The organism is Thermosphaera aggregans, assembly GCF_014962245.1.
Taxonomy (GTDB): domain Archaea; phylum Thermoproteota; class Thermoprotei_A; order Sulfolobales; family Desulfurococcaceae; genus Thermosphaera; species Thermosphaera chiliense.
The window spans coordinates 965,889-1,305,106 of record NZ_CP063144.1 but is presented as its reverse complement, the minus strand read 5'-3'; the positions used below and the strand labels follow the sequence as shown (position 1 = coordinate 1,305,106).

Below are 339,218 nucleotides of genomic sequence, written 5' to 3'. Positions count from 1 at the left end.
GAAACCAATATGAATAATTGCGATATAGCGTATTTGCTAGGAGCGCTTGCTGACGGAGGATGCTACTGCTTAAAGTACCGTGATGGCAGGAGCGAATATAGATGCGTATGGACTCAAGCATCACCAGTATGGTTGCTAATCTCGGTGAAGCCGAGACTGGAAAACATTCTGGAAAACCTTGGCTCAAACAGCAAAGTGAAAATGTTGAAGGGTAATACAAGGTATGAAATAAGAGTGTCCAGCAAACTGGTTTTTCAACTCCTCACGCAGAGTAAAGCGAAAATACCAAAATTGATTGAAAAATGCGAAAACGAGATTCTCAGACACTGGCTCAGAGGCCTGTATGATGCGGAAGGTGATAAAAGCGGGAAAAGACTGAGGTTATGGAATAAAGACAGAACTATTCTAACACTCGCAGTACAGGCATTGAAGTGCTTCGGAATAGAAGCATATGGCCCATACCTAGATGATAAGCGGCATGGTGTGCATGTAATCGAAATACCTTCGAAACACAGGCGCAAGTTCCGCGATGAAATAGGTTTTGAACACCCTAAACTCGCCTAAACAGTTTGTTTTACTACTTCACGCTTATCAAATCACCTCTCACATATTCAACCCCGCCAACCGCCCCCGAAAGTTCCGGCGCGCATGAATGGATCAACGAGGTCCCCACTGTCCTGACCAGGGGCCCCGTGAAGACACGGAGCCGGTGCACAGTCCGGCAACCCCCCGCAGGGCGATAAGTCCCCGTGGAGCTTTACCGCAGCCTGGCGCTGGCCCCTGGGTTACGGTACGTAGCGTAGGTGGGAGCCTGTGAAGCTGTGCTCCCGGGCACAGCGGAGGCGGTAATGAAACACCACCTATCGTAACTCGGGGGCCTAACCCCCGGGTAGCCGGGGGGACAACGCTAGGTGGGCGGTTCGGCTGGGGCGGCACTCCCGCGAAAAGATAACACGGGAGCCCAAAGGTCGGCTCAGGCGGGTCAGAGCTCCGCCGTAGAGTGCAAGGGCAAAAGCCGGCCTGACCGGACCCTTGAACACAAGGGGTCCGGACGGGAAACCGAGGCCTAGCGAACGCTCGTGCCCCCCTCGGTGGGGGCCGGGCATGACAGAAAAGTTACCCCGGGGATAACAGAGTCGTCGCGGGCGAGAGCTCCCATCGACCCCGCGGTTTGCTACATCGATGTCGGCTCTTCCCATCCTGGGAGTGCAGCAGCTCCCAAGGGTGGGGCTGCTCGCCCATTAAAGGGGAACGTGAGCTGGGTTTAGACCGTCGTGAGACAGGTCGGACTCTACCCGCGGGGGGTGCGGGCCGCCTGAGGGGAAGCTGCCCTCAGTACGAGAGGAACGGGGCGGCGCGGCCTCTGGTTTACCGGTTGTCCTGGCGGGCAACGCCGGGCAGCCACGCCGCAAGGGGTAACCGCTGAAAGCATCTAAGCGGGAACCCCTCCCCGAAAAGAGGCGGCCTGTCGCTACGGCTCTGCCGTAGCGGCACGGGCTCCCGTAGAAGACGGGGTTGATGGGGCGGGGGTGTAAGCCCCAAGGGGTTATCCCCGAGGGGTTCAGCCTGCCGCTCCCAATCGCCCGACGCCGCAGTGTCTCACTCAGGGGACGAGCCGGGTGGATGCTTAACTGCAACCCGGGGTAGAGCGGGATCCCGTGAATTCGAGTATAAACCCTGAATGCGCCAGCCACCACAGCGCCCTTATAAACCAATTCTTAAACACTACTCTCTCCTAGATCTCGCACCTGTACTTTGTAAGAAGTCCTCTTGCAAGTACGCATAAATGCATGTCTCCAACCGCAAAATACCTGGTGATTTCTAACGCGCTTAGTTCATCCTTTTACGTGATGCCTGGGTTCTCCACCACAGGAGGAGGGAGCAAGGTATTGCTAGCAGTAGCGGCAACGGTTACTCCGGAAGCATTCACACCTCTAATGATGGCTGTTCCGCCAGCGCTAGAACTATTCCTGCTAATCCTAATGCTCAAGAATTAAGCATTCCGAAGCGGTTGATCAAATAGTTGAAACCATAGTGGGCGCCGGCAAGAATTATAAATAGTGTGGCAGGGAAACCGGTTTCAGAATGGGTAACGATCCTCATCCCCGTTTCAAGGGTAGGATTACCGTCGTGTCATCACTACTTATCCATATCGTGATCAAATCCTTAATACTTTACTCATCTAATCTCAACCCTCTGCTCAATCATCCTTAACAGGGGCTTCAACCTGCACACCCGTATCCGTGGAGAGCGGGACACCAATTCTTTATTACTTCAGCCTTCAATATTATCGGTAGAATAGCCTGGGCGCCAGGGATAGTGGATGGCTGAAAACTATTTCAAGATGATAAGGCCTTTAAACTCTTTCATGAGCGGGCTTGGAGTAGTCTTCTCACTCCTCGTGTTCAACTCCTACAGGCTTAACCAGCAGGTGTTGCTGCTAGCGGTAATAGGGTTTACAACAGGCTTCACAGCCACAGCAGCTAGCATGCTGGTCAACGATATCGTCGATATCGAGGTGGACAGGGTTAACAAGCCCTGGAAACCCTTGCCCAGCGGTCGGGCAAGCGTTAAGGCAGCGTGGATTCTGACAGTGGTTTTCTCAGCCGTGAGTGTCGCGGTGAACATTATTGCTGGACCCAGCCTTGTAGTCGTGACAGCTGCCTACCTGGCAATAGGCTTGCTCTACAATTTCATGCGTAAACACTGGTGGAGCCAGTTCATGGTTTCAGCATCAACAACTGGTCCAATAGTCTACGGATACGTAGCCTCAGGCCTCCCGCGCGAAGCCCTCGGCTTCACAATACTCTTCACCCTAACAATCTTCATAGTCAACACTGGCAGAGAGGTGTTGAAGGCTGTTCAGGATGTTGAAGGGGATAAAGCCCTCGGGTACGAGACCATTCCTTTGAAAATAGGTGTTCCAGCATCCATTAAAATATTGAAAGCATGCAGCGTGACAGGACCGTTAACCGGGGTACTAGCAGGAGTGCTGGGCGGGGCAAGCATTCTCTACCTCGCCCTAATACTTGCAGCGGGTTATTTGTACTCCTCAAGCCTTCTCAAGACATGCATGAACCCTGGGGACAAGCAGGCGTTGGAGAAGTCCCGTAGAACCACTCTGAGGGCAATGCTTCTCGGGCTCGTAGCGTTCTGGGCTAGCAGGATAGGGTTTACAATATCTTTTTGAAACCCGCGTATAATGTAGGAGTGTAAGCCATGAGCAATCCCAGCAGGAAAAACCCTGCTAAAACCCCGTAAGGTATTAGTGCTGAGAAGCTATACGTGAGGAACGCGATGAGTGAAACCCCTAACCCCATTGCAATCCTCTCCGGGAGGCTCAAAGAGTCCAGCATCCTCATGGAGCGGTCGACGGCGCGGTTGCCAATGATTAGAGAGAGCGCCAGCCCCAGTAGCGCCTGGCTTGCTAAAACCTCCCACCCGTTCACAAGGTTTATAGAACTAGCTAGCACGGCTAGGGCGAGGGGTTGAAGCCAGGGTTTCACGGTTTTAACCCCTAATCCCTTAACCGAGAACAACCCGCACAAGAGCCCGACGAATACCCCGCCGACCACGTCTAAAGGATAGTGCACCATGAGGAACACCCTGCTAAGTGAAACACCCGCTACAGCTATTGCTGAGAAGACTGCGAGCCCCTTGCTCCTCACCTGGAGAGTTATCGATGTCCAGAACGATGTTGAAACCTGTGAGTGGCCGCTGGGGAATCCGGGCCCGGAGGCTTCAGCTCTCCAGTACTCCTGGGGAGGACGCGGCAGGTTTAGAGAATACTTGAGAGCAATGTTAAGAGATCCTGAGAATAATACTGCAGCGGCAACACTAATTCCCATTCCTTTCCTCATAGTGAAGAACAGGATGATTCCCGCGATCAAGTAGAACTTCTCATCTCCTAGAAGGCTCCACGCTATCCACAGTTCCTTATTGTTTAAGGCTACTGCAACAGCTAGCATGATTCCCGCTGAAATACTTAGTAGCCAAATGATTTTCTCGGAAAAACTACTGTTTCCCAATTAAAACAGTCCTCAGGCACTGAATATTGCTCCAGCCGCTTTCTTATATTCTTGAATACTGGCTGTTTTCAAGGGGTCTATTCCCCTCATCCTGGCAAGCTTGCAGCTGGATAGTCCGAAGACCATGGACCCGTACAGTATCTTGTCCAGCAGGCTACCCCCCTCTAGAACCAGCCTGTGAAAACTCTTCGTAACCCTCCCGTATATTGTTCTCATGAAGTCTACAAGCATCACGCCAACCCTATCACCCGGGTCCACGACCTCGAGAACTGTGAAGTCTTTGAAGAAAGGCTCCTCGTAACCCACTATGTCGTTATGCATCCATTCAGGAGCAACATCGACCTTGACAGGTATCTTAGCGTTCTCGTTAAACTCGTTCTTCCCTCTCAGCCCGAGCGATTCCAGCGGGGAGTGGGTTGAAATAACCAGCAGTCCTTTAGACCTGTGAACCCATTCAGCAATCAATCCCGCCTCAGCCATAGCCTCACCCGTCTTCTCCTCGAGGAAGTCCACGCTCTCCTCGACTATTTTGAAAGGAATGTTTAACAAGTTGTTCTCGTAAAGCAGTTTCAAAACCCCGTAAAGCATCGACGGGAGGCTTGCCCGCGGCGCCAACCCCTCCGGTAGCTGAATATGGGGGATGCCGTGCTCGTAAGCCCTGGTCTTCAACAACCCGCCGCTTGAAACAGCCACCATGGGGATATTCCTCTCTAATGCGGAGTCGAAGACTCTTAATGTTTCAACAGTGTTACCGCTGTAGCTTACAACGAGCAACAAGTCTTCACGGCTCGCAAAGCCGGGGAGGATGTGGTTTTTAACAGTTATCACAGGTAGTGAGGAGTAATTTGATGAAAGCGTTGACAATACGTCCCCTACAATACCGCTTCCCCCCATGCCGGCTACGATCACCGACCTGATTCCTCTGTTAAACCTCACCGGCACGGGTTTTTCAAGAGCACTCCTTGCCTGACGGCTCCACTCAACGTACATTTCCTCCATAACCAGCCCCGTTTTAATTTAAGACTTGGAGGAGTAAATAAAAAACAGTGAAGTAAATGAACCCGTTGCTAGAAGACTTGATGACCGGCTGGAAAGTAGTCTACACACATTATGCCGGGGTCGCTGCTAAGCTAGCTTCGCTAGTAGTGGAAGCCTCGGATAAACCGGTCGGGCTTGTAGATGAGAAAAACATCATACTACCCTATATTCCATTAGAAGATGTTGAATCCGGCAAGGTGTTAACAGGGCCTGTGCAAGGAGCTGGGAGAATCATAATAGTGGAGCCGGATAGGATTCCCTTTCTAGGAGGCCTTGTTGAAAACGTGATCGTGTTTACGACCCCTGGCTCCGGGTTAAGGGTTCCAAGGGTTTTCGAGAAAGCATACATCTCCAAAGCAGGCGACGAGTACGTCTACTTAAACAAGAAGTCTTTTCTGAAAATAAGGTTTAAAATACTGGGCGATAGGCTGGTTGTCATAGAGAAGCCTTTCGGAATACTGGGGGAAGGGCTTGAAGCCTTGAAAAACGCGATGCTAACCTACGGCGAGCTAAGCGTGAAAGATGCGGTGTTCATCCTAACCAAGCAGCTTGGTGTTGGGAAGAACGAGGCCCGCAGGATTCTGAGCCAGCTTGTTCTGAGAAAATATGTTAAAATAGTTAAGGGAAAGGTTAACCTCTACTGATGCATGAGGCACTCGTCGAAGTATACTTTTATCAAGCCCAGCTTCTTGTAGACTATGTTGACGTATTCGTCTATAGTGGTTCTTGGAACCCCCAGCCTCTCAGCCCGGGATACAACTATGTTTTCAACCACCGCGTACTTCTGATACTTCTCGTTAAGCTCCTTCCACGGTACCCCGCTCAAGGCTTTAGCAATAGTGTTGTCAAGCGGTAGCTCGCCCATTAGGATTAAGAGCGAGATAATAGGGTAGCCTATGTAGTTTTTGAAGATAGTTCCGTTATCGTTGCTGAAAACCCTGAAGGTGTCAACGCCATCCTTAACGATAACCACCGTGTATTCTTTCTCCCCGGTGCTTGACCTGACAAATGCCTTGTTCGCACCCACCAGCCTGATCCTGCCGTCGCCAATGGCTCCAATCGCTTCTAAAACCTTGATTCTGGGAGGTTTTGAAAGGAGTTTAAGGCTCACTCAACCCCACCCGTCCTAAATCTTCCTGACAATGAGAGGGCTTGTTGATTCAACCACTCCCCTGCCGCTAACCTGCTGGCCTATTCCAAGCCTTAAAACTTCATGGTATGATGCAGCATCAAGTATCAAGTAGAACTCAGCATCCTTATCGTTTATCCTGCCGTGAACCAGGATGCAGGGCTCCCCAACCTCCTCCGGTTGCTCAACACCTATGACGACTCCCTCGTAGTAAACATGGTTTTTCAAGTCTCCCATCCAAAAGTAAAATACTTCATTCCAGCTAATAAAAGTAAATTAAAACAGTAATATACCAAACCAGTATATATTATATATTGGTGGTAAATTTGACCGAGCCAATAACTACGAGACCAGCCTTAATGGAGCTTAACACGGGAATAGTGATAGCTGGAGCATACGCTGACAAGGTCAGAAGGACATTGTTCGCGCAATTGAAAGATTTGATGAAAAACAATAAAGATTTCGCGAGAGAAATAGCGAGAGCGTCAGCGGAGTTGAACAGAATTCTCTACCACATACTGGTTGAATCAATCAGAGTTGAGAAGGGCGATGCCGTGAGAATAAGGGTTAGGTACAGCGTTGACAAGGATTCCAACAGGATAGTGTTCGACTATAACACCCTTAGCCTAGAGGTTTTCAAAAGAGTTAACGATGAGGAGGTATCCTCCACTATTAGGAAAGTCCTAGATGCGAAGCTTGAAGAGGTTAAGAAGCAGTACGCTACACTCCCGAGCAGGGAGGAGGCTGAGAAGATATTGAGAGGAGAAGTGCCGGAACCGGGAAAGCCGTTGGTTTCTGAGATCCAGGAAGATGTTTTGAAAAGCGTTAAGAGCATTGACTTGCTAGGTGAAACTATAACGGGAGGATACTTATTCAAGATCAAGGGGCATGAGGACCAGTCTATTGGGATACTGACCCTGGAGCCGAGCGATAGGGGTGTTTTAATCGATGCGTTAATATTGAGCAATGGCAAGGGATTCAGGTACTTGAAGACCTCTGAGGCGAGTAAGGAGGTATTGGCTGAAAACCCGGATTTAATCCTTAAAGAACTCCAAGAGGTTAGACCAGCGGAGCTTGGGGCGAAGGAGGCTGAGCAACTTATCGCGGAGAAAGCATCTCTGGCTGTTTAGAATGCTCTTGCTGAATGCAAACGGCAAGCTCGTCTAGGAATTGCTTGAAAACATCTTTTTTCACCCTGGCCCCTGCCGCATAAGGGTGTCCTCCACCGTGAATGTTAAGCCTCCTGCTCAACTCTCTCAACACCTTGTTTAAGTCGACGCCTCCACGGCTTCTCAAGCTTAAAACATAAATGTCACCCCTAGACTCAGCGGCTACACCGACAAGAGTGCCCCCGTAAACCATTGCGTAGTTGGCAGCCCGGCCGAGGCTTCCCCTCGGATCTATCACATAGGAGATATCTCCATATACGTTCACGTTTGCTTTAACCCACAGCCTCAGCTCCTCGTCTACAACAGCCTGGTGGAGAGCCCTGGAGACAAGGTCTGGGAGCGTGCTGGGTAGCTTGTTCCCGCTGAGATGAGCAACTACTTTCCTCTTAAACTCGTGATCACGTCTCGAGCCTTCGAGCCCCTGGGTAATAATTCCAGCCTCCAGATAAATCCCCCTTCTATCCCATTTAAGGAGCTCGCTCCTAACCCAGGCGGTTTCGTCAAGGTAGTCGCTGATAGCCCCGTATAACGCTACCCTGCCGTACTCGGGATCCAGCCCTTTCCCACTGAAATACCTGTAAGAGAGCTCTGACGCCGAGCAGCATGGGTCGTGGATAAACTCTACTCCATCGCCTAGGGCGTTGAAGCCTTCCGGGAGAGGGTGGTGGTCTATATACAGTACTTTTCCACTTTCAGCACGAGTCTTCAAAACCCCTAACAGCTCATCCTTGTAGAGCTCGTCAACGGCGATATCCAACACTACTATGTTGTCTACCTGCTTCGTGAACGATTTCAAGTCCTCCACGATCCCAACAGGGTGTGTGAAGAACACGTTGCAAGCTGAGCCCATGGTTTTAATGTAGGCACATGCCAGGGCGCCGGAGACGACCCCGTCCCCGTCACCGTGCGCCAAGACAACCCAGCTACTCAAACCCATCACCAGTGTGGAGCGGTCAGCCCCGCGCGAGGATATCATCCCCTTTAAGGGTTACACCTGCCACGCTTCCTCATCCCTTTAAATAATTTGACACACAGGCTTTATACGGTTAACTGAAACACCTTCCTGTTTAAAAGAAAAAGCAAGGGGATATTCCCACAGGGCTAGAAGTGCCGGCTAAGATAGACGTTGGGAAGGCTCCTAGGGAAATACTTGAGCTGAGCAACCAGGAGATCTTGCAGGAGTTCATAATGCTTTTAGAGTCGACGGGAGCGTCTAAGGATACTGTTAAAGCTTATCAATCCGCCATCAGCGACTTCCTCGACTTCATCAGGGATAAGCCGTTGAAAGAGGTCACGTTGAGAGATGTGCTCGCATGGAGGAATGAAAGGCTTAGGTCAGGCTTTCCTCGGAAGAAGACAGTCGACAAGGCTAAGTGGCAGGCAACACTACACTACTACACACTGTTTCTTAAAAGGTTTTTCGAATGGCTAGGCCTTCAGCTCAGCGTGCCGGGGGTTAAGAAGCCTTCTTCTAAAATAACTGCTCTAACCGATGAGGAAGTGGGTAAGCTGTTCAACGCTGCTAGAAACCCGCTTGACAAGCTCATTCTACGATTACTGCTGGATACTGGTTTAAGGAGCAGGGAGGTTTTAAGCATCAGGGTTGGCGACATAGACTTCAACAGTAAAACCATTAGAGTCGTCGAGGGCAAGTATGGCAAGGAAAGGTATGTTACAGCTTCCAACGAGACCTTCAAGCTTATCGAGGCCTGGGTGAGGCTGAACAATCTAGGGAGGGATGACAGGCTGATCAACCTGACCTACGGCGGCCTCTACAAGAAGCTTAAAAGGTTGGCGGCGAGAGCGGGCATTCCCCCGGAGAAGATAAGGCCCCATGTTCTCAGGCACACTTTCGCAACAAGGGCTTTAAGGCTTGGCATAAGCCTTCCCTCTCTACAGAGGTTGCTAGGGCATACCGACATTAGGACCACGCAGGTTTACCTCCATTTAACAATAGACGATATCAAGAAGGAGTACAGGGAGAAGTTCGAGAACAATGTTTCACGCGAGGTTAAGGAAACCTTACTATGCAGTAGTTGTGGACGCAGTATTCCCAGCGATGCCTTATTCTGCCCATACTGTGGGAGACAGGTTTCGAAAACTGGTGAAAACCTAGCCCTCGCTTAACCCGTCTATAATCCTGCCCACGACAGCCTCTACTATTCTCTGATAATTAGGATTAGCTGATTTATACTTGCTTAATATCTCCTCAGCGTTCTCAACAGGGTAGTCATCCTTGAAGGATGATAGGAATTCTTCGACAGAAGTGTTGAAAGCTATGAAGTAGATAGGTGAGACCGGGATGCTCCATCTTTCACTACTGTACTTCAAGGCTAGAAGTTTTTCAAGGTATTCCTCGTCGCTACCAGGGTTTTCCAGGACAGCCTTGTAGTATTGGGTGAGATAGTGTGAGACAATGATAAACTCTAACTCATTGTTCCTGTAGCCCTTGAAGACTGAGACCTCACTATTATCCTCAAGCACCACGTGGGGTCCTTCTTCAATCGTGAAGCCAAGAGTCTTCAACCTATCTATGAACCCTGAAAGGTTTTTCACGCTGAGAGAGTAAATTTTAATCAAACCTATCAGCCATTAAGAACAATGGTGTTACTGTTTTAAATAAGAGTGGTCAAGCTTTGAGCGAGGTCATAGCAGGATCCAGGTCGGAGTCAAAGATTATACGGGTTTTAAGGAACCAGCTCTCTGAGCACGTGGACTGGATTGATGTCTTGAAAACACCGGTGAAGACGTGGATTCCTGAGGAGTGCTCCATAACCATCGGCAACACGGGTTTCAAATGCATTCCCATACCGTATTCTTTGAAGAGTGAAACAGAAGGATACTTATCATTTGAAAAAGACCTCCAGTGCGGAGTCGGCGACATTGTTTTAATGAAATACCCTGAAAACTACTACTCGACAAGCATTCGCGTCCATGAAGCATTCCGGAGAGGAGCGTCAGCGGTAATTCTCTACGAGGAAGACGAAGCCCTCACCAGGAAAACAGTCGTAACAGACCCTCCGTACCCGTCCAACACTCCTGGGAATCCCCCGCCAATACCTGTCGTAACCGTAGACCATGAGGCTTACAGAGCATTAAAAGACATGGTGAAAAACACCAGCAAGTTGAAGGCAACGGTTAGAGTGGTAACAGTTCTTAAGGATTCGATAGGCTACACGTTGGTCGCAGGGGTTAACGGCTCCAGAGATGGCGAAATCCATGTTGCAACGCATCATGACCACTGGTTCGAGGGGGAGGGAGACAGCGTTGCCGGGTTGAAAACCCTTGTAGGCCTGGCGAAACAGCTGAGAAAAGTTGAAAACAAAGCACACGTTGTCCTGATTTCCTTCACTGCGAAAGAATTAGGGTCTCCCTATATTTCTCCATACCCTTGGTCATGGGGCTCTAGGTACTTCTTACAAGTGATGAGGAATAAGGGTTTTTTGGAGAACACGCTGTACTCGGTAGTGATAGATTCAGTCCACGCTGCCACTCCAACAGTGTACTACCATCCTTCATTGTACAAGGTTTTTGCGGAATCGCTGAAGCCCGGCTGGAGCGCTGTCCCAGGCGGTAATCACTACTCGCTTGACAGTCTAAGCTACCTCCTTGAGGGAATACCTTCAATGGCTATTACCACATTGAATAATGAGTACTCGTGGAGGATTCACTACTCGAGTTTAGACAACCGGGTCAACGTGAACTCTGATTTAATAGCCGCGGATCTGGCCGAGTTCCTGGTTAAAACAATATTGTCGAGTAGTCCTGAAAAAATTGATGCTAGAGGTCTGTGGGATCACGTCTCACGCGACTGGTTCCCCTTGGAGTTTAAAGCAATCGTGGCTAAGGCGAGGCAGGCTGAAAGCGTCATAGGCTCGCAAAGTGTTTTAAGAATCGCTACTGAAACGTTCAGCGACTGTGCTTCACTGAGAATTAATGATCGCGCAGTCTTCCATGGTGGGTTGCTAAGCCCTTTACTATTAATCCAGGAAGCTGGAAGCGAGATTGAAAGGATCATAGGCTGGAAGGAGTTTTCCATTAGCCTCCAGCTGTGCAGCGGCAGGTTCTACAGCTTCTCATTCACTAAAATTAATAAGGAATTCGTGAAGGAAACACTGAGCAAAGTGGTTGACGACATTGTAAGTTCGCTAAGCGTTGAGTTCAGCCGTAAGCATACTTTTAAAGTATTGACCACATTTGATCGGATACAAGGTGGCGCTGTTGGAGAAGCAGGGTCCAATAGGAGTTGACAAGTACGCGGATTTCCCTGAATGGTATCACAAAGTATTGAAGGAGGCTAAGATAGTTGACATAAGATACCCTGTTAAAGGAATGAACGTGTGGATGCCCTACGGGCTCAAGGCTTTGAGGCTTACTCAGAGAATCCTGATTCAATTGCTAGAGGAAACCGGGCATGAAGAAGCATATTTTCCAACTATGATACCTGAGAGTGTTTTCAGCAGGGAGAAGGATTTTCTTGAAGGCTTCGGAGGCGAGACTTTTGTAGTAGAGGGAACAGTGACTAAGCGCTTCGAAGAGAGATTGTTTGTGAGACCCACTAGTGAAACAGTCATGTACTACATGTGGAACATGTGGATAAAGGGGAGAAAGGATCTCCCTGTGAAAATGTACCAGATAGTTAACGTGTTCCGTTATGAAACCAAGATGACACACCCTATTCTAAGGGTCAGGGAGATAATGGGTTTCATAGAAGCACACACTGCTCACGCAACCATGGAGGAGGCTGAGGCTCAGATAAAGGAGGCATTAAGCATTTACAAGAAATTCTTCGACGCTCTACAACTCCCGTACTTCATTGTTAAAACCCCGCCATGGGATACCTTTGCAGGAGCGGAGTACAACTACGACTTCATAACCGTTATGCCGGATGGCAAGGGCTTGGAGCTTGGTAGCGTTATAAATCTTGGACAGAGGTTCTCACAAGCTTTCGACATAAAGTTCATGGATTCCGATGGCAACGAGAAATATGTTTTCCAAACCTGCTACGGTGTCAGCGAGAGGACGCTGGGAGCGGTAATAGGGATCCACGGGGATGAGAAAGGATTGTTCTTCCCTCCCGAGATTGCGCCCATCCAGGTAGTAATAGTCCCGATAATGAGGGGTGTTGAGCAAGAAGTACTGGATTATGCCAGCAGGGTGGAGAAGCTTCTGAAAAACCTTGGGATAAGAGTACATGTTGACACGGATTTAGAGCACACGCCCGGCTGGAAATACTACTACTGGGAGATGCTCGGGGTTCCAACAAGGATAGAGGTTGGGAGGAGAGAGGCTTCAACGCTTACCGCTACCATTGCCAGGAGAGATGGAGGGCCCAAGACCATTGTAAAGATTGACGAGCTCTATAACGCGTTGAAAACCATGTGGGAGGGAATCAATAGCTACCTCAGGGAGAAAGGCTTGAAACATCTTGAGAAAATGGTGGTTAAGCCTCCTCTAGGGGAAGGGCTCGAAAGCGTAAAGGGACTCATAGTAGCCCCTTGGGATGGTTCAAGGGAGTGTGCCGAGGAGTTGGAGAAGAACACTGGGAAGCAACTGCTGGGCGAGATAGTTGAATCCCCCATACCCTTGAGCAATCCCTCAGAACACGCTACATGCCGTGGTGGAAGAGCGGATAGGTTTGCCCTCCTGGGAGTTACCTACTAAACCCCGTTAAAGTTGGTGTAAGATTTTATAAGGGATGGAATTATTTTTTAAATAGCCTAGCATGGTGCATATGAATGAGCGAGTATATGAAACAGTTTAAAATCCAGGTTGCTTCCAAAATCCCAGGTATTAAATTCCAGGATAAAAGCGGCGGCGAGCTCCAGCTGATCAAGGATGGTAATGTTGTCGCAACGATTAAGGATGAGAAGGACTATGTCACGGTAACGATAAAGAACAACACTTTCAAATACGATAAATGGTATACGAAACCGGAGCATCTGGCTGAGACGATAAGGGTTTACATTGAGCGCTCTTAATTCTTAGGGATTAAGCAACATTTTTTAATATTGAAAAAAGCTTCATACTCTGATCTCTCCTCAATACTACCCTCGCACCTGAGCCTGTATTTGAACAGTGGCGCATCCACCACCACAGTCTCGGCTTCACCCCCCTCGAAAGAAGGGTTGAAACCGTATTTCTCTGATAAAACCAGTATCTTCTCAACATCCTCTGCTGATAAGACCCTCCCCAGCATGCTGTGGGGGAGGCCCATGGTTGTTATAGACTGTATTATGAACCTTACCCCGTAGCCGATTAGTGTGCGGAGATAGGTTTTCTGGTCAACACCCCAGTTCGGGTGAATTGCTTCAAGCCCGTGTTTAAAAGCTATTTTCTCAAACCTTTCTCTTTGAAACCTGCTTAGAACAGCCCCGGATGCAAGGCCGGAGATCCCGTACCTCCTGACACACCTTGATAAGACTTCGTCTAGAACAACCTCTTCCCTCCCCGGGTCAACAACAGTGGCTGTCTCAAGAGGGATTCCCATCGAATAAGCCTGCAACATTAACACCTGTGGGTGGGGCTTGTGGTACAGCATTGAGTACTCGTAAGACGGTATGATGCTGATCAACACCTTCACGTTGAAGCCTTCATCCTTCAGCTTGTGCACCGCGAAAACAGAATCCTTTCCCCCGGTAAACAACACTGCAATGTTCAAAAACACTCCCAAGCGAGATTTAAAGAGAAATCAATGATATAAATAAAACTGCTGTTGAAGATGAAGGTAGCAGTTATCATAGATGACAAATCCACTAGTGATGTGGTCAGGGCCAGGCACGGTTTATCGTTGCTGTTTGAGAAAGAAGGGTTCACTATTTTATTCGACATGGGCCCTGATGAGGAGTCGCTTAAGGAGAATATGAGAGTCTTGGGAATAGATGCTTCAAGAATCGATGTAGCAGTAATATCCCATCCGCATTCTGACCACTACGGGGGTTTCAAACACCTTTCCTGGGAAAACCCTTACATCAAGGTTTACATCCCATACGGCACGATGGATTCGCTGGGCAGGATGCTCCGTTCTCACGACATGATCCCTGTCGAGGTTACTAAGACCACGCAGTTAGCAAGGGATATTCTAGTTGCTGGTCCTTTTTACGGACCGCTAGTGGAGCAGTATCTTGTTTTCAACATGGGGGATGAGTTGCTGATTGCAACAGGTTGCCTACACCCTGGTGTGGAGACCCTTGAAAAAGTGGCATCATCCCTGGGGAGGAGGATTGGAGTGCTGATGGGTGGGCTCCACCTCCGCAACGCCCCCGAGGAAGTTGTGAAAAGAACTCTAGACTATGTTGTTAGTGAACTAGGGGTTGCTAAGCTGGTTCCGTTGCACTGCACAGGGAGGAGGGCCTTAGAGTATCTCAGGGAGAAATACGGCAATGTCCTGGTTGAGGCTGGGGCAGGATCTGTTATTGAGTTTTAAAACAGGTTCAAGCGGTCTGGGAGCCTGTTTTTTCAAGCCCCTTGTATTTTGGATGATACTTCTTAATATGCTCTACCCTAACCTTCTTCAACTCCTCTTCTGGAAGGATTGCTAGTAATTCCCACGCTATGTCAAGCGTTTGCTCTATACTCCTCCTCTCGAACTCTCCCTGCCCGATAAATCTTCTTTCAAACCTGTCAGCAAACTCGAGGAACTTTTTATCCCTGGAACTCAACGCCTCTGAGCCCACGATAACCGAGAGCTCCCTAAGCCTCACAGCCTCCGCGTATGAGCCGATCAATTGCATGAATACTTCGTGATGATCCTCTCTAGTCTTACCTGGCCCGATCCCATCCTTCATCAATCTTGAAAGACTCATCAACGGATCTATGGGCGGGTACACTCCCTTAAGCCACATTCCGCGAGAGAACACTATCTGCCCCTCTGTAATATAGCCGGTGAGGTCGGGTATGGGGTGGGTTATATCGTCGTCGGGCATTGTTAGAATGGGGAACTGGGTGATACTGCCCTTTCTGTTTGAAGCCCTCCCAGCTCTCTCATATATGGTGGCTAGGTCCGTGTACATGTAACCCGGGTACCCTCTTCTTCCGGGTACCTCTTCCCTTGCCGCGCTGAGCTCTCTCAAGGCTTCACAGTAGAAGGTCATATCGGTCATCACCACGAGCACGTGCATGTCGTAGTTCCAGGCTAGGTGTTCGGCGATTGACAGTGCGAAGCGCGGTGTGGCAATCCTCTCTATGACGGGGGAGTTAGCGGTGTTTATCAATGCCACAGTTCTCTCCATGGCCCCGGATTTCCTGAAGCTTTCTATGAAGAACATGGCGTCATCGTACGGGACGCCGATCGCTGCAAAGACAACTGCGAACCTCTCCTCTTTCCCCAAAACCCTTGCCTGCCTAACTATTTGCGCAGCCACCCTGTTATGGGGAAGTCCCGACCCGCTGAAGATAGGGAGCTTCTGCCCTCTCACAATGCTGAACAATCCATCTATAGCAGAGATCCCTGTCTCAATAAACTCGTTCGGCGGTAGCCTGGCTGAAGGATTAAGCGGGTAGCCGTTAATATCAAAGTATTCCTCCGGGACTATTTCCCCTCCGCCGTCAATAGGTCTGCCGAAACCATCCAAAATCCTTCCAAGCATGTCTATGGAAACAGGAACCCTTAGGACCTCGCCCCTGTATCTCACAGTGGTTTTCTGCAGGTCAATGTCTGAAACCCCGCCGAACACCTGTATGACCGTTGCTGTTTTCCCGACATCTATTACCTGCCCAAGCTTAACCTCCCCGTTCGGCAGCGAGATCTCAACCAGCTCGCCGTAGGAGACCCCGGGGATGGTTTCAACGAAAAGCAGGCTTCCCTGGGCTCTATGGAGCCTGCGGCTCTCCCTAATAACCAGGTTTAGGCTCAACTACCCCACCTCCTGTAGAAGTAGCTCGAATTCTTTCTTAATCTCATCCATAATCTCCTGGAAGGCTTTCTCATAGTCGAAAACAGGGATGTCCTTCATTCTCGCAATTTTCTCCTTGACTTTCATAGTTAGGATTTTTTCCAGCCCAACCCCCTTCTTCAAAGCGTCGAAGGCGTAGTCGTGGAACAAGCTGATTACTTTAGCCATGTATAGAGTCTTCGACGGGGGCGAGAAAGCATCAACAGGGCTGAACGCATCCTGCTGGAGAAAATCCTCCCTCACCATGCGCGCAACCTCTAATGTAAGCTTATCCTCTGCTGGCAACGCCTCAGTGCCAACCAATCGAACCAACTCCTCCAGTTCAGCCTCCTTCTGGAGAATACTCATCAGCTTCTCCCTTAGCAATCCATACTCCTCTCCCTGCTTACTCCACCATTCTTTAACATGATCCACATAGAGACTGTAGCTTGTCAGCCAGTTTATGGATGGGTAGTGTCTACGGTAAGCCAGGCCGACGTCGAGCGCGTAGAGAGCCCTTACCACTCTCAGCGTGGCTTGGGTGACGGGTTCGCTGAAGTCAGCGCCAGGGGGTGAAACCGCGCCGATAATGGTTAAGCTCCCAGTTCTAGACGGTTCTCCAATGGTTTTCACCAGCCCGCTTCTCTCGTAGAATGATGCGAGCCTGGATCCAAGGTAGGCTGGGAACCCCTCCTCACCTGGTAGCTCCTCAAGTCTTCCACTAATCTCTCTCATCGCTTCAGCCCATCTACTTGTAGAGTCGGCTACCAGTAGGACATTGTAGCCCATATCCCTGTAATACTCTCCAATTGTAACACCCATGAACACGCTTGCTTCTCTAGCCGCCACGGGCATGTTACTAGTGTTAGCGATGAACACGCTTCTCTCCATTAAGGGCCTCCCGGTTCTGAAATCAGTCAGCTTGATGAAACTGTGGAGTGCATCAGCCATCTCGTTTCCTCTCTCCCCGCATCCAATATAGATGGTCACGTCTGCTTCACTACGCTTCGTCAGCCCCTGAAGGGTCACGGTTTTCCCCGTGCCGAAACCCCCTGGTATCGCGGCCTTTCCACCTTTCCCGATCGGGAAGAAGAAGTCGATAACCCTGAGCCCGGTTATAAGGGGCTCCTTCGAGTCGAGCTTCTCTTTGAAAGGCCTGGGCTTTCTAACAGGCCATTTCTGATACATTTTCACTTCAAAACCATTGATTTTAGCCACCGGTTCTTCAATAGTGTATGAGCCTTCCCCAGCCACCCATTCAACTACTCCTCTAGCTTCTAAAGGAACCATGATGTAATGAGAAATCAGCTCGGTTTCTTTCACAACTCCTATGAAGTCTCCTGGGCCAACCTTGTCACCAGGCTTCACTAATGGTTTGAAATCCCATTTCTTATCCCTGGGAAGAGGGCTTGCTTTAACTCCTTTTCTAACGAAGATCCCGGCAAGCTCCTGGATAACTGGGAGGGGTCTTTGAATACCATCGAAGATCGACGTTATCAGCCCCGGTCCCAGCTCAGCGGACAGGGGTTGCCCTGTGAGGTAGACAGGCTCCCCAACTTTTAAACCAGTTGTATCCTCGTAGACCTGTATTACAGCCCTGTCCTGTTCAACCCCTATGACCTCGCCTATTAGCTTCTCCTCTCCAACCTCCACTACCTCGTAAACTCCCACGCCTTTGACGTTTTCAGCTATAACAAGGGGGCCAGATACCCGGAAAATCACTCCCTTCTTCTCCAAACCAAACACCTTAAGCAAGCACATGGGTCCAGGTAGGTTAGACCCATAATTATAAAGCGATTCAATATTTTAAAACTCAATGCTTATCCCGAGATACTTTTTGACAAGGCTCTTATAATACTCGGCTACGTCGATTCTGCCGGCTTCTTTTGGATGGTCAAGCGGGATGGTTAAAACCTTTTCTTTCAACAAGGGTATGAGGTCTCGCAAGCTTTTGCAATCATCCTCGATGCTGCGGAAGTAGATTAGAACATTATAGTTCTCTACCACTTTTCTTAACTCGCTAACGAGTTCTTCACAGTTGTCCTTGTAAATTATGGCGTCAGCGCCTGCGGCAACCCCGATTAACCCGAGGATGGGATCCCCTACCACTAGTATTTTCTTCTCGGGAAATACAGGCTGTTTTACTTCAGCCATTTGCTTAACAACCTCTGAAGCTCGACTTTATATGTATCAGTGTAAATGGATAGGACTATTAGTTTCAAAATAACGCTGCTTCCCATTAAACGTACAAGTCTTCTAACCCTCTCCTCTACGTCGCCTCCTGCGAGAGTTTTCGAAAGACTCATAGTGGTTAAAACTGTGGCAAGGTCGAAGGCTTCAACTCCTTTAAGAATGGTTGATGAATCCGCTAAAGCATCGAATAATTCCAGCACAATCTTTCTGTACCCTGACGATGTTTTCGCGAGCTCGGTTAAATCAGCGCTACAGGCTTCCCTGAAAATATTGTCCTCCATGATTAAGGGGTAAAGCGGTTCTCTAGACAGCTCGGGAAACATCCTGCAAAGCCTAACAGCAATTGCATCGTGATATATCCCGACTATTCTCCAAACCCTGTAGTTTGATACTTTATCAATATTTGCAACCGATTTGTGAAGCGTTAGAGCTATCTCCCTCATGCTAAGCTCTTTGCTCTCAACGAACCGGTCCACCAGTCCCGCGAATACTTTGTCAACACTTCTCCTGAACGCATCTATGTCGAACTCCTCGGGTTTTACCAGAGGGATTTTCCTAGCAAGGGGTGTTGGGAATATGACTACTGGTTTTCGTCCAATACTTACATTGTGGAGGACTACGACAACGTTGACCAGTTCCGACAAGCTCGTCATCGAGTTGAGATAGCTTCTAGCTTCCCTGCTCTTTGTCCCATCAAGTAGCTCTACTATCTTGTCAATGAAGAAGTCATCAATGTCTCGTTGAACATCGATCAGGGTATAGGTAGCAGTGGTTACTCTTTTCAAAACCCTGCCGGCCCACGGCTTCTCCGCCATGGATGAGAAAGCGTTAGCGAGATCTGAGTATTGAAGCATTGATAAAGCATCTTCAAGCGTAACGTATTCCAAGCCTTGCGAGGAGGTTTTCGCCTTACTCATTTTCGCCTACTCAACCCCAAAGGCTTTTACGTATGAGCGGTATTAGTGCTCTTCTAGCAAGCTTCAGCCTTGACTCATAGCTGTTATCTACTATGATACCGGTTTCCGACTCAAGGATTAAACCTCCCTTTATGTTAACAGAGGCTACTTCAACGTTTCCCAGTCCCAGCTTGCTTAGAATTCGACGCATGGTTTCCACATCTTTTTCTGAAACGTAGATTTTTCTGGGTTTCTCAACGTACTTCAGCGATTCCGTCAGCAGATTCTCAAGGGATTTTTCAATTTCCGAAGGGTCGAGATGGTTCAGCTCTTTCTCAGCCTCCTTGAATAATTCTTCAATAATGAGGGACATTTCTTGAGAGATCTTTAGCCTTGAAAGCCTCCGAGCCTCGGATATTTTAAGCGCGGCCTCCCTCCTAGCCTCCTCCAGGATCCTATTTTCCTCTTCTAAAGCTCTTCTCCTCCACTCCTCCTCTGCTTCCCTAACGATTACCTCAGCCTCCTTCTCAGCCTCTCTCACTATTAACTCCGCTTTTTTCTTCGCCTCCTCAATAATTCTCTCGCGCGCCTCTGTTAAATGCTGGTTTAAATCCAAAATCTTCTTCACCCTATCAGGGTAGTCCCTAGTATCATGAAGACTATTCCAAGAATCCCCCATAATTCCACATAGGCTGCGAGGATGACAGTATTCACGAAGTTAGCACCCTTCGTCCTCGGTAGCTCAGCTATGCCGCTGGCACAGACAACTCCCTGAGCCCATGCGGATATGGCCTCCGCCATGAATCCGACGAAGCCTAGTCCAAGGAGGGCTAGCGCCTTGGAGAGCTCAATGGTTCCATCCCTTATTGGAGCATATATCAGGATTAAGTATATCATTTGAATAAGCCCATAGAATGTTTGGGTCATTGGGAGAGCTGCAAGCGTTAACACGTTTCTAAACTGGGTGGGCTCTTCAGCTAGGACAGAAGCACCTACGCTGGCCGCGTACTGCATTCCCCTGCTCGATCCTAAAACGCCTCCAACCAGAGGGAGAGCAGCGGCGAAGTAACCTATACCCATTGCTAGCGGATCCAAGCTTAAATCACCAACAATGTTTAAACAGTATCGAATATAAAAGTGTTACAACCCTACTTGATCACTATTCTCCGGGACTCAATTATCCTCAGAGGCGAGTAGTCCCTCCCGTCTCCCGTGTAGAACTTGGACAAGAATTCTAGAATGCAGAGCCTCAGCGAATGGATGAAGGCGCCTAGAATCGAGAGTATCAGAACCATTAAGTGGACAACAATGAGCAACGGGACTGCAACCAGGAGGCCAAGGTAGAACCCGATCGGCGGAATCATAGTGGAGAACCACCCGCTCAGCAGGCTAACCATGGTGTTGAAAGTCATGGACATGTAGTATGTTGCCAGCCCAACCCCCGCCAGCCTGACGTAGCTTAACACGTCTCCAAGAATCCCTGTTATCTGGAAAATCCACATAAAGAGGCCCATCCCTTTCATGAGTAAATAGTTTGCCGCAACCAGCACAGCGATACTGATCAATGTTAAATACAAGAGTGTATCGCTTCCGAGACTCCCTAGAATCGGTACTTCGTAGTTGAAGAATACAAGCAGTATGTAGGGGATACCGAACAATTCGGATAACAATAGACCCATCTCGTTCAGTAAATCCGCCTTCCTCCTCTCATTGATGAACTTTGAGATGGCGAAGACGTGTGCAACATTCACATGTACTAGCCCTATAATCAGCGACAGCTTGATCAGCTCTATGGGAGATGTGAAGAATGCCATTAACACGGGTGTTTGGATTTTAAAGAATACTGGTAGCAGGTCTCCGAAGAAGGCGCCTGCTAATGCGCCGGCGATGATGGATAGTCCATTGCTTATCAGCAATACCTGTTTAAACTTTCTATAGTTCTCGCTTGAAGGATCGTCCACAAGCTTGTCGAGGAAGAGAAGTATGGCGAAGATCCCTGCTAACCCGTATCCCACATCACTGTTCATGAGGGCGAAGAAGAATGCGAAGGAATAAGCTACCAATGGTGTAGGATCAATCTCCCAGTAAGACGGGGTGCCGTAGAGTTTGGTTATTATCTCGAAAGGCTTCAACGGCTTCGGATTCTCCATTAACGATGGAGGAGTATCCACGCCTTTCCTCGGTTTTTCAACTTCTAAAAAAGCTGTAAGGGAGCTTTCCCTGATTTCTTTTAAAACCTTGTCCAAATACTTCTCAGGCACCCATCCCTCAACGAACACGAAGTGCTTGAGCTCGGATGTCGCAACAATTACTCGAGAGCTCGACACCGTGTTGTCTAAGAAGAGCAGGTACTTTCCAAGGATTTCAACATATTTTCCAACACTCTTTTTCAACTCCTCTTTTAAGGAGTTTATTTCAGCAGTTTTTTGCTCAATAATGCTTGGTAGGGTTCTCCGCAACTCGCCTATTGTTCTACAATCTTTAACAGCGTCTAGAACTTCTGACGGTATATGTCTAACCCCTATCCTGGATAATTCTTTAACATACTCGTTGTAATCAATGCTTGGGAAAACCAGTATTGCAACCTCCTCTTCATCTACCAAGGTTTTATAAATAGTTTTAACCCCGCTGTACTTGTTCAGGAACTCGCTGACAGAGGGGGCTTTACCTATTACTGCTATGGAGGTTAAGTGTTTCCCTTTAAAGCTTAACCAGGAGGTTTCAAGATCCTCTGGGAGAAGCCCTGCCAGCTTATTAAGCTCCAATAGGTAAGAGAGAGATGCCTCGAGACTCTTCACCCTGTACTCTATGCTGAATACTTCTTCCTCAATTCTTCTAACATCTTCCTCAACCTTGTCCAAACTCAGGGTTGAGTACTCGTAAGCAGTTAATGATGCATCTATGGATTTAACATCACCTTTTCCCAGGATTTTCACTATGGAGTCGTGGAGCTTCCTAGCCTTCTCCAACTTCTCAACGATTTCCCTGGCTTCTTTCACTTCTCTAAGATCGAGAACACCTATTGACTCCAGGAAGCGGTATAGATCATCCTTTTTCTCTTTAAACCCTCCAACTCTTACTTTAACCATTCTCGCGGGCTTGCTTAGCAACGCCTTCATTTCGACCACGTAACGTATTTTCTAATCAACTCTAATACTTCCCTCTTCTTATCCTCCGGGATCATCCTGACCTCCGCGATCTTCTCCTCGGTTTCAGCGATAATACGCTTAGCAAGCTCTTCAGCTTCCTGAAGAACCTCCTGAGCCTTTTTCACATACTCTTCTACAGGGATGGGGGATTGCCTTATCGCCTCAGCTCTCTTGTACGCATTCTTTAGAATGGTGAGCTTCTTGTTCTCTGCTTCTTTCAAAATATCGTCTACCATCCTGTCTATTTCAGCAAGGCTCAAGATAAGACCACTCCTTATGGAGCTATCTACCGCCAGGTTTTATTAAGATTGTGGTTGATGTCCTCAGCTTCCTACGTAGCTCAATGATCTGGGGCCTGTAGAGAATCAGCTGCCCTCCTTTTTCCTCACACTCTAAAACCTTGGAGACGGCTTCAACCTCTAAGGCGCCGTTGACAACGTAGAATCCTTCTTGATCGCTGGGCACGTATTCTATTATTATCGGGAGGGTTAAATCACAGGCTTTATCCCCTAGAACCTGCTTCAACCTCTTCAACTCCTCAGGGTCGAAAACATGGATGGAGCCATCTCTTAAAACAATGTACGGTATTGACTCCCCGAGTAGTTCGCATAGTTTTTTCCTTTTATATGGCACATGCTTGTTAACAAGTCTTAGCTCGCCTTCGAGATACCTTGTTAGAGCATCCTGATCCTCACTCAAGCTTCTTCCTCTTCTCCAGTATATTCTTCACCCTCTTAAGCCTGGACTTCTCCTCCCTCTCTCTTTCGTCAAACTTCATCCTTAACATCCGAATCTGCTGGCTCAGCCTCGGAATTATTATGTAGTTTAACGCGTTGACACGTCTCTTAGTGGATTTTATCTCCCGGCCCAGTGCTAAGACTGCTTCCTCCGCCTTCCCAAGCTCTATTATAGCTTTAAGCAGCTCGTAAGCCTGGGCTTGGAAGTCCTTGAGTCCTGCGTAAACCGCTTTATCCTCCCCCGGGGCCCTAAGCACTATGCTCCTTGTTGAAACGCCCATTATGTTCTCAGTGGTGAGGACGCTTGTTAAAGTGGGAGTGGTTCTATGGAAGAGTTGATAGACATTCTCCCCGTAAACACCGAGCAATCCCGCACCCCTGTTATAAACTGGGAGAATTAGCTCGTTAATCTTCCTCCTTTTTTCAATTGATTCTCGGAGCTGGGCCAGGAACTCGTTGACTAGAATGGTTAAACGCTCTCTTAAAACCTTGTGAACCTTCATAGCCAAAACTAACTGTCTACGGAGCCTGATGAGCTCTATCTTGGTTGGCCTTATTCTCTGAAGTTGAGACAAAGCAACCACTAAGTAATTAGATAGGGGTTAGCGGGAGTTAAAAATGATTATGACTGGGTGATTAATGCTTGTGGAGAATGCTGTTTCCTTAGGAGATTATCTTCAACAATGTGAGCACAACGTCGAGCAGGTCTCTCTGGGACACCATGCCAACAGGCTTCCCATCCTTATCTACTACGGGCAGGTGGCGTATGTTGAAACGCCTCATCTTCTCTAAGACTTCATCCAGCGGGGTATCCGGGCCAACAGTGATAGGGTTTTCCTTCATAAACCTTGCAACAGGGAGGTTGCTTCCAATCCTACCTATCGCAACAGCACCGACCACATCCTTCTCCGTCACTATCCCGACAAGCCTTCCAGTATTGTCGACCACCATTACGCTTGAAACATCATTCTCAAACATTTTCTTAGCAACTTCTTCAATAGGCATGGTTTCCTCAGCAGTGACCGGCGGCGTCGACATGACGTCAGAAGCCCTTACAGGTAGACCTTTCCTCCTCCGCATGAACGACAACGTGGACACCTAATTACTGAATTTACAAACAACCCTTATATAAAACACTGTTATAATCGCGTCCTTGTATCCAATGCTTACTCTTTCTGAACTAGGCGGGCAAGCTCGAAGGCAAACGTGTTATCTCCCTTCCTCCAAAGGTATATTGCGTAGAATAAGGGTTTGGAGCCTCCGTGCTCGTAGATCGCTACCGCTATACTATCCTTGCATATCGACTCGTCCGGCAGAATAGTGCACGGGTCCACGTCTAGGATTGACGCCTCGTATCCGTGCGGCTCCAGGGAATTGTTGAGTATTAGCGGCAACCTCTCCATTAAATAATCCTCGATTACCTCGATAAGCTCACGCGTTGCCCAGCCACTTACCCCTTCGAAGACCAGTCTAATCGACAGCGCCCTCTTAAGAGTGGATAGTTCAATGCTCATCCTGGACTTACCTCTCTATACTATGTTTAAAACTGTATAAAAGCAAGGCTAGCACTGTTTTCATATCCTTTAACACGTTCTCCTCCACCATTGAGTAGGCTTCTTTAAGGGTTACTGTGAAAGGCTCAATAATCTCGTACTTCTCAGGCTTCGCGCCCACGTATCGGAGATTTCTCGCAAGGTAAAAGTACATTTTCTCAGTACTATATCCAGGGGTAGGGTAGTACTCCCCGAGCAGTGTTAGCTCACCGGGTATGTAGCCTATCTCCTCCTCAAGCTCCCTCCTGGCAGCCTCCTCAGGGGTTTCACCACTATCTATGACTCCAGCTGGAACCTCTACTATATAGTCCTCTATTGACGGCCGAAACTGCTTTATCAGGATAATTCTCTCACCATCGATAAAGGGTAGGACAACTACTGCTTCAGGAAACAATACGACATCTCTACGGAAAACCTCGCCCTCGCTTTTCGCGTAGCTTCTCCTGACAACCTGGAATCTTAAACCTTTAAACAACAGCTCCTCACTGAGTTTAACAGGCTTCAAAACCATCACACTGGTTTATTTACTGCTTGAAGAAATATATAAGCAAAGGTGGGAGATTGCCCCATTACCGCTACGGTCCCGCGGGCAAGCCTATAACGATGAAGTCCTCGGACCTGTTGAAAGCCCCAGCCTTCCTCAGGGAGATGGGCTTGAGCGCTATGGAGTACGAGGCTGTTAGAGGCGTGAACATCAAGGAGGAGAAAGCCCGGGCTTTCGGCGAGGAAGCCAGGAACAGGAATGTTCTACTAAGCCTGCACGCACCATACTTCCTCAACCTTGCAGGCAAGAAGTCAACTGTTGAAGCCAGCATTCAGAGGTTGAAGGAATCAGTGGCTGCGGCGCACTGGATGGGGGCTTACGTAGTGGTTTTCCACCCAGGATACTACAAGGACGCTCCCTCCCGCCGGGAGGCTGTTAGAAAAGTGATTGAAAACCTCAAGCAAGTGGTAGAGTATAGGAGCGAAATAGGTGCTCACGGAGTATGGCTCGGCCCCGAGACAACTGGGAGGACATCCCAGGTTGGAGACCTTGATGAAACAATACTGATAGCGCAGAGCTTGGAGAAGGTTAGGCCAGTGGTTGATTTCGCACACTTATATGCGAGGCTTTCCGGCAGGTTTATCACTAAAATAGATGATGTTTTGAAAGTTATTGAGAAGATAGAATCATCGCTTGGAACAGAAGTGTTGAAACCCCTGCACATACACTTCTCCAAGATAGAGTTCGGGAAGGGAGGGGAGAAAGAGCATCACACGCTTGACGAGGAGAAGTATGGTCCAGACTTCAGAACAGTCTGCAAAGGTCTTTGCGAGGCCGGGGTTGACGCAGTTATCATTAGCGAGAGCCCAGTTCTAGAGCAGGATGCTTTAAAAATGAAGGCGCAGTGCTTAGAAGTATGCGGTGATAAATGCATTGTTGACTAATCTCAGGAAGAGGATTGAAGGCTTAACAAGCCTTGTAGCTAAGCCTTTCTGCAAGCTAGGTGTGCACCCCAACTGGATAACCCTTTCATCAACAATAGTTTTAACCACAGGCCTCTTCTTGCTCACGACTGGAAGGCCTCTCTGGTTTTTTATCGTAGCAATAATCATATCTGGGGCTCTGGACGCGCTGGACGGTGCAGTTGCCAGGAATTGTGGTAAAACCTCGCTACTCGGAAGCTTCCTGGATTCAACTATTGACAGGGTTAATGACTTCATAATTATAGCCTCCCTGCTTACAGTAGGGTTCAACGGGTTCATCGTTCTTGCATTAATGAGTGCGGCATTCTTAACCAGCTATGTAAGAGCTAAGGCGGAGTCGCTGGGCTTAAAGATGGAGGGAGTAGGTATTGTTGAGAGAGCTGAAAGAATACTGCTCGTAACGCTGGTTTTAATCACTAGCGCGTGGGACAGGCTCGCCGCCAGCATCATCCTTTACGCTCTGCTCATTCTCTCCGTTCTCACCGTGATTCAGAGAATTCTCCATGTTAAAAACTCCTTGTCCAGGGGACTCAAGGGCTGAGAGATCGTAGTGACCGGCTAGCGGGGGAGTTGTTTTAAAGGTAACATAGCCAAGCCTTAACACGTGGCTTTTCAACACAGCTACTCTATCGCTCATTCTCACCACTGTTTCACGATACTCCTGAGGAAGGTCTAGGAGACCTATATGGCTTTTATCCGTTCTCAAAATGATCTTCGTGTTGGCTAGTTGAAGAATAATGTCGTGAACATCCCTTGGGCTGTGAGTGCTGAAAACTATGCCCAGCTTCCTCGCTCTTCCAAGCCGGGCTATCCTGTCAATCATTGATGAAACATGCTCAACATAATCCTCCACCCCGGACTTGCTTGGGAAGAAGCGGTGGGCTTCATCCATGATTATTATCACGGGCTTAGACTCCATCCTCCCACGGGTTTGCTGTAGCTTCCACTCGAAAATCTTGTTGAGGATTCTGAAGGCTATTATGCTTAGGACTTTCTCAGGATCTGCGATGGAGTGTTGGAGAGGGTATTCAAGGTCTGCAACGATAGGGTATCCGTTAAACCATTCGAAATGTTTATCAAGGATTAGCTCCAGCGGGGGCTCTTGAAGATATTTTTCCCCGCTCTGCGTGCTGACAGCGATGTCGAAAAACCCTGTGTCAATTATTGATCCTACCTGCCTTAGAATGTTCTCGAGCGTGCTCTTATGTATGGCTATCTCCTTAACCAGTTCCACCAGGTGCTCCTTGTTAGGGTCGAGTACAATCCCTCTCGGAGCCTTCTCCCTTTCCATCAGCCTAGCCCGCGCATCCCGTAAGGCATCGTATATGTCGTAGACTGTTTCAATCCTCAACCCGGCTTCATACATATACCGCAGGAGCCTTGTCAGCGAATCCTTGGCCTGCCTGGTGAAATAGGGATTGAGCGAGATGAACTCTCTCGGGGTGAAATCCGTGAACCTGAAAGCATAAGGGATGATGATGTATTCAGCCTCCTCCCTCCTACCCTTATAGTCGATAACGGCTGAGAGCTTAACGTATCTTAGAGGGAACTTGTCGCCGGGTTGCTCGATAACGTCAATGTTTTTTACCTCGTAGCGGAAGCCGAATCGATAAGAGATAGGCTCTACTATATCTCTGAAATATTCTAGAGCTATGTTCCTGAGAATTTTAGCCCATGTTGAACCTTCTTCAACATGTTTGCTGACAACATACTTTGTCACAGGCAGGAGTATTATTATTCCACGGGGATGCTCGACTTTACCGGCTAATCTTTCCAGTAACTTTTTCTCCCCAGTAATGAGGCTTTCATCAGCAATCCAGGGAGGCTCCAGGTTCAGGGTTAAGTAATCACGGTTAGGGTCTATTATGACTACTGAAGCATCGTCGAGAGTGTTGAACTTGGAGGAGAGGGATGTAACCATGTTTTTAATCAATGTGGTCTTACCGCTTCCTGTTGTGCCGACCACGAGAATGTGCTGGTAGAAAGCCTTCAACGGCAGGTAAAGCTCAGCATTACCTTCAAACAATACCTTGTCTCCAACCGTGACGTAGCCTAGGAAAACCCCTTTAGTCGGCAAACCAAGTATTTTCTGAATAGCCCGTGTATCCTCCAGCTTTATCACAGGACTCTGGGGCTCAATCACGTAGTCGGCTGAGATAACTGTGTCGGTGAAAACATCGTAGGAGAGGAGTGGTTTAGCCTTAATCCTTGTCTTTGTAAGCAACCCCGTAACCTCCGTTGTTGGAACGGCGACGTACATCTCCGGCACGTCTAGTTCCGCGAGAACATCACGCCTCTCCACAGCGGCTATTTTAAGGCTTACAAGGTGAAGAGTTTTCAAATCGACAACCGCGAGGTAGCCGCCTGCTGAAGCTATATCCATGAACTCGTTAAAGTATATTAAAGGATCTACTTCAAAGTAGACAAAACCTCCTTCCTCATCAATCCGGGAGGGGCTTGTCCTGGAGACAAAGCCGATTATCCTCCCATACTTTTTAGCGATTTCAACAGCGGTTGTTAACTTGTTTTCAAGGGATTTCACAAAATCCGTGTTCAAAACCGGGACACCATGATTACTGAATGATCAGGATTGTTAAATAGTTAAGTATTGATGTAAACCAGCTTTCTCAAGACCCATTGAGAAGACAAGGTATTGTGCGAGAATGCTTGAAAACTTCCTCGCTCTCCGGTCGGCAATGATGATGGAAACAGGGAGTAGGGAACCGATGTTTAAGCTATCGTAAACCACAGGCTTCAAAACACTCTCATCAGCAATGTCCCCGAGGACTTCAACCCTGTAGTGGGTGTAATGTGTTAGGGGCGTCTTAGAAGTGTACAGTCTTCTGGGGATTCCAACATACCATGCAACCCTGTCAATCCTTGTTGAATTCGACATGGTTGTCCGTATCCTTAAGGGTCCTAGGATGTAGGGCCGGAGGCCTTCCTCCCCAGCAATGCTTCTCGACAGTGCTGTCAAATAGGCTTCGTCATTGATGTCTGAAACACCTAGTCTCAAAGGATCGCACGAGCTTAGATAATAGCTTTTATACAGCCTCTTCACAATACCTATTGCTAGCGCGTTTCTTTCACGTAGAATCCCCCATAATGCCAGCCTAGCCCTGTTAATTGCTTCCAAGCTACTCCTGTAAACCTCAAACCTTGCCGAGTAGGGCGTGGAAACCTCTATTGTGGAGGGATAGATTAACGGGCCGTCGACGAGGAGAATGGAGTCTTCGAGCAAACCTTCCTCAACACTTTTTGAAACCAAGTATGACTCGGTTAAAAGCCTGGCTTCTTCAAGTATCACGTACTTGTTGTAGTCATGGTCGTATCTCATACCTGCAGGGTTCTCCGTGTACAGGAATTTTCTCAATCTATCATCGAAGTCTACGGGGGCTTGGAAACTAGGGATGATCGTTAAAAACCTGCACGCATCCTCAACGGCTCCTGTGATGAAGCCTATTGGTGGGCAGTCAACAGCCTTCCCGGTGAACCTGCTCAGCAAGCTTCCCGTAGTAATCGCTACGAACACGTAAGGGGTTTCAACCACTCTTGAGCTACTGTCAATAGCGTAGATGTTAAAGTAGTGGCTCTCCTTAGCTAGCGAGCTATCAAAGTGTTTTAAAGCCTTCCTCGGCTCCGCAAGGAGCTCTACGTCACCGCTTTTTTCAATGGTTTCAGCAGGCTTCCTGGAATCTTCATCGTTCAAAGGCTTCCACTGGGCTGAAGCATAACTCCTGATTTTCTCGACTATCTCCTCTAAATTAACCAAGGCTCATCAAGAAGAACACATATAAAAATCATGTTTTAAGTGTAAGAATTACTAGGAGTGCTTACAGGTGGTTTGATTGAGCAAGGTTTGCAGGATACTTGCCGCAGGAGATTGGGATGCTGACGGGATAGTTGCAACCGCTCTTATAACATACGCTCAGGAGAAGCTGGGGAAGTACCCGTTAGAGTGCCAGGGCGTTGTGGATAAGACACCGGTTGACCCGGACAGGGTGAAATACTTCCTATCAAGCCTATCCGGGAACTACGACCTGGTGGTTTTCCTCGACCTACCGTTCAACGACACTATTAGGAACATCTGCAAGATGCTGAGAGATCACTTCGGCGTGAAGAAAATCATGTACGTGGATCACCACATTACTAGTGTTCAAAGAATTAAGGAGATTGAAGCAATCGCGGACACTGTTCTAGTGGACTACAGGAGCCCTACTTCAACCCTGGTTTACAGGGAGTTAGTTAACAAGGGGATATCAATCCACCAGCGCTTGAAAAGCTTCGTGGAAGTCGTCGAGTACATGGACACGGGTAGAAGAGTACCAAGCAACTACATAAAGCTTTTCGAGCTGACAAAGATGTTTTCGAAAGCGCTAACTGTTGAGAGGGATGAGAATCTTTGGGTTAAAATCATAGACTGGCTCGCATCCCCGGCGCCCCTGCCAATGCCGCTTGATGAGAAGCTTTGGGAGAAGGTCAAGATCAGTATTGAGCAAAGGGATAAGGAGATAAGTGATAAGGCTGTTGAACTGGCTGTTGCAGCTGTTAAAATAGGTGATTTAAGGTTCATTGACGCGAGGAATGCTTGGAAGAAGAGAGGTGTTACTGCCCTAGCATCCAGGGTTTCATCGATTCTTAAATCTCCTGTAGCATTGCTTGCCAACACCAACAGGGATTACTCACTACTGGTTTTAAAAGCATCGAATGGTAGAGCGTACAGGATTGCGAAGTTCCTTGTCGGGGAAGGCGTGGCATTAGATATTGCAGGCCACCCGAACCTGGCCATAGTCCGCGTTCCCAGAGATATTAACAAGGATGAGCTGATACAGTACTTGTATAAAGGGGTTTACTACGCTTCGTAGCGATGAAAAACATGATTCGTCTACCAAACGCTTCGAATACTTTTTGATAAACAGGGTGGATCATTCTGGCGAGAATTATTGTTGAGAAGCAGTCAACCATTAAGCATGCTCCGTTGGAGAAGCACCCGGAAAACCCCGGCCGCATCCTTGTCTTAGCCGAGAGTCTGGATAAACAGGGTTTCACGGTGGAGTACGTTTCAAGGAGCGTTGATGTTCAAGAAGCCCGGAGAATTGCCTTGCGAATTCACAGTAAAGGCTATATTCAATACTTGGAGAAGCTTTCAAGGAGCAACTACTCAATAATTGATGAAGACACCTTTTTAACAGCGGACTCCTTGGAGCTGGCTTATGCAACCTTCCAGACGAGCTATGATTTAGCGCTAAGCCTTAGTGAACCAGTCTTCTATGTTTCCAGGCCTCCGGGACACCATGCTGGGAGGGGTGGAAAAGCGATGGGGGCTTCTTCGCAAGGTTTCTGCCTACTCAACAACGCCGGGGCAGCTGTGCTAGGCTTCAAGGACAGGAGTTTCAGCAGAATCGCGGTGATGGACTTCGACGTCCACCACGGGAATGGGACAATGGAGATTTTCTACGAGGAGAAGATCCTCCAGGTTGACCTGCATCAACACCCGGACACGCTCTACCCTTACACAGGGTATCCTTTCGAAATAGGGGCTGGGGAAGGATACGGGTTTAAGGCAAACCTGGTTTTCAACCCTTTCACAGGGGATGACGTGTACTTGAGAGTGTTAAGCATGGTTCAGGAGCTACTGGCGGATTTCAACCCCGAGGCCCTTGTCGTCTCCGCGGGTTTTGACGGGTTCCTCAACGACGGGTTAGCCGATCTCAGGCTGACCGAGGCATCGTACGCGGCCCTTGGGAGGCTTATAAGGAATCTCAACACTCATGCACTGGTAATTCTTGAAGGAGGCTACACCGTTGGGTTAACCAAGGGGGTTGAAGCATTTCTCAACGGTTTAACAGGCCGTGAGGTTAATTATGAGCCTTCTAGAACTATGAGCTCAGTAAGGGGTGAAGAAGCCGTAAGGATTAATGAGAAAACTATTTCAAAAATCAGGGAGAAAGCACTGTGTAAGGGTGGTTGGGTTGGAGAAGGAGGTAAAGTTTAAGGTAATCATGGACCCCAAGGTCTTGGAAGAGGAGCTTTCACGCGACGGTTTCGCAAGGATCGCAACCTGTCTCGAGGAAGACCTGTACTTCGACACGGCTGGGAGGCGTCTTTCATCAAGCGACCAGGCGTTAAGGCTTAGGAGGAGGAAGTGCAACGGGGTGGTCAGCGTTAGGCTAACATACAAAGGGCCGCGGTTGAAAGGCATAGAGGGCGGGGTGAAGATTCGCGAGGAGGTTGAGCTGGAAGTTAAGCCCGAGGAGCATGCTCAAGCTGTAAGCCTGCTACGGAGTCTCGGGTTTAACGATGAATGGAGGTTGTTTAAAAAGAGAGTATTGATGGTTAAGAAAGGTTTGGAGGCCTCTATAGACTACTTCGAGCCGCTGGGGGTTTTCCTTGAGATAGAGGTTAAGGATGAGGATGCAATGATGGAGTTCGAGAGACTCGTAGAGAAATACTCTAAAACCTTCCCTGTAATAGGGGAGACTTACCTTGAAATGTACGTGAAACACTTGGAGAACAAGGAGAGGGTTTAGGCTTGCTAACCCCGTCTGTCGGCGGCATACTGGTCGAGGAGAACAGGGTGCTACTTGTCAAGAGGAGGAACCCTCCGTGCAAAGGCTTCTGGAGTATTCCGGGCGGTAGGCAGAAGCCTGGTGAAACAGCTTCTGAAGCCATTGTAAGGGAGATGTTGGAGGAAACAGGGCTTGTGGTTGAGCCTATCGGGGTTTTCGGAGTAATCGAGTTGATCCCTAAAAGCCCGGGCGAGGAGCACTACGTTATTATCGAATTCATCCTCCGGAGGGTTTCAGGGTTGTTGAGAGCTGGATCAGACGCCGAGGACGCCCAGTTCTTCCCTATTGACAAGCTTCCTGAAAACACAGGGCTTGCTACGCGTGAAATGGTTGGTGAATTATTAAATCCGGGGAGCGCTTTTCTAAATAAATGTTGCAGGTATAAGGTGTTTCAGATTGAGCATTTATGTGAAGCCGTTTGAAAAGATAACCCAGATCCTGTATGAAAAATATGTGAAGGAAGAACTTCACAGGCTTGAGGAGCTTAAAAATCCGAAGATTGTGTATGTGACAGACCTGGTTGGGTGCAGCCACAAATACTACTTGAGGCGCTTATACCCTGAGCTAACCATAAAGTTCGAGCCTTCCGCAGTACTCGGCAACTTGGTTCACGCCGGCATTGGGACCTTGCTCAGGGAGAAGGGTTTCGAGGTCGAGGTTGAGGTTTCCACAGAGGTGGAGGTTAACGGTGAGAAATACAGTGTCAGAGGCAGGGTTGATGCTTTAAAGAAAGATGAAGGGTTGGTTGTCGAGGTTAAAACAGCACGTTACGCGCAGGATATACCGAGGGAGCATCATCTAAACCAGCTGAAAATATATCTTGAGATACTGAACCTGGAAAACGGGACGCTCATATATATCACGCCGGATAAGATCTACGAGTTCCAGGTTAAGAGGGAAAAGATAAGCCTTGAATCACTCGTTAAAACACTCGTAGATGATACTGCCCACCCCAGGTATGAATGGGAGTGCAGCTACTGCATGTTCAGGAAACTCTGCCCATACGCTGTGGAAAAATCCGAGTAGACATGGACTGAATCAAAAATATAACCCGGGCAGACATATAGAGAATTGCATGATGACCTCGGGAGACCTGAGTCAAGCGTGATGAAGGTCTTGAGTACTGAGTAGCACTTAGATTAATTAACTCCTCGTTAAACGATACCTTACAAGCCCTCCTGAAACCTCAGTGCTCAACCCGTATTCCCCTTGTAAATCCGAGATGATCGAGTTCACCGTTACGGATCCTAGGAGAATGTTTTCCACGCTTACTTCAGACCCCAGCCTGCCTAGGATTCTCCCAACCAGTTCCTCAAGCGAAAGAGGCTCCCGGAGGAGGTGGTCAATAACTAGCTCTCTGATCAGTCTCAGCCTTTCAGCGTTAAGGTCCACGTATTCTGACAGCTTCTCGCTGTTGGCGAAGGGGCCGTGACTGAGTATTCCGGAGTAACCTTTCTCCGCGTAAGCCTTAATCTTCTCAAGTGTTAACAATGCTCTTTTTGCGTTGAAATGGTAAGGTATGCCCACTCTAGAAAGCAGCCTATCGCCGAATACAGCGTCCCCTACGAACAAGAAGTCCTCGAACACGATTCCGGCGAGGCCGGGGGAATGCCCGCTCAGGTTTATGAGTTCCCCGCAGGAATCCCCTAGCTTAAAGCCTTCTTCAACGATCTCAACCTTCTCTTTCTCCACATCAATACTTCTAACACCTAGGATCCTTGGGAGTTGCGTGAATCCGTATGTGAGAATGTTTCTAACCATGCTACTGAGAAGTGAGGAGTACTCGAGGACTGTCACGTAAATACGCGAAGGGTTCAAGGCCTCCAGCGCTTCAATGTGATCGTAGTGGGTGTGGGAGAGGAGGACATTGTACTCCTTGACCCCCAGCCTTTCCAAAACATTCCTCAACAACTTCTCCCTGTTCCCGAGTAGACCGGGGTCAACAATCCAGTTCGCGCCGGGGCATTTTATAATTAAGGTGACCGGGCTGCCGGAAACTACGTAAACGTTTCTACCAACACTCCTGTAGGCTGTAGACATTCCTATTCGCTCCCTGGAGGCACTCTAGACGGCATAATATACTTGTACATCAGCAGGAGTATGGCTGCGAACACGAGGACTGAGAGTGATGTTAAGATGATTCCTTCTTCACTCCCAATTATGGAGGATCTTATCACGTCACGTATTGTAACAATGAACCCTACTTCGGCAAGCGCGACAATATACATTTCAGGATGCCTCTTAGCCACGATCGCACTCCTTATAATCTCGATGTAGACAAAGAGGAACACTACCTCGTTAGCCATGCTCTGAATATATGTGAAATCTAGTTGGTTAAAATTGCATACTAGGTAGTAAGTATCCTTAGCTATTAATCCGAGAGTGACCAGTAGGATAATGCTTGTCAACACTATTACCAAGGAGTTTATAATATTGATTAGTCTCCTTCCAAACCTCAGCACGGGTTCAGTTCTAGCCGAGGACATTGGAAACACATCTCTAGTATATTTAACTCAACCCGAGCATTTAAAGCATGATTATTTCATCACGTTTTTCTATGCACCCTTACCTTTTCAAGCGGGATGGTTTTAAGGATTCTTGAAGCATCCCCCTGGTTTACAGCAATCTCGAAGAATCCGAACGAGTTGATATAGCATGCCCCCTCGCCAATGCTGACCTCGCCGAAGGTGTTGACCATTGTGCACTCTATCCTGCCTCCCGGTGCCTCTACTACCAGCTTATCGTTTTTACGTATCCCAAGGGATTCAACCACGTTCTCGCCAGCGTATAGGGAGATGTTGCCGAAGACGTCCACGCTTAGAACAACTGCTTCAAACCACCCCTGCCCGGGATTCACCACCGGCTCCTCAACCCCAAGCTTGATCAATGTTTCAGGGGGCACCGGCTCACCAGTGCTCTCTAACGGGACGCCCTTGCTAACCCATGCTGCCACAGGGGCGAAGATGTCTCTCCCATGGAACGTGCTGGAAACCCTGGGGAGCCTGTAGGGCGTGTTCGATATGTCGAATACCTGTAAAACCCCATCTTTCAAGGCAAGTAGCGATAACACCCCGTTATCCGGCCCTATTAAAACATAGTTCCTAGTTCTAACCAGCACCGCCCTCCTGCTCGTCCCCACTCCTGGGTCTACTACTGTTACGAAGATCGTGCCGCGGGGGAAGTATTCAGCTGATACGAGGAGGTTGAAAGCCGCCTCAAGAACATTATGCCTCGTCACGCCGTGGGTTAAATCAACTATCTCGGCATCAGGGTTGATGGTTTTAATAACCCCTTTCATCACCCCGACGTAAGGGTCTTTGTAGCCGAAATCTGTTTGCAGAACAATCAACATGGTTCCACGCTCAAACTTATTTACGGCTAACACAGTATTAAATGACAGCCGGGGATGTATACGATGGGCGGGCTGAGAAGTGATGACCCATTGTAGCTTAATAACCCGGCTGTGAACTCTTTATTAAGACGTAACCACTTACTGTTTAAACAGTGCCCGATGAAATGCAGCGGATAAGCAGACGCGTGATGAAGAAAAATATTGAGGGCAACCTCATTAAGGTTTAAATACTGTTGAAAAGGTTTCAATAATCTTTGAATGGGCCCGTAGCTCAGCTTGGTGGAGCGCCCGGCTGATAACCGGGAGGCCCGGGGTTCGAATCCCCGCGGGCCCATATCCTTTAAATCTCCTTGAAGATTCCTTTGGAAAGAGATACTGTGAGGACTTCACCGTACTCGAGGGCGAAATCGCCTTTAACCAGGACCAGGTCTGGCTGGAGGTTTTTGAAAGGCGTTCTAAACAATATCTCGGGAATCAACGGTTGCTGTTTAAGCGGGCTCCTTAAATCATAAACCAGTATGTCAGACCTTGAACCCTTCCCCAGGCATCCACTGTCTAAGCCCAGGGACTTATACGGCTTTGAAAGGGCTTCAAGTATTTGACCGAAATCGCCCCGACTTAGAGCACTGATAACTGACGGATGTGGCAGGTCAACCCTTCTAGCATCGATCGCGATGCAATCCTCCCCGTATTTCTCCGGCGTGCAGAAAACCCTGTCCTCGAAGCCTATGAACGAATCCTGGTAGTAGAGCTTCCTGCCATCCCTCTCAATGTAAAGCATGTTGCTGTAATGCGGTACGACACCTCTATCGTGAACGAGCACTAGTTGAAGCCCATGCTCCTTGGCCGCCTTATTCACCACGCTCGGGTATTCGGTCTCAATAATTGGGAGCGTCACGCCGAGGGAATAGTACAAGGTGATAACGTTGAGAGCAATCTTCTCCAGCTCCTCCCCCGTGTAAACGGAGAGGTCTGGGTGGGCGACCTCTCTGAAAGGTTGCTCAACACCGTTTAAAACCATGCTGAAGCCGTGAACAGCGTAAGCATGGTTGTTGAAATCGTATACGACATCGCTTAGCTCATACTCCGGGGGAGCCTCCTCCCCAACGTCTCTCACCAAGTGATCCTCAACATATATGAACCCTTTCCTAACCATTCCATCGCTATAGTAGTGAAGGTTTTTGAGCAGGATTCTTCCAGGCTCGTTCAACACTCTCCCCGTTTGAGAATAGTCTTGAACACTAATATAATGGTTCCTGCTGAGCCTGGAAAGGAATGGGGTACAGTAAATAAGCCACCGCTCTCTTCATAATAACCCGGGGGTCTGTGTGAAACACTTGTTCAAACCCGTGTATGGGCCGGAATGGGGGAGTGGGGGAGTATTCGGGTTAACATATTACAAGGGAGTCGTATACTACACACTGGCAATGGAGGGAGAGGCCCACTTCCACCACGAAGACTCGGAGACTGTTTACCGGTTTGAACTACTGGGCAGTGGGCCAGCCTCAGGCGGTGATACTTACAACGCTGTCGACTATGTTGACGATAAGATATATTTCGGCGGATGGGTTCACAAGCCAGCTGTTTACAAGGGCCGGGTTAACGGTGGAGGTGAAATAGATTTCAGGAACAAGTACTCTCACATCCATGAATACGATGTCGCTGAGCGAAGAGTTAGGCTTGTATGGAGCGATAGTGTTCACCACGAGTACGAGTGGGCTGGCGAGGTTTCGCAAATAGTTTACGACCCCTTATCCGACTCGCTTCTCATAGCCAGGGCTGATGGGATGAGAAACCTCGGCGTTTACAGGGTTGACAGGAATACGGGGAGGGCAGAGGAGGTGAGCAACGTGCCAGCGTTGAAAGGAGCCCTCTACCAGGAGTACGCGTGCTTCGACCTTCAGCCTGATTGGAAGAGAGGCGTTGACGGTGTTCAATGCTACGACCTTGTCGAGAGAAAGCTGGTGAAGAATTTCATCGAAGACTGGTCTAGAATAAGCGTTGACGGGTGTGCCGTTGAGAGGAGGGGTAGCGGGTACGCGGTAACAGGTTACGCAAGGTACTGGCATTTCTTCAGGGGCGGCTTGCTCGTGGGTAATCCCGTGGAGCCGGAGGTTGAGGAATTAGTCTTCATTAGAATGTTCGACTTCCCTGGCACGCCTTATGCTCCTCACAGGAGCAACGCGCTCCCTCTGGGAGGAGGGATCCTGGCTGTTTTCAACTCTTACAGCCATGGATACATTCATGTTGCTCCAGAGGGCAGGGCTAGGGCGAGGCTTTTCAACTCGATAGTGGGACCTACAACCCTGGTCTACATAACCCCTCCTGTTGCAAGGATTGTGGCAACCCTTGGCGCAAGGGTTACCAGCATGGCTAAGAAAGGGGAGTCGGTCTTGATAGGGGTGAGCAACACTCCTAACCTAGGGGGCCGAGATGCGACCCCGCTTGAAAACGGGTGGAGGGAGATTATTGAGTGGAGAGAAGACGCCTTGATTAACGCACCATCCCCGCCGGCGGTTTTCAGGGTACTAGGTAGCACCGTGCTCGATCACCCCTTCGGAGGCATCCCGTTAACCGGGTATAAGGTTAAGGCTTTGCGAATACTGTCTTCTAAGCCAAACGCTTTGAGAATAGTAGAATACGATATAGGTCTCCCTCCGGTGAGGATTGAGGAGGACAGGGTAGTGTTGAAGGAAGGCTGGAACAGGGTCGACTTGTCGAACCACTCTAATATAGTCTCATTCAGGCTGGAGAGCCCTGATGAGAAAGCATTGATTTATATCAGCCTGGAGTAGTACTGATCTCCTATACTCAACCAAATATTATTTATCCTTGCCAAGTGTATTATTAAAGAGGTGTGGGTATGAAGGGCTGGTGGGGTAAGATCCTTCACGTTGATTTAACTTCTAAGAAGGTAAGGGAGGTTAACCTTGACGCGAAGCTGTACATGGAGTATATTGGCGGCAGGGGGCTTGCGGCCAGGCTTCTATGGGATTTAGTGCCGCAGGGAGCGGATCCCTTATCCCCGTATAACGCTTTAGTCTTCGCTAACGGGCCCTTGTCGGGACTCCCGCTACCAAGTAGCGGTAAAATACAGGTAGCGTGTAAAAGCCCGTTAACAAACGGGTATGGAGATGGCAACCTTGGCAGCATGGCTTCCTATCATTTGAAAAGAAGCGGGTACGACGCCGTAGTGGTTACAGGGGCTTCTAAAAACCCGGTGTACATTTATGTTGAAAACAATAAGGTTGAGATTCTTCCAGCTGAAGACTTGTGGGGTAAGGATACTTTTGAAGCCGAAGATGCTATTGTGAAAAAACACGGCAGAAACGTGGGCACCCTTTTAATAGGCCCGGCCGGCGAGAACCTGGTTAGGTATGCCACCATTGTATCGCAGAAAGGAAGGAGCGGCGGAAGGCCTGGAGTGGGCGCTGTGATGGGGAGCAAGAAGTTGAAGGCGTTAGTGATCAAGGGAACCATGGAGCCTCCTGTAGCAAACCCTGAAGAGCTTAGGAAGCTTAGCGAGGAAGCATACAAGAGCATTACCCAGAGCGACAACTATGATTTCTGGATTAGGCAGGGCACGATGTCAACAATAGTTTGGAGCAACCAGAACAGTGTACTACCCACAATGAACTTCAGGGAGGGGGTGTGGGAGCTTTATGAAACAATAAGCGGCGACTTAATGGAGAAGCTTAAGGTTGACAGGAAAGGATGCCCCTACTGCAACATGCAGTGCGGCAATGTTGTAAACGACGAGATCGGCGAGAAGAGCGAGCTTGACTACGAGAATGTTGCAATGCTTGGAAGCAACATCCTCCTTCCTGATCTAAAGAAGGTTGCCGAGATCAACAAGTTAGCAGACATGATGGGTGTGGATACGATAACCCTTGGGAGCAGCATAGGGTTTGCAATGGAGGCAAGTGAGAAAGGCTTGCTCCGGGAGAGGATTGAATGGGGGGATTACAGGGCTGTGAGAGAGCTGGTCGTTGATACCTCTTACAGGAAGGGTCTCGGCGCATTCCTTGCTGAAGGAGTAATGAGGATGTCTCGTGGACTAGGTAAGGAGGCAGCAGAGTTCGCAATGCATGTTAAGGGACTCGAGATATCGGCTTACAACTGTCACACAGCCCCAGGCATGGCGCTCGCTTACGGAACCTCATCCATTGGAGCACACCACAAGGATGCATGGATTATAAGCTACGAGGTAAAGACTGATAGGTTCTCCTACTCGAGTGAGAAAGTGGAGAGGCTGGTGTTCCTTCAAAACATCAGGGGCGGGATGTTTGAGAGCCTGACAACGTGCAGGCTACCGTGGGTTGAGGTTGGATTAAACCTGGATTACTATCCGAAACTCCTCACCGCTGTGACAGGGGTCTCATGGTCTTTCGACGACATACATGTAGTAGCGCAGAGAATATACTCCTTGATCAGGGCTTTCTGGATAAGGGAGCACTCAGGCTGGGATAGAACAATGGATTATCCCCCTGCTAGATGGTTTAAACACCCCTTAACCAAGGGACCATTCGCAGGCGCGAAGCTCGACCCTGTTAAATACGACGAGATGCTCAGCCAGTACTACAAGCTAAGAGGTTGGGATGAAAACGGTGTCCCACTTAAATCAACCCTGGAAAGGCTCAACCTCTCCTTCACCATACCCGTGTTAGAGAACTTTGTAGAGTTGAAGTAGTTTTTTACAACCTAATACCTCATAACGTTTCTTGTAGGCGTGGAGGAAATCTAATGGAGTGTTCCCCTGATCACAAGTATACGTCTCACCCTGGTACGAGGGTTTTGAGAATTGAGGGCAGGGTTGTGCAAGGACTCGGCGAGGGAGGCTTTTACGTTGAAAAATATGTTGAAGAGTTTGAGAAAACGCTCGGGTTTAAACCATTCCCCGGCACCCTTAATATCGAAGTCTTAAACGGTGACCCAGCCCTCCATGAATGCAGGGGAGTAGAGGTTAAGCCACCCTCTCCAGGGTATGGCCCGGTTATTGCCTACCCGGCATGCTTGAATAGTGAAAAGGTTTTCGTTATTAAGCCATTAATGACTAAGCACTCCTCAAGGGTTATCGAGGCTATTTCCCCCTTCAATCTTAGGAAGGTTTTGGGTTTGAAAAACGGGGATATTGTAGAGGTAACAATCTTCTGCGGAGAAGATCAAGCTATATAAGCGAGATGCTCTCAAGGTATGTTTCAATCTCTCCTATCTGCTTAACGGTGACAGTGATTACTGCATCGTAGAATCCTGGGTACGCTACCAGGAGAAGGGTGAAGCTGATCAATACAACGCTGAGGGCTAGCAGGACAGCGTTCATCATTTTCGCGGAGACTTTCTCCACCTCCCTGCCCTGCGTTCCAAAGAATAACATGTAGAATATTTTCATGTAGGAGATTAAGCCGATCGTGCTGGCAAGAATCATGACAACTGCTGTAACAATGTTGTATTCGAACAAGGCCTCGTACAGAAGCATCTTGCTCAGGAAACCTGGCAGGGGCGGTATCCCAGCCAGGGTTAGAACAGATGTTGCGAACGCTATTGACGCAACAGGGTGCTTAAACCCTAGTCCGCTAATGTCTTCAAGGCTTCTCGACCTTGTAGCCTTGATGAAGATGCCTGCTGAGAGGAATAGGTTGGATTTAGCAATCGAATGTATTATGGTGTGGTAGATGAACGCGGAGAGACCTAGAGGTGTCCCGGTTGAAACAGCCATAAAGAGGAATCCCGTGTTCATCACGGTTGAGTACGCTATCAGCCGTTTCAAATCCTTCTGAATATTCATAAGGAGAGCTCCTACGATAGCGGAGCATGTCCCAGTGAACATTAGTATTGCCGATACAGCACTCTTCAAAGCCTGGGTTTCAGGCGAGATACTGCCTCCCAGGGCTATGAACATGAACTTGTAGAGAGATACTCCTCCAATATTCACCACGAGACCGCTCAGCAAAGCTGATATGGGAGTGGGCGCTGCGGGGTGCGCGTCCGGTAGCCAGAAGTGGTTGGGGAAGACGCCGCTTTTTATTGTGAAAGCCCAGCTCATGAGGACGAGCCCTATTCCCAGCGAAAGCAGGTATGTTTCAATGGGAGGCCCTGTTAAACTAACGTATTGACCCCGGATTTTCAGGGATAGGTCGATAATGTTTAAAGTACCGTAGGCGTTGTAGAGGAGTGCGCAGCCAACGAAGTAGAGGGTGGTGCCCATGGCGCCTACGAAAGCGTATTTCAGCCCCGATATAATGGCGTAAGCCCTACTCCTGTAGTACATTACAAGTGAGTATGATGAGACGCTGGCTACTTCGAGCATTACGAACAGGTTGAAGAAGTCCGCGGTTAGGATGATCCCAAGTATTCCAGCCTCAGCACCGAGGAGCAGGATGCTGTACCATACTGCTCCCTCATCCCGAATATACTCCAAGCTGTATGCGAAAATCAGCGTTAACACCAATGCTGTGGTGAAGGATAAGATAGCGTTAACCCTGTCTAGAATGTAAATTATGCCTACAGGCGGAGGCCAGCCACCAGCCTTGAACACTAGCGGCACATCATAGGTGGACGATTGCGCCAGGAGCCTAAGGGTTGCTAGAAGGGTTAACCCGCTTATTAAGAAGCCATAATAGAGTGAGGCTGTTCGCTTCTTAAATACTGATGATATCAACGGGGTTGTGAAAGCTCCGAAAACCGGGATGAACGGTGTTAAACCGGTGAGTAAGATATCCAGCTCCATTACCACCACCTACTCGAAGATTTTCGTCGCATATTTTTCAAACTCCTCGCTAACACTCTTCCTCGCCTCCTCTGGTGAGACCGAGAATACGTATATCCAGTTGACGTAGAAGTAGTCGTCAGACTCGTCCACCACGACTGTTCCAGGAGTATTAGTTATCGAGGATGCTACCAGGAGCCTGGCCATGTCTCCCTTACACTTCAACGGGATTCTAACAATACCTGGTTTCAAATCCATTGTGAAAATCCTCTTAACCACATCCATGTGTGCCTTAAACTCTATGATGGTGATGTATTTGAGGAAGTAGTAAGCTAGGTGGGCTAGACGCGCCGGTTGCTTAAGCTTAGACTCATTCCTCACGATGTACGGTGTAAGAAGTAGGCTGCATATTGCTGAGACAATAACCCCTGTTGCCAAGTCATACGGAGTGATGTTTCCGGAGAAGATTATGTAGATGAGGAAGGCGACTAGCCCGGTGGCTAGGTACTTGATCACTCTCCTTTCACCCCCTCGCTGAAGTACTTCACCACTAGTTTAGCGTCGGTTGAGCCCGTGATCCTGTATGCTTGGATTATTCCGAACGCGATCAAAGCGTTAACAGCCATGCTGATCACTATGCCGGTCAGTACTAACGCCTGTGGAAGAGGATCCACTGCGTGCTGTTTCAGATACTCAAGGTTTTCAAGGCTGAGCTCTGTGAGAACCGGCGGCACAGCGGGCTGGATGAATCTGAACCCTATAAGGATGAATACAAGGTTCGCGGTGTCGCTGAGAATGGTTAGGGCGATCAGCTTCTTCGTCAAACTCCTCCTGTAGACAATACCGTAGATCGAGAGCAACGTGTTGGTGAAGAGCATTATTAGTAACAGGGACCATGTGAAAATATCCTCGCTCATACTCCCACCTCCTTCTCAATCTCCCTCCTATAGGTTTCCTCGAACGTAGATAGGTAGAGGAAGACTGCTGTGAAGCCTGATCCTACCGCCAGATATTCGAAAATGTTGTAGAAGAATAAGCTACCGCTTATCAATTCGCCCCCTATTTCAGCAGGGTAGAAGGAGAGGTTTGACGCGAGCTCCAGCCCTTTCAGGACTGGGAGGAGTGCTGTCAACCCTATACACGTCATGGCAGCGCTTCTAGCGAATACAAGTCTTTTCGACGTGATCCCGGCGGAAACGAGCCTCGTTACGGAGAAGACCGGGATTAACAGTAATGGTGCCACAGCTAGTGTGGAGCCGCCCTGGAAGCCTCCGCCCGGGGTTAGGTGCCCGTGGAGAGCGATCGAGGCTGACACGCTGATTATTAAAAGAGCGATTATTTTAGTCCCGGTTCTAGAAATCCTTGTTAAACCCTTTGCCTCCTTCCCGGCCGGCTGAGGTGACTCGAGCCTGAAAATCGATAAACCGCCCACTATTGCTAGGAAGAATACCGCGGACTCGTAGATGGTGTCAAGGCCTCTGTAATCCCACACTATTGCTGTGACTGCTTCAGGGCTTTTAGCCGTGAGGTTTCCGAAGTAGGAGTTCTCAATATAGAATAATCCAATAGGCTTCAACTCTTTCGCCGGCTTTGCAAACTCCGTGTAGGATAATACTAGGGCGGACGCAACTGTTAACGCTAGGATTATAACGAGAACTGCAAACCTCTTACTCACTTCCCCCACCCCCGTCAAACCTCTCGGTCTTGCTTACAACGTACACGAGGAGGGCTGAGTAAATACCCACGGATACCGCAATGTACGCTAACAGCACGTCGGGGGCTGCGAACAGCTGGAGTATTATGGTGTAGGATATGCTTTGCCCCGCCGAGAAAACTATTGCCTTGATCAAGTCTTTCTCAGTTATAGCAAGGTATACGAAGACTATAGCAAGAAGGCTTGCAAAAGACAGCAGGAGGTGTATGAGAGTGATCATTTAGAATCCTCCTCCAAGTGGTCTACGACAGGCTCCCATTTAACGCTTTTAGACTTGTGAGCAGCGTAGGCTAGTACGTGGCTGCCTATCGGTGCCACTATCAGTATTATCAAGCCGGTGACGAACGCTCCTCCCGCGAACATGTATTTAGCAGGGAAGTCCTGAATTGAGAGGGCGAGCAGGGATACTCCTATAAGAGGCATGAATGCCCCGTATATTGCGCCGATGGTTGCAGCGTGGAGCCTTACGTAGAAGTTTGGAAATCTTAAAAGCCCTATCGAGGCTAGGAGGTCGAAAACTCCTCCAGCAATCAGTAGGATTGATCCAGCCCAGAACAAGACCTGGTCGAGCACTACTCACCCACCTCTTTAGAGACTAGATGCTTGGAGATGAAGACGTCGAGCAGGTATGCCCATAGAGCGAGCATTATAGAGGGGGCTACGAGAAGCGGGGTACGGTAGTACAGGGCTATAACCAGTAGGAACACGGCTAGGTCGTAAGCAATGCAGTCCACTGCTAAAACCATGTCCGGTATGGAGGGTCCTTTGACAAGTCTCACCGTGTAGAGCACTACTGCACCGAGATAGAGGGGCACGCTCACCAGCAGTACCGTGGTCAGGTCAATCATTAATTAAAACACCGTATATTTTTAAAAAGCCGACAGGTAAATAAATCAATCCTGGCTCTGGCGTGTGAAATGCCCGATCTCGCTGTTGAAATAAAAGGTTTCACTAAGCGGTTTGGGGAAACAGTTGCTGTGGATAATTTAACCATGGATATTTACGATGGAGAGATCTTTGGGCTGCTGGGGCCCAACGGCTCCGGTAAGACCACCACCTTGCTAACTATTGCAACTGTTTACAAGCCGACCAGCGGGGACATCCTGGTGTACGGGCACAGCGTGGTTAGGGAGGACTACGTTGTGAGGAAGCTTATAGGGATAGCTTTCCAAGAGCCCAAGGCTATGTGGGTTGATAAGCCATGGGATCTATTAACCTGGCATGCGAAAATATCCGGGTACAGTAGTAGCGACGCGAGGAGAGTGGTTAGAGAGGTTATGGAGGAGCTTGGGCTGTGGGAGCACAGGAACAAGTATTTCTACCAATTAAGCGGCGGGACAAGGAAGAAGGTTGAGCTCGCGAAAGTATTGATCCAGAGGCCGAGGCTAGCGATTCTCGATGAGCCGACGGCACAGGTTGACGTGATAACCAAGCACGTTCTCTGGGATATCATCAAGAAGATGAGGAAGCAGGGAACCACGATGATTGTTGCAACCAACGACATGTTTGAGGCTGAAAAAGTCTGCGAGAGGATTGGAATAATCTACAGGGGGAGGTTGCGGAAGGTTGGAAGCATTGAGGAGTTGAAGGATGCCATACCGGGGGGAGACATACTTGAGATCAGTGTCGAGGAGCATGGACTAGCTGAGGCTGTGGTGGAGGAGCTATCCGTGTACGGCAGGGTTGAGGTAAGGGGGGATGTTTTAAGGATTTACATGAACAAGGGGGAGGAGAAGTCGCTGGAGATACTTGAATACTTTAGAAAGCGCAACATCGGCGTTAAGAGAATCATGATCAAGGAGCCAACCCTTGACGATGTCTTCATGTACGTTACAGGGGCTAAGCTGAGGGAGTAGCGTGCCAATCCCGCACGGGTTTAAAGCTGTTCTCAGGGTTGTTGAATGGGACTTGATGAAGCTTAAAAGGCAGAAAGCCTTCATAGCCATGCGTACGGCATGGTTTATTATTCAATCACTTGTTTTCGGATACGCGATCTCAAGGATTGCGCGCCCCGACTTAGGCGTGGATTACTATAAATTCTACCTTCTCGGACTATACACGGCACTGCTCTACTCAGCCAGTATTGCCCGGGCCTACATTATCGCAGACGAGTTTGATGACGGGATCATAGACTACCATCTCTCACTCCCGTTGAAGAGAAGCGTTCTCGCCGCTGGCAGGGTGCTGGGAGGGGCGGTTTCCACTCTAATATTCACAGCCCCTATGATGGTTTTCATACTCTTCTTGACCAACGGGCTGGAACCGGTGAGCTTTCTCATTTCAATCGCCTCGGCGTTCGCCTTCTCAATAGGAGTCGTCAGCTTCGTCGTGATCATAGTTATGAAGCTTAAGTCAACGGATACCACGGACATCTTTTTCGGCACCATAGATGCTATACTAGTGAGGCTGAGCTCAGTGTTCTACCCGCTACCCATTATCAAAGCCCTGAATATTCCGGCTTACTACTACTCAGCTCTTTTCAACCCCCTGACCCACTTCGCAGACTTTCTAAGAGCCCTGGTCCTCCCAGAATACTTTCTCCTTGAACTATCCCCGGCTCAATCCATGTTCTACATACTTGGTCTCGGCATTGGGTTGCTCGTGGTTGCTATTGAACTCTTTGAGAGAAAGCTTGAAGCTGGTGGGGTTAAGTGAGCAGTGAGTTAAGAAGCATTGTGAATATTGCTTACAGGGATATCGCCAGGTTCTGGCGCTACAAGTATTGGCTAGCCGGTCAGGTTGCAATGAACCTTGCAGACATTCTGATCTTCGGGTTAATATTCAACGGCGTCGTCAACAAGGATTTAATCCCTGATTACGTGAGGTTTGTAACTCCCGGCATACTCTGCTTGTCAATCTTCATATCCTCGTTCAGCATTGGAAGGGAGGTTGGCGTGGAGCTGAGGAGGGAGGTTACCCAGTACTTGCTAACTCTCCCTGTTCGCAGGGAAGGCTTGATTATTGGCAGGCTTCTCGGAGGCGCTGCCAGAGGGCTGGTCTACCAGTTTGGCTTCCTGGTTTTCGCCTCAATCATTCTAACACCTCCGTCGCTGGAGGGATGGTTGTATGTTTTAGCAACCTCCTCCACCCTGGCTCTCACAATGTCGAGTGTTTCAATCTCTCTTTCCACTGTTACAAGAGATTTCAACCTGCAGGCCACGGTGAGATCTCTCACATACTACATACTGTTCTTTGTATCGAACATCTTCTATCCTCAGAAGGTGATCGCGGCTAGGCTGGGGCCCCTAGCCCCAGTGGTTGATTATTCCCCGTTAACAATGGCCACTAACATCTACAGATGGGCTTTTAGGTATGATGCCTCTATAAACCCGTGGGGCAATTTCGCCGGCCTGGGAGCGTGGAGCTTAGTAATAGTTGCTTTGGCGTATAAGCTCTACATCAGGAACCTGCTGAGGGATTAATATACCGTAGATTATATATCATAATTGAGGGCTGGCTCATGAATATGAGGCAGTTCATACCCTTTATAGCCTTCCTCACTCCACTGGTTTTCATACTCCTAGCTATAGCGTTCTCAGGCTGGTTCAACATTGTGGATAACGCTTTAAGCGATCTAGGGCATGCTACAAGGAGCAATGTCGCAATACTTTTCAACCTCGGGCTCGTCCTCGGAGGCTTCTTACTATACTCAACAGCATTGATTGATTCACGCGTCGAGGTTGTCTACAGGGCCATAATGGGTTTCGCAGGCTTCTCGCTCGCTCTAGTAGGTGTTTTCGACGAGGTGTATGGTAGGACGCATTTCATCGTATCCATAGTGTTCTTCATAACAATTCTGTCATTCCTGATCTACTACTCATCAAGAACAGATGGGTGGCGTAGGAACGGTGCCCTAGCAGGCATCGTCGCATCAGTTGCTGCATGGGCATTACACTTCACCATAAAAACACCCCCGGGCGCCGCAATCCCCGAGCTCATCTCAATATTTTCAGTAGCACCATTCTACCTTGACGTTTTCACAGAAGGGTTCAAGAGGAGATAGATTAAAAAGCCTTAAACCTTAATCCATAGAATAGTTGATTAGTGTCGAGGTGGATGAAGTGTCTGCTCAGAAGAAAGCTAAGCCAGAGAAACCGTCTAAGGAGGCTGGCGAATCCAAAGTACAGTTAGCCACAATCTTCCAGCCAACAGAGGATATTTTGAAAAGGCTTGAGAGAGAGGTTAAGAAGGGGGAGGTTAAATACTACACGCCATACACGCTTGCCAACCAGTTAAACGTGAAAGTAAGCGTGGCGAAGAAAATACTTAAAGAAGCTGAGAAAAGAGGGATTCTAAAACTCTACAGCGGGGGGAGAAGAACACCAATATACATCCCCGCAGTCAGCAATCCTTGAAACCATTCAAAGATTTTAAACCCTAACCCGTAATTTCTAAAACAGTAGGAGCGGCGGTCGTCTAGCCTGGACTAGGACGCCGGCCCCCCAAGCCGGAGATCCCGGGTTCAAATCCCGGCCGCCGCACATCCTTTCACTCAAACCTTCAGAAGCCACTGCAACAAACCCTTCAAGGCACGAAAAACTACGTTCAAAGCCTGACGAAATAGATAATGTGTTCAAAAACATCGTAAATCCCAGGCTCTCATCGCAACAACCGGGTTCTCACGCTAAAGCATGTTTGTGAAATCAAGGCTGTGGTAAGGGTTTTAAAGTACGTGTTCATGAACTGAATTCAAACCTAACTATGACGGAGTGATAGGGGCAGCCGTTAAGTTCATCGAAGCGGTCCTGGATGATTTTTAAGTTAAGGTACATAATAGTATTTTTAGGTTAGCCTAACCTAACAAGAGGTGTCAACTTGCTTAAGATAACTGGAAAAATGGATTTAAACTCCATTGACTTCTACATGGAGATTGAAGCACCGCATGTGGCTAGGAAGTGGAAGCCTGGAAATTTCGTTATCCTTATGCTACATGAGAAAGGGGAGAGAATCCCGGAGTCTGTCTACTCTGTTAGAGATGGGAGAATAGGCATGTTCATAAGGAGACATGGTAAGACAACCCTCGAGTTATACCATAGGTTTAAAGTCGGAGACTACATCTACGCGATCTCAGGGCCTCACGGTAGGGAGTTTCCCATAAAACACTACGGCACTGTAATCTACGCATCGGACGCGGTGTGCGGGCACGCTGAGAATGCTTCATTCACACAGGAATTGAAAAAATATGATAACTACGTAATATCAATCCAAACTTTCGAGACAGGGAAAGAGGTTTATCCAGAAGAGTTTCTCGCTGAGAAGCATGCTGACGAGCATTATGTTACAACGTTGGATGGTTCCGCAGGGGTTAAAGGGCATTACACGGATTTGATCTCGAAGATCATTAGTGAGAGAAGAGTAGACCTTGTACTCACAGGAGGATCCCTTGCTGGCATGTTCAAAGCGTCCGAGCTCACAAAGAGGCATGGGATTCCAAACTATGCCCTTGTAAGAACCATAATGGTTGATGGGACAGGGATGTGTGGGTCTTGCAGAGTCTTCTATGGTGGAGCAGTCAGGTTTGCCTGCGTAGACGGGCCTGTGATGAACGCTCATCTCATAGACTGGGAAGACGTGATGAGAAGGGATAAGAGATTTATCGAGGAGCAGGAGAAGGCGAAAAACCTCTTCCTCTCCAAGATTATCGCTAGGTGATCATCATGTCAAGAGTTGTGAAGTCACGGTTTAAATCTAACGAGAGACCCCCGTTAGAAAGGCTCGGAGACTTTGAAGAGGTCGACTTGGGCCTGGACGACGCGAACGCGGTGAGGGAGGCGGGAAGATGTATAAAATGCCCCTTATGGTTTGCACCGTGCGTGAAGGGCTGCCCAATATCCATTAAAATCCCCGAGTTCGTTAAGGCCGTCGAAAACAGGGATTTGGAAAAGGCTCTGAGAATCATGTGGGAGGATAACCTGTTTCCTTCGATAACGGGCAGGGTTTGTCCTCAAGAGCTGCAGTGCGAGGCTAATTGCGTGATTGGTAGAATAGGTGAGGCTGTGAGCATAGGGAAGCTGGAGAGATACGTTGGGGATAGAGCAAGGGCGCTCGGGCTGGAGGCAAAGCTTCTCGAGGAGATGAAGGAGAAGATAAAGCCGAACGGGCGTAAAGTAGCAGTAATAGGCTCAGGGCCCGCGGGGCTAGCCTGTGCAGCCGAGCTTGCGAAGCTAGGGTATAATGTAACTATTTACGAAGCCCTTCATGCTCCTGGAGGGGTTCTAAGGTACGGCATACCTGAGTTCAGGCTTCCCAAGAGGCTTTTGGACAGCGAGATCGAGAAGCTCTCCTTCCTTGGTGTTGAGATCCGGTTAAACCATATAGTGGGAAAAACAATTTCAATTAACGAGCTTCTTAACGAGTATGATGCAGTATTCATCGGGACGGGTGCTGGAGCACCAAAGTTTCTCGAAATACCCGGGGTAAACCTTAACAACATATATTCTGCCAACGAGTTCCTGACCCGGGTTAACCTGATGAGGGCTGATCGTTTCCCCGAGTACGATACGCCTGTCAAGGTGGGGAAGAGAACTGTCGTCATAGGAGGTGGGAACACCGCTATGGATGCTGCTAGAGTAGCTAGGAGGATGGGTAGTGAAGTAGTTGTGGCCTATAGGAGGGGGAGGGAGGACATGCTCCAGACGGCGAGGCTTGAGGAGGTTAAGCACGCGGAGGAGGAGGGAGTCAGCTTCATGTATTTTGTACAGCCCGTTGAATTTATAGGGGATGGAAAAGGATTCGTGAAAGGCGTGAGATTTGAGAAGATGAAGCCCATCGACGAAGTCGATGAGAAGGGGAAGAGGAAGATTGTGGGGACAGGGGAGTTCGTAGAATTGGCCGCTGACACGGTCATTATCGCAATAGGGTTAGTGCCTAACAAGGTTTTAGCCGAGTCTGCTCCAGACTTAAAGATCCGTGACGATGGTACAGTAGAGGTTGACGAGGCATTACAGACCAGTATCCCAGGTGTTTTCGCCGGTGGAGACGCTGTGAGAGGGGAGGCAACGGTTGTCCTCGCTTTCAGCGATGGTAAGAAAGCTGCTCACAGCATACACAAATACTTATCAGCAAAGGTAAAACAATCATAACAGGTTTTCAACCACTTGTCCACAACGGTTTGCAAGGCCCTTGCATGGATGCTTCAGTATGCCTGGTTGAGTGCTGGCTGTTTCAACAGTAAAAGTCTTGAAACAGTGTCTATCAGGGAGTAGGGGATAGAGTCCGAGATTCTCAGGTAGGGGTATCTCCTAAACCAGTCTACGTGGCTGTTTGAAACAATTATAGGTACTTCAGCAGTGCTGAGGAATGCGGCATCCGCTGGGCTGTCCCCGCTGGATATGGTTAAACCCTTCAACCTATGACCTATAAGACCCAGGAGGCGTCTAACAGCTTCTTCTTTCCCGGCTTCCGCGAGGTGGAGGAATCTCCGGGTTTTGAAAGCTTTGAAACCCTGGGAGACAGCCTTCTTCTCGATTATCTTGATGCATTCACCACTACCGGAGTAAACGACCTCGGTGAACTCTCTGTTGACAGCGTTCTCTGCTTCTTTTAGAGAGGTGTTTAAGAGTTCCGAGGCTTCAACAGGTGTGAGGCTTGTCAGCCTCACGTATTTATCAGCACATGAAGAGTTTTCAAGACTATTGAATATCTCATCCAGAACCAATCTACTCCTACACAACACTATCTCCAACTCTCCGCTCGCCGCATTCGTTGAAAAGGAGTGTACCAGGGCTTCAGAGATAATGGTAGAGCAACCTCCCTCCGCTATGTAGGCTTTGAAGGAATAGTTGAGCCTCCTGGAAAGCTCCTTTAACTCCGGCTTAGTCTTAAAAGTTACTGGAACGGTTAGGATGCAGTGGTCATCGAGAACCCTTAGGAAGGAGGAGACGTAGCTGTAGATGCGGGGGGATCCACCACTGCTTGGCAGTATTGTATCGTCTATATCGGTTAGCCACAACCCGTTAAAGGTTTTACACTCCATACGCCACACTGGTTTTGCTCTCGCCTAAAACCTTATCCAGGAAGTCCTTGCCGTTCAAACTGGGTATGGAGTATTTCAAGGGGGGCGGGGGCTCCCCCTCGTATGCGAGATCCATTAGCGTGTCGATGACCAATGCCTTCCCCTTACTATCCACCAGTTTAGAGTGATATATTGTCGACAAGCTTTCAATTATCATTTCAATAACGTGTGATTCCCCTTTCTCCGAGTGTATATGAGGGTTCCTGGTTTCCACCTGATATATTTCAATATTCCCCGGCAGCGCTGGGCACATTCCATCCTCGACTCCGATGTAGCATGCTTCCAGGAGGCTTACAAGCTCCTGTGTCTCAACAGCGTAACCACCTGCGAAACTTATTTCCTTGGCGAGCTTAACGCTCATGGCGTGTTCACCGCTGTTGCTTGTTTTAACAATGTCTGTTTCAGCCCTCCTCCTCAGCGAGAGGATCTTGTTTAAAACATTGTTCACGATTGTTGAGGCCCTCCCCATCCTTCTAAAGTAGAGGTCTGTGGAGCTCCACGCCTTATACCCCCATGAGAGCCTCACCATCCTGTAATCCGACTCGCTCATGTTTAGAATAGTATAATATATCAGGGTGTACTCGAGAACCGCGCCAGGGATATAATTATCCGCGTCTATGAACCCGATGTTCTCAGCGTTCAACCCGTCTGCAAGTAGTACGCTAATCAGTAATCCTTCACCCTTCCCATACCTGACCAATCCATCCTCATCCAAGATGCCCGGTATATGCGGCCCCAGCTCCTCAGCGATAACGGGGTCTCTCTGGTGCACTATTATCGTGGGCCTCCCAGTTACTTTGTAGAGGGTTTTAGCAATGTCCGTCTCAACACTGTACATGTTTAGAGGAGCCTGGGTTGATGCCGATACCAGTATTATAGGAGAGTAAACGGGGATGGCTTTTAAAACCCCCTCTAAAACCATAGGGTCTTCGTTTCTAGAGGGGACTACTATTACGGTTTTCTCAGCGGTTTTTTCAAGCTCATTGAAATTCGGGATGTTGTACAGCCCCGGCTTCCACTCTGCTTTTATAGCGAATAAAGAGTAAACCTTGGACAGCTCGTAGATCTTAACAGCTCCGTATGTTTCAAACCTTGATGGATAGCTAATGTACATTTTCAAACCAGCCTACAAGCACGTCTAAATTCTAAATCCTAAATATCCGATTTATATCTTGCCTTCAACCATATTATTATTGACTGAAACGTGTTTTCAACTAGGGGTTGCTATAATGGAGGTCTCCCCGGATTTCATCGTGGATGTTTCGATCGCGATAGGTATTGCTATTATGCTGAGCATTGTAGGCTTCCTGCTCGGGAAGGGTGTCAAGCTACTTGTTGTGAAAGCATCGGAGAAGCTTGGTTTTGACGAGTGGCTTAGAAGGTTTAGCTTTGGGAGAGCGATTAAACGCACGGGATTGTCGGCTGGGGAGTTCTTCGGCATGGTTACAGCGTGGATTCTGTACATAGTGTTTATCTTGTTAGGGATCCATTATGGTTCAAGATACCTAGGGCTTGCTGAAATAGCAAGCATGACACAACACTTGCTGAACATTTATGTCGTTGGGCTTGTTAAGGCGTTGATAATAATTATCACGGGCTTCATACTGACAGATGTTTTCGTAAGCTACGTCTACAAGAGCTCCGAGCTTAGAACCGAGATGCAGCTCCTGGCGCCTGTGGCGGAGTATCTTAGACTACTATTCTACATAGTCATCGTTATCTTCGCAATAGAGCAGGCGGGGATAAGTGTTGAAGCCTTAACCAACATGCTAACCCCTATTATCTGGGGGTTAACAGTGGCAATGCTCCTCATAATAGTGTTCAACATAATCCAATTAACCAGGGGGAAGCCGCGGCTCGAGGAGTAAACCTAAACCAGTTATTTTTCCGGGACTTAAAGATGTGGCGTGACCACCGTGCAGGTTTGCAAACTTTACAATCATCTTTGATCTCACATAGTCTTTCACCTAAACTATTGTTAATTGTTTAATCAACAATGCTTTCACATTTTTTAGATGACCGAGGATAATGTTTAAATGGTGTTTACATTGCCCTACGGGTTTAATGGTAAATGGCTCCGGGTAAACTTATCCACTGGGAGTCTAAGGATTGAGGAGGTTCCCGAGGAGCTGTACAGAGAGTATCTGGGTGGAAGAGGGATTGCCGCATATGTTCTCTTCAAGGAGCTTAAACCTGGAACCGACCCTTTAAGCCCGGGGAACAAGCTGGTTTTCGCTACAAGCGTGATCACGGGGACCCCTGTTCCAGGTGTCAACAGGATTGTTGTTGCCGCGAAATCCCCTCTGACAGGGACTTACGGCGAGTCAGAGGCTGGCGGCTTCTTTGCACCGGAGCTTAAGAACTCGGGTTTCGACGTGGTCATCGTGGAGGGGGCGTCCGAGAAACCCGTCTACCTTTGGATTAAAGACGGGCGTGCGGAACTCAGGGATGCTACCCGTTTATGGGGGTTGACGACGAAGGAAACAGTTGAGGAGATTAAAAAGGAGCTTGGAGAGCCCTTGGCTAGGATTGGATGCATCGGGCCTGCAGGCGAGAAGCTGGTGAGGTTTGCCAATATCATGTTTGAAAACAGGTATGCAGCGGGACGGGGAGGACTTGGAGCCGTTATGGGTTCTAAAAACCTTAAGGCTATTGCAGTGAGAGCAACCGGGAAAACAGTGAAGTTCTATGATGAGAAGAAGCTCGTGGAGATTGTTAAGTGGTTTAACGATAACTGGAAGAAGCAGCCAGGCGCTGTCTCGAGGAGCGAGTACGGTACGGCAGAGCTGATCACTCCTTTTGACAAGGATGGAATACTTCCCACTTTAAACTTCAGGGGAGGGTCGTTTAAGGAGGCGTTCAAAGTAAGCGGCGAGGTTTTGAACAAGACAATACTGGTATCTAAATCCGGGTGCTTCGCATGCCCAATCCGCTGTAAGAGAGATGTTAAAACTAGTGAGCCGTATGAGACGGATCCCTCTTACGGCGGTCCCGAGTATGAAACCATCGTATCGTTCGGACCCTTGTGCGGTGTCAGCGATCTCAACGTTATTGCGAAGGCAAACCAGATCTGCAACGCATACGGCGTTGACACTATCAGCGCGGGTGTAGCCGTAGCCTTCGCCATGGAGCTTTTCGATAAGGGTGTGCTAACCCCGGAGGACACCGGGGGGTTAGAGGTAAGGTTTGGCGATGGAAATGGAGCGCTGAGACTGCTGGAAATGATTGTCAAGCGTGAAGGCTTCGGGGATGTGCTGGCTGAAGGGGTGAGGAGGGCTGCTGAGAAGATTGGGCGAGGAGCTGAGAAGTACGCGATGCATGTTAAATCCAGGGAGATACCTATGCATGAACCCCGGGGTAAAGTAGGCGTCGGCTTGCAGTACGCTCTCTCACCTATAGGGGCTGATCACATGCAAGCCCCGCATGACGCAACCTATGAGAGAATCACTCAACACCTTACCGCGCTCGGGTTAACCAGACCCGTTAACAGGCTGATGCTTGATCACGAGAAGGTGAAAGCCGTCTACTATGGGATGTTATGGTGGGGTCTTGAGGACTGCATGGGGGTGTGCAAGTTTGTCTTCACGCCTCACTCAGCCGGGGTTTTAACACCCAATCACATGGTCGAGATAGTTAACGCTGCCACGGGCTGGGGGATGAGCCTCTGGAGCTTGATGAAGGCGAGCGAGAGAGCTTTCAACCTTGCAAGAGCCTTCAATGTTCGAGAAGGTTTTAAGCGCGAAGAAGACGTGTTGCCGCCAAGGTTTTTCGAGGAGTTAGAGTCCGGCTCTAGGAAGGGACAGAGGATTAAGAAGGAGGAGTTTGACAAGGCTGTTAAACTATTCTACGAGATAGCCGGCTGGGATGAGGAGGGGAGGCCGACGCCAGGAAAGCTTTACGAGCTGGGATTAGACTATGTTGTTGCAGAACTGTATAAGGGTTAAAGTGAAATACTTAGCCCCTCTTTTCCAATCACTAACCGGGTTGGAAAGCGAGGAATTAACGCTGGAAAAAGGAGCCAAGCTGAGGGATTTACTAAAGGAGCTGGCTCGTGCACACGGTGAAGAACTCGGTAAATGGTTTTTCAGCGAGGATGGAAGACTGAACCAGGGAACCCTCATCATAGTTAATGGTTCAATAGTTCACGATCTTGACAAGGATTTGAGCGACAAGGATGAGGTTGTGTTGACAATACCCTTTGACGGAGGATGATGCTGGTTTTAAGTGTAAAAAACATTGTTCTCCTACCACCATCTCTCCACCACGACCTTCCTATCAGTGAAGAAATCGACAACATCGATTTGCGGATGATGGCTTCCTAATCCTGCTAATCGTCTACCTCCGAAAGGAAACCAGCCCACCGGGGCTGCTATACCAATGTTTACTCCTACATTCCCCACGTAGACGTTGTGCACGAATTCCCTAGCCCACTTACCGTTTCTCGTGAATATTACTGCAGTATGATGATATTTGTTCTTATTCACGTACTCAACAGCCTCTTCAAGGGTCTCCGCCCTCATCAAATTAGCCACGGGGCCGAAGATCTCTTCGCGGGCAACCTTCATATTAGGGTTCACATCCTCGAGGACTGTGGGTCCGAGATAGAACCCTTTCGGGAATTCAGGGTTCACGTAATTTCTCCCATCAAGGACTGCCTTGGCGCCCTCGCCGAGACCGGTCTCGATCATCCTGATCACGTTTTCCCTGTACTTCACACTTGCCATCGGACCCATTTCAGATTCTTCGTCGAGACCGTGGCCTATTCTAATCTTCTTAGCTGAGTCTACAAACGCGTTCCTAAATTCCTCGTAAAAGTCTGAACCCCCTACTACTACAATGTTCTGTATCCCCAGGCATCTCTGCCCCGTGTTGCCGAATTTAGCGTCTCGCAGCGCGTTTATGGTTTTATCCATGTCGGCATCAGGCATGACGACCGCGTAGTTTGAAGCGCCTCCGCCTGCTAGAAATCTTTTTCCATGCTTAGCTGAGAGCTCATAGAGTCTCAGAGCTGCGTCGCTTGTGCCCACGAAGGCTGTTCCCTCTATTAACGGATGGGTTACCAAGTACTCTCCGTTCCTGTGATCAGTATACACCAGGTTTACAACCCCTGGGGGTAACATGTTGGTGAGAAGCTCAAGCGTGACAGCTATTGGCAGTGGGGTTGTGCTACTTGCTTTAACAACCAGAGTGTCGCCTAGGACGAGGGCGTAGGGTATGAACCAGAAAGGTATCATTATTGGAAAGTTGTAAGGGCTTACAACAGTGAAAACACCTAACGGCTCTCTAATTAGAGTTTCATCAATTCCCTTAGCTATCTCGTGCTGGTATTCTCCTTTCGCTAGTGAGTAGGCTACTGAGATAGCGGCCTCCACGTTTTCTATCGCCCTTTTCACATCGCCACGAGACTCCCGTAGGAGTTTTCCATGATTCTGCGTGTTCACCCGGGCCAGCAACTCCTTGTTCTCCTCGAGAATGTGTTTAATTTTGAATAAATACTGGGCTCGCTCAGGCATCGGCAAGGTGCTCCAGGACTTGAAGGCTTCGTACGCTGACTCGACAGCCTCGTCCACTTCCTCCTTGGTCACTAATGGTACTTTCCCTATAGCTTTCCCTAAACCTGGATCATAAAAGTCTAGGTAAGTGTTGGTGCCAGATTCGATCCATTTACCGTTTACGTAGATTTTCAGCACTCCATACTCGGATTTCGGCGGCTGTAGCATTGACCCCACAGGCTTCACACCTTTAAAACCTCTTTCAGCGACTCCTCCAGCAAGTCAAGGCCTTTCTCCAATATCTCCTTCTCAATGGTTAACGGGGGATGTAGCCTGATAACGTTGTGGTATAGGCCAGCTTTCAGTAGCAGTAAGCCCTTGTCTCTCGCTTTATCGATCACTTTCGAGGTCTCACTGGATGCGGGTTCTTTTGTTTTACGATCCTTCACCAGCTCTATTGCCTGCATGACGCCGAGCCCTCTAACATCACCCACTATCTCATACTTCTCGTAGAGTTCATTCAGCCTTTTCCTAACCATCTCACCCAGTTCCACAGCTCTTTCCGGTAACCTATCCCTCTGCATTACCTCGATTACTTTCAAAGCCGCCGCGCATGAGACGGGGTTGCCTCCGTAGGTGCCTCCGAAGCTTCCTGGGTGGGTTTTCTCCATCAACTCCTTCCTTCCTACGACTGCGGATAGGGGAAGCCCATTAGCGATCGCCTTAGCCGTAGTCATTATGTCCGGCTCAACCCCGAAGTTTTCTATGGCCCAGAGCTTCCCGGTTCTACCCCAGCCTGCCTGTACTTCGTCATCTATGAGGAGCACATTGTTTTCCTCAAGGAATTTTTTAAGCTCTCTTACATAATCCAACGGGGCTACCACGTATCCTCCTTCTCCTTGCACGACTTCAATGAGGAATCCAGCCGTTCTCTCAAGGGGGACTCTTGTATTGATAAACCATTTCTTAACGTAATCTAAGCAGGCTAATCCGCAACCAGGGTATTCCTGTTTAAACGGGCATCTATAGCAGTAAGGGTATGGTATTAGCTCAACCCCTGGTGGTAGGGGGTCGAACCCTACCTTGTAGGGTTTCCATTTACCCGTTGCAGATAGCGCGAACCCGTACGCGCCCCTCCCGTGGAAACTATTCTCATATGAAACGATATAGTATCTACCCGTGACCTGTCTCGCTATCTTGATAGCGTTGTCAACGGCTTCAGACCCGCTGTTTTGAAACAGTACTTGTTTCTCGGAAACGCCCGGAGCTATTTTAGCCAGCTTCTCCGCTAACTCAGCGCACGAGGGATAGTTAGTGACCATGAAGCAGGTGTGCCATAGCTTCTCTAACTGTTCCGTGACGGTTTTTACCAACTCAGGGTTAGCATGCCCTAAGCTGGTAACCCCTATTCCACTGGTGAAATCCACGTATTCCTTCCCGTTAATATCGTAGAGAAGAGCGTTCCGGCCTTTCACAATCGTGATAGGATGGGCTAGTGAAACACCTTTCATAATGTATTTTTCACGCTTTTCTAAGTAAGGATCTAATTTCACCAAGTATCCACCGGTTAATGTTCTTTATTAGACAGAAATAAACTGTTTCAACTTGAATTTTAGAAAAAGTTTAAAATTATTCGCTATTAAATTAGTAATGTGTTCAAAATGAGGAGAAGGAAAGAGCTTGATGAAATAGATCTGGCTATTTTGAAACACCTACAGGAAAACCCTAAGCTTCGCGTTAGAGAGTTGGCGAAGGTTTTGAAAATACCTAAGTCTACCATATACCACAGGCTGAGACAGTTAGAGATGAGCAGGATAATTAAAAAGTACGGGGTTATCCTGGACAGCGATAAACTAGGATACGAGTATTTTATAGTCATGCATGTTAGGGCTAAGTATGGTCCGAAGTATCATGAAGAAGTAGGCAGGTTCCTGGCTAAAAACCCATATGTTCAATCAGTGTACTATGTGCTGGGGGACGTGGATTTCATAGTAATTGCAAAGTTCCCGTCGAAACCTAAGTACATGGAGTTTTTAGAGGAACTGATAAACTCCCCCATGATCGAGAGATCGTCAACCATGGTAGTGGCGAAAGTGGTTAAAGAGGAAACTTATTTGCACATAGAGATACCGGAGCAGCCAACTACTCAAAACACCCTCCGGGAAGCAGGTTAGAGCTAGCTTACTGTAGCCGTGCTTCACGTATTTTTGGTTTTCTACTGCTTGGTGAATTTGGGCTTTAGCTTAACAGGTTCTTCAGGGAATTGGAGAAAAGGTTTGAAAAAATACCTATATAGATTCTTCTATCGCGATCGCTTCCGTTGCCCTACCTTTCATCTCCGCTGCCACGATGTTTGCTACCTCCAGTGTTTTCTGAATATCATCTCTCGTGTGCATTATTGAAATCGTCCACTGCTCGTCGTAAGCCATTGCCTGAGGTATTATCCCCCTTATCACCATGCCGAGAGTCCAAACGTACCAAGGTCCCCACTTGACTTTCAACACGAAGTCTCTCCAAGTATTGATTTCCTCCCTTGAGAAGTAGATGGTGCCCTTGTTGGCTACTTGGACAACATGGGCTTCAAACCCCTTGTCCTCTATAATATCCCTGTAGCCTTTCGCCAGCTCCTCACTTAGCTTGTGCGTGTACGCTAGATTTGACTCCGTGAGCAGTTCTGTCAGCGTTACGTATGCGGCGTAAACTGATAATGGATTAGCGTTGAACGTACCTCCATGGGGGACTTTGCGAGGCCCAACCAGCTCGAGCAGTTCCTTGCTAGCTAGTACAGCAGCAAAGGGGAAGCCGCCGCCTATTGCTTTCGCCGCTACCATTATATCTGGTTTAACCCCGAAATACTCCTGGGCACCCCTATACCACATACCTGATGTTTTAACCTCGTCAAATATCAGTAAGCTGTTGTATTCGTTAGCGATTTTCCTGAGGAAGACCATGAAGTCTTTCTTAGCGGGGACAACCCCCATGTTCATGGCAACAGGTTCCATGATGATCGCGGCAATATCGTTTCCATGTACTTTCATTATCTCTTCAATCGCTTCAGCATCATTCCAGGGCGCAACCACCACGTTTTCAGCCAACTCTTTCGGAACTACATGGTAGGGAAAGCCTGTTGGGACCGACCTGGGCTTCTTAGGGTGTCCAGCATGCTTTAAATCGGGTTTAACCCCTACCATTAACAGCTCGTGTGAGCCGTGATAGTGTCCTTCGAACTTGAGTATCTTGCTTCTCCCAGTTGCTACTCGGGCAAGCCTTATGGCTAGAAGGGTTCCCTCAGAACCTGTGTTGGAAAATCTAACCATGTCGAACCCGTACCTGCGGGTCACAACCTCGCTTAACTTACAGCTTAACTCTGTCTCATAACCATATATTGTCCCCTCATCCATTTTCTGCTTCACTTTCTCGAGAAGCACGGGATTTGCGTGGCCCACTACGAGAGCGCCGAAAGCCATGGTGTAGTCTATGTACTCATTGCCGTCGACATCCCAGACTCTTGAACCCTTGGCTTTCTGCAGCATCAAGGGGTGGGGCTCGAACACTCTCCAATTACTATGAACTCCGTACGGGGTTAGCTTCCGTAGTTTCAACCATATTTCTCTCGACTTAGGAGTTTTCTCAGAGAATTTGCTGACATATTCCTCGGTAAGGGTTTTTTCAGACAAATGTTCCACCAATATATGTTTTCAATGGTCAGAAAATAAACTAATTCATAATCTTATTGGAAATATTCCAATTTCCCCTCGCTATTTTGCCAAGGTTTTAAGAAAGCTAGGTGCAATGGTTGAGAAAAAAGAAGAGGTTATTGCTTATTCAACCTGTAATAGCTCTCTACGAACTGTTTCGACGGTGGAGGCGTTAGCAAGGAGACTGTGATTAGCGTGGCTACGGCGATTAGAGAAGGCAACGTCCCCTCCCAGAGACCGAACGGGTTGTGCGGTGCTTCAGGCCAGATAACGTAGGTGAATAAGAGGAGCGAAGCGAAACCTGCCAGGTAGCAGGCGAAACCTCCGTACTTGTTCGCTCTCGGCCAGAGCAGCATTATCATGGTAGGCCATGCTATCACGGCGTATGCTGGCCAGGCCAACTCGTATCCGATAATAACCATTGGCGCTTCAGGGTTTAATGCTGGCAGGATGCTTATTAAGGCAACGGCAATCACCACGAGGTTGGTAACCATCTTCCTCGAGCGCTCGGATATTTTCAACCCTAAGGCTTTCTCTATTATGTCAACATCCACTATTGAGGATGCTAGAAGTAGCATTGTATCGATCGTCGACCTTGTTATAGCGATGAGCCCAATTATTATCAATATGAGTATCGGCCCATACCCGAAAAGCTGAATGAAGAGTAGTGGCACATAGCCTTCCACAACTTCGACCTCAGGCAGGCTTGAACCGAACAATGCTAGAATACCCAGTCCCAGCAACAAGGGGGATACAAAAGCTCCAAGGAAGAAACCGGCATTGGAGCCCAAGCCCCCGACCAACACTGCCTTGCTATCTTTTGAAGCATAGAAAGCTGTCACCAAGTGAGGTATAAACAGCCACGACAATCCGTAAACAAGCAGCATTGTTAAAAAGTATTGGGTTGGCTGGGTTTTCTGAAAGACTTGTGGAGCGATTTCCGAGGTGTATGCACTCCAGGCTAGGTTGCTGAAGCCTCCCCAGTAGGTTAGTGTAGCGTAGATCATTGCTATGAAGGCCACTATGAACGCGACCCCTGAGATGATGTTAGCGTATGCTGCAGCCCTGAAGCCTCCCATTAACAAGTAAATGATCATGAAGATCACGTAGATTGCCAGGAATGCTTGATAAGGGATCTCACCTCCTGTTGAGGCGGACAGGACTCCAGCCGCGGGGATGTAGATCATGCCTATATAGATAATAGTGGCATAGAATATCATTAACGATATGAGTATTCTGAGCGGTTTCTCGAACCCACCTACCCTGTGCACTATAAGGTCTGTCGGGGTCACGTAATTGTGCAGTTTAGCCGCCCTGTATATCCTCAGCGATACAAGCGGGAAGAGCGCTACAAAGCTTAGATAGAAGATCATCTCCATAACCCACCATTCAAAACCCTCGCTCACTATGACCGCGGGCATTCCAACGAACTCCCATGCCTCCATGTAAGTCGCCATATAGTGAAATACTATTGTCAGCGCTGACAATGTCCCTCCGGCCACGTAGAATTCGCGGAGCCCTGTTTTAAGCCTCCTAGAGGCTACGTATCCCGCAATCAACATGGTAATGTAGAAGCCTATTAACGTGGAGAGTACAATCCACGACCACTGGGATAGGTTCATGACTTCACGCCTCCCTCAGGCTTCTTAAACGCTTTCTGAGTACACTGTAGTAGACTGTGAAAACCAGGAAGTTCACTACGAGCCAGGTCGAGGCAATCATTAACGCTCCTACCACCGGCTTCGGCAGGTCGAGTATACTACTACTTGGTTCCCACACAAGGAGGTTTTCAGACACATACCAGACTAAGCCCGTTACGAAGACCAGGTAGACTATCCACAGATACTCCCACTTCATAGGAGTTGGAGGTATTACATCGACATCGTTAGGAATGTTTCTATCTTCCTGCACACTCATATATCAACCCAGTCTTGACATTTCTATTGAGCAATATTTAGTTGAAACATGGTGATTTTTGGACATTGAACAATCATTATTCAATTATAGTTAAAACATCTCCATGGAGTACTTGTTACCTTGTTAAATATTGCTTAATCCTCTAACTAATATTGTGGTGGGTTCGTCTTGATTTATCCTGCTCAGACCCTACTCCGTGTCGACATGTCTTCAGGCAAGATTGAGGAAGAGGAATTACCTGACAGCATAGTGGAGAAGTTTATCGGTGGTAAGGGATTAGCTACTTACTACCTGTATAAGGAGGTGAAGCCGGGGATTAACTCGTTGTCCCCGGAGAACAAACTATTCATCTTTTCAGGGCCGCTAGCATTCATCTATCCGACGTTCACTAGAACGGTCGTTGCCTCTAAGTCGCCGCTCACGGGACTTTACTGCGACAGTAACGCGGGAGGCTCCTTCGCAATAGAGTTGAGGAGGGCTGGCTACATAGGGATAGCTGTCGAGGGGAAGAGTGATGGTATGAAGTGCTTGGAGATTACGAGGGAGGGAGGCAGGCTAATGGATTGTGAGCATCTCAGAGGGAAGACGACTTACGAGGTTGGAGAGTACTTCAGGGATTACTCAGTGTTAACGATTGGTCCAGCTGGCGAGAACTTGGTAAGGTTTGCTAACATACAGATAGACTTAAGGGAAAGCCCGAAGACCCGTCCCGGAGTTGCTGGCCGCGGAGGCCTGGGAGCGGTAATGGGCTCTAAGAATTTGAAGGCGGTGGTAGTGAAAGGGTGGCTTAGAGCTGACGACCTTGCCGGAGGCGTTGACAAGGAGTTGCAGAAGGAGCTGACCAACAAGTACTTGAAGATGCTTATGGAGGACGTCGCCCCAGGAATAGGTGTGGGCGGAAACCTCCCTGTTCTAAGAGTAACGGCAGAGTCGAAAATCCTGCCTGTTAAAAACTTCCAGCTAGGATCTCATGAGAAATGGCCGGAGCTAGCTGATGATGCATGGGGGAGGATCACTGTTAAGAGAATAGCCTGCCCAACATGCCCCCTTAAATGTGGAACAACCGTGGTGGAAAACAGCTCCACCACCGAGAGAATAGAATATGAGACCGTTGCCATGAACGGTTCCAACTTACTAATATTCGACAGGAAGGCTTTAATCAAGATCAACACGGTTCTCAACGCGTTGGGCATGGACTCGATAACCATGGGGAACATTGCGGCGGTTTTAATGGAGTTGAGTGAAAAAGGCGGCTTGCGCGAATACAAGTTGCAATGGGGGGATGTGGAAGGCTATGTTAAACTAGTCTACGATGTAGCGTACAGGAGAGGGATAGGCGAGATTCTCGCTGAGGGTTTGGCGAGTGCTTCTAAAACCCTGAAGGCTGAAGAATACGCTCTGCACGTTAAGGGGCTTGAAATCCCGGCTTACGATCCAAGGGGTGTTGTAGGGATGGCGCTAGCGTACGCAACTGCTGATAGGGGAGGAGACCATTTGAGAGCCTGGACGGTGGCTGCTGAAGTCTCATCAAAGCTTACCATGGAGGAACTAGTTAACCTGACAAAGTATCTCCAAGATAGGAACGCTGCATTATGGACTCTGGTTGCATGTGACAACATACCCGGTAACTCTGTTAAGCCGCCTGATGAAATGATCAGAACCTATATTAAAATGTTAAACACGATAGGATTCAACTATGATATGGAAGAGTTCCTGAAAACAGGTGAGAGAATATACAATCTTTCAAGACTATTCAATGTCAGAGAGGGTGTCAGCAGGAAGGATGACTCGCTACCTCCGAGATTCCACCAGCGCAGGGAAGATACTGGTTGGGTGGTGACAAGGGAGGATTTCGAGAAAATGCTGGACGCATACTATGTTAGAAGGGGATGGGATTCCAACGGGGTCCCGTTAAAGGAGACGCTGGATAAGCTTGGTTTAACCTCTATTGTTTAATTTTTCACACCCTAATAGATCGGGCTCGGGCTGGTTTAATGACAATCATAGTACGTCTCTACGGTGCTCTTAAAGATGTTGCAGGAAGAGAGGTATTAGCGCTCGAGCCTAAAAACCATTCCTTGATTCTTATTGACTTAATCAAGGAGATTTTGAGAATACATCCACCCCTCAACGAGTTCATCACTATCCGTGATGAAAGAATAGAAGTTAAGGGCTTAACCATACTCGTAAATGGAAGGCATGTAATGTTCCTAGGCGGGGACACTGCAGTGGTGAATGATGGTGATGTTGTAGATATTCTGCCCCCTCTACACGGAGGGTGATAGCGTCTCCAGGAATAATGCTTGGCACTTTTCAATTATCCAAATGCATAGTTATAGTTAAGCAAGCAGGAAACCATTCACGTGGATTACCTCAACAGGTCTAGCTGAAACATTGGTTGATGAGTATGGAAAACCGTGAGGCCTGGTGCTGAACTCTTTCTCGCTTAATCTAAATCCCTTACTTCACCCTGGACAGCTTCCCCGGCCTCGGCATGTAGTATTCTCCGCTTTGAATCAGCTTCTGAATCTGTTCGAGCACGAGCTCCCTGTCAAAGCCTTTCTCCACAGCCTTCTTAACGAGCTCACTTCTCTCTATCTCGCCTACCTCATCCAGCAGCTGATCCATGAATGCTTTCAAAGCCTTTATCTTCTCTCTTCTCGCAGCCGAAATGCCTGTCTCCAAAATATCTATGTCCAGAGTTTTGGATTCAATATCGTATCCTACTTTGACAAGGGTGTTAAGCGTAAGCCTGATTGCTTCCTGAGCATCCTCCTCGGTTGCCTTCTGCTTCAAAGCCATTTTAGCATGGGCTTCGGTAAGCCTTATCAATGCTTCAAGCTGCCTCGGGGTTATCGCGATCGCGGTCGGCTTCCCAGCCTCCGCTGGCACCGATGCCATTCTCATGCTGACGTAGAAGTCTTCAAGCAGCTTCTTAGCCTCAGGCGTCAGCTGGGGTCTTATATATCTTCTCGCGTAGCTAACATATTTTTTCAGAAGTTGAGGATCGATCTGAGGCCTCGCCTTCTCAATATCGCTGTGAACCTCTAGTATGTGCTTCGCCAGCAACCTATCCCTTTCCTTGTTCGGAATATCCTGGATGACGAATATCAGGTCAAACCTTGAGAGGATTGTTGGAGGGAGATCAATGTTCTTGCTGACAGGCTGGGTTAAATCATATCTTCCAAACTTAGGGTTGCCGGCGGCCAAGACAGAGGCCCTTGCGTTAAGCCTTGCCACTATCCCAGCCTTGGCTATGCTGACGGTCTGCTGTTCAAGGGCTTCGTGAATAGCGCTCCTATCCTCCTCCCTCATCTTATCTATTTCATCGATGCATGCTACTCCCCCATCCGCTATCACAAGCGCACCTGCTTCAAGATAGTACTCGCCTGTGGTCTTCTCCCTTAACACTGTCGCGGTTAAGCCGGCGGCAGTGGATCCCTTACCGCTGGTGTATAATCCTCGGGGAGCAATTCTTGAAGTATACTGTAGGAGCTGGGATTTAGCAGTGCCGGGGTCGCCTACGAGTAGGACGTGTATATCTCCCCTTATCCTAGTCCCGTCCTCCATGATCTTGGGAACACCGCCGAATAGGAGGAGGGCTATGGCTTCCTTCACATCCCAGTGCCCATATATTCCTGGGGCAATGCTCGCAATGATCTTCTCCCTGATCCACGGGTCTCTGGCAAGCTCCTTAATCTTCTCCTCATCCTCCCTTGTAATCTCTATCTCCTCGAGAATCTTCTGCTGAACATCAACATGGTTAGCGTCCACGTAGAAGGAGAATAATGGTTTAAGCCCGATCGGTTTCTGGAGGGAGGCTATAGGGGCTACCCTTAGCACCCCGGTAACGATCACCCTGTCCCCCGGCCTTGCGACATCGATTAAGTCCCCGGTTAGAATGACTTCAACGCTCCTGGGCATCTGGCCGGGCGGTATCTCCTCAGGCTTCTCCTGAACCACTATTTTCTGCCAATCTATGAATTTGCTTTTCTCCGGCACAAGCTCCAATCTAACTGGGCGGTGACAATGTAAGCAGTAGGGAGGTCTTTCAAGCCTCTCCCCCATCTCTCCTTTCTCAGGATAGAGGAATTCATGCAACTCCCCAGTATCCGGGTCCACATGCCTATAGTATGCTTTAACAATCCTAGCCTCCACTCTTGAGACTCTTGTAACGATTCCTTCGAGAGCGACGAGCTTGCCGATGTGCTCGCTGTTCAGCTCTCTTATTTTGAAAATCCTTGGAGGGTTGCGGAATCTAGGGTAGAATTTCTCAACAGTTTCAGCATACTCAGGGTAGCTCTTCCTCATTATCTCCATAATAGCTTGACTCGCGATTTCTAAACCCTTGTCAGGATTCTCGGAGATGAACCTGGCGAGCTCCCTGTTGAAAAGGATGATATCGTCGAAGTCGATGACAAGGCTTTTCTGATTCATGTAGACCATGTGTCTTATTCTCTCCTGATACTTCGCAACACCATCCCTGGTTTGAAATCTTTCAAGGAATTTGCGAAACTCTATTAAAGAGTCGAACTCTTTATCCTTTGAGGATTGAACCTCCATGCTTACCCCTCATGCGGAGATTTTTGAGATGTAGGTTGAGAATGGTTTTCAAATCAAGGTATAGTTGTTTCTCCTCCTCGCTCATTTTTTCGCTAATATCCTGCGGAATATCCATCAGGTTGAGAAGGTTAATGATCTTCGTAATTCTTTCCCTAGTTAACGCATCGTAGAACTCGCTGTATGATTTAAGTGTTTCAGCCTGGGCTCTCCAGTCCGGGCTGGTTCTCAAGCTTTCCTCGAGCTTGCTGATCACCTGTTTCAACCTGTTGTAGAAGTACCCGTTCAGCTTGGTTAGTTGCGGCTTCTTCGACTGGGTTTCCTCGAGGTAGACTATCTGTGACAACTTCTCCACGGTAACATCCGGCTCCTTAACCCTGCACACGTTCATCGATTCAAGCCTTGAAGCCATCCACCTGGGCACAGTGTACTCTGAGCCCTTCATCAGCTCCACGTAGCTCTCTTCGAGAAAAATCTTCAAACCATCAGATACGACTTCAATCTTCACGCTTTCCTCCTGAAAATCCCTGCTCATGAACTTGAAAACCAGTTCTTCAACCAGTTCGAGTAGACCGGTCAATTTAACAGCCCTTAAACAGTGATTTGTGGAAATCTCTTTATTTACCAATCAATCCATTATTATAGGATTGGATTTAAACCGTTGAGCCAGAGGTGGAGTGTTTGAGCGAGATAGAGCTTCTCTGGACCGAAAAATATAGGCCGAGGACTTTGGACGAGGTTGTGAACCAGTCGGAGATTGTTGCTAGGCTTAAGAAGTTTGTTTCAGACAGGAACATGCCCCATATGCTTTTCGCCGGCCCCCCGGGTACTGGGAAGACTACGATGGCTCACTGCCTCGCTCACGATCTCTACGGGGACAATTACAGGCAGTTCATCCTAGAGCTTAATGCTTCGGATGAGAGAGGTATAGAGGTTATTAGGAGCAAGGTTAAAGAGTTCGCTAGGACCCGTGTTATGGGAGAGGTGCCTTTCAAAATAATCCTGCTTGACGAAGCCGATAACATGACTGCTGACGCTCAGCAAGCGTTGAGGAGGCTCATGGAGCTTTACACAGCGTCAACGAGATTCATATTGATAGCTAACTACCCGAGCAAGATCATAGAGCCCATCCAGAGCAGGACAGCGGTTTTCAGGTTTACCCCGTTGAAAAGGGAGGATGTTGTTGAAAGATTAAAGTACATATGCAGTAATGAAAAGGTTAAGTGCCATGAAGACGCGTTAAACACTATCTTTGAGCTTTCAGAAGGAGACATGAGGAGAGCTATAAACATTCTTCAAGCATCAGCAGCGCTGGGCGAGGCAACCGTTGAGAACGTCTACAAGGTTGTCGGGCTCGCACACCCCCGTGAGGTTCGCGAGATGATTCAGCTAGCTCTCTCAGGCAACTTCGCCGAGGCTAGAAACAAGCTTAGAACCCTTATGATCACCTATGGTTTAAGCGGGGCAGACGTTGTCAAGCAAATACACAAGGAGATATTCAGCAGTGACATAAAGATTCCTGATGAGATAAAGATCGTGATAGCCGACCTCGTAGGCGAGATCCAGTTCAGGCTTGTAGAAGGCGCTGACGACGAGATACAGTTGAACACTCTCTTAGCGAGGCTAGCCTTGATAGGCAAGAAGTTTAAGCCAGGGTGAAGCCTTGAGCATAGCACTCCCATGGATTATTAAGTATAGGCCGAAGACGATAGATGATGTTGTAAACCAGGAGGAAGCGAAGCAGGCTTTTCTAAACTGGTTGGACAACTGGGGTAAGCCAGGCCAGAAGAAGGCAGCCCTCCTGCACGGGCCGGCTGGGTGCGGGAAAACCAGCCTGGTGGAGGCGGTTGCCCGTAGTAGAGGATACCAATTGTTTGAGATGAACGCGAGCGATTTCCGGCGTAAAAGCGATATCGAGGGAATTGCAAGAATTGCTGCACAGACCTCGGGTTTGGCAAGCAAGAGGAAGATAATCCTTCTCGACGAGGTTGACGGGATTAACACGAAGGCTGATGAAGGAGGTATTGAAGCAATCATAGAGTTGATCAATGTTTCCAGGAACCCGGTGGTAATGACCGCTAACAACCCGTACTCTAAGAATCTTCTACCGCTCCGCCAAAACGTGCTGGAAATACCTATGAAGAGATTGACTGAGACCAATGTCGTAGCGGCTTTGAAGAAGATATGTAGTGCCGAGAAGATCGAGTGCAACGATGAAGCATTGAGGGAGATCGCGAAGAGGAGTGAGGGAGATTTAAGAAGCGCTATCAACGACCTCCAAGCCATCGCGGAAACCTATGGGAGGATAACCCTTGAGCTTGTTAAATCCTTTGTAGTCTACAGGGATAGGCAGTACGCCCCGTATGAGGCATTGCAGAAGCTGTTCAACGCTAAATACTTGTTCCAGGCGAGAGACGCTCTCACTTCAACCGATCTCGACTACGATGAATTATTCCTTTGGCTGAACGAGCACATTCCCACATACTACGAGGACCCGGAGGAAGTGGTGAGAGCTTATGAAGCCTTAAGCAGGGCTGATGTTTACTATGGAAGAATAATTAGAAGGGGACAATGGGATCTCTTATCATACATGTATGATATGATGGGGCCTGGCGTAGCCTTTGCCAGGAAGGTTTACAAGTATAGGTTCAAACCCTTCAGAGCCCCAGTCAGGAAGAGGCAGCTGAGCGAGACAAGGAGGTCGAGAGAGGTGAGAGAGGCCCTTGCGGAGCATCTTGCCTCAAGGCTTCTAGCAAGCAAGGCAACCGTTAAAGCCGAGGTGATCCCGTACCTGCAAGTGATTTTCAAGTACAATCTAAGGTATGCAGCCAGGATTGCGAGAGGCTACAGCTTGAGCGAGGAACACATCAATTGGCTAGCAGGGTCCAAGGCATCCGAGGTAATCGGCTATATGAAGAGGGGCGAGAAGGCGCGTGAGAGAAGAAGGGAGGGTTAAAGCCCTAGCTGAATCTTCTTTCTAATCAACTCGTCAAGGTATCTTTCCAAAACGTCGAGAGGGCCGTAGGGCAGGGTTATTAAGGTTGACCTTCCTCTCTGGCCCTTCCCGCTTGAACGTGCTTGTATAATGCCCGCCCGGCTCAGGTTCATAACGTACTCGTAAACCTGGGTATGCTTCCTCGGCACCTCGCCATAGAATTCACACACAGCATTGTACTCGTCCTCAACCTCCCCCATTTTCAGCTCGCTTCGACCGGTTTTCCTGAGAAGCTTTACAATGCTGAGAAGTATGAGTAGTTCGTGAATCGGGCTGTCCCTTATGGCTTCGCTCACGGTTAGTATTTCTCTCGAAGTACTCATTATAGCCTTCCTAACATCCTCGATGGTTATCCGGCTCCTCCCCTCAGCTTCAGCAGAGCTGCCGGCTACGTGAAGTATTTCTAATGCATGCCTGGCGTTTCCTCCCCCACCCTTATCCCAGCCTTCGAAGTCCGCGATGAATTTTAATACTTCATCATCGTAGCTTCCCTCATACATTGATTCACCCGCCCTGTACTTTAGAATGTCGAATAATTGTTGAGAAGTGTAAGGATTCAGCTTCACCAAGTGTCTCAGCAGATACCCCTCCGTTGTGGGGTCGAGGAAGCCTAGTTTCACAGGGTCTATGGCTATGAAGATGAAGTTTAGCCTCCTAAACAATTCCTCCGCGTCGTACGTTCTCACTATGAAGTAAACCGCGTCTGGCCCGGATATGTTGGCGAAGTAGTGGAATTCATCTAGAGTTATGACAGCGTACTCATCCCTCTCGTCCAGGTGGTTTAGGATGAGATCGTACATCTCCTTGCTTGAGAGCCCCCTAGGCGGTACCGGAACATCTAGTTGTCTTCCAATATCGGCTATAACGTTGTAAAGGCTTCTATTCCTGTGACAGTTAACGTGCGCGTATCTCACCTTATACCCTTTCTCAGCGGCAAGCCGGGTGAAATCCCTGCCGAAAACCTTGGCTAAAGCGGTTTTACCCGTTCCAATTCTCCCGGTTATCAATACTCTCTGAGAGATGGAACCCGGGGTTGTGACCAAGTGCTTGAAGTAGCTTGCAAGAGCTTTCAGCTCCTTATCCCTGTGCGGAAGCTGGCCTGGTATGTACTCGGGAGATAGGCTTTCACGGCTTTTGAAAATGCTCGGTTTTTCAAGCTCCTCCTCAATGATCTTCCACGTATCCTTGTTCTCCAAGGAAACCACGCCGAAACTTTCACTTATCTATATTCCACACGATATTTAAAAACCGGTTCACAATACCCTAATCCACCGTAGAGGTTGAGACCAACGGTTTCAATGAAGAGGCAGGTCGGGGATTCAGGCGAGTGCTCGACACCTCTCTCCTTCAGAAAGTTTTTAAGCCTGCTCCATAAGGCTTCGCTGTAACCTCTCACCCCTCTCACCCGTAGTTTCAACTTAACCATTCGGAGACCCTGGAGCAGGCCGTCCACGCACTGGAGGAAGCGGTCGAAGTCTTCAATCAAACCAGTGCACTGCACAGGTATAATGTTTTCTACAAACCCGTACTCCCTGAAAACCACTGCTCTGTAAGCCCTATCTGGTGTCAAAACCCTACTATACACTAGTAGTACTCCTGGATACGGGGTTTTCTCAATCCTCAGCTCAGGGTCTTTCCTGAAGACAATATTACCTACCTCTTCCTCACACCACTCATCGCATCCCTGCCTACATGTAACCAATAAAACAGGGTTTTCCGTGCGCGATCCTCCCTCCGACCTGGCTGGTTTCCCGTTAAACCATCTCTATTACACTATATTACCGCATGGAAATACTTAACCTTGAAACAAATTCCTCACACGTGACCGATCCTACAGCTTTAGCGTCCTTCAAGCCTTAAACAACCGTGTGCTACGCTCAAATGGTGAGAGGTAATAGGAAAAGATAGTATATCAGGGTGTTCACCACCGTCACCAGTACCCCGGCCCTGACAAACTCCTTGAAGGACAAGGTAGTCTTGTATCTCGACTCAAGGTACTCCATAATGATTATGTTAGATGCAGCGCCAAGCGGCATAAGGTTTCCAGCTATGGTAGACATAGAGGCAAGAGCTAGCCATTCAGGAATACTGCTTCCTGTACACCCAATGTTTTTCAAATAACCAATATACAGGTTGACAAAAGGCACGTTGCTGAGAACCTGGCTTATCAGTAGTGATGAGAGAGTTATCGAGGCTATTGATAAAGTGGAGCCGCAGCCCCCGAGGGACAGAAGGTTTAAAACAGGCTGAATAATCCCGCTCCTCCAAATTCCTTCTGTAGTGATGAACATGGTTATGAAAAACATTACAGTGCCCCAGTCAACCCTTAAAAGCGATTCCCGAGGGCTTGTCGTGAATATGTAAATTCCTGCCGCGATAACGAATGGGATGAAACCCTTCTCGCTGATATGAGGCATCCCGTACAAGGCTAGGAAATCGTTGACTACAAGTGCGATGATCGCTGTAACCAGTCCGACAAGGGCTAGCACAGCATCCCTCCTAGATCTCAAGTACTCTGATGGTATTGAGGCTATCTCAATTCTCTCATTTCTAATACCATAGATTTTTATCAAGAGTAGCGGGGTTACGATAAGGTTTACAAGCGTGGGGATTGTTAAATAGTACATGAAGACTGGGAAAGGGGCTTGAAGGCCGCTGTTAATGCTTATCAACATGTTCTGAGGGTTCCCTATAGGCGTCATTACTGAGCCTATCGTTAAGGAGAAGGCGAGCAGTATAAATGAGAAGGATAGCGGTGTTTGAGCGACTCTTGCCACCGTGTACGCGATAGGAGGCCCCATCAAGGCCACGGTATCGTTCACGGTGAACGCGGCGAGTAGTCCGTAGAGAATTGAGGAGCCGAGGATTAAGCCGTATCGGCTTCTAAACCTCGAGATGAACGCGTAGGAAATATACTCTAAAAGCCCCGAGGATTCTGCAAGTCCGACTATGCTAAACATTCCGATCAGGAAGAGAATGACATTTAAGTCGATTATAACCCCGAGCTCATCCAATGAGACAAGCTCTGTTAAAACACTAATAAATGATGCGAAAGCCATGAAGCTCCAAATAGGGATTCTGAGAAGCCTTGTCCTAGCGACTAAGGGTAGGATAATCAGTAATACTAGTAGAGCACCTATTGCTTGATGGAATCCCATATCCATAAGCAAACCCTCTCAACAAGCATTCACTACTTGTTGATACTGCTAATCACTGGGTTATTATGAAGATCTATAAAGAAGTTTAAAACGATCTCGACCCTTTCCTCTGGTGGTCAGCGAGTGAGCTAGGGGAAATACTTTGACAACGAGTGAAATCTCCAGCTTGAACAATTACACAATGCAAACGCGTTAAAGTGTGAAGAAAGCGCTCATTCTATTCGGGGGAATCACTGTGTAGGCTTGCTCCTAGCGATCCACTCTTTCCTATACTTCCACATTGAGGGAGGCGTCCACAGTATCCAGGCTGGAATAGCCTTGATAAACTCGTATGCTTCCTCCCAGCCCTCCAAGCCTAGTTTCTCCGCAAGCTCTTCAAGACCCATGGGTGTTTTCAAATACTCTCTCAACACTGCCAGGACTTTTTCATCTATAACTATTTCCTTATCCCTTACTTTCACGACATATTCTGCAGCACCACTCACGTCAATCACCCTTAAACAGCATAATCCAACCCTGATAATAGTTATCAAGGTTTAAAATTATTGCCTTCTTACAAACTATTTTATACGGGCTCATGTATAATGATTTCCCTGGCGTGAACACCATGAGCTTCCAAATACCTGTTGGAGAAGTGTGCGAGGAGGAATTTAAAGTCCTCGATGTTCACACGGCGAAGCATGTTGGAAGCGGGGATGTATCGGTTCTTTCAACACCAAGCATGATCGCGTTCATGGAGGGTGTGGCTTTAAGGTGTCTTCAAAAACACCTCCCCGAAGAATACACGAGTGTTGGAGTCCTCGTCAATGTTAAACACCTTAACCCGGCTCCATCGAATTCTGTGGTGAAGGTGAAAGCCTCAATCACCAGTGTCGAGGGAAGAAAGGTAGTGTTCAGCGTTCAAGCAACATATAAGGACATGGTCATTGGCGAAGGAGTGCATGAGAGATTCATTGTAAACCGGAAGAGGTTTGCCGACAAGATACGGGAGATACTTTCTTCGTAAAAGGCGGTAATGGGGCCGCCGGGATTTGAACCCGGGATCACCGGCGCTCCGGGCTTACCTGGCCAGCGGGGTAATCACCCCAGGCCGGCATCCTAGCCAGGCTAGACTACGGCCCCTATCCTACATGAAAATATTAATGAAGATTTAAAACTGTTTTCATTTCTAATTATCGAATACTTTCGCCTATGTGGTTTAGTATTTAAGCCTTTTGGCATATAATACATTAATTGTTTAATTAAAATCTTCACCTATTACTTGTTGAAAAGTTATGGAGATTTTTAATTGTTTGTTTCAAGTATTATTGGCCCAGTATCTTAACACTCGGTAATACCAAATTAATACCTATCGGTGATCCTGATGCCCGTGCGATACATCTGTGGGAACTGTGGATACATACTCTCCGTGTTCTACGAGGTTGGACAGGATTATTACGGGGTTCCAACGCCCGAGGAGGTTTACAGGATTCACGGCGGGATTTGCCCTAGGTGTAAGCACGATCTCTCTATGCCAAGCCTGAACGATATCCGAATTGCGAGCGCCAAGAAATATGTGGCGGGGAGCAAGATACCTGTTGCTGATAGGAGAGAAGTACCTATTCATCACTAACCTGCTTTTATAAACAATTCTTCTATAATGCTGAAATCATATGTTTTCTTGTAGTGTTTCAATTTCTCAACTACTATTGAAGGATTCCATTTGAAATAATCTATTAATGCTTCTTTAAACGGGGATCTAAATACTAGGTGTGAGAAAACGCTTGTAACATTCCGCGGGGTGTTAGATCTCCTCGCGCTCTCCCAATCGATAAGCACCAGCCTGTTTCCACATACTAGGATGTGGTCGCCGGGCCTGTTCAGCTCTCCATGGTCTATTCTAATTCTGTCTAGAATGTTCAATTTCTCCAGTAATGTTCTGAGCATGGAGGTTAGAACCGGTAAGTCTCCTCTTAAAACACTGTTCTCGACGAAGTCGTCGAAGGGCGTGCAGTCCCAGGGTGGGAAGTACTCTCGGAAAATATAGTCATCATGCTCGGTAAACAGTCTTGGAGCTAATCCTGTCTCATAAGCCTGCTTCATCATTAATGCCTCATGCCTTAAACTATCCCTACGGCTGTCAAGCCTCCGAAGCTTCAAGGCTCCTAAGCCATGTCTAGGATGCTTAGCCAGCACGACAACCCCGGAATAGCCTTTTCCAACAAGCCTTAACCCATGGAAGCTCCAGCCTGTTTCAAGTAAGTATGTGAAGCCGTCAGATATGAGATTGTTCAGCCTTTGTTCAAGAACACTGCAGTTTGAAAGTGGGAAGCAGACTATTCTAGCCACGAACTCATCCGGCCTGGCTAGCCAGTGCACTTCGCCATCCACGATGGTTTCTTCAAAACAAACTCCATCAACCAAGCATATCCTCCTTTCTCCGCGATCTCCCTCATTATTTCAGGGCTAAGTTTTGAAACACGGGGGTTCAGAGGTTTTAAATGAGGCGGAGAGTTGTACTCCTTAACTAACTCCTTCAAAGCATCTACTATATCGGATATTTCACGCCTTCTCAACGACCTGAGCCTGCCGTCTTTACCAATCCAGGGGCCGTACTCGTTTTTAGAGTGTTTGGATATGAAGTTTTCACTCCTGTCTTTGATTGTTACCTTGGGTCCAACATACAGCTTGTAGTCTGGAGTGGAGCAGAATGATGCTTCTAACATGATGTAAGCAGTGTCTTTCTCGTTAGACCATGCTGACGAATCTATGACTTCGAAATCACGATTCTCCAGCAAGTTGACAACGTTTGTTTCAACCCGCTGAAGCTCTCCCCAGAGGACATCAGGGGGCGGTGCTTCAGGGAGATCGTATTTCAAAACCACCAAGCACCTATCCGCGGAGTGTTTAACGATCTCGTCCAGCGGAGCCGGCTGGGGCTCGGCGGTGAAGAACTCGATGCTTGGGTTGCTCAGGAAGCATCTTGCGCCCAGGATGAATGTTGAAAGGGTTTTCAGGCTAACGTTAGCGGTAACGTTTCTTAAAGGATCCACGGGGTCCGGCATGTAGATGACGGACTCAGGGTATTTCCTACGCAGCTTCTTTTTCAATACCTCCCAGTCAGCATTATCGAGCGTGTTAATGTATGCTGGTATCTCCCAGTTAGAGGCTTCTTCAAGGGTTCTTCTAAAAGACCTGTATTTTGCAATGAGGAGTTCTACCGCGTACCCGCTGAAACCCTTCGTTTTAAGCTCAGCACCGTACACGCCAATAGTCTTCATGAATTTTTTCAGAAGCCTAACCTGGTCCTTGTCCTCAGGGGTGAGTGTTTTATTAACGTATTGAGTGTGGAACGGGGTTCTATCGACCGCTGACACTATCTTACCAGGGTCTGAGACTTTGAAGGCTGGCACGAGGTCCGCTTCCACACCGTTAAGGAATACTCTCACGTACGGGTGCTCGGCAAACCTCAGCTCGTACTTCCCTATCTCCCTGGCGGCTTCCAATAGTATGTTGAAACCTTTAACTCTAAGCTCTTCCAGGGTCATCGTGGTGGGGAAGAGCACGAAGACGTCTAGATCCCTGTCCCCTGAAAGCCATGTATCATGCGCTATACTACCCTGAAGCGTAACCTCTACCTGAACTCCGGAGCTAGCAGCCTTCTCCTCAATCTTCTCCGCGATCCTTTTGTAAGCGTTCTCAACGAGTTCGTACTCCTCTCTCCTAGGCTTAAGCATTTCTAGAACTTTTTTCTCAACATCCATGTCTTCTCCACCTTTACTGCTTGAACACTTCGCTTTCCTGCTAATCCAGTGCTTTATAGCATATGTCCGTGTAAATAGGTCCTCTCGGAGTGAGCGTGCTCTTCTTTAAAACTATTCTTTCAACAGGGGTTACACCGAAGTCAGCGTCCTTGAATTCATCTACAAGCTTGACAAGCTTATCCACCCCCCTCCCGCTCTTAACTCTCAGCAGTGTTATGTGAGGAGTGAACTCCTCCCTATCTGCCGGTATTCTCAGCCTGCGTAGCTCCTTCTCAACCATGTCGTGCAACATAGCGACCTCGCTGGAACCCTCGGTGACCCCGGCCCACACTACTCTAGGCCTGTGAATGGTTGGGAAGACCCCTATTCCTTTAACATGCATATCGAATCTCGAATGCTTAAGGCTTGCCAGGATGTTGCATACTTCTTCAACAACACTCCCCGGTACCTCTCCGATGAAACGGAGGGTTAAATGGATGTTTTCATCTTCAACAGGCTTCACGTCCGCGCCGCTTGAAGCTATTAAGTCCCTGATCCTGATTAAACCCCTTAATACTTCCTGGTTCTCAATCTCTATTGCTATAAAAACTCTAAGTAAATCCTCCTTCATCGAGAACCCTTCCCACATTTCAAATTATAATCCTTTACGCTTATATACTGTATAAAAAGACTGGTGAGCGTTTTTGAAACTAATCCTGGTCGTAGGCATGCCTGGTGCGGGCAAGACCGTGGTTATCGATGTCGCCAGGGAGCTCGGGTTTAAAATATACAGCATGGGCGACGTGGTTAGGGAGGAAGCATTGAAGCGTTTCAAAGAGATAACGCCGGAAACCATGGTTAAAACATCTGTATTGCTGAGGCAGGAGCATGGTCCAAGAATTATTGCTTTGAGAACCATTGAGAAGATTGATAGAAGCCTGGACACGGTAGTAATAGATGGAGCGAGAAGCCTGGAGGAGCTTGACGAGTTCAGGAAGCTGGGGGAGACCGTAATAGTCGCGGTTCACGCTTCACCTAGGACGAGGTTTCAGAGACTGCTTGAGAGACGTAGGAGCGGTGACCCAGCGACTTACGAGGAGTTTTTGAAAAGAGACATGGTTGAACTAGGATTTGGCGTGGGAAACCTGATCGCTCTGGCTGACTATATGATTGTTAACGAGTCCGGCCTTGACGAGCTAAGGAGGAAGGCTTTAGAACTATTCTCTAAGCTGGTGAGGAGTAATGGTTAAGATAGAGGTGGAGGCCGAGGTTCGACCCACCGAGGATGTTGAGAAAGTTAAGAAGGCAGTGGAGAACGTGTACTCAGGGGATCTTGTACTGGTAGGTGAGGGCTACAGGCTTCTCAAGGGTGTGTCAATGGATTTGCGCTCTCTTGAGCCTTTGAGAAAGCTTATCAGGACGCAGCAGATAGAGCCGGCTGCTAAATCGTATCTTCTCAGGAGAATCAGCGATGGAGAGCTAACTATTCTACTGCATAAGCAGGCTGCTTTTGCCTCTAAAATCTCGTTCATTGATGATGCTAAGGAGTCACCGCTCGGCCCGATTAAAATCCATATAATCAATGACAACCTAGAGGAAGTGGTTAACTACTTAACAGGCTAGACCCCATAACGGTTTCAGAACCTTTCCCCATTTTTCAACACATGAGCTTTCCCCGGGGTTCAAAACATCGCTAAAGGATAAGCGACATGTAATCGCGAGCAACTACTACGTTCTCGTGGAATCTTGAAGCATCAACGTACAGCTCGTTCTCATCCGAGTACCGGGCACTGATGTGTGTTAAAACCAGCAGTTTAACCCCTGCCCTGGAAGCAATCATTGCGGCATCGCCCGAGGTGGAGTGTCCCTGCTCATGGGCTTCCTCCCTCATCGCGCTCGTGAAAGTTGCTTCGTGAATAAGGATGTCAGCGTTTCTAGAGTATTCTATAGTGCTCGACGAGGGCCCGGTATCCCCTGTGTAGCTTATCACGTGCTTGCCTGCTCTAACAAGGAATCCGTGAGCGGGGATGGAGTGCGCTACCGGGTAGGGTATGACCGTTATTTTCTCATCGCTGTACTCTCTTCCCTCCTCAACATCCACGAAGTTTAACTGGAAATCAATATTCATCAATCGGAGCTCCATGTACTTCTCTATTAGATTGAAGAGATCCCTCGGTGCCACAATGTTTAACGCTTCCTTCCTGTTTGAGAGATGCATTGTCTGGAGGAGGCCGAACAAGCCTAGGTAGTGATCCCCGTGGAGATGTGTGATGAAAACTGTTTTAACTTTAAGCGGGCTTAAACCGGTTTTAAACATTCTCGACTGGCATCCTTCCCCAACATCTAAGAGGTAAATATTGGAGTCAGCCTTCAACGCTATGCACGGCAACCCCCTGTTTATGGGTATGGCAGCCCCTGTTCCCAGCATGTAAATCCTAACGTTCAAACATTCTTCACCACGTAGACAACCCTGATTAACCCGCTGTGGACGTAATCATAATATTTTCCTACAAGATTTAATCCTGTACAGGCTATTTTATCATCGATAAAGTCTTCGAGAAACAGTGGTGCAAGGAAGGATGCATACCTATTCCTCCCCAGCCATGACGGTATTTTCTCAATAAACTGCGAGTAGATGGAGGCAACATCCTCGCCGTGAGTGCTAGCCCCTCTTCCATAAGGCGGGTCTGTCGCGACAGCGTCAATGCTTGATAGATTTACTTGAGTGGAATCTCCGAGCACTGGTATGGCGTTTGCCTTGTAGTGCCTCAGGTTTTTCTCCATCCCGTGCACGAGACTCCAGTCGAGCTCTATTGCGATAGGGTGTATGCCGATTGCCGAGGCGATTATCGGTATTGTGCCTGTGCCGGCGAAAGGATCTGCCAGCACGCCTCCCTCCCTGGCTCTTGCAAGATTTATCAATGCTTTCGCAAGCCTCGGGTTTAAAGCTATGCTCCTGTCGAAAGGCTTGTAAAAACCTTTTCCCAGGCCTGGAAGACTATCCTTGTGCCCATGGGTCTTCACACCTAGGAAAACAGCTCCGCTGGAGAAGATCAACCGGTACTCGCATCCTTTCGAGTAGGATGTGCTGAGCCCTGTTGACTTGGATATCAGTAACACATAGTTCTCCACGGTGTTTTTCCCAACAGTTCTCTTCATGATGGAAATGTGTAGCCAACCCTGTGGAACCGGGCTGGGTAGATGGAAACCGAGGGAAGGGTTTTCAGGGTCGTCCACACCTATAAGGATGCCTGCTTCCTTTAAGAAACCGCTTCTCTCCATGACCCTGTCGAGAATTCTTGGAGACACCTTGCCGGTGCATACCATGGTGGTGCAGCTCAACCCACCCTTACATCCATAGGTTTCGAGAAGGGCTTTCAACTCGCCAGTGCTTAAGAATTCGTTAGACCCGTTAAGCACGAAATATACTGGTGTTTCCTCGCCATATGGGAGCTGCGGATTCTCAATACATGTGGATCGGGATTGCTTAACGTCTTGTTTTTCACTCAACCTGTTCCAGCACCTTTTCAACAGCTTCAGCCAGTCTCCTGGAGACATCGGTGTACTCTACTAAATCATCTCGAATCCTGGACGCGAGAGTGTCTGCTAGGATAATCTTCCTCACACCTGCGGCACGTATTTTCTCCAGCGCGTTTCCGAGCATAAGGCCGTGCGTGGCGGCTACGATTATTGATGAAGCCCCGTTCTCTAGGAGTAGTTTCGAAGCCTCAGCTATTGTGCCGCCAGTGCTTATGATATCGTCCACTATGACTATGTCCTCCCCACTTATGCTTATCTCGCGCGGCTGGTATGATACCTGCCCTGTCACCCTGTCCCGGGTTTTCACCAAATAGTCGAACCTCAAGCCTAGCTTAACAGCAGCGTACTCCGCTCTCTTAAGAGCTCCCTTGTCAGGAGCTATGACTACAGGGTTTGAGGAGTACTTGAGAGCCTCCTGAACAAGAAGGTCTGAGACGAGAAGATTTACAGTCTCTCCCTGAAACTCCGCCAACCTCTCCGGGCTGTGCGAGTCAACCGTTACCAGCCCGGTGGCTCCAGCATTCCGCAGGGTTTTCAGAACGATGCTGAAGGAAACAGGCTCCCCGGGCAGGAAAAGCTTGTCCTGCCTCGAATACGCAAGGTACGGTATGACTAGTTTAACGTCTATCGCCCCAGCTCTTGCGCAGGCGTCAACAAGCATTAAGGTTTCCATAATGCTCCTGTCCTGACCGGGGTACATAGTGTTAACCACCACAGCGGTCTTAGCGCTCAGCAGCTCCGGGTTTTCAATCCTCACGTACTGCTCGCCGTCTGGGAACTCCTTCCAGTAAACCTTAGCTAATGGATAGTTCAGGATTGAAGCTATTCTCGCCGCCTGCTCCGAGTAATTTCTACCAGGCACGATCACAGCGCTCATTAAACCACTCCTAGTTCAACTTATAAGGCTTTATTCATAAAAACCCTTATAGTGAGACCTAATGGGTTTCGATCCTGACGGGCCAGGCGTTAAGGAAGCGGTTCTCTGGGAGCCTTTGCCGGGGGGTAGAGTGAAGTGTAATCTGTGCCACAGGCGTTGCGTTATCGTGCAGGACGCGTACGGTGCCTGCGGCGTGAGGTATAACCACAAGGGCAGGCTTTACACTTTAGTGTATGGCATGCTCACAGCAGCCAACCCCGACCCTATTGAGAAGAAGCCGCTGATGCACTTCCACCCCGGCGCGTATGTTTTCTCGATTTCAACAGTAGGGTGTAATTTCTACTGCAAGTTCTGCCAGAACTGGGTGTTGAGCCAGACGCGCAGGGAACGGGTTTACGGCGAGCTCTTCACGCCGGAGGAGGTGGTGGAGCTGGCTGTTTCCAAAGGCTGTATGGGCGTAAGCTACACTTACAACGAGCCCACAATATTCTTCGAGTTCATGCACGATGTTGCCTCGCTAGCTAAGAAGAAGGGATTGTTCAACACTATTGTGACGAATGGTTACATGACGCCCGAGGCGGTCAGTATGCTTGGCGGGCTGATAGATGCTGCTACTGTTGACTTTAAAGCATCAGGCAACAGGGAATTCTACAGGAAGTATATGGGTGTCCCGGATCCAGAGCCTATATTCGGCTCAATCCTTGAAATGAAGAAGCATGGATGGTGGATTGAGATAACTGATTTAATAGTGCCCGAGGTTGGCGATGAAGAAGGGGATTTGAAAAGGCTTGCAGAATGGGTTAGGGATAATTTAGGCCCTGAAACACCCTTCCACCTTTTAAGATTCCACCCGGAGTACTTGCTTAATGACCTACCGCCAACTCCTGTGAAGACTTTGGAGAGGCTGTCGGAGCTTGCATTGGAGACAGGTTTGAAACACGTGTATATTGGAAACGTCTTGGGTCACAGGCTCGAGAACACGTACTGTCCTTCCTGCGGCAGCCTTGTTGTTGAGAGGAAGGGGTTTTTCATTACCAAGTGGAGGTTGACAAGCGATTTCAAGTGTCAAGCATGTAATTATCAATTAAACTTTAAAGGAGTTTTCCACGGTTCTAAATCAAGAGAGTACTTAATGTGGTGGTGAAAATCCCCTACTACATTATCGTCCTAGGCACGGCGGGAAGCGGTAAGACCACTTTGACAAGCATGTTGATGAGCTATCTCGACTCCCATCAAATGGATGTAGCCACGGTGAACCTTGACCCCGCTGTCGAGGACCTTCCCTACAATCCAGACGTTGATATTAGGGAGTGGGTGGATGCTCGGGAAGTGATGGCTAAGCAGGGGCTTGGACCTAACGGCGCGTTAATAGCCTCCGTTGACATGCTTGCCCTCAACATCAGCGAGTTGAAGGATCAGGTGGATTCTCTGAGATCAAACTACGTTATAATCGACACGCCGGGGCAGCTGGAGATATTTGCCTTCAGGGATTCGGGGCCTGTTGTCTTGAGAACTATAATAGGGGATTCGAAAGCAGTGTCGCTCTTCCTGATCGATGGCTTGTACGCGGTGAAACCCAGCAACCTGTTCTCGGCGATGCTGCTGTCTGCTTCAACATTCTTCAGGATAAAGTATCCTCAGATTAACGTCTTCACCAAGATAGACCTGCTCTCCGAGGCCGAGTACTCCGGCCTGCTCTCAATGATTGAGAGCCCGGAGGAGTTGGCTAGCAGGGTTGTGGAGGATGCTGAGGCCAACCTCATGTGGTCTTCCGAGGAGGTTTACAGTTTAGCTGAAAAGCTGTACACGTTTGAATCAGTATCGGTTTCCAACAACTCGGGACAGGGCTTTGATGATTTGTACGCGAGCATTCAAAGGGTTGTGGCGGGAGGGGAAGACTACTTTACCGAGGAGCCCAACCCTCTCCTATAGCTTTAACATTTATTTTCTTGAACCCACAATAATCTGTCTTCAAATGATTGATTAAAGGTTGAGAATATGATCGACAAGTTCTTCAACCCGGGATCGGTAGCCATAATAGGCGCGAGCGATAAGCCGGGAAAAGTTGGAAAGGTGATACTCGAGAACTTTTTGAAAAAATTCAACGGGAAAATATACCCTGTTAACCCGAATTACGATGTGATAATGGGGTTGAAATGCTATAAGAGTGTTTCAGAGCTTCCTGAAGCACCAGATCTTGCGGTCATAGTCATACCGGCGCCGGGAGTGCCATCCGTCCTGGAGGAGCTCGGTGCCAAGGGCACCAGGGCTGTTGTAATCATAAGCGGGGGCTTCAGGGAAACCAACACTCCCCAGGGAGAAATGCTTGAGGAGAAGGTAAAGGAGATAGCGGGGAAGTACGGGATCAGGATTATCGGCCCTAACTGCATAGGAATATTTGACAACTGGAGCGGGGTTGACACGTTCTTCCTTCCCGATGAAAAAATGAAGAGGCCTCCTAAAGGCCATGTTGGATTCATCAGCCAGAGCGGGGCTTTCGCGTCGGCAATCATTGACTGGATGGCTTACAACAACATCGGGGTTTCAAGAGCTGTGAGCTATGGGAACAAGGTAGATGTTGACGATGTCGACCTGTTGAGGTTTTTCACCGAGGATGACAAGACAAAGATAGTTTTAATGTATATGGAGGGTTTGAAGACCAGCCGGGGCAAAGAGTTCATTAAAGCAGCCAGAGAGCTCGTCAAGGTTAAGCCTGTAGTCATCTATAAGGCAGGTAAAACAAGCAGGGGCAGCATGGCTGCAGCCAGCCACACTGCTGCTCTCGCAGGAGACTACAGCCTCTACAGGTCGGCGATAAAGCAGGCAGGGCTGATTGAGGCTGAATCCTTTGATGAGATCATGGATATTGCCAAAGTATTCCTAACCCAGCCCTTGATGAATGGTAATAGGGTTTACGTTGTAACGGATGCAGGAGGTGTTGGAGTAATGTTGACGGACGCGTTGACCACGCAGGGTTTTGAAATGCCGCGGACGCCTCCTGATTTAAAGGAGGAGTTAAGAAGCATCCTCCCAGCTCACTGCATTGTTGAAAACCCCATCGACCTGACAGGTGACACTGACGATGAGAGATATATGAAGGTCCTGGAGAAGATTCTGCCTCGAAACGATGTTGACGCTGTGGTTGTTGTAGCTCTCCCACAGGTTCCAGGTATTAGGGGATTGCTAGCCGACTACTTGATAGAGTCGAAGAACAAGTATGGTAAGCCAATAATAGCGGTTGCCATAGGTGGTGAAGAAGCCAAGAAGATCTCTCTGAAACTGGAATCCGGTGGAATACCTGTTTTCGAATCGCCCGAGAGGGCTGCGAAAGCCCTAAAAGCGTTATATACTTATAGCATGATAAAGAAGAGGTGTGATTAGAATTGACCCCGAGGGAAATCATTGAAAACGCGTTGAACGAGGGTAGGACTAAGCTGTTAGAGCACGAAGCATTCCAGGTTATAAAATACTATGGAATAAACTCTCCAGACGTGGTCGTGGTCCGCAACGGCGAGGAGGCTAAAAGCCTCGCCGATAAAATAGGCTACCCCGTTGCGCTGAAAATAGTGTCTCCTGACATAAGCCATAAAAGCGATGTTGGAGGAGTTAAGCTAAACCTTAAATCCCCTGAGGAAGTGGGACGCGCTGTCGACGAGATGTTGAAGACGGTGAGATCTAAAGCTCCGTATGCCAGGCTGGTTGGAGTATTAATGTACAGGATGGCCCCCCAGGGGCTTGAAGTAATAATCGGCGGCGTTAGAGACGGAATATTTGGCCCAGTGGTAATGTTCGGCCTGGGAGGAATCTTCGTCGAAGTCTTGAAAGACGTCTCGTTCAGGGTTTCACCGATTAGGATGGAGGATGCATTGGAGATGATCAGGGAGATTAAATCCTACAAGATCCTGGAAGGGTACAGGGGTCAGCCACCGGTGAACAAGGAGGCTATCGCTGAAATGATCGTGAAAACCTCCAAGCTCTTAGAGGAGAATCCAGAGATCGAATCCATAGACTTAAACCCGGTCATGGCCTACCCTGACTCCGCCATGGCTGTTGACGCTAGAATCATACTGAAGAAACTGTGATGGATGGGTAGTTTAATGGAGTCATCCACGATAAGGTCTCAAATAGAGGCTTTAACTGCGGAGCTTAACAGTATTAGGGAAAGGATTAAGGAAGCGAAGGAGGAAAGAGCAAGGATAATTGAAGAGCTTAAGACGTTGCGTGCTGAGAGAGCCAGGTTGCTCAACGACCTCCCGGGTCTGAGGGAAAAGTATAAATCCATCGTGTCCAAGAGGCGGGAGCTAATAGAGAGCTTCAAAAACCTGGCTAATGAGAAGAAGGCAAGGCTTGCTGAGCTGAGAGAGCTGGTTGAGCTTTTACGAGCGAAGAATACTCAGATACGTGAGATGGAGAAGGAGGCTAGGACGCCGACATCCATCCTTAGGGAGGAGATAAACCGTCTTGAATGGCAGTTGCAGACAAAGGTTTTGACTCTTGAAGAAGAGAACAGGATTATTAACAAGATTAAAAGGCTTAGCGAGCTCCTGGCTAAAGCCGAGGCATTGAGGAAGGAGAAGAACAGTACTCTTGAAATGAAAGCCCTGGTTTCAAGCCTTAAAATCCAAGTCGAGGACTTATCGAAGAAGCTGAGCAACCTTCGCGAAGAAATCAACAAGCTGTCGCAGGAGAGGGACTTGTTGAAGAGCAGGATAGATGAGATTGTTAAAAGGAATCTAGAGCTGAAAACAGTGATTAATGAGAAGCAGGAACAGGTGAACAAGCTCTCGGCAACCATCGATGAGCTTGTGAGGAAGCAGGGCGAGATCAGGGAGAAGCTGACCCAGCTTCACAAGGAGCTGGAGAAGTCCAGGATTACTCAGATTATAGATGCGAAGAAGCAGGAGGTTATGGAGAAGCTGAGGAAGGGTGGTAAGCTCACTTTCGAGGAGCTTAAAATACTGTATGGGGAGCCTGAGGATTTCGAATCCGAGTAAAGGGTTTTAACCTATCTTCCAAACCTTCTCTCACGGAACTGGTAGCTTCTAATAGCTCTCCAGAAATCTATCTTCCTGAACTCGGGCCAGTAGACATCGCAGAAGTACAGCTCGCTATAGGCTGACTGCCACAGGAGGAAGTTGCTTATCCTCTCCTCCCCGCTTGTCCTTATTATGAGGTCTGGGTCGGGGGAGCCGGTAGTGTAAAGGTATTTCTTGAAGACTTCTTCCGTAATATCGCTCGGGTTAAGCCTATTTTCCACGACATCGCTCACTATCTTCTTAATAGCGTCCAGGATTTCCTGCCTGCCTCCATAGCATAGCGCTATGTTCAAGGTGTAGTTGTCGTAATCCTTAGTCTCTTCTTCAAGCTCCTTTATAGCAGTGATAAGGTGGTTAGGGACCAGGGAGTAGTCCCCTATTATCCTCACCCTTACCCTGTGCTTGTGGATTTCGCTAAGGTTTTTCAGCTCGTTAAGCCCTTTGAATGCCAGCTCGAAAAGCTTCTCCCTCTCCTTGGGAGGCCTATGCTTGCAGTTCTCAGTGCTCATCGCATAGATTGTTACATGCTTAATGTTTAAATCCCATATCCAGCGCAGAGTCTCCTTTATCTTCTCGTAACCGAACAAATGCCCCTCCGCAGGATCCAGCCCAACCTTCCTAGCCCATCTCCTGTTGCCATCCGGGATAATGCCCACGTGCTCGGGGAAGGGGCCGTTCTTTATCTGCAACCAAAGCCACTTCTCGTAAACCTTGTAGAAAGGCTTCAACAGCTTCCTCCCAGCTTTAAGAGTAATTGCTTCAAGCCTAAGCTTCTTCCCACTCAACCCTTACTCCTCAATAAACCATAATTACCCAGGATTATTATAAACAGGCTTCACCCAGGAGGCATGGTTTATGCGCTATTGAGCCTGGGAATCACTAGACAAATCGCCATGGGACACGTGGATCCGTGCGCCAGGCTCCTGCACCATTCATAATAGCGAGCGCTCTGGGAGACAGGGAAAATAATGGCAGGGTACTCCACGAGAAGGATCCTTCCTAATTCTTTCTGTAAGGAATATAAAGTTCAGCCGCCTAGTAATCATTTGAAACGACCAGAATAACGGAGGAACCGGTGGTAAAATGGGTTCGGAGGATAAAAGGGATGAGTCGGACATGACGTTCTGGCTGATCCCGCCAATCCTCCTCTTCAGCTTCGGCTTCGCCATGCTCGCCAAATTCATTAATAATGGGAATCTAGCGGATGGATTGATCTCGCTAATCCTACTTATCTTCGGAATAGCATCCCTCATAGGTATAGGGTTATTCTGGATTGGAAGTAAGATTGATTCATTGAAAAAAGCCTTGGAGAGTAAAAAGGAATAATCCATCTCTTCAGAATAGACTAGAAGCAAAGCATGTAGCTTGAGGTCGGGTACTCGACGGGTTTTCAAGGGTTGAATGTGTATTGATCTGCCGGGGATGCTTTTAGTAGGATAGGAAAAGAAGCGGTTGGGATGGTTTGAACCTTAATATTTAAAAACGAATGAAGGATTTTTCAATAGTAGTGGTTGAGGAGGCTGATTACATGTCGTTTTACCAGGGTAATGATTTGAGGAAGCCTACGGGAGGGGTGAAAGGGGTTCACAGGGGTAAGAGAAAGCGTGAGCTGGGTTCTCCCCCAACCCTCACGGTTCTGGCTGGGGAGGAGGATAGGAGGATTGTAAGGGTGAGAGGGGGGAGTGTGAAGGTTAGGGTGAAGAAAGCGCTTTACGTAAACGTGTATAATCCGAAGGAGAAGTCCTGCAGGAAGGTTAAAATCCTCAGCGTTGTTGAAACCCCGTCTAACCCTCAAAACGCCAGGTTCCAGATTATTTCGAAAGGCACTATAGTCAAGACTGAGCTGGGGCTTGTCAGGATAACATCCAGGCCTGGGCAGGATGGAGTGCTGAACGGGGTTCTCATCGAGAAGTAGAGGTAGCGTTTTTTGAGCAGAGAGTATCGCGGGAGGAAAACAATCCTCTATCCCGCGTATATTGATTCAACCCTTTCGAGAAGCGAGGGGAGGAGGATTCCATCTTCCTCAGCCGTTCCCTCGCCCAGCATTGAGGAGATATACAATGCTGCTGCTAAGCTAGGTCTGAACCCTGTTGTTGAAAACGATAAGGCATACCCTGGTAGGTGGTGGGTTAAAGGCAGGGTGGTTGTCGATAAGAAGTACGGTAAGATAGACCTGCTGAAGAAGATAGCCGCGGAGATTAAAGAGAGCAGGGCAAGAAAGCACTAGAGTTAATACTATAAGTATTACGTCTAGATTTAAACAATTCTTTAAACCCTGAAATAATAAACACTCTTTGTATCAAGAAGGATCCAAGGGACGGATTCCTTTTAAGCATAAAAACAGAGGGATATAATACCACGGTATTACCTGATCCTAGGTGGAGAGTTTTGAAAAAGCTTGGACGCGTAGAGCAGGTTACCCGCGACGGCAACCTTATCATAATATGTGAGACACCAGAAGCCTCCAGAATTATCGGCTTAACAGTGTATGATGAGGAAATGAGAAGGATTGGAAAGATAGTGGACGTGATCGGCCGTGTCGAGGAGCCGAGGATAGTGGTGAAGCTTGAAAACCTCGAGACCGCCTCAACGGTTAAACCAGGCACCGTTTACTACTACAAGCCTGCCCCCGAGAAGCGTCCTAGGCGGAGTGGGAGGAGAAGCGGGAGGTGAGTTATGTGAAAGCGGTGTGCAGGTTCTGCGGCTCGACTCAAATAGTTTTCGACGAATCCCTCAACGCCCTGGTCTGCGCAGGCTGCGGGCTAGTACTGGATGAGAAGCCTGTTTACAACGGGTTTGAATCAGGCGGGAAGACGGACTCAGCCCCAAGATACAGCGGCGCGTTCACGAACAGGGTTCACGACCACGGGGTCGGTGGAACCGAGATCGCCGGTAGCATTCTCTCACATGTTAAATCAGGTAGGACATGGGCTGCCAAGCACTACGATATCAGAGTGGACAAGTCCAACAGGATTGTGAAGAAAGGGTTGACGGAGCTTAACGAGCTGATAAAGATTTTGAAGCCTCCTTCAAGTGTTCAGGAAACAGCTGCCGATCTGACAAGCCAGACGGTTAGAGGTATGAACTACAAGGAGAAAACTCTCAGGAGAATTGCGGCCGCAGCGCTTTACTTGGCTTACAAGATCCACAACCAGCCTAAGGCGGCCAGGACCTTCGCGCAGGAAGTAGGGATCAGCATGGATGATTTATGGGAGGGTATCAGGAAGATAAGGGAAATAGTCAAGGACGTTAAAATAGAGCCTCAGAAGTATGACCCGAGAACATATGTCAGCATTATCGTTAAGAAACTCTCGCTACCATCTGAAGTCGAGGTCCTCGCCAATAAGCTCCTCTCCGCTACGGAGGAGGTTCACTTGAGCGGGAAGAGCCCGGCCAGCCTCGCAGCAGCATCGGTCTACCTTGCAAGCATCATATCTAACAATAAGAGAAACCAGCTCGAGGTAGGCGGCTCCGTAGGGTTAACCGACGTGGCTGTGAGAAACGCTTACGACTCAATAGTTAAGAACACGTACATTGACATCATAATGTAGCCGCCCCGTATAGAACCTGTTTCTCTAAACCCCTACCAACCCCAGATAATAGTTTATAATCTTCAATTCGATTAACAGGTAAAAAGGGTTTCAACATGCCTCGTCTACTACTGCTTATTCTCATGCTTGCAATGGTTCTTGCATCCCCGCTACAAGCTGACGCTCCGAGCGTCTCAGTACCGGTTGAGTGCCGGTCATTCTACTTCTTCAACGCGATCTGGATCACCTACTCCAACATCACGGAAACCCTTCTACTAGAATCTCCGGTGAACTTCACGCTAGGCTCTTTCATAAATCAAACAGTAGTGCCTGTTTACAGCGTTAATGTTGATTATAATGAAACCAGCGGGACATACGCATTCAACGTTACAGTGGGCGAGGGATTCTACGGTTACCTGGTCAACAAGGTTGAAGTCTGCACTCCAAAGTCAGCATGGAACAAGCAATTAATCACCATGGCGCTCGCCAACGTTTCATACGCTCCCTACCCTGAAACAGGTTTTCCAAGCGACATAGTCGAGAAATACGTGCACCGTCCCCACGAGCTGGTAGTGAATGTTGTCGTACCTGCGTTTGAAGAATGGTTTAACGAAACCTACGGGGTCGGCACAGCTAGAGCCAGCTACCTGGGCCTTGCAGTGTCAGCTGCTTACTTTATCTACCTGGAGTTCATAACTTACAACGCGTCTGCAACACCGAACAGTATTGAGGAGGTAATTCAGACCAGGCAGGGGGATTGCGACGATATGTCGAGGATTTTGATCGAATTGTTAAACTATTATGGAATACCTTCTACGATAGGATACGGATATGTTTACATTCCCCAGGCAGGTTTTGAGAGGTTTGTGATGCCGGTTGAGAATGTGACATACATATTTAGATACAATGGTCCCCACGCTTTCGTCCTAACATATATTCCAGGTTACGAGTGGATCAGTGTTGACCTCCTAGCGGGCTCGATATGGTACTATCCCTTCCTGTTTGAAGGAGAAAGTGTTGAAACAACCGTTAACGAGAGCGATGTTGAGCAAACGATAGATCTACATAGAAGCATAAATGGTTCCCAGCTGATAGCTGTATTCGACCGGGACGAGTTCACGAGAATGTTCGGGGCAGAGGTTAACAATTCCCTCGTGGAAGCTTTCATAAATGAAACAATCATTGGTTCGATAAGTACTAGTACTTCACACCCGACTCAATCAGCAACCGAGACAACACAGCCTACCCAATCACACTCTCCCACGACAACATTTGAAGAACACTCTCCAACTCCACCCGTGTCGACAGAGCCTCCTCGCCTACTTTCCGCCGAGGCTTTAACAGTAATGCTAGCCTTAGTCGCCCTTGCTCTCATCGTGATATTTATTATTCGCTTAAGGAAGCGGTAGCCCGGTTTTAATATAGTTTCAAATAACCCTCTTCAAAGGCTTAAGTATATTATGGATTTAACCCAAATATTTTAGTAGGCGAGACGAGGGAGTCAGTGAGGTTCAAAATGACGTCCCAGCTAGACTACAAGCTGAACGATGACGACGTGAAGATATTGAAGTATTTGTCGAGAAACACGAATAAAACCGTGTATCAGAGTGAGCTCTGGAAAGAGTTGAAGCTGGATAGTCGCGCGGTTTCAAGGTCTTTGCAGAAACTGGAAAGCATGGGCTTTGTAAGAAGGAAGGAAGCAGTGGTTAACGGTCGGAAAACTTTCTTGATAGAACCTGAAAACCAGAAAATACAGGAAACTCTCACAGCGCTGAGGACGCAAGGCCCTGGCGCGGAGTTTGAAGGCGTGCTAGACATCGTGTGTGTTAGCTGCCCGTTCATATATCGATGCTACCAGGGAGGGTACTACGACCCCACTAACTGTTCAATGCTTTCAGAGTACATTAAGAAGCAGGTTGAAACAGCTTCTAAGTTGGTTAAGCCGAGTAGTTAGCGGTGTTTCCTGCATTTTAAAACGCTTTACCTTCCCAGCGTGCTCATGATTTTGAACGCTTCCGACAAGTCTCCATCCACCCTGATACCCCTTGGATCGAAGTGTGTTCTAGCTACTTTGAAACCATGTTGCTTAAGAGTCTCCATTAATTGGCTGAACGGTGGCATGTTCTTTCTCAAGCGTGAATAAACCCTGTCCACCCTGATATAAGGGGTTTGCACGCTGGTTTCCTCAGCCAGTATTTTCAACATCTTGACCGTTTGTCTCTGCATCCAAGGATACTTGGGGAGCTGTGCGAGCATATCGTTTACAACACTGCTTGACATTAGCTCGCAGACCCATAAAGGCCCTATTAAAACTGGTTTACCACTCATGCACGCTATCCCGTTTTCACCGCTCACCGCGAAGCCTCTTTCAAGGGTTTCAGTGCAATACCAAATGCTCCCTATGCATTTTGAAAGGTTTTCAAAGGATAGTGAAGCATTCCTAACTGTTTCAAACACTACTCTGTAGTAGTGTTTGTAGAGGAAGGATACAGCAGGCTTCAACATAATATCATGCGCGGCTCCTCTCAACACTATGTTTGAAATCAGCACGCGGAGACCTACTTCTTTCTCGAAATCAACATCCACGCATCTATGCCAGTACCTCCTCAGCATTTTCCTGGGATTGCTACATGTTAACGGTGCGGTATCCGTCGCCGTAACGCCCAGCGATGCCTTCTTACCCAGGGGCTTGAAGGCGGAGTCTACGTATGGTATTGGAGACCCGTATGGGTCGATATCTATGAAATCGAATGGTATACCGGTGAAGGTGAGCATGTTCAACAACGTGTTAGCCTCCTGGTTGAATGCTTGAACCCGAGATTCAAGGTTGTTCAAGGCAATGTTTCTCCTAATGTAGTGGAATGCCCGGGGGTCTACATCGTTTAAAACCCCTTCGCCTTCGAGTTCAAGAGAGATTCTTACGCCTCTTACACCTGTTCCAGCCAACGCATCTATGAAGTTCAATCCATGCTTAAACCTTGTTGACAAGTAAAGAACAGTTATATCTCGGCTGAGAGCTGCCTCGGGGTTGTAGAAGACAGGCATCCATGCAGGCTCTAGCTTCCCATCCTCTCTCACATAGCTTTCCAGTCTTGGCACTATGATCCTGGCCAGTCCTTCGGTCAAAACTTCCTCATTACTATGTACCTCGGTCAATAATTCCTCAACCTCTTCTCCAATTCCTCAATTATTGTTGACGGAGCCTTGTCCCGGTTAGACTCCGTGATTTCGTACCATGCGGCGTTTTCTAACCTTGATAATATTTCTTTATCACTTAAACGTTCGTGCACTACTAGAATCTTAACAGTCTCCTTTTCAAGAATTCTCAGTAGTAGAGGCTTGAAGACTGGTATTTTAAGCTCCATAGGTCCTATTTCATCTATTCCGACAATACTCCTTGTTTTTAACGCTGTTTCCAAGGACTTCCTAATGAGCTCGGATGCTTCACTCACCAATACTCCATATGATCCAACCCTTACTGTGGAATCAGCGTTCCGTTTCGCTAACCAGGCTTCCTCACCAGTGTTCAAGTCCACTATTTTAAACCCCACCCGGATTCCGCCTTCCCTTACCTCGGGGGTCCTGAAGCCGGTTAAAACCTCTCCACGTTCCTTCAGGTGTGTTATAACACGGAGGAAAACTGTAGACTTTCCAACGCCTGGTCGTCCAGTGATAACTATGTTCATTCAAGCTCTCCTGTGCTAGGACTACTCTAATTTCTTTATCAATTTCTCAAGCTCTTTCAAACCAGTTTTTTCTTTCCACACTATTAGAAGCGATTCGGTCAGGTTCGCTATCTCCTCTGCATCATCTATTTTTCTCATCGCATTGCTGGTGTCGTCCTGTCTAACTATGCTAAATGTTTTCACACCTTTCAAGGCAATGTCAACTGGCGTTCTCTTAAACCTAACTCCTATGTAGTTGTACTTTGCAATAATGCTTGATAACTCCTTGTCTAAACGCTCTTTCTCGCTCTGGATTATTGTGAAATCTTCTTCGTTAACCCTGTCTTTCAATGGATCTATTTTCTTGAAAATATCCTCGCCCATGAATTCAGCGAGCTGGAGAGCAGTGTTCAACGAGACCATGGTTTCACCCTTCTCATACAAGTATAAAGCCTTGCGTGTCAGACCCAAGGCCTCTGCCAGCTCGCCCCGTGAGAGATTTAGCTCAGTCCTTCTCTCGCAGAATTTCTGTGGATCAAGCCTCAGCACGTAGATTCCTTTAACATTATATATCAGCGGCTTCTCCTTTCTCACAATGTAGTTTTCAAGCAACTCTGGGGAAACCACGTTGATATTGCCTTTCACATATACGACATCGTCCTCCAGCTCCCTCCCCCTGTACGTCTTAGACACGATTATGCTGCTAGCGGAGTAAGCGATCGAAGACTTCCGCAGATCCTCAACCTCCAGGTTGCCTATTTTATCAGCGTCAATGGCTATTTTTATCAAAACCACGTCCTTATCCTTTTTGGCAACTATGTCAATGCTGCGCCTGTCTTCAGGGTATGAGACAAGGTGGATAGTGTAACCTCCCTTTCTCAAAATGTTCAACACGTTTTCAAGCATTGATTCAAACTCGCTGGTAGTGTTCAAGGGCGACCCTTTCAATCATAAGTATTTACATGGTCAACTAAAAATAATGTGATTTAAGCCATTAAAACCTTTCTACCGCTTCCTATGGTATACGGCGAGAACCATTGCGTGATCTCTGTCATACGGCTCCAAATGGACCACGTCAACTATTTCGAAGCCTCTTTCCTTCAACGTGTTAATTTCCTTCCTGTATACTTCGCTAGGCTCTTTTGTAACATCTATGCTTCTAGCCTTGATAGCCATTAAGAGGTAACCCCCGTCTTTCAAGAAGTAATCAGCGTTGTCTGCAACTATTGATGCTTGATCAGGCTGCGCGACATCAGCATACAAGCCGTCGACAAGTTCTACAACGTGACGGTACTGGTAGGGTTTCCTAGCATCTGCTAGTATTGGAATAAGGTTTTTCCTGGTGTCGGCGACAATTACGAACTCTCTCATCACTCTCGGCGCGAACTCTACTCCGAAAACTTTACCGTTAACACCTATTATATCGGATATGTGGCTCGCAGTGGTTCCCGAGGCAACGCCTAAGTAGAGGATCTTATGTCCCTCGCGAATAGGCATTTCGGAGATGCCGTTTCCAAGGGCGCCTGCAAGCTTGCTTCTATACATGTTCCACTCGCGGTATTCTACGTTTTCAAACCTGAAGAGCTTCTCACCGTAAACCCTTGTCCCAGGGACAAGGTTCTTGGTTGCGAGCCTGACGCTTCCATCATCCATCTCTACTACGTAAACCCCGAAGTACTTGGCGTGGGGTTTTACACTAACCGCTTCACTCACTCCAATCACCTCCTCCACTTCTTCTTGGGCTTGGGCTTAGGCTTCTCCTCTTCCTCCTTCTTAACAGGCGGCTTCGCATACAGCTTCTTAATCTCCTCAATCCTCTCCTCTATCTCCTTAACTAGCTTGTCACCGATAAATCTCCCGCTGAAGAAGTCTATTTTAGCAGCTATTGCCAGCTTTGCTGCGACTGTTCTAGCGATCTTTCCTCTCTGCCACCTCGGGCTCTTATGGATCGGGGGATACTGGAACAATACTCCGTGCTTGGGTGGTTTGCCGCCTGTTCTCAAGGCTCTGAACAAGGCTTTCTCAGCTCCTAATACCTGGATAGTGCTTGCAGGGAGTTTCGCGAGCCTTTCAAGCCCTCCAGCTATGCTCATTAACCTAGCACCTAGCTTCGGACCAACAATGGCGGTGATGTTCGGAGCAACCTCCTTCATCACTACTTCGATATAGCCGTCTAAAGTATCTCTCAGCTTATACAGTTCGAGAACAATGTTTGCAAGAATCTTTATGTAGTTTAAATCGAAATCGCTTAAATCCGCTCCTATGCTCGACCTGGCTGCCTCGCTTAGCTTCTCGGCTTTCTCCATAGAGTAGCCTAGTTTCCGCAGGTTCTCCACTGTGAAATTGCTCCTATCTCCCAGCTCGTACACGAGTTTAGCATACTCGGGATGCTCCTTAACTAGCTCGTCTAGCTCAGGGAAGTGAATACTATACCACTCGCGCAGTCTCGCAATGTAGAGGTTGATGGTCTTATCAATATCGTCTATTGCCCTAATGGCCTGTACAGCAAGCAAATCCCTCTTCTGCGCTTCCCTTCTAAGCTTCCTCCTCGTATACTCCATCATTATCTCATGGTATTTCTGATAATACTCGTCAACAGTCTTGTACATTCCTGTCTCCAGTGCAAGGCTTGGAAGCCTCTCACGAGCCTCCAGGAATACCTCATGCCCTGGTGAAATATTAGGTTTCAAACCGTGGTTTGAAACATTCCTAGCAACAGATAAGTGCTCAACCTCGACCTCGGAGAAACCGTTCTCCCTGAGCTTGCCGAGTGCTTCAGCCAGCTGAGGAGTCTCCTCCCCGTTCTCAACCTTCAGCAAATACTCAACATGGTCATCGATCGAGCTTGGAGCCGGGATATTCAACAATAGCTTCTTGTTTTCATCGAAAACTAGTACTCCAATAAACGTCTCCACAAGGTAAGCTTTCGTCATCGCTTTCACCGGTTCATTGATTAATTATTTTGTAAACAATATTTAAATATCCCTTAAAACCGTAGAATTTCAGTAGAGCAGTGTTTAACTAGGTGCATGAGGCATGCCAACTCACGGTTCGCTAACGAAAGCGGGAAAGGTTAGGAATGCAACCCCTAAAATACCGCCCAAGCAGAAGAAAAACAAGCCTCCCAGGCTTAGGAACAGGGTGGAGTATGTTAGGAGGATCCTGAACCCTCCTAAGCAGCAGGCTTTTTAAACAATCCTGTTGGCTTCTCCTCAGGGTTGGAGATATCCTTATATTTAAAGCCTCCGGAAATATAATTGTGGCAGGTGGGTTATGTGCGGGCTAAACTAATAGTTATTATCATTATTTTGGCTATTGGTCTCTTAGCGTTTGCCCCTCCTAACGCAGAGTTCATGCCGGAGGATAAGAGGTTCGCCTATTATACATTCCCCCTACTCCCGCCGCTCCTCGCCATCGTCCTGGCGATATATACGCAGCAAGTATTGCCGGCTCTCTTCGCGGGTATATGGATAGCTGCGTTAATGGTGTATGGGTATAACCCGTTGTCAGCAACTATTGAAACATGGAACTGGATTGTATCCAGTATAACGGACTCCTGGAACGCCACCATCCTGGTCTTCGACTTCCTGATAGGTGCGATGGTAGCGCTACTGTACGCCTCGGGCTCGATGCACTCGATAGCTGAGGCGATTGGTAAGCGTATCAGATCCGCTAGGACGGCTTCCATTATGACTTCTCTGCTAGGGATTATCGTGTTTTTCGACGACTACTCGAACACTATAGTCGTAGGAAACTCCATGAGGCCTTTAACCGATAAGCACAGAGTTAGCAGAGAGTTTCTCAGTTACATAGTTGACTCAACTGCTGCACCGGTTGCAGGATTAATGCTTGTTTCAACCTGGATAGGGTATGAGGTTCAGCAGATCAATGGAGCGCTTGACGTGTTGAAAGACCAGTTCGAGCAGGGAGTTATTCCAGCAATCCCTGACGTATCCGGGTATGGGCTGTGGCTGAGCGCGGTGCCTTACCACTTCTACTCCATCCTAGCACTCATCCTCGTCTTCCTAATAGCGGCAACTAGAAGGCATTTTGGACCAATGCTTAAAGCAGAGCACAGGGCTTTAACGGAGGGCAAGGTTCTACGGGACGGTGCACAGCCCTTACTCCCCACGGAGAGCGTGCTCGGCGAGGCTCCAAGGGAGAAAAGAGCTTCTTACACGGTTTTCATAGCATCGATAATAGGGTTAATTATCGTGACGCTGATAGGTTTGTGGTATACAGGTGCCACAGCAATTATTGTGGAGAATAAGTTGAATGTTGCATGGTGGGAGATAGGTTTCATTGATGCTTTGATGAATGCTGATGCTGCAACAGCCCTGTTATGGGGTAGCTTCACAGGATTCCTAATAGCTTTTGCAGGGGCAATGTATTCAAGGGTTCTCACATTTAGAAAGTCCATGGAGTTTACGTTGAAAGGGATGTACCTTATGGTTTATGCGAACGCTATTTTAGTGCTAGCCTGGACCATTAAAACCGCAACCCAGAGCCTGGGCACTGCTGACTACGTGGTCACGCAGGCTGTCAGCGCCAATATTCCAGCACTGCTGGTTCCATTAATAATATTCCTGATCTCAATGTTTATTTCATACACTACTGGGACCAGCTGGAGTACTTTCGCCCTCGTAATGCCTATAGCTGTACCGCTGGCTTGGCAGATCGCGCTTATGCAATACAATGATATAAATCTAGCCTACATGCTTGCTGCCGCATCTGTTGGCGCTGTTTTCGGAGGAGGTATTTACGGCGACCACGTGTCACCGATAAGCGATACGACTATTATGTCGTCAATGTTCAGCGGAAGCGATCACATTGACCACGTAACCACTCAAATGCCTTATGGAACCTTTGCCGCAGGTGTTTCACTAATCCTTTACTTACTGTTCGCGGCTGGGTTAACAAACCCGCTGATACTACTGCCCATAGGCGTAGTGCTGCTGGTTCTAGGGCACAGGGTTTTAAACAAGTACTATTCGAGAAAGACAGGTCTTCCCGAGGTTCTTCCTGATTATCAAGGATAATCCTTTTTTAAACCTATAACCCCCATAATCTCCATTGTGAGTTTTCATGGAGATTTACCACGGTTATACAGGGTTCATAGCTTCTAAGCTGAGGGAAGCGGGCGCGGAGCCTGGAGATGTGATCAGGGTTGACAACCCGGATGGGGAGTCTTTTACAGGCGTGCTAATGCCTAGACAGCTCTTGTATTCTAACAGACCGGTATTAGTGTTAAAACTCTCTAACGGGTACAACATCGGTGTTAAAGTAGAGTTAGAAACCAGGATAGTTTTACTGTCTAAGAAGAAAGGGCTTCCGGGAACCACCGGCTCCGAGGCTTCGCTGAAGAAACCATTCGTATCAATTCTTGCCACAGGAGGCACAATAGCATCTAAGGTGGATTATGTGACGGGGGCGGTGACCCCGCTGCTTGACCCGCAGGAGTTACTGGAATGGGCGCCGGAGCTAAGCGATGTAGGCTTCCTAAACGTTCGCGAGATTATGAAGAAGTTCAGCGAGGACATAACGCCTTCCGACTGGGAGAAACTGTCTCTGGAAGTATATAGGGAAATAACTAACGGTGCTGAAGGAGTGGTTGTCGCACACGGAACAGACATGATGAGCTATTCTGCAGCAGCCCTCGCATTCTCAATAGTGGGGAAGCCGGTTCCCATAGTCTTCGTAGGCTCTCAGAGAAGCAGTGACAGGCCCAGTAGCGACTCCTTCTTCAACCTGTACTCAGCGGTTCTAACAGCTTTCAAAGCAAGCTTTGCTGAATCAGTCATAGTTATGCATGGAGAGTCCTCGGACAGCTACGCTGTAGTGCTGAGGGGTGTTAAAGCAAGGAAAATGCACACAAGCAGGAGAGACGCTTTCCAACCCATTAACGACAAGCCTATAGCACTAGTATACCCCTACACCAGGGAGATTAGAATTGTTGGCAGGATTTTAGAGAAAAGAGATCGTAGCAAGGAGGCATTGTTGAGGAACAAGTTTGACGATAAAGTAGCGATCGTGAAAGCCTACCCTGGCCTCCAGGAGGAGATAGTAAACTTCCTTGTAGATAAAAAATTCAGCGGAATAGTAATAGAGGGAAGCGGCCTTGGACACGTATCTAACTCGCTGATCGATTCCTTGAAAAGAGCTGTTGAGAATGAAATCCCCGTCGTAATGACAAGCCAGTGCTTGTTCGGGCGTGTAAACCTTAACGTTTACAGCACTGGGAGAAGACTTCTCGAAGCAGGAGTTATACCGGCTTCAGACATGCTGCCTGAAACCGCTTACGTTAAGCTATCGTGGATACTGGGCTCCGTGACTAAGAACCTTGCCGAGGTTAGACAGCTAATGCAGACCAATATTGCCGGGGAAATCAACGAGAGGCATACTTTAGAACTATACCCCAGGTGGTCTCATGAGTGAGCTTGACTTTAAATCACTAGGATTGAGGGTTGGTCTCGAAATCCACGTTCAACTAGACACTCCCAGGAAGCTCTTCTGCCAATGCCCTACAAGACTGGTGGAGGAGCAGCCGAAGTTTCACATAGAAAGAGGCTTAAGACCTGCCAAGAGCGAGACCGGGGAGGTAGACCCTGCGGCTATTTTGGAGTGGAGGAAGGAGCGGGTATTCGTATACGAGGCTCCTGCGGAATCATCATGCCTCGTGGAAGTTGACGAGGAACCGCCGCATCACCTGGACGAGGACTCGTTGACGGTTGCATTAGCAATTGCTAAGGCGTTAAACATGAGAGTGGTGGATGAAGTGCATGTTATGAGGAAGATTGTGGTGGATGGGAGTAACGTGAGCGGTTTTCAAAGAACTGCTTTAATAGCGTTGAACGGTTTCATCATGGATGGGGAGAAGAGGATAGGGATTCAAACACTGTGTCTTGAGGAGGATGCTGCCAGGAAGATGAGTGAGGAAGGGAATAAGGTCTACTACCGTGTTGACAGGTTGGGAATCCCTCTAGTGGAGGTAGCCACAGCGCCCGATATCAACGACCCTGAGGAAGCCATGAGGATTGCCTTGAAGCTCGGGCAACTGGTAAGGCTGACTGGTTACGCTAAGAGGGGGCTGGGCACTATAAGACAGGATCTTAACGTCAGCATCCGCGATGGAGCCAAGGTTGAGATTAAAGGAGTACAACACCTCTACTTAATCCCCAAGGTTGTAGAGCTCGAAGCCCTGCGCCAGCAGAGGCTTCTAGAGATCAGGGATGAATTATTGAAGAGAAATGTGAAACCGGAGGATTTGAAAGAAGAGATAGTGGATGTAACCGAGGTTTTCAAAAACACGTCATCAAAGATTGTAAGGAAATCCTTAACAACCCCCGGAGGCGGGGTATACGCTGTCGTGCTGAAGGGGTTCAAAGGTCTGCTGGGCAGGGAGGTGCAGCCTGGGAGACGGTTTGGCACGGAGTTATCGGACTACGCTAAAGTATGGGGAGGTGTTGGCGGAATATTCCACACGGATGAGTTGCCGAACTATGGGATAACGGCGCAGGAGGTTGAAACACTCTACAAGATGCTTGACGCGAACCCGGGTGAAGATGCGATAGTAATCGTTGCTGATCAACGTGATAAGTGTATCAAAGCCTTGAAAGCAGTGGTGGAGAGGGCGAGGCAAGCGGTAGTAGGAGTTCCAGAGGAGACTAGGAGTGCAAACCCTGATGGAACATCAAAGTATACGAGGCCGCGTCCAGGAGCAGCGAGAATGTACCCGGAGACGGATATCCCGCTCGTGTACGTCACCCCTGGTTTGATCGAGAAAGCTTTGAAAATTGTTCCAGAACCACCCGATGTTAAGTTGAAAAGGTTCGTTGAAGAACACGGGTTGAGCGCTGAATTAGCGAGCACGCTTATCAGAGACCTCAGGCTTGACCTGTATGAGAAGCTTGTCGATAAGTACAGGGGGAGCGTTCAACCCTCAATTATTGCTTCAATACTAGTTAACATAATTCCCTCTCTCAGGAAGGAGAATGTTCCTGTTGAGAACGTTACAGACGAGTTGATTGAAGAAATAGTGGGCTTGCTCTCCAGGGGGGAAATCTCCAAGGAAGCAATACCGGATTTGATGAAGCAGGCATTGCTTAACCCTGGGAAAAGGCTTGAGGAATTAGTGAAAGAGCTAGGCATCACCAGGCTTAGCATGGATGAATTAGGGAGAATTATCGAGGATGTTATAGAGAAGCACAAGGAGAAGCTTCTAGCAAAGAAGGAGAAAGCCTTCGCGATCGCGATGAGCGAGACCATGAAGCTTGTGAGAGGGAGGATTGACGGAGCAGTAGTGGCTGAAAACGTTAAAAAGAAGCTAAGGGAAAAACTTAACATTGGCAGCGATGACGAGTACTCCCGACAATGATTGATGATTTGAAGGCATTTGACCGAGCATAATCATGGTTTTAAGCTTAGAAGTGATGAGTATCCCCGGTGCGAGCGAGCGCGATGAGCTCTAAACGAGCGTGCTGATTTAGTTAATGTTGAGCCTTGGCCGCGTCTGAACCGTATGGTGGTGAAGAAAATGGTAGCCACTGAAGAAGTAATTGGGGATTGGATAAGGGGTTTCTTAAGGGAGAAACTGGGTGCTGGGGGATTCACTGAGAAGAGGATAAGGGAGAGGGATCTAAGGGGTGCTCTGCACTATTTCACAATATTCAGGGTTTCGAGAGGAGATGAGACAATACTTATCAGGCTTGGAGACGGGATTCTAAGAATCAACTACACTGGTAGAAGCATTAACAGTGAAAGGAAGGAATTGTTCGAGAAACTGGGCCTCCTAGTGGAGGAAACAGACGACATGTTTACAGCGTATTACAAGGGGATGGTTGAAGCCATAAGCATCGGTGACTTGGAGCCTATATTAACACTGGTCCTGGAAGGAGTCTTCAATGAGACTTAGCTATTCAAAACTACACGACTTATGGAGGATTATAGAGCTGTATAATTCAGGTATGAGGCTTAAGGAGATATCTCAAACCCTTGGATTGAAACCATCCTATATTTCATCACTAATCACAAAGGGGTTGGAGAACGAGGTTCTTTACAAGTACTATAACGTAAACTTGGGTGCTCTGGGTAAGCATAAACCATCCTTCGTAATGATAGAGATGTCTCAGAAGGCGGATGTTTTGCAATGTATTGATAAGAACGTTAGAACACTATCCCTGTACTACTCCTATAACAAGAAACCGTTGATAATGATGTATCTTTTAGAACCAGTGGTTATCCCGGAAGAGGTTTTAAGAATTAACAATCAGCTTTGCCACATCGTCTTCTCCGGGTATGTGGAAGAGGTCGTGATCCCTATTGAAAAACATCTCGAGCGTAAGATAGTTTTCAAAACCATGGACGAGGAAAAGTATTCCATGGTGAGGGATGAAATTGACGAGCTTATCTTGTTTGAAATATTCAATTTCTTCAATCCCCCGGTTCAAAACGATGTTAAGACTTCAGAGTTCTTGAAGGATATCGTGAAGAAATATATGCTTAAAAGCATTCCATTCCACTACTACAAGCATGTTAAAAATAAACTATACCCTCGACTAGTGTACAGGGCTCAGGGAGTGTATTCCCTGGTAAGGATCGCGGCTCCGACTCTCTCGATACTTAACACCTTGGTGAACCTGCTGTTTAAAAGTGAAATCTTAACCGGTGTGGACCAGATTCATCTTTTAAGTAAGCACCCGGTGTTAGCAATCCTTCACGGATGGTGTGATCCTTTAAGGCTTAGTAACCCGCAGATTTCGCACGAGCCTGTTGAAGGAGCCTCATACGAGGTCTACCCTTATATTACACTTCTCTGATATATTTCCAGGGAAACATTCATGAATAGGCTGGATGAAATATTGAGAGACGTACTGGATAAAGCGTCCGATCCTAGGAAGATAATCGAATTAATGAGAAACGCTTCGGGTAGAGTTAAAAGCTCTACAAGGAACTACGTCTTCCACGAGCCAGGGATTATTGAAGTTGAAAGAGGAGTTAACTTACACATCATTGGAGACCTTCACGGCGATATCCACTCACTTCTGACAATACTGGGAGAGAGGTTTGAACTACTGGGGCAAGGTAGCGATGTAATGGTTTTTCTAGGAGACTATGTTGACAGGGGGGACTACCAGATTGAAACCCTGGCCCTGCTCCTCTATTTGAAAACAGCTTTCAACGATCAAATCATTCTTCTACGAGGAAACCACGAACCCCCTACCTGGCTAATACCACACCCGCATGATTTCCCAAGCGTCCTAGTTGAAAGATACGGGGAGGAGGGGGAGAAAGTGTACAGCGAGGCTTTAAGCCTCTTCAACACCCTCCCTATCACGGCTTACCTTCCCGGCGAAATATTAATGCTTCACGGTGGACCACCGCTTAAAGTATTAGAGGCCTCTAGCTTCGAAGAGGCATTCTCGTTAAACACGGGGAAAGCCAGTCCTGAAATGTTGGAGGAAATATTGTGGAGTGACCCCGTGGAGCTTAACGTGGAATTCCTCGACTCCCCTAGAGGCGCGGGCGTTTTATACGGTAAGAAGGTTTCCTCGAAAGCCCTTGGCTTGATACATGGTAAGTATATCGTGAGGAGTCATGAAATGGTTAACGGCTATAGAGTAGCGCACGACGGGCTCGTGATCACGGTTTTCGACGCGGCAATCCCCTACGGACTGGACTCGATAGGCGTGGTCGAATACTTATACGATACTGTGAGAGACCAGTACAGGCTGAATCTCGTTAAAAAATCCCCGAAGACCTAGCATTCCTTGACGAAGACGGTCTAACAGTGAGGTTGTTTTAAATCAGTTTATAAGTAGGTATTCTTTTAATGGATCTCAGGTGAAACACGTTGAGCAGTAACGCTGAAGAATCGGTTGTCGACGTTGTCGACGAAGCAATCGGGGACATTTTAGAGGAATTACTGGAGAAATACTATGGTGACAACTTGGAGTCGGAAGAGGATTACGATGAGTTGGTTTACAACATAGTCAACTCCATTAGGAAAGAGGTTTTCAAAGGAAAAGCCGATGTTGCAGAGATAAGGGAATTCTTATACAGGCTAAGGGAGAAGCCGCATATCGCTAAACTAGTGTTGAGCTACATTATAGGTAATTACTTCGAGAAAGCAGGAAGCCTTGCAAGGCACGCACGCATACCTGAAGGAGTTTCGCTTTAACCCCTTTCAAGGGGTGTTTTTAATTCCCCGCCTCAAGAAATCGGATTCTAAAACATCAGGTGATAAGGTTCCTGAGGGAACAACCACCAAATCAAAAGAGGCGTCGGCTAGGAGAAAGCCTTCCAAAAGCTTTTCAATAGATGACCTAGTAGACAAGATGTCGGGTGAAGTATTAGAATACCTGGGTTTGAACGAGTTAAGCATTCCCAGCGACTTGAAAACCGCGATTTCCCGGGAAGTCATCGAGGCAGTTACATCCGGGTATTCGAGTAAGCCGGATATTGAAACAGTGTTGAAGAGAATTAAGAGAAACATGCAAAACATATATGAGCTAGTCGTTTTCAAAATATTGGAGAATTTGGACACTCTCGATGAGAAAATCCTTGAATACGTAGTCTACCGGGGAGGGAAGGCTACCATACCGAGCGCTTCTAAGCTTTACTCGCTTGCCCGCAAATATGGTAGAGAAGACCTTATCCTTACTCTCCAGGCAGTATGGAACAAGCACATGTCAAGAGAGCTTATAGAATGCCCGAGATGCGGGTTCAACTCTATCTCGTCCGACCTTTCCTGCAATGTCTGCGGCAATATTGTTAGCGAGCAATACGTTAGAACACGGCTTGACTTTGCCAATAAGTTTAAAATGTACGTGGAGTCTGCAAGTGTTGCCGAGTTGAGAAGTATTCTAGAACTAGGCTACGTCCTAGTTAATTCCACGGGAGTGTACTCCCCTCGCTCGAAAAGCATAGTCCCTGGAAGAATCTACTACCAGGTATATCTGAGACCATCAGACATCTCCCTCATAATGGAGAACATTAACCAGCGAGACGTTAAGGTCTAATTAACAGGGAGACTTCAACCTGGTGGAGAATTATTCAGCACAATTAAACGGGGATTGATTCACGGGTCAGACTCTTATTTTCACGCCCTTTGAAGCGAGCGTTGAGCGGATTCCCCGTCTTAAAACCTGAATATTCATCTCAAGGTTTTCGAAAACCCCTTTCTGCTCGAAAATCACTGCCCCCTGGTAGTAAACCCTTACCATTGGTGTGTGAGATAGTTTTTCACCCGTTATGTCCTCCCTTAGCGCGTTTACCTTGCAGACGAGTATGTTCGGGTCGATCAGCTTTTCCAACTCTTTCACCGTTTCGCTTAAAATGGCGCTTTCCTGACTCCCCGGGTAGTAGTACTCTACGATAACTAGCTCGTTACCGGTTAGTGCTCTTTCAAACTCTTCCCTGCTGTTGAGCTCGTACATTGAACTCACTTTACGGTTCTTGTATTAAATCTGTTTTTAACACTTTAATAGTTTTCAGGTAGTGTTAGCCGATGCGAAAAATTTATATAGAAGCCCTTATGTCTATTAATTTATGGATTCTATAGAATGATTAGGTGAGAAGAAATGGCAATGTATGGAATACCTGTACTCGTGTTGAAGGAAGGGACGAGGAGAACCATTGGCAGGGAGGCATTGCGCGGGAACATTGCTGCTGCAAGAGCATTGGCTGAGGTTTTAAGAACCAGTCTCGGCCCCCGTGGACTTGATAAAATGCTGGTTGACAGTTTTGGAGACGTAACCGTGACGAATGACGGAGCCACAATTGTAAAAGAGATGGAGGTTCAACACCCTGCTGCTAAGTTGCTAGTTGAGGTGGCAAAGGCCCAGGACGCTGAGGTTGGTGACGGCACAACCAGTGCCGTAGTCCTTGCCGGAGCATTCCTCGCGAAGGCTGAGGAGCTCCTAGACCAGAACATCCACCCCAGCATTATTATTGAAGGATACACAAAGGCTCTGAAAGAATCGCTCAAAATACTCAGCGACATAGCGTACAAGGTATCGCCCACTGACAGGGAGTCTTTGAAGAAAGTGGTTATGACAACAATCTCCAGCAAGTACATTGGAGGGAACGTGATATCCAACAAGCTGGCTGACATGACTATTGAGGCCGCTCTAACAGTTGCAGAGCCCAAGGAGAACGGGACATTTGATTTCAGAACCGATGACGTTAAAATAGAGAAGAAGAAGGGAGGAAACGTTATCGATACTCAGCTGATAAAAGGCATCGTTATCGATAAAGAGGTTGTTCACCCAGGGATGCCGAGAAGGATTGAGGACGCTAAGATAGCACTGCTGGACGCGGCCTTAGAGGTTGAGAAGCCAGAGATCACTGCTAAAATCAACATAACCAGCCCCGAGCTGATTAAGGCATTCCTTGATGAGGAGGCGAACCTGCTTAAGGAGATGGTTGAGAAAATAGCCTCCACCGGCGCTAACGTTGTGATATGCCAGAAAGGCATTGATGAAGTAGCCCAGCACTTCCTCGCCAAGAAGGGGATAATGGCTGTGAGAAGAGTTAAGAGAAGCGACCTTGAGAAGTTAGAGAGAGCTTCCGGAGGTAAAATAGTCAGTAGCGTTAGGGATTTGAAACCCGAGGACCTAGGCTATGCTAAGCTGGTAGAGGAGAGGAGAATAGGTAATGATAAAATGGTGTTTATCGAGGGCTGCAAGAATCCGAAGGCTGTGACAATACTTATTCGCGGAGCAAACGACATGGTGATGGATGAGATTGAGAGAAGCCTAAAGGACGCCTTAAACGTGCTGAGGAATGTTATGAAGGTTCCGAAGATAGTGCCTGGAGGCGGCGCCGTCGAGATCGAGTTGGCTATGAGGTTAAGGGAGTTCGCAGCTAAAGTTGGAGGGAAGGAGCAGCTGGCAATCGAGGCATTCGCACAAGCCATAGAGGAGATTCCGTTAATACTTGCAGAGTCAAGCGGTAAGGATCCGTTAGAAACATTGATGAAGCTGAGGCAGCTCCACAGTGAAGGCAAAAAGTACGCAGGGATCGATGTCGTGACCGGAGAGGTAAGGGAGAATATGCTTGAGTACAACGTAGTAGAGCCTCTGCTTGTTAAAGAATCCATGGTGAAGACTGCAGCGGAGGCTGCTATAACGATATTGAAGATTGACGACATAATTGCTGCAAGCCCCGTGAAGAAGGAGGAAAAGGGCAAGAAAGAAGGCGGCGAAACACCACCTCCGGGGAGCTTCGAGTAAGGAGCCCGTAAACCTCTTTTTCAATCGAAAAGATTTTAATTTATAAATCCTCTACACCATTTTTCAATAATGCCCTGCTTTAAGAAGGTGTTTAAGAGAATGAGTGTGGATGTTAGGAAAATATACTCGGAAGTATTTGCATCAAGGCTCACAAGGTTTGAATTAGCGAGAATCATCGGGGCACGTTCCCTCCAGCTCTCGCTGGGGGCGCCAACCCTCATAGATGTTAGCGGTATCCAAATCAAAGACCCTGTTGCAGTAGCGATATATGAGCTGTTAAAAACAAGTTTACCAATGTCTATTCGTAGGAGGGTTGAGGATGGAAAATACGAGCTCATTCCAGTCAGCAAACTCATCACAACAGATGTTAGAAAGTATTTATCAACAATTCTCGAAACATGGAATATTAGTAGTAGGGTATAGTGAGTATCAGAGTAGTTTCGGAAAAGTATTCGACTTCTACGTTGAGAAACCTGTTGACAAGGATGCTTTCTCGAACATTTACAAATTCTTCATTGAAAACCACCACTACATGGTTCTACAAATAAAGAGTGAGCGCCCTGTTCTAAGATTTCTACCTATTCCCGAGAGAAGGATCCCGTTCAAGCAAGTCCTCACGATCACCACGTTTTTCACAGTCGGGTTAACAGGCTACGGGCTGGCAAGCGGCTTCGCAGAGATAGCGTCAAAGCTTGGAATACCTGTTGGCTTAAATCCGTTCGCAACAGCCGTAGTGTACACTCTCCTGTTCCTGCTCGCATTAGGCGTTCACGAGCTCGGACACGTGTTCTCCAGCAAGAGGGAGGGCGTGCTGATAGAGGGGCCTATATTCATACCGGCGCCCCCTATTCAGCTGGGTTTCATCGGGACCTTCGGAGCTGTGATAATGATGAAGACTCTTCCACCTTCTCGAAGAGATTTAGCGAGGCTAGGTATTTCAGGCCCGTTATCAGGGGTCTTAGCAGGGTTGTTGATAGGGGTTGTAGGAGTGTTCAGCTCAGTGTCAATCCCGTACGAGAAGGCTGTCGAACTAGCTGAAGCCGGGGAAATAGGGGCAATGCCCCTTACCACGCTAGGGTTGGAGCTACTTCTAATGCTGAAGCCTGTGAACGGGGAGGTTTTGCTGATACATCCACTGCTCTTCATAACCTACATAATATTCATCGTAACGTTTCTAAACCTACTACCGATAGGTCAGCTCGACGGAGGACATGTTCTGCGAAGCTTGATGTCGCCTAGGGCTCATGAAAAACTAGGGAAAATTGTTATTGCACTGCTAGCTGTAACTGGGCTGTCTTTAATGTTGATGAATTATGCTGCCGGCTACTACTACCTGCTGCTCTCCTTAGTAGTATTCATCCTAAGAGGCTATATTGCTAAAGGACAACACCCCGGTAGCGCGGATCAGTATGATGATGAGAGGCCATGGCATTATTTAATTCCCTACCTAGTTTTACTAGTAATGGTCACGCCAATACCGGTAGGGTAGGGTTTGCTGGAAAATAGAGTTTTCCACGGGGTTTATGATTGTTCAGGGTGGACGCGAACCGCACCTCCAACGCGGTTGGACGGGGATCGGGGTACACTAGTATATGGGATTTAAAGGGAAAGGTACTTGTAATTGCTGAAAAGCCTAAGGCTGCGAGGAAAATAGCTGATGCATTAAGCCAGAAGTACTTTGTAAGAAATATTAATAATGTAACCTACTTTGAAATACGCGATGGCATCCACCAGATAATTGTTGCAAGCTCAGTTGGACACTTGTACGGGCTAACAACTCGGGAAAACGGCTACCCTGTTTACACCTACCAGTGGGCTCCATTATACGAGGTTGAAAAGAAAAAGACGCACTCATTCAATTACCTGGAGGCTTTGAGAAGACTGTGCACCTCCAGTAGCTACTTCGTGAACGCGTGCGATTACGATATCGAGGGTAGTGTGATAGGTTACTTGATAATTAAATTCAACGGCGACCCCAGCAGGGCTTTCCGAGCAAAATTCTCAAGCCTGACCCCCTCAGAGCTGCGGGAGGCGTTTCAGAAACTAACCCGGCTCGATTATGAAATGATTGAGGCAGGGCTTTGCAGGCACGAATTAGACTGGTTATGGGGTATCAATGTAAGCAGAGCCTTAATGAGAACTGTGGAAAGCTTTTCAAAGAGAAGAATCATCCTAAGCGCTGGCAGGGTTCAAACCCCTACTCTAAAATACGTTTCCGACATAGAGAAAGAGAGGAACCTGTTCATCCCAACCCCGGTTTACAGCGTTATCCCAACCATCGCTAAGGATGGCGTGAAAATAACGCTGGAATTAGTTAACAACCCGATCAAGAGGAAGAATGAAGCATACGCTCTCGCTGAGAGGATTAGGAAGGAGGGCTTTTTAACGGTGGAATCCTACGAGGAACATACTAGTTCGATATCCCCACCCCCTCCATTCAATCTTGGCGACCTCCAGGAGGAGGCTGCGAGAATCTACGGGTACAGCCCGTCTAAAACCCAGTCAATTGCTGAGCAACTCTATCTTGACGCTCTCATCAGCTACCCTAGGACTAACAGCCAGAAACTGCCCAGAGGGCTGGATTTCAAGGGCTTATTGACCAAGATCTCGCAGATATCAAACTACAGCGGTCTTGTCTCAGAGCTTTTAAAAGAGACGAAAGGCTTTTTGCAACCCGTTGAAGGCGACAAGGATGATCCAGCGCATCCAGCCATATATCCCACGGGGGTCAAGCCTGTTAAACTGAACAATGATCAGTGGGCTGTTTACGATTTAATAGTTAGAAGATTCCTAGCAGCTTTCGCGGGTAGTGCAGTAATCTATCGTTCCACGGCGAAATTTGCCCTGCCAGGTGTGAACATTGTTTTCCAGGCGACAGGACAGGGTATTGGAAATCTCGGCTGGTACAAATACTATCCATTCCACAAACCAAGCGTCAAAGCATTGCCCAGGTTTAGGGAAGGAGAGAAGGTTAGGATTGTCGAGGTCAGCGTTAAAACCGCGTATACTAGGCCGCCTCAGAGGATTAGTAAAATCGGGATGTTGAGATGGATGGAGAGTGTTGAAATAGGTACGGAGGCTACGAGAGCTACAATAATAGAGAAGCTTTTCGAGAGAAAATACTTGGTTAACACTACTCGAGGCGTCGTTGTCACAGACCTGGGGTTAGGGATTGTTGAAACACTTGAGATATTCTTCCCCGAGCTGGTGAAAGTTGAGTTAACCAGGCATTTCGAGAGATTAATGAATGACATTAAGAAAGGGGCTGTGAAAAGGGAGCAAGTGATAAGTGAGGCTAGGAACACGCTGGACGTGTTAATTAAGAAATTCAATGAAAACAGGGAGAAAGTGGGGCAAATACTTTCATCAAGACTCGGAATATATACCCCGCCCAATAAATGCGCCATCTGCAACAGGGAAGAGTTTTCCAACGGTTTCTGCACGTATCATTATAAGGCTATGGAACAGATTAACTCTGTTTATGAGGAGTGGAGGGAGAAGGAGGGGATCTCGTTCAAGGATTACTTAGAAAAGATTAAGAAACTCAAGTCAACAGGAAAATGGGTCGTGGAAGTTATTGAGCACGCTTATGGTGGCAAATAATTTTAAATGCTTTAAAACAACAGTGTTGAGAAACCTCTTCTGTACTTGAGGAGTAAACAATACTTAAACATTATAAGGTCCTCCAGGATTTCAACCTGCTGTATAGTAGGAATGGATTAGGTAAGTGAAGAACGGATTTCCTGAAACCAGAGGGAGACGTAGCCAAGATATGGTATCTTAACAACAATGTCGTTAATGCTTAAGACTTTTCCAACAACTCTTTCATAACTGATCCCTAACGGGCGATTATTAACCACATCAAAATATATGACATCGGGTCCGGAATTGTTATCGCCTTTTGTAACATAGTAGTAGTTATTATTCACGATTTTAACATCTACGACTCTGTGAATGATCAGCTTGTTCGAGTAAGCCTTGTAAACGATCACGTCGCCCACCCTTATCTCTGAAGGGCTTGGCTTATATGTGAAGACTATGTCGCCCTCTCTTAAAACGGGGAGCATACTCTCTCCTTTAACAACCGCCATCGGGGCTTGCGAACCTGTTAGGCTTGAAAGTATTGCGGGATTTAAGATAACGATTATGAGCAGGATTGAAAAAGCGACTTCAATCATCCACGCGTAGTGCTTTATCCTTGATTTATCAATCCTTTTCGTTAAGAATGTCTGATATGTCGAGGACAATTTCCTTTACCTCTCTCTCCTCGCTTTCGCTCTCTAAAACCTTCTTACTGCTCCCGCCCTCAATCTCAACGGATTTCCCGCCGACTTTAAGCTTGCTAATGGTGGTTTTCCACTTGTATCCGCAGCTTCCACACTTCACTACACCCATCATAGTAACCGTGATCCTTCCTTGAGCGTCTGGGATGGGAGCTACTAGTTGCCATGATTTAATGACTTCAATGTTGTTTGAACCACATCTAGGGCATTTAAGGCTTGACTCTTTCTTGGGGCTGTTCAACACTTATCACCAAGCACCTGCTAACAAATATATGGTGTAGAATATTAAATATGGTAGGGGCGTTAAAACGGTTTTCAAAAAGGTTTTCCTCGACTTGATGAAATATAGGTAGAGCGCTAGCCCAAGCACCGTGCTCAAGACCGCTATCTCCCTTATCAAGCCTTCTTCATGCTTGTAAAACCCTATGAACAGTATGGATGAGATGTAAAGACTGTGCGTGATGAAGCAGTAGACACTAGGGCTCTTGATCTTATTGAAAAACAACTTAGTCATTAAAGCCCACGTCAGGTAGGGAACGTACACTATGGTTAAACCTATAATCTGGTTCATTCATCAATCCCTTTGGTGGTCGAGTTTGTACATTACGTCATACATATATGATGAATCATTCGCTATAAAAGACATAAAGGCCAGAATGATCCTTGACAGCAGAGGCAATCCAACCGTACAGGTCAAAACCGTGACGGAAGGCTTGGGCGTGGGAATCGCTAACGCACCAAGCGGTGCTTCAACCGGCATCCATGAAGCAGTTGAGGTACGGGATGGGGGGAAGGAGTTTAAAGGCAGAGGGGTTTCAAGAGCCATTGAAAACGTTAACAAAATAATCTCCCCTGCCTTGATAGGACTGGATTCCCGTAGGCAACAGCTAATTGACAGGAAGATGATCGAGATAGATGGAACACCCAATAAGAGCAGGCTCGGCGGCAACGCGATAGTGGCGACCAGTCTGTCCGTTGCCAAAGCAGCCGCGTCCACGATGGGGCTACCCCTGTACGCTTACCTAGGAGGGTATGTGGCCGACACGCTGCCTGTCCCCATGCTTAACATAATAAACGGGGGAGTTCACGCGGGCAATAAGCTAGACTTCCAGGAATTCATGATCGTCCCAGCAGGATTCAGCTCTTTCAGAGATGCCATTAAGGCCGCGGTTGAGGTCTACTTTGACTTGAAGAAGATTTTGAAAGAGAAATATGGTCCCCAGGCCATTAACGTTGGGGATGAAGGCGGGTATGCTCCTCCAATAGAGAAAGTGAGGGATGCGCTCGATATTTTAATCCAGGCGATTAAAGCTGCAGGATACGATCCGTGGAACCAGGTTGTCATAGCGCTGGATGTGGCGAGCAGTCAGTTCTATAGGGAGGATAAAGGAGTGTACGTTCTAGAAGGGTCTGAGTACACCCGAGATCAATTGATAGAGTTCTATGAGAAACTAGTGAATGAATACCCAATAGTCAGTATTGAAGACCCCTTGCAAGAGGAGGATTTCGAAGGATTCGCCGAGATCACGAAAAGGCTGGGAAGCAAGGTGCTCATTGTTGGCGATGACATATTCACCACTAATCCCGCAAGGTTCAGGAAGGGCATAGATTCCAAGGCAGGTAACGCTATACTGGTCAAGGTCAACCAGGTTGGAACCTTGTCGGAAACCCTTGAGGTCGTGAAAACAGCGTTCACCAACGGCTATAAAACCGTGATAAGCCACAGGAGCGGCGAGACAGAGGATACTTCCATAGCTGACATTGCAGTAGGAGTATGCGCTGGGCTCATCAAGACAGGCGCTCCTGCGAGAGGAGAGAGGACTGCTAAATACAACCGTCTACTAGAAATTGAAGAGGAGCTGGATAATCCAAGATATCCTGGATTCGGCGTTTTCTTGAGAAAGCCGTGAGAATAGTGTTTTTTCAAAAACATTTTTATCGTGTTTCCTAAGGAATCAGTAAGCCAACTATCATCAAGCTAATAGCCATTATCAAGGTGAACTTTAGAAACTGGCTCGGCGTCATATTAGGCAGCATTTTAATAGCTCTAACCAGTAGTGTAACCACGAATCCCATGAATATTGTAAACACTATTATGAACCCTACCAAGAACAGTACTCCGCCAACACCCGTTATCTTGTCCACGACTCCTCCAAGCGCGTTAAATATCTTGTATGCGTCTTCGAACCCCATTCCTGGTCCCTGGACACTGATCCTTTTGGATAGGAATTTAAAACCTCGGGCAGGTAAATCAGGAGAGGGTTTTTAGCAATCACTTATTAATCCTTTTCGACTTAAATAGTAGTGATGATGATGGTTAAAAGCGTGGCAGCCGCTACGGCAATGCCAGCTACCAGGCTTCTGACAATATTACAATATCCATGTTTTAATAATTTATTGATTTTTATAACATTGTAAATTATTAATGAAAGGGAATCATGTTGATAAACTTTATTTAGAATTTAGAAATCGCTTAACATTAACATGACACAAATCCTCAATAATTTCACAGTGCGAGTTATTTCCGCCCGTGAGTTAATGGGACATGGAAGAATGCTCTCTCAATTGGGCTGAGGATTTTTAAAGTATTCTCTTGGTATTACCTCAACGGTGGATCAAATGATGGGTGTGAAGGTTGAGAACATAGATGAGTTTCTCGGTAAGCCGGTTAATGATCCCTACGGCCGCAGAATAGGCTACCTGATAAGTTTCTACAGCGACTCCGACGGCAACGTTACCTCGCTAGAAGTAAGCATCGGGGACTTCGAGTTCAAGCAGTTCTCAATAGACAGGTTCAAGTTTGAAAACGGCAACATCATCCTGCTGTCGGAGTGGGAGTATAATGCTGTTCTAACGGAGAACAGGCTTGAGAGGTTGAAGAAGAGGATAGCAGCGCTGGAACAGTTGAAAACCAACAATGAGGTTCCAAAGCACGCTTACGAAGAATACAAGAAGAAGCTCGACGAGATGCTGATGAAGATTAAAGAGGATGCTAAGGCCGTGAAGGAGATGTTGAGGAAGAGGCTCTACGAGATAGAGGATATTGTGGTTGAGCTTGAGAAATGTATGACTAATTTAAAGGTAAGCTACATGGGCGGTGAAATACCCGAGAAATCCTATAAGATGGCGATGGACCTTGTCAGGAAGAACATGGACGTGGTAATGCTGGAGAAGGAAAGCGTTAAGAGGCATTTGGAGAGGATCGAAGCCCTTGAGACCCGGCCGGAGGATATCATTGTGAAGAAGGAGGAAGGCGTTGCAGCCCAGGAGTCTAAGCAGCCCATGCAGGTTGTTGTTTTAGAAGGCTAGTAATACCCCGTTAATATTCATCCTTGCATTTAAAAATGTTTTTCACGGGCATTTTCTTACAGGCTCGTACGGGGTACTTGAAACATGTCTGCATCCACGAGTTACTCTAGAATTGGTTTGTTTGGAAAACTTACCGGTTTAATCAGGGCTAGGGATCCAATGAAGAAGAGCATTCTCGAATCCGTTGCCACATTAGACAGGATGATTAGGACTATAGAGTCTTCAAAGAAAAGCCTTGATTCCGTCCTCGAAGAGCATCAGAAAAGAGCCAAACTCTTAAACTCTGAGGGAGACAAAGAGTTCCAAGACATCATCAACGAGGAGATTAACAATATTGTAGGGTATAAGACACTATTTGAAAAAGCAATACTGGACCTCGCCAGAGTTAGATACAGGCTTGAAACCCTCGCATACGTTGAGGAGCCGATGAAAGAACTACCAGCGGTCATGGAGGAGTTGCAGAGAATAGAGCCTGAAGTGGCGAAGATAGCTCCAGACCTACTTAACCAGCTGAGAAGCTTGAGGAAGAAAGTAGAGGATATAATTATTGAAACAGCTGCAGAGCCTTCCCCCGGTTTAACGGGGAAAGCAACGGCAGCCCCTGCTGTTAAAACTGTTTCACAACCCTCTGTTAAAAAGGAGGATTCTACACTGCTCCCACCTCCACCGCCCAGTGAGGTCAAGATGCCAGAGACTACTACTGTGGTGAATGAGCAACCTCAGGCTATAGTGGTTAAGAAACCTGAGCCGGTTGATGTACCCCTCCACGTCGTGGAGCAGTGGCTTCTCGACGAGCTCAGGTCGAAAGGGGGAATACTAGATGTATCAAACTTTATCAGCAAGTACAGGGTTAAGAAGGAAGCCGTTTACCTAGCTCTCAGAAACCTTGAGGCTAAAGGAGTTATCAAGCTGAAGAGGTTCTAAAATTCAACACTTTTTAAACAATATCTTGCCAGGTGATCTTCATGAGCATGCAGTACTTGGTTGACAAAGGAGTTGAATACGCGCATAAAGCCGTAGCTGCTGATAAGAGCGGGGACTATGAGACCGCTATTAAATACTATAAAGTCGCTATTGAGTTCTTCAGCAAGTATTTGAAACTCTACCCTGATGCTGCAATGAGTGACTGGTATAGGGAGTTGATCGAAAAATATAAGGAACGGATAAACGTTCTCACAAAAGCTCTTGACAAAATGCAGAAAGTAGGAGGAGACGTCAAGTACAGCGATTCTGACGACATAGAGGTTTTAACCCCGGAGAAGAGGGCTAATAAGAAAAAGTTTGACGACCTGGTCGACCTTGAAGATGTTAAGAAAGCCTTGAAAAGAGCCGTGATCTACCCTGTTAGAACGCCCGATCTCTACCCTCTAGGCTGGCCCAAAGGCATACTCTTATTCGGCCCACCCGGTTGCGGTAAAACAGAAATATCTCTTGCACTAGCTAACGAGATTAACGCGGTTCTCATAAACGTTAGTCCAGCAACCATCATGAGCAAGTGGCTTGGTGATGCTGAGAAAAACGTGAAGAAAGTATTTGACAAGGCGCGTGAAATCGCGAACAATGGAACCCCTGTCATAATCTTCATAGACGAGGTTGACGGCTTGCTACAGGTTTACGGAAACGAAATAGGCGGGGAGAGCAGGATGAGAAACCAGTTCCTGCAGGAGATGGATGGGTTAAAGGAAAAGGAGAATAACAGGCTTCCCTTGTTCATCATTGGAGCTACCAACAAGCCCTGGAACCTGGACATAGGTTTTATCAGAAGATTTGAGAAAAGAATCTATGTTCCCCAGCCGAACAAGGAGATTAGGAAGCAACTCTTCATACACTACGTGAGCAAGCTGAAGGAAGTGTACCCTGTGGAGAACATAGATTACGATAAGCTAGCAGAGATAACAGAGTACTACACTCCCGCGGATATTTCCAGCATAATAAAGGAGGTGCAAAACAATGTCGCCGAGGAGATTAACGAGATGATCATCAGCAAAGGCGAGAACAAGGGCAAGCCCGAGAGGGTAATCACAACTGAAGACATTATCAAGGTGATTCAGACTAGGAAACCCAGTATAGACCCTAACTGGCTTGAATCCTACAGGGAATGGATGGAGAGATACGGAGCATTGTAAACGTTCAAAACGTTTTTAGCGCTTAAAAGCTTTGAATCACAATACTGAATATTAGCGATGAAGAGAGTCGTGCCAGGATGATTAATGGATGAATTCCATCCCCTGGGGTAGCTGAGCCTTTCCCAAGGGCTTCTAAGACGATTTATTAAACCCTTCACGTCTATGGTTAAATTTGAGGAGTGCTGAATGCTTGGACGCCCTAGAAGAACCCTCTTGTTTAACGAGCTTCAAATACACGAATATTATGATGCATACGCTACTCCGACCCCTAAATACATGATCCTATGTTTTCCTGACGTCGGACTCGTATCATCTATTGCGTGCCGCCACATTGTAATGGAGAAAAAACTGGGATTAGTTGGCGAGATAGATTCTCCAACTCTTCTCCCACCCGTTTCAGTCATCCATGAATCCTCCCCTATAAGCCCTGTACAGCTCTACATGCCGGAGGACAGGAGCTTTCTCATGGTATTATCCGAGATACCTTTAATCCCGGGCAGTGTCTACCCCTTTGTCAACGCTATCTCCAGCTACGCTGATGAAGTAGGTGTTGAATACCTCTTAGCCGTTACCGGGCTCGCGGTTCCAAACAGGCTTGAGCTGGAGAAACCCCAGGTTTTCGTAGCATCAAGCAAGGAGGAAGTCTACGCTTCTTTTAAAGGGGAAAACATTGAAGCCCTGCGTGAAGGCTTCATAGTAGGTCCTTACGCTCTCTTACTGAAAGAAGGGAGGAGGAAAGGGTTTTCAACAGTAGTATTCCTAGTTGAATCCTTCCTAGACATACCGGATCCGGAGGCAGCTGCTTTTGGAATAGCAGCATTAAGCAGGTTTGCCGGGATACAGGTTGATACTAAGAAGTTGCTTGAGGAGGCAGAGCTGATAAAGCTCAGGACAAGGGATTTAATGATGCAGACGAGGAAGGCGATGATGGATATGCAGAAGCAGATGGAGCGTCAAATGCCGCTAATGTACATGTAAGGTGGGTGCTCATGAGCTTCCACGATGTCTTTGACAGGATTAGGAGGAGGATGAGGGATTTAATGGAAGAGTTTGAGGCTGAGATTGAAGAAGAGTTGGGTCAGACTTACTCAGGCGTTATTCAGCCACTGTACACGGTTACGGAATATCCTGACAGGTACGAAATAGTCTTAGACCTGCCTTACGGAGACCTCAATGCTTTATCGGTAAGGATTTCAGAATCGACTTTGAAAATCGAGTGCGACCTTGTCAAAGAAATAAAATTTGAGAAGTGGAGTATTCACAGGAATGTATCGTTTAAAAGATACAAGGTTGAGCTGAAAATACCTTCTGACGTGGATATCTCCGGAGCTACTATAACCCGGGATCCCAGCAAACACTTCATAAAAGTCGTCTTTCCCAAGAAGAAATAGTTTTTCATTATTTAAGGAGAAATCTAATGAAGAAGTATCTTATCGGTATAGATGAAGCGGGGAGAGGCCCGCTAGTAGGAGACATGGTTGTAGCAGGAGTGATGGTTGAGGAGGATGCGATCGAGGATTTGCTTGCAAGGATTGAGTTAAGAGATAGTAAAACCATGACTCCTAGGGGGAGGCTTGAATCATTCCTTTCTTTGAAAAACTCTAATGTCTCGTTCTACATAGATTATATTCCACCTGCGGAGATCGATCGTGAAAACCTGAATCTTCTAACCGCTGGAAGCATAATCAGGATTCTTCGATTCTTTAATACTCTCCTTTCAAGCCTGGATGGAAAACTGGTGGAAATCTATGTTGACGAGGTAAAGGGTTTTAAAAAGGTTGTTGAGAAAGAGTGTTCTAAATTGTTCGGGAAACAATACAAGCTCGTGTTTGAGAGCGAAGCAGATTCTAAATACCCTGTGGTCTCCCTTGCGAGTATTATTGCGAAAGTATCGAGAGACTTGTCGATTAGTTCAAACATTAGTGTTCACGGTGACTTCGGCTCGGGATACCCATCTGACTCTAGGACTGTGGAGTGGCTTAACAAAGCATATAGCTCTTTTGAACACCCGCCTCCTATTGTCAGAAAATCATGGTCTATACTAAAGTATAAAGCACCTGGTTGGTTTATTTTGAAGCAGAGAAAGCCCAGGACTTTATGGGATTTCGTAGGGTTGAAAGGGTTAAAAAATGCCGACAAATCTCCCCGCCGAGGCGAAGGCTAAATGGATTAAGGTAATGGAGGCTAAGACTCCAGAGGAGAAAATAGCTGCTATAGAGGAGTTTTTGTCAAGCGTTCCAAAGCATAAGGGAACGGAGAATTTAAGGCATTGGGCAAGCCGGAGGCTAGCGGAGCTTCGCGAGGAGTTAGAACAGAAGAAAAGGAGGAGGACAGGCGGAGGGATAACCTTCTTCATAGAGAAAGAAGGTTCCGCCCAAATCTGCGTTATAGGATTGCCTAATACCGGTAAGAGCCTGCTGGTCAATAAGTTAACAGGTGCTAAGACCGTGGTTGCTGATTACGAGTTCTCCACGACGTTCCCGGTACCAGGTATGCTGAGGTATGAGGATGTTTTGCTGCAACTAGTTGACACTCCACCGTTAAGCCCCGGGAGCAAGCTATTGTCTAAAATCATCGGCTTGGCTAGAAATGCAGACGCGCTCTTAATCGTCTTAGACGCCACTAAGGATGTTTTAGAGCAGTTCACCGTTGTCAAGGAGATATTAGAAGAGGAAGGGATACTTTTAACCAAGCCGAGGGGACGCGTTGTATTAGAAACATACAGGTCTGGGAAGTCCGGGATCAGGGTTACGTTAATGGGTCGTTTAATCAATGCGACAAGTGAGGATGTTAGAAAACTGCTCGAGAGCTACAAGATTTACAATGCGCACGTCAAGATTTACGGGGAGGTTACTATTGATGATGTTGAACAAGCTATTTTCGAGAACATAACCTATAAGCCTTCCATATTGTTCATCAACAAAGCCGATGCTCACAATCCCGATGATAGTGTGGTGAAAGAGCTGGGGAGCAGGTTTAACGGGCCCATACTAGTCGGCTCAGCTAAAACAGGGTTAGGGCTTGACAAGATAGGGGCCGAGATCTTCCGGTACTTGGAGCTAGTAAGAGTCTACACTAAAGCACCTAACGCTCCGCCGTCGCATAAACCTCTCGTTCTCCGCAAAGGAGCAACCATCTACGATGTTGCCATAAGTATTCACAAGGATTTCGTGGAGAAATTCCAGTACGCAAGGGTTTGGGGCAGTTCTTCAAAATACCCTGGGGAGAGAGTAGGATTAGACCATGTGGTTGAGGATAAGGATGTTGTTGAAATACATATTAGGGGTTGAAAACTAGCATACGGAGACTTTCAAACCGGGAATCAGTTTAACGAACCTGGAGAAGGCTTCCAATTTTCCAGCCTCATCGCAAATGAATACTTCGCTAGGTTTAGACATTGTGAAGAGTTTCAAAGAATCCTCTTCTGGGGACGAGAAATTAAATAAGTACAGGCTTCCCTTGAAGTTTTTACCTATTATTTTCTCCCCTACCAGCATGTTAAGAGTTTCCCTGTCAGTTATTAAGACGTCTTTACCGGAGTCCCTAAGTATTTGCACAATTTTTCCAAGTTTGTCACTGCTTCTAACCGAAACAATCATTAGCTTAACCACTTATAACCCCTTGGGAAAATATATACTTATAGTGATTAGTGAAATAAGAGGTTTAAAATGATTTCCAACGGTGCTCATTGATGAGCATACAGTCGTTGGTGGATATGATTGTTTCCAAGGGGTATCAAGTACAAGGTGTTGGCAACAAGCTCAGGGTTTTACATCACTTACTGCCTGTCTACCTGGACATTGTTTTCAGCGGGAATAAAGTTGTGGTAAAGCTTTCATTCGACAATAGTTTGCGGGAGTTTATAGAAGACCTTGTTTTATCCGGTAGCGAGGACGTCGGAGACTTGGTTGAGGATGTTATAGGCGAGTTCAACGAGCTCACAGCAAGTCTTTACAAATGGTTCAAGGATAACGGGTTTGAGATCAATATTAAGCTCAAAGACGGTGAGATAGATATCATGGAAATGCTGGAAGACATTCTTGAGGTATCGGAGGGGTAAGTATTGTTCAAGCACGGCTTGTTCGGAACCGATGGGGTTAGAGGACTAATCACGGAGCTAACCCCTGAGTTCGTGGTTAGGCTTGGAGAAGCCATTGCCACGTTCTTTCCCCCTGGCTCTAGGTTGCTTGTGGGCCGGGATGTAAGGGCTGGCGGCGAGGCATACGCTCGCATGGTCTCGGGAACGCTTCTCTACTTTGGAATAAAAGTATACGATGCAGGGCTGACTCCAACACCTGCGCTACAGTACGCTGTTAAAACACTCGGGTTTGACGGGGGAGTAGTGGTTACGGCAAGCCATAATCCGAGAGAGTATAATGGGATTAAAGTAATAGGTCCTGATGGAATAGAGCTTGACAGGGATAGAGAGAAGGAGTTAGAGGAGATTTTCTGGGAAGGCCGTTTTAGAAGCATTGACTGGAAAGCCATATCGCACTCTGTTGAGCCATACGGCATTGTCAACCAAGTGTACGTGGATGGGGTTGTTGAAAAAGTTGATAGGGAGTTGATAGCGTCGAGGAATTTTAGAATACTCATAGACCCTGCTAACAGTGTTGGCGCCTTAACCACGCCGGAGATAGCTAAAAGGCTTGGCGTGGAATACGTGGTTTTAAACGGTAGCCTAGACCCGCGCTTCCCTAGCAGAAACCCGGAGCCTACGCCTGATAATATTTCTGAAACAGCACAGGTGGTGAAGTCTTTAAAACTTACCTTTGGAGTCGCCCACGACGGTGACGCGGATAGATCAATATTCATTGATAACCTGGGCAGAGTTCAATCAGGCGATAGAACCGCCACTCTCCTGGCAAAGTATCTAAAGACTGAAAGAGGCGAGCAGGGAAGAGTCTACACGGCCGTGTCATCAAGCATGGTTATCGAAGACGTTATGAAAAGTATCGGTGTTGAAGTCGTCTGGCTGAAAGTTGGAAGCGTTGACATAGCTCACGCTATGAAGAAAGGCGGGGACGCGTTGTGCGGGTTCGAGGAAAACGGGGGCTTCATGTACCCGCCACACCAGTATGTGAGGGATGGCGGCATGACCCTGGCCCTCTACCTTGAGATGTTGGCAAGGTTTAAGGCGACTCCTTCAGAGCTGTATGATTCACTCCCACACTATTATTCAATAAAGACGAAGTATAAGATGGGGAGGGATAAAGCCCTATTAGTTGTTGAACGCGTTAAAGAAGAGTTCAAGACTGAAAGGCTGATAACAATAGACGGTGTTAAGGTAATAGGGAGAGATTACTGGGTGCTGGTAAGACCCAGCGGTACTGAGCCCTTGTTAAGAGTAATGCTGGAGGCTAGGAGCGAGAGCGAAGCCAAGAGTATATTTGAGAGGATTGACAAAATAGTGAAAGAGGTTGGCTCAGAATGATGAGATATTGGGGCATGGATTTCATCAGGTGCGTTCACTGTAAGCACCACCCGCTTGAACTCATAGTTTTGGAAAGCGAGGTGCAGGATGTAGACACGTCGAACATGGAGTTTCCGCTCTGTAAAACTTACTGCGCATACCTGAAGAAAGAGGTTAAGCCTTCAGAACAATACCCTTGTAGCGAATGCCTGAGAACTGGGATTAAAACCGGTGTGCTCTACTGTCCCAGTTGCAACAGATGGTACCCTGTGAAGGAGGGAATAGTTTACTTGTTGACGGATAACAGGAGGAAGCCTGAGAACGATAAAAAATTCCTTCAAGCGTTCAGGGATAAGCTTCCAGCAGTTATTGTGGAGAAAGGATTGCCACATAATCTTTCTGAGTGACCCCTGAAGTTTTTGATCTGCATTTAAGCGTAGTTGAAGGTTCAATTAACGGTTAAGTATAAAGTAGGAGTTACTCATATTTCACATGGGGAGCGAGATGAGTGATATGTTTGCAAGTTTAGATGCATGGGTTAAGCGCCAGAACGAGGTGAAAAACCTGTTCGAGAAGGCAGAGGTAAACTATCAGGAAGCCGACCGTTTGACACTGATCACACTTTCGAGAACCGCTTTCCAGCATATGATGAGAACTATTGAGGCTTTTGACCAGTGGCTAAGGGACCCTATGATAACTAATCACATGCCTCGTGAAATGCTTGTTGAGCTGTGGGAGAAACTGAGAGTATTGCTTTATGATCTGATAGAATTAGATATTGAGCACACCAGCAAGTTCAGTGAGCATTTGAAAAACCTTGCATCAGAGGGCAAGATCAACCCGCTGTTTGGTTTCGAGAAAACGGAGAAGGAGACTAGGAGGTCTCCTGTTCAATTAACTATTTGAGTGAGAATCGAAAACCTACTTTCTACCCTGCCTTTTCAACCTTATATCGACTTCAGCATCGATTGGAACGATTTTCGGCTTAACATCTTCCAAAACCTTGTTTAGCAAGTTCTTCTCTTCCTCGCTTAGAGTGTTTAAATGATTTGCCAGGAATTCCTTCCCAAGCCCTGTTAGAACGATCTTCCTATTCGGCAGGGACTCTAACAGGCCGACGTATTTGAGGCTGAGGATTTCGTTCAGCAATTCTCTAGAAGTTGGCACGCCGCCTATCATTGTAAACGCGTATTTAAGATCGGCTCCCGACTCCTTCATGTAGTATAGAAGGTATTGAAGCGCTTTCTCGCTTATGCTCCCTACGTTGTTTATGACGTAGAGAAGTCTCAGGGCTCTCGGGTTTTTCTCAACATCGGATAGGGTAAACACCTGCTTCGCAACAATCTTAACCTCTTTACTCTTTTCAGCCGTGGGTTGCTGAGCCTGCTCTTTGGGCATCACGCACACCTCAATAATTGTGGAACCATATAATCCGTAATATAGTTTATCAGCTAATAAACATATTTTGAAAGGATTTTCTTCAGCTCCTCAGGCCTGAAACCGTTCATAACCATGACCGATGCTTTATAGCTGAGTAATTGCTTTGTGGGAACGGAAAGGGTTGCCTGAATCTCCTTCAACAACTCATCCACTTCCCGCTTATCCGCGGGTTCCGCAACCTTCTCAATCACTTGCGAAGTATCTGTGAACAACTTGTTCAGCTTCTCACGGTACTCCTCGGATTTTAGCGAGAACATTATATATACGTAAGTAACTGCTGAGACAAGTATGAGCAAGTGTATTACGACATTGCCAAGGGATTTTAATCCCTGGGTGAGTAACGTTATGGCAATGTTTAATAGTGACGCACTAATTATCGCAACGTATCCCCCAATAATAGTGAGATATGTGAGCCCCGCTCCCAGTATTCCTAAAACCAGTGTAAGAATGTTTATATCCACGGGGTCCGTTATCGCCCCGATCAGGTAGACAATTACGGATAAGTATATTGGTAGTGAAAGCTGAATTATCTCCCTCCTGCGCGAGCTTCTCAAACTACCAACATATGTTTCTAACGCAGTGTTTGCCTCGCGGAGAAGGTAGTAGAGCTCTATTTCATTATCCTTACTCTTCAAATACTCTTTCAATTCAAACAGCTTGGTCAAAGCCGCGTTGAAGGAATAGTATAAGATGTTGTTCACTATGGGAGGGTATTCTCCTGATTCAAGGACCGAGCTTAAATGCTTTAACCTCTCTATCTCTTTTCTCAGAGAATCCTTGTCCCCCAACCGCTTCAACACTTCCTCGACTTGCTGCTTCAATATCTCGTTCGGAGACCTCATTTATATCGCACGCCCATCTTGTTAATAGCTAGATGTAAACGCTTTTTTAAACCTCTCTAGTCTAAGATTAGAAATAGTGTTCAAGTGATGTTTTCAACGATGATGAAGACCTCGTTTCGAAGCCTTAGGGGCTGGGGTTGATGAAGAATTCAGCGGCACTGAGTTTAGCGTTAAAAACAGTGTTTCCGAATTAACTATTTTATGATATAGTACCCTAGGGGTTATGGGGATGAGCGAGATAAGGGTTGAATCATACAGGGTTAGAAGGATTAGTGCGCACAGCCATATCAGAGGGTTAGGTCTCGACGAGAATGGAAAAGCCATTATGGTCGCAGACGGGTTGGTGGGGCAGGCTGAGGCAAGGGAGGCTGCTGGAATAGTTGTTAAAATGATAAGGGAGGGCCGTATCTCTGGAAGGGGTATCCTGCTCGTCGGGCCCCCGGGCACTGGTAAAACAGCACTGGCTGTTGCCATCGCTAGAGAGCTTGGGGAAGACACCCCGTTCGTAATAATGAGCGGGAGCGAGGTTTACAGTAGCGAGAAAAGGAAGACCGAGATTTTAATGGAGGCTGTCCGAAAAGCTCTTGGCGTTAGACTAACCGAGAGAAGGCTTGTCTACGAAGGCGTTGTGAAAAACATCGTGATAAGAAGGGCTAAACACCCTCTGGTTCCTTACTTAACTGTTCCACGTGAGGCGAAGATAACGCTGGCTTCAAGGGATGAGGAAGTCACTTTAACAGTCCCCGAGGAGGTTACCCATCAGATATTAGAGCTGGGCGTGAGGAAAGGCGATGTCATATGGATTGATGCTCAAACAGGCAGGGTTTACAGGGAGGGGAGGGTTAGAGAGTTCCAGGATGTTAAAACCTATGATGTTGAAACAAGGAGGATTGTTGAAACTCCTTCGGGCCCCGTGAAGAAGGAGAAGGAAATAGTGAATGTTCTAACACTCCACGATCTAGACATGTATTTTGCAGCTCAGAGGCCTCTAGTGTCCATTTTCGGTTTCACCCTGGAAAGGGAGATCCCTTCAGAAGCTAGGAAACAGGCTGATGAAACTGTGAGGAAATGGATTGAGGAGAAGAAGGCAGCAATAGTTCCCGGCGTTCTATTTATTGATGATGCTCACATGTTAGATATAGAGGCGTTCAGCTTTCTAACAAGGGCGATGGAGAGCGAGTTCGCGCCTATTCTAATACTGGCTACCAACAGAGGGGTTGCGAGGATTAGGGGGACAGATATGGAGTCTCCTCACGGCATGCCGCTGGACCTGCTTGACAGATTGCTGATCATTCCCACAAGACCATATAACGCGGACGAGATAAGGGAGATCATTAAGATAAGAGCCCAGGAGGAAGAGGTTGAGCTAGATCCCAAGGCCCTTGACAAACTAGTGGAAATAGGCTCGAAACACAGTTTAAGGTATGCTGTCCAACTGATGGAGCCTGCTAGAATATTGGCTGAGCAGAGAGGCGACTCAAAAATCCATGTAGAAGACGTTGAGGAGGCTCGCAAGCTATTCATTGACATATCCACGAGTGTCGAGTATCTAAGAGAGTATGAAAAGTTGTTTTTAAAATAAATTCTTGAGGGATTTTATTGGAGAATTTAGATGAGATCGTTTCCCAGTTGAAGGAATGGTATTCGCGGACGCCAAAACATTTTGAAGGAGCAATTCTCGGCTCCATGACCACGTGGCCTCATCCTATAGGGGTTTACGCTTACCAATTGTTCATTCATGTTAACGGTAACGATCCAGTGGTGTTTCCAATAGTTCAAGAGCTTGAGAAAGAACTGCTCGCGACAGTAGGATCCCTGTATGGCTCTCGATACGGGTTGTTCACCAGTGGGGGTACGGAGTCCAATATACTAGCATTGTTCGTGGCAAAAAGGGTTTCCAGGGGTAAGAGTGATGTAGTAGTAGCTCCCTCCACCGTTCATGCCTCCATCGACAAGGCGTGTCTACTCATGGGTTCAAGGCTGGTTAAGATACCTGTGAATCCTTTAAGCCCTGTCGACCCCGATATTCTTGAAAAATATGTTAGAGATTACAATCCCTTCGCCGTTGTCGTGACCGCTGGGACAACTGAGTCAGGAGTTGTCGACAGGGTTAAAGAAGCCTCGGAAGTAGCGTTGAAACACGATGTCTACTTGCATGTTGACGCAGCCTTCGGCGGGTTGCTAATCCCATTCCTCCATAAACATGGGATCATTGATTCAGACCTTTCGTTTTACCCGGGCGTCTCCAGCATCTCGGTAGACCTGCACAAGAATGGTAGAGCGCCTATCCCATCAAGTCTATTGTTTTTCAGGGATGAAACATATGTTGGAAAAGCCTGTTTTGAAATGAACTATTTACCATCCGGTATGAATTGTGGACTGCTAGGCACTAGACCTGGAGCATCCCTCGTGGCCTCATGGGCCGTGGTTAAAGCTATAGGGTTAGAGGGTTATGAAAAGCAAGCGCTCCTACAGCAGGATACGGCTCTGTATCTATTCAAGGAGCTTGATAGTAGAGAGTTTGTAGAGGTTTTCAAACCAGTATTGCCTATCGTGGTGTGGAAGTCTAAACTCTACGACTACGTTGAGATGGTTAAGAAGCTGTTTGAGGAGGGAATATTTCTTTACAAGTCTCCCTCCCTTCAAGCGGCTAGGGCGGTGATAATGCCTCATGTAACGAAAGCGCATGTTGATGCATTGCTGAAGGCTTTGGACAAAATCCATGCAAGGAGTGGTTTTGATTGAACATAGGGCTCGCTTATAAAAGCTTAACGGAAAAAGATTTCGCAGTTTTGAAAGCAATTGAAGAGTACTCTTCAAAATACGAGTATGTTCCGCTGGAATTAATTGAGAAAAGAACCAGGATTATCGAAGAACACTTGACACTAATCCTTAGCAAGTTGAGCAGGTTGAAAATGGTGAAAAAAGAAACTGTAGCTGGGTATAAGAGTTATAGGCTCACCTACCTAGGTTATGATATGCTGGCTCTCAACGGCTTGGTGAGGAAAAACGTTCTGGAAGCTCTGGGTGATAAAATAGGTGTTGGAAAAGAGAGCGAAATATACGTCGGCTTAGCGCCTGGAGGAGTAAGGGTTGCGGTTAAATTCCTTAGATTAGGGCGTACAAGTTTCCGCAGGACCAAAATACTGAGGACATGGGTTCAGGAACCGCACACGTCATGGTATAAGCAAGCGAGGATTGCGGCTGAGAGAGAGTTTAAGGCTTTGAAAGAACTGTCCTTACAGAAGGCACTTGTCCCCATCCCGTTCGGTTATGACAGACACGTTGTCGTTACCGAGTACGTGGAAGGCGTGGAGCTTTACAGAAGGCCTCAACTTGAAAACCCTGAAGAAGTTTTTTGGAAGGCTATAGATACGTTGAGAATAGCGTATCAGGAGGTTGGAATAGTTCACAGTGATTTAAGCGAGTACAATATAATAGTAAGAATAGATGATGAGGCTCCATTTATAATCGATTGGCCCCAGTATGTTTACAAAGACCATCCTTCATCGATGGAATTGTTGAGAAGGGATGTGGAGTATTTGGTTAAATTCTTCTATAAAGTCTATCGAGTCAACATACAGGTTGAAGACGCGTTGAAGAAAATATTAGGGTAGTATAACTCATAAATAATTCAAGTGGATAATCAACGTGATGGTGGACTAGGATTACCACGATAATGGGAATCGATATTCAAGCCGGTAGCTCCCCTCTCAGCTCTAAAGAGCCCAAGTACTCAGCAGTGATTCTTAAAGATGGTGAATTAGTAGCTTCATACGAGGACCTCCCGTTGTACAAGGTTCTACGGTTGGTTATTGAACACCATGTTGACGTGATAGCGGTTGACAATGTTTTCGAACTCGCAAGCAGTGTTGATAAGCTTGAGAAATTAATGGAGCTAATACCTCATACGTGTAAAATTGTCCAGGTAACTAAGATAGGAGCAGAATTCGTGAGCACAAGGGAGCTTTCCAAGGAGTTGTTTGGGAGCAGGATGGATTTAACCCCGCTGAAAACAGCCTATCTCAACGCCGTAGCGGCTTCCAAGGGTTATGGTTCAGAGGTTCAGGTTTTCAGTAATAAAACAAAGATTATCATCACAAGAGGGAGGAGTGTTTCGCAGGGAGGGATGAGCCAGGAGCGTTATAAACGCAGTATAAAAGCAGGGATACTACAAGCTACCAAGGAGGTTAAGAAGATACTGGATGAGAACAATCTTGAATACGATATGATGGTTAAGAAAAGCCGCGGGGGGCTTGAAAAGAGTGTTTTCATAGTTTACGCGCCTAGGGAAAGCCTCTACGGGTTGATCAAACCAGTAAGCTATAAGAACGTTAAGATTGTGGTGAAGCCGTTCAAGTCAACACCATTAGTGGCGAGCACAGGGCTTCAAAGACCCTTAATAATGGGTATTGACCCTGGGATGACTGTTGGAGTAGCGCTCGTTGATTTAGACGGCCGCCCTGTGTTCGCGAAAAGCTGGAGAACCATCGACAGATATGAAATAATCTCCACAATTTCCAGTTATGGCAAAGTGGTTGTTGTAGCCACCGATGTTTCAAACCCACCGGAACTGGTTAAGAAAATAGGCGCCCTTCTGGGTGCAATAGTTTACGCTCCTGAACGCGACATAACTGTTGATGAGAAGAATAAGCTCGTTAGCGAGTTGAAAGAGACCTATGATTTTCAGATCGAGGATTCTCACGCCAGGGACGCGTTAGTGGCGGCACTGAAAGCCTACAGGCATTACCTAAACACTATTCTCGAAGTGAAATCTAAGTTGAGAAATATTGAAGGTGTTGATGCCTACTCAGTAATCTCGGAGGTAATCAAGGGTAGGTCTCTCTCGGAGGTTTTGGAACAAGTATATCGGAGAAGAGTTCAAGAACACTCTAAGCCGGTTGAAATCGAACATAAACCCTCAACGCATTTCGAGAAGGTTAGCGACTCCGGGTTAAAGGAGAGAGTTAGGAGTTTAGAAGCAATTGTTCTTAAGCTTTCGAACGATCTGAAGGAAAAGGAGAAGATGCTGAAGGATCTTGAAACCGAAGTCCGACTCCTTAAGTCAAGGAAAACCTATGATGAAGACTACGAGAGAAAAATCTCACTGTTAGAGGTGAACCTGGCGAATCTTACCAGGAGGCTGGAGGAGTCTCGTAACCTTATTGAAGCCTTGGAGAAAGAGCGTAAGTGGCTAAGAGATTTGATAGTAAAGGTTTCCGAAGGGAGTCATATCCTACTGCCTAAAGCCGTTAATTTGAACAAAATTGTTGAGGATGACTTGTTGAAGGAAAAGGTTAGAAGGCACAAAGGGGTTTTCACGCCCGAATTAGGAATCATCGAGTCAAAAACAATAGAGTTTTTAAAATCCATCAAGGGATATGTCGTGACTTCAAAGGATCAAGCCGTGGATTCCAGGGTATTGAGGATTCCCATTGTGAAGGCTGAAGTACTAGGTGAAGTAGAAGATTACGTGGTTTTGGAAAGGAGCGTTGAAGAAACCGCTAGTCATATTTGGGAGGAACTGGAACTGATAGAGGCTTTTGAAACCAGGTCAAGAATAAGGAAGCTTATAGAGGAGTATCAAAAATCAAGAGGTATTAAGGAGTAAGTATCCTAGTACAGTGAGACCTTATCATTCAACACAAGCTCAGTTACATTGACAATGTTCTCAAGCTCCTCATTAGCTATTGCTTGAATCTCGTTAATAATGTGAGACGGGGTTTCCGCCATGTTTATGTCTAACGGGATCAGCTTTATACTAGCAACTAACGGCTTATCTATTGGCTTCCCGATCTGGCTGAGGATTTCAACGTAGACGTCGCTGAATACATGGCTGAATTGGCTGTAAACCCTTTCAGCTATTTGTCTCGCTACTACATTGTATATCTTCCCTACATGGTTAACCGGGTTCTTTCCTGCCGTGGCTTCGAGACTTATTGGGCGCATTGGAGGTATCAACCCGTTCGCCCTGTTTCCCCGGCCTGTGGCACCGTCGTCACCGTGCTCTGCGGATGTCCCAGTTACAGTTAAATAAACGCTTCCCTTGTCTGGGAGATCCGCAGTGTTCACGAAAACCTTTACATCGAAATCCGGCGCGATCTTGGATGCCAGGTCTAGGACAGCCTCCTTCACCAGGTCTTTAGTGTTGATGTATTCTCCCATATCTCTTACTTGTGAGTCGATTATTGCAGCGGCGATCGTTAATGCTACGGTCTTCCCCCTTCTTAACCCCATGACTTTAACGTCTTCACCCACAGCCGGGTGCTTATCCTTGAACCGTGGTGAATTGAGCAGTCTTTCCGTCTCGTACACGAGTTTTTCAAGGGTTGTTAAGGGCGCATATCCTACTCCAATACTAGTGTCGTTTGCCAAGGGTATGGATTTTTTACCGGCTTCGAAAACGGTTATCAGGTCGGTGCTTCCCTTTCTCACCATATAGTCCACTATCACATGTTTCTCGGGATCCAGGTACCTGAAATTACTCTTGATCCAGTCCTTAACTGCTTCAACAATTATTTTGCCGAATGGAATTTTTTCAACGCCATCGTTAGTTTTAACTTCAGTAGTTGCCCTGCCAGCGACAATGATGTAAATAGGTTCAAGTAGTTCTCCTCCTCCAAATTTTGGCGAAGACTGACCTCCAACCAGCAGTGTCTTATCTAGGTTGTGATGGAGAATTGTTCCAAAGTGTTTTAAGTAATATCTAGATAGAGCCTTTGAGGCTACTTCGCTTGCGGAGTCAGCGATATAGTCTGGATGACCTAACCCTTTCCTCTCAACTAATTCAACCTTCATCGCTCTGACGCTCTGCATTTTCAATAATTCTACTTCTATGTTTCTCTCCATACCGTGTCACCTAGTCTGAAACAATTTAAAATCAATAATAAGGTAATAGCATAGTAAATTTTAAATTATTCTTTACAATCAACCCGTCTATCACCGCGTTGGATTAGCTTAACAACAGATTTCCCCGGTACGAAACCACTTATCTCTGCAGGGGCTATTGAAACGGAGAACCCGTGGAAGTTTCCTAGGATTTCGCTGAAGTAACCGGCTATCTTGCTTGCAACTTCTTGAACACTATCATCTCCTGGCTCGAGAATCGCGTATGCTACGGACTTGTCCTTCACAACTTCCGGCGGTGATATGAAAACCTTGTAGTATGGTCCGTAGATTTCATCGCAGACCACGTCTACACCTAGACCTAGTCTCAGAGGAATTTTCAGGTAATTCTTCCTCCCGTAAACCATAATAGCCCCTTTCGGAAGATACTCGCCTGGAGGAGGCGTAAGCGACACACTTGAACCCATGGTCCAGAATACTTCTATAAACCCCATCCCGGTTTTCCAAGCCTTTGAGTAACAAGCTGGTATTAAAGCAGCATCTTCTATATCCGAGGGGGATGGGTCTTTTCCGTTTGTTAGTAAGACTGCTGCAGAACCCCCGTGAATATCTGCATGGAGGAAGATGTCTTTCTCCCGCAAATATTTTTTCACTATCACTTCATTCTGTGACGCGTCTCGTCCACCTATTACTAAGAAGCCGTTCCTTGTGAAAAGCCAGTGGAATTTTTCATACCATGATCTAGGCTTGATCGAGATTATTTTTGACACTGAGACCTTGTTTAGCTCCATCTTCGTATAGTCATATTCCTTCTCAATTTCTTTTAAAGCGTTTAAAGCAGCATCTATTTTCCTCTTTAACTCTCCCTTAGTCTTTTCAAGCTCTACTATTTGTTTTTCAAGGGGTGTTCTAATCGACAAGGTGATGACTTTCCCGTTTACCGAGAGCTCTACTTCTCCCTTATCCTTATGGATGTTTACTATTCCTGGGCAATTCTTAACAATGTACTCCCATCCTTTCTCCTCCCTGGTTTTCCTCGCGCATTCTAGAATGTTGGAAACCTCTGTAAAGTATGAGTATATTAAGGAGAGCGTGCTGCTTAACTCCTCTAACCGGCGTTGGTAATTAGAAATTATTTCTTTCTGCCGTAGTATTCTCTCGTTTAAACTATCCAGCTTTGCCTTCATCTCACCCTGTTTCTCCGCGAGCTCCAGGAGCGATTCTAACCGAGTGAAGTAGATGTCTATCGCGCTATCGATCGAGTCCAGCTCTTTCACTTCAAACTCGTATTCCTCTTTAAACAATGACGGGTTGTAGGCGGTGAATAATTGGAGGTTTTCCTTCTCCAGTACGAGGTATCCTTTCCCTCTTCCTGCTTCATCTGTGAGTAGCTTGTAGTTGTTTATCAATGCTTCTATGTCGCTTGAGGACAAGGTTTTAGGGTTGTCGTTTTTCCGTGGAAATAACCCTGCACGGTAGATTATCTCCTCAGCAATATGTCCGGGCAGGCCCCAGTTGAACACGAGTGCTCTCACAAGGTCTTTGCCCTGAAGTAGTGATGTTGCAAGCGAATCATCACTAGGGGGCACTCCCTTAGACGGGGGTGGCTTGTATGGGAGACCGGGTTTTATCTCCCTATCCCTGTATTCGACTAGCTTGCTCGCGTATTTTATTCTGTACTCTGAATCAGTAACAACCCATAGTCCCCGCGGGAGAAGTTCAACAATATTCCTGGTTTTCTCACCATGTTTCTCAACCTCAAACTCGATAATCCTCTCCCACCTTGGCATGGAGACCTCGACAATCCTAGAATCCCTCAGCCTGCTTCTAAGGAATCTTGTGAAATGATCAATGGTTTTCAACGCTGGTTCTGTCTGGGACAGGTTTATCCTTGCACCGGGCTGTATGGTGAGATAGGGTGTTCCAAGGTTTTTACCTCTCAGTTTCAACATCCACTTGTTTTTCGAGAAGTAGGCGTTATCCACGAAGCACTCCAGTAGCTTGTTTTTATTGGTAGATATCCAGGCGTAGACGTCTAAGATGTCCATGGATTTTTTAAGCACTATCGAGCACCAGCAGTTTATTATAAAATCTTCTCCTCTAATTAATCTCTTGAAGTTGAAGAGGATGAATCATGGTGCTGAGCGCGGAGGATAAGATTGTTTTGCTTAGGCTTATCGCGGGGGTTTCTTACGGATTTCTGGTTTACCTTCTCGGACTATTAAGAATTGTTTCACTAAAGGATTTGAACACGTTTGCTTGGACTGGTGCAGCCATCCTATACGCTGTAACGATCTTCTTAACCTACCGGTTTTACAAACCTTCTAAGGCTTTCAACCTTTACCTCAGAGGATTGTTAACGTACTATGCATCCTGGCTTCTGACGTCATACGTGTTGAACGAGATCTACTCAATCATGTGAAGAAGTAATTATGGATCATTAATTTCCCTCCACACTTCCTCGGGAAGCCTCCTGTACTGTAAATAGTATTTTAACCCCGGCGCGATAACCGGTTCACCATTCTCCAGAGGATACCTAAATGGCAGGCTTACGATACGGTAAACAGGCTCGAAGTATTCAATGGTCAAACCATCGATAAACGATAAGCCTTCATCGCTCCTATGGTTAAGAAGGTAGCTAACATAGTAAACGGTTCCATCAATGCTGAACTGCCCATTCCCGATGTTAAACGATTTAACACCTTCCAACTCCTTAGTCAGCAACTCGTACGTTCGGCCTTTAGGCGGGTGTTCGCCTAGTATACCCCCAACTATTACGTGCTTAGCGTTGCTCAGAGCGTTGAAATCCAGTTTAACAGGGCTTTTAGGGTCGAGAATAATTGTCGAATCCTTTTCCAACTTGCCATCGGAGATCAAGGTTTTAACGCTTTTCTCGCACACGTTAGCGTACTTTCCGATTAGTCTATGATACTTAGCAGGAAGGTTCGTGATGAGTAGAAAGTCTTTCCCATAGATTTTAGAGCAGTGCCGATACTCGAGCAGTAACCAGGGGCTGACCCCGGTTTCCAAGTGCTCTATCACTATCAATGGCTTGGAGGGCGTCAAGAACTCCCCCTTGTCTAACGTGGTGTTCTCGGAGTAAAATATTTACATGTAGGATTAATATTTAGTGATTGCGATAAACCCGTTAGTGATAATGCATGGCTGTCGCCAAGGTTTTGGAAAATCCTGACCTGGAATCGGCTTTGAGAACGATTAAGGAGGGTTTGGCTAGAAATCACTTACTCATCGTTATCGGCGAATGCTATATCGACTACGAGGGGAGAAGCGCGTCTAAGCTTGGATTGGGAGAAAGGATGGTAATTGTAAAACAAGACGGGGCTGTACTCGTGCATAGGCCTAAGGGGTATTCTCCTGTTAACTGGCAGCCATCAACGACGACCATTGAAGTATGGCTGAGAAGTGGTGAAGGATTATCCTTAATGGCGGTTAGAAACCGTCCTCGCGAATATCTCAGGATACTTTTCACCAGGATTTTTCTAATCATTGAAGGAGTCTTCCATGATGCTGCAGAGTTCGTAATGTATCTGAGCGAGTCGGAGATAAGGGATATAATATTCGACAATCCTGACCTGCTGGAACCGGGGTTTAAACCATTGGAGAAGGAGAAGCGGATAGGGCAGGGAGCTGTGGATATTTTTGGATTGGATTCGAATAACAACCATGTCCTTGTAGAGATTAAAAGAGTGATGGGGGATCGCGACGCGGTTTTCCAATTATACAACTATGTGGAGAATTATAAGAGCGGGGTAAACAGCAATGTAAGGGGGATCTTGCTCGCACCATCATTTACCCCTGGAGCATTGGAGCTACTCGCGAAACTGAAGCTGGAGTTTAAGGAGATTGATTTAAAGAAATTAAGAATGTTGAGCCAATCAGGCAGGAAAAAACCCGACTCCACCCTTCTCGAATACATGAATGATGGGAGGAAGGGTTAGCCTTGGAGCCCAGCGTGGTCAGCAAGTACGACATAACAAGCAACTCCTACGATGAATTATACGGTGAGGAGCAGTTCTTGAAGTATGACTTCATTTTCAGCAAACTAAGTGTGAGGCTCGGTCGTGATGTAGCGGATATCGGGTGCGGTACCGGACTACTTTACGAGTTCTTGAAAAAAGCTTTTAAACAAACACCGTTGAGGTACCTATGTATTGATGCGAGCGAGGGAATGATCCGTAGAGCAGCCTCGAAGAACCCTAGGGATCCCCGTGTAATTTTCATCGTATCATTCGCTGAAAACCTCCCCCTTAAGGACGGTTCTGTGGACGATGCGATTATGATAACGGTTTGGGATAATCTTGAAAACCCCTTAGAAGCTGTTGCCGAGCTAGAAAGGGTTGCAAGAAACAGTGTCATAATCACTAAGCACTCTAAAACTGCTTCTCTACCTCCAAAAGTATTTGACAACCGCTTCGAGCATGTGGGGGTATTGATTGATGAGGTTTACGTTTTCCGGAAAAGATATCTTTAAATAGTTCGAATAGTGGTTAAGAGAGTTTAAGAGAAGGTGTTTAACATGGCTGCCAGACTAGCTAGGCCGCAAAGCCCTTTCAAAATTTTGAAGAGCTCTGAGGGGCAGATCGTTCTCGTAAAGATAAAGGGCGGGTACGAGTACGTTGGGAATTTGGATCTAATAGACAACACTATGAACGTGGTCATGAGCAACTGCACAGAGTACTCGAAGGATGGGAAACCGGTTGCCAGGTATGGGAAGCTGATAATTCGTGGAAGCCACATCCAATACATAAGCGTTAACTATGGACAGGTTGCGCCTGAAAAAGTCTCCTTGTAATGAACAACACGAGGGTTTTAGGGAATTTATTAAAATTAATATTGCCTAAAGAATAATATTATAATTGTGAGCCTAATGACACACTCTTCGCGTAAACCCATTTCTCGCAGAATTGATCATTACCGGTGGTTGAGAAGCGACGGCACCCCCAACTTTAATGATCACATTTACAAGGCTCCTTCAGAGCTTCAACTCGTTGTAAAGCGTGAAGTAAAAGTAATAAGCCCCTCTGCAACCATCATGAAAGCTGTTGAAGAAATGTCTCGTAGTTTTAGATCCCTCGTAGTAACCACGGGAAACCGCCCCCTAGGCATTCTGCACGCTTCAAACATCGTGGACTACCTGGGAGGGGGTTCGCTATTCAATATAGTGGAGAAGAGGTATGGGCTTAACCTTTACAGCGCCCTGGAGAGAGAGGTTGTAGAGACTATAATGACCCGTAGAATGGTTCAAGTACCGGATACTGCTAAAATAATCAATGTTCTCGAAGCAATGGCTGTGACAGGGTCGGGCGTCGTCCTTGTTGTTAACAAGGAGGGAGGTCTCGAGGGAATAGTCACAGAACACGACATGGTGGTTTACTTATCAGGCGTAGTCTCCACGGGGCTCATTGTTAAGGATGTTATGTCAACCCCTGTAGCCGTTATTGATCGAAAATCTAGTTTGAAAAAAGCAATGGAGGAAATGATCACCCAGGGATTTAGAAGACTGCCAGTGGTTGATGGAGAAGTTGTTGTGGGAATGTTAACAGCCGTGGACGTGGTAAGGTACTTCGGCTCTCACGAAGCTTTTAAGAAAACAATTACTGGAAATATTCTCGAAGCATTATCTGTACCAGTCGAGGAAATCATGAGCGAGAACCTGGTGACTGTAAGGGAGGATGAAGACCTTGCGAAAGCAGTTTATGAAATGCTGTCTAGGAATGTTAGCTCCGTGTTGGTGACTGATGAAGAAGGGGTTTTGAAAGGAATAGTAACGGAGAGAGACGTTTTGTACGCCTTATCAACAGCTTCTAAGAGGTTATGATCATGATGATCAAGGATTTCATCTCCTCTGATATACCCGTGCTGGATAAGAACGATTCACTTATGGAGTTTGTAAGACATCTAGAGAAGACGGGTCTTGATAAGGCATTGGTAACGGGGTACATGCCTGACGGCCGTAAAAGAGTGTGCGGCGTAGTTACCTCGAGAGATGTCTTAGTAAAGATAGTCTCGGAGAGACTGAGGAGGTCGTCTCTCGGGAGGCTGAGGATTTCCGGCTTCATGACTGAGAACCCGTATAAAGCCTCCTTAAACACAGACCTCGTCTCGCTTGTGAAAACTATGAGCTCGAGAGGGTATGGCATTATACCTGTAGAGGATGAGGCTTTACATGGAGCAATTATCAGAAAATCCCTGCTGAGGCTACTGTTTAACGATTCCACGCATGTTAAAAATATTGTGGATAATCATCCATTGAAGGCCAGAGCTTCCGACTCACTCCTAGATGTTAGACAGAAGATTCTGGGAACTGATAAAAGCTTCGTCATCGTAGTTAACGAATCCGGGGAACCCGTAGGATATTTAACTGTCAAGGAGGTTGCTTACGCTTTTGCAACATTCATAAAGAATGTCCCGGAAAAGTTCCGAAAAGAACGGATATCCCAGTTAATCGCAAGGGATTATATGACCAAGATTAACCTGGAAATTAAAGTAAGCTCCTCCATTGGTGAAGCTGCCAAATCTATCTACGAGTCAGACACAAAGGGTGCGGTGGTAGTAGGGGAGAAGGGTTTCGAAGGCGTGGTCACTGACTCGGAGTTAATAAACTATCTTGCAATAAGCTTACTCTCGGGAAGGCAAATTGGATAATAATGATGTTAAATTCATAGTAGACAACATGCTGGGGTCTCTTTCTAGATGGCTTAGAATACTGGGCTACGACACCGTGTATAACAAGGATTTTGAGGATTGGAAAATTCTTCAAATAGCGGAGGAGGAGAAAAGATATATCGTTACGAGGGATAGAGGGCTTCACCGACGCGCGTTAAACAAGGGATTGAAAAGCATTTATCTCTGGATGGATGATCTCGAGGATCGTTTATCGTTCATTGCGCTCACCACGGGCATTAAGCTCAGCGTTGATTTCAACAATACCAGATGCCCAGAGGACAATACGCCGTTGAGGAGAGTTAGCAGGCAAGCGGTTAAGGACAGGGTACCCGAGAAAGTTTACAAACTGCATGAGGATTTCTGGGAGTGTCCGCGGTGTGGAAAAGTCTACTGGGTTGGGCGTCACTGGAGAATGATTGAGAAAGTTCTTGAAACAGCGAGAAAGAAATTAGAGGAGAATCGGATGGATGTTAAAAAGGGGATCATAGATGTTTCCGGTTCATCCTAGCGAAATATCTCTTGATGAAGGAGTGTTCCTTGTAAGGCTAGCTAGGAAGGCGATTGAAAAAATAGTTATTGAAGGAGAGACGTTGAAGCCTCCTGAAGATGTACCAGAGAAGTTTAAAAGACCAGGGATGACTTTCACAACTATTGAAACATACCTGGGGGAGAAGGCCACTAGTTTAAGGGGTTGCATAGGGTTCCTATCCCCTGTATACAGCTTGTTGGAGTCGACAATATATTCCGCTATCGAGGCTGCCACCGGAGACCCCAGGTTTCCCCCGGTCTCTGCCTGGGAGTTAGATAAGATTTTAGTCGAGGTAACAGTTCTCTCCACCCCTACGCCCATCATAGTTTCTGATAGAAAATTACTGCCCAGGCTGATAACTATAGGGAAGCATGGGTTTGTTGTTGAAAAAGGGTTTTATAAAGGAACACTACTCCCTGTTGTTCCAGTTGAGTACTGCTGGGAGCGTGAGGAATTCCTCTCAGAAACATGTCTCAAAGCTGGTCTAAGACCTGACTGCTGGCTTGACCCGTCTACAAGGATATACTATTATGAGGGCAGGGTTTTCAAGGAGAAGACACCTAAAGGAGATATTTACGAAAGAGACCTGTCTCAAGAGTACGTGAACGAGTGTTTTAAGAGATGAGACGGCTCTTTTAAACTCTGAGAATGACTCGTGACTAAACCAGCAAATGGTGGGGGTGGGATTATTAAAATAGCCGTGAAGGATGTGCTTGAAATAGATTATGAGAAAGCTTTAGCGGTAATTAAGGATTTCGTGATAAATTATTTCGAAGCAACACGGGCTGACATCTTCGTTATTGGTTTGAGTGGAGGCATTGACTCATCAACGCTTTTAGCTGTGTTAGCCGAGTCGGTTGATAGGGAGAAAATTACCGCTTTAATACTTCCAGATACAAGGGTTACCCCGAAAGAAGACGTGGATGATGCTGTTTCGCTGGCTGAAAAGTATGGTGTAAGGTATCACGTGATTGAGATAGATAGGATAGTTGATTCTTTCTCGGTCATACCGGGGTTCAACATTGATGGGAGGCTTGACACGGGCAACCTGCGTGCAAGGGTAAGGATGGCTATAATGTACTACTACGCTAACCGTTATAACGGGATTGTCGCAGGCTCTAGTGATAGGTCAGAGCTCTTAATCGGATACTTCACGAAATATGGTGATGGAGGAGCAGACATCCTCCCACTGGGATGCTTGTTTAAGACCCAGGTAAGAATGCTTGGTAGGCGCTTGGGTTTGCCGAGAAGAATAACTGAGAAACCTAGCTCACCAAGGTTGTGGAGGGATCACTTGGCCGAGGAGGAGATAGGTTTGAAGTATGAAGAAGTAGATCTCATATTGTATGGGTTGTTTGACAAGAAACTACCGCCAGACAAGGTTGCGGAAGCTACAGGTGTCCCAGAAAAAGCTGTTGAAAAGGTTTTGAAAATGCATTATTCATCAAGACATAAGAGACGGTTTCCGCCAGTGCCCAGTCTTCCATGGAATAATAATCCGATCAGAGAACTCGACTATTTGTAGTTTCCGCCGGCTCACCTAACATTAATCATGGTCTTCAGCATGTTACTTGTCAAATCAATTCTTCCCTCCGCGAGGTATATCCAAACCATCTTGACAGGTGCGGCTAGAAAGTTTAAAACATAGTAGCCTTTTTCAATACTGAAGGATGCCTCGAGAGTGTGGAAGACGTATTTGTTATTCACTTTCACCTCCAGCTTTTTCTCACCTCCAATGTAGAGGATTAAGGGTTTGGAATACCCGTCTAACTTCTCCACTTCAACGTTGAATTTTTCCATAATCGTTTTACCTTCAAAATCCACGCTAGCTCCTTCAATGGTTAAAGCATCCGCTTCCTCTATGACTTTGAAGTTTTCAGGTAAAACCCCCTCGATAAAGAGTTTTTGCGGCGAAACAAGCCCTGTAACCGGCCCGGTAGACTTAACTGAGGCCTGAGGGGTCATGAAAACTCTTCCATCTACCCCGATAACTCCCGAGTTAACGCTGTACTTAACTACCATGTTATCACTCTACACGAAAACTTGATATGTTGTAGGGATTATATGAATAATAATGGTGGGGCGCCCTGCGATTACTGGTTGTAAGCGATGTTCATGATAAAGTTTCAATATATCAGAAGATTGTAGCTTCTTTGAGAAGCGAGTTCGATGCAACAATAGTGGCTGGAGACTTAACTTATTTCAAGCCTTTCGAACACGGGGTTAAGATTTTAAAATCAATGAGGGATTTCTCAGGCAGGCCGGTGTTCTTTGTCGCCGGGAACTGCGACAGCCCCAGGCTTCTCACTTGGGAGGGGGAAAATGATATCATTAACTTGCATCGTAAACTCGTAAGTTTAGGAAGCCACTACATTTATGGAATAGGTGGAGGCAACATTTCTCCTTTCCACACCATGATCGAATGGAGCGAGGACGAGTTCAAATCAATGCTTCCAACCGAAAACAGCAGGGTTTGCGGGAAACTATTAATGGTTACTCACACGCCTATCAATCAATTCTTCGATGAGGTCAACGGGTATAACATTGGTTCGATCTCATTCCGCGAGTTCCTATACCAGTGCAACCCTACTGCATGGGTTACAGGACATGTTCACGAACACAGCGGCGTGGTGAAAAATGGGAGAACAACCATAGTACATCCTGGTCCCTTAATGCGAGGATACTACGGGATAATGGAACTTGGTGAAAACGAGGTTGTAGCGGAAGTGAGAAGGCTGGGTTAATGTTTTAAGGAAGCACTTCAGCGAGTCTGTGCCGTTACCGAGGTGTTGGAGAAACGGTTCTAACCAGGTTTCTCACTTCTTCCGGTAAAGCTTCAATGCTTATTACAACAGCTTTCCTAGGAGGCTTCGTCGTCACGGTTCCCGTTACTATATATCTAGTCGGGTTTGTAACATCTATTTTCTCCTCGGACTTCTTATGAAACCTTATGTTTAACACTCTCACCTTAACATAAGTCCCGTCCAGCCTGTCGACGTAGACATACTTCCCGTGTTTCAACCCCATGTCAAACCCCTCATACCCTACTTCTACTCCACGTATACACGTAGCCTAATATAAAGTTTAAGGCGAACCCCACGATGATTCCTGTAAGCTGTGCAAGCCAAAAGACCACACCCAGGAGTATTGGGAGGAAGGTTGCTAGAAGTATTTGGGATGAAAAGCTGGCAATGCTTGCTCCATGATACTTCACTAATCGAGCAAAAACGTTTCTGAACCCCCGGTCTATGTCTGTATCGGCGAAAGTCCATCTCTCATGCAGGATGAAATTGAACAATACGCTTGATTCGAAACCCGCTAATGATGAAACAGGGTTTTTAATCAACTCAAAAACCCCAATACTTGTGAACAGGTTGAAAACGAATTGGGCAACAGCCAAGTTCACAACGCTTCCTGCAACCCCGACAACTACGAACTTCATGACTCTTAAGGGTTCAATGAGCGGTAGAGCGATGAATACTGGCAGAACGCTTCTCACAACCCTATTAGCATCTTCCAGGTTGAGCGAAATCTTTAAGGCTTCACAACAATGTTTTTCCAGGATGACTTCATCTTTATTGCTAACCACGATACCAATGGGCTTTTCAAACCCGGGTTTTTCAAGCCTCTTGAGAGAGTTCATAAGTATTGCAAGCTTAACCCTGAGAGGTAGACGAGTTCTTACTTCTACACAATCTATCGCGGGTGGGTAACTAATATCCGTTAGTTTTGCGCATAATGTTTCAAACCCTCTGCGAACAAATATTTTCCAGCCGTTTCTTTCAGCACATTTCACATAATTCATTACGCTCAACCGCTCGCGTCGTTGGCTAGACCGATAACTATCATATACTAGTATAGGGTTAAATTCATAAATGGTGCAGATATCGTGTCATTGTACGAGGAGTGGTCGGGGATTTTCAACGAGATAAGGAGTTGTAGAAAATGCAGGCTGCATGAAAGCAGGACTAACCCCGTCCCTGGCGAGGGGCCTTTAACTGCGAGAGTCGTGGTGATCGGGGAAGCTCCTGGTAGAAAAGAAGACGAGTCAGGCACTCCCTTTGTAGGGCCTGCGGGAAAGTTTTTGAACACTTTACTGGAAAGCGCTGGGCTGAAAAGGGAGGAGGTTTTCATTACAAATATTGTGAAATGTAGGCCCCCTGGTAACAGGAAGCCTAGGAGAGATGAGATATCTCAGTGTCTGGGATACTTGAGCCGTCAGTTGAGATTGTTGAAACCCAGAGTCTTAATACTTCTGGGAAACACTGCCGCGGAGACCATCTATGGTTTAGCAGGGGTTGAGTGGCACGGGGTGATGAAGGATCACGGTAAGGTTTTCGAAATCAAGGTTTTCGGGGTTGAAGCCTTGTCTATTCCAACGTTTCACCCTGCGGCCGCTCTCTATAATCCTAGACTTAAAAACATTATCCTAGAAGACTTCACCAAGGTTGTGAAACCTATTATCGCCGGGCTGGAGAAGGGTTCTTCCCAGCCTTAATCAGTTTTCCTCAAACTTAGAATTATGAGGGAAAACCCAGTCATGCATAAGATTACAAGGAAGGGTATCAGGGAGATTGGGATCACAGTGGGATCGAAGAGGTAGGAGGGGCTATATTCAACAGTGTTATGCAATGTAAATGTTAGAAAACTGTACGCATAGGCGTGGAGGATCATTATCTGGACTATGAGATAGTCTATTCTATAATCCATAGTTGAAGCATCGGTTAAGAATTCGATCATTGTTATTATCGAAGGTATGACGAGGCCAAGCTTGCTCATCACGTAGACGCTCAGAGTTTTTAATGAGTTGAAAAGAATTTCCTTTATGCTCGAGTTATTCAGGGCTGGGAATATTTCATTTCTGATCAAGGCTGGATTGTAATATAGCTGTTCAGCCATTTCTTCAAAAGCTTTAAAAGTGTAAACAAGGTCTAGAAAACTGTTTCCAGTTAGAGGTGCGGGTTCAAAACCGATCAAATAAGACATTGCTTCATAATATGATTTACTTGTTGATAGAAGCTCATGCATCCTGGCCAGGTAGGTGTCGAGTAATGGGCTAGCCATGCAATTACGTCTTCCATAGATATTACTTGCATTAACCCATGCCAGACTGGTTTCGGCCCGAGCTAGTGAGTATGAATAGTTTCCTATCCTATGGATCAGCTCGACGCTTTCATCAGCCGCTCTGAGAGCTTCCTCAGACTCCTCTATTCTCTTCAAGGCGTTCATGTACAAGTCGATAAGTAAGGGATTATAGCATGTTTCAAGCTGGACCTGTTCCTCAATAAATTGTCGTGCTTCCTTAATCTTTTTCTTAATATTCAAAACATTATTCTCAAAATCGGTTAGAGATGTATGGTAGGAGTAGTTTAGAAGGCTGGAATACCCGTAATAATAGGCTTGGAAAGCTATTGATGAAGCTGTATAGAAATGTTCCACTTCAGCATATTTTGTGGAAAGGCTTAACAGGTTCAACGAGTTCTCGAGGAAGGAATCCATCCACATAGACTCATTCAATAACATAACAATATGATTCGTTTTATTATAGAAATCCATCCAAACCTTTTCAAAATATGAGGTTAGGGAGGGACTATACATGTTCTCGTAATTCAACTCGGGAAATAACCCGGTTTCAGAGAATTTTTCATAAGCTTGGAACACTGTCAGTACTGGTTGATAAATCTCGTCTGTTACGTTTGCTGTAAACGGGCCAGTAACCAGCTTCAGCCCGGAATATTTAGCCGCATACACTTTCTGGGCGATACCTCCCACCCTACCTACGATCCCGCCGGGGCCGATTACACCTGTAGCCGATTTCAACGAATCGAACGACTCATTCCTCAGCAATGATATGGCGAAAACCATGAAGAGAAGTGTTGCACTAGTGCCTTCAACCTGGGCAATCCCCTGCACCGAAATAGTGTAGTCTAACCGCTTATAGTCTTCTCCGGTTAGGAGCGACGAATATAGTAGGGCTAGTTTGAAGGATAGAAGGGTGTCCTGTGAGAACGCGTTCGAAGGGATTACTGTGACAACTCCTCTTCCAGGTGTTGAAACAGTAATGTAGACGTCAACTATCCTGCCTCTTCCCTCATTATCGATGGCTAGCAAGCTCAGCTTATACGTGGAAGACTCTTTTGTATTGTATTCCCCAAAGCCTGCTAAAGCTGTTGTTAAACACATGATCAATGCGATTATCGCAGTGAACTTCAAAAACCTCGCCCTCTAATGCTTTCAGCGTAACACTGATCAATCACAGCTTACCAGCTCATAATTGCCGGGTTGTCATCACTGTAATACAATTAAGTTGAAACAGGGTTTAATAATTAACCGATTACCGCCTTGATTCCCTCGACCATTGTTCTTCTGTTTATTAATTTTGCCAGGAAAGTAAGATTGCCCAGGAGTTTCCCCCAGCCTATCACTCAGAATCATGAATGACGGTAGAGCCTGACTACACGGAGCCCGTCTACGCCTAGTGAGGAGTTCTTTAAATCATGAAGACGGAGTCAGCATTCGCTAACACGCCAACTAATCACCAAGTATAAAACAGTCCTTTAATCAATAATATTTTATGGCGTAGCTGTTATGTCCCAGGTTCAACGAGACATGCCCTTTAGTGTTATAGTTGATTTCTTCAAAAAGCTGGAGACAACGACTGCAAGAACCCAGCTGACTGCAATACTAGTGAACTTGTTTAAGCAAACTCCTCCGGATGTTATAGATAAAGTCGTCTACTTGATACAGGCTAGATTATGGCCTGACTGGAAAGGCCTCCCCGAGCTGGGAATAGCTGAAAAATTATTAATTAAAGCCATCTCCTTATCCACTCATTCCTCGGATAAAGTTGTCGAGGAGATTTTAAAATCCAAGGGTGACGCGGGCTTAACGGTTGAAGCGTTAAAGACTCGTTTATTAGAGAAGAGCAAGGGGGCGACGCTGTTCTCTTTTGTTGAGAAAAAACAGGAGCTCACGGTTAACAAGGTGTACGAGGTTTTAACCAGGATAGCGCTAGCGCAGGGTGAGGGCAGTAAGGACTTGAAGATAAGGCTTCTAGCAGGCTTACTATCCGATGCTACCCCTGAGGAAGCTAAGTATATTGTAAGGTTTGTTGAAGGGAAGCTGAGGCTGGGCATAGGGGATGCTACGATAATGGATGCTCTCAGCATTGTTTTCGCCGGGGGCGCTCACCTCCGACCCGTTATTGAGAGAGCCTATAATTTAAGAGCGGACCTAGGGGAGGTTGCGAAAATACTTGCTTCCCAGGGTGTGGAGGCTATTAAACAAATAACTCCCATGGTTGGCATTCCAATAAGGCCGATGCTCGCGGAAAGGTTGAGCGACGCTAAGGAGATACTGGAAAAGGTTGAGGGTGAAGCCTTTGTCGAGTATAAGTACGACGGGGAGAGGGCGCAAATCCACAAGGACGGAAACAAAATCATCATTTATTCTAGAAGACTCGAAAACATAACTCACCAATACCCTGATGTTGTCGAGATGGCTTTGAAAAACATGAAGGCTGATAAGGCAATAGTTGAGGGGGAGATAGTCGCTTACGATCCCAGCACTGGCGAGCTGAAACCTTTCCAGGAATTAATGCATAGGAAGAGGAAGTACGACATACATGTTGCGGTGAAGGAAAACCCTGTTAAAGTCTTCTTGTTCGACCTTCTCTACGAGAATGGCGTAGACTATACTGTGAAGAAGCTTATTGAAAGAAGGAAGAGGCTTGAGGAGATTGTTAATCAGACAGAGGAATTCAGGGTTGCAGAGTATATTAGAACCTCCGATCCAGGCGAGCTTGAAAAATTCTTCCTCCAAGCAATCAGCGAGGGTGCGGAAGGGGTCATGGTTAAGGCTTTGCACGAAGGATCGATTTACCAGGCAGGAACGAGAGGGTGGCTATGGATTAAGTTTAAACGAGACTACAGAAGTGAAATGGTGGACACAGTGGATTTAGTAGTGGTCGGCGCTTTTTACGGGAGGGGGAGAAGAGGAGGTAAGTTCGGAACTTTACTCATGGCTTCATATAATCCTGAAAACGATACATTCGAAACCGTGTGCAAGGTTGGCTCCGGCTTCACAGATGAGGACTTGGATAGGATTCCCGAGATGCTCAAGCCTTTCATCCGGGATAGGAAACCCTTAAGAGTTATAGCGGAGATGGAGCCCGATGTTTGGGTTGAGCCGGCTTTGGTCGCTGAAATAATAGGTGCAGAGCTAACGCTCTCACCAGTACACACTTGTGCCTACGGTAAGATCAAGCCTGAAGCAGGCGTCTCAATAAGGTTTCCAAGATTCATTCGGTGGAGGGATGATAAAAAACCTGAGGATGCTACCACAAGTGATGAGCTTGTTGAAATGTACAGGCTCCAGCTTAGAAGGATTAGTGAGAAAACGGCTCAAACCGGGGAGGAAGCCTAAATTAAAAGCATAAACGAGCCTCCGCTTCACCCTAACCCTCTACGGGGATGTCTGCGGAGTGTCGCGGGGATTTACGAAATAATATTTTGATTAAGTGTTATATTAACATTTCCTCATAACTCAAAACAAATTGTCACGCTAGGGATGGGGGGAGTAATTGGTATCGGTTATTGTTTTCGCTGGAATGGCTGGTAGCGGGAAAACCAGTATTGTGGCTCATTACTCTAAGTGGCTTAGAACTAGTTTGCTTGCAAGAGTGGCCTGTGTGAATCTAGATCCAGGGGTTGATGCGTTACCGTATATCCCAGTATTTGATATAAGGAAGTACTTCACGCTAACGGATTTGATGAAAAAATACGGGGTAGGCCCGAACGCAGCCTTCCTTAAATCCGCCGAAATGATGTCTCATCTAACCGATGAAATCATGTGCGAAGAACCGTTCTCGAATCTCGATAAATGGGATTACGTCTTAATCGATACTCCAGGTCAGCTGGAAGCTTTCATCTTCCAGCCCGAGGCGAGAGAATTCCTGGCAAAGATTTCTCGTAGGACTAATCTAGTAGTAGGGTACTTGATAGACGCCTCTATAATTAGTAACGTCCCAGACGCTATAACCTCGTGGTTTATGTACGTGTTAATCCAGGTGAAGACGGGCTTGTTAACCGTTCCAATCATAAGCAAGGCCGACATGGCACGCAACATATCTTTGCTGAAAGAGTTGATCGAGGATCCTGGCGCCTTGGCCTCGAAAGAAAACCTCATAGAAGGATTGCAAAGCGAGATAATCCCAGAGCTGATCCAGATAGCTATGAAAACAAAGGGGGCTTTAAGAGCCGTTATGGTGTCGATTCATGACATGGAGAGCTTGAGGAGTCTTCACAACATCCTCCAGGAGGCGTTCTGCACCTGCGGCGATTTAACTTGATGAACCAAATCCTGTTAAATAATAAAATCTTCTTATTATCAATTAACATTCAGGTAAGGTGTCAAGGCGGGTGGAATGACAGATTTTGTGATTGACCCGGTTGCAGCGTTTTTCCTATTCGTGTATGGTTTTGTACTTTTGTTCGGAGGTAAGAGTATTGTTAAGCTAATAGTGGGCATAGGCTTCGGAGGCTTCCTCGGGGCGGCGGGGTTCGTTCTCGCAACCATGGTTTCAGGCGTGGGCGGCGGACTCGTAGTTTTTCTTCTCATGTTTATAATAGGAGTTTTGATTGGTTGGTGGATTTTCAAGGCATCGTTGAGCTTCCTATCAGGTTTGGCTGCATGGTATTTTTTAACAGGGCTCCTGAACATCCCGCGGATTTCCTCCACTTCACTACTGGTTATGATAATTTTGATAGTAATCTTCTACGTTCTTGTAGAGTCGGCTATAACCGGGGTTGCCATCCTTGTAGGAGCACTTTTAATGTATTTAGCTCTCACTACCTGGGCTGGCAGTGTTCTATCCCTCATAATAGTAGCATTCTTAGTTATGTTTAGAATCGCGTGGATTCTTGACTCGAAGGGTGTGCTGTAATGGGATTGTACCGCCCGAAGACGGCTGTGGGTAAGTACTATTCAATACTCTTCTCGCTACCCCACTGGAAAATCTCAGCCGCGAGTATAATAGGAGTTTTACTTTTAACTGTTGCACTCCTCCGGGACGAGTCAATCCCATTCATCACTAATACAATCATAACACTAGTTGTTTTGGAGGTTTATAGGAGAATTACTAAAAACACCGTTTTCCACAAGCTGAAGAGAAGAGTGGGGTTGTCTCTCACGGTGCTGATATACTCTCTCATAAACTATGTGTTGCTCAGGGACTGGAGGGTTTCAACTATTTCGTCAGCAATACTGTTAACCATTGTTATCCAAGGTCTTGATGGAACCAGGTGGTGGCGTTACATAGTCGCTGTACTTCCACCACTAGTTACTCTTCTCCTCATAGACCAGGCAATTCTCGAGTTCCCCAGTATTTACATTTCTTCCCTCTCGTTTTCCCTTCTACTGATCGTGCTCCTGGATCTAACAGTTTACGCTGTCATGGGGAGACACAGGATTAACGGTTTTAAAGCCCCTGACCTTGGATCCCTATTCCTACGAAACTGGCTAAACGGTGACAGGGAAATAGAAAAAGTCTTCGATAGCCTAGGGGTCTACCATAATGTGACTTCCTACATTTTGAGAACGAACAGCTTTGCACTATTATATACTGATCTTCACTACGGCCCGTTCTCCAACACGGGAAGTAGTCAACTACCTCTGCTGATCAGGGATGCTTACAGTAAGCTGGGATTAGATGTTTACCTTCTCCACGGGTTTGGTTCACACGATAGAAATATTGTCAGCTCAAAATACGTTAAAGACTATCTTTCTCGTTTAGAGACGGTCATCCTTGAGGATTGTGAAGAAGAATTAAAATACCATGGCTCTTTCAAAGCGAGAAGCAGGGATTACTGGGAGATAACTGGAATAGTATTCGACAAGGTTGCTTTCCTAATAGTTTCACGTCCCGTTAAAGGAATAGATGACCTACCTTACGAGCTACAGGTCGAGTATGCGTTAAAAGCTAAAAACCTTGGGCTCGGGGACGTAATACTAGTTGACGCGCATAATTGGGAGAGACAGGAGGAGATGGATTTCGAAGAACTAGGGGAAGCTCTTGAGGAATCTCTCGGCTTGGTTGAAAAAATGAGGAGCAGGAGGCCGGAGAAACCATTGATTAAGCATCTCTGCTTTAAAACTGATGCACCTGGACTCATTGACGGTGAAGCATGTCTCCTTCAAATATGGAGTTTAAACTACGAGAAGCTAGTACTGCTTCTACTGCGCGGTAATAACATGGAGCCAGGACTACGTGACACCTTAGTTGAATTGATAAGGAATAGCCTGGGTGGAGAAGTGATTGCTGAAGTTTTAACAAACGATGAGCACACGGAGACAGGGATTAGAGCCAATATAACATATATCCCCGTCCACTATAGTGATAGCTTGAGAAGAGACTTGGAGGCTCAGCTGGAGCGTTTTAAAAATATTGAACCCGGTGGAAAACTATGTGTGATTAAGGAAAACCTGAACGTGAAGCTACTCGGCGATTCGGCTTTTCAACTCGAGCAACTTGTAAGGAAGTCCTATGTAGAGTCGGCACTGCTTCTAATAGCTTACGCTTTCCTCACACCCGTGCTGCTTAAGCTTATTTGGGTCTTCACAGGGTTTTAGACCTTTTTAAACCCGGGGGTTTATAAATAAATTCATCAGGGGGTTTTCATGAGTAGTGGAGCTGTTTTAAAACCAAGCTATAAAATAGAGAACATTGTCGCTACCGTAATATTGGAGCATGAGCTTGACCTTGAACTTATTGAAACACGTATCCCAGCTATCACGTATAAGCCGGATCAGTTTCCCGGCTTAATCTTCAGGCTTGACAACCCTAAGACAACAGCCCTTATTTTTAAATCCGGTAAAATGGTTGTAACAGGTGCTAAAAGCACTCAACAGTTAATCGAAGCAGTTAAGAGAATGATTAAGGTGTTACTGAGATATGATATCAAGGTTACCGGTAAGCCTAGGATACAAATTCAAAATATAGTTGCGAGTGGAGATATTGGAGCTTACGTCCACTTAGAGAAGGCTGCGTACCTTCTCGAAGACAGCATGTATGAGCCAGAGCAGTTTCCCGGGCTTATTCATAGGATGAGGAATCCCAGAGTTGTCCTCTTGATATTTAGTAGCGGGAAAATGGTAATAACAGGCGCGAAAGAAGAGGTTGAAGTAGAAAGGGCTGTTGTGAATATCGGAAACCAGCTTCTCGAGCTAGGATGTATCGCAGGGATTAGGGAGGAATTATAAGAGTATTATACGATACTATTTTTTAGTGATGAAGTGGGCAGCCACATGGACCCTACTAGGGATGATGACCTTACAGCTCACTCTGAACACTTTTCCAAGATGACGCCCGGATTAATAGTCCTAATCGATCTAGATCGCTTCGAAGAATACACTATGGAGAAAGGGTTAAACCCGTATGTCCCTAACAGCGTGACAGGTGAGCTTACGAGACTTGTAGAAGACTTCGCCATTAAATACAGGGGGGTAGTAGTTTACGGGCTTGACTATGGGAGAGGAACCGAGGAAGCATTGATAGAGATACCTTTCGGATGCGAGGAGGTGGGCTCGGTAGTCAAGGACTTGGAAAACCTGAAAAACCGGGTTAACAGTTACGGAGTTGGGGTCACAATAGTAGTTGTTTACGACTATGTTTCAGGCAAGCCGGCCTCAAACAGGAGGGAGGCATATCACGCCACTCCAGGAAGAAGGAGAGCGGTGAAAATCCTGAAAGATTTGAAGAAAAAAGGAGGTAACATTCTCCGCGTCGAATGCTGAGGCTAAACGTATTCTTCTATCCTAACCGGGCGGAATCCAACATAATCAAGGAATCTGAGCCTCTTCGGTATTGGCGGGTGGGTGCTCATTATCTCCTTGAAGCCTCCCTCCTCCTTTCTCTTCAACTCCTCTATAACCTGGTCAACATCCGTGTTGAAGTCTCTCGGAGGCGGCGGCATGTAGTGGTAGAACGGGTTGGCCAGGGTCTCTGTTAAAGCATATATGAAAAGCGTCTTCAACTTACTATTCGATAACTGCTCATACCCTCTCTCATAGTAGTTGTAATACAGGTGCAGTTTCGCAAGAGCCCGTTGCATGCTTCTCGGAGATGATACTTTCGCTCCATGAGCGTCTGCATAGTACTCTCTTAACCGGCTGAAAGCGAGAACTAGGATTTGAACAATAAAGCTTAAAACGACCGCGGCAACGCCCACCAGCATTAAGAACACTCCCCCGCCTCCCCTGCGATCTCTGGATGATAGTCTTGAAACACCGGTGAGTATGCCAGCCCGTATCAGCATAACACCGAGATAGTATATGAGGCTGGGGAATATCCCCATGAACAGCATTAAAGCATTATCCCTGTGCTTGTGATGCCCTAGTTCGTGCCCTATGACCGCTTCCAACTCCTCTCTATTAGTTATTCTCAACATCTCTGTTGAAACCGCTACGTACTTGCCTAGTAATAGATTACCGTATGCGAACGCGTTAGGAGGTCCTCTAACCACGACTGCCTTGGGAGCCTTCTTGAAGCCTGCTTTTTCAGCTACGCGGTTAACAATTCCCTGCAACTCCGCGTCAGGCTTGGCTCCGTATGCTAGATTAATCATTAGCGGTGAGAACAGGTATGATAGTAGATTGATTATTAAAATGAATACTGCGAACCCGGCAATAAACAGTGCTGAAACAGCGAACCCGGCGACCTCGGCTAGGGCTGTAAATATAAGCACGAGACCGGCGATTCCTGAGAACACTGCTAGTGCTCCTGCAAGGTACATTGATGTATAGAGTGAGAACCTGTTTGTCAGCTTCCTAGCAATTTTTGGCGCTACGAGCCCTGCCAGAAGCATAAGGGCAATGAAGCCAATAGCGTAGGCGATGATCGTAGCCATAAACCAGCCTATATCGTAAAACAACAACCACATTATTGTCACCTTTTTTGGATAACTCTTCTAACTCTTAATAAATGTTAAAACATGGTTTACAAAGTAACCTTTTAGCCAGCCTCACATTCCTAAGACACTGTTTAAAGTGCAGTACGTGTTAACGAACACGGGGGGGCTGACTCTGGGGAGGATTCTTTAATACTTTGATTAACATACAAGGAGCCCTGGTGCAGGCATTGATAAAATATTTCCATGCTGAGGATGTTTTTGAAAGAATAAGAAAGATTGTGAAAACTTTACAGCCCGAGTTTAATTATATAGATTTGAAAAGAATAGTGGTCGTCCGATCGGTAGGAAGCAAGTCCAGAGCTCTTGCCCGAATCCACGGTTTCCCACGCATTTACGCGTTCGCGATGGGGATTAAACCCTTCTACATTATAGAGTTGATTTCGGAGAGATATGACAAGCTTACAGAGGAGGAGAAGGATAAAGTATTGATACACGAGCTCCTCCATATTCCCAGAAATTTCGAAGGGGGTCTTAGACCTCACGGTAAATACGTGAATGGTAGGATGGTTAACCAGCTTTACAGGAAACTCCAGGAGCGGCGAATCCTTGAAGCATAGAGAGTTCAGCGAAACCTATTGTAGATGTTTGATAATGATCCAGCTAACGCGCTGTTTCATCCAATCCTCTTCTTCTAACATTATAAAACTTTCCGCATCATGGTTAATCATTTTAAGTGATAAACACAATATTTTACGTGAATGCTGAAGCCGACATAATCTGAACAGTGATGATGGGTCGATTAACTGAGTTTAACAAGGAATCCTTACTCGTAAGAGCATAGTATAGAGGCTGTTTCTAAATCTGCAAACTCTATTAATGCGTATTCCTTACCCCCGAATACCAGGCGGTCTATTCTGAGGAGAGGGGATTCAAGCACTGTAGACATTTGCTCAACGATTTCCTCACCCTTCTCTATTTCAATCCACAAAAGGATTTTCGACTTGTAAAGGAGCCCTGCTTTTTTAACATAGGGTGATAAGTAGTCGTCAGGGTTGGGTGAAACCTGTGTTCCTGGATGATATGGTCCTGTAGCAGGCATTATCACCAACCACTTATCTTTGTCTAGAGGTATTTTCTGGAAGACAGGAAACCTTCTTCCTCCGAAACACTTCAAGCTGGGATGCTCGTGACCAATTACCACTATGTTGTATTCTTCCGAGGGAAAATACTCATGTCCGTGGGTAATGAAGACTTGAGCATTGTTTTCAGGAACGCTAAGGGCGTTGGCTATGTTTCCGCCTTCACCTTTAACTATGTTTCTCACAAAATTGTCGTGATTCCCTCTTACTAGCAGGAACTCGCTTATACCTCGCTCTTTAAAATGCTTGAGTAGACTCCTAACCTCTATTTTCTCCTGTCTAAGCAACCTGTCAAAAGCGTGTTTCAAATCCCCGTTAACGATTACTCTTTCCACGCTGATGTGCTCTAGAACATAGTTCAACATCTCGAGAATTTTCCTGAACTGGATTCTCGGTAGGAAAATGCCTGAGTAACCGCTTTTTCCACGCAAAGAATACTCCAACCCTCTCGCAGCCGCCTCCTCAAAGCCTAAGTGTAAGTCAGCCATTACCAAGGTCTTTCTCCTTGAAAAGTAGAGGAATGGCGTGCCAGGTATAACGTATATTTCGAGGCTCTCCATCTCTGGGAATAGTTTCCGTAGCAAGCATCCTTCACCGTTAAGAAAAGAGGTAGCGGGCCCGCCGGGATTTGAACCCGGGACCTACGGGTTAAGAGCCCGCCGCTCTACCAGGCTGAGCTACGGGCCCCAAGCTTCTTTAATAATCCAAGAGCTTTTATATTTATTTTTCTGTTTTCAACGAAACTTTCACTGCAACGTATTGGATGAGGAGGATGGTGCCGATAACTAACAATATCAAGGCGAGAATGGATAAACCCGCGTACGGGAGGGAGGCGGTTTCAAGCTTGTAGTCCACCCTTACCCGTGCTCCAGCCGAGTCAAATACAATCACGTTCTCGAAAACATTAAGGCTTGTTAACTGGAAAGAACCAGATCCTCCAGCTGGTAAGACTGTGGAATGTATGATGGTTTCATTGGCTTTGAAAGTTATGTTGACCGGGTTTGCCCCTTCATTAAGGAATTCGAATTCTACTCTTCTAGCATTAAACACTCTAGGATCCTGTATGAGCATGCTGAGAGTGTAGAATGACATTCCACTTACTTCAATATTTTTAGCGCCTTCAACAACGTTTATGCTTTCATAGCTTCCTAGAAATGACAGGATTATGGACAATAGGAGCAAGCCCAGCGCAAGCATTAGCAAAATCCGTGGAGTCATCAGCATTTTCTCACCATTTTTAAATTACCTTGTAGACATTATTTAAGAATGTGAGAAATTGTCGCAGCGTGAAAAGCCGCGGAGTAGGAAGCTTACCGAGTTTTTCAAGAAAAACACGCAGGAGGATTCCGAGAAAAAACCTGTCGGGAATGTTAGTGAGCAGTTGAAACCATCAGAGTCTAGTGTTGAAGAAGACGTGGCAAAGCATATTCTAGAATTGGTTGAATCTAGAACAGGTCAATCAAAAACGAGAAGCCTAGTCGAGGAAGAATCTAGCAAAGAGGTGTCATCGGTAAAAACCTCTAAACCGCTTGCAGATGAATTGCTGGAGCAGATTCTCGCGGAAGAGATAAAGCCTATTGAATGCGATAATAAGGGTGTCTGCACGGATGGGATAAAAGTGGGAGAATTTTTCATAGATAAGTATGGTGTTAAAAGACAGAGAGGCTTCGTAAATACTACAAGACTCCCAGTATACTTAGATGTTGTGGTGGAGGAGGCAAAGGTTTCACCGCTTTTATCAAAAGCGTACTCTATCCAAACCAGTAGGAATGCTCTTGCAATAGTTCCAGAGGATTTTATATGTGAACTACAGGAGCGTTACGGCGTAGTCTTGGAAGGATTTGAAAAATGTGCTCAGGGGAAGGGAGTTACGGTATTTGATACCCATGGGAAGAAAAGGGTGAGGTAAAAAAGATTTAATGAATAGGAGTTTTGTAGTAAGTTTTGCCTTCTTCAATATCCGTCATTAAACGTGGAGTTCTCTTCCTGCGTCTCTTCTTACCAGCCCTAGGCTCCCATTTCATGCCTGGAGTTCCTAAGCTTCCATCCGGGTATTCAACTATCATTTTCAACGCTAAGAGGTGGTTGACAGCTCTTCTAACCCTGTCCTCTCCTGCAATACCGCTGAACTCTTTCACCAATTCGTCGAAGAACAACGGTCTCCCCTTGTTCCTAATAGCGTTTAATACCATTTCTGGGAGCTCACTATCTCGAGGAGCTATCTCTACAACTAGATCGAAATCCTCGTACACTATTTTCCCTTTAACCATATTATCACCATATATTAATTAGTGGGAATCTAAATATTTAAACTTTATCACTAATTAATCCCACTATGTAAAAGAAATATTCATTAACCCAACTCTTCATTAAGATTATTGCGTGATTATTGATGAACCCCATCCTCGCGAGGAAAGGCGAAACGGTTCTGTTAATGGGGAACGAGGCTATTGCTAGAGGAGCACTGGAGTCTGGAATATGCATGGCCGCTGCCTATCCGGGAACACCTTCAACTGAAATAGTTGAGACACTCTCAGAAGTTGCTAAGGATTTGAAGATCTGGGTTGAATGGAGCGTTAACGAGAAAGTAGCGTTTGAAACAGCCTATGCTGCAGCGATTTCAGGGGTTAAGAGTCTAACAGCGATGAAGCATGTGGGATTAAATGTGGCAGCAGATATTTTAATGAGCAGCGCCTACGCGGGAGTTAAGGCAGGATTCGTAGTGGTTTCAGCTGATGACCCAGGTCATCACAGCAGTCAGAACGAGCAGGACAACAGGTGGTATGGGTTCATATCTCACATCCCGGTTGTGGAGCCAAGTAGCCCTAGGGAAGCCTACTATTACACTAAAGAATCGTTTAAACTGAGTGAAAAGTATGGACACCCCATCATCTTGAGGACGACTACAAGGATTAGCCATACAAGGCAACCCGTAACACTTGACGAGGACCTTCCAGAATCACCGGTATGTAAGGGTGTCTTCGAAAAAGCGATTGACAGGTGGGTCCTTGTCCCAGGACATGCTAGGAAGCTTAAAATGAAGCTTTTAGAGGTTTGGAGGAAGATTCAGTATGATACCGGTGAGCCTTTCGCGAAAATTATAAACCCAGGCATGAAAGACGTTATAATAGCTAGCGGAATAGCGTACTCTCACGTTGAAGAAGCTTTGAGAATTCTAGGCCTCGAGTCAAAGGTTACTGTTTTAAAAATCAATATGCCTGTTCCTGTTCCAAGGAAACCTGTTGAAGAAGTGTTGAGAAATGCGGAGAGAGTATTAGTTGTTGAAGAACTTGACCCTGTGGTTGAGAAGCAGGTGAAAAGTATTTCATCAGAACTAGGTTTTGGTTGCAAAATATATGGTAAAGAGTATGTCCCGGAAAACGACGAGCTCTCCCTGCAGGTTGTTTACAATGGGCTGTGCAGATTCTTCGATAAGTGCGACCCGAGCATATGGGAAAGCGTTGGCGATTTAAAAATAGAGCCTACAATACCTCCCCGCCCACCCGTTCTATGCCCGGGATGCCCCCACAGGAGTAGCTACTATATCGTGAAAACAGCGTTGAACAAGGCTGGGATAAGGAATGTTATATTCACCGGTGACATCGGCTGCTACACTCTAGGGTTCCAGAAGCCTTTCGAGACCCAAATGACTAGTTTCGAAATGGGCGGTGCGATAGGCGTTGCCCATGGGTTGAGCAAGGTAGTGGATGAGGCGATCGTGGCGGTGGTAGGGGATTCCACGTTCTATCATGCCGGTATCCCAGGTGTAATCAACCTGGTTTTCAACAAAGGGAGAGCCATACCATTGATCCTTGATAATTCGATAACAGCTATGACTGGGCATCAACCCCATCCAGGCACCGGTGTCACAGCTGTCGGTGAGCCCACGGCTAGGATCATGCCCGAGGATGTTTTGAAAGCGGTTGGCTTCGAAACCTATCTAATCAATCCTTTGAAGGTTAAAGAATCGATAAATACCCTTGGGAAAGCTCTCGAGGAATTTAAGAGCGGGAAAAACATTGCAATAATATCCAGGGCTCGTTGCGCGCTCGAAGTCTTGAGAGATGCTAGGAAGACTAAGACAGTACTTCCTGTTTACAAGGTAGACCCTGAGAAGTGTACTGGGTGCATGGCCTGTGTCAATCTATCAGCATGTCCAGCGCTCGTAGTAGACCCTGACAGCAGGAAGCCAGTTATTATTGAGGATTTATGCGCAGGTTGTGGTCTATGTGCGAGCATATGTCCATTCAAAGCCATCAGTACTGCTAACACTCCCTCCCAGGATTGGGAAAAACTATGGTAGGTGGTGTGAATGAGTAGACGGTTTAATTTAGTCTTAACAGGAGTCGGGGGTCAAGGCTTAATCACTCTGGGAAGATTAATAGGTGAGGCTTGCATCAGGGCAGGCTTGAACGTTACCGTTGCCGAAGTTCACGGTATGAGTCAGAGAGGTGGAAGCGTCATCGTCCACGTTAGAATAGGTGAGGGAGACTCGCCTGTGATACCTGTCGGGGGAGCGCACCATATCATTGCCATGGAGGTCTTAGAAGCGGGGAGGTCTGTAAGGTATGCTAACAAGGATACAGTGATGGTTGTAAACGATCTCATACTACCACCTCCCTTAGCCAAGTACCCGGGTAAGAAGGACGTGATCGAGGCCTTGAAAAGCAAGCTGGGAAGAGTCTACTTATACGATGCGGAGGGCGTCAGTAAGAGAATTATGGGAACACCCATATCATCCAACATCGCGCTCCTCGGATTCAGCCTGGGAGTAAACCCAGCCCTGGAGGATCTAATAGGTAAGACTGATGTTGAAAAAGCCATAGAGGCCATATTCAAGGGGAAAGCCCTCGAGTTAAACATGAAAGTGTTTGAAGAAGCGTTTAAGGAGGGAAAGGCGAGCGTTGGAGGGTGAAAAAACCATAATTCGCGAGAGAATCGAGGAAGCAATAGATTTGATCGACAAGTTAGAGAGAACTGTGTCAAGGCTTCACTCAGGAGATAAGGTAACTCCCGGGACATTGTTTCAAATCTACGAAACCCTAATGACCCTGCGCGAGAAAATCGTGGAAATAAGAAGCTTAACCTAACTCTTCTTTTTCCTCAACACTACTCAAATCGTGATACGGCTTATACGTGTAAACAGTGCTAATCTCTTTGGAAATAATGTTTTCAATATATGCGTGAGGTGATGTGAAAACAATCCTAGATGCTTTAGAAAGCGTTTTCACGTTAGCTAGTCTGGATAGCCATGCCTCCTCGGTGGTCAAAGTCTGCACATGGGTTTTGAATAGGTAAGCTCTACGTGTGTTCAACTCGCTTATCCAAACATGCCCCCTACCGCCAATCGACACCAAGTTTATGCAGTATGCTTTTTCAACAAGCAACGGGTTTTTGATAGGCATTAAAAAACAGTTCTCCCCTGCTAGGAGAGTTATTCTTCCCCCTCCTAGGATAACGACGTCTCGACCTATGATCAGATCCGCGTCTACGAATCCTTTTATCACTACTTCACCGCAGCTTACCACATGGTCCCTGAACCCGTTAAGATAGTAGCTGGCTTCGCAAACGTTTTTCTCCGCTTCCATCATTACCATCATCACGATTAATGAGATAGTATTGGAAGGAATATAATAAAATAACTGCGTGATTAGTAAGTGGGGTAAGCTGCTCATGGAATTATTAGGCATTGATACGCTGGTTATTGATAGAATGTCGAGAATTCTTCAGAGAAGTAGTGAGAATTTGCAGAGACTCGACTTGTTCAACCCTAAATTCTATCCTTCCAGAAGCCATAGTGAGGAGGAAGTGTTGAGATATCTCACCGTAATGGTTGCAATGGATCACCGTCTGAGTCGACCTGGACGAGTGTACGAAGCCTGCCTAGAGGATGGTTGCTACAAGGGAGCCGATCTTCTCTACCGGCTGGGCAAGATGAAATTCGATGAAAACCCCGATTTCTTCGCTCCCGAGTACTTGTCGAAAATTAGGGAGGAGGAGGTTGAGAAATGGTTGAGCATCGGTAACGCTCGCCCAGTAGACATTGAGTTGAGAACACGTCTCCTACGGGATCTGGGCGTGAAACTAATTAAGCTCTACGATGGGAGGGTGTCGTCACTGGTCGAGGCAAGCAATAATAGGCTTCACGGTGATGGGATAAACCCTGGTTTCGCTGATTTTTTAAGAGTTTTTAGGGCTTTCGAAGACCCTGTCGAGAAGAAATCAATGCTTCTCGCCAAGTTTCTTCATTTCCGAGGGTTGTTTAAACCCGTTGACAAGCCTTACATACCCGTTGACAACCACTTGACAAGGATTGCGTTGAGAACAGGGATGGTAGTCGTCTCCGGGAGACTATGGAACGATATATTGAACATGAGAGAAGTGTCGATGAGCGATGACGTCTTGATTCGAATGGTCGTAAGAGAAGCCTACGGCTTACTAGCGGAGAAGAGTGGGCGGAGTGTTTGGGAGCTTGATGACCACTTCTGGTTGCACGGGAGGATGGTGTGCATTAGAAGTGAAAAACCCTTGTGCGAGAAATGCATGTTTAAGGGTTTCTGCAGGGCTCGTAGAAACAATGCGTTTATGGTTTACGAGCACACATATTATAACACATGGTATTACTGAGGGGTGAGCAACTATATCCGAGCGTGACATACGGGAATTACTATCCTTGAACAGTATTGAGAAATTAATCATGGAGTACTTCCTGAAGAACATAAGCGTTGGAGAAATCATAGCAATAATTGACCTAAGGGAGGAAATAAAGAAAAGGGCGAGGAGCGGGGAGCTGGTATACAGGGAAATCGATGATGCCGTAATAGAAAGGGACTTGTTAACAATCATCACCAGCCTCATCAAACGGGGTTTCCTCGAATACAACATGGGAGTTTTCAATCTGGCAGGCTGGATAAGAGATTACTTGAAGAAGAAGTACAAGTCCTTAGACGCTGGTGTTTTCAAGAGCATAGATAAATTAACTAGTGATTAGGGGTTTCCAGGCTATAAAGCCTTGTGATTCCTGGTCGAAGTATACTCTTATAAAGCCGGCTTTTTCCAACCGGTTCTTGATTCCTTTTAAAATACTGTAGTTGGTTTTGAAACCGGGTAATCCAGTGTAGTGGTACAAGATACCGCCTGGTTTTATAACCCTGTAGAGTTCTTTGTAAAAATCTAACCCGTATAAGTCACCTGTTGAAGCACTGAACCTGGGCGGGTCATGAATTATTTTGTCAAAGAAGGAGTCTTCAAAATATCTAATTAGATTTACAATATCAATGTTTGCAATAGTGATCCTTTTATCACCCAGACCCCTGCTCCACGGATTCCTCTCAGCAATCCATAGAACATTGGGATCAATCTCTGCAGATACTACTTTCGAAGCCCCTCTTTCAATAGATGCGAGCGCCGTGTATCCAAGCCCTGTGCAAGTATCTAGTACGACGTTGCCTCGTCTAACTCTTGCCTTACTAGCTTTCAACAAGGCATCTTCCCAAGGGTTTAAGCCCACAATCCTGTGCATATGTATTCCATTGATTTCTAGTGTGGGAGGCAGGTCCATTCCAATCGCTTTTAACTTGTAATACCCTTTCATGGTTGAAACAGCTATTTCATATGCTCTATCATTCTCTAAGAGAACTACCCTATCTTCCTCGCTGGGGGTAATCGCGTCAAAGTCTACCTCTATATCTCTAATCAGGAGTTTTTTACCACTTACACAAACTTTTTCACGAGTAAGACCTAAATCTAGGGAGACCTCTAAGCATGAATTCCTATTCCTCAAAGCGTTGACCAGCCAACTGGTGAACCAGTACCCGTTCACGGGCTTAAAGGCGTAAACGTTACTCATGGTTCCTAACCATTGATTCCAGAGGAATAAGCCTCAAGCTACCCGTTGTCTTCCCCAGTTCCTTTCTAAGCTTGGAAATCGTATCAGAACTCCCTTCAATAATCAATATGTTAATGTGGGAATTACCAGTTTTATAGTACATTGACGCTTTCACTATTTCCACGTATTTCCCCAAAATGGTTGAGGGGATAGGTTTCGAAGAAACTGCAACTATAATTGAAATACAGGAGTGTTTTTCTTCCACTTCAACGTGAAGGTTTTCATGCAGGTACTCGTTTAACGCGTGCTCGATGACACGGGATCTCTCGCAAGAGTTTAACCGGGCCAAGTCATCTACTAAATCAGCCATTTTGACAGGTATGCTTACTCCAAACCTTCTTTTCTTACTCACTTAATCCACCTCCTCAAGATCCCGTGAACCATGAAAACCACGAGGACGACTCCTGTGAGGCCAGTGGGGCTCAGGTTGAAGTATAGGGATAGTAGGAATCCGATGCTACAGGAGAATAGGGAAAGCGTTATCGAGTAGAGGATTAGTTCTTTTCCGCTGTTAGAGTAGAAGGATGCGGTTATTGCTGGTAGGAGTATTAAAACGTGTTGAAGAATGTATCCACTAACCCTTAGCAACCCTATGCTTGTTAAGCCGATAATGGTGTAGGTGAGGATGTCGTAAACCTCGGTTTTCAAACCTAGCAGTTTCACAGACACTTCGTCAATACCTAGTGAAAGTATTTCATATATTGAGAAGACGAAAATAATTGAAACCACCACTGTAACGAGAGTCACGAGCAACACGTCTCTGCTGGATAGTAGAAGGGGGTCTCCGAGGAAAAGAGAGTTTAAATTATAGCTGACAGGGAATAGCGTTATCAGCAGGTAACCCCCTATCACGCTGAAAGCCGAGGTTGAGGCTACTATTACTGCTGATGTATTATTAGGGTCTAAGCCCTTCCTGATCAATACTCCCGCTAAGTAGATAATGAAGAGTCCGATTAACAAAGACCATACCGGGAATTGAACACCCGTGAGGGATTCCAGCATTAAACCCGTGATTACTGCTAGAAGGCTCGTATGTGTAGCGCTAGAGGCGAGAAACTCCATTTTTCTATAGTAAACAATAATGCTGGTCAGGGAAAAGGTGAGACCCATCATTAAATACGTGATTATTTTCCTCGGATCAAAGATTAAAGCTGAGCTCACAGAAGCTACTAAGGTTATTGTCACCAGGAGAACTAGTGTCAAATATGTTTCTTTAAACTTCACCTCTCCCTCACCCTGACGCGGCTTTTTATCAAAACCCCGGCAGCCAAGCCTATCGCACCCGTTATTCCTGACAATGCCAATACCGCGGCATTGCTCCAATCATTTCCCTTTTCACATGTAGCCCGGGTTTCCAAGGGTGTTAGATTTTGCGAGACGAGTTTTGACAATCTTGATAAAAACGAATTATTGGTTAAGGGCGACTCAACTTTCAATATAGGAACCCCGTGTAATGAGGCTTGCTCCTCCAGGTATTCCGACGTCTTGGTTGGCGGATACGTCACGATCACCAACCCAATCAAGCGTTCCCGCATCAATTTTTCAACTTCTAATAGATCCATCGATGAGGCTTCAGCATCGTGTTCTGCTTTAACGAGCTTGACTACTTTGATTCCTAACCATTCAACAGCGTACTGGGATAATGGAGCATCTGCAACAGCTATTGTGTCATACTTTCCTCTGTGAACCAGTATAGTGTTTAAAACATTCTCGTATAATGCTACGTATTTACTCATGTAGCAGTCCCGCATTGAAGGGTTTAGTTCTGAAAACAGCATTGTAAGGTTGTATGTAAAGAATAAGTAGTTTAATGGGTCGTACAGTACAGCATGATAGTTGGGTTGTCCAGTGTTAGGATTCTTCAACAATCTAATTCCGCTAATACTGGAAACCTCTACAAGGCGTCCATCAAGCTCGCCAGCGTTTACAAGCTCCTTAATTTGCAACTCAGCATGCGTATGAGCCGTTGAAACGATCACATCGGCTTTCTTCAAATAATTCACATCATCAGGGGTCAGCATGTATTCATGGGGATCAACTCCGGCTGGAATCAAGCCTTTGACAGTATCGCCGGGACACGTGATTAGGGAAATATCTGGGACAAGGCTTGAAAACGTTGCGACAATGGTTAATCCTTGATCTTCACCATGGTACGAGGGCAGCCATATCAAGCCGATGATGAGGAATACTATTAAAGCCTTTCTCAACCCTAACACCACATTGTGCATAAATAAATTTAAACCCTTTAAAATAATTTGTGCACAGGGATGACCATGAAGATTTTGCTTGAAAATTTAACCATTATACGTGGAGAGAAAAAAATCGTAGAGAACTTTACAGCCGAATTCCAAGGCCCCGGTTTGATCCAAGTAATCGGCCCCAACGGCGCTGGCAAAACAACCCTTTTCCTCACGATCCTGGGATTGCTAAAGCCGAGCAAAGGCAGAATCCTCATAGATAATGACGATGTTACTGGTTCAACCCAGAAATTGAAGGGGATGGTCGCATATCTTCCACAGAGGTTTGAAATCCCTAGGAATCTCCCCCTAACGGTTTTCGAGTTCATGGAGTGTTGCATGAGGTTAAACAGTAAATGGCCCCGCGTATTTGGGAGAAAAGTCAGCTCCGATAGGATAGCGCAGGCATTGAAGCTAGTCGGGCTCGAGGAGCAATTATGGGCTTCAAAGATTTCGAGGCTTTCAGGAGGCCAGTTCCAGCGATTAATGATAGCTCGCACATTAATGCTCGACACCCCAATCATAATCCTCGACGAGCCACTCTCCAACATAGACCCTGAGGGAAGGAAAATAATGGCTGATCTTTTTGGCCGAATATCCAATGAAAAACTCGTAATCTTAAGCTCACACGACCCCATGCTCCTCATGCCTTACACCTCTAAGATCCTAGTACTTGGCAGCGGCCAGGCCTATTACGGAGCACCTCAAGACGTTGTCACTAAGGTTGTGCTGAATAAGATATATGGAGAATGCTTGATAGAGGTTAAAGACCACATTCACATCGCAGACTGGCACTGAAAGAAATGGATGGGGTGTGTTCCCATAACGCTTCGACTCTTGGAAGGCGAAGTCCTTTTATATAGAGGGTTGGGATGGGTTGTAAAAGGTTATCAGCACCCAGGAGACGCGGTTGTAGCATATCCGAGATATGACCTGATCAACGGTGGAAAACTCTACCATCATGAGATAAAATGGCTTGCAGAATCGATGAGGTTTTGGGACTGCATTAAGCGGACTGCCCCGCTAATTCCATTAGCCGAGGTCTCTAAGCCGGTAGTAAGGATGAATCAGCAAGTAACTTACTTGTTATCAACCCTGTCGGAGCTGATTAGGAATAAAGGGGAGGAAGTAGAAGTGAGCGGTTCCTCGATACTTGGTTTGAGGAATCCTAGAGATGTGGACGTTATAGTCTACAATAGCACGGTTGAAACGGCATCGGTGCTAAGAGAACTCTTAAATAAAGGTGTGCTGAGGAAAGCGGGTGAATACGTCATTGTCAATGAGTATTTAGAGAAGCATTCTTCTAGAATGCCGTTGGAGAACTATTTAAAGCTGAAGCGTAACACTTTCCTGCATTTTATTCTAGGAGGGGTTCACGTTAACGTTAAACTAGTATCGCTGTCGACAGGTTACAATTACTGTGTGGATAAGGTTGAAGAATATGCTTCTTACAATGGGTTTTTCAAGGTGTTGGAAAGAATAACCGCACCCCTTATACCTGCAAGATATCTTGCCAGGGTTGGTAATGAGATAATGGAGTTGGAGTCGTTAAGGGAGGTTTACTCGGAGCTTGAGCCGGGCGAATACTACGTGGCAGGGGGTGTTATCGAGGAGAGGAGAAGAGGCAGGGTCCTCGTTCCAGACCACGGTGTAGTGATTCCTCAGTAAATCTCGATAGATTGAGATGTGATCATATAGTTTGAAGAGAAAAGGAGAGGAGAAAATAAAAATGGTTTATCGGGCTAACCCAGCCCTCTTTAACACGCCTCTCACAAAATCGGGTGTTGCTGGAATCCTGTTCAACAATCTATTGGCTTGCTTGCTTCCAATAGCGTGGGCTATGGCGTTCACTATTGAGGGAGCTATCGCAACTATTGAGGGTTCTCCTAATCCTTTGGCCCCGAAGGGCCCTCTTATGAAGCCTGCTTCGACAAAGTCCACGTTAATTCTCTCTGGAATATCAAGGCCTGTTGGAATATGGTATGTGGAGAACGAGGTGCTGTAAACGTGCCCGTTTTCTGAATGAACAGTGTCCTCCATGAGCGCGTAGCCCATTCCCTGAATATATCCTCCAACGCCGTGGTGCTCGGCCCCAGTCCTGTTGACAACCCGGCCAATGTCGTATACAACGGTCGCTTCCACGACCTTGGTTAACCCGGTTTCAATATCTACTTCCACATCGCTCACTACAGCTCCGAAAGTATAGGTGAAGTATGGCTGTCCGGTGCCCGTCTCCTCGTGCCATTCAGCCGGTGGTGCTCTGTAATATCCGAACTCCTGGATTGGTATCCCCTTCCAGAAGGTTTGCTCTATGAGCTCTTTCCAGGTTATATGGTGCTCCGGCTGATCCTTACAGTATACCTTGGGGGCTTCAATCACGACATCCTCAGGGCTTGCGCATCCCAGCATTTCAGCAGCAAGCTTGTTCAATCTCTGCCTAATCTTGTACGCTGCCACCAGGGTCGCGTTCCCGCCCATCGCGGTCGATCTCGAGGCCACAGTTGGACCTGCGTCCGGGGTCGCAGCAGTGTCTGAAGGCTCGATTTTGAAATAGCTTGGCGGAACGCCAAGTATCTCGGCTGCAATGTTGACTAGTCCTTGTAGAGAGCCTTGGCCCATGTCGGTTAAACCGGTTCTGAATATTATGCTTCCATCTCTCTGAATTATGAGCGATACGGTGGAGAAGTCAGCTCCCTCAGCCCCAATGCTGTTCCCATGATACATTAAAGCTATACCAATGCCTCTTCTCGCAGGGCCTTTAAGCGTGCTGTATAGTTTTCTCTTCTCACTCCACCCACTTATCTCTAGAGCTCTTTTGATCGCATCCTCTAAGCCTACCCCGTGATCTAACAGCTGGCCGTGAACTGTTCTATCACCGTTTCTCAAGATATTCTTAAGCCTGAACTCCACGGGGTCCATTCCTAACTCCTCGGCAAGAAGATCCATCTGCCTCTCAACCGCGAACGTGACCTGCGGGTTGCCGAAGCCTCTGAACGCTCCAGCAGGGATTCGGTTGGTATAGACTACAGCCAGGTCGACGCGGGCGTTTCTAACCTTGTAGGGTCCAGTGCTGTGAACAACAGCTCTCCACCCTACGAAGGGCCCGAGACTCGCATATGCTCCAGTATCAAGCACTATGTCAGCGTCAACGGCTAGGAGGGTTCCATCCTTGCTTGCCGCATGCCTATACTTCGCCACCATTGGGTGGCGCTTCGTATGACCTATTATTGACTCCTCCCTTGTATGGAGAACTACTGCCGTCCTCTTCAATGCCAGGGCGGCTAGCGCGGCTTTAGCTGCGATCTCGTTTCCAACATCCTCCGCCCCTCCGAAACCGCCTCCTAGCGCAGGCGCTACAACCCTCACCATGTTGAACGGGAGCCCAAGAACGTTTGAAACAGCCCTTCTCGTGTCGAACGGACACTGTGTCTTCGCGTATATCGTCACGCTTCCATCAGGCTCAGGGATAGCTATTGCGGCCTCCGGCTCCAGGTAGGCGTGCTCCTGCATGGGCGTTCTATACTCGTTTTCCACGACGACGGATGCTTCCTTGAACGCTTTCTCAACGTCTCCAACCCTTATCTTGTACCTGGACAGAACGTCGCTACCTCTCTCATCATGTATTAGTACATGCTCCTTCTCGGTCAGCCCGTTTAACTCTATTACCTGTAACACATCCGTGTAAACTGGGAGAGGCTCGTAGTCAACGTTGACTAGCTCGCCTGCATCCCTAGCGTTCTCGAGAGATTCCGCAACGATCAATGCCACCGTATCCCCGATGAATCTAACCTTCCTATCCGCTAGCAATGGCTGGTCTGGTAGCACATACCCTACGTCGTTAATCCCAGGGATATCCCTGGCTGTTATTACCTTTAGAACACCGGGGTACTTCAAAGCCTCACTGTAGTCTATTTTCTTTATCTTGGCGTGAGCGTACTTGGAGCGTACGCTGTGGACGAACACAGCGTTCTTGAACAAGTTTATCATGTCTGCCGTGAACAGCGGCTTACCCATTATCTTTGAAATAGCGTCCCATCTCACCACGTGTTTACCTAGGTATGTGAAATCCTTTGTCGGCTTGTCCTTTGTTTTCGCGAACATTTCCTCAACGATTTGGACGTAATCCGGCTTGCTCACATGCTTCACCTCCCTATAACTTTCATGTGGTACTTCTCACGCACTTGTTTCTCATCTAAGTATATCTTCCCCTCCTTGATGTACTTTGCCGCTAGCTTAGCGGCGGCGAAATAGTAATGGTAGCTCCCACACCTGCACAATACGCTGCTTAACCATTCCTTAACCTGCTCCTGCTGAGGCTCCGGGTGGGTGTCTAGAAGAGCCTTGGTCATCATCATGAAGCCCGGGGTACAGAAGCCGCATTGAACACCCCTTGTCTCTAAGTATGCTAATTGAATAGCGTGAAGCTTGCCCTCGGGCGCCAGTCCCTCAAGAGTTAGCACTTCGGCCCCGTCAAGCGTAGCGGTGAGTGTTAGGCATGAATGCTTCGGCAAACCGTTAACCAGCACGATGCACGTGCCGCATTCTCCTCTACCGCAGCCTTCCTTAACACTTGTGAGACCCAGCCTATACCTGAGAGTGTCCACAAGTCTCTCATGGGCTGGGACTTCGAGAACATGCTCTTTACCGTTCACTTTCAGATTAATCTTGAAGCTCATGCTCAATTCAAATCACCCCTTTCTCAATCCGGGCTTTACACTTGAGAAGGCCTCTTTTCAAAGCAACCTTCGACATGTCTAATCTATACTCAGCTGTCGTCCACCAATCAGTTATTCTCTCCATATACGTTGGCAAGACCTCTTCAGCCGCTTTCTCGATTAAATCCTCGGAGAACGTTTTACCTAGCAAGAAGCTTTCAACCTCGTGAGATCTAGCAGGAGCTCTCTTACCCTTCACCATGTCGAATGCTATTTTAACATCACGGATCTTTCCCTCCTCCAACGCGAGGAAGAAGGCTCCTGTTATGATTCCAGCTATTAGTAGTTCACGCCTATCGAATTTAACGAAACTACTGCTGGAGCCTTGTGGGGGAATAGCGAACTCTACTTCTTTCACCAGCTCATCCGGTCGCAGATCAATAATCCTTTTATCAAGTATGAATTTTTCCAGAGGGATTGATCGCTCGCCCCTACTGCTAACTGCCTTGACGGTTGCATCGTATGCTAGGAGAAGTGTTGCATAATCACTGTACTGGGTTCCAGCAACCACGTTTCCCCCTATTGTGGCAGAGAATCTTATGGCGAGAGTTCCGAACTTCTTCCATGTGTCAACGAATCCTGCGAATCTAACGTCGCTGTGAAGGAAGGTTCTGCTTATCTCGTAGAGGGTTGTCGTAGCCCCTATCCTCACCTTACCATCCTCGATTTTCACATAGGACAGTTGTTTCTTCAGAGGTGAGAGGTCTAGCAGGTACTTCGGCGTTGTGATTTTCTTATCCCTTATCAGTACTAACAGCTCTGTGCCTCCAGCTAGAGGCTTGACATCTGGCGCGTTTTTAGAGAGGAATTCTAAGGCGTCTTCAAGGGTTTTCGGCCTATACAGTCCGAATATTAGAACTCACCTCTCGTTGAGAGAATATTATACCCGGGTGGGTTAAAAAATATTAAATATCATGATTCACTATACTCTTCAATCCTATACTTGCTGTTAGAAATCCTTTTATACATTAGTGCTAATATTCTTCCACAGAGGTTGTAACCATGAAAGTATGCAGGGACATGGTAGAATGTATTGGTGCAACACCAATAATAAGACTATCCAGGGTAGTGCCGGAGGGATTCCAGCCTGAGATATGGGCTAAGATGGAGTTCACCAACCCTACCGGCAGTGTAAAGGACAGGATGGCATACTATATGATTAAGAAAGCGATGGAGAAAGGCGAGTTGAAGCCTGGCATGACCCTTGTAGTTCCAACAACCGGGAACACCGGCATAGCCTTCTCAGCGCTTGGAAGCGTCCTCGGTTTCAAAGTGCTAATAGTGATCCCAGAAGAAATGAGTGCTGAAAGATTCATGCTCATGAGATTGTTCGGCGCAGACTTCTACTTCACTCCTGGAGGTGAGAGCGATGCTGATAAAGCATTGGAGATTGCTAAGAAGCTTGCCGCGGAAAACCCTGATAAATACTACTTCTTCGACCAATGGGGTGATGAGGCAAACGTTGAAGCACACTACGAGACAACGGGTAAGGAAATACTTGAGCAAATAGGCTGTCCCAAAGCCTTCGTAGCGGAGGTTGGGACAGGCGGGACGCTAATGGGTATTGCTAAAAGACTCAAAGAGGAGTGCAGAGACGTGATCGTGGCTGGTGCGGAGCCTGCTGAATGCCCAGTTGCAGCTGGATGGTTCAAGACGGGCAAGCCTGGTCCATGGGGCAGGCACGAGATCGAGGGTGTTGGCGACGGATTCATCCCGGATATTGTGATGAGATATAAGCATTTGCTAGACGACTTCGTAACGGTGTCAAGCGATGAGGCAATAAATATGGCAAGGCTTATTGCGAGAAGGCAGGGTCTTCCCGTAGGTATTAGTAGCGGAGCAAACGTTGTCGCAGCCATTAAGCTAGCCCAGGAGCACAAGCTTGGGAAGGGAGACAAGGTTGTAACTATATTGCCAGACTACGCTGCAAGATACTTCAGCACCAGGCTGTTCAAGAAGCAGAGGGAAATAGCTAGCAGGAAGCAAATCTTAGATGAACTAGATATTTAACCCTAGCCCTTCATCAAAATTTTTTCCTCCTTTTCTTTACTTCTCTCTACTTTCTTCTTTAAATTCATACAATGGTTTAAAAGTATATATTTATTATTAAGATATGCGGTGACACCGTATGAGGCTTGGGAACAAAGTTGACACGGATGTAAACAGGAAAGTGTACCTCGCGGAGACCGCTACGTACAATTTCGCCGTAAATATTTCAATAGGAATGAGCAATGCTCTACTGATCAGGCTTCTCTCATACGGTGTTTCAGAGCTTGGTTTACTCACATTCGTAAGGATACTCGCGTACGGGGTAAGCCAGGTTCCTGCTGCACTTCTCGTCGAGCACTACCGACATAGAAGAAAAATGCTGTGGAATTTGTTCGGAGCTATAAACAGGCTGGGACCAAGCCTCCTGATTTTCTCACTGATTCTCCCAAAAGAGTACTCTTTATCATTTGCTCTAACAATATCTTTTCTCTCACAGTTTGCGGGAGGAGTGGCCGGGGTTGCAGCCACACACGTGTTAGCTGATATCATACCAGTCGAGGAATCTCCTTATTTCTTCTCTAAGGTTAACCAGTTGAACTATGTTTCAATAAGCCTGGCCTTCATAACCTCGTTCGCCACTTTCGCGCTAATACCTGATTACCTGGTTTCCTACCAGCTTCTTTACGCCATTTCTTTCACTGTGGGACTGGTCTCCACCCTGTTCCTGGTTAGGATTAAGGATCCGAAGGGATTTGTGAATCACGGGAGATCGATGACAAGGCTGTATGATGATTTAGAAGTGGTTAAATTCATCTTTACTGATAAGAGGCTGAGGAGATATCTCCTAGTAATATCGTTGTTTAATTTCTCGGTCAACATTCCAGCCCCGTTCTGGGACTATATCGTTATGGTCGTGATCGGAGGTAACGAGCTAATTGTTGTGTTGAAAAATGTGGTGAGTTTAGCGGTAAAATCAGTAGGCATGTTCTTCTGGAAAAGAGAGATTGTTAAGTTTGGCTTGAGAAAAGTAACAGTAGTCGGCATGGCCTCAACAGCTGTGGTTCCAATACTTTACAAGGATTTTGCCACCACTACAAGCCTCCTAGGTATTGAGGCTGTCAGCGGCTACGTATGGGCTCCCCTGGACCTCTCCATCTTTCTCTACAATGCTTACCTGCCTCCGAAGGAGGTTAGACCTGCCTACCTCTCACTCCTAGGCTTAACCATAAACTCTGTTTCCAGTTTAGCCTCCATGATGGGCACTATCATAGCGGTCTCAACAGGGGATGTGGGAAGCGTCCTGCTAGCCTCGAGTGTTTTAAGAGGTGTCACAGCATCCATCGCTTACGCCACGTTGCCTGAGGTTGAAGAGAAGAGTACTGGGGTGCGCAAGTAGTATAGTTATAAGAATTATTGTAGAATCAATAACATGGAGTGATAGATGGTAGCATGAGAATAGACCCCAGTCTTTGCATACTATGTAGGGGAAGAGGCTTCTGCGGCCTTTCCTACTGCCCAGTTTTATCCAGGACAAAAGCCCAGCTCAAGCTGAGGAAAGTTGAAGCCTCGAGGGTAATTGAAGGCTCCTCACCCCCTGCAGTCTTCATTGGCAGATATGGGTATCCATATGTCAGGGTTGGAGCTTCAACGCCGCCCTTGACAGGTGATACTTCACTCTACGATTACCCTGAGAAATGGATTAATCTCAAGATTGATGACGTGTTGGATTTCAGGTGGAGCTTGATAACAGGGTTCACCGTTAACCAGGTTAGAGCGGTAGACAACCCACTAGTAGAGAATATGAGATTGATGGTTATGAGCGCGAAGCCCGTTGACGTATATATCGAGGTTTCAAAGCCACCGAGGCCTGTGATCACTTTTGACGAGCACCTGCCTCCAATGGGTCCGAGATCACCGCTGGAAAAAGTCAAGTTGATCGGGAACCCCAGCATACCTGGGCCTGTAGAGAGCGCTGTTTCAGACCACGATCTCGAGGCTGAGAAAGCGGTGCTGAAACTATACTTCGACGGCATCCCCGTATCCCACATTCAGAAAATCTTCAGCATTGGAGCCCTTGGAGTTAGGGAGCAGAGAAAGCTTGTCCCCACGAGGTGGAGTATCACAGCCGTAGATTACATCATCTCTAGAAATCTCCTGAAAAATGTTAAAAGATACGACGTGTTAAGCGAGATACAGGTATATGAGCACAGGATTCACGGAAACCTGTTTGTAGCGATACTATACCCTGAGAAATGGAGTTACGAATGGATGGAGGCCTGGTGGCCCGGGTCAACCTGGAACCCGTTGTCAACCAGCGTCGTTGTCGAGGGAGACTACGAGGATTATAAAGGCAGGGATACCTACCCCGGAATAGGCGGGTGCTACTACGCCAGCATGCTCGCAACCCTTGAACACTTGAACAGGGTTAGAAAGCAGGCGACGGCTATTTTGCTCAGGGAGATCTATCCTAGTTTCAACCTTCCAATCGGCGTCTGGTTTGTCAGGGAATCTGTGAGGACAATGTTCTCGAAACCGCCTGTTTTAAAGACAACGAACCTTGAAGAGGTGAGGAGCTATCTCGACGCGAACACTAGACTCGGCGCGCTGAAATGGTTTTCATCGTCTAAGCTTATTCGAAGAATTATCACGGAGAGGAAAATCACAGATTTCTTCAGAAAGGGATAGGGATTGTTTAAGACTTGTCAAATCATTAAGCAGAGAACAATGACGGCTTTATCAAGGAGCGGGTTACCGGGTCTGGACTATGCTTTAAACCCTTACATAGGTTGCATGCACGCCTGCATATACTGCTACGCTAGGCTTTACACACGTGATAAGAAAGTATCCGAGAACTGGGGGAGAGTTGTAATCGTCAAGGAAAACCTTCTCGAAGTCTTAAACAACGAGGTTAAAAGACTGAGGAGGGGCGTGGTTGGTGTTGGAACAATAACCGATGCATACCAGCCCGTTGAAGCCGTGTATAAACTCACAAGGGAGGCTGTGAAAATCCTGCTGAAAAACGGGTTCAAGATTTCCATTCAAACCAAAAACCCACTTGTATTAAGAGATGTTGATGTTTTAAGCGCTGGTAAAGAACTCGTCGACATCGGCTTCACCATCACCTCCATCGAATGCGGTAGGTCGAGAACATTGGAGCCTAACGCGCCTTGTCCAGAAGCAAGAATAGAAGCCTTGAGAAAACTCAGCAGGTCTGGATTTAACACATGGATTTTCTACGGACCCATCATACCAGGGTTCAACGATGACGAAGATACCATAACACTCCTTGTAGACATCGCATCTGAAACAAAAAGTATCCTATACTACGACCCTCTTCACTTCAAGCCATTCATGAAGAGTCCAAGCCACCCATTGCACTCTCTTTACGCTTCAAGAGCGTTTCCGCAAAGAATTAGGAAAACAATCTATCATCTACGTCAAAAATGTTTAGAACGCGGCATTCAGTGCAGGGGAGGGTTCGACTAATCTCCTTCCAGCCCTGAAGGGGAAGTTATCAGTTGTAACTATTGCCAGCGAGTCTTCCACCAGTTCTTGGTAAAAGTCTTTTGGCTCTTCGCCGAGAACAATCTCCACTCTAACATCATGTTGCCTGAAGAAGAGGTCTAGGTATTCAAAGCCAAACCTCATTAATCTATCTTTATACGTAGCAACTATTACGTCGACCTGTTCATTCACTACGCAGTCGAGGAGCTTGAGCAGACCTTTACGGGTGGTATTGAGGCTGCCGACCGTGTCACTTAAAACATCGACTACTCTATATCCCTTGGAACTACAGTACTGTGTTGGATACTCAACCTGTCTCTCTAACAACTCTTCTGGTCGGAGGAGTTAGCGCGAGCATAGACAACTGCTTTATTTCCAACCGGAGCATGTAACCCCTGAGGACTCTTTCCAGCCTCGCCCTCAAGTATTCTGTAACCACCAGCAGTTCTAACAGCTCTAACCCAGAGGGAAAGAATAGCCTAACCGGTACCGAACCTTTCACAAACCTCCCCAGGCCTCAGCAACCTCTCTGAAACCTCTGCCGCTAATAACAATGAATGAGGAGGAGGCTCGTAAATCTAATAACCCGTAATAGAAGAAAAAACAGCCTTGTCAATTCAGTGACCAATCGTTTCCTGAAGGTCAATTGCTAAATCCTCTAGTGTGGATGAACCACCCTCTATTAGCCAATCGTCTTCTAGTGTTTACTCGTTGCTTCTAAAAACTGCGCGGCTCTCGAGTACGGAGACTCCAGAAAGAAGCCTTCGCCACACCTAGGACACACTATGAGAATAGGCCTCTCTCTTTCCTCAGGCAGGGAATGCTCTTCTACAACGTAAATCGTTGTCTCATACATATAGCTGAATTCTTTCATTTCTCCTTCGAAGCCACAGTTAGGACATTTCAACCTCATGCTTAATCAATAATAGTTTGTCTAAACCCCTTTAATAATGATATTTGTTAGCTCTAGGAACAACATAACACGTTTTATTAGAGTTTGGAGGACGCTGAAGTCTCATGTAATGGATTAGGTTTTCGAGGAACGGGTCTTAAAATAAGCGATTTAAATCAAGTATTGTACGAGAATCTTCCACTAGTCAGCCCTGCCCACAGTGAGGTAAGGTCAGGAAGAAATATGTGCCTGAGCCGTGGCTGCAGGATTGTGTTGGAAAATGTTAAACTAGTATGTGAACCTTCACCTGATCTCGTTGAAAACTTCTCGCAAAGGCTTCAACACCTTCACTAAGAGGGTATTCACTGGTCACGAGATCATCGACCTTGACGAGTCCGTTTCTTAAAAGCTCGATTGCTTTTTCAAAAGGCCCGCACCGGCTTCCAACGAGCCTTGCTTCTTTCACGACAAATTTAGTAACGTCGAAATAGATTGGGACTCCATGGGTGGATTTAACCGAGATGACCCCCCTAGGCTTTACAATTTCAACCGCTAGTTTCATGCCATCAGGGCTCCCGGTGGCTTCCACCACGTAGTCGAATCCTTGTCCCTCATCAGTGTGCTTTTTAACGTATTCAGCTATCTCGGCTTCATCAACAATTTCATCCACGTTTGAATTTTCAACGAAAACCTGTTTTGGAGAGTCTTTTCTAACAACGGCGATAAGTCTTCTCGGACGTGTAATAGATGATATGGTTCTTAACGCGAGCAGGCCTATGGTTCCCACACCTATGACAGCGACGCTGTGAAAGCTTGCGACAGGCGCAAGCTCCAGCATCTCTACTATCGAAGCAAGGGGTTCAACGAAGGCTGATTGAACCTCTGAAAGCCCTTCAACATTGTGGACGAGGTCAGATCTCGATATCACGTACTCCGCCATGCCCCCGTCCCTAGTTATCCCGAGGGTTTCCCTGTAGGGGCAGTGGGTTTTCAACCCCGCCCTACAGAAGGAGCATTTTCCACAGTAGAAGTTTATCTCGCTCGTCACGTTAACACCGATTAGAGAAGGCTCAACCCCTTTCCCAACATCTACTATTTTCCCAACCAGCTCGTGGCCGGGGATTATGGGTAGCTTACCCGGTCTGTAGCTTCCCTTGTAGAAAGCTTTATCTGTTCCACAGATTCCTACTCTTTTAACCCTTATTAGTACCTCGCCACTACCTGGTCTCGGATCTTCGACCTCTTCTAAGCGCAGGTCTTTCGGAGCGTGAAGCACCAGAGCCTTCATCCCAGTCACCTACTCCTTAATGTAAGGCTTGCCGAGAGCCCTCGGCATCTTAACCTTCTTCATGATCACTACTACAGTGATGAGCGTAGCCAGGTATGGGAGGGCTTTGAACAGGTTCTGCCCGCTTGTCCTCAAGAAGGTTAAGTACTCGGGAAGCATCAATTGTTGAACCTTCAGCGACAGCCACGTTGCAAAAGCCTCGAAAAATCCGAATAGGAAGGCTCCTGCTATGGCCGTTAACGGGTTCCAGTTGCTGAAGGATACATTTGCCAGTGCGACAAAGCCCCTGCCCGAAGTCATCTCCCTGCTGAAGAATCCAACCCAGTTGACAACTAGGAAGGAACCAGCCAATCCGGTGTAAAACCCGCCGACACCTGTTAGTAGAAGCCTGGTCCTGTATACATTAACCCCCATGGCCTCGGCGGAGTGAGGGTTCTCGCCGCAAGCCCTTATCCGGAGGCCCCACGTAGTTTTCTCCAGCAAGTACCATGAAGCTACTGCAAGCACTACTGCAATAACGCTCACCGGCTTCAAGGTAAGTATTGCGTTGCCTATGGGCAGTTGGAGATCCGCCAGCTTCTCCACACTAGGAGACCCCCCGTATTCCCCCCAGAGCCTATAAAGCGCTAGGGTCGCCACCCCAAGAGCTAACATGTTTATTCCCGTGCCCACCACTATCTGGTTGCTGTGAAGATAGGAGCTCAAGTATCCCATCAGCAAACCTGTCGCAAGACCTACGGTGGACGAGATTAATAGTGCCAGATATGGATTACCTGTATAGTGTGTTATTATAGCGCTGGTTAAAGCGCTGAGTATCATAATGCCTTCGAGACCAATGTTGACTACACCGGATTTCTCAGTGAGAATCTCTCCTGCAGAGGCGAGCAAAAGCGGCGTCATCGATGTAAGAGAGAGGGATAATAAGGTTACAATGTCTTCGACAGGTATCATTTCCGCTTCACCTTAAGCACGGCCTTCATGTAATGATACGCAAAGGGTATCGCCAGGGATATGACAATTATACCTATTATCAAATCCGCTACCTGATGGGGAAGCCCGAGCCTGGTCTCAATCCACTGTCCTCCTATTAGAAGCCCTGAGAGAAAAATACTTGAAACCACTACCCCAATAGGGTTGTTTCTCCCTAAAAGGCTTGCCCCTATACCCAGAAACCCATACCCGTACAGGCTCATCATCATGGTGTCAAGCCTGTGTACGATTCCTAGGACTAGGATGGAGCCGCCGAGACCAGCCATAGCACCCCCCAGAGCAAACGATGTTAGCATCAATTTTCTGTTTTCAAACCCAGCAATCATTGAAGCGAATGGATTAAGGCCTGAAACCCTCATTGCGAACCCTAGTCTCGTCCTGTAGAACAGGAACGCCCCGCCAATAGCTGCTGCAAGCGCTACAAGGAAGGAAGTATTCAACCTAAGGAATCCTAAATCCATTAAAGGTAGCTTCGCCGTGTCAGGAACTTGCCGTGTCAAATGCGGTATAGACGGGTCTGCCAGATAAGTCGCTATGGCAAACATCGAGATGTTGAAGAGAGCCCAGTTGATCATTATCGCTGCTACAACCTCGTTAACATTCCTGTAAACCCTCAAGACCGCTAGCAACATGCCCAGAGCTGCACCTGCTAAGCCTCCGGCTATTAAGGCTAACAGCGAGTTGCCGGTGTACAAGGCTATTATAAGTGAAGCTATGGCTCCAACGTATAACTGACCTTCTCCCCCGATATTGAACAATCCGGTTAGCGAGGGATACAGAAAGGCTAATGCGGTGAGAATCAGTGGAGAGGCTCTTGATAAGAGGTAGCTAGCATTGTCAAACCCCTTGCTAAACATCACAGAGTATGCTACTAAGGACAGGTCTGACGGGTATCCCATAAGAATCATTATAAAGGCTGTAATAATGAGGGATGAGAGAATTGATAATGAGACTTCTAATAAAGCTAGCCCGTATTCTCTTCTCCTGCTGGCAATGTTCTCAAACAATTTCTTTAAAATACCCGGCTTCCCGCTCAACAAGAACCACCCATGCACAATCCTATTTTCTCCACAGTTAAACCACCAGGTGTGCCCTCTGTTGTGATCCTACCGTTGAACATGATAACTAAGCGGTCACTTAACGTTAAAAGCTCCTCAAGATCTGAGGAGATAAGTAGGACAGCGCCTCCCTTGTTTCTGTGATCGAGGAGAAGTCTTCTTATTTGCTGAGTAGATTTTACATCAAGTCCCTGAGTCGGCTCCATGGCTACCAATAACTTAGGGTTTTTAACGAGTTCCCGGCCCGTCATAACTTTTTGCTGATTCCCACCACTGAGATGTTTAACGAGAACCCTTGGGCTGGCGGCCACTACCTCGTAATCCTTTATTACTCTCAATGATAAATTCTCTAATTCCTTTGTCCTTACAACACCGAACCTGCTTACCAAGTGCATATGATTCGTAAGCAGAATGTTTGCAGATATATCCATTTCACCTATAAGCCCGATCTTCCTCGACTCAGGGATAAACGATATTCCTTTCCGCAACCTATCCTCTACAGATAGGCTTGCGATATCCTCGTTTTCAAACAAGATCCTTCCTTTAATAGGCTTCCTCAATCCTATAATGGTCTCAGCTAGTTCCTTCTGGCCATTGCCCTGTATGCCCGCAACCCCTACAACTTCACCGCTGCGTATTCTCAAGGAAATCCCTTTCAGAGTGCTCTGTTCCTTATCGCCTTTTACTTCAATATCTTCTAGGACGAGGATTTCCCTAGAGAGATTGTTTGATGATGTTTTAACTGTTTGATTAAGCTCGGGTAATTCCTCCCCAATCATCATCTTCGCAAGCGTTGACTCATCAATGTTAGCTGTTTCAGCCTCTCCAACCTTTCTTCCCTTTCTCAACACTACAACTCTATCTGTCAACTCCTTGATTTCTTTCAACTTATGCGAGATGAAAATAACTGAAACACCGTTCTCACGTAGCTTTTTTATCAGTCTGAATAATTCCTCTATCTCAAGAGGGTTTAAGACGCTCGTTGGCTCGTCGAGTATTAGGATTTCAGCCCCAGTTATAAGTGATTTAATTATTTCAACCTTTTGTTGAGCACCTATGGGTAGTCGAGCAACTGGCTCATCTAATAGGATTTGAAACCCCAGGGTTTTAAGAACTTCCTCCACCTTTCTACGTGTTTCATCGATGGTTGCTTTTTTATCAATAGTGCTCATGAATAGGTGCATATTCTCCATTACGGTGAATTCATCGATTAGCGAGAAATGCTGGTATATCATTCTTATCCCATGCTTCAAAGCATCCCATGGACCGTGTAAGTTTACCTCCCGTCCTTTTATGTAAATCCTGCCTGAGGACGGCTTTATCTCACCGTATAAAATCCTCATCAAAGTGGTTTTACCCGCACCGTTCTCGCCGAGGAGCCCGAGTATTTCGCCTGGATATATCTCGATAGACACGTTGTCCAGGGCTTTAACTCCATCAGGGTATGTTTTGCTTATGTTTTCAAGCCTCACTAGAGGCTCTTTCACCATTGATTTTAACCCGTAATCACTTTTTTGAAGGATATGGGGCGTGAGGGATAAAAAATTATATCGAACCCTTGAAGAGCGCAGCGTTCAAATTGCCGTTGATCAATGCATCTATTATGCTATTATATTCATCGACGCTGACAGGGTCTTTGAAAGCTATCTCACCGCTCGCAATCTTCTGGTAAAGCTCGTTGTAGACGGCCCATGTGGATGAATCAATGTATTGAGTTCTAGTCTGGTTCACTATGGACACGACCTCGTCCACGGTGTAATCTTTCAGTTTGCCAACATCACGAGCCCATTCCGCGAACGTTCTCACACCTTCCAAATCCCATATACCCACACCTGACTCAGCGAGCCCAAGGGCCTTGATTCCAGGCTCCCACTTGTTCTCAACGACCATTTTTATAGCCGTGTACACGGCGACATCCACTCTTTTCGCACCGCTAAGTGGAATATACTCGGGAGCATACCACTCCTGGCTCGCATCCTGCCCTATTGCGAACGCCTTCCCCATTTGATTCTTATTCCAGTCGACGACAGCATCCATCATGCCTACATGCGTATACCCAGCCAACCCGTACAATACCGGGGCTCCCTGCTGGAGCATCTGCCATGCAGTGTTGTAGCCTACCTGTGGATCCGTGAAAGTGTTGGTGTACTGCCATAAGAGGCTTACATTGTACCCTGTCTTTAATTCGAAATACTTTATTCCGAAGAGATACCCTATGTGGAACCTCCAGAGAGGCGGTATGCTCATCCCTGCTACAGCACCCACCTTGTTCGCGTTAAGGCTTTTAGCCATCCCCGATGCTAAAACCCCTACGAGTGCTCCAACCTCCTGCTCCCTGAAAAGTATGTCCACTTCATTATTTCTGTTTACAAATGTCGAAGCATCGATCAAAGCGTACTTCTGGTTCGGATAATTATCAGCAGTTTTGTTGAGCGGGTCTGTCCATAGGAACCCGACAAGCACTATTAAGTCGTACTCACCGCTCTCGGAGTAGGATCGTAGAATGTTTTCCATGTCGGCAACAGACCTGGGGGTTGTGTAATCCACTTTAACATTAAGCTCGTTCTTAGCTTTCTCAGCTCCCAGCCATGCCATGTCGTTGAAGCTTAAGTCTCCCCTGCCACCGACATCAAACAGGACGAGAACCTTAACCTCCTTACTAGGTTGTGTACCACCCTGGTAGAACCCCCCTAACATTACTACTGCAACACCTGCTATAACTACTATTGCAACAAGTACTAGGATTAGGGTTGTTCTAGCAATAGACTTCATCTTATCCACCATGTTTTAACGTGATAAAGGATTAAGTATATAATTATTATGGAATCCTTGTTAAGCCTATCTTTTGGAAATAAATATTTATAAATCCTGGAGTAACGTAGAGATCTAATGCCGAGGTGTTTGAATGAAGCTTCGCCATTACATTGTTGCCGGCATCCTGGTGATCTTATTGATGTATGTTGTCCCCTATGCTTTCCTTCAGGGGGTTAAGGATGTAAGCCTTTTCACCTACTGGGCTGTTCTCAGCCTCACCTGGATAATTGTTTCCGTTATCTATCTCTACAGGTGGGTGAGAGAATGAACTCGATCCACCTTATCGCTCTTCTCATCTACTTCGCCGTGGGAACACTCATCGCTTACGTGTCTAGAAGAATGGGTGTTAAATCAGCTTCAGACTATTACGTAGCAGGCGGGAGAATGGGCGCGTTGTTGGCTGCAGGAACTTATGCGGCGACCACTTACAGCGCGTTCATGATGGTGGGGCTGGTTGGTTTAACATATCAAACCGGTGTGGGCGCCCTTGGTTTTGAGCTAGTGTATCTTGTTTCAACCGTGACTATTCTATCAACCCTGGGGTTTAAGATATGGAAGTTAGCGAGGACTAGGAAATGGATATCCCCGTCGCAAATGATAGGGGACTTGTATGGTTCTAAAACCCTGGCGGTTACGGTGGCATTTTTGTACTTGTTCGCGATGATTCCTTACACCGTCGCTCAGATCCAAGGGTTAGGCGTCATATTCCAGGTAAGCGGTCTCGAGTATGTTCACGGCGTCATGCTTGGAGCGGCCATAATCCTGCTATGGATAGTTCTCGCAGGAATTTGGAGCGTTGCATCAACGGATCTATACCAGGGAATATTAATGCTTGCGGGAGGCTTGGTCTTCCTGTCCTGGACAGCATCCACGCTTTCGCAGGCGGCAGACATCTCGGAGGTTTTTGAAACTCTCGGGGATCAGGGATTTCTGGGATTAACGAGCTTCTGGAGCATGCAAGTCTTCCTGGCGTACACTATTCCCTGGGTGTTTTTCGCCGTAACCAATCCACAGGTGGTATCCAGGTTTTATGTTCACAGAGACGTTAACGCTTATAAAAAAAGTGTAGCACTATTCTCTGCTTACGGCTTCATATACACGTTCATCGCAATATCCATCGGATTATTTGCTAGAATGCTGGCCATAGGCGGCTTAATACCGGAAGACTTGCCGAGGGATTCCGTCACACCGAGTCTTTTAAAACTAATGACCCCTGCCTCATCAGCTATTGTAAGCGTATCGATCATGGCGGCAGCTATCTCCACAGCTAACAGTATCGTTCTCTCAGTGTCAAGCTCAGTGTTCAAGGACATTTTAAACCGAGAGGAGAAATCACTAAGAGCAGCATTCATTATCAACCTGCTCCTAACACTCACCGCCTCCGGGCTCGCCATCCTGAGGCTTGGATACATAGTTGACTTGTCAGTTCTCACCTCAGTTCTCCTGCTACCTCTAGCACCCATTACTTTGCTAGGTATTTGGAGGCAGGGTAAGCTCTTCACAGCTTCGAGAATTGCTGCTGTCGCAGCGATTGTTACAGGGGCGGGAATAGGGGTCTACGGGTTCATAGCTTACGGGGCAGCTAAGACCTTTACAATGTCTTACCTCCACCTCCCCATCTCAGCATGGGTCCTCTTATCCTCGACCATAATATTGGTGCTGGGGAGCATGGTTGACGAATTAAGAAGGAAGAGTGAAAAATAAAGACTAAGTGTCTTGAAGCCTGCCGTTCAAATACTCGCTGTATCCAGCGAGGTCCAGTAATCCATGACCGCTGAGGTTGAACAGTATAACAGGTTTTTCATATCCTTTAGTATATCTTCTAGCAATATCTATCACTGCTTTAACAGCGTGTGCACTCTCCGGGGCGGGCACAATACCCTGTGTTCTAGCAAACAATACCCCCGCCTCGAACACTTCCCGCTGCGAGTAGGCGATAGGGTTTACGATCCCGTTCTTCACTAGCACGCTGAGTGTTGGAGCCACCCCATGGTATCTAAGCCCTCCTGCGTGAATAGGCGGGGGCACGTAGTCGTGTCCGAGCGTGTGCATTTTCAACATGGGCGTTAATCCCGCGGAATCCCCGTAGTCATATTTATATTCGCCCATCGTCATGGACGGTACAGCCTTAGGCTCTACAGCTATGAAGACAGTGTTTGCTCTCCCCGATAGCTTGTATTGTATGAAAGGGTATGAGAGGCCTGCGAAATTACTTCCTCCTCCAACACATCCCACTACGTGCGAGACTTCTTCAACACCGATTCCAATACTTTCCAACTGCTTCAACGCTTCCATACCTATGACTGTCTGGTGTAATAACACGTGGTTTAGCACGCTCCCAAGGCTATACTTAGCCGTGCCGTTGCTCGATAACACATCCTCGATCGCTTCCGAAATAGCAATCCCCAAGCTACCAGGGTGGTTAGGGTTTTCCTCAAGATACTTTCTCCCAACACGTGTTAGCGAACTAGGACTCGGATGAACTTCTGCACCATAGGTTTCCATTAAGATCCTCCGCAACGGTTTCTGGTTGTAGCTCGCCCTCACCATGTAGACCCTGATCTTAATTCCGAAGAGACTTCCTGCTAGGGATAGCGCACTACCCCATTGGCCCGCCCCTGTCTCAGTACATAATCTATCCACCCCTTCCCTCATATTGTAGTATGCTTGAGCCACAGCGGTATTGAACTTGTGGGAGCCTGCTGGGAGGACGCCTTCATACTTAAAGAATATTCTTGCACTGGTTTTCAAAGCTATTTCAAGATTCCTCGCTCTTATGAGAGGGGTTGGCCTACCCGCTTGTGCATAGTTCTGGAGTATTTCATCGGGGATTTTGATATATCTTTCACTAGATACTTCCTGCCTGACTAGCTCCCTGGGAAATATTTCTTCAAGAATTTCTGGTCCTGCAACCTGCCCGTTGGGAAGGATTGGTGGTGGCAGGTTTTCGGGGAGGTCGGGGATTATGTTGTACCATTGCGTGGGAATAATAGATGAGTCTTGAGGGGCTTTTAACACCATTCCAACATGGTCCCACCACGAGTAGTCGAGGATTACGTCCACGGGTATAAAAGCTTTGCGTTATCAAATCATTCTGGCTCCTGGTTTCAATGATTGCGGCCTAGCCTCAACATGCTAATGAAATGCCAGGGCTCCGATGAGAGGCAGTGCTAGCACTGTTGGGATGGTGAGGATGAATGTGATATATGCAACAAGGTCAGGCCTCCATCCATATTTCGACGCCATTAGAGTGTTTAAAACAGCCGGCGGCATTCCCGATACTACAGCTAGCTGGATTGACTCGATCCATGAGAATCCAACGGATAATGCGAAGCATACTGCTACGACAGGAGCGATGATAAATCGGTACAAGACCGTTACTAGTAACGGTTTCTTAACCATGTCGGATGTGATCCCACCTAGCTGCAGTCTTAAGCCGAGGACAAAAGTTGCTAAGTAGCTAAGGATTTTAGGTGCCCACCAGAGCAGGCCTGAGACATATGTGCCGGGATGCCCCAGCTGGTTAAAAAATACTCCTATGAGAAACCCTATCAACGCGGGGAGTTTCAAGATTTTAAGCAAGTCAATCTTTTTCAACGCGATGAAATCGGGTATTAAAACATTAAAAGTAAGGGTTGCCAGCCCCAGTATTGACGCTATTTTCACATCACCGAACAAGGCGAGGCTGACCGGAAACCCTAGGAAAACCGCGTTGGGAAAGAGAACGGTGAGAAGGGCCGCATTTCTCACATCATCTCTCCACGTCCTGGATATGTACTTGAATGATAAGCCTGCTACGGCGATATACAAGGCAAATGATGCTACTATTAAAACATCGCTCTCTGCAAGGCTTCTGGTCGAAAAAGTATATATGAATGCTAGCGGAACGAGTAGATAATACACAGTATTAGTTAAGAGGTTGGTGAAAGCATCAAATAATTCACGCCGGGTGAAAAATCTCTGGTAAGCTGTTTTCGCCAAGAATGCGGATAAAATTATAGCGACAAGGATGAATGAATCGTTCATATCCCTCCACCCTCATCCCTCCTTAACCATGTATTCATCCCCTCCCCAAATCTCTAACGGCGTTGCTGTAGAGTAGATCAAGGTGTTTTCAGCGTTGTAAACGCTTATATTAGCCGGCACGGGCATAGCCTCCTCGAGATCGCTAATCATGCAGACCCCCTGTGCGAATAAGCATTGGTAAACCTTCTCTATTCCAACAGGCTTCACCACGATTTTATATCTATCAGGTAACCCGGTGAAGAAGACCTTATTGCTCACTGTGAAGTAGAAGTGCTCCCTTGGAATCGTCTCGCTGCCACCGTCAGGCCTGACCCAGCCCAGGGTTATTTCCCCAAACCTGAGGCGGTTGTAGTATAGGAGCCTTACTTGGTGAAACCCTTTTAGAAGCTTGATCTCGCGGCTCATGTGTAAACGGCTCGGCTGATCATACCATTCATTTATTATCAGCTCCTGATTAACCCACAACTTGCATCCATCGGAAGATATGACGTAAAACGTGTATTTCCCAGGGTTCTCGACTTTGAGAAAACCCTTCCACTCAATCATGAAGTATTCTGGGGGTACGTTAGGATGCGGTCTGTCAGTGTAGATAAAGCTCACGTACGGGGAGACCGACTCCGCTATAGGGGTTAATCCAGCAGTATCCTCCGGGGGCTTGTTGCCTTTCCATGTGTAAAATCTTGTTAAAAGACCGTTGAGCAAACCGCTTTTTGTTTTTACTAAGACATAGTTTGGCAAATAATACCCCATAATATCTTAATACGTTGTTATAAAATATAATTATCTCAGGCGATTTCATATATGGTTACGATAGGTCCTGGTTTATTACCAGAGCTTGTAAACACTTCCCCATTGTTGAGAAAAGCCTATGAAGCAGTGGTTTCCGATCCCGAAGTGCCTGTTTTATGGGAACTTTCCAACATTATGGCCGTTAAGAGGTTGAAATACAATGATCATGGACCCGTGCACGCTCATATTGCAGCAGGTGCCGCGCTTAGTATTTTTCACCTACTAATTAAGAAGGGAATTACTCCTAGTTTGATTAAAGACGGAGTGTTAAACAATGTGGAACACGCTATGCTAGTGCCTCTTCTAGCAGGCCTCCTCCACGACATAGGTAATAGTGTTCACAGAGACATGCATGAAAGGATTGGTGCAGTATTAGCGATTCCGATTGTAGACAGGATTTTAAGGCACATCATCAAGGATGAGCGGGAAGTGTTAAGGCTTAGGCAGGAGGTCTCCCATGCCATATACTGCACAAGCTACGATGTTGAGTGCTTGACGATTGAAGCGGGAACTGTTAAAGTCGGAGACGGCTTGGACATGGCGGAGGGAAGAGCTCGAGTTCCCTACAGGCTTGGAAGCGTGTCAATCCACAGTGTTTCAGCCCTGAGTATTAAGAAGGTTGAAATAGAGGAGGGCGTGCAGAACCCTATCAGAGTAAACGTCTACATGACCGAGATGGCTGGAATATTCCAGGTGGATGAGGTTCTTGTTCCCAAGATTAAAACAACTCCTCTCAGGAATCTTATAGAAGTCCATGCGATAATAGGTAGCGAGAAGGTTAAATCATATCCGTAACCTTTATTGCGAAAAGAATTGAATTGTAATGCTGGAAAACCCGCAATCTTTAAATACTCGCTCAATACTAGTGTTTTATCGGTGCGGGGTATGTGGTTTAACACCGTTAAAAGAACATAGAACTCTACTAGCCAAGCTCTCCTCACCCGAGCCATGCCCAGTTAAACTCCTCGCAACAGTGGCCGGTAAAACAACAGAATCAATCATTCTCCGGGATATCTCAGGGTTTAAGGAGCTCAAGATTAAAGGGAGAGTGGGAAGGGAGATTTTGAACCTGCCCTGCGAGACATCAATATACGTTGAGGGATTTGTTAAAGGAGATTATCTCGAAGTTGAGAAGTACAGATTAGTCCACCCATCCAAGCTTGAATGTTGTGAAGGAGAATCTGAAGATGTTCGAGAATTCGCATTGAATTACTTCATGTATGCTGGGAGACCCAGGTATTTCAAAATTATTAAAACGATGTCTTCTCTGTCTCATTTGATAAGGAACGTACTAGTATCAGAGGGATTTACAGAGTTACAATCACCCATTATCGGCTGGAAGAGCGATCCAGGCTTGAGGGGTGCGGGTAGGGTTAAAGTAAGCCTTTATGGAAGTCAATACGAGTTGCACTCAAGCCTGATAATGTACAAGCAGATATATGCCAGTATTTTCGAGAGAATATTCTACTTCGCGAGAAACATTAGGGTTGAACCACTGGAAAACGCTAACACCGGGAGACATTTAATCGAGTTCACGCAGGTTGACGTCGAGGAGGCATTCACCAGTATGCCGGAGGCAATAGGCTTTGCCGAGTCCCTCTTGAAAAGAGTAGTGAGGGAGTTCCTAAATAGCCACGGAGACCTCCTTGACCCTCCAAGGATTGAGTGGCTTGATAAGACCTTCCTATCTGAGAAATATCCGGTCGTCACGTACGATGAAGCCGTGAACCTGCTGGCTCGTAATGGTTTCGATGTTAGAAAAGGTAGCGAGCTATCTCACGAGGCTGAGGCGTTTTTAGGAGAGTACTATGGTATTCCTGTTTGGCTGATTGGTTTTCCTTCAACTGCTAGAGGATTCTACTATATTGAAAACGCTGAGAGGCCCGGTTATAACGTTGACTGGAACCTGATACTTCCAGAAGGGCATGGAGAAATACTAGACGGGGGATGCAGGGAGTACAGGGCTGAGGAATTAAGAAGGAGGATTCAAGCCTTGGGCGAGAACCCGGCAGAGTATGAATGGTTTCTAAACATTGCTTCAAAAGGGTTTGTGAAACCTTCTTGCGGATGGGGCTTAGGACTTGAGAGGTTGGTTAAAGCCTTCCATGGGCTACCCCATATCGGGTTCGCAACACCCCATCCACGGCTGCCTGGTATAATTGGTCCTTAACAGTTTTTTTTATTATACGTTATTTCAATAATTAAATAAAGGTGGTTGTGTTGTTCGATCCCGAGGAGGTTAGAAAAGATTTTCCAATCCTCTCTAGAAAGATTAACGGTAGACCTTTAGTTTACTTCGATAACGCCGCCTCCACTCAGAAGCCTATCCAGGTAATTAACGTCATTGTCGAGTTTTACAGAAACCACTATGCTAACATACACAGGGGGTTGCACACGCTGAGCCAGGAAGCAAGTGAAATGTATGAGAAAGCGCATGAAACCCTGGCCAAGTTTATCAATGCTTACTCATGGGAGGAAGTTGTCTTCTGCAACAATACCACCGATGCCATGAACCTGGTAGCTTATGCATGGGGTTTGAAAAATCTCAGGGAAGGTGACGAGATTGTTGCAACCATCATGGACCATCACAGCACCATGCTTCCCTGGAGGAAAATAGCGAAAATGAAAGGGGCTGTTGTAAAATACATTAATGTAACCCCGCAGGGCTACCTCGACTATGACTCCTTAAACACGATCATCACCCCTAAAACCAAAGTTATAGTCTTCCCTATCGCAAGCAATGTCCTTGGGACTATTAACAATGTTGAAGAACTGGTTAAGAGGGCTAGAGAAGTAGGCTCAATTGTTGTCGCGGATGGCGCTCAAAGCGTGCCACACACGCTAACCGATGTGAGAAAACTAGGTGTCGACTTCTTGGGCTTTAGCGGGCATAAGATGCTGGGGCCTACCGGGAGCGGAGTGTTATGGGGGAGGAGGGATATTCTAGAGGAAATGGACTTGTTCAAGGTTGGAGGAGACACGATTAGAGATGTTACTGTTGACGATACTGTATGGTTGGATCTTCCATGGAGGTTTGAAGCAGGTACGCCGAACATAGAGGCAGGAATAGCTCTAGGAGTGGCTGCTGAGTATTTAATGAAGCTGGGCATGGAGAATGTGCGTGAGCATGAGAAACATCTTGTAGCGTATACTCTGAAAAGGCTGAGCGAGGAGTTCCCAGATGACATCAGGGTTTACGGCCCCAGGGACCCTGGTGATAAGACCGGTGTCGTCTCGTTCAACATCATAGGTTTAAACCATCATACTGTTGCTAAAGCGCTAGACCTTTTCGGCATCGCGGTTAGATCCGGGATGCACTGTGCCCACCCCCTCCACTATTCTTTGAAGATAACATATTTGGAGAAACCGCCCTCGAGTCTGCCGGAGAAGCCGGAGGATAGGCTGATTCTCTACGGTAGCGTGAGGGCTAGCTACTACGTCTACAACACCTTCGAAGAAGTAGACTACTTCATTGAAACCCTGGGGAAGATAGTGAATCTCAAAGAAGCATTAAAGAAAGAAAAGCCGGAAGCACCCTGCACAGGAAGCTGATGAGAAAATATTGGAAAAAAAGTATAGTGTTTAGGATCCGTTATTTAGCAGGTCCAATGATCCTAGCGAACTTCTTGTTGGTGTAGGGGCTAACAGCGAATGCGATCTTTATCTTGCCCCTCTTCGTCTCCTTCACAACAACCTCGTATTTGTCTGTCTCGAAGTATTTCTTCGCCTTTAAGTCGAAGAACTTGAGTTTCTCCATACCTATCCCCATTTAGGTTGTTTTCATGTATTATTATCTTGTATAGGATTTATTTAAACTTTGCGTTTTGCAATAATTTCATTAAATTATACTAAATTATGTATGATTTTACATTAATAATTACTTTAAAATTTATTTTTTAATAGGTTCCAAATACCATGATTTTTTAATTTCAAAGTTTATGTTATCATTATATACAGTGTTTAAATTTTAAAATACTGTTCCGTTTTATGCACTTCTTCTGAGGTTAAGTAGGATTGTTGGTAAGAATTTGTATTAATATATGGGCCAAATAGTGTCGGGTTCTTTGCAAATGCCGGTTCGGCTGTAAACCTGCCAGGCGGCTTTTTCAGCCTCCTCAATGATTTTTTCCTCGTCGATTGTGAGTAGTTTTCTATCATACATTACGAGCTTGCCGTCTATTATGGAGTGTTTAACATCGCTACCTGAGGCCGCATAAGCCAGGTGTGATACAGGATTAACAAGGGGGTGTAGATGAGGAACCCAGTAATCCAAGACTATTATATCAGCTTTCTTACCTTTTTCAATACTGCCTACCATGTGGTCTATCATCAACGCCCTAGCTCCGTTAATAGTTGCCATTTCAACGACTTGCTCTGCACGGATAGCCTCCGCGTTCAGGGTTCTCACAGGTTGGAGCAATGCAGCATGCTTCATCTCCCTCATAAGGTCATACGTGTTGTTGCTTGGCCCACCATCAGTTCCTAGTGCAACGTTCACCCCTGCTTTCAACATTTCAGAAATCCTTGCCGCCCCGCTAGCCAACTTCATATTGCTCGAAGGATTATGGCTCACCGTTGTACTGGTTTCACTCAACAATTTTACCTCATCATCTTCAACCCAAACCACGTGTACCAGTACGACGTTTCTACCTGTGAGACCAAGCCAGTTCGCGAATTCAACCGGTTTTTTACCAAAGCCTTTCAAAGTATACTCAACATCCTCTCTGACCTCGGCCAGATGCATGGTGATTCCCGTGTTTAGCTCGCGGGCTTTTTCAGAGATTTTCCTATACAATTCGAGGCTCACAGCTCCCGGCGTTCGAGGACCAAACCATATCCATATCCTATTGCTCAACCCGTTATACTTATGATAAAGCCTTAGAGTATCGTTAAAACTGGTATCACCGGGCTCTACGAGGCCTTCGTGGAGGATGTTCTCCTCTAATGCGTAGCCTTTAAGATCCATTACGTGCCTAGCAACCGCAGCCCTTATGCCGCTGTCGTGTAGAAACTCTATTATTTTGTCGGGCCCGTAACGCCCAACGAGCCCTGTTTCCAAGAAGGCTGTTGTACCTGTTTTAAGCATCTCCGCTACGACAAGCTTCGCTGAGGCAAGGGCTTCCTCGGGCTTATAGCTTCCCTGGAGAGGCCACACCCGGTTCTTCAACCATTTTATTAAGGGCAGGTAGTCGGCGCAGTGTCTTATCAACCCCTGTGCTAAGTGGACGTGGGTGTTTACTAGACCCGGCATTATGATATCTCGCTCAGCCTCTATTACGATGTCGCTGAAGCTTTTATAACTGGGGTCTAACTCCTCCCTCCTGCCAACATCTATAATGATCCCATCGCTGATCGCGACGGCACCGTTTTTAATTATTCTTCGGTTTGAATCAAGTGTTAGAACCCATCCTCCCCTAACATAAATATCTGCCATTTTTATCATCTAAGGATTATTATCTGTGGGAAAAATTTATAAAACAACAAGGTTTAAATGTATAAGCAAAAATAAGGTGGTGCGTTGGGCATCTTCTTCACACGCTACAGTATTGAAGAGAGAAGTAGACTAGTGGAAGCAGCGGCAGGCAAGCTCCCAGCCGATATCGTCATAACCAATGTCAACATCGTCCTCCCCCATACGGAAGAGATTCTTGAGAAACACAGCATTATCGTAAAGGATAGGAGGATAGCAGGAGTTGTTGAGGACGAGTTGATTTCGAAACATATTTCCAGGGAGACACTGATAATAGATGGTTCAAACGACTACGTGTTTCCTGGGTTCATAGACCTTCACGTCCATATCGAGTCGTCACTGCTTGACCCGGTGGGATTCTCCAAAATAGCTCTTAAACATGGAACAACCACGGTTGTAGCAGACCCCCATGAGATCGCCAACGTGCTGGGAGTTCAAGGCGTGGAGTTGTTTGTGAAGGCTTCCGCGAATCTTCCATTAAAGATATTGATAGATCTCCCGAGCTGTGTTCCAGCAACGGATCCTGCTTTAAGACTTGAAACCACGCCACATGTGATATCGGACAAAGAGATTGAGCAGCTGGCATGTTTCGACAACATTGTCGGCCTGGGAGAAGTTATGGACTTCCTCAGCGTTACTAATGCTTCAGATAAGGTATTGAGGAAGTTGAAAGTAGCAAGCGAGAAGGGGTTGATCGTTAACGGGCATGCTCCGTTGCTAACTGGGAGGTTGCTTGACGCGTACATTTCCGCCGGCATAATAAGCGATCACGAGTCAACCACTTATCATGAAGGCTTGGAAAAGCTGAGGAAGGGTATGTGGCTTTACATAAGGGAGGGTAGCGCTTGGAGAGATCTCGGGGAATTATCCAAAATCTTGCTGGAAAAGTCAAACTGCGAATTGTGCGCTTTCGTAAGCGACGACGTCAATGTTTACGACCTGTTCACGCAGGGACATGTTGACAGAATAGTTAACCTCGCCATTGAGTACGGTCTTGACCCTATCAAAGCGATAAAATACGCCACGTTTAACCCGGCCATTCGCTTACACGTGGAGGAGCACATAGGAGTCTTAGCACCTGGGAGGATAGCTGATATAGTGTTCTCTAAAAGCATAAAGGAGATTAAACCCCATACGGTTATCAGCAACGGGGACATACTCTATTATAAAGGGGAATTGAAGAAGACTTTTCCACGGTACAGGTATCCTGAAGAAGCGCTCAACACGGTTAAACTCGGCCCCTTCTTGGAAAACCCGAGCTTCACACCTCGCGTCGGTGAATTCAACGGGGTTGCCCGTGTCAACACTATTAACGTACAACCAGGGTCTGCTTTAACGAAGAGAACGGTGGAAGAGCTAGCTGTGGAGAACGGTGAGATACGGAGTGATCCTTCAAGAGATATCATGTATGTTGCTGTTGCGGACAGGCACAGGGGTTCTGGAGGCTTTTCAATGGGTTTCATTAAGGGATTAGGGTTTAAGGCTGGGGCTATAGCACAGACGATCGCTCATGATACTCACAACTTAATAACAGCGGGATGGAATCCGCAGGATATGAACGTAGCCGTCAAAGAAATTGCTAGAATACAGGGGGGAATAGTTGTCGTGGATGATGGGCGAGTAATAGCTGAGATACCTTTAAGACTAGCCGGTTTAATGAGTATTGAGGAGCCTGAAGAGGTTTTCAAGAAATATGTCAACATGGTAGAGGTTCTTCGCGAAAAATACGGGCTGAACTTTGAGTCTTACTTCATGACGCTCGCGCTGATTTCTCTTCCAGTAATACCGGAGATCAGAATCACGGATAAGGGACTGGTTGACGTTTCAAAGGGTAGTTTAATACCGCTTGTTGAGGAGGTTCTCAAAGCCTAGGTTTCTCACCACTTTCTTCTTTCTCAATTCTTACATATTTCGTTTTGTTACTTACAATATCGCTTCTACCAGGATAATCCTCTATTATAACAGTGTACTCTACTAGACCATCTTTAGCCTTGTTAAGCAGATCCAATACTCTGTCACACTCACTGTCGTTTTCACCCCGAGACTCGCAAAGGAAGGAGGTTTTCTCAATTAAATCCATGATTAAACCTTCAATAGTGGTGATGAAGCCCTGGGAGAATGGTCCCGGGGAAATCTCTATGTTGAATTCAGGTATCAAAACCCTGGAGCCGCCGGCCCTTATCAATAATGCTCTTTCATCGCCTGGTTTTTCAACCTTATAAATAATCTTCCTCGGTTCACTAATTGATAAGACGCCGATGTCGCGCTTCCTGAAACCGCATTTATCACAGGTTAAGACCGAGATCAATATGTCGCCATAATACGGTACATTATGGATGTAATCCTCCACTAATGCTTTCTGACTACAAACAGGGCATTCAACCTCATACTCCGCTATTTTCACCGGCTCACTCATCGAGGCCTCCCTTCTTTTTCCTTGCTGTAATCATATGTGAACCATCACACGAAGGTGCTTTAAAAAATGCAGCCCCCAATCCTTCTCTACACGTGGCTACGGTAACCTTCCTCACACCGGCCTGAGTTATAATAGGCTGTAAAAGGCGAGACCTTTCAGCTTTCGGTAAATATATTGAACCGTGAAGCACTTCTCCACTCTCCTTATACAAGGTTGTCAGCGACTCATCCCTAAAGGCTTGTGAAAGTCTTTTAAGACTATCCCATCTAGCCTTATAGGTAGATGTTACAATGTGTTGGGCTCCGGCATCAACTACAGTGTCAACCAGCTCTTTAAGCTCTAACGGGTCATCATTTATTCCAGGTATCACGGGGTCTATTCTGGCTCCAACAGGAATACCGTGCTCTCCCAAATATTGAATGGTTTTCAACCTCTTATCCAGTGGTGGAGCCCCAGGCTCTAACCTTCCCGAGATTTCACGGTTTAACGTGGTTATGGTTATCATCACGGCCGCGGGCGCTCTCGCCAGAATATCCACATCTCTCTTAACTATGTGTGATTTCGTTGTTATCAACATCTTCATATCATGTTCGTGGAGTAGTATGAGCGTCTTTCTCGTCAGCCCAGCCCATGCTTCAACAGGTGGATAGGGATCGCTGCTCGTGCTTAACTCTATAATCGAACCTTGCTCCACCTTTGTTAAATCGGTTTTCAACATTGCGAGGAAGTTGTTCTTTGGGTTGCTTGGTTTTCTCCCTATGTAAGATGTTGCGTAACAGTAGGGGCAGAAGTGAGAGCACCCGGTGTAAGGGTGTAGTGAATATTTGAAAGGGCAGGTGCATAAAGGAGATTTCCACGGGTCGAAAACCCTTAACACGCGCATGCTTGTTTTTACGGATCTTGTTTTCAAAACACTAACCCCTGGTTGCCCGGATCCTTGATAATGTGCCCCGCCCGACCGTCCTCCATCATATCCATCCCCTCTCAAAGGGTCTCTGGGAGGCGTGGGAAGGCGGGGCATTAAAATATTACTGTAGACGCTCTATTAACCCTTACCGCTTTCTTAACGCTTTTAAGTTTACTTAGAAATAGTTTTAAGAGGGATTGAATGGTTTCCGGCATTACAAGAGATGCAATGTACGAGATTGTTAATTTCATTGTCAAATCCATTGACTTAATAGAAGACTATAGTAAGGAAAACATGATTAGCTTGCTCACCTCTGCTAGGAAAGAGAATAAGAGGGTTTTCGTGATAGGCGCGGGGAGAAGTGGACTAATAGCCAGGGCCTTCGCTATGAGACTGCTACATTTGGGTTTCAACGTGTATGTGATAGGTGAAACCATTCTACCAAGAGCTTCTCCAGGCGATATCTTGATAGCTATATCAGGTTCCGGTAGGACGAAACTTGTGGTAGCGGCAGCTGAAGCTGCCAAAGGAGCGTTGATGAAAGTAGTAGCCATTACCACATACCCAGACTCTCCTCTCGGCAGGTTGGCTGACATAGTTGTCAGGATACCTGGCAGAACCAAGATGGCTGTTGAAGAAGACTATATTAGCAGGCAGATTCTGGGTATTCACGAACCTCTCGCACCTTTAGGAACACTCTTCGAGGACACGACGCTAATATTTCTTGACGGTATAATCGTTGAGTTAATGAACAGGCTCGGCATAACTGAGGAGGAGTTGATGAACAGGCATGCAAACATTGAGTGAGCAGTGAACCGTTCACGAATTCATTAAAAGATAGTTAAACCTGTTCAAACATATTTACACAATGGCGATATGTATGGAAGAAAGAGAAGGCGGGGAGAAACCTTCCCCAGAAATAAAAGTAAAGGTTGAAGAAACCGATGTTGAAGGGTTGCGAGAAGTACTGAACGCGGTCACGCCATTTCTCGAGAAGCTGAAGGATTGGATAAAGGAAATCATCGGAGTGTTCACCAGCGGGCTGGACGGTAAAAAGCTCGGGGAAGACATAGGAAAATTCTACCAGGAGTTGAAGGCTCAAGGCCTTCCGGAAGAGTTGATTATTGAGATGGTGAAGGATTATTACAAGAGAAGGATGGAAATAGTCCCCTCACTTGAGAAGCTGATTGAAAGCTTAACCAAGTTAAAAGAGCTTAGAAGAGAAGAGGAGGAAGAAGAGCGTAAAGAAGATAGCCCCAGTCGCGGCTGATTTTCAAGTTATCGAGGGATTTAATGACTCTTGACGAGAAGATCGAAGTCGTTATTGAGTTGTTGACAAGAGTATTGATGAAGCTGGAGAGGCTTGAGAATGAGCTAAGTAAGGCAGGTGCTGACCCGGCCTTGTACCAAATCTCGCTGGAATTAGCCACTCTTTTTTCCAAACCAATCATGGAGACGCTTGAGGCGGCTAGAAGGGTTTACTCAATTATTGCAGGGTTCACGGAAATCGACCCTATCAGCAAGGCAGTTATATACGTCTTATCGGCTTGCGAGCCTTATACTATCTCAGAGATCACGAGGAAGGTTAGAGATCTGAGAGGTTCTTCCTCAAGAAGGATAATAAGCGATAGGCTAAGAGGGCTTGAGGCTAGGGGGATAGTGATTAATATCGGCTCTCCTCAACGACCCCGATTTACACTAAAAGCATGCATGGATGATAATTATGGGAAGGAAGCTTAGAAGTCTTGCGAAGACTGGGATGATCCTGGGGTTCATAGCGGATGCCCTGGGAATATTGATTTATTTTTTAATACTGGTTTTCTACGCGTACCTGCTCTTATTCGGTAAATACCTTGTAAACAGATTATTGTTGTCAATAAGTTTATACAGGTTTAAGGTTCCAAGAGAAATTAGAGGAGATATTCTGAGAGTCTTTGATGAGAAATGGTTTAAGAGCTTGGGCTTCGGAGCCCTTATTTATAAGCTTGTCAGAGATTGAGCATTATTTCGGTGTCTTAATGAGGAATCAAATACTGATCGTTAAAGCCATGGTTATAGCAGCTGTTTACACGGGCTTGACAGTGATTTTAGGTGTCTTGTCCTATGGAGAACTCCAGTTCAGAATTAGTGATGCAATGCTACTTCTCCCACTGCTTCAAGGGTTTGGCGCGGAGGCTGTGCTAGGATTGACGCTGGGCGGTTTTCTCGGAAACATCACCAGCCCATTCCAGCCGTGGGATTTGATTTTCGGACCATTAACAAACGCTCTCGCATCAGCCTTCGTGCTTGCGATAGGTAGAAAAATCAATACCAGGGCATTATTAAAACACTTGCTGAGTACTATAGTAGCATCTTCAACAATAGCGTTATTAGTAGGCTATGGAGAATTACACCTGGTATATGGGCTACCCTTGATCACCGTGCTATATGTTTTCATTAGCGAAGTAGTAGTGATAGGGGTCATCGGCTGGACCGTGGTAAAATCCTTGGAGAGGTACATAAGGAGATGAATGAGATCGTAGCGTCAGATCTAGCAATAGGGTACGACAAGAGTTCCCCTCTTCTCAGAAATCTGGATTTTAAACTAACAAATGGCGTGTACGTTCTCTTAGGAGCCAACGGCTCCGGCAAATCAACTCTTTTAAAAACAATAGCGGGGCTCCTCCCCCCTCTTCAAGGAGAAATATATGTCAATGGTTTCAAACCCTACTTGTTGAAGAGAAAAGAGGCGGCAAAGTTAATCGGCTACGTCTGGCAAAATCCTTTCCACGGTTTCGTGGAGCCCAACGTTGAAAGAGAAATATTGTTCATCAGCAGGCAGACCGGCGTCGAAGTTAACCGGAAGCTTATCCATAAGCTTGTCCCCTTGGAGCTATTCGATAGAAGCCCGTTCACCCTAAGCGGTGGTGAGGCAAAACGCGTAAGCCTTGCCAGCGTTATCTCACTAGACCAACCTATTTGGCTTTTAGATGAGCCCTTTAACGAGTTGGATTTTTCAGGGGTGAAGATCTTCACAGACATAATCAACTATGCACGCGCGAGGGGCAAAATAGTTGTTATTACAACACATTATCCAAGTCTAGCAGATCTCGTAAACCCGGACTATTACCTGCTGATCAACAGGTCGCGCGGTACACTCGTAATAGACAAGTGGAGCAATCTAAGCGATGAAGAGTTAGTAGGAAATGAAGTGATCCCGAGGGTGCTTAAATCTGAGCTTACTGGTTAAGGCTATTAAACACCAGGAGGTTAAAAGCCTCGCTCATTGCGAAGATTTATTCGTGTTAAAGAGTTTCCTCCTACTCCTCTCCTATATCTCAATAATGATTAACTCGTTCGAGTTGTATTCAGCACTTATCTTCTCATCAATAATCATTATGTTAGCAGGAAAAGCTTACAAGATATTTTTGGAGTCCATCGGAGTCTACGGTCCACCAGCCCTCCTGATATATCTGGTGAACTTGGCCTTCAACACTATCTCATCGAGAACTTTTGACCTCCTGCTCTACGGCTACACGGTGTTTATAGGGATGGTGATGATTGTTTCAACAACACCGAGGAAGCAGTTTTTAAGAGTGCTTGAAAAAATTAGGCTGGACGTAGTGTTTTTCATGACTCTCAGCATCCTAGAAGAGTTTGATGAGATGGTTAATTCCAAGAAGGCGAGAGGGTGGGATGCTGGTTTAAACATTCTGAAATACTACGTTATCATAGTGGATGCTATCAAATTGTCAATTGTCAGATTAAAGAATGTGGAGGAGTCGCTCCTGGCTAGAGGGGTTGAAAAATTTTAAAAATAATGAACCTTCCGTTCTCATATATTAGGACACCGTCAGCGTATACTCTGCCCTTACTCATATCCTTGATCAAATCCCAGTGTATTGACGATACGTTTTTACCGCCTGTTTCAGGATAGGAGGCTCCGAGAGCCATGTGAATCGTTCCGCCAATCTTCTCGTCGAACAGTATCTCTTTCGTGTGCCGGGTAATATTGTAGTTAAGCCCGAACGCTATCTCCCCAAGCCTTGAAGCCCCTTCATCCGTGCTTATCATCCTCTTTAAGAATTCTTCGCCACGCCTCGCGGAAGCTTCCACGACTCTGCCGTTTTTAAAGACCAGCCTGACCCCCTCAACCTCCACTCCTCTCCATATTGCTGGATACTCGAATTCTACCACTCCTTCCACAGATTCTTCTACAGGCCCTGTGAAAACCTCCCCGCCAGGCATGTTATTCTTCCCGTCATCGGCAATCCATTTCCTTCCATCAACGCTCAACGAGAGATTAATCCCTGGTCCTTCAAACCTTAACTCTCTAACCTTGTTCAGGAATTCTGCCACTTTGGAGAGCTCCTGCCCGATCCTCACCCACTCGGCCACAGGGTTCTCGCTGTCAGCGTATAGCGCGTGGAAGACAAAGTCCTCGTACTCTGAGATGCTCATCCCAGCCTCCTGTGCAAGAGCCTTTGTTGGATAGATTGTCACCACCCATTTCAGCTCCCCTTTAGCGCTCCTCTCCAAGAAGATCTTGTTCAGCTCCCTTCTGGCCTGAGCCCTTGCCTTTAATTTCTCGGGATCTATGTTTACAAGAGGCTTGGTGTGTGAAGGCGAGATAATGCTTACCGAGGCATGTGCTTTCTCAACTATTTCCTTCTCAATAACGCTCACGTGTGTTAGCACGCTTTGAGGCGCGTATTTATAGAATGTTTCAGATATCGATTCCTCGTCCAGCCTTACTAGAAGAGGGTATGCTTCCTTATCAACTATTTTTCTAACAAGCTCCCTCACTAACGGGATGGCTTCCACTGAGGCGTTTACAACAACTTCTTCTCCGGGTTTGAGATTTAATGAGTAATCAACTATGATATCAGCCTGCCTGCTTATCCTAGGGTCTATCAAAGCCCCCACCGCTACTTTCTCTCCGCGAGCATCCTGTCCAGCGCGAGGATTCCAGCTATGTTGTCTCCTACTAGTTTCACCTTTGCCAATAGATCGCTCGCATTCTTCTCTTCTTCAACCTGCTCGTTTATGAACCATTGGAGGAAGGCCTCAGTAGCTTTGTCTTCACGCTTCCTGACAAGGTCGACCAGCTCCCATATCCTCGCAGTGTTTCTTACCTCAGCATCGTAGAATTCCTGGACGGCTTCCACTATGCCACCCCACTTCTTTGAAGGGGCTGGGATGTCGTAAAGCTCTATCACGCCTCCTCTATCAATTATGTACTCATAAAACCTCATGGCATGCTCTAATTCCTCTTTAGCCTGTACTTTAAAGTAGTGTGAGAACCCTGCAAGAGATTTCTCATCAAAGAATGCAGCCATGGAGAGGTATAGATATGCGTTCTGAAGCTCTTGATTGAGCTGCTTGTTCAAAGCTTTTAGGACTTCCTCATTCATGCTATCACCATGCTATAATGATTTAACGCGTTGTTAATAAACTGCACGTGCCAAAGCCTTCTTTTTATTTCCGGATTGGCTTATTTAAGATGGGGGTTAGTTTGCCAGATCCCGTGGAGTATGCTGAAGCACTGTCCCTGGCGTTCACGCTGGAAGCCTCCGGCTATCCTAAACCCGGCAATGTTGATAGGATACATGACCTCCCGGGGCTACCGTATGAGGCATTCATAGTAACAGGTATTGTAGCTACAAAGTACTTGGAGAAAGGCGTGAGGAGAGGTATTAAGGGCTGGGGTGATGTAGTCTTCGGTGACCTGGTCTACGGTATTGTAGCGGATTCCATGCGGAAATCGGGTTCGACTAATACATGCTTAGGTTCAAGCCTGCTTATAGCACCACTAAGTGTTGCCATAGGCTTGTGTTTGAGAAAAGAAGAGGAAAACCTCAACTGTTTTTTAAGAATGATCCGCGAGGTTTTATCAGCAACATCTGTCGAGGATTCTGTAGAATTCTACAGGGCTGTAAGGGAGGCTAGACCCAGCTATATCAAGCCTACTGATGAAACAGGAGATTTCGTCAACGTATGGGATCATGATTACAAGAAGAAGCTGAGGTCTAAGAAGCAGAGGTTGAAGGATGTTTTAGAGTTCAGCACTTCGCATGATATAGTATCTCATGAGTTGGTTAATGGATTGCCAAGGAGTGTTAACGAGCTGAGATTCCTGGCTGAAAGGTTTAACGCCCATAAAAACTGGAACCGCGCAGTGGTTGAGACGTACGTGCACTTGTTAAGCAGAGAACACGATACCGTGATTGCAAGGGAACATGGTTTTGAAGCAGCTTCCAGGGTTAGAGATTTGGCGAGCACATATGTAATAAAACTCCTCGTAGCTCCTCAGTCGGAATGGTTAAGCCTCATAACATCTTTGGACACGGAGATTAGGAGAATGAGGGTTAATCCAGCCTCGGTAGCGGATATAACTGCATCGACGATTGCGCTGTACACCATAGACTCTTTAGCCAGGAACAAGTATTACCTCAATCTTAATCCTTGATGAAACGTTTTCAATAATCCTTAAACCTTTCCTCCTCGAAAACCCTCCCCCTGGGATGGTATCCAAAGGACTCCCAGTACCCGTTAACATATTTATCCGTGAAAACTATCTTTCTCAACCACTTAGCGCTCTTCCATCCATAGAGATGGGGTACTATGAGTCTTACCGGATACCCGTGGAGAAATTCGAGGGGTCGACCATTCATCTCTAAAGCTAGGAAAACGTTTGGTTTCAAAACCTCTTCAAAGGGGAATATTGTGGTATACCCGTCCATCCCTTCCGTGTAGATCCATTTAACACCTTCCATTGGTTTAACCAGGCTGAGGATTCGCTCAAAGGGGATACCTTTCATTCTAATGTTTCCAACGCTCCAGCCTGTAACGCAGTGAAAATCGATTAAATATTCGGCTAAACCAAATCTGAACAACCCTTCGAGGTCAAGGGTCACCGGGTTTTCAACTAAGCCTGATACCTCTAGCCGCCATTCTTCAACATTGAATTTAGGTATTCCAAGGATATTGTATATAACGAAATTAGGAATGAACACCTGACCAGGAGGTTGCTCTTTACTACTAGGATCATTATACTCCGTGAGAACAGGTTGCTCGTTGGCAAGGCCGATATTGAGGTTTAATTTACCGGGCTCCTCGGGAACCGTAAACAATACTCTTCTAACAGCATTGTTCTTAGTTACAACCCTAACGCCAATGAATCGTCCGTTATCTAACATGTACCTAAACCTGTACAGTAAATGGCTGCTCCCGATAGGCTCGTTTGACTCGAAGACCAGCTTGAAGGGGTTTTTCACATCGAAGACTGCATAGAAAACAGCATTAACCATGTCTCGTATCTCTTTAACATCCCCATACCGTTTTTCCTCAACGACACAATCAACCACGTACTTGACTCCTTTGATCCTGATGCTTTTCTCCTCGATAAAGTAGCACTTCATGTGAAACCCTTCAAGTAGTTATAAGGTGTTTCATAAATATATTTTATAAAAACAAGGGTTAGGAGCCATGAGCGAAGATTTACCGGTAGAGTTGAGAATGAAGCTGTATAAGAAGTACTTGGCTAAACTTGCAAATAAGAATGAAAACTCTGTCTCGGCGAAAGAGTCTGTGAGAGAAGACCCTGAGAAGGTGGTGCAGAGTAAGCTTTCAGATGAGAGAGCGGAGGAGATAATGGAGAAGATTAAGATAAAGTATCCCGAAATATATGATCTACTAGTTAAGGAATTGTACCGGGCTATTAAACAGGGTGTTGTGAGCGAATTAGATGGCTTAACATTACTAAGCATTGCTCATAGCATTGGATTAGATATAAGGCCTGACCTACGTATAAGGTTTGTTAAAAATGGAAAGGAAGTAGATATGAAGGAGTATTTAGGAAAATAAAAAAGAAGAATTGAAAAATCATTTAACTCCATACATTGTTAACGCTAACACCGCCATCTTCGTCCATAAACCGTTCTCAGCCTGCTCGTAAATCACCGATTTCTTCGGATCGTCAATCACATCATCATCGGCTTCATAGCCCCTGAAGATTGGTAATACATGCATTAATACTCCTTTCTTGTCCATCAAATCCATTAACTCCCTTGTAACCTTCCAGCTCCGATACTTCTCGTAAATCTTCAGCTCCTCATCCTTAAACTTGCTGTAGCCGACCTGGACAAGGGTTGGTGAGGCCCAGTTTCTCGGGAATACGGCGTGAGCCCCTCTCACAGCCTCCTGCAAGTTATCCGTTATCTCCAGGCTTCCCCCGTGCTCCTTAGCCAGTTCCCTGGCTTTTTCAACCAGCTTCGGATCCAGGTCGAATCCCGGCGGCCTTGCAATAACAACGTCTACTCCAAACCTCGGGAAGAGGATCATGTCCTCCTGTACGCTGCACCACCCCCTGATCTCTGGGCTGTAAGCCCACATTATCACGTATTTCTTGCCCTGCGGGTTCACGAACCTTTCCTTGAACGTGTAGATGTCGGCTAAACCCTGAGTAGGATGGAACATGTCGTCAGCCATGTTGATGACAGGGATGTTAGCCGCCTGAGCCATTTCCCTTATATAGGCGTTTCCTACACCGTACAGGTAGTCGATAGCCTTGTCTAGGATCCTTATCCCAAGCCCATGCCCGTACACATCGTACATCGCGGCAACGTCCTTAATAGCTTCGCCAGCCTTCTCCTGTTTCCCAAAAGCCATTCTCGTCGTTGTAGCATCAATGAACGCTGCATGACCGCCCAGGAAGGCCATTCCCGACTCGAATGCTGCCCTGGTTCTTGTCGAGCCGGCGAAGAATAGCATGTAGAATACTTTACTAGCGAGTATTTTCGGGATGTGCTCTACTCCGTAGTAATGTGCTATTTCCTTGAACTCTTTCGCAAGGTTCAAGGCTATTTCTATCTGCTCATCTGTCCAGTCAAGGGTTGAGATGAGGTCTTTACCGCTTAGTTCTCTGACAAGGTGTCGCAACGCAGGCATTTACTTCACCAGCAATTGTAATTATCTACCGGGGACGTATTTAAAAACATGGTTAAACGGTCAAAGCTTAAAACAATTTAAAAGCTAGTTGTTTCTAGTTAACCATGTGGTGGGTTGGAATTGAGTAGGAGATTGTTAATAGTGGGAATTATTGTGGTTTTGATTGCGATCGGATCTCTAGCATGGTTTTCTCTTCAACGTCCTGAGACTACTAGAAAAGTTGTGGTCTACGCCTATAACGACAGGATTACGGGGATAGACCCCAGCGTGGAAGACGATACTGGATTAGTCGTATTGGGATCAGTATATGAGCCCCTCCTTTATTACGACCCCAGGAGTGATGAATTTAAACCTGCCTTAGCAGTCAACTGGACAAGTAATGAAGATGGGACAGAATGGGTTTTTAAGCTAAGAGAAGGAGTAGTGTTTCACGATGGCACTATTTTCAACGCTACTGCTGTTAAAATCAGTATTGAAAGAGCAAGAGACGTGTATAGGTCAACGGGGCGTGGAATGGGATATATCTGGGATATGGTTTCAAGCATCGAAATACTGGATGCCTACACGGTTAAATTCATCCTAGATTACCCGGCAAGGCTAGATTTCATAGCCTCAGCCTCATATGCAGCATACATATTCTCCCCCTCCGTTATTGAGAAAGCTGGAGCCAGTGATATTCTTGATGGGAAAATAGAGCAGTGGTTCAACCAGGGGCATTCCGCAGGCACCGGGCCATACATGATTGAGGATTACAAGCCGGATAAGGAAGTCAGGCTTAAAAAATTCGAGGAATGGTGGGGTTGGAAATTAGTGAACAATCCTCACGCCCCTGATTACGTGATTATTAAAATTCTCACCGAACCCCAGTCGCAGTACAACGGGTTAACCTCGGGCGAGGTAGACATAGTTTCAAGCGTGCCCAGGGATTATGTTGGCCAATTGCTAAGTAAAGGGTACAAAAACTACAATCTCACAACCTATCACAACTACATACTATTCTTCAACACTAAGAGGTATCCAACGAACATAACAGAGTTCAGGCTCGCGGTGGCACACGCGATAGACCTAGACGAACTGGTTCAGTTATGCATGAAGGGTTTCGCACTTAAAGGTAGCGGTGTGGTCCCACACTACTTCCCGGGCCACGCGGACAATCTAACCTACCGTTACAACCTATCTCTAGCTAGAGAGTACTTGAGCCTCTCAGGTGTTGAAACCCCTGTCACCATTGAGTTTCTATACCAGGTTGATTACGAGGAGAACAGAATTCTGGCCGAGACGTTGAAATCAAGGCTTCTCCAGCTGGGCATTGAAGTTGTATTAAACCCTCAGCCGTGGACCGCTTTGAAGGACATTGCTAAAGGTGTTTGGGAGAACCCTGATAACACTCCTCATTTGGTAATTGCCGACTGGTGGCCAACTATTCCAAGCCCCTACGACTACCTATACCCGATGTTTCACAGCGAGTCGAAAGAGTGGAATTATGCGGGCTATGAGAACCCTGTTTTCGATGAGCTAATAGATGAGGCTTGGGAGCTGGAGGGTGAGGATTACCAAGCCGCTATGGATAAATACTATCAAGCACAGGAAATACTATTCAATGAGACGGTAGCTATCAATCTTTGGGATGAGGTGAAGCCATTCATCTATAATCCGAAAATAGAAATCCCCAGGGAAGCCATGAACCCGCTGTATATGTATGTAATATTCTTCCAATACGTGAAGGTGGGCTAGCCGGAAATGCCGGTCAGCCTTAACTATATTGTGAAGAGGCTTTTTTGGAGCATACTTGTTTTAGTAGGCGTGGTTGTTTTCTCATACTTGGTCATCATTTTCTCGCCTGGAGACCCGGCGACGAAGTGGGCTGGGAACCCGAGAGGTGTTAACGCTACCCTTGCCATCGAAGCAGCCAGAAGGGAGCTAGGTCTTGATAAGCCACTGCACATACAGGTTTTCGACTTCATAATTAAGGTTTTCACAGGAAACCTGGGAACTAGTATTGCTTACAAGCAACCAGTTTTCACTATCCTCTACTCAAATCTTGCCGCAACGCTTGAGCTCCTTTTCTGCTCCTACGTGATAATTCTACCTATAGGCATATTTCTAGGAGTTTACTCGGCTCTCCACAGGGATGAATTAATCGATGATTTACTACAGACTTTTGGCACGGTAATGGCTAATACTCCCGCGTTCTGGCTTGCCGCTATAGTCTTCCTACTACTAGTGTCAAGCGGGCACCCTGTATACGGGAGGATAGATACGAGGCTGGCTTTGGAAACAGGTTTTCAGCCGATTACAGGGTTTTACTTGCTTGATAGTCTCTTGCAAGGGAATATAATAATCTTCATTGATGTCTTAATCAAGCTCATTCCTCCAGCACTTATAGTTGGAGTATATCCCTTAGGCTTGTCGATTAGGCTGTCTAGAACTCTGATGGCTGAGTCTCTCACAGAGGATTTTGTGAGAGCGGCTGTAGCGTGGGGGGTGAGGAAACGGCGGATTATTTGGAGATATGCTTTCAGAGCCAGTATTCCCCCTTTGGTTCAGGTCTCCGGTCTAGCCTTTGCCTACAGCCTAATAGATGCGATGGTTGTAGAGTACGCAGTGTTTGGTAGAGAAGGGCTGGGCAGGCTCCTGGTCGACGCGTTAAACTATAGTGACTTTAAACTCGCAATTGGTTTACTAATAGTTGTCACAGTGTTCTACCTTGTAATCAATACATTGGCGGATGTTATTCAAGCATTAATTGATCCAAGGGTGAGACTGTAGATGACGAGCACTAGCAATGATAAACTCGACATCTCTGCTGCCGTGAAAAATGCTAAGAGAGCGCTTCAAATCAGGACAGGGTTCGTAGCATTAATCTTTAAAGCTTGGAGTAAAAGTAACAGGTTTAAAATAGGATTACTCATTTCCTCGTTTATCATTTTGATCGGTGTTTTAGCTCCCCTAATAGCTCCTTATCCTCGCGACGGACTGGGCTATGTCCCGGAGGATGCGTTGCAAAAGATCAGGCTCCCCCCTTCACAGGAACACTTGTTCGGCACCGATACTAGAGGGCGAGACATATTTTCAAGAGTTGTCTTCGGGGCCAGGTCTGCGTTAATCCAGATTTTCCTCGTGGTTTCTTCCAGCCTATTAATTGGATTGTTCATGGGGGTTATTGCTGCCTACTATAAAGGATTGGTTGAAACTGTGATTAACTATTTAATTGAACTATTTATGAGCATACCCGCTATCGTAATAGCCCTAGCGCTAAGGCTGATCCTCGGCTCCGGATTATTCACCGTAGTATTAGCCTTAATCATAACATGGTGGTCCTGGTATGGACGGGTAACCTACATATATTCTAGAAGCATTGTTGAAATGGACTATGTTCTTCTCGCAAAGCTCTCAGGAGTTTCAGGTTTGAAGATAATTTTCAGGCATGTTGTGAGGAATGCTTCACCACCTGTCCTAGTCCAGGCGGTAACGGATCTGGGGAGTGTTCTGCTCGAAGCATCAGCGATAAACTTCCTAGGGCTTGGACTGCCCCCCGACTCACCCGAATGGGGGGTTATAATGCAGGAGGGCATTCAATACTTGTCAATATCCCCTTGGATTAGTGTTTTCCCGGGTATATTCATATTGATAACAGCTTTGGGGTTCAGCCTTATTGGAGATAGCCTTAGGGAAGAAGTAGACCCTAAGTTGAGGAGAAGGTGGAGGCTATGGTTCTAGCGGTGGAAGCTGAGGATTTGAAGATCGGGTATGAGGATGAGGAGGTAGTTTGGGCGGTAAAAGGAGTTTCATTCAAGGTAGAGGTTGCGGAGATATTTTGCCTCGTAGGTGAGAGCGGATGTGGGAAATCCACTACAGGAAACGCCATCGTGGGCATCCTCCCACCGTACTCGGTGACCGACGGCGTTCTACGGATTTTCGGGAAAACCGTGATAGAGGGGAATAGAAGGGATTACACGGGCGTGAGAGGTCGCATAGTATCCTACGTTCCCCAAAACCCGGGCTCTAGTTTAAACCCGTATTTAACCGTTGAGGAACAGTTCTACTACGTTTTAAACAGCGTATATGGATGGGGTCGTAAGAAAGCGCTAGAAGAGGCGGCAAAGTATCTCCAAATGGTAGATCTAGATCCCGGTAAGGTCTTGGATTACTATCCTCACGAGCTAAGCGGGGGTATGCAGCAGAGGACGGCAATAGCCTTAGCGCTTTCCACAGGCGCTAAGATAATTGTTGCCGATGAGCCAACATCAGCCCTGGATGCTCATTTAAGGCTTGGATTAATCAGGCTTCTCACCCGTCTCAGAGACACTATTAAGCTAACCCTCATATTCATCACCCACGACTTATTATCAGCTGGAAAGATCTGCGACAAGATAGCCATCATGTATTCGGGGAGAATACTAGAGCTTGGCACGTCCGGGAAGATACTTACAGAACCGCTTCACCCTTATACCGAGATGCTTGTCGACGCAGTTCCAATTCTCGGCGTGTTAAAGCCTTTGAAAACTTACGGAGGAGAACCTCCTCCCCCAGATGTAGAGGTTAAGGGATGCCTGTTTCTAGATAGATGTCCAAAGAAATTTGAAAAATGCTATTATTCCCATCCTCCGCCCAAGGAGGTTCATGAAAGAATTGTTGAATGCTGGAGGTATGTTTGAAGATGTCGGCGTCAGCGATTGTTAGGCTGGAAAACGTTACCCTAGGATATTACACTATCCCCAAGGGGTGGAGGTCTTTATTTAAAATAAAACAACCCGTTGTCTTCAACGTGAACTTAAACGTAATTGATGGTGAGAAAGTGGTTATAATAGGTGAGAGCGGTTCGGGCAAAACAACCCTTTTGAAAACCATTCTGGGCATTCTACCCCCGTTCGAGGGAAAAGTATACGTTTTAGGTAAAAGCATATACGATTTACCTGTTAAGGAGCGGAGGAAAATTACCAGGCAAATAGGGTATGTACCTCAGGACCCGTATAAGTCGCTGAATCCCAGGGTTAAGGTTGAGACAGTGATGATGGAGCCGCTGGAGAGAAGCAATCTAACAGAGTCGGAGAAACGGGAGAGAATTGTCGAAGCCCTCAGGCTTGTTCAACTGCATGAAAGAATTCTTGAATACTACCCGATGCAGCTTAGTGGGGGGATGATGCAAAGGGTTTTGATAGCTAGAGCGATAGTGCATGACCCCGAGATTCTCATCCTGGATGAGCCGACATCAGCGCTCGATGTCTCGATACAGGCCCAGGTTATAAATTTATTGAACCATATTCAGAAGAAGCTTGAGTTAGCAATGCTAACGGTTACTCACGACCTTGCAGTGGCTCAGTACTTGGCTGACAGGGTGATCATTCTTTACAGGGGGAGAATAGTAGAGGAGGGAGAAACAAGGATGGTACTATCCCAACCCTCACACGAGTACACCCGGTTGCTGATTTCGAGCTACAGGGCTTCAATATAAGTTTTAAATCATTAAGTTAATAGAGGTATTAGCTGGCTGAGGATGATGCTGGGCGAAGTATATTTAACGGCTAGGCAAAACAGGATCGTGAGCTTAGTCCTCAATGGGATATATGATTTAGAAAAAGTGTCTCAACACCTTGGAGTGAAGCCCGAGGATATAATGAGGGATATAACGGAGTTGAGCAATAAGGGCTTGATAGTTATTCACAGAGAGGTGGAGAAGAAGTTAAAGATTACTAGAATCGGGAAACTCTACATGGAGAAAGGGTTGCCTGAGAAAATCGTTCTATCCTATTATAATGAATGCGTTGATAAGAGGATTGAAGCATTAACGAACTGCTTATCCGAGAAAACCGGGTTAGACCGTGATGAAATCTCTATAGGGATACAGTACATTGTGAAAGCAAAGTGTGGTAAAATATTGGAAGGCTCACTGATCTTGGGAGACCCGTTAATCTGCCAACAACTCCTGGCCTCCGCAAAACATGTCGAAGAAGTATTGCGTAGCATTGATAGAGAGGTTAAGGTTTCCGAAGAGGAATTGGCGGATTTAAGAAAGAGAAAAATGGTGGAGATTGTTGAGAAGAGGGTTTTAAGAATAAGTCCAACACCCTTACTGCAAGAATTGGCTAGTAAGGGTTTGATCAAGGAGAAGGAAATAGTAACCGTCGTGAAACCATCAATGGCACTTGAACTAGACAAGTATGTGGTTAAAGAATTCGATCTTTCAATCCCTGTTCCAAGGCTCCCGAGCGTGAGGAAGCACCCATTCATGGAGTTTATAGATGATTTAAGGGATATAATGGTTTCCTTAGGTTTCGAGGAGGTTAAAGGCCCTCATGTTGAAGCAGAGTTTTGGAATTTCGACGTGCTTTACCAGGCTCAGGACCACCCTGCCAGGGAGATACACGATACTTTCTTCGTTAAAAGCGATGCCAGAGCTTCTATTTCCAGCCAGCTTATGGAGAGGGCTAGGAGGGTTCACGAGAAAGGATGGGGGTATAAGTGGAGTCCTGAGAGAGCGATGAGGCTTGTCTTGCGTAGTCAAACAACAGCAGTATCTGCTAGAGCCATTTTCGAGAGAGGAGAGGGCGAGTACAGGGTTTTCACGATCGACAGGGTTTTCCGCCCCGAGAATCTGGATGCCAAGCACAGTATGGAGTTCTACCAGCTTGACGGGATTATTGTTGGGAAAAACGTGAACTTTAAACACTTGCTTTACTTCTTCAAGGAACTCGCTGCAGCCCTTGGGATAAAAGAGGTGTGGTTTAAACCAGGCTACTTCCCCTTTACCGAGCCGAGCGTTGAAGGATATATAAGGCATCCTAAGCTTGGATGGGTTGAGGTTTTCCCGGGCGGAGTGTTCAGGCCCGAGGTTATGGAAATTCTCGGAGCTCCTGGAGTTAAAGCGGTTGCATGGGGTATTGGTGTTGACAGGCTTGCCATGCAGGTTTTGGGAATTGATGACATAAGATTACTGTTTACAACGGACATAGAGGCTTTAAAGAACATGAAGTACCTCGGCCTACCTTACAAGTTTTCAAAGACCAGTGGGAGGAACGTTGGAGTTGCGGAATATCCTCAATGAGATGGTGAACCCGTTTAAATGAGGAATGATCGGGAGCCTTATAAGATCCGGCTCTTCCTAACCTCGTTGTTGAGGACTATATTGAACAAGCCTGTTGGTTTCGATGAAGCGGTTAGAACCACTATGCGAAGGATTAAACTAGACAAGCGCGAGAAAAGATCAGCCTATATTCATGCTTACCAAACTATTGTAAACTACTATGGTTTGAAATACCTGGCTGAGAAAAAAGGGTTAGGTGAGGGTGTAAAAGCCATTGTTAACCTGCTTGAAAAGCTTAACTACAACTTCGAAACCTATTTGGAGTTGATGGATGAAATTACTCAAGAGATGCCTATTGAAGAGAGACTTGCAAAGAAGTATAGCTATCCGTTATGGGTTGTGAAAGAGCTTCTAAAACATCTCCCTGTGAGCGAGGTTGAGAAAACCCTCCGAAACCTGAACGAGAAAAAGAGATGGGCCCGCGTCAACACTGTGAACGCTACATTGGAGGAGGCGCTGGAATGCTTGGAGAATGAGGGTGTGAGGTTTCAGCGCCACCCTAAGTTCGAGGATTTCTTGAGGATTACGGATCCGTTCTACCCGATAGGGGGTTCTAAATGTTTCAGGAAAGGGTTGTTGATACCTGAGGATTTAAGTTCTTATGTTCTAGTTGAGAGCGTGATGAAATATGTGGCTTCCCCTCTCCTCGACTCATGTTCGGCACCTGGTGTTAAACTATTTCATATATTATCAAAGAATGCAACATTGAGAGCTATTGCAGTGGACTACTCTAGTAAGAGATTGTTGTATGCCGTGGAAATCTTGAAAACGTATGTTAACCAAGGAAGAATTCTATTGATCAACGGTGACTCCAGGATTCTCGCATACAAAAATAGATTTTCAACCATAGTACTCGACGCCCCTTGCTCAGGCTCCGGCGCAGTCTATGGTGATCCAAGCGTTAAATTGAGACTCTCAAGGGAACATGTACGAAGATATGCTCTTATCCAGTATGAATTGATGAAAAATGTTATTAAACAAGGTGAAAACATCGTTTACACAACCTGTAGCATACTCCCTATTGAAGGAGAAATGATTGTGCAGAGGATTTATAAGGAAGCACGCGCTGTGCTTCAAGATCTAGTCGGCGACTACATAGATCCAGCATATCCCGGGTATGATGTCTCTTATAAAACCTTTCGAATCTATCCCCATAAAGTAGAGGGACAAGGGTTTTTCATCAGCGTTCTCAGAGGTGTTAGGTGATTGAAGCTAAGTATAGACTATGCTTACGGTGTTCACCCCAGTAGATGTTTCGGGTTAACCCTGGGGCTGGACATACTTTTACCGCCCAAAAAATGCCCTCTTGACTGTTCGTGGTGCCCCCTGGGTAAAACGGTGGATAGAACCAGGACAGCGAAAGAGCAAGAGGTAAACCTTGGTAAGATTGTTGAAGAGTTAAAAGAGCTATACGAGTACATTGGTACGCTGGCTAGAAAGGTATATGTATGGGGTTTTGGAGACCCATTATTGAATCGCCGAATATCTGAAGCGGTCAAGGCTGTGAGAGCGGAAAGCCAAGCTGATAAAGTAATTATCCATACTTCAGGTCTTCTCCTACCCCAGTATTATTCTTCAGGGCTATTTGAAGACGTTGACGAATTTGTAATCCCATTTGAATGGGCCTCTGAGATAAGGCTCGAGTTTGGATGGGAACCTGCGGTGTCCATTACAACTTTTCTTGAAATACTGTCAGAGTTTAACAGGAGATACCCGGGGAAGCTGGGGCTTGAAATCACCGTTTTTAAGTTTGCAGGATCTTTAACACCTTCAACCGAGTCTTTGAGGGAGATCGCAAAGCAGGCGCGAAGGGTTGGCGCGGAAAGAATTTATTTGAAAACCATTAACCGTTTTGTAAGCGAGAAGATACACTCAGTCAACCCCAGGTTGATAAGTGAATATGCTGAAATACTGGAGGAGAATGGGATTAAGCCGGTTGTCTGTTACGGTAGCGTTAACTTCGAACCAGGCATCCAAAAGCACGGCTTGATTAGACTCGTGTATAACCATATTTTGAGAAAACCCTTAAGTTTCAGGGAGTTGAGAAGTATTTACGGCGATAATGGAGTGATCTCAGCGGAAAACCTTGTAACTATGAAGAAAGCTGTGAAAACCGCTTGGGAAAAAGAAGTGTACTATCGCGGCGTGATCTAGTCGTGGAAAAGTCTTTAGAACCCCTCGCTAAAAATTTCAGAATTAAGGCTACGAGGGAAATGCTCAAAGAGGCTAGTAAAATAATGTGGAGGTCTTCCAAGCGCATGACTGGAAACCCTTATTCAGTAATTCCCGTTTGGGAAAATAAGGTTAAGGGGTCGGTTCTTTAATGGCGGCTATGATTGTCTTTTACATCTACGTTGGCTGGCTTTTCTCAAAGCTTTTAGGGATTTATTTTAAGATGAAGGATTTAGGGGAGCTTCCCGGATATATACTGGGCTCCCTGATAATCGCGATGTTCTTCCATGGCTTGGTTAATCATGAAGATCTAAGCCTAGTTGCGGAGATTTCTTCAATACTAATAGTATTTCATGCTGGTTTAACCAGCGATTTCACGGAGGTCTTGGAGAACTTTAAAAAAGCATTAGTAATGTCTCTTTCCGCGGTATTTACCACTTTCATGATTGTTACGTCTACACTCCTCTACCTGGATTTTCCCTTGGAAACAGCCTTATTGATCGCTATTCTATTCTCTAACACTGCGACAGAGACTACGGCACTTGCTCTTGAGAAGCTTGGAACACAGTTGAAGAACCTACTGGTTTCCGCGAGCTTCATAGACGATATTATCGTGCTATTCATCGCAACAGCATATTTTAACCTGTTAAAAGGAGCTGGAGGGTTGGATTTCATCCTCTCATTATTCATCTCCATCACCATGTTGGCGATAATTATGCAGGTTGGAAAGTTTAGAGAAAGGTTTGCAAGATTCTTCATTAAAATGTCTAAATCGCATGAATCTTTTGTCGACATAACGATCACTGTTTTAACCGGCATGGTCGCTTTATCCCTGGTGTTTAAGGGAAGCGGGCTCATCGCAGCTTATTTAGCGGGCCTCCTTATTTCGATTGGCGCAGCAATAAAGGATCCTCTTCTCAGATTTAAGCCGAGAATAATAGATTTCAGCGTAATGCTCGATAGCTTTATAGACTCCGTGTTTATACCATTGTTCCTCATATATGTCTCCCCACTAATAGTTAGGCCAGGATTGAATTTAGCATTTATAATTCTCATATTTGCTGGCGCAGTTCTAGGTAAATTCCTACCCTACTTCTTTTTCATAAGACGTGATCAACGATTCAGGGAAGACGCGGTTGTAGCCGGGCTGTGTATGAGTGGGAGAGGTGTTTTAGAAATGGTTCTAGTGGTTCATGGGATGAGTTTAGGGTTGTTGCCGGAAATGCTTGTTAATTCAATACTTGTCGTCTCCGTCTCCACGAGTTTGTTCGCGATGTTTTCTACTGGTTTATGGAGAAGAAGAATCAGCTAGGCCCGTGAATTCATCCCTTTTAACAAGGTCATCCCTTCCAAGCCTCATCCTCGAGATTAATATTGTTGAATAAGCTTAATAAGTTTGGAAAGACTTACCTCAGCCACCACTACCGGATTGGCAACGCCTAGCTCATAGAGTATCTTGGGATGTATTTCTCCTACGAAACCAACCCTTTCCCCGTTTACATATATAGATGTAAATCTCTCCTCCAGGAACCCTTCATTTTTATCTCTAAGAAACTTATATTCTGCATTAATAAGGTCGAAAATAGAAGCTATTAGCGATAAGCCATCTGTGAGTGTAGATTTCTCATGGGATATTGCTACTCCAAGCTTTCTCTCCACCACAGGTTCTCCTTCGCCTTCTCCCGGCATTATAACGTCTCCTACCTCGAAGATTTTGATTACTGATTGCTTGCTTGAGTTCTCTACGACAGCATCTAGCAATCCAGGTGTCAGCCAAACTCTCAATCCGGTGAATCTTTCAGATTTAGGGTTAGAAACCAGGTACATGCTGGTTTTCAAGCCAAATCTTGTTAATTGGGTAAACTCGTTGCTCATAATGTAGTTGGATACCTCCGTGTAACCCATTCCGATTAAAATATCCCTTATTTTCCGTGAAAACGCTTCGATAGGGTGAATCCTACCTGGATGAGTTGACGGAGGCAACGAGTCAGCCTCGGCCCCTAATACATGGTATCCTAGTGAAATAGAAACGTCTTCGGCAACATCAACCCATGATTTAACATCCAGCCTGAACAATGGTACTTTGACTTTCAATTTTTTACCATCATTCTGAATGATTTCGTAGTAGTGGTTTCTCAGTAGTTGAGCAATATCGTCAGCTTCTAGCCGTGTCCCTAATAACCCATTAACCTCGTCCACGTTTAAAACCAGTATTTGAGCCTCAGTCTTGGGGGAAACTATTTTTTCACCAGTGGGGGTTGATACTTCCACTATCTCCACAATTCCTGATGATGACCTCTCCGCTATGTTCAAAGCCATGATCGTCACTAAATTGATTGCCGTTTCCTTATCAATGCTCGTGGAGTCTATCAATATGTTTCTAGTTCTAACATCTACTTTCGAGGTTTCCCCATTAACGATGGGTGCAAGGCTTAGTATTTGACCGGTAGAATCAGCTAGGACCGGGTACTTCCTCATGCCGGCTATGATATATCCATATAATTGCCCCTGCTTAGTCTCTTCCAGAGCTTTTCTCAAGCTCATTTCCCTTGAGGCTTCTAAAGGTATGAAAAACGTACTGTCAGGATCAGCTAATTTATAGTAAACAGGGGGAGTTATCTTGTCAAGGTCGTAGACTCCTATGCTCGCTTTTCTTCGATCCCTACCGTAGGTTGAGGCTAGCTTTTCCTGAAGCTGCATTATTTGCCTAACCGCTTCATCATCTAGGCTAAGATCCCTTACAACTGCTAGGGCAACATAGGGTCTTTCAGGTATGTCCTCAGCGAATCCTTTCACACTGGATGGTTTGAACTGCAACTCCTTTGAAGCTAGCCCCATGAAGGGTCGTAATCCTCTCGCCAATCCTTCTGCGCTGAATATGTCGGGCCTGTCATGATTTGCCTCGTACTCGAGCAAGTCATTCTCCAGCATTTCAATCTCGCATTTGAGGAATGGCAAGTACTTCTTTACATCCTCGCCCGATAGTTGTTTGCCCAATAATCTCTCCAAATCCCTGATGCTTACCCTTATCGTTGGCATTTCTATCACGTTACTGTATTATTTTAAGATTTCATCCTTGATAATACTCCACGCGTTGTTAATAATGATTTCTTCGTTCTTAGTCCAACCTATCAGGTTTTCCTGCTTGAACAACTCCATTAAGTTTTCAACACCGTTCTTGTAGCCGAGCGGGGCGTATAGTGAAAGATAGGTGTTGGCACCTCTTATCTCTCTGAGACGTAGGAACATGTCCCTATCCATTTTCTTATAAAGTAGTCGCAGGGATATTGGTGTTTCAAGCTCGTTTACCTTGTCCCGGACTGGCATTCTTTCTGAATCTATCAAGCTACTTATCAATGTGGGGGTTATCCCGGTCTTCAAGGACTCCATTCCATACCATGCTTTAAGGTATTCCTTGAACCTTGCTCTCACCTGGTCTGTCTTAAACTTCTGATAGTACAAGCTTCCAGCCACCAGCGATGCTAGTGAAATTTGAATAAGGCTTGTAACAGAGAGGGTTGACAAAGCATCCATGTTGGTATGATAGTATTTGCTAGGCCACTCATTATACATCACACTATCCCATCCCCACCCAATTGTCACATCGTGATCGCTTCCAGCAGTGTACGGCGTGATGCTGTAGCGAACCCCGGGGAGTTTGAACCCGCCGAACGATGATGCAGTGTCCATGACGTATTTAACAGCGAGGTATGCGTACGGGGCTATTGTCGAGTCTATGATGAGGGGAGGCATTACTATGTTGAGGGTTGAGCCTGTAACACCTTGATTACTCCCCACCATGTCTAAGTTGATAACAGCTTTGGGAGGGTTTTTCAAAGCGTTTTTCAAGAATATAGTGCCCGTGTACTCGGGAACCCATGCATGACAGGAGGGGATGTAGGCCTCGTTTCTCGAGTTAGCAATTGCGAAAGCTATTAACGCGTTCGCAACACTACCACTGGCGTTGTCGTGCGCGCCTGGTTTTGGGTGGCATATATGGCTTGTATACAATACTGCTGGCTCCTCCGTGTTGCAAGCCACTAATGCTAGTATTCCCTCCCCGCTATATTCGCTCTCCACCCTCCAGCATACGGTTATTTTTCTAGCAGGGTTTTCAATAAGCATTGATTGAAGCCTAAGCGCTGTGGTATAGGGTATGTTCATCACGACCTTATCTAGAACCTCCTCCCTACTTATGAAAAGACCGGTGTATGGGACAGCATCTCTAAACCTCTTCGGGTCATACACCAGGATGAGCCTGGCATCAATGGTCTTGTAGAGATCATAGACATATCCCTTAGCTAGTACAACATCCCCCTCGCACTTTTCATTCGTACATATGGATAATTCTCCACACCCCTCCCCAGGAGGCGAGTGAGCGGCTACGAGTGTAGGGTAGTCTTTAGAATGGAATTTCTCAATAACAGTGTTTCCCACTTTAACTTCCAAGAAAGCGTTTTTGAGATTCCAGCTCGCCGGGATTTCCATGAATCCTTTTGTACCGCCTGGAGCTATTTTCAGCACCCTGGTTGAAAGACCCATCCCACTTAGAACTTCTTTTAACTCCTCAACCGCCAGGTTTAACTCCCTAGAACCCTGAATCCTATGGTATCTCGTGATAATGTTGAGGAGGTCCCTCGCCATCGACGCGTGCAAGTTCTCCATGTACTTCGAGACTAGTTCATGAATCAAGGCTTATCCTCCGTTACACATTAAATATTGTTCGCAATTATATTAAATTTGGCAAGCACGAGGTCGGGATTTATGGTTATCGTCAGCATAACACCTGAAATCGCCATTGAAGGCGGGAGAATATACGCCGGCGGCCTAGGTGTTTTGGAAGGAGACAAGTTGCTGGGAGCGGGCGACATGGGGCTTGACTACCTAGCTCTCTCCCTCTTCTACCGCCAGGGATACACAAGTATTAGCTTCAAAGGGGTTGAGCCGGTACTTCAGCCCGAGGAACAAGACCAGGAATTCATCTCAAAGCTCTCGCAAGAGAAAGAATTCAGTGTGCAATTACGTGGAGAAGATGTCATTGTTAGACCATGGGTATTCAAGTATAAGACAGCGAAGGCAGTCTTATTCGAAGCGGTATGCCCGTTCTGGGCTAGAAGGCTTACAGATAGGGTTTACTATGAAAACAGTATTGAGGAAACCTTCTACAAGTATGCCTTATTGGCAAAGGCATCGGCATACTATTTGAAAAACTATGTTGGACTCGATAAGGTGAGCGTTATAGATTTAGAAGAGAGCTATGCCTCTCTCATTCTCAACGTGCTGGAGGTATCAAGGATTTCGCGCATCATAATACACACTCCCGGGCCATGGGGGCATCCGAGCTTCCCGGGAGAGTTCATTGCTAGAGAATTCGGCGTGTTCCTAGGAGACTATATTAATCTAACAGAGTTCTCCCTCTCCAAACTAGACAAGGGTATAGTTGTTTCGAAGAAGCAGGAAGCGGTTGCTGCCGCCATTTTTCCAAAGTACAAGGAAAAGATAGTTTCAATCACTAATGGTATACATCTAGGGAGGTGGATGCATCCAGCTCTGCGTGAAGCAGTGAACAGTTCAACTATTAGCATCGATCTTTTGAAGAGAGTTAGACAGAGCGCTAAGGAGGAAGCTTTTTCGCTAATTAAAAGCTTCAAAGGCAACGTCAACATGGATGGAAGAATAGTGATCGCATGGACTAGGAGGCTGGCAAGGTATAAGCGTCCATACTTTATCGCGAGATTTATAGAGGAAAACCCTGATATTAACGCGTTCTTCATAATTGCTGGTAAACCCCACCCAAGAGACTCCGACGGAATAGGTTACTTGAAGAAATTCAGAGAGCTGGACTTAAAGCTTACTAACGTGGCGTATATACCCGATTACAACATTGAGAAGGCGAGAACAATAATTCAGGGATCAGACTTACTGTTGTTCACGCCTTTCCCAGGCTGGGAGGCTTGCGGTACGAGCTACATGAAAGCCATGGTGAACGGGGTTCCGGTTCTCTCCAGCAGAGATGGCGGCGTTCTCGAGGTTGTTGAGGACGGGGTTAACAGCTGGCTCTTCGGCATTGAACCCTCAGACTTCATAAACATATACACTGATCAAAGGGCCAGGGAAATCGATGAGAAGGATTACTACGAGTTCAGAAACAAGTTGCTCTGGATAATTGAACTCTACCAGAGGGATCCGGAAAAGTATTGGGAAGTAGCTTTCAACAGCTTGAAGACTGCCCCGGGCAAGGTAGACATTAGAGAAGCGTTGAAAAAATACTATATTAAAATGTAGTTTACCTAACCACTAGGACTGAAATAGGAGCGTTTATTACGAGAGATAGTGCCACGCTGCCAATGGGGAGTTCGCCATAGAGTGTTTTGCCCCTGGCTCCCATTATCACTAGGTCGTAACCTTCCTCAACGATTTCTTTTATCAACCGATAGCTGACGCTTTCCAGGCTAGGATCATATTCGAGCGTCTTATATGAAACGTTAATAGGTTCTCTAGCTATTCTCGCCTTAGCCTTCGCCAGCGGGTCTTGGCTGAGGGTTTCTCCCTTGCTTTTAACAGTTACCACTGTTATCTTTGAACCATAATGCTTGGCTAAATCAATAGCCAGCTCCAGTGCTTTAAGACTTACCTCGCTCCCATCAACAGGGACTAGTATCTTCCTGTAGATGAAACTAATCCTATATGAGGGCTCTTCACCATTCAACTGTAGAATACACCTCTAGATAATTATGTATCATCCTCTTATTAAAAAACATCTTTTAATCCCCCGATACCCAGCAGTTTATCTGTTTCCTCAACTACTTTTTCCAAAGGTAATTTGACGCCGGCAACAGCGTATAGAGCATCCATGTTTTCTGGAACCACTATTGATTCTTGATGAATAGCCTGGATCAGTGAGATACTGTTACCGGAGACTAGTATGGAATTCTCGAAGACAACGTTTTCGTAGATATCGTTCCTACTCCTCAGGAAGTCTCTAGCGGCCTCGATCAACTTGCTGGTGGAGTCCAAGCCGGTTTTCTTGGGATCAACCAGGAGTATTCGGGCATACCTGCTTAAAACCTCGGTAACTTGTTCCTTAATTACAGGTGTAGCCACCTCTACATCTAAATATTGTACATGCATAAGAGTTGTTGGAACTACAACCGCTTGGCTGATTATTTTAACATTGGGTAAGACCAGCATTGCGTCCTTCCCGTGGTGGCTAACATCCTCTACAGATTCAAGTTTTATGGAGTTAATGGGTCCTCTAGCATCCTCCTTGGGATCCGCCCCTCTCCTGATCACGAGTACTCTGGCACGTTTAACGTTGAATTCCTTGTGTAATACGCAGAGAATCCTGAGCAATCCAGTAGTGTTGCAACTAACCACTCTAAGGTACTTCCTACCGACTGCCTCGTCATAGTTGCAGTAAGTGCTGAAACTTAACTCCGCTACCTCCGGCTTCTCTCCTCCTTGAAAAATAGCTGGTTTTCCAGCAGCTTTATATAGTGAAAGATTCGCAAACCCCTTACCACTAGGCGAGGCATCGATTATTATGGAAGACTCCTCTAGGAACTCCTGGATGGTTCCTTTCGGCGTTACACCTTGTGATTCAAAATCACGCCATTTCTCAGGTGGGACATAGATGTTTATACCTTTCTTGAAAGCCATCTTTGAAGAGTAGTCAGGGGTGTACTTAACTATTCCTACAAGCTGGAACCTTGAGTTTTTCAGCACAGCGTCTGCGACTCTTTTCCCTATGGTACCGTAACCGTTTAATCCCACCTTGATCAATTCTACCATCCCAGGAACATTTTCGAAGATAATTCCATCGCTTTCAAAGCAGGTAATTCCTCGCCGGAGAGGAACAGTAGTAGCGCGTTCCCGCCGGTGGAGACATGGATCCTGTTGTTCAACCTGCTCTCATCAACCATTGAACCCAGGTGTCCCCCTGCTATTAGAGTGAAAGCGTTGCTCCTATAGACCGATTCCAGTAGGTTGAGCGTCCCCTTTCTAAATTCCTCCTCTTCTATGACCCCGGCCGGCCCTCTCATCACTATTACCTTAGCATCCTTCAGTAAATCCCCATATATTTTGACAGTGTTTTCGCCAATGTCTCTAATCACTCCACGTATTTCGCCAACGTACACGTTCCTCACCTCTCCGTTTACCTTAGCCTTGAAGTCTATCGGTGTCTCGATAGGTGCACCCCTCATCAAAATGTAGCGTGCCCTTGGAATAAGAGGTAGCAGCCCCTTCTCCTCCAACACCTTCATGTTTTCAACGCCAATGTCGATTCCTTTAGCCACTAAGAATAGGTGAGCCAGTAACCCGGTTGCCAAGATTCTATCCGCTAGCTTGTTTCTCATCAAGTTTTCAATAACGCGGAGAAGCTCGCGGACTTTTGAACCTCCTAGCACGTATATACGAGGAGATTCGAACGAGTTCAATATCCTGGTAATTGCCTGGATTTCCTTCTCAAATACCGGTCCAATACAGCTTGGAAGCGATAACGGGAAACCCACTATGCTTGGCTGGCTTCTGTGAGCGGTTGCGAAGGCATCGTTGACGTAGACGTCTACGTTGCTTGAAAGCTTTTTCACGAGCATTGTTAAAGCTTGTTTCTCAGGTGCAGCCTCTATTATCTCCTCGGAAAGCAGCCTTAGATTTTCCAAGAGAAGGATTTCACCGGGTTTAAGATTCCTAATCTCCTCCCTTGCCTTTGGGCCAATAATATCGTCCACAAATTTAACAGGGGTCTCAGTGTACTTGGAAAGCAGTTCAGCATGCTTCTCGAGGCTTATGAAATCCCCTTCGCCAGGACGGCCTTGATGCGAGATAAGCACCAATGCTGGGTTGTAATCTTTTATCATTTCTTTAATGTATTTCCCGTGAACACTTATTCTCCTATCATCTAATATCTCCCCGGTATCCGGGTCTACAGGGGAGTTTATATCTATTCTCACCAACACTTTCTTCTCCCTAATGTCTAGGTCTCTAACAGTGGGTAGTTTCGGTATATTTATCGACACAAATATACACCAAAATTCAATATAGGGGTTGAGGCTTATAAGTTTCCATGGAAGTCTTTAATTAAACATTTCAATAAATTCAACGGGGATTTTTTCATCAAAATTTAAATAAGTATATAAAAATAAAAAAGGATGCATTACTCTTCAAAATGGATAGCCCTGGTTGGACACACAGAGGTGCAGAGACCGCACCCATAACACTTTGTCTTGTCCACAACAGCCAATCTCTTACCGTTGCTGGATTCTTCAACATGCACTGCATCGTAGTCACAGACTTGCTGGCAGAACCCGCAGCCAATACATTTTTTCTCATCAACTACAGGCGGCTTAGCCCAAACCCTTCTCGGCTCAGGTTTCAAATGCTTCAACGCCAGTCCTTTCACGTCCAGTATGCTCGAGTACCCGTGTTTTTCAAGCCATGTCTTAGTCTCGCTTAAAATTCTCTGGAACACGCTGAACCCTTCAACTAGTGCGGCTGTACATATTTGAACAGCTGATGCCCCAGCCATGAAGTACTCGATAACGTCCACGCCTCTGGTAATCCCTCCAACCCCTATAACTGGGAGTTTAGTACTCTTCGCTGCCTCCGCCACCACGGCCAGAGAAATGGGCTTCAGAGCCGGGCCGCTCATCCACCCGTACCCGTAGGGGCCTCCGACTATTGGCATACCGGTTTCAACATCTATGCTCAATGCAGGTCCAATAGTGTTTGTAGCTACGATTCCATCGACGCGGACGTTTTCGAGCTCTCTCACCAGCTCCGGTATGTTAGGAGTGAACGGGCTGAGCTTGGCGAAGATGGGGATTGATACGGATTCTCTAAGGGCTTTAGCAGCCTCTATTACGGGGCGATAGTCTTTTCCTATGTAATGCGTGGAGAATTCGATCGCGTCTGCGCCTGCTTTCTCTACTTTAGGACCAAGCAGCGCTAGCTCTTCGGGCTTGTAGCCTATGCTGACAAAGAAAGCCACCCCCCGCTCCCTGCAGTAGGTTTTGACTATTGGGTATTCACGCTCTAAGTAGTGTTCAGCAGGGATATCGCTCCATAGCTCGGCGTTGAGGAAGGCATGTATAAATCTATGGTTTCCCGCATCCACCGGAGTTATCCTAACATCCCCTGGTTTTAAGGTTTTCAAGTAGTAAAACCTACCCATTCCCCTGTCCACAACGGCCATGCTCGGCCTTGGAACAATGGCGGGTTTGACGCTAATTGTTTTCGCAACAACTCCTCCAACCCCGTTTTCGATCAACAGCTTCATTGTTTCAGCATCGCGGGAGATCGGGCATGCAGCATTCATAATGGGGTTTTTCATCTTTATACCGGCTATTTCTACAGATAGATCTACCACACGTTTCACCCACTGTACCGATTAATTGTTAACTACTCAAGTAAAAAAGTTTTATCAACATCAATTACCGTTCAGTGATGCGAGAGTTCGTTGAAAAACAGGGTGATAAGGGTAAGAAGTGTAAATCTAAAAAATTCTACCCACACAATGGGTAGTCTTCCGGAACCTTTGCCCTGAAAAACGTGCCGGTCTCAGGGTCCTGGAACAAACCTACTTTCACGCCTTTCTTACCGCGAGGATTTAACTGCCAAACCTTCTTCGGGATTAGCTCTAATTCTTTTCCGGTTGCTGTTTTCACCTTAACTGGCTTGTCACAAGGCATATTTCCACCTCACAAATTATTTAGACTGTTAAAGCTTTTATAACTTTACGTTTTAAGATTTGAAATGATATTGTAGTATTTAACATGCTTTTTAACAAAATAATTGATTCGAAAACGGGGACATTTTGGTGAATACTGATAGTGAAAACTTTTCACGATTACTACGGCTTGTCTAGAACGTCTAACTGGTATTCTCCCTTCTCAATGAGCTTTTCCCATAGTTTTTCAACAACCTTGTGAACATAATCTATGGATTTTTCCTCATCAATGTTTAAGACCACCCTGTCCTTCATAACTAGCTTTCCATTCACAATAACGGTTTTGACATCCCTGCTATTCACAGTGTTAACAAGGTGTCCGTAAACTGTTTTAGAGTTAACCGGTGTCGAGGGTAGTTCGGGTTTTATCAAGACTATGTCGGCTTTTTTACCAGGCTCTATGCTTCCCAGCTCCTTCCAAACCTTGAACATTCTTGCCACATTGACTGTGGACATTTCAAGTATTTGAAGAGGAGTCATAATCCTTGGATCTCTCTTCCATACTTTATGTATGAGGTATGTTGAGCGCATGTTTTCAAAGTGGTCGAAGATGTATCCATCATTACCTATCCCCACGTTAACGCCTTGCTCCATCATTTCCGGTATCTTGGCAACACCTACAGCGTTCAACATGTTGCTCATAGCGTTGTGGGCAACATGCGCCCCCGTTTTCTTTATGATTTTAATTTCATCATCGGTCGCGTTGACCACATGCACCAGTATGACATCATCTCCCAGGAATCCAAGCCTCTCCATTCTCTCAATAGGACGTATACCATACCGCTCAATATTATGGTATACATCGACCAAGCCTTCCTCAGCATGTATCGATAGCAGGGCATGGTATTTGTTTGCAAGCTCTCTTGCCTTGAGGAATAAATCGTTTGAAACCGTGAAGCTTGCGTGTAAGTAAATCGCGCCCTTAACCAGCTTGCTCTCATCCATATTGTTCTTCCGGATGAAGCGCTCATTCTCCTTAAGGCCTTCTAATCCCTCCTGTAGGCTACGCCTTTGAGTTGCCTCGAAGCTTAGGTAGCCTCTTATCCCAACCTCGTTCACGGCTTTCTCAATATAGTCAAGCACGCCGTTTATAGCGTTTGGCGCGCTTATGTTATCAAAGAAGAAGGTAACTCCGGATTTCACGAACTCTATAGACCCCATTAATGCTGAAGCGTATGCTTCCTCATAGGACAGTAGCACATCGAGGGCCCACCAAATCCTTTGAAGGTTTTGCTGGAAGTCTGTCGGAGGCTCTATTTTCGAGAACCATGGGCTGCCTGTCAGCAAGAGACCGTAGAAATGAGTGTGAGCGCACATTAACCCGGGTAGTACTATGTGTTTTCGTGCATCAATGATTTCCTCAGCAGTATACTTATCCCTTCCATCTCCGACACCAACATCTATGATCCGATCCCCAGAGACCGCTACATACCCGTTTTCAACCACTCTCCGCTCATCATTCATTGTGACTATTAACCCATTGGAGACTAGAATGTCAACCTTATCCCTCAAGAAACCCACCTTCGCTTTTAATAATTTCAATTCCACAGTATTTAAGCGTGTCGACCTCTAGCGTTCTCTCTTAACTCCCCGATCGTAGTAATGTAAGTAGCCAGAACTATTAAACCCCCTCCAACAAGCTTGTATGTCAGGAGAGCTTCTAATCCCATGAGTAGTGAGAATATTAGAGCGAAAACAGGCTCTAATAGAAAGATTATTGCTGCAGAGCTAGCGGAGACGTATTTCTGCCCCTTCACTTGGAAGTAGGTTGCTCCAAGGGAGCATGCTACAGCGAGGTAGGCTAGGTAAAGAATAGTGTTTAATGATAATTCACCACCATGCTCTACGATGAAGACATATGGGCCCAGGAACAAGGTGGGGGTGAACATACCGTAGAGATATTCTAGCATGTTTGCATTACTGTATTTGCTTACCAGTATGATTTGAGCAGCCCATGATATGGAACCGATGAAAACTAAGAGCTCGCCTAACCCGCCCGAGTTTTGCGGGCTTGTCAGAATGTATAGTCCTGTTAACGCTAGAATCAGTGAGGTAGCATGGGTTAAACCATACTTCCTTGCTAAAAGCCCCGCGTACAAGTGCACGTGAACAGTGTTCAAGCCGGTTATGAACGCGCTTGTTGAAGGCGTCACGAACCTCGTCCCCAGTCCTTGGAGAAGCAGTCCCAGCATGTAAGCTATCCCGGTGTACACTCCTTTAACGAAGCTTTCTACATCGATGCCTTGCCGAACATGTTTAGCGATGAGAAGTATTGAAAGTATTAGTATGGAGAAAAGACCCCTGTAAAACGTGTATGAAAACCCGGAAATCTCCTCAACAGAGAGTTTAATGAAGGAGAATGATGTGCCCCATAGCACCGTGGTTAAAACCAGGAACAAAACCCCTTTTACCTTCCCTCTCTCACTGGGGGCAGCCATGTGCTCACATCCAAGTGCTTACTTAAGATAGTATTTAGAAGGGAAGAAGGTATAAAAAGAAAGAAGAGAGGAAAAACTAACCTGGTACAATCCTGGTTCCAGCATTTCCTTTAATGGCTTCGTAGGCCTGGCTTAAGTGCGCTATTATTGCTAACTTACCACCGTTCTGCACGAATCTTACTCCAGCCAGTACTTTCGGCCCCATGCTTCCCGGCTTGAAATGTCCTTCCTTGTAATACTTTAACGCTTCGCTAGCGGTCATTTGATCGATCGGCTTAGCATCAGGCTTCCCATGGTTTAGATAGACTTTCTCAACATCCGTGAGAATCAACAATATGTCTGCTCCCACCGCGGCAGCCATTCTCTCTGCGCCAAGGTCTTTGTCGATAACGGCTTCCACGCCGCGGAGTTTCCCATTGTCATCAAAGTAGACGGGTATGCCTCCTCCGCCGTCAGCTATCACTACGAACCCGTCATCCACTAGTCTCCGTATAGCATCAATCTCTATTTGTCTAACCGGGTCAGGGGATGCTACTACTCTTCTATACCCTCCGCGTGGATCGGGCTTGAAAACCCATCCAAACTCTTTAGCCAGCTTCTCAGCCTCCTCTTTCTCATACCATGGGCCAATGTATTTAGTAGGGTCTTTGAAGGCTGGATCGTTCTTGTCGACAAGGGTTTGAGTCACAATTGTTACTACGCCTTTAACAACCTTACCCATGAGGTTCTTCTCCATTAACTTATTGTACAAGGCTTGCTGTAGAAGATAGCCCAGCCATCCCTGGCTCATAGCACCTGCAATGTCAAGGCTCATTGGCGGCAGATTTTTCTCCTTCAACCCAGCCATCATCCACTCAGCGATTATGCCTACCTGGGGGCCGTTTCCATGGGTCACGACCACGCCATATCCTTCCCCGATGAGTCTTGCAATGAATTCTGCTGAAGTATACGCGTTTCTCCAGTACTCTTCAACTGTTCCCTTATCTCCCTTGCTCTGGAACGCGTTTCCACCTAGTGCGACGACAACAACTTCCTTCACGCCGTTCATACCGTACACCTTCTCATTTATCAAATAAGAATGAATCATTAAGCTTTTAAATCATGAAATCGGGTACTCCTTCAGGCGTGTAGGAGATTTTTGGTTTAAGGCCTCTTCTCTTCATAATCTCCTTTACATGCGGATATAGAATAACGTATTCCTCATCAATGCAGGAAAGGAATGACTGGCTCATCATGGAAAGCTCTCTCTTTAACTGATTATATGACCCCGGTGTTGAGAAGCTCAACATTACCGCAGGGTAAACCTCCCTGCACGGCTTGAAACCGGAGGCTAAGAGGTTCTCCAAACTCTTCAACTGCATCCTGAAAAAAGACGGGTCTGCCCCGGTTAAAGCATGGAATTCTTCTTCAGATGCTCCTTTTAGACTAACCCTTACCACCAAATTTGAAAACTCTGCCAGATCCCTAGCGTAGTCTGGATCATACCCTATCAGTAAACCATTAGTTTCGAGTATGAAGGTGTAATGTGTTTCAGAAAACAATTCAATAATCTTTAGTAGGTGGCTTCTAGATATAGTGGGCTCCCCACCGCTCAACCTCACATACTCATAGTTATGCTTGCTCGCTATTTCCAGTATTTTTTGAAACGCTGATTCGGCAGACTCAAACCAACCACCAGTGAAAACATGGCTAAACCTCCAGCTCCAGCAGAAGCCACACCTCAAATTGCAACCTACCACATCGCCTGTAGCTATGCCACCGTACCATTTACCACCTCTAAACCTATAGTACTTTCTCTCCTCTCCTCTCTGGGTTGTCCTGCAAACATGGTTCTTAACAGCTTCGGACAGGACGATAGGGTTGTATCCTGCCATTATTATCGAGATATTTTCTGTGAAAAATCCTTATTGAATTTTTCAACTAGGTCTTTAACGATTTTGGTAAGACGCTTATAGGTTCTTCTATTTTTGAGAAGAATGCTTTCTAATTCACTAGGTTTTCTCTCAAGTCTAGAGGCTATGTATGATATTGACTGTATGACCCCATTGTAATCTCCGAATGTTTTCATGGATATGCCGTATTTACATTTCAACCCATGCCTGCAGTTGAGACATTCCATGGCATTCTCCATACAGTATTTTTTCAAGGGCTCACTAATTGCGAACCGAAGGGACAGAAGCTTAGAAAAATGCCTATCTACGGGCGCGTATAGAGTATTGCCATATCCATGAAGCAGTAAGGCTGAAACTGTTTTCGCACCTATATGCCTTATCTCTAGCAGTTGTCTGATAGAATTACTGTTTAAACTCAAGAAATCAATTCCTGGTAAGTGCTCGTTAAATTGCTTTAACATTTTAGGAATGTATGAAGAATAGGTTCTAGATATGTCAATGCCTTCTAGTAAATCCTTTACCCATCTTATGGTGTTAGTAAAGTAATCAGTGTTTCTGGATAGGAGGATTGTTTTAAAAATGTTTTCAGCGTCCAGCGGACTAAACATTAATGTTATTTCACCTATGAGATTATCTTCTGAAAAGCTAGAAAGTTGTTTAAATAATACTGTCTTATCTAATCCGAGAAGGCTAGTAATATGTCTCTTCTCTAATGAAGAAACTGATGAAGCATCGCAAATAGTGAGAAGAGAATCCTCGTGAAAAGTACATTTCAATCCTTTTAAAACCCCGTATTTCTTAGCAAATATGAATCCATTACTTGTTTCCTTTATCTCAAAGAAGGGGAGGAGGTACGAATACATCAGTGTTAAACCATAATGTATGCCTTCTATCTTCATTTTCCACCATTAATTCTTCGCACTTGTTCTGCACATATTATATTAATTTTTTTGTAAAATTCTTTTATGAATATTGTTGTGAGTGGCACTAACAGTTCTCGGAAACTCCCATTTGTAAATCCGTGTGAGTCAAGACCGTTTCGATGCTGCTTATTTTCTTTGAAAGAGAAGTTCATAAAACCTTTATACTATACCCTTATAACCATGTGTAGAAAGTGTTCAACCACATTTTAGAAGACTACACGTGAAAAGATGCATGGGGGTTGGCATTTCCCAACAAACCAACTGTTTCATTGGCTCGTGGGGCACCATATGTTCTCAAGCCCATGGAAATCTTTATGTAATTTTGTACAAGGATCTATTTTTATAGAAGGGCCTCCACATATTATATTGAGGTTGATAAATTGGACATACCTTCTATTGTAGACTACCTAAGCGGACTTCTATGGGGTCTTCCGGCTATAATCATTCTCGTATCGACAGGGTTGGTGGTCGGAATCCTCGGCGGGTTCTACCAAATTAGGAAGTTCGGTCTTGCAGTGAAGAACATGTTCTATAGGGGTAGAGGCGGAAAAGGTGAAGTGAAGCCTTTTGCTATATGGGCAGCAACCGTTGGGGCAATCGTTGGAACAGGTAATATTGCAGGTGTAGCAACAGCCATACATCTGGGCGGTCCAGGAGCACTGTTTTGGATGTGGGTGACAGCAATACTCGGAATGGGATTGAAAGGGGTCGAAGTAACCCTCGCAGTATGGTCTAGAAGAGTAACACCCGAAGGAAGGGTTGAGGGCGGAACACCCTATTACATAAGGTTGATCCCGAAGATTGGACCCGCCCTTTCAGTGGTTTTTGCGGTTTTGATAATTATAGGTGGTTTCGGGACAGCGGACATGTTGCAGCCTAATAACGTTGCATTAGGAGCGGAATACATTGGGAAAATATTCGGGGCAACCACTGATGAACAGATCTTCCAAGTTAGATTAGTGACAGGCATATTGTTAATGATCTTCACGGCGTTGGTAATCCTCGGCGGGATTAAGAGAATTGGAGAAGTGTCAAACTATATGGTCCCCTTCATGGCGGCATGGTATATAATCTTTAGTATTGGAGTGTGGATTAAGTACGGCGGAGACCTTCCGTCAGCGTTTTCACAGATCATCACTGGCGCGTTCAATCCGCAAGCAGTTGCAGGAGGGTTGGCGGGGTGGACCGTTTTCACTGCCCTTAGGTACGGCATGGCAAGGGCCTTATTCTCTAACGAGGCTGGTGCGGGGAGCACACCTAACGTATACGCTTACATGACCATAGACCACCCAGGCAGAGCCGCCTTCTACGGCATCTTCGAGGTGTTCATGGACACGATCGTTATCTGCTCGGTCACTGGGTTGACGATTGTAATTTCAGGGGTCCACATTGAGAGGCCTGATTTAAGCGGTGCAGCTTTAGTTATGGAGGCTTTCTATAGAGCATATGGCGCATACGCCTCAGCCATCCTTGGTGTGGCACTGGCTCTATTCGCATACACTACCATGTTGACCTTTGCATGGATCGTGGAAATCAACTGGGTTTACTTGTTCTCCAGGATTCTTAAGCTACCAGAAAAACCAATGAGATATCTTGTGAGAGTATTATGGATCGTGCCCTCCATACCAGCAGCAGTGATGGGTGAACTATTTGAGACGCTGTGGAACTTTGCAGACATGTCGTATGGTCTCATGATGCTCGTTAACGTGATCGCGGTTGTATACTTCACCCCATTGGCGTTGAAGTTAATTAAAGACTTCTATTCAAGGCACATATACGAAACAGGAGAGGTCAAAAAGTAGTTTTTGTCTCACATCATGCTATTTTTTAATCAATACTTGATCCTTGAATAAAACTCTGTTCTAGACGAACATGGTCCAAAGTTACTGCGGTGTTAAACAAGATGCTACGCAACCGAACTTCCACATTGCAGGAAAAGTGTGCAACCTTAGGATACTATCAACTTCCCAAAGGAAAGTAGGAGTGAGAGAAAAAGGGTACTGAATTGATTAAAATTACTCTCCTAGAGTCATGGCCATAACGGCTTTTTGAACATGTAGCCTGTTCTCTGCTTCCTCGAAGTAGAGGCTCTTCTCGTACGAGTCTAAGACTTCGTCCGTTACTTCCTGGCCTCTGTCAGCGGGTCCGCAGTGCATGTAGTATGGTTTTCCAGCCTTCTCAAGCCTCTCCCTTGTGACAATCCAGTTCTTGAACTTCTCCTGGTAGGCTTTCGCTCCTTCCTTGTCTACGGTGCTGTTGTATGGTGGGAAGAAGCCCTTCGGGCTCCATGCTTTCGGATACACGATGGTTGCGCCCTCGAATGCCTCGTCCATGTCGTAAACTATCTTGAACTCAGCGCCCCAGTGCTTGGCATACTCTCTTGCCTTGTTCATTGCTTCATCCATGAGTTCGAAGCCTGGTGGGTGTGCAACATACACGTCAGCGCCCATCATGGCGAACATTGTTGCAACATCCTGTGGGACTGCGAGAGGCTTTAACCCTCCGCTGTAGGCGTAGCTTACCACAACCTTCTTTCCTCTCAGGTCTTTCGGCCAGCCGAGAGCGTCGAATGCGGCTTGAGCATCTGCTAGCGCCTGGAACGGGTGCCAGACATCGTCCTCCATGTTCAAGACGGGGATGTCAGCCCATTTGGCGAACTCCCTGATGATCCTGTGACCTCTGCCTATAATCCATTTAGCAGCATCACCGTATATTCTAATCGCGATTCCATCTCCATACCTGCTCAACACTCTGGCAACATCGCTAATGGCTTCTGTCTGATATGGGATCATGTCCTCGGGAAGGGTTGGAGCATATACTTGGTCTGGGCTAATGTATGTTGCCTGTCCTCCAAGCTGATATATTCCGGTTTGGAAGCTGTTTCTAGTTCTAAGGCTCTTATTGTAGAAGATGAGGTAGAGCATTTTCCCGTCGAGCCATGTTACCTTTCTAATACCGTTATGGTATATCTCCCTCAGTTCTCGCGCAGCTTTCAACACCTTTACCACTGTGTCTATGTCGTGATCATAGTTTGATAGCCAGTCTTGGCCGTGTAGGAGTCCTACGAACCAGGGTTTTCCTCTACCCATGACTTAGTTCACCTACCTGTTACGTAAAATACTATCCTTAACCATCGTATATAAATGTTGAAACATGGTTATACCTGAGACTATGCCTTGCAAATACGATTCTACATAAAATTCTAGTACCCAAGTATTACTGGTTTGCCAAATTTCCCCATTTCCAAGGAGTCGCCAGGGTTTCCCGGCACGGGTATAGCTCTGAACGCGAGCGGCTTCTTCTTAACCAGCCGCAGTGCGTAAGTATCAAGTATGAGTTTCATGAGGCTTCGCTTCTCGCTTGGGATCACGATCATGTCTACTCCTGCAACGCACGTGGAGGCGAAGAGGAGGAAATCCCTTGCTCTTAGGAGTTTTTCAGAACCATACTTGACAAGAAGTGAGTCCTCCGCATACGGTAGCATAACCTCGTTGAAGCCCACGGCCCTCTCCTTATCCATGTATTTTCGAATCAGGCTGTTCAACAGGTTGATGGCGTAATTAGCTCCTGGTTGCAGGAGACTGTATCCAAGCTTCTCAAACAAATCGGCAACGCTGTTCTCCATCCAGGGTGATAAGCTGTAGTCTATTTTCACAGGAATGCCTGTTTGCTCTTCAACAAGTTTTGCAACGCGATGAATTTCCGCAAACACTCTTTCAAAAGCAGTTTGAATATCAATATTCTCACCTGTTTCACCAATGAGGGCTTTAGGATATAGAAAAGCCAACGCCAACCTAGCCTTACCAGTGGTTGAAGAATCCGGGAAGTAGGGGGTAGTGAAGTCTTTTGAGTGGAATCCTAACGCAATTCTCGTAGCATTCACCGGGTTCTGCTCAGCAGCCCTGGTAATTATTTCGCTCGCTTTGTTAGCAAACACTAAGGGGTCTTCCCCATTGTAGAGAATGGGAACGTAGAAACCATTCCCTGTAAAATACACTGCGTCCTCGAGGCCGAGCCTCCGTATTTTCTGATAACCTATTGAAACAAGAAGGTCTGAGCCAGCCAGGTATTCAACTATTTTCTCTGCAGATCGGGGGTCTAAACCTGGAAATGAAAGTCTCTTGGTAAAAACGCTGTAGCCATGCTTGCTGAGAGATTTCTCCACAGACTTCAACAACGACTCGGCCTCAACTATCTCGTTGTAAGCATTGCCAATATGCCTGGATGTTGAGAAGTAAGTTACAGCCCTGACAACCAGGTTCTCCATATTATCAACCTACTTGGCAGCAGTGTTCACATATATTAGGCAACCCAGTAATTTAGTTTACTGGTGTTGCAACATGGTGTCGAGTCTGAAAGGTAGGGACTTTCTCACTTTAACGGAGTATACCAGAGAGGAATTATGGTTCATGCTTGAAACAGCAATGCAGCTTAAGCAAAGGTACCTATCTGGTGAGAGAGTAATACCTATTTTACACGGCAGACACTTGGCAATGATATTTGAAAAACCAAGTACTAGGACAAGGCTCAGTTTTGAAACCGCTATGAAAGAGTTAGGCGGGGACGCAATATATCTCAGCTCTAGCGAGCTCCAGCTGGCCAGGGGCGAGACCATAGAGGATACTGCTAGGGTATTGTCCAGGTATGTTGACGGGATAATGGCGCGTGTTTACGAGCATTACAAGATTGAAAAACTTGCTGAATACGCTAGTGTTCCAGTTATCAACGGCTTAAGCGACCTGCACCATCCCGCTCAAGCGCTCAGCGATGTTTTAACCATTATCGAGAAGAAGGGGAGAGATATCTCAAGACTGAAAATAGTGTTTGTTGGTGATGGAGGGGACAACGTCCTCCACAGCTTAATGCTGGCGGTCGGGATATTGGGAGGTAAAGTCATCATAGCCTCCCCCAATGGATACGAGCCCCACCCCAGCGTCGTGAAATTGTTCAACGAGTATGCAGCTCCGAATGGAGGGTCTTACGAAATTTTGAGGGATCCATACCAGGCTGTAGAGAACGCGGATGTAGTGTACACGGATGTATGGGTTAGTATGGGGCAGGATAAGGAAAGAGAGAGGAGGATTAGGGATCTGGAGCCTTACAGGGTGACGGTGGAATTGATGAGGAAGGCGAAGAGCGATGCAATCTTTATGCACTGCCTCCCTGCTCACAGAGGAGAGGAAGTTGTTAACGAAGTTATCGATGGAAAATGGAGCGTTGTGTGGGATCAAGCTGAGAACAGGAAGCACGCGCAGAAAGCAATCTTAGCTCTTCTCATCCCCTGAGTTAAGGAATAGTTTTTTAATTTAAAACAGTGTATAATTCCTAAACCGAACAGTAATATCATTGGTGAAACATATTGGCGATGAGAATCAACAGAATCATAATCCGGCTCAACGAAGTCTTAACGTCTAAACCGGTCCTTCCGAAAATCCTTGTGCTGATTCTACTGGGAGCTATAATAGGTTACGGTTTATACGTTCGCTTTACTCCCTATTACCTAAATGGTTTCGAATTCTTCGAGTACGATTCATACATTGAGTACTGGCAGGCAAAGTACGTGTTTGAAAAAGGCATTCTTTCATGGTACTCCCTCACCAGGGAAAACCCTGATACCCACATATTCTGGTATCCATGGGGCAGGGATATCATATACTCGAGCTACCCGCTACTCCCTATGTGGATAGGGGGAACATACTGGTTAATCCAATACACGGGTCTCACGTTAAAGGAGTGGGCAGTACTGCAGCCGTTACTATTCACCTTGCTCGGTCTCATAGCAGCATATCTCGCAGCAACCCAGCTCTCAGGGGGCAACAGGTTCGCAGGCTTATTGACGTCTTTCCTCCTTGCCTTTCTCCCAGCGGCCAATGATAGAACCCTTATCGGGTTCGTTGAGAAGGAAGGTGTTTCCATATTCTTCATATTCATGTTTCTCTACTTCTACGGGAAAACGGTTTCATCGCTTAAGGAGTCTTTCGGGAGGAAAACAATATTCTACTCCGTGCTCACAGCTGTTTTCCTAGGGTTTGTTGGCTGGCTCTGGGGCGGATATATCTTCCTCCTTGGCTCCTTCACAGCATATTTCATAATATCACCCTTGTTCATGGGGAAGGAGTTTGATGAGAGATTCATTAAAACACACATACTTATCATTGCTCTTTCAATGCTGTTAACCGCAGCCTCCCCATCAATATTCGGACAGCTTGGGTTCTACCCTCTCAGGTTTTCAGGCGTAGGCTGGCCTATTCTAGGCGCTTGCTTAATCCCGGTGCTTTACTACTACCTGGGGATACAGCACAAGAAGCTCGGTCTTAGAAAACCCGTATTGTCTAAAACTAGGTATTTCATGTTGCTTGTTCTGCTGGTAGTGGGCGGTTCTATAGCAATAACCACAGGTATTCTCGGATTTGCTGGGAGATGGGCCTGGGCACTAGGACTGAGATTTATCCCTGCCGACCCCCTTGTTCAGAGTATTGCTGAGCATCAATCACCACTTTCCAGCGCTGGCACACTGATCCAAATGTTGCGAAGCTGGGGTCTGGACCCAGCTTTCCCGTGGTCTATTCTATTCCTGGTAACGCCTCTCTTCCTCTCCATCATAGGGGCTTTATACATGATACTATACAAGCAAACCCCTGAAACACTGTTTGTTGCAATACTGTTCCTCCTCTCTTTCTACTCATATCTAAACGCTGCATACATGATTGCCATGGCTTCCTACATGGGTACGATCGTTGCAGGTATATTCCTCGGCTACCTGGTTCAACGCCTGGCGCCATCTCAACAAGAGATTCAAGATTTTAAGAAGGGACGGGTAAGGATGACCGGAAGGTCTAACAGGCTGATCATACTTGCATTAATAGCTTTATTCCTAGTCAACTCTGCACATATCGCTTACCTGGACTACCAAACCAACTCGACAATAGTTTACACTTTCAAAGCAGGAAACTCCAACCTAGCACTCTACAGTGACTCATGGTATAAAATAGTTGACACATTGAGAAATGATCTCCCATCAGACGCAGTAGTGATCTCTTGGTGGGACTACGGCTACGGGATCAGCGTTGACGGGGGCAAAGCATCCGTAGCGGATGGTTCCACATTGAACTTCACCCAAATAGGGATATTAGGACTATTACTCACATCTGTGAATACTTCGGAGGCAGCCAGTCTTGCCAAACTTTTCAACACTGTTCCTGGTAGAACATATGTTCTAGTTCTCGAATTATTCGCCATATACGAGGATAATGAAACAGTCATTATTTGGCCTGTCCTATTCCCGAACTCCAGCATGCCTGGAGGTATTGACATACCTAAGAGTATATGGATGATAAGGATTGGTAACGCCACCGTGGACACGCTTAGATCCCAGGGAATAAACGTTACTTATAGAGCTACTTCCGACTACCTTGTCTTAATTGGAAACCAGTTCATCAGTCCCGTGTTCAACGAACCGGACAGACTACCTCTCATATACAAGATGATGGTTGACGGGATGATGTACTGGGGCGAGGCGAGGAATAAGTCATCAATATTCACGTGGTACGGTGGCTCGACATCCCCGCTCGGCACTTCCACAGTAACCAGGATCAAGGAGTTATTAGGAATTGATGTTACCCTTGGAATAAGCAATCCTGTGATCGCGAAAATCCAGGAAAGGCCTCTTGCGAACGATACGTATTTCAGACCTTACGCGGTCATTGCTGAACCATTTTACGACCCTAGGACAGGTGAGCTGGTGAAGGTGGGTGTGAGAAACCCTGACAACCCGTATGAATCCTTCGACGGCGTCCTATACAGCGTGGGAATAATATACGAGATTACAAGCATGCCTTAAATACTATCCCACGGTTTTTAAAGAGTTTGCCCGCTATAAGATCTCTGGTGTAGTGAAGTGTTTAGAGCCAAGCCAAGGGATCCTTTGAAAAACGCTATTGAAACGCTGTACAAGGTTAGAGTCCTCGGCAACAGGCTTGAAACGCTTATTGACCGGATCACTGAGCGTAGGAATGCTTTATTCGAGAGAATGGTAGAGTTGCAGTCGAGAAATGAGAAATACCTGTCGAAGAAATATGCGGAGGAGATTGCTCGTTTAGATAAGCTTGCCTCCCGGTTGACAACTATTAGGCTGGTGGTCGAGAAAATCGACCTATCCCTCCAGTACGCTATCAATATGCGCGAGTTTAACGACCTCTCGAAAGAGCTAACGGGTCTTGTCGCCGAGTTGAAGAAGCTTCCAGAGTCAAACCTTCCTGAGCTGAACATGATTATGATGGATTTAGAGGGGTCTGTTCGAGAAATGGCTGAAATCAGTCACGGAGGGGGAGGCGGGGTAAGCTTTCATGTTGACGGAAGCTCTCAGGATGTGAGAAGGATTTTGGAGGAAGCACGTGAGGTTATGAAGAAGAAACTGGAGGTTGACTTGACAGTTTAGATCTGAAGAGTATATTTTCTCTCTTCTTTAATCGGCACAAATCTCACGTTGTAGGGTTTAAGGGATTCGATAATGTCTTGTGTTATCCTCTTGTAAAGGTCTTCGGGCAGGACTATTAAGTACTCGTTGAAATTTCTGTTAAGCATTGAGGAGCCTATAGCGTATGCGAGACTCTTATACTGTGAGGAGACATCGACCCCGGGGTCTATCACCCATACTCCTGTTTTCCTCTCATCCATCGTTGCAATAATGTCTGGTTGCAATGCCTTAGCATACTTGTTCTCAGTTGCCTCATATCCAAGCCTTTCCAACTCCTCGAGGACTTCATTCAAAACCTGTTTTCTCGTTGCAGAAACTCTTTGAATCCCAGTATACTTGTCTAACTCGCCGTGCTCCTCCGGGTTGTACAACGTATATCTTCCACGGTCGAGCCTGAACAGAAATAATTTATCTGGATCCTTATACTTGTCCTTGCTGCTACTGTTAACCGTCACCAGATCTATTTCGAAGTCAAGGCTCATTTCAGACCTAGAAGGGTCTTTTTCATGGGCTTTAGAAGCCAATTCTTTTCTGGTGAAGGTTATTTTGCCCATTCGGTAGAGTTCTTCAGCAACCTCTTTCAACAAGGCCCAGTTAGGCTTCTTATTAAAGCTCTCCGCGGCTTCCAACCAATCATCCCCTAATCATTCACATCTTGATTTAATTATGATTCTACAATACTTATTAACTCATCTGCTAGGGACCTAATCGCCTTGGCGGCTTCCCCGTCCTTGTAGGCTAGGATGTATGGGACACCTTGGTCAATGGCATCGTTGATGAGCGGGTCAATCGGTATTTTTGCGAGCAGTCTTGTGCCAAACTTACCGGCTAGTTGCTCACCCGTTGACTTTCCTAGGACCTGGGAGGGTCTGCCGCAGTGCGGACACTTGAAATAGCTAAGATTCTCGACAACTCCGAGCAATCTGATATTGTTCTTAGCGGCGAAATTGATCGCCTTTGACACTATGGTTTCAGACAGCATGTTTGGGGCGGTCACTATGATAGCTCCAGTGATGGAAGATATCGACTGCGCGATCGTGATGATAGCGTCTCCAGTTCCCGGCGGTAGGTCAACTATGAGGTAGTCGCCTGAGCCCCATTTCACTTTGCTTAAAAGCTCTAATATCGCCCTTGAAACCAGCGGGCCTCTCCACACGATAGGCAGATCAGGGGAGTCCAGCATAAGGTTAACAGCGACGACTTTCACTCCAAGAGGACCTTCAACAGGTAGGATATTCCCTTCTTCATCAGCGTAGTGCCTGGTTCCATGCAATCCCAGGATGGAAGGGATTGATGATCCGTGGATGTCAGCGTCGAGTATCGCAGTGGTTTTACCTTTCTCAGCAATAGCTAGGGCGAGCATTGATGATATGAACGTTTTACCTACTCCACCCTTACCGCTCAGAACAAGTATCTTATGTTTGAAACTCCTTAGCTTCTTCTCCACATCCTGTGCAAGGCTGAATGATGGTTGGAAAGGAATTTTCTTGTAATTGCTCATTCTTAACCGCCTTCCCGCTTTTTGACGATTATCCTGATTATTCCTTATATATGTATATCAATGTTATAATGGATTAGGGCTTGAGAATGACGTGTAGTATCGCCCCCGGCAAAATCATATTGTTTGGCGAGCATTTCGTGGTGAAAGGAGCCCCTGCAATAGGGTTCGCCGTTTCAAAATACGCTAAAGTCTGTGTTGAAGATGGCTATTTCCAAGTGATCTCGAAGCAGACGGGCAACATAGAACAGGGTTCAGTGCTTTACAGAGCTGTGAAAAGATTAATCACGTATGCGAATTCTATCTTCAAATGCGACGAGGATGTTAGAATATTAGTTGACTCTGAAATCCCCGTAGGAAGCGGCATGGGTTCTTCAGCCGCATTAAGCGTAGCACTCGCCCATGCGTATCTGACACACTGTAATGCAAGTTTCGATAAGAAGCTTGTTAACGAATTAGCCTATGAAGCCGAGAAAGAGGTTCATTCAAAGCCTAGCGGAATAGATAACACGTTAGCGACTTTCGGAGGCTTCCTCAAGTACAGGTCAGGGGTTTTCGAAAAACTAGATATCAGGCTTGGGGATGAGGTTGGCTTCCTAGTGGTAAACACGAACTTGAAAAGACAGACCGGTATAATCGTTGAAGAAGTATTGAGGCTTTATGAAAAGTACCGTGAGGTTCTTGAGAACGTTTATACCGCTGCGTCAGTACTTGTTGAGAAGGCGTTGAAGTCCTTAAGGGAAAGGGATTATGAAAGTATTGGACGTTTAATGCTGTTGAATCATGGATTGCTCTGGACTATCGGGGTCTCACATGAAATCAACGACCTCATAGTTCACAAGCTCGTTGGGAAAGGATGCTATGGAGCCAAGCTGAGCGGGGCTGGGAGAGGAGGAATAGTGATAGGTTTTGTAAATAAATCCTTGTCAACCCGGATCGAGGAGGAGCTGAGGAGTGAGGGATTCGAAGTTTTCAGAGTAAACCCGGATTATGAAGGGGTTAGAAGTGTTGAAGATAATTAAGGGATAACGGTGAATTGATTTAATAGGGATGAGGAGTATAGTGGTCTATGATTTCAATGATTAGACTCCCATGGGCTGACCCTCATGCTTATTGACCGGACTCGTAGAGGATTAATCAAAGTTCGGGAAAAGCCCGAGATGCTGAAAAAGATCAGCCTCCTGATTTCAGAATATTTAACAGCGTTCTACTCTTACAACTCCCTGATCAAGGATAAGAACTACTATTTAAAACCCGTTCACATTGTTGTTAGAAGACTACCGGATGGTGGCACAGTTAAATACTATTATTATGGCCGCTACTGGTACTCTATCCAGAAAACAAGTAAACCCAGCAGGATTAAATGGGTTTACAGGGGTAAAAGCAAGCCTGATCCAAGCCTACCGGATCCCCCAGCAAACCCTATTGAGGGACTGGTTGTAAAGCAGTTTGATGACTATGTGGAATTGGTTTTCCCCAGCGAGGAGTTGTTTAAGCGGATATATGATAAGCTGGTTCAGCACTAGCTTCGACAGCTTGTCGATTTTTCTTTTAACACCCCGGCTCTACTTAGAGACTTACCGTTGAAATCAGGTTAGCGGGTTAAATCTTACCTCCCATTTCTTGCGTGATTGCTCAACAACTGGTAGTCTATCTCTTGCTAACCTTATGTTTTCATAATTGAGTACGTGTTCCATGTATGCTTCCCTGTATCCCATGTCAAGCTCCCTGTATCCTAGTGGGCTGAATAATCCGCTACGACCTACGAAGTAATCCCCTGTCTGGTCAGCTAGTATTATGTACATTGTGTTCTCGTGAGCCCTCGTAGATGCAAGCATCTCCAAGGATTCTTCTTTTAGAGGCCCTCTCAGCCATCCTGCTTGAACTATTACTCCGTCAGCTCCGTTTAAAGCGTAAAACCTGAATAATTCCGGGAAGCGTAAATCGTAGCATATGGCAACGGCGAGCCTGAACCCTCTGGCTAGGATGAATTTGCTCGGCATGTCCCCAGGGAGGAAGAAGTCGGATTCTCTATACCCTAAAGCATCGAACAAGTGTATTTTACTGTATAATGGTATTGCCTCGCCGTCACTCTTCACTAAGACACTGGTGTTTTTCGCGCGCGGCGGCTTATCAGTTTTCTCGATAACGTTGACTATAATATCTACGCTTAAGAGTTCGGCAAGACGTTTCATCGTGTTTATGAAGGAGCTCTCCTGAATAGGCTCGCTGTGAGCATAGACTTCGTCAGGATTTTTAAACCTTAAAGGATTAAGCATGCTATACTCTGGGAACACTATAATATCGGCTTCCTTGTGTTTCTCCACTACTATTTTGAATCCCTTCTCAGCGTTTTCTGAAGGGGTACCGTTGAAGTCTGCTTGAACGATTCCTATCGTTAATTCCATTTTAACCCCACTAGAATTAAATCAGTTAACCTCTTAATTAACCTGTAAAACCTTTTGAAATAGCTGAACACATTAAATTACTCTAAACTACATAGTAGAAGTCTAAAGGGTTGGAAGCAATGGGTTTTCAAAGACTACTGGATTCTAATGCTAAAAGCAGGTGTCTGAGAGAGAAAAGGAGGGTGCTAATCTTCAGCAGATGCATGGAGGAGGAGCATCCAGAAATAGTTAACAAGTTTACGAGTGAGTACTGCCTGCTGTCAGTATGTCCTGAAGCAGAACATGTGAACATGCTGGGGTTCAAGCTTGCTGGGATATTGGCACGTGGAAGTTACGAGGAGGTTGCAGTCTTAACCGTGGATGGTAGTATGCATTGTACTCAGCTGCATTGGATGGTTGAAGAGGTCTTTAAGATTTGTAAGCCGGCTTGTAGGCGGAGGCATTTAGTATTATATGAAGGAGAGGTTAGGGAGGTGAGCGCTGAATCGGTTAAGAGGAGCAGGTATTTATTCAAAGTCGAGAAGCTTGTCGAGCTTGAAAAGGAGTGTGGAGGCACATGATAATTCGTTTTCAAACTCGTTCGCGGAGTATTAACGATTTTCAACCAGGATAGTGGTCTAGATGTGTGATGACCCACTGCTAAGGGTTTCAAACCTGGTAGTTAAGTACGGCTTGTTCACGGCTGTTAATAGAGTGTCGTTTCAGCTCTGCCCAGGTGAGGTTTACTGCTTGCTCGGCCCTAACGGGGCTGGTAAAACATCAACCATAAGAGCGATTGCGGGCCTCGTGAAACCTGCTGAAGGATTCGTGGAAATACTCGGTAGAAACCCTTTCACCGACTCGAATGTGAAGAACGATTTTGGATATGTTGCCGAAGACCCAATACTGATCGAGAGCTTAACTGTTCGCGAGCACATTGAGTTCGTGGCAGCAGTTAGAGGGCTTGGGAAGGAGTTTGAAGAATGGGTTAACCGCTTGGTTAAAGCTTTCGAATTCTCGCCCCATCTGGATAAGCCTGTATACACATTATCACGGGGCAACAGGCAGAAAGCATCTCTCATTCTTGCATTAATGCATAAGCCTAGAATCCTCATACTTGACGAACCCTTCACAGGGCTTGACTTTGAGTCTTCCAGCGTTCTGAAGAGAATTATCGAGAATTGGAGGAGTAATTCTCAAGGAGTATTAATGTCGACGCACATTCTAGAGATAGCGGAGAAGATTTGTAACAGGATAGGAGTCATCGTGGATGGTAGATTAATATTCGAAGATACAACTGAGAACGTTAAGACAAGGCTCAAAGGTGAAGAAGTTTTCTCTAAACTATTAAACGAGCTAATTAAGAACAGTGTTTTACACGATAGAGTGGAGTGAGAGGGGCTGGATGAGAAGGGAAATAGTGAAAACTATTGCGGACGTGATGTTCAAGGAGTTAATTTTCCAATCAACAACCATGTTTAGACTCGGAGGGTTCCTGAAAGACATGAGTGATGCCAGCAGTTCTGAGTTCCTGAGGAAAGTGGGGTTAACCTTCAAGCTTAACAAAATCTTTTCCACGGTTGTTTTTGCTGCAATTCCATGGATATACCTCATCCCCTTCATCGAAAACCCTGGAAGCCATATAATAGAGGGCGTGGTAATGTCAAGTAGTATAGTCCTAGTGTTTCTACTGGCATTTCTCGAGGTACAAAATACTATTGGAATCTACATGATAAGGCTTCCAGAAATAATTAATCTTTACCCGCTAAGCACTCGGGAGAAGCTGTTCTCAATCATGATGCTGTATTTTAAACTCTACGACCTGCCAGTATTTTCCTTTATGCTTTCAGTCTCGATCTTGACCATTATTTTCACGGGAGATATTACAATACTTATAATAAGCGTGCTCGTGGTAGCATTATCCACCATATACGGGCTCGCTTTGGCAATGTTAATCTCGAAAGGATTTTACTACTCGTTATCAAAAGGCGGGACCAAGTCCCGATACCTGGTTTCCTCTGCTTATAGTTTCCTAACAGTATTTCTCATAGTGATACCCATACTGTTGACCAATGTGTTCAAAACGGTCTTCACTATTCTAACCTCTAGCGATTATTTACTATACAGGCTGGTCTTCCCCAGCCCCTTCTTCAACTTATTGACGAGCTTCAGCAGGTGGCCAGGCTTGCTTCTCATAGATGTTTTAAGCGTGCTAGTTTACTCAGTATTGGCTATTGCAAGCTTGAGATTTATACTCAGCGAGCTCACGGGTTTTATCAATCTTCGGCCTGACTTTACCAAAGCGTCTGGTGAATTACTACCCATGCCTATCGAGATAAAGCCCATGCCGCAAGTGAAAGCCTTCATTAAAAGATACATCAGGGTTGTTCTCAGACACCCCAGCTACGCCATAGGCTTTTTCATGCCGCCTGCTATTATGATTTGGAATCTCATAGCCAGCCCGGCAACCCTTGTGCAGGCACTCCAGGTTGGAAGTATGGCAATGATCGCCTACCCAGTGCTGGCGCTGAGTGTGGAGGCTCATGGTCACTCCTTAACTGTTACCCTTCCAGTTAAAACCACCGTATTAACTCGTTCAATTCTAGTGGTAGGTCTAATAGAATATTTAGCGATTTACATAGCTCTACTAGGGTACGCTGCCGCGGCCAACGTCCTCACGGTTTCCACCATACTGGAGTCATGGTTTACGATACCCTTGGTTGCAAGCCTGATCATGCTGGAGATATGGATTTTATTTAAACTAGAGGGAGAGAATTTGTTCACAGGCACATTCTACATGAAAATATCGAAAACAATAATCGCCTACTTAATTCTGTCAATAGCGGTTGTGGTGCCGGTTTGGGCATCATATTATTACGCTTTACTTTTCATGAGCGAGGCAGATAAGGTTCTAATCCCCTCTATTATATCGCTTCTAATCCTCTTCGTCTCCGCTAGGCTCTTCGTCAAAATACGATAGATCTCTCGACGAATTTTAGAAAACCTTGGTTAGTCAAATGCCCCTTTCTCGTAACAGCCTGGTTGAGTATGAAAAGATGCCCTATTTTCTACTCCGAAAAGATTGTGGAGAAAGGAAAAATATATTAGATTTTAGATTATTGTTTTCACTCAATTCTCTCTATTCTTATAGCGCCAACAGGGCAAACATCTGCCCCGCTCTTAGCACACTCGTATAATTCCTCAGGTATTTCCCCTATCGATATATCCCTTGTTGTTTGAACACTATATTTTGCAACAACCCGGTTCTTCCCAGTATCCTCTCCTAGTTCAAATATTTCGGGACACGCTGCAGGCGCTGCACCGCAGCCCAAGCAGTTGACCCTGTCCACTATTACCCTGTATTTAGCCATTCTACCACCATGATTATAATGTTGAATCAATGGTAATAAAGTTTTCTAAGATGAGCTAGTCTTTTAAAGCATTATTGAGTAAATGATCAACATTCGGTTTCAGACGGTTACTCCTTTAAAATAAAATCAACTATGGGTTGAAGCATACTATGCTCCCTAGGCTTCAACAATACGGGTGTATCAATGGTTTTTTCCGGCTTGAATTTAGGAAGTAGTCTAGAGGTAACCAGGTACGCAGGGTTATCGAGATTCTTAGCTAGATGTTGCAAGATATTTTTCGTTGTACTAGTATCGTAAAGAAAAGCTTTACCAGGCGCAACAATGATGATTTGATCAACATTCTCTATAAGCCCCATGCTGGGAAGTAATGCGTCGTTAAAACTTTCCAACAGTATGACATCATACTTTTCTAGCAGAGAGTTCAGTGCTGAGGCCACGATTTGGTCGATTCTCCTGCTCACTAACATCTCGCTGATTTCTTTCAGACTTCTCGCTGTTGCTTGCAACTTCTTCTTAAGTAATTCCAGGACTCTACGTGCTTCTGTAACAGTCTTCTCAACGTTTTCTTGAATAATGAAATGTTCTATCTGACCAGAAGGATGATGCGCTATTCTTGCCATAACTAGTTGTGGTAGGAATAGCGCTGAATCTTCCAAGTATTTCTCCATGTTAAAACCGTAGTTAGAAGGGTCTAATGGGGCAACAGCCAGCGCGACCGGGTTTAAAAGCGCTGGGGATTCACCGGTTTCTCTAAAATATGCGTAGGCATCGTTCCCTACAAGCATTTTCAACCTGACAGAGTGCTTAACCGTTATAGCGCTGTACCAAATGTTGTGGGCTGCCACGGGCTTGTAGGGTACTGCTTTAGCACCGGTGGCTGTTAGTGTTTTGAAAAGACTCAGTGTGAACCAGGTTTTGCCGGAGTCGAATGGGAGTAGACCGCTTACCAAGATAGTTTTCTTCAAGATAACACCCTTGAATCTAAGTTAGATCATAAAGTTCTTTGTTCAATAGTTTAACAAGAGCCATGATGGTTGCTGTATAGCTTAGAACATATCTTTCAAGCTTTCCTCTAGTCAGAAAACCTATAAATCCTTGCTTCTCGCCAATTCTTTCAACCCCGGTCAAATGCTCAACAGCCTCCTCCAGCTCACTGTATTTGCCCTCAACAATTGCTTCATACACCGCTCTAGGGATAGGGAACGAGGGTGAGAGGCCATACGAGTGCAAACCATTCTTCCCAATTATGTAGGATACTTCCACGTCAAACGGTTCATTATTGAGCAGGTAGAATCCTGCTTCTACTCCAACACCGTAATCGCACTCGGGGTCTAAGCTACCCCTTGCCCGCTCCATAGCACCCTCAAGTATTTCGTGTAAACCTATGGGCTGGTCCCCGACAGTGGTTGAAACCTTTTTGGAACGAACCTCTGCTACGGTGAAAAACTGTTCAAAAGCTAACCTAACCCCTTTCACTTTAACAGGGTTTCCTGAGCCGATGCATATGGTTACCTTCATGCTAGCAACCCTTGAAAAGCTATTTAGTTTCACAGCGAAAATTATTCTTGAGGGGTTTTATGAGGGTTTTTGTTGGAACTAGCGGGTGGCTTTATGATTGGAATGAGGGAGCAACTTTAGACTGGTATGTCGAGTTCAGCGGGCTGAACGCTGTCGAGTTAAACGCTAGTTTCTACAGGTTTCCCTTTCCCAACCAGGTAAAAGCATGGAGCAGGAAATCTAAGCACTTGAGATGGTCTGTGAAAACCCATAGAAGCATTACCCACTTGAGGAAGCTTAAGCTCGATGCCTTGAATACTTGGGTGAAATTCAAAGAGCTTTTCAAACCCTTGGATGATAAAGTAGATTTCTACCTGTTCCAACTCCCCCCTAATTTCTCCTGTAAGGATGGGAATCTATCAAGCATAGAAAGGTTTTACTCGTCAACAGCTTTGGGAAGAAGGTTTGCTATCGAATTCAGGCACTCGTCATGTTTCACCGAGAGCGTTGCAAAATGGGGGGAGAAGCTTGGCATCACCCTTGTTTCCATAGATGCTCCGATAGCCCGGTGGATTGTGGCATCGAATAGTGTGGTTTACATGCGGCTACACGGGTCCACGGACTGGTACGGTTACGAGTACTCGAGAGACGAGCTTACTGAAATAGGCAGGCGAATTATTGAGCTCGGGCCTGAAACTGTTTACGTGTTTTTCAACAACGATCACTGGATGCTTGAGAACGCGAGGCTGATGAAAAACATACTTGAACGTAAATAGAGGATTATGCCTCGTTAATGCAACAGGTTTTCTCGAAGCCGGAGCCCTCGCTGACTCTATAATACTTCTTGAACAATGGCCCAGCCTCGCCGAGTATTTGGCTCAAATGTTTGAGACTATCTATGAGCGTGGTAACAGCCTCCTTAACCAGTTTTTTCCTAGGGATAAGGAAGTCATACTCCTCCCATGTTAACGGAACAAAGTCGAGGTTCAGTAGTTCCGCTACGTATCCCACGGCTAAGCCAGCGTCAGCCCTTCCCTGCCTGATAGCTGTTGCTACCGCTGTATGTGTCTTTACCTCATAGGTGTATCCGTTAACCATTCTGCCGAGCTTGCCAGGGTCCAGCCCCTTCTCACTAGCGATCCGCTTTAACGCCATGTCGAGGAATACACGGATACCGGAGCCTTTGCTCCTGTTCACTATTCTAACATCGCTTCTCAAGAAATCCTCTAAGGTGGTAATATTCTTAGGGTTTCCTTTCTCCACCACTATTCCTATAAGCCTGTCATACCCTCTGATCAAGACAGCTTTATCTTCAAGCCCATACTTCTTGATGAATGGAGTATTGTAGCATCCGGTTTCTTCATCCAACAAGTGAGTAGGGGCTACATCGGCCTCGCCTCTCGCCACAGCTTTCCAGCCGCCAGTGCTGCCTACGTTTAGAATCCTGGAAGCACTAATCAAACCCTTGAGCCTCAGTATTTCCGTTAACAATGGATCATTACTTCCTATCACGTTTAACCTGGTTTTCCCAGGTATGTCGCGGAAGAGGTAAACCCTTACCCGTTCACCCTCCATGACAACGTCCACGTTTTCACCTATCTCGAGGAACCCGTCGCTCAGGATTAGTGGTGAGATAGCGCCGCTGCTCATGGAGACAGGGTAGGCGGCATAGCCGTTTTCAGATTCAACCAGCATAACAGGTATTAGCCATGTTTTACCAACCTGCTTCCTCAATTGAACAGGCATTAAGGCGTCGACATCCTTAACATCGTGCAGCGCCCCTGTGTAGAAGCTTACAATCCTGCTGACAACTCTCACGAGGATCATGTAGCATGAGAGCGGGAAACCTGGCAGACCGATCAAGATCTTCCCATTGCTTGTTGCTATCACCGTAGGCTTACCCGGCTTCGTCCTCAACCCGTGGACGATTATTTCCCCTATTTCGTTGAACACTCTGTAAACCAGGTCCGAGACCCCTGCACTGGTTCCACCGCTTGTGAACACCATGTCATAGTTACTCAAAGCATTCTGAACCCTATCCTTTATCACATCATAATCGTCGGGAAGAAGCCCTCCGTACTCGGCTTCAACACCCTGCTCTCTAAGATAAGATGTTATTAACGCACCGTTCACGTCGTATACTTTGCCGGTCTCCAACACGGTACCTGGTTCGACAACTTCTTCACCCGTTGAAAACACTATCGCCTTAGGTTTCTTGTAGACTTCAACCTCTTTTACCCCTAACCCTGCGAGCAAGCCCAGGTGACTGTGTCTAAGCAATGTCCCTTTGAAAAGAACCAGGTCCCCTGAGGATATATCGCTACCAGCTGTCGAAATATTATCTCCGGGAGGAGTTGTTCTGAAGACCTTTAAAACCTCTCCATCTCTTTCAACATATTCCTCCATGACCACGCTATCGTAGCCTCTCGGGATCATTGCCCCGGTGGCAACCTCTACGGCGTCTTTAACGCCGGCTTCTAAAGCAGGTTTCTCACCCGGCTTCACACGACCCTTGACCTTAAGGTATACTGGTGATAGCTCATCGCTCCACTCCACGTCCACGCTTCTAACAGCATAGCCATCCACCTCGCTCCTGTCGAATGGAGGGTGATCTATCGGCGAGTAGACATCACTGGCTAAGACCCGGTAAAGGGCACTGATCAACGGAACCTTCTCAACCCCAGAGGGATGCGGCCTCACTTTCTCGAGCACTAGTTTAACAGCCTCATCGGGATCCACAAGGGCGTGAAATATTTTCCTACTCATAACTAACTCCTTTTAAACAGCCATGTAATTAATGGATTTGATAAGGTTAAATCTTTATAAGAGGGTTGAAATGCGCGTCGAGGAATTAATAAGCAAAGGGTTGCCGGAGAGCTATGTAAGGGTGCTGGAGGCGGAAGGTATCACAACGCTGAACCCCGTTCAGGCAGACGCTGTTAACAAGGGCGTGTTAGAAGGTAGGAACCTGGTGGTTTCAACTCCCACGGCTAGTGGTAAGACGTTAATTGCGGAAATGCTCCTGGTTAAGACTGTTGTGAACGAGGGGATAGGGGTTTATCTTACCCCGTTGAAAGCACTCGCAAGCGAGAAGCATGGAGAGTTCAACCGTCTCTCCAGGATTGGGCTTAAAGCAGGCATCACAACCGGTGATTACGATAATCCAGCTGAAGAGCTAAGGGATTACGACATCATCGTTGCTACTTATGAAAGATTTGACAGTCTTTTAAGACTGAAACCCAGCTGGATTAGCAGGGTTAAAGCAATAGTTATCGATGAAATGCATACTATAGGGGATCCTGACAGGGGCCCCATCATAGAGATGATCGTTGCAAGGGCTTTGAAAGCAGGTGTTCAAATCCTCGGTTTAAGCGCCACAATCGGGAACCCGCATCATTTAGCCGAGTGGATCAAGGGGGGACTTGTTGATACCCCGTGGAGGCCTGTGAAATTGGTTGAAGGATACTACTCTAAGAGCCTGCGGAAAATATTCTTCGATAATGGTGTAGAGGAGAGCGTGGAGGTTAACACTGGTGATAGAATACTTGACGTTGTCCTCCATAATTTATCAATGGATTATCAAACAATCGTTTTCATTCACAACAGGAGGAAAGTTGAAGAATACGCTGAGAAAGTAAGCCTTAAACTCCCGCCTACGCCGGAAGAGGAGGTTGAAGACTTTGTTGCACAACTCTCTGAGGACCCGAGCAGTATGGAGAGGGAGTTTTTGACAAGCCTGTTGAGAAGAGGGGTTGGTTACCACCACGCAGGATTATCAAGCGTGGGGAGGAGAGTGGTAGAGGAGGCGTTTCGGAGCAGAGTTTTGAGAATAGTCTTCGCCACTCCAACTCTTGCCGCTGGGGTCAACCTCCCAGCTCGCAGGGTTGTTGTATCCGTTAAACGCTACGACGCCTCAAAGGGGAGGACGGTAAGCATTAGCGTTAGCGAGTACAAGCAGATGGCTGGCAGAGCGGGGAGGCCAAGATATGATAGAGTGGGTGAGAGCATAATAGTCGATGCTTCAAGCGATAGGGAGGCAGTGGCCTTCTTGAGAGGACGCCCTGAAGAAGTGAGGGGGAAGTTAGCCAGCTCCCGGAATCTAAGGATTCATGCTTTATCCCTCTTGGCCTCCAGGGAGGCAGCGAGTATTGAAGGATTAAACGACATCTTCTCGCTAACGTTCTCCGCATATTACGCGGGCTCAAAAACCTTTCTCGAGTCCTTAACAGGGGAAACAATTAACTACTTGTTGAAAACAAATATGGTGGTTGAAAAGAATGGTTTTCTAGAAGCAACAAGCCTTGGGAAGATCACGTCTTACACTTACCTGGACCCGGCAACGGTTGATACTTGGAGGAGGATTAAGCCACCGCTACCCTCAGATGCATACGTTTTACACGTGGTAACGATAACGCCTGACTTCTTGAGGAGTGCACCATACATACCTAGCAGGATTATCGAGGAGTTTGAGGAAGGTGCTTTAGAAATGAGCAGGCACGGGATCATACCCTCTCCAGGCAGGGTGGAGGCGGACTATGATGACTGGTTGGCAAGCTACGTGTACGCGATGATATTAGTTGACTGGATAAATGAAACGCCCGAGGATGCGATAATAAGTAAGTACTCGATAGGGCCCGGCGACTTGTTCAACATTAAGGAAACAGCGACATGGATAGTATCATCACTTGCTAAAATAGAGAGTGTACTAGGGGATAGAAGGATGTATAGGCATTTACAAAGGCTTTCCATGAGACTGGAGGAAGGGGTTAAGGAGGATGCGTTAGAATTGACACGTGTTGAGAACATAGGTAGGGTCAGAGCGAGGATACTGATCGAACACGGTATTAAAAGCATTAACGACCTGGCCGAGGCCCCGCTGGAAAAGCTATCCTCCCTACCTAGGTTCGGGCCTAGGGTTGCCCGATCCGTTAAAGAATGGTTGAGGAAGAGGGGGTACACCGTCAAGGAGTAGTTAAGGTGTTTCCAGCCCATAGGCTTGCAGTCACCTTGTAGTTTCTTCTAAACCTGGTAACCGGGTATTAGCAAGCGATAGGGTAATCCCTTTATACTTGGCACTGTTAAAATTAATTTTGGGTGGATTTTTGAGCGAGAATCTCATCATTATTGATAATCCTTTAGCAAGGTACTATCTCACCGTTTTACGTAGAAGAGATACTAGGCCCGCTGTTTACAGGGATTACGTTAAGAAAATAGGCTACATAATTGGTTATGAAGCCTCCAGGCTTTTGAAGTGGAAGCCCGTATTCGTAGAAACATCAATAGCTAAAACCGAGGGCATCGTTCCGGGAAAACAGGTCTACATCATCGGGGTTTTAGGAGCATCCATACCTTTAATGCACGGGATTTGGGAGGCTTTGCCCTGGGCAGGCCTAGGAATAGTTGCTGCGAGAAGATTTAAAGTCGAGAACAAGGTTCTTGTCAGACTATACTATGAAAGAGTCCCTCCCGACCTTTCAGAATACACCTCTATCGCCGTGGATCCGACCTTGGCGACGGGAAACACCATGATAAAGGTTTTAGAAAAGCTTAACGAATTGAAATGCAAGGATTACCTCGTAGCCACGATAATAGCGTCCAGGACCGGCTTGGAAAACCTGTGGAAGAGATTTCCCGATGTCAGAGTTATAACTTTAAGCGTGGACCCTGTTCTCAACCAGGACTACTTTATCGTACCCGGCATAGGTGATGCGGGAGACAGGTCGCTGAGCTCTGACGAGTTTTAACATCTCAGGCGAGGGGTTTCATTAGTTGAACCGTGAAAATCACGTTTTACTTAGAATAGCCTCAAAGTATTTTCTAAGATGGCAGTTCTCAATCTTAGAAGCTGACCCAATACACTCGTCAATGGTTTCAATGAACGGGACGTAGCCTGCGTAGTTGAGACCCTCGCTCTCAGCGAAAGCCTTCAGCACACCGTTTCCCATGTTTTCAACAAGCATTATCTCGCCTATTCCAGCGTCCCTGAGGATTTTCACCAATCTTGAAACGCTTTGAATCGATAGTCTGTGAGGGGTTGACACAACTATTGGCTTCACCAAGCCTCTGAGATTGTAGATAGCTTCTAACTGCTCATCGCTTAGGCCTGGTGGAGTGTCTATGAAGAGCTTCTGAATGCCCGTCCAGTTTACAATGCTTAAAACCTCTCTCATCACGTTCCTAGCTTCCTCACCTTTTAAAACCAGGGGCTTGTCCCTTGTGAAGGAAATTATGGAGAAGTATGAGAGCTCACCTATTTTGAAGGGTTCCAACCCTTTCTCTTCCCTGTAAGACACTTCCTCAGGTCTGACGCCAAGTATTATGTGGGTGGATGGATTGGTGAAGTCAAGGTCGAGTAGTCCGGTTGGGACTCCTTTTAGCGAGGAATAGTATGATAGAAGGGTTGATATGAAGGATTTTCCCACGCCTCCCTTACTGCTTAAAACCATGTACACTTTAGATATTTGCTTCAACCTTTTAACCACGCCGTGGAATCGTGGATCAGAGCTCATCTGGTTGCACCTCTATTATTCTCACACCTCTTCCCTGAGTTATCGAGAAATCCCTGCTACCGCATTTAGGGCATTTGGTGAAGGCGTGGATGGACTCGGGCACGAAGTGGATTGATTCCCTGACAGCCTCGTCCATGGACTCTGGGCTTAAACTCCACCTGTAACCGCAAGTGTTGCACTCCAGCTCGGCGTTCTCGTCAACTATTTCCAGGTTTTCCACAGTTAAACCCTTATCCCTTAGCAATTCCTGAAGGCTGAAGGAAAATATCTCCTTATCTATTGATTGAAGTATTCCAAGCCCTATTCTAAGGGACTTAACTTTTCGAAAACCACTATTTTCAAGAAACAGCACTATCGACTCAGCCAGGGCCCATTCATGAACCATTATTTCCACCGTTAATATTTAATACATAGTCGTCAATATAAGAAGACTGGGATTTACATGCCTGAGAGGAGCAGTAGAATACAAGGGTTTTACAAGCTTCCCATGAGTGAAAGGTTGAGAATTATAGCTGAGATGTCAGGTTTAACCGGGGACGAGGTTAAAACCCTTAGCAACTTGGGGAACCTTCCAGTAGAGATCGCGGACAGTATGATTGAGAACGTTGTAGGCGGGATGACATACCCGTTCGCTATTGCCACTAACTTCAAGATAAACGGGGTGGATTACCTGGTACCGATGGTAATAGAGGAGACGAGTGTAGTAGCGGCAGCAAGCAACGCGGCTAGAATGCTAAGGTATGGTGAAGGGATAAGGGCTGAGGCAGGCCCTCAAGAAATGATCAGCCAAATACACATCGTGAACGTTACTGCGCCACAGTATAAGGCCATGAGGATAATCGAGGCCAAGCAGGAGATACTGGAGCACGCTAAGCAACAGGATCCAACCCTTTTAAAGTACGGCGGTGGGCCAAGAGACCTAGAAGTAAGAATTGCCGACTCACGCATGGGGCCCGTCATAATTGTACACTTGATCGTTGATGTGAGAGACGCCATGGGCGCTAACACCGTTAACACTATGGCAGAGGCCGTAGCTCCAATGCTGGAGAAGATTACAGGAGGGCAGGCAAGGCTGAGAATAGTCTCTAACTACGCTACCAGAAGGATTGTGAGAGCTTGGGCTAGAACACCTTCTGATGAAGTAGGGGGATTGGATGTTGCTAGAAAGATCATGGAGGCAAGCATCCTAGCCGAAATCGATCCCTACAGGGCAGTAACCCATAATAAGGGGATTATGAACGGGATAATAGCTGTAGCGTTGGCGACAGCACAGGATCACAGGGCAATAGAGGCCGGGGCCCACGCCTACGCGAGTCGAACAGGTTGCTACAAGCCCTTGTCTTACTGGGAGGTTGACGAGCAAGGATTCCTTGTCGGCAGTATCGAGCTCCCACTTCAAGTCGGCATCGTAGGAGGTGCGACAAGGGTTCACCCGGTTGCCAAGATTGCCTTGAAAATACTAAATGTTAAAACAGCCAAGGAACTGTCCGAAGTCATGGCTGCTGTTGGACTAGCCCAGAACCTTGCTGCTTTAAGAGCTCTAGTCACCGAGGGTATTCAGAAAGGGCACATGAGGCTTCACGCCAGGAACCTAGCCATAATGGCGGGGGCAACCGGTGATCTAATCGACAAGATTTCTGAGAAAATGATTAGCGAGGGACGCATAAGATACGATTACGCCAAGGAGTTGCTGGAGAAGTACTTGAGAGGAGAATCGACTTAGCACTATTTTAAAACCCAGGAACCCGCTATGATTAATCGTAGATTCCTCAGCGAATACGTTAGCGAGGCCCGCTCCTTACTCTCTGGAAATGTTGGAGTAATGGCTCTTTCATGGTTTTTATTCGCTCTGAGCGGATCACTAGTTCAGCCGTTTTTCTCGGTTTACGCTAAAGAGTTAGGAGCAAGCGACCTTGATCTCGCGTGGATAAGAACCCTGGGAATGCTCTCGCTCGGTCTCTCCCTCATCCCTGGTGGGTTGATCACCGATTATATTGGACGGGTTAAAACAATCATGATCGGTACCACAGGTATCACTATTGTTCAGTTCTTGTACGCGTTAGCCAGGGATTGGAGAGAGTTCGCAATCATATGGGTGTTAGACTCAGCGATGCATTTCTACCAGCCCGCGCTGAGCGCAATAGTCATGGATTCGATGCCCAGGGACAAGACATTCAAGGGATTCATCCTTTTGAACATTGTTCCAAGTATTCCATGGCTCTTCATGCCTGTTGTGGGAGGGATTCTTTACCAACAGTTAGGGGTTACTGGGGTAAGAATAGGTTTCGTATTGTCTGGAGTGTTAAGTATCATGGTCTTGATCCTGAGGATGAGGGGTTTTAAAGAAACCTATTCGAAAAGGGATAAGGATTTTAGTAAGCTGGTTTTTGAGCTTTCAGGCTACAGGCCGGTGCTGGTGAAAGCCTTTAAGGTTTACGTGTTCACCGCCTTGCTGTGGCAGCTGGCGTTCGGCGTTCTCAACACTTATGGAGCAATATACGCTATAGAAGTCCTGGGAATAGAGAAGCCAGAGTGGGGGCTGGTTAACAGCGCGTCAACCATGGCGAGCATAGCGTGGTCAATACTTATATTCAGGTTTACATTAACGAATTTCAGGAAGCTTTCACTGATTTCATCCATCCTCGCTTCATCATCGATCGCGGCACTCTCACTCCCATACTTCTTCAACGTCGACGCGTTATCGGTGGTGATAGTCTGTAACGTCGTGATTTCCATATCCAACAACATAATTTCAGCAGCTGTCTCAACAATACTAACCCGGATACTTCCTCAGGAGATAAGAGGGAGGGCTGTTAGCTTTCAGCGAATCATGGAGAACGTGGGCGCGGCGTTTTCATCCATGGTGGCAGGCATCCTATACGTGGGTTTGAATCCGGGACTCTCCCTCATATCCTCCTCATTCATCGGCATTGCTTCAACCCTCTATCTTCTATACATTTTCAGAACGGGCTAGTGCGTGCTGAATGAGACTTTATGTATTGTCCATCTTGGGTTGAAAACTTTCCAGAAATATTTGGGAAAAGCTTATATACTCGTAAAAATCATAAGCGAGATCACGTAAGGTGGGAAATGTGTCTCACAAAAGTATAAATGTAATCCTCCTAGTATTCATACTTATAACATCTCTCTCAACTCCTCTCGCTGCAAGCCAAGGAAATGATGAGGTATTACAGAAGATTCACCCCAACCTGTTGAAAAACATTGGAACCCTGGACAGCAATGTCTTCGTTGAGGTCGTTATAAGGTTGAAACCCTTGCCTGACAATGTGAGAACCCTTGTAAAGGGAGATTACAACCTGGCTGTGGCTAGCTTGAAATCCTGGGCTTCCTACACTCAGGAACCTATAGTTAGAATGATCAATATGAAAGGAGGCGTGATTCTCAACAGGTTCTGGTTGGATAATGTAATCCTTGCAAGAGTCCCCGTGTCATTGGTCAAGATTCTTGCAACCCACCCTGATGTCGTAAAAATATTCGAGAACTTCAGGGTAGAAGTGATACGTCCCGTAGAGAGGGAAAGCATTGAACCCGATCAGCTCGTTAGTAGCTGGGGTATATTCAAGATAAGGGCTAACGAAGTGTGGTCTCTCGGCTACACTGGGGAAGGAATTAGGATTGCAGTACTTGACACTGGTGTGGACATCACTCACCCAGCACTCGCAGGCAAGATGCTAACGCTTGACCCTTCAAGCCCCTACTACCCTGGCGGATGGATGGAGTTTGATGCAAGCGGTAACCCAGTTTTAAGCATGCCGCATGACACGGATGGACATGGAACCCACACTAGTGGGACAGCATTAGGCGGAGACACCTCGGAAATACTCATAGGTGTCGCACCCGGCGCCACCTTAATGCACGGCTTGGTCTTGCCAGGAGGAGGCGGAACTTTCGCCCAGGTGTTGGCTGGAATGCAGTGGGCTGTTGAACCATTCTACCTGGTTGGAGGAACGCCTGTTCCAACGGGTCTGCCGGCTCACGTAGTGTCAATGAGCTTTGGAGCCAATGAATACTATGGCAACGACCTCTTACCTGCTATAGAGAACATGTTGCTCGCAAACATTATCCCCGTAGCATCAATCGGCAACTCCGGCCCTGGAACATCAGGAAACCCAGGCAACATATGGGGCGTTTTCGGCATAGGCGCAACCGATATCAACGACAATGTGGCCTCCTGGAGTAGTGGGAAAGTTGTTTCATGGCCATCTCCGCCTCCAACATGGCCTTTCTTCGACATGTATCCGTCAACATATGTGAAGCCCGATCTGTCAGCACCTGGTGTCTCAATCACCAGCTCGGTTCCAGGAGGAGGATACGAGGCTTGGAGCGGTACCTCGATGGCGGCACCGCATGTTTCAGGCCTCGTAGCCCTTGTCCTCCAGGCGGCTGGCTGGGTGTACTTCGATGTTATGGACACGCCCGAGAAAGTTTACATGATTCTCAACTCTACTGCAATAGATTTCGGCGACCCCGGGCTTGACACGAGGTATGGATGGGGACGTGTGGATGCTTACGAGGCCGTGAGAAAGGCTCAGGAGTACGCTAAGAAGAGCGGTGTGGAAGGTTTTGTCACGGATGTAGTTTCAGGAGAACCAATACCCTGGGCCAAGGTCATTGTGGTAGAGACAAACCAGTCCTTCAAGGTTAACGGTACCGGGTACTTTAAGATACCGTTAGATCCCGGCAACTATACACTAAGGTTTGAAGCATGGGGATACCAGAGCATCGAGGTCCCTGTAACCGTGGTGCTTTTGAACGGAACCATCACTGGGGTGGTCTTTGACGCTATAACCACCACACCTATTCAAGGAGCTAACGTAACAGTGGTGGAGCTGGGTTTAACCGTTGAAACGGATGAGAACGGTACATATCAGTTCTCCGTGCCCCCGGGCACGTACACGCTGGCTGCGGAGGCTACGGGATACCGGTCGGCGGAGACAACTGTTACCGTGGATGAAGCCGAGGTCGTGGTTGTCAACTTCCCACTGTACCCCTTAGGAAACGGTACCCTATACGGCTACGTGTACAACGCTGTTAACAACACGCCCATACAGGACGCGATAGTTTACACATACGTATCAGGCGAGCTGGTCTACAACGTCACGGACTCCACAGGCTACTACCAGTTGAGCCTTCCATCAGGCACCTACTTGGTCAGGGCTTATAAACCAGGGTTCGTCGAAGCCAATGCCACAGTAACGCTAGCTCCTGCTGCAAGCGTCCAGCAAGACTTCTACCTTCAGCCAATACCTCCAACAGTGGTCGTGCTAGGAAACATTTACTCTTACACTAGGCCGCACATAATTGAGATAGTGCAGGGCCTCGGCCTTCCAGCGGTTAACTATACGGATGTCACCGTACTAATCAACGACTGGGTCAACGGGTTAATAAACCCGAAGGTGGTGGTAATAAACTATTTCAAACCCGACCGCTACACATACCCAGCCCTCGCCGACGTGTTAGCATTATTACTGCTCGCAGATGCCTCAGGCTCTACGCTGATATTCCTGGGGACAAGCTACGCAGGCTATACAGCGCTCGACGTACTGCAATACTACAATAGCACACTCGTCAATAACAGCTATCCAGCACCATATAGTAACTTGTATAGGTATCCTACGTACACTTATGTGCAGGCTCACATGCTGAACCTTTCACACCCAGTGTTCAACGGGGTAACGCCGGACATACCGCCCAACAGGTTCTACGTGTGCTCCAGCGGGTACTGTGACTATAAGGTTTACAACTTCACAGACCCTACTGGAAGGCTGAGCATATTAGCATATGTTAACGACACCATGACCGGGTATGAGGGATACTTCGGGGTTGGCGTTGCCGAGTGGATGTCTAACAGCAACGTGCCATGGTACTACCTTGGAAGCTGGGCTGAGAGCTACTGGGTCCAGTACATCGAGCCCGGAGCTGACGGCGTTTACAGCAACAACACTAAGAAGGTACTGGAGAACGCTGTCCTACTAGGCTGGACAGCTATCCCAAGTCTCGGGAGCCCTGACCTCTCAAGACTCGTGAAAGCGTTATCAATACTCAAATCAACACCCAATTCTGGCGGATTCGTGGTTAGCAGAGGAATTGAGAAGAACATCTACACAAGAGTAGATGTCGCGCTCGAGAGACTGCCTTACGGGTTTGTTGAAGGATGGGTGTTAGGGTCGGATGGCGCCGTATTGTCGAACGCTGTGATCCAAGTACTTGGAACACCTGTTACCGCGAGAACCGATGAAAACGGCTACTTCAAGTTCTGGCTACCCGAGGGCTCATATGTTCTCGAAGTGAAAGCCCCTGGTTACAAGTCAGTGTTCTTAGAGGTTGAGGTAAGCGTTAACGAAACAGTCAACCTCGGCGAGATCGTTTTGAAGCGGCTTCCAAGAATAGGGATAATGTGGGATTACGCCGGCACCTTCAAATACGTGTTCGAGAAAAACGGCTGGTACGCTAACACCTATACAAGCCTCCCAGCTCTCACTAACGATGTCTTAGCGGGGCTTATAGACGTGGTGATATATTCTGGAGACTACGGAGTACCATTCCCCTCATCTACCGAGTTCTCAGAATTCCTGAATGCAACGTTCGAGAAAGGCGTGGGAGTAATATGGATGGATAGTTATGGATTATACGGCTACGGTATAAAAGTATTGAACATGTATCTCGGCGACCCAGCATCAGTTGGCTATGGAGGGGGAGCCGGGGAGCTTTTCATCAGGGTGGACAGGCCTCATCCGCTATTCAGGGGATACCCGGTCGGCTCAATGATAATGATCAACTCGTGGACGGGAGCTGATTACTCATACTTCTCAGGTTTCAGCGGAATCACAATAGGTTCGCTATATGTTGGCGGTGTGAGACGTGGTGACGCAGTAGCCTTCAAAGAGTTTGACAACGGGGTTAAATGGGTGTTGCTCTCCAGCTTCGCCATCACAAGCTGGAACACCCCGGACACGTTCACTGATGACTTCTGGAACATTGTGTTAAACTCTGCGAAGTGGCTAGTGCTCAAGCCGTTGCAGGTTTATATTGACAACCCACTCCTCCACGTAGGAGACTCCTACACGTTAACGATAACTGGTGCCGAAGCTAATGACACCCTTGCTATCATGATCGACGGTGAAATAGTAGACTACGTAACCTCTAATGAGAACGGGACGGCAATATACTCAGGCGTTTTAAAACTTGTACCAGGCGGACCCCACCAGTTCGAAGTAATGAACATTGATGAGACACACTACGGTTCAGCAGAGTTCTACGTACTGCCGAAAATAGTGATATCTCCCACAATTATTACGGTGCCTGGGAGGGTCGCGGTGGAAGTCACGGGCTTGAACCCGCTGCAACCTGTATACGTGTACTTGGATGGTAACTTCCTATCAATTAAGACATCCAATGTGAGCGGAGCCTTCGCGGCAACACTCAACATTCCACTAGTCGATGAAGGAGCACATGAAGTATTGATCGCTGACATGCAGGGTGAGACCATAGTATCAGGAGGGATACTCGTTGTGAGCAAACTAGACATGATACTCAACAATACTCAGCAAACACTTATCACACTCGACCAGCTCAACGCAAAAATAATTGAGATAAGGGACAACCTGGTAATGATCAACACTTCCCTCGGAGTTATAAATGTTAAGCTTACCGACATTATCGGCATGTTAAACGTTTTGAATGCAACGATAGTTGAGGTGCGGGATGGCGTTGTATTATTAGATTCAAAGATAGGTGCACTAGCGTTGAATGTTTCAACGCTGCTACAATATGCTGAGGAGATAAGTAGCGAGATAGTGGGGTTAAGAGGCGACGTGGTAATGATCAACACTTCCCTCGGAGTTATAAATGTTAAGCTTAACAATATCATCGAGTTGCTCGGTGCCCTGGATGCAAGATTATCATTGATTAACGATACGATGGTGCTGGTCAAGACGAAGATAGGTGACGTCCAGCTCTCGATTAACCAATTATCTGGCGCGTTAGACTCTGTTAACGCAACATTGGTTGGATTGATAAGAGACGAAGCGGGCAGAATTATTGGAGTCATCAACACTAAGACGGGAGACATACTTGCCGAGTTCGACGTTATAAAGCAGCTGTTGAACGAGAAGCTTCCGGTGACAACAGGTCAATTAAGCAATGCACTATCAACTCTTCAAACATCCGTAAGCTCCATATCCCAGAAGCTCGATGATTTATCTAGCAAGCTAGACGATCTTCGTGCTAAAAGCGAGGAGGGTGTAGCAGGATTATCAAGCTACGCATTAGCCTCAATAGTGTTATCAATAATAGTTCTGGGTCTCCTCGGCTACGTAGGGTTTGTCAAAAAATAATTTTTTTACAAAAACCATAATCCTATCAATCCTATTACTATTTGGAGAAGGCATATGAAGTTTACAACATCTTTCTCTGTTGCCTTACCCTTGACTCGAATCATAGTTTTCAATGCGATGTGGGTTACACTATAGGATTTCCTGTAAGGGGGATTCAACCCTCCATCTTCCTGGGGAATTCCGAAATTCTCCTTATACACTCCGTTGGCAAGACCCCTTAGAAACAAGGCGAACTCTAGGAAGTACAGTGTAAACATGAGTAGTCCAAATCGCTCGAAATTACCGTATATTACTACTGAAGCGTAGAACGCCCCTAATCCATAGGTAAAGGAGTTTCCAGGCAGGACTTTTGCAGGATATTTGTTGAAAATGAGGAATACAAGGAGGGATGCTATTACAGGGAGCATTACAGGTATCAGCTCCAGCATGTTTTTCTTCAGCAGGAACAGGCACGTGAACGATAGAATAACTATTCCCTGTGAAGCCTCAAGCCCGTTATACCCTGCCAGCATGTTAAAAGCATTGCTTGCTCCAACCACGCCTATAGGTACTACAATTAGCGGGTATAAGAGCCCCAGGTCTAATGGCCCTATGAACGGTATTTCAACCACCGAGTATCCTGCTTTAACAGCCATGAGGGGTAGAGCTATAGGTATTGTGAACAATACTCTCGCTATTGGAGAAATCCCCTTCTTCCAGCCTAAAATGTCATCAATGAAGCCTAATAGTCCTGCAAGAATCAACACCTGAGTGGTGGCTAATAGATGTAGATTTCCAGGATCTCTCTCCGAAATCGTTGCAATCGCTATATAAACTAGAATGCTTATTGCAGCGCTTAAGATCACCCATATCCCTCCAGCCTCGCTCACCTCGGGATACCCATATTTGTTCATGTCTTTACCCTTGAACCCTAGAAGCAGTGATTTCGGAATCCACCATTTCAATAAAATGTACGTTGACGCGGCCGAGATAAGTAATGGGAGTGAAACCTCTAAGGCATCAACCGGTTCCATTGCTCTCCCTCCACTCAGTGTTAAATATGAGGAAAATCTCCTCAGCCCTTTTCTCCCCTATACCCTCCACTCTCAGGAGCTCAGATATGGAAGCGTTTGCGAGATTTTTAAGTGTTTTAAAGCTTCTCAGGAGTTTTCTAGCAGTGGCCGGGCCGGCTAGGCTTTCAGCAACATACAGGATTCTCTCGTTAATGCTCAAAGGCTTCTTCTCAACCCTCATTCTGAATACTTTTTTAGCACCGGTTTCTCCGAGACTTTTAGCTTTAAGCACTATCCACTGAATTGTTTCCTCGAACCCGGGGGTGTTTAAAACAGGTATTTCAAACTCCAGGATGAGGGTGTCGAGTATTCTAAGCAAGCTCTGAGGCTTCCACCCTCTATACCTAGCAAGGTCTTCTATGCAACCCTCAAGAATTATCAGCGGCTTATGACCGTCCTGGGCAGCCGCATTTTTCAACAACTTAGACTGCTCCCATATCCTGTTATCTCTTATACTATTGGCGAAATCGTCAACAGTTTTCCTCTCCACTAGGATGCTTTGTTTATCAGGAGGTGAGAGCAGGAGGAAGTCTCCGGCTGGAAGATTTTGAACAGCTACCTTCAACCCAGCGCTTAACAGCTTCTTCTTCGCGTCCGGATGCTTCGAATCCTCCTTCGTATCTATGATTACATCCACGGGGAAAAGCAGTGAAAGGCTCATGGAAACTAACCTTCCCTACCACTCAGGCCTCTTTCTCTCCATATTCCACTCAGGAGTACTGTACTTGGACGAGTAAAGTCTCTCAGCCATCTCTATTTCGTGTTGCTTGGGAAGATCAGGATACCAACCCTTCTTATCCAATGTCTCCGTGAAGGATTCTATTAAGGCTTTTACAATGTCCTCAACCCTTAGCTCTGGCTTCAGCGCACTGATATTGGTGACCCGGTACTTGACGCTTGAAACCCCTTTATCGGCCAGCTTTTTCAACGGGATTTTCAGGATGCCGGCTAAAACGTCGAGGTTTACATTGTAGAGCATTGCTCCGTGAATGAACCCGCAGTTCTGCTCCCTCCTCAAGCTAGCGGCAACCCCGACAACCTTTCTATCCCCTATTATTATGTCGTTCACGTTCTGAACACTTGGGTTGAACCCGAGTTTTTCAAGGGCCTTAACAACTCCCTTTAAAAGATCAACGTACAGGTAGTCGACGTTGACTTTTCTACCAACAGGTTTAACCGATAAGGCAAAGTTTATGTTACCGAGGTCGTGGTAGACTGCTCCACCACCTGTGAACCGTCTTACAACGCCTGCTTTTATCTGTTGAGCATACTCCAGGTTTACTTCTTCCGAAGCCTTCTGGAATACTCCTATCACAACGGCATTCCTGTTTCGCCAGATCCTCAACACGTCTCCGGTTTTATCACTACACCTGCTTTGGAAAAACGCCTCCTCCCATGCGAGATTCATCCATGGATTATCCAGCGTCTCCGTGAACACAACTCTTAGTTCACTCAACCGGTCTCGCCTCCACTATCGTCTGAATGAACTCGTCAAGGGTGCAACCTACAAGTACAGCGCTCTCCCTGGTAAACACATCCCTAATGATGTTAGCCACCGCGTCTTTTTCGAACTTCACGCCTTTCAAAGAATCTTCGACAACCCATATTACTTCTTCAGGATATATGAAGAAGTCGCCCATGATCGTAATATTCCTGATGATGTTTTGATCATCTGCCAGAATTCTCACTTTAAACAACCCCTTTCTAGCCTTGTATTCGTTGTAGTAAGTCTTCAAGGCGATCATCCTTTAGATATAATAAAGAGCAAGAGATTAATATTTTCCACGTCTCATAAAACCCTACTCAGCCACCATTCTTTTTAATAGTTTGATATATGGGACGATATGGGTCGCTGAAAAAGTGCTCGAACCCGGGCTCGTGGAAACTTCACGTAAAGGTGTCACTACCTGAGAATAGCGTGGATACAAGCCGTGTCCACATCGTTTCAATCTGCGCGAAAAGCGCTTTGAACTTCGCCGCACCCCCGTTTTCCGACAGGACTTTGGAAAATTCAGAGAGGAAAGTGTTTAGCTCAAGATACACTGTGTGCAATTTTTCTAAGGGTACCGGTTCTGTTAAAGCCATGTGCAATAATTTTTCAATTAAACCGAAGACAGCTTTGACCAGGACATCATTCTCCAGGATGCTTCCTTGAGGGACACTGTACACGATTGAGAGAGGTAAAACCGCTACTTGATCCGCACACGAAGGAGGAAAACCCTTAGCTGTGAGTAGATGTATTAGAGTTAGAGTAGCAGGTATCGATTTCGAATAAGGCCCGTAAACAAGGTTGTTCAAAAAAGAACCTGCCATCCCGGGCTTGCTTTCACATAGTGATGTCAGAGCCTTATATGAGAAGAGCGATGCCTCTTCAAGCCTTCCCTCAGCTATTAACTGCTCCACGTTCCCCACTACCTCCTCGACACTTGAAGAATTGTTGCGTGAGCCGAATGATTCAGTAATATTTTCTCGGACAGATCTCATACTATTGCCTTCCTCATAACAGTTTTCCAACATGGACAGCACTTACGCCTCCGGGTTTATTAAAATAAATGAATTGGTTAATTAGCATTTAAACAGGAATAAATCTAATACAGCCCTAGGGGTTGCCTAGCTTTTATGATGAACGCCTGGTTTTCTCAAAATAATCCTACCGTCAATAACGTAGGCTTTATCAGGGTATGCGAAAACCGGGTTTAAATCCATGGACTCTATCTCTGGATGTTCATCAAGCATTTTCCCAACAGCCACTATTATCTCCGCAATGGAGTACTTGTTAACTGGTGGTTGAGCCCTGTATCCTTTAAGAATTGCTGAGGTTTTAATCTCATCAATCATTTCCAACGCCTCGTCTATGGTGAGAGGTGCAACCCTGAAAGACACGTCCTTGAAAACTTCGACGAATATGCCTCCTGCTCCAAACATGACAACGCTTCCGAATACAGGGTCGTGGAGTCCTCCGATGATGATTTCAACGCCCTTGGGCATCATGGGCTGGAGGAGGAAGCCGTTGATCCTTGCTTGGGGATTACTCGCTCTGACTTTCTCAGTAATCTCTTCCGCCGCTTTCAGGGCTTCCTGCTTTGACCAGATATCGAGCCTCACGCCTCCTACATCGGTCTTATGGATTATGTCTGGCGAGATGATCTTTATGACGAGAGGAAATCCCACTTTCTCGGCCATTAAAGAGACTTCATCAATGCTTCTAGCAACAGCATATGGAGCTGTTGGAATGTTGTATGCTTTAAGGAGCTCGAATACCTCGTCTTCTAGGAGTTTTATGCGTTCTTCAAGATATACTTTAGTGATCAGGCTTGAAGCAGTACTCATATCCCTGACTGAAGTATGTATTTGAAGGCTTTTAAACATTATTGAAAAACTACTTCTTTCTGCGGAGTAGGAAGAGCAAAACCAGTAAAATCGCTAACGCAGCCGTTACGGCTCCTAGAATCAGAATCCTCCCTTGATTATTGCTGGGTTGCGTGACTGTTGTTGTTTCTGGGTTTATGTAAAGTGTCACAGGATAGTACCCAGGTTGCGTTATAGTTATCAACGTATTTCCATTGAAGTACTTTGTGCTAAGGGATGGTTCAACGTTATATGCTCCAACAAGGTTCATTGTTAGATTGAAGCTTAAATCACTATATCTGGTTAAATCAATGAATGTTGCATAGCTCCCTATGCCGACTTCCTCGAAAACATTCTCAACGATGAAGTATATGGTTATCTCAGAAGTGTTTAATGCTAGAAACGACACTGTATTGTTTTCCAGCTGGTAGTTGCTTATCAATACACCGGTGCTACTTGTTATGTTTATAATGTTTAGCTGTCCTTCAAAGGGAATGTATATGCTAATTAATGTATAGTTAGCTGGGGTTTCAGCATATTTTACTCTAGCATACCCTGTAAAGGAGTTTTCTACAGGGCTTCCTTCAACATATATCTCGAGGCTTGATGATGTGCTGGAATAACCTGTTTGAGCTATAATTAGCGTCAAGGCTATGATGAAGAACAGTATTAAACCCTTCTCCATGTTTATCACCGCAAACACACATTAATAGCATTGCTTTAATAAAAACTTTTGCCCTCGCGATGTTAACATCAACATATCTTGTAGACGTTTAAACGATGCTTGCATATCTTATATACGGGCTTTATTTTTTCTCCTTTAGCAAGCACTTTAAATTTCAAAGTGAAAGCCCCGCTCTCCGCTTGTTCTATGTAACCAATGGATTCTTTCATTATCTCGATATTGCATTTGCCAGGGTTGCTTTTGCAAAATTCTTCACATTTGGAAGCTGTTTCTTCTGATTCATAAATCAACCCACAGATGGAGCACGCATAGTATTTGAAACCATCTACTTCGATGATGTAAACCATGTTTTCCCCTGTTTTCCTAAATCGTTAACCCCCGTAAATACTTTAATTGCAAGGGAAAATTTTATTATCAAGAAGCTTGGTTTTATTAAACAAATCCTATAAGGGTGGTTATTTGAATTCAACCCAGGATTTACCCTCTGTAAACGAGATCATGGAGAAGGCTGTTAAATCCGAGCTCTTAACTCATCCTCACGTTAAAAGACTGTGGGATCTTTCAGGGGATAAAAGTCTTTTCACAAAATCTCCAGAGGAGTTATCCTCATTGAGAAGAGATCTCTTAAGGAGTTCTTTAAAATTCTTTGCTGAGACAAGCGATTTTTACGAAGAATTGTTCAATAGGATAGGGATCGACCCGGGCTCAGCCGAATTAGAGGATCTTGTTAAGCTAGCTGTGCCCTCGGATCTCTTGAGGGGGGAGGGTTACAAGCGGTTCCTGATAGAACAGGTTAAGAGCGAGCCCGCTATCGTTTTTTCATCCAGCGGAACAACCAGTAACACACCGGTTAGGGTTTTCAGAACTTACTTGGAATTAGCAATGATGACTAGAGCGAACACCTACCTGTTCGAGTATGTATATGGGGGTGAGCTGAGAAAGGGGGAGGGAATAGCTTTATTCCTTGCTGCTAAAGAGCTTAGGAGCCGGCTTAATTTCGTAGCATTTGTCGACCTTGCTCTCCAGGGAAAGGAAATCCCGCTCTTATACGGCATGGAGTTGTCTAGGGAGGAGGCTAGTGGTTCTCAATGGAGAAAGCTTGTCCCTAATAAGAAGGTGATAATGGAGTTTTTCAAAAGCAAAGAAGAGCCTAAACTGCTGTTCACAGCTCCAGCTGGCGTATACCTCCTGTCCAAGCAATTTGAATCTATGAATTCACTATTGAAAATCCTCAGCAAGATAGTGTATAAAGTTCCACCTGTGGATTTAGGGGAGGGAGGGGTGATTGTAACAGGCGGAGGCAGTAAAGGTTTTCAAATCCCTGATTACGACACCATTGTGAGTTATTCAAGAAGGTTCTTCAAGGCGAGACGGAATGGAATAGAACAACCAGCACCGTTCATGGATGTGCTCGGCATGACCGAGACTCTCACCGCTTTAATTGATAATTATGGCTTAATGGGAAAAATCCCGCACCCCCTTCAAGAAGTATTCTTATTAGATCCTAAGACCTTCAAGATCATCCAGGAACCTGATAGAGAAGGTATTCTGGGAATCTACGACCCGCTTGCAGTTTCATGGCTGGAGGTCTTCCTGCCAGGCGATGTCATGAAGTTTAAATATTCTAACAGGTACTATGGAAAAGAGTTTCAATATGTGAGAAGACTATCCAAGGATGAAGGCTGGGAGCTCCAGCGTGCCTGTGGAGGCACCCTTGAGGAGTTGATGACTAGTGGTGGACGAGAATAATGCTGTGAAACCCATTTATTTCACGAAAATAGAGACGCGAGATGATGGATCCGGAGTATACGAGCCAACGGTTGAGTGGCTGGACAGGTTTTTAAATCGTAGTGTAGAATTATCCCAGAGCCTTCTCCAACTAGGCTTTCGCAGAAGAATAAGAGTGTTGAGCGAGATGGGGAAAATTTGGAGTGAGAAGCTACCTACTATCGAGGAGAGATTAGCGCGTAGCATTTCTAAAAGCACAGGCTACAGCGAGGAAAACGTGAAGCTGGATTTAAGACTGGTTGAACAGGTGTTAAACGAGGCTAATATCGTTGAACTCTTCGATAAGGGATTAATCGGGGGTTGGCTAAGTCTTGACCAACCGGTTGAAATCAGTAACGGAGAGTTCGTGTGGAACAAGCCCCTGGGATCCTCCCTAATAATTTCCTCTGGTAACACGGTCATACCGGCTGTGCTACCGACAGTTGTCTCCCTAGCCTCAGGGAACGTTACCATATTGAGACCATCACTCAGCAACTACCCTGGAGTAGCAGAGATTTTCACCACGCTTTTCGAGCTAGCTGAAGGCTCCGTGGAGGGCTCTCAAGAGATTGCTTCAGCCCTCCTGGTCTCATACTTTAAGCATGATAGCAAGGTGTTTGAACACCTCCTAGTCTCAACACCTCTTGGAGTGGTCAACTACTGGGGCGGGGAGCCGGGTAGGAGTGTTGTAGCTAGTAGGGTGTTAAAGAATCCTTACCACCCCAGGCTGGTTGTTAACGGACCCCTTACAGGGCTAGCCATAATAGATGAAGAGTCCGTCTCGGAAGGAGTGGCCTACGGGTTAGCAAGGGATGTAATACTATATGATCAACAACTGTGCAGTTCTCCAACCTACGCTTTGTTCATAGGTTCGAAAGAAAGTGCATTGAAGTTCGCTGAGAGCTTGGGTGAGGCTTTAAACCATCTTGGGGGGAGATTCCTTCGAGAGATGGGAGAAGGAGAGCTGTATAGCCTGATACTGCTTAGGAAAAGCTTGGAGCTCCAAGGTGCAAGAGTTTTTTACTCGGAGAACCCGGGCAATCCTTGGACGATCGCTGTTGAAACACCGGAGATCGGAAAACATTCAACACACAGTTTAAAACATTCGTACTCAACACCTAGGAGGCGATTCATCGAGATAATAGTGTTGAAGGATATTGGAGAGCTAAGGGAGGTGGCCTCTTTTCTGATTAGAAGGCTGAGGGAGAGCGGGATGGATAAGTTCCAGACAGCTTCCTTAAAGGTTTCAGAGAGAAATCTCAACCACGTGTTAAACACGCTGTCGATTCTTGGGATTTACAGGGTTGTTCTAATAGGGGAATCGTTTTTTAGAACTCCACTAGAACCCTACGATGGCGAGTTCATGCCTAGATATTTCACATACACCATGTATCTCCGACTAGTCGAGAAATCCGGCGTGCTGAAAATAATTTGAAGGGGGTTGGCCTTGAGGGTTACCGTGACAGGTGCTACAGGGTTTCTTGGCTCCTACGTTGTAGACAACCTGATCAAAAAGGGCTTCACTTTAAGAGGAACTTATCACACTTCTGAGAAAAGGCAGGCCTTGTTAGCGAAGAATGTTGAACCAGTATATATGGATTTAGAGAGACCCGAGACGTTTCTGAACGTGGTGAAAAATACTGACATATTAATCCACCTAGCAGCCTACTACACTTTCACAGGGAAGAAGAACCTATATTACAGGCTCAACGTGGAGGCAACTAGAATACTTGCAGAGCAAGCATTGAAGCATGGGGTGAAGAGATTTATTTATTGTAGCTCAACTGAGGCAATAGGCCCAGTGCAAAACCCTCCAGGTGACGAGGAGACGCCTCCTAACCCGCAGTTCGAATACGGTCGCTCAAAACTCCTCGCCGAGCTACAAATAAAAGATCTAGCGGCCAAGGGGCTCTCCTACACTATAGTAAGGCCCAGTGGACTGTACGGCCCGGGGAATGTGAACGATGTGTCATACTGGTTTATAACATCTTTCGCGAAGGGAGGCTTCTTCTCGAAATTCAAAATAGGAAATGGCGAGACGCTTATACAATTCGCACACGTTGATGATGTTGCCAAGGGTTTCACGCTAGTGGTTGAGAAACTGGAAAAATCTGAAAACCAAGTTTTCATTCTCTCAGAGGATAAAGCTTACACCTATAACGAGGTTTATAAGATTCTATCAGAGCTTACAGGTAATCCGCCGCCGAAATATAGTTTAACCCCCGCGTTGGCGAAACTCCTTTTATCGTTCACTCACGCATACTCGCTTCTAAAAGGAGATAATAATTTGCTACTGAGGAGAAGCATTGTTGACTCGGTGACTAAGCATAGAGCATACAGTATTGAGAAAGCGAAGAAGCTTTTGGGTTACTCCCCAAGGTATAGTTTGAAGGAAGGGTTGAGAGAGACCATTGAATGGTATAGGCTGAAGGGATACATTAAGAAATAACGTCTATAATATTGGTTAGCTCCTTCAACACTTTCCACGGCTTACACTTCTCTAAGACACTTACCCCCCAGGGCCTCATAATGAGTAAGAATTTAACACCCGCATTTACTGAGGCGATGCAGTCGTAAAGAGTGTCTCCGACGAAGAAGGCTTCAGTCTTGGCAACGTTCAATTTGTCTAGAACGTGAATAATCATGTCAGGGCTTGGCTTAGGTCTCAGATCGTTTACTCTTCCTTGGATTATGTCGAAATACTTTGATATGCCGAAATAGTTTAGCATTATCTCTGCATGCTCCTGCTCTGAGGAAGTTACCACGCCAAGTTTAAAGCCTCTCCTCTTCAACTCGGAGAGAACTTGCACACTCTCCGGGTATAATTTCAACTCTCTTTGCCAGTTTTTAGAGAAGCATGAGAAAATGTCTTTAATGACTTTCTCGATCACCACGGGTTCTTGCGTTTTGAGCACCTCCGCCACTACTTGCCAGGTGGGTAGACCCATCAGGCCTAATAGCTCATGCTCGCTGGCTTTAACGCCGTGGTGTGAAAGCCCTTCTCCATAGCATTTAATTATTAACGGCACGCTGTCCACTATAGTGCCGTCTAAATCGAATAATACTGCTTTACCGCTCATTTTTCCAAACCCTTTTACGTAGAATCTTAACCCCTGAAGGCGAATAAAAGCTTGAGCGCTATCTAAATCCTATATTCTAAGCCGTGTCTTGCGATCAGCTCATCAGACTTCTTGGATAATACCCAGCTAATATACAAGTAAGTGGGTGTGAGGATTCCGGTCAATAATACTAGAAATGCTGGTTCAAAACCTGAAACCCCGTAAGAAGCTCTTAAAAGCTCAGCGGATAAGCTGGCAGGGTTTAGGAAGGCAATGTAAGGGAGAGGATATGTTGATGCAGGAATGATTGTTCCAACTGTTACAACTATTTGGAGGAGCCCTGTCCATGAACCGCTTAGCCTGGTCTTAGTGTAAAGGTAGCCGGCTAGAGCTCCATAAAACAATTCGACAACCATTAATGTGGATAGTCCTAGCGCTATTAGCAAGGGATTCCCCTCTAACCACCACGCAGGGTCAATACTGTAAAACCCGCTCGACACTAATCCCAGCAATGCTAGAGAAGCCATGCCTGCTAGCAGAAGGTCTACGGGCAATGTACATACAATATAGTGGTAAACCCCTAGCCCATTCTCCCTGAACATGTCTGTTAAACCATCATGAACCATCCAGCGTAGAAACTCTGTCCCAGTCCACAACCCGGTTGAGGCAAGGCTCATCCCAACGATCCCGGGGACTAAGAGCTTCAAAGTAATCACTGGGTCAGGTGAAAGATAAGAGGCCGGGATTATCAGTATGATCGACCAGAAAACACCATTAATTATCCATGATATGTAGCTCGTAAGGTGGAGCCTGGCTAGAACTCCACCCACATATAGAAGTCTAAGATATCTTGTCAACATCTTCAACCTCTTCTCACCCTGGTATCAACAGTCTTATTGATGCTGACTGCTACGAGGTAGTATGCCGTGAAGAGCATGGAAATTACCGTGAGAGGGGTGTAAACCTCAGGTGGAAACCCCTTCAAAACCACGAGCTGTATTAACTCAACAGTGTACGGTATAGGTGTGGCTGATGCAATGGCTCTCAGGACAAGCGGGACTAGTTGCAACGGGATGTAAACCCCGGCGCCTGATAGCAGTATGGGAACAATAGTATTGGAAACACTCCAGGGCCGCTTCACGTTTGTGTAGAACACGATTAAAACTCCTATAATACCCGATAAGACTCCCAGGACGAGAGATGAAAGTGTTAACGCTGCGAGGAGTTGTAAATACAGGCTTAAGCCTGTTGAGCCTAAAAGTATTGAAAGAGCCGGAACTAGATAGAGAGTTGAAAGGAACGTCATGATTAACGGTCTAATAACTGAGGTAGCTAACACGTATACTGGAATGCTGGTTGATTCCAGAATAATAGTGAACGAGCCATAAACCTTGAACTCTGCGTACAAAGTCTGCACAACATCGCCCACGGTAACAGCCACAACTGTTAGTATTGCTGACAGGCTTAAACTAAATACGAGCGCGTCTGTAAGCGTCATCACATGGTTGAAGAGACTGCTGAATCTCTGTAGCACGAAGTCTACATCGCCAATGAGGGTTGGTAGGAAAACTATGCCTACCCCGTATATGGAAGGAAGTAGCCACATCGTAACATAATCTCCTATGAATCTTTTCAGCCAAGCAACCTCCCTGTAGACCAGGGCTGTTAAAACACCTTTAATACTCATCTAGAACACCGAGAATAGCTAAGTAGGCATCCTCAAGCGAGGGCTCTATGAGCTGGAGATCCAATATTTTAACACCATGTTCTTTCGAAGCCTTAAATAAAACCTCCACAATGTCTTCTCTATTCGAGGATATTATCGCGTTGACTTCAACCCGTCCATTGCTGTTCACTTTTGAAGCAACTCTTTTGACATCCAGGCTATCTGCTACAATCTTCTTAAACAATGGCTCCGAATCCAACGTCGTCTGAACTTTGAGCTTAAAGACTAGGCCAACCCTGCTTTTCAACTCACTAGGGGTTCCCGATGCTACCACTTCTCCCTTATTAATGATCGTTACAGTGTCCGATACTATTTCTATTTCATGCATGTTGTGCCCGGTTACAAGTATCGTCCTCCCATCCCTAGCTAGTTTAACAAGCATTTCCCTAACATGCCTGCTACTCTCAACATCCAAGCCTAGCGTGGGCTCATCTAGTAGAAGCACTTCGGGATCGTTTAAAAGAGCCTTGGCGATGGCAAGCCTAGCCCGCATGCCAAGGCTGTATGTGAAGTAGGGCGAGTCTGAAGCCTTTAACTCTTCGAGTCCTACTAGCTCCAAAACCTCCCGGGCTCTTCTACGAGAATCAGATAGCGAAAGCCCTTTCAACAGGCCGTAGAAAACAAGGTTTTCGAAGCCGGAGAGAGATGAGTAGAATCCTTTTGAAACATCTATTGCAAGACCTATTATCCTCCTTACTTTTTCAGCTTCCTTAACAACATCAAATCCTTTTATGCTCACTAACCCGCTATCCGGTAGGAGAAGGGTTGACAGAATCTTAATGGTGGTAGTTTTCCCAGCCCCATTAGGACCTAGAAGAGCATGGATTTCGCCCTTACTCACGTTGAAACTCACATCTTTGATCGCTTCGATAAACTTAGTTTTCCTAAAGCCCTCTCTAACCCTGTAGCTCTTCTTTAAATGCTCGACAATAATGGTTTTCAACAGGGATCCTCCTTCAGCTAGACGTTACTGCTTGTTTAAATTAATCTTTGATAACGGGTTTTAACCATTTACCGTGAACAATCCATGCAAGAGCGATTAACCCTGTTATGACATTGCTGATCGCCATCCCGGCCCACAAGCCCTTTACCCCCAGGCTTAAAGGACCCGGACCGAAAAGGTAGGCTAGAATATTCCTTAGAAACCAGAGTCGAAGAATAGTTATGTACATGACCGGTTTCGTATGGCCAGATCCCTGTGCCACACTGTATGCCGCCCTGAGCATCGTGAAGAACACTATTGAGGGTCCCATGAGAAGGATGAAATCGGATGCGTGCTGTATAACCTCGGGGTCTGATGGAATGAATAAGCGTGCCACCTCGTATCTCAAAGCAATCAGCGTGAAAACTCCTACAGAGGTTATTCCCGTAGCTAGCAGGATTGCCTTATAGGCTGCTTCCTTAGCTTTCCCAAAGTTCTCAGCCCCTAGGTTTTGCCCAATAATCGTGGATAGGGCGGCTAGAATGCTCCCCACCAGGATTTCGAGTAGGCTAAAGGGCCTGTCCCCAACACCCCAAGCGGCCAGCGCGCTGGACCCCATAAGGCTTATTATTCCCGTTAGCACGGTGAACCCTGCAGCATCGCTTAGGGATGAGATTGAAATCGGCAACCCTATCTTGAAGAACTTCTTGATCAGGGAGAAGTCAAGCTTTAGGTCATCCTTTTTGAGTCTTTCACCTTTAACCCCGCGGCTTGAGAGTAGAGCTAGCGAGATCATTCCCGACACCAGGTCGCTTAGCAGTGTTGCTATGGCGGCACCGGCTATGCCGAGAGCGGGGAAGCCGAAGAGGCCGAATATCATTATAGGGTCTAAGACGATGTTGATTGACACTCCTATCAAACGGATTTTCATGATTGTTAAAGTATCGCCTGCCGCCGAGTATATTGAGAGGATGGAGTCCATCAATCCGAATATTGGGAAGCCTAATGCAAAGATTCTTCCATAGATGACAGCGCCCTCCCTAACCTCTGCTGGGATTCCAATGAGCTCCAGGAAGAATGGGATCGCCATGTATGAGAGGATTCCAAGCGGTATTCCTGTAGTCACGGCAACAAACAATAGTTGCCCTCCAGCATTCAATGATCTCCTATAGTCTCCAGCACCCCAGTACTGTGAAACCAGTGCAAGCCCTGCCTGGAAGAGACCGGCTAATCCAGCTATAATTAAGAATAACACGGGCCAAGTCGCGTTCACAGCTGCTAATGCTTCTCTTCCCAGCCTGCCGAGCCAGTACATGTCTGTTAAATTGTAAACGACTTGTAGAGCTTGCGTAACCCCTATGGGGAGTCCAAGCTTCAGCATAGTCTTCAAAACCGGTTGTTTAACAACCCATTGTTTATCATCCATTTTTGAACACGCCTAGGGTTCACAATTAATGTTCACTTATATAACTATATTAGAGCATGAGTGGACAGTGTTTTGGCTACTTAAAATAGTAATACTGGTCAAGATAATTAGTTTCGACATGATAGATTAAAAGGGGTTTATGCTTGCAGTTTAAGTGCTCAAGCTGTGGAGAAGTTTTCTGGGATATTAAAAGAATTACATGTCCATACTGCAACAGCTTGCTGACCTCGGTGTTCGAGTGGCATTTCTCCATCAGGGAGGACTTGAAAGGAATATGGAGATTTGCCAATATGCTTCCACGCTTCGAAAACACTATTACAATGGGTGAGGCTAACACTCCTTTACTTGAGTCTAGCAGGCTTTTCAAGGGTATGAACGTTTATTTCAAGGACGAGGGGCGCAATCCCACTGGGAGCTTCAGGGATAGGGTAGCACCGTTAATAATTGCTGACGCTTTAGACACCGGTGTGAAAAAGCTCATCCTTGCCAGCGATGGAAACATGGGGGCAAGTATTGCCGCCTACGCTGCAAGGGTTGGTTTGAAAGTAACAGTATATGGTCCTTCGTCAATGGAGGATGCGAAGGCTCTTCTAATACGTGCATACGGGGCAAAGCTGATTCTCAGCGATCAATCCATTGAGTCCTTGCTTGAGACGGTTTCCAGAAAAACAGCTAGCGGTAAGACATATAATGCGTCAACGCTGCACAATCCTCTCTCAATCGAGGGGTTGAAAACAATAGCTTATGAGATATTCCTCGATCTTAAGCGTGTTCCTGAGAAAGTATTCCTACCTCTTGGTAGCGGGGTCACGTTACTGGCACTATACAAGGGTTTTAAAGAATTAGTTGACGCAGGCGTGGCTGATAGAATACCGAGGCTCATCGGAATAGAGCATTGTGGAAGCCCAAAGTACTCACAGGTTTTGAAGGAGAGAGTTGAGAAATGCAGGGAACCTGTTTTAACAGGGCTAGGATACAGTCAGCCTTACATAAAAGAGGCTGTTTTAAAAATTATCGAGGACTATGGAGATGTAGTCGTTATCGACTCTAGCGGAGCGGTTAAAGCGGCAAAGTTGCTGTCTAAAAAGGAAGGGCTTTTCGTGGAGCCCTCGTCAGCGGTAAGCTTGGCAGGATTCTTTAAATACGGAGAAGTTGAGGACTCCGTTATTTTGCTAACGGGCCACGGCTTGAAAGCACCACTTCTTTACACAAGGCCTAATCGAAAAAGGTTTTCCACCCCGTTCCCAGGCATCACTAAGAAGATGATTCTTGAGCTAATATCTAACAAGCCAGGTCTCACAGGGTATGAGGTATGGAAGCATCTTGGAATAGATGTGACGCCCCAAGCGGTTTATCAGCATCTCCGAGACCTTGTGGAAATGGGGTATGTTGAAGCCAAGCTTGACGCGGGCGTGAAAAAGTATTTTGCAAGACATATTGAAAGTTTTACTTAAAGGATAAACTTAATATTTCAAATATTATTTTTCTATTAAATGGTGATAGCATGTCTGCTAAAGCACTTGGAACAAGGAGAATCATCAATATTGTTGTATTCACTGTTCTAGTGTATTCCGCTACAGTAGTGCTTCAAATATATCAACCGGTAACGGGAGGGTATTTCAACCTTGGAGAATCAATGATATATCTCGCAGCTCTTTTAACAGAACCAATTGTTGCCGCATTTGCTGGAGGTGTCGGCGCGGCCTTAGCAGACATCTCCACCGGGTATGGATTGTTCGCCCCCGGCACATTAGTGATAAAATTCATTGAAGGCTATGTTGCAGGGTATCTTGTGAAGCGGTTTGGGAAGGTCTATAAAGCCTACTACTCTATGCTTGCAGGGGGTTCTCTAACAGTTGGGTTGCTCCTATTCGGAATATTCTTCTACTCTGGAGAAGTTTACGTGGGTCCAGGGGAATGGGCTGGAATCACTCTTGAAGCACCTATTTTAAACATACCTGTGTGGGCGTGGATACTAATAGCATTCGTGATCGGCGGGCTCGCCACTTACGGCTTATCTAAGAATATTGTTAACTTCTCTGAAACAATAGCTCTGCTAATAGGAGGCGTGTTAATGGTTACAGGCTACTTCCTTTACGAGTACTTCGTATCAAACCCGTTGACCGGTAGACCCCCGGTGAACGCTGTATTTGAGATCCCTGTGAATGTTGGTCAAGCATTAGTGGGGATTGCTGTTTCAATACCGGTTGCTTCCTGGCTGAGGAAAGCTGGTTTTTTTGAAAAAGAATAAAATCATTGTATTAACTATTCAATTCTATTGCTAAAGGTTAAACGGTATCATGCTATGCAACCGGTTATAGACGTTGAAGTAAGCGAGGCAGGATATCCCGGAGGCTTCACTATTAGAAACATAGAGTTCGAGCTCTACCCGGGAGAGCTTTTGGTGATTGCTGGAGAATCAGGAAGTGGGAAAACCACGCTCGTAAGGGTTTTAACAGGTACTATTGGGCTGGTCGGAGGATATTTCAAGGGTAAGGTATTGATAAGGAATACTCCCATCGATGAGATCTCTCCTGATGAATTTTACTCCGATGTAGCATACATCCCGCAGGAACCATGGTTTGCTCTAGTAGGCTACTCTGTGGAAACAGAATACTGCCATTCGTTAGCGGTAGCAGGATATACTTGTGAGTTTTTCGATCTGATGAAGCTCGGGCTTGGAAGGAAGCTGAAGAATCCAACATACGGGTTAAGCGCTGGAGAGACTCAAAGATTAATATGGGCTGAGTCCTTAGCAAGGAGTTCCTCGGTGTTTATTCTAGATGAGCCACTTGTCTACATTGATAAGTATGCTAGGGAAATGTTGCACAGTGTTGTTGAAACAGCTCTTAAAGACGGGAAGACTGTGGTGGTTGTTGACCATAATCCCTTATTCTGGAGGGATCTGGCATCTAAAATCATTTACCTGCATAACGGGCAACCAGTATATTCCGGGCACTGGAGAAATGATTTCTTCTCTCACCCTCCGCTGCCTGAACGCGGTATAAGAAGCAGTAATGAGTTTGCGATCAGGCTTGAAAACATATGGTTTAAATATCCAGGAGGAGACTATTTGTTCAAGGATTTCTCGCTAAGCATTAAGGAGAGAATTATAACAGGGCTTACAGGACCCAACGGGTCGGGTAAATCAACACTGCTCAAGATAATGGCCGGGGTGTTAAAGCCAAGTAAGGGCAGGGTAGTTGGGAAAGGGAAACGCATATACATCCCGGAAAACCCGCTCATCTACTTCACCAAGCCAACGCCCTGGGAGGAACTCCTCTATGCAAGCGGGGGCAATGAATCTAAACTGCTCGATATAGCTGAACGCTTCAATCTTAAAAACATATTGCACCGTCCTCTTGCAAGGCTCAGCTCAGGTGAGAGAAGGAGGGTAGCGCTGGCTTCAGCGTTTTTATCAAACTATCAAACCTACTTGTTGGACGAGCCCACGGCAGGGCTTGATGATGTTAGTTCTCACCTGGTTTTAGAGCACCTAATAGAGCTGGCTGAGTCTGGTTTAACAATAATCGTCTCAACACATGATGAGAGGGTTTTCAAAATCCTGGACGAGACGGTTGAGGTGGGCGGGAAGTGAGCGTGGTTGGCGCGCTCGTATCCATAATTTACAACGTCTTCTTCTTGCATAGCGAGGAGGGTTTTAGACGCGCTGAACCTTTCTCGAAACTAATTTTTATCCTGTGTGTTCTGACATTGATGCTACGCCATCCACATGGAGTCATCATTACGGGTGTTTTAACACTTCTCCTTGGTCTTTACTATCCCGGGATGGAATGGGCGTTGTCGACTCTGGTTTTAACGAGTCTTGTAGGAGCTTACATGGGTGGTTCCACGTTGCTGAGCAATTTTTTAGGGTGGAGTAGCTTAAGCATTCTCGAAATACTCTTGGTAGTAGCTCGAACTATAACCTTATCAACTACTATTATTTTCATAGTGGTGATTATAAGCCCTGTGTCTCTTACGAATATTCTGAGGAAAATCGGTTTTAAGAAACAAGCGGTTCATATCCCTCTTCTCATATGGAGACTTGTCCCCTACGGCATGAAATGGTTCGTGGAGTCTTTAATGATTGGTGCTTTGAAAAACGAGAAAACGACGGCTAGAATCCCTGTGGTAGTAGCTGGATTAGTTGAGGTAGGGAGGTTTTTAGAGGAGTATTCGTATCACAGGCTGAGCTCGGAGATGAAGACTCCCATACTCTTGGTGAAGGAGGAATATACTCCAGACATCATTCTCGTATTTTTCTCTTTTCTAATGTTATTGCCGCTTAGATAAATAACTCAGGCAGCCACCGCTTCTTCATCGAGAAGATCTCCGCAGTGTTCGGGACCTTCAGCACCATATAATGGGTTTTTCAACCAAGCCTTAAAAACCTTCAATTAATACTATAACGCAACCTATTTATTTCGTAAATGAATATTTAAACAAAGTTGAGACCTATGGAATTAGATTTTGACTCCGTAATTACCCATGGAATCAAACTAGGGGCCGAATTCGTTGACTTAAGATACCAGGAGCACTTGTATGAAACCATAGTCCTGGATAATGGAGTTGTAAGGGATGCCGGGGTATCCTTTTCCCGAGGAATAGGTGTGCGCGTGTTAATTGGAGACAGAGTTGGCTACTCCTTCACGAACATCATGTCTAACGAGAATCTTAAACTCACGGTAGAGAAAGCCTTGAAGATAGCAAAAAGTAGTAGTCCTTATAGTGGCACTGTTTCAATGGAGTCTCGAGGCACGTTTAAAGACAAAATTATAAGTCATTACGGAATAGACCCGTTTGATATCGACTATGCTGAGAAAATCGAAATTCTCAACACAATGCATAAGAAGTTGAAGGAGTTTAAAGAGCTCTCTAGTATAACGATTCCATACGCTTTTGAAAAGGATAGGCGAGTCTATGTTTCAAGCAACGGAGACTTCATCGATTCTACGCGAAGAATGATTGGTGTTGGATGCAGGTTGGTTGCGCATTCAAACAATAATTACGAATCCCTTTCAGTATCCGAGTCCACTGTGGGGGGTTGGGAGTTCTTCAAGACTATTGATTTAGAGGAATATGCTTCAGCAAACGCGAAGCTCTTGATAGAATCGCTAACCGCTCCGCGAGTCACCCCTGGAAGATACGATATTATTCTCGACAACGAGATGGTTGGCTTAATGCTTCACGAAGCCTTCGGTCATGCTACTGAAGGCGACATTGTGGAGGCAGGGGGAAGCGTCTTAGCGGGGAGGATTGGTGAGCAAGTAGCAAGTGAACTGGTAACTATAGTTGATGACGGGCGGGTTCAAGGAGGTGTTTACGTACCCTACGATGATGAAGGCACTCCGAAAACCAAGGTTTTCACGGTTGAAAACGGGGTTTTAAAATCGTTTTTACACAGCCGCTCAACAGCGAAATCGTTAAGAGGCCTTCTCACAGGCAATGCTAGGGTCATGTCCTACAATCACTCGATTCTTGTAAGGCAGACGAACACTTACATGTTGCCACGGGATTGGAGCGTTGAAGAAATGATCAAGGATATGAGGAAGGGTTTGTACGTGAAAGGAAAAGGAGCTCTCGGAGGCGAGGTCAATCCTTTAACAGGCTCCTTCACATTCACAAGCGGTCCAAGCTATCTCGTAGAAAACGGCGAGCCTGTTAAGCTGGTGAAAGGGGTGATGCTTTCAGGCATCATCTTAGATACTTTGAAGAGAGTTGACGCGGTTGGAAAAGACCTTGTCGTGAAAACAAGCGTTTTCGGCGGGTGCGGTAAGAGTGGTCAAATGGTTAGAGTCGGGGACGGGGGTCCTCATGTGAGGGTTAGAGGTTTCGTGCTAGGTGGTTAGAAATGGATGTTGAGTTTCTCCTGAAAATGGGTAGGACTAAAGGACTTGAGGGCGTAGAGATATACAAGGTTGAAACAGATTCACTCGCCCTTACAATCTCCAATGATAAGGTGAAAGAAGCATCAGCCTCTAAAACATTTTCAATGGGCGTTAGGGGATATGTAGGTAAGAAAGTGGCAGGCGTAAGCATTAACGATGAAAATCTAAATGCTGAAGTAGCGTTCGAGAAGCTTTCCTCACTGATTAAAACAAGCATAGAGGATCCAAACTGGGTTGGTTTCCCGCCGCCGCGTAAAGGATTTATGAACATTGCATGCAGGGATGAGAGAATAGTCCATGCAGACTATGCTGAAGTAATGAAGGCGATCAAAGAGTTAATGGAGATAATGAAGGATGAGGCGGTTAGAAACGGAGCTGAGAGAGCATCCGTCGTTGAAGGAATGGTTAGACTAGGGGCTCAGAAAATAACTGTCGCAAATTCTGAAGGTGTTCACACAGAAGACGAGTGTACTGTTTCCGGCATCTTTATGGTTTTGAAAACCGTTGCTGGGAGAGGAGAGTCTGACAAGTCCTTCTGGATTGTGAACAGGAGGTTTGATTTTGCAGAGCTAGAATACCTCGGAATGAATACAGCCAGATTATCATTAATGTTCGCGGGTGCTGAGAAGATTGAGACCGGTGAATATGATTTAATACTAACACCGGAGACGTTCGCAGGCATACTAGCATCCGCTCTTATCCCTGCGTTCTCAGCATTAAACATTCTGGAAGGCAGGAGCCCTCTTAAGGATAAGTTAGAATCCATGGTGCTTGATGAAAAGGTAAACATCCTGGACAACCCTGGCATGCCGTTTGAAATCGGTAGCAGAGGTTTTGACGATGAGGGCATGCCCACCAGCGCCAAGGTTTTGGTCAGGAAAGGCGTGTTAAAAGAAATCTTGCACAACTACTACACCTCGGCGCGGATGAAGCTTGAGACCTTAGGCAACGGTTTCAGGAGAAACCCGTCTTCTCCAACAACACCTTATCCTACAAACTTCCATGTTCAGCCAGGTGAAAGCAGGTTGGAGGATTTACAACAAGAATTAAAGAAGGGTCTAATAGTTTACGAGACTATTGGCCAGTGGATGAGCAATCCCTACAACGGTAACGTTAAAGCGACAGCAACCCATGCACTACTTGTAGAGAACGGGGAGGTTAAAGGTCCTGTTAAAGGTGTGTTAATAACAGGAAATGTTTACGAGTGGCTTGGAAGCAGGTTAAGAGGTATTGGAAGGGAAGTCTTCACATCGGAGGGTGTTGCAACACCTGGATTATGGGTTGAAAAAGTCAGGGTTGCAGGAGAGTAGTCTCAATCTAAATGAATAATTTTTAAAGCCTCTAACGATGAGATTTTAACGCTTCCTGATCCTGTTTCAACGATTAACTCGCCTAATTCCGATATCGACGAGGCGTTTCCAACAATCTCAGCATCTTTCGTTACAACTTTGACTCTCCTACCAAGGGTTGACAGCTTTTCAAGGTATTCAAGTCTTAGAAGCTCTGGCTTCTCAACAAGCTTCTCCATCCTGGATATCCACCCCGTCAACTTGCTGAATAACCGGTTCCTAGGCACTAGGGTTCCTGCAATCTCCTTTAGGGTTATGGCAGTCTCTAATGGAGGGTCATTGTTAATGTTAATGCCTAATCCAATGTATCCTATAATATCGGAGCCGGAGGTCTCTGCCTCCACCAAGATCCCTGCGAGTTTCTTATCGTTCATCACTATGTCATTAGGCCACTTGATCAATGCATTAATCTTAAACTGGTCTCTTAAAATCCTTGAGAGAAGAACGGGAACCGCTATCGGGAGAAACTGTGCTAAATGAGCCTGTACCCGCATTTTATAAGTAACCCATAAGCCTCCGAGGCTCCCAATCCATGTTTTACCGTGACGGCCCTTGCCGTAAACCTGGTATTCAGCTACAGTGATACTCCATGGAGGATATTTCTTAGCCATGCTCATTGTTGAACCGGCAATAACCCTATAAACATAGTTCCACCCCCATGGCTGTATTGCTCTGAGATTATCGCCTCTGTAGAATATAACGGAGTCTTTTTCCTCCTTAAGCATGAAGTATTTCCTGAGAACTGAGATTAAACCTTCATATTCTTCTCTCGTCAAACCCAGCTCTTTCTCAACAATGGTTGGAGTTACCTTTTCATTTTCCGAGAGCAGTCTTAACAATTCCAGCATTAATGAAAACTCCTCAGCTTCTCTCCCCATTTCTCATCCTCACTTTTTATCTCTAAGGGGTTGAATATTTAATAAGTTAGGCATCTCGGGGAAATAAGTTCTAAGGAACTGATACAGGTTGATAACGGGCGCGCCATGTTTCTCCTCGGCTAGTTCTACAATTCTCTTCTTCCAAAGAGCTGATAGAAGCTCGAAATAAACGTTTCTCGCTCTCTCCATTTCAAGTGATGCCATAAACTCTTTAGGCGTGTAATAGTAAGCAAGCCTATAGGGGTTTTCAACAAACTCTAACCTTCTCATATCCCTGCTCACAACAGGGCATTTCATGCTCAAGCCGTGTTCAACCACAGCGTAAACGTGTCGGTTAACATTGTCAACGTAATACTTGACCTGCTTGGGGACGAAAGGGTAGCTTCTACATATTAATGGCTTCGCAACATCATGTATTAGGCAGAGATTGTTTTTTAGGAAGGTGCATTTACCATCCACCAGCTCCATGACGTAGCTGAATGCTAGGTTGAAGCCGCTGATTTCATCGTACATTTTGTACCCTGGGGAGCTTCTATACTTAAGATTGTATGTGTTTGCCAGAAAGCGTAAAGCAATATCCTCATGGGGGAGTAGGGAAACGGGTGATAGAGTGCAGCATAGTCCGCAGGATGAGCAGGCAAACCTTAAATTCTCCATTTAAATCATACCACCTTGTTCATCAAGCTGTCGCGTAGTATCCGGGTAGCCTCTCCTTGTGCAGCATGATTATTCTTTCCACGCCTTTTATCTCCTCTATAAAATCGGCTACTGGGGGTGGAACCAGTTTCTTCCAGTCAGGGTTTCCATTGACCATTAAATGCCTTATATAGGAGCCGCTATAAATGGTTCTATCCTCAAGAGGAGGTATTATAACATCATATCCTTCCTCCCTGAACAACTGCTGGATAATAGGGTTTAAAGTGATTACATGCGTGAAGGGGGGACTGTAGAGCTTCACGTTGTGAACAGCAGCCCGGTTAACCTCCATCGTTGGCAGAGTGACTGTTATAATCCTCGACAAGTCTAGTCCAGCCCATTTAAGCGACTCGCGTATCATAACCAATCTCTCACCGCACGTGAAAGGGTTTTCGGGAGTGTGGCTTTGACTAGCCATCCCTACCATCACAATGACCTCGTCGAACTTCTCGTAGCAGTATTTTACTGCTTTCAAATGACCATAGTGGAATGGCTGAAACCTTGCGATCATCAGGCATCTTTTCATAAGTACCCCTTTAGAAGTTAAGTTTAAGATGGTTATAATAAATTCTTGCTTAACCAAGGTGGACTAGATGGATTATGACGAGTTTTTATCGCTCGCCATAGCCTCACTAGCGATAGGGTTTGTGTTTGCATCCAGCCAGCTGTATCGTTTAAACATTGTTTCTTTCTCTTTAGTGTTTTCAATAGCCGTGTTATCTGTGATCAGCCACGAGATAGCCCACAGGCAAGTAGCTAGAGTAATGAATTGCTACAGCAGGTATGTTTTACACCCTATAGGGTTGTTGATAACTCTTGCCAGCTCACTACCGTTCGTGCCTATAAAGTTCATCATGCCAGGTGTTACAGTGATAATGCCTAGGACATACGATTACTTAGAGCTCAGGAGGATAGAAGGTGTAACTTCGTTAGCAGGGCCTGTGACGAACATAGTTCTAGCCATGTTAGGATTCATGTTGATTAACTTGTACCCGAGCTTGCCGAGTTATTATTCGAGTCATGTTTACTATTTAGTATATATAAATGCATGGATAGCGCTTTTCAACCTGCTCCCAATTCCTCCGCTGGACGGGTCAAAAGTATTTAGGTGGAATCCTATACTTTACCTGTTATCTGTGGCAGCTTCAGCAGGATTGTTTTTAACGACAATAATCTATTGAGTCCTACCTAGTTTTTGATAATATTTTTCAATCTTCTCAACAATCTCCTTAATTCTTTCATGCTCCATGCTTGTGATACACTGTTCCACTAATTCACTGCGCATTTTCTTGTACTGGTCTAGAGGAATTTGCCCTCGCGACAAAAGCTCATCAACCTTTGAAATACAATCCTGCTCGAATCCTTTAAGGGAGGCTGTTAGAATGTAGATGTCCTCGTATTTAGGGTCAGCCTTCTTTATGGTAACAAGCCCCGTAAGCTCCGATTTCACAACGAAATCCTTCACCAATGGTAATTCGTGTTTCTCGAAGACAAAGCAACGATAATACTTGAAGGCTTTGAGCACTCTCTCAGCAATCTTTAATGCTTCACTCATTTCTCATCACCTAACCTTGTTCTCGTAACATTCAATTTAATAGCTTCAGCGAATATTCTAACCAGCCACGCGTAGACGGGGTCTCCCGCAACCCTGGTTAACACTCCACTATTATATCTCGCCTTGTAGACGAGCACTCCTTTGTGATTAAAAACATTCACGTACCCTTTCACCCTGTTTAAGTAGTTTTTCACGAACCATCCGTATATTGCGAAATCACCGTGTTCTAGTCTTATTTTGATAAGTTTTGCATGCCCTTTAACATAGGTTGGCACACCTTGTTTTTCCTCGGCGACTACATCTCCTGAAGGTCTCACGAGGCCCTTGCTTTTCTTATAAATTAGTAGAATGCTAGAGGAAACATGCTTACTACTACGGCTTCGCGAGTTCTCTATCAAGAAATCTCCTATGATGTTGACGCTCATTTCTACTTACCTCTCACGTTCAGCACCGAGTTTTCAACAAGCGAGACATCTAAACTAGGCGCAGTTGCGATCATCACTAGAGGGGTCTGGGAAAGCTGCCTGTTAACTCTAACTTCAACATCTTTGAAAACGATTTGTTTCACCCCGTCATACTCCACGGTTTTGACAAGCCTGCCGTTTTCCCCGTAGAACTCCAGTTTAACACGGTATTCCTCGGGAAGAAACGTAAGGGTTATGAAGACCATTTCCAAGTAGCATCACCGTTACATAGTCATGCTCTTATGCTCTATTGAATCCATATGTTGAAACAAGGTCTTTAATGCTTCATCGTATTCCCTCCTTGTCAAACCCAGAGTAGACTCTATTGATGATTCTAATGCTTTAGAAATAATGGGCTCCAGCTCCACATCATATTTTTCCCTTGCGATGTACGCTCGGAAAATAACCATCAAGGGTAGCCCCTCTTCCAGCAAGTCAACTTCCCTGTCTAGAGTGATTTCTCTACCCGATTTCTTCCCAAGGTAGAGCCTGATATAGGGTCTTTTGCCGGAGCCGTCGGGTATTAGCACGCTCTTGGACACGGGCGAGATATCCAAGATATCAATCCACACGTCCTCGTAGCCAATGTTCTTGTCTTTCACCGCGGATACTACTTCCTCAAGGATGAGGTTCTGGACTCGCTGCCTATACATTTGATCAAACATTAACTTTAACAGTTCTTTCAGGTAGGTCAAGCCTTTTGAAGCATACAAAATATACTCTCGGCCCACGCGTCTATACGGGGGTTTTCTATCAATCATTATGGTTCTGCAAAGCCTCCCTATATCGTCGTTAGCGTATAAAGCATGATCCATCATTAACTTGTACATGAACACGTCTGTTAGCTCAAGGTATGGGTACGGGTTTCCGGTTGAAATCATTGTGACTCTCTCAGACAGGTTGTACGTGGACTCCATTTTCGCGAGGATATCGTTTAGAACACGGTCGAAAGCCCTGTTAACGCTATGATAGTAAACATGCTCGTACATACCGGCCTTGGCAACCATGTACTCCCGGAATTCACCCCAAGCGGTTCGATCTAATACAAGGATATAATTGTCCCTCGCTTCAAGAGGGTAGGTGTTTATGTATAGTCTCTCATGATGGATGTAGCCATACTCGCTTGCCCCCGTGTAATAGCTGTCCCTTTTGAGAAAATCAACGATATCAGTTGGGTAAAGGCTATCCTTTATTATCCAGCGGTAAACATTCAGTATTTTGCTACCCGGTTCTCTCTCCCGCAGAAGCTCTAGCAAGATTTCCGTGAGGTGGGGGAAGTCATGGATTTTTTCAAGCTTCAATAAGGTATCTTCTAGGAGCTGTTCTATTAGTCTAACCCCGATCCTCTCATGATTACTTAGCTCGGGCGGGATTTTTCCACTTCTCCATAAAACCATTTCCTCAAACGCATGGCCAAACGCTGCGTGCCCTACGTCGTGAAGCAATCCTGCAAGCCTGGTGGCCTCAACCAGGCTTCTAGCCGGAAATCCCTCCAGAGCTGACTCCCCGTAAAGGGCTATGATCTTATCCGTATAATCTTGGGCTACAATACCGCTTAAATGCATGACTCCTAAGCTGTGTTGAAACCTTGAGTGCATTGCACCAGGGTATACTAAGTGCGCGGTTTGCAGCTGGAGGATGTATCGGAGCCTTTGAAGCAGGATACTGTTGACTACAGGTTCTTCAACTTCTTTATTGAAAGTGACATAGTTATATATGGGGTCGCTAACAATTTTCCAAGTAAACATTAATGGAAAATACTTGCTCGAGTGGATTAGGCTCAACAGCGTCACCGTTCTTAAAATACGGGGTTAGATATTGAGAAGTAGCCTTTAAAAAGATAATTAGTTCAAGACAGCTTTATTTTGCAACCCAGCCCTCCGGCATCCTGGAAGCCCTGTTTTCCTTCCTAAGATCGTGTAGTCTCGCTCTCACAGTATTATAGTTCAGCCCGGTCATTTGAGCAATCTGTTTAGGACTTAAAGGCGTCTTAGAATTCTTCAATGCTTCATATACTTTTTCCTTAATGTTTTTAGATTCTCCGACCATTTGATCCAAACCCCTTGATCTGATCATACATGATAACTTTAAAAACGGTGGGATAGAGGAGAATGGTTACTTAGAATACTCGTATACCCTTACTTCAAACAAATCTCTTTGACTACCTCTAGGCAAGGTCTCGAGAACGTGTACTTCAACTCTTCTACCAGTTAAACTGGATAGATAACCTTGGATCATCCCTATTGTGAATTCGGGTAGTGCCCTTGTTTGCTCCAAGTTTCTCAGTATTAAAGATTCTAAATTATTATATATTTCAATATTGAAGACTACCCCGTTCTTATAAGTTACCTTAGCGTTGCCAAAACCCATCGAAGAATAGACGCCTTCGAAAAACCTGAGGGCGTTTTCATACTGGTGTTCAATGCTCAGGTGTTCAGCCGACTCACCTAGAAACTCGTTATACAGTCCTGTCCCAAAGGCTACTCCCATGTTTCTAATTAATGCTAGCATTAAAGCATCAGGGTGTTTACCGTAGACGAATTTATACACTTCCCCCAGAAGAGGTTTTGGAAGAATTAATGACTCCAAACCCATGAATTCGGCAACGGAGTTTGGTATGAACAGGAAGTTCTCCCTGGAATCGTAAACGCTGACTTCGCTCACGATTTTGCCGAGCTCTTTTCTCATGCTTTTTGAAAGCTCCTCGCCGCATTCCCTATCACAGTTTTCAACCAGTAGGAACAAGTCTCCATACTCTCCTTTAACTATGCTGGGCGTTGTGATGTTAACAATGTTAAGGCCTGCCTTGCTCACAACCTCAGTCACTTTCGCTACAACGCCAACCTCGTTTTTAAGTTTCAGATATAGGAGAATACCATCCTCCGTCGTCATCCTGAAGGCTGTGGGAACGATCACCTTTACGAAATCATTATTTCCTTTCCCTAGCCTCACTATATTCGCCAGAATTCCCATAATCCCCCTGTGGTTAATCGATTTGAAAAGGTTTTAAAACGATCTGACTCAAAGGTGATGGAGAATCAGCTAACATACTCTGGTGGGAAAACAGCCCTCTCATCCCCGTAAATGTTGAAAGGCACGCTGTCAAGCCAGTCTCCGTACGCGGTATTGGCGTAGTGTTTAAACACTATTTTAACCCCGTTGTACAAGTTCACTCCCTCTATTCGGGTTGTGAGAAGTCCAGCCCATAGGAAGGCAACGGTGACGCGTTGAAGCTTGGAAGAGGGATCTGTGATAGTGTATGGTGGGGCGAAGGTATCGTCATAGTCTCTGTGCGAGAGCACAACCTCTCTCCAAACGACGGCTTCTTGGTTCCACATGTTGCTGTCAGTACTATTGATTTTGAAAATCAAAAGCGTAGTACCATTCCCGTAATAATAGCTTACAATCGGCCTTATTGTTATGTTTCCTTGAGTAGTATTGAGGAATGATAGGCGCTTCAGCATCACGCTGTAAAGGGTTAAATAGGTTTCACTCGGGTTAACAATGTAGTGTGCTTTAATCCCGTTCAAATCTACATATGCATTTATGTACACGGGGAGGTATATTCCATCATCGCTCCAGGAGCCAGTGTAAAATCTTGTTGAATACCCGATTTCAACATATCTGATCATTCTCCTGTATCCAGCTGTCGCAGAGTATATGTCCAGTGTTGCATTCAGCCTAAGCGTAGCCTTGGATTCCGAGAAATTGCCGTAAGATGCCACTTCTATTCTGTAGAATCCCCCTATCGAGCTTGTGTAGATAACGTATCCGTAGCTTGCCATCATATCTCTCCAATTATTGAGCGTTATCTCAGCAATCCTTGCGGCCCTGAAAAAGTATGAATACGCTGCTTGTTGTAGCGAGAACGTGTAGTTGCTCATTGACCAGTTGAACCCTGGTGAAGTATAGTTTGAGTCGCACTTTCCTATGCACCTGAAATCATCATAATTGTACAAGGTCCACAGGGTCGCGGTACATTTTCTTCTATCGGTGCTTGGTCCAGGACACCCGTCAACGATGGTGCATGTCCTGGTCCAGCTACCGTATTCTTTAACCACATCGCTGTAGAGATTCCAGTAAGTGCTTTCGAAACCTTTCGACGCGTTTTGTGAGGCGGCTGAGAGAGCGCTGAGGAGGATGCTGTCCAACTGGTCTGTAATATATGTCCACTCTCCTGAGCTACCTGTTTCAAGAACTGTGAGGGAAGTATATGTGATTGTTGACGTGGTGTAGATTATTGTTGTAACCGTGAGCGATGCCACAAGGACTAGGGCTATTATGATTGGGAGCTGAGCCTTCATTTGTAACCAACCCTTATGGAGTATGTTAAAATAGTACCCATGATCGTTCCTTTCGAGTACACGAAAGACCTAATATAGAGCTGCTCTTCGGGAATGGTTAACGGGGATATCTCGTACGTGTCTTCCGAGACAACCTGATTGCTAACTAAGTCAACTTCTCTAATAGACACGTAGCAGTAGACAGCACCTGTAGTGTTTATGATCGTGTGGGCTAGGTCTCTCGCAGTCCAGTAAGGTCTTTGCCTGAGGATGTTCGGTATGTCGTATACTACCTCGTAAGACCTGGAGACGCCGGTGTGAGAATATATCTGTGTGAACAATACCAACACTGCTATGGCTATGATGGTGAAAGCTATGGAAGCAGAAATTACTTGAACCTGCCCCCTCATTTCCTCCACACCTTTATCTCTATTAAGTAATCAAACATCCCAATTCTTATGTTGGAGTATCTTGTTGTAGCCTGAGGCGGAGGTGTTTCCCCGAAAACCCATTCATTAGGATATATGGGTATGAAAACGCTTCTAGTGTTGTCAAAGAGAGAGACCAGCAGCAAATTGTATAATGGTGTGGTTAAGCTATTGACATATGTGTAATTTCCTCGTATAAAATCGCCCTGCCCTCTAATGTACTCCCTTTTCACGTCAACTCTCATACTCAATATTTTATACGCTACGTGTGTTGTGTTCCAATTGACTGAAGAACCGTAGTAGGATATCGTGGTAATGTTGTATGGCCTCCTTAAGATGGTTCCCCCCGCTGAAAACTCTATCCATTCTGTGACGTTGTAAGTGCTTGTTAGATACTGGCCGAAACTGGGCGCCGTGTAGTAGTATATCGTTGCGTTGTGGAGTGTTTTATTAATGCCTGGTACTGTAACAGGGGTCAAGTTATTCCTGGGCGTTATCACAGTCAACCCGTCTATATTTACTGGGTCACCAGTAAGCATTCCAGGCGCGATCCAAGTGGCTATGAAACGGTTATTTTTGGACTCCTGAACCACTATTATTACTCCAGGGTCTTTGACGGTTAGGTTGTAAAGTGCCACTTTAAACCGGTATAAACCACCAGGAGTTGTACCATCGTAGATTAAGGGGACTACTAACGCGTTCCTACCATTCTTGTCGACTAAGAAAATAGTTGTAGAGAGATTATAGATTGATGCAACGCCAATACTTGAGTATGGAGTCACATTAATCTCTTGTATTGGAGTATAGATTTTCGCGTAAACTCCATAGCCTCCTTGCATGAACGGGTTTAAGTAACTTGTTAAGGTGGAGTTTAAGGCTTCACTAACCTCTATCACCCCCTGGGTATAATTCCCTATGCTGAACCCGTAGAGTAATACGTACTTCAAAGCTTCTTCAAACGAGTAGGAAATAGTCTCAAGCCCTGTAGCAATTCTCGGAACATAGTAGGTTGTGGACAACATGTTGTAAAGAGGGATGAATGAGAGGATTATCAATATGGCAAGTAGATACTCTATGATCTCCTTCACGCTCTCCTCCCCCTGACGACCATTGATAACGCGTAATGGGAGTCCGGTATCACAATGATGAACAAGTCGACCAGGAGCTCGCTGGAAAACACTATTCTGTCAACATATTCAACTATCTTCACCTGAGGAGGGGTCGGAATACTTAGGGACTCAGATAAGTAACTGGGCTTGGCCAAAGGCTCCGGGTCAACGAACGGTCTTACACGGATCCATTCGTATATTCCTGTCAAGTTGGCACTGCCCTGTCCGGTTGACTCATACACCATTAACCCTACAAAGAATGTGAAATTAGCGGCTAACTTATATGTGAAGTTGTACGGGTTATAGGTGGAGGGGGTTGTATTATAGTAGTTCGGGTTCAAGATGAAGTAGTAGAGTTTTTGATTAAAGTACCCTATGCTGGTTATGTTGTAGCCAGCTCTTAGATTTGTGTCAGTGATTGCTTGTGTCTTAATATGATATTCCACGCCCTGTTGGCCCGTGGTAAATATCAACCCGCCGTCGATTATGAGAGGTTGTTGAAGATATGGTCGAAACATCAGCACCATTCCTCCGGAGACAAGGCTGGGGTACTCGATCCTGTCTATTAACTCCCCGTTATAGTAGAAGAGAAATTCCACCGGATACATCTCGCCTAGTATCGGGTATGTTGTGAGGTCGAAAACAGCTATTCCAGATTCATCGACCGTGGAGCTCTGGGCGTAAACTGCTTGCTTCTCAACCCTAGTGGTGTTGGTTTCATTATCGTAGACCAGTACGTCCTTGTAATCGACGATGGTAATTTCCCAGCCCGGGGAAAGACCAATGATGTAGAACTTTTTAGCGTCAAAATATATATTGGTATTGTTATTGTATCTACACGATATGAGATCGTCAAACCATAATTCACTGGAACCTAATATTTCGCTTGGCGAGTGTGCGAAGGGACCCACGTACTCAGGCTGGTAGACATCTAGGGTGCCCCTTCCCGAGTACTCAAGTATTGTTGATCCATTATCAGGATTTATCACCTGAAATGAGTACTCTGAATTCGCAACTCCAGGCGATTTAACCGATACATAAATGATTACCCAATTGGGAAAGATTATATTGGACACCGAGGTAGAGTTTAACACCGTAAAATCTGTGAGAGCGGGTAATGGGTTTTTGCTATACAATAGTTTTAGAACATTCCCGCTAGAATCAAACTGTAATCCTAGGTAGAAGCCTCTTGTGCGTCCTAAATCCTCAGAGATTAAAACCCCTCTGATAGTGCTTGTGTTATCAATCCTTACCTTATACAGGATTTGATAGTATTCTTGGCCTGGTTGATATCTTATTAACGGAGGATTTTCCCTCAGGGCTATTGCGTAGTATCCTTTCCCGGGGGTGTAGGATAGGCTTGTCGCGTTTAGAAATGTATCGTTTCCCATAGAGGAGATGTCCCAGGTCCCATATATCACCGTGTAGTTATCTAGAGATAACGATGGGTCCACGATGACGGGTCTGAGTGTTTCATTAAATACTTGTGCAGCATCGCCCACGTTGACCAGTCCGAGCAAGTACTCAGCATCCTTGTTGGCACTGCTGTAGGGCTTTCCCAGCGCTTCCACTAAAACTCCCTGGTATTGGTCGAGCATTATAAACCTGTTATAGTACAGAATGACGAAGCCGTTATTTTTAATGTCAAGCAAGGCGTTTAACAACCCGTTTGGAAGCAAATTGTAAGAATACGAATGCAATGGTCTCACGTTCCACAGTGGCGACCGTGACAGCAAGTCTTGCAGGGAGTTGTAACGTGTGAAGCTATCGTAGAACAGGAATATCCCGGGATCGCTTCTCTCAGCCGCATACGGGTTCCCCCAGTACAGGTAGATCGTCTTATTCTCCAATGGTTGAATGCTGGGTATTTGAACCCAGACCCTCGCGTAATTAGGCTCCCAACTATCTATCCAATACTTAAGGGTTGAAACCCCGTCGGAGTCTGCAAAGCGGACATCACTCCGGGATGGAGTGTAAACTGTTTCCTGATAGGTGCAGTTGAGTATTGAAGGATCAAACTCTATTTTAACCAAGTAGTTTGAAAGAGTAGTGTTAGCTCTCTCCTTGACATATACCGGGGAGCGGCAGAACCACAGGATCCCGCTCTCCACATAGCCTTCTGCGGGGTCAAAACCTTGTGTAACTCTTTCAACTATGAGCTCGCCTTTAGCAAATCTTAAAGGAGCTACTAGATCTGTTGGCTGAAATAAGAGGGAGATACTGTAGACTTTTTTATCCGCTGTGGAGGCTATCACGTAGAATGCTTGCGGATTATAATCCCCCCTCTCTCTTAGCCTGGGGAACTCTGAAGCTAGGACTTCTCCTCGACCAATATAAACGTTATAGCCTTTTTCACTTGATATTTCTACAGGTATGTTCAAGCTAATGCTGGATTGATTGGAGTTGGCCAGGTATGTCGAGGAGTAGAGGGATCTGATGCTTGCTGCTATCTTATCGGATATGTATTGCAGTATAGCTGTGTAATTATTGATCATGGTTATCTCGGACATGGACAATCCATACATAAAGAGGCCTACTAATAAGGCTACTATGAAACCCGTTCCAATAGCGTGGAGTAATGAAGGAGTCGGCATTCAGTTCACCTCTATTTCAAGGTTGTACACGGTTATTATGTAAACAAGGGGCGTCCCTGGAGGGATGGTCGACAGGTTTCTAGGCGTTAATGTTAACGTCTTCTCCAGTATCATGTCTGTGAAGGTTATTGACATGTTTAACGCGTATCCGGAAAACGTGAGTGGGCTACCTGTCATTGACATTCTCACAACGCCTCTCGGCCTATCCTTGTACTCAAGCCTAACGGTTAAATTGTAGTAGGATATCCTGTAGATAAACGTTACACCGGTTAAACCCCTGGTGACCTCGCTTTCTACTAGAAGCCTGCAAGTATCCAGGTATAATCTGGTCTCACCCTGACTATAAGTCTCCAATACTCTTGGAATGAGCCGGGGATCGGCTACAACGTGCTGGTTTCCTCCGTATATGGTTGCATTAGGCCTTGAAAATCCTCTTACTCCTGAGATCAGCCCTGTACACTCGAAGTAGTGCGCCGGTATCTGGCTATTGTTGAAGAAGATGCTGATGGATCCTACCTTACCGTAACCTGTTGACTGCTGGTACATGGGAATTGAGATCTCGTAGGATCCTCCCATCATTGGAATGACTAAGGAGTTTCCGATTGACAAGAAAGCCTGCCTGTAATACATATATTCAGTAGTGGTGTTAAACCCCGCCATGCTTACGAATGTGTAAAAACTTAAAACTCCGAGCAAAGCTAGTAAAACAGATGTGATCAAAACAGTTGAGAAAGTCTCGGAGACGGACTTCATTCCAATACCTGATAAATAGTTAGTAGCTACCTGGTTTAAATATTTTTTACGACACCAGCACCGCTATTTTCTTATACACGATTCTGACAGTGAGAGACCCTGTTACAGGATCTATTGTGTGATTTGGCGGTAAGATATCTTTGAGAGTAATTACTGTTTGATTAAGAATTAATGTAAGGTTTTGAACAGATGAAAACTCTGAAACGCTGGCATAATAAGGTTCGTATTTCAGCCTTATTGAGCCGGTTCCCATCACGGTTGGGGGCTCCGATATGTTGTAAAATCCCCCGAAATCGGCTATGAGTATCTCCAAGTAGTAGTTCGATGGCCCTATTTTATACATGGAATAGTAGATTCTTGCGGTATCAAGCTCGATCATTGTCCATCCGTTATAGTAGTATTCGCGCACGAGGGCGAGTTGCTCGATCTCGTTCACAACAGTCTGGTTTTTCCCATAGACAATAGACCCTCTTACATCTTCCAGAACATTTCTGCGAATACCCCCGGTTAACGCGTAGAATTCGGTCTTATTGAAAGCTTGTATTAATGAATTATTACTCAGCTCCAGCCTAATAGTGAGATTCACAGGTATCTTCTTGAAACCTAAGGCTACAAGGGAGCTGGGATGCCGAGTGTAAACGGTTTGACCATTAAGGATTTCAGGAATGCTAAAGGCTATTTCGCGGAAAAGAGATTTCACATACCCGTACTCCACGGAAGCTGTTGTAGCATCAACACTAAAGGTTGAGAAGAAGAATATTGATAAAGAAATCAGTACAACAGTCATGAAAAGGATCATTATTACTAATGGCTCGCTGACACTTTTCACTTTGAAAGCCTCCTCACAAGAAACCGGTGAAAACTTTTGAGAACATGAAGAACAGCATCGTGACCAGGGTGAGAATCAAGGCGTGTTTAAACCCGGCTGCTACGCTCCCAGACCCAACTTTGCCGGCGACAAGGCCCATTAGATAAGTATTCAGAACAATGCTTGGGAGAACTGTGGAGGCCGCGGCCTTGAACTGGCCGGATGCTAAAGGTATTCTCCCCATGTAGACAGCCATGAATACTATGGTGAAAGCAGTTAACACTGCACCTAGGTACGGAACTATCATGAGCGTCCTCATGGAACGTTTCTTCTCAGCTTCTATTGCTTCAATGCTTTCCGCGAACCATGCAAGGTTCTCGAGAACGTCTACAGTGCCCCCGCCTACCTCGATCGAGTCGGTCAGGATGAACAGGAGTACCTTGGCCCTCCATGGTTTGATCTTCTTGAATAATTCTTCGATAATTTTCCTTAGTGGAACTCCTAGTGTGAGCTCTAGAGATATTTTCTTCAAGTACTTGGAGAACACGCCGTAGTCCCTGCTTGATAACTCGATTATGCTTTTTTCAGGTGGAAGACCTGTTTTCCTGACCTCAACAAGGTCTCTTATGAATCTTGTGATTCCATTATTGATGGTGTACTCTCTCGCGACGTATTCAGCATAGATCAGTGAAGGTATTATGCTAATTATCAGTGTCATTGACAATGCTATAGAGGACTCCACAAAGGTTAGGTTTGGAGGAACATCGGCTAACTTCATAGGTAGTATTAGGATGTCGTGAACGGCTGTTACGACAGGGTTATTTTTGAATGCCGGATTCCCGTAGAGCACTATCCCCAGTAACGATAGGACCGCGGCAGATGGAAGTGTGACCCCGAAGAACACGTAGTAAGGTCTCCAATCCATCCAGGCCTCCTTATACTGCATCACATCCCCTAAATAGATGATTGCTATGCTTATGAAGGGCATTAGAATGTAAAGGAGTAGGGTCATAGTTCCAGTGTCTATGCCAAAGGCTATGACCCCGCTATAGCTAGCTGTAACGAAGTATAGGACTGTGAAGCTGATCATAGTTAACAGCACTATTGCCAAGTACGATTCCAACAGTCCACCGAGCCTGTCAGCAATTATTTTCATGCTGACCAGCAGGTCGTTGAATAATGCCCTAGCCCTCTTGTTTAAATAATCTATAACATCGCCTCCAGCCTTTACCGTTGAAATATACCCTGATAGCGTCTCTCTAACTCTAGCGCTGGGGTTTCTATCAGAAAGCATTGCGAAGGCTGTAAGCGGATCCTTGCCTAGAATCTTATTTAATAGTACAAATCTTTGAGCTAGCTCACTGGTTTTCTGAAAAATAACACTGCCTTTTAGTATTCTTTCAAAAGCGATATATGGGGATAGACCGCTCATCACCATGATGCTGAGATAACTAATGGTGTAAGGAAATTCCCCATCAATCGCCGAGGCTCTTGAACCTGAAACGAGGGAGGGTATCAAGATCATTACTATGTATGTAAGAGGTGGTATGGCGAGGACAAGTGGGAGGAAAACTGGAAAACCTAGGAAGAAACTTAACACGCCCAAAGTAGCGGCTACTCCAGCCGAAAGCGCAAGGACAAATAATATGAGCGATGCGTAAACTTCTACGTGGATGTGTATGTTAGACCTTCGTAACTGTTTCGCAACACTCGGCGAGGCCCTTAAAACTTCATCTGCATAATCCCCGAAACACCTGTAAATGAAATCCCAGAATTTCATTGACACACCAATAGAAATAATTAACCTGCTATGTTAATAAATTTTTATAGTAAACCTGTAGATAAAAATAAAGTAGGTCACAGTTATGAATCAAGAAAAAGCGAGAAAGAGATTCTCTCTGTCATCGATTTTAACCATCAGGAAAAAGCCTAAGGAAATTGTTGAAAAAGAAGAGAAGAAACTAAGCATTGAAAGAGTAATGCCTGTCGAAGAACCGTTGAGAATTGTTGAAAGAGACCCTAGCTGGAGGGTTTTAGAGTCATACTACGTCTATAAGCCATTTGTGAAGATAACTATAGCGGAAACCCCAACGGGTCCCATGTATTTCGTTGAGGAGCAAGGATTAACCCCGGAGGACAAGTCTATTCTGTCAAAGCTGGCTGAGATATTAATGGACGAGATACACCCGCCATCTAAACCAGAGGATGTAAGGGATTTGAGAGCTTACGTGTTCAAGGAGGTTGAGAGAATTGCGGAGAAGTATAGAGATAAGCTTGGGCTGGTTGGAGCACGAAGAATTAAAGTATTCTACTATGTTGAGAGAAACCTTCTGGGATATGGAGCGATTGACCCATTCCTGAGAGACCCTAATATCGAGGATTTATCATGCAATGGAGTTAACGTTCCAATTTTCATATGGCATAGGAGATACGAGAGTATTCCGACAAATGTCTCGTTCATGGATGAGGAATACCTCAACGAGCTCATTATGAAACTTGCCCACATGGCTGGCAAGCACATTAGCATAGCCTACCCTGTTTTAGACGCTATGTTGCCTGAGAAACACCGTGTCGCAGCTACCTATGGGCACGAGGTGTCTGTTAAAGGCCCATCTTTCACCATTCGTAAATTCAGGGAGAAACCTTTCAGCGTTATTGAGCTAATTGAACAGGGGAATATTGACAGCCTAACCTCTGCATACATATGGCTCTTGCTAGAGCATGGGAAAACCTTCATGGTGGCTGGCGGCACCGGTACCGGTAAAACAACCTTGTTAAACGCTCTCTCAATGTTCATTAAGCCTGGGATGAAAATAGTTACGATAGAGGACACTCCTGAACTCAACCTTCCACACGTTAACTGGGTTCAGCTCACTAGTAGAGAAGTATATATTGCTGGTGCACAGTCGCTTGGAACTAGCGTAAAGCTCTACGACTTAGTCAAGCTAAGCCTGAGGTACAGGCCTGACTACATCATCGTGGGCGAGGTCCGCGGTGACGAGGCTTTCGTCCTGTTCCAAGCAATGGCTACGGGCCACAGTGGTGCATCAACCATACACGCCGAGACACTAGATTACGCCGTGAAACGTTTAACAAGCCCTCCCATGAATATTCCTCCCACCTACATGAGACTAATGAATGTTTTCATGCATGTTCAAAGAGTTATCACAAGGGTTGAAAAGGGAGTAGTAAAGGTTAGGCGCAGAATAACGGTTGTGCAAGAAGTGGAGGATTTCGAAAAATACATCAAAATTTCAACCTGGGATCCGAGAACGGATTCGCATGTAGTGAATCTTGAAAGGAGTATCCATCTACAGGACATAGCATTGAAGAGAGGTCTTGACGTGAGCGATTTAATAGAGGAGATAAAGCGTAGAAGCACGGTATTGGAATGGATGCTTGTTAAGGGAATAAAAGATGCGTGGGACGTGTCAAGAATAATCTTCGACTACTACTACGAACCTAAAGCCGTCTACGAGAAAGCCAGGTCCGAACTGGAGGAGCTCCTGAAGAAGGAAAGCGTTGAAACTCCTGCTGAGTAATTATTCTTCCAAGCTGGTTTTCAGAATAATATTTAATTTTAAGTCGTAGTTTTCTCTTAACAATGGGAGATCGTTTTTGATGGTTTCAGCGAATTCCTCTTCTAAACACTTCCCAAATATGCCTTTCTTCTTCAAAGCTATGAGAATCGTTAAGTCATCTCCAACAAGCTCGTAAACGAGGTCCACAATCCTGCAACCATAGGCTTCGGCAGTCTCGTTGGCTATTTGACGAAATTCCCGCTTGAACCGTTGAAGCTTCTCAGGGTCCAGCTCGATGGTCTTCGAAGGAAAAGTCGTAGCCTGAGGTTTTTCCGCAGATTTCACAGATGGGGCAGGTTGCTCAGTCTTCTCTTTTTGAACCTCCACAGCTTCCTTCTCTTCTCTCACTTCAAAGACTCTGAGTGTCGTGTTAGGCTGGGAGAGAATATTCATCAATATATCTAGTGATTTCTCCCCCACAATCCGCTCTCCTGTATAAGATTCTACGAAAAGAATAGACGAAACTTTACCGTTTTCTACCAGTACGGATACGCGACCGTTTTCAACGTTCCCCGTCAAAAGATAGGTACCTTTGTTGTGCTTGATTAAAAACTCCTTAAAACTTTGTAAATTTCCTGGTAAAGACTCGACGTACTTGGCTTTCAACAATAATTGAGCCTCGAAAATCACGTCACCAAGCATGTGAAGTCTGTCCTTTTCAACCGGAATATCCCCGGTAGCCAACTGACACTCCTCTAAAACCAACCTAAATAGTCTAAACCATATATAAAATACTCCGGGAAATAATTAAATACTCTATGGCTGAATTGCCATGAAAAATTTGCTAATAACGCATACAGATATGGATGGCGTAGCGGCAGCCGGCTTGTACTTGTACGCTACAGGTATTTCAGATTACAAAGTAATCTACACAGAACCCTATTTAATTAACGAGGTGCTTAGAAGAGTTGTTGTAAATCCGCCGGAGAGAATAGCGGTGTTTGACATTGGGGTCAACCCGGGTGTTTTTAGCCAGGTTTTAGAGGCCATATCAAGCTTAAGCGCTAAAAAAGTAGAGATTGAATGGTTTGACCATCACGTGTGGGATAAAGAATGGGTAGAAAGTATGAGACGGTATGAAGTTAAACTGCATGTAGATAGGGAAACTTGCGGGGTTGGTGTTGTTGCTAAGCATGCTTTTATCAAGAGGTCCAATGTCCCGCCAGATTTCCTGGAAAACCTTGTTAATGGTGTTTGCGGGGGAGACTTGTGGAGATTCGACCACTGGCTTTCACCATTCTACATAAGGCTTGTGAGGAGGAAGGATCCTGTTTCCTGGAAAAATGTTGTGGTTGAAACTATTTCAAGCGGTGTTTACTGGGACAGGGCGTTTGAGGAAAAAGTTCTTGAAGAGTTTGAGAAAGAATTGGAAGAGTTGAGCGAGTTATCGAAAAACATGGACTTCGAAGTGTTCGAGGCCAACGGGTTTAAGATCGGGGTTGTTCACGTTAGGGAAGATGTTGAAAACAGCTTTCTCGCCTCCCTGGTTTTGTCAAGGGTTGGGCTGGATGTGGCTGTAATAGTGTCTCGTGACGGCAAGTTAAGCTTGAGGAGCAGGAATGTAAACGTTAGAGATCTCGCGGTCGCACTCAATGGCGGCGGCCATTTGAAAGCCTCGGGGGCAAAGATTCAAATACCATTAACCGTTAAAATGTTGACGGCTTTTTCCCGAAAGTTTCTCATAGAATACGTTGCAGACTTGATAAAGGACAACGCATCCTATCTGAAACGACTTAGAGATTAACCTAACATAGCGTAGGGAGCAAGTGTACTTCTCCGTCAGCTTCTTTAAAAATCACTGATGTTCCGTGATAATAATGATAAGAAACTATTGATGAGATTAAAGCATCAATGAGATGTTTGTTCCTAAGGGTTGGTGTTTCCTGTTTAAAACCGAAGGACTGGAACAGATTAATGTGAGAACTACACCTGCTTGATTTTAAAGCACTGGTAGGATGTGTTTCAATCACTGCGACATTTCTGCTTTCTAAAATCTTCTTAAGCGCTTGCGCTCTCTCAGCTAGCTCACGCATATATGTGAGAGTTGCGGGGAGGACTCTGAAACCCGCCTTCAACAATGACCTGTCAACCTGCCTGAACGGCTTTCCGGTGAAAGTTAAGGGCGCATCAATGGCTACTATAATCGGCTTGTAGAGGATAATTCTAGAAGCTATTTCATCATCGCTAACCACTAGTGTCAAGTCTATTATTTCTTTAAATGAATTTATCACTGCTAAACCTGAAGGGTTAGATTCTTTGGCTGAAAGATCGAGCCCTGCAAAATTCACCATTTAACTTTTTGCCCTCTATCAAAACCTATTGTTCTCGCGTATTCTTCCACAATGTTTTCAACAAGACTCATCCACTTGGGCAATTCTTCGGGTGATTTAGGATACTCTGTTGAGTGAAGACTCATCAATCGATTCATATAGCTTCTCACTATTCTCAACTGGTTTAGGAGACTTGGTTTTCCCAGCAACTTTATCATTGCGCTAACAGTGTGAAGTATTTTCTCCCCGAGCTCTCCTTTGACGCCTAAATCGTAAACGGAGGAACCGTCAACAATCTTATTCTTCAGTATCCATTCAAAATCATCGTTGCTCAATTTTTGAAGATACATTCTTAAAATATCGAGCCCAGCCTGCTTAGCACCATAAGCCTGCATGTATTTAATGTTCGCCTCCCAGACCTTCTTCTCGTCAACCCCACCGGCTTCTAGACCGTTGCCAATATATGTGGAGACGATGTACGCGGCTTCGAGGCTGGATCCGATCCCGCCCCCATGTACAGGGTTGACAGTGTAGGCGGCATCCCCTACGACGCCAACGTTCCTCCATACGAGGGTTGGAAGAGGTCTTCTCGTCGGCACAATTCCTCCTCCAGCATGGATTAAATCGCCTCTGAAACGGGGTTTCAGGTATTTTTCATAGTTATGTCTTGGATTGTAAACCCCGTTCCAAACAACACCCAGCCCAATGTTTAAAACAACCCGATCATCAGACTTGGGGAACAACCACCAATATCCTCCAGGAGCGACCTCTGCGTTCAAATAAATTAATGCGTACTTAGAGTCCTCTTCTGGAATAGGGTTAACACTCCTAATAACTTCTCTGTACGCAATGTTGAAGTCTGTTGTGAATGGTTTATCAGAGATCGGCCATGTATCGGGGAGTTTTGACCTTAGGGCAGGGCGGGCGCCACTCGCATCTATGAAAGCATTAGCCTTGAGCTCGACCACTGGGCCGTTGACCTTTTTAACTCTTACCTCTTCGACCATATCGTTTTTGATGATAACGTCTGTGAGAACATGGGAATCGTAAAGTTCTACCCCCTTCTTCAGTGCTTCCTCTAGAAGCCATTGCCCGAACCTAACCCTGTTCACGCTGACTCCTTCCCCGGGAACGATTAAGCCGTGTTTTTCGCTAGGACTGTAAATCTTCACTCCCTGGTATTTGTAATCAATTACCTTACTAGGGATTTCCAAGCTTATCTTCTCAAAGTGGTGGATGCCTATCGCGTCTCCACAGGTTTTATCACCTATTTTTTCAGCAGGCTTGCTCTCCACAACAGCAACCTTAAAACCCTTCGAGGCTAGGACAATCGCGGACTCTAATCCGGCTACTCCCGCTCCCACAATTACAACGTCGTATTTCAAGGCAAATCCCTATTACTCACTAATCGCGTGTTTCGATTAAAAACCTGCTTTATCGTTTATGGGAGAGTTTTCAACAACATTCCTTCAACGATTATGGGCTGGGTTTGTGAGAGCAGGTTGACAGCAGTCTCAAGCCTTGAGGCACTGTTACTGTAGAGAGTTATCAACGGATCTCCCTTATTCACCCTGTAACCGACCTTTGCGTGAAGATAAACCCCGGCTCCTTTATCATATGGAGCTCCGCAAGCCCTTGCAAGAGTTGTTATCGCAGCATTATCTAGGTGGGTTACAGCTCCTTCAAGAGGAGATTTTAGAGTGTAAGAGTGTTTCCCTATGGGGATTTCCTCCGGCTTAACATTAGGGTCTCCGCCTTGAGCCTCTATGATTTCCTTAAACTTCTCATAAGCTTTCCCTGAAAGGAAAATCTCTCTGGCAACCTCTTCACCGCTTCCGGCTGGAACCCTCCCGCTTAACTCTAAGACAAGCCCTGCTAGCAGTAAAGCTTTATCGACTAAACTACGACTTCCCCTACCCGTGATTAACGCGGATAAGGCTTCTCTAGCCTCCAAGGCCGGACCGGTTGTTAACCCTATTGGTTGACCACCGTAAGTTATTGCTACTTTAAGAGCAATGTTCATTTTACTCGCCTGCCTTATGAATATTCCAGCCATCTCGTCAGCTTTAGACACCTCCTGTACTTTCGCTCCCCTTCCAGCTGGGATATCTATAACTAGTCTCTCGATGCCCATTGCAAGCTTTTTAGAGAGTATGCTAGCTACCATTTGATAAATAGGATCAATTGCTAGGCGCCTCTCAATGTTTACGAAAATATCGTCAGCAGGTGCTAGGTTAAGCTTTCCGCCCCACGCTAAAACCCCTTTCGTCTTTTTAACAATCTCCTTTATCTCATCAATCGTCAAGTCAACTCTTGCTAATACTTCAACAGTGTCCGCAGTTCCTGCAGGACTCGTTATCGCCCTGCTACTTGTCTTCGGGATCAATAGTCCTGATGCCGCAACGATGGGAACAGTTATAAGGGCTACTTTACTATTACCTGGTACGCCACCAACGCTGTGAACGTCATTAGCGGGCTCTTCGAAAACAATTCTGCTCCCTGTTTCCACCATTGCCTTAATCAAGTAAGTTAATTCCTCCTCTGTTGGTTCATAGAACAATTGGCTTACAAGAAACGCTGCGATCTCGGCTTCCCCGTAAACCCCCTCCACCACATCTTTAACAATTTCTCTGTAATGAGATTCCTCAAGTCTCTCACCTTTCAATCTTTTCTTGAGCGCTGGAAAACTAGGAGGTATGCTTAACGGTTTAATGCCTACAGCCCCACCTTCTTTCAAGCCTAAAGCGTTTGCCAGCTCATTTGTCACCATTAGTGAACCCTTGTTAACCATGGTCTTGGTTGTCATTACTACTCCGGTTTTCTGCTTATCCCCGTGAATGATTAATAGTATGTTGCCTGGAGTTACACCAAGCTCCCGAGCATCGGCTTCATTTAATACAACTATCGGTTTTCCAAAATTAAGGTCTAAAACGCTACCACTATACTCCTTTAGACGTTGTTCCAAGCTTCCCACCGTCATGGGCGGAAAGAGTGCTTTTTAAATATAATCAACCCGGTTTAAAAACTTCTCCGCACATAATTGCTTTTTAGGATATCAGCATGAAGTTAATTGCTTCTGAGCAGGGCATTTACTTATTGTTCAAACCGCTAGTGAAAACTGAAGCCATTATTGTCCATCAAGACCAAGTAGTTGCCGCAGGAAGTTATGAGAAGCTATCCACTATGCCTGGTATAAGCGAGGAAACAGTTTTTAAGAAACCGCTAGGACCGGGTTTCGTAGACTCGCATTTACATTTAGACTCCCTAGGTTTCGAGGCGCTCACAAAAGAGTTGCATGGTAGAAACATCCCATCCATACTTGAGGAGTTAAAACATTACTCTAGGAAAATCGGTGAATGGAAGATCTCAGGAAGGCTAAACCCCATTTACCTTGAAGAGGGGAGGATGCCAGTTAGGAGCGAGATCGATAAATATTTAGGGAATGACCCGGTTCTCATAGTTCATCAATCGGGACATGTAGGAGTGTTGAACACGTTAGGGGTTGAAAGAGCCCTAACCATCCTGGGAAATTCAGAAGGGCTTGACGTGGAAACCGGATACATATATGAGTCTAGCCTTTGGAAACTATTGGCACATATTCGATCCCAGGCTGGTGAAGGAGAATTAGCTGAGGCGTTTTCAAAAGGTTTTGAAATCCTGCAGAGTAATGGAGTATCGGCCATCGGATTGGCTGGGATAAGATTAAAAGAGCTTGAAGCCTTATTAGAGTTCTACAAGCGTGAAAAAGTAGCAGTAAGAACTTATGCGTACGTGCTGGTTGACGAGTTAATCAATAAACGGGAAGAATTGCGAAAGGTTCTAAGTCAAGAATATCCGCGGGGGCTTAGTGTTAGGGGGATAAAGATCCTAATAGATGGGGCACTGGGGCCGCGAACAGCGTTGCTGAGGAATGATTACTCTGATGCTCCAGGAGTGAGAGGCATGTGCAACGTGTCTATGGACACTATTAAAGAAGCCTTAAAATTCTCCGAGGAGAACGGTCTTCAATTAGCAATGCACGCGATAGGCGACGCTGCCTTGGACATAGCGCTTGATGCTTTGAAATCCTCAGCTAATCCGGGAGTACACAGGATTGAGCACGCTAGCCTTGTAAGGGATGATCAGTTGGAGCCGATAAAGGCTTTGAAACCAATAATTGTCGTGCAACCAAGGTTCATATTGAGCGATAAGTGGATATTGTCAAGAGTAGGGCAGGGAAGGATTAGATGGGTTTATAGGTTTAAAACTTTGAGCAGAATAACGACACTAGTTCTATCTACGGACTCTCCCGTAGAACCTGTCGCTCCGTTTGAAACAATATATGCAGCTATTACAAGAGGCTTGAGGGATGGCATTGAATACGGTTACGACCACTCCAGTGAAGCACTTTCGATACTGGAAGCTTTGGATTCGTATACTCGAGGAGGGGCTTACGCTCTAAGAGATGAACGACTTGGCTGTCTCCTTCCCGGTTGTTACGGGGATATTGTCGAATACTCGGAAGACCCATTGAAGGTTAAAAATATTGGGGAGATTAGAAACATAAATGCTAGGCTTGTTTCCTCTTAATCTTACTAGTGGGACTCTTCTCACTTACATCTTTAATGTTTTCCATTAAATTTTCAACATGTTCTCTAATGCTGGGTTCTAGGTCTTTTAAACCAGTTTCTATGATTTTCCTCTTCCTAGGTTCTCTAGCTATGGACATTGTTGGTCAGAAATATGTATGACTATCCCCCTATAAATCAGTTCCTCATCCATAAGTTATTTCAACCACTCTACCACCCATTTTATTAACAATCTCAACGAGTTTTTTCTCAATCTTCATGAGCATTTCTTCAAGCCTCCCTTTGTTTAAAGCTTCAGCGTAAACCCTGATTTTCCGCTCTGTCCCGCTTTTTCTTATAAGTACCCATGACTCATCCGCATACTCCAGCCTGGTCCCATCAATTGTTATAATGTTTTCTGGATCGCCTAGGAGACTCTTCATTTCTTCTATTAGTGAATTATAAATATTTTCCCGAATGTCGAGCGGGGATATTATGTAGCTCCTCCTATCCCACGGGTAGTCAGGAATATTCTCTTTTTCAAGTAGCTTTGAAATTCTTGTAACCCCCTCCCTTATCAAGGCACTTGTGAGAATAGCCACTTGGAGTATGCCGTCTACCCATGGCCCCCATGAAGTATAAATGAGTTTCCAGGGCTCCCCAGCCATGACAACTTGCGATGCTCCAACCTCCTTCACTCTTTCATGCGTCTTACCTAACACATACCTTTCAACAACTCCCCCCTCTCTTTCAACTACCTCGTCTAGCGCCCTACCGGTGTCTATAGACACAACGACTCTGCCCGTCTTATCCTCTAAAGCTTTTTTCGCGAAAAACGCCAGAATTCTATCCTGTTTCACAAACCCGTCAACAGGGTCTATCACGGCCAGCCTGTCAGCATCACCGTCGTGGGCAAAGATCGCGGATGGACTTACTCCTCGAAACATAGTAGCATATTCTTCCAGGACATCTTTCCTCGGTTCCGGCGTTCTAAACGGGAAAAACCCGTCCGGATTACAATTAATGGTGAGAGGTCTTCCACCGAGGCTTCTTATAATTCTAGGTGATATATTGTATGAAGCGCCATTAGCGCAGTCTATTACGAATGTCTTAACGCCCCTGCCGGGACTTGAACCTACGAAGCTGATCAAGTCCTCAACGTATTCTTCTACAACGGCCCTTTCACGGTAGGCCTTTCCTACCAAATGCCAATCAACGGGCTTCGCTTTCCTCCATATATTCCTTTCTATTTCAGACTCCTCCTTCCTTGTGAACTCATATCCTTCCTTATCGTAAAACTTAAACCCGTTGTAATCGGGGGGATTATGACTCGCAGTCACGCTAACACCTACTCCTTTGTACTTCCTGGCCGAGTAGGCTGCTAAAGGGGTTGGTGCCACGCCTACTATTCGCGTGTTTCCCCCGGAAGCCATAACTCCTGCTGTGAACGCATATGTTAGTAATTGACTTGTGGTTCTCGTATCATGCACTATGAAGAAATCCTTCCCATACCCTAGTGAACCCATGGTCAACCCTAACTTGTAGGCGAGTACACCGTCAAGTTCCATCGGGTATTGTAATCTTATTCCTGCAGTGCCAAACAGCTTCATATTTGCTTCACAAAACTAAAATACTGTTCACGGGGGATAAAACTGTGAACTTTCTAGAAACACGTAGTAATCCCCCGGGGTGAAATATGATCATTTCTCTCGCGAGGGGTGGGGGTAATATTTATAAAGAATCAAGGGTTAATTTTTCATAGAAAGAGAAGGGGGGAATTTATGCTTACTTTGAAGAAAGTTATAGGTAAGCATGTTTACGGCGAGGCCTATCAGTGCGACCCAGCAATACTCAGCGATGAGAAGGCTTTGGAGAAGATTGTGAGGAACGCGGCTGTGGAAGGCAATCTAACACTCCTAGACGTAAAAGCATGGAAAATAAATCCTGGGGTTAGCATTGTGGGAATAATATTGGAAAGCCATATATCAATACACACGTGGCCTGAGTACGAATTTGCCACCATAGACGTGTACACTTGTGGTTCAACATCAGATCCTATTAAGGCTTTTAAGTATATTATTAAAGAATTGAAAGCTAAAAAGTATTCAATGAAGGTATCCTCCAGGGATTATGAGGAAATGTGATGAGAAAGGACCTCTGCATAGTGGGTGCTGGTCCGGCTGGACTTTTAACAGCGCTACATGTTAAGGAAAGAGACATCACCCTAATAGAGGAACATCAAAAAATAGGAATCCCCAAGCACTGTGCCGGGCTTGTCGGGTTAGAGACGAAGAAGATTATTGAAAAAGAACTATCTCCTAAGCTGATTGATCACGAATATAATGAGATCGAATTCAACATTCTCGGAGTCGGAAAACATGCTTTCCACTTTAAAGAGCCCGTAGTCTTCCATGTCAAAAGACCCTTGTTGGAATGGAAACTTTTTGATAAGGTGTCTTCTCAAATAGAGTTTTTATCCAAAGTAAAGGCGAAACCAGGGGAAACCCCTACAGAAATACACTCTAAGAATTATGAAATAAAATGCCAGGACGTAGTTGCCAGTGACGGTGTGTTAAGCCTCTTCAGGGAGAGGTATTTTAAAGCAAAACCTTGTTACCTAATTGGTTTCCAGGGATTGTTTGAGACTAGCTATATCAATGAGAAAAGAATTATAGTAACCTATATTAACCATAATGATTTGTTATTTCATTGGATAATACCATTTGATAAAAATTTGGTTCTGTCTGGATATATGTCTAGGAAAACATTGCCAAAAAGCATTAATGAGAAATTGCTAGCTTTAAATGGCTTAAAACCCAAGGGTGTTGCCGAGTTTTTCGGCGGCCTTATCCCGTGTAGTCATCCTTTAAAAATCCCTGTGTTCGCAAATCATTTATTCTTTTTCGGCGACTCAATACCCCTAGTAAAACCCTATACCGGTGGAGGGTTATACTATATTTTCAAGCTGGCCCCCGAGCTAGCCAAGACACTGGATAAAAATGATCCCCGTGGTTATGTGGAAGCATACTTATCTCAGAGCTATTTTAAACTGAAAGCTGAGCACTTTATGACGAAATTCTTTAGTAGAACCAGGTACTGGTTACCGGTTCCCATTCTCGAGTTTATAGAGAAAATAGGGTTATTCAGAAGGGATGACTATGATAAACATTACAAACTACTCTTTAAGACCCTGCCGTTTATGCCGTTTCTTCCTTCATATCTTTTTTGGTTGAGAAAAAGGCTTGCTTAAAGACATTGATAAAGTATTCGAGTGATCGCATCATATCGCTTGTCAAGTCTAAACCATAGTCCAGGGAGAAAGGAGTCGCACCTATTATCATTATTCTTTCCACGCCATATTCTTTTCTTAGGATTTCAAGTAACGTTTTCAGGGGAATATTATGGGTTGTCACCAATATCTCCCCACTAGCTATCGCCGATTCATCGGCCAGTATGATAGACCCAGGAGGTGATCCACGAGCGAGAACAGCGTCAATAATCAACAGGGCTTTAGGCCTTTTATCGTTTATGTCTGTTAGACATGACTCTATACCGTATTCACACTTGACACATTCAATTCCCATGGAGTTTAAAAAATCGCAGGCCACGAGCCCGAAGGAATCGTCGGTTCTTAACGGCGTTCCCACTCCAAGGATCAATGGGTCGTGTTTTAAAAAAGACATTAAGGTGGTAAGCAATTCCTCCTTAATAGCTATCAACCTATTTAGGAGCATTGCTTGCTCGTTTAAGCAGGTCTTCCCAGACCTTATCAACGTATTCTTGAAGCTCCTTCAGCTTCTCCTTGTTCTCAGGCTTCATTAAATGCCTAAACCTTCCCTGAACCTCCACGAACCGCTCAATAGGCTGTTTCAGAGACGGGTTTCTCGCGATCACTAGGCTCCTGTCAGTCAGCATGTAACCGGTTTCCGGCGTCCACTCCCACAGCGGGAAGTAGCACGTGTCAACAGCTCTCCTTAATACTTCAATACTTATTGCATTATCGTGTCTCCAACCCCTGTCACAGCTACTCAACGAGTGTATGAATCCTGGGCCGTTGACTTCCAGTCCTTTCCTAACCTTTTTCATAAAGTCCATCCAGTGAGCAGGTGTAGCTGTTGCAACGTAAGGTATTCTGTGAGCAACCATGATGTCTGCAATAGGCTTCTTACTCTCCGGTTTACCCGGTATCACCTCGCCTGCTGGTGAAGTAGTTGTCGCAGCATACTTTGGAGTACCGCCACTTCTCTGTATTCCAGTATTCATATATGCCTCATTGTCGTACAATATGTACAGAACGTCATGGCCTCTCTCAGCCATCCCGCTTAAGGCTTGGAACCCGATGTCGAATGTTCCACCATCGCCTGCGAAAACAACTACGTCAACATGCTCATAAGGTAGCCTCCCAGTTTTCTTCAAGGCTTTTATCGCAGACTCCACTCCAGCTGCTGTGGAAGCAGCGTTTTCGAACGCGTTATGGATCCATGGAACCGCCCAGGAAGTATAGGGGAATACTGTAGTGGCGACTTCGAGACAACCTGTGGCGTTAACCACGATTGTGGGGCCTCTGAAAGCGAAGCTTGCTAGTTTAACAACTATAGGAGCGGCACACCCTGCACATAATCTGTGGCCTGGTAATAGCGCACTCCTCTTCTGCTCTGCTACTTGTCTAAGGTTGAAATTCAACGGGATTTCTCCTTTCCAGCCGGGTTCGAATATCCATATTTTATAGGCTGGTTCTCCCTTCTTTACGGGGAATTCGGGAAGAGTTTTAACTACCATTTTACCCCCTCACCCCCAGGTATCTTATCTTTTCTTTAACCTGACCCGTTTTCACGTCTTCTTTCACCTGCTCAATCATTTTTGCAACGAGCTCTGGGGTGAGATCCCTCCCTCCTAGCCCGTACACGTAGTCCACGGTTAATGGGTGAGATCCAAGATCGTATAGGCTACTCACTACATCCTGGTATAAGGCTCCAAAGCTCCCTGGGCCGATTCCTTTATCCATTACTGCCACCGCTTTTGCATCCTTAAGAAGACCTTTGACCTCCTCGTATGGGAAGGGCCTGAACATTCTGATCCTCAATAATCCCAGCTTCTCCCCTTTCTCCCTGTACTTCTTTACAACGCTCCTTACAGTTCCTGCACCACTACCCATGGCTACTATGACTATTTCAGCGTCCTCAACGCCGTAAGCATCTATTACTCCATCTCCGTACTTCCTCCCTGTTAACGCGAACCATTTCTCGTTAACCTCCCTCACGACTGCTGGAACATTTTTCATTGCTTCTATTTGTTGAACCTTGTGCTCGAAGTAGTAATCATAGAGATCCAAGGACCCAAAGGTTAGCGGGCGCGCCGGGTTCAACATGTGAGGCACTTGCTCATCATAGTAGTCAACCCTAAGTTTTGCCACCTTCCTGTATCCGCCGAGGAACTCGGTCACAGCGTCATCTGGGAGCACTCTAATGTTTTCGAGGGTGTGACTGAGGAAGAATCCGTCAAGGTTTACTGCCACGGGCAGTAATACTCTTTCATCCTCAGCTATTTTGAAGGCCTGTATGGTCGTGTCATATGTTTCCTGAACATTTTCGGTAAAGAGTTGAACCCAGCCTGCGTCCCTCATCAGGTATGCGTCACTGTGGTCGTTGTGAATGTTGATTGGGGCCGATAAAGCCCTATTAGCCACAGCCATTACGATGGGAAGTCTTAACGCTGATGCAATATATACTATCTCAACCATTAACGCAAGGCCCTGGGAAGACGTAGCAGTGAAGGTTCTGGCTCCCGCAGCAGCCGCGCCCACACAGGCGCTCATGGCAGAGTGCTCGGATTCAACTGGCACGAACTCTGTGTGAACCAATCCGTCGGCAACGAACTCTGAGAATTTCTCCACAATGATTGTCTGGGGGGTGATAGGATATGCTGAGACAACGTCTACAAGGCTTTGCTTAACAGCATAGGCTACAGCCTCGTCACCGTTTACGTTAAGAATCTCCTGCATGTGAGATGGGTATTTAACTTCTAGCTTACTCACGCGTTCACACCTCCTCGAACTCAGGTATCATGGATATTGCTTTCACAGGGCATTCGTGAGCACATATTCCACATCCCTTGCAGTAGTCATAGTTGACCTGTATCTTCTCTCCGTCCCACACGATAGCCATGTCTGGGCAGAAGAGCCAACAAAGCATGCATTTCGTACACTTGTTGTGGTCTACGACTGGCTTAAGGGCTCTCCAATCACCTGTCTTAACATCAGTCGACAACCTGTAAGCAATCCCGCCTAATGGGAGTTCTTTCCATCCTCTCTGACTACTCATAACACTACACCTCGACCGCGGACTCGTAAGCCTTCTTTATCAGTTCAAGATTCTTATCTGCTACCGGTCCTTTGAACCTTTCTCTAATTGCTTTTTCAACACTACTCCATGATATGATGTTTCCTAGTTTCAGCAAGCCACCTATCATAGCCGTGTTCGTTATGTTTACCTTTAATATTTCGAGGGCGAGTTTGGAAGCAGGTGTTATGATCGCCCGGTAGTCTCCCTTCTTTATCTGTAGTTTCTCCAGAAATGACTCTGGGGTTCCCACGTAATTTGATATAATGACCCCATTCTTCTTCAACCCCTGTACTATGTTCGGAGACAGTAGTGTGTAGTCGAGAACTATTACTATATCGGGGTTGTACACCATGCTGTGTATCTCTATTGGTTCATCGCTTATTCTAGTGAACGATAACATTGGGGCTCCTGACCGTTCCGGTCCGAACGCGGGGAAGCTTTGAACATACTTGCCCTCGTATGAAGCAGCCATTGCCACGATATTGCTAGCCGTCCAAGCTCCTTGTCCACCCCTACCATGCCATCTTATTTCAACCATCATTCACGAATACACCTCTGGTTATCAAGAATGTTTCTTAAGGTAAATAATGTTAACTGATCCATATTTTTCAAAAATTTTTATACCGCTATATACATTCCTTATTCCCCGATACAAGCTAGGTGAACGTATTGGCACACGCTTTATCTCTCATTTCAAAAGAAAACAAGAAGTACAGGGTTAACGTTATAGTAGATAGATGCAAAGAGTGTGGCCTTTGCATTAATATTTGCCCGGCAAAGGTTCTGTCAAAATCCGGCATCTTCAACAAGAACGGTTATCGCCCACCGGATCCGGTTAATATTGAAAAATGCATTGGATGCCGGCTCTGCGAGTACAGTTGTCCCGATTTCGCAATATTCGTTGAGGGGGTGGGAAAGTGAGAAAAGTATTCGCCTCGGGGAACATAGCTGTCGCAGAGGCCGCCATGACTGCAGGGTTAAAGTTCTACGCAGGCTATCCCATAACACCTAGTTCTGATTTAATGGAGTATCTTGCCGAGGAGCTGCCTCGACGAGGAGGGGTTGTTATCCAGATGGAGGATGAGATAGCTTCAATAAACGCCATAATAGGGGCCTCTAACGCTGGTGTAAAATCCATGACGGCAACGTCTGGTCCTGGCTTATCATTGATGGCTGAAGGAATAGGGCTCGCAGTGATAACCGAAACCCCGATCGTCATAGCCCACGTTATGAGAGCGGGGCCAAGTACGGGCGTTCCAACTAAGACAACACAGTCAGATATTTTCATGGTAAGGTGGCTAACGCACGGCGACTACATCATACCCTCATTCGCACCTTGGAGCGTTCAGGAAGCATTTGACCTTACCATAAAAGCTTTCAACACATCGGAAAAGCTTAGAACACCTGTTTTCATACTCTCAGATGCAATACTCGCTCACGTATGGGAGCCACTGGTTGTTAAAGAACCTGGAGAGGTTGAAATAATCGAGAGGAAAACACCGAGGAGTAAGGAGGGCTACATGCCCTACCTCCCCGACGAGGATTTGGTTCCCCCTATGGCGCCTTTCGGCAAAGGGTATAAGGTCCTTGTCGAATCCCTGGTTCACGATGAAAAAGGATACTATGCTCCTAACAACGAAAAATATAAACAGCTTGTTACTAGGTTGAACGCGAAGATTACTAGAAATATCGACTGGCTGTTCGAGTATGAGGGATTCTTCCTCGACGATGCTGACATAGTTTTGGTGGCATACGGGTCTGTTGCGAGAACTGTTTTCGCTCTCGCTAAACAGTTGAGGAGTAGCGGGCTGAGAGCAGGGCTATTCCGACCCAAAACCCTGTGGCCGCTTCATGAAAAAGTTATTAGGGAGAGGATTAAGGGGAGGAAGATCATAGTGGTTGAGAACAATATTGGGAAACTAGCCCTGGATGTTGAGAGAATACTGTGTGATAGAGAGGTCTATAAAGCCCCTGTGCTTAACCTCGAATCTCCAACTCTAAAAGAGGTGAAGGAGGCGGTCACGCAATGGCTTTAACAATTAAGACGCATCCGTTAGATAGGCATTTAAGAACAGACAGAATTCCAACACTATACTGCCCCGGATGCGGCCTAGGGATAGGTTTAGGGGCTATGTTACGCGGGCTTCAAAAAAGGATTGATGAGGGATCGATTTCTCCAGATAGCGTTGTCTGGGTTGGGGGTATTGGCTGCTCAGCCCGTCTATCATTCTACGTCAATTACGATTCTGCCCACGTTCTTCATGGAAGAGCAATCCCCTTCGCGGTTGGGGTAAAGCTTGCTAATCCTGAGCTAACAGTCATAGTGGTAGGCGGAGACGGGGACATCGCCGGGATAGGCGGGAATCATTTATTGCATGCAGCGCGGAGGAACATAGACATTATCACGGTTATGTTCACAAACTTCGTCTATGCAATGACAGGGGGGCAAGTTGCACCTACAACTCCTCTCGGTGTTAGAACAACCACAACGCCGCACGGCAACCCGGAGCCTCCGTTAGATGTTGTCAAAGTTGTATCTTCTCTCAACGCTAACTACGTCGCGAGGGCTAGTATTACAACCCCTCACTACATTGAGCAATACTTCTACAAGGCGCTAGGGATGAGAGGGTTCAGGTTTATCGAGGTAGTGAGCACTTGTCCAGAGGTTTACGGGAGGCACATAGGTCTGAGAGACCCTGTCGAAATGTATAATGAGTTGAAAAAGAGGGTCACATATAAGCCTAGGCCAACCCTTGAAGAAGCCGCTATCAACTGGGAGAAAGGGATCGTAATAGGAGAGTACATTGTTAGGGACAATCCAGGATTCATTGATTTCCTACGGGGTGGTAATAAGTGAAGAAGGAAATCCTGGTTGTGGGTAGGGGTGGACAGGGAGTATTGTTAATGGGGAGGATAATCGGTTTAGCTGCAAGCAAGTATGCTAACCTTTACGCGGTTTCAACGGAGTCGTACGCCAGCGAGACGAGGGGTGGGGAGAGCCGGGCTGAAGTGATAGTGGCGAGTGATATTGGCGAGATAGACTACTTGAAGGTGCAGAAGCCTGACATTGCGGTTTTCATGTACCCGTTCAGGCTTGACTATTATTTGAAAATACTACGCCCGGAAACCTTGGTCTTCATCGATAATCTAGTCGTTCCAGAGGAGAAATTCGCCAATTATAATTTGAAATCCCAGCCTTACAGTAGCATAGCAGAATCTATCGGTTCGCAAAGGGTTACAAACATGGTTATATTGGGACATATGTTGAAGGTTACAGGTCTAATGGAGATCAAGCATGTCCAAGAAGCTTTAAAGGAGATTGTCCCGGAGAAATGGTTAGAGTTAAATATAAAAGCTCTTGAGAAAGGCTACTCTCTCCCGCCTTAAAGTTTTCACACAACATCATGTCGAGATTTTTCAAAACCAATGTTAAAGCTTATTAGTATTTAGCAACAATCGTTAAATTTTAGGGCCGGTAGCTCAGCTGGAAGAGCGCTGCCCTCGCACGGCAGAGGTCCCGGGTTCGAATCCCGGCCGGTCCATCTAATCTAACACATCTATAGAGCCATCCCTCATTATGAGGATTTTGACCCTTCTATCAGTTATCTTACCTTTTTGTCCTGCCTTGTACCTTAACATATCGTAAATAAGCGTGAAATTCACCCTAAGTTTAACATTAACTTCATCGGCCTTTTTTAAGATAATTCCAGGGATGTCGACGAGATGGGTTCCCGGTTCAACAGTGACTACAGCGGCTGAGTTCAGCTCTTGATATAGTTTTAAGGTTTCCTTAGCGAGCCTTATTTTTTCTAAGGCAGCCTTCTCGAGCATTGATACATTGCTCCTTGAAGTGCCCAGGATTTTCGCTATTTGCGCCTGAGTATAGCCTTTAGACCGCAACTCTAGGATCCGATACTGTTTTTCGGTCAAGAGGCCGTATTTTTTCCCAGTCAAGCAACCCCCCTTTCACAATACTAAGTACTCATGAGAACGATGCCGAGCACTGCCATTAATATCCCAATGATCTGTGTTAGGGTAAGTTTCTCACTTAAGATTAGAATTGATAATGCTAAAGTAATTATAGGGTAGACAGCAGTTACCGTGATAACAATACTGGCCTTACCCTGTTCCAGTGCTTTAACCATGAACCAGTATCCAAGCGTTCCAAAGAATCCTGCTATAAGTGGATATTGCATATGCTTAAGGGGGTTGGCGTTGAAATCGTTCTTCATGATCAGGGTTAAAACCGTCGCCGTCGCAAAAGACCCGATCGTGCTGAGATAGTAAGTTGTTACTGTATTGTAGAAATTATTCGAGTATTTTAAAATCACTCCCCACACCCCCCATAAAATAAGAGAAATAACCGAGTAGAGGAGCCAGGCCTGCATTAAAATTCCCTCCTTTCTAAGCATAGGGCTGGATTTTCTTTCTAGAATCCTCTGGGATTACTGGAAACCACTCATTAAACCCGGAGATTATTGCGAAATAAGTGTTAAGAGTTCTTGCTACAAGTCTTATGAAATAAGGTTTGCCATACAGGGCTATTTCCTCGTTGAAAAGGGCGAGTAGTATGCTCAACGCTTGAGGATCAATCATATTGGGCTGAACAGTTATCTGACAATCTATGCACACGCTCAATGCTTTTCCCAAAATGTTAGAGATAACTTTCAACTTCTCAGCCTGTTTCAGCTTATCGAGCTCTCTCCTGTGATCCGGAGATATCCCTATCCCTAGCACGATCAAAACCCGGTCTGGCTTATCAGCAGGGTTGATTATTTTGAAGTTAACACTTGGTTGACCAGGCGTGAAAACGTCCAGCCCCCACAATATCTTAGCTTCCGGAGGGGCTTCAAGCCTTCTGATAGTGAATGATTCCTCAACAAGCCACTTGCTAATCAATTCGTAGGCGTTACTAGACAATTTTACCCACCATTTAGGATTTATTTACACTGATCTTAAAAAATCAAGAATATCAATTACTCGTATCTCAAGGCCACGGCCGGCGGTATTTTCATAGCCCTATAAGCAGGGAACGCCGCACCGGCGATTCCGACGAGAATCGTTAAAATAGTCGTCCTTATGAAAAGAATAGGTGATAGGTCAGGCGAGGCTTCAATCCTCACGGCAAAGCCTCCTCCCGTTATTGTTAACCCATATTTTGAGAGTAAATGGGCGCCTACAACTCCGAAAGCACTCCCCACGGCCACCCCTATCAGGCTCATTAGAACTCCTTCCATGATTATTAAAAGAAGGACTTGCCGGTCCTTGAAGCCCAAAGCCTTCATCACGCCTATCTCCCTTGTTCTCTCGATCACGCTTGTAATCATTGTTGTAGCGGTTCCTGCTATTGCGACAGCGAAGGCTGACAGCGTGGCGGCAAAAGTTATGAAATCAACCGTATTTATAATACTCATCGCTATTCGAGCTATGGCGAGAAACGAAATCACGTCTACGTTTCCACCGTAGATTTCACGTATTTTTGCGGTTACCTGGTCGACTTGGGACGGATTCTCAGCTAAAATCAAAATGCCCGTCCAATCCTTGATTCCCAGCATTCTCTGAATGGTTTCTATTGGGGTAAATATGGTCTGATCAGGGTTGAGGAAAGCGGCGCCCCCGTATTTCTCCAACACTGCTGTAACAGCCACGTTTAATCTTTTGACTTTTATTCTCCCTCCTTCGCCGATCTGATATACTGTTACAGAAATAACGTCACCGATACCGTACTGCCTTGCCCCCGAGTTATCAAAAGCGATCGAGTAACCTATCATTGCTTTTCCAATATCCGTTTCCAATGGAGGAGATCCTTCTTTTACCTGAAGACTTATTATTGCTTGCAAAAGAAAGTTAGAATCCACGCCGTATATGAAAACAGTCTTTCTCTCTCCTCCTATTGTTATTTCGCCTTGGGTGGAGTAGAATGGTGTTGCATCTACGACTCCTTCAATAGACTTAAGCAATTCCAAATCATCCTGCGTGAGCTTGTAATTCTGTCCAGGCATAACAACGATCATGTTTTGACCGAGACCAAGTATGCTTTGAACAATGTAGTTCCCATATCCGCTGGTAACGCTAGAAATTGTTATAAGGGCCAGCGGTCCTATCGCTATTCCTATAATGGTTAAAACCGCTCTCACCTTTCTTTCGGAAAGGGTTTTCGTGCTCAGCTTTATCATGTCGACCAAGCGCATTAGCGCTCGACCACGGTGATTTTGTATTTGCTAATGAGACGGTAAATTAACAGGAAGACCCCTATTAAGAACAAGCTTACGATTGCGATTACCGCGATGTAGGAAACCTCTGTTGGAGGCTGGGTCGTTGTGAGCGGTGGAGATGGCTGTAAAATTGAAACCGGTATCTCCTTGGAAATAGAGTATTCGATGTTGAAGCTATCCCTATATGATACAATGATCATGCATTTTTCGCTTGCGAATTCAATATTTTTAAGCTCAAGCCTGAATGGTGATTGCGAGCCAGGGTCTAGATCACCCATTAGAGTCTTAGACTCTTTATCCCCATATTTTAAAGTCACTACTATGCTTCGAGCCTGAGACACTCCAGTATTGTATAGTAATCCGTTAACCGTTAGCACTCCACTTGAATACTTGGCATTTGTTTCCTCAGCTATCTGTAACTCTATGAAGGGCTTTATGACCGCTGCCACAGTATTGTTGATCATTCTTACGTAGCCGGAGGAATCCTTATAGATTAAAGTGGCTGTGAATGCTGTTGAAAGAGAGGTTGCTGAGACACCAGCTCCTATGCTGATTGAGACAGGGTTGTACACAACTTCATACCTAACAACCTGCTTAGAGTTCCCCGGTAGAACTGGGACATACTTTACATTTCCTTGCGGTATTGCATTCCCAGTTAAGGGCGCGAGGACAACGTATAGCTCGTATGCATTAAATACCGAGGGGTTATTAATTTCAAGCTCAAATAAACCGGTTCCGTTGTTGAAAACTATTAAGGGGCTTGTAGCGTTGACCTCCAACACTATAGGGCTTCCCCTTACAACGAGCGGAAGGCTCACTGGTTGGCGAAATATTGAGCCCCAGTGGTCCACGAAGTCGATGGTACCATTAATCTCCATCTTATCGGGCATCGCTGACTCGATGTTTAGGTTGAGAAGGAACACGATGATATCTCCTTTAGTATAGGAAGAGGGAGATGCCGGCAAGCTCGAGCCTTGCGGAATGTTTCCATACAGGTATTGAATCAGTTGCGCGAGCTGAGGAGTGGCTGAAACTCCCCCAGGGAACGTGCTCGAGGGAGCGTTTGTAAAGGCTTCCCCGGTTGAAGCGTCGGTAACTCCTTGCGGTAGTATTAATTTCAGCACAGGGTTTGTCATTGAGGGAATGTCATTATTTCTGAACACAAGGAAATACTTGACTCCTTTAGAGGGCGGTGAAGGCTCACCCGACAGCCATCCATAGCTAAGGAGGGTGAAGGCTGAAGAGGGATCTTGCACGACTATTTCAACAGGGTATGCTACGGTTTTTCTAACCCCTCCCCCCGCGGTTTGCAGATAATAATGCACTTTCAAAAGCCCACTGTAGACTCCAGGTGTTAGATTCGATGATATGTTAAGTGGAATGCTGTAAGAGAGTGTCTGGAGGCTTTGAACAGGGCCTGGCACGTAAATTCTCTGCGAGTATCCCTGCGAAATCTTGAAGCCCTCAGGTAGCTGTATCTCCAGCCATAGCGAGTATACAGGATACGCTTCAAGGTTTACTATTGAGAAGTAGTACAGTGCTTTCTCAGACCCGGGGTATGCTGGATAATTATTCGACCACCTGTATTCTGCAAGCACAACCCCCTCTCCAGCTGGATAATTATATAGTGTTAAGGATATGGTTTTGGAGAATTCAAAGAACACTGCAGTGTTAAAAGCATTCACGTAGTAACTTGTATTCACTACAAATTTTTTCTCACCAGGCAACGAACTAGACAGGTTAACGTAGAATACTGCATTGCAAATGCCTCCAGGGCTTATAGCGGGACTGCAGAATGACTTAGTGTTCAGGACATATACGTCTCTATCCACGGCTTCAAGCGATACTATAACGTTGCTTACACTGAATGGGCCAGGGTTTTGAATCGTAATAGTTATTGGTGCTCGCGAGTTACCGGGGTAAACATAGATAGGTGTTCCATCGCCCCAGTAGTAATCTAGGATACGCAACTCCTGAGCGTATTGGGTTAGATCGTTTGGATCGTTCACAGTTAATTCCAAGGTGTATTTAAATGATAAGAGGCCAGTAGAGCCGTCCCTATTGACTACAACTCCTTGCAAAGTAAGCTCTGCGGAATACTCACCTGGCTGAGCCAGCGAAGATATCGTGATCCCGGAGAAAGCTATTTCCGAGACAGAGTAGGCGTTGATTACGGCGTTGTAAACTGTTACTTGCTGTGGATAGAATACGTTTGGAAGGGTTAATGTCGCAATAGTATCCCTTAAAGTGAAAGAGTTTAGATTGAGGATTGACACTATGAGGGTATTGCCTGTGGATGAGGGGTAGGCGTTTGAAGAAGACCATTCCACGTTCAATACGTGGACTGAAAGCTCCTTCACCGTTACAGGTATGTAAATCGTGAAGTTAATAGATGCTGGATACGAAGCGCCCTCTCTTGAGACTTGAACGTTTAGACTAAGAAGCAATATAATACCGTCAGCCCCCTCATCAATGGAGACCCCGTCTATAACCAACGAATAAGTATCTAAATAGTTTAAAACAGAATTCAATTCGCCAAGCTTTACCCTGCTCCCGTTCAGGAAGAACCCGTTCAATATTTCAGCCCGGTAATAAATCAGATTTATGACTCCAGGCTCGATGGATTGTAAAGTCACGTATGCGTTCGTATTGTTTAACCCGCTTAAAACCACCTCAGCAGTTAACCCGTAATCCAGTATTTGCACGTTCACGCTAGGCTGGCTGGAAATTGTGACGCTTGCTTGAACATAGGTGTTGGAAGCGTATCTGACGCCATCGCTCGTGACCAATGTAGCGTTCAGTTCTATGGAAATAGTATGTTCCCCTGGCTGAGCGGAAGGACTTATCGTTAAGCCTTGTACATAGATGGTTGCAGAATCACCGGGCTGTATCCCTCCTAAGGTGATATTAGCTGTGGAGGGGGTTATCACATCTGGCAGGTGAACTGTTGCATCTAGTGTTAATATGGCTGTATTTCCAATGTTTCTGATTTTCACAACTAAACCGATATTGTTAGCCCCTGGATATGCGTAGGGAGTTAAATACGCATTCTCCACTGCTATCTCTAAAGGAGAGGGCTCAGCGATTTCAACGTTCAAAGGTAGCAGGGAGTATTGAACGCCTCCTTCAACAGTGAAGTAAGTGATGTTTAACATCATAGAGTAGAAACCAGGCAGGGCGTTTCTGTCAACGTCGACGTTAAATACAAACCTCACTAATTCCCCAGGGCTCACCCGAGTGAGGGGTTTATTCTCGCCATCGAAGCCCGTTGAACACTTGTTTGGAATTGTAAACGAATCCGGTATTCCGATTAGACAGCCAAGGGGGGATGTGGCATTGGATTCCCCACTGTATCTCGCTTCCACTAAGAGCTTGGCACCCCTGCTACCCGGATAAACTGGTGTGTTGGCTGAAGATGTGAAAGAAACGTTTTCAATAACCCATTCTTGCGTGTCACTAACAAAGATAAGTGTGTTAAATATTGAGAATAAAATCAGAGCATTTAGTAAAGTCGCAACCAAGCTTTTCCTCACGAGTTTTCACCCCTGAACAGTGTGTAAAATACACTTATCTTTATCAGGCTCCTCCACAGACATGATTGACCCATCTCTTATGATAAAAACCTTACGCGTACAGTTAGCAATCTCGGGATCATGCGTCACCACGCACACAGCGATCCCCGATTCGTTAAGCTTCAGGAAGGTTTCAATTACAAGCCTAGCGCTTTTCCTGTCAAGGTTTCCTGTCGGCTCATCAGCCAGGATTAGCTCCGGGCTTCCCACAAGTGCTCGCGCGATAGCAACCCTTTGCTGCTGACCACCGCTGAGCTGGTTAGGTCTTTTGCGGAGCCATGACTCATCGCCTCCAGCAAGCCTCAGGGCCTCAACAGCCTTCTTCACCCTAATATTTCTCGGCACCCCCCTGGCTATCAAAGGTAGTTCAATATTTTCCAGGACTGTAAGCCTGTTAATCAAATTAAACTGTTGGAAAACAAAACCTATTTTTCTATTCCTTATATCAGCTATTTGATCGCTGGTGAGTCTTGTAACATCAACTCCTTCAACTAAAATCTTGCCTTCAGTAGGCTTGTCTAGAAGGCCGATCATATTCAGTAGAGTTGACTTACCCGATCCGCTTGGACCCATTATTGAGAGCAGATCGCCCTTGCTGATGCTCATGCTTACTCCTTTAAGAGCCACCGTTTCAACACTTCCAACTCTGTAGACTTTCTTAACGTTAATGAGCTTAATTATTTCGCTCATTCTAAACCCCCAATTTATCGAAATATATTTTAAGATAGGTTTTTAAACATATTTCACAATATAAATTTCCGGTCGGGAAACGTGATAAAAACCCCTCTCAAGAAGTATTTAAGGCTTAAAATCTTGGAGGAATTATCGATTGGAGATAAGCATGGGTACGCGTTGGCGAAGGATATTTTCAGCACTATTGGATTGAAGCCCAATACAAGCCTACTTTACCCGTTATTGAAAATGCTTGAGAGGGAGGGACTTATTTCTTCGAGAAAGGAGGTTCACGGTTCCCGTTTGAAGAAAGTCTACAGTATTACTGAAAAGGGCTTAGAATACTTGAAAACAAACAATTCCGTGATGGACGAGCTCAGACTGTTTGAAAAAAGGATGAGGGAGATGAAGGAGCTTGGGATTCCCGAATTACTAATGCGTTTGAAAAATATTTATGAAAACCTTGACAAGCTCGGAGAGAAGGAGAAGCATATTCTAAAAGACATTATTCGTTCATTTCACATTCAATTAAAAAACGTTTTGGGTGAGGTTTATTGAGAGAAATGATTGTTGTTGAAAACCTTGTGAAAAAATTCAAGGACGTGACGGCCGTAAACGATGTTTCCTTTACCGTGAAGAAAGGGGAAATATTCGGATTGCTGGGTCCAAACGGGGCGGGTAAAACCACCACTATTCACATAATAGCAACACTTTTGAAGCCGACATCTGGAAAGGTACTTGTTAGTGGTATAGACGTTTCAGAAAAACCACAGCTCGTAAGGGAAAAGATTGGAATAGTGTTTCAAGACCCAAGTCTTGACAACCAGCTCACGGCTTACGATAACATGTATATACATGGTAAGTTATACGGTATTGATAAGAGTGTGTTGGGGAGAAAGATAAACGATCTCCTCGAGCTAGTGGAGTTAAGAGATTTCAAGGATAAGCAGGTAAGATTCTTCAGCGGCGGAATGAGGAGAAGGCTTGAAATCGCAAGAAGTTTGCTTCATGAGCCGGAAGTACTCATATTGGATGAACCTACGATCGGATTGGACCCTCAGTCGAGGAATAAGGTATGGGAGTATCTTAGGAAAATAAGAAAAGAATACGATATGACAATCTTACTCACCACTCACTACATGGATGAGGCCGAGGAATTAGCCAATAGGATTGCTATAATGGATCATGGTAAAATCGTAGCAATGGGTTCCTCTGAAGAATTAAAGTCAATGCTAGGACGGGATGTAATCTTGTTAAGGCTCGCAGGAGACCCGCAAGGCTTCTGCAGGAAGCTGAGTTTCGTTAAAGATTGCAAGCTAACCAATGATGGTAGAATGGAACTTCTAGTGGACAACGCGTCGAGATGTATACCAGAGATCTTCGAGGTGGCAAACCATAACGGCGTTAAGATACTTGAGATAAACTATAGGAGACCAACCCTCAATGATGTTTTCTTACATTTGACAGGAAGAGAGTTAAGGGATCAATTGGAGGAAACAGCGCCTCTTCCCCCGAGGAGAGGTTTTAGGTGGTGAGGATGGAATGAACAGAGAGTTTAACGCATTCACAGGAATGGTTTACAGGCAACTTAAAAGATGGGTTAGTTCTAGGTCCCGAGTTGTTTCCGTGATACTACAGCCGTTTCTCTGGCTCTTCTTCATAGGACTCGGCTTCGGCAGTATTTTCAGCGGAAACATAAACATCCCCTTTGATAATTTACCAATACCAGTAAACACTACACTAATCATCCAATCATACTTCAACAAATTATTTGGCGGAGTCTACTACATAACCTTCATAGTTAGCGGCCTTGTGGTGATAACGGCTTTTATTGGAAGCTTCATATCGGGTATAAGTGTTATATGGGATAAGCAAGTAGGGTTTCTTAAGGAAAGCCTTGTCGCCCCTGCGTCGAGAAAGATCGTAATCCTCGGAAGGATAGTTGGAGACTCTATTGTTAGCACTATACAAGCATTAGTCGTGATCGCTGTATCACTACCATTTGCAAGCGGGTTAAAACTCGTTAACGTTCCCATCGGGCTACTCTATATCTTCACTACAGCCCTCGGTTTCACGAGTCTAGGGGTAGCGGTCTCATTGAAATTCAGCAGTATGGAGGGTTTCCAAGTGATCGTAAACTTGCTAACCATGCCTTTAATGTTTCTCAGCGGAGTTTTCTATCCCTTGACACAACTGCCCGGGTGGATGCAGGCCGTCTCTAAGCTGAACCCGTTAACATACTCCGTGCATGGAGTGAGATACTGGCTCGCAGGGGCCGATGTCGGCTTCGATTACATGAATTGGTATATTGACCTGTTAACAGCCGGGATGTTCTCCATAGCATTAACAGCTTTAGCAGCCGAGTTGTTCGAGAAGACAACTATTGAGGATTGAAATTGAAAAATCAATAAGGATAGACAACTCCGACTAAGAGTAAACCTAAGAATCTTTTACCAGTAACATATTTGACTTGAACACCTCTCTCTTGGAGCCTCTTATCAAACTCTATTGGATCAATATTCCACGGATTAATAGTGTCAGATGCTATGATGAAGTTTACATTTAATCCGAAGCTGGGGATCCAGGTCCAGTATTCGCCTATCAAACCAAAGTTTCTACTTAGACTCGTTAACACGTATTTGTACTCGTCAGGGTAGAAGTAGCTACTCCCAGCTTGAGTGACTAGTACGCTGTTATCTGCCATTATTTTTTTCACTTGTGAATAGAACCCGCTACTGTAGAGTGCTTTAGCCGTTTCCCCCGCATATGGATCCGTTAAATCCATTATCACCACGTCGAAATACTTCTGCGGAGCTTTCCTCACATACTCGAATCCATCCATTATTATGACTTTGCTCCTGGGGTCGTCGAAGCTTCCCCTGTGCATATGCTCTAAATACTTCTTTGAAAACTCTACGACTTTTTCATCAATATCAACCATAACAGCCTCTTCCACGGTCTTGTGTTTTAAAACCTCTCTAAGAGTAGCACCTTCCCCTCCACCGATAATTAGAACTCTCTTCGGGTTTGGATGTAAGGTCATCGCGGGTTGCACAAGCAATTCATGATAGAAGTGCTCATCTGTTTCGGTGCTTTGCACATAGTTGTCTATGATTAATGACTTTCCAAATCCTTCCAGATCAGCAAAAGCTATCTCCTGGTATGGCGTTTTCTCTAAGGCTAAGACCCGCTTAATCTTGAATAAACACTTAAGGCTTTTCCCAGCAGGCTCTACTAAGTAAAACCCTTCCTCACTCATTAAGCCTCACCCGTGAGCTCCAAAAACTCTTTCATGAGTTTGTCGCCACTGCTTGTCCCAATCCTACTAGCACCTGCTTCAATAAGTGCGAGAGCATCCAATGCATGCCTAATTCCTCCTGAAGCCTTTACCTTAATCCTGCCTTGCGAGGCCCTGTATAGAAGTGCTACATCGTGAACAGTTGCACCACCTCCTAGGAAACCGGTGTTTGTTTTAACAAAGTCAGCGCCCGCTGACGAGACAAGCTCAACAGCTTTTATCTTCTCGGAATCGTCTAAAAGCGTTGTTTCTATTATCACCTTAACCGATTCAACTCCTTTCTTCTTCGCCTCCGCAACCACAGTGGATATGTCCTCCAACACCCTCGCGTATTCCCTGCTTTTGAATAGAGAAATGTTCATTACCATATCTACTTCAGAAGCCCCTGAAGAGGCCGCTTCAACAGCTTCGAAAACTTTCACCTTTGTAGAAGTGTTGCCGAGTGGAAACCCTACTACGACACCATATTTTATCGTCCTACCGGCTATCTCTAAGGCTTTGTCGAGAAGAGAAAGAGGTAGCATTAACAGCTTAAACCCGTGCTCTCTGACGTCGTTGATATATTTTTCAAGGATCTTGTAGTCTGCATCAGGCTTTAGCAACGTGTGATCAATCATTGAGGCAAATTCTGTGGGAGTTATAGACTCAATTCTCCCGCTATAGAATCCTTTCATTCCACATCCCTGTATATTTAAACAACATGAGTTTTTAACCATCACTAGTTGGTTAAAACCTATAAATGACTATGAGTGATTTAAAAAAACTAATGATGAGAAGTCTTCACCTTCTCCGCGTATTTCTCAGGAGTTAGCAACGAATCATACTCTCCAGGATTCTCAACTCTAATCTTGAAAACCCAACCCTCCCCGTAGGGGTCTTTATTAACGAGTTCAGGATTACCTGTTAATTTTTCATTGACTTCAACGACTTCCCCGGTGAGAGGAGAGTAATAAGAGCTTGATGCTTTGATCGAATCTACAACCCCCAATTCCTCTCCTTTCCTAACTTTTCGACCAACTTCTGGGAGCTCTATTGAAACAATGTCTTTGAGCTCTTTCTGAGCGTAATCTGTTAGCCCGACAATAGCCACGCTTCCCTCAAGCTTTGCCCATTCATCCGTTTCCGTGTATCTTCGATCCTTCTTCACAATATACTTCTTAGATTTCAACTCAACAACAATATCCTCGCTCAAAGCCCATCCCTTCTATATCTTTAATGCCCATGTATGTTAAAAAGCCTCTGCATGTAGCATGATTTTCAACAACCGTACTTCGTCCTCACGGGTAATCTTGAAGCCGTATTGGACCTCCATGAAGTTCTTCCTAAACTCTGAAACCATCTTGGCAACTTCTTTTGGGTCTTTTTTATCTATGACAACCATTCTCATGAATTTCGCAATCTCCTTCATCTCATCCTTCTTCATACCCCACCTAGTGATCTCCTGCGTCCCTATCCTCAAACCACTCGGATCCTTTACATCCTCTGGCCTGTCATACGGGAGCATGTTTTTGTTAACTATAATGTTTGCTTCTTCAAGCATCTTCGCTATCTTAGTCCCTCTCCCAAGCTCGGCTACATCAACTATCACCTGGTGGCTTGAAGTGTAACCTTTGCTCTCCATTACTACTTTAAATCCTTCAGCAGCTAACTGTGCCGCTAATTCCTTAGCGTTAATGACTATTTGCCTGGCGTAGTCCTCACCCCAAAGCTTCATCTCAATCCCGGTTACCGCCATGGCGGCTAACCTGTGGAGATGGTGGTTGGAGACAAACATTGGGAATACAACCTTCCCCATTTCTTTATAATCCTCTTCCAGCCTAGTCGCGAATAATCCGCCTTGAGGTCCTGGGAAGGTTTTATGTGTGGAAGAAGTGATTACGTCAGCGCCCAGCTTCAGCGGGTTCTCCCATACTTTCCCTACTACTAGACCCAGGACGTGGGCAACGTCGTGGATTACTTTGGCTCCGACGGCGTGAGCGGCCTCGGCAATCTCCTTGGTTGGATGTGGGAATATGTAAAGTGAGCCTCCGAGGGTAACTATCTTCGGCTTAACCTCTTCGATCATTTTCACAGCCTTGTCAACATCAATATTCCACTCCTCAAGGCTGAAGGGAAGCTCAATCTGCTCAATACCCAACGCCCCAAGGGTTCCAAACCTTGTATGGCTTACATGGGCACCGGCTTGAACAGGGGCCACACAAGCCTTGTCTCCAGGTTTCGTGAAAGTCCTGAATGCGGTAGCGTTCGCGGTTGTTCCGCTTATAGGTCTCAGGTCAACGTATTTTGTTTCAAGAAGCTCGCCCATTATTTCCATAGCCTTGACTTCGAGCGCATCCACATATTGAAGACCCTGGTAGAACCTCTTGTAGGGCTTGCCTTCTGCGTACCGGTGCATCATGTCATTCATGTAGGCTAGCATTGCTAGAGGGGACATCACGTTCTCACTCGCGATCATGTTTAAGCAATGTCTCTTTCTCCACACGGTATGGTTAACTGTTAGATCAATCACTTCCTTCAGCGATGGGTAATGTTGGAGTAGAGTGTCCAACCCTATTTCCTCTCCAAACTCGTAAGTCATGAGTTACACACCAAGAAAAATAATGGTTTGGATATTAATAAAACATTATAATATGGGTCCTTCTACTTTTTAATAAAGGGAAAGTCCACGATTTTAGCACTATACTTCTTATCTCTTACCAGTACCTCTAACTCCTCTCCGAAAACAGCATACCTCGAGTCAACATATGCCATCGCTATTGCCCTGTTCAAGATTGGCGAAAACGTTCCACTAGTAATCCATCCTACCTGGACGTCTTCAGAGTAAACCAGCATCCCTGTCCTCGGGACAAGTCTTCCCGCTTCCTTGCCAAACTTCAACCCTACTCTAACCCATCTAACCCCTTCCCTCTTACACGTTCTTAATGCTTCCTCGCCGACGAACCCCTTTTTCTCCCATGTTATTGCGCCCAGGCCGTAGCGCAAGGAGAGCGCGCAGGGGAATTTCAACGGGTCTTCTCCATACTCGTGATCCCCTAAGACAAACCCCATTTCAATCCTCAAGGTATCTCTAGCTATTAGCCCCGCTGGCTTTGCACCATTAGCGATGAGTTTCTCCACTATACTTTTAATCTCATGATGACCGCCCCATATTTCGAAACCGTCTTCCCCTGTCCAACCGCTCCTGCTTACTAGGAGAGTTTTGACTTCCCCAATGTTTTCCCCCATTCTAAACTCAAGGGTTTTCAGGTCGGTTGCCCATTTAGCACCAATTTTCTCCATTAACTCGGCAGCCCTAGGTCCCTGGACAGCCAGCATTGAAGTATCTAACGTTATATCTGTAATCTCAACCTTGAATTTCTTCTCCGCTATCACACTCTTAATGTAGTTGACCATCTTCTCCCTGGCGAGCGCGTTAGTAACTAGGTACCATTCTTCGTCGCTAATCTTGTAGAGCATTTCATCATCCTTAACCCTGGCCCATTGATTTAGGGCAAGAGTGGGGCCGCTCATCCAGGAAGGCTTTGTTTTTGAAACATCTTTAGTGTACAAGTATTGCGCTAAAGGTAGTACGTCCGGCCCCCGTAGGACAATCCTGCCCATGTGGGATACGTCGAAAACACCTACATTATTTCTCACATTAACGTGTTCTTCAATAGCGTTGGTATACCTGTAAGGGACTTCCCAATCCCCGAATAATCCTGTTTCAGCACCTAGTTTTTCAATATAGTATTCTAATAATGCGATCTTGGGCAAGCTCATCGCCAATATAATATTAAGCCTCAATTTAGAAAATAAACCCTACCGCCCTTAGTTTAAATAAGAGTAGTTATAGATTAATATCTGGTGTAGTCATGTCTACACATCCATGGATACCCAATTCTTCCCATGAAACCGTTAAGAAGATGTTGGAGACTATAGGAATCTCCAGCGTTGAGCAATTGTTTAAGGATATTCCTCCCGAGGCGAGAATAAGCCAAGAAAAATGGATGAGTCTTGAAATAGGTAAAGGACGTATGCTTTCTGAACTGGAGGCTAAGAGAATTATTGAGGAAAAGCTGTCGAAGAACAAAATCTTTAATCCACCGCCCTACATGGGGGGAGGCGTCTATCCTCACTATGTTCCACCACTGGTTAAATACATATTGTCGAGGGGCGAGTTCTTAACAGCTTACACTCCATATCAAGCGGAGATCTCCCAGGGCTTGATGCAGGCGATTTTCGAGTATCAGAGCTTGATGGCTGAGTTACTCCAGATGGAGGTTGTGAACGCTTCAATGTATGACTGGGCGTCAGCTATCGCCGAGGCTTTGTTGATGAGTGTGAGAGTGAAAAAAGGGCGGAGAAAGGTAGTAGTACCCTACAATGTCAACCCCTTCCACTTCAAAGTAATTGAGACGTACTTATGGCCCCAGGGAGTGAGAATTGAAAGGGTACGCTACGACCGAGAAAAAGGCTCTATTGACATTGAAGATTTAAAGAGCAAAGTAGATTCCGAAACCGCAGGCGTTTACTTACAGTACCCGAATTTCTTCGGAGTGATTGAAAACGCAAAAACAGTTGGCGAGATTGTTCGAGAGAAAGGCGCGCTTTACATCACAGGCGTCTACCCCGTGAGCCTAGGGTTGTTGAAGGCTCCCGGCGAGGTGGGCGCCGATATCGCGGTAGGTGATGGTCAACCCTTCGGCCTCGGATTAAATTACGGGGGACCCTACCTCGGCATTTTCGCGGTAAGATATGATCAGAACCTAATAAGGCAGATGCCCGGAAGGATTATTGGATTAACCACGACGCAGGAAGGGGGCCAGAGAGCTTTCGCAATGATTCTCCAAGCTCGTGAGCAACACATTAAGAGGGAAAAGGCGACATCGAACATCTGTACTAATGAAGCGCTGGCTGCTATCGGAGTAGCAGTATATCTATCGTTGCTTGGTAAAACTGGTTTGAGAAAACTCGCCGAGCTCAATTACTACAGAGCGCATTACGCTGCTTCAAGGTTTAGTGAAATCGGGTTGAACAGAGTTTTCAGCGGCGAATTCTTTAACGAGTTCGCAGTATCGTTAAACGGGTTTGGAAAAACCTATAGAGAAGTGCATAAGAAACTACTGGATAGGGGCGTTCACGGAGGCCTCTACATAGGACACCTATATCCGGAGCTGGGCGAAGCATCGCTATGGGCTTTCACGGAACTACACTTTAAAACCGATATCGATAAGCTAGTTGATCTTCTCAAAGAGATTCTTACAGGAGGTGGGTGAGATGTTCAGGCAGGCTAAATGGTCAGAACCTCTAATCTTTGAGTTAAGCGTTAAAGGGAGAAGAGGCTTCCTAGTTCCTGAGCCTGAGAAAGAAGTTAAGGAAAAGGTTGGCTCGATAAAGCTGAGCGAGGACATGGCGAGGACAATCGATCCAGACCTCCCAGAGTTAAGTGAAGTAGACGTTATGAGGCATTTCACCCGGTTAACCGAGATGGCCTATGGAGTCGACAACGGACCGGTACCCCTCGGCTCATGCACTATGAAGTATAACCCCAGAATAGCCTGGGAGGTGGCAAGCGATCCTAGAATACTCGGGCTCCACCCCTTACAGGATGAGGATACAGTGCAGGGGCTACTGGAGATGATCTATGAGATGCAGAAATGGCTCGCTAACATCACAGGGATGGACTACTGTAGTCTACACCCAGCAGCAGGAGCCCATGGCGAGCTGGCAGGAATACTGCTGATTAGAAAATACCATGAGCTGAAGGGGCAGATAGATAAGAAGACAGAGATAATTGTGCCGGACTCGGCTCACGGGACAAACCCTGCGAGCGCAGCCATGGGCGGGTTTAAAGTGGTCGAAATCCCGTCTAACAGCGATGGCAACGTTGACTTGGAGGCCCTAAAAAGCGTTGTCGGCGAGTCAACAGCAGGCTTGATGATTACGAATCCCAGCACCCTAGGCTTGTTCGAAGAGAATATTCTAGAGATAGCACGGTTAATTCACAGTGTAGACGGGTTACTATATTATGACGGAGCAAACTTGAACGGGATAATGGGTTACGCTAGACCAGGAGATATGGGATTCGACATTGCCCACTTAAATGTCCACAAGACGTTTGGAGCCCCGCACGGAGGCGGTGGACCCGGGGCGGGACCAGTATGTATTAAAGATAGAGTTGTTGATGCTGAGAAAAACATCAGGCTAAGCGACCTACTTCCAGGCTATTATGTCATCTACGATGAGAAGACCGGGAAATACAGGTTGAAAGCTCCTGGCGAGAATAGCATAGGGTTCTTGAAAGCATTCTTCGGCAACATTACGCCGCTAATCTGGGGCTACACATACATATTGATGATGGGTAATGAAGGATTGAGGAAGGTTACAGAGCTTGCAGTGTTAAACACAAACTACTTCATGAAGCTAATGGAGAACGTGAAAGGGTACGAGATTCCATACGGAAAAGGCAGGTTCAGAAAGCATGAAGTGGTGTTGAGCGCTCAGCCCATGATGGAAGAGTTAGGTGTTACAGCCGAGGATGTAGCAAAGGGTTTGCTTGACGCAGGCTTCTACGCTCCGACAATATACTTCCCGCTAATAGTTAAGGAGGCCTTGATGACAGAGTTCACTGAGACTGAAACCATTGAGAACATTGAGAAATATGCTGAAAGATTGAAGGAAATCAGCAGAATAGCATATCAAGACCCCAAGGAGCCGAAGAAATGGCCGGTCAACACTTCTGTAGGGAGAATAGACTTGGTAAAAGCTAATCACCCATCCACGGTTACCCCTACGTGGAGACTTCATTTGAAAAGGGTGAAGGGAGAGATTAAATGAAATACGACGTGGTAATCATCGGGTCTGGAACAGGGGGGTATCCCGGGGCAGTATATCTGGCTCAGCGCGGGTTCAAAGTAGCCGTGGTTGAGGAGAAGCTGATAGGGGGAGAATGCACAAACTGGGGATGTGTCCCGAGCAAAGCATTATATCAAGTGGCCGAAGCGGTTAGGGTTGTCGAAAAGGTAAAGGGACAAGCAAGCTATAAATGGGAAGATGTTGTCGACTGGGCTAAAAGCATTGTTGAGGAAACGAGAGAAGGGATAAAGTATCTCCTAGAAGCAAGCGGTGTCGAGGTTTTAAGCGGGAAAGGGGTTTTAAAGAATCCTCACCAAGTCACTATTTCCGAGGATGGGTCTAAGAGGGAAGTGGAAGCTGATAAGATCATATTGGCGCTTGGCACAGATCCCTCGCAACTGCCCCATGTAAAATTCGACGGGGAAGGCATCCTCAGCAATAGGGAAGCGCTCTTCATGAGGGAGAAACCCTCCAGTATCCTCATTGTCGGGGGAGGAGTAATAGGGGTTGAAATGGCGAACGTATTCTCCAAAAACGGTGTAGAGGTAACGGTTGTTGAGATAATGGATCATATACTACCGTTCACAGATAAGGATATCGCTCAAGCACTTAAGACCTATCTAGCAGGCAACGGGGTGAAGGTGAGGGAAAAGACTAGTGTCGAGAATGTTGAGAAATCCGGGGGCAAGTACAACGTGAAACTTTCTAATGGGGAGATTTTGACGGTTGACAAAGTTTTGATAGCGACTGGAAGAACCCCCAAGACCAAGGGTGTTGGCTTGGAGGAGGCAGGCATTTCCTTGGACAAAAAGGGATACGTAATCGTGAATGATGAGTGCAGGACAAACGTTGAAAACATTTATGCAACCGGTGACGTCATCGGCGGGCCACAGCTGGCTCACAAGGCAATACTAGAGAGCGTCGCGGTGGCGAAGAAAATAGCTGGAAGGGAAACTTTTAAGCTAGACTATCATCTCGTTCCAATAACTATTTTCACAGGGCTAGAAGTGGCCAGCGTTGGATATACCGAGAAGGAGTTGTCAACGATGGGTATTAAATACGTTAAAGTAAAACTGCCTATTTACTACTTGGCCGCCGTGAAAATAAAAGGTGGTAGAAACTCCTTTGTCAAAATACTATTGGACGAGAAAAGCGAGAAAGTCTTCGGCATCCAAGTAGTCTCGCCTAATGCTTCCGAAGTTATATCCGCATATCTTCCCCTCTACCTCGGGAGGCTTTCCTTTAAGGAGGCAACCTCAGTTCCGTATCCTCATTTAACTGTTGCAGAGTCTCTTAGAGATGTTGCGGAATACTTACTAGGGGAGCCTGTTCACTTTATCAGGAAGTAAGGTTTTTTACAATCTCTTTCTCAATCATTAACGGTGAGGTCTTTGCTGGGTTATTTACACGTTGCGGATAAATTATTGAGCAAATGTGAGAAAGGGAATTACTGCTTCTGGGTTCCAACAGGACTAATACAACCTTACGAGGCTAGCACTGTCTACGGTTTTGACTGCTTCTTCTTCAAGTTTTTAAAGAACCCGATCATGGGTGATAGGCTGTTATTATCGTTCAAACTACCTATGTCAACATTGAACGACATTTTGCTAACACATCCGCGGGGATTTCCAGTGGCGCCCGATGATTCCAAACTATGTAGCAAGAGTGAAATAGAGGCTTATCTTGTGAACACTAAAAGAGAATTCCTAGGTAAAATAGGTGAGGCGTCTGAGAAGAGAAAGGCTGAGGGGGAGAGTAAGGGGATATTGAAGAGATTAATAATTTTTGGCGGGAAATCAAGCGATGCCGATATACAGTATTATCGTCTCCTAACACAGTACAGGTTTATGAATGAGCTTTCATCATTGCTTGGTTATCGCGATGAAATCTTGAACGCGGATGTTAGAAAAGCATTCATTCTTTACCTCTATGAATCTAAATCATCTTCCATGTACGCTTTGACAGGCGAGCAAGAAATAAAGCTTTTAAACCATTCGAAACTACTGGATTTCGAGAAAATAGGGGCAACTCTCGGATTTCTGCGATAAGTTAATATTTTAACCATCACTAGTTATTGTTGGTGAGTCGCATGTCTTGGAGAGAGGAATTATTACTCTTGATAAAGGAGTTAACTCAATTACCGGGGCCAAGCGGCTATGAACACAGGGTTAGAGATAAGGTTGTCGAGCTGGTAAAGCCGTATGCGGATAGACTGTGGATTGATGCGTGGGGAAACGTGATAGCTGTTAAGAAGGGCAAGACCAGCGATAGAAGACTAATGCTAGCAGCACACATGGATGAGATAGGGTTATTCGTTTCCCACATCGAGGACGATGGGTTCTTGAGGGCGATACCAATAGGAGGAGTTCTCGAGAGAACCCTCCTCTACCAGAGGGTCATTGTTGTAACAAGGACCGGCCGGATGATTCGCGGGGTTATAGGATTGAAGCCTCCGCACGTCATAAAGCCCGAGGAGGCTCAGAAGGTTCCAGAGCTAAGGGAGTTGTTTATAGACGTAGGGGCTTCCTCAAAGGAGGAAGTAGAGAAGCTCGGCGTTAGAAACGGAGATATCGTAGTTTTCGATAGGGATGTATCCGAGCTCTCAGGTAACCGCATAACAGGCAAGGCCTTCGATGACAGGGTTGGGGTTGCAGCGTTGATTAAAGCATTGGAAATGATGGGTCAGCCCGAAGTGGACGCGTACTTCGTGTTCACGGTGCAGGAAGAGGTAGGATTAAAAGGTGCTAGAACATCGGCCTACGGTATAACACCCGACGTGGCGTTAGCGGTGGACGTCACTATCGCGAGCGACGTACCCGGCGTGGCCAAGAGTGAGTGGTTTACCAGGCTTGGAAAAGGGCCTGCCATTAAAATCGTTGATGGAAGGAATGCAACGGGCTTAATCGCTCATCCGAAAGTAGTAGACTTCCTGGTCACTCTGGCCGAGAAGCATAAAATACCCTACCAGCTCGATGTTGTTCCCGGAGGCACCACAGACGCTTCTATTATAGCCTTGAACAAGGATGGTGTTCCCGCTGGAACAATCTCCATCCCATCCAGATACATCCACAGCCCTGTGGAAGTGTTGGATCTAGAGGACGTTTATAATGCGTCGAAACTTGCCGCAGCATTTGCTTCGGAAGCCACTGAGGAATGGATTAAAAGCTTGAAAGGGATGGTCATCAAATAGCTTTTTTACTTATCTCACATTCCATGGTAAAGTTTTTATATCACATAGGTTAAAAAGAATTTGTTTCCTAGATGGCTTGCGAGATGAATAGAAAGTGTTATCAATCAACATCATTGGAATAGGGGTTGCCAGCCTAGTAGCTTTTTTACTGGCATGGATAGATGGAGCCAATAATGCTGGAAACAGCCTGGGAACTCTGATAGGAGCAAAAGCTCTTCCCCTGAGGAGAGCTCTTATAATAGCAGGGGTTGCGGAATTTGTGGGTGGAGTTTTATATGGAGGTTTTATCTCCGAGACTATTTTGAGAAAAGTGGTTAATCCAGCGGCTTTTAACCCTATATCCTACGCTGTTGGACTAACAATCGCCATGTTTATCACGTTTTTATTGATACTCGCCGTGACGAGGAGAAGAATACCATTCAGTATTACTCAAACCTTAATAGGTGTTTTAACAGGTTTTTCACTTGGCAATACCGGGGGAAGGGCAACTAATTTAGCGCTTGTCTCAGGACTACTGGGTTTATGGATTGTTTTGCCTATTTTAGGAATAGTTGCCGGGTTACTTTCTTACAAGCTTTACGAGTTTTTCATAGGGTTTAAAAAACCATGGATGATTGTCATTTTAGTGGTGACTTATTTTAACATATTCAGTGTCTCGACAGTATTATTGTTGACACCGCCCACGGGGCTGGAGTACTACTGGTATGTATTAATTGCGACTGTCTTGGCGGTCTTCAACGCTATTCCCATATACTCCTTAATCAAGGCTGCTGGAGCGACTAGAAAATTGGAGTTAGACACTGGTAGAATATTCCCGCCTGAAGCCCTAGCGTTGTCTTCGGGGATGATAGCCTTTACACACGGTGCCCATGACGTTGCGAACTCAGCAGCCCCGCTCACAGGCGTCATTGCTGCGTTATCTCTAAACTCTACCCCTGAAGAAGGTTTAACTGTGAATCCCTTCGCACTATTACTATGTTCTGGAGGTTTGTCAGCGGGGATTATAACATGGGGGTTGAGGGTTGCTCGAACCATCGGGGAGGAGATAACGGTTTTAAACAATGACTCGGCGTTTATCGCGAATTTCTCAGCCTCCGTCACCACACTTTTCCTTACAAGAATGGGCTTGCCC

Annotated in this window: 355 protein-coding genes, 5 tRNA genes, 1 pseudogene and 1 other annotated feature (1 of these 362 only partly in view); of the genes and pseudogenes, 181 read left to right on the top strand and 180 right to left on the bottom strand. The window is 46.1% G+C overall.

Translation table 11 applies throughout. The features are described 5' to 3' along the window. Positions 1 to 1,599: a sequence feature (mutual gap in cmsearch alignment for this rRNA model is longer than 100), on the top strand. The 3 genes from IMZ38_RS07330 (at position 10) to IMZ38_RS07280 (ending at position 3,190) form a co-directional block, all read left to right on the top strand. Further along, positions 10 to 564, top strand: a complete 555-nt coding sequence (locus IMZ38_RS07330; RefSeq protein WP_227410873.1) for an LAGLIDADG family homing endonuclease — start codon at positions 10 to 12, stop codon at positions 562 to 564. (Overlaps the previous feature by 555 nt.) 251 nt (positions 1,600 to 1,850) lie before the next feature. Further along, the gene (locus IMZ38_RS07285; RefSeq protein ID WP_193436192.1) at positions 1,851 to 1,997 is read left to right on the top strand and encodes a hypothetical protein; all 147 of its coding nucleotides are present in this window, start codon (positions 1,851 to 1,853) and stop codon (positions 1,995 to 1,997) included. A gap of 326 nt (positions 1,998 to 2,323) precedes the next feature. Further along, positions 2,324 to 3,190, top strand: a complete 867-nt coding sequence (locus tag IMZ38_RS07280; protein ID WP_193436191.1) for a geranylgeranylglycerol-phosphate geranylgeranyltransferase — start codon at positions 2,324 to 2,326, stop codon at positions 3,188 to 3,190. Here the strand turns inward: IMZ38_RS07280 and IMZ38_RS07275 are convergent. Then, positions 3,174 to 3,968, bottom strand: a complete 795-nt coding sequence (locus IMZ38_RS07275) for a phosphatase PAP2 family protein (protein ID WP_193436190.1) — start codon at positions 3,966 to 3,968, stop codon at positions 3,174 to 3,176. The two genes, IMZ38_RS07280 and IMZ38_RS07275, sit on opposite strands and share 17 nt — an antisense overlap. A 72-nt stretch (positions 3,969 to 4,040) precedes the next feature. After that, a complete protein-coding gene (locus tag IMZ38_RS07270) occupies positions 4,041 to 5,027 on the bottom strand; it encodes an SIS domain-containing protein (protein WP_193436189.1) in 987 nt (328 codons plus the stop codon). A 56-nt stretch (positions 5,028 to 5,083) separates the two neighbouring features. On the opposite strand from IMZ38_RS07270, the gene IMZ38_RS07265 reads away from it, so the two are divergent. Beyond that, positions 5,084 to 5,710, top strand: a complete 627-nt coding sequence (locus IMZ38_RS07265; protein ID WP_193436188.1) for a hypothetical protein — start codon at positions 5,084 to 5,086, stop codon at positions 5,708 to 5,710. On the opposite strand, the gene IMZ38_RS07260 is transcribed toward IMZ38_RS07265, so the two are convergent. Both IMZ38_RS07260 and IMZ38_RS07255 read right to left on the bottom strand, forming a co-directional pair. Then, the gene (locus IMZ38_RS07260; protein ID WP_193436187.1) at positions 5,704 to 6,177 is read right to left on the bottom strand and encodes a hypothetical protein; all 474 of its coding nucleotides are present in this window, start codon (positions 6,175 to 6,177) and stop codon (positions 5,704 to 5,706) included. The two genes, IMZ38_RS07265 and IMZ38_RS07260, sit on opposite strands and share 7 nt — an antisense overlap. A gap of 15 nt (positions 6,178 to 6,192) precedes the next feature. Then, positions 6,193 to 6,432 (bottom strand): hypothetical protein, encoded by a 240-nt coding sequence (locus tag IMZ38_RS07255; protein WP_227410872.1) that lies wholly within the window; start codon positions 6,430 to 6,432, stop codon positions 6,193 to 6,195. Between the two features lie 89 nt (positions 6,433 to 6,521). On the opposite strand from IMZ38_RS07255, the gene IMZ38_RS07250 reads away from it, so the two are divergent. After that, positions 6,522 to 7,325 carry a DUF2258 domain-containing protein gene (locus tag IMZ38_RS07250; protein ID WP_227410871.1) on the top strand — a complete coding sequence of 268 codons (804 nt, stop codon included), beginning with the start codon at positions 6,522 to 6,524 and terminating at the stop codon, positions 7,323 to 7,325. Here the strand turns inward: IMZ38_RS07250 and IMZ38_RS07245 are convergent. After that, the gene (locus IMZ38_RS07245) at positions 7,294 to 8,295 is read right to left on the bottom strand and encodes a DHHA1 domain-containing protein (protein WP_193436186.1); all 1,002 of its coding nucleotides are present in this window, start codon (positions 8,293 to 8,295) and stop codon (positions 7,294 to 7,296) included. The two genes, IMZ38_RS07250 and IMZ38_RS07245, sit on opposite strands and share 32 nt — an antisense overlap. A 176-nt stretch (positions 8,296 to 8,471) precedes the next feature. Here IMZ38_RS07245 and xerA point away from each other — a divergent pair, with 176 nt between their 5' ends. Continuing rightward, positions 8,472 to 9,491, top strand: a complete 1,020-nt coding sequence (gene xerA / locus IMZ38_RS07240; protein WP_193436185.1) for a site-specific tyrosine recombinase/integron integrase — start codon at positions 8,472 to 8,474, stop codon at positions 9,489 to 9,491. Here xerA and IMZ38_RS07235 read toward each other — a convergent pair. Next, on the bottom strand, positions 9,477 to 9,944 hold the full coding sequence (locus IMZ38_RS07235) for a hypothetical protein (protein WP_227410870.1): 468 nt from the start codon (positions 9,942 to 9,944) through the stop codon (positions 9,477 to 9,479). The two genes, xerA and IMZ38_RS07235, sit on opposite strands and share 15 nt — an antisense overlap. 56 nt (positions 9,945 to 10,000) lie before the next feature. Here IMZ38_RS07235 and IMZ38_RS07230 point away from each other — a divergent pair, with 56 nt between their 5' ends. The 3 genes from IMZ38_RS07230 (at position 10,001) to IMZ38_RS07220 (ending at position 13,345) form a co-directional block, all read left to right on the top strand. Next, entirely contained in the window at positions 10,001 to 11,614 is a 1,614-nt protein-coding gene (locus IMZ38_RS07230; protein ID WP_193436184.1) for a M28 family peptidase, read from the top strand. After that, a complete protein-coding gene (gene proS, locus IMZ38_RS07225; protein ID WP_193436984.1) occupies positions 11,577 to 13,028 on the top strand; it encodes a proline--tRNA ligase in 1,452 nt (483 codons plus the stop codon). Before IMZ38_RS07230 ends, proS begins: the two co-directional genes overlap by 38 nt. A gap of 74 nt (positions 13,029 to 13,102) precedes the next feature. Further along, a complete protein-coding gene (locus IMZ38_RS07220; RefSeq protein WP_193436183.1) occupies positions 13,103 to 13,345 on the top strand; it encodes a hypothetical protein in 243 nt (80 codons plus the stop codon). Here the strand turns inward: IMZ38_RS07220 and IMZ38_RS07215 are convergent. Beyond that, positions 13,342 to 14,031, bottom strand: coding sequence for a diphthine--ammonia ligase (locus tag IMZ38_RS07215; protein WP_227410971.1), 690 nt, complete (start codon positions 14,029 to 14,031; stop codon positions 13,342 to 13,344). The two genes, IMZ38_RS07220 and IMZ38_RS07215, sit on opposite strands and share 4 nt — an antisense overlap. 54 nt (positions 14,032 to 14,085) lie before the next feature. Here IMZ38_RS07215 and IMZ38_RS07210 point away from each other — a divergent pair, with 54 nt between their 5' ends. Further along, entirely contained in the window at positions 14,086 to 14,790 is a 705-nt protein-coding gene (locus IMZ38_RS07210) for an MBL fold metallo-hydrolase (RefSeq protein ID WP_193436182.1), read from the top strand. 7 nt (positions 14,791 to 14,797) lie between these two features. On the opposite strand, the gene IMZ38_RS07205 is transcribed toward IMZ38_RS07210, so the two are convergent. The 13 genes from IMZ38_RS07205 to IMZ38_RS07145 form a co-directional block, all read right to left on the bottom strand. Continuing rightward, on the bottom strand, positions 14,798 to 16,219 hold the full coding sequence (locus tag IMZ38_RS07205) for a V-type ATP synthase subunit B (protein ID WP_193436181.1): 1,422 nt from the start codon (positions 16,217 to 16,219) through the stop codon (positions 14,798 to 14,800). Continuing rightward, the gene (locus IMZ38_RS07200; RefSeq protein ID WP_193436180.1) at positions 16,220 to 17,998 is read right to left on the bottom strand and encodes a V-type ATP synthase subunit A; all 1,779 of its coding nucleotides are present in this window, start codon (positions 17,996 to 17,998) and stop codon (positions 16,220 to 16,222) included. 45 nt (positions 17,999 to 18,043) lie between these two features. Next, positions 18,044 to 18,391: a hypothetical protein gene (locus IMZ38_RS07195; protein ID WP_193436179.1), complete on the bottom strand. Its 348-nt coding sequence runs from the start codon at positions 18,389 to 18,391 to the stop codon at positions 18,044 to 18,046. Beyond that, on the bottom strand, positions 18,379 to 19,347 hold the full coding sequence (locus IMZ38_RS07190) for a hypothetical protein (protein WP_193436178.1): 969 nt from the start codon (positions 19,345 to 19,347) through the stop codon (positions 18,379 to 18,381). The genes IMZ38_RS07195 and IMZ38_RS07190 overlap by 13 nt, the downstream gene beginning before the upstream one ends. A 10-nt stretch (positions 19,348 to 19,357) precedes the next feature. Then, on the bottom strand, positions 19,358 to 20,005 hold the full coding sequence (locus tag IMZ38_RS07185; protein ID WP_193436177.1) for a V-type ATP synthase subunit E: 648 nt from the start codon (positions 20,003 to 20,005) through the stop codon (positions 19,358 to 19,360). Continuing rightward, positions 19,951 to 20,421, bottom strand: a complete 471-nt coding sequence (locus IMZ38_RS07180; RefSeq protein WP_193436176.1) for an ATPase — start codon at positions 20,419 to 20,421, stop codon at positions 19,951 to 19,953. The genes IMZ38_RS07185 and IMZ38_RS07180 overlap by 55 nt, the downstream gene beginning before the upstream one ends. Before the next feature lie 53 nt (positions 20,422 to 20,474). Beyond that, positions 20,475 to 22,445 (bottom strand): V-type ATP synthase subunit I, encoded by a 1,971-nt coding sequence (locus tag IMZ38_RS07175; protein ID WP_193436175.1) that lies wholly within the window; start codon positions 22,443 to 22,445, stop codon positions 20,475 to 20,477. Continuing rightward, complete coding sequence (locus IMZ38_RS07170) at positions 22,442 to 22,735, bottom strand: hypothetical protein (RefSeq protein ID WP_193436174.1); 294 nt, start codon at positions 22,733 to 22,735, stop codon at positions 22,442 to 22,444. Before IMZ38_RS07170 ends, IMZ38_RS07175 begins: the two co-directional genes overlap by 4 nt. A gap of 22 nt (positions 22,736 to 22,757) precedes the next feature. Continuing rightward, positions 22,758 to 23,174: a DUF61 family protein gene (locus IMZ38_RS07165; protein WP_193436173.1), complete on the bottom strand. Its 417-nt coding sequence runs from the start codon at positions 23,172 to 23,174 to the stop codon at positions 22,758 to 22,760. Next, positions 23,167 to 23,796 carry a V-type ATP synthase subunit D gene (locus IMZ38_RS07160; protein ID WP_319637041.1) on the bottom strand — a complete coding sequence of 210 codons (630 nt, stop codon included), beginning with the start codon at positions 23,794 to 23,796 and terminating at the stop codon, positions 23,167 to 23,169. The genes IMZ38_RS07165 and IMZ38_RS07160 overlap by 8 nt, the downstream gene beginning before the upstream one ends. A 79-nt stretch (positions 23,797 to 23,875) precedes the next feature. Beyond that, complete coding sequence (locus IMZ38_RS07155) at positions 23,876 to 24,292, bottom strand: CBS domain-containing protein (RefSeq protein ID WP_227410970.1); 417 nt, start codon at positions 24,290 to 24,292, stop codon at positions 23,876 to 23,878. A gap of 86 nt (positions 24,293 to 24,378) precedes the next feature. After that, a complete protein-coding gene (locus IMZ38_RS07150; protein WP_193436170.1) occupies positions 24,379 to 24,726 on the bottom strand; it encodes a hypothetical protein in 348 nt (115 codons plus the stop codon). Between the two features lie 7 nt (positions 24,727 to 24,733). After that, a complete protein-coding gene (locus IMZ38_RS07145) occupies positions 24,734 to 25,276 on the bottom strand; it encodes an NUDIX hydrolase (protein WP_193436169.1) in 543 nt (180 codons plus the stop codon). A 50-nt stretch (positions 25,277 to 25,326) separates the two neighbouring features. Here IMZ38_RS07145 and IMZ38_RS07140 point away from each other — a divergent pair, with 50 nt between their 5' ends. Continuing rightward, complete coding sequence (locus IMZ38_RS07140) at positions 25,327 to 26,193, top strand: TIM barrel protein (RefSeq protein ID WP_193436168.1); 867 nt, start codon at positions 25,327 to 25,329, stop codon at positions 26,191 to 26,193. Then, positions 26,171 to 26,647: pseudogene (locus IMZ38_RS07375) on the top strand (CDP-alcohol phosphatidyltransferase family protein); the annotation flags it as partial. The gene IMZ38_RS07140 and the pseudogene IMZ38_RS07375, both read left to right, overlap by 23 nt. On the opposite strand, the gene IMZ38_RS07135 reads toward IMZ38_RS07375, so the two are convergent. Together IMZ38_RS07135 and IMZ38_RS07130 are read right to left on the bottom strand one after the other, a co-directional pair. Then, entirely contained in the window at positions 26,642 to 28,789 is a 2,148-nt protein-coding gene (locus IMZ38_RS07135; RefSeq protein ID WP_193436167.1) for an ATP-binding protein, read from the bottom strand. The pseudogene IMZ38_RS07375 and the gene IMZ38_RS07135 sit on opposite strands and share 6 nt — an antisense overlap. 36 nt (positions 28,790 to 28,825) lie before the next feature. After that, the gene (locus IMZ38_RS07130; protein WP_193436166.1) at positions 28,826 to 30,004 is read right to left on the bottom strand and encodes a DNA double-strand break repair nuclease NurA; all 1,179 of its coding nucleotides are present in this window, start codon (positions 30,002 to 30,004) and stop codon (positions 28,826 to 28,828) included. A gap of 76 nt (positions 30,005 to 30,080) precedes the next feature. Between IMZ38_RS07130 and IMZ38_RS07125 the strand changes: the two genes are divergently transcribed. The 5 genes from IMZ38_RS07125 to cas4 all read left to right on the top strand — a co-directional run bounded on the left by IMZ38_RS07125 (position 30,081) and on the right by cas4 (position 33,827). Beyond that, the gene (locus IMZ38_RS07125; RefSeq protein WP_193436165.1) at positions 30,081 to 31,097 is read left to right on the top strand and encodes a DHH family phosphoesterase; all 1,017 of its coding nucleotides are present in this window, start codon (positions 30,081 to 30,083) and stop codon (positions 31,095 to 31,097) included. A 113-nt stretch (positions 31,098 to 31,210) separates the two neighbouring features. Next, positions 31,211 to 32,227, top strand: a complete 1,017-nt coding sequence (locus tag IMZ38_RS07120) for a histone deacetylase family protein (protein ID WP_227410869.1) — start codon at positions 31,211 to 31,213, stop codon at positions 32,225 to 32,227. Next, positions 32,205 to 32,762: a class IV adenylate cyclase gene (gene cyaB, locus IMZ38_RS07115; RefSeq protein WP_193436164.1), complete on the top strand. Its 558-nt coding sequence runs from the start codon at positions 32,205 to 32,207 to the stop codon at positions 32,760 to 32,762. The genes IMZ38_RS07120 and cyaB overlap by 23 nt, the downstream gene beginning before the upstream one ends. Before the next feature lie 2 nt (positions 32,763 to 32,764). Continuing rightward, positions 32,765 to 33,223 (top strand): NUDIX hydrolase, encoded by a 459-nt coding sequence (locus tag IMZ38_RS07110; protein WP_193436163.1) that lies wholly within the window; start codon positions 32,765 to 32,767, stop codon positions 33,221 to 33,223. After that, positions 33,198 to 33,827 (top strand): CRISPR-associated protein Cas4, encoded by a 630-nt coding sequence (gene cas4 / locus IMZ38_RS07105; protein WP_227410868.1) that lies wholly within the window; start codon positions 33,198 to 33,200, stop codon positions 33,825 to 33,827. Before IMZ38_RS07110 ends, cas4 begins: the two co-directional genes overlap by 26 nt. Before the next feature lie 117 nt (positions 33,828 to 33,944). Here the strand turns inward: cas4 and IMZ38_RS07100 are convergent, their stop codons facing one another. Genes IMZ38_RS07100 through IMZ38_RS07090 form a run of 3 tightly spaced genes read right to left on the bottom strand, consistent with a single transcriptional unit; the run spans position 33,945 to position 36,153 of the window. After that, positions 33,945 to 34,841: an MBL fold metallo-hydrolase gene (locus tag IMZ38_RS07100; RefSeq protein WP_193436162.1), complete on the bottom strand. Its 897-nt coding sequence runs from the start codon at positions 34,839 to 34,841 to the stop codon at positions 33,945 to 33,947. A 2-nt stretch (positions 34,842 to 34,843) separates the two neighbouring features. Continuing rightward, positions 34,844 to 35,287: a hypothetical protein gene (locus tag IMZ38_RS07095; protein ID WP_193436161.1), complete on the bottom strand. Its 444-nt coding sequence runs from the start codon at positions 35,285 to 35,287 to the stop codon at positions 34,844 to 34,846. 59 nt (positions 35,288 to 35,346) lie between these two features. Beyond that, on the bottom strand, positions 35,347 to 36,153 hold the full coding sequence (locus tag IMZ38_RS07090; RefSeq protein ID WP_193436160.1) for an SAM hydrolase/SAM-dependent halogenase family protein: 807 nt from the start codon (positions 36,151 to 36,153) through the stop codon (positions 35,347 to 35,349). 260 nt (positions 36,154 to 36,413) lie between these two features. Between IMZ38_RS07090 and IMZ38_RS07085 the strand changes: the two genes are divergently transcribed. Beyond that, positions 36,414 to 36,487 (top strand) — tRNA-Ile (locus IMZ38_RS07085). Between the two features lie 6 nt (positions 36,488 to 36,493). Here IMZ38_RS07085 and IMZ38_RS07080 read toward each other — a convergent pair. Further along, positions 36,494 to 37,363, bottom strand: coding sequence for a hypothetical protein (locus tag IMZ38_RS07080; RefSeq protein ID WP_193436159.1), 870 nt, complete (start codon positions 37,361 to 37,363; stop codon positions 36,494 to 36,496). A 118-nt stretch (positions 37,364 to 37,481) separates the two neighbouring features. Between IMZ38_RS07080 and IMZ38_RS07075 the strand changes: the two genes are divergently transcribed. The 3 genes from IMZ38_RS07075 to IMZ38_RS07065 all read left to right on the top strand — a co-directional run bounded on the left by IMZ38_RS07075 (position 37,482) and on the right by IMZ38_RS07065 (position 41,328). Next, complete coding sequence (locus IMZ38_RS07075; protein ID WP_227410867.1) at positions 37,482 to 38,948, top strand: DUF2139 domain-containing protein; 1,467 nt, start codon at positions 37,482 to 37,484, stop codon at positions 38,946 to 38,948. 68 nt (positions 38,949 to 39,016) lie between these two features. Continuing rightward, a complete protein-coding gene (locus tag IMZ38_RS07070) occupies positions 39,017 to 40,843 on the top strand; it encodes an aldehyde ferredoxin oxidoreductase family protein (RefSeq protein WP_193436158.1) in 1,827 nt (608 codons plus the stop codon). Between the two features lie 53 nt (positions 40,844 to 40,896). Next, positions 40,897 to 41,328 carry a DUF120 domain-containing protein gene (locus tag IMZ38_RS07065; protein ID WP_193436157.1) on the top strand — a complete coding sequence of 144 codons (432 nt, stop codon included), beginning with the start codon at positions 40,897 to 40,899 and terminating at the stop codon, positions 41,326 to 41,328. Here the strand turns inward: IMZ38_RS07065 and IMZ38_RS07060 are convergent. Genes IMZ38_RS07060 through IMZ38_RS07030 form a run of 7 tightly spaced genes read right to left on the bottom strand, consistent with a single transcriptional unit; the run spans position 41,321 to position 45,421 of the window. Further along, positions 41,321 to 42,880 (bottom strand): proton-conducting transporter transmembrane domain-containing protein, encoded by a 1,560-nt coding sequence (locus tag IMZ38_RS07060; protein WP_193436156.1) that lies wholly within the window; start codon positions 42,878 to 42,880, stop codon positions 41,321 to 41,323. The two genes, IMZ38_RS07065 and IMZ38_RS07060, sit on opposite strands and share 8 nt — an antisense overlap. Positions 42,881 to 42,889: 9 nt before the next feature. Then, complete coding sequence (locus IMZ38_RS07055; RefSeq protein WP_193436155.1) at positions 42,890 to 43,375, bottom strand: Na+/H+ antiporter subunit E; 486 nt, start codon at positions 43,373 to 43,375, stop codon at positions 42,890 to 42,892. After that, the gene (locus tag IMZ38_RS07050; RefSeq protein ID WP_193436154.1) at positions 43,372 to 43,776 is read right to left on the bottom strand and encodes a sodium:proton antiporter; all 405 of its coding nucleotides are present in this window, start codon (positions 43,774 to 43,776) and stop codon (positions 43,372 to 43,374) included. The genes IMZ38_RS07055 and IMZ38_RS07050 overlap by 4 nt, the downstream gene beginning before the upstream one ends. Continuing rightward, entirely contained in the window at positions 43,773 to 44,534 is a 762-nt protein-coding gene (locus IMZ38_RS07045) for an MnhB domain-containing protein (RefSeq protein ID WP_193436153.1), read from the bottom strand. Before IMZ38_RS07045 ends, IMZ38_RS07050 begins: the two co-directional genes overlap by 4 nt. Further along, complete coding sequence (locus IMZ38_RS07040; protein ID WP_193436152.1) at positions 44,527 to 44,793, bottom strand: Na(+)/H(+) antiporter subunit B; 267 nt, start codon at positions 44,791 to 44,793, stop codon at positions 44,527 to 44,529. The genes IMZ38_RS07045 and IMZ38_RS07040 overlap by 8 nt, the downstream gene beginning before the upstream one ends. Beyond that, on the bottom strand, positions 44,790 to 45,146 hold the full coding sequence (gene mnhG, locus IMZ38_RS07035; RefSeq protein ID WP_193436151.1) for a monovalent cation/H(+) antiporter subunit G: 357 nt from the start codon (positions 45,144 to 45,146) through the stop codon (positions 44,790 to 44,792). The genes IMZ38_RS07040 and mnhG overlap by 4 nt, the downstream gene beginning before the upstream one ends. Further along, positions 45,146 to 45,421, bottom strand: a complete 276-nt coding sequence (locus IMZ38_RS07030; RefSeq protein ID WP_193436150.1) for an MrpF/PhaF family protein — start codon at positions 45,419 to 45,421, stop codon at positions 45,146 to 45,148. Before IMZ38_RS07030 ends, mnhG begins: the two co-directional genes overlap by 1 nt. Before the next feature lie 69 nt (positions 45,422 to 45,490). Between IMZ38_RS07030 and IMZ38_RS07025 the strand changes: the two genes are divergently transcribed. From IMZ38_RS07025 to gltA, 8 genes are all read left to right on the top strand, one after another. Then, a complete protein-coding gene (locus IMZ38_RS07025) occupies positions 45,491 to 46,429 on the top strand; it encodes an ATP-binding cassette domain-containing protein (RefSeq protein WP_193436149.1) in 939 nt (312 codons plus the stop codon). Between the two features lies 1 nt (position 46,430). Beyond that, positions 46,431 to 47,228 carry an ABC transporter permease gene (locus IMZ38_RS07020; RefSeq protein ID WP_227410866.1) on the top strand — a complete coding sequence of 266 codons (798 nt, stop codon included), beginning with the start codon at positions 46,431 to 46,433 and terminating at the stop codon, positions 47,226 to 47,228. Continuing rightward, a complete protein-coding gene (locus IMZ38_RS07015) occupies positions 47,225 to 47,995 on the top strand; it encodes an ABC transporter permease (RefSeq protein WP_193436148.1) in 771 nt (256 codons plus the stop codon). The genes IMZ38_RS07020 and IMZ38_RS07015 overlap by 4 nt, the downstream gene beginning before the upstream one ends. Positions 47,996 to 48,033: 38 nt before the next feature. Next, positions 48,034 to 48,576 carry a DUF998 domain-containing protein gene (locus IMZ38_RS07010; RefSeq protein ID WP_193436147.1) on the top strand — a complete coding sequence of 181 codons (543 nt, stop codon included), beginning with the start codon at positions 48,034 to 48,036 and terminating at the stop codon, positions 48,574 to 48,576. Positions 48,577 to 48,610: 34 nt separating this feature from the next. Continuing rightward, entirely contained in the window at positions 48,611 to 48,928 is a 318-nt protein-coding gene (locus tag IMZ38_RS07005) for a 30S ribosomal protein S25e (protein WP_193436146.1), read from the top strand. A gap of 50 nt (positions 48,929 to 48,978) precedes the next feature. After that, a tRNA-Gly gene (locus IMZ38_RS07000) sits at positions 48,979 to 49,054 on the top strand. A 334-nt stretch (positions 49,055 to 49,388) separates the two neighbouring features. Beyond that, positions 49,389 to 50,225, top strand: coding sequence for a sulfide/dihydroorotate dehydrogenase-like FAD/NAD-binding protein (locus IMZ38_RS06995; RefSeq protein ID WP_227410865.1), 837 nt, complete (start codon positions 49,389 to 49,391; stop codon positions 50,223 to 50,225). A 5-nt stretch (positions 50,226 to 50,230) separates the two neighbouring features. Further along, positions 50,231 to 51,655 carry an NADPH-dependent glutamate synthase gene (gltA, locus tag IMZ38_RS06990; RefSeq protein ID WP_193436145.1) on the top strand — a complete coding sequence of 475 codons (1,425 nt, stop codon included), beginning with the start codon at positions 50,231 to 50,233 and terminating at the stop codon, positions 51,653 to 51,655. A gap of 53 nt (positions 51,656 to 51,708) precedes the next feature. On the opposite strand, the gene IMZ38_RS06985 is transcribed toward gltA, so the two are convergent. Next, positions 51,709 to 52,548 (bottom strand): hypothetical protein, encoded by an 840-nt coding sequence (locus tag IMZ38_RS06985; protein WP_193436144.1) that lies wholly within the window; start codon positions 52,546 to 52,548, stop codon positions 51,709 to 51,711. After that, on the bottom strand, positions 52,538 to 53,701 hold the full coding sequence (mpgS, locus tag IMZ38_RS06980) for a mannosyl-3-phosphoglycerate synthase (protein WP_193436143.1): 1,164 nt from the start codon (positions 53,699 to 53,701) through the stop codon (positions 52,538 to 52,540). Before mpgS ends, IMZ38_RS06985 begins: the two co-directional genes overlap by 11 nt. Positions 53,702 to 53,780: 79 nt before the next feature. On the opposite strand from mpgS, the gene IMZ38_RS06975 reads away from it, so the two are divergent. The 3 genes from IMZ38_RS06975 (at position 53,781) to IMZ38_RS06965 (ending at position 56,799) form a co-directional block, all read left to right on the top strand. Next, on the top strand, positions 53,781 to 54,455 hold the full coding sequence (locus IMZ38_RS06975) for a hypothetical protein (protein ID WP_193436142.1): 675 nt from the start codon (positions 53,781 to 53,783) through the stop codon (positions 54,453 to 54,455). 180 nt (positions 54,456 to 54,635) lie between these two features. After that, the gene (locus IMZ38_RS06970) at positions 54,636 to 56,531 is read left to right on the top strand and encodes an aldehyde ferredoxin oxidoreductase family protein (RefSeq protein ID WP_193436141.1); all 1,896 of its coding nucleotides are present in this window, start codon (positions 54,636 to 54,638) and stop codon (positions 56,529 to 56,531) included. Beyond that, on the top strand, positions 56,509 to 56,799 hold the full coding sequence (locus IMZ38_RS06965; RefSeq protein ID WP_193436140.1) for a MoaD/ThiS family protein: 291 nt from the start codon (positions 56,509 to 56,511) through the stop codon (positions 56,797 to 56,799). Before IMZ38_RS06970 ends, IMZ38_RS06965 begins: the two co-directional genes overlap by 23 nt. Before the next feature lie 32 nt (positions 56,800 to 56,831). On the opposite strand, the gene IMZ38_RS06960 is transcribed toward IMZ38_RS06965, so the two are convergent. Beyond that, positions 56,832 to 58,307 carry an aldehyde dehydrogenase family protein gene (locus IMZ38_RS06960; RefSeq protein WP_193436977.1) on the bottom strand — a complete coding sequence of 492 codons (1,476 nt, stop codon included), beginning with the start codon at positions 58,305 to 58,307 and terminating at the stop codon, positions 56,832 to 56,834. Between the two features lie 14 nt (positions 58,308 to 58,321). Then, a complete protein-coding gene (locus tag IMZ38_RS06955; protein WP_227410864.1) occupies positions 58,322 to 59,632 on the bottom strand; it encodes an aspartate aminotransferase family protein in 1,311 nt (436 codons plus the stop codon). A gap of 108 nt (positions 59,633 to 59,740) precedes the next feature. On the opposite strand from IMZ38_RS06955, the gene IMZ38_RS06950 reads away from it, so the two are divergent. Next, a complete protein-coding gene (locus IMZ38_RS06950) occupies positions 59,741 to 60,253 on the top strand; it encodes an Lrp/AsnC family transcriptional regulator (RefSeq protein ID WP_193436139.1) in 513 nt (170 codons plus the stop codon). Positions 60,254 to 60,367: 114 nt separating this feature from the next. Here IMZ38_RS06950 and IMZ38_RS06945 read toward each other — a convergent pair whose 3' ends face one another. From IMZ38_RS06945 to IMZ38_RS06935, 3 genes are all read right to left on the bottom strand, one after another. Next, positions 60,368 to 61,756, bottom strand: coding sequence for an aspartate aminotransferase family protein (locus tag IMZ38_RS06945; protein WP_193436138.1), 1,389 nt, complete (start codon positions 61,754 to 61,756; stop codon positions 60,368 to 60,370). A 137-nt stretch (positions 61,757 to 61,893) separates the two neighbouring features. Next, on the bottom strand, positions 61,894 to 63,399 hold the full coding sequence (locus IMZ38_RS06940) for a sodium:solute symporter family protein (protein WP_193436137.1): 1,506 nt from the start codon (positions 63,397 to 63,399) through the stop codon (positions 61,894 to 61,896). Between the two features lie 4 nt (positions 63,400 to 63,403). Then, the gene (locus IMZ38_RS06935) at positions 63,404 to 63,694 is read right to left on the bottom strand and encodes a hypothetical protein (RefSeq protein WP_193436136.1); all 291 of its coding nucleotides are present in this window, start codon (positions 63,692 to 63,694) and stop codon (positions 63,404 to 63,406) included. Between the two features lie 168 nt (positions 63,695 to 63,862). On the opposite strand from IMZ38_RS06935, the gene IMZ38_RS06930 reads away from it, so the two are divergent. Together IMZ38_RS06930 and IMZ38_RS06925 are read left to right on the top strand one after the other, a co-directional pair. Beyond that, on the top strand, positions 63,863 to 65,650 hold the full coding sequence (locus IMZ38_RS06930) for an aldehyde ferredoxin oxidoreductase family protein (protein WP_193436135.1): 1,788 nt from the start codon (positions 63,863 to 63,865) through the stop codon (positions 65,648 to 65,650). Positions 65,651 to 65,688: 38 nt separating this feature from the next. Continuing rightward, on the top strand, positions 65,689 to 65,976 hold the full coding sequence (locus IMZ38_RS06925; RefSeq protein WP_193436134.1) for a MoaD/ThiS family protein: 288 nt from the start codon (positions 65,689 to 65,691) through the stop codon (positions 65,974 to 65,976). A 178-nt stretch (positions 65,977 to 66,154) separates the two neighbouring features. Here IMZ38_RS06925 and mcm read toward each other — a convergent pair whose 3' ends face one another. Beyond that, entirely contained in the window at positions 66,155 to 68,257 is a 2,103-nt protein-coding gene (mcm, locus tag IMZ38_RS06920) for a minichromosome maintenance protein MCM (protein WP_193436133.1), read from the bottom strand. Beyond that, the gene (locus tag IMZ38_RS06915) at positions 68,232 to 68,834 is read right to left on the bottom strand and encodes a DNA replication complex GINS family protein (RefSeq protein ID WP_193436132.1); all 603 of its coding nucleotides are present in this window, start codon (positions 68,832 to 68,834) and stop codon (positions 68,232 to 68,234) included. The genes mcm and IMZ38_RS06915 overlap by 26 nt, the downstream gene beginning before the upstream one ends. Before the next feature lie 92 nt (positions 68,835 to 68,926). On the opposite strand from IMZ38_RS06915, the gene IMZ38_RS06910 reads away from it, so the two are divergent. Together IMZ38_RS06910 and IMZ38_RS06905 are read left to right on the top strand one after the other, a co-directional pair. Continuing rightward, positions 68,927 to 69,913, top strand: coding sequence for a replication factor C small subunit (locus IMZ38_RS06910; protein WP_193436131.1), 987 nt, complete (start codon positions 68,927 to 68,929; stop codon positions 69,911 to 69,913). 4 nt (positions 69,914 to 69,917) lie between these two features. Beyond that, entirely contained in the window at positions 69,918 to 71,210 is a 1,293-nt protein-coding gene (locus tag IMZ38_RS06905) for a replication factor C large subunit (RefSeq protein WP_193436130.1), read from the top strand. Here IMZ38_RS06905 and IMZ38_RS06900 read toward each other — a convergent pair. From IMZ38_RS06900 to IMZ38_RS06885, 4 genes are all read right to left on the bottom strand, one after another. Then, positions 71,207 to 72,445 carry an ORC1-type DNA replication protein gene (locus tag IMZ38_RS06900; protein ID WP_227410862.1) on the bottom strand — a complete coding sequence of 413 codons (1,239 nt, stop codon included), beginning with the start codon at positions 72,443 to 72,445 and terminating at the stop codon, positions 71,207 to 71,209. The genes IMZ38_RS06905 and IMZ38_RS06900 overlap by 4 nt on opposite strands. Before the next feature lie 23 nt (positions 72,446 to 72,468). Next, positions 72,469 to 72,951 (bottom strand): RNA-binding protein, encoded by a 483-nt coding sequence (locus IMZ38_RS06895; RefSeq protein ID WP_193436129.1) that lies wholly within the window; start codon positions 72,949 to 72,951, stop codon positions 72,469 to 72,471. 175 nt (positions 72,952 to 73,126) lie between these two features. Further along, positions 73,127 to 74,413, bottom strand: a complete 1,287-nt coding sequence (locus tag IMZ38_RS06890; RefSeq protein WP_193436128.1) for an ArsB/NhaD family transporter — start codon at positions 74,411 to 74,413, stop codon at positions 73,127 to 73,129. A gap of 224 nt (positions 74,414 to 74,637) precedes the next feature. Further along, complete coding sequence (locus IMZ38_RS06885; RefSeq protein WP_193436127.1) at positions 74,638 to 74,892, bottom strand: hypothetical protein; 255 nt, start codon at positions 74,890 to 74,892, stop codon at positions 74,638 to 74,640. A gap of 92 nt (positions 74,893 to 74,984) precedes the next feature. Here IMZ38_RS06885 and IMZ38_RS06880 point away from each other — a divergent pair, with 92 nt between their 5' ends. Beyond that, positions 74,985 to 75,413 (top strand): thioesterase family protein, encoded by a 429-nt coding sequence (locus tag IMZ38_RS06880; RefSeq protein WP_227410861.1) that lies wholly within the window; start codon positions 74,985 to 74,987, stop codon positions 75,411 to 75,413. A 10-nt stretch (positions 75,414 to 75,423) separates the two neighbouring features. Here IMZ38_RS06880 and IMZ38_RS06875 read toward each other — a convergent pair. Further along, positions 75,424 to 75,529: transfer RNA gene (locus tag IMZ38_RS06875), tRNA-Pro, on the bottom strand. A gap of 241 nt (positions 75,530 to 75,770) precedes the next feature. Here IMZ38_RS06875 and IMZ38_RS06870 point away from each other — a divergent pair. Next, on the top strand, positions 75,771 to 76,019 hold the full coding sequence (locus IMZ38_RS06870; protein ID WP_193436988.1) for a hypothetical protein: 249 nt from the start codon (positions 75,771 to 75,773) through the stop codon (positions 76,017 to 76,019). On the opposite strand, the gene IMZ38_RS06865 is transcribed toward IMZ38_RS06870, so the two are convergent. From IMZ38_RS06865 to thpR, 3 genes are read right to left on the bottom strand one after another with little or no spacing between them, the layout of a single operon-like run. Beyond that, positions 76,016 to 76,810, bottom strand: a complete 795-nt coding sequence (locus IMZ38_RS06865) for a serine/threonine protein kinase (RefSeq protein ID WP_193436126.1) — start codon at positions 76,808 to 76,810, stop codon at positions 76,016 to 76,018. The genes IMZ38_RS06870 and IMZ38_RS06865 overlap by 4 nt on opposite strands. Next, on the bottom strand, positions 76,753 to 78,150 hold the full coding sequence (gene cca, locus IMZ38_RS06860) for a CCA tRNA nucleotidyltransferase (RefSeq protein WP_193436125.1): 1,398 nt from the start codon (positions 78,148 to 78,150) through the stop codon (positions 76,753 to 76,755). The genes IMZ38_RS06865 and cca overlap by 58 nt, the downstream gene beginning before the upstream one ends. A 40-nt stretch (positions 78,151 to 78,190) precedes the next feature. Then, a complete protein-coding gene (thpR, locus tag IMZ38_RS06855; protein ID WP_193436124.1) occupies positions 78,191 to 78,760 on the bottom strand; it encodes an RNA 2',3'-cyclic phosphodiesterase in 570 nt (189 codons plus the stop codon). A gap of 73 nt (positions 78,761 to 78,833) precedes the next feature. On the opposite strand from thpR, the gene IMZ38_RS06850 reads away from it, so the two are divergent. Continuing rightward, the gene (locus IMZ38_RS06850; protein WP_193436123.1) at positions 78,834 to 79,379 is read left to right on the top strand and encodes an AAA family ATPase; all 546 of its coding nucleotides are present in this window, start codon (positions 78,834 to 78,836) and stop codon (positions 79,377 to 79,379) included. Beyond that, positions 79,372 to 79,752: an RNA-binding domain-containing protein gene (locus IMZ38_RS06845; protein ID WP_193436122.1), complete on the top strand. Its 381-nt coding sequence runs from the start codon at positions 79,372 to 79,374 to the stop codon at positions 79,750 to 79,752. Before IMZ38_RS06850 ends, IMZ38_RS06845 begins: the two co-directional genes overlap by 8 nt. A gap of 70 nt (positions 79,753 to 79,822) precedes the next feature. On the opposite strand, the gene IMZ38_RS06840 is transcribed toward IMZ38_RS06845, so the two are convergent. Genes IMZ38_RS06840 through prs form a run of 3 tightly spaced genes read right to left on the bottom strand, consistent with a single transcriptional unit; the run spans position 79,823 to position 82,546 of the window. Beyond that, positions 79,823 to 80,575, bottom strand: a complete 753-nt coding sequence (locus IMZ38_RS06840; RefSeq protein ID WP_193436121.1) for a ribonuclease Z — start codon at positions 80,573 to 80,575, stop codon at positions 79,823 to 79,825. Continuing rightward, positions 80,572 to 81,660, bottom strand: a complete 1,089-nt coding sequence (locus tag IMZ38_RS06835) for a TRM11 family SAM-dependent methyltransferase (protein ID WP_193436120.1) — start codon at positions 81,658 to 81,660, stop codon at positions 80,572 to 80,574. The genes IMZ38_RS06840 and IMZ38_RS06835 overlap by 4 nt, the downstream gene beginning before the upstream one ends. Then, positions 81,632 to 82,546, bottom strand: coding sequence for a ribose-phosphate diphosphokinase (gene prs / locus IMZ38_RS06830; RefSeq protein ID WP_193436119.1), 915 nt, complete (start codon positions 82,544 to 82,546; stop codon positions 81,632 to 81,634). Before prs ends, IMZ38_RS06835 begins: the two co-directional genes overlap by 29 nt. Positions 82,547 to 82,607: 61 nt before the next feature. Between prs and amrS the strand changes: the two genes are divergently transcribed. The 5 genes from amrS to IMZ38_RS06805 all read left to right on the top strand — a co-directional run bounded on the left by amrS (position 82,608) and on the right by IMZ38_RS06805 (position 87,540). Then, on the top strand, positions 82,608 to 83,690 hold the full coding sequence (gene amrS / locus IMZ38_RS06825) for an AmmeMemoRadiSam system radical SAM enzyme (protein ID WP_193436118.1): 1,083 nt from the start codon (positions 82,608 to 82,610) through the stop codon (positions 83,688 to 83,690). 2 nt (positions 83,691 to 83,692) lie between these two features. Continuing rightward, positions 83,693 to 84,478: an ATP/GTP-binding protein gene (locus IMZ38_RS06820; protein ID WP_193436973.1), complete on the top strand. Its 786-nt coding sequence runs from the start codon at positions 83,693 to 83,695 to the stop codon at positions 84,476 to 84,478. Positions 84,479 to 84,544: 66 nt separating this feature from the next. After that, complete coding sequence (locus tag IMZ38_RS06815; protein WP_193436117.1) at positions 84,545 to 85,927, top strand: acetate--CoA ligase family protein; 1,383 nt, start codon at positions 84,545 to 84,547, stop codon at positions 85,925 to 85,927. A gap of 2 nt (positions 85,928 to 85,929) precedes the next feature. Next, positions 85,930 to 86,628 (top strand): acetate--CoA ligase family protein, encoded by a 699-nt coding sequence (locus IMZ38_RS06810; RefSeq protein WP_193436116.1) that lies wholly within the window; start codon positions 85,930 to 85,932, stop codon positions 86,626 to 86,628. Positions 86,629 to 86,631: 3 nt separating this feature from the next. Next, on the top strand, positions 86,632 to 87,540 hold the full coding sequence (locus tag IMZ38_RS06805) for a coiled-coil protein (RefSeq protein ID WP_193436115.1): 909 nt from the start codon (positions 86,632 to 86,634) through the stop codon (positions 87,538 to 87,540). Between the two features lie 11 nt (positions 87,541 to 87,551). Here IMZ38_RS06805 and uppS read toward each other — a convergent pair whose 3' ends face one another. Continuing rightward, complete coding sequence (uppS, locus tag IMZ38_RS06800) at positions 87,552 to 88,367, bottom strand: polyprenyl diphosphate synthase (protein WP_193436114.1); 816 nt, start codon at positions 88,365 to 88,367, stop codon at positions 87,552 to 87,554. Between the two features lie 298 nt (positions 88,368 to 88,665). On the opposite strand from uppS, the gene IMZ38_RS06795 reads away from it, so the two are divergent. The 7 genes from IMZ38_RS06795 (at position 88,666) to IMZ38_RS06765 (ending at position 93,066) form a co-directional block, all read left to right on the top strand. Further along, complete coding sequence (locus IMZ38_RS06795; RefSeq protein WP_193436113.1) at positions 88,666 to 88,908, top strand: hypothetical protein; 243 nt, start codon at positions 88,666 to 88,668, stop codon at positions 88,906 to 88,908. A 202-nt stretch (positions 88,909 to 89,110) separates the two neighbouring features. Then, the gene (locus IMZ38_RS06790; protein WP_193436972.1) at positions 89,111 to 89,497 is read left to right on the top strand and encodes a 30S ribosomal protein S8e; all 387 of its coding nucleotides are present in this window, start codon (positions 89,111 to 89,113) and stop codon (positions 89,495 to 89,497) included. A 12-nt stretch (positions 89,498 to 89,509) separates the two neighbouring features. Continuing rightward, positions 89,510 to 89,809 (top strand): signal recognition particle protein Srp19, encoded by a 300-nt coding sequence (locus tag IMZ38_RS06785; RefSeq protein ID WP_193436112.1) that lies wholly within the window; start codon positions 89,510 to 89,512, stop codon positions 89,807 to 89,809. A gap of 161 nt (positions 89,810 to 89,970) precedes the next feature. Beyond that, the gene (locus IMZ38_RS06780) at positions 89,971 to 90,255 is read left to right on the top strand and encodes an H/ACA ribonucleoprotein complex subunit GAR1 (RefSeq protein ID WP_227410859.1); all 285 of its coding nucleotides are present in this window, start codon (positions 89,971 to 89,973) and stop codon (positions 90,253 to 90,255) included. Positions 90,256 to 90,260: 5 nt separating this feature from the next. Next, entirely contained in the window at positions 90,261 to 91,133 is an 873-nt protein-coding gene (locus IMZ38_RS06775) for a transcription initiation factor IIB family protein (protein WP_227410858.1), read from the top strand. 95 nt (positions 91,134 to 91,228) lie between these two features. Then, complete coding sequence (locus IMZ38_RS06770; RefSeq protein WP_193436110.1) at positions 91,229 to 92,521, top strand: transglutaminase-like domain-containing protein; 1,293 nt, start codon at positions 91,229 to 91,231, stop codon at positions 92,519 to 92,521. A 107-nt stretch (positions 92,522 to 92,628) separates the two neighbouring features. Next, on the top strand, positions 92,629 to 93,066 hold the full coding sequence (locus tag IMZ38_RS06765) for a helix-turn-helix transcriptional regulator (protein WP_193436109.1): 438 nt from the start codon (positions 92,629 to 92,631) through the stop codon (positions 93,064 to 93,066). Positions 93,067 to 93,092: 26 nt separating this feature from the next. Here the strand turns inward: IMZ38_RS06765 and IMZ38_RS06760 are convergent, their stop codons facing one another. The 5 genes from IMZ38_RS06760 to IMZ38_RS06740 all read right to left on the bottom strand — a co-directional run bounded on the left by IMZ38_RS06760 (position 93,093) and on the right by IMZ38_RS06740 (position 97,710). Then, the gene (locus IMZ38_RS06760) at positions 93,093 to 94,238 is read right to left on the bottom strand and encodes a N2,N2-dimethylguanosine tRNA methyltransferase (RefSeq protein ID WP_227410857.1); all 1,146 of its coding nucleotides are present in this window, start codon (positions 94,236 to 94,238) and stop codon (positions 93,093 to 93,095) included. 26 nt (positions 94,239 to 94,264) lie between these two features. Next, entirely contained in the window at positions 94,265 to 94,798 is a 534-nt protein-coding gene (locus tag IMZ38_RS06755; RefSeq protein ID WP_193436107.1) for an NTPase, read from the bottom strand. A 21-nt stretch (positions 94,799 to 94,819) separates the two neighbouring features. Beyond that, positions 94,820 to 95,710 (bottom strand): transcriptional regulator, encoded by an 891-nt coding sequence (locus tag IMZ38_RS06750; protein WP_193436106.1) that lies wholly within the window; start codon positions 95,708 to 95,710, stop codon positions 94,820 to 94,822. 72 nt (positions 95,711 to 95,782) lie between these two features. Next, positions 95,783 to 96,490: a fibrillarin-like rRNA/tRNA 2'-O-methyltransferase gene (locus IMZ38_RS06745; protein ID WP_193436105.1), complete on the bottom strand. Its 708-nt coding sequence runs from the start codon at positions 96,488 to 96,490 to the stop codon at positions 95,783 to 95,785. A gap of 5 nt (positions 96,491 to 96,495) precedes the next feature. Next, the gene (locus tag IMZ38_RS06740; protein ID WP_193436104.1) at positions 96,496 to 97,710 is read right to left on the bottom strand and encodes a C/D box methylation guide ribonucleoprotein complex aNOP56 subunit; all 1,215 of its coding nucleotides are present in this window, start codon (positions 97,708 to 97,710) and stop codon (positions 96,496 to 96,498) included. A gap of 103 nt (positions 97,711 to 97,813) precedes the next feature. Here IMZ38_RS06740 and IMZ38_RS06735 point away from each other — a divergent pair, with 103 nt between their 5' ends. The 9 genes from IMZ38_RS06735 to IMZ38_RS06695 all read left to right on the top strand — a co-directional run bounded on the left by IMZ38_RS06735 (position 97,814) and on the right by IMZ38_RS06695 (position 106,794). After that, a complete protein-coding gene (locus IMZ38_RS06735) occupies positions 97,814 to 97,969 on the top strand; it encodes a 30S ribosomal protein S30e (protein ID WP_013129030.1) in 156 nt (51 codons plus the stop codon). A 161-nt stretch (positions 97,970 to 98,130) separates the two neighbouring features. Next, a complete protein-coding gene (locus tag IMZ38_RS06730; protein ID WP_193436970.1) occupies positions 98,131 to 99,816 on the top strand; it encodes a Na+/H+ antiporter NhaC family protein in 1,686 nt (561 codons plus the stop codon). A gap of 46 nt (positions 99,817 to 99,862) precedes the next feature. Continuing rightward, on the top strand, positions 99,863 to 101,212 hold the full coding sequence (gene gatD / locus IMZ38_RS06725; protein WP_193436103.1) for a Glu-tRNA(Gln) amidotransferase subunit GatD: 1,350 nt from the start codon (positions 99,863 to 99,865) through the stop codon (positions 101,210 to 101,212). Continuing rightward, a complete protein-coding gene (gene gatE / locus IMZ38_RS06720) occupies positions 101,205 to 103,151 on the top strand; it encodes a Glu-tRNA(Gln) amidotransferase subunit GatE (protein ID WP_193436102.1) in 1,947 nt (648 codons plus the stop codon). Before gatD ends, gatE begins: the two co-directional genes overlap by 8 nt. 159 nt (positions 103,152 to 103,310) lie before the next feature. Beyond that, a complete protein-coding gene (locus IMZ38_RS06715) occupies positions 103,311 to 103,688 on the top strand; it encodes a hypothetical protein (protein ID WP_193436101.1) in 378 nt (125 codons plus the stop codon). After that, the gene (locus IMZ38_RS06710; RefSeq protein WP_193436100.1) at positions 103,678 to 104,592 is read left to right on the top strand and encodes a hypothetical protein; all 915 of its coding nucleotides are present in this window, start codon (positions 103,678 to 103,680) and stop codon (positions 104,590 to 104,592) included. The genes IMZ38_RS06715 and IMZ38_RS06710 overlap by 11 nt, the downstream gene beginning before the upstream one ends. Positions 104,593 to 104,613: 21 nt before the next feature. Then, on the top strand, positions 104,614 to 105,537 hold the full coding sequence (locus IMZ38_RS06705; RefSeq protein ID WP_193436099.1) for a metallophosphoesterase family protein: 924 nt from the start codon (positions 104,614 to 104,616) through the stop codon (positions 105,535 to 105,537). An 89-nt stretch (positions 105,538 to 105,626) separates the two neighbouring features. Then, the gene (locus tag IMZ38_RS06700; protein ID WP_193436098.1) at positions 105,627 to 105,953 is read left to right on the top strand and encodes a hypothetical protein; all 327 of its coding nucleotides are present in this window, start codon (positions 105,627 to 105,629) and stop codon (positions 105,951 to 105,953) included. A gap of 157 nt (positions 105,954 to 106,110) precedes the next feature. Then, positions 106,111 to 106,794 (top strand): hypothetical protein, encoded by a 684-nt coding sequence (locus IMZ38_RS06695; RefSeq protein ID WP_193436097.1) that lies wholly within the window; start codon positions 106,111 to 106,113, stop codon positions 106,792 to 106,794. A gap of 66 nt (positions 106,795 to 106,860) precedes the next feature. On the opposite strand, the gene IMZ38_RS06690 is transcribed toward IMZ38_RS06695, so the two are convergent. Beyond that, positions 106,861 to 107,211 (bottom strand): thioredoxin domain-containing protein, encoded by a 351-nt coding sequence (locus IMZ38_RS06690; RefSeq protein WP_193436096.1) that lies wholly within the window; start codon positions 107,209 to 107,211, stop codon positions 106,861 to 106,863. Positions 107,212 to 107,355: 144 nt separating this feature from the next. Here IMZ38_RS06690 and thsA point away from each other — a divergent pair, with 144 nt between their 5' ends. The 4 genes from thsA to IMZ38_RS06670 all read left to right on the top strand — a co-directional run bounded on the left by thsA (position 107,356) and on the right by IMZ38_RS06670 (position 112,611). Next, positions 107,356 to 109,008, top strand: a complete 1,653-nt coding sequence (gene thsA, locus IMZ38_RS06685) for a thermosome subunit alpha (RefSeq protein WP_193436095.1) — start codon at positions 107,356 to 107,358, stop codon at positions 109,006 to 109,008. A gap of 69 nt (positions 109,009 to 109,077) precedes the next feature. Then, positions 109,078 to 109,431, top strand: coding sequence for a DNA-directed RNA polymerase subunit K (locus tag IMZ38_RS06680; RefSeq protein WP_319637040.1), 354 nt, complete (start codon positions 109,078 to 109,080; stop codon positions 109,429 to 109,431). Next, positions 109,373 to 110,497: a site-2 protease family protein gene (locus IMZ38_RS06675; RefSeq protein ID WP_193436094.1), complete on the top strand. Its 1,125-nt coding sequence runs from the start codon at positions 109,373 to 109,375 to the stop codon at positions 110,495 to 110,497. Before IMZ38_RS06680 ends, IMZ38_RS06675 begins: the two co-directional genes overlap by 59 nt. 47 nt (positions 110,498 to 110,544) lie before the next feature. Further along, the gene (locus IMZ38_RS06670) at positions 110,545 to 112,611 is read left to right on the top strand and encodes a DNA topoisomerase I (protein ID WP_193436968.1); all 2,067 of its coding nucleotides are present in this window, start codon (positions 110,545 to 110,547) and stop codon (positions 112,609 to 112,611) included. 116 nt (positions 112,612 to 112,727) lie between these two features. Here the strand turns inward: IMZ38_RS06670 and IMZ38_RS06665 are convergent, their stop codons facing one another. Genes IMZ38_RS06665 through IMZ38_RS06655 form a run of 3 tightly spaced genes read right to left on the bottom strand, consistent with a single transcriptional unit; the run spans position 112,728 to position 113,862 of the window. Continuing rightward, positions 112,728 to 113,255 (bottom strand): signal peptidase I, encoded by a 528-nt coding sequence (locus IMZ38_RS06665; protein WP_193436093.1) that lies wholly within the window; start codon positions 113,253 to 113,255, stop codon positions 112,728 to 112,730. Continuing rightward, positions 113,215 to 113,535, bottom strand: coding sequence for a chromatin protein Cren7 (locus IMZ38_RS06660; protein ID WP_193436092.1), 321 nt, complete (start codon positions 113,533 to 113,535; stop codon positions 113,215 to 113,217). Before IMZ38_RS06660 ends, IMZ38_RS06665 begins: the two co-directional genes overlap by 41 nt. 3 nt (positions 113,536 to 113,538) lie before the next feature. After that, the gene (locus IMZ38_RS06655) at positions 113,539 to 113,862 is read right to left on the bottom strand and encodes a hypothetical protein (protein WP_193436091.1); all 324 of its coding nucleotides are present in this window, start codon (positions 113,860 to 113,862) and stop codon (positions 113,539 to 113,541) included. A gap of 25 nt (positions 113,863 to 113,887) precedes the next feature. On the opposite strand from IMZ38_RS06655, the gene eno reads away from it, so the two are divergent. Next, positions 113,888 to 115,201 (top strand): phosphopyruvate hydratase, encoded by a 1,314-nt coding sequence (gene eno, locus IMZ38_RS06650; protein ID WP_193436090.1) that lies wholly within the window; start codon positions 113,888 to 113,890, stop codon positions 115,199 to 115,201. A gap of 37 nt (positions 115,202 to 115,238) precedes the next feature. Here the strand turns inward: eno and IMZ38_RS06645 are convergent, their stop codons facing one another. Further along, a complete protein-coding gene (locus IMZ38_RS06645; protein ID WP_193436089.1) occupies positions 115,239 to 115,484 on the bottom strand; it encodes a hypothetical protein in 246 nt (81 codons plus the stop codon). Between the two features lie 426 nt (positions 115,485 to 115,910). Here IMZ38_RS06645 and IMZ38_RS06640 point away from each other — a divergent pair, with 426 nt between their 5' ends. The 7 genes from IMZ38_RS06640 to IMZ38_RS06610 all read left to right on the top strand — a co-directional run bounded on the left by IMZ38_RS06640 (position 115,911) and on the right by IMZ38_RS06610 (position 122,016). Next, the gene (locus IMZ38_RS06640; RefSeq protein ID WP_193436088.1) at positions 115,911 to 116,600 is read left to right on the top strand and encodes a CdvA-like protein; all 690 of its coding nucleotides are present in this window, start codon (positions 115,911 to 115,913) and stop codon (positions 116,598 to 116,600) included. Positions 116,601 to 116,684: 84 nt separating this feature from the next. Then, on the top strand, positions 116,685 to 117,524 hold the full coding sequence (locus IMZ38_RS06635; RefSeq protein ID WP_193436087.1) for a hypothetical protein: 840 nt from the start codon (positions 116,685 to 116,687) through the stop codon (positions 117,522 to 117,524). 41 nt (positions 117,525 to 117,565) lie between these two features. Beyond that, positions 117,566 to 118,726 carry an AAA family ATPase gene (locus IMZ38_RS06630; RefSeq protein WP_193436086.1) on the top strand — a complete coding sequence of 387 codons (1,161 nt, stop codon included), beginning with the start codon at positions 117,566 to 117,568 and terminating at the stop codon, positions 118,724 to 118,726. Positions 118,727 to 118,912: 186 nt separating this feature from the next. Beyond that, the gene (locus tag IMZ38_RS06625; protein WP_193436085.1) at positions 118,913 to 119,704 is read left to right on the top strand and encodes a proteasome assembly chaperone family protein; all 792 of its coding nucleotides are present in this window, start codon (positions 118,913 to 118,915) and stop codon (positions 119,702 to 119,704) included. Positions 119,705 to 119,715: 11 nt separating this feature from the next. Next, a complete protein-coding gene (locus IMZ38_RS06620; RefSeq protein ID WP_193436084.1) occupies positions 119,716 to 120,117 on the top strand; it encodes an Hsp20/alpha crystallin family protein in 402 nt (133 codons plus the stop codon). 26 nt (positions 120,118 to 120,143) lie between these two features. After that, a complete protein-coding gene (gene rnhB, locus IMZ38_RS06615) occupies positions 120,144 to 120,890 on the top strand; it encodes a ribonuclease HII (RefSeq protein ID WP_193436083.1) in 747 nt (248 codons plus the stop codon). After that, positions 120,856 to 122,016, top strand: a complete 1,161-nt coding sequence (locus IMZ38_RS06610; protein WP_193436082.1) for an OBG GTPase family GTP-binding protein — start codon at positions 120,856 to 120,858, stop codon at positions 122,014 to 122,016. Before rnhB ends, IMZ38_RS06610 begins: the two co-directional genes overlap by 35 nt. Positions 122,017 to 122,019: 3 nt before the next feature. On the opposite strand, the gene IMZ38_RS06605 is transcribed toward IMZ38_RS06610, so the two are convergent. Next, the gene (locus IMZ38_RS06605) at positions 122,020 to 122,337 is read right to left on the bottom strand and encodes a hypothetical protein (RefSeq protein WP_193436081.1); all 318 of its coding nucleotides are present in this window, start codon (positions 122,335 to 122,337) and stop codon (positions 122,020 to 122,022) included. A gap of 80 nt (positions 122,338 to 122,417) precedes the next feature. On the opposite strand from IMZ38_RS06605, the gene IMZ38_RS06600 reads away from it, so the two are divergent. The 4 genes from IMZ38_RS06600 (at position 122,418) to IMZ38_RS06585 (ending at position 125,045) form a co-directional block, all read left to right on the top strand. Then, on the top strand, positions 122,418 to 122,786 hold the full coding sequence (locus IMZ38_RS06600; RefSeq protein WP_193436080.1) for a hypothetical protein: 369 nt from the start codon (positions 122,418 to 122,420) through the stop codon (positions 122,784 to 122,786). Positions 122,787 to 122,789: 3 nt separating this feature from the next. Continuing rightward, on the top strand, positions 122,790 to 124,160 hold the full coding sequence (gene glmM, locus IMZ38_RS06595) for a phosphoglucosamine mutase (RefSeq protein WP_193436079.1): 1,371 nt from the start codon (positions 122,790 to 122,792) through the stop codon (positions 124,158 to 124,160). Beyond that, positions 124,157 to 124,546 carry a Trm112 family protein gene (locus IMZ38_RS06590; RefSeq protein ID WP_193436078.1) on the top strand — a complete coding sequence of 130 codons (390 nt, stop codon included), beginning with the start codon at positions 124,157 to 124,159 and terminating at the stop codon, positions 124,544 to 124,546. The genes glmM and IMZ38_RS06590 overlap by 4 nt, the downstream gene beginning before the upstream one ends. A gap of 97 nt (positions 124,547 to 124,643) precedes the next feature. Beyond that, the gene (locus tag IMZ38_RS06585) at positions 124,644 to 125,045 is read left to right on the top strand and encodes a DUF2153 domain-containing protein (protein WP_193436077.1); all 402 of its coding nucleotides are present in this window, start codon (positions 124,644 to 124,646) and stop codon (positions 125,043 to 125,045) included. A 15-nt stretch (positions 125,046 to 125,060) separates the two neighbouring features. On the opposite strand, the gene IMZ38_RS06580 is transcribed toward IMZ38_RS06585, so the two are convergent. Together IMZ38_RS06580 and IMZ38_RS06575 are read right to left on the bottom strand one after the other, a co-directional pair. Then, complete coding sequence (locus IMZ38_RS06580) at positions 125,061 to 125,537, bottom strand: hypothetical protein (protein WP_193436076.1); 477 nt, start codon at positions 125,535 to 125,537, stop codon at positions 125,061 to 125,063. Positions 125,538 to 125,590: 53 nt separating this feature from the next. Further along, a complete protein-coding gene (locus tag IMZ38_RS06575; RefSeq protein ID WP_193436075.1) occupies positions 125,591 to 126,421 on the bottom strand; it encodes a hypothetical protein in 831 nt (276 codons plus the stop codon). A gap of 229 nt (positions 126,422 to 126,650) precedes the next feature. Here IMZ38_RS06575 and IMZ38_RS06570 point away from each other — a divergent pair, with 229 nt between their 5' ends. The 4 genes from IMZ38_RS06570 (at position 126,651) to IMZ38_RS06555 (ending at position 132,032) form a co-directional block, all read left to right on the top strand. Next, the gene (locus IMZ38_RS06570) at positions 126,651 to 128,003 is read left to right on the top strand and encodes a RuvB-like helicase (RefSeq protein ID WP_193436074.1); all 1,353 of its coding nucleotides are present in this window, start codon (positions 126,651 to 126,653) and stop codon (positions 128,001 to 128,003) included. Between the two features lie 17 nt (positions 128,004 to 128,020). After that, the gene (locus tag IMZ38_RS06565) at positions 128,021 to 129,166 is read left to right on the top strand and encodes an aminotransferase class V-fold PLP-dependent enzyme (RefSeq protein ID WP_193436073.1); all 1,146 of its coding nucleotides are present in this window, start codon (positions 128,021 to 128,023) and stop codon (positions 129,164 to 129,166) included. Continuing rightward, a complete protein-coding gene (locus IMZ38_RS06560; protein ID WP_193436072.1) occupies positions 129,163 to 130,038 on the top strand; it encodes an RIO1 family regulatory kinase/ATPase domain-containing protein in 876 nt (291 codons plus the stop codon). Before IMZ38_RS06565 ends, IMZ38_RS06560 begins: the two co-directional genes overlap by 4 nt. Positions 130,039 to 130,100: 62 nt before the next feature. Beyond that, on the top strand, positions 130,101 to 132,032 hold the full coding sequence (locus IMZ38_RS06555; protein ID WP_193436071.1) for a DUF460 domain-containing protein: 1,932 nt from the start codon (positions 130,101 to 130,103) through the stop codon (positions 132,030 to 132,032). Positions 132,033 to 132,037: 5 nt separating this feature from the next. On the opposite strand, the gene IMZ38_RS06550 is transcribed toward IMZ38_RS06555, so the two are convergent. Both IMZ38_RS06550 and rqcH read right to left on the bottom strand, forming a co-directional pair. After that, positions 132,038 to 133,270 carry a methionine adenosyltransferase gene (locus IMZ38_RS06550; protein WP_193436070.1) on the bottom strand — a complete coding sequence of 411 codons (1,233 nt, stop codon included), beginning with the start codon at positions 133,268 to 133,270 and terminating at the stop codon, positions 132,038 to 132,040. Between the two features lie 65 nt (positions 133,271 to 133,335). Further along, positions 133,336 to 135,330: a ribosome rescue protein RqcH gene (gene rqcH, locus IMZ38_RS06545; protein ID WP_193436069.1), complete on the bottom strand. Its 1,995-nt coding sequence runs from the start codon at positions 135,328 to 135,330 to the stop codon at positions 133,336 to 133,338. A gap of 71 nt (positions 135,331 to 135,401) precedes the next feature. Here rqcH and IMZ38_RS06540 point away from each other — a divergent pair, with 71 nt between their 5' ends. Next, positions 135,402 to 135,689 carry a hypothetical protein gene (locus IMZ38_RS06540; RefSeq protein WP_193436068.1) on the top strand — a complete coding sequence of 96 codons (288 nt, stop codon included), beginning with the start codon at positions 135,402 to 135,404 and terminating at the stop codon, positions 135,687 to 135,689. An 8-nt stretch (positions 135,690 to 135,697) separates the two neighbouring features. On the opposite strand, the gene IMZ38_RS06535 is transcribed toward IMZ38_RS06540, so the two are convergent. Then, a complete protein-coding gene (locus IMZ38_RS06535; protein WP_193436067.1) occupies positions 135,698 to 136,333 on the bottom strand; it encodes an RNA methyltransferase in 636 nt (211 codons plus the stop codon). A 95-nt stretch (positions 136,334 to 136,428) separates the two neighbouring features. Here IMZ38_RS06535 and nucS point away from each other — a divergent pair, with 95 nt between their 5' ends. The 8 genes from nucS (at position 136,429) to IMZ38_RS06495 (ending at position 142,008) form a co-directional block, all read left to right on the top strand. Then, positions 136,429 to 137,226: an endonuclease NucS gene (gene nucS, locus IMZ38_RS06530; RefSeq protein ID WP_193436066.1), complete on the top strand. Its 798-nt coding sequence runs from the start codon at positions 136,429 to 136,431 to the stop codon at positions 137,224 to 137,226. 2 nt (positions 137,227 to 137,228) lie between these two features. Beyond that, on the top strand, positions 137,229 to 137,759 hold the full coding sequence (locus IMZ38_RS06525) for a class I SAM-dependent methyltransferase (RefSeq protein WP_193436065.1): 531 nt from the start codon (positions 137,229 to 137,231) through the stop codon (positions 137,757 to 137,759). 45 nt (positions 137,760 to 137,804) lie between these two features. Further along, entirely contained in the window at positions 137,805 to 138,080 is a 276-nt protein-coding gene (locus IMZ38_RS06520; RefSeq protein ID WP_193436064.1) for an LSM domain-containing protein, read from the top strand. Positions 138,081 to 138,209: 129 nt separating this feature from the next. Next, the gene (locus IMZ38_RS06515) at positions 138,210 to 139,106 is read left to right on the top strand and encodes a CBS domain-containing protein (RefSeq protein ID WP_227410855.1); all 897 of its coding nucleotides are present in this window, start codon (positions 138,210 to 138,212) and stop codon (positions 139,104 to 139,106) included. Further along, a complete protein-coding gene (locus tag IMZ38_RS06510; RefSeq protein ID WP_193436063.1) occupies positions 139,103 to 139,933 on the top strand; it encodes a CBS domain-containing protein in 831 nt (276 codons plus the stop codon). The genes IMZ38_RS06515 and IMZ38_RS06510 overlap by 4 nt, the downstream gene beginning before the upstream one ends. Further along, complete coding sequence (locus IMZ38_RS06505; protein ID WP_193436062.1) at positions 139,926 to 140,462, top strand: Mut7-C RNAse domain-containing protein; 537 nt, start codon at positions 139,926 to 139,928, stop codon at positions 140,460 to 140,462. Before IMZ38_RS06510 ends, IMZ38_RS06505 begins: the two co-directional genes overlap by 8 nt. Continuing rightward, the gene (locus IMZ38_RS06500) at positions 140,443 to 141,108 is read left to right on the top strand and encodes a TIGR00296 family protein (RefSeq protein WP_193436061.1); all 666 of its coding nucleotides are present in this window, start codon (positions 140,443 to 140,445) and stop codon (positions 141,106 to 141,108) included. The genes IMZ38_RS06505 and IMZ38_RS06500 overlap by 20 nt, the downstream gene beginning before the upstream one ends. A 30-nt stretch (positions 141,109 to 141,138) precedes the next feature. Then, a complete protein-coding gene (locus tag IMZ38_RS06495; RefSeq protein ID WP_227410854.1) occupies positions 141,139 to 142,008 on the top strand; it encodes an NAD+ synthase in 870 nt (289 codons plus the stop codon). 11 nt (positions 142,009 to 142,019) lie between these two features. Here the strand turns inward: IMZ38_RS06495 and IMZ38_RS06490 are convergent, their stop codons facing one another. After that, positions 142,020 to 142,505 carry a hypothetical protein gene (locus IMZ38_RS06490; RefSeq protein WP_193436060.1) on the bottom strand — a complete coding sequence of 162 codons (486 nt, stop codon included), beginning with the start codon at positions 142,503 to 142,505 and terminating at the stop codon, positions 142,020 to 142,022. A 65-nt stretch (positions 142,506 to 142,570) separates the two neighbouring features. On the opposite strand from IMZ38_RS06490, the gene IMZ38_RS06485 reads away from it, so the two are divergent. Next, positions 142,571 to 143,227: a metallophosphoesterase gene (locus IMZ38_RS06485; RefSeq protein ID WP_193436965.1), complete on the top strand. Its 657-nt coding sequence runs from the start codon at positions 142,571 to 142,573 to the stop codon at positions 143,225 to 143,227. A gap of 34 nt (positions 143,228 to 143,261) precedes the next feature. Here the strand turns inward: IMZ38_RS06485 and IMZ38_RS06480 are convergent, their stop codons facing one another. Then, positions 143,262 to 143,510, bottom strand: a complete 249-nt coding sequence (locus tag IMZ38_RS06480; RefSeq protein ID WP_193436059.1) for a DUF5622 domain-containing protein — start codon at positions 143,508 to 143,510, stop codon at positions 143,262 to 143,264. 10 nt (positions 143,511 to 143,520) lie between these two features. After that, positions 143,521 to 144,126 carry a GtrA family protein gene (locus tag IMZ38_RS06475; RefSeq protein ID WP_193436058.1) on the bottom strand — a complete coding sequence of 202 codons (606 nt, stop codon included), beginning with the start codon at positions 144,124 to 144,126 and terminating at the stop codon, positions 143,521 to 143,523. Positions 144,127 to 144,372: 246 nt separating this feature from the next. On the opposite strand from IMZ38_RS06475, the gene IMZ38_RS06470 reads away from it, so the two are divergent. Continuing rightward, complete coding sequence (locus IMZ38_RS06470) at positions 144,373 to 144,981, top strand: uracil-DNA glycosylase (protein ID WP_193436057.1); 609 nt, start codon at positions 144,373 to 144,375, stop codon at positions 144,979 to 144,981. Here the strand turns inward: IMZ38_RS06470 and IMZ38_RS06465 are convergent. Then, entirely contained in the window at positions 144,978 to 146,696 is a 1,719-nt protein-coding gene (locus tag IMZ38_RS06465; protein ID WP_193436056.1) for a hypothetical protein, read from the bottom strand. The genes IMZ38_RS06470 and IMZ38_RS06465 overlap by 4 nt on opposite strands. 375 nt (positions 146,697 to 147,071) lie before the next feature. Between IMZ38_RS06465 and IMZ38_RS06460 the strand changes: the two genes are divergently transcribed. The 6 genes from IMZ38_RS06460 (at position 147,072) to IMZ38_RS06435 (ending at position 153,275) form a co-directional block, all read left to right on the top strand. After that, on the top strand, positions 147,072 to 148,907 hold the full coding sequence (locus IMZ38_RS06460) for an ATP-dependent DNA ligase (protein WP_193436055.1): 1,836 nt from the start codon (positions 147,072 to 147,074) through the stop codon (positions 148,905 to 148,907). 157 nt (positions 148,908 to 149,064) lie between these two features. Then, on the top strand, positions 149,065 to 149,832 hold the full coding sequence (locus IMZ38_RS06455; RefSeq protein ID WP_193436054.1) for an ATP/GTP-binding protein: 768 nt from the start codon (positions 149,065 to 149,067) through the stop codon (positions 149,830 to 149,832). Positions 149,833 to 149,907: 75 nt separating this feature from the next. Beyond that, the gene (locus IMZ38_RS06450) at positions 149,908 to 150,426 is read left to right on the top strand and encodes a hypothetical protein (RefSeq protein WP_193436053.1); all 519 of its coding nucleotides are present in this window, start codon (positions 149,908 to 149,910) and stop codon (positions 150,424 to 150,426) included. Further along, positions 150,426 to 152,111 carry a DUF2070 family protein gene (locus tag IMZ38_RS06445; protein ID WP_193436052.1) on the top strand — a complete coding sequence of 562 codons (1,686 nt, stop codon included), beginning with the start codon at positions 150,426 to 150,428 and terminating at the stop codon, positions 152,109 to 152,111. Before IMZ38_RS06450 ends, IMZ38_RS06445 begins: the two co-directional genes overlap by 1 nt. Before the next feature lie 48 nt (positions 152,112 to 152,159). Then, positions 152,160 to 152,741: a TATA-box-binding protein gene (locus IMZ38_RS06440; RefSeq protein ID WP_193436051.1), complete on the top strand. Its 582-nt coding sequence runs from the start codon at positions 152,160 to 152,162 to the stop codon at positions 152,739 to 152,741. Between the two features lie 33 nt (positions 152,742 to 152,774). After that, positions 152,775 to 153,275 carry a hypothetical protein gene (locus IMZ38_RS06435; protein ID WP_227410852.1) on the top strand — a complete coding sequence of 167 codons (501 nt, stop codon included), beginning with the start codon at positions 152,775 to 152,777 and terminating at the stop codon, positions 153,273 to 153,275. Positions 153,276 to 153,277: 2 nt separating this feature from the next. On the opposite strand, the gene IMZ38_RS06430 is transcribed toward IMZ38_RS06435, so the two are convergent. After that, positions 153,278 to 154,420: a M48 family metalloprotease gene (locus IMZ38_RS06430; protein WP_193436050.1), complete on the bottom strand. Its 1,143-nt coding sequence runs from the start codon at positions 154,418 to 154,420 to the stop codon at positions 153,278 to 153,280. A 197-nt stretch (positions 154,421 to 154,617) separates the two neighbouring features. On the opposite strand from IMZ38_RS06430, the gene IMZ38_RS06425 reads away from it, so the two are divergent. Next, positions 154,618 to 155,007 carry a putative metallopeptidase gene (locus tag IMZ38_RS06425; protein WP_193436049.1) on the top strand — a complete coding sequence of 130 codons (390 nt, stop codon included), beginning with the start codon at positions 154,618 to 154,620 and terminating at the stop codon, positions 155,005 to 155,007. A 206-nt stretch (positions 155,008 to 155,213) separates the two neighbouring features. On the opposite strand, the gene IMZ38_RS06420 is transcribed toward IMZ38_RS06425, so the two are convergent. The 3 genes from IMZ38_RS06420 to IMZ38_RS06410 form a co-directional block, all read right to left on the bottom strand. Continuing rightward, complete coding sequence (locus IMZ38_RS06420; RefSeq protein ID WP_227410851.1) at positions 155,214 to 156,113, bottom strand: metallophosphoesterase; 900 nt, start codon at positions 156,111 to 156,113, stop codon at positions 155,214 to 155,216. Between the two features lie 29 nt (positions 156,114 to 156,142). Beyond that, positions 156,143 to 156,216 (bottom strand) — tRNA-Lys (locus IMZ38_RS06415). Between the two features lie 33 nt (positions 156,217 to 156,249). Further along, entirely contained in the window at positions 156,250 to 156,753 is a 504-nt protein-coding gene (locus IMZ38_RS06410; protein WP_193436048.1) for a hypothetical protein, read from the bottom strand. A gap of 52 nt (positions 156,754 to 156,805) precedes the next feature. Here IMZ38_RS06410 and IMZ38_RS06405 point away from each other — a divergent pair, with 52 nt between their 5' ends. Beyond that, positions 156,806 to 157,438: a hypothetical protein gene (locus tag IMZ38_RS06405; protein WP_193436047.1), complete on the top strand. Its 633-nt coding sequence runs from the start codon at positions 156,806 to 156,808 to the stop codon at positions 157,436 to 157,438. A gap of 7 nt (positions 157,439 to 157,445) precedes the next feature. Here IMZ38_RS06405 and IMZ38_RS06400 read toward each other — a convergent pair whose 3' ends face one another. Next, positions 157,446 to 157,799 (bottom strand): hypothetical protein, encoded by a 354-nt coding sequence (locus IMZ38_RS06400; protein WP_193436046.1) that lies wholly within the window; start codon positions 157,797 to 157,799, stop codon positions 157,446 to 157,448. Between the two features lie 122 nt (positions 157,800 to 157,921). Between IMZ38_RS06400 and iorA the strand changes: the two genes are divergently transcribed. Genes iorA through IMZ38_RS06385 form a run of 3 tightly spaced genes read left to right on the top strand, consistent with a single transcriptional unit; the run spans position 157,922 to position 160,619 of the window. After that, the gene (gene iorA, locus IMZ38_RS06395) at positions 157,922 to 159,832 is read left to right on the top strand and encodes an indolepyruvate ferredoxin oxidoreductase subunit alpha (protein WP_193436045.1); all 1,911 of its coding nucleotides are present in this window, start codon (positions 157,922 to 157,924) and stop codon (positions 159,830 to 159,832) included. A gap of 9 nt (positions 159,833 to 159,841) precedes the next feature. Then, complete coding sequence (locus IMZ38_RS06390; RefSeq protein WP_193436044.1) at positions 159,842 to 160,444, top strand: indolepyruvate oxidoreductase subunit beta; 603 nt, start codon at positions 159,842 to 159,844, stop codon at positions 160,442 to 160,444. Further along, entirely contained in the window at positions 160,434 to 160,619 is a 186-nt protein-coding gene (locus IMZ38_RS06385) for a hypothetical protein (RefSeq protein WP_193436043.1), read from the top strand. Before IMZ38_RS06390 ends, IMZ38_RS06385 begins: the two co-directional genes overlap by 11 nt. Here the strand turns inward: IMZ38_RS06385 and IMZ38_RS06380 are convergent. Beyond that, positions 160,611 to 161,129, bottom strand: a complete 519-nt coding sequence (locus IMZ38_RS06380; protein ID WP_193436042.1) for a hypothetical protein — start codon at positions 161,127 to 161,129, stop codon at positions 160,611 to 160,613. The genes IMZ38_RS06385 and IMZ38_RS06380 overlap by 9 nt on opposite strands. Positions 161,130 to 161,175: 46 nt before the next feature. Here IMZ38_RS06380 and IMZ38_RS06375 point away from each other — a divergent pair, with 46 nt between their 5' ends. Together IMZ38_RS06375 and IMZ38_RS06370 are read left to right on the top strand one after the other, a co-directional pair. After that, a complete protein-coding gene (locus tag IMZ38_RS06375; protein ID WP_319637039.1) occupies positions 161,176 to 162,156 on the top strand; it encodes an iron-sulfur cluster loop in 981 nt (326 codons plus the stop codon). 46 nt (positions 162,157 to 162,202) lie between these two features. After that, positions 162,203 to 162,520 (top strand): PolB1-binding protein PBP2 family protein, encoded by a 318-nt coding sequence (locus IMZ38_RS06370; RefSeq protein WP_413743234.1) that lies wholly within the window; start codon positions 162,203 to 162,205, stop codon positions 162,518 to 162,520. Here the strand turns inward: IMZ38_RS06370 and IMZ38_RS06365 are convergent. The 4 genes from IMZ38_RS06365 to IMZ38_RS06350 are packed head-to-tail and all read right to left on the bottom strand — an operon-like array spanning position 162,506 to position 165,624. Further along, the gene (locus IMZ38_RS06365) at positions 162,506 to 163,378 is read right to left on the bottom strand and encodes a class I SAM-dependent methyltransferase (RefSeq protein WP_193436040.1); all 873 of its coding nucleotides are present in this window, start codon (positions 163,376 to 163,378) and stop codon (positions 162,506 to 162,508) included. The two genes, IMZ38_RS06370 and IMZ38_RS06365, sit on opposite strands and share 15 nt — an antisense overlap. Further along, complete coding sequence (locus tag IMZ38_RS06360) at positions 163,371 to 163,769, bottom strand: CopG family ribbon-helix-helix protein (protein ID WP_193436039.1); 399 nt, start codon at positions 163,767 to 163,769, stop codon at positions 163,371 to 163,373. The genes IMZ38_RS06365 and IMZ38_RS06360 overlap by 8 nt, the downstream gene beginning before the upstream one ends. Then, positions 163,766 to 164,641: a metal ABC transporter permease gene (locus tag IMZ38_RS06355; RefSeq protein ID WP_193436038.1), complete on the bottom strand. Its 876-nt coding sequence runs from the start codon at positions 164,639 to 164,641 to the stop codon at positions 163,766 to 163,768. The genes IMZ38_RS06360 and IMZ38_RS06355 overlap by 4 nt, the downstream gene beginning before the upstream one ends. Further along, positions 164,638 to 165,624 (bottom strand): metal ABC transporter substrate-binding protein, encoded by a 987-nt coding sequence (locus IMZ38_RS06350; protein ID WP_193436037.1) that lies wholly within the window; start codon positions 165,622 to 165,624, stop codon positions 164,638 to 164,640. The genes IMZ38_RS06355 and IMZ38_RS06350 overlap by 4 nt, the downstream gene beginning before the upstream one ends. A gap of 60 nt (positions 165,625 to 165,684) precedes the next feature. Here IMZ38_RS06350 and IMZ38_RS06345 point away from each other — a divergent pair, with 60 nt between their 5' ends. Together IMZ38_RS06345 and IMZ38_RS06340 are read left to right on the top strand one after the other, a co-directional pair. Continuing rightward, positions 165,685 to 166,452, top strand: coding sequence for a metal ABC transporter ATP-binding protein (locus IMZ38_RS06345; protein WP_227410850.1), 768 nt, complete (start codon positions 165,685 to 165,687; stop codon positions 166,450 to 166,452). A gap of 9 nt (positions 166,453 to 166,461) precedes the next feature. After that, complete coding sequence (locus tag IMZ38_RS06340; RefSeq protein ID WP_193436036.1) at positions 166,462 to 167,322, top strand: hypothetical protein; 861 nt, start codon at positions 166,462 to 166,464, stop codon at positions 167,320 to 167,322. A 66-nt stretch (positions 167,323 to 167,388) separates the two neighbouring features. On the opposite strand, the gene IMZ38_RS06335 is transcribed toward IMZ38_RS06340, so the two are convergent. Genes IMZ38_RS06335 through IMZ38_RS06325 form a run of 3 tightly spaced genes read right to left on the bottom strand, consistent with a single transcriptional unit; the run spans position 167,389 to position 171,213 of the window. Then, entirely contained in the window at positions 167,389 to 169,791 is a 2,403-nt protein-coding gene (locus IMZ38_RS06335) for a xanthine dehydrogenase family protein molybdopterin-binding subunit (protein ID WP_193436035.1), read from the bottom strand. Between the two features lie 5 nt (positions 169,792 to 169,796). Next, positions 169,797 to 170,330 (bottom strand): (2Fe-2S)-binding protein, encoded by a 534-nt coding sequence (locus IMZ38_RS06330; RefSeq protein ID WP_413743239.1) that lies wholly within the window; start codon positions 170,328 to 170,330, stop codon positions 169,797 to 169,799. 7 nt (positions 170,331 to 170,337) lie between these two features. Next, complete coding sequence (locus tag IMZ38_RS06325) at positions 170,338 to 171,213, bottom strand: FAD binding domain-containing protein (protein WP_227410968.1); 876 nt, start codon at positions 171,211 to 171,213, stop codon at positions 170,338 to 170,340. 158 nt (positions 171,214 to 171,371) lie between these two features. Between IMZ38_RS06325 and IMZ38_RS06320 the strand changes: the two genes are divergently transcribed. The 4 genes from IMZ38_RS06320 to IMZ38_RS06305 all read left to right on the top strand — a co-directional run bounded on the left by IMZ38_RS06320 (position 171,372) and on the right by IMZ38_RS06305 (position 175,844). Beyond that, positions 171,372 to 172,379 carry a PLP-dependent cysteine synthase family protein gene (locus tag IMZ38_RS06320; RefSeq protein WP_193436033.1) on the top strand — a complete coding sequence of 336 codons (1,008 nt, stop codon included), beginning with the start codon at positions 171,372 to 171,374 and terminating at the stop codon, positions 172,377 to 172,379. A 118-nt stretch (positions 172,380 to 172,497) separates the two neighbouring features. Beyond that, the gene (locus IMZ38_RS06315; RefSeq protein ID WP_193436032.1) at positions 172,498 to 173,754 is read left to right on the top strand and encodes an MFS transporter; all 1,257 of its coding nucleotides are present in this window, start codon (positions 172,498 to 172,500) and stop codon (positions 173,752 to 173,754) included. A 53-nt stretch (positions 173,755 to 173,807) separates the two neighbouring features. Then, complete coding sequence (locus IMZ38_RS06310) at positions 173,808 to 175,043, top strand: Nre family DNA repair protein (protein WP_193436959.1); 1,236 nt, start codon at positions 173,808 to 173,810, stop codon at positions 175,041 to 175,043. A 3-nt stretch (positions 175,044 to 175,046) separates the two neighbouring features. Then, a complete protein-coding gene (locus tag IMZ38_RS06305; protein ID WP_193436031.1) occupies positions 175,047 to 175,844 on the top strand; it encodes an SPL family radical SAM protein in 798 nt (265 codons plus the stop codon). On the opposite strand, the gene IMZ38_RS06300 is transcribed toward IMZ38_RS06305, so the two are convergent. From IMZ38_RS06300 to IMZ38_RS06265, 8 genes are all read right to left on the bottom strand, one after another. After that, positions 175,806 to 176,189, bottom strand: coding sequence for a recombinase family protein (locus tag IMZ38_RS06300; protein WP_193436030.1), 384 nt, complete (start codon positions 176,187 to 176,189; stop codon positions 175,806 to 175,808). The two genes, IMZ38_RS06305 and IMZ38_RS06300, sit on opposite strands and share 39 nt — an antisense overlap. Then, a complete protein-coding gene (locus tag IMZ38_RS07390; RefSeq protein ID WP_193436029.1) occupies positions 176,170 to 176,364 on the bottom strand; it encodes a hypothetical protein in 195 nt (64 codons plus the stop codon). Before IMZ38_RS07390 ends, IMZ38_RS06300 begins: the two co-directional genes overlap by 20 nt. Positions 176,365 to 176,559: 195 nt before the next feature. After that, a complete protein-coding gene (locus IMZ38_RS06290; RefSeq protein WP_193436028.1) occupies positions 176,560 to 176,775 on the bottom strand; it encodes a hypothetical protein in 216 nt (71 codons plus the stop codon). Between the two features lie 262 nt (positions 176,776 to 177,037). After that, on the bottom strand, positions 177,038 to 178,042 hold the full coding sequence (locus IMZ38_RS06285) for an alcohol dehydrogenase catalytic domain-containing protein (protein WP_193436027.1): 1,005 nt from the start codon (positions 178,040 to 178,042) through the stop codon (positions 177,038 to 177,040). Between the two features lie 9 nt (positions 178,043 to 178,051). Further along, the gene (locus IMZ38_RS06280) at positions 178,052 to 178,993 is read right to left on the bottom strand and encodes an ABC transporter permease (RefSeq protein ID WP_193436026.1); all 942 of its coding nucleotides are present in this window, start codon (positions 178,991 to 178,993) and stop codon (positions 178,052 to 178,054) included. Then, positions 178,990 to 180,069 (bottom strand): ABC transporter permease, encoded by a 1,080-nt coding sequence (locus tag IMZ38_RS06275; protein WP_227410849.1) that lies wholly within the window; start codon positions 180,067 to 180,069, stop codon positions 178,990 to 178,992. The genes IMZ38_RS06280 and IMZ38_RS06275 overlap by 4 nt, the downstream gene beginning before the upstream one ends. Continuing rightward, a complete protein-coding gene (locus IMZ38_RS06270; protein WP_193436024.1) occupies positions 180,066 to 181,580 on the bottom strand; it encodes an ABC transporter ATP-binding protein in 1,515 nt (504 codons plus the stop codon). Before IMZ38_RS06270 ends, IMZ38_RS06275 begins: the two co-directional genes overlap by 4 nt. A gap of 55 nt (positions 181,581 to 181,635) precedes the next feature. Next, entirely contained in the window at positions 181,636 to 182,862 is a 1,227-nt protein-coding gene (locus IMZ38_RS06265) for a BMP family lipoprotein (RefSeq protein ID WP_193436023.1), read from the bottom strand. Between the two features lie 133 nt (positions 182,863 to 182,995). On the opposite strand from IMZ38_RS06265, the gene IMZ38_RS06260 reads away from it, so the two are divergent. After that, positions 182,996 to 183,172: a hypothetical protein gene (locus IMZ38_RS06260; protein WP_193436022.1), complete on the top strand. Its 177-nt coding sequence runs from the start codon at positions 182,996 to 182,998 to the stop codon at positions 183,170 to 183,172. Next, the gene (locus IMZ38_RS06255; RefSeq protein WP_193436021.1) at positions 183,169 to 184,608 is read left to right on the top strand and encodes a sodium:solute symporter family protein; all 1,440 of its coding nucleotides are present in this window, start codon (positions 183,169 to 183,171) and stop codon (positions 184,606 to 184,608) included. Before IMZ38_RS06260 ends, IMZ38_RS06255 begins: the two co-directional genes overlap by 4 nt. A 3-nt stretch (positions 184,609 to 184,611) precedes the next feature. Here the strand turns inward: IMZ38_RS06255 and IMZ38_RS06250 are convergent, their stop codons facing one another. The 3 genes from IMZ38_RS06250 to IMZ38_RS06240 form a co-directional block, all read right to left on the bottom strand. After that, entirely contained in the window at positions 184,612 to 185,925 is a 1,314-nt protein-coding gene (locus tag IMZ38_RS06250) for a TrpB-like pyridoxal phosphate-dependent enzyme (protein ID WP_193436958.1), read from the bottom strand. Between the two features lie 114 nt (positions 185,926 to 186,039). Then, positions 186,040 to 186,930, bottom strand: a complete 891-nt coding sequence (locus IMZ38_RS06245; protein ID WP_193436020.1) for an AEC family transporter — start codon at positions 186,928 to 186,930, stop codon at positions 186,040 to 186,042. Between the two features lie 12 nt (positions 186,931 to 186,942). Continuing rightward, the gene (locus IMZ38_RS06240; protein ID WP_193436019.1) at positions 186,943 to 187,668 is read right to left on the bottom strand and encodes a PA14 domain-containing protein; all 726 of its coding nucleotides are present in this window, start codon (positions 187,666 to 187,668) and stop codon (positions 186,943 to 186,945) included. Between the two features lie 63 nt (positions 187,669 to 187,731). Here IMZ38_RS06240 and IMZ38_RS06235 point away from each other — a divergent pair, with 63 nt between their 5' ends. From IMZ38_RS06235 to IMZ38_RS06225, 3 genes are all read left to right on the top strand, one after another. Further along, entirely contained in the window at positions 187,732 to 188,514 is a 783-nt protein-coding gene (locus IMZ38_RS06235; RefSeq protein ID WP_193436018.1) for an HD domain-containing protein, read from the top strand. A 70-nt stretch (positions 188,515 to 188,584) separates the two neighbouring features. Then, a complete protein-coding gene (locus IMZ38_RS06230; protein WP_227410848.1) occupies positions 188,585 to 189,889 on the top strand; it encodes an asparagine synthetase A in 1,305 nt (434 codons plus the stop codon). A gap of 50 nt (positions 189,890 to 189,939) precedes the next feature. Continuing rightward, entirely contained in the window at positions 189,940 to 191,271 is a 1,332-nt protein-coding gene (locus tag IMZ38_RS06225) for an aminotransferase class V-fold PLP-dependent enzyme (protein ID WP_193436016.1), read from the top strand. A 40-nt stretch (positions 191,272 to 191,311) separates the two neighbouring features. Here the strand turns inward: IMZ38_RS06225 and IMZ38_RS06220 are convergent, their stop codons facing one another. After that, a complete protein-coding gene (locus tag IMZ38_RS06220; RefSeq protein ID WP_013129140.1) occupies positions 191,312 to 191,476 on the bottom strand; it encodes a hypothetical protein in 165 nt (54 codons plus the stop codon). A 276-nt stretch (positions 191,477 to 191,752) separates the two neighbouring features. Beyond that, positions 191,753 to 193,153, bottom strand: a complete 1,401-nt coding sequence (locus tag IMZ38_RS06215) for an amidohydrolase family protein (protein ID WP_193436957.1) — start codon at positions 193,151 to 193,153, stop codon at positions 191,753 to 191,755. A gap of 84 nt (positions 193,154 to 193,237) precedes the next feature. Between IMZ38_RS06215 and ade the strand changes: the two genes are divergently transcribed. Beyond that, the gene (ade, locus tag IMZ38_RS06210; protein ID WP_193436015.1) at positions 193,238 to 195,061 is read left to right on the top strand and encodes an adenine deaminase; all 1,824 of its coding nucleotides are present in this window, start codon (positions 193,238 to 193,240) and stop codon (positions 195,059 to 195,061) included. Here the strand turns inward: ade and IMZ38_RS06205 are convergent. Both IMZ38_RS06205 and IMZ38_RS06200 read right to left on the bottom strand, forming a co-directional pair. Next, positions 195,051 to 195,605, bottom strand: coding sequence for a ZPR1 zinc finger domain-containing protein (locus IMZ38_RS06205; protein ID WP_193436014.1), 555 nt, complete (start codon positions 195,603 to 195,605; stop codon positions 195,051 to 195,053). The genes ade and IMZ38_RS06205 overlap by 11 nt on opposite strands. After that, the gene (locus IMZ38_RS06200; protein WP_319637037.1) at positions 195,598 to 196,515 is read right to left on the bottom strand and encodes an SPL family radical SAM protein; all 918 of its coding nucleotides are present in this window, start codon (positions 196,513 to 196,515) and stop codon (positions 195,598 to 195,600) included. Before IMZ38_RS06200 ends, IMZ38_RS06205 begins: the two co-directional genes overlap by 8 nt. Positions 196,516 to 196,713: 198 nt before the next feature. On the opposite strand from IMZ38_RS06200, the gene hxlB reads away from it, so the two are divergent. The 7 genes from hxlB to IMZ38_RS06165 all read left to right on the top strand — a co-directional run bounded on the left by hxlB (position 196,714) and on the right by IMZ38_RS06165 (position 200,306). After that, positions 196,714 to 197,319, top strand: coding sequence for a 6-phospho-3-hexuloisomerase (hxlB, locus tag IMZ38_RS06195; RefSeq protein ID WP_193436013.1), 606 nt, complete (start codon positions 196,714 to 196,716; stop codon positions 197,317 to 197,319). 61 nt (positions 197,320 to 197,380) lie between these two features. Then, positions 197,381 to 197,782: a hypothetical protein gene (locus tag IMZ38_RS06190; protein ID WP_193436012.1), complete on the top strand. Its 402-nt coding sequence runs from the start codon at positions 197,381 to 197,383 to the stop codon at positions 197,780 to 197,782. Between the two features lie 23 nt (positions 197,783 to 197,805). Beyond that, positions 197,806 to 198,252 carry an ArsR family transcriptional regulator gene (locus IMZ38_RS06185; RefSeq protein ID WP_193436011.1) on the top strand — a complete coding sequence of 149 codons (447 nt, stop codon included), beginning with the start codon at positions 197,806 to 197,808 and terminating at the stop codon, positions 198,250 to 198,252. Continuing rightward, the gene (locus tag IMZ38_RS06180) at positions 198,227 to 198,511 is read left to right on the top strand and encodes a hypothetical protein (RefSeq protein WP_193436010.1); all 285 of its coding nucleotides are present in this window, start codon (positions 198,227 to 198,229) and stop codon (positions 198,509 to 198,511) included. The genes IMZ38_RS06185 and IMZ38_RS06180 overlap by 26 nt, the downstream gene beginning before the upstream one ends. A 19-nt stretch (positions 198,512 to 198,530) precedes the next feature. Further along, positions 198,531 to 199,022 carry a QueT transporter family protein gene (locus IMZ38_RS06175; protein WP_193436009.1) on the top strand — a complete coding sequence of 164 codons (492 nt, stop codon included), beginning with the start codon at positions 198,531 to 198,533 and terminating at the stop codon, positions 199,020 to 199,022. Next, complete coding sequence (locus tag IMZ38_RS06170; RefSeq protein ID WP_193436008.1) at positions 199,019 to 199,741, top strand: energy-coupling factor ABC transporter ATP-binding protein; 723 nt, start codon at positions 199,019 to 199,021, stop codon at positions 199,739 to 199,741. Before IMZ38_RS06175 ends, IMZ38_RS06170 begins: the two co-directional genes overlap by 4 nt. Before the next feature lie 52 nt (positions 199,742 to 199,793). After that, complete coding sequence (locus IMZ38_RS06165; RefSeq protein WP_193436007.1) at positions 199,794 to 200,306, top strand: energy-coupling factor transporter transmembrane component T family protein; 513 nt, start codon at positions 199,794 to 199,796, stop codon at positions 200,304 to 200,306. On the opposite strand, the gene IMZ38_RS06160 is transcribed toward IMZ38_RS06165, so the two are convergent. Continuing rightward, positions 200,284 to 201,408 carry an aminopeptidase gene (locus IMZ38_RS06160; RefSeq protein WP_193436006.1) on the bottom strand — a complete coding sequence of 375 codons (1,125 nt, stop codon included), beginning with the start codon at positions 201,406 to 201,408 and terminating at the stop codon, positions 200,284 to 200,286. The two genes, IMZ38_RS06165 and IMZ38_RS06160, sit on opposite strands and share 23 nt — an antisense overlap. 11 nt (positions 201,409 to 201,419) lie before the next feature. Then, the gene (locus IMZ38_RS06155; protein ID WP_193436005.1) at positions 201,420 to 201,905 is read right to left on the bottom strand and encodes a ferritin; all 486 of its coding nucleotides are present in this window, start codon (positions 201,903 to 201,905) and stop codon (positions 201,420 to 201,422) included. Positions 201,906 to 202,006: 101 nt separating this feature from the next. On the opposite strand from IMZ38_RS06155, the gene IMZ38_RS06150 reads away from it, so the two are divergent. Further along, positions 202,007 to 202,960: a triphosphoribosyl-dephospho-CoA synthase gene (locus IMZ38_RS06150; protein WP_227410846.1), complete on the top strand. Its 954-nt coding sequence runs from the start codon at positions 202,007 to 202,009 to the stop codon at positions 202,958 to 202,960. 10 nt (positions 202,961 to 202,970) lie between these two features. Here the strand turns inward: IMZ38_RS06150 and IMZ38_RS06145 are convergent, their stop codons facing one another. Beyond that, positions 202,971 to 203,912: a molybdopterin-dependent oxidoreductase gene (locus IMZ38_RS06145; protein WP_193436003.1), complete on the bottom strand. Its 942-nt coding sequence runs from the start codon at positions 203,910 to 203,912 to the stop codon at positions 202,971 to 202,973. A gap of 67 nt (positions 203,913 to 203,979) precedes the next feature. Here IMZ38_RS06145 and IMZ38_RS06140 point away from each other — a divergent pair, with 67 nt between their 5' ends. Next, entirely contained in the window at positions 203,980 to 204,357 is a 378-nt protein-coding gene (locus IMZ38_RS06140; protein ID WP_227410845.1) for a hypothetical protein, read from the top strand. 18 nt (positions 204,358 to 204,375) lie between these two features. Here IMZ38_RS06140 and IMZ38_RS06135 read toward each other — a convergent pair whose 3' ends face one another. Continuing rightward, positions 204,376 to 205,440, bottom strand: coding sequence for an ornithine carbamoyltransferase (locus IMZ38_RS06135; protein WP_193436002.1), 1,065 nt, complete (start codon positions 205,438 to 205,440; stop codon positions 204,376 to 204,378). A 120-nt stretch (positions 205,441 to 205,560) separates the two neighbouring features. Between IMZ38_RS06135 and IMZ38_RS06130 the strand changes: the two genes are divergently transcribed. The 9 genes from IMZ38_RS06130 to IMZ38_RS06090 all read left to right on the top strand — a co-directional run bounded on the left by IMZ38_RS06130 (position 205,561) and on the right by IMZ38_RS06090 (position 216,008). After that, complete coding sequence (locus IMZ38_RS06130) at positions 205,561 to 207,174, top strand: ABC transporter substrate-binding protein (protein WP_193436001.1); 1,614 nt, start codon at positions 205,561 to 205,563, stop codon at positions 207,172 to 207,174. Positions 207,175 to 207,180: 6 nt separating this feature from the next. After that, on the top strand, positions 207,181 to 208,209 hold the full coding sequence (locus IMZ38_RS06125) for an ABC transporter permease (protein WP_193436000.1): 1,029 nt from the start codon (positions 207,181 to 207,183) through the stop codon (positions 208,207 to 208,209). Continuing rightward, the gene (locus IMZ38_RS06120; protein WP_193435999.1) at positions 208,210 to 209,160 is read left to right on the top strand and encodes an ABC transporter permease; all 951 of its coding nucleotides are present in this window, start codon (positions 208,210 to 208,212) and stop codon (positions 209,158 to 209,160) included. It begins immediately after the preceding gene. Beyond that, positions 209,151 to 210,098, top strand: coding sequence for an ABC transporter ATP-binding protein (locus IMZ38_RS06115; protein WP_193435998.1), 948 nt, complete (start codon positions 209,151 to 209,153; stop codon positions 210,096 to 210,098). The genes IMZ38_RS06120 and IMZ38_RS06115 overlap by 10 nt, the downstream gene beginning before the upstream one ends. Positions 210,099 to 210,100: 2 nt before the next feature. After that, positions 210,101 to 210,895, top strand: coding sequence for an ABC transporter ATP-binding protein (locus tag IMZ38_RS06110; RefSeq protein ID WP_193436954.1), 795 nt, complete (start codon positions 210,101 to 210,103; stop codon positions 210,893 to 210,895). Between the two features lie 45 nt (positions 210,896 to 210,940). Beyond that, positions 210,941 to 212,485 carry a phenylalanine--tRNA ligase subunit alpha gene (pheS, locus tag IMZ38_RS06105; RefSeq protein WP_193435997.1) on the top strand — a complete coding sequence of 515 codons (1,545 nt, stop codon included), beginning with the start codon at positions 210,941 to 210,943 and terminating at the stop codon, positions 212,483 to 212,485. 18 nt (positions 212,486 to 212,503) lie between these two features. After that, on the top strand, positions 212,504 to 213,730 hold the full coding sequence (locus tag IMZ38_RS06100; protein WP_193435996.1) for an RsmB/NOP family class I SAM-dependent RNA methyltransferase: 1,227 nt from the start codon (positions 212,504 to 212,506) through the stop codon (positions 213,728 to 213,730). After that, a complete protein-coding gene (locus IMZ38_RS06095) occupies positions 213,731 to 214,678 on the top strand; it encodes a radical SAM protein (RefSeq protein ID WP_193435995.1) in 948 nt (315 codons plus the stop codon). 169 nt (positions 214,679 to 214,847) lie between these two features. Beyond that, positions 214,848 to 216,008, top strand: a complete 1,161-nt coding sequence (locus IMZ38_RS06090; protein ID WP_193435994.1) for a cation:proton antiporter — start codon at positions 214,848 to 214,850, stop codon at positions 216,006 to 216,008. Between the two features lie 56 nt (positions 216,009 to 216,064). On the opposite strand, the gene pheT is transcribed toward IMZ38_RS06090, so the two are convergent. Both pheT and IMZ38_RS06080 read right to left on the bottom strand, forming a co-directional pair. After that, complete coding sequence (pheT, locus tag IMZ38_RS06085; RefSeq protein WP_193435993.1) at positions 216,065 to 217,735, bottom strand: phenylalanine--tRNA ligase subunit beta; 1,671 nt, start codon at positions 217,733 to 217,735, stop codon at positions 216,065 to 216,067. Positions 217,736 to 217,753: 18 nt separating this feature from the next. Beyond that, positions 217,754 to 219,388, bottom strand: a complete 1,635-nt coding sequence (locus tag IMZ38_RS06080) for a M28 family peptidase (protein WP_193435992.1) — start codon at positions 219,386 to 219,388, stop codon at positions 217,754 to 217,756. Positions 219,389 to 219,460: 72 nt separating this feature from the next. Between IMZ38_RS06080 and IMZ38_RS06075 the strand changes: the two genes are divergently transcribed. Beyond that, positions 219,461 to 220,981 (top strand): glycogen/starch/alpha-glucan phosphorylase, encoded by a 1,521-nt coding sequence (locus IMZ38_RS06075; RefSeq protein WP_193436953.1) that lies wholly within the window; start codon positions 219,461 to 219,463, stop codon positions 220,979 to 220,981. A 1-nt stretch (position 220,982) separates the two neighbouring features. Here IMZ38_RS06075 and IMZ38_RS06070 read toward each other — a convergent pair whose 3' ends face one another. The 10 genes from IMZ38_RS06070 to IMZ38_RS06025 form a co-directional block, all read right to left on the bottom strand. After that, a complete protein-coding gene (locus IMZ38_RS06070) occupies positions 220,983 to 221,405 on the bottom strand; it encodes a universal stress protein (RefSeq protein ID WP_193435991.1) in 423 nt (140 codons plus the stop codon). 41 nt (positions 221,406 to 221,446) lie between these two features. After that, a complete protein-coding gene (locus IMZ38_RS06065; RefSeq protein ID WP_227410844.1) occupies positions 221,447 to 222,487 on the bottom strand; it encodes a type II glyceraldehyde-3-phosphate dehydrogenase in 1,041 nt (346 codons plus the stop codon). Continuing rightward, positions 222,481 to 223,716, bottom strand: a complete 1,236-nt coding sequence (locus tag IMZ38_RS06060) for a phosphoglycerate kinase (protein ID WP_193435989.1) — start codon at positions 223,714 to 223,716, stop codon at positions 222,481 to 222,483. Before IMZ38_RS06060 ends, IMZ38_RS06065 begins: the two co-directional genes overlap by 7 nt. 137 nt (positions 223,717 to 223,853) lie before the next feature. Continuing rightward, the gene (locus IMZ38_RS06055; protein ID WP_193435988.1) at positions 223,854 to 225,065 is read right to left on the bottom strand and encodes a 4Fe-4S binding protein; all 1,212 of its coding nucleotides are present in this window, start codon (positions 225,063 to 225,065) and stop codon (positions 223,854 to 223,856) included. A 136-nt stretch (positions 225,066 to 225,201) separates the two neighbouring features. Next, the gene (locus IMZ38_RS06050; protein ID WP_013129173.1) at positions 225,202 to 225,387 is read right to left on the bottom strand and encodes a chromatin protein Cren7; all 186 of its coding nucleotides are present in this window, start codon (positions 225,385 to 225,387) and stop codon (positions 225,202 to 225,204) included. A gap of 161 nt (positions 225,388 to 225,548) precedes the next feature. Next, a complete protein-coding gene (locus tag IMZ38_RS06045) occupies positions 225,549 to 226,937 on the bottom strand; it encodes an amidohydrolase family protein (protein ID WP_193435987.1) in 1,389 nt (462 codons plus the stop codon). A gap of 41 nt (positions 226,938 to 226,978) precedes the next feature. Further along, positions 226,979 to 227,863: a DMT family transporter gene (locus tag IMZ38_RS06040; protein ID WP_193435986.1), complete on the bottom strand. Its 885-nt coding sequence runs from the start codon at positions 227,861 to 227,863 to the stop codon at positions 226,979 to 226,981. Between the two features lie 76 nt (positions 227,864 to 227,939). Then, a complete protein-coding gene (arcC, locus tag IMZ38_RS06035; RefSeq protein WP_193436952.1) occupies positions 227,940 to 228,911 on the bottom strand; it encodes a carbamate kinase in 972 nt (323 codons plus the stop codon). A gap of 46 nt (positions 228,912 to 228,957) precedes the next feature. Further along, on the bottom strand, positions 228,958 to 229,737 hold the full coding sequence (locus IMZ38_RS06030; protein WP_193435985.1) for a radical SAM protein: 780 nt from the start codon (positions 229,735 to 229,737) through the stop codon (positions 228,958 to 228,960). A gap of 2 nt (positions 229,738 to 229,739) precedes the next feature. Further along, entirely contained in the window at positions 229,740 to 230,654 is a 915-nt protein-coding gene (locus IMZ38_RS06025) for an HhH-GDP family DNA glycosylase (RefSeq protein ID WP_193435984.1), read from the bottom strand. Positions 230,655 to 231,058: 404 nt separating this feature from the next. Here IMZ38_RS06025 and IMZ38_RS06020 point away from each other — a divergent pair, with 404 nt between their 5' ends. Then, a complete protein-coding gene (locus IMZ38_RS06020; RefSeq protein WP_193435983.1) occupies positions 231,059 to 232,480 on the top strand; it encodes an alanine/glycine:cation symporter family protein in 1,422 nt (473 codons plus the stop codon). A 213-nt stretch (positions 232,481 to 232,693) separates the two neighbouring features. Here the strand turns inward: IMZ38_RS06020 and IMZ38_RS06015 are convergent, their stop codons facing one another. Both IMZ38_RS06015 and IMZ38_RS06010 read right to left on the bottom strand, forming a co-directional pair. Then, positions 232,694 to 233,767 (bottom strand): ornithine carbamoyltransferase, encoded by a 1,074-nt coding sequence (locus IMZ38_RS06015; RefSeq protein ID WP_193435982.1) that lies wholly within the window; start codon positions 233,765 to 233,767, stop codon positions 232,694 to 232,696. A 113-nt stretch (positions 233,768 to 233,880) separates the two neighbouring features. Beyond that, complete coding sequence (locus tag IMZ38_RS06010) at positions 233,881 to 234,945, bottom strand: DUF711 family protein (protein ID WP_193435981.1); 1,065 nt, start codon at positions 234,943 to 234,945, stop codon at positions 233,881 to 233,883. 73 nt (positions 234,946 to 235,018) lie between these two features. On the opposite strand from IMZ38_RS06010, the gene argF reads away from it, so the two are divergent. From argF to IMZ38_RS05995, 3 genes are all read left to right on the top strand, one after another. After that, positions 235,019 to 235,963: an ornithine carbamoyltransferase gene (gene argF, locus IMZ38_RS06005; RefSeq protein WP_193435980.1), complete on the top strand. Its 945-nt coding sequence runs from the start codon at positions 235,019 to 235,021 to the stop codon at positions 235,961 to 235,963. A gap of 80 nt (positions 235,964 to 236,043) precedes the next feature. Then, positions 236,044 to 238,518 carry an STT3 domain-containing protein gene (locus tag IMZ38_RS06000; protein WP_193436951.1) on the top strand — a complete coding sequence of 825 codons (2,475 nt, stop codon included), beginning with the start codon at positions 236,044 to 236,046 and terminating at the stop codon, positions 238,516 to 238,518. Between the two features lie 57 nt (positions 238,519 to 238,575). Further along, positions 238,576 to 239,115 carry a hypothetical protein gene (locus IMZ38_RS05995; RefSeq protein WP_227410843.1) on the top strand — a complete coding sequence of 180 codons (540 nt, stop codon included), beginning with the start codon at positions 238,576 to 238,578 and terminating at the stop codon, positions 239,113 to 239,115. On the opposite strand, the gene IMZ38_RS05990 is transcribed toward IMZ38_RS05995, so the two are convergent. Together IMZ38_RS05990 and IMZ38_RS05985 are read right to left on the bottom strand one after the other, a co-directional pair. Next, a complete protein-coding gene (locus tag IMZ38_RS05990) occupies positions 239,112 to 239,783 on the bottom strand; it encodes a DUF7669 domain-containing protein (RefSeq protein WP_193435979.1) in 672 nt (223 codons plus the stop codon). The genes IMZ38_RS05995 and IMZ38_RS05990 overlap by 4 nt on opposite strands. Before the next feature lie 35 nt (positions 239,784 to 239,818). Next, positions 239,819 to 240,655: an Mrp/NBP35 family ATP-binding protein gene (locus tag IMZ38_RS05985; RefSeq protein WP_193435978.1), complete on the bottom strand. Its 837-nt coding sequence runs from the start codon at positions 240,653 to 240,655 to the stop codon at positions 239,819 to 239,821. An 86-nt stretch (positions 240,656 to 240,741) separates the two neighbouring features. Between IMZ38_RS05985 and mvk the strand changes: the two genes are divergently transcribed. Both mvk and ubp read left to right on the top strand, forming a co-directional pair. Next, positions 240,742 to 241,674, top strand: coding sequence for a mevalonate kinase (gene mvk, locus IMZ38_RS05980; protein ID WP_193435977.1), 933 nt, complete (start codon positions 240,742 to 240,744; stop codon positions 241,672 to 241,674). An 84-nt stretch (positions 241,675 to 241,758) separates the two neighbouring features. Then, positions 241,759 to 242,178: a UBP family nucleoid-associated protein gene (gene ubp, locus IMZ38_RS05975; protein WP_193435976.1), complete on the top strand. Its 420-nt coding sequence runs from the start codon at positions 241,759 to 241,761 to the stop codon at positions 242,176 to 242,178. Positions 242,179 to 242,241: 63 nt separating this feature from the next. Here the strand turns inward: ubp and IMZ38_RS05970 are convergent, their stop codons facing one another. Then, positions 242,242 to 243,060, bottom strand: a complete 819-nt coding sequence (locus IMZ38_RS05970; RefSeq protein WP_193435975.1) for a carbon-nitrogen hydrolase family protein — start codon at positions 243,058 to 243,060, stop codon at positions 242,242 to 242,244. Between the two features lie 119 nt (positions 243,061 to 243,179). Between IMZ38_RS05970 and IMZ38_RS05965 the strand changes: the two genes are divergently transcribed. From IMZ38_RS05965 to IMZ38_RS05955, 3 genes are all read left to right on the top strand, one after another. Next, entirely contained in the window at positions 243,180 to 243,620 is a 441-nt protein-coding gene (locus IMZ38_RS05965) for a 4Fe-4S ferredoxin (protein ID WP_193436949.1), read from the top strand. Positions 243,621 to 243,681: 61 nt separating this feature from the next. Further along, the gene (locus IMZ38_RS05960) at positions 243,682 to 244,434 is read left to right on the top strand and encodes an ABC transporter ATP-binding protein (RefSeq protein ID WP_193435974.1); all 753 of its coding nucleotides are present in this window, start codon (positions 243,682 to 243,684) and stop codon (positions 244,432 to 244,434) included. Positions 244,435 to 244,444: 10 nt separating this feature from the next. After that, positions 244,445 to 246,019: a hypothetical protein gene (locus tag IMZ38_RS05955; RefSeq protein ID WP_193435973.1), complete on the top strand. Its 1,575-nt coding sequence runs from the start codon at positions 244,445 to 244,447 to the stop codon at positions 246,017 to 246,019. A gap of 145 nt (positions 246,020 to 246,164) precedes the next feature. On the opposite strand, the gene IMZ38_RS05950 is transcribed toward IMZ38_RS05955, so the two are convergent. From IMZ38_RS05950 to yjjX, 3 genes are all read right to left on the bottom strand, one after another. Continuing rightward, on the bottom strand, positions 246,165 to 246,410 hold the full coding sequence (locus tag IMZ38_RS05950; RefSeq protein WP_193435972.1) for a ferredoxin: 246 nt from the start codon (positions 246,408 to 246,410) through the stop codon (positions 246,165 to 246,167). A 107-nt stretch (positions 246,411 to 246,517) separates the two neighbouring features. Then, positions 246,518 to 247,375 (bottom strand): hypothetical protein, encoded by an 858-nt coding sequence (locus IMZ38_RS05945; RefSeq protein WP_193435971.1) that lies wholly within the window; start codon positions 247,373 to 247,375, stop codon positions 246,518 to 246,520. A gap of 16 nt (positions 247,376 to 247,391) precedes the next feature. Next, complete coding sequence (gene yjjX, locus IMZ38_RS05940) at positions 247,392 to 247,928, bottom strand: inosine/xanthosine triphosphatase (RefSeq protein WP_193435970.1); 537 nt, start codon at positions 247,926 to 247,928, stop codon at positions 247,392 to 247,394. A gap of 59 nt (positions 247,929 to 247,987) precedes the next feature. On the opposite strand from yjjX, the gene IMZ38_RS05935 reads away from it, so the two are divergent. Then, on the top strand, positions 247,988 to 248,683 hold the full coding sequence (locus IMZ38_RS05935; RefSeq protein ID WP_193436948.1) for a DUF72 domain-containing protein: 696 nt from the start codon (positions 247,988 to 247,990) through the stop codon (positions 248,681 to 248,683). A gap of 4 nt (positions 248,684 to 248,687) precedes the next feature. On the opposite strand, the gene IMZ38_RS05930 is transcribed toward IMZ38_RS05935, so the two are convergent. Continuing rightward, entirely contained in the window at positions 248,688 to 250,673 is a 1,986-nt protein-coding gene (locus IMZ38_RS05930) for a molybdopterin biosynthesis protein (protein ID WP_193435969.1), read from the bottom strand. A gap of 31 nt (positions 250,674 to 250,704) precedes the next feature. On the opposite strand from IMZ38_RS05930, the gene IMZ38_RS05925 reads away from it, so the two are divergent. Together IMZ38_RS05925 and upp are read left to right on the top strand one after the other, a co-directional pair. Beyond that, on the top strand, positions 250,705 to 252,879 hold the full coding sequence (locus tag IMZ38_RS05925) for a DEAD/DEAH box helicase (protein ID WP_319637036.1): 2,175 nt from the start codon (positions 250,705 to 250,707) through the stop codon (positions 252,877 to 252,879). Positions 252,880 to 253,009: 130 nt separating this feature from the next. Continuing rightward, positions 253,010 to 253,651, top strand: coding sequence for a uracil phosphoribosyltransferase (upp, locus tag IMZ38_RS05920; protein ID WP_193435968.1), 642 nt, complete (start codon positions 253,010 to 253,012; stop codon positions 253,649 to 253,651). Positions 253,652 to 253,690: 39 nt separating this feature from the next. On the opposite strand, the gene IMZ38_RS05915 is transcribed toward upp, so the two are convergent. Together IMZ38_RS05915 and hypA are read right to left on the bottom strand one after the other, a co-directional pair. Continuing rightward, positions 253,691 to 254,416 carry a P-loop NTPase gene (locus IMZ38_RS05915; RefSeq protein WP_193435967.1) on the bottom strand — a complete coding sequence of 242 codons (726 nt, stop codon included), beginning with the start codon at positions 254,414 to 254,416 and terminating at the stop codon, positions 253,691 to 253,693. Then, complete coding sequence (gene hypA / locus IMZ38_RS05910; RefSeq protein ID WP_193435966.1) at positions 254,406 to 254,801, bottom strand: hydrogenase nickel incorporation protein HypA; 396 nt, start codon at positions 254,799 to 254,801, stop codon at positions 254,406 to 254,408. The genes IMZ38_RS05915 and hypA overlap by 11 nt, the downstream gene beginning before the upstream one ends. A 21-nt stretch (positions 254,802 to 254,822) precedes the next feature. Here hypA and IMZ38_RS05905 point away from each other — a divergent pair, with 21 nt between their 5' ends. The 3 genes from IMZ38_RS05905 (at position 254,823) to IMZ38_RS05895 (ending at position 262,773) form a co-directional block, all read left to right on the top strand. Next, entirely contained in the window at positions 254,823 to 256,139 is a 1,317-nt protein-coding gene (locus IMZ38_RS05905) for a hydroxymethylglutaryl-CoA reductase, degradative (protein WP_227410967.1), read from the top strand. Between the two features lie 27 nt (positions 256,140 to 256,166). Continuing rightward, positions 256,167 to 257,390, top strand: a complete 1,224-nt coding sequence (locus IMZ38_RS05900) for an MFS transporter (RefSeq protein WP_193435965.1) — start codon at positions 256,167 to 256,169, stop codon at positions 257,388 to 257,390. A gap of 118 nt (positions 257,391 to 257,508) precedes the next feature. Further along, positions 257,509 to 262,773, top strand: coding sequence for a carboxypeptidase regulatory-like domain-containing protein (locus tag IMZ38_RS05895; protein WP_193435964.1), 5,265 nt, complete (start codon positions 257,509 to 257,511; stop codon positions 262,771 to 262,773). Between the two features lie 5 nt (positions 262,774 to 262,778). On the opposite strand, the gene IMZ38_RS05890 is transcribed toward IMZ38_RS05895, so the two are convergent. From IMZ38_RS05890 to IMZ38_RS05855, 8 genes are all read right to left on the bottom strand, one after another. Beyond that, positions 262,779 to 263,786 carry an MraY family glycosyltransferase gene (locus tag IMZ38_RS05890; RefSeq protein WP_193435963.1) on the bottom strand — a complete coding sequence of 336 codons (1,008 nt, stop codon included), beginning with the start codon at positions 263,784 to 263,786 and terminating at the stop codon, positions 262,779 to 262,781. Then, positions 263,773 to 264,486 carry an ERCC4 domain-containing protein gene (locus IMZ38_RS05885; protein ID WP_193435962.1) on the bottom strand — a complete coding sequence of 238 codons (714 nt, stop codon included), beginning with the start codon at positions 264,484 to 264,486 and terminating at the stop codon, positions 263,773 to 263,775. Before IMZ38_RS05885 ends, IMZ38_RS05890 begins: the two co-directional genes overlap by 14 nt. Before the next feature lie 15 nt (positions 264,487 to 264,501). After that, complete coding sequence (locus IMZ38_RS05880; RefSeq protein ID WP_227410842.1) at positions 264,502 to 265,281, bottom strand: lipoate--protein ligase family protein; 780 nt, start codon at positions 265,279 to 265,281, stop codon at positions 264,502 to 264,504. Then, positions 265,274 to 265,561, bottom strand: a complete 288-nt coding sequence (locus IMZ38_RS05875; protein ID WP_193435961.1) for a lipoate protein ligase C-terminal domain-containing protein — start codon at positions 265,559 to 265,561, stop codon at positions 265,274 to 265,276. Before IMZ38_RS05875 ends, IMZ38_RS05880 begins: the two co-directional genes overlap by 8 nt. Positions 265,562 to 265,712: 151 nt before the next feature. Continuing rightward, positions 265,713 to 266,339 (bottom strand): hypothetical protein, encoded by a 627-nt coding sequence (locus IMZ38_RS05870; protein ID WP_193435960.1) that lies wholly within the window; start codon positions 266,337 to 266,339, stop codon positions 265,713 to 265,715. 96 nt (positions 266,340 to 266,435) lie between these two features. After that, a complete protein-coding gene (locus IMZ38_RS05865; protein WP_193435959.1) occupies positions 266,436 to 267,155 on the bottom strand; it encodes an acetate--CoA ligase family protein in 720 nt (239 codons plus the stop codon). Between the two features lie 49 nt (positions 267,156 to 267,204). After that, entirely contained in the window at positions 267,205 to 267,858 is a 654-nt protein-coding gene (locus IMZ38_RS05860; protein ID WP_193435958.1) for a hypothetical protein, read from the bottom strand. A 68-nt stretch (positions 267,859 to 267,926) separates the two neighbouring features. Continuing rightward, the gene (locus IMZ38_RS05855) at positions 267,927 to 268,205 is read right to left on the bottom strand and encodes a DUF7128 family protein (RefSeq protein WP_193435957.1); all 279 of its coding nucleotides are present in this window, start codon (positions 268,203 to 268,205) and stop codon (positions 267,927 to 267,929) included. A gap of 112 nt (positions 268,206 to 268,317) precedes the next feature. Between IMZ38_RS05855 and IMZ38_RS05850 the strand changes: the two genes are divergently transcribed. From IMZ38_RS05850 to IMZ38_RS05840, 3 genes are read left to right on the top strand one after another with little or no spacing between them, the layout of a single operon-like run. Then, on the top strand, positions 268,318 to 269,607 hold the full coding sequence (locus IMZ38_RS05850) for a phenylacetate--CoA ligase family protein (RefSeq protein ID WP_193435956.1): 1,290 nt from the start codon (positions 268,318 to 268,320) through the stop codon (positions 269,605 to 269,607). Beyond that, on the top strand, positions 269,591 to 271,060 hold the full coding sequence (locus tag IMZ38_RS05845; RefSeq protein WP_193435955.1) for an acyl-CoA reductase: 1,470 nt from the start codon (positions 269,591 to 269,593) through the stop codon (positions 271,058 to 271,060). Before IMZ38_RS05850 ends, IMZ38_RS05845 begins: the two co-directional genes overlap by 17 nt. A gap of 12 nt (positions 271,061 to 271,072) precedes the next feature. After that, positions 271,073 to 272,074, top strand: coding sequence for an NAD-dependent epimerase/dehydratase family protein (locus tag IMZ38_RS05840; protein ID WP_193435954.1), 1,002 nt, complete (start codon positions 271,073 to 271,075; stop codon positions 272,072 to 272,074). Here IMZ38_RS05840 and IMZ38_RS05835 read toward each other — a convergent pair. The 5 genes from IMZ38_RS05835 to IMZ38_RS05815 form a co-directional block, all read right to left on the bottom strand. After that, positions 272,064 to 272,705: an HAD family hydrolase gene (locus tag IMZ38_RS05835; protein WP_193435953.1), complete on the bottom strand. Its 642-nt coding sequence runs from the start codon at positions 272,703 to 272,705 to the stop codon at positions 272,064 to 272,066. The genes IMZ38_RS05840 and IMZ38_RS05835 overlap by 11 nt on opposite strands. A 62-nt stretch (positions 272,706 to 272,767) precedes the next feature. Further along, positions 272,768 to 273,550: a hypothetical protein gene (locus IMZ38_RS05830; protein WP_193435952.1), complete on the bottom strand. Its 783-nt coding sequence runs from the start codon at positions 273,548 to 273,550 to the stop codon at positions 272,768 to 272,770. Next, positions 273,547 to 274,371, bottom strand: coding sequence for a hypothetical protein (locus tag IMZ38_RS05825; protein ID WP_193435951.1), 825 nt, complete (start codon positions 274,369 to 274,371; stop codon positions 273,547 to 273,549). Before IMZ38_RS05825 ends, IMZ38_RS05830 begins: the two co-directional genes overlap by 4 nt. Next, positions 274,361 to 275,353, bottom strand: a complete 993-nt coding sequence (locus IMZ38_RS05820) for an ABC transporter ATP-binding protein (protein WP_227410841.1) — start codon at positions 275,351 to 275,353, stop codon at positions 274,361 to 274,363. The genes IMZ38_RS05825 and IMZ38_RS05820 overlap by 11 nt, the downstream gene beginning before the upstream one ends. A gap of 40 nt (positions 275,354 to 275,393) precedes the next feature. Beyond that, entirely contained in the window at positions 275,394 to 276,758 is a 1,365-nt protein-coding gene (locus IMZ38_RS05815; RefSeq protein ID WP_193435950.1) for an MATE family efflux transporter, read from the bottom strand. 143 nt (positions 276,759 to 276,901) lie between these two features. On the opposite strand from IMZ38_RS05815, the gene IMZ38_RS05810 reads away from it, so the two are divergent. The 6 genes from IMZ38_RS05810 (at position 276,902) to IMZ38_RS05785 (ending at position 283,959) form a co-directional block, all read left to right on the top strand. Continuing rightward, the gene (locus tag IMZ38_RS05810) at positions 276,902 to 278,212 is read left to right on the top strand and encodes a pyridoxal-phosphate dependent enzyme (RefSeq protein ID WP_193435949.1); all 1,311 of its coding nucleotides are present in this window, start codon (positions 276,902 to 276,904) and stop codon (positions 278,210 to 278,212) included. A gap of 50 nt (positions 278,213 to 278,262) precedes the next feature. After that, the gene (locus tag IMZ38_RS05805) at positions 278,263 to 279,009 is read left to right on the top strand and encodes an ECF transporter S component (RefSeq protein WP_193435948.1); all 747 of its coding nucleotides are present in this window, start codon (positions 278,263 to 278,265) and stop codon (positions 279,007 to 279,009) included. A 27-nt stretch (positions 279,010 to 279,036) separates the two neighbouring features. Continuing rightward, complete coding sequence (locus IMZ38_RS05800; protein ID WP_227410840.1) at positions 279,037 to 280,356, top strand: ATP-binding cassette domain-containing protein; 1,320 nt, start codon at positions 279,037 to 279,039, stop codon at positions 280,354 to 280,356. After that, positions 280,353 to 281,054, top strand: a complete 702-nt coding sequence (locus IMZ38_RS05795; RefSeq protein WP_193435947.1) for a hypothetical protein — start codon at positions 280,353 to 280,355, stop codon at positions 281,052 to 281,054. The genes IMZ38_RS05800 and IMZ38_RS05795 overlap by 4 nt, the downstream gene beginning before the upstream one ends. Positions 281,055 to 281,218: 164 nt before the next feature. Next, entirely contained in the window at positions 281,219 to 282,610 is a 1,392-nt protein-coding gene (locus IMZ38_RS05790) for a TldD/PmbA family protein (protein WP_193435946.1), read from the top strand. 2 nt (positions 282,611 to 282,612) lie between these two features. Next, positions 282,613 to 283,959 carry a TldD/PmbA family protein gene (locus IMZ38_RS05785; protein ID WP_193435945.1) on the top strand — a complete coding sequence of 449 codons (1,347 nt, stop codon included), beginning with the start codon at positions 282,613 to 282,615 and terminating at the stop codon, positions 283,957 to 283,959. A 2-nt stretch (positions 283,960 to 283,961) separates the two neighbouring features. Here IMZ38_RS05785 and IMZ38_RS05780 read toward each other — a convergent pair whose 3' ends face one another. Genes IMZ38_RS05780 through IMZ38_RS05770 form a run of 3 tightly spaced genes read right to left on the bottom strand, consistent with a single transcriptional unit; the run spans position 283,962 to position 286,098 of the window. Beyond that, the gene (locus IMZ38_RS05780) at positions 283,962 to 284,876 is read right to left on the bottom strand and encodes a biotin--[acetyl-CoA-carboxylase] ligase (protein ID WP_193435944.1); all 915 of its coding nucleotides are present in this window, start codon (positions 284,874 to 284,876) and stop codon (positions 283,962 to 283,964) included. Between the two features lie 9 nt (positions 284,877 to 284,885). Next, entirely contained in the window at positions 284,886 to 285,533 is a 648-nt protein-coding gene (locus IMZ38_RS05775; protein ID WP_193435943.1) for a YkgJ family cysteine cluster protein, read from the bottom strand. A gap of 22 nt (positions 285,534 to 285,555) precedes the next feature. Further along, a complete protein-coding gene (locus IMZ38_RS05770) occupies positions 285,556 to 286,098 on the bottom strand; it encodes a nicotinamide-nucleotide adenylyltransferase (protein WP_227410839.1) in 543 nt (180 codons plus the stop codon). A 67-nt stretch (positions 286,099 to 286,165) separates the two neighbouring features. Between IMZ38_RS05770 and IMZ38_RS05765 the strand changes: the two genes are divergently transcribed. Next, complete coding sequence (locus IMZ38_RS05765) at positions 286,166 to 286,753, top strand: site-2 protease family protein (RefSeq protein ID WP_193435942.1); 588 nt, start codon at positions 286,166 to 286,168, stop codon at positions 286,751 to 286,753. Here the strand turns inward: IMZ38_RS05765 and IMZ38_RS05760 are convergent. From IMZ38_RS05760 to IMZ38_RS05700, 13 genes are all read right to left on the bottom strand, one after another. Beyond that, complete coding sequence (locus IMZ38_RS05760) at positions 286,747 to 287,127, bottom strand: hypothetical protein (protein WP_193435941.1); 381 nt, start codon at positions 287,125 to 287,127, stop codon at positions 286,747 to 286,749. The genes IMZ38_RS05765 and IMZ38_RS05760 overlap by 7 nt on opposite strands. Beyond that, entirely contained in the window at positions 287,124 to 287,552 is a 429-nt protein-coding gene (locus tag IMZ38_RS05755) for a hypothetical protein (RefSeq protein WP_193435940.1), read from the bottom strand. The genes IMZ38_RS05760 and IMZ38_RS05755 overlap by 4 nt, the downstream gene beginning before the upstream one ends. 2 nt (positions 287,553 to 287,554) lie before the next feature. Further along, on the bottom strand, positions 287,555 to 287,803 hold the full coding sequence (locus tag IMZ38_RS05750; RefSeq protein WP_193435939.1) for a hypothetical protein: 249 nt from the start codon (positions 287,801 to 287,803) through the stop codon (positions 287,555 to 287,557). Positions 287,804 to 287,815: 12 nt separating this feature from the next. Continuing rightward, the gene (locus tag IMZ38_RS05745) at positions 287,816 to 289,384 is read right to left on the bottom strand and encodes an HD domain-containing protein (protein WP_227410838.1); all 1,569 of its coding nucleotides are present in this window, start codon (positions 289,382 to 289,384) and stop codon (positions 287,816 to 287,818) included. A gap of 67 nt (positions 289,385 to 289,451) precedes the next feature. Beyond that, entirely contained in the window at positions 289,452 to 289,640 is a 189-nt protein-coding gene (locus IMZ38_RS05740) for a helix-turn-helix domain-containing protein (protein ID WP_193436940.1), read from the bottom strand. A gap of 66 nt (positions 289,641 to 289,706) precedes the next feature. Beyond that, positions 289,707 to 290,564: an ACT domain-containing protein gene (locus IMZ38_RS05735; RefSeq protein ID WP_193435938.1), complete on the bottom strand. Its 858-nt coding sequence runs from the start codon at positions 290,562 to 290,564 to the stop codon at positions 289,707 to 289,709. A gap of 65 nt (positions 290,565 to 290,629) precedes the next feature. After that, positions 290,630 to 291,895: a hypothetical protein gene (locus IMZ38_RS05730; protein WP_193435937.1), complete on the bottom strand. Its 1,266-nt coding sequence runs from the start codon at positions 291,893 to 291,895 to the stop codon at positions 290,630 to 290,632. Further along, positions 291,892 to 292,284 carry a hypothetical protein gene (locus IMZ38_RS05725; protein ID WP_193435936.1) on the bottom strand — a complete coding sequence of 131 codons (393 nt, stop codon included), beginning with the start codon at positions 292,282 to 292,284 and terminating at the stop codon, positions 291,892 to 291,894. The genes IMZ38_RS05730 and IMZ38_RS05725 overlap by 4 nt, the downstream gene beginning before the upstream one ends. After that, positions 292,281 to 293,390: a hypothetical protein gene (locus tag IMZ38_RS05720; RefSeq protein WP_193435935.1), complete on the bottom strand. Its 1,110-nt coding sequence runs from the start codon at positions 293,388 to 293,390 to the stop codon at positions 292,281 to 292,283. Before IMZ38_RS05720 ends, IMZ38_RS05725 begins: the two co-directional genes overlap by 4 nt. Beyond that, positions 293,387 to 296,005: a DUF2341 domain-containing protein gene (locus tag IMZ38_RS05715; RefSeq protein ID WP_193435934.1), complete on the bottom strand. Its 2,619-nt coding sequence runs from the start codon at positions 296,003 to 296,005 to the stop codon at positions 293,387 to 293,389. Before IMZ38_RS05715 ends, IMZ38_RS05720 begins: the two co-directional genes overlap by 4 nt. Then, complete coding sequence (locus tag IMZ38_RS05710; protein ID WP_193435933.1) at positions 296,006 to 296,758, bottom strand: hypothetical protein; 753 nt, start codon at positions 296,756 to 296,758, stop codon at positions 296,006 to 296,008. 46 nt (positions 296,759 to 296,804) lie between these two features. Next, complete coding sequence (locus IMZ38_RS05705; protein ID WP_193435932.1) at positions 296,805 to 297,587, bottom strand: hypothetical protein; 783 nt, start codon at positions 297,585 to 297,587, stop codon at positions 296,805 to 296,807. A 13-nt stretch (positions 297,588 to 297,600) separates the two neighbouring features. Continuing rightward, on the bottom strand, positions 297,601 to 299,346 hold the full coding sequence (locus IMZ38_RS05700) for a type II secretion system F family protein (protein WP_193435931.1): 1,746 nt from the start codon (positions 299,344 to 299,346) through the stop codon (positions 297,601 to 297,603). An 85-nt stretch (positions 299,347 to 299,431) separates the two neighbouring features. On the opposite strand from IMZ38_RS05700, the gene IMZ38_RS05695 reads away from it, so the two are divergent. Then, positions 299,432 to 301,108: a type II/IV secretion system ATPase subunit gene (locus tag IMZ38_RS05695; protein WP_193435930.1), complete on the top strand. Its 1,677-nt coding sequence runs from the start codon at positions 299,432 to 299,434 to the stop codon at positions 301,106 to 301,108. Here the strand turns inward: IMZ38_RS05695 and IMZ38_RS05690 are convergent, their stop codons facing one another. Then, positions 301,109 to 301,831, bottom strand: coding sequence for a hypothetical protein (locus IMZ38_RS05690; protein ID WP_193435929.1), 723 nt, complete (start codon positions 301,829 to 301,831; stop codon positions 301,109 to 301,111). It lies immediately after the preceding gene. An 88-nt stretch (positions 301,832 to 301,919) separates the two neighbouring features. Between IMZ38_RS05690 and IMZ38_RS05685 the strand changes: the two genes are divergently transcribed. Then, positions 301,920 to 302,891: a DHH family phosphoesterase gene (locus IMZ38_RS05685; protein ID WP_193435928.1), complete on the top strand. Its 972-nt coding sequence runs from the start codon at positions 301,920 to 301,922 to the stop codon at positions 302,889 to 302,891. Position 302,892: 1 nt separating this feature from the next. Here IMZ38_RS05685 and IMZ38_RS05680 read toward each other — a convergent pair whose 3' ends face one another. The 3 genes from IMZ38_RS05680 to IMZ38_RS05670 are packed head-to-tail and all read right to left on the bottom strand — an operon-like array spanning position 302,893 to position 306,382. After that, complete coding sequence (locus IMZ38_RS05680) at positions 302,893 to 303,378, bottom strand: DUF429 domain-containing protein (protein WP_319637035.1); 486 nt, start codon at positions 303,376 to 303,378, stop codon at positions 302,893 to 302,895. Between the two features lie 53 nt (positions 303,379 to 303,431). Further along, positions 303,432 to 304,802, bottom strand: coding sequence for an NAD(P)/FAD-dependent oxidoreductase (locus IMZ38_RS05675; RefSeq protein WP_193435926.1), 1,371 nt, complete (start codon positions 304,800 to 304,802; stop codon positions 303,432 to 303,434). Positions 304,803 to 304,858: 56 nt separating this feature from the next. Next, positions 304,859 to 306,382 (bottom strand): AMP phosphorylase, encoded by a 1,524-nt coding sequence (locus IMZ38_RS05670; RefSeq protein ID WP_413743233.1) that lies wholly within the window; start codon positions 306,380 to 306,382, stop codon positions 304,859 to 304,861. 95 nt (positions 306,383 to 306,477) lie between these two features. Between IMZ38_RS05670 and IMZ38_RS05665 the strand changes: the two genes are divergently transcribed. Continuing rightward, on the top strand, positions 306,478 to 307,986 hold the full coding sequence (locus IMZ38_RS05665) for an amidohydrolase (RefSeq protein WP_193435924.1): 1,509 nt from the start codon (positions 306,478 to 306,480) through the stop codon (positions 307,984 to 307,986). Here IMZ38_RS05665 and IMZ38_RS05660 read toward each other — a convergent pair. Continuing rightward, positions 307,967 to 308,125 (bottom strand): hypothetical protein, encoded by a 159-nt coding sequence (locus tag IMZ38_RS05660; RefSeq protein ID WP_193435923.1) that lies wholly within the window; start codon positions 308,123 to 308,125, stop codon positions 307,967 to 307,969. The genes IMZ38_RS05665 and IMZ38_RS05660 overlap by 20 nt on opposite strands. Before the next feature lie 45 nt (positions 308,126 to 308,170). Continuing rightward, positions 308,171 to 309,574: a phosphohexomutase domain-containing protein gene (locus IMZ38_RS05655; RefSeq protein WP_193435922.1), complete on the bottom strand. Its 1,404-nt coding sequence runs from the start codon at positions 309,572 to 309,574 to the stop codon at positions 308,171 to 308,173. A 171-nt stretch (positions 309,575 to 309,745) separates the two neighbouring features. On the opposite strand from IMZ38_RS05655, the gene speD reads away from it, so the two are divergent. Beyond that, entirely contained in the window at positions 309,746 to 310,108 is a 363-nt protein-coding gene (speD, locus tag IMZ38_RS05650) for an adenosylmethionine decarboxylase (RefSeq protein ID WP_013129251.1), read from the top strand. Then, positions 310,108 to 311,214 carry an NAD(P)/FAD-dependent oxidoreductase gene (locus tag IMZ38_RS05645; protein WP_193435921.1) on the top strand — a complete coding sequence of 369 codons (1,107 nt, stop codon included), beginning with the start codon at positions 310,108 to 310,110 and terminating at the stop codon, positions 311,212 to 311,214. Before speD ends, IMZ38_RS05645 begins: the two co-directional genes overlap by 1 nt. Here the strand turns inward: IMZ38_RS05645 and IMZ38_RS05640 are convergent. From IMZ38_RS05640 to IMZ38_RS05620, 5 genes are read right to left on the bottom strand one after another with little or no spacing between them, the layout of a single operon-like run. Beyond that, a complete protein-coding gene (locus IMZ38_RS05640) occupies positions 311,162 to 311,683 on the bottom strand; it encodes a hydrogenase maturation protease (RefSeq protein WP_193435920.1) in 522 nt (173 codons plus the stop codon). The genes IMZ38_RS05645 and IMZ38_RS05640 overlap by 53 nt on opposite strands. Before the next feature lies 1 nt (position 311,684). Beyond that, the gene (locus tag IMZ38_RS05635; RefSeq protein ID WP_193435919.1) at positions 311,685 to 312,743 is read right to left on the bottom strand and encodes a thiamine pyrophosphate-dependent enzyme; all 1,059 of its coding nucleotides are present in this window, start codon (positions 312,741 to 312,743) and stop codon (positions 311,685 to 311,687) included. A 1-nt stretch (position 312,744) separates the two neighbouring features. After that, positions 312,745 to 313,965 (bottom strand): pyruvate ferredoxin oxidoreductase, encoded by a 1,221-nt coding sequence (gene porA / locus IMZ38_RS05630; RefSeq protein WP_193436939.1) that lies wholly within the window; start codon positions 313,963 to 313,965, stop codon positions 312,745 to 312,747. Between the two features lie 37 nt (positions 313,966 to 314,002). After that, entirely contained in the window at positions 314,003 to 314,284 is a 282-nt protein-coding gene (locus IMZ38_RS05625) for a 4Fe-4S binding protein (RefSeq protein ID WP_013129256.1), read from the bottom strand. 4 nt (positions 314,285 to 314,288) lie between these two features. Then, entirely contained in the window at positions 314,289 to 314,846 is a 558-nt protein-coding gene (locus IMZ38_RS05620; RefSeq protein ID WP_193435918.1) for a 2-oxoacid:acceptor oxidoreductase family protein, read from the bottom strand. Positions 314,847 to 314,974: 128 nt separating this feature from the next. On the opposite strand from IMZ38_RS05620, the gene IMZ38_RS05615 reads away from it, so the two are divergent. The 5 genes from IMZ38_RS05615 to IMZ38_RS05595 all read left to right on the top strand — a co-directional run bounded on the left by IMZ38_RS05615 (position 314,975) and on the right by IMZ38_RS05595 (position 317,847). After that, positions 314,975 to 315,226: a 4Fe-4S dicluster domain-containing protein gene (locus IMZ38_RS05615; RefSeq protein ID WP_193435917.1), complete on the top strand. Its 252-nt coding sequence runs from the start codon at positions 314,975 to 314,977 to the stop codon at positions 315,224 to 315,226. Further along, complete coding sequence (locus IMZ38_RS05610) at positions 315,223 to 316,341, top strand: 2-oxoacid:acceptor oxidoreductase subunit alpha (protein WP_193435916.1); 1,119 nt, start codon at positions 315,223 to 315,225, stop codon at positions 316,339 to 316,341. Before IMZ38_RS05615 ends, IMZ38_RS05610 begins: the two co-directional genes overlap by 4 nt. Then, on the top strand, positions 316,332 to 317,162 hold the full coding sequence (locus IMZ38_RS05605; RefSeq protein ID WP_193435915.1) for a thiamine pyrophosphate-dependent enzyme: 831 nt from the start codon (positions 316,332 to 316,334) through the stop codon (positions 317,160 to 317,162). Before IMZ38_RS05610 ends, IMZ38_RS05605 begins: the two co-directional genes overlap by 10 nt. Beyond that, complete coding sequence (locus IMZ38_RS05600) at positions 317,159 to 317,692, top strand: 2-oxoacid:acceptor oxidoreductase family protein (RefSeq protein WP_193435914.1); 534 nt, start codon at positions 317,159 to 317,161, stop codon at positions 317,690 to 317,692. Before IMZ38_RS05605 ends, IMZ38_RS05600 begins: the two co-directional genes overlap by 4 nt. A gap of 82 nt (positions 317,693 to 317,774) precedes the next feature. Further along, positions 317,775 to 317,847 (top strand) — tRNA-Ala (locus IMZ38_RS05595). 1 nt (position 317,848) lies between these two features. On the opposite strand, the gene IMZ38_RS05590 is transcribed toward IMZ38_RS05595, so the two are convergent. The 6 genes from IMZ38_RS05590 to IMZ38_RS05565 all read right to left on the bottom strand — a co-directional run bounded on the left by IMZ38_RS05590 (position 317,849) and on the right by IMZ38_RS05565 (position 324,782). Beyond that, entirely contained in the window at positions 317,849 to 318,259 is a 411-nt protein-coding gene (locus IMZ38_RS05590; RefSeq protein ID WP_193435913.1) for a Tfx family DNA-binding protein, read from the bottom strand. A gap of 20 nt (positions 318,260 to 318,279) precedes the next feature. Next, a complete protein-coding gene (locus IMZ38_RS05585; RefSeq protein ID WP_193435912.1) occupies positions 318,280 to 318,693 on the bottom strand; it encodes an EamA family transporter in 414 nt (137 codons plus the stop codon). Positions 318,694 to 318,709: 16 nt separating this feature from the next. Further along, positions 318,710 to 319,225, bottom strand: coding sequence for a DUF2299 domain-containing protein (locus tag IMZ38_RS05580; RefSeq protein WP_193435911.1), 516 nt, complete (start codon positions 319,223 to 319,225; stop codon positions 318,710 to 318,712). 56 nt (positions 319,226 to 319,281) lie between these two features. Beyond that, entirely contained in the window at positions 319,282 to 320,496 is a 1,215-nt protein-coding gene (locus tag IMZ38_RS05575; RefSeq protein ID WP_193435910.1) for an ABC transporter permease, read from the bottom strand. After that, positions 320,496 to 323,735, bottom strand: coding sequence for a COG1361 family protein (locus IMZ38_RS05570; RefSeq protein WP_193435909.1), 3,240 nt, complete (start codon positions 323,733 to 323,735; stop codon positions 320,496 to 320,498). The genes IMZ38_RS05575 and IMZ38_RS05570 overlap by 1 nt, the downstream gene beginning before the upstream one ends. 324 nt (positions 323,736 to 324,059) lie before the next feature. Then, complete coding sequence (locus tag IMZ38_RS05565; RefSeq protein ID WP_193435908.1) at positions 324,060 to 324,782, bottom strand: ABC transporter ATP-binding protein; 723 nt, start codon at positions 324,780 to 324,782, stop codon at positions 324,060 to 324,062. An 81-nt stretch (positions 324,783 to 324,863) separates the two neighbouring features. Here IMZ38_RS05565 and IMZ38_RS05560 point away from each other — a divergent pair, with 81 nt between their 5' ends. Genes IMZ38_RS05560 through IMZ38_RS05550 form a run of 3 tightly spaced genes read left to right on the top strand, consistent with a single transcriptional unit; the run spans position 324,864 to position 327,158 of the window. After that, entirely contained in the window at positions 324,864 to 325,322 is a 459-nt protein-coding gene (locus tag IMZ38_RS05560) for a PadR family transcriptional regulator (RefSeq protein WP_193435907.1), read from the top strand. 5 nt (positions 325,323 to 325,327) lie between these two features. Next, positions 325,328 to 326,299, top strand: coding sequence for an ATP-binding cassette domain-containing protein (locus IMZ38_RS05555; protein WP_193436938.1), 972 nt, complete (start codon positions 325,328 to 325,330; stop codon positions 326,297 to 326,299). A gap of 7 nt (positions 326,300 to 326,306) precedes the next feature. Continuing rightward, positions 326,307 to 327,158: an ABC transporter permease gene (locus IMZ38_RS05550; protein WP_193435906.1), complete on the top strand. Its 852-nt coding sequence runs from the start codon at positions 326,307 to 326,309 to the stop codon at positions 327,156 to 327,158. 10 nt (positions 327,159 to 327,168) lie between these two features. Here IMZ38_RS05550 and IMZ38_RS05545 read toward each other — a convergent pair whose 3' ends face one another. From IMZ38_RS05545 to gcvT, 5 genes are all read right to left on the bottom strand, one after another. Beyond that, positions 327,169 to 328,023, bottom strand: a complete 855-nt coding sequence (locus IMZ38_RS05545) for a spermine/spermidine synthase domain-containing protein (protein WP_193435905.1) — start codon at positions 328,021 to 328,023, stop codon at positions 327,169 to 327,171. Then, complete coding sequence (gene deoC / locus IMZ38_RS05540) at positions 328,023 to 328,736, bottom strand: deoxyribose-phosphate aldolase (protein WP_193435904.1); 714 nt, start codon at positions 328,734 to 328,736, stop codon at positions 328,023 to 328,025. Before deoC ends, IMZ38_RS05545 begins: the two co-directional genes overlap by 1 nt. An 89-nt stretch (positions 328,737 to 328,825) precedes the next feature. Beyond that, positions 328,826 to 329,254, bottom strand: a complete 429-nt coding sequence (gcvH, locus tag IMZ38_RS05535) for a glycine cleavage system protein GcvH (RefSeq protein WP_193435903.1) — start codon at positions 329,252 to 329,254, stop codon at positions 328,826 to 328,828. A gap of 36 nt (positions 329,255 to 329,290) precedes the next feature. Further along, a complete protein-coding gene (glyA, locus tag IMZ38_RS05530; protein WP_193435902.1) occupies positions 329,291 to 330,640 on the bottom strand; it encodes a serine hydroxymethyltransferase in 1,350 nt (449 codons plus the stop codon). Positions 330,641 to 330,702: 62 nt separating this feature from the next. Then, entirely contained in the window at positions 330,703 to 331,815 is a 1,113-nt protein-coding gene (gene gcvT, locus IMZ38_RS05525; protein WP_193436937.1) for a glycine cleavage system aminomethyltransferase GcvT, read from the bottom strand. A 98-nt stretch (positions 331,816 to 331,913) separates the two neighbouring features. Between gcvT and gcvPA the strand changes: the two genes are divergently transcribed. The 6 genes from gcvPA to IMZ38_RS05495 form a co-directional block, all read left to right on the top strand. Next, positions 331,914 to 333,317, top strand: coding sequence for an aminomethyl-transferring glycine dehydrogenase subunit GcvPA (gene gcvPA, locus IMZ38_RS05520; RefSeq protein WP_013129276.1), 1,404 nt, complete (start codon positions 331,914 to 331,916; stop codon positions 333,315 to 333,317). Position 333,318: 1 nt separating this feature from the next. Beyond that, positions 333,319 to 334,878 (top strand): aminomethyl-transferring glycine dehydrogenase subunit GcvPB, encoded by a 1,560-nt coding sequence (gene gcvPB, locus IMZ38_RS05515; protein ID WP_193435901.1) that lies wholly within the window; start codon positions 333,319 to 333,321, stop codon positions 334,876 to 334,878. Then, entirely contained in the window at positions 334,875 to 336,245 is a 1,371-nt protein-coding gene (gene lpdA, locus IMZ38_RS05510; protein WP_193435900.1) for a dihydrolipoyl dehydrogenase, read from the top strand. Before gcvPB ends, lpdA begins: the two co-directional genes overlap by 4 nt. Before the next feature lie 75 nt (positions 336,246 to 336,320). Next, positions 336,321 to 336,944 carry a hypothetical protein gene (locus IMZ38_RS05505; protein WP_193435899.1) on the top strand — a complete coding sequence of 208 codons (624 nt, stop codon included), beginning with the start codon at positions 336,321 to 336,323 and terminating at the stop codon, positions 336,942 to 336,944. 41 nt (positions 336,945 to 336,985) lie between these two features. After that, complete coding sequence (locus tag IMZ38_RS05500; protein ID WP_193435898.1) at positions 336,986 to 338,086, top strand: M42 family metallopeptidase; 1,101 nt, start codon at positions 336,986 to 336,988, stop codon at positions 338,084 to 338,086. A gap of 94 nt (positions 338,087 to 338,180) precedes the next feature. Next, positions 338,181 to 339,218: the 5' portion of an inorganic phosphate transporter gene (locus IMZ38_RS05495; RefSeq protein ID WP_193435897.1), read on the top strand. Its footprint extends 171 nt past the window's final position; the window shows 1,038 of its 1,209 coding nt (coding positions 1-1,038); the start codon lies at positions 338,181 to 338,183; its stop codon lies off the right edge, out of view.

Coding starts and splice junctions, on each gene's coding strand:
- IMZ38_RS07330 (WP_227410873.1), top strand. CDS start 10: ATGAATAATTGCGATATAGCGTATTTGCTAGGAGCGCTTGCTGACGGA.
- IMZ38_RS07285 (WP_193436192.1), top strand. CDS start 1,851: ATGCCTGGGTTCTCCACCACAGGAGGAGGGAGCAAGGTATTGCTAGCA.
- IMZ38_RS07280 (WP_193436191.1), top strand. CDS start 2,324: ATGGCTGAAAACTATTTCAAGATGATAAGGCCTTTAAACTCTTTCATG.
- IMZ38_RS07275 (WP_193436190.1), bottom strand. CDS start 3,968: ATGCTAGCTGTTGCAGTAGCCTTAAACAATAAGGAACTGTGGATAGCG.
- IMZ38_RS07270 (WP_193436189.1), bottom strand. CDS start 5,027: ATGGAGGAAATGTACGTTGAGTGGAGCCGTCAGGCAAGGAGTGCTCTT.
- IMZ38_RS07265 (WP_193436188.1), top strand. CDS start 5,084: ATGAACCCGTTGCTAGAAGACTTGATGACCGGCTGGAAAGTAGTCTAC.
- IMZ38_RS07255 (WP_227410872.1), bottom strand. CDS start 6,432: ATGGGAGACTTGAAAAACCATGTTTACTACGAGGGAGTCGTCATAGGT.
- IMZ38_RS07220 (WP_193436183.1), top strand. CDS start 13,103: ATGAGCGAGTATATGAAACAGTTTAAAATCCAGGTTGCTTCCAAAATC.
- IMZ38_RS07210 (WP_193436182.1), top strand. CDS start 14,086: ATGAAGGTAGCAGTTATCATAGATGACAAATCCACTAGTGATGTGGTC.
- IMZ38_RS07200 (WP_193436180.1), bottom strand. CDS start 17,998: ATGTGCTTGCTTAAGGTGTTTGGTTTGGAGAAGAAGGGAGTGATTTTC.
- IMZ38_RS07195 (WP_193436179.1), bottom strand. CDS start 18,391: ATGGCTGAAGTAAAACAGCCTGTATTTCCCGAGAAGAAAATACTAGTG.
- IMZ38_RS07190 (WP_193436178.1), bottom strand. CDS start 19,347: ATGAGTAAGGCGAAAACCTCCTCGCAAGGCTTGGAATACGTTACGCTT.
- IMZ38_RS07185 (WP_193436177.1), bottom strand. CDS start 20,005: ATGGGGGATTCTTGGAATAGTCTTCATGATACTAGGGACTACCCTGAT.
- IMZ38_RS07175 (WP_193436175.1), bottom strand. CDS start 22,445: ATGAAGGCGTTGCTAAGCAAGCCCGCGAGAATGGTTAAAGTAAGAGTT.
- IMZ38_RS07155 (WP_227410970.1), bottom strand. CDS start 24,292: ATGCGGAGGAGGAAAGGTCTACCTGTAAGGGCTTCTGACGTCATGTCG.
- IMZ38_RS07150 (WP_193436170.1), bottom strand. CDS start 24,726: ATGAGCATTGAACTATCCACTCTTAAGAGGGCGCTGTCGATTAGACTG.
- IMZ38_RS07145 (WP_193436169.1), bottom strand. CDS start 25,276: ATGGTTTTGAAGCCTGTTAAACTCAGTGAGGAGCTGTTGTTTAAAGGT.
- IMZ38_RS07100 (WP_193436162.1), bottom strand. CDS start 34,841: ATGTCTACAGCCTACAGGAGTGTTGGTAGAAACGTTTACGTAGTTTCC.
- IMZ38_RS07095 (WP_193436161.1), bottom strand. CDS start 35,287: ATGTCCTCGGCTAGAACTGAACCCGTGCTGAGGTTTGGAAGGAGACTA.
- IMZ38_RS07090 (WP_193436160.1), bottom strand. CDS start 36,153: ATGTTGATTGTTCTGCAAACAGATTTCGGCTACAAAGACCCTTACGTC.
- IMZ38_RS07070 (WP_193436158.1), top strand. CDS start 39,017: ATGAAGGGCTGGTGGGGTAAGATCCTTCACGTTGATTTAACTTCTAAG.
- IMZ38_RS07065 (WP_193436157.1), top strand. CDS start 40,897: ATGGAGTGTTCCCCTGATCACAAGTATACGTCTCACCCTGGTACGAGG.
- IMZ38_RS07060 (WP_193436156.1), bottom strand. CDS start 42,880: ATGGAGCTGGATATCTTACTCACCGGTTTAACACCGTTCATCCCGGTT.
- IMZ38_RS07050 (WP_193436154.1), bottom strand. CDS start 43,776: ATGAGCGAGGATATTTTCACATGGTCCCTGTTACTAATAATGCTCTTC.
- IMZ38_RS07040 (WP_193436152.1), bottom strand. CDS start 44,793: ATGATCACTCTCATACACCTCCTGCTGTCTTTTGCAAGCCTTCTTGCT.
- IMZ38_RS07030 (WP_193436150.1), bottom strand. CDS start 45,421: ATGATTGACCTGACCACGGTACTGCTGGTGAGCGTGCCCCTCTATCTC.
- IMZ38_RS07025 (WP_193436149.1), top strand. CDS start 45,491: ATGCCCGATCTCGCTGTTGAAATAAAAGGTTTCACTAAGCGGTTTGGG.
- IMZ38_RS07010 (WP_193436147.1), top strand. CDS start 48,034: ATGAATATGAGGCAGTTCATACCCTTTATAGCCTTCCTCACTCCACTG.
- gltA (WP_193436145.1), top strand. CDS start 50,231: ATGTCAAGAGTTGTGAAGTCACGGTTTAAATCTAACGAGAGACCCCCG.
- IMZ38_RS06985 (WP_193436144.1), bottom strand. CDS start 52,548: ATGGAGTGTAAAACCTTTAACGGGTTGTGGCTAACCGATATAGACGAT.
- mpgS (WP_193436143.1), bottom strand. CDS start 53,701: ATGTACATTAGCTATCCATCAAGGTTTGAAACATACGGAGCTGTTAAG.
- IMZ38_RS06960 (WP_193436977.1), bottom strand. CDS start 58,307: ATGCTACAGCCGCCGAAATCCGAGTATGGAGTGCTGAAAATCTACGTA.
- IMZ38_RS06950 (WP_193436139.1), top strand. CDS start 59,741: ATGAGGAGAAGGAAAGAGCTTGATGAAATAGATCTGGCTATTTTGAAA.
- IMZ38_RS06940 (WP_193436137.1), bottom strand. CDS start 63,399: ATGAACCTATCCCAGTGGTCGTGGATTGTACTCTCCACGTTAATAGGC.
- IMZ38_RS06935 (WP_193436136.1), bottom strand. CDS start 63,694: ATGAGTGTGCAGGAAGATAGAAACATTCCTAACGATGTCGATGTAATA.
- IMZ38_RS06925 (WP_193436134.1), top strand. CDS start 65,689: ATGACAATCATAGTACGTCTCTACGGTGCTCTTAAAGATGTTGCAGGA.
- mcm (WP_193436133.1), bottom strand. CDS start 68,257: ATGGAGGTTCAATCCTCAAAGGATAAAGAGTTCGACTCTTTAATAGAG.
- IMZ38_RS06890 (WP_193436128.1), bottom strand. CDS start 74,413: ATGGATATGGGATTCCATCAAGCAATAGGTGCTCTACTAGTATTACTG.
- IMZ38_RS06880 (WP_227410861.1), top strand. CDS start 74,985: ATGTATAATGATTTCCCTGGCGTGAACACCATGAGCTTCCAAATACCT.
- IMZ38_RS06870 (WP_193436988.1), top strand. CDS start 75,771: ATGCCCGTGCGATACATCTGTGGGAACTGTGGATACATACTCTCCGTG.
- cca (WP_193436125.1), bottom strand. CDS start 78,150: ATGGATGTTGAGAAAAAAGTTCTAGAAATGCTTAAGCCTAGGAGAGAG.
- thpR (WP_193436124.1), bottom strand. CDS start 78,760: ATGAAGGAGGATTTACTTAGAGTTTTTATAGCAATAGAGATTGAGAAC.
- IMZ38_RS06845 (WP_193436122.1), top strand. CDS start 79,372: ATGGTTAAGATAGAGGTGGAGGCCGAGGTTCGACCCACCGAGGATGTT.
- prs (WP_193436119.1), bottom strand. CDS start 82,546: ATGAGCGCTGTGATCGTGCCTGGTAGAAATTACTCGGAGCAGGCGGCG.
- amrS (WP_193436118.1), top strand. CDS start 82,608: ATGGGTTTCGATCCTGACGGGCCAGGCGTTAAGGAAGCGGTTCTCTGG.
- IMZ38_RS06815 (WP_193436117.1), top strand. CDS start 84,545: ATGATCGACAAGTTCTTCAACCCGGGATCGGTAGCCATAATAGGCGCG.
- IMZ38_RS06805 (WP_193436115.1), top strand. CDS start 86,632: ATGGGTAGTTTAATGGAGTCATCCACGATAAGGTCTCAAATAGAGGCT.
- IMZ38_RS06795 (WP_193436113.1), top strand. CDS start 88,666: ATGGGTTCGGAGGATAAAAGGGATGAGTCGGACATGACGTTCTGGCTG.
- IMZ38_RS06790 (WP_193436972.1), top strand. CDS start 89,111: ATGTCGTTTTACCAGGGTAATGATTTGAGGAAGCCTACGGGAGGGGTG.
- IMZ38_RS06770 (WP_193436110.1), top strand. CDS start 91,229: ATGCCTCGTCTACTACTGCTTATTCTCATGCTTGCAATGGTTCTTGCA.
- IMZ38_RS06765 (WP_193436109.1), top strand. CDS start 92,629: ATGACGTCCCAGCTAGACTACAAGCTGAACGATGACGACGTGAAGATA.
- IMZ38_RS06755 (WP_193436107.1), bottom strand. CDS start 94,798: ATGAACATAGTTATCACTGGACGACCAGGCGTTGGAAAGTCTACAGTT.
- IMZ38_RS06740 (WP_193436104.1), bottom strand. CDS start 97,710: ATGACGAAAGCTTACCTTGTGGAGACGTTTATTGGAGTACTAGTTTTC.
- IMZ38_RS06735 (WP_013129030.1), top strand. CDS start 97,814: ATGCCAACTCACGGTTCGCTAACGAAAGCGGGAAAGGTTAGGAATGCA.
- IMZ38_RS06730 (WP_193436970.1), top strand. CDS start 98,131: ATGCCGGAGGATAAGAGGTTCGCCTATTATACATTCCCCCTACTCCCG.
- gatD (WP_193436103.1), top strand. CDS start 99,863: ATGGAGATTTACCACGGTTATACAGGGTTCATAGCTTCTAAGCTGAGG.
- gatE (WP_193436102.1), top strand. CDS start 101,205: ATGAGTGAGCTTGACTTTAAATCACTAGGATTGAGGGTTGGTCTCGAA.
- IMZ38_RS06715 (WP_193436101.1), top strand. CDS start 103,311: ATGGTAGCCACTGAAGAAGTAATTGGGGATTGGATAAGGGGTTTCTTA.
- IMZ38_RS06710 (WP_193436100.1), top strand. CDS start 103,678: ATGAGACTTAGCTATTCAAAACTACACGACTTATGGAGGATTATAGAG.
- IMZ38_RS06705 (WP_193436099.1), top strand. CDS start 104,614: ATGAATAGGCTGGATGAAATATTGAGAGACGTACTGGATAAAGCGTCC.
- IMZ38_RS06695 (WP_193436097.1), top strand. CDS start 106,111: ATGTCGGGTGAAGTATTAGAATACCTGGGTTTGAACGAGTTAAGCATT.
- IMZ38_RS06690 (WP_193436096.1), bottom strand. CDS start 107,211: ATGTACGAGCTCAACAGCAGGGAAGAGTTTGAAAGAGCACTAACCGGT.
- thsA (WP_193436095.1), top strand. CDS start 107,356: ATGGCAATGTATGGAATACCTGTACTCGTGTTGAAGGAAGGGACGAGG.
- IMZ38_RS06680 (WP_319637040.1), top strand. CDS start 109,078: ATGCCCTGCTTTAAGAAGGTGTTTAAGAGAATGAGTGTGGATGTTAGG.
- IMZ38_RS06675 (WP_193436094.1), top strand. CDS start 109,373: ATGTTAGAAAGTATTTATCAACAATTCTCGAAACATGGAATATTAGTA.
- IMZ38_RS06655 (WP_193436091.1), bottom strand. CDS start 113,862: ATGAACCAGATTATAGGTTTAACCATAGTGTACGTTCCCTACCTGACG.
- IMZ38_RS06645 (WP_193436089.1), bottom strand. CDS start 115,484: ATGGGGTTCGAAGACGCATACAAGATATTTAACGCGCTTGGAGGAGTC.
- IMZ38_RS06640 (WP_193436088.1), top strand. CDS start 115,911: ATGATGGGTGTGAAGGTTGAGAACATAGATGAGTTTCTCGGTAAGCCG.
- IMZ38_RS06635 (WP_193436087.1), top strand. CDS start 116,685: ATGTCTGCATCCACGAGTTACTCTAGAATTGGTTTGTTTGGAAAACTT.
- IMZ38_RS06630 (WP_193436086.1), top strand. CDS start 117,566: ATGAGCATGCAGTACTTGGTTGACAAAGGAGTTGAATACGCGCATAAA.
- IMZ38_RS06625 (WP_193436085.1), top strand. CDS start 118,913: ATGCTTGGACGCCCTAGAAGAACCCTCTTGTTTAACGAGCTTCAAATA.
- IMZ38_RS06620 (WP_193436084.1), top strand. CDS start 119,716: ATGAGCTTCCACGATGTCTTTGACAGGATTAGGAGGAGGATGAGGGAT.
- rnhB (WP_193436083.1), top strand. CDS start 120,144: ATGAAGAAGTATCTTATCGGTATAGATGAAGCGGGGAGAGGCCCGCTA.
- IMZ38_RS06610 (WP_193436082.1), top strand. CDS start 120,856: ATGCCGACAAATCTCCCCGCCGAGGCGAAGGCTAAATGGATTAAGGTA.
- IMZ38_RS06600 (WP_193436080.1), top strand. CDS start 122,418: ATGAGCATACAGTCGTTGGTGGATATGATTGTTTCCAAGGGGTATCAA.
- IMZ38_RS06590 (WP_193436078.1), top strand. CDS start 124,157: ATGATGAGATATTGGGGCATGGATTTCATCAGGTGCGTTCACTGTAAG.
- IMZ38_RS06585 (WP_193436077.1), top strand. CDS start 124,644: ATGAGTGATATGTTTGCAAGTTTAGATGCATGGGTTAAGCGCCAGAAC.
- IMZ38_RS06580 (WP_193436076.1), bottom strand. CDS start 125,537: ATGCCCAAAGAGCAGGCTCAGCAACCCACGGCTGAAAAGAGTAAAGAG.
- IMZ38_RS06575 (WP_193436075.1), bottom strand. CDS start 126,421: ATGAGGTCTCCGAACGAGATATTGAAGCAGCAAGTCGAGGAAGTGTTG.
- IMZ38_RS06570 (WP_193436074.1), top strand. CDS start 126,651: ATGAGCGAGATAAGGGTTGAATCATACAGGGTTAGAAGGATTAGTGCG.
- IMZ38_RS06555 (WP_193436071.1), top strand. CDS start 130,101: ATGGGAATCGATATTCAAGCCGGTAGCTCCCCTCTCAGCTCTAAAGAG.
- IMZ38_RS06550 (WP_193436070.1), bottom strand. CDS start 133,270: ATGGAGAGAAACATAGAAGTAGAATTATTGAAAATGCAGAGCGTCAGA.
- IMZ38_RS06540 (WP_193436068.1), top strand. CDS start 135,402: ATGGTGCTGAGCGCGGAGGATAAGATTGTTTTGCTTAGGCTTATCGCG.
- nucS (WP_193436066.1), top strand. CDS start 136,429: ATGGCTGTCGCCAAGGTTTTGGAAAATCCTGACCTGGAATCGGCTTTG.
- IMZ38_RS06520 (WP_193436064.1), top strand. CDS start 137,805: ATGGCTGCCAGACTAGCTAGGCCGCAAAGCCCTTTCAAAATTTTGAAG.
- IMZ38_RS06510 (WP_193436063.1), top strand. CDS start 139,103: ATGATCATGATGATCAAGGATTTCATCTCCTCTGATATACCCGTGCTG.
- IMZ38_RS06500 (WP_193436061.1), top strand. CDS start 140,443: ATGTTTCCGGTTCATCCTAGCGAAATATCTCTTGATGAAGGAGTGTTC.
- IMZ38_RS06490 (WP_193436060.1), bottom strand. CDS start 142,505: ATGGTAGTTAAGTACAGCGTTAACTCGGGAGTTATCGGGGTAGATGGA.
- IMZ38_RS06480 (WP_193436059.1), bottom strand. CDS start 143,510: ATGGGGTTGAAACACGGGAAGTATGTCTACGTCGACAGGCTGGACGGG.
- IMZ38_RS06475 (WP_193436058.1), bottom strand. CDS start 144,126: ATGAACTCTCTCAAGAGGCTTGAAAAACCCGGGTTTGAAAAGCCCATT.
- IMZ38_RS06460 (WP_193436055.1), top strand. CDS start 147,072: ATGTCCCAGGTTCAACGAGACATGCCCTTTAGTGTTATAGTTGATTTC.
- IMZ38_RS06450 (WP_193436053.1), top strand. CDS start 149,908: ATGACAGATTTTGTGATTGACCCGGTTGCAGCGTTTTTCCTATTCGTG.
- IMZ38_RS06445 (WP_193436052.1), top strand. CDS start 150,426: ATGGGATTGTACCGCCCGAAGACGGCTGTGGGTAAGTACTATTCAATA.
- IMZ38_RS06440 (WP_193436051.1), top strand. CDS start 152,160: ATGAGTAGTGGAGCTGTTTTAAAACCAAGCTATAAAATAGAGAACATT.
- IMZ38_RS06430 (WP_193436050.1), bottom strand. CDS start 154,420: ATGTGGTTGTTGTTTTACGATATAGGCTGGTTTATGGCTACGATCATC.
- IMZ38_RS06410 (WP_193436048.1), bottom strand. CDS start 156,753: ATGCTGATGACTCCACGGATTTTGCTAATGCTTGCGCTGGGCTTGCTC.
- IMZ38_RS06400 (WP_193436046.1), bottom strand. CDS start 157,799: ATGGTTAAAGGGAAAATAGTGTACGAGGATTTCGATCTAGTTGTAGAG.
- iorA (WP_193436045.1), top strand. CDS start 157,922: ATGAACCCCATCCTCGCGAGGAAAGGCGAAACGGTTCTGTTAATGGGG.
- IMZ38_RS06390 (WP_193436044.1), top strand. CDS start 159,842: ATGAGTAGACGGTTTAATTTAGTCTTAACAGGAGTCGGGGGTCAAGGC.
- IMZ38_RS06380 (WP_193436042.1), bottom strand. CDS start 161,129: ATGATGGTAATGATGGAAGCGGAGAAAAACGTTTGCGAAGCCAGCTAC.
- IMZ38_RS06365 (WP_193436040.1), bottom strand. CDS start 163,378: ATGAGTAACGTTTACGCCTTTAAGCCCGTGAACGGGTACTGGTTCACC.
- IMZ38_RS06345 (WP_227410850.1), top strand. CDS start 165,685: ATGACCATGAAGATTTTGCTTGAAAATTTAACCATTATACGTGGAGAG.
- IMZ38_RS06340 (WP_193436036.1), top strand. CDS start 166,462: ATGGGGTGTGTTCCCATAACGCTTCGACTCTTGGAAGGCGAAGTCCTT.
- IMZ38_RS06330 (WP_413743239.1), bottom strand. CDS start 170,330: ATGAGCTTCAAGATTAATCTGAAAGTGAACGGTAAAGAGCATGTTCTC.
- IMZ38_RS06320 (WP_193436033.1), top strand. CDS start 171,372: ATGAAAGTATGCAGGGACATGGTAGAATGTATTGGTGCAACACCAATA.
- IMZ38_RS06315 (WP_193436032.1), top strand. CDS start 172,498: ATGAGGCTTGGGAACAAAGTTGACACGGATGTAAACAGGAAAGTGTAC.
- IMZ38_RS06310 (WP_193436959.1), top strand. CDS start 173,808: ATGAGAATAGACCCCAGTCTTTGCATACTATGTAGGGGAAGAGGCTTC.
- IMZ38_RS06290 (WP_193436028.1), bottom strand. CDS start 176,775: ATGAGGTTGAAATGTCCTAACTGTGGCTTCGAAGGAGAAATGAAAGAA.
- IMZ38_RS06285 (WP_193436027.1), bottom strand. CDS start 178,042: ATGAAGGCTCTGGTGCTTCACGCTCCGAAAGACCTGCGCTTAGAAGAG.
- IMZ38_RS06280 (WP_193436026.1), bottom strand. CDS start 178,993: ATGATACCTGTCGAAGACATTGTAACCTTATTATCCCTCTCTCTTACA.
- IMZ38_RS06270 (WP_193436024.1), bottom strand. CDS start 181,580: ATGGTGAAAGAGCCTCTAGTGAGGCTTGAAAACATAAGCAAAACATAC.
- IMZ38_RS06265 (WP_193436023.1), bottom strand. CDS start 182,862: ATGAAGTCTATTGCTAGAACAACCCTAATCCTAGTACTTGTTGCAATA.
- IMZ38_RS06260 (WP_193436022.1), top strand. CDS start 182,996: ATGAAGCTTCGCCATTACATTGTTGCCGGCATCCTGGTGATCTTATTG.
- IMZ38_RS06255 (WP_193436021.1), top strand. CDS start 183,169: ATGAACTCGATCCACCTTATCGCTCTTCTCATCTACTTCGCCGTGGGA.
- IMZ38_RS06250 (WP_193436958.1), bottom strand. CDS start 185,925: ATGGTGTTAAAAGCCCCTCAAGACTCATCTATTATTCCCACGCAATGG.
- IMZ38_RS06245 (WP_193436020.1), bottom strand. CDS start 186,930: ATGAACGATTCATTCATCCTTGTCGCTATAATTTTATCCGCATTCTTG.
- IMZ38_RS06235 (WP_193436018.1), top strand. CDS start 187,732: ATGGTTACGATAGGTCCTGGTTTATTACCAGAGCTTGTAAACACTTCC.
- IMZ38_RS06220 (WP_013129140.1), bottom strand. CDS start 191,476: ATGGAGAAACTCAAGTTCTTCGACTTAAAGGCGAAGAAATACTTCGAG.
- IMZ38_RS06215 (WP_193436957.1), bottom strand. CDS start 193,153: ATGGCAGATATTTATGTTAGGGGAGGATGGGTTCTAACACTTGATTCA.
- IMZ38_RS06205 (WP_193436014.1), bottom strand. CDS start 195,605: ATGAGTGAGCCGGTGAAAATAGCGGAGTATGAGGTTGAATGCCCTGTT.
- hxlB (WP_193436013.1), top strand. CDS start 196,714: ATGGTTTCCGGCATTACAAGAGATGCAATGTACGAGATTGTTAATTTC.
- IMZ38_RS06190 (WP_193436012.1), top strand. CDS start 197,381: ATGGCGATATGTATGGAAGAAAGAGAAGGCGGGGAGAAACCTTCCCCA.
- IMZ38_RS06185 (WP_193436011.1), top strand. CDS start 197,806: ATGACTCTTGACGAGAAGATCGAAGTCGTTATTGAGTTGTTGACAAGA.
- IMZ38_RS06180 (WP_193436010.1), top strand. CDS start 198,227: ATGATAATTATGGGAAGGAAGCTTAGAAGTCTTGCGAAGACTGGGATG.
- IMZ38_RS06175 (WP_193436009.1), top strand. CDS start 198,531: ATGAGGAATCAAATACTGATCGTTAAAGCCATGGTTATAGCAGCTGTT.
- IMZ38_RS06170 (WP_193436008.1), top strand. CDS start 199,019: ATGAATGAGATCGTAGCGTCAGATCTAGCAATAGGGTACGACAAGAGT.
- IMZ38_RS06155 (WP_193436005.1), bottom strand. CDS start 201,905: ATGAATGAGGAAGTCCTAAAAGCTTTGAACAAGCAGCTCAATCAAGAG.
- IMZ38_RS06145 (WP_193436003.1), bottom strand. CDS start 203,912: ATGAAGTGCTACTTTATCGAGGAGAAAAGCATCAGGATCAAAGGAGTC.
- IMZ38_RS06140 (WP_227410845.1), top strand. CDS start 203,980: ATGAGCGAAGATTTACCGGTAGAGTTGAGAATGAAGCTGTATAAGAAG.
- IMZ38_RS06135 (WP_193436002.1), bottom strand. CDS start 205,440: ATGCCTGCGTTGCGACACCTTGTCAGAGAACTAAGCGGTAAAGACCTC.
- IMZ38_RS06125 (WP_193436000.1), top strand. CDS start 207,181: ATGCCGGTCAGCCTTAACTATATTGTGAAGAGGCTTTTTTGGAGCATA.
- IMZ38_RS06120 (WP_193435999.1), top strand. CDS start 208,210: ATGACGAGCACTAGCAATGATAAACTCGACATCTCTGCTGCCGTGAAA.
- IMZ38_RS06115 (WP_193435998.1), top strand. CDS start 209,151: ATGGTTCTAGCGGTGGAAGCTGAGGATTTGAAGATCGGGTATGAGGAT.
- IMZ38_RS06110 (WP_193436954.1), top strand. CDS start 210,101: ATGTCGGCGTCAGCGATTGTTAGGCTGGAAAACGTTACCCTAGGATAT.
- pheS (WP_193435997.1), top strand. CDS start 210,941: ATGCTGGGCGAAGTATATTTAACGGCTAGGCAAAACAGGATCGTGAGC.
- IMZ38_RS06100 (WP_193435996.1), top strand. CDS start 212,504: ATGAGGAATGATCGGGAGCCTTATAAGATCCGGCTCTTCCTAACCTCG.
- IMZ38_RS06090 (WP_193435994.1), top strand. CDS start 214,848: ATGGCGGCTATGATTGTCTTTTACATCTACGTTGGCTGGCTTTTCTCA.
- pheT (WP_193435993.1), bottom strand. CDS start 217,735: ATGCCAACGATAAGGGTAAGCATCAGGGATTTGGAGAGATTATTGGGC.
- IMZ38_RS06075 (WP_193436953.1), top strand. CDS start 219,461: ATGGTTATCGTCAGCATAACACCTGAAATCGCCATTGAAGGCGGGAGA.
- IMZ38_RS06065 (WP_227410844.1), bottom strand. CDS start 222,487: ATGGTAGAATTGATCAAGGTGGGATTAAACGGTTACGGTACCATAGGG.
- IMZ38_RS06050 (WP_013129173.1), bottom strand. CDS start 225,387: ATGCCTTGTGACAAGCCAGTTAAGGTGAAAACAGCAACCGGAAAAGAA.
- IMZ38_RS06040 (WP_193435986.1), bottom strand. CDS start 227,863: ATGGCTGCCCCCAGTGAGAGAGGGAAGGTAAAAGGGGTTTTGTTCCTG.
- arcC (WP_193436952.1), bottom strand. CDS start 228,911: ATGAACGGCGTGAAGGAAGTTGTTGTCGTCGCACTAGGTGGAAACGCG.
- IMZ38_RS06030 (WP_193435985.1), bottom strand. CDS start 229,737: ATGGCAGGATACAACCCTATCGTCCTGTCCGAAGCTGTTAAGAACCAT.
- IMZ38_RS06025 (WP_193435984.1), bottom strand. CDS start 230,654: ATGAAGATAGAAGGCATACATTATGGTTTAACACTGATGTATTCGTAC.
- IMZ38_RS06015 (WP_193435982.1), bottom strand. CDS start 233,767: ATGGGTAGAGGAAAACCCTGGTTCGTAGGACTCCTACACGGCCAAGAC.
- IMZ38_RS06010 (WP_193435981.1), bottom strand. CDS start 234,945: ATGGAGAACCTGGTTGTCAGGGCTGTAACTTACTTCTCAACATCCAGG.
- argF (WP_193435980.1), top strand. CDS start 235,019: ATGGTGTCGAGTCTGAAAGGTAGGGACTTTCTCACTTTAACGGAGTAT.
- IMZ38_RS06000 (WP_193436951.1), top strand. CDS start 236,044: ATGAGAATCAACAGAATCATAATCCGGCTCAACGAAGTCTTAACGTCT.
- IMZ38_RS05985 (WP_193435978.1), bottom strand. CDS start 240,655: ATGAGCAATTACAAGAAAATTCCTTTCCAACCATCATTCAGCCTTGCA.
- mvk (WP_193435977.1), top strand. CDS start 240,742: ATGACGTGTAGTATCGCCCCCGGCAAAATCATATTGTTTGGCGAGCAT.
- ubp (WP_193435976.1), top strand. CDS start 241,759: ATGCTTATTGACCGGACTCGTAGAGGATTAATCAAAGTTCGGGAAAAG.
- IMZ38_RS05970 (WP_193435975.1), bottom strand. CDS start 243,060: ATGGAATTAACGATAGGAATCGTTCAAGCAGACTTCAACGGTACCCCT.
- IMZ38_RS05965 (WP_193436949.1), top strand. CDS start 243,180: ATGGGTTTTCAAAGACTACTGGATTCTAATGCTAAAAGCAGGTGTCTG.
- IMZ38_RS05960 (WP_193435974.1), top strand. CDS start 243,682: ATGTGTGATGACCCACTGCTAAGGGTTTCAAACCTGGTAGTTAAGTAC.
- IMZ38_RS05955 (WP_193435973.1), top strand. CDS start 244,445: ATGAGAAGGGAAATAGTGAAAACTATTGCGGACGTGATGTTCAAGGAG.
- IMZ38_RS05950 (WP_193435972.1), bottom strand. CDS start 246,410: ATGGCTAAATACAGGGTAATAGTGGACAGGGTCAACTGCTTGGGCTGC.
- yjjX (WP_193435970.1), bottom strand. CDS start 247,928: ATGAAGGTAACCATATGCATCGGCTCAGGAAACCCTGTTAAAGTGAAA.
- IMZ38_RS05935 (WP_193436948.1), top strand. CDS start 247,988: ATGAGGGTTTTTGTTGGAACTAGCGGGTGGCTTTATGATTGGAATGAG.
- IMZ38_RS05930 (WP_193435969.1), bottom strand. CDS start 250,673: ATGAGTAGGAAAATATTTCACGCCCTTGTGGATCCCGATGAGGCTGTT.
- IMZ38_RS05925 (WP_319637036.1), top strand. CDS start 250,705: ATGGATTTGATAAGGTTAAATCTTTATAAGAGGGTTGAAATGCGCGTC.
- IMZ38_RS05915 (WP_193435967.1), bottom strand. CDS start 254,416: ATGAGCTCTGATCCACGATTCCACGGCGTGGTTAAAAGGTTGAAGCAA.
- hypA (WP_193435966.1), bottom strand. CDS start 254,801: ATGGTTCATGAATGGGCCCTGGCTGAGTCGATAGTGCTGTTTCTTGAA.
- IMZ38_RS05900 (WP_193435965.1), top strand. CDS start 256,167: ATGATTAATCGTAGATTCCTCAGCGAATACGTTAGCGAGGCCCGCTCC.
- IMZ38_RS05890 (WP_193435963.1), bottom strand. CDS start 263,786: ATGGAACCGGTTGATGCCTTAGAGGTTTCACTCCCATTACTTATCTCG.
- IMZ38_RS05885 (WP_193435962.1), bottom strand. CDS start 264,486: ATGAGCCTTTCACTGCTTTTCCCCGTGGATGTAATCATAGATACGAAG.
- IMZ38_RS05865 (WP_193435959.1), bottom strand. CDS start 267,155: ATGAGTACTGCTTCAAGCCTGATCACTAAAGTATATCTTGAAGAACGC.
- IMZ38_RS05860 (WP_193435958.1), bottom strand. CDS start 267,858: ATGGAGAAGGGTTTAATACTGTTCTTCATCATAGCCTTGACGCTAATT.
- IMZ38_RS05855 (WP_193435957.1), bottom strand. CDS start 268,205: ATGGTTTACATCATCGAAGTAGATGGTTTCAAATACTATGCGTGCTCC.
- IMZ38_RS05835 (WP_193435953.1), bottom strand. CDS start 272,705: ATGAGCGGTAAAGCAGTATTATTCGATTTAGACGGCACTATAGTGGAC.
- IMZ38_RS05825 (WP_193435951.1), bottom strand. CDS start 274,371: ATGAGTATTAAAGGTGTTTTAACAGCCCTGGTCTACAGGGAGGTTGCT.
- IMZ38_RS05815 (WP_193435950.1), bottom strand. CDS start 276,758: ATGGATGATAAACAATGGGTTGTTAAACAACCGGTTTTGAAGACTATG.
- IMZ38_RS05805 (WP_193435948.1), top strand. CDS start 278,263: ATGTCTGCTAAAGCACTTGGAACAAGGAGAATCATCAATATTGTTGTA.
- IMZ38_RS05790 (WP_193435946.1), top strand. CDS start 281,219: ATGGAATTAGATTTTGACTCCGTAATTACCCATGGAATCAAACTAGGG.
- IMZ38_RS05785 (WP_193435945.1), top strand. CDS start 282,613: ATGGATGTTGAGTTTCTCCTGAAAATGGGTAGGACTAAAGGACTTGAG.
- IMZ38_RS05780 (WP_193435944.1), bottom strand. CDS start 284,876: ATGGGGAGAGAAGCTGAGGAGTTTTCATTAATGCTGGAATTGTTAAGA.
- IMZ38_RS05775 (WP_193435943.1), bottom strand. CDS start 285,533: ATGGAGAATTTAAGGTTTGCCTGCTCATCCTGCGGACTATGCTGCACT.
- IMZ38_RS05770 (WP_227410839.1), bottom strand. CDS start 286,098: ATGAAAAGATGCCTGATGATCGCAAGGTTTCAGCCATTCCACTATGGT.
- IMZ38_RS05765 (WP_193435942.1), top strand. CDS start 286,166: ATGGATTATGACGAGTTTTTATCGCTCGCCATAGCCTCACTAGCGATA.
- IMZ38_RS05760 (WP_193435941.1), bottom strand. CDS start 287,127: ATGAGTGAAGCATTAAAGATTGCTGAGAGAGTGCTCAAAGCCTTCAAG.
- IMZ38_RS05755 (WP_193435940.1), bottom strand. CDS start 287,552: ATGAGCGTCAACATCATAGGAGATTTCTTGATAGAGAACTCGCGAAGC.
- IMZ38_RS05740 (WP_193436940.1), bottom strand. CDS start 289,640: ATGGTCGGAGAATCTAAAAACATTAAGGAAAAAGTATATGAAGCATTG.
- IMZ38_RS05735 (WP_193435938.1), bottom strand. CDS start 290,564: ATGGGAATTCTGGCGAATATAGTGAGGCTAGGGAAAGGAAATAATGAT.
- IMZ38_RS05730 (WP_193435937.1), bottom strand. CDS start 291,895: ATGAAGGCTCAGCTCCCAATCATAATAGCCCTAGTCCTTGTGGCATCG.
- IMZ38_RS05725 (WP_193435936.1), bottom strand. CDS start 292,284: ATGAGGGGGCAGGTTCAAGTAATTTCTGCTTCCATAGCTTTCACCATC.
- IMZ38_RS05715 (WP_193435934.1), bottom strand. CDS start 296,005: ATGCCGACTCCTTCATTACTCCACGCTATTGGAACGGGTTTCATAGTA.
- IMZ38_RS05710 (WP_193435933.1), bottom strand. CDS start 296,758: ATGAAGTCCGTCTCCGAGACTTTCTCAACTGTTTTGATCACATCTGTT.
- IMZ38_RS05700 (WP_193435931.1), bottom strand. CDS start 299,346: ATGAAATTCTGGGATTTCATTTACAGGTGTTTCGGGGATTATGCAGAT.
- IMZ38_RS05695 (WP_193435930.1), top strand. CDS start 299,432: ATGAATCAAGAAAAAGCGAGAAAGAGATTCTCTCTGTCATCGATTTTA.
- IMZ38_RS05685 (WP_193435928.1), top strand. CDS start 301,920: ATGAAAAATTTGCTAATAACGCATACAGATATGGATGGCGTAGCGGCA.
- IMZ38_RS05665 (WP_193435924.1), top strand. CDS start 306,478: ATGAAGTTAATTGCTTCTGAGCAGGGCATTTACTTATTGTTCAAACCG.
- IMZ38_RS05660 (WP_193435923.1), bottom strand. CDS start 308,125: ATGTCCATAGCTAGAGAACCTAGGAAGAGGAAAATCATAGAAACTGGT.
- IMZ38_RS05655 (WP_193435922.1), bottom strand. CDS start 309,574: ATGAAGCTGTTTGGCACTGCAGGAATAAGATTACAATACCCGATGGAA.
- speD (WP_013129251.1), top strand. CDS start 309,746: ATGCTTACTTTGAAGAAAGTTATAGGTAAGCATGTTTACGGCGAGGCC.
- IMZ38_RS05645 (WP_193435921.1), top strand. CDS start 310,108: ATGAGAAAGGACCTCTGCATAGTGGGTGCTGGTCCGGCTGGACTTTTA.
- IMZ38_RS05635 (WP_193435919.1), bottom strand. CDS start 312,743: ATGGTAGTTAAAACTCTTCCCGAATTCCCCGTAAAGAAGGGAGAACCA.
- porA (WP_193436939.1), bottom strand. CDS start 313,965: ATGCAGGAGATTCTTAACGTAAACGGTGACGAGGCTGTAGCCTATGCT.
- IMZ38_RS05625 (WP_013129256.1), bottom strand. CDS start 314,284: ATGAGTAGTCAGAGAGGATGGAAAGAACTCCCATTAGGCGGGATTGCT.
- IMZ38_RS05620 (WP_193435918.1), bottom strand. CDS start 314,846: ATGATGGTTGAAATAAGATGGCATGGTAGGGGTGGACAAGGAGCTTGG.
- IMZ38_RS05605 (WP_193435915.1), top strand. CDS start 316,332: ATGGCTTTAACAATTAAGACGCATCCGTTAGATAGGCATTTAAGAACA.
- IMZ38_RS05585 (WP_193435912.1), bottom strand. CDS start 318,693: ATGCAGGCCTGGCTCCTCTACTCGGTTATTTCTCTTATTTTATGGGGG.
- IMZ38_RS05575 (WP_193435910.1), bottom strand. CDS start 320,496: ATGCGCTTGGTCGACATGATAAAGCTGAGCACGAAAACCCTTTCCGAA.
- IMZ38_RS05565 (WP_193435908.1), bottom strand. CDS start 324,782: ATGAGCGAAATAATTAAGCTCATTAACGTTAAGAAAGTCTACAGAGTT.
- IMZ38_RS05555 (WP_193436938.1), top strand. CDS start 325,328: ATGATTGTTGTTGAAAACCTTGTGAAAAAATTCAAGGACGTGACGGCC.
- IMZ38_RS05550 (WP_193435906.1), top strand. CDS start 326,307: ATGAACAGAGAGTTTAACGCATTCACAGGAATGGTTTACAGGCAACTT.
- IMZ38_RS05545 (WP_193435905.1), bottom strand. CDS start 328,023: ATGAGTGAGGAAGGGTTTTACTTAGTAGAGCCTGCTGGGAAAAGCCTT.
- deoC (WP_193435904.1), bottom strand. CDS start 328,736: ATGAAAGGATTCTATAGCGGGAGAATTGAGTCTATAACTCCCACAGAA.
- glyA (WP_193435902.1), bottom strand. CDS start 330,640: ATGACTTACGAGTTTGGAGAGGAAATAGGGTTGGACACTCTACTCCAA.
- gcvPA (WP_013129276.1), top strand. CDS start 331,914: ATGTCTACACATCCATGGATACCCAATTCTTCCCATGAAACCGTTAAG.
- gcvPB (WP_193435901.1), top strand. CDS start 333,319: ATGTTCAGGCAGGCTAAATGGTCAGAACCTCTAATCTTTGAGTTAAGC.
- lpdA (WP_193435900.1), top strand. CDS start 334,875: ATGAAATACGACGTGGTAATCATCGGGTCTGGAACAGGGGGGTATCCC.
- IMZ38_RS05500 (WP_193435898.1), top strand. CDS start 336,986: ATGTCTTGGAGAGAGGAATTATTACTCTTGATAAAGGAGTTAACTCAA.